This window comes from Lacinutrix undariae (assembly GCF_052934785.1).
The window spans coordinates 2,630,343-3,091,715 of record NZ_CM128809.1 but is presented as its reverse complement, the minus strand read 5'-3'; the positions used below and the strand labels follow the sequence as shown (position 1 = coordinate 3,091,715).

415 protein-coding genes, 3 tRNA genes, 2 other RNA genes, 6 pseudogenes and 2 riboswitches (2 of these 428 running past the window's edge) are annotated in these 461,373 nt (G+C 31.7%); of the genes and pseudogenes, 219 read left to right on the top strand and 207 right to left on the bottom strand.

Going from position 1 to position 461,373, the window contains the following annotated elements:
- The 3 genes in view from ACU4C5_RS13895 to ACU4C5_RS13885 are tightly spaced (at most 12 nt apart) and all read right to left on the bottom strand, a layout consistent with a single transcriptional unit that may run on beyond the window.
- Positions 1–76, bottom strand: the start of a protein-coding gene (locus ACU4C5_RS13895; protein ID WP_446844810.1) for a polysaccharide biosynthesis/export family protein. Its footprint begins 707 nt before the window's first position; only the first 76 of its 783 coding nucleotides appear in the window; it begins with the start codon at positions 74–76; its stop codon lies beyond the left edge, outside the window.
- A gap of 12 nt (positions 77–88) precedes the next feature.
- Positions 89–1,993: a polysaccharide biosynthesis protein gene (locus ACU4C5_RS13890; RefSeq protein ID WP_446844809.1), complete on the bottom strand. Its 1,905-nt coding sequence runs from the start codon at positions 1,991–1,993 to the stop codon at positions 89–91.
- Positions 1,990–3,114: a DegT/DnrJ/EryC1/StrS family aminotransferase gene (locus ACU4C5_RS13885; RefSeq protein WP_446844808.1), complete on the bottom strand. Its 1,125-nt coding sequence runs from the start codon at positions 3,112–3,114 to the stop codon at positions 1,990–1,992. The genes ACU4C5_RS13890 and ACU4C5_RS13885 overlap by 4 nt, the downstream gene beginning before the upstream one ends.
- Positions 3,115–3,488: 374 nt before the next feature.
- On the opposite strand from ACU4C5_RS13885, the gene ACU4C5_RS13880 reads away from it, so the two are divergent.
- Complete coding sequence (locus ACU4C5_RS13880) at positions 3,489–4,739, top strand: GNAT family N-acetyltransferase (protein WP_446844807.1); 1,251 nt, start codon at positions 3,489–3,491, stop codon at positions 4,737–4,739.
- Here ACU4C5_RS13880 and ACU4C5_RS13875 read toward each other — a convergent pair.
- The 6 genes from ACU4C5_RS13875 to ACU4C5_RS13850 are packed head-to-tail and all read right to left on the bottom strand — an operon-like array spanning position 4,716 to position 11,763.
- Positions 4,716–5,741, bottom strand: a complete 1,026-nt coding sequence (locus tag ACU4C5_RS13875; protein WP_446844806.1) for an ATP-grasp domain-containing protein — start codon at positions 5,739–5,741, stop codon at positions 4,716–4,718. The two genes, ACU4C5_RS13880 and ACU4C5_RS13875, sit on opposite strands and share 24 nt — an antisense overlap.
- On the bottom strand, positions 5,738–6,364 hold the full coding sequence (locus ACU4C5_RS13870) for a sugar transferase (protein ID WP_446846463.1): 627 nt from the start codon (positions 6,362–6,364) through the stop codon (positions 5,738–5,740). The genes ACU4C5_RS13875 and ACU4C5_RS13870 overlap by 4 nt, the downstream gene beginning before the upstream one ends.
- A 5-nt stretch (positions 6,365–6,369) precedes the next feature.
- Positions 6,370–7,518 (bottom strand): glycosyltransferase family 4 protein, encoded by a 1,149-nt coding sequence (locus tag ACU4C5_RS13865; RefSeq protein ID WP_446844805.1) that lies wholly within the window; start codon positions 7,516–7,518, stop codon positions 6,370–6,372.
- The gene (asnB, locus tag ACU4C5_RS13860) at positions 7,515–9,413 is read right to left on the bottom strand and encodes an asparagine synthase (glutamine-hydrolyzing) (RefSeq protein ID WP_446844804.1); all 1,899 of its coding nucleotides are present in this window, start codon (positions 9,411–9,413) and stop codon (positions 7,515–7,517) included. The genes ACU4C5_RS13865 and asnB overlap by 4 nt, the downstream gene beginning before the upstream one ends.
- 3 nt (positions 9,414–9,416) lie before the next feature.
- Complete coding sequence (locus ACU4C5_RS13855; RefSeq protein WP_446844803.1) at positions 9,417–10,529, bottom strand: hypothetical protein; 1,113 nt, start codon at positions 10,527–10,529, stop codon at positions 9,417–9,419.
- Positions 10,519–11,763 (bottom strand): oligosaccharide flippase family protein, encoded by a 1,245-nt coding sequence (locus ACU4C5_RS13850; RefSeq protein ID WP_446844802.1) that lies wholly within the window; start codon positions 11,761–11,763, stop codon positions 10,519–10,521. The genes ACU4C5_RS13855 and ACU4C5_RS13850 overlap by 11 nt, the downstream gene beginning before the upstream one ends.
- Positions 11,764–12,063: 300 nt before the next feature.
- On the opposite strand from ACU4C5_RS13850, the gene ACU4C5_RS13845 reads away from it, so the two are divergent.
- Positions 12,064–14,205, top strand: coding sequence for a T9SS type A sorting domain-containing protein (locus ACU4C5_RS13845; RefSeq protein ID WP_446844801.1), 2,142 nt, complete (start codon positions 12,064–12,066; stop codon positions 14,203–14,205).
- Positions 14,206–14,269: 64 nt separating this feature from the next.
- Here the strand turns inward: ACU4C5_RS13845 and ACU4C5_RS13840 are convergent, their stop codons facing one another.
- From ACU4C5_RS13840 to porX, 6 genes are all read right to left on the bottom strand, one after another.
- On the bottom strand, positions 14,270–14,641 hold the full coding sequence (locus ACU4C5_RS13840; RefSeq protein WP_446844800.1) for a hypothetical protein: 372 nt from the start codon (positions 14,639–14,641) through the stop codon (positions 14,270–14,272).
- Between the two features lie 9 nt (positions 14,642–14,650).
- Positions 14,651–15,850: an alanine dehydrogenase gene (locus tag ACU4C5_RS13835; protein WP_446844799.1), complete on the bottom strand. Its 1,200-nt coding sequence runs from the start codon at positions 15,848–15,850 to the stop codon at positions 14,651–14,653.
- Between the two features lie 58 nt (positions 15,851–15,908).
- A complete protein-coding gene (locus tag ACU4C5_RS13830) occupies positions 15,909–16,451 on the bottom strand; it encodes a hypothetical protein (RefSeq protein ID WP_446844798.1) in 543 nt (180 codons plus the stop codon).
- The gene (locus ACU4C5_RS13825; RefSeq protein WP_446844797.1) at positions 16,393–16,536 is read right to left on the bottom strand and encodes a hypothetical protein; all 144 of its coding nucleotides are present in this window, start codon (positions 16,534–16,536) and stop codon (positions 16,393–16,395) included. The genes ACU4C5_RS13830 and ACU4C5_RS13825 overlap by 59 nt, the downstream gene beginning before the upstream one ends.
- 196 nt (positions 16,537–16,732) lie before the next feature.
- A complete protein-coding gene (gene tsaE / locus ACU4C5_RS13820; RefSeq protein ID WP_446844796.1) occupies positions 16,733–17,149 on the bottom strand; it encodes a tRNA (adenosine(37)-N6)-threonylcarbamoyltransferase complex ATPase subunit type 1 TsaE in 417 nt (138 codons plus the stop codon).
- 100 nt (positions 17,150–17,249) lie between these two features.
- Complete coding sequence (porX, locus tag ACU4C5_RS13815; RefSeq protein WP_446844795.1) at positions 17,250–18,806, bottom strand: T9SS response regulator signal transducer PorX; 1,557 nt, start codon at positions 18,804–18,806, stop codon at positions 17,250–17,252.
- Positions 18,807–18,841: 35 nt separating this feature from the next.
- On the opposite strand from porX, the pseudogene ACU4C5_RS13810 reads away from it, so the two are divergent.
- From ACU4C5_RS13810 to ACU4C5_RS13710, 21 genes and pseudogenes are all read left to right on the top strand, one after another.
- Positions 18,842–20,071 (top strand): annotated as a pseudogene (locus tag ACU4C5_RS13810) (HD domain-containing protein).
- 25 nt (positions 20,072–20,096) lie between these two features.
- Positions 20,097–21,125 carry a UDP-3-O-(3-hydroxymyristoyl)glucosamine N-acyltransferase gene (lpxD, locus tag ACU4C5_RS13805; protein WP_446844794.1) on the top strand — a complete coding sequence of 343 codons (1,029 nt, stop codon included), beginning with the start codon at positions 20,097–20,099 and terminating at the stop codon, positions 21,123–21,125.
- Positions 21,112–22,518, top strand: coding sequence for a bifunctional UDP-3-O-[3-hydroxymyristoyl] N-acetylglucosamine deacetylase/3-hydroxyacyl-ACP dehydratase (locus tag ACU4C5_RS13800; RefSeq protein ID WP_446844793.1), 1,407 nt, complete (start codon positions 21,112–21,114; stop codon positions 22,516–22,518). The genes lpxD and ACU4C5_RS13800 overlap by 14 nt, the downstream gene beginning before the upstream one ends.
- A gap of 14 nt (positions 22,519–22,532) precedes the next feature.
- A complete protein-coding gene (gene lpxA / locus ACU4C5_RS13795; RefSeq protein ID WP_446844792.1) occupies positions 22,533–23,318 on the top strand; it encodes an acyl-ACP--UDP-N-acetylglucosamine O-acyltransferase in 786 nt (261 codons plus the stop codon).
- A gap of 3 nt (positions 23,319–23,321) precedes the next feature.
- Positions 23,322–23,888: an elongation factor P gene (gene efp / locus ACU4C5_RS13790; protein WP_446844791.1), complete on the top strand. Its 567-nt coding sequence runs from the start codon at positions 23,322–23,324 to the stop codon at positions 23,886–23,888.
- Between the two features lie 5 nt (positions 23,889–23,893).
- Complete coding sequence (locus ACU4C5_RS13785) at positions 23,894–24,826, top strand: UDP-3-O-(3-hydroxymyristoyl)glucosamine N-acyltransferase (RefSeq protein ID WP_446844790.1); 933 nt, start codon at positions 23,894–23,896, stop codon at positions 24,824–24,826.
- A gap of 4 nt (positions 24,827–24,830) precedes the next feature.
- Positions 24,831–25,223 (top strand): nuclear transport factor 2 family protein, encoded by a 393-nt coding sequence (locus ACU4C5_RS13780; protein ID WP_446844789.1) that lies wholly within the window; start codon positions 24,831–24,833, stop codon positions 25,221–25,223.
- Positions 25,224–25,307: 84 nt separating this feature from the next.
- A complete protein-coding gene (gene sucD, locus ACU4C5_RS13775) occupies positions 25,308–26,180 on the top strand; it encodes a succinate--CoA ligase subunit alpha (RefSeq protein ID WP_446844788.1) in 873 nt (290 codons plus the stop codon).
- 177 nt (positions 26,181–26,357) lie between these two features.
- On the top strand, positions 26,358–29,327 hold the full coding sequence (locus ACU4C5_RS13770; protein WP_446844787.1) for a M16 family metallopeptidase: 2,970 nt from the start codon (positions 26,358–26,360) through the stop codon (positions 29,325–29,327).
- A 148-nt stretch (positions 29,328–29,475) separates the two neighbouring features.
- Positions 29,476–30,222, top strand: coding sequence for a 3-oxoacyl-[acyl-carrier-protein] reductase (fabG, locus tag ACU4C5_RS13765; protein WP_446844786.1), 747 nt, complete (start codon positions 29,476–29,478; stop codon positions 30,220–30,222).
- A gap of 61 nt (positions 30,223–30,283) precedes the next feature.
- Positions 30,284–32,317: a VWA domain-containing protein gene (locus tag ACU4C5_RS13760; RefSeq protein ID WP_446844785.1), complete on the top strand. Its 2,034-nt coding sequence runs from the start codon at positions 30,284–30,286 to the stop codon at positions 32,315–32,317.
- Positions 32,318–32,325: 8 nt separating this feature from the next.
- Positions 32,326–33,135, top strand: a complete 810-nt coding sequence (locus ACU4C5_RS13755; RefSeq protein ID WP_446844784.1) for a prohibitin family protein — start codon at positions 32,326–32,328, stop codon at positions 33,133–33,135.
- A 292-nt stretch (positions 33,136–33,427) separates the two neighbouring features.
- Complete coding sequence (gene hisG, locus ACU4C5_RS13750) at positions 33,428–34,285, top strand: ATP phosphoribosyltransferase (protein ID WP_446844783.1); 858 nt, start codon at positions 33,428–33,430, stop codon at positions 34,283–34,285.
- 16 nt (positions 34,286–34,301) lie between these two features.
- Complete coding sequence (gene hisD, locus ACU4C5_RS13745) at positions 34,302–35,591, top strand: histidinol dehydrogenase (protein ID WP_446844782.1); 1,290 nt, start codon at positions 34,302–34,304, stop codon at positions 35,589–35,591.
- Positions 35,592–36,644: a histidinol-phosphate transaminase gene (hisC, locus tag ACU4C5_RS13740; RefSeq protein ID WP_446844781.1), complete on the top strand. Its 1,053-nt coding sequence runs from the start codon at positions 35,592–35,594 to the stop codon at positions 36,642–36,644.
- 23 nt (positions 36,645–36,667) lie between these two features.
- Complete coding sequence (gene hisB / locus ACU4C5_RS13735; protein WP_446844780.1) at positions 36,668–37,801, top strand: bifunctional histidinol-phosphatase/imidazoleglycerol-phosphate dehydratase HisB; 1,134 nt, start codon at positions 36,668–36,670, stop codon at positions 37,799–37,801.
- An 11-nt stretch (positions 37,802–37,812) separates the two neighbouring features.
- Positions 37,813–38,394: an imidazole glycerol phosphate synthase subunit HisH gene (hisH, locus tag ACU4C5_RS13730; protein WP_446844779.1), complete on the top strand. Its 582-nt coding sequence runs from the start codon at positions 37,813–37,815 to the stop codon at positions 38,392–38,394.
- Between the two features lie 2 nt (positions 38,395–38,396).
- On the top strand, positions 38,397–39,128 hold the full coding sequence (hisA, locus tag ACU4C5_RS13725; protein WP_446844778.1) for a 1-(5-phosphoribosyl)-5-[(5-phosphoribosylamino)methylideneamino]imidazole-4-carboxamide isomerase: 732 nt from the start codon (positions 38,397–38,399) through the stop codon (positions 39,126–39,128).
- Position 39,129: 1 nt separating this feature from the next.
- Positions 39,130–39,885, top strand: coding sequence for an imidazole glycerol phosphate synthase subunit HisF (hisF, locus tag ACU4C5_RS13720; RefSeq protein ID WP_446844777.1), 756 nt, complete (start codon positions 39,130–39,132; stop codon positions 39,883–39,885).
- A 69-nt stretch (positions 39,886–39,954) separates the two neighbouring features.
- Complete coding sequence (gene hisIE / locus ACU4C5_RS13715) at positions 39,955–40,575, top strand: bifunctional phosphoribosyl-AMP cyclohydrolase/phosphoribosyl-ATP diphosphatase HisIE (RefSeq protein ID WP_446844776.1); 621 nt, start codon at positions 39,955–39,957, stop codon at positions 40,573–40,575.
- A gap of 37 nt (positions 40,576–40,612) precedes the next feature.
- Entirely contained in the window at positions 40,613–41,398 is a 786-nt protein-coding gene (locus ACU4C5_RS13710) for a tRNA pseudouridine synthase A (protein WP_446844775.1), read from the top strand.
- Between the two features lie 64 nt (positions 41,399–41,462).
- Here ACU4C5_RS13710 and ACU4C5_RS13705 read toward each other — a convergent pair whose 3' ends face one another.
- Together ACU4C5_RS13705 and ACU4C5_RS13700 are read right to left on the bottom strand one after the other, a co-directional pair.
- Positions 41,463–41,900: a hypothetical protein gene (locus tag ACU4C5_RS13705; RefSeq protein ID WP_446844774.1), complete on the bottom strand. Its 438-nt coding sequence runs from the start codon at positions 41,898–41,900 to the stop codon at positions 41,463–41,465.
- A gap of 26 nt (positions 41,901–41,926) precedes the next feature.
- Positions 41,927–42,151 (bottom strand): hypothetical protein, encoded by a 225-nt coding sequence (locus tag ACU4C5_RS13700; protein WP_446844773.1) that lies wholly within the window; start codon positions 42,149–42,151, stop codon positions 41,927–41,929.
- A 194-nt stretch (positions 42,152–42,345) separates the two neighbouring features.
- Between ACU4C5_RS13700 and corA the strand changes: the two genes are divergently transcribed.
- From corA to ACU4C5_RS13675, 5 genes are all read left to right on the top strand, one after another.
- Complete coding sequence (gene corA, locus ACU4C5_RS13695) at positions 42,346–43,416, top strand: magnesium/cobalt transporter CorA (RefSeq protein WP_446844772.1); 1,071 nt, start codon at positions 42,346–42,348, stop codon at positions 43,414–43,416.
- Positions 43,417–43,538: 122 nt separating this feature from the next.
- Positions 43,539–44,042: a Dps family protein gene (locus ACU4C5_RS13690; protein WP_446844771.1), complete on the top strand. Its 504-nt coding sequence runs from the start codon at positions 43,539–43,541 to the stop codon at positions 44,040–44,042.
- A gap of 82 nt (positions 44,043–44,124) precedes the next feature.
- Complete coding sequence (locus ACU4C5_RS13685; protein WP_446844770.1) at positions 44,125–44,289, top strand: DUF1328 family protein; 165 nt, start codon at positions 44,125–44,127, stop codon at positions 44,287–44,289.
- Positions 44,290–44,340: 51 nt separating this feature from the next.
- Entirely contained in the window at positions 44,341–44,541 is a 201-nt protein-coding gene (locus tag ACU4C5_RS13680; protein WP_446844769.1) for a hypothetical protein, read from the top strand.
- A gap of 93 nt (positions 44,542–44,634) precedes the next feature.
- Complete coding sequence (locus tag ACU4C5_RS13675) at positions 44,635–45,315, top strand: DUF2461 domain-containing protein (RefSeq protein ID WP_446844768.1); 681 nt, start codon at positions 44,635–44,637, stop codon at positions 45,313–45,315.
- Between the two features lie 13 nt (positions 45,316–45,328).
- Here the strand turns inward: ACU4C5_RS13675 and ACU4C5_RS13670 are convergent, their stop codons facing one another.
- Entirely contained in the window at positions 45,329–45,733 is a 405-nt protein-coding gene (locus tag ACU4C5_RS13670; RefSeq protein WP_446846462.1) for a glyoxalase, read from the bottom strand.
- A gap of 164 nt (positions 45,734–45,897) precedes the next feature.
- On the opposite strand from ACU4C5_RS13670, the gene ACU4C5_RS13665 reads away from it, so the two are divergent.
- Positions 45,898–46,788: a DUF72 domain-containing protein gene (locus tag ACU4C5_RS13665; protein ID WP_446844767.1), complete on the top strand. Its 891-nt coding sequence runs from the start codon at positions 45,898–45,900 to the stop codon at positions 46,786–46,788.
- Positions 46,788–47,174, top strand: a complete 387-nt coding sequence (locus tag ACU4C5_RS13660; RefSeq protein WP_446846461.1) for an acyl-CoA thioesterase — start codon at positions 46,788–46,790, stop codon at positions 47,172–47,174. Before ACU4C5_RS13665 ends, ACU4C5_RS13660 begins: the two co-directional genes overlap by 1 nt.
- A gap of 86 nt (positions 47,175–47,260) precedes the next feature.
- Here ACU4C5_RS13660 and ACU4C5_RS13655 read toward each other — a convergent pair whose 3' ends face one another.
- The 4 genes from ACU4C5_RS13655 to ACU4C5_RS13640 form a co-directional block, all read right to left on the bottom strand.
- Entirely contained in the window at positions 47,261–49,072 is a 1,812-nt protein-coding gene (locus tag ACU4C5_RS13655; RefSeq protein WP_446844766.1) for a T9SS type A sorting domain-containing protein, read from the bottom strand.
- Between the two features lie 220 nt (positions 49,073–49,292).
- A complete protein-coding gene (locus ACU4C5_RS13650; protein WP_446844765.1) occupies positions 49,293–50,528 on the bottom strand; it encodes a mechanosensitive ion channel family protein in 1,236 nt (411 codons plus the stop codon).
- Positions 50,528–50,818, bottom strand: coding sequence for a DUF3817 domain-containing protein (locus tag ACU4C5_RS13645; RefSeq protein WP_446844764.1), 291 nt, complete (start codon positions 50,816–50,818; stop codon positions 50,528–50,530). Before ACU4C5_RS13645 ends, ACU4C5_RS13650 begins: the two co-directional genes overlap by 1 nt.
- Before the next feature lie 153 nt (positions 50,819–50,971).
- Positions 50,972–51,796 (bottom strand): OmpA/MotB family protein, encoded by an 825-nt coding sequence (locus tag ACU4C5_RS13640; protein WP_446844763.1) that lies wholly within the window; start codon positions 51,794–51,796, stop codon positions 50,972–50,974.
- A gap of 423 nt (positions 51,797–52,219) precedes the next feature.
- Between ACU4C5_RS13640 and ACU4C5_RS13635 the strand changes: the two genes are divergently transcribed.
- The 17 genes from ACU4C5_RS13635 (at position 52,220) to ACU4C5_RS13555 (ending at position 68,997) form a co-directional block, all read left to right on the top strand.
- Positions 52,220–53,230, top strand: a complete 1,011-nt coding sequence (locus tag ACU4C5_RS13635; RefSeq protein ID WP_446846459.1) for an LLM class flavin-dependent oxidoreductase — start codon at positions 52,220–52,222, stop codon at positions 53,228–53,230.
- Between the two features lie 354 nt (positions 53,231–53,584).
- The gene (locus tag ACU4C5_RS13630; protein ID WP_446844762.1) at positions 53,585–54,442 is read left to right on the top strand and encodes a hypothetical protein; all 858 of its coding nucleotides are present in this window, start codon (positions 53,585–53,587) and stop codon (positions 54,440–54,442) included.
- A 130-nt stretch (positions 54,443–54,572) separates the two neighbouring features.
- A complete protein-coding gene (locus ACU4C5_RS13625) occupies positions 54,573–56,012 on the top strand; it encodes a TlpA family protein disulfide reductase (RefSeq protein ID WP_446844761.1) in 1,440 nt (479 codons plus the stop codon).
- Between the two features lie 51 nt (positions 56,013–56,063).
- Entirely contained in the window at positions 56,064–56,270 is a 207-nt protein-coding gene (locus tag ACU4C5_RS13620; protein ID WP_446844760.1) for a hypothetical protein, read from the top strand.
- Positions 56,271–56,516: 246 nt separating this feature from the next.
- Positions 56,517–57,122, top strand: a complete 606-nt coding sequence (locus ACU4C5_RS13615; RefSeq protein WP_446844759.1) for a Crp/Fnr family transcriptional regulator — start codon at positions 56,517–56,519, stop codon at positions 57,120–57,122.
- 36 nt (positions 57,123–57,158) lie between these two features.
- A complete protein-coding gene (locus ACU4C5_RS13610; protein ID WP_446844758.1) occupies positions 57,159–57,737 on the top strand; it encodes an NAD(P)H-dependent oxidoreductase in 579 nt (192 codons plus the stop codon).
- Positions 57,738–57,818: 81 nt separating this feature from the next.
- A complete protein-coding gene (locus ACU4C5_RS13605) occupies positions 57,819–58,418 on the top strand; it encodes a hypothetical protein (RefSeq protein WP_446844757.1) in 600 nt (199 codons plus the stop codon).
- Between the two features lie 372 nt (positions 58,419–58,790).
- Complete coding sequence (locus ACU4C5_RS13600; protein ID WP_446844756.1) at positions 58,791–59,297, top strand: GNAT family N-acetyltransferase; 507 nt, start codon at positions 58,791–58,793, stop codon at positions 59,295–59,297.
- Between the two features lie 327 nt (positions 59,298–59,624).
- The gene (locus ACU4C5_RS13595) at positions 59,625–60,053 is read left to right on the top strand and encodes a VOC family protein (RefSeq protein ID WP_446844755.1); all 429 of its coding nucleotides are present in this window, start codon (positions 59,625–59,627) and stop codon (positions 60,051–60,053) included.
- 187 nt (positions 60,054–60,240) lie between these two features.
- Positions 60,241–60,822, top strand: a complete 582-nt coding sequence (locus ACU4C5_RS13590) for a MiaE family protein (RefSeq protein ID WP_446846458.1) — start codon at positions 60,241–60,243, stop codon at positions 60,820–60,822.
- Positions 60,823–61,218: 396 nt separating this feature from the next.
- Positions 61,219–61,920, top strand: a complete 702-nt coding sequence (locus ACU4C5_RS13585) for a hypothetical protein (RefSeq protein ID WP_446844754.1) — start codon at positions 61,219–61,221, stop codon at positions 61,918–61,920.
- A gap of 320 nt (positions 61,921–62,240) precedes the next feature.
- Positions 62,241–63,107, top strand: a complete 867-nt coding sequence (locus ACU4C5_RS13580) for an aldo/keto reductase (protein WP_446844753.1) — start codon at positions 62,241–62,243, stop codon at positions 63,105–63,107.
- Positions 63,108–63,154: 47 nt separating this feature from the next.
- Positions 63,155–63,622, top strand: a complete 468-nt coding sequence (locus ACU4C5_RS13575; RefSeq protein WP_446844752.1) for a type II secretion system protein GspG — start codon at positions 63,155–63,157, stop codon at positions 63,620–63,622.
- A 282-nt stretch (positions 63,623–63,904) separates the two neighbouring features.
- Positions 63,905–64,717 (top strand): alpha/beta fold hydrolase, encoded by an 813-nt coding sequence (locus ACU4C5_RS13570; protein ID WP_446844751.1) that lies wholly within the window; start codon positions 63,905–63,907, stop codon positions 64,715–64,717.
- Between the two features lie 656 nt (positions 64,718–65,373).
- A complete protein-coding gene (locus tag ACU4C5_RS13565; protein ID WP_446844750.1) occupies positions 65,374–66,984 on the top strand; it encodes an oleate hydratase in 1,611 nt (536 codons plus the stop codon).
- 189 nt (positions 66,985–67,173) lie between these two features.
- Complete coding sequence (locus tag ACU4C5_RS13560) at positions 67,174–68,103, top strand: Dyp-type peroxidase (protein ID WP_446844749.1); 930 nt, start codon at positions 67,174–67,176, stop codon at positions 68,101–68,103.
- Between the two features lie 243 nt (positions 68,104–68,346).
- Entirely contained in the window at positions 68,347–68,997 is a 651-nt protein-coding gene (locus tag ACU4C5_RS13555) for a hypothetical protein (RefSeq protein WP_446844748.1), read from the top strand.
- A gap of 190 nt (positions 68,998–69,187) precedes the next feature.
- Here the strand turns inward: ACU4C5_RS13555 and ACU4C5_RS13550 are convergent, their stop codons facing one another.
- The gene (locus tag ACU4C5_RS13550) at positions 69,188–69,802 is read right to left on the bottom strand and encodes an FMN-dependent NADH-azoreductase (protein ID WP_446844747.1); all 615 of its coding nucleotides are present in this window, start codon (positions 69,800–69,802) and stop codon (positions 69,188–69,190) included.
- Positions 69,803–69,921: 119 nt separating this feature from the next.
- Here ACU4C5_RS13550 and ACU4C5_RS13545 point away from each other — a divergent pair, with 119 nt between their 5' ends.
- From ACU4C5_RS13545 to ACU4C5_RS13470, 16 genes are all read left to right on the top strand, one after another.
- A complete protein-coding gene (locus ACU4C5_RS13545) occupies positions 69,922–70,287 on the top strand; it encodes a winged helix-turn-helix transcriptional regulator (protein WP_446844746.1) in 366 nt (121 codons plus the stop codon).
- 155 nt (positions 70,288–70,442) lie between these two features.
- Complete coding sequence (locus ACU4C5_RS13540) at positions 70,443–70,823, top strand: hypothetical protein (RefSeq protein WP_446844745.1); 381 nt, start codon at positions 70,443–70,445, stop codon at positions 70,821–70,823.
- A 734-nt stretch (positions 70,824–71,557) separates the two neighbouring features.
- Positions 71,558–72,226, top strand: coding sequence for a response regulator transcription factor (locus ACU4C5_RS13535; protein WP_446844744.1), 669 nt, complete (start codon positions 71,558–71,560; stop codon positions 72,224–72,226).
- 35 nt (positions 72,227–72,261) lie between these two features.
- Complete coding sequence (locus ACU4C5_RS13530) at positions 72,262–73,596, top strand: sensor histidine kinase (protein ID WP_446844743.1); 1,335 nt, start codon at positions 72,262–72,264, stop codon at positions 73,594–73,596.
- 80 nt (positions 73,597–73,676) lie between these two features.
- A complete protein-coding gene (locus ACU4C5_RS13525; RefSeq protein ID WP_446844742.1) occupies positions 73,677–78,014 on the top strand; it encodes a CusA/CzcA family heavy metal efflux RND transporter in 4,338 nt (1,445 codons plus the stop codon).
- Between the two features lie 2 nt (positions 78,015–78,016).
- A complete protein-coding gene (locus ACU4C5_RS13520; protein ID WP_446844741.1) occupies positions 78,017–79,183 on the top strand; it encodes an efflux RND transporter periplasmic adaptor subunit in 1,167 nt (388 codons plus the stop codon).
- On the top strand, positions 79,184–79,900 hold the full coding sequence (locus ACU4C5_RS13515; RefSeq protein ID WP_446844740.1) for a VIT1/CCC1 transporter family protein: 717 nt from the start codon (positions 79,184–79,186) through the stop codon (positions 79,898–79,900). It abuts the gene before it with no gap.
- Between the two features lie 12 nt (positions 79,901–79,912).
- Positions 79,913–80,401 carry a hypothetical protein gene (locus tag ACU4C5_RS13510; protein ID WP_446844739.1) on the top strand — a complete coding sequence of 163 codons (489 nt, stop codon included), beginning with the start codon at positions 79,913–79,915 and terminating at the stop codon, positions 80,399–80,401.
- Positions 80,382–80,738 carry an HD domain-containing protein gene (locus ACU4C5_RS13505; protein WP_446844738.1) on the top strand — a complete coding sequence of 119 codons (357 nt, stop codon included), beginning with the start codon at positions 80,382–80,384 and terminating at the stop codon, positions 80,736–80,738. The genes ACU4C5_RS13510 and ACU4C5_RS13505 overlap by 20 nt, the downstream gene beginning before the upstream one ends.
- A gap of 222 nt (positions 80,739–80,960) precedes the next feature.
- Positions 80,961–81,659, top strand: a complete 699-nt coding sequence (locus ACU4C5_RS13500; protein WP_446844737.1) for a Crp/Fnr family transcriptional regulator — start codon at positions 80,961–80,963, stop codon at positions 81,657–81,659.
- 97 nt (positions 81,660–81,756) lie between these two features.
- Positions 81,757–82,197 carry a thioredoxin family protein gene (locus ACU4C5_RS13495; RefSeq protein ID WP_446844736.1) on the top strand — a complete coding sequence of 147 codons (441 nt, stop codon included), beginning with the start codon at positions 81,757–81,759 and terminating at the stop codon, positions 82,195–82,197.
- Position 82,198: 1 nt separating this feature from the next.
- Positions 82,199–83,179, top strand: a complete 981-nt coding sequence (locus ACU4C5_RS13490) for an FAD:protein FMN transferase (RefSeq protein WP_446844735.1) — start codon at positions 82,199–82,201, stop codon at positions 83,177–83,179.
- Positions 83,176–83,388, top strand: a complete 213-nt coding sequence (locus tag ACU4C5_RS13485; protein WP_446844734.1) for a DUF4266 domain-containing protein — start codon at positions 83,176–83,178, stop codon at positions 83,386–83,388. Before ACU4C5_RS13490 ends, ACU4C5_RS13485 begins: the two co-directional genes overlap by 4 nt.
- Positions 83,389–83,401: 13 nt before the next feature.
- The gene (locus tag ACU4C5_RS13480) at positions 83,402–84,715 is read left to right on the top strand and encodes a DUF3570 domain-containing protein (RefSeq protein WP_446844733.1); all 1,314 of its coding nucleotides are present in this window, start codon (positions 83,402–83,404) and stop codon (positions 84,713–84,715) included.
- 188 nt (positions 84,716–84,903) lie between these two features.
- Positions 84,904–85,776 carry an AraC family transcriptional regulator gene (locus ACU4C5_RS13475; RefSeq protein WP_446844732.1) on the top strand — a complete coding sequence of 291 codons (873 nt, stop codon included), beginning with the start codon at positions 84,904–84,906 and terminating at the stop codon, positions 85,774–85,776.
- Between the two features lie 84 nt (positions 85,777–85,860).
- A complete protein-coding gene (locus ACU4C5_RS13470; protein ID WP_446844731.1) occupies positions 85,861–86,727 on the top strand; it encodes a nuclear transport factor 2 family protein in 867 nt (288 codons plus the stop codon).
- Between the two features lie 61 nt (positions 86,728–86,788).
- Here ACU4C5_RS13470 and ACU4C5_RS13465 read toward each other — a convergent pair whose 3' ends face one another.
- Complete coding sequence (locus ACU4C5_RS13465) at positions 86,789–87,172, bottom strand: winged helix-turn-helix transcriptional regulator (RefSeq protein WP_446844730.1); 384 nt, start codon at positions 87,170–87,172, stop codon at positions 86,789–86,791.
- 259 nt (positions 87,173–87,431) lie between these two features.
- Between ACU4C5_RS13465 and nfsB (ACU4C5_RS13460) the strand changes: the two genes are divergently transcribed.
- From nfsB (ACU4C5_RS13460) to ACU4C5_RS13400, 13 genes are all read left to right on the top strand, one after another.
- The gene (gene nfsB / locus ACU4C5_RS13460; RefSeq protein WP_446844729.1) at positions 87,432–88,085 is read left to right on the top strand and encodes an oxygen-insensitive NAD(P)H nitroreductase; all 654 of its coding nucleotides are present in this window, start codon (positions 87,432–87,434) and stop codon (positions 88,083–88,085) included.
- A 22-nt stretch (positions 88,086–88,107) separates the two neighbouring features.
- Positions 88,108–89,028, top strand: coding sequence for an alpha/beta fold hydrolase (locus tag ACU4C5_RS13455; RefSeq protein WP_446844728.1), 921 nt, complete (start codon positions 88,108–88,110; stop codon positions 89,026–89,028).
- Positions 89,029–89,043: 15 nt separating this feature from the next.
- Entirely contained in the window at positions 89,044–89,667 is a 624-nt protein-coding gene (locus ACU4C5_RS13450) for a putative quinol monooxygenase (protein ID WP_446844727.1), read from the top strand.
- A gap of 11 nt (positions 89,668–89,678) precedes the next feature.
- Positions 89,679–90,581, top strand: a complete 903-nt coding sequence (locus tag ACU4C5_RS13445; RefSeq protein WP_446844726.1) for a hypothetical protein — start codon at positions 89,679–89,681, stop codon at positions 90,579–90,581.
- A 26-nt stretch (positions 90,582–90,607) separates the two neighbouring features.
- Complete coding sequence (locus ACU4C5_RS13440) at positions 90,608–91,873, top strand: carboxymuconolactone decarboxylase family protein (protein WP_446844725.1); 1,266 nt, start codon at positions 90,608–90,610, stop codon at positions 91,871–91,873.
- Positions 91,874–92,027: 154 nt separating this feature from the next.
- Positions 92,028–92,546 carry a nuclear transport factor 2 family protein gene (locus ACU4C5_RS13435; RefSeq protein WP_446844724.1) on the top strand — a complete coding sequence of 173 codons (519 nt, stop codon included), beginning with the start codon at positions 92,028–92,030 and terminating at the stop codon, positions 92,544–92,546.
- A 39-nt stretch (positions 92,547–92,585) separates the two neighbouring features.
- A complete protein-coding gene (locus tag ACU4C5_RS13430) occupies positions 92,586–93,527 on the top strand; it encodes an NADP-dependent oxidoreductase (RefSeq protein WP_446844723.1) in 942 nt (313 codons plus the stop codon).
- A 13-nt stretch (positions 93,528–93,540) separates the two neighbouring features.
- Complete coding sequence (locus ACU4C5_RS13425) at positions 93,541–94,488, top strand: alpha/beta fold hydrolase (protein ID WP_446844722.1); 948 nt, start codon at positions 93,541–93,543, stop codon at positions 94,486–94,488.
- Positions 94,489–94,512: 24 nt separating this feature from the next.
- A complete protein-coding gene (locus ACU4C5_RS13420) occupies positions 94,513–95,106 on the top strand; it encodes a DsbA family oxidoreductase (protein ID WP_446844721.1) in 594 nt (197 codons plus the stop codon).
- A gap of 124 nt (positions 95,107–95,230) precedes the next feature.
- Positions 95,231–95,776 carry an RNA polymerase sigma factor SigZ gene (gene sigZ / locus ACU4C5_RS13415; protein ID WP_446844720.1) on the top strand — a complete coding sequence of 182 codons (546 nt, stop codon included), beginning with the start codon at positions 95,231–95,233 and terminating at the stop codon, positions 95,774–95,776.
- 78 nt (positions 95,777–95,854) lie between these two features.
- On the top strand, positions 95,855–96,646 hold the full coding sequence (gene arsM / locus ACU4C5_RS13410; protein WP_446844719.1) for an arsenite methyltransferase: 792 nt from the start codon (positions 95,855–95,857) through the stop codon (positions 96,644–96,646).
- Positions 96,647–96,747: 101 nt separating this feature from the next.
- Positions 96,748–97,686: a MalY/PatB family protein gene (locus ACU4C5_RS13405; protein WP_446844718.1), complete on the top strand. Its 939-nt coding sequence runs from the start codon at positions 96,748–96,750 to the stop codon at positions 97,684–97,686.
- Between the two features lie 54 nt (positions 97,687–97,740).
- Entirely contained in the window at positions 97,741–97,971 is a 231-nt protein-coding gene (locus ACU4C5_RS13400; RefSeq protein ID WP_446844717.1) for a hypothetical protein, read from the top strand.
- Positions 97,972–98,149: 178 nt separating this feature from the next.
- On the opposite strand, the gene ACU4C5_RS13395 is transcribed toward ACU4C5_RS13400, so the two are convergent.
- Positions 98,150–100,147 (bottom strand): BCCT family transporter, encoded by a 1,998-nt coding sequence (locus tag ACU4C5_RS13395; RefSeq protein ID WP_446844716.1) that lies wholly within the window; start codon positions 100,145–100,147, stop codon positions 98,150–98,152.
- 669 nt (positions 100,148–100,816) lie between these two features.
- Positions 100,817–102,205, bottom strand: a complete 1,389-nt coding sequence (locus ACU4C5_RS13390) for a trimethylamine monooxygenase (protein ID WP_446844715.1) — start codon at positions 102,203–102,205, stop codon at positions 100,817–100,819.
- Between the two features lie 901 nt (positions 102,206–103,106).
- Here ACU4C5_RS13390 and ACU4C5_RS13385 point away from each other — a divergent pair.
- The 5 genes and pseudogenes from ACU4C5_RS13385 (at position 103,107) to ACU4C5_RS13365 (ending at position 107,883) form a co-directional block, all read left to right on the top strand.
- Positions 103,107–103,778 carry a flavin monoamine oxidase family protein gene (locus tag ACU4C5_RS13385; RefSeq protein WP_446844714.1) on the top strand — a complete coding sequence of 224 codons (672 nt, stop codon included), beginning with the start codon at positions 103,107–103,109 and terminating at the stop codon, positions 103,776–103,778.
- A 12-nt stretch (positions 103,779–103,790) separates the two neighbouring features.
- Positions 103,791–104,450: pseudogene (locus tag ACU4C5_RS13380) on the top strand (flavin monoamine oxidase family protein); the annotation flags it as partial.
- Positions 104,451–105,516: 1,066 nt separating this feature from the next.
- On the top strand, positions 105,517–106,173 hold the full coding sequence (locus ACU4C5_RS13375; RefSeq protein ID WP_446844713.1) for a GYF domain-containing protein: 657 nt from the start codon (positions 105,517–105,519) through the stop codon (positions 106,171–106,173).
- A 182-nt stretch (positions 106,174–106,355) separates the two neighbouring features.
- The gene (locus ACU4C5_RS13370; RefSeq protein WP_446844712.1) at positions 106,356–106,970 is read left to right on the top strand and encodes a M48 family metallopeptidase; all 615 of its coding nucleotides are present in this window, start codon (positions 106,356–106,358) and stop codon (positions 106,968–106,970) included.
- A 157-nt stretch (positions 106,971–107,127) separates the two neighbouring features.
- Entirely contained in the window at positions 107,128–107,883 is a 756-nt protein-coding gene (locus tag ACU4C5_RS13365; RefSeq protein ID WP_446844711.1) for a hypothetical protein, read from the top strand.
- A 48-nt stretch (positions 107,884–107,931) separates the two neighbouring features.
- Here the strand turns inward: ACU4C5_RS13365 and ACU4C5_RS13360 are convergent.
- Positions 107,932–108,048, bottom strand: a pseudogene (locus ACU4C5_RS13360) (IS110 family transposase); the annotation flags it as partial.
- Between the two features lie 911 nt (positions 108,049–108,959).
- On the opposite strand from ACU4C5_RS13360, the gene ACU4C5_RS13355 reads away from it, so the two are divergent.
- The 6 genes from ACU4C5_RS13355 (at position 108,960) to ACU4C5_RS13330 (ending at position 113,877) form a co-directional block, all read left to right on the top strand.
- Positions 108,960–109,559: a hypothetical protein gene (locus ACU4C5_RS13355; RefSeq protein ID WP_446844710.1), complete on the top strand. Its 600-nt coding sequence runs from the start codon at positions 108,960–108,962 to the stop codon at positions 109,557–109,559.
- 429 nt (positions 109,560–109,988) lie between these two features.
- Positions 109,989–110,651, top strand: a complete 663-nt coding sequence (gene ribB / locus ACU4C5_RS13350; RefSeq protein WP_446844709.1) for a 3,4-dihydroxy-2-butanone-4-phosphate synthase — start codon at positions 109,989–109,991, stop codon at positions 110,649–110,651.
- Positions 110,652–111,233 (top strand): Crp/Fnr family transcriptional regulator, encoded by a 582-nt coding sequence (locus ACU4C5_RS13345; protein WP_446844708.1) that lies wholly within the window; start codon positions 110,652–110,654, stop codon positions 111,231–111,233.
- Positions 111,234–111,245: 12 nt separating this feature from the next.
- Entirely contained in the window at positions 111,246–111,989 is a 744-nt protein-coding gene (locus ACU4C5_RS13340) for a hypothetical protein (RefSeq protein WP_446844707.1), read from the top strand.
- Positions 111,990–112,064: 75 nt separating this feature from the next.
- Positions 112,065–112,754 (top strand): metallophosphoesterase family protein, encoded by a 690-nt coding sequence (locus tag ACU4C5_RS13335; RefSeq protein ID WP_446844706.1) that lies wholly within the window; start codon positions 112,065–112,067, stop codon positions 112,752–112,754.
- Positions 112,755–112,998: 244 nt separating this feature from the next.
- The gene (locus ACU4C5_RS13330) at positions 112,999–113,877 is read left to right on the top strand and encodes a sulfotransferase domain-containing protein (RefSeq protein WP_446844705.1); all 879 of its coding nucleotides are present in this window, start codon (positions 112,999–113,001) and stop codon (positions 113,875–113,877) included.
- A gap of 47 nt (positions 113,878–113,924) precedes the next feature.
- Here the strand turns inward: ACU4C5_RS13330 and ACU4C5_RS13325 are convergent.
- Positions 113,925–114,050: pseudogene (locus ACU4C5_RS13325) on the bottom strand (IS110 family transposase); the annotation flags it as partial.
- Positions 114,051–114,878: 828 nt separating this feature from the next.
- On the opposite strand from ACU4C5_RS13325, the gene ACU4C5_RS13320 reads away from it, so the two are divergent.
- From ACU4C5_RS13320 to ACU4C5_RS13310, 3 genes are all read left to right on the top strand, one after another.
- A complete protein-coding gene (locus ACU4C5_RS13320) occupies positions 114,879–115,010 on the top strand; it encodes a hypothetical protein (protein ID WP_446844704.1) in 132 nt (43 codons plus the stop codon).
- Positions 115,011–116,633: 1,623 nt separating this feature from the next.
- Positions 116,634–119,384 (top strand): tetratricopeptide repeat protein, encoded by a 2,751-nt coding sequence (locus tag ACU4C5_RS13315; protein WP_446844703.1) that lies wholly within the window; start codon positions 116,634–116,636, stop codon positions 119,382–119,384.
- Positions 119,385–119,629: 245 nt separating this feature from the next.
- Complete coding sequence (locus ACU4C5_RS13310) at positions 119,630–120,358, top strand: hypothetical protein (protein ID WP_446844702.1); 729 nt, start codon at positions 119,630–119,632, stop codon at positions 120,356–120,358.
- Between the two features lie 1,267 nt (positions 120,359–121,625).
- Here the strand turns inward: ACU4C5_RS13310 and ACU4C5_RS13305 are convergent.
- Positions 121,626–122,270: a thiamine phosphate synthase gene (locus ACU4C5_RS13305; protein WP_446844701.1), complete on the bottom strand. Its 645-nt coding sequence runs from the start codon at positions 122,268–122,270 to the stop codon at positions 121,626–121,628.
- A 209-nt stretch (positions 122,271–122,479) separates the two neighbouring features.
- Between ACU4C5_RS13305 and ACU4C5_RS13300 the strand changes: the two genes are divergently transcribed.
- Complete coding sequence (locus ACU4C5_RS13300) at positions 122,480–123,532, top strand: ArsO family NAD(P)H-dependent flavin-containing monooxygenase (protein ID WP_446844700.1); 1,053 nt, start codon at positions 122,480–122,482, stop codon at positions 123,530–123,532.
- 90 nt (positions 123,533–123,622) lie between these two features.
- Here the strand turns inward: ACU4C5_RS13300 and ACU4C5_RS13295 are convergent, their stop codons facing one another.
- Positions 123,623–124,483: an outer membrane beta-barrel protein gene (locus ACU4C5_RS13295; RefSeq protein WP_446844699.1), complete on the bottom strand. Its 861-nt coding sequence runs from the start codon at positions 124,481–124,483 to the stop codon at positions 123,623–123,625.
- Between the two features lie 371 nt (positions 124,484–124,854).
- The gene (locus ACU4C5_RS13290) at positions 124,855–125,601 is read right to left on the bottom strand and encodes a LysE family transporter (protein ID WP_446844698.1); all 747 of its coding nucleotides are present in this window, start codon (positions 125,599–125,601) and stop codon (positions 124,855–124,857) included.
- 259 nt (positions 125,602–125,860) lie between these two features.
- Here ACU4C5_RS13290 and ACU4C5_RS13285 point away from each other — a divergent pair, with 259 nt between their 5' ends.
- A complete protein-coding gene (locus tag ACU4C5_RS13285) occupies positions 125,861–126,940 on the top strand; it encodes a mechanosensitive ion channel family protein (RefSeq protein ID WP_446844697.1) in 1,080 nt (359 codons plus the stop codon).
- A gap of 464 nt (positions 126,941–127,404) precedes the next feature.
- Entirely contained in the window at positions 127,405–130,935 is a 3,531-nt protein-coding gene (locus tag ACU4C5_RS13280) for a prolyl oligopeptidase family serine peptidase (protein ID WP_446844696.1), read from the top strand.
- Between the two features lie 719 nt (positions 130,936–131,654).
- Here ACU4C5_RS13280 and ACU4C5_RS13275 read toward each other — a convergent pair.
- The gene (locus ACU4C5_RS13275) at positions 131,655–133,109 is read right to left on the bottom strand and encodes a DUF3360 family protein (protein WP_446844695.1); all 1,455 of its coding nucleotides are present in this window, start codon (positions 133,107–133,109) and stop codon (positions 131,655–131,657) included.
- 234 nt (positions 133,110–133,343) lie between these two features.
- On the opposite strand from ACU4C5_RS13275, the gene ACU4C5_RS13270 reads away from it, so the two are divergent.
- The 13 genes from ACU4C5_RS13270 (at position 133,344) to ACU4C5_RS13210 (ending at position 151,119) form a co-directional block, all read left to right on the top strand.
- Positions 133,344–134,027: a TetR/AcrR family transcriptional regulator gene (locus ACU4C5_RS13270; RefSeq protein ID WP_446844694.1), complete on the top strand. Its 684-nt coding sequence runs from the start codon at positions 133,344–133,346 to the stop codon at positions 134,025–134,027.
- Entirely contained in the window at positions 134,017–135,690 is a 1,674-nt protein-coding gene (locus ACU4C5_RS13265; RefSeq protein ID WP_446844693.1) for a peptidase domain-containing ABC transporter, read from the top strand. Before ACU4C5_RS13270 ends, ACU4C5_RS13265 begins: the two co-directional genes overlap by 11 nt.
- Before the next feature lie 3 nt (positions 135,691–135,693).
- Positions 135,694–137,052: an HlyD family secretion protein gene (locus tag ACU4C5_RS13260; protein WP_446844692.1), complete on the top strand. Its 1,359-nt coding sequence runs from the start codon at positions 135,694–135,696 to the stop codon at positions 137,050–137,052.
- A complete protein-coding gene (locus tag ACU4C5_RS13255) occupies positions 137,052–138,440 on the top strand; it encodes a TolC family protein (protein ID WP_446844691.1) in 1,389 nt (462 codons plus the stop codon). The genes ACU4C5_RS13260 and ACU4C5_RS13255 overlap by 1 nt, the downstream gene beginning before the upstream one ends.
- 91 nt (positions 138,441–138,531) lie before the next feature.
- The gene (locus tag ACU4C5_RS13250) at positions 138,532–138,945 is read left to right on the top strand and encodes an HYC_CC_PP family protein (RefSeq protein WP_446844690.1); all 414 of its coding nucleotides are present in this window, start codon (positions 138,532–138,534) and stop codon (positions 138,943–138,945) included.
- Between the two features lie 117 nt (positions 138,946–139,062).
- Positions 139,063–142,941 (top strand): efflux RND transporter permease subunit, encoded by a 3,879-nt coding sequence (locus tag ACU4C5_RS13245; RefSeq protein WP_446844689.1) that lies wholly within the window; start codon positions 139,063–139,065, stop codon positions 142,939–142,941.
- Between the two features lie 15 nt (positions 142,942–142,956).
- A complete protein-coding gene (locus ACU4C5_RS13240; protein ID WP_446844688.1) occupies positions 142,957–144,198 on the top strand; it encodes a TolC family protein in 1,242 nt (413 codons plus the stop codon).
- Between the two features lie 2 nt (positions 144,199–144,200).
- The gene (locus ACU4C5_RS13235) at positions 144,201–144,758 is read left to right on the top strand and encodes a helix-turn-helix domain-containing protein (RefSeq protein WP_446844687.1); all 558 of its coding nucleotides are present in this window, start codon (positions 144,201–144,203) and stop codon (positions 144,756–144,758) included.
- Positions 144,759–144,834: 76 nt separating this feature from the next.
- Positions 144,835–147,333, top strand: coding sequence for a heavy metal translocating P-type ATPase (locus ACU4C5_RS13230; RefSeq protein ID WP_446844686.1), 2,499 nt, complete (start codon positions 144,835–144,837; stop codon positions 147,331–147,333).
- Positions 147,334–147,336: 3 nt separating this feature from the next.
- On the top strand, positions 147,337–149,112 hold the full coding sequence (locus ACU4C5_RS13225; RefSeq protein ID WP_446844685.1) for an efflux RND transporter periplasmic adaptor subunit: 1,776 nt from the start codon (positions 147,337–147,339) through the stop codon (positions 149,110–149,112).
- Between the two features lie 30 nt (positions 149,113–149,142).
- Positions 149,143–149,544 (top strand): heavy-metal-associated domain-containing protein, encoded by a 402-nt coding sequence (locus ACU4C5_RS13220; protein WP_446844684.1) that lies wholly within the window; start codon positions 149,143–149,145, stop codon positions 149,542–149,544.
- A 174-nt stretch (positions 149,545–149,718) separates the two neighbouring features.
- Complete coding sequence (locus ACU4C5_RS13215; protein WP_446844683.1) at positions 149,719–150,288, top strand: Crp/Fnr family transcriptional regulator; 570 nt, start codon at positions 149,719–149,721, stop codon at positions 150,286–150,288.
- A 90-nt stretch (positions 150,289–150,378) separates the two neighbouring features.
- Positions 150,379–151,119: an acyl-CoA desaturase gene (locus ACU4C5_RS13210; protein WP_446844682.1), complete on the top strand. Its 741-nt coding sequence runs from the start codon at positions 150,379–150,381 to the stop codon at positions 151,117–151,119.
- Between the two features lie 81 nt (positions 151,120–151,200).
- Here ACU4C5_RS13210 and ACU4C5_RS13205 read toward each other — a convergent pair whose 3' ends face one another.
- The 14 genes from ACU4C5_RS13205 to ACU4C5_RS13140 form a co-directional block, all read right to left on the bottom strand.
- Positions 151,201–152,463 (bottom strand): DUF2130 domain-containing protein, encoded by a 1,263-nt coding sequence (locus ACU4C5_RS13205; protein WP_446844681.1) that lies wholly within the window; start codon positions 152,461–152,463, stop codon positions 151,201–151,203.
- 258 nt (positions 152,464–152,721) lie between these two features.
- Entirely contained in the window at positions 152,722–153,192 is a 471-nt protein-coding gene (locus ACU4C5_RS13200; protein WP_446844680.1) for a hypothetical protein, read from the bottom strand.
- A gap of 35 nt (positions 153,193–153,227) precedes the next feature.
- Entirely contained in the window at positions 153,228–153,371 is a 144-nt protein-coding gene (locus ACU4C5_RS13195; protein WP_446844679.1) for a hypothetical protein, read from the bottom strand.
- Positions 153,372–153,408: 37 nt separating this feature from the next.
- Positions 153,409–154,059, bottom strand: a complete 651-nt coding sequence (locus ACU4C5_RS13190; RefSeq protein ID WP_446844678.1) for a peroxiredoxin-like family protein — start codon at positions 154,057–154,059, stop codon at positions 153,409–153,411.
- A gap of 1,019 nt (positions 154,060–155,078) precedes the next feature.
- Positions 155,079–156,032, bottom strand: coding sequence for a DMT family transporter (locus ACU4C5_RS13185; RefSeq protein WP_446844677.1), 954 nt, complete (start codon positions 156,030–156,032; stop codon positions 155,079–155,081).
- Positions 156,033–156,150: 118 nt separating this feature from the next.
- Positions 156,151–157,767 (bottom strand): glycoside hydrolase family 30 protein, encoded by a 1,617-nt coding sequence (locus ACU4C5_RS13180; protein ID WP_446844676.1) that lies wholly within the window; start codon positions 157,765–157,767, stop codon positions 156,151–156,153.
- 428 nt (positions 157,768–158,195) lie between these two features.
- Entirely contained in the window at positions 158,196–158,624 is a 429-nt protein-coding gene (locus tag ACU4C5_RS13175) for a hypothetical protein (RefSeq protein WP_446844675.1), read from the bottom strand.
- Positions 158,625–158,628: 4 nt separating this feature from the next.
- On the bottom strand, positions 158,629–159,249 hold the full coding sequence (locus ACU4C5_RS13170; RefSeq protein WP_446844674.1) for a hypothetical protein: 621 nt from the start codon (positions 159,247–159,249) through the stop codon (positions 158,629–158,631).
- 28 nt (positions 159,250–159,277) lie between these two features.
- Positions 159,278–159,784, bottom strand: a complete 507-nt coding sequence (locus ACU4C5_RS13165; protein WP_446844673.1) for an SMI1/KNR4 family protein — start codon at positions 159,782–159,784, stop codon at positions 159,278–159,280.
- A 157-nt stretch (positions 159,785–159,941) separates the two neighbouring features.
- Positions 159,942–160,823, bottom strand: a complete 882-nt coding sequence (locus tag ACU4C5_RS13160) for a hypothetical protein (protein ID WP_446844672.1) — start codon at positions 160,821–160,823, stop codon at positions 159,942–159,944.
- A gap of 134 nt (positions 160,824–160,957) precedes the next feature.
- Entirely contained in the window at positions 160,958–161,725 is a 768-nt protein-coding gene (locus ACU4C5_RS13155; protein WP_446844671.1) for a hypothetical protein, read from the bottom strand.
- A 264-nt stretch (positions 161,726–161,989) separates the two neighbouring features.
- On the bottom strand, positions 161,990–163,000 hold the full coding sequence (locus ACU4C5_RS13150; protein ID WP_446844670.1) for an FRG domain-containing protein: 1,011 nt from the start codon (positions 162,998–163,000) through the stop codon (positions 161,990–161,992).
- Between the two features lie 324 nt (positions 163,001–163,324).
- On the bottom strand, positions 163,325–163,828 hold the full coding sequence (locus ACU4C5_RS13145; protein WP_446844669.1) for a hypothetical protein: 504 nt from the start codon (positions 163,826–163,828) through the stop codon (positions 163,325–163,327).
- Between the two features lie 659 nt (positions 163,829–164,487).
- A complete protein-coding gene (locus ACU4C5_RS13140) occupies positions 164,488–165,015 on the bottom strand; it encodes a hypothetical protein (protein WP_446844668.1) in 528 nt (175 codons plus the stop codon).
- A 1,453-nt stretch (positions 165,016–166,468) separates the two neighbouring features.
- Between ACU4C5_RS13140 and ACU4C5_RS13135 the strand changes: the two are divergent.
- A pseudogene (locus tag ACU4C5_RS13135) lies at positions 166,469–166,579 on the top strand (IS110 family transposase); the annotation flags it as partial.
- A gap of 44 nt (positions 166,580–166,623) precedes the next feature.
- Here the strand turns inward: ACU4C5_RS13135 and ACU4C5_RS13130 are convergent.
- From ACU4C5_RS13130 to ACU4C5_RS13115, 4 genes are all read right to left on the bottom strand, one after another.
- Positions 166,624–167,358, bottom strand: coding sequence for a M50 family metallopeptidase (locus tag ACU4C5_RS13130; protein ID WP_446844667.1), 735 nt, complete (start codon positions 167,356–167,358; stop codon positions 166,624–166,626).
- Positions 167,359–168,077: 719 nt separating this feature from the next.
- Positions 168,078–168,527: a hypothetical protein gene (locus ACU4C5_RS13125; RefSeq protein ID WP_446844666.1), complete on the bottom strand. Its 450-nt coding sequence runs from the start codon at positions 168,525–168,527 to the stop codon at positions 168,078–168,080.
- A 783-nt stretch (positions 168,528–169,310) separates the two neighbouring features.
- Positions 169,311–169,439 (bottom strand): hypothetical protein, encoded by a 129-nt coding sequence (locus ACU4C5_RS13120; RefSeq protein ID WP_446844665.1) that lies wholly within the window; start codon positions 169,437–169,439, stop codon positions 169,311–169,313.
- Between the two features lie 1,261 nt (positions 169,440–170,700).
- Complete coding sequence (locus tag ACU4C5_RS13115; RefSeq protein WP_446844664.1) at positions 170,701–173,487, bottom strand: PAS domain S-box protein; 2,787 nt, start codon at positions 173,485–173,487, stop codon at positions 170,701–170,703.
- A 725-nt stretch (positions 173,488–174,212) separates the two neighbouring features.
- Here ACU4C5_RS13115 and ACU4C5_RS13110 point away from each other — a divergent pair.
- Positions 174,213–175,028 carry a T9SS type A sorting domain-containing protein gene (locus tag ACU4C5_RS13110; RefSeq protein ID WP_446844663.1) on the top strand — a complete coding sequence of 272 codons (816 nt, stop codon included), beginning with the start codon at positions 174,213–174,215 and terminating at the stop codon, positions 175,026–175,028.
- 420 nt (positions 175,029–175,448) lie between these two features.
- Here the strand turns inward: ACU4C5_RS13110 and ACU4C5_RS13105 are convergent, their stop codons facing one another.
- The 12 genes from ACU4C5_RS13105 to ACU4C5_RS13050 all read right to left on the bottom strand — a co-directional run bounded on the left by ACU4C5_RS13105 (position 175,449) and on the right by ACU4C5_RS13050 (position 186,057).
- Positions 175,449–175,730: a hypothetical protein gene (locus ACU4C5_RS13105; RefSeq protein WP_446844662.1), complete on the bottom strand. Its 282-nt coding sequence runs from the start codon at positions 175,728–175,730 to the stop codon at positions 175,449–175,451.
- Between the two features lie 199 nt (positions 175,731–175,929).
- Positions 175,930–177,102 carry an MFS transporter gene (locus ACU4C5_RS13100; protein WP_446844661.1) on the bottom strand — a complete coding sequence of 391 codons (1,173 nt, stop codon included), beginning with the start codon at positions 177,100–177,102 and terminating at the stop codon, positions 175,930–175,932.
- Between the two features lie 275 nt (positions 177,103–177,377).
- Entirely contained in the window at positions 177,378–178,184 is an 807-nt protein-coding gene (thiD, locus tag ACU4C5_RS13095; RefSeq protein WP_446844660.1) for a bifunctional hydroxymethylpyrimidine kinase/phosphomethylpyrimidine kinase, read from the bottom strand.
- Positions 178,181–178,834 carry a thiaminase II gene (gene tenA, locus ACU4C5_RS13090; protein WP_446844659.1) on the bottom strand — a complete coding sequence of 218 codons (654 nt, stop codon included), beginning with the start codon at positions 178,832–178,834 and terminating at the stop codon, positions 178,181–178,183. The genes thiD and tenA overlap by 4 nt, the downstream gene beginning before the upstream one ends.
- Positions 178,810–179,454, bottom strand: a complete 645-nt coding sequence (gene thiE / locus ACU4C5_RS13085; protein WP_446844658.1) for a thiamine phosphate synthase — start codon at positions 179,452–179,454, stop codon at positions 178,810–178,812. The genes tenA and thiE overlap by 25 nt, the downstream gene beginning before the upstream one ends.
- Positions 179,451–180,224, bottom strand: coding sequence for a hydroxyethylthiazole kinase (gene thiM, locus ACU4C5_RS13080; RefSeq protein ID WP_446844657.1), 774 nt, complete (start codon positions 180,222–180,224; stop codon positions 179,451–179,453). The genes thiE and thiM overlap by 4 nt, the downstream gene beginning before the upstream one ends.
- 73 nt (positions 180,225–180,297) lie before the next feature.
- A riboswitch (TPP riboswitch) is annotated at positions 180,298–180,390 on the bottom strand.
- A 164-nt stretch (positions 180,391–180,554) separates the two neighbouring features.
- A complete protein-coding gene (locus ACU4C5_RS13075) occupies positions 180,555–181,253 on the bottom strand; it encodes a YARHG domain-containing protein (protein WP_446844656.1) in 699 nt (232 codons plus the stop codon).
- A 155-nt stretch (positions 181,254–181,408) separates the two neighbouring features.
- Positions 181,409–182,377, bottom strand: coding sequence for an alpha/beta fold hydrolase (locus tag ACU4C5_RS13070; protein ID WP_446844655.1), 969 nt, complete (start codon positions 182,375–182,377; stop codon positions 181,409–181,411).
- 9 nt (positions 182,378–182,386) lie between these two features.
- Positions 182,387–183,367 carry an alpha/beta fold hydrolase gene (locus ACU4C5_RS13065; RefSeq protein ID WP_446844654.1) on the bottom strand — a complete coding sequence of 327 codons (981 nt, stop codon included), beginning with the start codon at positions 183,365–183,367 and terminating at the stop codon, positions 182,387–182,389.
- A gap of 93 nt (positions 183,368–183,460) precedes the next feature.
- On the bottom strand, positions 183,461–184,207 hold the full coding sequence (locus ACU4C5_RS13060; protein ID WP_446844653.1) for an SDR family NAD(P)-dependent oxidoreductase: 747 nt from the start codon (positions 184,205–184,207) through the stop codon (positions 183,461–183,463).
- A 62-nt stretch (positions 184,208–184,269) separates the two neighbouring features.
- Positions 184,270–184,833, bottom strand: coding sequence for a TetR/AcrR family transcriptional regulator (locus ACU4C5_RS13055; protein WP_446844652.1), 564 nt, complete (start codon positions 184,831–184,833; stop codon positions 184,270–184,272).
- A gap of 228 nt (positions 184,834–185,061) precedes the next feature.
- The gene (locus ACU4C5_RS13050) at positions 185,062–186,057 is read right to left on the bottom strand and encodes a YhdH/YhfP family quinone oxidoreductase (RefSeq protein WP_446844651.1); all 996 of its coding nucleotides are present in this window, start codon (positions 186,055–186,057) and stop codon (positions 185,062–185,064) included.
- Positions 186,058–186,198: 141 nt separating this feature from the next.
- Here ACU4C5_RS13050 and ACU4C5_RS13045 point away from each other — a divergent pair, with 141 nt between their 5' ends.
- Positions 186,199–186,519 (top strand): winged helix-turn-helix transcriptional regulator, encoded by a 321-nt coding sequence (locus ACU4C5_RS13045; RefSeq protein ID WP_446844650.1) that lies wholly within the window; start codon positions 186,199–186,201, stop codon positions 186,517–186,519.
- Between the two features lie 142 nt (positions 186,520–186,661).
- Here the strand turns inward: ACU4C5_RS13045 and ACU4C5_RS13040 are convergent, their stop codons facing one another.
- From ACU4C5_RS13040 to ACU4C5_RS13025, 4 genes are all read right to left on the bottom strand, one after another.
- Positions 186,662–187,144, bottom strand: coding sequence for a DMP19 family protein (locus ACU4C5_RS13040; protein WP_446844649.1), 483 nt, complete (start codon positions 187,142–187,144; stop codon positions 186,662–186,664).
- A gap of 115 nt (positions 187,145–187,259) precedes the next feature.
- Positions 187,260–187,685, bottom strand: a complete 426-nt coding sequence (locus tag ACU4C5_RS13035) for a hypothetical protein (protein ID WP_446844648.1) — start codon at positions 187,683–187,685, stop codon at positions 187,260–187,262.
- A gap of 410 nt (positions 187,686–188,095) precedes the next feature.
- Positions 188,096–188,302: a hypothetical protein gene (locus ACU4C5_RS13030; RefSeq protein ID WP_446844647.1), complete on the bottom strand. Its 207-nt coding sequence runs from the start codon at positions 188,300–188,302 to the stop codon at positions 188,096–188,098.
- Complete coding sequence (locus tag ACU4C5_RS13025) at positions 188,286–188,771, bottom strand: hypothetical protein (protein WP_446844646.1); 486 nt, start codon at positions 188,769–188,771, stop codon at positions 188,286–188,288. The genes ACU4C5_RS13030 and ACU4C5_RS13025 overlap by 17 nt, the downstream gene beginning before the upstream one ends.
- A gap of 103 nt (positions 188,772–188,874) precedes the next feature.
- On the opposite strand from ACU4C5_RS13025, the gene ACU4C5_RS13020 reads away from it, so the two are divergent.
- Positions 188,875–189,696 (top strand): helix-turn-helix domain-containing protein, encoded by an 822-nt coding sequence (locus ACU4C5_RS13020; RefSeq protein ID WP_446844645.1) that lies wholly within the window; start codon positions 188,875–188,877, stop codon positions 189,694–189,696.
- A 51-nt stretch (positions 189,697–189,747) separates the two neighbouring features.
- Here the strand turns inward: ACU4C5_RS13020 and ACU4C5_RS13015 are convergent, their stop codons facing one another.
- The 6 genes from ACU4C5_RS13015 to ACU4C5_RS12990 form a co-directional block, all read right to left on the bottom strand.
- Positions 189,748–191,103 carry a hypothetical protein gene (locus ACU4C5_RS13015; RefSeq protein WP_446844644.1) on the bottom strand — a complete coding sequence of 452 codons (1,356 nt, stop codon included), beginning with the start codon at positions 191,101–191,103 and terminating at the stop codon, positions 189,748–189,750.
- A 353-nt stretch (positions 191,104–191,456) separates the two neighbouring features.
- Positions 191,457–191,996 (bottom strand): TPM domain-containing protein, encoded by a 540-nt coding sequence (locus tag ACU4C5_RS13010; RefSeq protein ID WP_446844643.1) that lies wholly within the window; start codon positions 191,994–191,996, stop codon positions 191,457–191,459.
- A gap of 103 nt (positions 191,997–192,099) precedes the next feature.
- Complete coding sequence (locus ACU4C5_RS13005; RefSeq protein ID WP_446844642.1) at positions 192,100–193,653, bottom strand: hypothetical protein; 1,554 nt, start codon at positions 193,651–193,653, stop codon at positions 192,100–192,102.
- Between the two features lie 608 nt (positions 193,654–194,261).
- Positions 194,262–195,092 carry a hypothetical protein gene (locus ACU4C5_RS13000; RefSeq protein ID WP_446844641.1) on the bottom strand — a complete coding sequence of 277 codons (831 nt, stop codon included), beginning with the start codon at positions 195,090–195,092 and terminating at the stop codon, positions 194,262–194,264.
- A 151-nt stretch (positions 195,093–195,243) separates the two neighbouring features.
- Complete coding sequence (locus tag ACU4C5_RS12995) at positions 195,244–195,663, bottom strand: DUF2147 domain-containing protein (protein WP_446844640.1); 420 nt, start codon at positions 195,661–195,663, stop codon at positions 195,244–195,246.
- Between the two features lie 247 nt (positions 195,664–195,910).
- Positions 195,911–196,195, bottom strand: coding sequence for a hypothetical protein (locus tag ACU4C5_RS12990; RefSeq protein ID WP_446844639.1), 285 nt, complete (start codon positions 196,193–196,195; stop codon positions 195,911–195,913).
- A 790-nt stretch (positions 196,196–196,985) separates the two neighbouring features.
- Here ACU4C5_RS12990 and ACU4C5_RS12985 point away from each other — a divergent pair.
- On the top strand, positions 196,986–197,723 hold the full coding sequence (locus tag ACU4C5_RS12985; RefSeq protein WP_446844638.1) for a hypothetical protein: 738 nt from the start codon (positions 196,986–196,988) through the stop codon (positions 197,721–197,723).
- Between the two features lie 42 nt (positions 197,724–197,765).
- Here ACU4C5_RS12985 and ACU4C5_RS12980 read toward each other — a convergent pair whose 3' ends face one another.
- The 8 genes from ACU4C5_RS12980 to ACU4C5_RS12945 form a co-directional block, all read right to left on the bottom strand.
- The gene (locus ACU4C5_RS12980; RefSeq protein ID WP_446844637.1) at positions 197,766–198,317 is read right to left on the bottom strand and encodes a thioredoxin family protein; all 552 of its coding nucleotides are present in this window, start codon (positions 198,315–198,317) and stop codon (positions 197,766–197,768) included.
- Between the two features lie 171 nt (positions 198,318–198,488).
- The gene (locus ACU4C5_RS12975; RefSeq protein ID WP_446844636.1) at positions 198,489–199,088 is read right to left on the bottom strand and encodes a DUF6515 family protein; all 600 of its coding nucleotides are present in this window, start codon (positions 199,086–199,088) and stop codon (positions 198,489–198,491) included.
- A gap of 221 nt (positions 199,089–199,309) precedes the next feature.
- The gene (locus ACU4C5_RS12970) at positions 199,310–199,609 is read right to left on the bottom strand and encodes a hypothetical protein (protein WP_446844635.1); all 300 of its coding nucleotides are present in this window, start codon (positions 199,607–199,609) and stop codon (positions 199,310–199,312) included.
- Positions 199,610–199,726: 117 nt separating this feature from the next.
- Positions 199,727–200,470, bottom strand: coding sequence for a LytR/AlgR family response regulator transcription factor (locus ACU4C5_RS12965; RefSeq protein ID WP_446844634.1), 744 nt, complete (start codon positions 200,468–200,470; stop codon positions 199,727–199,729).
- A 10-nt stretch (positions 200,471–200,480) separates the two neighbouring features.
- Complete coding sequence (locus ACU4C5_RS12960) at positions 200,481–201,521, bottom strand: sensor histidine kinase (RefSeq protein ID WP_446844633.1); 1,041 nt, start codon at positions 201,519–201,521, stop codon at positions 200,481–200,483.
- Positions 201,522–201,774: 253 nt separating this feature from the next.
- A complete protein-coding gene (locus ACU4C5_RS12955) occupies positions 201,775–202,296 on the bottom strand; it encodes a TolC family protein (RefSeq protein ID WP_446844632.1) in 522 nt (173 codons plus the stop codon).
- Entirely contained in the window at positions 202,293–202,481 is a 189-nt protein-coding gene (locus ACU4C5_RS12950) for a hypothetical protein (RefSeq protein ID WP_446844631.1), read from the bottom strand. Before ACU4C5_RS12950 ends, ACU4C5_RS12955 begins: the two co-directional genes overlap by 4 nt.
- A gap of 599 nt (positions 202,482–203,080) precedes the next feature.
- Complete coding sequence (locus ACU4C5_RS12945) at positions 203,081–204,508, bottom strand: MATE family efflux transporter (RefSeq protein WP_446844630.1); 1,428 nt, start codon at positions 204,506–204,508, stop codon at positions 203,081–203,083.
- A gap of 131 nt (positions 204,509–204,639) precedes the next feature.
- On the opposite strand from ACU4C5_RS12945, the gene ACU4C5_RS12940 reads away from it, so the two are divergent.
- Both ACU4C5_RS12940 and ACU4C5_RS12935 read left to right on the top strand, forming a co-directional pair.
- Positions 204,640–205,533: an AraC family transcriptional regulator gene (locus ACU4C5_RS12940; protein ID WP_446844629.1), complete on the top strand. Its 894-nt coding sequence runs from the start codon at positions 204,640–204,642 to the stop codon at positions 205,531–205,533.
- Positions 205,534–205,602: 69 nt separating this feature from the next.
- Positions 205,603–206,781: an MFS transporter gene (locus ACU4C5_RS12935; protein ID WP_446844628.1), complete on the top strand. Its 1,179-nt coding sequence runs from the start codon at positions 205,603–205,605 to the stop codon at positions 206,779–206,781.
- Positions 206,782–206,837: 56 nt separating this feature from the next.
- Here ACU4C5_RS12935 and ACU4C5_RS12930 read toward each other — a convergent pair whose 3' ends face one another.
- From ACU4C5_RS12930 to ACU4C5_RS12915, 4 genes are read right to left on the bottom strand one after another with little or no spacing between them, the layout of a single operon-like run.
- Positions 206,838–208,058: an ABC transporter permease gene (locus ACU4C5_RS12930; RefSeq protein ID WP_446844627.1), complete on the bottom strand. Its 1,221-nt coding sequence runs from the start codon at positions 208,056–208,058 to the stop codon at positions 206,838–206,840.
- 2 nt (positions 208,059–208,060) lie between these two features.
- Positions 208,061–208,804, bottom strand: coding sequence for an ABC transporter ATP-binding protein (locus tag ACU4C5_RS12925; RefSeq protein WP_446844626.1), 744 nt, complete (start codon positions 208,802–208,804; stop codon positions 208,061–208,063).
- Positions 208,805–208,808: 4 nt separating this feature from the next.
- Positions 208,809–210,050: an efflux RND transporter periplasmic adaptor subunit gene (locus ACU4C5_RS12920; protein WP_446844625.1), complete on the bottom strand. Its 1,242-nt coding sequence runs from the start codon at positions 210,048–210,050 to the stop codon at positions 208,809–208,811.
- Positions 210,051–210,061: 11 nt separating this feature from the next.
- The gene (locus ACU4C5_RS12915) at positions 210,062–211,393 is read right to left on the bottom strand and encodes a TolC family protein (RefSeq protein WP_446844624.1); all 1,332 of its coding nucleotides are present in this window, start codon (positions 211,391–211,393) and stop codon (positions 210,062–210,064) included.
- 212 nt (positions 211,394–211,605) lie between these two features.
- Between ACU4C5_RS12915 and ACU4C5_RS12910 the strand changes: the two genes are divergently transcribed.
- Positions 211,606–212,505, top strand: a complete 900-nt coding sequence (locus ACU4C5_RS12910) for an EamA family transporter (RefSeq protein WP_446844623.1) — start codon at positions 211,606–211,608, stop codon at positions 212,503–212,505.
- A gap of 52 nt (positions 212,506–212,557) precedes the next feature.
- Here ACU4C5_RS12910 and ACU4C5_RS12905 read toward each other — a convergent pair whose 3' ends face one another.
- The 13 genes from ACU4C5_RS12905 to nfsB (ACU4C5_RS12845) all read right to left on the bottom strand — a co-directional run bounded on the left by ACU4C5_RS12905 (position 212,558) and on the right by nfsB (ACU4C5_RS12845) (position 223,663).
- Positions 212,558–213,652, bottom strand: coding sequence for an alkene reductase (locus ACU4C5_RS12905; protein WP_446844622.1), 1,095 nt, complete (start codon positions 213,650–213,652; stop codon positions 212,558–212,560).
- Between the two features lie 207 nt (positions 213,653–213,859).
- Positions 213,860–214,723 carry an SDR family oxidoreductase gene (locus ACU4C5_RS12900; protein ID WP_446844621.1) on the bottom strand — a complete coding sequence of 288 codons (864 nt, stop codon included), beginning with the start codon at positions 214,721–214,723 and terminating at the stop codon, positions 213,860–213,862.
- A 93-nt stretch (positions 214,724–214,816) separates the two neighbouring features.
- The gene (locus ACU4C5_RS12895) at positions 214,817–215,485 is read right to left on the bottom strand and encodes an aspartate/glutamate racemase family protein (protein WP_446844620.1); all 669 of its coding nucleotides are present in this window, start codon (positions 215,483–215,485) and stop codon (positions 214,817–214,819) included.
- A 1-nt stretch (position 215,486) separates the two neighbouring features.
- Complete coding sequence (locus ACU4C5_RS12890) at positions 215,487–216,434, bottom strand: L-histidine N(alpha)-methyltransferase (protein ID WP_446844619.1); 948 nt, start codon at positions 216,432–216,434, stop codon at positions 215,487–215,489.
- Positions 216,435–217,583, bottom strand: a complete 1,149-nt coding sequence (gene egtB / locus ACU4C5_RS12885) for an ergothioneine biosynthesis protein EgtB (protein ID WP_446844618.1) — start codon at positions 217,581–217,583, stop codon at positions 216,435–216,437.
- A gap of 133 nt (positions 217,584–217,716) precedes the next feature.
- Positions 217,717–218,451 (bottom strand): flavodoxin family protein, encoded by a 735-nt coding sequence (locus ACU4C5_RS12880; RefSeq protein WP_446844617.1) that lies wholly within the window; start codon positions 218,449–218,451, stop codon positions 217,717–217,719.
- Between the two features lie 90 nt (positions 218,452–218,541).
- Positions 218,542–218,919 (bottom strand): nuclear transport factor 2 family protein, encoded by a 378-nt coding sequence (locus ACU4C5_RS12875; protein ID WP_446844616.1) that lies wholly within the window; start codon positions 218,917–218,919, stop codon positions 218,542–218,544.
- Positions 218,920–218,923: 4 nt separating this feature from the next.
- On the bottom strand, positions 218,924–219,121 hold the full coding sequence (locus tag ACU4C5_RS12870) for a hypothetical protein (RefSeq protein WP_446844615.1): 198 nt from the start codon (positions 219,119–219,121) through the stop codon (positions 218,924–218,926).
- 232 nt (positions 219,122–219,353) lie between these two features.
- Entirely contained in the window at positions 219,354–220,235 is an 882-nt protein-coding gene (locus tag ACU4C5_RS12865) for a helix-turn-helix domain-containing protein (protein ID WP_446844614.1), read from the bottom strand.
- Positions 220,236–220,253: 18 nt separating this feature from the next.
- Complete coding sequence (locus ACU4C5_RS12860; protein ID WP_446844613.1) at positions 220,254–220,877, bottom strand: MarC family protein; 624 nt, start codon at positions 220,875–220,877, stop codon at positions 220,254–220,256.
- A 451-nt stretch (positions 220,878–221,328) separates the two neighbouring features.
- Positions 221,329–221,805 (bottom strand): cupin domain-containing protein, encoded by a 477-nt coding sequence (locus tag ACU4C5_RS12855; protein ID WP_446844612.1) that lies wholly within the window; start codon positions 221,803–221,805, stop codon positions 221,329–221,331.
- A 164-nt stretch (positions 221,806–221,969) separates the two neighbouring features.
- The gene (locus ACU4C5_RS12850; protein WP_446844611.1) at positions 221,970–222,977 is read right to left on the bottom strand and encodes a zinc-binding alcohol dehydrogenase family protein; all 1,008 of its coding nucleotides are present in this window, start codon (positions 222,975–222,977) and stop codon (positions 221,970–221,972) included.
- 20 nt (positions 222,978–222,997) lie between these two features.
- Positions 222,998–223,663: an oxygen-insensitive NAD(P)H nitroreductase gene (gene nfsB, locus ACU4C5_RS12845; protein WP_446844610.1), complete on the bottom strand. Its 666-nt coding sequence runs from the start codon at positions 223,661–223,663 to the stop codon at positions 222,998–223,000.
- Between the two features lie 425 nt (positions 223,664–224,088).
- Here nfsB (ACU4C5_RS12845) and ACU4C5_RS12840 point away from each other — a divergent pair, with 425 nt between their 5' ends.
- Positions 224,089–224,361 carry a helix-turn-helix domain-containing protein gene (locus tag ACU4C5_RS12840; RefSeq protein WP_446844609.1) on the top strand — a complete coding sequence of 91 codons (273 nt, stop codon included), beginning with the start codon at positions 224,089–224,091 and terminating at the stop codon, positions 224,359–224,361.
- A gap of 44 nt (positions 224,362–224,405) precedes the next feature.
- Here ACU4C5_RS12840 and ACU4C5_RS12835 read toward each other — a convergent pair whose 3' ends face one another.
- From ACU4C5_RS12835 to ACU4C5_RS12815, 5 genes are all read right to left on the bottom strand, one after another.
- A complete protein-coding gene (locus tag ACU4C5_RS12835; protein ID WP_446844608.1) occupies positions 224,406–224,855 on the bottom strand; it encodes a KTSC domain-containing protein in 450 nt (149 codons plus the stop codon).
- Positions 224,856–224,953: 98 nt separating this feature from the next.
- Positions 224,954–226,264 (bottom strand): DEAD/DEAH box helicase, encoded by a 1,311-nt coding sequence (locus tag ACU4C5_RS12830; RefSeq protein ID WP_446844607.1) that lies wholly within the window; start codon positions 226,262–226,264, stop codon positions 224,954–224,956.
- 14 nt (positions 226,265–226,278) lie between these two features.
- On the bottom strand, positions 226,279–227,631 hold the full coding sequence (locus tag ACU4C5_RS12825; RefSeq protein WP_446844606.1) for a DEAD/DEAH box helicase: 1,353 nt from the start codon (positions 227,629–227,631) through the stop codon (positions 226,279–226,281).
- Positions 227,632–227,757: 126 nt separating this feature from the next.
- The gene (locus ACU4C5_RS12820; protein WP_446844605.1) at positions 227,758–227,949 is read right to left on the bottom strand and encodes a cold-shock protein; all 192 of its coding nucleotides are present in this window, start codon (positions 227,947–227,949) and stop codon (positions 227,758–227,760) included.
- An 88-nt stretch (positions 227,950–228,037) separates the two neighbouring features.
- A complete protein-coding gene (locus ACU4C5_RS12815; RefSeq protein WP_446844604.1) occupies positions 228,038–228,523 on the bottom strand; it encodes an Mpo1 family 2-hydroxy fatty acid dioxygenase in 486 nt (161 codons plus the stop codon).
- A gap of 121 nt (positions 228,524–228,644) precedes the next feature.
- Positions 228,645–228,741: riboswitch (SAM-I-IV-variant riboswitch) on the top strand.
- A gap of 47 nt (positions 228,742–228,788) precedes the next feature.
- Between ACU4C5_RS12815 and ACU4C5_RS12810 the strand changes: the two genes are divergently transcribed.
- The 7 genes from ACU4C5_RS12810 (at position 228,789) to ACU4C5_RS12780 (ending at position 235,096) form a co-directional block, all read left to right on the top strand.
- Positions 228,789–230,090, top strand: coding sequence for a Na+/H+ antiporter NhaC family protein (locus ACU4C5_RS12810; RefSeq protein WP_446844603.1), 1,302 nt, complete (start codon positions 228,789–228,791; stop codon positions 230,088–230,090).
- Positions 230,091–230,195: 105 nt separating this feature from the next.
- Entirely contained in the window at positions 230,196–230,780 is a 585-nt protein-coding gene (locus ACU4C5_RS12805) for a TetR/AcrR family transcriptional regulator (RefSeq protein ID WP_446844602.1), read from the top strand.
- 1 nt (position 230,781) lies between these two features.
- The gene (locus ACU4C5_RS12800) at positions 230,782–231,447 is read left to right on the top strand and encodes an NAD(P)H-binding protein (protein WP_446844601.1); all 666 of its coding nucleotides are present in this window, start codon (positions 230,782–230,784) and stop codon (positions 231,445–231,447) included.
- A 10-nt stretch (positions 231,448–231,457) separates the two neighbouring features.
- Positions 231,458–232,090 (top strand): NAD(P)H-dependent oxidoreductase, encoded by a 633-nt coding sequence (locus ACU4C5_RS12795; protein WP_446844600.1) that lies wholly within the window; start codon positions 231,458–231,460, stop codon positions 232,088–232,090.
- Positions 232,091–232,100: 10 nt separating this feature from the next.
- Positions 232,101–233,099 carry an NADP-dependent oxidoreductase gene (locus ACU4C5_RS12790; RefSeq protein ID WP_446846457.1) on the top strand — a complete coding sequence of 333 codons (999 nt, stop codon included), beginning with the start codon at positions 232,101–232,103 and terminating at the stop codon, positions 233,097–233,099.
- Between the two features lie 19 nt (positions 233,100–233,118).
- Positions 233,119–234,279: an iron-containing alcohol dehydrogenase gene (locus ACU4C5_RS12785; protein WP_446844599.1), complete on the top strand. Its 1,161-nt coding sequence runs from the start codon at positions 233,119–233,121 to the stop codon at positions 234,277–234,279.
- Between the two features lie 139 nt (positions 234,280–234,418).
- Entirely contained in the window at positions 234,419–235,096 is a 678-nt protein-coding gene (locus tag ACU4C5_RS12780) for a type 1 glutamine amidotransferase domain-containing protein (RefSeq protein WP_446846456.1), read from the top strand.
- A 146-nt stretch (positions 235,097–235,242) separates the two neighbouring features.
- Here ACU4C5_RS12780 and ACU4C5_RS12775 read toward each other — a convergent pair whose 3' ends face one another.
- The 5 genes from ACU4C5_RS12775 to ACU4C5_RS12755 all read right to left on the bottom strand — a co-directional run bounded on the left by ACU4C5_RS12775 (position 235,243) and on the right by ACU4C5_RS12755 (position 240,326).
- A complete protein-coding gene (locus tag ACU4C5_RS12775; protein WP_446844598.1) occupies positions 235,243–235,959 on the bottom strand; it encodes a 3-ketoacyl-ACP reductase in 717 nt (238 codons plus the stop codon).
- 82 nt (positions 235,960–236,041) lie between these two features.
- Positions 236,042–236,623 (bottom strand): Crp/Fnr family transcriptional regulator, encoded by a 582-nt coding sequence (locus ACU4C5_RS12770; protein ID WP_446844597.1) that lies wholly within the window; start codon positions 236,621–236,623, stop codon positions 236,042–236,044.
- Between the two features lie 6 nt (positions 236,624–236,629).
- Entirely contained in the window at positions 236,630–237,559 is a 930-nt protein-coding gene (locus ACU4C5_RS12765; RefSeq protein WP_446844596.1) for an EamA family transporter, read from the bottom strand.
- Positions 237,560–237,591: 32 nt separating this feature from the next.
- Positions 237,592–239,148, bottom strand: coding sequence for a DEAD/DEAH box helicase (locus ACU4C5_RS12760; protein ID WP_446844595.1), 1,557 nt, complete (start codon positions 239,146–239,148; stop codon positions 237,592–237,594).
- Between the two features lie 59 nt (positions 239,149–239,207).
- A complete protein-coding gene (locus ACU4C5_RS12755) occupies positions 239,208–240,326 on the bottom strand; it encodes a DEAD/DEAH box helicase (protein WP_446844594.1) in 1,119 nt (372 codons plus the stop codon).
- Between the two features lie 97 nt (positions 240,327–240,423).
- On the opposite strand from ACU4C5_RS12755, the gene ACU4C5_RS12750 reads away from it, so the two are divergent.
- The 3 genes from ACU4C5_RS12750 (at position 240,424) to ACU4C5_RS12740 (ending at position 244,295) form a co-directional block, all read left to right on the top strand.
- Positions 240,424–241,233, top strand: coding sequence for a DUF1853 family protein (locus ACU4C5_RS12750; RefSeq protein WP_446844593.1), 810 nt, complete (start codon positions 240,424–240,426; stop codon positions 241,231–241,233).
- A 199-nt stretch (positions 241,234–241,432) separates the two neighbouring features.
- Positions 241,433–243,724, top strand: a complete 2,292-nt coding sequence (locus tag ACU4C5_RS12745; protein ID WP_446844592.1) for a type IA DNA topoisomerase — start codon at positions 241,433–241,435, stop codon at positions 243,722–243,724.
- Complete coding sequence (locus tag ACU4C5_RS12740) at positions 243,711–244,295, top strand: pseudouridine synthase (RefSeq protein WP_446844591.1); 585 nt, start codon at positions 243,711–243,713, stop codon at positions 244,293–244,295. The genes ACU4C5_RS12745 and ACU4C5_RS12740 overlap by 14 nt, the downstream gene beginning before the upstream one ends.
- A gap of 1 nt (position 244,296) precedes the next feature.
- On the opposite strand, the gene ACU4C5_RS12735 is transcribed toward ACU4C5_RS12740, so the two are convergent.
- The 6 genes from ACU4C5_RS12735 to ACU4C5_RS12710 all read right to left on the bottom strand — a co-directional run bounded on the left by ACU4C5_RS12735 (position 244,297) and on the right by ACU4C5_RS12710 (position 249,200).
- A complete protein-coding gene (locus ACU4C5_RS12735; protein WP_446844590.1) occupies positions 244,297–244,755 on the bottom strand; it encodes a cold-shock protein in 459 nt (152 codons plus the stop codon).
- Between the two features lie 225 nt (positions 244,756–244,980).
- Complete coding sequence (locus ACU4C5_RS12730) at positions 244,981–245,709, bottom strand: LytR/AlgR family response regulator transcription factor (protein ID WP_446844589.1); 729 nt, start codon at positions 245,707–245,709, stop codon at positions 244,981–244,983.
- A gap of 1 nt (position 245,710) precedes the next feature.
- A complete protein-coding gene (locus tag ACU4C5_RS12725) occupies positions 245,711–246,712 on the bottom strand; it encodes a sensor histidine kinase (RefSeq protein ID WP_446844588.1) in 1,002 nt (333 codons plus the stop codon).
- A 41-nt stretch (positions 246,713–246,753) separates the two neighbouring features.
- The gene (locus ACU4C5_RS12720) at positions 246,754–247,104 is read right to left on the bottom strand and encodes a DUF4907 domain-containing protein (protein WP_446844587.1); all 351 of its coding nucleotides are present in this window, start codon (positions 247,102–247,104) and stop codon (positions 246,754–246,756) included.
- Positions 247,105–247,337: 233 nt separating this feature from the next.
- Positions 247,338–248,327, bottom strand: coding sequence for a Kelch repeat-containing protein (locus ACU4C5_RS12715; RefSeq protein ID WP_446844586.1), 990 nt, complete (start codon positions 248,325–248,327; stop codon positions 247,338–247,340).
- A gap of 6 nt (positions 248,328–248,333) precedes the next feature.
- Positions 248,334–249,200, bottom strand: a complete 867-nt coding sequence (locus ACU4C5_RS12710; RefSeq protein ID WP_446844585.1) for a hypothetical protein — start codon at positions 249,198–249,200, stop codon at positions 248,334–248,336.
- 226 nt (positions 249,201–249,426) lie between these two features.
- Between ACU4C5_RS12710 and ACU4C5_RS12705 the strand changes: the two genes are divergently transcribed.
- Together ACU4C5_RS12705 and bamG are read left to right on the top strand one after the other, a co-directional pair.
- Positions 249,427–250,734, top strand: coding sequence for a DUF4270 family protein (locus ACU4C5_RS12705; protein WP_446844584.1), 1,308 nt, complete (start codon positions 249,427–249,429; stop codon positions 250,732–250,734).
- Complete coding sequence (gene bamG, locus ACU4C5_RS12700) at positions 250,724–251,959, top strand: BamG family beta-barrel-assembly machinery protein (RefSeq protein ID WP_446844583.1); 1,236 nt, start codon at positions 250,724–250,726, stop codon at positions 251,957–251,959. The genes ACU4C5_RS12705 and bamG overlap by 11 nt, the downstream gene beginning before the upstream one ends.
- Before the next feature lie 4 nt (positions 251,960–251,963).
- Here bamG and ACU4C5_RS12695 read toward each other — a convergent pair whose 3' ends face one another.
- The 3 genes from ACU4C5_RS12695 to ACU4C5_RS12685 form a co-directional block, all read right to left on the bottom strand.
- Positions 251,964–252,665, bottom strand: a complete 702-nt coding sequence (locus ACU4C5_RS12695) for a hypothetical protein (protein WP_446844582.1) — start codon at positions 252,663–252,665, stop codon at positions 251,964–251,966.
- 94 nt (positions 252,666–252,759) lie between these two features.
- Positions 252,760–254,274 (bottom strand): DEAD/DEAH box helicase, encoded by a 1,515-nt coding sequence (locus tag ACU4C5_RS12690; protein WP_446844581.1) that lies wholly within the window; start codon positions 254,272–254,274, stop codon positions 252,760–252,762.
- 190 nt (positions 254,275–254,464) lie between these two features.
- Positions 254,465–256,420, bottom strand: coding sequence for an alpha-ketoacid dehydrogenase subunit alpha/beta (locus ACU4C5_RS12685; protein WP_446844580.1), 1,956 nt, complete (start codon positions 256,418–256,420; stop codon positions 254,465–254,467).
- Between the two features lie 194 nt (positions 256,421–256,614).
- On the opposite strand from ACU4C5_RS12685, the gene ACU4C5_RS12680 reads away from it, so the two are divergent.
- The 6 genes from ACU4C5_RS12680 (at position 256,615) to ACU4C5_RS12655 (ending at position 260,993) form a co-directional block, all read left to right on the top strand.
- Positions 256,615–257,562: an isopenicillin N synthase family dioxygenase gene (locus ACU4C5_RS12680; protein WP_446844579.1), complete on the top strand. Its 948-nt coding sequence runs from the start codon at positions 256,615–256,617 to the stop codon at positions 257,560–257,562.
- An 85-nt stretch (positions 257,563–257,647) separates the two neighbouring features.
- The gene (locus ACU4C5_RS12675) at positions 257,648–257,977 is read left to right on the top strand and encodes a translation initiation factor (protein ID WP_446844578.1); all 330 of its coding nucleotides are present in this window, start codon (positions 257,648–257,650) and stop codon (positions 257,975–257,977) included.
- 3 nt (positions 257,978–257,980) lie between these two features.
- Complete coding sequence (locus tag ACU4C5_RS12670) at positions 257,981–258,916, top strand: DUF1835 domain-containing protein (RefSeq protein ID WP_446844577.1); 936 nt, start codon at positions 257,981–257,983, stop codon at positions 258,914–258,916.
- A complete protein-coding gene (locus ACU4C5_RS12665; protein ID WP_446844576.1) occupies positions 258,906–259,775 on the top strand; it encodes a nucleoside phosphorylase in 870 nt (289 codons plus the stop codon). Before ACU4C5_RS12670 ends, ACU4C5_RS12665 begins: the two co-directional genes overlap by 11 nt.
- Positions 259,776–259,785: 10 nt before the next feature.
- Positions 259,786–260,640, top strand: a complete 855-nt coding sequence (locus tag ACU4C5_RS12660; RefSeq protein WP_446844575.1) for a substrate-binding domain-containing protein — start codon at positions 259,786–259,788, stop codon at positions 260,638–260,640.
- 179 nt (positions 260,641–260,819) lie between these two features.
- Positions 260,820–260,993, top strand: a complete 174-nt coding sequence (locus ACU4C5_RS12655; RefSeq protein WP_446844574.1) for a hypothetical protein — start codon at positions 260,820–260,822, stop codon at positions 260,991–260,993.
- A 107-nt stretch (positions 260,994–261,100) separates the two neighbouring features.
- On the opposite strand, the gene ung is transcribed toward ACU4C5_RS12655, so the two are convergent.
- Positions 261,101–261,766: a uracil-DNA glycosylase gene (ung, locus tag ACU4C5_RS12650; RefSeq protein WP_446846455.1), complete on the bottom strand. Its 666-nt coding sequence runs from the start codon at positions 261,764–261,766 to the stop codon at positions 261,101–261,103.
- Between the two features lie 96 nt (positions 261,767–261,862).
- Between ung and ACU4C5_RS12645 the strand changes: the two genes are divergently transcribed.
- The 3 genes from ACU4C5_RS12645 to ACU4C5_RS12635 all read left to right on the top strand — a co-directional run bounded on the left by ACU4C5_RS12645 (position 261,863) and on the right by ACU4C5_RS12635 (position 265,426).
- On the top strand, positions 261,863–262,744 hold the full coding sequence (locus tag ACU4C5_RS12645) for a cupin-like domain-containing protein (RefSeq protein ID WP_446844573.1): 882 nt from the start codon (positions 261,863–261,865) through the stop codon (positions 262,742–262,744).
- Between the two features lie 70 nt (positions 262,745–262,814).
- Positions 262,815–264,989: an endonuclease MutS2 gene (locus ACU4C5_RS12640; RefSeq protein ID WP_446844572.1), complete on the top strand. Its 2,175-nt coding sequence runs from the start codon at positions 262,815–262,817 to the stop codon at positions 264,987–264,989.
- Positions 264,990–265,006: 17 nt separating this feature from the next.
- Positions 265,007–265,426 (top strand): thiol-disulfide oxidoreductase DCC family protein, encoded by a 420-nt coding sequence (locus ACU4C5_RS12635; RefSeq protein ID WP_446844571.1) that lies wholly within the window; start codon positions 265,007–265,009, stop codon positions 265,424–265,426.
- 225 nt (positions 265,427–265,651) lie between these two features.
- Here the strand turns inward: ACU4C5_RS12635 and ACU4C5_RS12630 are convergent, their stop codons facing one another.
- The 3 genes from ACU4C5_RS12630 to aroC are packed head-to-tail and all read right to left on the bottom strand — an operon-like array spanning position 265,652 to position 268,925.
- Positions 265,652–266,458 (bottom strand): sulfurtransferase, encoded by an 807-nt coding sequence (locus ACU4C5_RS12630; protein ID WP_446844570.1) that lies wholly within the window; start codon positions 266,456–266,458, stop codon positions 265,652–265,654.
- A 54-nt stretch (positions 266,459–266,512) separates the two neighbouring features.
- Positions 266,513–267,817: a dicarboxylate/amino acid:cation symporter gene (locus tag ACU4C5_RS12625; RefSeq protein WP_446844569.1), complete on the bottom strand. Its 1,305-nt coding sequence runs from the start codon at positions 267,815–267,817 to the stop codon at positions 266,513–266,515.
- 46 nt (positions 267,818–267,863) lie between these two features.
- Entirely contained in the window at positions 267,864–268,925 is a 1,062-nt protein-coding gene (gene aroC, locus ACU4C5_RS12620; RefSeq protein ID WP_446844568.1) for a chorismate synthase, read from the bottom strand.
- Positions 268,926–269,088: 163 nt separating this feature from the next.
- Between aroC and ACU4C5_RS12615 the strand changes: the two genes are divergently transcribed.
- Positions 269,089–269,979, top strand: a complete 891-nt coding sequence (locus tag ACU4C5_RS12615) for a UDP-2,3-diacylglucosamine diphosphatase (RefSeq protein WP_446846454.1) — start codon at positions 269,089–269,091, stop codon at positions 269,977–269,979.
- Here the strand turns inward: ACU4C5_RS12615 and ACU4C5_RS12610 are convergent.
- The gene (locus ACU4C5_RS12610; RefSeq protein ID WP_446844567.1) at positions 269,971–272,901 is read right to left on the bottom strand and encodes an FAD-binding and (Fe-S)-binding domain-containing protein; all 2,931 of its coding nucleotides are present in this window, start codon (positions 272,899–272,901) and stop codon (positions 269,971–269,973) included. The two genes, ACU4C5_RS12615 and ACU4C5_RS12610, sit on opposite strands and share 9 nt — an antisense overlap.
- Before the next feature lie 134 nt (positions 272,902–273,035).
- Here ACU4C5_RS12610 and ACU4C5_RS12605 point away from each other — a divergent pair, with 134 nt between their 5' ends.
- A complete protein-coding gene (locus tag ACU4C5_RS12605) occupies positions 273,036–273,512 on the top strand; it encodes a hypothetical protein (protein ID WP_446844566.1) in 477 nt (158 codons plus the stop codon).
- A 68-nt stretch (positions 273,513–273,580) separates the two neighbouring features.
- Here ACU4C5_RS12605 and bshA read toward each other — a convergent pair whose 3' ends face one another.
- From bshA to ACU4C5_RS12555, 10 genes are all read right to left on the bottom strand, one after another.
- Positions 273,581–274,708, bottom strand: coding sequence for an N-acetyl-alpha-D-glucosaminyl L-malate synthase BshA (gene bshA, locus ACU4C5_RS12600; RefSeq protein ID WP_446844565.1), 1,128 nt, complete (start codon positions 274,706–274,708; stop codon positions 273,581–273,583).
- 10 nt (positions 274,709–274,718) lie between these two features.
- A complete protein-coding gene (locus ACU4C5_RS12595) occupies positions 274,719–277,667 on the bottom strand; it encodes a serine hydrolase domain-containing protein (RefSeq protein WP_446844564.1) in 2,949 nt (982 codons plus the stop codon).
- A gap of 98 nt (positions 277,668–277,765) precedes the next feature.
- Positions 277,766–278,251, bottom strand: a complete 486-nt coding sequence (locus ACU4C5_RS12590; protein ID WP_446844563.1) for an ABC transporter ATPase — start codon at positions 278,249–278,251, stop codon at positions 277,766–277,768.
- A gap of 62 nt (positions 278,252–278,313) precedes the next feature.
- Entirely contained in the window at positions 278,314–278,514 is a 201-nt protein-coding gene (locus ACU4C5_RS12585) for a hypothetical protein (protein ID WP_446844562.1), read from the bottom strand.
- A 1-nt stretch (position 278,515) separates the two neighbouring features.
- Positions 278,516–278,728 (bottom strand): hypothetical protein, encoded by a 213-nt coding sequence (locus ACU4C5_RS12580; protein WP_446844561.1) that lies wholly within the window; start codon positions 278,726–278,728, stop codon positions 278,516–278,518.
- Between the two features lie 3 nt (positions 278,729–278,731).
- Positions 278,732–279,523: a (Fe-S)-binding protein gene (locus ACU4C5_RS12575; protein ID WP_446844560.1), complete on the bottom strand. Its 792-nt coding sequence runs from the start codon at positions 279,521–279,523 to the stop codon at positions 278,732–278,734.
- Between the two features lie 48 nt (positions 279,524–279,571).
- Complete coding sequence (locus tag ACU4C5_RS12570; RefSeq protein ID WP_446844559.1) at positions 279,572–280,018, bottom strand: LNS2 domain-containing protein; 447 nt, start codon at positions 280,016–280,018, stop codon at positions 279,572–279,574.
- Between the two features lie 35 nt (positions 280,019–280,053).
- The gene (locus ACU4C5_RS12565) at positions 280,054–281,373 is read right to left on the bottom strand and encodes a 4Fe-4S dicluster domain-containing protein (protein WP_446844558.1); all 1,320 of its coding nucleotides are present in this window, start codon (positions 281,371–281,373) and stop codon (positions 280,054–280,056) included.
- A gap of 15 nt (positions 281,374–281,388) precedes the next feature.
- Positions 281,389–282,351 (bottom strand): MlaD family protein, encoded by a 963-nt coding sequence (locus ACU4C5_RS12560; protein ID WP_446844557.1) that lies wholly within the window; start codon positions 282,349–282,351, stop codon positions 281,389–281,391.
- Positions 282,352–282,407: 56 nt separating this feature from the next.
- Positions 282,408–283,526 (bottom strand): N-acetylmuramoyl-L-alanine amidase family protein, encoded by a 1,119-nt coding sequence (locus ACU4C5_RS12555; protein ID WP_446844556.1) that lies wholly within the window; start codon positions 283,524–283,526, stop codon positions 282,408–282,410.
- An 87-nt stretch (positions 283,527–283,613) separates the two neighbouring features.
- Between ACU4C5_RS12555 and ACU4C5_RS12550 the strand changes: the two genes are divergently transcribed.
- Genes ACU4C5_RS12550 through ACU4C5_RS12540 form a run of 3 tightly spaced genes read left to right on the top strand, consistent with a single transcriptional unit; the run spans position 283,614 to position 287,560 of the window.
- Complete coding sequence (locus ACU4C5_RS12550) at positions 283,614–286,391, top strand: putative LPS assembly protein LptD (RefSeq protein WP_446844555.1); 2,778 nt, start codon at positions 283,614–283,616, stop codon at positions 286,389–286,391.
- 2 nt (positions 286,392–286,393) lie between these two features.
- Positions 286,394–286,774 carry a RidA family protein gene (locus tag ACU4C5_RS12545; RefSeq protein ID WP_446844554.1) on the top strand — a complete coding sequence of 127 codons (381 nt, stop codon included), beginning with the start codon at positions 286,394–286,396 and terminating at the stop codon, positions 286,772–286,774.
- A 6-nt stretch (positions 286,775–286,780) separates the two neighbouring features.
- The gene (locus tag ACU4C5_RS12540; protein WP_446844553.1) at positions 286,781–287,560 is read left to right on the top strand and encodes a TIGR02757 family protein; all 780 of its coding nucleotides are present in this window, start codon (positions 286,781–286,783) and stop codon (positions 287,558–287,560) included.
- A gap of 66 nt (positions 287,561–287,626) precedes the next feature.
- Here the strand turns inward: ACU4C5_RS12540 and ACU4C5_RS12535 are convergent, their stop codons facing one another.
- Entirely contained in the window at positions 287,627–289,510 is a 1,884-nt protein-coding gene (locus ACU4C5_RS12535; RefSeq protein WP_446844552.1) for a M61 family metallopeptidase, read from the bottom strand.
- Positions 289,511–289,571: 61 nt separating this feature from the next.
- Here ACU4C5_RS12535 and ACU4C5_RS12530 point away from each other — a divergent pair, with 61 nt between their 5' ends.
- The 5 genes from ACU4C5_RS12530 to ACU4C5_RS12510 all read left to right on the top strand — a co-directional run bounded on the left by ACU4C5_RS12530 (position 289,572) and on the right by ACU4C5_RS12510 (position 294,851).
- Entirely contained in the window at positions 289,572–290,615 is a 1,044-nt protein-coding gene (locus ACU4C5_RS12530) for a glycosyltransferase (protein WP_446844551.1), read from the top strand.
- A gap of 73 nt (positions 290,616–290,688) precedes the next feature.
- Complete coding sequence (locus ACU4C5_RS12525) at positions 290,689–292,614, top strand: BatA domain-containing protein (protein WP_446844550.1); 1,926 nt, start codon at positions 290,689–290,691, stop codon at positions 292,612–292,614.
- Complete coding sequence (locus ACU4C5_RS12520) at positions 292,611–293,864, top strand: dihydroorotase (protein ID WP_446844549.1); 1,254 nt, start codon at positions 292,611–292,613, stop codon at positions 293,862–293,864. The genes ACU4C5_RS12525 and ACU4C5_RS12520 overlap by 4 nt, the downstream gene beginning before the upstream one ends.
- Positions 293,865–293,867: 3 nt before the next feature.
- The gene (locus ACU4C5_RS12515; RefSeq protein ID WP_446844548.1) at positions 293,868–294,194 is read left to right on the top strand and encodes a DUF4870 domain-containing protein; all 327 of its coding nucleotides are present in this window, start codon (positions 293,868–293,870) and stop codon (positions 294,192–294,194) included.
- Between the two features lie 6 nt (positions 294,195–294,200).
- Positions 294,201–294,851, top strand: a complete 651-nt coding sequence (locus ACU4C5_RS12510; protein ID WP_446844547.1) for an alpha/beta hydrolase — start codon at positions 294,201–294,203, stop codon at positions 294,849–294,851.
- Positions 294,852–294,860: 9 nt separating this feature from the next.
- Here the strand turns inward: ACU4C5_RS12510 and ACU4C5_RS12505 are convergent, their stop codons facing one another.
- Positions 294,861–295,358, bottom strand: coding sequence for a hydrolase (locus tag ACU4C5_RS12505; RefSeq protein WP_446844546.1), 498 nt, complete (start codon positions 295,356–295,358; stop codon positions 294,861–294,863).
- A 3-nt stretch (positions 295,359–295,361) separates the two neighbouring features.
- Positions 295,362–296,123 (bottom strand): MBL fold metallo-hydrolase, encoded by a 762-nt coding sequence (locus tag ACU4C5_RS12500; protein WP_446844545.1) that lies wholly within the window; start codon positions 296,121–296,123, stop codon positions 295,362–295,364.
- 92 nt (positions 296,124–296,215) lie between these two features.
- Between ACU4C5_RS12500 and ACU4C5_RS12495 the strand changes: the two genes are divergently transcribed.
- The gene (locus ACU4C5_RS12495; protein WP_446844544.1) at positions 296,216–297,667 is read left to right on the top strand and encodes a TonB-dependent receptor; all 1,452 of its coding nucleotides are present in this window, start codon (positions 296,216–296,218) and stop codon (positions 297,665–297,667) included.
- A gap of 66 nt (positions 297,668–297,733) precedes the next feature.
- Here ACU4C5_RS12495 and bcp read toward each other — a convergent pair whose 3' ends face one another.
- Entirely contained in the window at positions 297,734–298,189 is a 456-nt protein-coding gene (gene bcp, locus ACU4C5_RS12490; RefSeq protein WP_446844543.1) for a thioredoxin-dependent thiol peroxidase, read from the bottom strand.
- Between the two features lie 35 nt (positions 298,190–298,224).
- On the opposite strand from bcp, the gene ACU4C5_RS12485 reads away from it, so the two are divergent.
- Positions 298,225–298,884 (top strand): endonuclease III domain-containing protein, encoded by a 660-nt coding sequence (locus ACU4C5_RS12485; protein WP_446844542.1) that lies wholly within the window; start codon positions 298,225–298,227, stop codon positions 298,882–298,884.
- A 25-nt stretch (positions 298,885–298,909) separates the two neighbouring features.
- On the opposite strand, the gene ACU4C5_RS12480 is transcribed toward ACU4C5_RS12485, so the two are convergent.
- Complete coding sequence (locus tag ACU4C5_RS12480) at positions 298,910–299,050, bottom strand: hypothetical protein (RefSeq protein ID WP_446844541.1); 141 nt, start codon at positions 299,048–299,050, stop codon at positions 298,910–298,912.
- 57 nt (positions 299,051–299,107) lie between these two features.
- A complete protein-coding gene (locus ACU4C5_RS12475) occupies positions 299,108–299,692 on the bottom strand; it encodes an RNA polymerase sigma factor (protein WP_446844540.1) in 585 nt (194 codons plus the stop codon).
- Positions 299,693–299,969: 277 nt separating this feature from the next.
- Here ACU4C5_RS12475 and uvrA point away from each other — a divergent pair, with 277 nt between their 5' ends.
- Positions 299,970–302,753: an excinuclease ABC subunit UvrA gene (gene uvrA, locus ACU4C5_RS12470; protein WP_446844539.1), complete on the top strand. Its 2,784-nt coding sequence runs from the start codon at positions 299,970–299,972 to the stop codon at positions 302,751–302,753.
- A gap of 7 nt (positions 302,754–302,760) precedes the next feature.
- On the opposite strand, the gene ACU4C5_RS12465 is transcribed toward uvrA, so the two are convergent.
- On the bottom strand, positions 302,761–303,789 hold the full coding sequence (locus ACU4C5_RS12465; protein WP_446844538.1) for a DUF3667 domain-containing protein: 1,029 nt from the start codon (positions 303,787–303,789) through the stop codon (positions 302,761–302,763).
- A 162-nt stretch (positions 303,790–303,951) separates the two neighbouring features.
- Between ACU4C5_RS12465 and ACU4C5_RS12460 the strand changes: the two genes are divergently transcribed.
- On the top strand, positions 303,952–304,998 hold the full coding sequence (locus ACU4C5_RS12460; protein ID WP_446844537.1) for a hypothetical protein: 1,047 nt from the start codon (positions 303,952–303,954) through the stop codon (positions 304,996–304,998).
- A gap of 84 nt (positions 304,999–305,082) precedes the next feature.
- Here ACU4C5_RS12460 and ACU4C5_RS12455 read toward each other — a convergent pair whose 3' ends face one another.
- From ACU4C5_RS12455 to ACU4C5_RS12440, 4 genes are read right to left on the bottom strand one after another with little or no spacing between them, the layout of a single operon-like run.
- A complete protein-coding gene (locus ACU4C5_RS12455) occupies positions 305,083–306,543 on the bottom strand; it encodes an oligosaccharide flippase family protein (protein WP_446844536.1) in 1,461 nt (486 codons plus the stop codon).
- Positions 306,543–307,820, bottom strand: coding sequence for a glycosyltransferase family protein (locus ACU4C5_RS12450; protein WP_446844535.1), 1,278 nt, complete (start codon positions 307,818–307,820; stop codon positions 306,543–306,545). The genes ACU4C5_RS12455 and ACU4C5_RS12450 overlap by 1 nt, the downstream gene beginning before the upstream one ends.
- A complete protein-coding gene (locus tag ACU4C5_RS12445) occupies positions 307,821–310,238 on the bottom strand; it encodes a YfhO family protein (protein ID WP_446844534.1) in 2,418 nt (805 codons plus the stop codon).
- A 28-nt stretch (positions 310,239–310,266) separates the two neighbouring features.
- A complete protein-coding gene (locus ACU4C5_RS12440; protein WP_446844533.1) occupies positions 310,267–310,548 on the bottom strand; it encodes a DUF4834 family protein in 282 nt (93 codons plus the stop codon).
- 178 nt (positions 310,549–310,726) lie between these two features.
- On the opposite strand from ACU4C5_RS12440, the gene ACU4C5_RS12435 reads away from it, so the two are divergent.
- Both ACU4C5_RS12435 and ACU4C5_RS12430 read left to right on the top strand, forming a co-directional pair.
- The gene (locus tag ACU4C5_RS12435) at positions 310,727–311,698 is read left to right on the top strand and encodes a transporter (RefSeq protein ID WP_446844532.1); all 972 of its coding nucleotides are present in this window, start codon (positions 310,727–310,729) and stop codon (positions 311,696–311,698) included.
- Positions 311,699–311,713: 15 nt separating this feature from the next.
- Positions 311,714–312,832, top strand: coding sequence for a GTP cyclohydrolase (locus ACU4C5_RS12430; protein ID WP_446844531.1), 1,119 nt, complete (start codon positions 311,714–311,716; stop codon positions 312,830–312,832).
- Between the two features lie 69 nt (positions 312,833–312,901).
- Here ACU4C5_RS12430 and capB read toward each other — a convergent pair whose 3' ends face one another.
- The 3 genes from capB to ACU4C5_RS12415 form a co-directional block, all read right to left on the bottom strand.
- Positions 312,902–314,161, bottom strand: coding sequence for a cysteate-C-fatty acyltransferase (capB, locus tag ACU4C5_RS12425; protein ID WP_446844530.1), 1,260 nt, complete (start codon positions 314,159–314,161; stop codon positions 312,902–312,904).
- 134 nt (positions 314,162–314,295) lie between these two features.
- Positions 314,296–315,333, bottom strand: coding sequence for a cysteate synthase (gene capA / locus ACU4C5_RS12420; protein WP_446844529.1), 1,038 nt, complete (start codon positions 315,331–315,333; stop codon positions 314,296–314,298).
- A 70-nt stretch (positions 315,334–315,403) separates the two neighbouring features.
- Positions 315,404–317,467, bottom strand: coding sequence for a S9 family peptidase (locus tag ACU4C5_RS12415; protein ID WP_446844528.1), 2,064 nt, complete (start codon positions 317,465–317,467; stop codon positions 315,404–315,406).
- 126 nt (positions 317,468–317,593) lie between these two features.
- On the opposite strand from ACU4C5_RS12415, the gene ACU4C5_RS12410 reads away from it, so the two are divergent.
- Entirely contained in the window at positions 317,594–317,917 is a 324-nt protein-coding gene (locus tag ACU4C5_RS12410) for a YbaB/EbfC family nucleoid-associated protein (RefSeq protein WP_446844527.1), read from the top strand.
- A 2-nt stretch (positions 317,918–317,919) separates the two neighbouring features.
- Here the strand turns inward: ACU4C5_RS12410 and ACU4C5_RS12405 are convergent, their stop codons facing one another.
- On the bottom strand, positions 317,920–318,945 hold the full coding sequence (locus tag ACU4C5_RS12405) for a threonine aldolase family protein (protein ID WP_446844526.1): 1,026 nt from the start codon (positions 318,943–318,945) through the stop codon (positions 317,920–317,922).
- Between the two features lie 119 nt (positions 318,946–319,064).
- Between ACU4C5_RS12405 and prfB the strand changes: the two genes are divergently transcribed.
- The 4 genes from prfB (at position 319,065) to ACU4C5_RS12385 (ending at position 323,457) form a co-directional block, all read left to right on the top strand.
- Positions 319,065–320,175 (top strand): peptide chain release factor 2 gene (gene prfB / locus ACU4C5_RS12400; RefSeq protein ID WP_446844525.1). Its coding sequence is split into 2 segments (ribosomal slippage): positions 319,065–319,127 and positions 319,129–320,175, totalling 1,110 coding nucleotides; the frame shifts between segments, so codons are not numbered across the junction.
- 4 nt (positions 320,176–320,179) lie between these two features.
- Positions 320,180–320,521 carry an arsenate reductase (glutaredoxin) gene (gene arsC / locus ACU4C5_RS12395; RefSeq protein ID WP_446844524.1) on the top strand — a complete coding sequence of 114 codons (342 nt, stop codon included), beginning with the start codon at positions 320,180–320,182 and terminating at the stop codon, positions 320,519–320,521.
- A gap of 89 nt (positions 320,522–320,610) precedes the next feature.
- A complete protein-coding gene (locus ACU4C5_RS12390) occupies positions 320,611–321,018 on the top strand; it encodes a hypothetical protein (protein WP_446844523.1) in 408 nt (135 codons plus the stop codon).
- A gap of 9 nt (positions 321,019–321,027) precedes the next feature.
- On the top strand, positions 321,028–323,457 hold the full coding sequence (locus ACU4C5_RS12385; RefSeq protein ID WP_446844522.1) for a TonB-dependent receptor: 2,430 nt from the start codon (positions 321,028–321,030) through the stop codon (positions 323,455–323,457).
- A 444-nt stretch (positions 323,458–323,901) separates the two neighbouring features.
- Here the strand turns inward: ACU4C5_RS12385 and ACU4C5_RS12380 are convergent, their stop codons facing one another.
- From ACU4C5_RS12380 to ACU4C5_RS12360, 5 genes are all read right to left on the bottom strand, one after another.
- The gene (locus tag ACU4C5_RS12380) at positions 323,902–324,075 is read right to left on the bottom strand and encodes a hypothetical protein (protein WP_446844521.1); all 174 of its coding nucleotides are present in this window, start codon (positions 324,073–324,075) and stop codon (positions 323,902–323,904) included.
- A 280-nt stretch (positions 324,076–324,355) separates the two neighbouring features.
- Positions 324,356–325,210, bottom strand: a complete 855-nt coding sequence (locus ACU4C5_RS12375) for an N-acetylglucosamine kinase (RefSeq protein WP_446844520.1) — start codon at positions 325,208–325,210, stop codon at positions 324,356–324,358.
- A 57-nt stretch (positions 325,211–325,267) separates the two neighbouring features.
- Entirely contained in the window at positions 325,268–326,269 is a 1,002-nt protein-coding gene (gene gap, locus ACU4C5_RS12370; RefSeq protein ID WP_446844519.1) for a type I glyceraldehyde-3-phosphate dehydrogenase, read from the bottom strand.
- Positions 326,270–326,292: 23 nt separating this feature from the next.
- Positions 326,293–327,279 carry a 6-phosphofructokinase gene (gene pfkA, locus ACU4C5_RS12365; RefSeq protein ID WP_446844518.1) on the bottom strand — a complete coding sequence of 329 codons (987 nt, stop codon included), beginning with the start codon at positions 327,277–327,279 and terminating at the stop codon, positions 326,293–326,295.
- Between the two features lie 155 nt (positions 327,280–327,434).
- The gene (locus ACU4C5_RS12360; protein ID WP_446844517.1) at positions 327,435–331,832 is read right to left on the bottom strand and encodes a translocation/assembly module TamB domain-containing protein; all 4,398 of its coding nucleotides are present in this window, start codon (positions 331,830–331,832) and stop codon (positions 327,435–327,437) included.
- A 105-nt stretch (positions 331,833–331,937) separates the two neighbouring features.
- On the opposite strand from ACU4C5_RS12360, the gene tsaD reads away from it, so the two are divergent.
- The 9 genes from tsaD (at position 331,938) to ACU4C5_RS12315 (ending at position 338,759) form a co-directional block, all read left to right on the top strand.
- Positions 331,938–332,960 carry a tRNA (adenosine(37)-N6)-threonylcarbamoyltransferase complex transferase subunit TsaD gene (gene tsaD, locus ACU4C5_RS12355; RefSeq protein ID WP_446844516.1) on the top strand — a complete coding sequence of 341 codons (1,023 nt, stop codon included), beginning with the start codon at positions 331,938–331,940 and terminating at the stop codon, positions 332,958–332,960.
- A gap of 85 nt (positions 332,961–333,045) precedes the next feature.
- Positions 333,046–333,687, top strand: a complete 642-nt coding sequence (locus tag ACU4C5_RS12350; RefSeq protein WP_446844515.1) for a peptidylprolyl isomerase — start codon at positions 333,046–333,048, stop codon at positions 333,685–333,687.
- Positions 333,687–334,391 carry a 16S rRNA (uracil(1498)-N(3))-methyltransferase gene (locus ACU4C5_RS12345; RefSeq protein WP_446844514.1) on the top strand — a complete coding sequence of 235 codons (705 nt, stop codon included), beginning with the start codon at positions 333,687–333,689 and terminating at the stop codon, positions 334,389–334,391. The genes ACU4C5_RS12350 and ACU4C5_RS12345 overlap by 1 nt, the downstream gene beginning before the upstream one ends.
- A 2-nt stretch (positions 334,392–334,393) precedes the next feature.
- Positions 334,394–335,035, top strand: coding sequence for a DUF4159 domain-containing protein (locus ACU4C5_RS12340; protein ID WP_446844513.1), 642 nt, complete (start codon positions 334,394–334,396; stop codon positions 335,033–335,035).
- A gap of 16 nt (positions 335,036–335,051) precedes the next feature.
- On the top strand, positions 335,052–335,234 hold the full coding sequence (locus ACU4C5_RS12335; protein ID WP_446844512.1) for a hypothetical protein: 183 nt from the start codon (positions 335,052–335,054) through the stop codon (positions 335,232–335,234).
- 6 nt (positions 335,235–335,240) lie between these two features.
- Positions 335,241–335,744 carry a TrmH family RNA methyltransferase gene (locus tag ACU4C5_RS12330; protein WP_446844511.1) on the top strand — a complete coding sequence of 168 codons (504 nt, stop codon included), beginning with the start codon at positions 335,241–335,243 and terminating at the stop codon, positions 335,742–335,744.
- Positions 335,745–335,766: 22 nt separating this feature from the next.
- A complete protein-coding gene (locus ACU4C5_RS12325) occupies positions 335,767–336,855 on the top strand; it encodes an AI-2E family transporter (protein ID WP_446844510.1) in 1,089 nt (362 codons plus the stop codon).
- Between the two features lie 7 nt (positions 336,856–336,862).
- Entirely contained in the window at positions 336,863–338,041 is a 1,179-nt protein-coding gene (locus tag ACU4C5_RS12320) for a class I SAM-dependent methyltransferase (protein WP_446844509.1), read from the top strand.
- A 55-nt stretch (positions 338,042–338,096) separates the two neighbouring features.
- Complete coding sequence (locus ACU4C5_RS12315) at positions 338,097–338,759, top strand: HAD family hydrolase (protein ID WP_446844508.1); 663 nt, start codon at positions 338,097–338,099, stop codon at positions 338,757–338,759.
- Here the strand turns inward: ACU4C5_RS12315 and ACU4C5_RS12310 are convergent.
- The 5 genes from ACU4C5_RS12310 to ACU4C5_RS12290 all read right to left on the bottom strand — a co-directional run bounded on the left by ACU4C5_RS12310 (position 338,756) and on the right by ACU4C5_RS12290 (position 341,463).
- Positions 338,756–338,920, bottom strand: coding sequence for a hypothetical protein (locus ACU4C5_RS12310; RefSeq protein WP_446844507.1), 165 nt, complete (start codon positions 338,918–338,920; stop codon positions 338,756–338,758). The genes ACU4C5_RS12315 and ACU4C5_RS12310 overlap by 4 nt on opposite strands.
- A 98-nt stretch (positions 338,921–339,018) precedes the next feature.
- Positions 339,019–339,092 (bottom strand) — tRNA-Arg (locus ACU4C5_RS12305).
- A gap of 29 nt (positions 339,093–339,121) precedes the next feature.
- A tRNA-Pro gene (locus tag ACU4C5_RS12300) sits at positions 339,122–339,196 on the bottom strand.
- Positions 339,197–339,223: 27 nt separating this feature from the next.
- Positions 339,224–339,312, bottom strand: a tRNA-Ser gene (locus ACU4C5_RS12295).
- 105 nt (positions 339,313–339,417) lie between these two features.
- Positions 339,418–341,463 carry an HD family phosphohydrolase gene (locus tag ACU4C5_RS12290; RefSeq protein ID WP_446844506.1) on the bottom strand — a complete coding sequence of 682 codons (2,046 nt, stop codon included), beginning with the start codon at positions 341,461–341,463 and terminating at the stop codon, positions 339,418–339,420.
- 130 nt (positions 341,464–341,593) lie between these two features.
- On the opposite strand from ACU4C5_RS12290, the gene ACU4C5_RS12285 reads away from it, so the two are divergent.
- Positions 341,594–342,772, top strand: a complete 1,179-nt coding sequence (locus tag ACU4C5_RS12285) for an acetyl-CoA C-acyltransferase (protein ID WP_446844505.1) — start codon at positions 341,594–341,596, stop codon at positions 342,770–342,772.
- Positions 342,773–342,781: 9 nt separating this feature from the next.
- Positions 342,782–343,531 carry a C40 family peptidase gene (locus ACU4C5_RS12280; RefSeq protein ID WP_446844504.1) on the top strand — a complete coding sequence of 250 codons (750 nt, stop codon included), beginning with the start codon at positions 342,782–342,784 and terminating at the stop codon, positions 343,529–343,531.
- 57 nt (positions 343,532–343,588) lie between these two features.
- Here ACU4C5_RS12280 and ACU4C5_RS12275 read toward each other — a convergent pair whose 3' ends face one another.
- Both ACU4C5_RS12275 and gyrA read right to left on the bottom strand, forming a co-directional pair.
- On the bottom strand, positions 343,589–344,866 hold the full coding sequence (locus tag ACU4C5_RS12275) for a tetratricopeptide repeat protein (RefSeq protein ID WP_446844503.1): 1,278 nt from the start codon (positions 344,864–344,866) through the stop codon (positions 343,589–343,591).
- A 35-nt stretch (positions 344,867–344,901) separates the two neighbouring features.
- Positions 344,902–347,472: a DNA gyrase subunit A gene (gene gyrA / locus ACU4C5_RS12270; protein ID WP_446844502.1), complete on the bottom strand. Its 2,571-nt coding sequence runs from the start codon at positions 347,470–347,472 to the stop codon at positions 344,902–344,904.
- A gap of 261 nt (positions 347,473–347,733) precedes the next feature.
- Between gyrA and ACU4C5_RS12265 the strand changes: the two genes are divergently transcribed.
- Positions 347,734–350,292, top strand: coding sequence for an ATP-dependent Clp protease ATP-binding subunit (locus tag ACU4C5_RS12265; RefSeq protein WP_446844501.1), 2,559 nt, complete (start codon positions 347,734–347,736; stop codon positions 350,290–350,292).
- A 58-nt stretch (positions 350,293–350,350) separates the two neighbouring features.
- Entirely contained in the window at positions 350,351–350,722 is a 372-nt protein-coding gene (locus ACU4C5_RS12260) for a hypothetical protein (RefSeq protein WP_446844500.1), read from the top strand.
- A 99-nt stretch (positions 350,723–350,821) separates the two neighbouring features.
- Here ACU4C5_RS12260 and ACU4C5_RS12255 read toward each other — a convergent pair whose 3' ends face one another.
- Positions 350,822–356,032 carry an HYR-like domain-containing protein gene (locus tag ACU4C5_RS12255; RefSeq protein WP_446844499.1) on the bottom strand — a complete coding sequence of 1,737 codons (5,211 nt, stop codon included), beginning with the start codon at positions 356,030–356,032 and terminating at the stop codon, positions 350,822–350,824.
- A 452-nt stretch (positions 356,033–356,484) separates the two neighbouring features.
- Positions 356,485–357,996 (bottom strand): histidine ammonia-lyase, encoded by a 1,512-nt coding sequence (hutH, locus tag ACU4C5_RS12250; RefSeq protein ID WP_446844498.1) that lies wholly within the window; start codon positions 357,994–357,996, stop codon positions 356,485–356,487.
- A 124-nt stretch (positions 357,997–358,120) separates the two neighbouring features.
- On the opposite strand from hutH, the gene ACU4C5_RS12245 reads away from it, so the two are divergent.
- Positions 358,121–359,161, top strand: coding sequence for a TlpA family protein disulfide reductase (locus ACU4C5_RS12245; protein WP_446844497.1), 1,041 nt, complete (start codon positions 358,121–358,123; stop codon positions 359,159–359,161).
- A gap of 70 nt (positions 359,162–359,231) precedes the next feature.
- Here the strand turns inward: ACU4C5_RS12245 and ACU4C5_RS12240 are convergent, their stop codons facing one another.
- Complete coding sequence (locus ACU4C5_RS12240) at positions 359,232–360,785, bottom strand: NAD(P)H-hydrate dehydratase (protein WP_446844496.1); 1,554 nt, start codon at positions 360,783–360,785, stop codon at positions 359,232–359,234.
- 156 nt (positions 360,786–360,941) lie between these two features.
- Positions 360,942–361,463, bottom strand: a complete 522-nt coding sequence (locus ACU4C5_RS12235; protein ID WP_446844495.1) for an EF-hand domain-containing protein — start codon at positions 361,461–361,463, stop codon at positions 360,942–360,944.
- Positions 361,464–361,678: 215 nt separating this feature from the next.
- On the opposite strand from ACU4C5_RS12235, the gene thrA reads away from it, so the two are divergent.
- From thrA to thrC, 3 genes are read left to right on the top strand one after another with little or no spacing between them, the layout of a single operon-like run.
- Positions 361,679–364,120: a bifunctional aspartate kinase/homoserine dehydrogenase I gene (thrA, locus tag ACU4C5_RS12230; RefSeq protein WP_446844494.1), complete on the top strand. Its 2,442-nt coding sequence runs from the start codon at positions 361,679–361,681 to the stop codon at positions 364,118–364,120.
- Positions 364,121–364,133: 13 nt separating this feature from the next.
- Positions 364,134–365,060, top strand: coding sequence for a homoserine kinase (locus ACU4C5_RS12225; RefSeq protein ID WP_446844493.1), 927 nt, complete (start codon positions 364,134–364,136; stop codon positions 365,058–365,060).
- Between the two features lie 2 nt (positions 365,061–365,062).
- Positions 365,063–366,355, top strand: coding sequence for a threonine synthase (gene thrC, locus ACU4C5_RS12220; RefSeq protein ID WP_446844492.1), 1,293 nt, complete (start codon positions 365,063–365,065; stop codon positions 366,353–366,355).
- Between the two features lie 59 nt (positions 366,356–366,414).
- Here the strand turns inward: thrC and ACU4C5_RS12215 are convergent, their stop codons facing one another.
- Positions 366,415–368,154 carry an ATP-binding response regulator gene (locus ACU4C5_RS12215; RefSeq protein ID WP_446844491.1) on the bottom strand — a complete coding sequence of 580 codons (1,740 nt, stop codon included), beginning with the start codon at positions 368,152–368,154 and terminating at the stop codon, positions 366,415–366,417.
- Positions 368,155–368,384: 230 nt separating this feature from the next.
- Here ACU4C5_RS12215 and gcvT point away from each other — a divergent pair, with 230 nt between their 5' ends.
- The 6 genes from gcvT to ACU4C5_RS12185 all read left to right on the top strand — a co-directional run bounded on the left by gcvT (position 368,385) and on the right by ACU4C5_RS12185 (position 372,953).
- Entirely contained in the window at positions 368,385–369,467 is a 1,083-nt protein-coding gene (gene gcvT / locus ACU4C5_RS12210) for a glycine cleavage system aminomethyltransferase GcvT (protein WP_446844490.1), read from the top strand.
- Positions 369,468–369,470: 3 nt separating this feature from the next.
- Positions 369,471–370,385, top strand: coding sequence for a glutaminase (locus tag ACU4C5_RS12205; protein WP_446844489.1), 915 nt, complete (start codon positions 369,471–369,473; stop codon positions 370,383–370,385).
- A gap of 21 nt (positions 370,386–370,406) precedes the next feature.
- Positions 370,407–371,237: a sugar nucleotide-binding protein gene (locus ACU4C5_RS12200; RefSeq protein WP_446844488.1), complete on the top strand. Its 831-nt coding sequence runs from the start codon at positions 370,407–370,409 to the stop codon at positions 371,235–371,237.
- 53 nt (positions 371,238–371,290) lie between these two features.
- A complete protein-coding gene (locus ACU4C5_RS12195; RefSeq protein ID WP_446844487.1) occupies positions 371,291–371,581 on the top strand; it encodes a 4a-hydroxytetrahydrobiopterin dehydratase in 291 nt (96 codons plus the stop codon).
- Between the two features lie 91 nt (positions 371,582–371,672).
- Positions 371,673–372,395 (top strand): YebC/PmpR family DNA-binding transcriptional regulator, encoded by a 723-nt coding sequence (locus ACU4C5_RS12190; RefSeq protein WP_446844486.1) that lies wholly within the window; start codon positions 371,673–371,675, stop codon positions 372,393–372,395.
- A gap of 102 nt (positions 372,396–372,497) precedes the next feature.
- Positions 372,498–372,953: a nuclear transport factor 2 family protein gene (locus tag ACU4C5_RS12185; protein WP_446844485.1), complete on the top strand. Its 456-nt coding sequence runs from the start codon at positions 372,498–372,500 to the stop codon at positions 372,951–372,953.
- Positions 372,954–373,087: 134 nt separating this feature from the next.
- On the opposite strand, the gene ACU4C5_RS12180 is transcribed toward ACU4C5_RS12185, so the two are convergent.
- Genes ACU4C5_RS12180 through ACU4C5_RS12150 form a run of 7 tightly spaced genes read right to left on the bottom strand, consistent with a single transcriptional unit; the run spans position 373,088 to position 378,881 of the window.
- The gene (locus ACU4C5_RS12180; RefSeq protein ID WP_446844484.1) at positions 373,088–373,636 is read right to left on the bottom strand and encodes a 1-acyl-sn-glycerol-3-phosphate acyltransferase; all 549 of its coding nucleotides are present in this window, start codon (positions 373,634–373,636) and stop codon (positions 373,088–373,090) included.
- 1 nt (position 373,637) lies between these two features.
- Entirely contained in the window at positions 373,638–374,720 is a 1,083-nt protein-coding gene (locus tag ACU4C5_RS12175) for an iron-containing alcohol dehydrogenase family protein (protein WP_446844483.1), read from the bottom strand.
- 30 nt (positions 374,721–374,750) lie between these two features.
- Positions 374,751–375,368, bottom strand: coding sequence for a CatA-like O-acetyltransferase (locus ACU4C5_RS12170; RefSeq protein ID WP_446844482.1), 618 nt, complete (start codon positions 375,366–375,368; stop codon positions 374,751–374,753).
- A 3-nt stretch (positions 375,369–375,371) separates the two neighbouring features.
- Positions 375,372–376,076: an HAD family hydrolase gene (locus tag ACU4C5_RS12165; protein ID WP_446844481.1), complete on the bottom strand. Its 705-nt coding sequence runs from the start codon at positions 376,074–376,076 to the stop codon at positions 375,372–375,374.
- Positions 376,067–376,795, bottom strand: coding sequence for a 3-deoxy-manno-octulosonate cytidylyltransferase (gene kdsB, locus ACU4C5_RS12160; protein WP_446844480.1), 729 nt, complete (start codon positions 376,793–376,795; stop codon positions 376,067–376,069). The genes ACU4C5_RS12165 and kdsB overlap by 10 nt, the downstream gene beginning before the upstream one ends.
- A 48-nt stretch (positions 376,796–376,843) precedes the next feature.
- Positions 376,844–377,410 carry a DUF4126 domain-containing protein gene (locus tag ACU4C5_RS12155; protein ID WP_446844479.1) on the bottom strand — a complete coding sequence of 189 codons (567 nt, stop codon included), beginning with the start codon at positions 377,408–377,410 and terminating at the stop codon, positions 376,844–376,846.
- Between the two features lie 46 nt (positions 377,411–377,456).
- A complete protein-coding gene (locus ACU4C5_RS12150) occupies positions 377,457–378,881 on the bottom strand; it encodes an ATP-dependent DNA helicase (protein WP_446844478.1) in 1,425 nt (474 codons plus the stop codon).
- A gap of 208 nt (positions 378,882–379,089) precedes the next feature.
- Between ACU4C5_RS12150 and ACU4C5_RS12145 the strand changes: the two genes are divergently transcribed.
- Genes ACU4C5_RS12145 through rsmD form a run of 3 tightly spaced genes read left to right on the top strand, consistent with a single transcriptional unit; the run spans position 379,090 to position 381,171 of the window.
- Positions 379,090–379,815, top strand: coding sequence for a hypothetical protein (locus tag ACU4C5_RS12145; protein WP_446844477.1), 726 nt, complete (start codon positions 379,090–379,092; stop codon positions 379,813–379,815).
- Positions 379,816–379,819: 4 nt separating this feature from the next.
- A complete protein-coding gene (locus ACU4C5_RS12140) occupies positions 379,820–380,617 on the top strand; it encodes a DUF3822 family protein (protein ID WP_446844476.1) in 798 nt (265 codons plus the stop codon).
- Positions 380,617–381,171 carry a 16S rRNA (guanine(966)-N(2))-methyltransferase RsmD gene (gene rsmD, locus ACU4C5_RS12135; RefSeq protein ID WP_446844475.1) on the top strand — a complete coding sequence of 185 codons (555 nt, stop codon included), beginning with the start codon at positions 380,617–380,619 and terminating at the stop codon, positions 381,169–381,171. Before ACU4C5_RS12140 ends, rsmD begins: the two co-directional genes overlap by 1 nt.
- Positions 381,172–381,227: 56 nt before the next feature.
- On the opposite strand, the gene rnpB is transcribed toward rsmD, so the two are convergent.
- Positions 381,228–381,539: RNase P RNA component class A (gene rnpB, locus ACU4C5_RS12130), an RNA gene on the bottom strand.
- A gap of 216 nt (positions 381,540–381,755) precedes the next feature.
- Between rnpB and dnaX the strand changes: the two genes are divergently transcribed.
- From dnaX to ACU4C5_RS12115, 3 genes are read left to right on the top strand one after another with little or no spacing between them, the layout of a single operon-like run.
- Complete coding sequence (gene dnaX / locus ACU4C5_RS12125; RefSeq protein WP_446844474.1) at positions 381,756–383,468, top strand: DNA polymerase III subunit gamma/tau; 1,713 nt, start codon at positions 381,756–381,758, stop codon at positions 383,466–383,468.
- A gap of 12 nt (positions 383,469–383,480) precedes the next feature.
- Positions 383,481–384,035 carry a hypothetical protein gene (locus ACU4C5_RS12120; protein ID WP_446844473.1) on the top strand — a complete coding sequence of 185 codons (555 nt, stop codon included), beginning with the start codon at positions 383,481–383,483 and terminating at the stop codon, positions 384,033–384,035.
- Between the two features lies 1 nt (position 384,036).
- Positions 384,037–384,618: a MiaE family protein gene (locus tag ACU4C5_RS12115; protein ID WP_446844472.1), complete on the top strand. Its 582-nt coding sequence runs from the start codon at positions 384,037–384,039 to the stop codon at positions 384,616–384,618.
- Positions 384,619–384,703: 85 nt separating this feature from the next.
- Here ACU4C5_RS12115 and ACU4C5_RS12110 read toward each other — a convergent pair whose 3' ends face one another.
- From ACU4C5_RS12110 to ACU4C5_RS12095, 4 genes are all read right to left on the bottom strand, one after another.
- Complete coding sequence (locus ACU4C5_RS12110; RefSeq protein WP_446844471.1) at positions 384,704–385,234, bottom strand: porin family protein; 531 nt, start codon at positions 385,232–385,234, stop codon at positions 384,704–384,706.
- A gap of 83 nt (positions 385,235–385,317) precedes the next feature.
- Complete coding sequence (locus ACU4C5_RS12105) at positions 385,318–386,241, bottom strand: Ppx/GppA phosphatase family protein (protein ID WP_446844470.1); 924 nt, start codon at positions 386,239–386,241, stop codon at positions 385,318–385,320.
- Positions 386,242–386,248: 7 nt separating this feature from the next.
- Positions 386,249–388,297 carry a polyphosphate kinase 1 gene (ppk1, locus tag ACU4C5_RS12100; protein WP_446844469.1) on the bottom strand — a complete coding sequence of 683 codons (2,049 nt, stop codon included), beginning with the start codon at positions 388,295–388,297 and terminating at the stop codon, positions 386,249–386,251.
- Between the two features lie 131 nt (positions 388,298–388,428).
- Positions 388,429–388,914: a SixA phosphatase family protein gene (locus ACU4C5_RS12095; RefSeq protein ID WP_446844468.1), complete on the bottom strand. Its 486-nt coding sequence runs from the start codon at positions 388,912–388,914 to the stop codon at positions 388,429–388,431.
- Positions 388,915–389,256: 342 nt separating this feature from the next.
- On the opposite strand from ACU4C5_RS12095, the gene ACU4C5_RS12090 reads away from it, so the two are divergent.
- Genes ACU4C5_RS12090 through ACU4C5_RS12075 form a run of 4 tightly spaced genes read left to right on the top strand, consistent with a single transcriptional unit; the run spans position 389,257 to position 401,847 of the window.
- On the top strand, positions 389,257–389,766 hold the full coding sequence (locus ACU4C5_RS12090; protein ID WP_446844467.1) for a hypothetical protein: 510 nt from the start codon (positions 389,257–389,259) through the stop codon (positions 389,764–389,766).
- 30 nt (positions 389,767–389,796) lie between these two features.
- Entirely contained in the window at positions 389,797–398,976 is a 9,180-nt protein-coding gene (locus ACU4C5_RS12085) for an HYR-like domain-containing protein (RefSeq protein WP_446844466.1), read from the top strand.
- Between the two features lie 12 nt (positions 398,977–398,988).
- Positions 398,989–399,924: a PorP/SprF family type IX secretion system membrane protein gene (locus ACU4C5_RS12080; protein WP_446844465.1), complete on the top strand. Its 936-nt coding sequence runs from the start codon at positions 398,989–398,991 to the stop codon at positions 399,922–399,924.
- A 12-nt stretch (positions 399,925–399,936) separates the two neighbouring features.
- Entirely contained in the window at positions 399,937–401,847 is a 1,911-nt protein-coding gene (locus ACU4C5_RS12075) for an OmpA family protein (protein ID WP_446844464.1), read from the top strand.
- A gap of 314 nt (positions 401,848–402,161) precedes the next feature.
- On the opposite strand, the gene ACU4C5_RS12070 is transcribed toward ACU4C5_RS12075, so the two are convergent.
- Positions 402,162–402,608 carry a CAP domain-containing protein gene (locus tag ACU4C5_RS12070; RefSeq protein WP_446844463.1) on the bottom strand — a complete coding sequence of 149 codons (447 nt, stop codon included), beginning with the start codon at positions 402,606–402,608 and terminating at the stop codon, positions 402,162–402,164.
- 248 nt (positions 402,609–402,856) lie between these two features.
- Positions 402,857–403,501: a pyridoxamine 5'-phosphate oxidase gene (gene pdxH, locus ACU4C5_RS12065; protein ID WP_446844462.1), complete on the bottom strand. Its 645-nt coding sequence runs from the start codon at positions 403,499–403,501 to the stop codon at positions 402,857–402,859.
- 82 nt (positions 403,502–403,583) lie between these two features.
- On the opposite strand from pdxH, the gene ACU4C5_RS12060 reads away from it, so the two are divergent.
- Positions 403,584–403,997, top strand: a complete 414-nt coding sequence (locus ACU4C5_RS12060) for a hypothetical protein (RefSeq protein WP_446844461.1) — start codon at positions 403,584–403,586, stop codon at positions 403,995–403,997.
- On the opposite strand, the gene ACU4C5_RS12055 is transcribed toward ACU4C5_RS12060, so the two are convergent.
- The 8 genes from ACU4C5_RS12055 to lon form a co-directional block, all read right to left on the bottom strand.
- Positions 403,994–404,899 (bottom strand): ribonuclease Z, encoded by a 906-nt coding sequence (locus tag ACU4C5_RS12055; protein WP_446844460.1) that lies wholly within the window; start codon positions 404,897–404,899, stop codon positions 403,994–403,996. The genes ACU4C5_RS12060 and ACU4C5_RS12055 overlap by 4 nt on opposite strands.
- Positions 404,900–404,909: 10 nt before the next feature.
- A complete protein-coding gene (locus ACU4C5_RS12050) occupies positions 404,910–405,242 on the bottom strand; it encodes a ribonuclease Z (RefSeq protein WP_446844459.1) in 333 nt (110 codons plus the stop codon).
- A gap of 4 nt (positions 405,243–405,246) precedes the next feature.
- Entirely contained in the window at positions 405,247–406,176 is a 930-nt protein-coding gene (locus ACU4C5_RS12045) for an aspartate carbamoyltransferase catalytic subunit (RefSeq protein ID WP_446844458.1), read from the bottom strand.
- Between the two features lie 96 nt (positions 406,177–406,272).
- Positions 406,273–406,812: a bifunctional pyr operon transcriptional regulator/uracil phosphoribosyltransferase PyrR gene (gene pyrR / locus ACU4C5_RS12040; RefSeq protein ID WP_446844457.1), complete on the bottom strand. Its 540-nt coding sequence runs from the start codon at positions 406,810–406,812 to the stop codon at positions 406,273–406,275.
- A gap of 142 nt (positions 406,813–406,954) precedes the next feature.
- Positions 406,955–408,754 carry a 30S ribosomal protein S1 gene (gene rpsA / locus ACU4C5_RS12035; RefSeq protein ID WP_446844456.1) on the bottom strand — a complete coding sequence of 600 codons (1,800 nt, stop codon included), beginning with the start codon at positions 408,752–408,754 and terminating at the stop codon, positions 406,955–406,957.
- A 216-nt stretch (positions 408,755–408,970) separates the two neighbouring features.
- Positions 408,971–409,663, bottom strand: a complete 693-nt coding sequence (gene cmk / locus ACU4C5_RS12030) for a (d)CMP kinase (RefSeq protein WP_446844455.1) — start codon at positions 409,661–409,663, stop codon at positions 408,971–408,973.
- Positions 409,663–410,685 (bottom strand): type IX secretion system protein PorQ, encoded by a 1,023-nt coding sequence (gene porQ / locus ACU4C5_RS12025; protein ID WP_446844454.1) that lies wholly within the window; start codon positions 410,683–410,685, stop codon positions 409,663–409,665. Before porQ ends, cmk begins: the two co-directional genes overlap by 1 nt.
- Positions 410,686–410,802: 117 nt before the next feature.
- Positions 410,803–413,253 (bottom strand): endopeptidase La, encoded by a 2,451-nt coding sequence (lon, locus tag ACU4C5_RS12020; RefSeq protein ID WP_446844453.1) that lies wholly within the window; start codon positions 413,251–413,253, stop codon positions 410,803–410,805.
- Positions 413,254–413,486: 233 nt separating this feature from the next.
- On the opposite strand from lon, the gene ACU4C5_RS12015 reads away from it, so the two are divergent.
- Genes ACU4C5_RS12015 through ACU4C5_RS12005 form a run of 3 tightly spaced genes read left to right on the top strand, consistent with a single transcriptional unit; the run spans position 413,487 to position 415,694 of the window.
- On the top strand, positions 413,487–414,053 hold the full coding sequence (locus tag ACU4C5_RS12015) for an RNA polymerase sigma factor (protein ID WP_446844452.1): 567 nt from the start codon (positions 413,487–413,489) through the stop codon (positions 414,051–414,053).
- 11 nt (positions 414,054–414,064) lie between these two features.
- The gene (locus ACU4C5_RS12010; protein ID WP_446844451.1) at positions 414,065–414,625 is read left to right on the top strand and encodes a hypothetical protein; all 561 of its coding nucleotides are present in this window, start codon (positions 414,065–414,067) and stop codon (positions 414,623–414,625) included.
- Positions 414,606–415,694, top strand: coding sequence for a hypothetical protein (locus ACU4C5_RS12005; protein WP_446844450.1), 1,089 nt, complete (start codon positions 414,606–414,608; stop codon positions 415,692–415,694). Before ACU4C5_RS12010 ends, ACU4C5_RS12005 begins: the two co-directional genes overlap by 20 nt.
- Positions 415,695–415,757: 63 nt before the next feature.
- Here the strand turns inward: ACU4C5_RS12005 and ACU4C5_RS12000 are convergent, their stop codons facing one another.
- From ACU4C5_RS12000 to ACU4C5_RS11990, 3 genes are all read right to left on the bottom strand, one after another.
- A complete protein-coding gene (locus tag ACU4C5_RS12000) occupies positions 415,758–416,912 on the bottom strand; it encodes a hypothetical protein (protein ID WP_446844449.1) in 1,155 nt (384 codons plus the stop codon).
- 43 nt (positions 416,913–416,955) lie between these two features.
- Positions 416,956–418,347, bottom strand: coding sequence for an MFS transporter (locus ACU4C5_RS11995; RefSeq protein WP_446844448.1), 1,392 nt, complete (start codon positions 418,345–418,347; stop codon positions 416,956–416,958).
- A 78-nt stretch (positions 418,348–418,425) separates the two neighbouring features.
- Positions 418,426–419,244 carry a M48 family metallopeptidase gene (locus tag ACU4C5_RS11990; RefSeq protein WP_446844447.1) on the bottom strand — a complete coding sequence of 273 codons (819 nt, stop codon included), beginning with the start codon at positions 419,242–419,244 and terminating at the stop codon, positions 418,426–418,428.
- A gap of 230 nt (positions 419,245–419,474) precedes the next feature.
- Here ACU4C5_RS11990 and msrB point away from each other — a divergent pair, with 230 nt between their 5' ends.
- Together msrB and lpdA are read left to right on the top strand one after the other, a co-directional pair.
- Positions 419,475–419,984: a peptide-methionine (R)-S-oxide reductase MsrB gene (msrB, locus tag ACU4C5_RS11985; RefSeq protein ID WP_446844446.1), complete on the top strand. Its 510-nt coding sequence runs from the start codon at positions 419,475–419,477 to the stop codon at positions 419,982–419,984.
- Between the two features lie 352 nt (positions 419,985–420,336).
- Positions 420,337–421,713 carry a dihydrolipoyl dehydrogenase gene (lpdA, locus tag ACU4C5_RS11980; protein ID WP_446844445.1) on the top strand — a complete coding sequence of 459 codons (1,377 nt, stop codon included), beginning with the start codon at positions 420,337–420,339 and terminating at the stop codon, positions 421,711–421,713.
- Between the two features lie 82 nt (positions 421,714–421,795).
- Here lpdA and ACU4C5_RS11975 read toward each other — a convergent pair whose 3' ends face one another.
- The 5 genes from ACU4C5_RS11975 to ACU4C5_RS11955 form a co-directional block, all read right to left on the bottom strand.
- The gene (locus ACU4C5_RS11975) at positions 421,796–422,434 is read right to left on the bottom strand and encodes a porin family protein (protein WP_446844444.1); all 639 of its coding nucleotides are present in this window, start codon (positions 422,432–422,434) and stop codon (positions 421,796–421,798) included.
- Between the two features lie 419 nt (positions 422,435–422,853).
- Positions 422,854–423,270 carry a type II 3-dehydroquinate dehydratase gene (aroQ, locus tag ACU4C5_RS11970; RefSeq protein ID WP_446844443.1) on the bottom strand — a complete coding sequence of 139 codons (417 nt, stop codon included), beginning with the start codon at positions 423,268–423,270 and terminating at the stop codon, positions 422,854–422,856.
- A 76-nt stretch (positions 423,271–423,346) separates the two neighbouring features.
- On the bottom strand, positions 423,347–423,988 hold the full coding sequence (locus ACU4C5_RS11965) for a porin family protein (protein WP_446844442.1): 642 nt from the start codon (positions 423,986–423,988) through the stop codon (positions 423,347–423,349).
- A 219-nt stretch (positions 423,989–424,207) separates the two neighbouring features.
- Positions 424,208–424,783 (bottom strand): porin family protein, encoded by a 576-nt coding sequence (locus ACU4C5_RS11960; RefSeq protein WP_446844441.1) that lies wholly within the window; start codon positions 424,781–424,783, stop codon positions 424,208–424,210.
- A gap of 154 nt (positions 424,784–424,937) precedes the next feature.
- Positions 424,938–425,540, bottom strand: coding sequence for an outer membrane beta-barrel protein (locus ACU4C5_RS11955; RefSeq protein WP_446844440.1), 603 nt, complete (start codon positions 425,538–425,540; stop codon positions 424,938–424,940).
- Positions 425,541–425,765: 225 nt separating this feature from the next.
- On the opposite strand from ACU4C5_RS11955, the gene xerD reads away from it, so the two are divergent.
- Together xerD and ACU4C5_RS11945 are read left to right on the top strand one after the other, a co-directional pair.
- Positions 425,766–426,662, top strand: a complete 897-nt coding sequence (gene xerD, locus ACU4C5_RS11950) for a site-specific tyrosine recombinase XerD (RefSeq protein WP_446844439.1) — start codon at positions 425,766–425,768, stop codon at positions 426,660–426,662.
- 69 nt (positions 426,663–426,731) lie between these two features.
- Positions 426,732–427,901, top strand: coding sequence for a PAS domain-containing sensor histidine kinase (locus tag ACU4C5_RS11945; protein ID WP_446844438.1), 1,170 nt, complete (start codon positions 426,732–426,734; stop codon positions 427,899–427,901).
- A 187-nt stretch (positions 427,902–428,088) separates the two neighbouring features.
- Here ACU4C5_RS11945 and rny read toward each other — a convergent pair whose 3' ends face one another.
- The 4 genes from rny to ACU4C5_RS11925 form a co-directional block, all read right to left on the bottom strand.
- Positions 428,089–429,687: a ribonuclease Y gene (gene rny, locus ACU4C5_RS11940; RefSeq protein WP_446844437.1), complete on the bottom strand. Its 1,599-nt coding sequence runs from the start codon at positions 429,685–429,687 to the stop codon at positions 428,089–428,091.
- 56 nt (positions 429,688–429,743) lie between these two features.
- Positions 429,744–429,852: non-coding RNA, 6S RNA (ssrS, locus tag ACU4C5_RS11935), on the bottom strand.
- A 58-nt stretch (positions 429,853–429,910) separates the two neighbouring features.
- On the bottom strand, positions 429,911–430,201 hold the full coding sequence (locus tag ACU4C5_RS11930) for a cell division protein ZapA (protein WP_446844436.1): 291 nt from the start codon (positions 430,199–430,201) through the stop codon (positions 429,911–429,913).
- A 14-nt stretch (positions 430,202–430,215) separates the two neighbouring features.
- Entirely contained in the window at positions 430,216–430,506 is a 291-nt protein-coding gene (locus tag ACU4C5_RS11925) for a hypothetical protein (RefSeq protein ID WP_446844435.1), read from the bottom strand.
- Between the two features lie 158 nt (positions 430,507–430,664).
- On the opposite strand from ACU4C5_RS11925, the gene ACU4C5_RS11920 reads away from it, so the two are divergent.
- From ACU4C5_RS11920 to ACU4C5_RS11905, 4 genes are all read left to right on the top strand, one after another.
- Positions 430,665–432,350, top strand: coding sequence for a M23 family metallopeptidase (locus ACU4C5_RS11920; RefSeq protein WP_446844434.1), 1,686 nt, complete (start codon positions 430,665–430,667; stop codon positions 432,348–432,350).
- Positions 432,304–434,832, top strand: coding sequence for a TonB-dependent receptor (locus ACU4C5_RS11915; RefSeq protein WP_446844433.1), 2,529 nt, complete (start codon positions 432,304–432,306; stop codon positions 434,830–434,832). Before ACU4C5_RS11920 ends, ACU4C5_RS11915 begins: the two co-directional genes overlap by 47 nt.
- A 54-nt stretch (positions 434,833–434,886) precedes the next feature.
- On the top strand, positions 434,887–435,771 hold the full coding sequence (locus tag ACU4C5_RS11910; RefSeq protein ID WP_446844432.1) for a LysR substrate-binding domain-containing protein: 885 nt from the start codon (positions 434,887–434,889) through the stop codon (positions 435,769–435,771).
- A 74-nt stretch (positions 435,772–435,845) separates the two neighbouring features.
- The gene (locus tag ACU4C5_RS11905; RefSeq protein ID WP_446844431.1) at positions 435,846–436,766 is read left to right on the top strand and encodes a YeiH family protein; all 921 of its coding nucleotides are present in this window, start codon (positions 435,846–435,848) and stop codon (positions 436,764–436,766) included.
- Positions 436,767–436,783: 17 nt separating this feature from the next.
- Here ACU4C5_RS11905 and ACU4C5_RS11900 read toward each other — a convergent pair whose 3' ends face one another.
- Complete coding sequence (locus tag ACU4C5_RS11900; protein ID WP_446844430.1) at positions 436,784–437,932, bottom strand: cysteine desulfurase family protein; 1,149 nt, start codon at positions 437,930–437,932, stop codon at positions 436,784–436,786.
- Positions 437,933–438,024: 92 nt separating this feature from the next.
- Between ACU4C5_RS11900 and ACU4C5_RS11895 the strand changes: the two genes are divergently transcribed.
- A complete protein-coding gene (locus tag ACU4C5_RS11895; protein ID WP_446844429.1) occupies positions 438,025–438,930 on the top strand; it encodes a hypothetical protein in 906 nt (301 codons plus the stop codon).
- A 27-nt stretch (positions 438,931–438,957) separates the two neighbouring features.
- Here the strand turns inward: ACU4C5_RS11895 and ACU4C5_RS11890 are convergent, their stop codons facing one another.
- Together ACU4C5_RS11890 and ACU4C5_RS11885 are read right to left on the bottom strand one after the other, a co-directional pair.
- Positions 438,958–439,512: a DUF8465 domain-containing protein gene (locus ACU4C5_RS11890; RefSeq protein ID WP_446844428.1), complete on the bottom strand. Its 555-nt coding sequence runs from the start codon at positions 439,510–439,512 to the stop codon at positions 438,958–438,960.
- Entirely contained in the window at positions 439,512–439,709 is a 198-nt protein-coding gene (locus ACU4C5_RS11885; protein ID WP_446844427.1) for a hypothetical protein, read from the bottom strand. Before ACU4C5_RS11885 ends, ACU4C5_RS11890 begins: the two co-directional genes overlap by 1 nt.
- 178 nt (positions 439,710–439,887) lie before the next feature.
- Here ACU4C5_RS11885 and ACU4C5_RS11880 point away from each other — a divergent pair, with 178 nt between their 5' ends.
- From ACU4C5_RS11880 to ACU4C5_RS11865, 4 genes are all read left to right on the top strand, one after another.
- Positions 439,888–440,169, top strand: coding sequence for a DUF2752 domain-containing protein (locus tag ACU4C5_RS11880; RefSeq protein WP_446844426.1), 282 nt, complete (start codon positions 439,888–439,890; stop codon positions 440,167–440,169).
- A gap of 18 nt (positions 440,170–440,187) precedes the next feature.
- A complete protein-coding gene (locus ACU4C5_RS11875; RefSeq protein ID WP_446844425.1) occupies positions 440,188–440,520 on the top strand; it encodes a CCC motif membrane protein in 333 nt (110 codons plus the stop codon).
- An 88-nt stretch (positions 440,521–440,608) separates the two neighbouring features.
- A complete protein-coding gene (locus ACU4C5_RS11870; RefSeq protein WP_446844424.1) occupies positions 440,609–440,890 on the top strand; it encodes a CD225/dispanin family protein in 282 nt (93 codons plus the stop codon).
- A gap of 25 nt (positions 440,891–440,915) precedes the next feature.
- Entirely contained in the window at positions 440,916–441,284 is a 369-nt protein-coding gene (locus tag ACU4C5_RS11865) for a DUF2752 domain-containing protein (RefSeq protein ID WP_446844423.1), read from the top strand.
- A 61-nt stretch (positions 441,285–441,345) separates the two neighbouring features.
- Here the strand turns inward: ACU4C5_RS11865 and rocD are convergent, their stop codons facing one another.
- Positions 441,346–442,590 carry an ornithine--oxo-acid transaminase gene (gene rocD, locus ACU4C5_RS11860; protein ID WP_446844422.1) on the bottom strand — a complete coding sequence of 415 codons (1,245 nt, stop codon included), beginning with the start codon at positions 442,588–442,590 and terminating at the stop codon, positions 441,346–441,348.
- A 134-nt stretch (positions 442,591–442,724) separates the two neighbouring features.
- Here rocD and rlmD point away from each other — a divergent pair, with 134 nt between their 5' ends.
- The 4 genes from rlmD (at position 442,725) to ACU4C5_RS11840 (ending at position 447,100) form a co-directional block, all read left to right on the top strand.
- The gene (rlmD, locus tag ACU4C5_RS11855; RefSeq protein ID WP_446844421.1) at positions 442,725–444,137 is read left to right on the top strand and encodes a 23S rRNA (uracil(1939)-C(5))-methyltransferase RlmD; all 1,413 of its coding nucleotides are present in this window, start codon (positions 442,725–442,727) and stop codon (positions 444,135–444,137) included.
- Between the two features lie 31 nt (positions 444,138–444,168).
- Positions 444,169–444,732 (top strand): DUF6452 family protein, encoded by a 564-nt coding sequence (locus tag ACU4C5_RS11850; RefSeq protein WP_446844420.1) that lies wholly within the window; start codon positions 444,169–444,171, stop codon positions 444,730–444,732.
- A gap of 13 nt (positions 444,733–444,745) precedes the next feature.
- Entirely contained in the window at positions 444,746–445,456 is a 711-nt protein-coding gene (locus ACU4C5_RS11845; RefSeq protein ID WP_446844419.1) for a DUF6048 family protein, read from the top strand.
- Between the two features lie 147 nt (positions 445,457–445,603).
- Positions 445,604–447,100 carry a carboxypeptidase-like regulatory domain-containing protein gene (locus tag ACU4C5_RS11840; protein ID WP_446844418.1) on the top strand — a complete coding sequence of 499 codons (1,497 nt, stop codon included), beginning with the start codon at positions 445,604–445,606 and terminating at the stop codon, positions 447,098–447,100.
- Between the two features lie 117 nt (positions 447,101–447,217).
- On the opposite strand, the gene ACU4C5_RS11835 is transcribed toward ACU4C5_RS11840, so the two are convergent.
- The gene (locus ACU4C5_RS11835) at positions 447,218–448,375 is read right to left on the bottom strand and encodes a THUMP domain-containing class I SAM-dependent RNA methyltransferase (protein WP_446846453.1); all 1,158 of its coding nucleotides are present in this window, start codon (positions 448,373–448,375) and stop codon (positions 447,218–447,220) included.
- Positions 448,376–448,617: 242 nt separating this feature from the next.
- Here ACU4C5_RS11835 and ACU4C5_RS11830 point away from each other — a divergent pair, with 242 nt between their 5' ends.
- The 7 genes and pseudogenes from ACU4C5_RS11830 (at position 448,618) to ACU4C5_RS11800 (ending at position 453,432) form a co-directional block, all read left to right on the top strand.
- On the top strand, positions 448,618–449,349 hold the full coding sequence (locus ACU4C5_RS11830; protein ID WP_446844417.1) for a class I SAM-dependent DNA methyltransferase: 732 nt from the start codon (positions 448,618–448,620) through the stop codon (positions 449,347–449,349).
- Positions 449,350–450,021, top strand: coding sequence for a ZIP family metal transporter (locus tag ACU4C5_RS11825; protein ID WP_446844416.1), 672 nt, complete (start codon positions 449,350–449,352; stop codon positions 450,019–450,021). It begins immediately after the preceding gene.
- 6 nt (positions 450,022–450,027) lie between these two features.
- Positions 450,028–450,456: a DUF4268 domain-containing protein gene (locus tag ACU4C5_RS11820; protein ID WP_446844415.1), complete on the top strand. Its 429-nt coding sequence runs from the start codon at positions 450,028–450,030 to the stop codon at positions 450,454–450,456.
- A gap of 51 nt (positions 450,457–450,507) precedes the next feature.
- Positions 450,508–451,186, top strand: a pseudogene (locus tag ACU4C5_RS11815) (response regulator transcription factor).
- On the top strand, positions 451,183–452,469 hold the full coding sequence (locus tag ACU4C5_RS11810) for a sensor histidine kinase (protein ID WP_446844414.1): 1,287 nt from the start codon (positions 451,183–451,185) through the stop codon (positions 452,467–452,469). The pseudogene ACU4C5_RS11815 and the gene ACU4C5_RS11810 overlap by 4 nt, the downstream one beginning before the upstream one ends.
- Positions 452,470–452,528: 59 nt before the next feature.
- Entirely contained in the window at positions 452,529–452,954 is a 426-nt protein-coding gene (locus ACU4C5_RS11805) for a PepSY-like domain-containing protein (RefSeq protein WP_446844413.1), read from the top strand.
- Between the two features lie 19 nt (positions 452,955–452,973).
- On the top strand, positions 452,974–453,432 hold the full coding sequence (locus ACU4C5_RS11800; protein WP_446844412.1) for a PepSY-like domain-containing protein: 459 nt from the start codon (positions 452,974–452,976) through the stop codon (positions 453,430–453,432).
- 77 nt (positions 453,433–453,509) lie between these two features.
- Here ACU4C5_RS11800 and trhA read toward each other — a convergent pair whose 3' ends face one another.
- From trhA to ACU4C5_RS11780, 4 genes are all read right to left on the bottom strand, one after another.
- Positions 453,510–454,136, bottom strand: coding sequence for a PAQR family membrane homeostasis protein TrhA (gene trhA / locus ACU4C5_RS11795; RefSeq protein ID WP_446844411.1), 627 nt, complete (start codon positions 454,134–454,136; stop codon positions 453,510–453,512).
- A gap of 5 nt (positions 454,137–454,141) precedes the next feature.
- A complete protein-coding gene (locus ACU4C5_RS11790; protein ID WP_446844410.1) occupies positions 454,142–454,822 on the bottom strand; it encodes a DUF4294 domain-containing protein in 681 nt (226 codons plus the stop codon).
- 170 nt (positions 454,823–454,992) lie between these two features.
- A complete protein-coding gene (locus ACU4C5_RS11785) occupies positions 454,993–458,643 on the bottom strand; it encodes an ABC transporter permease/M1 family aminopeptidase (RefSeq protein ID WP_446844409.1) in 3,651 nt (1,216 codons plus the stop codon).
- Positions 458,644–458,672: 29 nt separating this feature from the next.
- Entirely contained in the window at positions 458,673–459,560 is an 888-nt protein-coding gene (locus tag ACU4C5_RS11780; protein ID WP_446844408.1) for an ABC transporter ATP-binding protein, read from the bottom strand.
- Positions 459,561–459,741: 181 nt separating this feature from the next.
- Here ACU4C5_RS11780 and ACU4C5_RS11775 point away from each other — a divergent pair, with 181 nt between their 5' ends.
- Positions 459,742–460,830, top strand: a complete 1,089-nt coding sequence (locus ACU4C5_RS11775) for a M42 family metallopeptidase (RefSeq protein ID WP_446844407.1) — start codon at positions 459,742–459,744, stop codon at positions 460,828–460,830.
- An 83-nt stretch (positions 460,831–460,913) separates the two neighbouring features.
- On the opposite strand, the gene ACU4C5_RS11770 is transcribed toward ACU4C5_RS11775, so the two are convergent.
- On the bottom strand, positions 460,914–461,373 hold the final stretch of the coding sequence (locus ACU4C5_RS11770; RefSeq protein ID WP_446844406.1) for a penicillin acylase family protein. 1,919 nt of this gene lie beyond the right edge of the window; 460 of the gene's 2,379 nt are visible here — the last part of the coding sequence; its start codon lies off the right edge, out of view; the stop codon is at positions 460,914–460,916.

Below are 461,373 nucleotides of genomic sequence, written 5' to 3'. Positions count from 1 at the left end.
TAGATGCACAAGAGGAGAGGAGTGCTAAAATTAATATGATGAATAGTCTTGTTTTAAAATGCGGTATATTAATCATAAAGTTTTAATTTTAAAGGTTAGTATGGGGTTGGTTATCTAAAACCTCAAACATAGAGTTGTTGGAAATGTATTCAGGGATAATTGCTTTTATAAGAGATACGATGTCTAGATTTTTGGTTGTGGCAGTAACTTTTGAGAGCTCATTTATTTTTTCTTCTATATTTTGAATTTTTAAAGGCTTCACTTTTGCGATCATTATTTTTTCATGATAAGTGGGTTTTGTATGTTCGCCGTCAGCTAAAAGTTCTTCATATATTTTCTCACCAGGTCTTAGTCCGATAATTTTAATAGTTATATCATTTGGATAGTTAAGTCCAGAGAGGGCAATCATGTTTTTAGCTAAATCAATAATTTTAACAGATTTCCCCATATCGAACACAAAAATCTCACCACCATTACCCATTGTAGCAGCTTCTAATACGAGTTGACAAGCTTCAGAAATAGTCATGAAATAACGTGTAATATCTTTGTGTGTCACCGTGATTGGACCACCGTATTCAATTTGCTTTTTAAATAACGGAATGACGGATCCATTAGAGCCTAGAACATTACCAAAACGTGTGGTGATAAATTTGGTGTTGCCGCGATTTTGAAGGCAATTGATGTATAATTCGGCAATACGCTTGGTGGCGCCCATAACATTTGTAGGGTTTACCGCTTTATCTGTTGAAATAAGTATAAACTTCTTCACATGATGAGTTATAGCTAAAGAAGCCATGTTTATTGTGCCTTTTAAATTGGTTTTTATGGCTTCGTACGGCGAGTTTTCCATGAGTGGTACATGTTTGTAAGCTGCCGCATGAAAGATTAATGTGGGATTATAAGTTTTAAAAAGAAGCTCCATTTTAGCGCGATCTCTTACGTTGGCTACAATGATATTATAATTGATAAGATTCTGTTGTTTAAGTTCCTGTTGTAGGTCGTATAGAGCAGATTCCGAAGCGTCAATAAGAATAAGCTGTTTATGGTTGTATTGCGTGAGTTTTCGGCTAATTTCACTCCCTATAGAGCCGGCAGCTCCTGTGATAAATATGATTTCATCTTTATATTCGCTGGTGAGTTCTGGGTTAGAGATGGATATTTGTTCGCGTCCCAAAAGGTCTTCAATTTTAACTTCCTTAATCTGACCAATACTTAAATCGCCGTTAATCCATTGTTGAACGGGTGGTACGATTTTAGTTTTTACGTTTACGGTAAATAGATGTTCTGTTATTTGTAATAATCTGCTTGGTGCAATATTCTGAATAGAAATAATAACTTCTTCAATATTAAATTTTAGTACAAACGCTTTAGTGACTTCATTAAGGTGGTGTACTCTAATAAGGTTGATTTTTTTGTCAATTTTACTGGGATTGTCATCAATAAAACCAACGGCTTGGTAATTGGTTTTAGTGTCGTTAGTTATGGTGTCGTAAGTGAGTATGCCTGAGCTTCCGGCTCCATATATGAGAACGTTTTTTTGAGTGTTTTCGTTTTGATTCATGTTATTATAGAGTGTTTTGATAAACAATCTAAAGCCAACAAGAAAAAGCACGTTAAGAAGTAAGTGGATGTATATTATGGATCCTGAGATGTTAAAAACAGCATCAAAATGATATTTTCGACTAAAAAAAGTAGATATAATTAATAAGGTTGCAAGGATATTAATGCCAATAATAAGATTGATAATGTCTTTATATCCTGTAAAACGAACAACGCTTCTGTGTGAAGCTACAAGTAGAAAGCTTATAAATGCAAAAGCAATTACAATAGGAATTTGTTTAAGTAAGATAATAACGTCAAATTCTATCTTAAAGTTGAAATGTATAATGTATGCTACAAAAAATGTAAAAATAACAATACTTAGGTCTATAGCTATTACAAGCCATTTAGAAGCGTATTGTTTTGATATTTTATGTAGCGCTTTTAAAATCATACATTAAGTGCGTTTTTTATCACTGTAACAACTCTGTTTTTATCTGTATTTGTTAAATTTGAACCACTAGGAAGGCATAATCCATTTTTAAATAATGTTTCAGATACACCGTTAGTATATGCTGGATAATTTTTAAAAACGGGCTGTAAATGCATAGGTTTCCATAACGGACGCGACTCTATATTATCGTTTTTAAGGGCTAATCTAATAGCTTCTCTTATCTGTTGAGATGGTGTTAAAATACAAGTTAACCATCTGTTTGAAGTGCTGTTTTTTGGTGTGTTTAAAACCGAAAGCCCTTCAATGTTTTTTAAAGCATTTTTGTAAAAATTAAAGTTTGCAATACGTAGGTTAACGTGTGCGTCTAAGACTTCCATTTGTCCGCGTCCAATTCCTGCTAAAACATTGGATAGTCTGTAGTTGTATCCAATCTCTGAATGTGAATATTCAACAGTATTATCTCTTGCTTGTGTGGCAAGAAATATAGTCTTTTGTTTTAGTTTTTCAGACTTACTTATTAATGCTCCACCACCAGAAGTTGTGATAATTTTATTACCATTAAATGAGAGTATCGCTAGGTCTCCAAATGTGCCACATTTTTCATTATTATATGTACTTCCTAGAGCTTCGGCGCTATCCTCAATTATAGGGATTTCGTAACGTTTAGCAATAGTGTTGATTTCTGTTACTTTGTAAGGCATTCCGTATAGGTGAACCGCAATAATTGCTTTAGGTTTTCTCCCTTTGCTTATGCGATCTTTTATGGCACGTTCTAATTGTTCTGGACACAAGTTCCATGTTTCTGTTTCGCTATCAATAAAAACAGGGGTTGCTCCCAGGTAGCAAATAGGATTTGCTGATGCTGCAAAAGTTTTACTTTGGCAAATCACCTCATCACCGGGTTTTACGTCTAGTAAGATAAGCGCTAAGTGTAAAGCTGCAGTACCAGAACTCAGTGCAGCAACACGTGTGTCGCCTTTTAAGTAGGTTTGCAAGTCGTTTTCAAAACCAGTTACATTTGGGCCTAATGGCGCTATCCAATTAGTTTTAAAAGCTTCGTTTATGTAGCGTTGTTCATTTTCTCCCATGTGTGGAGAAGATAGCCAGATCTTAGTATTCATATTTTACACTTTATGTAAGTTAACATTCAAAACTAACGATTAGTTTTCAAGCAATCTTGGGGTATCTAAAAATAGTTACTGCCAAAATATTTTTTTTAAAGTGATATCGTAAAAGTAAATATTGCGTTTTATGTGTTATAAGTCAAATAATTACGTCAAATTGCAGGTTTATACGTTGTGTTATAAGTATTTGATAGTATGTGGGTTATGTGTTTTCGGAAAACAGAAAAATATGGCACTTTAAATACTGTAGAATTACAGCTGTTTTTAGCTTTATCATGAGATTTAAGAATGCTAAATCGTTAAGTGTTTGATGTTTATTTTAAAAGTGTCAAATAAAATGATACTTTTGAGTATCATATAAACGTTTGAGAATGAGCAATCCATTTACTTCTAAAATTTTTGTTTCCATTTGGATGAAGCATTTTAAAAATGCTGAAAAGCCAAATTCTTTTAAATGGATTAAAGGGGTGGATTTTGTGAAGCATAATTTTTTGCCTTTTTATATGAATGTAGGAAAAAATCTAACCAAAGGATTGTCTTATGTTGTAGATGATGAGGTGTGTAGTTTTAAAGGAAAAACGCTTTTGGTGTATGATGTTCCTGCGTATTTTAATATTGAATCTCCTCAAGCTGAAAGTGGGTTGAAACTCAAAAAAGTGTATCAATACCAAGGGTTTTTAATGGATTTGTCTGAATTTTCGTCAACAGAAACTTATGTGAATAGTCAGTTTAGTTCAAAAAACAGAAGAGAATTCAGATCAAATGAAAGACGATTAAATATCTGTTTTAACGCATCTCATCGCTTTTTTTATGAAGATATTTCAAAAACAGATTATAATTTCATATTTAATAGTTTTTACGAATTGCTATCTGCTCGTTTTTCTGAAAAAAACACTAATTATCACCATTTAGAATCTCAAAAATGGAATTATTATAAAGATTTAGTTTTTCCGATGATAAAAGCTAAAAAAGCATCGCTTTTGGTGATTTATGATGAAGAGAAGCCAATAGGAATCACTTTAAATTTTCATTCGGAATCTGTTTTATTTGAAACCATTACTGTTTTTGATACTGACTATTCAAAATTCAGTATTGGAAAGTTGTCTATCATTAAATTATTAGATTTCTGTTTTGAACATCAAATTACTAAGTCCGATTTTTCAAAAGGAGATTTTGATTATAAACGAAAATGGGGGAATACCGTTTATGATTTCAATTATCATATTTTATATGATTCTAATTCATTACAATCAAAACTAACTGCTTTTTGTTTGGAGAAGTTTTTTAAATTTAAATTATATCTACGGGAAAAAGAGTTAAATCAATGGTATAGAAAAACAATGTTTAAGCTTAAGAAGTTTCCAGGAACTAAAAATGAAAGGGGAGATTTTAATATTGAAAAGCTTACAGAATTTCAACCAGACGCCACTTTTGATCTTATAGATTTTAAACAGCCAAAATATAGCGGATTGTTATATGTGGTGTATTCGTTTTTGTTTTATAATCCACAATCTGTTAATAAGGTTAAGGTTTATAAAAGTAAAAACATGGCAAATATGTACGTAATTTTTGGAGTGGAAAAAGCACAAAAAGTGATTTTAATCAGTAATAATTTGCAATAATCTGTCACACTTAGAAAACGATATTCCGCTTTTGTAATTGTTAAAACGCTCAATATTTGTGTATCCTAATAGCCATTCAATGTACATTGCTGAGGTGTTAACTCCTGCTTCATGTGAAAAAGGGTAACCTCCTCCAAACCTGGGGTTTAGCTCGAGTATAAAAAGTGAATTTCCTGCTTCAAAAACGTCGCAATCTAAATTGCCAATGTGTTTTAGATGTTTTGAAATGGTTTCTCCAATACGATCAAAATCTGAGTTAATAACCGATACCGCCTTATCTGTTTCGCCTGATCTCATGTTAAGTTTCTCTCTCGCAAAAGTGCCTATATAATTTCCTTCAAAATCATTTACAATATCCATCCCGTATTCTTTTCCATTAATCTTTTCTTGAATAAGAATAGCGTGTTCCATATCGGTTTCACTTGCTGATTTGAGTATAGATTTTTTCAGTTTTAAATGTTGAAGTTTAAAAGCCAATTCTAATTCTAACATTGTTTCAGGAAAATCTATTCCTATTGATGCGCTTCCCCAACGCGGTTTTACAACCATAGGAAACTCTAAGCCATCTATTGCCATAGCGTTTTTTACTTGCTGAATTGTGGTAAATGTTTTTGGCGTTTTTAAACCAATAGATTTTAAGAAATTAAAGGTTTTAATCTTATCAAAAGCGAGTTCTATAACTGTTGGGTTAGATATTAAAACTTTACAATCGGTATCGCGTTCTATTTCTAATTTATGATGCGCAATAATAGGGAGTTCAAGATCGTTAAGAGAGATAAGTGCCTTAATTTTATATGTGTTTATAATGTTTTTTAACTCAGAGATGTAGGTGTCACTGTAAATAGTAGATACTTTTATAGCGACATTGGCATCAACCATTGCTGGCGCAGAGTGACTCATGTCGGTAGCAAAAACTTTACCTCGTCCGTTGAGTGCTTCTTTAAAGTAATTAATTAAATAATTTCGTCTTCCTGCACAGGTAAATAAGATATGTGTTGTCATTGGTTATTGGTTTTATGAGGTAAAGCGCCTTTAAAATCTGGAACAATATCATTTTCTATACTATATATGCCGTCTGATTTAAAAACTTTATAAATAGTTAGGCATAATATTTTTATATCAACCATAAATGTCATGTGTTTTACGTACCACAAATCGTATTCAAATTTTTGTTCCCAGCTAATGGCATTTCTACCATTTACTTGTGCCCAACCTGTAATACCTGGTTTTATATCGTGACGTTTTTTTTGAAGATCATTGTAGCGAGGTAAGTATTTTACTAATAGTGGGCGAGGACCAATTAGGCTCATATCACCTTTTATAACATTTAGTAATTGTGGAATTTCATCTAAAGAGTATTTTCTAATAAAAACACCTGTTTTGGTTAAGCGTTTTGCTGATGGTAATAGCGTTCCAGAGGCGTCAGTTTTATCATTCATTGTTTTAAACTTTATGATTCTGAATATTTTTTCGTCCTTACCAGGTCTGTTTTGATAAAAAAAAGGTTTCCCATTATTTTTAAACAGAAGTATTATAAATATTGAAATAAACACAGGAAATAGTATTATAAAGGCAGTAAACGCCATACATAAATCTAAAACCCTTTTGAGTATGTGTTTGTAAATCTCCATTATTTCAAGCTGTTATAATGAATTAATAATGCATCCCAGACGTTTTGTTGTTCATATTTATCTATAATATTTTCTCGTGCGCCATTCGCCATTTTTTTGCATAATTCTTTATCCGTTAATAGCTTAATCATTGCTTGAGTTAATGCTTTTGTGTTTTTTGGTGGAATAATAATGCCGTTAACACCATTTGTAATAATTTCATTACACCCATTAATATCTGACACAATACAGGGTAAATTCATGCAACTTGCCTGTAAAACAACATTAGGAAAACCTTCTCTGTAGCTGGGGAAAGTTAATATATGTGAAATAGCTACGTACGGCCTGATGTCATATTGTACGCCAACTTCTAGAATTTGATTATTAATAGAAATTAGATTTTCTGTAATTGCAGATAGTGGGTTTAATTGCGAATCTTTATGACCTACAAGAAGTAATTTTGCATGATTATAAGATTGAGATAGCGTATTAAAAGCTGTTATAAGCTCATTAATTCCTTTGTCTTTAACAAGGCGACCAATAAAAATAAAAACAATATCAGTATCTGTTATTTTAAGCTGCTTTTTTAAGCTGTTTTTGGTTTGGATGTTAATTAATTGGGAATCATAATGTTTGGTGTCAATGCCGTTTGAACTTCCATTTGCAATAACTTTAAGCTTAGTTTTTGATGTGTATTGTTGTTCTAAGATTATATTTTTCAACCCAAAAGAATTAGGTAGTATTTGTGTGGCACAATTATATGTGTGTTTTTCAACAACATCTAGTAGTTTTCGTTTTAATCCGGTGGTTTCTAGTAGGGGTAATCCGGCAATAGTATGTAAACGATGTGGTACTCCGGCAAGTTTAGCGGCAATCATACCAAGTGTTCCTGCTTTTGGTGTGTGCGTGTGTACGATAAAGGGTTTTTCTAATTTAAAAAGAACATACAATTTATGTAAGGCTATTAGGTCTCTAGTAGGAGTAATACTACGCGTCATTTTTATAGCGTATGTAAGGATTTCTTCGTTTTCTGATGCTTCAGTTAAAGCGTCTCCAGGGCTAGAAACTCCTATAACTTCGTAATATTGACTCATAAAACGGTGTTGTCCTTTAAGAAGTGATCTTAAGGACGATGGAACAGTTGTGACACGGATGAGTTTTTTTTTCACGATGCATAAGTATTAGTATACCATTTTTGAAAACAGTAAAAAGCCCAAACTTTAAACGTATTGTCTTCTTTTCCTGAAAGGTGATTATCTACCAATTCAGTAATGGTGGTAGTGTTAAATATTTGCTGTGCATTTAATGAGTTTTTATTAGCGTAATGTATAAGTTCTGGTTTTAGGCTTTCTCGCAGCCAATTACCTACAGGAACTCCAAAGCCTTGTTTTGATTTCTCTAGAAAGTGTTCAGGAAAATCATTAGCGAAAGCTGCTTTTAAAATGTGTTTTTTATTCCATTTTTTTATAAGAAATGACTCAGGAAGGCTTGATGTAAATTCGTATAAAGATCTATTTAAAAAAGGCGCACGACATTCAAGAGAATTCATCATGCTTGTGCGGTCAACTTTTACCAATATATCGCCTTCTAAACTAATATGGCGATCTATAGTTTTAAAATCATTAAGAGATTTTGGTGTGTAAATTTGAGTTTTCTCTTTATAGTAATTAAAAATATCTTGTTTTTGATATTTCGGATTTAAATAGCGATTAATATCGGAAGTGTTTAAACCTAAAGAGATGATATCCCAATAGTAGTTGTTAGAGTAATCAATAGCTTTTAGTATTTTATTCAATTTATATTTATAACCCCGATTATCACTTTTTGATTGTAAGACCATATCAGCAAGTTTTAATACTTGATTATGAAACATTTTTGGGATCACAGAAGTATATTTGTTATTAATCTTTCCGATGTAATACTTATTGTAACCACCAAAAATTTCATCGCCACCATCTCCGGTAAGCGCTACTTTTGCATTGTTTTTTGTTTTATGAGCCACCAAATAGGTAGGGAGTGAAGATGAATCAGCAAAAGGTTCGTCAAAATTTAGTAATATCGAATCAATATTAAACTTCAAATCATTTTCATCTATTTTAAATTCATGATGATTACTATTTATATGTTTAGCTACAGTTTGAGCTTTATCGGTTTCATTATAAGGTGAATTTTTAAACCCTATTGAAAAGGTGTTTATTTTAGTGTTTGAAATCTCAGACAGACAAAGCGATACGATAGACGAGTCCACACCTCCAGAAAGAAAAGTCCCTAATGGCACATCGGAAATTGAGCGACTTTCTACGCTTTCAAAAACACGTTGTTTAACTTCTTTTTTAGCGATATCAAATGAAGATTGTGACGTTGATTTTAAATTGATGCTATGAATTTGTTGCGCCTTAAAAGTTGAAGCTTCTAAATCATAAGCTATATAATGATTAGCTTCTAGTTTGTAAATATCATTGTAAATAGTAAATGGTGCAGGAATATAGGTGAGTCTGAAAAATAAATTTAGTCCATCTTTTGAAATATCAGGCAAGCTGTTGAGGCTTTTTGTAATCGATTTTAATTCGGAAGCCCAGTAAAACTGATTTCCAATATTAGTATAGTAAAGAGGTTTTTCTCCAAAATAATCTCTTGCTATGTATACTTTTTGAGTATTAAAATCATAAATACTTAAAGCAAACATCCCATCTAGTTCTTTAAAAGCAGCAACGCCTTTAGTTTGATAAAGTTTTAGAATAACTTCGGTATCTGATGCTGTTTTAAAGGTTATTCCTAGTTGGCTAAGTCGGTTTTTTAAGCTTTTAAAATTGTAAATTTCACCATTAAATACAATCGCAATATTTTTATCTTCGGAATACATCGGTTGGCTACCTGAGCTTAAATCAATAATAGATAACCTTCGCATTGCCATTCCTACAGTATATTTGGGGGTTGTTTTTAAAAAAAAACCACCTTCATCCGGACCTCTATGTAAAATAAGATCATTCATTACTGTAAGTCTATTTTTTACAATTTGCTCATCGATTTGAATAGGATAGATAACACCGTTTATACCACACATAGTTTAGTTGTTTAAAAGGATTGGATTAGTTTTTGCTATTTTGGTTTCATATAAATGATAGATAAAAAGGAGTGTAATCCATAAAAAAGGAATACGTAATGACATGTGTACAGTTGCGTATATTCCAATAATGATAAGGAGTACAATAATTTCGCGATATATTTTTTTTAGAAAAGTTGCAATTGCTATGGCGAAAAATAGAAACCCTACAATGCCGTAGCTAAATAGAATACTTGCAAATGTAGAATGCAGTTCAATAGGAGAGTTAAAACGTTCTACTTCGCCTTCTCCAGCGCCAAAAAACAAGTACTGCGGAAATTGAAATAATCTATCATAACCACGTCCAATTTCTCCAGATGGTGATGGCATGCTATTGGTTTCTCCTGTAATACGTTCTGTAATATAATTGAGCTGTTTAAAATTAGCGATATCAATTTTTTGACTTAGAATTAAAAAACTGAGTATAATAATACTTCCTGCGGAAAAAAGAAGCAATTGTTTTTTCGACTTAATAAAAAAGAAAACCCAAAATAACAACACAGATACTGATGCAGATCTAGAGGCCGAAAGCATAATAAAAAAGGTGCATAATACAGATATGCTAAACAGATATATAAATTTCACGTCTTTTAGTATGGATGCTATAATATTTGCAATCATAATTAAACATAATCCCCAAAGTGCTAATTGATTAGGGTTGTTGAAAAATAACTGCATTCTAAAGCCTTTTATAGGTGTAAATGGGAGTAGTGTAAGTTGAATGCATAAACTAAGAGCGATAGCATGTAATGTGAATTTTAAAAAAGTGCGCTCTTTTATTTTATCTACAAAAAAGAGAAGGAGTAAAAAACAGTACAAATAGTTAATACTAGTTATAATGGGTTCGTAACTGCGTAGATAAATCATCCATATTGTATTCACTATAAAAGTGTAAATAACAAATAGAAATAGGTATTTGGTAAATTTATTTGCAGTAACGTTTAAAAGAATGGATCTTATATTAGTGAAAATTAAAACCACACCAAAAAGATCTGCCATTTGCGGGTTTCCTTCTGGAAACACATAAAACGGAAAAACGATTAAGTAAAGCGCCCAGATATAATAACTAAACTTCATTGGCTTCGGTTTTAAGAGTTTTCATTATGTGTTTATTACTTATGTAAACTAATAAAGCGGTAATACAGCTACCGGTAACAATTGCAATAGCTCCACCAATATAAAAATAAGCAGGTATTAATAGGAGTGCTGTTAATAGGCCGCAAACAGAACTAAATATAACGATTTTTAAATAAAGTTTGTCTTTGTTGTAAATCATTAGTCCATTAACTCCAAAAGCAGAAATGATTGACGCAGAGAAAGGTATGATGCTTAAAATCTTTACGATACTTACGATTTGAGAGGCTGGTTTGTGTAGCCATAACTGAATTAAAAATTCAGAAAGTAAGAACATAGCGACAGAGAGGGTAAGACCAACACTTATAAAAATATACTTTACTTTTTTTATAGCTGCTTTGTTTCTATTTATAAAAGGATAAAAAACCATTGCTAAAATAGAATTGAGCACACTAAATGCGCCAGAAACTTTAGTGGCAATCTCCATAAAACCTACGTATTGTGGCGCACCAAATACACCCACCAAAAATATAGATGTGTTATTGTACAGTGTAGGAGACATTAATGTAAGGAACGCACTTAAACCTTGTTTTAAAATTAATTTAACGGCTTTAAACGGTGCTATTTTTATTTTTATTTTGAACTGCTTAATAATAATGTATTGTGCAATTGCTCCAGATACTAAAAAACCAATAGATTGGTAAAGGGCGATGTAAATAAAATCACTTTCTTCTTTTATAAATAGAAAAACTAAAACAGCAAAAGTGACTTTTGATACAGCATTAACAATTGTGCTAAAACGCATTTTTTCAACACCCATAAAGAACCAACCAGGAAAAAGGAGTTCACCAACAATTACAAAGCTGAAAAAGAGATATATAATATAGTGTGTTTTAAAAAGATCGACAAACAGCACTAAAAAAGCTAAAATAACCAAACAAAACACCGATAAGTATAATTGTGTTGTAAAAACGTTATTGTATATCTTATTTAGGGTAGGTTTGTCGTCTTTGTTTAGTGCAACCAAACGCACTCCGGAAAGTGAAAATCCATACTGAACAATGTTTCTGAAATAAAATATTAAAGCATACGCAAATGCATATATACCGTACTTCTCAGCACCAACGGTATACATTAAATAAGGGATAATTATTAATGGAATTATCGCATCAACAAATTTGAATAATGACAATGAGATAAAATTCTCTATAAGTCGTAAATGTTTTTTTAAATACAAATTAGTTGGGTATTATGATGGTGAAAATCAATACTCTACAAATAACAATATTTTTTCTTATAATCCAAATAACTCATTTACAAGTGTATAGTATTTTTATTTAATTTATTAATCGATAAAAGACATAAAAACCCTACAAAACGTTATTTATTGTAAGAAAAATAATACATTAAAAAGTATTTTATCGATTAAACGTGTTGTTATGTCTATAAAAAGAAAGATCTTTTATAGGTTTGTATCGTTAATAAACCCCAAATTAATTTAACAATGATTTTTAAAAAAAATAAATCCCTAGCGTTAATGCTAGTTGTATTTTTTATTGCCACGTCTCAATCTCAAGATTATAATTTAAATTCATCACTCGAAGAATTTTGGCCAATGGCTAGTTTAGAAAAGCCTAACTATTTACAGACTATTATTGATCCTACTTTCAATACTAAAATCACAAGAATCACAGGTGATCCAGGAGTGGCAGTAGATAATGTAACTAACGAAACATGGAAAACTGTTGCAAGACACGGGTATTCTGTAAGACAACCATGGAATGCAGATGAGTCTGTAATATATCTTGGTAGACATTTTAATCGTGGCGGAAGTTGGGGATCATCATTATTTTTAGATGGTGAAACTTATGAGGTTATAAAAAAAGCAACTATGCCAAGTGGAAATGAAAGCAGATGGCATCCTGCAAATTCCAATTTAAGATTGATTTTAACTAATAACTCTATAAAAAGTTGGAATTATGATACAAATCAATCCATAACATTAATTGAGTTTTCGGGTTATAGTAATACAACTTTAGGTGAGTATACAGGAAATTTTTCTAATGATGGAAATATGGCAGCTGTTTTAGCGACTAGAAATTCTGATGGAAAAAAAGTAGGATTTGCTTTAGATATAGAAAACAATGTTAAACATCCAGATATAGATTTTTCGAATATAGATGTCGATTTTATTACCATTTCCTCTTTGGGAAACTACATTGTGGTTAATGCTAATTTTGGAACAGGAAGCGATCGTACAAAAGTTTACGATCTACAAGGCGTGCAAACCGGACCTTTTTGGAGTAATTACGGGCAACCAAGTCATTTTGATGTTACAATAGATTTAAATGGCGATGAGGTTGCTGTTGGTGTTGATAAATCGGTTAATGATGGTCGGGTAATCTCAAGAAAACTTTCTGATGGCGCATTAACCGTAGTGTCTCCTGCAGGATATGCAAGTCATACTTCTGCGCGTTCAATAAATCGTCCAGGATGGGTGTATACTATTTCATCATCATCTCAAAGTTGGGGACCATTTTATAACGAAATAATAGCTGTAAAATTAGATGGATCTCGTGTAGAACGTATTTGTAATGCAAGAAACGTAATGAATATTTATGATAACCAAGCGCAACCTTGTCCGTCACCGTCTGGAAATCGTGTGCTTTTTGCCTCAGATTGGTCTAGTAACGCGGTGCCTATTCAGGCTTATGTGGTTGATTTTAGAGATCAATTGGTAGAAACAGAATTGATAGCAAGTATTTCTAGCAGTCGCGAAATCTGTGAAGGTACAGGTGTGACTTTAGTTGCTTCTGGTGGGGAAAATTACCTTTGGAGTACTGGTGAAACTACGGCAACTATTTATGTGTCTCCAGAAACAACAACTATATATTCTGTAACAGTATCTAATGCTGAAGAAACGCTATCTGATTTTGTAGAATCTACAATTACCATAAGCGAATTGCCAGATCTAAATATTGGTGACGATTATGTTATTGTAGAAGGTGAAAGTGTAACAATAACAGCTACTGGCGCCCAATTTTACGAATGGAATACAGGTGAAACAACAGCGCAAATTACTGTCGCTCCTTTACAAACCACTACATATATAGTTTATGGAACTAATAATGCTTGTAGAGCTGTAAAAGAAATTACAGTTAATGTTGTTGATGCTATTGAAGCTTATATTGAGACGGGGAATAGTGAACTTTGTTTAGGAGAAAGTACTGTGCTTACAGCATACGGAGGAGATGCTTATTTGTGGAGTAATGGCGCTACTACAGCGAGTATTGAAGTACATCCAGAAGAAGGTGAAAACTATTCAGTTGAGGTTTCTAACGCATACGATGAAGATGTAGTTTCTGTTTATATAGGAGTTACTAATTGTAATGCATTGGGCGTTCCTGATGATGCTTTAAATGATTTTGAATTTTTAGTATATCAAAGCTCTAATAAGGATAAACTTAATGTGAAAATTTCAGGATTTGAAACCCATCAACTATATGATATATCGATGTATGATATCACCGGGAAATTAATTTATTTAATAGATTTAAAACAGAGTCAAAGTGCTGTGATTAATAAAGCAATACCTATTTCATTACTTTCAAGTGGTATATATATTATGAAATTAAAATATAACAACACGCAAATTATAAAGAAAGTACCCGTTAAATAGTTAATTATTTAATAGCAAAAAAAACTCAGCATTATAGCTGAGTTTTTATGTTTTAATAATACGATTATTCTGTAGTAAACGAAAGTATTGTAGCTTGTGTTTCGCAATTTTCAACCCTCATAAATAAATCTTCATCATTTAGTGTAGTTTCAATAGCGTAAGTTTTACAATTCCCAGAATTTGTATCGCTATCCGAAAAATTAATATCTCCAATATGAATTAAATTTGCAACTTGAATAGTGTCTAATTGATGTGCAGTCATAAAAGTAAGTGCTTCATCACTATATAATTTCTTTTTAATTGAAATATTTTTAATAACTCTTGCGTCTGGTCCATAATCGCAAGAAGTTTTTTTTCCTCTTAAAAAAAAGGCTAACAAAACAAGACCTATTGAAAAGCCTCCAAAATAGTAGCCAAAACGGTGAATAATTTTCATGATATATTCTTAAAATATTAATAAGTTAACGTCGCTGTATTTTAAATCAAACCAATCTGCAACAGATTTATTTGTTAAAATTCCGTGGTAAAAATACAAACCATTTTTTAAACCACGGTCAAAACGAATAGCATCTTCAATACCGCCATCGTCAGCAATTTTTAGTAAATAAGGTGTAAATATGTTACTTATTGATACAGAGGCGGATCGCGCATATCTAGCAAGTATATTTGGCACACAATAATGTGTAACACCATTAACTTTAAATGTGGGGTGATCGTGATTGGTAACTTCGCTAGTTTCAAAACAACCTCCCATATCAATGCTAACATCAATAACTACAGCGCCATTTTTCATGGATTCAACCATAGATTCTGTAACAACAATCGGGGCTCTGTTAGTTCCTCTCACAGCACCAATAGCTACATCGCAACGTTTTAGGGCTTTAATTAGGTTTTTAGGTTGAATTGTTGAGGTGTAGATGGTACGACCTAAATTAGATTGCAAGCAGCGTAGTTTTGTAATCGAATTATCAAATACTTTTACATTTGCTCCAAGTCCGATAGCAGATCTAGCTGCAAATTCACCAACAGTTCCTGCTCCAATAATAACAACTTCAGTAGGAGGGACGCCGCTAATGTTTCCAAACATTAATCCGTTTCCGCCATTGGTATTAGATAGAAGTTCTGAAGCAATTAAAATGGATGCTGTTCCTGCAATCTCACTTAATGAACGTACTGCAGGATAAGTGCCGTCGTCATCTTTTATAAATTCAAAAGCTAAAGCTGTAATGCGTTTTACTGCTAAAGCTTCAAAGTATTTTTTATGTTGTGTTTTTAGTTGAAGAGCCGAAATAAGTAAGGTTTGCGGATTGATGAGTTTTATTTCATCTAAAGAAGGGGGTTCAACTTTTAAAATTATAGGGTTTGAAAATACTTTTGCAGTATCTTTTGTGACTTCTGCGCCTGCATCACTATATGTTTTGTCTTTGTAATTAGCGCCTTCTCCTGCACCAGATTCTATCATAACACGATGTCCGTTACAAACTAGTGCTGAAACAGCATCGGGAGTTAGGCAGATTCTTTTCTCTTGAAAATGAGTTTCTTTTGGGATGCCAATATATAGATTTCCTTTCTTCTTAAAAATCTCTAAAGTTTCCTCTTGAGGAAGTAATTGTGCTTTTGTAAAAGGAGATATTGGTTTGTTCATTTTGATTTATATTATATGAATCAAATTACAAATAATATTTTGATTTAAACAAGCCTTATTAGAAGTAATCTTTTAATTTACTAAAAAAACCTTTGGGTTGAATTTTAAATTCATCCTCAAGATCTTGCATAGATTTGTTGGCATCGTTAATTTTATTAAACATTTTTGCTCTCACCAAGTATATTGAAGGAATCATTATAGCCATGACAGGTATAAGATATATTAACTGAAATTGATCAATGTATTTTGTGTCATCATTAAATAAGCCTACAATTTGGTAGGTGTACATGGTTATTGGCACAAGAATGGTATGGTGCCACCAATGGCGACAAGTAAAAAACCATATAAGAAGAAAAAATAAAGGGATTGCTTTTCCTGTAAAGATCCACATTGTAGTTTGTACATCAGCAAATCCTTTACTAGTATAGGTAAACAAAAAAGTGCTCCAGACTGGATTAGCCGGAACACTTTCGTATAGGTAAAATAGGTAAGGTGAAGCTGCTAATGTTAAGGCAACAAAACTCCCTATAATAATTGCTTTTCTATCCGTGTGTTGGGATACGTATTTTCCACTTTTCGATGTTTGTTGTTGCTTGTTCATCAAGGTTTATTAAGTCTGCAGCTTGCGCTGTAAATAACATACCACCAAAAAGAGCTATTGCTAAAATGTACTTTTTACTATTCATAATTTCAAGGGATTTAAATTAATTATTACACTTCAAATTTATAATTATCAGCTTTTAAAAACTGTTAAAGAAATGTTAAAATCAGTATTTCAAATCTCTTGAACGTTACGGTTTTTCCGTACTATTCAGAAATGGCCTATGCGCAGAATACTAAAAAAAAAGTATTTTTTTTACTGCTTTAGAGGGATATTACAGTTTAAATTATTTTTTCTTCTATTTTTAAGGTTCTAAAAGTGTCATCGCTAGCAATTATTGTAATAATAGTTGCGTGTTCCGGGAGTAGATTATGGATTTTTTCTGGCCATTCCATCAAAATCCATTCATTTGAATATAAATAATCTTCTATTCCAAAATTAAGCGCTTCCTCTTCATTATCTATTCGATATAAATCGAAATGATAGATTAAACCTGAATTTGAATTATACTCATTTACAATTGAAAATGTTGGACTATTAACCGTGTCTAAGCACCCTAATTTTTGTACTATATTTTTTATAAGTGTTGTTTTACCAACACCCATTTCTCCGTAAAATAAAAGGGTTTTAGTTTTTGCTAAATCTAGAACTGTTTTTGCAACATGTTCTATTTCATTTAATTGATATTTTAATTCCAACTATTAATTGTAAATGGGTTATATTTCAATACAAGTATAAGAAAATATAAGGAAAAAACCTAAAACTCCACGTTGTTTGTCGGATTTTTCAACCTCTCATCTATTGTTTTGGATTCATGACTACAAAAGGGATAATCATCTCTTCTAAAGACACGCCTCCGTGTTGATATGTGTTTCTGTAATAGCTTACATAATGGTTGTAATTATTTGGGTAGGCTAAAAAAGAATCTCCTTTTGCAAATATGAATGAACTGCTCATTGTTAATGACGGTAGATGTATAGATTTTGGGTCTTTAACAGCTAATACATCTCTTTTTTCATAAGTAAGACTTCTTCCTGTTTTGTATCTTAAATTTAAGCTAGTGTCTCTGTCTCCAATAACTTTTGATGCATTTTTTACATTAATTGTTCCGTGATCTGTAGTTAAAATAAGTTTAAAGCCTAATTGTTGCGCTTGTTGAATTATTTCTAAAAGTGGTGAATTCTTAAACCAACTTTGAGTTAGTGACCTGTATGCTTTATCATTTGAAGCTAATTCTTTTACAACTTCCATTTCTGTTTTAGAGTGTGACAGCATATCTACAAAATTGTATACAACAACACTAAGATCGTTATCTTTTAGGGATTTAAAGTTTTCAACTAGTTTTTTTCCTGCTCTTAAATTAGTGATTTTGAAATACTCATGTTTTAGGTCGCTTAAACCTAATCGTTTAAGTTGTGCTTCCAGAAATTCGGCTTCATATAAATTTTTGCCACCATCATCGGTATCGTTTTTCCATAGTTTTGGATGTAGTTTCTCCATATCACTAGGCATTAGTCCCGAAAATATAGCGTTTCTAGCATATTGTGTAGCGGTTGGGAGGATACTATAAAAAGGAGATTCTGAAGCTTTTTTGTAATAATTATTTACAATAGGCTCAAAAGCTTTCCATTGGTCGTAGCGTAAATTATCAATCACCACTAATAATGTTGGTTGCTCTTTACTTAATTCGGGCACTATTTTGTCTTTAAATAAAGTATGCGACATAGTTGGGGCTTCATTATTATGATCAAACCAGTCGGCGTAATTCTTTTCTATAAATTTCCCAAATTGAGAATTGGCTTCGCTTTTTTGAGATTCTAAAATCTCAGTCATTCCAACATCTTCAATATCTTCAAGTTGTAATTCCCAATACACTAACTTTTGATACAGATCTTGCCATTCTTTAAAACTATTTACCATAGATAAATCCATAGCAATTTTCCTAAATTCTTGTTGGTAATTAGAAGTTGTTTTTTCTGAAATTAATCTCGAATGGTCTAAGTTTTTCTTCAAGCTCAGTAAAATTTGATTAGGATTCACTGGTTTTATCAAGTAATCGGCAATTTTATTACCAATTGCTTCTTCCATAATGTATTCTTCCTCACTTTTAGTAATCATGACCACCGGAAGATTGGCGCGTTTTTCTTTAATTTCATTTAAAGTTTCAAGACCTGTAAGACCAGGCATGTTTTCATCTAAAAACACAATATCAAAATTAGTATCGTCAATAATTTCTAAAGCTTCAGTTCCACTTTGACACGTAGTTACGATATATTGTTTTTTTTCTAGAAAAAGAATATGTGGTTTTAATAAATCGATTTCATCATCAACCCAAAGAATATTTATATTGTTCATGTATATTTGTTTAAAATTAATGTAATACTCAAAGTTTGAATAAAAGAAACAAACTCAAGATCTTTAACGACCCAATTTACGGATTTATTACGATTCCAAATTAGTTAATCTTCGATTTAATTGAGCATAAATATTTTCAGCGCTTAAGACGTATCTCTCAAATGGGGATGTCTTATTTGGTATACCCAGGCGCACATCACACTAGATTTCATCATGCTATTGGTTGCATGCATTTAATGCAGAAAGCTGTTAATGTGCTGCGTTTTAAAGGTGTTGAGATAAATGATGAAGAAGAAAACGCACTATATGTGGCTATATTATTACATGATATTGGACATGGTCCGTTTTCTCACGCCATGGAGCATAGTATCGTAAACGGCGTGTCACATGAGTCTATTTCTCTGCTTTTTATGGAGGAACTTAATAAGGAATTTAACGGAAGTTTAACGCTTGCTATAGATGTGTTTAAGGGGAATTACCCGAGAAAGTTCATGTATCAGTTAATATCTAGTCAATTAGATATGGACAGATCAGATTATCTAAAACGCGATAGTTTTTACACAGGCGTTGCCGAAGGTAATGTAAATAGCGAACGTTTAATTACCATGCTTAATGTGGTTGATGACGTTTTAGTTGTTGAAGAGAAAGGGATTTATAGTGTTGAAAAATTCTTAGTCGCTAGACGATTTATGTATTGGCAAGTATATTTACATAAAACAGGATTAGCTGCCGAACAATTATTAACACGCGTATTAAAACGTGCTAAACAACTTATTCAAAAAGGAGAACGTTTACACGCAAGTAGTGCTTTGTTGTATTTTTTAGAACATGAAATATCTTTAGAGAATTTTAATGATGAAACGCTTGAGATTTTTGCAAGATTAGATGATAGTGATATTGTTTCTGCAATGAAAGAATGGCAATTTCATGATGATTTTGTGCTAAAAGAACTCTGTAAAATGATTATTAACAGGGATTTACTTAAGGTGAAAATCAAAAACAAGCCTGTTAAACCAGAATTGTTAAAAAAATATTTATCTAAAATGATTAGCACCTATAATATTACGGAAGAAGAAGCCGAATATTTTGTGTTTTCAGGACCCATTAAAAACCAAGCATATCAGTCTAAAGAGCAAGCTATAAGTATATTGCAGAAGACGGGTAAGATTGTAGAATTATCAAAAGCGCCAGGTCAATTTAACATGAAAGCACTCTCAAAAGAGATTTTAAAATATTATATATGTTATCCGAAAGTTAAAATGTGATACATTTTTTCTATTTTTGCTCCTCATGAAATTTACAGCAACACAAATCGCAGGAATACTAGAAGGTGATATTGAAGGAAATCCTGATGTTGAAGTCTCTACGCTTTCTAAAATAGAAGAAGGTAAAGAAGGGTCGTTAACATTTTTAGCAAACCCTAAATATCAATCTTATATATATTCTACAAAAGCCTCAATTACGATAGTAAATAAGAGCTTTAAACCAGAAGAAGAATTAAGTACAACACTTATAAAAGTTGAAGATGCTTACAAATCATTTTCAAAATTATTAGAATATTATAACCAAGTAAAGCTTAATAAGCAAGGTATTGAGCAACCATCATTTATATCAGAATCTTCATCATATGGAGATAATATATATATAGGTGCTTTTTCGTATATTGGAGATAATGTAAAAATAGGAGATAATGTAAAGATTTTTCCAAACTCTTATATTGGAGATAATACCGTAATAGGGAATGATACTATTATCTTTTCGGGAGCAAAAATATATTCAGAATCTGTTATTGGTAACAATTGCGTTATTAATTCAGGAGCTATTATTGGCGCAGATGGATTTGGTTTTGTGCCAGATAAAAAAGGAGAATACTCTAAAGTACCACAAATTGGTAATGTGATATTAGAAGATTTTGTTGATATTGGAGCCGCAACAACTATTGATAGAGCCACTTTAGGATCTACAATAATAAGAAGAGGTGTGAAATTAGACAACCAAATACAAATAGCTCACAATGTTGAAATTGGTAAAAACACCGTAATTGCAGCTCAAACAGGTGTTGCAGGTTCAACTAAAATTGGCGAAAATTGTCAAATTGGTGGGCAGGTAGGTATCGCAGGACATTTGGTAATTGGTAATAATGTAAAAATACAAGCACAATCGGGGATAGGTAGAAAAGTAAAAGATAACGAATTGTTACAAGGATCTCCATCTTTTGGATATGCTGACTACAACAAATCGTATGTGCACTTTAAAAACTTACCTAAAATTGTGAAATCAATAAATGAACTTGAAAAAAAAGTAAATGGCAATAATTAAAACAGACGTTAAGCAAAAGACTATTCAAAATGAAGTGTCGTTAACCGGAGTGGGATTACATACCGGAAAAGATGTGACACTTACTTTTAAACCTGCTCTTGTAAATAAAGGGTTTTCGTTTAAAAGAGTTGATTTAGAAGGTTGCCCAGTTATTGAGGCAGATGCAAATTATGTAACCAATACACAACGCGGTACTTGTTTAGAGAAAAACGGGGTTACTATCCAAACTTCAGAGCATGTTTTAGCTGCTTTAGTAGGGTTAGGTATTGATAATGTAGTAATTGAGCTTAATGCTTCTGAACCTCCAATTATGGATGGGTCATCTAAATTTTTCTTAGAAGCTTTAGAGCAAGCAGTTGTTGTAGAGCAAGATGCTTTTAGAGAAGAATATGTTGTAACTGATGTTATTGCTTATTCAGATGAAGAATCTGGAAGCGAAATTATTGTAATGCCAGCAAAAGAGTACCAAATAACAACTATGGTTGATTTTGGTACCAAAGTTTTAGGAACTCAAAATGCTACTTTAAATCATATTTCAGACTTTAAAAGAGACATTTCAGACTCTAGAACATTTAGTTTTTTACATGAGTTAGAAATGTTATTAGAACACGGTCTTATTAAAGGAGGTGATTTAAACAATGCTATTGTATATGTAGATAAAGAATTATCTGCCGAAACAATGGAGAAACTTAAAGTTGCTTTTGGTAAAGATGACATCGCTGTTAAATCTAACGGGATATTAGACAACCTAACTTTACATCACCCAAACGAAGCTGCAAGACACAAGCTTTTAGATGTTATAGGAGATTTAGCACTTATAGGAATTAGAATTAGAGGTAAAATTATAGCAAACAAACCAGGGCATTTTATAAATACCCAATTTGCTAAAAAATTATCTAAAATTATAAAAAACGAACGTCGTAATAATGTACCAACGGTAGATTTAAACCAAGAACCATTAATGGACGTAAATCAAATAATGGATATGTTGCCACACAGACAACCATTCTTATTAATTGATAAAATTTTCGAACTTACAGATTCGGGAGTTATTGGAATGAAAAACGTGACGATGAACGAACCGTTCTTTGCAGGTCATTTTCCAGGATCACCAGTTATGCCAGGTGTTTTAATTGTTGAAGCAATGGCGCAAACAGGAGGAATACTTGTGTTAAGCACTGTCCCAGATCCCGAAAATTATCTAACTTTCTTCATGAAAATAGATAAAGTTAAGTTTAAACAAAAAGTTGTACCAGGTGATACCTTAATTTTTAAATGTGATTTAATAACCCCAATACGTCGTGGTATTTGTCACATGCAAGGATATGCTTATGCGAACGGAAAGTTGTGTGCTGAAGCAGAACTTATGGCACAAATTTCAAAAGTAAAATAATTAAAGAAAAACAAATGAACCAACCATTAGCATATGTACATCCTGGAGCTAAAATAGCTAAGAATGTAGTGATTGAGCCATTTACAACCATACATAATAATGTAACTATTGGTGAAGGCACATGGATAGGGAGTAATGTTACAATTATGGAAGGCGCTCGAATTGGAAAAAATTGTAATATTTTTCCAGGAGCAGTTATTTCGGGAGTTCCTCAGGATTTAAAATATAAAGACGAAGATACACTGACTGTAATTGGTGATAATGTAACTATTAGAGAATGTGTAACGATTAATAGAGGGACCACAGATAAAATGAAAACTGTTGTAGGAGATAACTGTTTAATTATGGCGTATTGCCATATTGCTCACGATTGCATTGTTGGTAAAAACTGTATTTTCTCAAACAACTCAACGCTTGCAGGGCATATTAACGTAGGAGACTATGTAGTACTTGCAGGTATGACAGCAGTGCATCAGTTTTGTTCTATTGGAAACCATGCCTTTGTTACAGGAGGTTCTTTAGTAAGAAAAGATGTTCCTCCATTTGTAAAAGGAGCAAGAGAACCTTTATCTTACGTAGGGATTAACTCAGTAGGATTAAGAAGACGCGGTTTTTCAACAGAAAAAATTAGAGAAATTCAAGATATATATAGAATATTATATCAAAAAAATTATAATAATACCCAAGCGGCTGAAATTATTGAAGCAGAAATGGAAGCGACTCCAGAACGTGACGAGATTCTTCAGTTTATTAAAGATTCGCAAAGAGGGATTATGAAAGGATATTTTAAATCAAATTAAGTTATGGCAAGTACTAGTGATATTAGAAACGGATTATGTATAAGATATAATCACGATATTTATAAAATTGTTGAATTTTTACACGTAAAACCTGGTAAAGGTCCTGCGTTTGTAAGAACAAAAATGAAAAGTGTTACAAGCGGAAAAGTATTAGATAATACATTTTCAGCAGGTCATAAAATAGAAGACGTACGTGTAGAAACACACAAGTTTCAATTTTTATATAATGATGGTGATTTTTACCATTTCATGAATCAAGAAGATTATACACAAATACAATTAACTGAAAGCGCTTTGGATACTCCAGGGTTAATGAAAGAAGGTGAAGTTGTAACCGTGCTTATTAATACTGAAGATAACATGCCGTTATCTGTTGATATGCCTGCAAGTGTAATTTTAACTGTAGCTCATACAGAGCCAGGAGTAAAAGGTAATACAGCAACAAATGCAACAAAACCAGCAACTATGGAAACAGGTGCTGAAGTAAATGTTCCGTTATTTATTAACGAAGGTGACAAGATTAAAATTGAAACCGCAAAAGGAACTTATAAAGAACGTATTAAAGAATAAGGTCTGTGAAGTTTCATCAACCACATACGTTAAAACAGATTTCAGAAATCATCAGCACCAAGTATATTGGTGCTGATGATTTTCCTGTTTTAGGAATGAACGAAATTCATGTTGTAGAACCTGGTGATATTGTTTTTGTAGATCACCCAAAGTACTATGATAAAGCGTTACAATCTGCAGCAACAATAGTTCTTATTAATAAAGAAGTTGCATGTCCTGAAGGAAAAGCGTTATTGATTAGCGATGATCCATTTAGGGATTTTAATACATTAACACAATTTTTCAAACCTTTTCAGTCATCTAATTCTGCTATTTCAGCAACGGCTAAAATTGGAATAAATACAGTTATTCAACCTAATTGCTTTATCGGTAACAATGTAACAATTGGTGATAATTGTATTATTCATTCTAATGTTAGTATTTATGACGATGCGATTATTGGAAACAATGTTACAATTCATGCTGGAACAATTTTAGGAGCAAGTGCTTTTTACTATAAAAACAGACCCGAAGGTTTTGATCAATTACAATCAGGAGGTCGTGTAGTTATAAAAGACAACGTACATATTGGTGCCTCTTGTACCATAGATAGAGGGGTTAGTGGCGACACAACTATAGGGGAAGGGTCTAAGTTAGATAATCTTATTCAAGTAGGACATGATACCGTTATAGGGAAAAAATGTTTAATCGCTTCTCAGGTTGGAATAGCAGGCTGTGTTGTTATTGAAGATGAAGTGACGCTTTGGGGACAAGCCGGTATAAAAAGCGGCATCACTATCGCTAAAGGAACTGTGTTGTATGCGCAATCAGGTTTAGGGCATTCTACAATTGAAAACGCATCCTATTTTGGGTCTCCAGCTATTGAAGCCCGAGACAAGTTTAAAGAAATGGCGTATATTAAGCAGATTCCAAAAATAATCGACCAATTAAAAAAATAAAAATATGACGCCAAAAGATGTAGTTAAAAGCTTTTATGAATCAGATTTAACAGATACAGTACGTGCTGTTGAAACTTTTTTTGATGCCAATTGTATACTTAATTGGCATAGTAGTAAAGGATATGTAAAGTTAGATTTTAACGGTATAAAAACCATGTTTGAAGATATCAATAAATCATATAATTCATTACGATTTCAAATAAGTCATCTGCTTCAAGAAGACAATAGCGTTACTATTAGATATGCCGCTTATGCGAGTTTAATAGAAAGTCCATCCGACGAATTTGCATTAGCACATTTTATGTCTATCTTTAAAGTTGAAGACGATAAAATCATTAGCGGATACCAAATGAGTGTATTGGCAGATTCAACAGTAGCAAGTTTAAGTGCCTTTTAACAAATAAAGTATTAAAAAACTTTTTAATAGGTGTTAAAAGATTACTTTTGTAATATAGTTTTAAATATAAAAATCTAAATATAAATGAGTGTTTTAGTAAACAAAGATTCAAAAATTATAGTTCAAGGTTTTACAGGTAGTGAGGGTACTTTTCACGCCGGCCAAATGATCGATTACGGAACTAACGTTGTAGGTGGTGTAACACCAGGGAAAGGTGGTCAAACACACTTAGATAAGCCAGTTTTTAATACGGTAAAAGAAGCTGTAGACCAAGCTGGTGCAGACACAACCATTATATTTGTTCCACCTGCATTTGCTGCAGATGCAATTATGGAAGCTGCCGATGCAGGTATAAAAGTAATAATCACAATTACCGAAGGAATTCCTGTAGGTGATATGATTACAGCTGCAAGCTACATTAAAGGTAAAGATTGTAGATTAATAGGGCCTAACTGTCCAGGAGTAATTACTCCAGGTGAAGCTAAAGTTGGTATTATGCCAGGTTTTGTTTTCAAAAAAGGAACTGTTGGTATTGTTTCTAAATCAGGAACCTTAACTTATGAAGCAGCTGATCAAGTTGTGAAACAAGGATTAGGAATTACAACTGCTATTGGTATTGGAGGAGATCCAATTATTGGAACGACAACTAAAGAAGCTGTTGAGTTATTAATCAACGATCCAGAAACAGAATGCGTTGTAATGATTGGTGAAATTGGTGGACAACTAGAAGCTGATGCTGCACAATGGTACAAAGCTAGTGGAAGTAAAAAACCTGTAGTAGGTTTTATTGCTGGTGAAACTGCTCCTGCTGGACGTACAATGGGACACGCTGGTGCTATTGTTGGTGGTAGTGATGATACTGCTCAAGCTAAAAAGAAAATTATGGCAGATTGTGGAATTCACGTAGTGAACTCTCCTGCTGAGATTGGTAAAAAAGTAGCCGAAGTTTTAGGTTAATTTTTTGTTAAAATAAACATAAAATAATTACGTTATAATTCCGTTGACCATATCTTGGTCAACGGAATTTTTTATTTTAATCAATTATCATGAGGATTTCATACTCTAAAATTGTATTTTTAATTCAAAGTTTTAAAATTCAATCAATTACATAATTTTAATTTAAACTACTATCAAATGAAACAATTTAATGTCTTCGTCTTGTCGTTAGTATTACTTATAACATTTAGTTGTAAGCAAGCTGAAAGCAAGAAAACAGCTTATGCCGCTAAAACTGAAACCGATGCAGGTGGGTTTAGTTACGAGCTAGTAAACAATGATCCAACCGGATTGCGTTTATACACTTTAGATAACGGATTAAAAGTGTATTTAAGTAAAAATAGCGACGAACCTAAAATTCAAACTTATATCGCTGTAAGAGCAGGTTCAAATTATGATCCCAAAGAATCTACAGGTTTAGCGCACTATTTAGAACACATGGTTTTTAAAGGAACTGATGAGATTAGTGCTTTAGATTGGGAAAAAGAAAAAGTATACTTAAAGCAAATTTCAGATTTATATGAAGCACACCGTGCTGAGCAAGATCCTGAAAAGAAAAAAGCTATCTATAAGCAAATTGATGAAGTTTCACTAGAAGCTTCAAATTATTGTATTGCTAATGAGTATGACAAAATGGTAAGTTCTTTAGGAGCTACCGGAACAAATGCACATACTTGGTTTGAGGAAACTGTTTACAAAAACAAAATCCCAGCAAATGAGTTAGATAAGTGGTTGACTTTAGAAAGCGAACGTTTTAGTCAGGTTGTTTTACGTTTATTTCATACAGAATTAGAAGCTGTTTTTGAAGAATTCAATAGAGGACAGGATAATGATTTTAGAAAATCTTATGCAGCAATGCTTGATGGTTTATTTCCAAATCATCCTTACGGACAACAATCTACAATTGGTGTTGCTGAGCATTTAAAAAACCCTTCAATGGTTGATATTCATAACTATTTTGATAAATATTACGTACCAAATAACATGGCAATGGTGTTAGTTGGAGATTTAGATTTTGAAGCAACAATTAAAAGTGTAAACGAATCTTTCGGAAAACTAGAACGTAAAGAAGTTGTTCATCCTACATTACCAACCGAAACTCCAATTACAACTCCAATAGTAAAAGAAGTATTCGGACCAACTTCAGAAAGTATTTCAATTGCATTTCGTTCTGAAGGTGTAAACTCTAAAGACGAAAAATTATTAACTCTTGCAGATATGATTTTAGCAAATGGAAATGCAGGTTTAATAGATTTAAACTTAAACCAAAAGCAAGCAGTTCAGTATGCAGGTTGTAGTCCAACGTTTTTAAACGACTACGGATATCATAGTTTTTCTGGCGCACCAAAAGAAGGTCAAACTTTAGATGAAGTAAAAGATTTACTCTTAGCTCAAATTGAAAAACTTAAAAAAGGAGAATTTGAAGATTGGATGATTGATGCTGTTGTAAACGATTTAAAATTAAGTCAGACTAAACAATACGAAAATAGTACAGCTTTAGCATCTATGTACTACAATGCATTTATTCATCATGAAAACTGGCAAGATAAAGTAAAGTTTTTAGAAGATTTAAAAGCGATTACTAAAGAAGAATTAGTTGCCTTTGCAAATGAATTCTATAAAGAAAATTATGTAGTAACTTACAAAAGAAAAGGTGAGGATAATGCAATTGTAAAAGTTGAAAACCCAGGGATTACACCTGTAAACCTTAATAGAGATAAAAGTTCAACATTTTTAACAACATTTGTGGCTACTGAAGCTAAAGAATTACAACCTCAATATGTAGATTATAAAACTGCAATTAAAGAAACTGCAATGGATAACGGTATTAAGGTGTCGTACATTGAAAATGACTTAAACGATTTATTCGATATGAATATCATTTTCGACATGGGAAGTGATAATAATAAAGAGTTAAGTTTAGCTGTTGGATATTTAGATTATTTAGGTACTGATAAATATACTAACGAAGAGTTAAAGAAAGAATTTTACAAATTAGGAATTAGCTATTATGTAAGTACGGGATCAGAAAAATCTTATGTTGGATTAAATGGGTTAAAAGAAAACTTACCAAAAGGATTAGAGTTATTAGAGCATCTTTGGTCAAATGCTGTTGCAGATCAAGACGCATATGCTAATTATGTAGATCAGATTTTAAAAGATCGTCAAGACGGAAAAACAGAAAAAAGCAATATCTTATTTGGAGGCCTAATGAATTATGGTAAATATGGTGAAAATTCTCGTTTAAGAAATATCATGCAAGCCAATGAATTAAAAGATAAAAACCCTAATGATTTAGTTGAATTAGTAAAAGGATTAAAAGACTTTAAACAACGTGTTTTTTATTATGGTAAGGATGTAAATGCAGCAGTAGCCGCATTAAATACAAGTCATGTTGTGGCTTCAGAATTAAAAGATTACCCAGAAGCAACGTCTTATATTGAAAAAGAAACTGGAGGAAATGTCTATTTTGTAGATTATGATATGGTGCAATCAGAAATGTTATTTTTAGCTAAAGGAGACCCTTTTAATGCTGATAATATTGCTGCTTCAACTTTATTTAATACTTATTTCGGAAGCGGATTATCTTCAATTGTATTTCAAGAGATTAGAGAATCAAAATCATTAGCCTATTCTGCATGGTCAAGTTATAGCAGTGCAAGTGATAAAGACGATTCTAATTACGTGATGGCTTACATAGGTACGCAGGCTAACAAAATGCCACAAGCTGTTGATGCGATTATGGAATTAATGACAAATATGCCAGAAGCTGAAGAGCAATTTAATGCAGCAAAAGAAGCAACATTAAAAAAATTAGCAGCACAGCGCATTACAAAATCAAATATCTTTTGGACTTATGAAAGTCTTAAAAAGAAAGGTATTGATAATGATAATAGAGAAGAAATTTACAATACCATTAAAGATATGACTATTGAAGATTTACGTGATTTCTTTAACTCAAACATTAAAGGTGAAAACTATAATGTAATGGTTATTGGAAATAAAAAAGACGTTAATTTTGAAGCTCTAAAAAAATTAGGAGAGTTAAAAGAAATGGATGTAGACTATCTGTTTAACTACGATCAACCAGAAGATGTAAAACTATAATATCTTTTTAAATACTAATAAAGCCTCACAACAATTTGTGAGGTTTTTTTATACCATACAATTAGTATTTGCTATATTTGATTTTTAAATATTTAATCAACTATAATGTTTTAATGCGTTTTTTAAAACATTATTAATATCAATTTTAATGAAATTATTAGAAGGGAAAACAGCAATAATTACAGGAGCAAGTAGAGGAATAGGAAAAGGAATCGCTCAAGTTTTTGCTCAGCAAGGTGCTAATGTAGCATTTACGTACAGTTCTTCTGTAGAAGCAGCCAACGAATTAGAAAAAGAACTTATTGCCTTAGGTGTAAAAGCTAAAGGATACCAAAGTAATGCCGCAGATTTTGCACAATCTCAAAAATTAGCAGAAGATGTAGTTGCAGAATTTGGTAGTATTGACATCTTAATTAACAACGCAGGAATTACAAAAGATAACTTGTTAATGCGTATTAGTGAAGATGATTTTGATAAAGTTATTGAAGTCAACTTAAAATCGGTTTTTAACATGACAAAAGCTGTGCAACGCACAATGCTTAAACAACGTAAAGGTTCAATCATTAATATGAGTTCGGTAGTTGGTGTTAAAGGAAACGCGGGTCAAACTAATTATGCAGCTTCAAAAGCAGGTATTATTGGTTTTTCTAAGTCGGTAGCTTTAGAGTTAGGATCAAGAAATATTAGAAGTAACGTAGTGGCTCCAGGTTTTATTGAAACTGAAATGACTGCTAAGTTAGATGAAGAAACAGTAAAAGGATGGCGTAGTGCAATTCCTTTAAAACGTGGTGGTACTCCAGAAGATATCGCTAATGTATGTGTCTTTTTAGCAAGTGATATGAGTGCTTATGTTACAGGACAAACACTTAACGTTGATGGTGGAATGCTAACCTAGTTTTACAACGTTTTACCGCATAATGTGAGGTTTTAAAACTCACACCTAAATAAAAAGAAATTTGACAACACCAACATTTTTATATATCGGTATTGCTGGAATTATAGCGCTATTATTAGCGCTTTTTCAGTATATATATAAGTCTAAAAAAAAGAAAACGGTTTATAAAATATTAGCTGTGCTACGTTTTGTAACCCTTTTTTCGGTGTTGTTACTTTTAATTAATCCGAAGTTTGATAAAATCGTTATTTTTAATGAAAAGCCTAATTTGGTGCTTGCTGTAGATAATTCAGAATCGATAACTTTTTTAAATCAAAATGAATCAGCACTCAAGCTGATTTCAGAATTACAAACTAACGATACGTTACAATCTCATTTTAATATTGAAGAGTTTTCTTTTGGAAAAAACATGTTACAATCCAGTAATTTTACCTTTACTGAAAAACAGTCTAATATGGCTGTGGCATTTAAACGACTTTCCGAAATATACAACAATACAGTAGCGCCAACTATTTTTATTACCGATGGAAATCAAACCTACGGAAACGATTATCAGTTTGCATATAACACTTACAAACAGCCTATTTATCCAATTATTTTAGGAGATACTACTCAGTTTACAGATCTTAAAATTCAGCAACTTAACGTTAATAAATACGCGTATTTAAAAAATAAATTCCCTGTTGAAATTATTGCCATCTATAAAGGTGACAAAGCGATTACAACACAATTTAAAATCACATCGGGAAATCGGGTGATGCATACCCAAAACATATCGTTTACTAAAACAAAATCTTCACAAGTTATTACGGTAACTTTACCAGCAAATAGAGGTGGAGTTAATAGTTATAAAGCAGAATTAGTTCCGCTTCAAAATGAAAAAAACACAATTAATAACAGTAAAAACTTCGCCGTTGAAGTTATTGATCAGAAAACAAAAATCGCTTTAATTTCAGATATTATACATCCAGATTTAGGTGCGCTTAAAAAAGCGATTGAAAGCAATGAGCAACGTAGTGTAAATATTGTTACGTCTCAAGAGTTTTTAGCAAATTCAGCCGATTATCAATTAGTGATTGCTTATCAACCAGGAAGTAAATACAAGCAAGTATCACAAGAAATTGCGCGCTTAAAACTTAACACATTTCTTATTACAGGAACAAAAACTAATTGGTCTTTACTTAATAGTATTCAAGACAATTATACGCAAACTATAACGCGTCAAACAGAAGGATTTCAACCGGTATTAAATCCAAATTATACAACATTTATAATTGAAGATTTAAATTTTGAAGATTTCCCTCCATTACAAACTGATTTTGGAGATTTAAAGTTTAAAATTCCTTTTGAAACTATGCTTTCTAAATCTGTAAATGGAACTCAGCTAGACGAACCGCTTTTAGTAACATTTGAATCCGGAACTAAACGCGAAGCTATTTTAAATGGAGAAGGAATTTGGACATGGAGAGCGCAATCATTTTTAGATGAAAAGTCTTTTGATAGCTTTGATAATTTTATAGGTAAAATTGTGCAATATTTAAGCACGAACCAAAAACGTACACGCTTAAATGTGGATTACGAATCATTTTACAACGGAAATGATAATCTAAAAATCACTGCGCAATATTTTAATAAAAATTATGAGTTTGATGCCAATGCGAACTTAAATATTAGCCTAAAGCATAAGATTACTAATAAAATTACAACCTATCCTTTTGTGCTTAAAAACAGTAATTATCAAGTGGATTTAAGCGGGTTAACACCTGGAGAGTATACGTTTACGACAACAGTTGCTAATCAGAATACTTCAAAATCTGGCGAATTAACAATTTTAGAATACAACGTTGAGCAACAATTTTTGAATGCTAATGTAACAAAACTACAACAACTAGCGTCTAACAGTGGAGGGCAAGCTTTTTTTATAAAAAACACATCAGATTTAGTACGCTTAATATCTACAGATAAAAGGTTTTCAATCGTACAAAAAAGCACTAAAAACGAAGTCCCTTTAATAGATTGGAAATATCTATTAGGTCTTATTATACTTAGCTTAGTAGCTGAGTGGTTTACACGAAAATATAACGGATTAATATAAAAGAAACTATGGAAAAATTACCAAAAGGAGGAATAGCATTTATTGCTATCGCAATATTTACAATTATTATTATCGCAAAATCAGTGGTTACTATCGATTCTGGTCATGCAGGAGTATTATATCAATTAGGAGGTGGAGTTGATCCTGAAGGTGACGCTTTAGGTGAAGGAATTAATTTTGTAGCGCCTTGGAATAGTGTTATTGATTACGAAGTAAGACAACAAGAATTACCGGAAAAAATGTCGGTGTTATCATCAAACGGATTAGATATTAAATTAGATGCTTCGGTGTTATATCAACCAGATTATAACAACTTAAGTCGTTTACATAAAGAAAAAGGACGCGAATATTTGAGTCGTGTTTTACAACCAGCCATAAGAAGTGCGGCAAGAAGTGTTGTAGGTCGTTACACACCAGAACAATTATATTCTAGTAAGCGTGATGCAATTCAAGATGAGATTTTTGAAGAAACTAGAAAAATTGTTGAACCTCAATTTATTCAATTAAACAATATTTTAATTAGAGATGTAACGTTGCCACCAACAATTAAAGAGGCTATTGAGCGTAAATTAAAACAAGAACAAGAATCATTAGAATATGAATTTCGTTTAGTTACCGCTGCAAAAGAAGCTGAAAAAGTAATTATTGAAGCACAAGGTAAAGCTGATGCAAATAGAATTTTAAGTGCGTCTTTGACCGATAAAATTCTTCAAGATAAAGGTATTGAAGCTACTATAAAATTATCAGAATCTCCTAACAGTAAGGTGATTGTAATAGGTTCTGGAGATAGTGGAATGCCAATTATTTTAGGAAACTAATTTATTAAAATTGTATCCTCATTTTTATATGTAAATATTAATAATATCATAAAATTTACTTCTAGATTAGGAATTGTAAATAAAATTCAACAATATTTGTAGCATAAATAAGACACATGACATTTATTCAATTACATCATCATCATTTTCATACTGGCACTCAAGCGAGCTGAAAATCTATTGAATAAAAATCAACATATTTTTAAAACCCGTTTGACGTAAATCAAGCGGGTTTTTTTATTCACTTTCGTGAAACTCTCCTAAAGATTTACTCAAACAAAATAAAAACATAATGAGTAAATTAAAAATTGCAGTACAAAAATCAGGTCGATTAAATGAAGATTCAATGCAACTTCTTAAAGATATCGGTATCTCTATTGATAACGGAAAAGATCAATTAAAAGCATCGGCACAAAATTTTCCTCTAGAAGTTTTTTACTTACGTAATGGCGATATTCCTCAATACCTAAGAGATGGTGTTGTTGACGCGGCTATTATTGGCGAAAATGTACTTATCGAGAAAGGAAATGATCTTCCAATTGTAGAGCGATTAGGCTTTTCTAAATGTAAAGTATCGGTTGCTGTTCCTAAAAATAAAAGTTATAAAAGCATTCAGGATCTTGAAGGTAAACGTATCGCAACATCGTATCCAAATACAATTAATCAGTTTTTAAAAGCAAATAACGTTTCTGCAGATCTTCATATTATTAATGGTTCTGTTGAAATTGCACCAAATATCGGGCTTGCTGACGCTATTGTGGATATCGTTTCTAGCGGAAGCACACTTTTTAAAAACAATCTAAAAGAAGCTGAAGTTTTATTGACTTCTGAAGCTGTTTTAGCAGTATCACCAAATATAAATGCTGAAAACAAAAAGATTTTAGATAAAATTCAATTCAGAATACAATCGGTTTTAAAAGGAAGACAATCTAAATACGTCTTACTAAATGCGCCTAATGATAAATTGGATGATATTTTAAAAATTTTACCAGGAATGAAAAGCCCAACCGTATTACCATTAGCACAAAAAGGTTGGAGTTCAGTACATTCTGTAATTGGTAAAAATGATTTTTGGGAAATTATTGATGAGTTAAAATTGAATGGCGCCGAAGGTATTCTAGTTTGTCCAATTGAAAATATGGTATTATAATTTTAAAAAAAAACGCATGAAAACAATCATAAACCCTAGTAAAGCAGATTGGTCAGATTTATTAAAACGACCAACACAAACGCTCGAAAATATTGAAACTTCAGTAACCACAGTTTTTAAAGACGTACAACGTAAAGGTGACGAAGCGATTTCAAAATACACAGCGCTTTTTGATGGTGTTACTTTAGAATCTCCTGTTGTTTATCAAAAAGAAATTGAGTTAGCATCAAGTTTAGTGTCTCCAGAATTAAAACACGCGATACAAAAAGCCAAATCTAATATTGAAAGTTTTCATGCGGCACAAAAAACAGATCGTGTAGAAGTTGAAACAACAGCTGGTGTATCTTGCTGGCAAGAAAAAAGAGCTATTCAAAAAATAGGACTTTATATTCCTGGAGGAACAGCACCTTTATTTTCAACCGTATTAATGTTGGCAGTTCCAGCTAAAATTGCAGGTTGTAAAGATTTGGTATTATGTTCGCCTCCTAATAAAGAAGGAAAAATAGCTAACGAGATTTTATACACTGCGCAATTGTGTGGTGTAACCAAAGTGATTAAGGTTGGAGGGATTCAAGCGATTGCAGGCTTAACTTTCGGTACAGAAAATATTCCGCAAGTCTATAAAATTTTCGGACCAGGAAATCAATACGTTACTGTGGCCAAACAATTAGCAACAAAATACGGTGTTGCAATTGATATGCCGGCGGGTCCAAGCGAATTATTAGTGATTGCAGATGATTCTGCAAACGCGAGTTTTGTAGCTTCAGATTTGTTAAGTCAAGCAGAACACGGTACCGATAGTCAGGTGATTTTAGTAGCCACTTCAAAAACGATATTAAAAGAAGTTGCAGATGAAATTGAAGTGCAGCTTAATCAGTTACCTCGAAAAGAAATAGCTTCGCAAGCCATTGCAAATTCAAAATTAATATATGTTGAAACTAAAGAAATTGCTTTAGATATGATTAATGAATATGCGCCAGAACACTTTATTATCTGTACTGAAAATGAAGATTTTTATATTGATAATATTGCAAATGCGGGTTCTGTATTTATTGGGAATTACACACCTGAAAGTGCTGGTGATTATGCATCAGGAACAAACCATACTTTACCAACTAACGGATTTAGTAAAGCGTATTCGGGAGTGAATCTTGATAGTTTTACAAAAAGTATCACCTTTCAGAAAATCACCAAAGAAGGAATTCTTAATATTGGGAATACGATTGAGTTGATGGCTGAAGCCGAAGGTTTACAAGCACATAAAAATGCCGTAACTTTAAGATTAAACGCTTTAAAAAAGAAGTAGATGGAAGATTTCAACCTTAATAATCTGGTAAGAGGTAACATTAAAATAATGCAACCGTATTCGTCCGCACGTGATGAGTACAAGGAGTTAAAAACAGATATGGTGTTTTTGGATGCTAATGAAAACCCATTTAACACCGAAGTTAATCGTTATCCAGATCCGCAACAATGTGTGGTAAAACAAGCATTGTCTAGTATTAAAAAGATTGATACAAATTCTATTTTATTAGGAAATGGGAGTGATGAAGTGCTCGATTTAATTTTTAGAGCTTTCTGTGAACCTAACCGCGATAATATAATCACTTTGCCACCAACTTATGGTATGTACAAGGTTTTGGCGAATTTAAATGCCGTTGAAAATATTGAAGTGCCTTTAAATTCTGAATTTCAGCCAGAAGTAAATCGTGTTTTAGAAGCGGTAACTACACAAACAAAAATGTTGTTTTTATGTTCGCCAAATAACCCAACAGCAAATAGTTTTAACGCTAGTTTAATTGCAGAATTGCTACGTAAATTCAAAGGTGTTGTTGTAATTGATGAAGCGTATATTGACTTTTCGGAAGACGAAAGTTGGGTGAGTAAATTATCAGATTTCCCTAATTTAATTATCACTCAAACCTTATCTAAAGCTTACGGAATGGCTGGAATTAGATTAGGAGCATGTTATGCTTCTGCAGAAATTATTGCGATATTAAACCGTATTAAACCACCGTATAACGTCAATCAGTTAACACAAAAAAAAGCATTAAAACGTTTAGTTAATTTAAATGAAGTAAACAATGAGATAGCGTATATCTTAAAACAACGCGATTGGTTAATTTCAAAATTAAAAGACATCGTTTATGTTGAAAAAATATATCCTTCAAACGCTAATTTCATTTTAATAAAAGTTGACAATGCTAATTTGCGTTATCAAGAATTGCTAAAAGAAGGAATTGTGATAAGAAATAGAACTCAGCAATTTGGTTGTGAGAATTGTTTACGACTAACTGTTGGTAATCAACAAGAAAATATTAAATTAATAACTGTAATGCAAGCTTTGGTTAGCGCGTAAAATCAGATTAAAAAGCATAAAAAATGAAAAGAGTTTTATTTATAGATCGTGATGGTACTTTAATTAAAGAGCCTGCCGATGAACAAATTGACACGTTTGAAAAGCTAGAATTTTACCCAAAAGTGTTTCAGTATTTAAGCAAAATTGCAAAAGAATTAGATTTTGAAATTGTAATGATTACCAACCAAGATGGTTTAGGAACCGCTGTATATCCTGAAAACACGTTTTGGCCGGTTCATAATTTTATTTTAAAAACTTTTGAAGCCGAAAACATTGTGTTTAAGGAGCAATTTATTGATCGCACATTTGCAAAAGATAATGCGTCAACTAGAAAACCTAACACAGGATTATTGACTAAATATTTTACCGAAGATTATGATTTGGAAAATTCATTTGTAATAGGTGATCGTTTAACAGATGTTGAATTGGCTAAGAATTTAGGTTCAAAAGGCATATTTATAAATGATAACACCAATTTAGGAACTGATGAAATTACCGTAAAACGTGACGAATTAGATGCTTTTATAGCTTTAGAAACTAACGATTGGGAAGCTATTTATGCGTTTTTAAAAACCGATGCACGCACAGGAAATATTGAGCGAAATACCAATGAAACTCAAATAAAAATTGATTTAAACCTTGACGGAACAGGGCAAAGCGATATTGACACTGGAATTGCTTTTTTTGATCACATGCTCGATCAGATTGCGCGTCACGGACAATTAGATTTAAAACTTAAAGTTACTGGAGATTTAGAGGTTGATGAACATCATACTATTGAAGATACAGCCATCGTTTTAGGTGAAGTTTTTGCAACTACATTAGGAAATAAATTAGGGATTGAACGCTACGGATTTTCTTTACCAATGGACGATTGTTTTGCCCAAGCAGCCATAGATTTTGGCGGTAGAAATTGGTTAGTTTGGGAAGCTGATTTTAAACGTGAAATGATTGGTAAAATGCCAACAGAAATGTTTTATCACTTTTTTAAATCGTTTACCGATGGTGCAAAATGTAACTTAAACATAAAAGCAGAAGGCACAAACGAACACCATAAAATTGAAGCGATTTTTAAAGCCTTTGCAAAAGCTATAAAAATGGCTGTTAAAAGAGATGTTGAAAAAATGATTTTGCCTTCAACAAAAGGAATGCTTTAAAACCATAATAAATGAAATTAGTAATTATAGATTACGGCGCGGGTAATATTAAAAGCATTCAATTTGCTTTTAAAAGGCTAGGTGTTGAGGCGATTTTATCAAATGATATTGCAACAATTAAAGCTGCCGATAAAATTATTTTCCCAGGTGTTGGAGCCGCAAGTCATGCTATGGATATGTTGAAAAAAAGCGGTTTAGATGTCGTTATACCTACATTAAAACAGCCTGTTTTAGGGATTTGTTTAGGGATGCAATTATTGTGTAATTCTACCGAGGAAGGTGAAACTAAAGGTTTAGGGGTTTTTGATGTTGCTATAAAACGATTTCCAAATACAGTTAAAGTGCCGCAAATGGGATGGAATACGATTACAAATTTAAAATCAAAATTGTTTAAAGACATTAAAGAAGACGTTTTCATGTATCTTGTGCATAGTTATTATGCTGAAAATTGTGCGCAAGCTATTGCAACAACAACGTATGGGATGTCTTATGCTTCAGCTTTAGAACATAATAATTTTTATGGCGTACAATTTCATCCAGAAAAAAGCAGCCAATTAGGTGAGCAAGTATTAAAAAACTTTTTAGAATTATAATTATGAGAATTATTCCAGCAATTGATATTATAGATGGTAAATGTGTACGTCTTACCAAAGGCGATTACGATACTAAAAAGATATATAACGAAAATCCTGTTGAAGTTGCGAAAGCATTTGAAGGCGCAGGAATTAAATATTTACACTTGGTAGATTTAGATGGTGCCAAGGCAAAACACATTGTAAATTATAAGATTTTAGAACAAATTGCATCAAAAACCACATTAAAGATAGATTTTGGTGGTGGTTTAAAAACTAACGAAGATTTACATATTGCTTTTAATTCTGGCGCACGCCAAATAACAGGAGGAAGTATTGCGGTTAATGACACGAAGACTTTTGAAGGCTGGGTGTCAAAATATGGCGGCACCAAAATTATTTTAGGTGCCGATTGTAATAATGAAAAAATAGCGATTAGTGGTTGGCAGGAGCAGAGTGATTTGGAAGTTATTCCGTTTGTAAAACGCTATCAAAAAAATGGAATTCAGTATGTGATTTGTACAGATATCGAAAAAGATGGCATGCTTGAAGGTCCGTCGTTTGAGTTGTATAAAAAAATGCTTAGAGAATGTAAAACGAGCGATGACAATACGATGAAATTAATTGCTTCAGGAGGCGTGAGTTCTATTGATGATATTAATAGGTTAGAAGATTTAGGTTGTGATGGTGTAATTATTGGAAAAGCACTTTACGAAGGAAATATTAGTTTAAAAGATTTAGAAACACACATGTAATATGTTAACGAAACGAATTATCCCTTGCTTGGATATTAAAAACGGACGTACCGTAAAAGGTGTGAATTTTGTAAATCTTAGAGATGCTGGTGATCCGGTTGAATTAGCTAAAGAATATGCGATAAAAGGTGCCGATGAATTGGTGTTTTTAGATATTTCTGCCACTTTAGAAGCTCGGAAAACCACTTTAGATATGGTACTTAAAGTTGCCGAACAGGTGAATATTCCTTTTACAGTTGGTGGCGGAATTTCATCTATTGAAGATGTAGATCGCTTATTGCATTGTGGTGCAGATAAGGTATCTATTAATTCTAGCGCGGTAAAACGACCAGAGTTAATTAATGAATTATCAGAAAAATTTGGGAGTCAGTGTATTGTAGTTGCTGTTGATGCAAAGCAAATTGATGGTGAATGGATGGTACATTTAGCTGGCGGCAGTATTCCTACAGAATTAAACCTTTTTGATTGGGCTGTTGAAGTTGAAAAACGTGGTGCAGGAGAGATTTTATTCACGTCAATGAATAATGACGGTACCAAAAACGGATTTGCAAATGAGGCTTTAGCAAAACTTTCAAGCCTTGTTAATATTCCAATTATTGCATCTGGAGGAGCTGGAACTGTTCAGCATTTTGTAGATACATTTAAAGAAGGGAAATCTGATGCGGCTTTGGCTGCTAGTGTCTTTCATTTTGGTGACATAGAAATTTTAGAATTAAAAGCAGCTTTAAAAGCTAATGATATTGAAGTGAGACTTTAGTATTAAACCTGTAAAAATAGATTGATATTGCTGAATTAAATTTCAGTGTTATTATAGATAATAAAAATTATGAATGTAGATTTTAATAAAAATGCCGACGGTCTTGTGCCAGCGATAATTCAGGATGCCATAACAAATAATGTGTTAATGTTGGGGTATATGAATGCTGAGTCACTTAAAAAAACCTTAGATACTAAATTGGTAACCTTTTTTAGTAGAAGTAAAAATCGTTTATGGACTAAAGGTGAAGAGAGTGGAAATGTGTTGAATTTAGTTGATATTAAATTGGATTGTGATAATGATTCGTTATTAATTAAAGTAAAACCAAAAGGACCAACTTGCCACACAGGAAGTGACACTTGCTGGGATGAGGCTAACTCCGAGAATTATGGATTTATTTCAACTTTAGAAGCTACGATTGCTGAACGCGTTGAAGTTTCAAAAATAGCACCAGAAGATCGTACTGAAAATCAAAATAGTTACGTGGTATCTTTATTTGATAAAGGAATTAATAAAATTGCTCAAAAAGTAGGAGAGGAAGCTGTTGAAGTGGTTATTGAGGCTAAAGATGATGATGATAATTTGTTTTTAAATGAAAGTGCCGATTTGTTATTTCACTATTTAATGCTGCTTCAAGCCAAAGGATTTAAGTTTAATGATGTGGTAGATGTTTTAAAATTGAGACATTAAATTTTGACCCTTTTATAAAAAGAACGTTATTGCGACTATGTTTACTAAACGTTATTACTACCTTATAAAAACGCAATATTTAGGGTATCGCTTTCATGGTTGGCAAAAACAACCCAAATTGAAAACGGTACATTTAATGATTGATCGTACTTTTAAATATATTTTAGAAGACGAAGCTTATTTTAAAACCTTAGCTTCAGGACGAACAGATGCCATGGTGTCTGCTAATGAAGCGGCTTTTGAGTTGTTTTTACATCATAAGATTGAAGATGAAGCTGAGTTTTTAGCTTTATTTAATAAGAATTTACCTCAAGATATTAGGGCGCTTTCTATTAAAGAAGTTGATGCAAAGTTTAATGTTATTCAAGATTCAAAAATTAAAGAGTATTTGTATTTATTCACACATACTGAGAAATGTCACCCATTTTGTGCACCATTATTGACTACATTTTTAGACACCCTTGATGTTGAGTTGATGAAAAAAGGTGCAGCTTTATTTGAAGGCACGCATAATTTTAAAACCTATTGTTATAAACCGTCAGATACAGGTTTGTATCAGCGTGAAATTTTAACCTGTGAACTTGTAGAGAATACAGTGTTTACTGCTAATTTTTTTCCAGAGAAATCTTATGTATTACGCGTAAGAGGAAAAGGTTTTGGTCGTAATCAAATACGATTAATGATGGGAGCGTTAGTTAAGTTAGGAAGAGGTGAAATTACTTTAGATTATATTAAAACAACATTACAATCTGATAGTGTAGAGGTTATGGATTATATAGCACCAGCTTCAGGATTAATTTTAAATAAAATAGAATTTGAATAGATGATTTATAGTATTGTCTTAAATAAAAAAAAGTGTTAGAAAATCTTCTAACACTTTTTTTTATTTAAGAGAGCCAACCTTTAGAGGTTACTCGCCTAGAGTAGATAAGTAAAAATAGCGCAATTATTAAAATCATTGCGGTCATTAAAACAGCAGCTGGTCCGTAAATATCAACTGATTTAATAATAAATAAGTTGTAAATCATTTGAGCACAAATGCCTAGTGTAGAGATCAAAAACAACACATGTGCTATTTTTTTTCTGAAAACTAAAGCTATACTTCCAAATAAACCACCAAAAACAGCTAAAGCAAAAGCGAATGTAACCCAAGTAGGCTCATTAGCAATTATAGATAATTGTTCTTTGGTATACTGTGCTTTAAAGTTATCGGTATTATAGGCTTTTGCTAAATATTGCATAACGCCCATACCATTCCAAATAATAGCAATTCCTGTAATAATCCAAAAACGTTTATTAGGTTTATTGCTTGTATTTAAAGTCATGGCTTTAATATTGCTATCTAATTAAATTAATCTTCTAAAACGTGTACAATAGGTTCTTTATTTACCCATTTTCCGTTTTTAGATTCACCTAAAATAAGAACTTCTTTCACTTGTTCATACTCCTTTATTGTCCTAAGCATTTGGTCTTTTGTTTCTCTGTATAATTTTATACCCGTTTTGGACCCTTTGTTTCTTATTTCTAAATAAAAACCATCCTTTAGCTTTTTAGGTTTTGTTGCTGGTCTTCCCATATGTGTATTAAAGATTTAAATTGCATAATAATAAATATATAGAAATAAAACAAGTATAATCGTAAAAAAATGCATTTATTTTGAATTTTTTAGAAAAAATTAACTTTTCAGACTAAAATTTTCCTATAAGCTAGTAAAATCTATCTTAAAAATAGTTTATATTTAGTCTCAGTTATTACTATTGAAATTTAATCATGAAAGCTAAAAAAAGAAATAAAGTTTATAAAACAAGCAATCTTCCTCCAGGAACTTTAGCTTATAGAGGTGTGAAAAACTCAGCTGATACAGCTTTAGAAGTTATTAACTATAATGCTGAAGTTTATAAGATTTTTCAATCTATAACTACCGAAGACGGTTTTAATTTTATAGCCAATAATCACATCACGTGGATTAATGTTAATGGGTTAAATAATGTTTTAGAAATTGAAAAATTAGGTCAGCATTACAAATTACATTCTTTAACCTTAGAGGATATTTTAAACACTAATCACCGTCCAAAAATTGATGAGTTTGACGATTACCTATTTCTTGTCTTTAAAATGCTACATTTTAAAGAGGACGGCACACTTACTTATGAGCAGGTGAGTCTAGTTGCTGGTGAAGATTTTGTGTTGACGTTTCAGGAAGCAGATGGTGATGTTTTTGATGAATTAAGAAATAGAATCTCTACAGGAAAAGGTGTTATCAGAACTCAAGGCGCAGATTATTTAATGTACGCTATTTTGGATGCTATTGTAGATAATTATATAACCGTTATAGAAGCTTTTGGTGATCAAATTGAGGATCTTGAAACTTTAGTGTTCGATTCTAAATCAAATGAGAGTGAAACCCCAAGTCAAATTCAGAAATTAAAACACGAGGTCTTAAAAATAAGACGTTCAGTATTACCATTACGCGAAGTTATTAATAGGTTAGAGAAATCTGAATGTAAAATTATTGAAGATAAAACACGTAGTTATTTACGTGACTTACAGGATCATATTGTGCAAGTTACCGAAACTATTGATATGTACCGTGAGATGATTTGGAGTATTATGGATATGCATATGTCGCTTATTAGTAATAAGATGAATGAGGTGATGAAGGTGTTAACTATAATTGCAACTATATTTATTCCGTTAACTTTTATTGCAGGTATTTATGGTATGAATTTTAATAATATGCCTGAACTTCAGTACAAATACGGTTATCAAATAGTATGGGCTGTAATGATTATGGTATTGATTATTATGTTAATTTATTTTAGAAAAAAGAAATGGCTTTAACATAATTTATGTTAAAGCAGTTTTATCAAAGTTAAACCCTGTTAAAGTACTTGGCATGTAGGGCATTTCCTTATAAGTTATGAATAGAACACACATAGTGTTAACCTTTTAAACTTATAATTATGAACTATTTGAATATGCAAGACGAAAAATTATTACCTGTTGTAGTAGAACTTAATACACTATTAGCAGATTATCACGTGTACTACCAAAAACTAAGAAATTTTCATTGGAATGTTCTTGGAGAAAACTTCTTTGTTTTACATCCTAAATTTGAAGAATTATACACAGATGCTCGTGTGAAAATCGATGATATTGCCGAACGTATTTTAACGTTAAAGCATCATCCAATGAGTAAAATGAGCGATTATCTGGAAATTTCTTCAATCACAGAAGTTTCTCCATTACAATCGGACACTACTATGGTGAAAGAAGTGATTAAAGATCACAAAATCCTATTACAACAGATGAGTATTGTTATTAAGCATGCTAATGAAGCTTCTGATGAAGGAACCGTAGATTTAATTGGTGGTTATATCCGCACATTAGAAAAATCCAGCTGGATGCTAAACGCTTGGGTGAAAAACTCTTCAGAGCAACTTAAAACAACGGTTGTTGAAATGTAATTTTCTTACAAATATTACATTCTGTTTATTAATCGATTTTAAACCCTTTTAAAGTCAAGTATTAACTTTTAAAACACACCATATGTTACGTTACACCATTACATTTATTATTATCGCCTTTATTGCTGCAATTTTAGGTTTTGGAGGTATTGCAGGTGCCGCAGCTGGTATTGCGAAAATATTATTCTATATATTTTTAATCCTTTTTATACTATCCTTATTCAAGGGTTTAGTGAAAAAGAAATAACCACTGTAACGTTATCAAAATTTTTAAATTAACCTTTAAACCCTTTCTATTATGAAAAAAATATTCTTAACATTCGCTTTATTATTTACAATTACTACAGTGTTTACAAGTTGTAGAGATCAAAAAAAGACACCACAAGAAAAAGTTGAAGACACTGTTGATGATGCAGGAGATACTATTGAAGACGCCGCAGATGATGTGGAAGACGCTGTAGATGACGCCGCAGATGATGTGGAAGATGCTGTAGATTAATAATTAACAAAACCTTATAAAACTACATTTCAAAGTCCTGATTCTTTCAGGACTTTTTTTTGTAAATTTATAACTTCAAAACAGTATAATTTTATGTCAGTAGTAACTTTTCCTAAAGCAGCTTTTACATTTTTCAATCAATTAGAAATTAATAATAACCGCGATTGGTTTAACGATCATAAAATAGCGTTTAAAACAGTTGAAGCTGAAGCAAAAAAAGGATTTCAAGCACTTTTTGAAGATTTAAAAACACATGATGATGTTGATGCCGTAAAAGTTTTCAGGATTTATAGAGATGTGCGTTTTTCTAAAAATAAATTGCCTTATAAAACGCATTTTGGAGCGTCTTTTCGAAGAACAAAGCCGCATTTAAGAGGTGGTTATTATTTGCATTTACAGCCTAATAATGAATCTTTTATTGCTGTTGGGTTTTGGGATCCTAATAAAGACGATTTATTACGAATTCGTAAAGAGTTTGAAATGGATGCTTCCGAAATGAGAGCTATTATGAATGACGCAACATTTAAAAAAACTTGGGGAGCGCTAGAGGGAGAGGAGCTTAAAACAGCACCAAGAGATTTTGATAAAACCCATGCAGATATTGATCTGATTAAGAAAAAACAATATATTTTCACTAAAAAATATAGCGATAAAGAAATCTTTAAAGCTGATTTTATAAGTAAAGTTAGTGCAGATTTTAAAACAGTACGCCCTTTTTTTGATTATATGAGCGATGTACTTACTACCAATCTTAATGGTGAAACGATACTTTAAAAATGTGAGAATTCTATAAGTTTATTTCATCTAGTAATTGAATGTGACTTATTAAACGCTCTTTCACCATGCTCATCATACGTTTATTTAATGCTGAAGAATTTTTAATATAAATAGCATATTCTTCTACAGTAAAATGACCAATAATTATTCCTTTTAAGACATTTCTTAATTTGGTGTCTTTTAATAAAGCGTGTTCAATATAAACTACTTTTTTAGGAAGCGTTAATTGGTAAAATACACCTTTTCGTTTATGAATATGATTTTTAAAAACAGCTATAAACAAATCGTTTTGAAGTTTTATAATTGGTCTTAAAGTTGTGTTTTGAAAACGTTCGTCGGCACTCATACTATCATGTATTACTGCAGACTTAATAGTTGGGCGAATCTCTGTTAGGGATAAAGATCTATTTGGCATCATATAAAGTTTTAATAAAAATAAAGAAAAACATTTTTAATTCTGCACACTTAACAATTTCTTAGTATTGATATTGTTTTCATTTATAGATTTATTACTTTTTTTAATGTTGATAGCGTGTCTGTAAAAAGTGAAACAAGTATCTTTGGTTAAAATCCAAAAGCATGAAGTTTGGAAGCGTTATTAATCCAGCACATATTAAATTCACATTACCTCAAGATGCTATAGGTACTCAAAAAGTACTACAAAATAGAGTAGGAGATAGCGCTATAAAAATACATGTAGGTTGTGCCAAATGGAACCGTGCAGAATTAAAAGGATTTTATCCAAGAGGTACTAAAGATGAGTTAACATATTACGCCAAACAGTTTAATGCGATTGAGCTTAACGCTACATTTTATAATTTATTTTCTGCGGAACAATTTTCAACATGGTGTCAGAAAACACCCAAAGGATTTAAGTTTTTTCCAAAGATTCCAAAAATAGTGAGTCATGATCGGCAATTAAAACACACAGATGAGTTTATAGTGTCTTTTTTGGAGCACATTTCAAATTTAAAAGAAAAGTTAGGTACTGTATTTTTACAAATGCATGAAAGTTTTTCACCAAATCAATTTGAGACGGTAGTTGCTTTTATTAAAAATTGGCCTAAAAATAGTCCTCTAGCTATTGAGTTTCGTGATGCTAATTGGTTTAATGATGACGTTATTGCTAGAGAGTTGTATGCTATTATGGAAACTCATAATGTCGCAAATGTAATTGTAGATACCGCAGGAAGACGCGATTTATTGCACATGCGACTTACAAATTGCACTGCATTTGTAAGGTTTGTAGGCGCCAATCATGAAAGTGATTATACTAGGTTATCCCAATGGGTAACCCGATTAAAAACATGGAAAGCACAAGGTATTACTGAAATTAATTTTTTTGTACATCAGAATATTGAAAAAGAGTCACCATTGCTTTCTGCATATTTTATAAAAGAATTAAATAACGCTTTAGGTTGCGATTTAAAAATCCCTAACCAAACAGCACAACACACATTATTTTTATGATGAGATTTCACACACGTAAATGGGTAAAACCAGAAGATTTAAACCCTAACCAATCATTATTTGGAGGGCAATTGCTAGCTTGGATAGATGAAGAAGCGGCTTTATATACTATTATACAATTAGAAAACTCAAAGGTTGTTACTAAATATATCTCTGAAATTAATTTTATGAGTTCTGCAAAACAGGGTGATATTATTGAAATTGGTATTGATGTTTTAAAATTTGGTAGATCATCTTTAACGTTAAAATGTGAAGCGCGTAATAAAATGACTCGCGAAACGATACTTACTGTAGATAATATTATTATGGTAAATCTTGGTGAAGACGGTAAACCAGCGCCACACGGAAAAACAGAAGTAGAATTTGTAAGAGATAGATTGCAATAAGCATAGGGTTGACTTTAAAACACAAAAAAGGTGAATTCTAATTAAAGAATTCACCTTTTTTGTGCCTTATAACTCGTTCAAAAAATTTATTTTTTAACAATTAATTTATGAGTAAATATTGTATTTGTATCTAACGATTTAATTAAATAGATACCGTTACTTAGTGTGTTTATATTTATAGATTTAGTTATATTAACTTCTGTATCAAAAGTTAATACCGTTTGACCTAATAAGTTTAAGACCACAAATTGAGTTGCTTTAGCCGAGGTAATAGATACATGCGTATTTGCAGGATTTGGGTAAATTGTAACTGAAGGTGTTTCATTTATAGTAATTGTACTTAAAGTGTTTATTTCATAACATTCAGATTGAATAGAACCTCCGCTTTTGTAGATAGTTACTTTGTATTCTCCTGCTTCTGTTGGTGTGTAAGATTGGCTGTTGGCATTGTTAACGGGGATTTCTTCATTACAATTAGACCATCTATAAGTAGCATTACTTTCGGTAGCGGTAAGTATTCCATTACTTTCTGTGATTGCATTATTAATTGTAAGAAGACTTAAAGTAACTTCAGTTACAGGGCTTTCACATTCTTCAATTGTTTGGCTTACATAATATGTTCCTGCTTCAATTGTATTTTCATTATTTATATCAATAGCAGTACCTCCTGTTTCTATTGTATAATAATTATATCCTGTTTCAGCTAATATAGAGTATGGCATTTCGCTAAAAAAATAAGCTCCAGTAATTATTTCAACACTAGATCCTACACATACTCCTTCTGAGGCAACCCACCCTGTTAAAGGCGCTGTAGTACTTGTTGTTACATTTAAGTTTGTAGCAATAATAAAAGTTTCTCCATCTTCTTCTTGAGGAGGGACAGTTAGTATCCATTGAGTGCCATCAAAAGTGATGAGACCGAAACTTTGTCCAATTAAACTGCTTATTTGTACATAGGCTTTTTTGTCATTAACAATTCCATTTTCCATATAAACACCACTCAAAAAGAGGCAATCAAGGATAGAAGGCTCGTATAAGTTTAGAGTAAGATAGCTAATTATTGGAGTTTCACAGTTTAAAACGGGAGTGATAGCAATGGTTGTATTACTATTAAAATATGTAGCAGAAATGTCATAGCCAGGTGTATCTTCAAAACTCCATTTTGTTCTATCATTAATAAGTGCTCTAATATCATCGGCATTACCTGATAAAGTTCCTGTATAACGCCCATTGTCATTCTCCGATGAAAATTCCAATATTGGAGCAGGGTATAAGTGTACTGCGTTTTCACCGTTTGTTAAGCCAGGTGCAATTCCAGAGGCATTAGATCCTGTAGATATTGAGCCTTCTGTTGTATAATCGGAAGCACATGGTGTACCATTATACCAACCTTGAGGACCATCGCAATCTGTATTATGGGCATAATTATCATCGGTATAAATACCTGCTAAAAACGTAGCGTTATTAGCTGTAGGCATAGGACCAGTAGTACTTTGGTAAGCAAATAAAACATCACCACTAGGTATGAGAGAGAAGCCTCCAAAGTTTGTAGCCATAGATATTGTTCCTACGGTGGTTGTTAAAATATTTTCTGTATTCGTTTCGGTTATAGTTACGATGGTTCCAATTGAAGCACCAGTTGATGGTGCTGTCCATGCATAGTGTGCGTCTGCGGTGTTGTTGTGCCAATGATTAAATGCTACAGACCAACTATGATCAGTAAAATAGATAACCTCATTAGCAGGAATATCTGTAAGGGTAATAAATGTAAATCCATCGGGAGCGTCTTGGTGAAAGCCTATAAAAGCAATATCCCCAGCAGATAGGTTTTGCGCAATATTAAGCTGTGTCATAAAACAAATCATTATAGTAATGATGATGTGTAGAGGTTTTTTCATATTTAAATGTGTTAGGTTTTGATTAATAGATTATATCGTGAGCAAAACTAATATATTATGTGTGTTTTTTACTATTAAAATTGATAAAAAACGCAAATAATCGGATAATAATGCATTTAGTCGGTGTTATTTTTGGTTTTTGCTGAAGTTGTTTATACATAAAAAAGGTGAATTCTAATTAAAGAATTCACCTTTTTTATGTTATTACCTGTATACTAAATTATAATTTCCCGCTAGGTAACTCAAAATTTTCTAGATCGAAATAAGGAATAGCAGCTAATGAGTGGTCAAAAATATCAGACATGATATACTCGTAGTTTTCCCAACGTTTATCTTTACTAAAGGCGTAAATTTCTAACGGAATACCTTGAGGCGTTGGAGCTAACTGACGTGTCATAATAGTCATGTCTTTATTAATGGCCGAATGATTTTCAATATAAGTTTGAATATACTTTCTAAAAACGCCTAGGTTAGTTAGGTTTCTACCGTTAATTAAGACGTCTTTATTGATGTTGTTTTCAGAATTAAAAGAATTAATATCTTTCTGTTTGGTATTTAAATAATCTGTAATTAACTGGATGTCTTTAAGAGACTCAATGCGTTCTTCCGAAAGGTATTGAATACTAGAGGCTTTAATAATTAAAGAACGTTTAATACGTCGTCCGCCAGAATTACTCATGCCTCTCCAGTTGGTAAATGCATCAGAAATTAGTGCATAAGTAGGAATATTGGTAATGGTTTTATCGAAATTTTGTACTTGTACGGTATTTAGGTTAATTTCAATAACATCACCATCGGCACCATATTTTTCCATAGTAATCCAATCGCCAATCCGTATGGTATCGTTTACTGCAACTTGAATACTGGCTACAAATCCAAGAATAGTATCTTTAAAAATAAGTAGTAATACTGCTGATGCAGCTCCTAATCCTGTAAAGAAATTAAGTAATGGGATATTTGTGATCACTACAAAACAAAGGGCAATACCTACAACCCATACTACAATCATAACAACTTGTATGTAACTGTCAATAGGTTTGTCTTTTAGACTAGGGAGTGTTTTGAAATAGGATTCGAAGGTTTTTAATACACTGCGTAAAATCCATATAAATAAGAGTATCCCGTATATTTTGATGAGTACTTCAATAGGGTTTTCAAAATGAGGGAAATCTGCAAATACAATTGGAAACAGCTTTAAGGTAATCATTAAAGGCACAAGGTGTGCAATGTTTCTTGGTGCTTTATGCGAAATAAGTAGATCGTCGAAGTTGGTTTTAGATTTCCCGGCAAAGTTAGAGAATAGCTGTAAAATTATTTTACGTGTTATAAAATCAGTGATTGCAATAATCACTATAAGAAACACTAATAATATTAGCATATTGAGGTATGACGCTGTGTTTTCCGGTAGGTTTAAACTAAGCAAATGATCGTAAAAGTAATGTTGGTAGTTTTTCACTAGGCTACAGGTTTTAGGTATTTATGATCAATATAAAAAGTTCCGAAAGGGAGTAGAGAAGCTATTAGTACAATAGCTGTTGTAGCGGCATTCCATTTTAGTTTTTTCACTAATAATAAAGCTAAAATTACGTAAGCAATAAACAGTAAGCCATGTGGCATTCCTAATAGTTTTACATAAGTGTCATCTTCGTAGAATTTTTTAATAGGCGTAGCTATAAATAGTAATAATATGTAAGAAATTCCTTCTAAAAGGGCAACAACTCTAAAAACTTTAAATATTGAAAACATAGGCTTTATTTTAAGTCTACAAAAATACCATACATGTTAAGATTAGTCTAATTTTTAACGGATTATTTAACTATTTCTACCTTGAAAAATGCCCATAAAAAAGTCCGTTCTCTTTTTAGAAAACGGACTAATACTTAATTGATGTTATTGGTATTATTCTTTACTCATTAAAGCAAAAAACTTATCTATATTAGGTAAGATTACAATACGCGTTCTTCTGTTTTTAGCTCTATTTTCGCTTGTAGCGTTATCAGCTAAAGGTTTGTAAAAACTACGTCCTGCAGCAATTAATTGCTCTGGCGCTACGCCAAAATCGTTTTGTAATTTTTTAACTACAGATGTGGCACGTAATACACTTAAATCCCAGTTATCTTTTATAGCAGCTGTGTTTTTAAAGGTTTGGTTATCGGTATGTCCTTCAACCATAATATCTAAACTTTCTTCAGATTTTATAACCTCTGCAATTTGAGCTAAGATTTTATCTGCTTTAGCGCTTACTCGGTAACTTCCTGAATTAAATAACATTTTATCAGAAATAGAAATCATAACTACAGTTTCTTCAATATTAATTGAAATATCGTCGTTTTCGTTAATTCCTTCAATAGTATGCGTAAGGTTGTAAGATACTGCGGCATTCATTGAGTCTTTAAGTGTTTTTGCATTCATAAGATATGCAGGTGGCACTTGCTTTAATGTTTCTCGCATTTTAGATTTAGTATCTTCAGACATTACTGTACCGTCTGTTTGTACTAACTGTGCATTGGAAGTTTTGGTAAGCGCATTTATTTTAGAATTATAATCTGCCACGCGGTTTTCAATAGCCGAAAACTTAGCTTCAAGATCTTCTTTCTCTACGATTGTTTTTGTTAATTCACTTTTTAACTGTCCGTTGTCTTCTGCTAATGCAGTGTATTTTTTCTTAGATACACATGAGCTTAAAACTACTGCTGAAACTAAAATTATTGCTGTATTCTTCATATTCATTTTGTTGATTTGTGATTTAATATAGTTACGCACAGTAATAGAAATTAGATCATATTCGTTTTTAAAAAAGGTGATATTTAATGATTTTCAGTTGTTTTTTATAGTTATAACCTTTTTGTAGTAAGCGGTTTATCTATTGCTGTGAAAAAAACATAAAATCTTTATAAAAAACGTCTGTTAGTTATCGTTTTAGGTCTGTTTGCTTCTTTTTTGTGAGTGGATTATCGCCTTTAATTTTGTTTTTAAGATGAAAAAACAGGCGCTCTAGTTCTGTTTGAAGCGGTTATGTTTATGAGGTTTATTATCTGTATTTTTTTTAACTTTTTAGAAGAGAATTTTCACATATAATATAGTTTTGTTTGTAATCGACTGTCTATTTTTGCAGTATTATATTTACAATTTACAGCTTATATTATGATGAATACAATGCCTCTTTATTCGATATTAGATTTAGCTTTAGTTTCCGAAGGACAAACTTTAACGCAAACTTTTAATGACACTTTAGCGTTAGCGCAACATGCTGAAAGTTGTGGTTACACGCGTTACTGGTTGGCTGAACATCATAATTCGGCTAATATTGCAAGTAGTGCGACTTCAGTTTTAATAGGTTATGTGGCGGCAGGAACTCATACCATTAAAGTTGGATCGGGAGGGGTAATGCTGCCTAATCATTCGCCGTTAATTATTGCCGAACAATTTGGAACTTTAGGGTCGCTATATCCAAACCGTATTGATTTAGGTTTAGGGCGCGCACCAGGAACAGATCAGGCTACAGCCCAAGCCATACGATCAGATTTTATGCAAGCCGCACAATCGTTTCCAAGAGAATTGGAATCTATACAGCGTTATTTTTCTACTGAAAATGCAACCGCACAAGTACGTGCAACCGTTGCCGAAGGTGTAAATGTGCCTGTTTATATTTTAGGCTCTAGTACAGATAGTGCACATTTGGCGGCCAAAAAAGGATTGCCTTATGCTTTTGCAAGTCATTTTGCAAGTACGCATTTAATGGAAGCGATTTCTATATATAGGAAAGAGTTTGTAGCGAGTTCTGTATTAGATAAACCTTATGTAATTGCTGGTGTGAATGTGATTATTGCAGATACCGATGCTCAAGCGCAGGCCTTATCTACATCTTTAATAAGAATGATTGTTGGCTTGTTTACCGGAAAACGAGCTAAAGTGCAACCGCCAATTCCTATGAATGCTGAACTTGAAGAAATTATGAAACATCCTCAAGTCGCACAAATGTTAAAGTATTCGTTTATTGGGAGTAAAGCTACTGTAAAAAAACAAATACAAACATTTATTACCAATACGCAAGCTGATGAACTAATTGCAGTGGCTAATATTTATGCCATAGCAGATAGAAAGCGCTCTTACGCATTATTTGCGGAAATTATGGAGGAATTAAAATTGGAGGAGTAGATTAATATGTAAGTACGGACTATGTACGGACTATCCATGGAGTATCTACGGAGTATCTACGGGATATCTATGGCGTATCTATATGGTGACTTTAATTTGTCTTTGATCTCAAAGAATTAGCTGTGTCAATACAGCCTCTGGTTGTTATAGGTAATAATTTCTTATCCCTAAATTAGAGCTACGTCTATTTAGGACGTTTTTTATATGTTTATTGATTTTTAAAATATTTTTCGTAAATTAGTGCAATCGTCTAATTACTAGATGATAACTCCTCCTTTTGAATTGTTTTTATAGCATTTAAAGTAAGCCATGTGCTTATTAATTATAGATGTCTAATTTTTAAAAACTTTACAAATGAAAAACCTTCTAATTTTATTATTCCTTTTAAGTTATTCAAGTTTATTTTCACAAGATAATGATGACAACGTTTATTATTTAACCCGCACTATTAGTTTACCAAGATACGATATTGATAAAGCGACTACAATGGATGATTCTATGTCAATTATAGCTCAAAAAGATTGGCGTTTTGTGATAGATCATTCAGATGCTAATGGCGTTATTATTCGTTTCTTGAAGTGGAAAAAAGGTAACTCTAAAAACATAACTGTTTATGCAACTATGAGTAGTGTAAAAGTTGGTGATTCTGAGAGGAATAAGACGCCTTCTAATGACACAGTATTAATTGAGCAGATCAACTATTATTACTTATCTAATGCCGATCATGAAAATCACTATAAAGTGTATGTTAATGAAAACCCTAGGTTAAGTTTTGTAACAGGCGCTATTACTGTACCTATTAAAATAAGACCAGGAAGTGATGCTGTAGATGATGAAGGTAATAAATTACGCCCTTTTGATTTTACAGGTGATGTTAATATTGGTTTATCTGTAGGTTTAAGATTTAGGGTCGACTCAAAAGGAAAAAGTTTTATAATCCCTTCAGTAGGTATTAATCTTACCTCGGTGAGTATTGATGAAACAACAGTTAAAAATGATATTATTTCATCTAAAACAAACGCATCTTCATTAACTCCTTTTGTGGGTTTAATTGGTGAGTATGACGATTTCCAAATTGCAGCTTTAGTTGGCTGGGATCGCTTATCTGGTAAGATGGGAGAAAACTGGATGTATCAAGGTAAACCTTGGTTTGGGATTGGCTTAGGTTATAATGTATTTAATACGAGTAATAATACGCCCGCTAAAAATTAATTACCCTTTACCTTTTTAATGATTAAGTTTTCTAGTGTGCTTTATGCGGTATTAGAAAACTTTTTCTTTTAATAGCCATGTGTATTGGTGTTTAGCTTTTTTTAGTATATTACAGATTCAATCAATCTTTATGAAAAAAGCCTTTTATTTATTAAGTATTATAATGCTGTCATCTTGCGCCAAAGAAGAAAAGCAATATGCCGAAATCACTCTAAACTTAGATAATACCCCTTTTATTGTGGTTAAAAATCCTTTAGATGATGTTTACATCCGGGATATGAAAAATGATACAATTTATCCTAATGAAAATAATGAATTTTTATTCAGAAAAGAAATAAGTAAACCGGAGTATGTGTCAGTTAAGATTGGTAAGGAAGGATTAAAAAGTATATTATTTCCAAATAGTAAAATTGAAATTGCTTATATAGATTCTGCTTTTGTTTTTAAAGGAAAAAATGAAAAAGGAATGCATTTATTTAATGCGTTTAAGCGGCCTTATTTTGATGTTAACGAATCAAGAAATTATATATCAGACACCACATCTTACCTTATTACACAAAAAATAAAAACACAAAAAAGTGCAGAGTTAAGTAAACTCCAAAATCTGATTGATAGCACTCAAATTGAAGAAAGATTTGCTGAAATTTTAGAAGATGAAATAAACTATTTCTACGCCTTAAAAACACAAGATATAATTTTAGATAAGCAATATGGAAACTCATCTATTAATGAAGAATTACTTGAGTTATTTAATAAAACTATTGAAAATTACCCGTTAGAGAATGATTATAAAACCAGTAGGTGGTTGGATTATGCTGATAATATATTGCTAAATATGCCTAAGTTTAAAATAATGGCAGAAGGTTCAATTACGCGAGATTCTACTCAAAAATGGTATAAAAATGATAAATTATATCCGTTTAAATATGATATAATTAAAACATATAAAAACCCTGTAATAACAGAAAAAGTATTAGCTAACTTTATTATAAATGCTTCAAAACAAAGAAATTTTGAAAGTAGTTTAGTTACTCTCTATAAAGATTTTAAAAGCAGATATCCTAATAGTGTTTACACAAGTTATCTTGATACTGAAATTAAAGTTATTGAAGATTATTATCAAAAAATTTCAGGTGAAATGCCTAGTAGTGTTAAGTTTATAGAAGGTGAAAACATTTTTAAATTAGAAGATCTTTTAAGTCAGCTTAAAGGTGAAAAATATTACATAGATATTTGGGCGACTTGGTGCGGACCATGTAAAGGCGAGTTTAAATATAACAATCAGCTCAATGCGCTATTAAAATCTAAAGGTTACAAAAAGCTGTATATTTCATTAGATAAAGCAGATTTTGAAGACAAATGGAAACAAGGCATTAAATATTACGATTTAAACGGTTTACATATGTTAGCGAATAACGATTTTTTTTCACATTTTGCCATGAATCATTCTACTTATAAAGGCGGTGTTAGTATTCCTCAATATTTAATTGTTGATGAAAAGGGTGCTATTGTAACTAATAATGCGCCAAGACCAAGTGAATTAGAAGCACTTGAAAAGGTTCTTAATTAGTGTTGCTTCTTAAATTATAAATTTTTTGAGTGTAAAGCGATATCTGTAAATATGAAAAACCATAAAGTGTTAATTGCAATTATTTTATCAGTTGTAACGTTGTCTTTATTTGCGCAAACCGAGCCTGTTTGTGTTAATGATAACGGATTTAATTCTGTTTTTCAGGATTTAAAAACAGGAAGCTTTAGCGGAAATATAAATAGTGTTTTGATCGTGAAAGATGCTCAAAATATACCGTTGTGGTTTTTTATTTGTTAAAAGAACCTATAAACTCTAATCTAATAAAAGCGTAACAAGATGACTGTTATTAATTTCGCTTCCTGTGACTTATGAGGATCTAATACATAATATACAGATGTCATTTAGTAATATTTTACCTTTTACAGATAAGCATAACAATCTTTTTTTTATAATAGTTATATTAGTGCTAGTAAACCTAAAAAGCAGCGCTAGTACTTTGTTTTTTTTGAGGTTATAAAATATGTAATACATCAACAAATTAAGTTGGCAGTAATAAAAAAAATGAGGAACTACTTACAAGCATTTAATATTCTAACCGAAAATGAGATAGACCTTTTTGAAAGCAAGGTTAAGAGCAAGAAATTAAAGAAAGGTGATTTTTTTATCAAAGAAGGCAGAATATCTAAAGAAATAGCATTTGTGGTTTCTGGATTGTTTAGGTCATTTTATTACTCTTCCTCAGCAGAGGAGGTTACCTATTGTTTTACCTTTTCAAATACGTTTGTAAGTGCTTACTCTTCTTTCTTGTCTCAAACTAAAACTATAGAAAACATTCAAGCTTTAACAGCTATAGAGTTATTAACGATATCAAGAGAAGAGATTTTAATATTAGAGCAATCAAGTGCAAATTGGCTAAGATTTTTCAAATTAATAGCTGAACAAGAATACATTAAAATGGAAAAAAGGGTGTTTTTGTTGCAAAAAGAATCCGCAGAAAAGAAATATAAAGATTTACTTCTAAATCAACCTGAATATTTACAATCCATTCCTTTGCATTTTTTGTCTTCATATTTAGGTATTACCCAAAGGCATTTAAGTAGAATAAGAAAAACAATTACGAATGAGACAAATGTCCTTTTAAAAAAGTAACGAAGTATTGTTCTTTGCATAAAACAAAGAATAATTATGAAAAAAATACTAATCATTAATGGACACCCAGATACAGAGAGCTTTAATTACGGAATATCAAGTGCATATGTAAAAGGTGTTGAAAAAACAGATGCAATAATATCTCAAATTAATATTACGGAATTAGAATTTAATCCTAATCTCAAATTTGGTTATCGAAAGCGAATGGAATTGGAGCCTGATTTAATTTTAGCCATAGAAAAAATTAAAAAAGCCGATCATATTGTTTGGGTATTTCCAATGTGGTGGTACAGTTACCCAGCTATAATGAAAGGATTTATAGACAGAATATTCTTACCAGGAATTACATATCAGCCTATTGAGGGAAAGGCATTACCTGAAAAACTTTTAAAAGGAAAATCAGCACGATTGATAATTACAGCAGATACGCCAAAATGGTATGATTTTTTAATTATGAAAAGCCCTGCTATTAATCAATTTAAAAAAGGAACATTAGAATTTTGCGGTGTAAGTCCTGTAAGAATAACTTATATTGCTTCAATAAAAAATTCAACTTTGGGTTTTAGAGAAAAGTGGTTGAAAAAAGTAACATTGTTAGGCGAAAGCGGAAAATAATTACTGTCACTAACATACTGATATGAAATCACACAGCTAGCCGGTGCATGAATATGTAATAAATCATTTAAAAACAAACCTATGAACACCATAAAAGCCGTAATTATATTATCAATTTTCTTCATTATTTTTTCTTGTAAAGAGAATGATAAAACAAAATCAAAAGATTCTATTTCGACTAAAATTCAAACACAGGAAAAATTAGCTGAAGATATTGACAAGCTAGTGTTAACTGAAAGTGCTTTGGGGCATTTAAAACTAACAAAAAGAATGTCTGTTGAAGAATTAAAAATTAAAGCGTCTTTTACTAACCTTACTGTAACCAAAAATGTTGGAGCACAAGATGGGCCAAATTATTTTTATTACAAAATAGGAACAGAAGCAATATTAACAACACCAGATACTGAAAACGAAATATTATCTCAATTGTTGATTAAAGAGAATTCAAATGTGTCTGATATATATGGCGTTAAATTAGGAATGACTTATATTGATGTCAATAAAAAGCGTTCAAACATGAGTATTTCTACTGAACATTATCATATTTATTTGCGTAAAGAAGGTTCAAATATTGCATACGAAATGTCATTAGGAAATTATGACGGTCCAGATAAAGAAGAATATTCAATAGATGATATTAAAAACTCTAATTCTAAAGTCATTTCAATTATTTGGGAGTAAAAAACGACCTGTATTATGGCAAAAATGGAAACCAAACCAAATTAATTTATACAGAAAAAAATAATCCTGTAGTTATTGAATTTGAATACGAATCTGACAGCCAGAATAACTGGATTAAGCAAATAAAATTTGTAAAAGGAAAGAAACTATACGTTTGGACTCGGGAGATTGAATATTTTGAATGATATATAAGCTTAAGAGGTGTATAATTAATCACCTGTTTATGGGAACCCTCACGGCATTTTATGTTCGGTTTTTATTTGCTAACTTACGTGCTTGATCACGCCACTAATCATACACAAAAACGTTGGTTTTCATTTCCTAGAAAGGGATTACATATCGAAAAAACTAAATGATGAAATAATTTGACTTATGTTTAAAACAGATAGATTAAGATTTAAAATATTGAATTCTAAATATGAAAAAGATTTAGAAAAATTACTTTGTGAAAATCATCTCGTAATGAAAACAACCCTAAAAGGGAGAGTTTTTACTACAGAAGAGTTTAAAAAAATAATAAAACAAGATTTCATTAAGTCAAAGAATGATAAAAGTGGTTTTTTGTGTGTAACATCTATTTCAGAAGATGTAATTATTGGAATTTCGGGATTATTAAAGTGTGACTACTTAAATAAAGATAATTATGAATTCGGATTTATTCTTAATGAAAATAATTGGGGAAAAGGTCTAGCTACAGAAATTGGCCAGTTTTGGTTGGATCATGCAAAAAACAACATGAATTTGACTGAATTAATAGCAGTTGTTAGTCCTGAAAACATAGCGTCAAGAAAAGTGCTAGAAAAATTGAATATGGAATGTGTCAGTGAATTGGAAACGAAAGAAAGAGGAAATAGATTAATATTTAGAAAACACATTTAAAGTAAAAAAATCAATACTGTATAAAGATAATGATTGTTTTTTTTTAGTTATTTAATGTGATCCTCTTGTGATTTCTATTCTAGTTGTTAACCATAAAAAAGCCATAGACAAAGATCTTGCAGTACATTTTGAGAGGCCGATATATTTAATAAGTAAAAAACTTAAAAGTGCAGATTGGCATTAATTAAGGAAAATATTATCTATAACTATTAAAAAAGTTACAGTCAAATTTAATAGCTACAACTCCGCAATTTTAGGTATATAAGCATATTGTTAGTAATTAGATAAAATTTAAAACATCCATTATAGGGAATTGACTAAATAATTATGAAAACAACAACATTTTTAACTTTTGTAGGTGACCAATGTGGAAAGGCTGAGGAAGCGATAAATTTTTACACTTCTATTTTTCCAAATTCTGAATTTAAAAACATAAAAAAATACTCAGAAGGAGAGCCAGGTGGTACACCTGAGCTAATTAAATATGGAGTATTTACACTAAATGGTACTGATTATATGGTTTCGGAAAGTAATTATAATCATGATTGGTCATTTACACCTGCAATTTCACTTTTTGTAAGTGACAGTTCTAATGAAGTGATACAAACACTTTTTGAAAAACTGTCTTCAAATGATGGTCAGGTAATGGTGCCTTTAATGGACTACGAAGGTGATGGAGATTACGGATTTGGTAAAAAATTTGGATGGTGTCAAGACAAATATGACATATCATGGCAACTTATACTTACTGAATAATTAATAACAAGCAAACCGTCTAAATAATTATCATCAAAGTTTAATCCTAATTAGGTGAAAATAATACTTTTAAGATCACTTTGTATTAGTATACCATTCATCACAATGCTACGATTAAAAACACTGTTGTAATTACAATTAAGTCTATTATAATTATCTTTACAAAAAAAAACAGTAAACCATGAGCATGCTTCACCTAAAACTAGAAACCGATCCTCGCTGGGTTACCATTGTAGAAAGTAATATTGAAGAAATACTTACCGATCATGCTTGGTGTGAACAAAAAGCAGCTACAAACGCCATTACTATCATTACTAATAACAGTGAGCATGAGGAACTGGTTACTGCTTTATTAGAATTAGCCAAAGAAGAGTTAGAGCATTTTCAAATGGTACACGATATCATTAAAAAACGAGGCTATACTTTAGGCCGCGAGCGTAAAGATCATTATGTAAACCAACTTTATAAGTTTATGAATAAAGGAGGAAACAGACAACAAAGTTTTGTGGACCGTTTGTTGTTTTCAGCAATGATAGAAGCACGAAGTTGCGAACGCTTTAAGTTATTATCGCAACGTATTAATGATCCAGAGTTATCTAAATTCTATTATGATTTAATGATTAGTGAAGCAGGACATTACACCACATTCATCACCTTTGCAAGACAATACGGAAAAGGAATTGATGTTGATAAACGTTGGCAAGAACTAGTCGCTTTTGAAGGCGAATTAATTAAAAGTTACGGGAAAAGTGAAACCATACACGGTTAAACACTTTGGTATATTAGCTGTTGTGTGTTATTAAATAGATGAAAAAATAACGATAAGAGTTATTTATAAAGAACTCCCACTATAATATTTAATACGCAAAAAATGATTGTGATGACACTTCATTCTGTTTAACATGTAAAAATGTAAAAAGTAAATATGTTATTGACCTTCACAATCAATTTTTAAAGGATATCCTTGAGATGTGTTAAACGTAGAAAACATCAAACACAGAACAGCGTCTCTTGTTTATTGCTAATCTTAAACTAATTACAAATCCTCACTAATTTTCTATTCTGTTTTTATTTACTAACTTAGGTGTTTAAACACGTAACTATCCATACACAAACATATTGGGCGTGCATTTTTAATGCGCTAACATAAATAAAAACTTAAATTATGAAAAAAATTATGTCATTATGTCTAACTATTTCTCTAATGAGTTGTAGTAGTGATAATATTACCCAATCCGCCAATCAAATTATTGAAAATGAACCTGTAAAAATGGTTTCCGAATTAAATAAATGGTATCAAAATGGCCATTCAGAATGGATAAATGGAGTTGCAGCAACTATTGAAACCACAAAAAGACACTTGTTATATTATTATGAAGGCGATACTCTTATTAATGGATTAGAATATAAAAAAATGTATTATAAACAACTAGATTCAATTTTTAGTCAACCTATTTCAGGAGGCTCAAATCAATTTGTATCAACATTTAATGATTTAAAATATATTAGTGCCATGCGACAAGATTCTGATATGGTTTATTACATAATGCGCAATCAAAATACAGAAACGTTATATGCCGATTATAATATTAATCTAGGAGATATTTTAAATTATAGATGGAATGCAAATGCAGCAACTGTTACTGAAATTGATTCAATAGAAATTGGTAGTAAATATCTTACAAGGTATAAGTTAAGCAATGACCAATACTTTTATGAAGGAATTGGAGCATCATATGGCTTGTTTAAAGACTGGAGTATAGGGTTTGAAGGCGGAAACTATTTAAGCTGTTTTAGATATGATACCGATAAAATAGGAATAGAGGAGGGGCATAATGCTCCAATTAATTACTGTCCGGAATATTAAAAGCTATATGGAAGAATGCACATGAAAAATATTGTTTTAGCTCTTACTTAAATAAGTTTGCGTGTTTATAATGTTTAATTGTCTTGCAGAAAATTCTCGACCACAAACGTGTTAATTTATGCCCATATTTATGATAAAAGATTTAGATGGTTTTTTGAGGATGCATATTTTTATGCTGAAATACTTCGGAACAATAGAGAAAATATAATTATTACTTATCTGTTTGTTGATAAACTAGAGGCTGTAATTCCTTCAAAATTAATACAACAAAAAAAGAATCTCAATATAGTTGATAAAGAGACGAAAATACAAAACCAAATATGCCTAACACATCAAAAATAATTATTGGCTGCATGACCTGGGGAAATTGGGGAAAGCAATTATCTACCAAAGCACAAACCGAAATGATTAAGTATTGTACAGAAAACGGCAATACAACTTTTGATCACGCAGATATTTATGGTGATTATACAAGTGAGCGAGATTTTGGAAAAGCATTTGCTGCAAGTGGTATTCATAGAGAAGACATTCAGTTAATTTCAAAATGCGGAATTCAACTTAAAGGTGGAACTAGAAACCCTAAAATAAAACATTATAATTATACTAAAGATTATATTATTTGGAGTGTAGAAACCTCTTTAAAAAATTTAAAAACAGATTATTTAGATACTTTTTTATTACACAGACCAAGTCCGTTAATGCAACCCAATGAAATAGCTGAAGCCATTACTTATTTGCAAGAAAGCGGAAAGATTATTGAGTTTGGAGTCTCTAATTTCACACCATCGCAAGTAGATTTGATTTCTGATAAAATTAAAGTTTCAGTAAATCAAATTGAGTTTTCACTAACACAACATCGTGCAATGCAAAATGGCAGTTTAGATCAAATGTTACAAAACACCATTCAACCAATGTCTTGGAGTCCGTTAGGCTCTGTTTTTAAAGCAGAAAACGAGCAAACTTTAAGAATAAAAAAAGTACTACAAATATTAACAAAAAAATATAATGTTACTGAAGATGTTATTCTTTTAAGTTGGATTTTAAAACACCCCGCTAATGTTTCTCCTGTTATTGGCACAACTAATAAAGCGCGCATTAAAAACGCCAATAAAGCATTGGATATTGAGTTAGAATTAGAAGATTGGTTTACACTTTTATCCGAAAGTCAAGGTCATGAAGTACCCTAAATAAATTATAAAAAAGCAACTAAAAATTATATTCATTACCAAACTAGATGATAGAATTAGTACTTTCAACATTAGCTGATTTCGGATTAATTCGTGAAGATTATAAACATCAAAAACGAATAAGTGAAAAGGAAAAAGTAGACGGCATTAAAAGACCGTTTCAGAAATACGTTATGCAACCAAGCGTGTTGTTGTTAGGTGCGTTTTTTGTGATTGTAGGCCTATGTGCAATACTATTTTTTACTTATCAAACAATTTCAATATTTCCTGATAAAACAAGAAAAGAAATAACACAAATGAGTGATAGGATGGGTGTTTGGCACAAAAGTTTAGGGGAATACCCAACAGATCTTAATAAATTAATAGGAAAAAGTCCTATAAGACAAGGTTGGGGAAAAGATGCTTGGAATAGAGATTATAAATTTACAATTACTAATAACGGAAAAGGGTTTTTAATTATATCGGCAGGTTTTGATGGGCAATTTGATACAGAAGATGATATTAAATCGAAATAAAAGAACGTTAAAAATAGAGATGCTTTATATTATTAGCTTGCTATGTATTGTTAATTATTTTACATTAGATAACTCTAGTATTATACCAAAACTTGTTGAGAAATCTAGTGAATTTAGATATCATGGATTTCTTGTGTTTTTTATTACAGGATTATTTAAATATGGATTATTAACAATTGGTATAAGTCTCTTTATAATTCTTAGTTACCTATTAATTAAAGAAAAAATTTCAAAGGATAATTAAAAAATGCTTTACTTAACGGCAGCGCAAACATTGATCACATGAAAAAAAAAATAGTAAGAATTGCTTCAAATTTATTTCCAAATCAAATAACCTCATTTGCTTACAATCAATTAACAAATCCACAAGTTAGAAAACTTCGAGATAACGAATTAGTTACATTAGAAAAAGCGGAAAAAGAAAAATATAAATTTAAAGATTTTGATATACAACTTTATACATGGAAAGGTGGTGACAAAAAAGTTTTTCTTATTCACGGTTGGGAAGGGCAAGCAGGGAATTTTTCAGACATAATTGAAAAACTTTTAATAGATGGATTCACCATTTATTCATTTGATGCACCATCACACGGTTTTAGTACTAAAGGACGTACAAGTTTATTTGATTTCACTGAATTAGTAGGTGTTTTAATCAAAAAATTTGACATTAAACTTTTAGTGAGCCATTCTTTTGGAGGGGTTGCGACAACTTACGCTTTATTTGAAAATCAAGATATTGAAATTGATAAATACGTATTAATTACAACTCCTGATAAGTTTATTGAAAGAATAGATGACGTTTCTGAAATGGTTGGCATCACTAATAAAGTAAAGAACCGACTGATTACTAGGTTGGATAGAGAAACAAATAATGGTGTTAAAAACTTAAATGTTAGTGAGTTTGTTAAATCTATAAATGTAAAAAAAGCTTTAATAATTCACGATGTTAATGACAAAGTAATACCTATTTCTCGTTCAAAGCATGTGCATCAAAATTGGTCTGCATCTGAATTTATGGAAATTGAAGGTACTGGACATTTTCGAATTTTAAGAACAAAAGAAGTTATAGATAAAATTATAGATTACTTAAATTAAACAAAAATCCTATTACTAGCAGGTATCAAAATAATTGTAGTTTGGTGCTTAATCAAAGGTGTTTATTTGTTTATCTGATCTGATTTTTATTCAGAAAATACTCGTATGAAAACTCGCAAACTGAAACCATTCATTTAAATATAAAAAGCTGTTTTTTAACTCTATAAAAAAACAAACAAAAGTGATAAAAGTCATATTTTTAATTGAAGTGCTGTCGTAGATTTACGTTAAGTGAATTAAAAATCCATACAAGAAACAAAGCTTATGGAAGACAGGCAGTATTCTAAAATATATCGAATAATTCTTTGGGTAACAGCTATCTTATTGCTAATCACTGTTTTTTTGCGATTAACATGGATGAAGCAATACATGTATTGAGTATTAGTTACTTGGTTGGATTTTTAATAATCCATATCGTTGGTGTATATATAGCTGAATTTACAAATCACAAAGAAATAATTTCAAGACTGATTAACGGCTATAAAAAATAATAAACCTTAAGCTATTATAATTGAGTGAATTATGTTTTTTTTTATTTTCACAAACATGATATATCATTTATAGCTAGTTTTAGTTTGCTTACTAAAAGGCATGAGGTTTTTATACTTGGTAATGTTAAATGAATTAAACTATTAATTAAAAAATTTATAAAAAAAATGAATGATTCTAAGATCTATTTAAACGGGTTAGGATTAGGTTCCCTATCAGCTGTAGTCTATTTAATTCAGAAAGTAGGCTTTAACCCTAAAAACATTCACATTTTCGAAAAAAACCCTGAAACCGATTTGGTTGGAGGGGCAATGGATGCAGCTGTTAAAATGATTAACGGCAAACCTGTATACATTATGCGAGGCAGTCGTATGTACGAAGACAAAGTATATGGCTGCACCAAAGAACTATGGTCATTAATACCTTATGATGAACTAGGATCTTGCTTAGATGATTATGAGCGTAACCGAGAAGAATGTAGTATTGACACTGTGGTTAGACTATTACATGCAAATGGTGAGAAAGATACGGGACATGATCTTGGATTAGGTGCTACTGAAGCTATTCAAATGGCTCGATTGATAGAAATACCAGAATCTAAGATCCCAGCAGATGCTAAAATCACTGATTATTTTAGTGAAGATTTTTTCAAGAGTAATTACTGGTACATGTGGCGTGCTCTTTTTGCTTTTCAGCCATGGCACTCTGCGATAGAAATGAAACGTTACATGAAACTATTCTACCATCGTATGTCTGATATGGAGAAAATGACCTCTTTAGAGCGTACACGTTACACCAACTATCATTCGTTCATTCTACCTGCGATTAAACTCATAACAAAAAAAGGCGTTCAAATACATTATAATACTTGTATTACAGATGTAGATTTTAAAGAAAGTGATGATAAACGTTGGATAGAACGTTTGCACTTAAAAAATGGGGAAGGGAAGGCCTTAGATTCTATTGAGGTTAGACTGCAAGATAAAGCGTTCTTAACAATAGGCTCAATAGTTTCAAATCACTCTTATGGTTCTCATGATGCACCTGTATCTACAACACTTGTAGAAAAACCAGGTGAAGCTTATGAGTTATGGCAAAACATAGTAGCAAAACAAGCAGATCTTGGTCGACCAGACCGCTATTTACGTGACGTTTCACTTTCTAGAATGATGCACTTTACAGTCACTTTTAGAGGTAACCTTTTTGAAAGAAAATTCCAATGGTTAGTTGAACGACAAATGGGAAGACAAAGTCCTTTGCCGTTAACACAATCTCCATGGATAATGCACGTACATACTTACCGCCAACCTTTTTTTCCTGGTCAAGCGGCAGATACTTGTGTGATTTGGGTTTCAGCATTAGGTGAAGACAAGCTTGGTCAATTTGTAAAAAAGCCAATGTACGACTGTACTGGGAAAGAAATTTTAGAAGAACTATTAGGACATTTGTGGGGAGATCTAGATGAAGATGAAAAAAATGAACTTCTTGAAACATCTTATTGTGTACCTTGCAGATTACCTTACGGAATTTCTCAATTTTTACCTAGAACTGAAGGTGACAGACCTCCGGTTGTACCTAAAGGCTCGCAAAATTTTGCACTCTTAGGGCAATTTGTTGAAATACCAGATGGGATAGTTTTTACGACGGAATATAGTGTTCGTGGAGCGATATTGGCCATTAACAAATTAGTTGACTCGTCTATAGAACCTCCTAAAATGTATTTTGGTCAGCATCACATATGGGATAACTTAAAAAATGCCAAAGCTATTTTAGGTTAAAAATTTAATTAAACGGATAGAATTATTCAACTTGTACTCTTTATAAAAAGGGATATAAAAAACAGGCGAAATACTAGTAAATTCAAAGGTTTCAGACCGAGAGTAAAACACGTTGTAATCGCCTGTTTTTCATAGACTAATAAACGTTGCGAGTAATTATAATAAAGACAGCACTTCAAATAAATAACAATGAATTTAGTACACAAAACTCAAGAAGGATTACTTTCAGACCCAACACCGTTTGTGGAATACTTGACTTTAGAATTAAAACAGGATAAATATGAGGCAGTAACAGTTTCAGCCATAATAGATGAATTTTTAAAAATATCTAAATCTATTGGTCAAAAAGACACCACTGCTATAATGACTGTAACCATTGGGTTTTCATTAAAGGGATGGACTTCTTTATTTCCTCATGCGCCAATACCAAATGAATTACATCCATTTATTGAGCTTAGGTCAGGAGATAGGCACTTTCCATCAACTCCAGGAGATATATTTCTGATGGTAAAATCTATGCGAATGGATTTAAACTACCAAGTTTCAAAATACCTGCTTTCTACGTTTAAGCCAATAGCAGATGCAATTCAAGATATTCAGGGGTATAAGTATTTGGATGATAGAGATTTAATTGATTTTGTAGATGGAACAGAAAATCCAAAAAATATTGAGCGTGCTAAAGCTGTAATTATAGACTCCGAGCCTTATGTTGGAGGGAGTTATCTTGTTGTGCAACAGTATTTTGACAAACAAGAAAAATGGGATGCATTAACTACCGAATATCAGGAAGGAGTGATAGGGAGAACAAAAATGGATGACATTGAAATTGCAGACGACAAAAAACAGCCTTATGCTCACAACGTAAAATCTAAAGTAGAGATTGACGGGGTAGAAATTAAAATGCTAAGACAAAATAGACCTTTTGGAAATGCAATGGAGCATGGAACTATGTTTATTGGTTTTGCGAAGACTGCAAGTGTAATTGAAACATCGCTAAAACAAATGATAGAGCCAGGTGAAAAAGGGCATCACGATAAACTCTTAGATTTTGTAACTGCAAAAACCGGAGCGCTGTATTTTGTTCCACCACAAAGTTTCTTGGATGACATGAGTCGTTAATTTAATAAATTACATTGTTCATCTTTTCTTAATCCATTTCAAACAATCAGCATAGTCACCTAAAATTAGGTTTTGGATAACTGCCGAAAAAAATATTTACTAAATAAAACACGTTGAGTAACAAAGTACTGTGATGAAAAACAAGTAAAAGTTTATTAATAGCTAACAAAAACAGTAGGAGCGACTCCCTAATTATTATTTACTAAGGATATTCATAATGTTGTAAAACATTTGAGAAAAACAATGAGAAAACTAATTATCATATTAATTCTGATTTTCATAAGTTGTTCATCAGACAAGAAAAATAGTCTTACGGAACAATTTAAGTTTTTAGAACCAAAATTTGAGTCAGAAGTAAAATTAGATTTTTCAAAAAATGGAATTGATTTAATTGAAGATTTTGAAAATCAAATTCAAAAAGATTTTTGTGAATCAAGTCATTATATAAATGGACTGATAACAAAAAATAAAGAAGAATTATCTTTTCCTTTAGTCGTTTATAAATATTGTGGAGCACTTACACATTTTAGAAATAGAATATCAGTTATTATAAATGCGAATAATGAAGTTTTAATTGACCAAGAGTTTGTTACAAAATCTACTGATAATCTTAAAATCAATCTTGTAAAAGCTACCAAAAACTTATTTGAAAGTGAGAATAAAAAAAACATAGTGTATTTACTAGAATGGGATACTAAAGTAAGTTCTCTAAAAATGACTGACAGGTTTCTTGAAATATTTTCTGCAACAAAAGTAATTATGAATAATCTATCATTAGAAAAATATGGAAAAGAAGTAAGCACTCTAAACGAATACGAATTGAGTGAATTAAAAAAAGAATATAACCCAATGATAGGAATTGAACAAAGTACTATTATTTTTATGCCTGAATAAAAACATTTTACAATACGGAATAAAAATAATTAGGGCTTAGTGCTTAATTAAATCTGCTACTAATCATACACATTAGGTGTAATTCCCTATTCAGAGCCCGAGATTAATTACTTTTTAACAAAACAACAGACTGAAAAGGGAAACACTTAATTAACGTATTGCTATTTCTGTAACTTAATGTTAATTCAAATTAATACCATTTATCACTTACCTCTTTAATTTCTTCTTTTGCATCCGCTATCATTTGTTCAGATTTGTCTGCATACTGTATCATACCAAACTTATTGATAGCTTGAGCAGGAATCCCAAGAAAATCAAAAGCAGTTATTAAAAAAGGCGTTGCAAAATTAACACTCTTATAAGGTTCCATTCCAAAATCACTTCCACTTGTCATTAATATCAAAGCTTTTGTGTTTTTACAGAATCCTTGAATACCAGTTTCTGTATATCCAAAAGTTTTTCCAGCCTGTATAACAGCATCAAACCAAGCTTTAACTGTTGCAGGAACTGAAAAATTGTACATGGGAGTGGCTAAAACAACAAAATCTGTGTCCAATAATTGTTGCATCATTTTATCATTTTTAGCTAAAACGTTCTGTTGTTTATCAGTAAGTTCTACACCACCAAAATTTCTATTTACATAAAGATTCAAGTTTTCTTTTAATAATAAATCTGGAGCTTCTTCTGCTAAATCAACAAATGTTATTTCTGTTTTTTCTTTATTGTTTTTTATAAAGAAATCAAGCATTTTTTTTGTGTTAGAATTATCTCTTGGAGTGTAACTTAAAACTAGTGTTTTTTTCATTTTAATATTCTTTTATTATTATGGACAAATTTATGCTAAATTTGCTATACAAAGTATACTACTATACTAAAGTATATCGGTATACTTAAGTATAGCAACTTATTAAGATAAATGTAATAATGGACAAGAAAAAGAATGAGATGGATGTATATACACCAACAGAATGTAAAAAATTTATTCTTCCTGTTCGAGATGTTATCGATATAATTGGGGGTAAATGGAGATTACCAATTATTATAGCTCTTTCTTTTAAAATTCATAGATTTAAAGAATTAGAACGCCAAATTGAAGGCATAACCCCAAGAATGTTGTCCAAGGAATTAAAGGAGTTAGAAATAAATGGATTAATAAACAGAGAAGTATTTAACGCTATGCCTGTTACTGTTGAATATAGCCTTACAGATTACGGAAAATCATTAGATAAAGTAATTGAAACAATGAGAGATTGGGGATTATCCCATAGAGACAAAATAAGAAATGAATAAAAACGATGCCTAACATCATATATCATTTATTACTTTTTCAGGTCTACTTACGAAAGTCTTTACGGACTAAATTAATCGGGAATTATTTGCTAAATTAGTAGTTTAACCAGGTAACTAGTCGTGCACAAACACTTAGTTATTTACGCAAAAAGAAAATGAGAAATATAATAGTAACTTTTATTTTATTGACAAGCGGAGTTTTATATGCTCAAAAAACGGACAGTCTGAAATTAAATCAGATTTATCAAAAAATTAATTCAATAAAATATTCGGAATCGGATTTTGTAAAAATGCAAAAGTATTTTAGCGAGAATTCCGAATTACACAAAAAGATTTCTAAAAAATCTAAGCGAGGAGATGAAAACGCCACTAAACTTCTTAAAATTCTATCCCTTAAATACAGCAAAGCAAATGAAGAATTCGGAGAACAAGAAATTAAAGTTTTAATACATTCTTATTATATGTCAATAGAAATTCAGGAAAAATTTAATAAGCTGAATTTGGAATTGGACACAAAACTTGACAGCTTAAAATAGTAAAAGGATTTTTTAAAAAAATATCAGATTCTGAATACACGAATGAGTTTGTGAAAATAACTAAATGGAATGTAGAAAAGCTATATTTTGTTATTTGTATTTGCCGTCTTTACAACTTCTCTTCTAGTTTTTTATCAATCGTCTATATGTTTTGTTTTTCCAATTTAAATTAATCAAGAACAATTGATTCTATCAATTCTTAACTTTATCAGAATTGATGAAAGCGCTAAGGCTATAAGCATGTGAATAATGCAGCATCCTTAATGTGTTTATTTTTAGGGTTTTGGCTTGGGGTAGCTCATGTAAATAAGTTTTCCTAGATTTGATAAAAACACAAAAATGAAAGTTAATTACATAATTTTAATAATTGGATTATTAATCGTAAATACAACTCTAACAAATGAATAATTTGACTTTATTAGCGGTTGTATAGAAGTATTCTCAAAATTAAATAAAACAATGACTAAATTTTATTCAACTATCTTTATACCAAATATGATATATAAATTATCAGCTTAAATCAATTTTAACCTGTAGCTATATTTCATGACAAGACAGTATCAAAAAAAGTTCTCAAAGTTCTCAAAGTTTGATGACGTCAATAAAAATAAAATTTAAAAACGACTTAGTGAGCATATATTAAAACAGTATTAAGAAGAGTTATAAAACTAATATTAAGCCAATCTTAAGAGAAAAATAATCTAACTTTAATTAAAAATCATAAATTTTGCTTCATGAGAATTTTAATTGTAGAAGATGAACCAGGTATATTTAACTTCCTTAAACAAGGTTTGGAGGAAGAATCTTATGCTGTGGACATCGCCGAAGAAGGGAAAAAAGGGCTTGAAATGGCACTTTCAGGCGTGTACCATTTGTTATTATTAGACTGGATGGTGCCTGGCATAAACGGTATTGAAATATGTCGCCAATTCAGAAAGGAATTTCAAGAAACCCCTATTATCTTCCTAACTGCTAAAGACACATTAGACGAAACTATTTTTGGACTTCAATCTGGAGCCAACGATTATATTAAAAAACCATTTCATTTTGAAGAGCTTCTAGAACGCATAAAGGTACAATTACGTCCAAAATCTGGCGAACATTCTATCTTTAAACTTGGTGAAATCACGCTTAATACGTCTACTCACCAAGTATTTAAGGCCGAAGAAGAAATAGCGTTAACCCAAAAAGAGTTTGCCTTATTAGAATATTTAATGCGTAACAAAGGTTTAGTGTGCAGAAGATCTCGAATTATTGAAAGCGTTTGGGATATTCACTTTGATTACAACACAGGTGTTATTGACGTATTCATCAACGCACTTCGCAAGAAACTGAAATTAGGAAAAGAAGATAATTACATCCAAACAATTAGAAGTGTTGGTTACATTGCAAAGGAATTATGAATTTGAGTTTTAAAAATAGGATAGCGCTACATTATATGATAGCAACTGCAATCATAATGGCGGTAGCATTTACAGCTGTTTATTTTGTAGTGAAAGGCGTGGTATATCAAAACATAGATAACGACCTTTCTTTTGAAGCCGAAAAACATACCGAAGAAATAAAAGTTGTTGGTGACAGTATCAAAATAAAAAACAGAAAAGAGTGGGAAGAACGCGAGCATAGAGAAGTTCAAGTAAACCCTGTTTTTATTCAGATTTTGGATAAAAATGGGGTATTTATGGACAAATCCCCAAACCTAAAAGATAACCAGCTAGATTTCAATGAAAAAGCAAATTTTGGTGGAAGCTATAATGAGAGTCTTAATAACAAACCCATTAGACAGGTTCAGTTACCTATTGAAGAAAATGGTAAAATAAAAGGTTTTATAGTTGCTGCGATGTCGTTAGAAGCATCGCAAATGGTGCTATTGAATCTCAGAAATATTTTGCTATTAGTCTATTTGCTGCTTTTGGCGAGCCTTTATTTTATTTCTAAATATATTGCTGGCAGAAGTATCATACCAGTTAAAAATGTAACAGATACAACCAATAGAATTACCCGTAACAACTTAAATGAACGTGTTACATTACCGCAGAATAAGGATGAATTATTTGATTTATCTTCTGGAATAAACGACTTATTGCAACGTATTGAGAGTGCTCTTGAAAGGGAACGCCAATTTACATCAGACGCCTCTCACGAATTGCGTACACCTTTGGCTACCTTAAAGGGCACATTAGAAGTATTAATTCGTAAGCCAAGAGAACGCGCGGAATACGAAGATAAAATTAAGTTTAGTCTCACGGAAATAGACCGAATGACTGCTACCTTAGAGCAACTTTTACTATTAGCAAGATTAGACAAAAGCTCAAAAACACTCGATGAGTCCTCAATGCCTTTGGCTACGATAATCGATGAAATTCTTAGTAGGCACAACAAAGAAATAGCTGCTAAACAAATTTCAATAAATTTCAAAAATGACATTGAGGACGAAACTTTAGTACCTCAATATTTCAGTAATCTTATCTTCGAAAACATTATTAATAATGCCATAAAATATACTAAAGATGTTACAACCATTCATATTTCAATTAGTCAATCAGGTTCTAAAATAATTTGCACGGTTAAAGATGAAGGTATAGGTATAAAAAAAGAAGATCTAAAGCACCTATTCAATAACTTCTTCCGGTCAGATGCGCTAAACCATAAAAATATTTCTGGTAATGGTTTGGGACTTTCCATCGCTAAAAAAGCTGCGGATGCTATAAGTGCTGAAATTCACGCAGAAAGTGACTTAGGTATGGGAACAACTTTTACTGTTCAATTTTAAGTCAATCTTAAGAAACCGTTTAGAATCTCCTTAGATGCTTCTTCTACATTTGGTCTATTGTTTAATAAACCACCTAAAAAATGTTAGAACGCATTATTCAGTACAGTATCCATCATAAACTCATTGTGCTACTATTTACTGCCGGAATTGTTGGATTCGGTTTGTATTCTCTTTCCAATATTCCTATTGGAGCAGTTCCTGACGTAACCAATAACCAAGTACAAGTTATTACAACGTCTAGGAATTTAGCAACTGAAGATGTTGAGAAATTCTTGACGTATCCTGTAGAATTGGAAATGGCAAACTTGCCAGGAGTTACCGAAATTCGTTCCATTTCTAAGTTTGGTTTATCTGTGGTAACGATAGTGTTTAGTGATGAAATGGGTACGTATTTACCACGTCAGCTCATTGCCGAAAAAATTAAAAGTGCGGAAGAAAAAATCCCCACAGGTTTTGGTAAACCTTTTATGGGGCCAGTTTCAACAGGTCTTGGAGAAATCTATCAGTACATCATCGATGTAGATGCCGAACATAAAGACCAATACTCATTATCCGATGTGCGTACCATTCAAGATTGGGTGGTAAAACGCCAGCTTTCTGGAATCCCAGGAGTAGTTGAAGTAAACACTTGGGGAGGCTATTTAAAAACCTATGAAGTTGCTGTAAACCCGCAGCGACTTCGAGCTATGGACGTTTCTATTTTTGATGTTTTTACAGCTCTTGAAAAAAACAACAGCGTTGCTGGAGGCGGTTATATTGAAAAAATTAATGAAAGTTACTTTATTAGAGGCGAAGGTTTAGTGTCTTCTATTCAAGATCTTAAAGACATAGTTGTTGTCAACAAAGGCGAAATTCCTGTTTATGTTAAAGATATTGCAAATGTTGGCTTTGGTCACGCGAACCGTTTTGGTGCTATCACAGGAAACGGCGAAGGCGAAAAAGTACTTGGGCAAGTAATGATGCTTAAAGATGCCAATTCAAATGCAGTTATTGAAGCAGTAAAACAGCGTGTATCAGAAATACAAGCTTCATTACCACCTGGTATTTCAATTAATCCATTTTTAGAGCGAGGCGAACTTATTGGTAAAACTACCTTTACCATTGCCGAAAATCTAATTTTAGGGTGTTTGATTGTGATTTTTGTGGTGGTCTTACTTTTAGGAAACTGGCGTTCAGGATTAGTTGTTGCTTCCGTTATTCCATTATGTCTTCTCTTTGCGCTTTCGCTAATGTATGTTTTTGGTGTAGATGCAAATTTAATGAGTTTGGGGGCAATTGACTTCGGAATTATCATTGATGGAGCAGTAATTATAGTTGAGTTCATTGCCTTTAAAATCACGAGTCAGCGTGCTAAATTATTAGCACTTCCTAAAAATGAAAGGCAAGGTTTAATAGACACAATTACGTATCAAGGAGCCACAAAAATGATGAATTCCGCAGTATTCGGACAATTAATTATCATCATTGTTTTTATACCTATTCTGTCTCTAGTAGGTGTAGAAGGAAAAATGTTTCGCCCTATGGCATTGGTATTTTGTTTTGCTCTAATTGGTGCAATGGTATTCTGTTTTACCTATATACCAGTAATGGCATCTCTGTTTATTAAACCAAATAATACAGAAAAGAAAACCATATCATCCAGATTGATTGCTTTTTTAGAAGATAAATATAGACCAACTATTTCATGGGCATTGCGTAAAAAGAAATTAGTATTAAGTATGGCTGCAGGTTTGTTAATTTTTACCGGTTTTCTATTTACTAGAATGGGTGGAGAGTTTGTGCCAACTTTAGATGAAGGCGATTTTGTAATTCAGCCTGTATTAAAAACAGGAACATCATTAAGTAAAACCATTGAAGCTACTACACAAATAGAAAAAATACTGAAGAAATTTCCAGAAGTAGAGCAAGTAGTAAGTCGCATTGGGGCTGCCGAAGTACCAACAGACCCAATGTCTATGGAAGAAAGTGATGTGATTATAAAACTGAAACCAAAAGGCGAATGGACATCTGCGGAATCTAAAGATGAACTGGCAGATAAATTTAAAGAAGCCTTATCCAATGAAATTGCAGGTGTAGATTTTGAGTTTACCCAACCTATCGAAATGCGATTTAATGAATTGATTACAGGTGTAAGAGCTGATTTAGCCATCAAGGTTTTTGGAGAAGATTTGGATATATTATATAGAAAAGCTTTAGAAATAGAAAAAGCGATTCATAATGTTGAAGGAGCTGCAGATATTTCGGTAGAAAAAACTGCGGGTCTGCCTCAAATGTCAGTAAAATATGACCGACAAAAAATCGCTAAATACGGAATGAACATTGAAGACTTAAATAAAGTGATCACAATGGGCTTTGCAGGAATGCCAGCTGGAACCGTATTTGAAGGCGAAAAACAATTCGATTTAATGATTCGGTTTGACGACTCGCACAGAAAGGATATTGAAAATTTGGAAACAGCTTCCGTTTCTTTACCTAATGGTTCAAAATTACCACTTAGCGAATTTGCAACTATAAAGTATACTAAAGGGCCTGCTAAAATTTCAAGAGATAATACCAAGCGTAGAATTGTAGTAGGTGTAAATGTGCGAAACCGAGATTTAGAATCTGTCGAAAAAGATGTACAGGCAATAATTGAAAAAGAGGTAAAGATGCCAACAGGATATTCTATTAGCTATGGTGGGCAATTTGAAAATCTAAGAACAGCAACAGCAAGATTAAAAGTAGCCGTACCTATCGCCTTGATTTTAATTTTTGTATTACTGTATTTCGCTTTCGATTCTGTAAAAGAAGCTTTAATGATTTATAGTGCAATTCCTTTATCTGCAATCGGTGGTGTGATGCTTCTCTATATGCGAGGTTTACCATTCAGTATTTCGGCCGGTGTTGGTTTCATTGCACTCTTTGGTATCGCAGTACTTAATGGTATTGTATTGATTGAAGAATTTAAAGAATTAAAAGCACAGGGTGTAAGCAATATCAATAAACGTGTTTTAATGGGGACAAAAAACAGATTACGTCCCGTATTATTAACCGCGGCAGCAGCGGCTTTAGGTTTTTTACCTATGGCAATTTCAACATCTGCTGGTGCCGAAGTACAACGGCCTTTAGCAACCGTAGTGGTAGGTGGTTTAATTACTGCAACTGTATTGACCCTTGTAGTACTTCCAATTTTATATACAATGTTCGATAGTAAAGGACATCATCCTAAAGTGAAAACAAAGGTAAATTTAAAGCCGTTAAGCATTATACTTTTATTGTTGGCACCATTCTTTGGAAATGCACAACAAAAACCTATAAAAGCAGAACAAACTGTGCAACTGGCTATAAAGAATAATAACGCACTTAAAGCGTATGCGAAAAGAATCAACCAATCTGAACAATTAGTGGGTAGTGCATATAATTTGGATAAAACACAGGTTTATTATAATTCTGACCAAAACAATATTGGAGAAAATGGCTTGCCAATTCAAGTTTTTGGTTTGAGTCAGTCACTTCAATTTCCAACTATTTATGGTGCGCAGCGCAGGGTAGAAAAACAAAAAATCGCATTAAGCACGCAACAATATAAATTAAACAAAAGGCTATTGACTAAAGAAGTTTATAGTGCCTATTACAAGGTGGTTTATAATAATAGTCTTGTTAAAAAATATACGTATTTAGATAGTCTATATGGTCAATTTGCAATAGCAGCTAAGAAAAGATATGATGTTGGAGAAACTAATTTATTGGAAAAACTAACCGCCGAAACAAAGCAAAAAGAAGTAGCGATTGCACTTTCACAAGCTCGCGCAGATGTTTCTAAAGCCTACACAATGCTACACAAATGGGTGCAGTATGATTCATTGGATACTGTGACAGAAGATGTGCTACCAAGACTAACCTTAGATGAATTTACTATAGCAAACCATCCAGGATTGTTATATTATAATTCGGCAGAAACTTTAGCAAAGTCATCGTTATCGTTAGAAAGACAAAGGTTATTGCCAGATTTACAATTTTCGGTATTTACAGGAACAAACAATGGTCTAAACGCAAAAAATTATAGTGGCTTTCAAGTAGGCGTGGCTGTGCCTTTATGGTTTGGAGCACAAAAATCAAAAATCAATGCCGCAAAAACAGAAACATTTATTGTTGCCAATGAATTGCAAAACTATAAAATACAGTTGCAGTCAAAATATGATGGCTTACTTTCCGATTTAAAAAAATATCAAGAAACAGTTGATTATTATGAAAATACAGGACAGAATCTCTCAAAGGAACTAACAATAACAGCTTCCAAAGCATTTATAAGTGGAGAGATAGACTTTCTGCAATATGTGCAACTTTTAGAGAGTGCAAAAAATATCGAAATTAACTATTTACAAAATCTAAATAAATACAACAATACCGTTTTAGAGTTAAATTATTTAACCAATTAATAATGAAAAATACAAACAATAAATCACCTAATGCTATCTACTTCAAGAGTCTATTATTGGTAGTGATATTAGCTTTAGCTTCCTGTAATTCAAAAGAAAAACCTGAAGTTGTAACTATAGATGCAACAAAGACAACAGAAAACGTTGATGTCATCACTATTACAGAAAATCAATTTACATCTGGCAACATGGAGATAGGTAAAATAACAAAACAACCATTTAGTACTGTTGTAAAAGCGAACGGTATGTTTGCTGTTCCACCAGAGAATCAAGCAGATGTTAGTGCTTATTTTGCAGGATATGTGAAGAGTATTAGTTTGTTGCCAGGTGATTCTGTTAAAAAAGGACAGACTTTATTCACCATAGAAAATCCCGAGTATCTGCAAGTACAGCAAGATTTTTTAGAAGCTAAAGGACGTTTGAACTATTTAAAATCGGACTACGAGCGCCAAAAAGAATTGATGGTAGATAATGTGACATCAAAAAAGAGCTTTCTAAAAGCAAAATCTGAATATACTGTGACATTGGCGCAATATCAATCTCTTAAAAAGAGGTTGAGTTTAATGAATATTAACCCAAATTCCTTAACAGGAGAAAACATTCGTTCAGTCATCAGTGTGCTTTCACCAATAAAGGGTTATGCTACCAAAATTAATGCTACAAAAGGGATGTACTTAAATCCATCTGATGTTGCAATTACAGTTACAAATACAGATAATTTACACATAGAACTCAAGATTTTTGAAAAAGACTTACCAATGGTAAAAATGGGTCAGCAAATAAATGTGCGGTTACAAAACGATATGAATAAGGTGTATCAAGGCAAAGTACATTTAGTAAATAAAGCAATAAATACCCAAGATAGAACGGTAGATATTCACGGTGATTTAATAAATGAAGACGATGCCAAACTATTTGCACCAGGAATGTACATAGAAGGAGAAATTTTAACGACGACTAAAGAGCATTCTGCACTACCTGTAGAAGCGATTGCTAACATTGATAACGATTACTTTGTGTTGGTTAAAGAAAATGAAACAAATTATAAAAGAGTATTGGTAAAAATAGGAGCAACTACTAATGGATTTATTCAAATATTAAATACTGATAGTTTTGCACCAAACACAGAATTTTTGACTAAAGGTGCTTTTAATCTAATAACAGAATAAATGGCAGAAACGACTGAAGAGCTAGACAAATATTTAGACAACCATTACATTCACAAAAGTAGTTGGTTAAGAGCAGCTGTACTTGGCGCTAATGATGGTATTTTATCCACAGCTAGCATAGCCATAGGTGTTGCAGCGGCAAGTGCTACACGAGAGCCTGTTATTTTGGCAACATTGGCAGGTCTTGTTGCAGGAGCTTTGTCTATGGCTGCAGGAGAATACGTTTCCGTTAGCTCTCAAACAGATGTTGAAAAAGCAGATATTGAGCGCGAAAAACAAGAGCTACAAGAAATGCCTGAAATCGAGTTACAACGCCTTGCAGAAATCTATGAAAAAAGAGGTTTAAAAAAAGAAACTGCACTAATTGTAGCTAAAGAATTAACAGCACACGATGTTTTAGGTACACATATTAGGGATGAATTAGGTATTAATGAAATTAACCAAGCTAAACCTATGCAGGCTGCAATAGCTTCTGGTGCTGCATTTACAGTTGGTGGCCTACTTCCTTTTTTGGTAACCTTATTTCTTCCGCTAAATAGTATGGAATATTCCCTTTATGGTTTTGCGCTACTCTTCCTAATTATTTTAGGAGCATTGGCAGCTAAAACAGGAGGTTCAAGTATTGGGAAAGCAATTGCCCGAATTACATTTTGGGGAACAATTGCAATGGGTCTAACCGCCTTAGTTGGGTATTTATTTAATGTAAATATTGCTTAAAAAATTAAAATTATGAACGACGCACATTTTCATTTAGTAGGCAATCAACTGCCTATAGTAGGCGTACTGATTGGTTTTTTTATGTTGTTAGCAGGTTTAATCATGAAAAAACCTCAAATCAAAAATACAGCATTAGGCATATTTATTATTAGTGCTTTAACAGCTATTGCTGCTTTTTTAATAGGAGAAGGTGCAGAAGAAATTATTGAAAATTCACCTAGAATTAGTGAAACATTAATTCACAAACACGAGGAATATTCAGAACTGTTTTTTACGATGATGCTGATTTTAGGAAGTGTATCGCTAATTACGATGTTTTTACAGTATAAAAACTTGTCATTTTCTAAATATGGATTTGTACTGATTTTACTACTCTCAATAACCTCTGTAGTTATTTCAAAAAATACAGGAACAAGCGGTGGTAAAATCACACACATAGAAATACTAAGTGATGCCAATGCAATTCAATTAGATGAACACTATGAACACGAATATGAGTAGCAGCGTTGCTGCATATTGTACAGATTTATTGACGATTTCAAAATGTAAGGAGTTGCCATTTCATAACCTTGAGCATACTAAAGAGGTTGTTCAAAATGTAAAACATCTATGCGCTGCGATGGATATTAATCATGTAGATGCTGAGCTATTAATTGTTTTAGCTTGGTTTCACGATACAGGATTTTCAAAAACCTATAAAGGGCACGAAGACGAAAGTAAAAAGATCGCTACAAAGTTTCTTTTAGAATTAGGTATAAGAAATGAAATGATAGAAAACATTTGTCTTTGTATTGATGCCACAAAACCCAACAACTGTATTAGCTCCGATATTATGTGATGCTGATTTTTTTATATAAGTACACCTCATTTTTATTACCGAAAATTACTTCTAAGAAGAGAATGGGAAATGTATTGTAACAAAAGGACAACAGATAAAAAATGGCATCAGTTAAATTTTGATTTCTTAAAGAACGTTCGTTTCAAAACTGAATATGAAAAGAATATTTTAGAAGTAGGTAAATAAGAGAATTAAAAAAAAATCAACAAATTTCAGAATATTATGATAAATAATTTTTTTTCACATAAAGAGTATAGTTTTGATAATCAGGATTTACTTTCAGGATTACCAGATGCTATTTGTGAAAGTATTCTTAAAAATAAGATGACAACCTATTTTAAATCTGGCGATTCCATTTTTATAGAAGGAAAGGAACCGAAAGGTATTTATAGAATTAGGAAAGGAAAGGTAAAGAAGTTTACGTCTACAAATTTTGGAACTGAGCATATCTTTTATGTCTGTAAAGAAAATGAATACTTGGGATATCATGCTGTTTTAAGTGAAAATTTGTATCTAGATTCAGCTACGGCACTTACAGATTGTGAGATTGAATTTATATCTAAAAGCGATTTTTTAAAAGCAGTAGATAAGTCGCACAAGCTATCCCAACGTTTATTGAAAAATATAAGTCGTGAGTTTGGAGTATTCCTCAATGCTATAAAATTACTTGCAAAATACACGGTTAGAGAAAGGGCTGCATTGAATTTATTAATCTTAGAGCGTAAGTTCAGAGACGATAGTAGAGAAGATACCGAGATTATTATTAATCGAGATGATTTAGCAAGTATGGTAGGTACTGCAAAAGAGTCTTTGGTACGCATGTTGAAAGATTTTAAAGAGGAACAACTTATTACCACCAAAGGTAGGAGCATATTCATAAAAGATCATAAAGGTCTTGTAAAAGTATCTAAATTCAATTAATTAACTTTTAGTATATTACGATGAAATTGATAAATATCAATGTAAGTTGTAGAGTTAAATCACGATTAATAAAGTAAATTTACTTAACTATAAAACTATGAGAAAAAAAATATTATTAGCAATGATTTTTGTTGCTTCTGTTGTTACAGTAAGTGCTCAAGAATGGCAGACTGATTTTGTAAAAGCAAAAGAAATTGCATCAAAAGAAAGTAAGCCTATAATACTAGTATTTCAAGGTTCTGATTGGTGTGCGCCTTGTATTAAATTAGACCGAGAGATTTGGAGTACTGAAACTTTTAAAAAGTATGCAAATGATAATTATGTTATGCTAAAGGCAGATTTCCCAAGAAAAAAGAATAACTCATTATCTGAAAAACAAACAAAATCGAACGCACAACTAGCTGAAAAATATAACAGACAAGGTTTTTTCCCTTTTGTGGTAGTCCTTGATTCTAGTGGTAAAGTATTAGGGGAAAGCAGTTACAAAAAAATCACACCTGAAAATTACATTAAAGAATTAAATGCGTTTATAAAATAATTTGAAAACTTTTATAACAACATTTATCATACTATTTTCAGTAGTATGTAGCGCACAACAACCCTATAAGCGAACACTCAAATTAATGGGGAGTCGGTTTGATATTACTGTTATAGCAAACAATTCTATTCAAGCAAACAAATATATTGATTCAGCAGTTGCAGAAATTTTAAGAATTGAAAAGTTGATTTCATCTTGGGATCCTAATTCTCAAACTTCAGAAATTAATCGAAATGCAGGCATACAACCCGTAAAGATTGATTCGGAATTATTTCAATTGATAGAACGAGCAATCGGTATTTCAAAATTAACAGATGGTGCTTTTGATATTAGTTATGCTTCAATGGATAAAATTTGGAAGTTTGACGGTAGTATGACCGTTATGCCTTCAAAAGAAGAAATAAAGGCTTCTGTACAGAAAGTGAGTTATCATAATATTATTTTAGACAAAAAAAATAGTACAGTCTTTCTTAAGTTAGAAGGAATGAAAATCGGTTTTGGTGCTATTGGGAAAGGTTATGCAGCTGATAAGGCAAAAATACTTCTTATTTCAAAAGGCGTAACTTCTGGAATTATTAACGCCTCTGGCGATATGAATACTTGGGGAAAACAACCAAATGGTAGTAATTGGAAAGTAGCCATTACAAATCCAATGAATAAAAACAAAGTTTTTGCATTGCTTCCTATTTCTAATGGAGCTGTAGTAACTTCTGGAAATTACGAAAAGTATGTAAATTTTAATGGGAAACGATACACACATATTATCGACCCAAGAACAGGATATCCTTCAACCGGAATTATAAGTGTAACAGTTTTTTCACCTAAAGCAGAATTGGCAGATGCTCTAGCAACTTCAGTATTTGTTATGGGAAAAGAGACTGGTTTAGACCGCATTAATCAATTACCAAAAATAGAATGTATTATCATAGATGATAAAGGAAATATCACGAAATCAAAGAATATAGAAATCGATAAATTATGATTAAAAAAATTATATATGTTACTCTAATAACAACCTGTTTTAGTAGTTGTGTTGTGGTTAAAGAATACGAAAAAGTAAATATAAATGACCCAGATATGGCATTGGCAGATAAAAAATGTGATAGAAATGTTTCCACAATGCATTCATATAGAGAAGCAGCTGTAGGAGCAAATGGAGGGAAAACTGGTGGAGGCTGTGGCTGTAACTAATAAAACTAGAGATTTGAAAAAAATAATTTTGATATTCTGCGTATTTGCTTTTACTAAATCATATTCGCAAACAGGACAAGATTCTACAAAAGTTTATAAAAAGCGTGTATTAGAAACTACCGAAGTCGATTTCTTAACAAGTTATTATTCTCAAGATGGAGATAATGCTGCGGTAAGTGGGGGAATAGGTACAGAAGAATTAACTGATGTTACAGGAACTTTTGTAGTTTCAATACCTTTAAATGATGATGATGTATTAACGATTGATGCAGGAGTTTCTGCGTACACTTCAGCATCATCAAGTAACGTTGATCCTTTTGATGATGGATCAGCAGATCCATTTCAAGCATCTTCTGGCGCATCAAGTAGTGACCTTTGGGCTAATTTAACAGGAAGTTATAGTCATAGTTCTGACGACAGAAATGATATTTGGTCTGCCAAAATATCAATTTCATCAGAATACGATTATTTTTCAGCTGGTATTGGGGGTAGTTACACCAAACTATTTAACGAAAAGAATACAGAATTAAGTGTAAATGCAAATGTTTATATCGATACTTGGAATGCTATTTACCCAACCGAATTAAGACCATTCACAGAGAACGGTAATGGTTTAAATAATGCTTTGTTTACGCAAAATACAATTATAGGTAATACAAATTATAACCCTAGATTTAATGAATTTAAAGATCAAGGACGTAATTCGTATTCATTAGGTTTCGGGTTATCTCAAATTCTTCACAAAAACGTACAAGGTTCGTTAGCATTAGATTTTGTAAAACAAGACGGTTTATTATCCACACCTTTTCAAAGAGTCTATTTTAGTGATGTAGCAGATTCATTTATAGATAATTTTCAACTTGCAGACGCTATTGAGCGTTTACCTGACTCTAGATTTAAAGTAGCAGCTGGTGGTCGTTTAAATTGGTATCTTAATGAAGCCATAGCAGTACGTGCTTTTTATCGTTATTACTTTGATGATTGGGGAATTACATCACATACTGCCAGTATAGAAGTACCAATTAAAATAACTGATAAGTTTACTTTATATCCATCTTATAGATTCTATAATCAAACAGCAGCAGACTATTTTAATACTTACGAAAGTGCCCTGTCTACGGATGAGTTTTTCACATCAGATTATGACCTTTCTGAATACTCAGCAAACCAATTTGGTTTTGGAGTATCTTATACAGATATTTTCGCTAAAGCTCATCTTTGGCAATTTGGACTTAAAAGTATTGACTTAAAATTTTATCAATACGATAGGGATACCTCTTTTAGTTCTAGTATAATTACAGCAGGTTTTAAGTTTGTAATGGACTAATAGAATATTGAAAACACATTTGTTTTAAGCTAAAGCTAATAGTCATGCACTGTATATAGTTAATTCACAGAAGTTCTTGCGCACTTTTTATATATGATTTATTTACTAAATTTACTGCTTAAAATTGGAATAAACCTGATACAAAACCGTTAAGTAAATGGTGGATGAACTACATAACTAGTAAGAAAGTGAAAGAAAAAATTCAAAAATACGATTTCAAAGAAGGACTTCCACAGGAATTTGAAATCATTGATTTTGACTTTCTCTTTAACGAATTTCCAGACGAAATAACTAAACCACATAGAGCAGGGTTTTATCAAATTTTATGGTTTCAAAAAGGTTCTCCAACACATTTAGTTGATTTTAATCCAATAAAAGTTAAGCCCAATTCATTACTTTTTATAAATAAAAATAGCGTTCAACTTTTTGATAATGAAACGAATTTCAGTGGAAAGATGATTTTATTTACAGATAGTTTTTTCTGTAAAACAGAAATAGATACTAAATTTTTAAGAAGTAGTATTTTGTTTAACGACTTACTTTCAATAAGCCAAATTCAACTTCCAGAAATAAATTCAACTTTTACGACTATTTTTCAGCAACTGGAAACCGAATTGCAGCAGCTTAAGGATCATTATCAATCGGACATTCTTCGTAATGATTTACAAAATCTGTTGTTGCATTCCGAAAGAGAAAGGCGCAATCAAGATTTTATAGAATTAAAAAAAGATGCCGATTTTGATTATGCTCTGATTTTAAAAGATCTTTTGGATGAAAATTTTATAAACCATAAAAAAGTGAGTTTTTATGCTCAAAAAATGCACTTAACATCCAAAAGATTGAACCAAGCTACAACAAAAATATTTGGAAAAACACCTAAAGAGGTTATTGATGACAGGGTTTTGCTTGAATCTAAAAGAATATTGGCACACACCAATGAAAGCATCAAAGAAGTTGCTTTTTCTTTAGGTTTTGAAGAGCCTACCAACTTTATCAAATACTTCAAAAAACACACAGATAAAACACCTGTTGAATTTAGAGCGGCATTTACTTCGGACTAAAAGTATCATTAAACGGATTATTTTTATCGTGTCTTTTCTTCTACTTCATTGCAATTTTGCAGTATCAATTTAAAACAACTAATAATGAAAAAGATACTATTAAGTGCAACGGTAATTTTGGCAATTGGTTTTACAGCCTGCAATAGTCAAAAAACAAATTCAAATAGCAAAAAAGAAGAAAAGATGGAAATTTCAAACAAACAAAAAGTAATAGCGCTTTTAAAAAGCATAGAAACTGGTGCTCAAGAACCAGCAGGTTATATTAACCCAAACAAATACATGCAACATAATCTTGGAGTTGCAGATGGACTTGCAGGATTTGGAGCTTTATTGCAACAAGTTCCACCTAACTCAGCAAAAGTAAATACTATTAGAGCTTTTGAGGATGGCAATTTTGTTTTCACGCAAACGGATTATAACTTTTTTGGACCAAAAATTGGTTTCGATATTTTCAGATTTGAAAACGGAAAAATAGTGGAGCACTGGGATAATTTACAAGAAACACCAGCCAACCCCAATCCTAGTGGCAACACAATGATTAATGGAACAACTGAAATTAAAGACATTGATAAAACCGCGGAAAACAAAACGTTGGTCAATAATTTTGTGAATGATATTTTAGTAAACGGCAAAATGGAAAAACTGACAGGATATTTTGATGGAGACAATTACATACAGCACAATCCACAAATTGCGAATGGACTTTCAGGACTTGGAAAAGCATTAGAATATATGGCTTCAGAAGGTATTACAATGAAATACAATAAAGTACATAAAGTTTTGGGTGAAGGTGATTTTGTATTGACGGTTAGTGAAGGTGCGTTTGCTGATAAACCAACTTCGTTTTACGACTTGTTCCGTGTTGAAAATGGAAAAATAGCAGAACATTGGGACGTTTTAGAAACTATAGCACCAAAAGCAGAATGGAAAAATAATAATGGAAAGTTCTAGTAATACTTAAATTTTAACAAAAAAGGCAGTCAATTGACTGCCTTTTTTGTTCTGCAAAATACTATTCCTCAAACAAAAACTCACCTTTTGTTTCTGCTGCATGTAAACCCCATTCCACAATAAGGGTTAGAATAGGCGTAAGGGTTTCACCAAATTCGGTAAGCTTGTATTCTACTTTTAAAGGTGGTTTTTTTGTAAATACTTTTCTGCTAACCATACCATCGGCTTCTAATTGCTTCAATTGTAAACTTAAAGTACGTTCTGTAATACCAGGAATTTCCTTTCGTAATTCGTTGTAACGTTTTTTATTGCCAATTAAGTGGGTAAGGATTACGCTTTTCCATTTTCCTCCAATCAATTCCATTGCTGCACTTGTTGGACAGAAGGATATTTTATCGTTTATTTTAATCTTTGGCTTTTTTTCAAATAGTTCTTTTCTGTCCATAATGATACTTATTTATGTGAGTAACATACAAATATACGCGCTCTTTTTAATAATTTATACTGCAAATTTAACGCGCTTAAATTTAGTGTGCAACTATATTTTTTATAGTAAAAATAATAACATTTAATATATTGATTAGTAATTTGTTATAAAAAAACTTTAAACTATACTTCATGACCGTTATTGTGCAATTTATAAACTATATCTACTTTTGTCACTATAAAAATGATAGTATAAATAATCGGCTAAATATAGAAAGATGAATTTAAGTGAAATTTTAAACAATCGTTATTCAGTAAAACAATTTGATGCTACTAAAAAGATCTCAAATTCAGATTTTAAACAAGTAAAAGAGTTATTACGTCTCAGTCCGTCGAGTATCAACTTACAACCTTGGCATTTTCTAATTGCAGATACCACAGAAGGTAAAGCGCGTATCGCAAAAGGTACAGAGGTTTCTTTTCCGTTTAATAGCCCTAAAGTTTTAGATGCCTCTCACGTCATTGTAATTGCTGCGCGTACACATGCAGACCAAGCGTATTTGACTCGTATTTTAGAACAAGAAGATAAAGATGGGCGTTTTGCTGCACAAGAATTTAAAGATCAAGTACAAGGTGGACGTAAGCTGTTTGTAGACCTTCATAAATACGACCTTAAAGATTTATCACATTGGATGGAGAAACAAGTGTATTTAAATATGGGGTCACTTTTATTAGGAGTTGCCGCTTTAGGTATTGATGCTTGTCCAATGGAAGGTGTAGATGTAAAAGCTTTAGATAAAGAATTTGATTTGCATGAAAAAGGCTATACAGCACTAGCTGTAGTCTCTTTAGGGTATAGAAAAGATACGGATTATAATGCGAAATTACCAAAATCGAGATTTTCAGAAGCGTCCATTATAACAAAATTATAAAACTTAAAAAACAATATAAATAATGAAAAAATTATTAAAAATATTTGGCGGTATCATCGTGAGCCTGTTAGCAATTAGTGCTGTAATATTTTTCTTTTTCCCAAAAGTATTGGTAGATCAAACCAATGCGAGTTATGCTAGTGCTGCAAACTTAGAAAAGAAAACAGTGGAAGTAAATGGCTACACCGTACATTTTTACGAAAGCAAAGCGAATGATGATAAACCAGACTTTGTAATGCTTCACGGAATGGCAGATGATAAAAATAGCTTTTTACAAACGGCTAAATTTCTATCTAATGAGTATCATCTCATTCTTCCTGATTTGGCTGGACACGGAGAGAATGAAAGAAAACAAGGATTAGATTATTCTATTAACGGACAAGCCACTTTTCTAAAATCGTTTTTAGCTGAACTTGGCGTAACAAATTTCAATCTCATAGGTAATTCAATGGGCGGACACACTGCTGCTGCCTACGCTATAAAATATCCTAATGATGTTAAAAATTTAGTTTTATTAGATGCTGCGGGTATTACAATAGACGACCACGTTGTGTATGGTGGTTTTGGTAAGAAAATCGAAAACAAAGAAGAGTTAAATGTTGTGCTTCAACGTGTTTTTTACAAAGTACCAGTCCTTCCAGGACCCATAGTAAATTATATGATAGAGACCGTGAATAACAGTAAAGATTTTGTTGATGACACTTTGATTCCTGCAATTACAAACGGAAAATACTTCAATCTTAAAGACGATGTTCAGTCTATAAAAGCGCCAACATTAGTATTACAAGGTAAACACGATGAAGTGGTACGTTTTAACGTCGCTGAATACTACAAAAACCACATTCCGAATGCAACTCTAGTAGTTATCGAAAACGCAGCACATTCACCACAATTAGAAGTTCCTGAAGAAGTTGCTGACGATATCAATCAATTTATAAAATAATAATAACATACAATTATGAAAAGCACCATAGTAAAATTCACTGCAAAACCAGCACACGCAACTAGTTTTGCAGCAACCTTAAAAGAAGCACAAGCAGCAACACAAAAAGAAGCTGGTAATAAAGACATTAAAGTATTTGTATCGAATACTGATGCCAATGTATTTTTTGTTTATGAACGTTGGGCAGATAAAGCAGCAATAACATCTCACGATAACGAACCTCACACGCAAAAACTAATGCAAGTAGGACAAACTGCTTTACAAACGGCTCCAGATTTTTATTTCTTAGGAGATACCAATCCGTTACCAGATCGTTCTAAATCTCCAAATGCTGAAGATGAATTATTCATTATTTTCTTCATTTTTAAGTTGAAAACAGAATTTAGAGCACAACTTTTAAATCAGTTTGAAGACCACATTACGCATACCAGAAAAGAGGAAAAAGGAAACATTCTTTTTGATTTATACACCGTAGACGACCAAGAAGATACTTTGGCGGTTTATGAACACTGGAGAAAAGAATCAGACGTTTGGGACATTCATTTTCATCAACCATACGCCATGAAAACAGGAAAATTGTTAGAAGAAGCGGTAGAAGGAGATTTAAAACAGTATATGCATTTTGTAACAGAAATATAATTTAGTTAAAGATGAAAAATTTAGTAAAAGCGTTGATTTGCGCATGTATACTAGTTATTGGAATTCAGAATGTTTCTGCTCAAGAACCAAGTATGAGAACTTTTGATAACAATACCAAAGCAGTACAATTAGAAAAGGGGACGATGCAAATTTTTGATTATGGAGAAACGAAAGTCCACGTTTATGAAACCAAAGGTTTTTTTAATACACATGCTTTTTTTATTGAAAAAAAGGGAAAAGGTGTGCTGATCGAGACTCCTCCAATGAAAGAAAATTACAATGAATTAGTGGATTATATTGTCAGTTTAGGTTATAAAGATATTGATGTAATGGTTTCCTATCATTTAATTGGAAAGCACTTTTTTGATACGGACAAGCTAAAATTCAATCACATTTATTCTAATCAAGAGTCGTTGGATTATATGGAGAATTCGGGAAATGAATCACTATCTGTCTTGAAAAAAGTCTCAGGGCAAGATCTTGATGAAACGACCATTGTGCCGACCGATTTATTGGAAGCAGGAGCTCAAGAGATTTCAGGGATTCCTTTTATTATTACGCCTACCGGTTTTGGTTTTGATGTAGAAATGCCAGAAATAAAGGCTGTCCACTTGCATATGGTTGGGCACGATAACCATACTATGATTTTCAATACTGAATTTATAGATACGGTAATTAAAGAGCTTACCGCTTTTAAAGAAAAAGGATATACCACCTATTTTTCTTCACATAGTGCTCCGGAAACTTCGGGAGATGTGACCATTAAAATCAATTACCTAAAAGAAATGAAAGCAATACTTGCTACTTCTAAAAGCAGCGAAGAATTCATTCAGAAAATGGATAAAACCTATCCTAATTTTGGATGGAGAAGTTACTTACTAGGAAGTGCGAACATGTTATTTTTAAAAAAATAATTCACCAATAAACACAAATAAAAGTTATGAAAAAGCAATTAATTTTCATCATCGCCCTATGTATCACACACATAACGGTTGCACAAACAACAAAAGAAGACAACTATAAAATAGGCGTAAAAATTGTAAACGAAGTTAATGGAGAAGGCGCTGTAAAAGGACTAGAAGCTGCTTTTAAAAGTGTGTCTCCAGATATGGCAGAATACATTATTCGTTATGGTTTTGGTGAAATTTACAACAGAGCAGGTTTAGATTTTAAAACTAAAGAATTGCTAATTATTGCTAGTCTTACTACACAAGCCAATGCGAAATCTCAATTAAAATCGCACATGAAAGCTGCACTAAACCTTGGTGTAACTCCAGATGAGATTTCTGAAACGATGATTTTGTTGAGTTTATATACTGGGTTTCCTGCTGCAAACAATGGCATTTTTGCTTTGAAAGAAGTTTTAGATGAAACTAATTATACAGCTTCTTCTAAAATAAATTCAACGGATCAATTAGTTAAAAACTGGGAATTAGAGGGTTTTGCTATGCCAGAGTCTATCGTAGCTTCTCCTACTGAAGATTGGTTGTATGTTTCTAACGTAAATCAGAATGAAAAAGGCTATATCAGCCGAATTACAAAAGCCGGTAAAGTAGATAATTATAAATGGATTACGGGTCTAAATAATCCTGCTGGTTTAGCTTTATACCAAGATAAATTATATGTGGGTGATGGAACAGAATTACATATCATTGATGTGAAAAAGGGTAAGTTGATTGCGAGTATTTCTTCAAAAGAGGCAATGGCTTTAAATGACGTTGCGATTTCAAAAGATGGGCAAGTATTTGTTTCAGATATTGCTAGTGGAAAAATTTTCACCCTAGAAAATAATAAGCTAGTCGTTTGGTTTCAAACATCAGAAATTATGCATCCAAACGGACTTTTTGTAGATGGTAATTCTTTAGTGATTGCCAATTTTGGTAGCGAATTATCTTTATCCTTAACGCCTGAAAAATTTGGAAGTATGTATAAAGTAAACCTAAAAGACAAGACATCTACGATGATTAAAAGCAGTTACCAACTAGGAACTTTAGATGGCTTAGCAGCAGTTAAAGATGGGTATTTAGTTACAGGCGGTACGGTTAGCGATTTGTTTTTTATTAATAACGATACTCGCAAAAGAGTAGGAACATTTCCTAAAGGATTAGCAGATATAAGTATTGAAGGTAATACGCTATATGCGCCAATTCTTTTTAGTAATAAAATTGAAGCGTTTTCACTTCCTATGGTTTACGATAAAAAGTAAGGCGTGCTTTGTTAATTAAATCATAAAATATTGATATTAAATAAATTACGGACACAATATACCATTAAAGGTACATTATTTACCATTACTAAACTACAAGACATTTTTAGATTTGTAGTATCATTAAAATTAACAAATAACTAAAATTAAAATTATGAAAAAAGTACAACTAACAGTAGTGTTAATTGGTGCTATCTTATTTGCATCTTGTACAGATAATTCTGCGGAATTAAAAAAATTAAATGAAAACATTACTAATTTGGAATCTAAAATAGAAGTTCAAAATCGGGAGCAAGCGACTTTAGAGGCAAACAAAAAAGTAGTAACAGATTTTTATCAAGACCTCTTCGGAAACCAGAATTATCAAAACATAGATAAATATGTTGGTCCGGTTTACATTCAGCACAACCCTAATGTTGCAGATGGTAGAGAAGCGCTTAAAGAAATGTTACCTATTTGGTTAAAAGATACTCCTAAATTTAAACTCAACTTCAATCTTATTGTTGCAGAAAAAGACCTAGTTTTTGTACAAGTAATTACAAATAAAGAAGGTGATAGAACCTCTACAATGGATGTTTTTAGAATTACAGACGGTAAAATTTCTGAACATTGGGATGCGTTTAACACCTTCAATAAAGGAGATAAATCTGCGAACGATAATCCTTTATTTTAATCAAATTCATCAAATATAATTTTTAAAAAAACACACCATATGAAAGCAATATTATTAAAGCAAGCAGGCGGACCAGAAAACCTTCATTTAGCAGAAGTAGAAAAACCAAGCATAAAAGAAAACGAAGTGTTAGTTGCTGTTAAAGCAATTTCATTAAACCCTGCAGATGTAAAACCAAAGTACGCTGACAAAATGTTGGATTCAATGTACGGTAAAAATCGTCCAGTTATTTTAGGATGGGATATTGCAGGAACAGTAACTGAGGCTGGTACAGCCGTTACCGATTTTAAAGTAGGTGATACTGTTTTTGGGATGGTAAACTTTCCAGGAGCAGGTAAAGCATACGCGGAATTTGTTGCAGCTCCAGAAGCTCATTTAGCACTTATGCCAAGCAACGTTTCTTTTGAAGAAGCTGCTGCGACCACTTTGGCTGCTTTAACGGCATTACAAATTTTAGAAGGAAAAATTAATAAAGGAGATAAAGTTTTAATTCAAGCTGGTTCTGGTGGAGTTGGCCATTTTGCAATACAAATTGCAAAGAGTTTTGGTGCGTATGTTATTGCAACTGCATCAGCCAAGAACAAAGATTTTATACTGTCTATTGGTGCAGATGAAGCTATTGATTATCACACACAAAAATTTGAAGAAGTTTTATCAGAAATCGATTTTGTTTTAGATACTCAAGGTGGTCAAGTATTAGTGAACTCCACTAAGGTTTTAAAAGATGAAGGAACAGTAATTACCACTTTTGGTATGGATATGCCCGAAGAAGCTAAAGCTATAGCAGAGAAAGGAAACAAAACGGTTTCTAATATTTTAGTGCATTCTAGCGCTAAAGACATGAATACTTTAAAAGGAATGTTAGAAAGCGGAGCTATTAAACCAAATATCTATAAAACCTTTGCTTTTGAAGATATGGCAGACGCACATAGAGAAGTTGAAAAAGGAAGAACAGTTGGTAAAGTAATTGTTACTATTTAAGAGCAATTTGGTTATGGAAAATAATAATTCTACAAATGCTTTAATTTTTAACAAAGATGCATCAAACCAGAAGAAAAGACCTTTTTTAGTAGATAAAGAAGAGTATCCTTTTAAAAGTAATTGGTATGAGAAAGATGGCATTTCTATGCACTACATAGATGAAGGAAAAGGCATCCCTATTGTTTTAGCACACGGAAACCCAGAATGGTCATTTATATATAGAAATATTATAAAAGAGTTATCTGGAGAAGCAAGATTAATAGCTTATGATTTACCCGGTTTTGGATTTTCAGATACGCCTAAAGATTTTAATTATACCCCACAAGAACATGCGAAATGGGTAAAATCTTTGGTACTTGATCATTTAAAACTTGAAAAGTTTATTTTGGTTGTGCAAGATTGGGGCGGACCAACCGCTTTGCATCTTGCTACAAACCATCCAAATAGGATTCTAGGAACCGTTATTTCTAATACTTGGGCGTGGAAAGCGAATCCTGAATCAGAAAAATTTTCTAATTTCTTTAAAACGGAAGAAGGAAAAAGACTTATTTATGAGGAGAATTACTTTGTAAGAACATTGCTTTTAAAAAGTATGAATAAAAAACCGGGCAATAATCAAGTGATTATTAATGCTTATGAAATGGCATTTCCAACACCAGAATCTAGAAAAGGAACATTGATTTTTCCACAGCATATTACACTTTCAGAATCTTGGTTTCTAGAAATAGAAGAAAAATTACACCTTTTAGCAGACAAGCCAGTGGAATTGATCTTTGGTGAGAAAAATAGAACTTTAGGAAATCCAGCATCTATTGCTAAATGGCGTTCTTATTATCCAAACGCAAATGTTCAATTATTGCCAAATGCAGATCATTTTACGCAAGAGGAAAGTCCTGAGAGTTTTGTGTTTGCGTTGAGACGAATATTAAAAGAGATTATAGAAAATAAGAATTCTATATAAATAGTACTAAAAAAACGAGATAAAATGAAATACGAAATTACAATGTTTTCCGATTTTCAATGCCCATATTGCTACATTGCAAAAGGAACTATTGATGGACTGAAAAAAGAATATGATATTGAAATCAACTTTAGAGGTTATGAAATTCATTCAGACATACCTGAAAACGGTATTCCTTCAAAAGATTATTTCCCAAATGCAAAACAGAAAAATGTTCAGCTACAAGAATTTGGACGTCAATTCGGCTATGAATTTGCAGATATAACGGCTATGCCTAATTCTAACAAAGCATTACAAGTTGCAGAGTATGCTAAAGAGGTAAACAAATCTGATGCCTTTAATACCCTAATGTACGAAGCGTTCTTTTTTAAAGACATAAACATAAGTTTGGTTCCCGAAATAAAAAAAATGGCATTGACAGTAGGTATTTCAGAAGCAGCAATAGATCAGGTTTTTGAGACTAATAAGTATAAAAAAATATTAGAAGCCAATAAAATGTTTTGTATTGATAATAATATTTCTAGTGTTCCAACTTTTATTATTAATAATAAAATTATAGTGGTTGGGGCTCAAAGTGCTGAAAATTTCAGAAAAGTCTTTGAAGAATTAAAAGTATAAATGAACAATATTAATTCACTGTATGAAATGGCTTATGTGCAAATGCAATTTATTATTTAAAACATTTTGCGTCTTTTTTAATTATTTGCGTCTATAAATAAATCAAAGATTTATTTATACAACTATGAATACTGAAATTATACATGTTTGGAATGATATGAATGGCCGATTAACAAATTTTGTTAACGGAAAAGTTAAGGATCCTGAACTTACAAAAGATATTGTTCAAGATGTTTTTTTAAAGGCGTTTATAAAATTTGACTCTTTAAAGAATAAAGAGAAATTGGTGTCTTGGATTTATCAAATAACACGTAACGAAATAATTTCTCATTTTAGAAAATTAAAATTTGAAACATCTTCCGATAACATAGAGGCTGAAGATTATGCCAACGATTCACTGACCTCTGAACTCTCACATTGCATTAGTCCGTTTATAAATTCACTTCCAGAAAAGTATAAACAAGCAATTATTTTGGCTGATATTGAAAATATTCCGCAAAAAGAAATAGCAAAACGTTTAAACATTTCGTATTCAGGTGCAAAATCTAGAGTACAACGAGGTAGAGAATTATTAAAATCTTCTTACGACCAATGTTGTGAAATATCTACAGATGTATATGGTGATGTAATAGATTACAAAGAAAAAAAATGCAATCCATCTTGTGATTAACTATTTTTTTTGCGTCTTTTTATAAGGTTGACGTCTATAGAGTGAAAATTAAATTATAACACTTTAAATAGATATAGTATGTCACAAGAAATTAAAGAAAACGTAAAAGAAGCATATACAAGAGTCGCTAATTCTGGAGCAGGTTGTGGTTGCGGACCAACAGCTTGCTATTCGCCAATTCAAGACTGGTCCATGAGTGAAAGTTATGCTAAAGTTGATGGTTATGAAGCAGATGCAGACTATGCTTTAGGATGCGGAATCCCAACAGAACACGCTAAAATCAAAGAAGGAGACACCGTTCTAGATTTAGGTTCTGGTGCAGGAAATGATGCCTTTGTTGCTAGAAGAATTGTTGGAGAATCTGGTCATGTAATTGGTGTTGATATGACGGAAGCAATGATTAAAAAAGCAAATGAGAACAAACAGAAATTAGGGTATACAAATGTAGATTTTGTTTTAGGCGAAATTGAAGCACTTCCATTAAAAGAGAACTCCATTGATATTTCCGTAAGTAACTGTGTCCTTAATTTGGTGCCAAATAAGACGAAAGCATATCAAGAAGTATATCGCGTATTAAAACCTGGAGGACATTTTAGTATGTCGGATATAGTATTGAGAGGTACTTTACCAAAAGGTATTATGGAAGCGGCAGAAATGTATGCAGGCTGTATTTCTGGAGCATTACAGCAAGAAGATTATATAGAAGCTATAAAAGATGCTGGATTCAAAAACATTACCATTACTAAAGAACGTATTATAGATATGCCAGATATTGTGTTGTTGAATTATGTATGTTGCCCAGAAGAATTAGAAAAGTTCAAGGCAAGTGATAATGCAATTATTAGTCTTGGTGTTTATGCTGAAAAATAATTATATCCGATTAATTAATATAAAAATGCCACATTCCATAATGAGGCATTTTTTTTGCGTCTTTTTTTTAATCAGCCGTCTATACACAAAATACAATAAAAATGAGTCAATTTGATATAATACACGAGAACCAAAACAATTTTGCTAAGAGTAATCCTAATTACTTAAAAGGAATGTTTGGTGCAACAGATGTCATGCCTTTATGGATTGCCGATATGGATTTTGAAATAGCAAAACCCATACAAGAAGCTTTGCAAACATTGGTAACAAGAAATATGTATGCCTATGAATTTAATACTGATGAAGTTTTTAAAGCGATTACTGATTGGAATTTAAAACGCCATCAATTAAAATTAAATCCTAAATCCTTTGTACAAGTTGCTGGAGTGCTTACAGGAATAGGTATCCTAATTAGAGAATTAACAGAAAAAGGAGATGGAATACTAGTACAAACACCTGTTTATCATCAGTTTTTTAAGGTTATTGAATCTGCAGAAAGAAAAGTAATCCATAATAAATTGAAAGTAATTGATGGCCAATATCAAATGGATTTTGAGGATATGGAGCGTAAACTTAAAACCCTAAATATTAAAGCAATATTACTTTGTAATCCTCACAATCCTGTTGGAAGGGTTTGGACAAAGGAAGAATTACAAAAATTAGTAGATCTTGCAAACCAATATAATGTGACTATTATTAGTGATGAAATTCATTCAGATATTGTGTATTCTAAATCACAATTTAATAGCATCGCTTCATTAACTAATAGCGAAAATCACATTGCCGTTTTAGGTTCGCCAGCAAAAACCTTTGGGATGCAAAGCATTTCTAATGGATACTTATATATACCAAATAAAGAAACTCATAAGCAAGTTAAAAACACTATAGGTTCTTTGTATTTAGATCACGGAAATATACTTTCTGCAAATGCTACAATTGCTGCATATACAAAAGGCGAGGAGTGGTTAGATGATTTATTGGTGTATCTTGAAAAAACCATGCAGTGGATAGAAAATTTTATGCAAAATGAACTACCATAAGTCACCCTTTTTAAACCAGAAGGAACGTATCAAATTTGGTTAGATTTTAGTAAATTGAATCTTTCGGATGCTGCTTTAAAACATTTAGTGGTGCATCAAGCAAAATTAGCGTTAACACCTGGAGATTGGTTTGAAAGTTCACACACACAGTTTATGCGTATGAATGTAGCGTCACCATTAACTAAGATTCAGCAAGCGTTTCATCAATTAAAAAAAGCGGTTGATGATGGTGTAGATTGCTCTTTTAATGAAAATGCTAACACAAACGATTGTTGTTCTTGTTAACCGAGTAATTATAACAATAGTATTCAAAATAAAACCCAATAGAATCTCTATTGGGTTTATTGTTTTTTTAATTAACTACTTCAGTTTTGAATAAAAAGTAAGAAGCAATTGTATTTAAGTGATCACGCTTTTTCAACGTCATCATACAATGGTAAAAACATTTATTTAAAGTGGTTAGTTATGATTTATCATTAAGATTAGAGCTTATAAACATTTTGTTTTCTTCCTCTGAAATAATATCCAAAAATCGATCGTAGTTTTTCAAAACATCCGAAATTAATTCCTTTTTAGTAAAATATTGAATGTCATAACTTTCTCGTGTATCTCCAAAATACACTTTAGGGTAGAAGGTTCCATCTTTTTGCACCTCAGGTAAATTATCTTCATCTCCAAAATAAGTAGCTACTTTTTTTGAAGTCGTAGTAACACCGTAAATAAAATTATTAACCATACTGTGTTTTATTTCCAATTCAATTGTTGTTGGATTTTGTTGGTAACTAACAGTGGCATTAATTCCATTTGCTGCAAATTCTGTTTTTAAGTCGGTAAACGCTTCTTTAACAACGGTATTAATAAATATATCTATAGATGCACGGTCTTTTGTTGCAACAATTTGTTTTAGTCTGTTTTTCCATAAACTTCCAGACCATGGAACTGTTGTTTTTGAGAAGGTACGGTCATAATAAGATTGGTCAATGGCAAGTGCTTTAACTAAGCTTATAATAAATAAAATCATAATAACAGAAAATGGTAGCGCCGTAATCAAGGTCATACTCTGAAGTGCCTTTAAACCTCCTGCATTAAGAAGTAATAGTGCTAACACTGCCATTAAAACTCCCCATAAAATAGTTTGCCATTTAGGAGATTTAAGAGCATTTTTAGTCGCTATATTATTCATTACAAAAATCCCAGAATCTGCAGATGTCACAAAAAATATAATAACGATTAAAATAGTCATAAAACTAGCTATTGTGGAAAATGGTAAATATTCTAAAAATCGAAACATCAACACATCAGGATTACTGGCTAATTGACTAAGTGCTCCATTGGCAACATTAGCGTCATACCAAATGGCACTATTCCCGAATACGGTCATCCAAATAAAATTAAACAGACTTGGTATTAAAAGAACTGCTACAATAAATTCGCTAATGGTTCTCCCTTTAGATATTTTCGCGATAAAAAGACCTACGTAAGGTGACCAAGAAATCCACCAGGCCCAATAAAGTATCGTCCAATCATAAAACCAAGGCAGGGTTTCTTCCTCATACACGTGGGTATCGAAAGTTAGATTAAAAAAATTGGTGATATAATTTCCCAAACCTTCCGTAAAACTTCCTATCAAAAAAACAGTTGGGCCCACAATCAATACAAATAGTAGCAAACAAACCACTAAAATCACATTAATATTACTGAATAACTTGATTCCTTTATCTAAACCAGTTAATGAGGACGCAATGGCCAAAGAAACCAAAACACCCACAATTATAATTTGGTAAAAAAAGCTGGTATCAGGAACAATATTTAGTATTTGCAATCCAGAATTAATTTGAACAACGCCAAAACCCAAAGTCGTCGTGATTCCGAAAAAAGTACTACAGAGGGCAAAAACATCAATAACATCACCCCACTTTCCATTAATTTTGTCTTTAAGTAAAGGGTAAAAACAACTTCTGAGAGATAATGGTAATTTCAATCTATACGAAAAATAGGCAAGTGATAATCCTACTACAGCATAAATAGCCCAGGCATGAACTCCCCAATGGAAAAAGGTATAGAGTTGTGCGTTTTTTGCCGGATTCATATAGTGTTCTAAACCAAAAACTTCAGATGCGTAATGCTGCATTGGTTCGGCTACTCCAAAATACATTAAACCTATTCCCATACCTGCCGCAAACAACATAGACATCCAAGAGAAAAAAGAGTGTTCTGGTCTGCTGTCGTTATTTCCGAGGCGGATTTTCCCGTATTTACTGAATAATAGGTAGATCAAGAAAATAACAAAAAATGTAACCGCCCAAATGTAAACCCAATTCAAATTAACAAAAATGAAGTTTTTAATAATATTTAGAATATAGTCTGCCATTTCAGGATAGACTATTGAAGTAATAGAGATAAGGAGAATAAATAGAATGCTTGGTAAAAAAACACCCTTAATCAACGTTGTTTTGAACATATACTTAGTTCTTTAGATTTAAAAGTTATGCTTAAAAATTAAAACCCACCATTTTATTATTGCTGAACATAAAATTTACTGCATAAATGATTTTTATTTTAATAGAGGCAAAATACAAATTTAGAACGACCTCTAAATGCAATTTTTATTTTAATTATGTAAAAGAGGTAGATCAACTTTAATTTTATAAAATTCACGTGTTTGTTAGTCAATCCACAAGAATCGCGTAAGTAACTAATTACAAGATGGGCAAATTATGAGCAGTGCGCATTTTGTTGTATTTATCTAGTTAATAGTGTAATTTACACTACAATCAATCTCATGCCAAATAGACTTTTGCATAATTACGCCATATAAGTTTGATAACCATTATATCTGTAATATTATTGGAAGTTCATGAAAACAATAAAAAATAACAAATAAATACGCTTTTTATGAAACGATATATCAAGAATCATTTATCTGAAGAAAAACTTTTTTTTCATTTTCAATCTGACTGACTATATTTTTTAGTGTATCTTAAAAGGTAAACTATTATTCAAGCATATAAAATTTTAGCTTTGTTATAAAAAAATAAACCCTCATAATTTTTACAACTATGAGGGTTTATATTGTTTTAAAAATATGTTGTAGACATAAAAAAGAAGTAATTTTATGGCTATTATAAATTTACAGATGCTCTTCTTTCTCTGTTATTTCTTCGCTTTCATGTTTAAACAAATAACGCTCTTTACTATCGTCTAGTTCATTCATCCATTCTGTGTGATGCGTCTCTGCCATGCTGCCTGTTACAACACTTCTAAAGTTTTTATCGCGATATGTTAAAATATTATCATCTTTATCTTGTAACCATTCTTTAAACATTTCTGCTACTTTATCTACATTAAAATCAGGGTAATTAGATAAGCTTAATAAATCTTTAATATATTCAGTTTGAAAATCTACGTTGTTATGACACGATTTCAATTTTTCATTTTCAATTAACCATTTATTAATATCTAAACGTCTTTCTGGTTTTGATGGTATTTTGTAACTACCCATCATAAAGTCTCTAGCAACCCAAGCCTGTGCATCAAACATATTAAATGTATAGTACTGATCTTGCATTCCCAAATAAATTAAATTAGGCACATCATTAAAGAAAATACCTTTATATAAATTATCTGGATATAAATTATTTTTAGTTTTTAAACGTAATTCATCTGGTAAAAAAGGAAATTTATGTTGATAACCAGTACACATAATTACAGCATCAAATTTTTGAGAAGTACCATCTTTAAAATGAGCATTTGCACCATCAAAATACTTTAACAAAGGAACCTCCTTAATACCTTCTGGCCAATTTACACCAATAGGGTTACTTCTATAACTTAAGGTTACAGATTTCGCACCATGTTTATGACATTGTACGCTAATATCTTCGGCAGAATAACTACTCCCAATCACTAATAAATCTTGATCCTTATAAGGATCTGCTCCTCTAAAATCATGTGCATGCATAACTTGACCAGGAAATTGTTCTATTCCTTCAAAATATGGCATGTTTGGTGTAGAAAAATGACCAGATGCCACAACTAAATAATCAAATTCTTCTGAATATGTTTTGTCTATCTTTAAATTATCTAAAGTAATTTTAAACTTCTTCGTTTCTTCATCATAACTTATCCAACGAACAGTAGTGTCAAAACGAATATAATCTCTAACATTATTTTTTTTAATTCTACCTTGAATATAATCGAACAAAACAGGTCTTGGCGGATAACTTGATATTGGCTTTTTAAAATGCTCGTCAAATGAATAATCAGAAAACTCTAAGCATTCCTTGGGGCCGTTAGACCATAAATATTTATACATACTACCATGTGCAGGTTCTCCATATTTACCAACACCAGTTCTCCAAGAATAATTCCACATGCCACCCCAATTACTTTGTTTTTCAAAACAAACTACTTCAGGCACTTCTAATCCTTGTTTTTTTGCTGATTCAAAAGCTCTTAATTGTGCTAAACCACTTGGACCTGCACCAATAATTGCAACTCTTTTTTTCTTAACATCCATGTAATATATGTTTAAACATCTGTGCAGATTATAAAAAACTGCACAAACAAATTATAATTTAAATACGTTGTAAATTGCTACGTTAATGTAGCGGGAGAAATAACTCAGAATTCAATTTAGAATATTTTAAAATCCGATTTTTTTGTAATGAAATTAAGGCTGTTCTCTCAAAGTTTTAAATATACTTTTTTTTATCGAATAAACGCAATAAAACCTAGTAAACATAGGTGTTTTGTTTGTTTTTTATATTTTAAAAAAGATGTTATTTAAAACTTTTCACCTAAGTGTAACATCTATAATTGTTGTTCCTCCATTAAAGAAAGATCTCGTAAGGTTTTATTATAATACTAGGAGAGAGGAACATATTATTTTAAGGCACTAGCAACACACAATGTAAATAATTAAAGCACTTCAATCTAAACCATAACACCCTACCACATCCGGTAATTTAAGACAAACCAACAAACTCCCCTCCACATCAATCTCAATGTTTCAGCAATAGAAAAGAATATAGAACCATAACAAGATAACCCCATAACACTATAATTTAAGCAGCAATTCAAAACCTACAAAACCACAATCATCCAAAGAATCAAACGCAGAGTAACAATCTGTATCCAATAGAGCAATAACCTGTAGAATTCAATAAAATCACAACACCCTTTTTGTTAAAACAACTATATTAGCAGTAGTAATATCTATAAGTATAATACAACCACCTACTGTTTTTACAAGAAAGCATGGTACGTAATAATGCACGTAATTAAGTTCGCAATAATATAAGACAATATCTAAAAATTGACATTAGTCATTGAAACCGTAAGAATTTAAAATTTCAGACAAAATTCAGAATAAATGTAACACTTCATAAAAAAGAAACTCTTTAGTTTAAAATAAAAAAATGAAATCATTATTAATCACATTTATTGCATTACTAACATTCTCAAATTCTTGTAGTTCGCAAAACAATTCTAATACTGAAGTAAATAATACAAGCAAAAAAATAATCATCATTGGAGCTGGTACATCTGGACTTTCAGCAGCAAAATATTTTAAAGATAAGGGTGTTAATGTTATAGTATTAGAAGCTCAAGATAAAATTGGAGGACGATTAAAAACAGATAGAAGTTTAGGTATTGCTTTTGATGAAGGTGCGAGTTGGATACACGGACCAAAAGGTAATCCTATAACTTCAATAGCCGATAAAGCTGGAGCAAATACCTTTCTAACCTCTGATGATAATCTTGCAGTTTTTGATTATAATGGACAAGAATATTCCGATTCTAAATTAATAAAAACAGAAAGAAAGTATAATACGGTTTTGAGAAATATTGATGGTAGCAAAAAGGAAAGCTTTGGTGACGTTTTTTATAAAGATTATCCACAATACAAAAACAATCGCCTATGGACATATATGATGTCTACTTATTTAGAATTCGATACAGGAGGAGATATTTATAAATTATCATCACAAGATTTTTACGATGACGAAGCGTTTGATGGTGAAGATGTTATTATTACAAATGGTTATGATAAAGTTGCCAATTATTTAGCACAGAATATTGATATTTGACTTAATACTAAAGTAACTTCAATAAATTATGCAAACGATAAAACAATTATTTCAACTTCACAAGGAGATTTTGAAGCCAATTATGTTTTAGTAACCGTTCCTTTAGGTGTTTTAAAGCATAATATTATTGCTTTTACACCAGAACTTCCAAAAGCTACACAAAAAGCCATAAACACCATAGATATGGGGTCTGTAAATAAGTTTCTGCTAGTTTGGGACAGTATTTTTTGGGATAATGATTTACAGTATATAGGTTACACACCAGAAACAAAAGGCAAGTTTAATTACTTTATGAACGTAAAGAAGTTCGCAAATGCAAATGCTTTAATGACATTTGCCTTTGGAGATTATTCAATTGAAACTGAACAGATGACAGATTCAGAAATTATTGAAGAAATTATGATTCATTTAAAAGCCATTTATGGTAATGATATTCCAAACCCTACAAAAATGTTAAGAACAAAATGGAATACCAATGAGTATACATATGGTTCATATTCTTTCGCTACTACTGGCGTAAGAACAAATAAGTATGAAGTTTTTGAAGAACCAATAAACAATAAAGTTTTCTTCGCAGGCGAGCATACCTCAAGAGATTATAGAGGAACTGTTCATGGAGCATATTTAAGTGGTGTCAGAGAAGCAAAAAAAATAATTAAATTATTAGATTAATTCCAATCACCTATAAATCAAACCCCGATCAACCCATAACATCACCAGCAATTAAAAACCTACATAACCACAACCACCCAAATAGTAAAACACACAGTAACAATCTAGACGCGTTAGCGAAGTAACCTGTAGAATTCAAGAAAATGATAGTCAGAGATGCACACAACAACACAACCTCATAGCCACACATCAAACCCAAATGATTTAAGAGGCACGAATAAATCAAACCCCGACCTATCTATAATTTCCGTAGCAATTCAAAGGCTACAAAACGGCAAGCGTCCAAAGAGTGCAACGCAGAGTAACGGTCTGGACGCGTTAGTGGAGTAGTCTGTAGAATTCAAGAAAATGATAGTCAGTCTAGCTTTTTGGTTCTTTTCAGCAATGGAAAAGAATAGAGAACAAAAGAAAACCACAACACCACGTCACATCAAGCAAATCAAGAACAACATTCCTAACGTCACATCGAGTGATTTAAGAGGCACGAATAAATCGTATCGAGATGCCAACCCCGACCTACCTATAATTTCCGTAGCAATTCAAAGGCTACAAAACGGCAAGCGTCCAAAGAGTGAAACGCAGTGCAACGGTCTGGACGCGTTAGTGGAGTAGTCTGTAGAATTCAAGAAAATGATAGTCAGTCTAGCTTTTTGGTGCTTTTCAGCAATGGAAAAGAATAGAGAACAAAAGAAAACCACAACACCACGTCACATCCAGTAACTTAAGAACAAACATTCCTAATGTCACATCGAGTGATTTAAGAGGAACGAATAAATCGTATCGAGATGCCACCAAATCCAAAGTAGGAGAGTACCTAATCATTCGTCACATCCAGTAATTTAAGAGGAACGAATAAATCGTATCGAGATGCCAACCCCATAAAAACAAAATAAAGCATCCATTTTACGGAAAACCATAACAAACCTTTTACTAAAACAACTATATTAGCGCCAGTAAACTTAATACCAGCACCCTATAAGCGGAAGCGTAATGCTAAAAGTATTGATATCTCGTAGTTGGCAACAATTGAGAGCAACATTAACCATAAAACAAACTAACTGAAAATATGAAATATTACCTTATTGAAAACGATGAAAAGACAGGTCCATTTAGTATTGAAGAACTAAATAAAAAAGACATTTACAAAGAAACTCTCATTTGGACAAAAGGATTAGATGAATGGACAGAAGCAAAAAATATCCCAATGCTAAAAGATATTATCGACCAAACACCACCAGAATATAAAAGCAGTAAAACCACTAACGAAATCCCACCAGAACCACCAAAAAACGAAAAATCATCGGAAAAATATTTTGGATATAAGTTAGCTTCTAAATGGGAAAGATTTATTGCGTCACTTATAGGAGGATTAATAATGTTAGTGCCAATTTTACTAATTACTAAAGGAAATTATTTAGATAGCGATAGTTATATATCTGCTTATGATGTAGTATTAAATATTATACTTGCACTTGTTGTTGGTGGATTAATGTACCCACTTTGGAGTGGAAATATTGGTCATAAGATTTTTGGTATTAAAGTAATTTCAAGCGAAAATGGAGAAGACATCAAAAATCCAATAAGCGGTATTATAAGAGAATTAGGTAAAAATATTCTAGGATATTTATTAATTCCTGTTATTTGGTTATTATGGGATAAAGACAGACAAAATTTATATGACAAAATCTCAAAAACCATCGTAGTAAAAAAAAAAGAGGAGTAATTAAAGGTTTTTTTCGTTGGGTTTTCAAATTTATTGTTTCAATAGTAGTAATTGTATGCTCAGTTTTTCTGTTAGGAACTTATGTTTATACAGACGGAATACCAGTAGCATCAGATTACTTAATTGAAAGTTTACCTGAAAGTGTTTCGTCAGATTTAGGGAAAGAATTAAGAAATGAAGTATTGAGAAAATATGATATTGATGATTATAAAACCGACCAAATCAATCTTTTTACTAAAGAATTGAACTTTGAAAAAGACGTAAAAGTATATGTTATTAAATCAAGACAATTCAATGCTTTTGCAACACCAGGAAAGTATATTTTTGTTTATAGTGGAGTTTTTGACAAACTAAATAGTTACGAAGAATTAGCAAGTCTTTTGTCTCACGAATACACTCACATTGATAAAAATCACGGTTTACGTTCTTTAGGCAGAAGTTTAGGTTATGAAATTTTTACTTCTGTATTTTTTAGTGATAACTTAAAGGAACAGATTTTTAATAATTCAAATATGTTAATCAATCTTGAATACTCAAGAGCATTTGAAAAAGAAGCTGATTTAAATACAATTAAATTACTTCAAAAGGCAAATATTGATTTAAAAGGTATGCTTTCTTTGTTAAAAATAATGAGAGAAATTGAACCTCGAAGAATATCAAATAGTGAATTAAGCGACCATCCAAATACAATCGAAAGAATTGAATATATTGAGGATGAAATTGAGATTACTAATAGTCACTCAACAACAAACCATGAATTAGAAAACATATTTGAAGAGATTAAAAATAGTAACTAAAAAACGTTTTACAACACCGCATAAAATTAACAAACAGATCTAACCTACTTACGAAAGTCCTCGCGGACTTTCTTGGTCGGTAATTATTTACTAAATTAGGTGCTTAAACCACGCAACTAACCATACACAAACACGTTGTAAAACATTTGAGAAAACAATGAAGAACTCATCAATAAATAAGATTTTAGACGACAGAGTGTTGAACGAACTTTCTTCTGAACTGAATTATTTAGGTTTCAAATTAAAGAAAACGGAAAGTAAATTGACTCTGACAAAAAATGGTATTTCTTTGGTTTATTTGTTGAATAGAAGTAGATATCGATTCATTTGGGATGAAAAATCAGGAAATGCCTTTATTACTTTTAGTTTAAATACACAATTGAAATTTACAGATTACAATAAATGGTTTGAACAAAAATTTAAAAAACGTGTTGATGTTGAACGCTTTTTAAGAAAAGATTATTTGTATTTAAAACTTAGTAAAACGTCATATAATCAAAGTGATTTTTCTGAACAAGCAGGAACACCTGTAATTATCGAAAAAGATTTTATGAATACAGGAATTCACCAATATGAAACTGAAAAACATACTGAGTTCAATAATGAATTTATTGAATCATTGAAATTAAACGTAACTATTTTAGAAAACAAAATTGACTTATCTTTTATAAATGAAAGAAAAGGTCTTCCTATGGAATATGTCTGTTTACCAAATTTTTATAATAATTCTGAATTGGCAAATGAATTATTTGACAAACATTACGGATTAAGAATTAAGCAAATTAAGAATAAAATAGAAAGTGGACAATCCAATGAACAAATTCAAAATCTCAATGATACCTTAAATGATTTTATCAAAGTCTCTAAAGAATTGATTCAAAAAGAATACAAGAATCCATACGAAAAAGAATAAAAAACGTTACACAACAAAGTACTGTGGTAAAAAACAAGTAAAAAGACATTAATTTTTCGCCAAAACACTTCTATAGTTATTGTCGTAAGTTAATCCTGATTTAGCGATAGCAAAAGCCTGTTTTAACAGCATATTACAAACCGCAATTAAGGCTAGTTTTTCACACCTTACTTTCTTCACTACTAATCAAAAAAGGAACGAATAAATCGCATTAAGATACCAACCAAGCCCAAAGTAGGAGAGAACCCCTCCACATCAAACCCAAATGATTTAAGAGGTACGAATAAATCAAACCCCGATCTATCTATAATTTCCGTAGCAATTCAAAGGTTAAGAAACGGCAAGCGTCCAAAGAGTGCAACGCAGAGTAACGGTCTGGACGCGTTAGTGGAGTAGTCTGTAGAATTCAAGAAAATGATAGTCAGTCTAGCTTTTTGGTTCTTTTCAGCAATGGAAAAGAACGTAGAATAAAACAAAGCACAACAACATAACCCCACATCAAACCCAAATGATTTAAGAGGCACGAATAAATCAAACCCCGACCTACTATAATTTCCGTAGCAATTCAAAGGTTAAGAAACGGCAAGCGTCCAAAGAGTGCAACGCAGAGTAACGGTCTGGACGCGTTAGTGGAGTAGCCTGTAGAATTCAAGAAAATGATAGTCAGTCTAGCTTTTTGGTTCTTTTCAGCAATGGAAAAGAACGTAGAATAAAACAAACCACACAACCACGTCACATCCAGCAACTTAAGAAGTACAAACAAATCACACCATGTCACATCCAGTAACTTAAGAGCCACAAACAAACAGTATCCAGATGCCACCAAATCCAAAGTAGGAGAGTACCTAATCATTCGTCACATCCAGTAATTTAAGAGGTACAAACAAACAGTATCCAGATGCCAACCCCATAAAAATAAAATAAAGCATCCCTTTTACGGAAAACCATAACAACCTTCCCTTTATAATATTTATATTAGCAGCAGTAAACATAATACAAATAACTTATAAGCAGAGGTATAACACTAAAAGTAGTGATATCCTGTAGTTGTACTTCATTAAAAAAAAACAAGAACTATGAAAAAAATAATCCTTTTAATTTTAACAATTATTTCAGTAATATTTTTTTCCTGCAAAGAAAAAAGTATCAAAAAACAAACTGACCAAGGAACAATAAATGAAACGGAAGTAGAAGAAAAAAATAATACAACTGATTTTAAAAAAAATAATAAGTCGCTTATAATTACAGAAAATAGTTTTTTAGGACTTAAAATTGGGGACTCAATCAACTTAAAATCAAAAAATATAAAAAAAGAAACTCAGGAAAATGGAGAAGGTTTTTTCCCTGGATATGTATTATTAGATGATAATGGAAAAAAAATTGCATTTATATTTCCAAAACATAAGACAGATAATATTATTGGCAGAATAGAAATTAGTTCACCGAATTATAAAACAAAAGAAGGAATTAGTATTGGCTCAACATACGAAGACTTAAAAAAATACTACCCCAATTTAGAAACTCACGGAAGTGAAATTGAAAGTCGAACAAATAGTCGTGTAGGAGGCTTATCATTTCTATTGGACACTTACTTTGGTACTTATGAAATTGATGAATCAAAAATAAAACCCTCAACTAAGATAAAAAGGATCAGTATACGGGGAACAAAGAATTAAATCAATTTTAAAAAAAACGAAAGTACAACAATGGCTATAGTTAATACGGGTTTTGGTGACTAACTCAAAGGTTAGAGTTTTAAACCAAGTCCGCCATTTTTTTTTGATTAGACTTTATAAATGAAAAGATAAAATGGCTAAGTGCTAGTCTGAAAAGATTAGTTAATTTTAATCCCGTACTAACCATAGCCGAGACGTTAGCTTTAATGCAGAAAAAAATACCAGCATTTAAAGAACTGTTATTAATAAAACCTCATTCTCTCTAAACTCATTCCTCTGACCAGTAACACAATGTCCATTTGTAAATTACGCCTTTTAAGTAAAAGTTTACTTCAGTATTTAATAAATAGATTAATTTATTGACTTAGGTCAAATAGTTTGGCTTGAAACAATATTACTTTTGCTAATCGAAAAAATAAATATTTTAAAATGGAATTAGCAGAATTAGATACAATACAAACCACTACTATTGAAAGTATAGAACGATTAGAAAAAGCATTGATGCATATTCGAAATGGAAATGGCGTTATTTTAACTGACGATAAGAACAGAGAAAATGAAGGGGACTTGATATTTTCGGCGCATAACATGACCATTGAGCACATGGCACTGATGATTAGAAAATGTAGTGGTATTGTTTGCCTTTGTTTAACAAACGGAAAAGCCGATTCACTTAGTTTACCTTATATGGTAAAGGAGAACACCAGTAGTTTTCAAACTCCTTTTACAATTACTATAGAAGCAAAAGAAGGTGTAACAACAGGAGTTTCTGCCAAAGATAGATTAACAACAATACAAGTTGCTTGCAATGAAAATGCGAAGAGCAATGACTTAGCAAAACCTGGTCATATATTTCCATTGAGAGCAAATGACCATGGCGTGCTCGGAAGAAAAGGCCATACCGAAGGGAGTATCGATTTAATGAAACTAGCAGGCTTGCAACCAGAAGCAGTATTGTGCGAATTAATGAATGATGACGGAACAATGGCAAATTCTGATACCATTACAGCATTTGGAAAAGAGCATAATTTGATGGTGCTATCGATACAAGATATTATTCATTATCGTAAATTTGTTAGAGATTACAACTAAATGACAAATAACATAGAACTCACTAATTTCATAAAAAAGAATATTACTATTGACGATGAAGATTTAAAAATCGTGTTGTCTTATTTTAAAACTATAAAAAAAAGTAAGCATGATATTTTACTTTCTACTGGAAAAACTAGTCAGGTTAGTTATTTTGTAAAAAAAGGTTGTGTAAGGTTATTTTTTATAGATGATAATGGAAAAGATGCTACCCGTTATATTGCGTTTGAAAATCAATTTGCTACAGCACTTGTTAGTTTTATAACGAATGAACCTGCCCAAGAAACAATTCAAGTTATTGAAGATAGTGAGCTGCAATACATCACACACGATGATTTTAGGCATCTTATGAAAATTATTCCCAAATGGAAAGACTTTTACAATATCTATTTAGAAAAGGCATATGTAAATAATTCAAAAAGACTCATGTCTTTTACTACTTTAAATGCTTCAGAAAGATATAATCAGTTGTTTAAAATAAACCCAAATATTGTGAAACGGTTACCGAATAAAATAGTGGCTTCTTATATAAACATATCCCAAGAAACATTAAGTAGAATAAAATCGAAAGTCCTACAATAAAATTTATAAAATATGAAATACGCATTAATACTCGCATTATTCGTACTCCAATTCACGGGGTATTCACAATCGCATGCTGAAACCTCCAATTCTGTAAAAGCAAATGACAAGATGTTATTAACCATCTTTCTTAAACATGATCAAAGCATGACTTTGAAAGAGGTTGAAGAGATAAGAATGGATCAAGGATTTTATGAGAATCTTCCTCCCGAAGGTGTTTCTGTAGTGAATTGGTTTGTGGTTATGGGACTTGGCCAAGTAGCTATATTAGAACTTCCTGCTTCAAAATTATCTGCTGTAAATTTAGCAATTGAGAGAACTGCATGGAAGGCTTTTACAACAGAAATGTATGCTACTTACAATTTGTATCCTATTATAGAACATAAGTTGAAAAATAAGTCAAAGATAGTACTCGATTCCAAACCTAATTCTGAAAAAGCGAATGATAAGTTGTTATTAACCATCTTTCTTAAACATGATCAAAGCATGAATTTAAATGAGATTGAAAAAATAAGAACCGATCAAGGCTTTTATGAAAATCTTCCACCAGAAGGTACTTCTGTAGTGAATTGGTTTGTAGTTATGGGGCTTGGCCAAGTAGTTGTATTAGAACTTCCTGCGTCAAAACTATCCGCTGTAAATCTGGCAATTGAAAGAACCGCATGGAAGGCTTTTACTTCAGAAATCTATCCAACGTATAATCTATATCCTATCATTGAACATAAATTAAAAAATAAGTCAAGGGTAGATTACTAGCATTCTAATGCTTATCAACAGTCAAATAAACTCAATATAAACTTTGGGTTACTCGGTATAAAAACAAAAGTACTTATGGCAATCTACGCAATTGGAGATATACATGGCAGTATAAACGCTTTAAAAACTATTTTTCAGCAGGGTTTGATAAAGGAAGATGATAAAGTAGTTTTTCTTGGAGATTATATTGATAAAGGTGAAGATAGTAAAGGTGTTATTGATTGGTTAATTGAAAAAAATAAAACTTTCGACTTCGAATTTATTCTTGGCAATCATGAGATAATGATGACACTTGCCAAATCTTCGCCAGGAAAATTTGTGGAATGGGCAGGAAATTATGGAGGCTACCATACTTTATATTCATACAAAATGGAGGACAACCTAAACTGGATGAACGACATAGATAAAACCCATTGGGATTTTATCGATAATTGTCTCCCTTATTTGGAAATTGGTGCATTTATATTCGTTCATGCAGGACTTGAAAAAAACAAGCGTTTAGAAGAACAGAATGAGCATCATTTGTTTCATAAGAAGTATGAGAAACCCACAATTTATGACCCAAGTAAAATTGTAATTTGCGGACATACTGCTCGAAAAAACGGGAAAATAGCAAATTTTAAACATACCATTTGCATTGATACTTATGCACACGGAGGTATGTGGTTAACATGTTTGAATGTTGAAACAGGCGAATTTTTAAAAGCAAATAACAAAGGACAAATAGAAAAAGGAAAATTAAAAAGAATGCACTTTATCCCTTAAATTGAATTTAGCTAGTCTTTGGAAATCTTCACTCAAATTCTTCATAAAAAGGAATTGGATTGTAATATAAAAGGCACTCAAAGCTAACACCGTATAAAATTAATTGCTGGTTTTAGCCAATTTACGAAAGTCCTCGCGGACTTTCTATCTGTGATTTATTTGCTATCTTTAGTGCTTAAAACACGCAACTAACCATACACAACAACGTTGTGGTGCATTAAAAAAACTTATCGAATAAAATAATATGGACAAAAAATTCCTTTTAAAAGCAATTGAATTTGATGATAAAAACATTGATTACCAAGAAATGGTGAATAACTTGGACACTCTTGAAAAGGCCCATAAAAAATTACATGGGTTACTTATTGCTACAAGGATGAAAAAAATAATGCTTGATTTTGGACAAAAAGACACAGATGTTTACATAGTAAGCTATCCAAGGTCAGGCACTACTTTAATGCAGATGATGCTCTACCAAATGACAACCGATGGAGATTTAGGGTTTAATCATATTTATGATGTTTCGCTTTGGTGCCGATATTCTGCATTTACAAACAAACCTATGAAAAGTGTCGGTAAGAGAAGAATCATTAAAACTCATGACTCTTATGAAACATTTGAAACTGCTAAAAAATGTAAGTTTATATTTCTAATGCGTGACTGCTTAGATGTAATATCGTCTGTATATCAGCAATCATTAGATTATATAGACCCAGAGACTGACTTTAACCAACTAAGCGATCGAAATATGAAGAGATGGTTTGATTATAATTCAGAATGGATTGAAAACAGAAATGAATTAGATATATTCACTCTGAATTACGAAGACCTTATAGAAAGAAAAGAGAATGCTATTCACTCTATTTCTAAGTTTCTTAACATTAATATAGACAATGAGACTTTTCAACGTGTTATTCAAAACACCTCATTTGACTTCATGAAGAAAAACGAATCTAAATTTGGAGAGCAACGAAATGACTGGAAGGTTTACAACAACTTCATTAGAAAAGGAAAAATTGGAGAAGGAAAAAATAATTTTAATGAACGACAATTACAAACATATAGTTCTTTATCTAAAAGCTATAAAATTGAAAATACACCATTAGAACGATATTTCAAATAAAAACGTACCACAACAAAGTACTGTGGTAAAAAACAAGTAAAAAGGCATTAATTTTTCGCCAAAACACTTCTATAGTTATTGTCGTATGTTAATCCTGATTTTGCGATAGCAAAAGCCTGTTTTAACAGCTTATTACAAACCGCAATTAAGGCTAGTTTTTTACACCTTACTTTCTTCACTACTAATCAAAAAGGCACGAATAAATCAAACCCCGACCTCCCCATAACATCCATAGCAATTCAAAGACTACAAAACGGCAAGCGTCCAAAGAGTGCAACGCAGAGTAACAATCTCAACGCGTTAGTGAAGTAGTCTGTAGAATTCAAGAAAATGATAGTCAGTCTAGCTTTTTGGTGCTTTTCAGCAATGGAAAAGAACGTAGAATAAAAGAAAACCACAACACCACGTCACATCAAGTAACTCAAGAACAAACAAATCACACCACGTCACATCAAGTAACTCAAGAACAAACAAATCACACCACGTCACATCGAGTGATTTAAGAGGAACGAATAAATCGTATCGAGATGCACACAACAACACAACCCCACAACCCCACATCAAACCCCGACCTCCCCATAACATCCATAGCAATTAAAAAACTACAAAACGGCAAGCGTCCAAAGAGTGCAACGCAGAGTAACGGTCTGGACGCGTTAGTGGAGTAGTCTGTAGAATTCAAGAAAATGATAGTCAGTCTAGCTTTTTGGTTCTTTTCAGCAATGGAAAAGAATGTAGAACAAAAGAAAACCACAACACCACGCCACATCAAGCAAATCAAGAACAAACAAATCACACCATGTCACATCGAGTGATTTAAGAGGAACGAATAAATCGTATCGAGATGCCCAAATGATTTAAGAGGCACGAATAAATCAAACCCCGACCTACCTATAATTTTCGTAGCAATTCAAAGACTACAAAACGGCAAGCGTCCAAAGAGTGAAACGCAGAGTAACGGTCTGGACGCGTTAGTGAAGTAACCTGTAGAATTCAAGAAAATGATAGTCAGTCTAGCTTTTTGGTTCTTTTCAGCAATGGAAAAGAATAGAGAACAAAGAAACCACAACACCACGTCACATCAAGCAAATCAAGAACAAACAAATCACACCATGTCACATCGAGTGATTTAAGAGGAACGAATAAATTGTATCGAGATGCACACAACAACACAACAACAGATCCCCACATCAAACCCCAATGATTTAAGAGGTACGAATAAATCAACCCCCGACCTACTATAATTTCCGTAGTAATTCAAAGACTACAAAACGGCAAGCGTCCAAAGAGTGCAACGCAGAGTAACGGTCTGGACGCGTTAGTGAAGTAACCTGTAGAATCCAATAAAATAATAATCAGTCTAGCTTTTTGGTTCTTTTCAGCAATGGAAAAGAACGTAGAATAAAACAAAGCACAACACCACGTCACATCAAGCAAATCAAGAACAAACAAATCACACCATGTCACATCGAGTGATTTAAGAGGAACGAATAAATCGTATCGAGATGCCCAAATGATTTAAGAGGCACGAATAAATCAAACCCCGACCTACCTATAATTTCCGTAGCAATTCAAAGACTACAAAACGGCAAGCGTCCAAAGAGTGCAACGCAGAGTAACGGTCTGGACGCGTTAGTGAAGTAACCTGTACAATTCAAGAAAATGATAGTCAGTCTAGCTTTTTGGTGCTTTTCAGCAATGGAAAAGAATAGAGAACAAAAGAAAACCACAACACCACGTCACATCAAGTAACTCAAGAACAAACAAATCACACCACGTCACATCAAGTAACTCAAGAACAAACAAATCACACCACGTCACATCGAGTGATTTAAGAGGAACGAATAAATCGTATCGAGATGCACACAACAACATAACCCCATAACACCACATCAAACCCAAATGATTTAAGAGGCACGAATAAATCAAACCCCGACCTATCTATAATTTCCGTAGCAATTCAAAGGCTACAAAACGGCAAGCGTCCAAAGAGTGCAACGCAGAGTAACGGTCTGGACGCGTTAGTGGAGTAGTCTGTAGAATTCAAGAAAATGATAGTCAGTCTAGCTTTTTGGTGCTTTTCAGCAATGGAAAAGAATAGAGAACAAAAGAAAACCACACCACCACGCCACATCCAGTAACTTAAGAAGCACAAACAAATCACACCATGTCACATCGAGTGATTTAAGAGGAACGAATAAATCGTATCGAGATGCCCAAATGATTTAAGAGGCACGAATAAATCAAACCCCGACCTACCTATAATTTCCGTAGCAATTCAAAGGCTACAAAACGGCAAGCGTCCAAAGAGTGCAACGCAGAGTAACGGTCTGGACGCGTTAGTGGAGTAGTCTGTAGAATTCAAGAAAATAATAGTCAGTCTAGATTTTTGGTTCTTTTCAGCAATGGAAAAGAACGTAGAATAAAAGAAAATCACAAGAATCTACATTTTAGCATTTTCCATCAATAAAAAAGAACAAACACTTCTAACGTTACATCCAGTAATTTAAGAGGAACTAATAAATCGTATCCAGATGCAAACCCCATAAAAACAAAATAAAGCATCCCTTTTACGGAAAACCATAACAACCTTCCCTTTATAATATTTATATTAGCAGCAGTAAAATTAACACAAATAACCTATAAGCAGAAGTGTAATACTAAAAGAAGCCTTACCCCGCTGTTGCTGTAGGAAATATAGTATGGAATAATGCATGTAGCTAAGTTGTGCTTAATGTTGAAAAAAAATAACGCAAATGAATGAAACACAGAAGCTTAGGATAAAAAGCGCAATGATTATTTATGAATTAGAACAATCATTAGGTAACTATATTCTTGAAAATGAAGTTTTAGAGAATATCACAGAAAAAACTAAAAAACCAATAATTGACAGAAGTTTAGATCAACCTGAAAAACATAATGATGTGTCTTTTATTGTTGAATCAAGCTATCTCGATGAAGTGTTTAATTTAGCTATTGATATCACAAAAGGTACTTCACTTAATGAGCATATTAAAGAATTAAAAAAATTATGTTCTTATTTAAGTATTTTTGATATAAGAAACGCTATAAGTCATCCCAATAGACCTTTTCCAGATTCTTATTGGTTTAGATCTGCAACAATTGCTAGTGATCCATTAATTGAAAAATTAGGATTAGGGAAAGTTAGGCAAGCTTTAAGCTCAGCTATTTCGGAGAGTTTAAATGCACCTCCAGAAGAATGGTATGATAATGTAAAATGGGCTATACCTAATAATTTACCTAATTCCTTTGATCATGAAATTACTGGTTTATTAGGTAGAGATAAAGAGTTTAGAGATTTATATTCTACAATTTCGAAAGTACGAAATAATTTGATAGCTGTTGTAGCTCCGGGTGGTATTGGGAAAACGGCACTAATACTTGAATTCTTAAAAGAATTAAGTCTTACACCTAAATATAGTCAAAAAATAAATTCAATTATTTTTTGTACGCTTAAAAATGAAAGACTTACAGCAAATGGAATTGAGCAAATAGAAGCTATTAATGGGATTGACCAAATTAAAAAATCTATTTTAACAGATATAAATTCCTTCTATAAAGACAAGAATATTGAATCTTTTGAAGATGCATGTATACAATTAGAAGATGAAAAAATTTTAATTTGTATAGATAACCTTGAAACCCTTTTAATGAATTCTCAAAATGAATTTATTGAATTTAATCAATCATTACCACTATATTGGAGAATAATTGTAACTTCAAGGATATCTGTAGATTCAGCAACAACAGTACCTCTAGATTCATTAGTTAAAAGGCATGCAATTAATCTTGCTCGTAATTATTTTAGAAAAAGAGGAATTCAAAACATTGAACAAAGTACTCTTGAAAAAATTGCAGAAAAGGCAAATCATAATCCACTAGCAATAAGATTAACAATAGATTTATTTATAAAAGGTACTGATATATCAAAATCAATAAGTCAATCTCAGAAAGATATTGCACTATTTTCTTATAAAAATTTAATTGAGTCTTTAAACTATAATTCTATAGCAATACTCGAAGCAACTTATATATTAAGTGAATCAACTAAATCAGAACTTACAGAATTTTTAAATTTAAGTAATGAAGAAATATCAGAATCCATAAATGAACTTTCTAAAACTAGTTTAATTATTCGTTCTACAAATGAATATGGAACAGATTCTTATAAGCTTAGTGATTCAATTAGAGACTTATTACTTATTAACCCAAAAAACATTGAGGTAAGAACCAAAATATCTGATAATTTAAAGAAACTAAAAGAAAAAATACTTTTACAAAAAACTAGAGATGAAAAGTCAGGAATTAATGAGTTTGATGAAAAATTTATTGAGGCTAATACAGAAAGATCTCTAAATGTACTTATTGTAGATTTAAATACTTATTACGCATTAAATAAGGGGAAAAAAGATATCACAAAATTAACAGCTTTAAAAAGTAGATTTACTGATTTATTATCTTTTGATTCTAAAGACTATCAATTATTTTACCATTATTCAAGAGTATTAAAAGAATTCTCAGACAAGCCAAGTGAATTAAAATTCCTTGAGCAATCTTTAACAATTAATCCAAATTCACCTAGAACAAAGTTCTCAATGGGTAAACATCATTTTTATAATGGAGATTATAAAAATGCTATTGAAATTTTTGACGAATTAATTAAAAAAAAGCTTAACGATCCAGAGGTATCTTGTCGAGTGTTCGGTTATTCTCTAACTAAGTTAAACTTACTATGTTTATTATATCTTAATAAATATGATTTAATACTTGACATTACGAAAAATTGGGAAGATGATATAAATTGGAGTGCTATCTACGGAACGTATAGAGCTTCTGCTTATAAGAGACTGTCAGAACAACTTAAAAATGAAATTAATAAAAGAGAAGAGTTAATATCTAAATCAATAAAAGTATTAGATCAAATATTTAAAGAAGATGAATATCCAATTTTCACATGTATTGAAGCTAAAAAAATATTGAATGAATTTGATTTTGTCGTAACTAATAATTTTTATTCAAAGAAAATAAAAAGTATTTATGTCTCTTTTATTGCTAGTCACTTTTTTAATATAATTTCTCGTTTAAGAGGTGAAAGTATTGATTCAAAAGAATCAAAAGACTTATTAAGTAAAGTCTATAGTGCTGATATAGATATTAATCCTCTTCACGTTGTTAGTTGGTATTCTGAAAACTCAACTTCAATTTATGATAAAGAACATATTTCGGAATTAGAAGAAGAGGGATACACTATTGTTGAAGTTTATAATATTCCCGAAAAAAATAATGGGCTATCGAATTTTATATTCGCTAAAGACAAGCAAGAAAGACAATTTTTCTTAGTTGTAGCTTATTATGAAGGTGGATGGAACGGATGGGGTTTCGTTGAAATAGGAACATTATTTGCTATTAAGTATGACTATATTTTGCCAGTAGAAAGGGCTACCCCAGCAATAGAAATTAAAGATATTGATCAATATATAATGTAAAACTTATTACAGTAAAATACTGTGGTATAAAAACAGTAAAAACTAATTAATTCCTTGTTAGCGCTCGTTTATAACGAGCGCCAACATCTTATAAAAAACACATTTTTTAACTAAACTAGAGCTAATTATGTTTTCATAACATCTTAAAAAAACCACACAACACACTACACGTCAACGAATTGTATTATGAAATTTAATAAAAAATGCATATCTTGAATGCATTAATTTTTAAAAACCATATAATTATGACAAAACATTTCGAAACAGGAAACGCTAAAAACGTAGCGAACCTTCAAAAAATGATCGAGCAAGTAGCCGTCTACCCAAACTACAACCCAGCCGTAGAAAGCCTAACAATTGCAAACCTAACGGAACTCTACAACCATGCAGTCGCAGCACTCCAAGAAGTCAAAGAAGCACGTAACAACAACAAAAACGCAATTCACAAAAGACAAGACGAGTACGAAACCCTAAAACCACTCAGCACAAGAATAATAAACCAAGTAGAAATTCTTGACATCTCAAAAGGAGTATTAAACCAAGCAAAATCCCTAAACCACCTAATACAAGGCAGCAGGATAAAAAAGAAAATAACAAACAAAAACCAAGACAACCAAGAAGAAATACACAACACCATCTCAACCTCAAGGCAATCATACACGCAATCAGCCGATAACTTTGCAAAGCTCCTACAATTATTAACATCAATTGAAAGCTATAACCCAAATATCGAAGAACTAAAAACATCACAACTAACCACATATCTAGATAAACTAGTCCTAAACACAAAAGATGTAGACCATACAGTAGCGCAATTAAACGCAAAACTCATCAGTCGTAACAACCTACTATATGCAGATAACACAGGACTATATACAATAGCACAAAACGTAAAAAAATACGTAAAAAGCCTATACGGAGCAACATCTCCAGAATACGCTACCATTAGTAAAATAAAATTCACATCACACTAATAGCAATAGGCCATCTAATTCACAAAAACATTAGTAACTGTTTTAAAACTCCCATTGTATACCTAGAGTTTTAGAGGCCTATTTGTAATCAACCCATCCACACATAAAACACACGCAACATAAGCAACAATACCCGCTATGTCAATTGCACACCTCACAACACCGCTACAAAATAAAACAACCGCGTTATAGGTTTAACAATCATAGTCATACATCTTCTATACCAATTCATACGTCTTGCATCCCCATTTATAGTTCTTGCTAAAAGTTTTATAGTTCTTGTATCCCCATTTATAGTTCTTGCTAAAAGTTTTATAGTTCTTGCGTCCCCATTTATAGTTCTTGCTAAAAGTTTTATAGTTCTTGCGTCCCCATTTATAGTTCTTGCTAAAAGTTTTATAGTTCTTGCGTCCCCATTTATAGTTCTTGCTAAAAGTTTTATAGTTCTTGCGTCCCCATTTATAGTTCTTGCTAAAAGTTTTATAGTTCTTGCGTCCCCATTTATAGTTCTTGCTAAAAGTTTTATAGTTCTTGCGTCCCCATTTATAGTTCTTGCTAAAAGTTTTATAGTTCTTGCGTCCCCATTTATAGTTCTTGCTAAAAGTTTTATAGTTCTTGCATCCCCATTTATAGTTCTTGCTAAAAGTTTTATAGTTCTTGCGTCCCCATTTATACATTTAAAAACCCTATTAAGTAATCTTACAGCACGTTTTTATAACCTTACAAACCCAAACAACAATACAATAATCAAAAACATGGTAACAGCACCAGGTAAAGCAATACACAAAACAAGAACCTAAAAACAAAGCAGTACAACCAACAATAATAAGAATCCAAACACAAAACAGCTCATAATAAACCTATTACCCTCATAAAATAGTATAAATAACAAATCATAGGTATACCATCCAGAATCTTCCGCACATAAGCAGTCTATCCATTCCGTATAAAACAGACCATGTAATAAAGTAAAAACAGAAAGACAAGCAGAGTAGGGAAGTTGCTTTTAAAAACACCTATAAACAACACCAAAACAGAAAACAGTCACACTATAACAGCAAACAGCAACACCGCTAGTATAAGCACTACAAGAAATGATAAAAAGAAGAAATTCAAAGACGTGAACATCTTTAAAGAAGCAGACGCTATAAAGCATAACAATCTAAACCTAAAACCTAAACAATAGCACCAAAAAACATAAGTTGCTTTCGCAATTCATAAAACACAACACCAACTAAGTATTTTAATAAGTAACACCAATAAATGTTTACTTCTTATCAAAAGTATGTCGTATCTCTTGAGTTACCGAGGCGTTAAGTAATTGATTAAAAGTCTTTATACTATCAAAATTAGCTGTAATAGCTTCAGATACCGCAACACCCGCAACACCTGTTTCAAGTATAGCGCTAACAGCATCAGTAGTAATCTGTCCATAACCAATAAGCGGCGTACTAGTATGTAAAGCATCCACCATTTCAGCGTAACCATCAAGACCTATAGCAACCTTATCGTCGCCTTCTAAGGCCTTAAACGGACTTAACACAATATAATCAACAGCGTTGTCTAATAAAAGATTAGCCTCCTCTAGCGTGTGCGCAATAGCGCCAACACCTTGCCATGGTGATAAATGTTGCTTTGCAGCACTTGTAAAAGCAGCAGTACTTGTAAAAAAAACACCGTCAGCTTTCACTTCCTTAGCCACCTTGTAGTAGTTAGCAATCATTAATCTAGTCTGATAATGCGAAGTAATCACAACAGCTTCTTTAGCTAGCTTTAATAATTTCTTTTCAGAAGCATCCTTATAACCTAAAACCACAAGCTCAATACCAGAGGTGCAAGCATTCTGAATATTTGCAAGAAGTTCTTTTGGAGAGTTACCTTCAGCGATGTAATGTAGTTTTGGAATGGTCATAGTTTTGCGTTCTAAAATGAGACCGCAAAGATAACTAAAATACCGAGACGCCACTTAAAGCATCAGGGAATAGTAAAGCAACTAAAAGTAAAAGTGCAGTTCATCGATTATGTAGTGTTTTTCCTGCTTTTTATTGCTTATTAATCTGCTAATCAGTATATTTATAAGGCATCTTATTGCAAATTTCAACTTTAATACAACCAATAAGTATGAAAACATATGATACTATTATTATTGGGGGCGGACAAGCAGGATTATCAGTAGCTTATTTTTTAAGACGTAAAAATTTAGAATACCTAATCTTAGATGATCAATCCAAACCCGGAGGTTCTTGGCAACACACCTGGGACAGTTTACATTTATTTTCTCCTACGGAATATAGCTCCCTTTCCGGATGGGGAATGCCTAAAGGCGAACACGAATACCCCACAAAAACAGACTTCATTAACTACCTAAAAGCTTATGAAGCACACTATGATTTCCCTGTAAACCGAAACGTACGCGTTATCGCAGTACATAAAGCAGAAAACGGTTTTAATGTCGAAACAAATAAAGGTAACTTTTATGCAAAAACCGTAGTCAGTTGTACAGGAAGCGCGCAAGTACCATTTATTCCTACATATCCAGATGCCAACAAGTATAAAGGCATTCAAACCCATTCTTATAATTATAGAAACCCCAAAGATTACAAAGGGATGAACGTCCTAGTAGTAGGAGGAGGTAATTCTGCAGCACAAATTCTAGCCGAAGTATCTAAAGTAGCAAAAACCACTTGGGTTACTCTAAACCCGCCAAGTTTTTTATCCGATAATGTTGATGGACGTTACCTCTTTAATGAAGCAACAACTAAGTTTTATGAAAAATCAAACGTCGGGCCTTCTGGTATAAAAGCCACATTAAGCGAAATCGTTATGATTGATACCGTTAAAGACGCAAGAGCGCGTAATGTGTTAAATGCGCAACGTCCTTTTTCTTTGTTTTACAAAGATGGCGTAATCTGGAAGTCTGGTGAAGAAACCCCTTTTGATGCTGTTATTTGGTGCACCGGGTTTAGAGCCAACCTAAAACATCTAGAATCACTTAACATTATTGAATGTACCCGTGTAGAAACCGAAAATACCCGCGCAGTTAAAGCTCCTGGATTATGGCTTGTAGGCTACGGAAGCTGGACGGGGTATGCATCTGCAACCATATATGGTGTTGGTAAAACAGCCCGAAAAACGGTAGAGGAGATTTTAGATTTCCTCCTTAAAAATAAATAATTGACCATAAACAAATGGTATTAAAAAAGCCTATTAAGACATGTCTTAATAGGCTTTTTTAGTAAAAGAAAGTAAAGATCTAAATACGTATTAGTTTTTAGCTTTTTTCGTGAATTTATAAGTAATACCAAAGTTAATCCCGAAAGATGAGTAAGGTACTTTTTGAGATAATTTCTTTGATGGATCAGTATTTGTATTTGATAACTCATCAACGTAAGTTGTTTTCTTTACAATGCCAGCAGGTAAATTATCTAAAGAGTAAAAACCTTCAACAGCAACAGTACCATCAGGTAATACAATGTTAGTATTGAATTCTGTAATCTCAGAGTCTTTACGTTTTAAGCTAATACCGTAATATTCAGCCTCAGCAAATACAGCAAAGTTGTCATTAATATGATATTTGTAACCTAAAGCACCAACAAAACCTATAGGAAAGTGTCCGTGGTAATCTTCAACATAATTAGTTTGAGAATAAGATCCAGATGGTAAACCTTGTGCAGAAGCTTCAGCATCAGAAAACACAGATTTTTGAGAAACAACTGCTTCTGTTTTACCTCCTAATTTTAATAAAGCTCCAAAACGACCATAAATGTTGTTTGTAAACTTATAAACCATAGATACCGAAGCACCAAAAGCACGAGCTCTTGCTACAGCGTTAACATTTGTTGTAGGTAAAGTCACTTTAGATACCGTTTGGTCATCACCCTGTAAATATCCTACAGAAACATCAGCACCAAAAGACTCATTAAAGAAGTAAGTTCCTCTTAATTGTATATTAGTTCCTGCTCCATAACTCCCATAAGAGTTTTCAGCATTAAAGGCGTCTATCTTTTCTCCCAATTTCATTCCGGCACTTCCAATAGCGTATCCAGAACTTACTGAAATCTCAAGTTGAGAATAAGAGATTGTACTCATTAAAAAAGCAGCAACAACTATAATTTTATGTTTCATAATTATGTATTTTATTTTGTTAATATTCATTCTAATTGTACACAAATATAATTATTAGTTTCATTAAACAAATCTTTAAGTGTTAAGATTGAAAAATATAAAAACAATACGCTTTTTTTTTATACTGAAATTAAGAAAGGCTTTAAGCCCTTTGTTTATAAGTTGCAGGTAAGTTAGTAGTCTTTAGTTTTTAGTGTAGTAATATCTTAAAACCTTATATCGGTCTTAGGTTTTAATCAACTTATTTACGGTGAGAGTGTGTTAATTTTATCATATATTTATGTTAAATATATAGAAGTAAAACAGGTGTATTAAAAGAACAAAACCATTTTAAATAACATAAAACAGGTGTCAAGTAGCCCTTTTCGTACTTAAAAGAAAAACAATTTACTAAACTGAAAGATGGAAATAAAAACTAGCAAAGCGCCAATAATTCTATTAACCCGTGTGGTTATATTTTTCATTTTAACTTTCAATACATTACTGAATGTGCCATACCCATAAAGTGTAATAACCTTTCCTAAAAACACACCAATTAAAAATGTAAAAAGTATTACATAATCCACATGTATATTTAAGTACAGCATCTTTTTGTTTAAAAATGAAACCACCAATATCCAATATATTAATACCGTAGGATTTACCAAACCTAGTATAAAACCTAACATTTGCTTACTAAGGTTATAACGTTTTTTTATAATAATGCATTCGTCATTTTCATCTTTTACACAGTCTTTCCTTCCAGATAAAAGTACAATTCCAACAACTAATAGTACAATGGCAATAGTGTATTGTAACCAGACATTCATATCTACAAAGCTTTCAATTTGCATATTAAAAGCGATAGCAATAACTACTAAAATAAGTTCAGCTAAAGCGGCCGTGTACACAATCTTTAGGGCATTGCTAAGACTCTCTTTTATCGTGGTATTTATAACTGCAACATTGGTAGTTCCTAACGGAAGTGCGCCAATTATTGCGGTTATCAAGCCTAAAAAAAGGTAGATTATAAAATTCATAAGTTTTGGTTGGTTTAATAGGTTAGTAGGTCGTGTTTTAATAGAGTTGCTTTCATAAAATGTTAAAATTACTTCAGTAGTTATTACAAATAAATTCATTCCAAACTATTTTTTAATGATAGACTTAGCCTTTTATAGCAAGGTAAAAGGAGTGAAGTAGCTACTGTTAAAACAGTCTAATTCCATCAGTGAATCTTTTAAATTAATAGTTAATTTTGTAAAGGTTTAGCTATTGTTTTTTATCTTTGAGAACAGTTATTGAGTTGTAAATCTCCCTTAAAACACCACAGGTTACTATTGGTGTAACAGCCATGCAACGGTAAGCTACCATTATTTATATTAAAAAAAACAACACCTAATGATAGAGTTTTTTGAAGTCCATAAACGCGCCATTATTTATGCTGTATCCGTTATAAGTACCGTATTTGTATTACGCTTCTTTACCAAAGTATTATATAATTGGTTAAAAAAGCGTTCACTTATAAAATACCCTAATGAAGAACATAAAACGATTCATTTAATACAAAAAATATTAAATGCATTATGGATGGTTTTAGGGGTTATGGCATTAACCTTTATAGTTATTGATAAAGATCAGTATAAAGTGGCTACCAGTAACTTTATGCTGGTATTATATTTAGGAATTGTTGCTGTTGTAACATTGGTGTTTGCCTCATTAGTGCAAACATGGTTTAAACGTAAAATAAAGCAGAAAATTAGTGATAATGAAGACACTACAAGTTATAAGTTTTTAAGATATGTGGCGGTTTTTGCAGTCTATTTTTTAGGAGCCATATTAGCACTTGTCGCTTTTGATTCTATGAGAAGCTTTGCGGTTACTGCGCTTGGTGGTGCTGGAGTTGTAGCAGTTGTAGCAGGTGTGGCCTCACAGGAAGCTTTATCTAATCTTGTAGGAGGAATTTTTATCATTGCGTTCAAACCTTTTAAATTAGGAGATATTATAAAAGTAGACGAATCAATGGTTGGTACTGTTACAGATATTACTTTACGTCATACAATCATCCGAAATTATGAAAACAAGATGATTGTAATTCCTAATGCTATTATTAATAAAGAAAAACTTATCAATTATGATTTAGGCGAGCGTATGTGTTGTCAATGGATAGAAATAGGCATTTCTTATGATAGTGATATTGATTTGGCAAAGCATATTATAAATGAAGAATGTGAAAGTCACCCAAATTTAATCGACAATCGCAGTGAGCTTGATAAATATAATAAGGTGCCAAAAGTTGTAGTGCGTGTTATTGCATTAGAGGATTCTGCAGTCACTTTAAGAGCTTGGGCTTGGGCTAGTAATTTCTCAGATGCTTTTGTGCTGAAGTGTGATTTATATGAAAGTATTAAAAAACGCTTTGATAAAGAAGGTGTCGAAATCCCATTCCCGCATCGTACATTAGTTTTTAAAGGCGAATAACATAAGAACGTGCATTTTAAAAACGTACGCTCTTTTTCTATAGCCTTATTTGTAAAATAAACCCTAAAACTTTAGTACTACCGCGTTTAATAATTGCCAGAAGGAAACAACAAGCACGATTTGTAAGCCTATCAGCAATATTCAAATTAAGAGATGTTCATTCTGAAAAACATATTTCACTAATAAATAAGAGTAGAGTAAATAGAGGTGTTTCTTTCATAAGAAACCAGAGCTATAATTTAAAATTCAACAGATTAATTTAATAAAGCAGTAATGACCAATAATCAATATACCCCCTGGTTTAAATCTGTTTTTTAATAGTAAATAAAACCCAAATAAGATTTAAGTACTTGTTTTGTAGTAGGATAAGTTTTAAGATTATTTTATGTTTATTTTTAGAAGCGCATACCATTTATAAGTTAAGTTTGCTTTTATACCAGTAAACATTCTTTTTTAAATCGCTTATGAAAACAAAACTACTTTTATATGTAGCGTTACTTTTAGTTGCCGTTGCAAAAGCACAAGACAATGCGGCTAATGTACTTTCAAAACTAACCATTACAGGAACAGTTATAGATAAAGATAATGGAAAACCTTTGCCGTTTGCCTATTTAAAAATTGATAAAACGTCTTTAGGAACCGTAACAGAAGGTGATGGTAAATTTAAAATCACTATCCCAAAAGTATATGACACCTATACAATTACAATTAGCTATTTAGGGTTTGAAAGTCTGCAATTATCAGTAGCAGATTTTAGGTCGAAAAACGGAAAAACAATCACTTTAGCTTCCGAAGTCGTCTCTCTAGATGAAGTGGTCGTAGAAAAACCTAAGAAACTCCCAAAAGCAAAATCACTACTACGAAAAGTTATAAAAAATAGGCCTTCAAATTATAATAATTCTTCATCTCTAATTTCTGGGTATTACAGAGAATCAATGAAAGAAAATGGCGTATATATTAAGTACACAGACGCGGTTTGCGATTATTACGAAGCGCCTTATATTAAGAAAAAGTACAAATGGAAACATTACCAAAGTCCTTATGATTTCTCAATGAGTAGCGGTACTTTTAATTTCGATTCTAATTCGCTGCACCGTATTCATTTTCATTTTAAAACCTTAAAAACAGAACAGGTAGATATTATTAACTCTCGGGCAAGTAGTAGTTTAAGTCAAAGAGATTTTCATGCTAATATTGAAGGTGGTCCGTTAGGATTGTTCTCAAGAAATAGAGTGAAATATCAAGAAAGTTTTCTAGGAAAAAAAGCAACACGTGATTTTGATTATACGGTTTCAGAAGATCTAAACGAAAAAGGGGATTGGGTATATGTTTTAGAGTTTAAAACCAAAACCACCAAAGCAGAATTAGATGAACTAACAAATCCTGAAAATAACAACGTAAAACGATGGATTAAAGCGAACAAGCATAAATTGTTGAAAGGTAAAATTTACATTAACCAAGACGATTTAGCTATTATGGGGTATGAATGTGCAGTGCCAAATGAGTTAAAAGAATACTTCTGCGGATATACATTTAATGAAATAAAACATTTTGACTACAAATTAAATGTAAGATTTAAGAAAAAAGGCACGCGCTATTACATTGATAGTATGCGACATGAAGACGAGTTTATTTATAAAGATAGCATTAGCGAAACAACCACCTATTATTCTGCAATTTCAGAGTTTAAAACCCAATCAATTAACACTAAGAATACTAAAAAGCTCTCTGATGATGATAATTTTGCCAATACAATATCTAATCATCTTTATGAATTTCCTTTAGAGTATGATGCAGAATTCTGGAACAATTACACCTCTAAAAATCCACTAACAGCTATTGATTCTCAAATCAGAAAAGATATGGAGTTTGAGAAAACTCTTGAAGCTCAGTTTAGAGATAAACATATCCGTAACGATTCAATGCCTGCGCCAATAGCAAAAATTGAACCGTCTAGTTTTAAAATTCATGGGGAAACCTATACCGATAATTATGCGTGGTTAAAAGACACCAAAGCACCAAAACATAATAAACCCGTAATGGATTATCTGCGTGAAGAAAATAAATATGCCGATAATTATAACATTCCTCTTAAAAAAGCACAGCGTGTTATCTATAAAGACTTGGTGAGACACATAGATAAAAACAAAAGTTCGTTACCGGTTAAAAAGAACGGATATATGTATTACAGCACATATACCGAAGATGATGAACATCCTATTTATTACAGAAAAGGGGTTAAAAAAGACACTATTCCAACAGAATTACTCAATGTTAATGAGTTAGCAAAAAACAAAAGTTACTATACTGCAAGCGTGGGATCGGTGAGTCCGGATAATAATCTTATTACGATTTCTGAAAACACCACAGGAACAGACGCCTATGTATTAAAAATTAAAAACCTTAGTGACAATACGTTTTTAACCGATTCTATTAACAGAATTAGTAGCATGGTTTGGTTAGATAATAAGACATTTTTATACACTAATGTAGAAAAACAAACCTATCGTACATCAAAAGTAATGCGACATGTTTTAGGTACCAATACTAAAACAGATGTGATGATCTACGAAGAAAAAGACCCGAGTTTTAACGTAGGTATTTATAAGTCTAAATCTAAGGCGTACATATTTTTAACTACAGGAAGCAGCACAACTTCAGAAAATTGGTATTTAAAAACCAATAATCCAACAGGGGAATTCAAGGTAGTCATTCCTCGCGAAGACAATCATTTATACGGCGTATCTCATTATAAAGATGAGTTCTATATCATCACCAACAAAGAGGCGCTTAACTATAAAGTGGTTAAAATTCCTGTTAATAATGTACAAGACGCAAAGTGGGAAGAAGTTATACCACACCAAGAAGGCGTATTGCTAGAAAGCTTTCAGGTATTTGATAATTATTTTGTGATTTCTGAAAAAGAAAATGCCCAATCACGAATTAAAATTATAAATCAAACCACTCAAAAAAGTCATTTTATAAAGCTAAAAGAAGATTTTTATAATATTGGTATTGGCTATAATCCAGATTTTGCAACCGATAGTTTACAGTTCAGTTATAGTTCTTTTGAGAGACCTACAACAACGTTTAAATATCATATGGAAACCAAAAAGAAACGTTTGGTAAAGCAGCATAGCAAACCAATTACGCATCCGTATAACAAATATGTGGTGGAGCGTAAATGGGTTACCGCTAAAGATGGTAAACAAATCCCCTTAACACTTATCAGAAAGAAATGGCGAAATAATAAAGGGACCAATCACAGAGTATATTTAACGTCTTATGGCGCTTATGGTTCGGGTCAAGGTATTCCAGGTGGCGCAACTGTACATCATTTGGTGAATTCTGGTTATGTGTACGCTATTGCTCACGTAAGAGGTGGAGACGATTTAGGAAACGAATGGTATAACGACGGAAAACTCTTTAATAAAAAGCATACATTCTCAGATTTTATCGCTTGCGCGGAATATTTAATTGCCGAAAACTATGCTGCAAAAGGAAGTATTACTGCCGAAGGCGGAAGCGCAGGAGGTTTATTAATGGGAGCGATCATTAATGAACGTCCAGAGTTGTTTAATACCGTTATTTTAAATGTGCCTTTTGTAGATGTGATAAACACCATGTTAGATGAAAACTTACCATTAACTGTTGGAGAGTTTGATGAATGGGGAAATCCAAAAAACAAAAAAGAGTATCAGTATATTAAATCTTACAGTCCTTATGATAATGTAAAAGCGCAAAACTATCCTAATTTACTGTTCACTACAGGATTAAATGATACGCGAGTAGGGTATTGGGAACCTGCAAAAATGGTAGCTAAATTAAGAGCTACAAAAACCGATGATAATTTACTATTATTAAAAACCGATTTCTCTAACGGTCATGGCGGTGGTTCGGGACGTTTTGCCGGTTATAGAGATAGTGCGTATATGTTAAGTTTAATTTATGACTTGTATGAAAATACTAAGGTTGAGGAATTAAAACAAGATTAATAGTGAGTTGAAATCATAACAATTGCATAGAATTTTATTTTATGCAATTGTTATAATGAACTGGTTTTTTACGAATTTTTATAATGTAAATTGTGTTTTTCTAAATCAGACTACATATCAAATGTAGATTATTCATTTGTTTGACCACGATTATTTAATGATTCAAGTTTTATAAAGCGTCAAGAAAAATCTAAACCATCTAAATGAGTTTCAGTTTAACCGATTTTATCTATTTAATAATGCTTTCAGTTAATTATCCATTAACAAGATATCTGTTAAAAAGACTTTCAAATACTAAAAAACGACTATTGTAAACTATTTAATAATTATCCTATAATTTATATTATGTCAAATAGAAATTATCAAAATTACAAATACTACTCTTTTTAGCGATATTCAGTATCATATATTGGTGTTTTATAAACCTTAATTACATACGTTACAACGCTACTTTTATTGATTCAGTTGATTGTTATTTGTATTTGTATAGGTTAAAGCTACACTTCGGGTAAACTAACGGAAAACACTTCTAAATACATGAGGTTTGTATTTTTAATATTCTGTAATATAGCTCATTAAATTTGAAATACGCGATTCTCAGCGATGAGCACTCTATCAGATTTAAGCATAAAAAAACAGGACAAATTCTTTTTAGTAAAGATTTTGTCCTGTTTGATATATAATCGTTTTATAACGGCTACAATATATAATTTATCAGATTATAATATTTTTGGAATTCCTGGTAATTGTCCAGCTAATGCTAATGATACTGCACAAACAATAAACATAACACCTGGGATAATTAAACGTTCTTTAAGTGTTAAGCTCTTAGCACGTTCACGATCTCCAATTAATCCCATATTATCTAATAACATAGTTAATGCCCATCCAAATACGGGGTTTACAAACGCACAAGCAAAAATACATGTTCCAGCACTTAACGAGTCGCTTTCTTTTTTTACCATTTGCATTCCAGCTTCTAATAAAGGTAAAAATACACCTACAATTAAAGCAACTCTTAATACAGGTTCCCACATTGCTAAATCCATTGGATATCCAAATACAGCTGCTAGAATACATAAAATAGCTGTTAGTATTGCACCACCAGGAATTGGTCTTTTTGCAATAGCTGCAGGAATCATATAAGTTCCCCAAGACGATGCAATATTTCCACCTCCTAAAAGCACACCAACTATCTGTCTAATAGACGATACCGTCATAGTATCATCAACATCCATTAATACTTTTTTAGCTTTTTCTGGATAATTCATTTCTTGAAATACACGGTGTCCTAAGAAATCTGGAGACCACATAGCTACTGCTAAAATTGCAAAAGGAATAACGGCTACAAACTGTGCGGCATCTGGCCAACCTAATTGCCAACCTGTAGTTTCTCCCCACCACCATGTTGGATCAAAATGTGGTAATCCTGGGGCTGTTGAAAATTGAAAATCAACACCCATTGCAAATGCAACAACTCCTGCTATAGTTGAACATAACGGAATTGCTAACCAACGTTTTTTAAGTCTTGCTAATACGGCATAAAGTAGAATGGTAATTCCAATAACTACAAAAGATACGGTGCTTTTGTTGCTTAATTCGGCCCAAGTTTCAAATTTTGTTATTTGAGATACTAATCCCATGGCTCCTAAATATATTAGTAAACCACCACGCACCCCTACTCCTGTTAGGTTCATTAATTTTGAACCTCCTTTGGTGATACTTAAAATTAATCCAAATACTCCAATTAGTATTCCTAAAGCAAGCGGGTGTCCTCCCGCTAAGGCAATAATAGGAATTAAGGGAATCATTGGTCCGTGTGTTCCTGCTAAATTAGCACGAGGGTTTAAAATTGCCGAAAATATAACTAGAAAAAGACCTCCAGCAATAAGCAATTCATAACGTACGTTTTCTGCAACAAATTCTGGCGTTAGTCCGTATTGAGCAGCAAAAGCGGCTACCATTGCAGTTACCATGACTACTTTTCCAATAGTTGCGGCTAATGCAGGTACTAAGTCTTCAAATTCTATATTATAATCTCTAAATGGTAAATGAATTTTCCATCTACGAAGATTCATTATTAATAGTTCATGATTTAAATAATCTTCTCTTTTTTCAAATTCTTTAGACTTCTTGCGCTGGTCTTTGTAAGAATTTGCTCTCTTTTTCTTCATAATGGTGGTTGTTAGTATACTTGCCCTTTTTTTACGGAATGTTAAATTAAAGTTCCATAGTTAACTATTTATGCTGATATATTTATTAAAATAAGAACTTACTTACATTTTTTTATGATTTCGATAAAAATGATAGTTAAATATTATCAGATTAGAAATAATTCTTTTTCAGGTAAGATTTGACTAACAATATCAATAGTAATACTATTATATTTGCATTAAATATAATGATGTATGGATAAACTACTTTCTAATATTAAAATAGAAGTTCCTAAGGGAATTTATCTAAAAGATCCAGAATCTTCCGCTTTAGGGCGTAAAATTATTGAACATAGTATTGTACTGATTCATGACGTGGGGTTTGAAAACTTTAACTTTAAAAAATTAGGACAGCTTATCAGTTCTAACGAAAGTTCTATATATCGCTATTTTGAGAGTAAACATAAATTGTTGGTGTATTTGAGTGCTTGGTATTGGAGTTGGATTGAGTATCAGCTGATCGTAGAGACGTATAGTATAGTACAATTGACGGAAAAGCTAGAAAAAGCAATTGAGGTAGTCACACGAACTACTAAGCAAGACAGTAATTATAGTCATATTAATGAAGTACTTTTAAATATAATAATCATTAATGAAAATTCTAAATCTTACCTTACTAAAGATGTGGATGCAGGTAATAAAGAGGGTTTTTTTTTACCTTATAAAAGAGTGATTCATCGCTTGTCAGATATTATATCTAGCTATAATACGGAATATAAATTCCCGCTTAATTTATCTAGCACTATCGTAGAAAACTCTTTGTATCAGCAGTTTGCGATTATGCACTTCACTTCTATTACGAATTGCAATGACACGGCATTAACGCCAACAGGTTACTTTAAGGATTTAGTTTTTAAAACATTACATTATGGAAAATAATACTTTAACCCCATGGAGACGCTTTTTAGGTTTGTTAAAATTAGAGCGAAAAGATATTCTTCAAATTGGTTATTATGCGGTTTTTGAAGGTGTCGTTGCGTTGTCATTACCCTTGGGAATTCAAGCAATTATCAACTTGCTGCAAGGGGCTCAAATTTCGGCGTCATGGATTGTGTTAATTGCTTTAGTTGTAGCAGGAGTTGCTTTTGCAGGTATGCTAAAGTTGATGCAAATGCGTATCATTGAAACCATACAACAGCGTATTTTTACTAGAGCATCTTTGGAATTAAGTTACCGTTTTCCGAAAATAAAAATGAGTGAAATGCGTAATTATTACCTTCCAGAGTTGGCTAATCGTTTTTTTGACACCTTAATCATTCAAAAAGGACTTTCTAAAATTTTAATAGATGTGCCATCGGCATTATTACAAATTATTTTTGCCCTTATCCTACTCTCTTTTTACCATCCATTTTTTATTGTTTTTGGAGTATTATTAATGTTATTGATATACATTGTTTTTAAATACACAGCAAAATACGGACTAGAATCTAGTTTAAAAGAGTCTAAAAACAAATACAAAGTAGCCCATTGGTTACAAGAAATATCTAGAGCTGTGATTAGCTTTAAACTATCTGGAAACACGAGTTTAGCAATGCAAAAGAATGACGATTTAGTAGCCGAATATTTAGAATCTAGAGAGAATCACTTTAAGATTTTAATGTTGCAGTTTATTCAATTGATTAGCTTTAAAGTATTAGTTACACTCGGTTTATTATTAATTGGTGGTTTTTTAGTACTAGATCAACGTATGAATATTGGTCAGTTTGTTGCTGCCGAAATCATTATTATCTTAATTATCAATTCTGTTGAAAAACTAATTTTAGGATTAGAATCGTTTTACGATGTATTGACTTCTATAGAAAAATTAGGTCAAATTATAGATAAGCCTCTTGAAGATCAAAAAGGAGAAGTAATTAAAAAGACAGCAAGTTTAAATATAGAACTACAGAACGTTTTCTATGAAATTGAAGGTCAGAATAAAACGATTATTGATGATATATCTTTAGTTATAAAACCTAAAGATCGTGTGTTAATTCAAGGTGAAAATGGTGCCGGTAAAACGAGTTTATTACAGCTTATTTCAGGGGTTATTACGCCTACTTCAGGATATATTTATGTGAATGATCTTTCTATTGAAAGTTTATTTATTAACAAATATCGTGCACATTTAGGATTAGCACTTTCCGAAGAGACGCCTTTTGAAGGTACTATACGAGAGAACGTTATTTTTAATAACCCCTCTATTACAGATGAAGATATTTATGAGACATTCACTCAAATCGGTCTAACCACTTTTTTAAAGCAACAACCACAAGGATTGAATACTATTTTAAAACCAGAAGGGAAACAGATAGCAGAAACCATTGCTAAAAAACTAATATTAGCTAGAGCACTTGTAAAGCAACCAAAAGTATTAATTTTAGAAGATCCGTTAGAGCAATTCCATAGAGATGAAGCCAAAGAAATTATGGATTATGTGTCACAACCTTCACAACCTTGGAGTTTAATTGTTGTTAGTAATAATGATATGTGGAAAGCCAATTGCAACACACATATTGTATTGAATAAAGGGGCTGTTTCTAATATTTATAATAAACGATAAGCGATGTTAAATATTTCAAATAATAAAGTTTCAGAATATATTGATTTAACGAGCTTTAAATCAGGAAAATATATTTTTACACGAGAATATCACAAACGATTTAAGAAATTCTTATTAGGATTTGCAATCATTTTATTCTTGATTTTATTCTTACCGTGGACACAAAATATCACGAGTCAAGGTAGTGTAACCACGCTAAAACCTAATCAGCGTCCGCAAACGCTTCAATCTCAAATACCAGGACGTATTGAAGAATGGTTTGTGCAAGAAGGTGATTTTGTAAAAAAAGGCGATACTATTATTCGTATTTCTGAAGTTAAAAGTGAGTATTTTGATTTGCGTTTAGCTGAAAGGACTGATAATCAGATTACAGCAAAATCATCCTCTGTTGAAGCTTATAAAAACAAAGTTAGCGCCTTAAATAATCAAATTTCAGCTTTAACCAATGAGCGTGGTTTAAAGTTAGAACATGCTAAAAATAAACTACTTCAAGCACGTTTAAAAGTAATAAGCGATAGTATTGACTTGGAAGCTATTCGCATTAAATCTGAAATTTCAAACACCCAATACGAGCGTACATTAACATTACAAACTGAAGGTTTAAAAGCGGTTAAAGATGTTGAAAATCAACGTGTTAAATTACAAGAAGCTAATGCTAAATTAATTTCTCAGCAAAATAAATTCTTAAGTACTAAAAACGAGGTGATTAATAGTGAAATTATGATTTCTACACTTCGCGCAACTTATGCTGATAAATTAGCTAAAGCACAAAGTAATTTATATACCGCACAATCTAGCGGTTATAATACCGAAGCGGAAGTTTCAAAATTAGAAAACAGTCTTGCAAATTATAAAAGGCGTAACGAATTATTGTACGTTACTGCGCCTCAAGATGGTTACATTAATAAAACTATTAAATCTGGAATTGGAGAAACCTTTAAAGAAGGCGAACAATTGGTAGGAATTATGCCTGCAAACTATGAGGTTGCTGTTGAAATGTATATCAAACCTATAGATTTACCATTAATTCATAAAGGTGAAATTGTACGTGTGGAGTTTGATGGTTGGCCAGCATTAGTGTTTAGCGGATGGCCTAATGTATCGTACGGAACTTATGCTGCAAAAATTGTTGCTGTGGAGAATTTTATTAGTCCTAACGGGATGTATCGTGTGCTAATAAAACCAGACGAAACTCAAGAGGCATGGCCAGAAGCTATTCGAGTAGGTTCGGGAGCAAAAACCATTGCTTTATTAGAAAATGTGCCAATTTGGTATGAGTTATGGCGACAAATTAATAGCTTCCCTCCTAACTTTTACAAACCAAATGCTGCAGCAAAAGACACTTCAAAAACCAAGGCTTAATGAAAAAAATTCTCTGTTTTATAATCTTCTGTCAAAGTGTATGTGTTAACGCACAAAGCACAGATACTATTTTAACTTTACAAGAGTATTTGGGCTATGTAAAAAGCTACCATCCTATTGTAAAACAAGCTCAATTAATTAGTAGTGAAGGTGAAATTAAACGCCTTAAAGCTAGAGGTGCTTTTGATCCTAAATTAGAAGTAGATTATAATAGAAAGAAATTTAAAGGGACCGAATATTACGATAAATTAAATACTGCTTTTAAAATTCCTACTTGGTATGGTGTAGAGTTAAAAGCGAGTTATGAGAATTCTGACGGCACCTATTTAAATCCGGAATATAATACACCTGAAGACGGACTTTATAGTGCGGGAGTGTCATTATCATTAGCAAAAGAACTGTTAATTAATGAGCGAATGGCAACTTTAAAACAAGCAAAACTATACATTAAACAAGCCGAAGCTAAACAGAAACTATTGGTTAATGATATACTCTATGAAGCTATTAGCGTGTATTTTGATTGGTTAAAAAATTACGAAGCACAATTAGTTTATAAAGATTATGTGGCTAACGCCGAAGTACGTTTAGGTAATGTAAAGACAAGCTTTTTTGCAGGTGATAAACCAGCTGTTGATACGCTTGAAGCAAGAATAAACTTAAACAGCAGACAATTAGATTTAGAAAAAGCACGTATTTCTTATGTAAAGGCATCTTATAAATTATCTAATTACTTATGGTTAGATGATAATTTACCTTTAGAGTTGGATGCTAAAATGGCACCAGATACCGAGACAATTTTACGTATTGATACAATTCTTAATAGTTCTATTTTAAATAGTGATGATTTGCGCATTGAAGATCATCCGAAGTTGCAAGAACTAGAACTTAAAAAATCTATTTTAGAAGTTGATAAGCGTTTAAAAACAAATAACCTTCTGCCAACAGTAAACTTACAGTATAATTTTATTTCTTCGGAATATAAAGCTATAAACACATTTAGTACTGCAAATTATAAAAGCGGATTACAAGTTGTATTGCCATTATTTTTAAGAAAAGAACGTGCCGATTTAAAATTAGCAAAATTGAAACTACAAGATTTAGAGTTTGATATTTCAACAACCAAAGTACAGTTGAAAAATAAAATACAATCAGCTCTTGAGGAAATAGACTCTTACAGTACACAATATCAGCTGTTAATTGAGCTAGTAGGTAATTACAAACAATTAGTAACAAGCGAGGAACGTAAATTTAGCCTTGGTGAAAGCTCATTGTTCTTAGTGAATTATCGCGGGGTAAAACTTATAGAAAGTGAATTAAAGCGTATTGATGCCGAATACCAGGTTTTTATGAGTAAATCTAGTCTTTTAAAAACCTTAAACGAGTTGTAGTTTTACCTCGTGAGTTGTATAGATATTATTTGTAAATTAACAAAGTCTTACGATTAAGATTACTCAAATTTATTTACTTTTGTATTTAATTATGAAACAAATATCTCATAAAATAATGTCTTTAGTAATGGCTTTTGTAGTGTTATTCTCTACAATGTCATTCACATTAAACATGCATTATTGTGGAGGTGCTTTAGTAGAAACTGCAATTTTTCAAAAAGCGAAAGGTTGTGGTATGAAAATGCAAAAACCTTATACAGAAGGTTGCTCAATTACTAAAAAGAGTTGTTGTAATGAAGAACAATCCGTGGTTAATGGGCAGGATGAACTACAATTAACAGTCGACAAAATTTCTTTTGAGCAACAAGTATTCATTGCGTCATTCGTTTATACTTATATCAATCTTTTTGGAGATTTTGATGATAATACATCTACATACGAAGCATATGAACCACCACTCGTCCAAAAGCAAATCTTTAAGTTAGACGAGACCTATTTAATCTGATTTTTTAAACAATAGACTGTATTATCCAGTGATTTATTTCATTAGGATAAATTGCTGTATTCGGTGTTTTCTTATTTAAGATAACGTCACTTTCTAACTGTTTAATATTCAAAATTCATGCTAAATAGAAGCATCAAATTCTTAATAGAGAATAAAATCGTAGCCGTTTTATTACTTGTCCTTTTTGTAGGATGGGGAACTGTAAACGCACCTTTTAATTGGAATACTGGTTTTTTACCAAGTGATCCTGTGGCTGTAGATGCCATACCAGATATTGGTGAAAATCAACAAATTGTATTCACAAAGTGGGATGGTCGTTCACCACAAGATATCGAAGACCAAATAACTTACCCTTTAACTACTTCCCTACTTGGTATTCCTGGAGTAAAAACTATTCGTAGTTCTTCTATGTTTGGCTTCTCTAGTATTTATATCATTTTTGAAGAAGACATCGAGTTTTATTGGAGTCGAAGTCGAATTTTAGAAAAATTAAATTCACTACCAAGCGGATTATTACCAGAAGGTGTTAATCCTGCTTTAGGACCAGATGCTACAGGATTAGGTCAGATTTATTGGTATACTCTAGAGGGTAGAGATAAAGACGGAAATGTTACTGGTGGATGGGATTTACAAGAATTACGAAGCATACAAGATTACTATGTAAAGTACGCGTTGTCTTCTGCAAGTGGCGTTTCAGAAGTAGCTTCTATTGGTGGTTATGTTCAGGAATATCAGGTAGATGTTAATCCAGAATTGATGCGTCAATACAATATTGGTTTAAGTGAAGTTGTTAAGGCTGTAAAAAGTAGCAATCAAGATATTGGTGCTCAAACCTTAGAAATCAATCAAGCAGAGTATTTAGTACGTGGTTTAGGATATATAAAATCGGTAGAAGATATTGAAAATGCAGTGGTAACTTCTAAAGATTTTACGGCCATTAAAATTAAAGACATTGGTAAAGTTTCTTTAGGTCCTGCAGCACGACGTGGATTATTAGATAAAGAAGGCGCAGAAGTTGTTGGTGGTGTTGTAGTTGCTAGATATGGAGCAAATCCTATGGAAGTAATTACAAATGTAAAAGAAAAAATAACGGAACTAAAAGGTGGTTTGCCAACGAAGGTATTAGCAGACGGACGAACATCTCAACTAACAGTGGTTCCTTTTTATGATCGTTCTGACTTAATTGTAGAAACCTTAGACACACTTACGGAGGCATTAACTTTAGAGATTTTAATTACCATTTTGGTAATTATTATAATGGTTTTTAATTTAAGAGCTTCTATTTTAATTTCTGGTTTGTTACCTGTAGCTATTTTAATGGTGTTTGTGGCGATGAAACTATTTAATGTAGATGCAAATATTGTGGCACTTTCTGGTATTGCAATTGCCATAGGAACCATGGTAGATGTTGGCGTTATACTTGCCGAAAATATGATTCGCCATCTTGATGAGGAGAAAGTGAAGAGTGAAAAGTTAAAAGTGAATAATGAGAATGTCATTCCGACAGAGCGAGGTACGAGCGACGAGGAATCTCATCAAAATAACAAACTTTCCATAAACGAAATTATTTACAACGCTACCGCGGAAGTTTCCGGAGCCATATTAACAGCCGTTTTAACAACTATTATTAGTTTTGTTCCTGTATTCACGATGGTGGGTGCAGAAGGAAAACTGTTTAGACCTTTGGCTTTTACAAAAACGATGGCATTATCTGCTTCTTTAGTAATTGCTTTGTTTATAATTCCGCCTTTAGCAGCTTTCTTATTCCGTAAAACAACGCTAAAAAAATCATTTAAATACATTGTAAGTGGTGTTTTAATTCTTGCCGGACTTGTAATTATTATCAGCGGGTTTTGGTTAGGAGCTATTTTAATTGCTTTCGGTATTTTATCTTTATGGAGTTTATATTTTAATAAAACTGAAATAAACTTTTCATTTTTCACTTTTCATTTTTCACTTTCAAAAAACCTTGTAAATATTATTATTTCTTCGGTAGCTATTGTATTTTTATTGGCTGAATATTGGAGACCTTTAGGTTTTAATCGTAGTATTTTAATCAACTTGGTTTTTGTTGCTATTATTTGCTTCGGAATTTTAGGACTGTTTTCTATTTTTAGAAAATATTACGGACAAATTTTACAATGGGCTTTAGCGAATAAAATGTTGTTTTTAATGGTTCCAATTACAGTTCTTGTTTCTGGATTTTGGATTATGAGCAACACCGGAAAAGAATTTATGCCTTCTTTAAATGAAGGATCTTTTCTACTGATGCCAACTTCCCTTCCGCATTCAGGAGTTGAAGAAAACAAACGTGTGTTGCAGCAATTAGATATGGCAGTTGCTACCATTCCAGAAATTGAAACGGTTGTAGGAAAAGCTGGTAGAACAGAATCTGCTTTAGATCCTGCACCTTTGTCGATGTACGAAAACATGATTCAATACAAAACCGAATACATGCGTAATTCCGAAGGAAAAAGACAACGTTATAAAGTAAATGCTGATGGTTTGTTTGAATTGAAAACGAATGTCATTCCGACAGAGCGAGATACGAGCGACGAGGAATCTCATATAGACCATAATAATAATAATAACGCAAAACGTTTTGTTACTTCAGGCACATCAATTAAAGCAAACCAACTTATCGAAGACAACGATGGTGAGTTTTACCGCAACTGGCGACCAGAAATTAAGAATCCAGATGATATTTGGAAAGAAATCATAAAAGTCACCAAATTACCAGGCGTTACATCTGCACCTAAATTACAACCTATAGAAACCCGTTTAGTGATGCTTCAAACAGGGATGCGAGCACCTATGGGAATTAAAGTAAAAGGGCAAGATTTAAAACAAATTGAAGCTTTTGGACTAGAACTAGAAAGTCTCTTAAAACAAGCGGAAGGTGTTAAAGTAGAAGCTGTTTTTGCCGATAGAATTGTGGGTAAACCGTATTTATTGATTGATATTGATAGAGAAAAAATAGCACGATATGGAATTTCTATAGAAGATGTACAGAGTGTGCTAAAAGTTGCTATTGGCGGAATGGAATTAACGCAAACTGTGGAAGGCCGAGAACGATATGGAGTTCGTGTACGTTACCCAAGAGAATTACGTGGCAATCCAGAAGACATTAAAGACATTTATATTCCTGTAGAAAAGGGGAGTCCTGTGCCTTTAAGTGAATTGGCAACAATTCGTTATGAGCAAGGTCCGCAGGTAATAAAAAGTGAAGACACTTTTTTAGTCGGTTATGTTTTGTTTGATAAAATTGACGGTTTTGCAGAAGTAGCGGTGGTAGAAAATGCGCAAGCCTTATTTCAACAAAAAATAGATTCAGGAGAATTAATTGTTCCTAAAGGAATCAGTTATAAGTTCACAGGAACGTATGAAAATCAATTACGTGCAGAAAAAACATTGGCTGTTGTAGTTCCTTTGGCGTTGGCTATCATCTTTTTAATCTTGTATTTTCAGTTTAAATCGATCACAACTTCATTAATGGTATTTACCGGAATTGCGGTTGCATTTGCTGGTGGTTTTATTATGATTTGGTTATATGGTCAAGATTGGTTTTTTAATTTTAGTTTCTTTGGAGAGAATATGCGAGACCTTTTTAACATGAAAACCATAAATTTAAGTGTGGCTGTTTGGGTTGGTTTTATTGCCTTATTCGGAATTGCAACAGATGACGGTGTTGTAATGGCAACCTATCTTACACAAACTTTTGATCGTGAAAAACCTGCGAATAAAATGAGTATTAGAGCTTCGGCGTTAGAAGCTGCTAAAAAACGAATTCGTCCGTGTTTAATGACGACAGTTACTACCATTTTAGCGTTGTTACCCGTTTTAACATCCACAGGAAAAGGAAGCGATATTATGATTCCGATGGCAATTCCAATTTTTGGAGGAATGGTGATTGATATTACGTCTTACTTTATTGTTCCGGTTTTGTATAGTTGGAGAGAAGAGATAAAATTGAAGAGAATAGAGCTTAGAAAATAGACTAAAAAAGATACCATGAAAAAAAATAATAAACATATCGTACAGAAAGTAATCTTGCTTCTTGGTTCTTTATTCTTTGTTCTAAATATTCAAAGTCAAGAACTAGAACCCTATATTAAGGAAGCTTTAGAAAATAGTCCTGAAATTCAGAAATTCGAGTTGCAGTATCGTATTGCTACAGAAAAGATAAATGAAGTAAACACATTACCAAACACAGAATTTAGTGCAGGTTATTTTGTGTTAGAACCAGAAACGAGAACAGGAACTCAACGATTTAAAGTATCGGCAAAACAAATGTTGCCTTGGTTTGGAACTATTACTTCTCGCGAAAATTATGCAAGTTCTTTGGCAGATACTAAATACGAAGACATTGTAATTGCTAAACGAAAATTAATGGTTTCCGTTTCTCAGTCTTATTACAAATTATACGTAAACAAAGCAAAACGGGCTATTTTAATTGAAAATAGCAAACTGCTTAAAACCTATGAAACGTTGGCTTTAAAATCGATTGAAGTTGGTAAGTCTTCTGCAGTTGATGTTTTTAAATTGCAAATGCGTCAGAATGAATTAGAGCAATTAAGACTGGTTTTAGAGCAACAATATTTATCAGAACAGACGGTTTTTAATAATATGTTGAATAGAGAAAAGGATATTCAAATTGAGGTTATTGATGCTTTGCTAATGCCCTCTAAAGATTTTGAAATTACTTCTAGTAATTTAGGATTGCATCCTGAATTATTAAAATATGACAAACTATTTCAATCCGTAGAACAATCCGAATTTCTGAATCAGAAAGAAAGTAACCCATCATTTGGTTTTGGGATCGATTATATTAATATTCAAGCAGGACCCGACATCACTTTTAGTGAAAAAGGAAAAGATATTTTTATGCCAACCGTATCGTTATCTATTCCTATATTCAATAAAAAATATAAATCGAAAACTAAACAAAACGAGTTGCAACAACAAGAAATTGAAGCTCAAAAACAAGAACGTTACAATACTTTAGAAACGCTTTTAGATAAGGCAATAAACGATCGGTCTTCTGCAAGAATTAGTTATAATACACAGGTTAAGAATCTACAACAAGCAAAAGATGCGGAAGATATTTTAATTAGAAGTTACGAAACTGGAACGATCGATTTTAATGATGTTTTAGACATTCAAGAACTACAATTAAAGTTTCAAATGAATCAAGTTGAAGCCATTTATAATTATTATATTCAAACAACGAGTATTCACTATTTAATTCAATAAAAATGGGACAAACATTAATTATAAAAAATATGGTTTGTGCTAGATGCAAATCGACAATTATAGAATTATTGACACGTAATGGTTTAGATATTGAATCGATAGAATTAGGAAAAGTTGTTGTAAAACAAAATTTAAACAGCAATTATGATACTATAAAAACAGCTCTTAAAGACCTGGGATTTGAGTTGATTGAAGATGAATCTAAAGTGTTGGTAGAACAAATTAAAGTGATTGTAATTCAGTGTATTTCAGAAAATGACTCAGAACCTATTATTTCGAAAATCACAAAAGAGATTGGTAAAAACGATTCGGCAATAAGTAAGCTTTTTAGTAAATCGGAAGGCATTACGCTAGAAAAGTATATCATCAATTTAAAAATTGAAAAAGTAAAAGAATACATACAATTAAATCAATTAAACTTTTCTGAAATAGCATACAATCTCAATTATAACAATAGTAGTCATTTAGCAAAACAGTTTAAATCTGTAACAGGAATGTCTATGTCTGAGTATCGAAAATTACAAGATTGGGATCGGAAAGAATTAGACCAAATTGTATAAATTATAATCAGAATTAGAAAAACTTATTTTTTAAAACAGCGATACATTTGTTTGTAAATTATAAAGAACTAACAAAATGAAACATACATATCACATACACGGAATGACTTGTAACGGTTGTCGTGGACACGTAGAAGAAACACTTTCTAAAGTTAAAGGTGTTTCTAAAGCTACAGTTAATTTAGAAAAAGCAGAAGCTATTATAGAAATGGATTCTCATATTTCATTAGAAACCTTCCAAGAAGCCTTAAAAAATGATGGTGGCCGATATAGTATTCATAAACTGGGAGAACATCATCATATTAAAGAAGTAAAAAAAGAACTTCCGAAAGGAAAAGGAACGGGTACCTTTTATTGTCCGATGCATTGTGAAGGCGATAAAACGTATGACAAAGCGGGAGATTGTCCTGTCTGTGGAATGGATTTAGTAGAAGAGCAAAACATATCTATTAACACCGCAGAACACTGGACTTGCCCAATGCATCCTGAAGTTGTAAAAGATGAAGCTGGAGATTGCCCTATTTGCGGAATGGGTTTAGTGCCTATGAAACCCGATCTTTCATCAGAAGAAAAAACATATAAAAAGATTGTAAAGAAGTTTTGGATTGCAGTCGCTTTTACCTTGCCAATATTTTTAATTGCCATGAGTGAAATGATTCCAAACAATCCATTGTATACAATTTTGGAACAAAAACATTGGAATTGGATTCAGTTTACATTGTCTATTCCTGTGGTTTTTTATGCCACTTGGATGTTCTTTGAGCGTGCGTATAGAAGTATAAAAACATGGAATCTAAATATGTTTACACTTATAGGGATTGGTGCAGGTGTTTCTTGGCTATTTTCTGTTTTCGGGCTATTTTTTCCAGATGTTTTTCCTGCTCAATTTAAAACAGAATCAGGCGCTGTACATGTTTATTTTGAAGCTGCAACTGTTATTTTAACATTGGTTCTTTTAGGTCAATTATTAGAAGCGCGTGCACATGGAAAAACCAATTCTGCTGTAAAAGAACTCTTAAAATTAGCACCTAATAAAGCAATAAAAATAGTAAACGGAGAAGATGTAGAAGTTTCTATTGATAAAATTGAATTACATGATATTTTAAAAGTAAAACCTGGTGATAAAATTCCTGTAGATGGTATTATAACTGAAGGAAATACAACGATTGATGAATCGATGATTTCTGGAGAACCGCTTCCGGTAGACCGATCTAAAGGCGATAAAGTAAGTGGAGGTACTATTAATGGGAATCAAGTTTTTTTAATGAAAGCAGAGAAAATTGGTAGCGATACCCTACTCTCTCAAATTATTAAAATGGTGAATGATGCAAGTAGAAGTCGCGCTCCAATTCAGAATTTAGCAGACAAAGTTTCTGGTTATTTTGTACCTGTTGTGGTGCTTATTTCTTTAATAACATTTGCTGTTTGGGCAATTTATGGACCAGAACCTGTGTATGTATATGCTTTTGTAAATGCCATTGCCGTATTAATTATTGCGTGTCCTTGTGCATTAGGTTTAGCAACGCCAATGTCTATAATGGTTGGTGTTGGTAAAGGAGCACAAAATGGTGTCTTGGTTAAAAATGCAGAAGCTTTAGAACGAATGGCTAAAGTAGATACTATAATTATTGATAAAACCGGAACGATTACCGAAGGGAAACCAACTGTAGAAAAAGCTGCTGCGTTTAATGCTATTTTAAGTGATGCAGAAGTGTTGCAATACATTGTGTCGTTAAATAGTAATAGTGAACATCCTTTAGCCGAAGCCACTGTAAAATATGGTAAAGAGCAAAACACGAAAGTTTTAAAATCGGAAGAATTTAGTGCTGTTACAGGAAAAGGTGTGGAAGCAACAATAAACGGTAAAAAAGTCGCTTTAGGAAATCCTAAAATGATGAATTATGTAAATGCTGAAATCACCCCTAAAATGGAAGAAGAAGCTAAAACGTATCAGAAACAAGGGAAAACAGTTTCCTTTTTATCAGTAGATAAAAAAGTTGTTGGTTATGTTGTTATTGGTGATAAAATTAAAGCAACGAGTGCAAAAGCAATAAAAGCACTTCAAGATAGAGGAGTTTCGGTAATAATGTTGACAGGTGATAATTATGATACCGCACAAGCTGTGGCTACCGAATTATATCTTGCCGATTTTAAAGCAAGTATGTTACCAGAAAATAAATTGCAAGAAGTAACCAAATTACAAGAGCAAGGAAAAGTAGTCGCAATGGCTGGAGACGGAATTAATGACGCACCTGCATTGGCAAAAAGTGATGTTGGTATTGCCATGGGAACGGGTACAGATGTAGCAATTGAAAGTGCGATGATTACTTTGGTAAAAGGGGATTTACATGGTATTGTAAAAGCGCAGCATTTAAGTGAAGCTGTTATGAAAAATATTAAACAAAACTTATTTTTCGCGCTGTTTTATAACACATTAGGCATTCCAGTTGCAGCAGGGATTTTGTTTCCTTTTTTCGGTATTTTGTTATCTCCTATGATTGCTGCTTTGGCAATGAGTTTTAGTTCGGTTACAGTAATTTCTAATGCATTGCGATTAAGAAGAGTTAAAATATAAATAATGAAAAAATATATAATTTACATAGCAATATTAGCTGTTGGACTACTTTTAGGCTGGGTGCTTTTTGGAGGGAATTCGAATACAGAAGAAATACACAAGCACGATGCTGTAGCAGAAACAAACCAAATGTGGACCTGCTCTATGCACCCACAAATTATGCAATCAGAAGCGGGCGATTGTCCTATTTGCGGAATGGATCTAATTCCTGCAGCAAGTAGTGCAGAAGGATTGTCTGCAGATCAATTTAAGCTTTCAGAAAACGCGATGGCATTGGCTAACATACAAACCACAATCGTAGGAGAAAATAGTTCTGATGCTGATACAGGTTTTGTTTTATCAGGAAAAATTACAGAGAATGAAGATGAAACAGCAACTATGCCTGCGCATTTTGATGGTAGGGTAGAAAAACTATTTGTAAATTCTTTGGGAGAACGTGTTACAAAAGGGCAAGCAGTTGCTCAAATATATTCGCCAGAATTAATTGCGGCTCAACAAGAATTAATAACGGCCTATAAATTAAAAGGATCTCAACCACAACTATATAATGCTGTTAAAAATAAGTTTAAAAATTGGATGATTCATGGTGCGCAATTAGATGAGGTAGAGCAAACTGGAAAAGTGAAAAATAGTTTTACCATTTACTCGCATGTATCTGGTGTAGTTACGGAAATTGCGATAAATGTAGGTTCGCATATTATGGACGGAAAACCAATTTTTAAGGTTTCTAATCTAAATACAGTTTGGGCTAATTTTGATGTGTATGAAAATCAAATTAGTCAATTTAAAAAGGGACAAAATGTTGTTGTAACGGCAAAGGCATATCCTAATAAAGCGTTTAAAGGAAAAGTTACTTTTATAGATCCTATTTTAGATACGCAAACAAGAACTGTAAATTTAAGAGTGGTTTTAAATAATAAAAATGAGCTGTTTAAACCAGGTATGTTTGTAGAAGGAAAGATGAAAAGTATGGTTTCTGTGGATGAAAAACAAGCAATTACAATACCTGCTTCGGCTGTTTTATGGACAGGGAAACGATCTGTTGTGTATCTAAAAACGAATCCGAAAGAACCTATTTTCGAAATGCGCGAAATTACTTTAGGTAATAAAATAAATAGTAATTATCAAGTTTTAGAGGGTTTAAGTAATAATGATGAAATTGTAACTAACGGAACTTTTACAGTTGATGCAGCTGCTCAATTACAAGGCAAAAAATCGATGATGAATAAAAAAGGCGGTAAAACAATGACAGGTCATGAAGGACATCTTGGTATGGAAATGAGTGATTCTGTTCAAGGAAAAACTATAAATAAAAATGAAAGAATTAAAGTATCTAAGGAGTTTCAAAATCAATTAAAAGTGGTTTTTAATGATTATATAGATTTAAAAGACGCTTTGGTTTTAGAGAATTCTACAGAAGTGCTTACAGTTTCTAAAAGCTTATTAAGTAATTTAGAAAAAGTAGATATGAAGCAATTAAAAGCAACAGAAGCCCATAAGCATTGGATGGATATAGAAAAGCAGCTAAAAACAGCCACTACCTTAATTTTAGAGAATTCTGCTATTAAAGAACAGCGAAATCATTTTAAAATAGTGTCTACACAATTAACAAATGCCATTGAAGTATTTGGCATTAATGAAAAAGTGTACCATCAATTTTGTCCGATGGCAAATAGTAATAAAGGTGCGTATTGGTTAAGTAGAGAAGAAAAAGTAGTGAATCCTTATTTTGGAGATGCAATGCTTACTTGCGGAGAAGTAAAACAAGTTATAGAATAAATTAAATACTAATAATTAAATTTTAATACCATGAAGAAAATAATTTTAAGTGTAGCAGTAATTGTAGCTATTGGTTTTACCAGTTGTAATAACAGTGTAAAAAAAGAAAAAGAAGTGGTTACAACGGCTTCTGAGGTTTCAAAAGATGTGGTTGTGCCAGATATTTCTTTTGGTGTAAGGGGAAACTGTGAAATGTGTAAAAGCACCATTGAGAAGGCTGCAAACAGTGTTGAAGGTGTTACTAATGCTACTTGGGATGTTGATAAAAAAATGATTGATGTATCTTTTGATGATTCAAAAACAGACGTTATAGCTATTCATAATGCTATTGCAGCATCAGGTTATGACACCAATAAAGTTATGGGTGATGAAGAAGCTTATAAAGGGTTACCTGGTTGTTGCCAATATGATCATGAAATGGAAATTAACTAAACGGCTGATATGTAATGTAGCGCTGTTTTATTTTAAAGCATTTATAATTTTTAAAAAACACCTATCAAAAACGGGTATTGATAGGTGTTTTTGTTAACAAATCTAACGAGTGAAATAAAATTTATATTATGAAATTCTTATATTCGTAAAGTAAAAATATTACCCTTATAACTATTGGAACAAATAAAAGCTTACTTAGATCAGGTTGCAGAAATATCAGAAAAAGATTGGGCGTTTTTCATATCAAAACTTCAAAGACGTGTTATTGCTAAAAAGGAAAACTTTCTAAAGGTTAATGAAATAGAAAATCATATTTCTTTTATTGAATCAGGTGTTGTGCGTTTGTATATTCCGAAGGAAAATCCTGAAAAAGAGATTACGTTTGGGTTTAGTTTTAAAGATCAATTTGTAAGTGCTTACGATTCTTTTTTAACACAACGTCCCTCTGCATATCAATTACAAGCGCTTACCGAAACTACATTGTTAAGTATGACTTATAGCGATTTACAAGCCGTATATAAAACCACGCAAATTGGAAACCTTATAGGGCGATTAACTGCTGAACGTCTGTTTTTACTAAAATCTAATCGCGAACAAAACTTATTAAATCTCACTGCAGAAGAACGTTATATGAAATTATTTAAAGAAAGACCTCAATTACTTAAGGTGATTCCTTTAAAATATATTAGCTCTTATATTGGTGTTACTGCTCAAGCTTTAAGTAGAATTAGAAAGCGTTTATAATACAAATTTCTTACTGTAAGTGGCGTTTTTATTGACTTAGGTTCATTGTTTTGCTTGAAACATCATTTTATCTTTGCCTAAAAAAAAGTTATGGCGATAATTATTTTCGTTTTAGTGCTTTGGTATGGAGGATTGTTTTTTCAATCATTCTTCTTACACCGTTATGCCGCACACCAAGTATTTACCATGTCTAAAACCATGGAACGTATCACCTTTATTTTAACCTGGGTATTTCAGGGTTCAAGTTACTTGAGCGCTTATGGTTATGGGATTATGCATCGTATGCATCATGCCTATACTGATACAGAAAAAGATCCGCACTCCCCTTCTTACGATGCTAATATGTTTGCAATGATGTGGAAAACTAAAACCATCTATCAGGATATTAATAAAGAACGTATTGCTGTTGATCAACGTTTTACTAAAAATGTTCCGCAATGGAAAAGTTTTGATGCTTTTGCGAGTTCTCGTTTTTCAAGATTATTATGGATTACACTTTACATCTTATTCTTTGTGTATTTTGTGACCTCTCCTTGGCAATGGATTTTATTACCTGTTACCTTTATGATGGCGCCAATTCATGGTGTAATTATTAATTGGTTTGGTCATATATATGGTTATGTGAATTTTAAAATGAAGAATACGAGTAAAAATTTATTTCGTTTTGATTTCTTAATGATGGGTGAAGGTTATCACAATAATCATCACAAGCATGCTAACCGAGCTAACTTTGGCGTAAAATGGTATGAAATAGATATGACGTATTTAATTATTAGACTATTAAATGCTGTTGGTTTTATAAAATTAAAGCCTATCCCAGTAAAGCGTTAGACAAAAAGTGTATTTATAGATTTATATATAAAAAAGCCTCATCGTATAGATGAGGCTTTTTTATGTGTATTAGTTACTGTTTTACACATCTAACTCGTTATCGCCTTCAGGAAGCTCTAGAGCTTTTACAGATTGTATGGCGTTACCTGCAATTCCTTTTACTGAGCCGTACATATCAATGGTGTTAATAACCACTTTTTCAATTTGTTTTTCACGTTGTTTCCAGATGCGTTGCATAGAGCGTTTTTCGCTATCTAAATCTGTTTTCATTTGTGTAAATCCTTCAACAATGGCTTCAATAGACATGCGGAAGGTGCTACTGGTAAGATAATCGTAAAGTAAATCCATTTTATCCCCTTTATTTTCTTGGGTAACGATGGCGTTATTTACTTGTAAGATACCTTCTCTTAATACGGTGCAAAGTCCTTTAAACTCATCGTAGTTACAAATCCAGATGCCATCACGTAATCCCATTCTGTCCATATCAGAAGGCATCACCTCGGTTACTAAAACACCAATGTTTGCGCCACGATCTCTAATATCGGCTTTAAATTTTTCGATCCAGCTTGGTTGAAAGTCTTTGGTACGCTTACTTTCATAATAAATAGTTCCGCAATTTTGTTGCGAACGTGTATGTACTATTTGAATGCAGTCTCCTCCTCTAGCCCCTTTTTTAATTTCTTCAATAGTATCTAAGGGAAACTTAGTAGCTAGCCATTCTTCAATTGCTAATTCTTGTACTTCTCCTTGGAGTTGCATTGATCCTTGCTCTTGCTTACGTTTCATCTCTTCGGTAAGCTTCTTTTGATCTTCGAGTTGCTTTTGCATCTCTTTAAAGCGCAATTCGTTTTTATCTTCTTCAGATTTTTTAATTTTTTCCTTTTCGGCAATTAAAATATCATTGAGTTTTTTTTGAGCTTCGGCTTCGGCAGCTTCTTTGAGTTCGCCTTTTTCGCGTTTTAGCTTTTCAATTTCAGCTTTTGATCGGTTTAATTCTTTGACTTGCTCTGACTTTTCATTTAATTCCTTTTGTAAGGCTTCAAATTGCTCTTCTTGTTCTCCTTTAAGCTTTTGCTTTAGTCTTATTTCTATCTCCTTTTTATCAGCTTTAAGCTGGCTTTCTAAACGTTCTTGAAAGAGTTCGTTTTCGCGTTTCTTCTTTTGTTCGAAATTTAATTTTTCTTGTCTTAATTGTTCTTGAGCAGTATCGTGTTTCTTTTTCTCTTGGTTGATTTGTGCTTGATATTTCTGTTTGATCTCTTCTTCTAATTGGTGTGACAAGATATCTTGTACATCTATGGAGGTTGAACAGTTAGGACATTTTATTTGATTTTCGTTTTTCATGCGTAAAAAAGACTTGTCGGTTTTATAAGTGCATAAGATGGGTTATGCTGTTTTCAAAATTATAAGAAAGCATTGAAATGGGCAACATAAAAACACTTTATATTAGGGTGTATTATGCTTAATAATTAAAGGTATTAGCTACCAGTTATTGTGGTTTTACTTTTTCTTTGAATATTTTTCGTAAAGGATGTAAATTCCTAATAAAACGACTCCAATAAGTATGCCTTGAACGAGAGATTGTAGTATGTTCCCCATAAATTATTTTTTTAAGATTAGTTCTGCTTTAGTGATTTGCAATGTAGGGTTTTTTGAGGCTAATACATAGGCATTAAAGGTGTAAGTACCGTCTTCAATGATTTGTAAAGTGGTGTTTTTACCTTTAAAACGCCAGGTAACATTGTTGTTAACTACTTTTTTGACTTCGTTAATTGTAATGTTCTTTTTAATAGGATTGATATCTAACTGGGTATAGGGTTTTTTGTCTTTTAATACATTGACTTTGAAGTTAAGATTGACATTGTTTGTGTATTTAAAATCCATTTGGGACCAAAATGCAATGGTTTCTCCCTTTTTAAGATGAAGTGTTGTTGTTCTGGTGATTGTATTGGTGCTATCTGTACTTGCTTGGTTGATTGAAAGGCGTGCAACTTCATCTCCTGTTAATCCGCAGTTTGTAAATATTAAAAGTGTAAGGGTTAAAAAGAGGATTGTGTATTGATTATTTTTCATTTGGAATGTAGTGCTAGCTTAACGGGTGTGTGTGTTTATATTTCGTTTATAATATATGTGAGTACGCTTGTGCCTACTGCTATAAATACAGCTTCATTAACACTAGATGCTGAGAAATAGTATAAAAGTAGAAACATAAGCACACTTGTTATTATGGCTTTGATTATTTTTTTCTTCATTGTTATACTGTTTTATGGTGGATTGTTTGTTGGGTTTTTAAGTTAGACTTTTAAGGACTTCAATAATTTGGTTTGGCTCTGAACGTGTACGATAGTCTACGTTTACATAGCTCCACTTTACTGTGCCATCACTTGTGATTACAAAGGTTGCAGGGATTGGCAGTATACTTCCGTCGCCATTATTTATAGTATCTAGGTCTAGGTTACGATCTACACGCATGTGTTCCATTAAAAACTCTGGCACTTTCCAAGCTACTCCAAATTGATTGGCCACTTTAGCGTCTTGGTCTGATAATACAGTGAATGGCAGGTTAGAAATTTCGGTTTTGGTTAGAGATCCGTCTGGTACTTGGGGACTAATAGCAACAAGGGATGTTCTTAATGCTGAGAACTCGCTTATTTTATCTTGTAGGGCTTTTAATTGTAGGTTGCAATAAGGGCACCAGCTTCCGCGGTAAAAGGTTATAACGACAGGACCTTTACGAAGCAAGGTTGAGAGGCTTACTTGTTGGCCGTTGGCGTCTGGTAATTGAAAGTTTGGCGCCGTCTCCCCTACTTTTATGGCATTTTCACCTTCTTTAAAGGCTTTGGCTTGTGCTATAACGTCATCTACGCCTTTCATGAATTCTGGTTTTGCTTTTCGGCCTGCAGCTATTTTAGCGTCTGTTTGTTCCTTTAAAGTGCTCATTGGTTATTATTTGTTTGGGTGAGAAAGTTGTTAATATAACCCTTTTTAAATGCTTTTTTGGTATTTGTCTTTTCTTTTTTTCTTGTGTGAGTTGTTGTTTTTGTTTTGAGATTGTAAATACTTGTAGCGTGATTTATAAAATGGGTAGACTGCTTATAAAATGAGGTTGTTAAACGTATAAATAGGGACGCAAGACTACTAAGTAGGGATACAAGACTACTAAATGGGGACGCAAGAACTATAAAACTTTTAGCAAGAACTATAAAACTTTTAGCAAGAACTATAAAACTTTTAGCAAGAATACTAAATGGGGACGCAAGAATACTAAATTGGGATGCAAGAATACTAAATGGGGATACAAGAATACTAAATTGGGATGCAAGAATACTAAATGGGGACGCAAGAATACTAAATGGGGATGCAAGAATACTAAATTGGGATACAAGAATACTAAATGGGGATGCAAGAATACTAAATGGGGATACAAGAATACTAAATGGGGATGCAAGAATACTAAATTGGGATGCAAGAATACTAAATGGGGACGCAAGACTACTAAATGGGGATACAAGACTACTAAATGGGGACGCAAGACTACTAAATGGGGATGCAAGACTACTAAATGGGGATACAAGACTACTAAATGGGGATGCAAGACTACTAAATGGGGATACAAGACTACTAAATGGGGACGCAAGACTACTAAATGGGGATGCAAGACTACTAAATGGGGATGCTAGATGTATGACTATGATTGCTAAACCTACAACATGACTGGTTTGTTTTGTAGTGGTGTTGTGAGGTGTGTAATTGACATAGCGCGTATTGTTGCTTATGTTGAGCGTATTTTATGTAGCGCTTTCATCTTGTTTAAAAGCTTTTGCTTTTGCAATAACAGTATCAACCCCATTTATAAATTTAGGTTTCCCTTTTTGTTCAGCTTCAATTTTAGTGTTGGTTTGTGCTCTTAGTGTTGCTATGTTTTATTTGTTTTGATGTTGAAATTTAAACTATAATTTTTATTTGGTAATCGTGTTTTTAGTTGTTGCTTTTTCTTTTTGTAAGCTATGTAGTAGCATTCCTAAAATTACTAAAGCCATTCCTGTAATAGCATATATATCTGGTAAATGACTATTTAAAATGATAATTTCTCCAATAAGTGCGAAAATTATTTCGATAGATTGTGTGGCTTCAACTGAGGCTAAAGCTTTTTCATCTTTTCTTACTCTATCTGTAGCCATGAAAAATAAAACCGTAGCAATAACTCCTGAACAAATAGCAACTATTAAGGTTTGATATACTTGTGCTTGAGTGGGTAGTTGGTTTGTAGAGATGCCATAAAGTGATAATATAATCCATAATGGTGTACTTGCCAAGGTCATTCCTAGTGTGCGTTGCATAGCGTTAAGTTTACCATCTGTAACTTGCATCATCTTTCTGTTTCCTAAAGGATAGGCTATTGCAGCAATTAAAACAGGTATAATACCAAGAAGTAACTCTTTAGTAGTAATAGATTTAGCTTGACTTACTTGCATGATTAATACACCTAGTAATATGATTAAAGAAAACGCAAGTGTTTGCAGTGAAATACTGTTTTTAAAACTTGTTTTATTTATAATTGGCGCCATTAACATTCCTGCAATAATGGTAATTTGCCAAGTACCGGCCACTAACCATGAAGGTCCAAAAGCCGCAGCATAAGTTAAGGCTGAATAAAATATACCAAACCCAATAGTGCTCCAAAGGATCCATTGCCATGGTTTTTGTTTCATTTGATATAATAAAGGCTTTAGGTTTTTTCTGGACATTACTAGAATTAACAGTAAAGGAATCATCCAGAAAAAGCGAATTGATGCGCTCCAAATCCAATAGCCACCATTAACAGCCATTACCCTGTTAAGTACAAAAGTTACCGCAAAGAATAAAGCGGAAAGTATGCTTAATGCAATTGCTTTTGATTTATTTGATTTCATGATATACATTTTTTGAAAGCTATAAAACCAAAAATAGTAAAGAAAGGTATTACGTTTCTTTACTATTTTATAAAATTTTTAAAGGCTTGATATGTGCTCTTTTGTGATTAAGCTCTTTTTATTTTTCAACTTCTTTATTAAGCTTTAAATGAATGGTTTGTACCGCTCTTGGCGCAATTTGACTTGTGTAGGTTTCTGTGCCTAAGTTTAAAGCTAGTTGATAGTTTTCTTTGTTTCTATTAAATATAACAACGGCAATTGAACCATCGGTATTTTTTGCTGCTGTATAAATAAGTCCCTCTTGTTTTGGTCCTTGCACGTCAATACGGTGTGCTTCTGGACGAATAAATTTACTAAAGTGACTTAATAAGTAATAAAGCGGTGTGTAAATTACTTGGTCTGTTACTGGGTTTATAAGTACTGGAGCGCTGTTGTAATTGTTGTAAGGATTTGGTTGTCCTTGATTACTAAGTATGCTACACCACTCAATATATCCTTGTGTACCATGATTTAAATCTGTAATCATATCATAAGCATAAGTTTCAAAAGGAACAAAAGTACCTGCGTAGTCTGTACTTTCTCTCCAGTATTGTCCAATAGGATCTTTAGCATCAATATCAATACTAGACTCTGTATGAATCATTCCTTTGTTTGGCCAAGCTTCTTGAAGCTCTTCTAGTTGGCTAGCGTACCAATTGTTTTCTTTTAATTCTGAATTTGTGTACCAGTGAAAAGCGGTTCCCCAAGCGTATTTTGAAGCTTCAGGATCGTTGTATGTTACGTTAACATAGTTATTCATGGTTTCTTTATTGTGATCATAGATTAATACACGTAAACCAGAGTTTAAATCATTAAGATTAAGGTGACCATCTTTTACCAGTTGAGGTCCTAGGTGGTTTTTTAGAAAGTCTCTCCCTTGTTCTGGTGTAAACCCATTACTATCCCATTGTGCGTCATGTGCGTGTAGTGGTTCGTTTTGTGGCGTTATCCCCCAAAGGTTGATGCCTTGCGCTTTGTATGCTGTTACGTACTTGGATAGGTATTGTGCCCAGAGTCCGTAATATTCTGGACGTAAGGTTCCGTTAGTCATTTTTTTAGTTTCGCCTGTTTTCATCCATGATGGCGGACTCCACGGTGATGCGATAATTTTAAAATTGGCACCAGGAACTTGAGAGGCTTCCAAAATCATTGGAATGATATCGTATTTAGGTTCTACAAGCTCTATACCACTCACCTGCTCGTTTTCGTTACCAGAAAACCCTTTTATATCTTCATTGATACTGAATGTTGCTAATGTAGTATCGCCTTCATCAATATACGTGTAGTGTGTGTTTGAGTAATCGCTACTATTAATATGTGTACGTGTTAGTGTAAAACCAGCACCTTTGGTTGGGCTGAATAATTTTGATAGTACTTCTTTTCTTGCTGCTACGGGTATTGTGGCTAAATTCCATGCTGAAGACTCGGTAAATGATGCTCCAAAACCATAATATTCTTGGTATTCTTTTTCCGGGAAAAGTTGTAGGGTTACTTTTTTAGCTTCTTTTGTGTTTGCTGTATTTGTGTTTGCAGCTAATAATTTAAGATTATCACCCGCTTGAGATGTTTGGTAGCTATTAGCTGTGTAGCTATTAGGTTTTTCTTTGGTAGTACAACTTACAAGTGCTATTGATATTGCTAATAGTTGTAGGTTTTTAATATTTAGGTGTTTGAATGTGTTTGTTGGTGCTTTCAATATGTTGCTGGGTTTAATAATTGGTCTGTTTAAGCGAAACGTTTTTTTTATTTTGGGTGTTTTATATTGCAATTTACCTTATATATAGGCGTATTTGCGTATAATATTTGTTATTATATCGTGTTATTAAGGCGCAGTAAATTTTATTTTACTGGTATGGTTGTATATTTTGTGATGTTGCACTGTAGCGGCTTTTTACGTGTTTTTTTTACGTTTTGTGTAACGGTATAAAACCCAGTGTTATCTGTATATAGTAAGTTGTTGCGACTGAAGAGTTTTGCGTTTAATTGCGCTACTGTGTGGTATACCTCTTTTGTGTTTAGACCTAGTTTATCTAGATATATGGTTGGTTGTGAGGTTTTGTAATGGAGAGTGGAGATTTTTTTGGGAAAATGGGGTGTTGTTTACGAGGTGTTGAAGTGAAGGATTTATGAATTAACCAAAATAGAATAAGACGTCAAACATAAAAGAGAAATAACTAAGCATGAAAAACAAATGTATTCTAAATATTTATAAATTATTGGACGATCTGCTATGTCAAATTCTGTTTTATTTCCATTAAGAAGCTTTAATATTTGTTCTTTCTTTTTTATTAGAGATATATTTAAGACAACTGTATCTGCAAATAAAATTATTACACCAAGAAGAATACCGAGTGACATTGTGGAAATAGTAATTATAAATAATGTGGACTCTATGTAATTATGCTCGTTATCTGACTTTAAAGAAATAAAAATAGCTAAAAAAGCAGATGCTATCGTTAATGTGTTTTTTAACCAGTCGCGATACACTTTATTTCTTTCATCTTGCAGAGTTTTTAAATCATCAAGATGCTTTAGAGTGTCTTTTATATCCATTATTTTATAATTTTATATCCATTATTTTTAATTGGTCTTTTATTGAACTTGATAAGTCATATTCTTTAAAATTATTTACTAAAACAATTTCAATTTCATTGTAGAATTTTATCATACTTTCATTAATACCTTTTTTATCTTTTTCTTTTAATAGTTTTCCTAAAACACCTGTTTTTTGCTTAAAAGTATTTTTACCTGTTTTCCAAATTCCAAATTTTGAATTTACTATCAAATATTGACTAGCGACAAAAACATCATTTAGTTTTTCATATTCTGTTAAATTAAATTTTGAAATAATTTCTATTTTACTGCTTTTTGACAAGCACTCTCCTCTTCCTGGGAAATTTATTTTAGGTGAATACTTAATTCCGCTATCTTTAATAAATTTCTTAATTTTAAATTCTTCCTTATAGGCTAAGGATTCAGAACGATTAACTCCATATATATCATTTTCAATGGACTTTCTTGCAACTGGATAAGCGTTGTAAACTCCTTTTGATTGTATAATTATATTATTAGCTCTTTTAAATGGATTATTGGAAACGCCAATTTTTAAAAATTCTTCATTTGATACATTACTTATAATATTCATTAAATAAATAAAATTTTGTTTTTCTAAGTTCATTTGTTGTATATGATGTTGTGTTGCGTTTTTATTCTTTTATGTATTCGTCTTTTTCAAAATCATAAATATATAGGCTGTAGATAAAATCTTCTAAAGAATTTGATTTGAAAAGAATTCCGAAATCTCCATTATCAACTTCGTAAACTTTTCCGTTATGCTTCCCTCCTATAGAAATGTATATTAAACCACCGTCTTCAAGTCCCATTACAGGTAATAAATAATCTATTTCAACATGATCTGAAGTTAACTCGAAATGCTTAAAAGTATCTTGTAAATGAGGTTTTAAATTGAGGTAACTCTCTATGATGTTATTGGGATTTAAAATTTCTGCAATTGAATTTACTGATTTCCATCCATCATCGTGTATGAGATCATAAGTGTATACTTGATCTTTTCCGTATGAATTGCCACCAGAGTATGCTTCTAAAAACAATTTAAGATTGGTTGGTAAGGTAAAACCTGTTTGCTCTTCAATTTGTTTAAAATCTTCTGAATTAATTCCTTCTATATCGTCAAATTCTAATTTATTTTTCATTTTTTTAATTGTTGACAGGGGGTTGTGTATGGTTTAGTGGGTGGTTAAGTACGTAATTTAGTAAATAAAATATAGATGGAATGTCTGCGAGGGTTTTAGTAAATGAGTGAGAAGCCAGTAATGGATTATATGCGGTGTTGACTACTGCTTGTTTGTTTTATTGAAAAAGTTTGTCTTGCATGAATTCCTTTCTTTTTACATTATCATTGAAAGTATGTATTAATTTATTATCACTAATAATTTTTAATATTATTTCACAAATGAACTTGAAAAAAGGTGGTATTAAATTTAGTTCTACCTCCTTTATTGTTTCTCCATGAACTAATTTTGACCTAATAGAATAATATTTTTTGACATATTTATATAATTCTTTTTTTTCTTCCTTTTCATTACCAGTAAAGTTTGCAACGTTGAAAGCAATTTGGTGAATTAGTTCTGAATTTGAATGGGGTGAAAATAAAGTTTCAAGGACTATTGATAAAGAAATTCCTGTAAGTTCTAAAGAGAGAGTATGCCAAGAAAAATAAAAAAAGTTCAACATATTATCAATTCTAGAACTTTTTACATTTGAAGTATAAGTTAATTTTAAATTTTGCCATACTTTATCCAATATTTCTATACTGTTGATGTCAAATTTAGCACGATAACATGTGAGGTCATGAGTAAATTCAGTTAAACTATCATATAGTGTATAGGTTAAACCTGAAGTTTTAAAATCATCTTTTGAAACTATAACTCTACAATGGCCTAAAGTGCCTTTATAAATAATTGTAAGAAGGTTTATAAAGGTTATTGATAAAGAATAATGTGAGGATGAAGGCAAAAATGAATGATCAGAACCTGTGTCATCATATAATATTAATCCAGTATTAAAGGTATATGGTTCTCCATCATCAACATTATCACTCTCACATATTTTTTCATATAGGCTTCCAACAGGATGAGTACTTGGGTTCACAAAACTTATACCTTTGTCCAAGGTGTATTCATTTTCATGATATTCCCAATTCAATAAATGTATAAGTATTACAAATTTCATATAAGTGATTTCAGTTTAGCTAACGTTGTTGTATATGGTTTTTTGCGTGGTTTAAGTAACTAATTTAGTAAATAAATCATAGATGGAATGTCTGCGAGGATTTTTGTAAGTGAGTAAAAAGCTAGCAATAAAGTTTATACGGTGTTGGCAATAGTATTTATTACTTCGTTAATTGTTTCTACACCAAAATCTCTTTTTGCTACTGTTAACAAATTCTGTCGTAATTTAGATGGTAATTCAACATTTTTCTTGTCTAGAACAAGAGCTGCATAAAATGGGTATTCTTTTGATTTAAAAAATTTTATGTAGTAATCTATCTCTTCAATTGAATAGAGCAAGAATGATTTTTCTGAATGGAAGTTTTTCTTAATACTTTCAGGAATTTTGATTTTATCAATACTATGATTGAAACCGTTTATTGAAAGTGTATTTGTTGATTTTTTTTCAATCGGGTTTTGAATAGTTTCAATATTTGGAATTGTTATTGAAAATTGCTCTTTTTGTTCTATATATCTTTCATTTAGAAAAGATAAAACTTTATCAAGAGACTTTAATTGTTTTTCAAACCATTGTTCGTTAACAAGCAATGCATATTCTTCTTTACCATCAATTTTTAGTGCAAGAACATAATCATCTATAAATCCGTGTTTAAAAAGAAATGAGCCGTCTTTTCGGTCAATCAAAATCGAATTGTTTCCTAAATATTCCCAATTTCCTTTTTCTATTTTTCCGTCAGTCGAAATAAGTAATTGATTATCTTTTTCTCTGAAAATGAAGACAGACTTTCTTGATGTATCCTCATCTAAAATTACCCAATGCTTATTTAATAGAATAGTCAAATTATCTAATTTTTGACTAAATCTTTGAATTTTTGGAATTATATCAAGTATGTAGGTTTTCATTTTGTTATATTATTGCCAACTACAGGATATCACTGTTTTTAGAGTTACACCTCTGTTTATAGGTTATTTGTATTAAACTGCTGCTAATATAGTTGTTTTAATAAAAGGGATGTTATGGTTTTCCGTAAAAGGGATGCTTAATTTTATTTTTAGTACAGGACTTTAATTGTTGCTACGGTTTAGCTATGAATAGTACGGTGCAGAAAATTTGTGGATTTTGGTAAGTAAGTTAGAACTAACGATGGATTATATGCTTTGTTGTGGTTAGTGATTTATTTTTTTTCTTTCAACTTCTTTTTTTACTCCATCTAAATCTGGTTGAATAGTCATCCAATTAATATTTAATATTTCAAGTCTTTTAAAAACTTGCCAAGCTACTCGATGTGATAAAGTAAATAAACTTGGTTTCCCAATTTTTTCATTTATTAGTCTTTCGTTATCAGAACTCTTGTTATAATCAAATAAATATTCATCGAGTGATTTTATTTTTCCTTCTGTATTAAAAAGGTTTTCGTCAATTGATTGACCTTTAAAATAATTGATAAATAATCCTTGTTGGGCAGTCATATTTTTATTCTGGAAGCCTTCAACAAATATTCGTTTTAGATAAAAGTCTTCTTGACATATTTCAATCAATCTTTCTGGAATTGCCCAGATTCCAATCTTTGAATTATCATCTTTATTAGGATGCTTTATTTTCTCAGAAGCAAAAAATATTGCCTTATTTGGGTTAAAAGTAAAATCTAATAATCTAGTATTAACTCCATAATGTTGAGCTAAAGCTAATTCCTTAAATTGTTCTGGTTTTGGAAAATACGTTATTAAATCAAATGTTTTAAAGTTTTCATCGATTAAAGTAGAGTTAATTAATTTGAAAGAATCATCTTCAATTTTGTAGCCTAAACTATTCAATCCTTTGATGAAATTTATAAAATCAGTTAATTCAGGTAAATAATGACCGTTTCCAGATTTTAGTATATTTAAACTGTTGGTTTCTTCATTGGAATTTAAATTTCGAAAGGCAGTAGGAATTAATTTCCAATCTGAGCATCGTTGTCCTCTGAATATGTATTTTGCATCAATATTTGAAATATTAGTTTGATGTAGTTCCGAAAATGGATCATTAAAACATTCAAAAAAAGCATCACAATTTTCTTCGAATTCATATTCCCAATGAGTAATCTTATCAATTGGCTTAATACCACGAACTATTTTACCGTGTGGATTTATTTCAGGTTCGTGCTGAATTCTTATATCTATAGGTAAATCTTTCAATTATTTCGTTTTTTTTTCATTAAGCACAACTAGAGGACATCACTACTTTTTGCATTACACTTCTGCTTATAGTGCACAGGCATTCAGTTTACTGCGGCTAATATAGTTATTTTAATAAAAGGTTTGTTATGGTTTTCCGTAAAAGGGGTGCTTAATTTTATTTTTAGTACAGGACTTTAATTTTTGCTACGGTTTAGCTATGAATAGTACGGTGCAGAAAATTTGCGGATTTTGGTATGTAATTACCGACCAAGAAAGTCCGCGAGGACTTTTGTAAGTGAGTAAAAATCTAGCAATGGATTGTGTACGATGTTAGGGCACGTTTTATATTAATAAATCTTCAATGTTTTTTTCAATTTCTCTTAATTTTGTTGATATTTCTTTTTGAATTTTTTTGTCTAATGTTGAAATACCGTCAATTACATTTTTGGCGTCATCATTTGTTATTGGTTGCAGATTAGCTGTTTTCATGATGTTATCATCAATTTCTTTTCTAAGTGATTCTAATTCTAAACTAATTTCTTCTTTGAAAAAGTGACCAATTGATAAAAATAATGATGATTTCACTCTAAAGTATTCAATCATTATTGGTCCTGAAATCGCTAAATTGTAAATATCAGAAGGTTTCACATTAAGACTAATTTGTTTTAATTCGGAACCAACTTTTTCAATTGTTAATCTTCTGTTTTCAAGAAGGTCAATTCTCGTTTTTTTAAGTCCTATTGCATTCTGTTTAGAGGAGATACCTTTAGAAACAATAACATTTATCAAAGCAACTATCAAAGTCGCAAGTGATGCAACTAATACTACTATTAATTCAGTTTCCATATTTTACTTTTTATATTTAATTTCTCATAAACTCTGGTAATTCTTTTAATTCCGTTTGAGTGAGTAAATATAATTCTTGCTAAATTCCATATAATTTAGTTTTTATTTCGATGCCGTAAATAAGATTAAAAGTCTGTTCTGATTTTTATTCTCTCAGGAATTCCTGTTTTTAATTATTTTTTTCAATATATTTTTATCAATTGCGCCATAAATTACTCCGAAGCCAACAATTGTAAATATTAATTGCAGAATATTAAGAATCATTTCAGATTTTACATAAACTCCTATATGTGGTTTAATCATTAGTGTTAAACCGAAGCTAAACACTAAAGAAATAATTCCGACTAATATTTTTAAAATCATTTTATTCATTTTTTGAGTACGTTCCGCCAATGAATGCCAACGTGTTTGTGTATAAGGAAAGTTGCGTGTTTATGTGCGAGGATTTTCCGAAGGAAAATCAGAAGCTAGCAAACAAAGCAACTAACATTGGTTAAGCACAAAATAGCAATTTTTTATATACTATGTTGGCAGTAGTTATTTTTTTCCGCTTGATGGTTTTGGTATAATTGCTTTTTGATTTGGTGACGGCTTATCGGAGCTGTGTTTAACAATTCTACTTGTCGGAGGTGTTGGTTTCGGAGTTGGTTTTTTATCACTCATATTATTTGTTTTAAAAGATGTGTTATAAAAGTTGCAAATGCTATAATTAAAGATATAATCAAATATTTTTTGGTCAGATATATTTGATATGTACGTTTAATATTTAAATCATTATTTACGTCAGAACATTTAATTAATTCCGTAATTAAAGATTCTTCAAATTCTTTTTCACTATCGGAATCAATCCCTTCATTTTCGTTATATTCAATTAAGTTTTTTCGATAAGATTCAAAGTCTGTATTAGTTCCTAAAACCTCATAATTATAACCTTTAATTCCATTATTATAGGAGAGAATTATATGGAATATGGATTTACATAATAGTAATGAAATTATTAATATTAGTGCAACAATTATAAAGTCAGTTTTGAGCAAACATTCAAAATTCACTTTTTGTGAGATATAAGATATTATTCCAAAAATGATTGTAATAATCAAAATAGGATTATTAATCGATTTATCTAAATCGTCTTTTTTCTTAAGTTCTGTTTCATAAAAACTTTTATAAAAAGATAGTCTGTCCATTGTTTTGTCAAATTACTGCCAACTACAGGATATCACTATTTTTAGTGTTATACCTCTGCTTATAGGTTACTTGTATTAAACTGCTGCTAATATAGTTGTTTTAATAAAAGGTTTGTTATGGTTATCCGTAAAAGGGATGCTTAATTTTATTTTTATGGGGTTTGCATCTCGATACAATTTATTCGTTCCTCTTAAATCACTCGATGTGACATGGTGTGATTTGTTTGTTCTTCTTAAGTTACTTGATGTGACGGAGGGGGTATGCTTTCTTTTATTCTCTATTCTTTTCCATTGCTGAAAAGAACCAAAAAGCTAGACTGACTATCATTTTCTTGAATTGTATAGGTTACTCCACTAACGCGTTGAGATTGTTACTCTGCGTTTGTTTTATTCTACGTTCTTTTCCATTGCTGAAAAGAACCAAAAAGCTAGACTGACTATTATTTTCTTGAATTCTACAGGTTACTCCACTAACGCGTCCAGACCGTTACTCTGCGTTTCACTCTTTGGACGCTTGCCGTTTCATAACCTTTGAATTGCTACGGAAATTATAGATAGGTCGGGGTTTGATTTATTCGTGCCTCTTAAATCATTTGGGCATCTCGATACTATTTACTCGTTCCTCTTAAATCACTCGATGTGACAAATGATTAGGTACTCTCCTACTTTATACTTGGTGGTATCTGGATACTGTTTGTTTGTGGTTCTTAAATTACTGGATGTGATGTGGTGTGATGGTTTTCTTTTGTTCTCTATTCTTTTCCATTGCTGAAAAGCACCAAAAAGCTAGACTGACTATCATTTTCTTGAATTCTACAGGTTACTCCACTAACGCGTCCAGACCGTTACTCTGCGTTTCACCCTTTGGACGCTTGCCGTTTCATAACCTTTGAATTGCTACGGAAATTATAGTAGGTCGGGGTTTGATTTATTCGTGCCTCTTAAATCATTTGGGCATCTCGATACTATTTACTCGTTCCTCTTAAATCACTCGATGTGACAAATGATTAGGTACTCTCCTACTTTATACTTGGTGGTATCTGGATACTGTTTGTTTGTGGTTCTTAAATTACTGGATGTGATGTGGTGTGATGGTTTTCTTTTGTTCTCTATTCTTTTCCATTGCTGAAAAGCACCAAAAAGCTAGACTGACTATTATTTTCTTGAATTCTACAGGTTACTCCACTAACGCGTCCAGACCGTTACTCTGCGTTTCACTCTTTGGACGCTTGCCGTTTCTTAACCTTTGAATTGCTACGGAAATTATAGTAGGTCGGGGTTTGATTTATTCGTGCCTCTTAAATCATTTGGGCATCTCGATACAATTTATTCGTTCCTTTTAAATCACTCGATGTGACAAATGATTAGGTGCTCTCCTACTTTGGATTGGTTGGTATCTGGATACGATTTATTTGTTTCTTTTTGATTAGTAGTGAAGAAAGTAAGGTGTGAAAAACCAGTCTTAATTGCGGTTTGTAATAAGCTGTTAAAACAGGCTTTTGCTATCGCTAAATCAGGATTAACTTACGACAATAACTATAGAAGTGTTTTGGCGAGAAATTAATGCCTTTTTACTTGTTTTTTACCACAGTACTTTGTTGTGTGTAGTTATTTTGTTAATTTATCAAGTTCTTTATTAGAGAATTTTACCATTGATTTTGGCATTGTCTTAGATAATTCATCAAACTTATTTTTTGTTTCTAATTCAAAACTCCCATTTGTCTCAAATTGATAAGTTAATTTAGTGAATAATCCAAAATATTTATAATGTTCATCGGATATCATTATTTCAATATCATTTGCGTTAACATTTTTGTAAGAATCATCTTTTGCATAACTACCTATTACACGTAAAACAGCTAATTCAACTTCTTTTTCTGGACCGTTAGAAGTTAACCTCTGATAACGTTTTCCATCGCTAAAAAACATTCCTGTTTTCATTGGTATTAATGTAATAAAAAAAATACCTAATGACGCTAGTGCTCCAATTAATATAATTACTGGTTTGTTTAAATTAAGTAAGAAATATAAACTGAACAAAATTAAGGCAAGGATAAATGAAGCAATTGGACCTGCTAGAATTATTTTTGAAAAAATCTTACTATTTTCGGAATTATCATTTTTAGGAATTGTAGCTGCAATTCCACCATAATGGCCAATGTTTTTATTTAAATAAACTTTAATTTTATTGTTTTCTTTTTTTATTCCTAAAGGGCCAACTACAAAAATTTCAAATCTAAAACCTTGAACTAATCCTGTAATCAAATGACCCAATTCGTGAACGCCAAGAACAACGAATAGCATAATTATAATACCTAATATTTCAATAATTTTTGTTATCATTTACTATGCTTGTTTTAATTGTGCACAACGTTGTTGTGTATGATTAGTGGTGTGATTTAGGCACTAAGTTAGCAAATAAATCACAGATAGAATATTCCGCAGGAATGTTTGTAAGTAATTATTGACCAAGCAATTAGTTACACACGGTGTTAGCAAATCGTTTTTTATTTTTTCACGAGTTTCAAATTCCGCATTGCGTAGAATTCAAATCCGTTTATTGGTTTTATTTTCCGTTTTTTTATTCGGTAAATTATGCTCGAATTAATTTCAGTCCATTTTTTGTCCGATTTACTTTTTTTCTCCAGTTCTATATTCAGAATTAGTGTGTCGTTTTCAATTTTCCATTTTCCTTTTAATTCCGAGTATATTATTTCGTGATAGTGATAGAATTTAGTTCGATGAAAAGTTCCGTTTTCATAAAGAACTAAACTGTCAGAATCAACATAATTCCATTTAATTCCACTTTTAGATTTCTGTTTTGTTTTTTCTTTTTTATAGACATATTTAGATTGGATTTCTTGCGAAACCAAAATGTTAGTCAAAAGACCAAAAATCAATATTAGAAGTGTTTTTCTCAAATGTTTGCCAACGTGATTGTGTATGATTAGTTGCGTGGTTTAGCAACTAAAGTTAGTAAATAAAAACCGAATAGAAAATCCGCGAGGGTTTTCGTAAGCAGGCTAGAACTAGCAATAAATTATATACGGTGTTGGCAACAGTTAATTTTCCGATTTTATTTTATTTATCAATCCGCCTCCAAGGAAGTCTTTGAATATTCCTTTAGAATAATCTCTAGAGTACAAGTAATCTTTGAAACTTCCTTCACTTTCTTTTCCATTACTTAAATAATAGCCAATAAAGTGGCTTGGTCCGAATTCAAACCCGTTTTTCTCAATTTTTGAAGTGTAATAATTCATTCCGTTATTTTCTGAATAATATTCACCTTTCCATTTTGTGTCAAAAATTCGACAAAGTGTTTCTCCGAAATAAGCAGTTAATTCAGATTCCAATTTTGCAGACTCAATCCAATCTTCTTGAATTTCATTTTCCAAAATTTTGTCTATTTCGTTTTCTAAACTTTTTACACTAAAATCCAAATCATAACCTTTTTCTAGATATTTTCTACTAACAATTTCAGCAATATCTTTTGGGTTATCTTCTCTGCGCATTTTATTCATAATTGTTGCCAACTACAGGGTATCACTACTTTTAGAGTTATACCGCTGCTTATAGGTTATTGGTATTAAGTTTACTGCTGCTAATATAGTTGTTTTAGTAAAAGGGTTGTTATGGTTATCTGTAAAAGGGATGCTTAATTTTATTTTTATGGGGTTGTGTTGTTGTGTGCATCTCGATATTATTTACTCGTTCCTCTTAAATTACTCGATGTGACATGGTGATGTATGTGATTTATTTTCTCTATTCTTTTCCATTGCTGAAAAGCACCAAAAAGCTAGACTGACTATCATTTTCTTGAATTCTACAGGTTACTCCACTAACGCGTCCAGACCGCTGCACTCTTTGGATGGTTGTGGTTTTGTAGGTTTTTAATTGCTACGGAAATTATAGGTAGGTCGGGGTTTGATTTATTCGTGCCTCTTAAATCATTTGGGCATCTCGATACTATTTACTCGTTCCTCTTAAATCACTCGATGTGACAAATGATTAGGTACTCTCCTACTTTATACTTGGTGGTATCTTGTTATGCTTTGTTTTGTTCTACGTTCTTTTCCATTGCTGAAAAGCACCAAAAAGCTAGACTGACTATCATTTTCTTGAATTCTACAGACTACTCCACTAACGCGTCCAGACCGTTGCATTCTTTGGATGGTTGTGGTTTTGTAGTTTTTTAATTGCTATGGATGTTATGGGGAGGTCGGGGTTTGATGTGGGGTTGTGGGGTTGTGGGGTTGTGTTGTTGTGTGCATCTCGATACAATTTATTCGTTCCTCTTAAATCACTCGATGTGACATGGTGTGATTTGTTTGTTCTTGATTTGCTTGATGTGGTGTTGTGGTTTTCTTTTGTTCTCTGTTCTTTTCCATTGCTGAAAAGCACCAAAAAGCTAGACTGACTATCATTTTCTTGAATTCTACAGACTACTCCACTAACGCGTCCAGACCGTTGCATTCTTTGGATGGTTGTGGTTTTGTAGTTTTTTAATTGCTATGGATGTTATGGGGAGGTCGGGGTTTGATGTGGGGTTGTGGGGTTGTGGGGTTGTGGGGTTGTGGGGTTGTGTTGTTGTGTGCATCTCGATACAATTTATTCGTTCCTCTTAAATCACTCGATGTGACATGGTGTGATTTGTTTGTTCTTGATTTGCTTGATGTGGTGTTGTGGTTTTCTTTTATTCTACGTTCTTTTCCATTGCTGAAAAGCACCAAAAAGCTAGACTGACTATCATTTTCTTGAATTCTACAGACTACTCCACTAACGCGTCCAGACCGTTACTCTGCGTTTCACTCTTTGGACGCTTGCCGTTTTGTAGCCTTTGAATTGCTACGGAAATTATAGGTAGGTCGGGGTTTGATTTATTCGTGCCTCTTAAATCATTTGGGCATCTCGATACTATTTACTCGTTCCTCTTAAATCACTCGATGTGACAAATGATTAGGTACTCTCCTACTTTATACTTGGTGGTATCTGGATACTGTTTGTTTGTGGTTCTTAAATTACTGGATGTGATGTGGTGTGATGGTTTTCTTTTGTTCTCTATTCTTTTCCATTGCTGAAAAGCACCAAAAAGCTAGACTGACTATCATTTTCTTGAATTCTACAGGTTACTCCACTAACGCGTCCAGACCATTGCACTGCGTTGCACTCTTTGGACGCTTGCCGTTTCATAACCTTTGAATTGCTACGGAAATTATAGTAGGTCGGGGTTTGATTTATTCGTACCTCTTAAATCATTGGGGTTTGATGTGGGGTTATGTTGTTGTGTGCATCTCGATACAATTTATTCGTTCCTCTTAAATCACTCGATGTGACGTGGTGTTGTGGTTTTCTTTTATTCTACGTTCTTTTCCATTGCTGAAAAGCACCAAAAAGCTAGACTGACTATTATTTTCTTGAATTCTACAGACTACTCCACTAACGCGTCCAGACCGTTACTCTGCGTTGCACTCTTTGGACGCTTGCCGTTTTGTAGTCTTTGAATTGCTACGGAAATTATAGGTAGGTCGGGGTTTGATTTATTCGTGCCTCTTAAATCATTGGGGTTTGATGTGGTGTTATGTTGTTGTGTGCATCTCGATACAATTTATTCGTTCCTCGTAAATTACTTGATGTGACATGGTGATGTGTATATGGATTCTGTTATAAAATGTATTTTTTACATTGCTACATCAAAAAATCCTGTATTTTTTTAAGCATTATTTCTTTACTTACTGGTTTTGCAATAACATCATTACATCCTACACCCAATGCTTGCTTTTTATCTTTTAGAAGGCTGTATGCTGTAAGTGCAATTATGGGTAAATGAGGGAAGTCTTTGCGAATTGCTATTGTAGCGTCAAATCCGTTCATGACAGGCATTTTTAAATCCATTAAAATAATGTCTGTTTCTGGGTTTGCTTTAATGACCTCTATAGCTTCCTTACCATTTACTGCGTTGATAATATTACATTTTGAAGGCTTAAGCATGTTTGTAATCATTTGCATTCCAATGGTATCATCTTCAACAATAAGTACTTTTTTTGCAGATAAATCTTGCAATAAAAAGGGCGTGTCTTTTTGTTTGATATTAGTTATTTCATTTTCACTAATTTGTAAAGGGAAGACAAAAGTAAATTCTGACCCCTTATTCAATTCTGACTGAACTTTGATTGTTCCGCCCATAACTTGTGCTATTTTAAGTGAAATAGCAAGACCAATACCTACTCCTTCATATTTTCTGGTATGAGAATCATCCACCTGTCTGAAAAATTCAAATATTATTCCTAGTTTATCTTCGGGGATACCAATTCCCGTATCTTTCAGTTTGATGGATAAACAATTGTCTTCTTCGATTTTAAGTGCTAATGAAATTTCACCTTTATGGATGTATTTGACCGCGTTTTTTATAATATTAGACATCACTTGCATGACCTTGGGTTTGTCTGTAATAATTTTTTTGGTTACAATACTGCTATCAATTTTGTAATCTATACTAACTTGATCATTTTTATTTGACTCCATTAATACTTCTTGCAGTTGTTTTTTCAATTCAAGATAAATATCGCGAATAAATACTTCTTGCTTTCGCATTCTTATTTCAGATTGCTCACTCAAGGCAAGGTCAAAAACATCTTCAATAATATTGAGTAAATTTGAACCACTTTGATGGATTAAATTTGAGAACTCTTTTATAGATTCATCATTGGTCATATCAGGAATAAGATTGCTAAATCCAAGTATATGATGCAATGGTGTGCGAAGTTCATGGTTCATGGTTGCTAGAAAGGCTGATTTTAAGTGGTCGCTTTCTTCGGCTTTTAATTTAGCTTCTTCAAGTTGATTTAAAAAAATTATGTTTTCTGTAATATCTTGAGCCACACTAACAAAATGTGTTATTTTGTTATTTTGCTTTATAGGTGATATTGATTCTTTTGTCCAAAATATTTTTCCGCATTTTGCTTTGTTTTGTAGTTCACCTTGCCATGTATTTCCTGCTAATATTGTATCCCATAGATTGGTGTAAAATGATTTGGGCTGCATTCCTGAATTTAAAATGGAAGGATTCTTACCCTGGGCTTCGTTTAATTTGAAACCAGTTATTCTTTCAAATTCAGAATTAACAAAAGTTATTACTCCTTTAGTGTTGGTAATCATGATGCTAACAGGGCTTTCTTCAATAGCCATACTAAGTAATCTTAATTTTTCTTCATTTGATTTTCTAACAATGGCATTTGAGATAATATCAGCAAGTAAGTTAAGAAATTGATTGTCTTTTTCAGACCAAGGACTACTTAATAAAACGTTATCAAATCCAACAAAACCTTTGAGTTGCTTTTTTGAATACACAGGCAACACCAAAAGTGATTTTATATTTTGACTTTCAAGTATTTCTTGCTCTGCTATAGCTTCGGGAGGCATTTTTGAAACATCAGAAACATCAATAATTTCGTTATTGAAAAGTTTCTGCATCCACCATGGGAAAATGCTTAAGGGTAGGTTTTTCAAATTATTTATTTCTGCAGACACGCCTTTAGCACACCATTCATGTGTATTGGTCATGGTTTCATGTTCGGTATCAATCATGAATAAATAAATTCTTGAAGCTTGAATTATATCAGCTAATTTTGCAAATGATTGGATAATACAGGCGTCAATATCTTTAGCATGAATAAATTGGGATGAAATTTCACTTAACAGTTTTTCTATTTCAAGTTTTTGATAGAGTTGTAATTCAGATTTTTTGCGCTCTGTTATGTCCTGATGAACACCAGACATAAGTAAAGGTTTTCCATCATGAGTCCATTTGGTTACTTTTCCGGTATCAAGCACCCAAACCCAATGCCCGTTCTTATGTCGCATTCTTGCTTCGGTTTTATATTGAGAAATTTCTCCTTCAAAATGAGCATTGAGTTTCTCGTTTGATATTTTTAAATCATCAGGATGCACAAGCTGATTCCATGTTTGAATATTAACTGGTGATAATTCTTCAAGAGAATACCCTACTGCCTCCGCCCATTGTTCATTAAATATTGTTTCGCCGGTTTGAATATTCCATTCCCATGTACCAATATTTGCATTGCGAATTAAACTGGTAAACTTTGAATTCTCCTTTGTCTTATCGGTTATATCTGTGAAAATTGTGATAAAATATTCTCTTACCGGAGAATAAGCATGTACGCTGTAGTACTTGTCTAATGACTTGGAGTATTGCTCAAAGATTTCTTCGGAATTCTCAAGTGCAACTTTACCATATAAGCTTATCTGATTGGATTTGTCTTTTTCAGTATTTGGTATGGATTCTTTTAGTGTTTTTCCAATGATATTGGTTTTGTTGAGTCCGGTAATGTTTTTGAATACTTCATTTGCTTCGATAAATTCATAATCAATTGGTTTCTCATTTTCATCTAAAACTATTTTATGTAGTGCATAGCCAAAAGGGGCATTTTGGAAACTATTAATTTTGTTTATCATATTGCTCATTAATATTTCTGTTCAAAGATAATAGGCTTACTGTGCTGTTTATTTTAGCATGTTTTACAACGTGTTTGTATGCGAGGATTTTCCGTAGGAAAATTTGAAGTAGTAAACAATTGACGGCCTTAGTTTTAGCTAAAAATAGCAATTTTATGTATACTATAGTTGTGCTTTATTGTTTATTTTAAGATTTTGTTTTCGACAACTAACTAAAATTAGATATTTGTATTTCTACTCCGTGAAATTGCATCATTCTACAATGACGTATTTATATACTATGTTGGTAACGGTTTTTTATTTTTTCAGGAATTTAATTGCATTTCCGTTTTTGAATTTTAAGAGATATAGGCCATATGCATTAAAATTTTTCAAATCCTTTTTTACTTAAGTGACTAACGCTTTTGGTTGATTTTCTCTTAACAGCTTTTGCTATTTAGGTTATTTAATTAGATTAGTATTGTAATTTTTTAATAGCTGCATTTGGATTTCTCTATCTTTTTGAAATCTTAAAAATGCCAAATCTTGTGTTTATCTGTTTTGGGTTTTTCATGATTATACAATATTTAATAGGTATTCTTAATCAAGCTACTTTTCAGAAATAGCGTGCTAAAACTAAAATGTAAGTGCAAGAAAAACAGTGTGTAGCTATAAATTTTTAGTGTTTATGATTATATTTTTAAAAAAATAAAGATTAGCTTAGCTTAAATTTTAAAAATATAATCATGAAAAAACTTTACATTTTATTTATTCTTTTAGCTCAAGTTTCTTTTGCTCAAATTAGTATTGGACAAATAAGCACTTTTACTGGTGAAAGTAATTTTGAAGGTTGGAATAATTTAAACTCAGCATTTACCCCGGTTACAGTAGCTGGTGGTTTTTTAACTGCAGATGGGTCTGCATCTATACTTCCTGGATTATTACCTCCTAATAGATTAATTATAGATAACATTACTAATTGGGGAGGAAATTATACAAGTGTTGGTGTTGGAGGAATTAGATTTAAGGCAAGAAACTTATCTGGCGTTGATATAGATCTTGTAGTACTTTTATTTGATGATCAAGGTGCTGAAGATGTTACAACTGCCGAATCTACAACTATTACAATACCTGCAACTGCAACAAATTTTGAAATCTATACTATTCCTGTTACACCTTCGGCATTAACTGTTAGTGGATCAATAATGCTTAGCGATTTGCTTATTAATGTTTTTGGAATTTCTATTTCTAGAGTAGATAATAATGGTGATGGTACAGAAAGTCTTGATTTTGATGATATTGAAGCTGTTTCTGTTGCTCAATTATCTGTAACAGATTTTTTTACAAATAATACTACTGCTAGCGTATTTGTAGAAGCTGGATTTTTAAATGTTATAAATAATAATGCTATAAAAAATATTAGTATTTATGATATTACTGGTAAATTAATTAGTGAAACATTAGGGGATAAAGCCAGCGTTAATACACTAAGTAATGGTGTTTATATTGCGCTCATTCAAGATAACGCAGGTAACACAATCTCTAGAAAATTTATAAAATAAGTTTTTAAGACAGCTAACAAATAGCTTCTTGAAGCTTAGAATGATTGCCATTTTAAAGTTTATACAACGGCTTTAAAATGGCTTTTTTGTTTTAAGTTCTTTTGCATATCTATTTTAAAAAGTTGCTTTACACTAAACCTCCTAAAAGCTTAGATTTCATTTTACAGAGGTTACTGATGACTTGTTGCTAAGGTTGTTGTATGTGATTTAAGTAATTAGTTTAGAAAATAAAATGGAATATAAAATACGTGAGGACTTCTGTAAGCCTAGTAGAACTAGCTATTAATTATATAGGGTGTTGTAAAATGTTTTTTTTAATCCTTCGTAATTACAATGTATATAATATTTTTTTCCACTTTTGGTTTTAATAATTGAAAATTGAGGTAAGTTAATCCTCTTAAATTTATTGACTTCTGATATTTAAGTCCAGTCAATTTCTTTTTTTTTGAATAAATTTCTTATTATGAGTTTTTTCTTATTTTCTTTTATCCAGTAAGAGAATATTAAGTTACCAAAGAAAAGTACCATTGCTAAAATTCCAATTATCAGAAATGGTATAGAATTCAGGTAACTGCTTTCTGTTAGGTTTCCGAAGATTCTAATTATTCCGCTATTAGAATACATGCTGATAAATCCGATTCCAAAACCAATTGACCATATTGTCAAAAAAAAGTAAGTAAAAATACCTGTTTTAATATTCATTTATAAGTTTAGATTTTGAGTCTGTAAAATGTTTTACAACTTAGTATATATGCTATTGAGGTTACTGGTGCTAATATAAATATTATGAAGCGAAGGTTGTTAGAGTTTTTAGGAAAAGGGATGGTTTGTTTAATTTTTACTTCATAAGTCACTGGATATAACATGGTGGTTAGGGTCTCTCCTATTATTTTGGACTTAGTTAAATATTTTTTTTAAAGAATTTATGGTTAAAAAGTTTAGTTTGTTTGAAGTGAGAAAAAATTAAGAAACTAACAGCAATTGATGTAAATAATAAATAACCAATTAATGAGTTTTCAGTTCCAAATTTTTCAGAAGCTAAACCTAAAATAATACTAGGAACTCCAAAACCTAAATAACCAAATAATAAGTACCCAGAAACGACTCTGGGTTTTTCTCCTGGATTAAGTAATGAAACACCTTTAAGTGTACCAAAATAACCAAAGCCATAAGCTACCATACCTACTATAGCACACCCTATTAACACAAATGATAAATAGCCATAGATGCTACCAAAGGTTAAAGAGGTGAATCCAATAGGCAGTAAACAATAGGAGATTGTCATACAATGTTGTACTGAAAAACGTTTAGCTATAGGTAAGCATAAAGCACCTGTACCATTAATTAAAAATAAACATAAACCGCTCCAACCTCCCAAGTTGAATTTTGATATTTGAGTGGGGATGATAGATATTACAACTCCAGTTGCGGCCCAAAACAAGGCGACTGATATGTTGAATTTTAACGCTCCTTTAGGGTATAAAGGAAGTTTTATCATTTTTTTGTTTTTATCAAATTTAGATTCGGGAAGTGTTGTTGTGATTAGTAACCAAGTTAAAGAAATAATTAGTAAAACCCAATAAGTAAGCGGGACTAAAGTTGTATAATAGGCTAGATATATACCCGTAAATAAAGCGCCACTTCCAAAACCTAAAGCGGTAGCTAGTGCTACAATATTAGAGGATTTAGTTTCTTTGTGGCTTGTAAACATATCTGAAAGAAAGCTACTACCTGTAGATATTGACAGTGCCACAGCAGAACCAACTAGTATTCTTGAGGCAAATAACACATATAAATTTGGGTAAATACTAATTATTAAAATAGAAAGTGTAGATAGGAATAAGGCAATTAATAGTACTTTTTTCTTACCAATTTTATCTGAAAGTCCACCAAATAATAATGCTGTTGGTAGAAGTCCTCCAATATAAGAAGCGAATGCAAATCCAACCATTCCAACTCCAAAATTTTCATTTTCTGTATATATTCTAAAAAGTGGCATTTCTAAATTAACAGCGGCGGTAATTAAAAATAATACCCCTGTAATGATATATATGTTTTTTGTGTTAGTATTCATATTTGTGAAAATAAATTACAACTTTTAATTTGGTAAAGTTAGTTTATTACATTTTTCAATTAGGTAGCTTATATGATACAAAAAACAGAGGCTTATTGGTAAACGTTATCTTTATTAATTTATTGTAAATTAATTACTTACCCTACTTGTAATCCTCATGTTAAAGCAATCTTCTTGTACAGGGCAAGTTGTTAATGCAAAGAGAAGGCATATTACTAAACCTTTTTAACTATTATCCTTAATAATTAGGTTGTTCTAGAGATCAAATCTGTTATTTAATCCAAAAGAAAGTGGTTTATTGGCCCATTTCCTTTTCCTAGTATTTTGTCTTTACCTTTATCAATAGCATGATTTACATATTCACAGGCCTTGTTTACTGCATTTTCTAGATCATAGCCTTTGCTTAGAAAAGTTGCTATGCTGGATGATAAACTGCAACCTGTACCATGTGTATTATTTGTTTTTATTCTTGGGTTTCTAATAATGAATATTTTATTGGTTGCATATTCATACAATATATCAAGCATATCTTCTGTTGTGGTCTCTAAATGCCCGCCTTTTAATAGTACAGAAGTTTTAAACTGTAAGCCTATTTCTTTTGCCGTAGCTTCAGCATTACTATTGTTAATAGAATGCCCAATTAAAACCTCTGCTTCCTTACTGTTTGGTGTTATAAGAAATGCTTGTGGTAATAGTTTTTTTAAGCAATTGATAGCATCATCTGTCATTAATTTATCTCCTGAAGTTGCTACCATTACAGGGTCAATGATTATATTTCTTGCATTGTATTTAGCTAGCTTTAAAGCTACAGTATTAATGATTGCGCAAGAATGAAGCATCCCTATTTTTATTGCATCAAAATTAATATCGGTAAATACTGCGTCTAATTGCTTTTCAATATGCGAAACAGGAATACTGTGTATATCTGTTACTCCTTGTGTATTTTGTGCTGTAGTGGCTGTAATTACACTTGCTGCAAATGCTCCGCATGCCGAAATGCTTTTTATATCTGCTTGTATACCTGCGCAACCACCTGAGTCGCTTCCTGCAATAGTTAATACGCTTTTATAAGCTGTTTTCATAATTTCCATGATTCTTTTTTGTAGGCACTATCCCAGAACATCCATTCTAATTTTGACGCTTTTTCAAAGGCCGTATTCATTTTGTTTGTTATCTCTGGAGATACTGTGCTTGCATGTTTGTTAGTGATTTCAATAGCCATTTTTACTGAGTTGGCAAAAGCTTCTCCTCCGTATGTATTTATCCAATCTTGATATGGATTATTGTCTTTGTTAGTTTGATTTGCTAAAATATAATCTCCAATTTGTTTGTAGATTGTAAAACACGGAAGTACCGCTGCAAGTCCTTCTTCTAAAGACTTTGTATGTGCCATACGCGACAGGTAACTTATATAAAGTTCACAGGTTGGTGATGAAATATTTGTAGCTGTATTTTGTTTGAGGAAATTTTGGTGCAAGGCATTTTCTACATTTATTATTCCTGTTGCTGCATCTAAAAAAAACTGAGTGTCATTTTCATTAGAACATTTGATTCCTACTTGAGCCAAAATCTTTTTATATTCAGACAAGTAAATAGTGTCTTGATTGATATAAAAATAGAATACTTCTTTTGGAAGTGTTCCAGCTAAAAGCTCTTTAATAAAAGGATGTTCTTTTATTTGTTGTACTATAGATTCTGTTTGTATACTTATTTCTTGATACCAGTTTGACATATCTTTTCTTTTAATTGTTTTGTTGCTTGTTCTGGGTCTTTTGCTTGTGAAATAGCTGTAACTACTGCAATGCCATCTGCTCCATTTTGCAGAATACTTATTGTGTTTTCCTTGTTAATACCTCCAATACAAATAATGGGTTTATTGCTTACACTTTTTATTTTTTTTAAACCTTCAAGACCTAATGGAGCCTCTAGATCTTTTGTTTTTGTGTTTGTGCTAAAAATTGGTGATAATCCAATATAATCCACTTCAAGAGTATTTGTTTCAATGGCTTGTATTTGGTTACTTACAGAGAGTCCAATGATTTTATCGCTTCCCAATAACTCTCTAGCAACAGTTGCAGGTATATCTTTTTGGCCAATATGCACGCCATCAGCATTTATAGCCAAAGCAATATCAATTCTATCGTTTATAATAAGCGGAGTATTGTGTTTTTTACAAAGTTTTTTTACAGCTACCGCCCGTTCATAGAACCGTTTCGTATTCAGTTTTTTTTCTCTTAATTGAACGATATTAGTCCCTCCTTTTAGACTAGATTCTAATACCTTTAAGAATTGCGTATCATCCGTTATTTGCTCATCTGTTACAAACATTAAATAATAATCTGCTTTTTTCATTCTTCTTCTGCTAATTGGTACAGCGCATCTATAAAATTCATTTGAAAACTGCCCGAACCTCTTGATATTTTTTCAGCCATATCACCTGCCTTTCCCATTATTTCCATTGCATTATATGAAGCGTTATGGTAATCTGTATTTATTGCGGCACAAGCCCCAATAATACTGGTGGCAGTACACCCCATACCTGTGACTTTGGCCATAATTGGACTTCCACTAGTTACTTTATCAATAAGTTCGCCTGTTATGATGTAATCTGTCTCTCCACTTACAACAACGGTATTGTTGAGTTTTCTTGAAAGTTCTTGAGCTGCAATTAAGGCGTTTTCTGAATTTATAGTACTATCAACCCCTTTAGTACTAGTGCTAAATTGTGCTAATGCCATAATTTCTGAAGCATTTCCTCTAATGACTGAAGGCTTATAGTTTTCTATAATTTTTAGAGCAGTTTCAGTTCTATATTTAGACGCACCTACACCTACTGGATCAAAAATAATTGGTTTATTAATTTCCTTGGCCTTCTTCATCGCTATTTCCATAGCTTGTACCCATTTTGGACTTAAGGTTCCCATGTTAATTACCAATGCTGATGAAATGGAAGTTATATCTTCAACCTCTTCTATTGCGTGTGCCATTACAGGTGAAGCACCAATAGCAAGTAAAGCATTGGCTGTATTATTCATTACTACATAATTAGTAATGTTATGAACTAAGGGTGATTTCTCGCTTAGATCTTTTAATGTTTTATTCAATTGAATTTTTTCAATCATTGTTTTTAATATTATTTTAATAAAAAAGCCGTTTTCACAACTGTGAAAACGGCTTGTATAATTATCATCAAATTATTTACAATCTTCGTTTCCCTACGCTGTTATTAAACATTTCAGGTTCATAGGGTATAATCTCAGCCATATTAAGGCACCCCTAACGGTTTGGTAAAAGTTATTTTTATGTTACACAGTTTATTGTTTTAATGGGTTATGTTGCTGTGTATTTTAAGCACTAAAGTTAGTAAATAAATCACAGATAGAAAGTCTGCGAGGACATTTGTAAATCATCTAAAACTAACAATTAATTTCACAGAGTGTTGTAAGCTGTTTTTATTCCAACTGTTTAATGATTTCGATATTGTATATTTCAATCTTATTTAAAAAACTAGTTACATTTTTGTGTTCTGGTCTGTACCAGTTTTGTGTTCTGAAATATTTATCTAGTTTTCCATTTTCAATGAATTTATATCCATAACGAGCATATATTTCATTTTTCATTATGCTTAATTCATTTTTGGACATTTTTCTTAGTTCATTGGTATCTAGTTTCATAAATGAAGCTTTTCCATACTTGCCATAATAGATATTATCAAATACAATTTTTGTTCTTGTTCCGATTTCAAATTCACTTTTTTCAATCCAACTAGTCCAAGGATTATTTATTTTTAAGGCTTTAAAATATTCTCCGGATTCGTTTTTATATTTAACGAACTTACCGTTGTGTTGGTCACTCGTTAAATTTCCTGATTTATCAATTTTAATGTTTGTAAGGGTTATATACTTACTTTTCCTAAGGCCTGTTTTTTCTTCCCAATATCCACTTTGAACCTGTCCAATGATACAACCTTCTGCGAAAAATAAATGGAAATCAGATTCGCTTTCACTTTCTCCAAAATGGTAGGTTCCAGCGTATTCAATTTCAAATTTAGGTATCCAATTTGTTAAATCAGATTCATTAATTTCTTGTCCGCCCCAATATTGAGCAAAAGTGAAATTTGATATAAATAATAAAATTATTAATATTCTCATAAGTTTTTTCTCATATGGCTTACAACGCCTTTGTATATGGCTTTTTGCATGGTTAAGCACGAAAGTTAACAAATAAAAACCGAATAGAATATCTGATATGATTTTCTATTCGGTTCACTTTTATAATTAATTTTATGCGTATTTATGGTCGTTATTTATTCTATTTCGTTTTTAGATAAAAATTCTAAAATGAGTTTGGCTATTTCTCTCGTTTTTTCTTCAGCTGCAAAATGGCCAGCATCTAATAAGTGTAACTCTGCATTGGGTAAATCTTTTAAATAAGCTTTAGCACCATTAGCGTTAAATTTTAAATCCTTTTTTCCCCAAGCGATTAACGTTTTGTGTTGATTTTCTCTCAACATTTTTTGCCATTTAGGGTATCGAATTAAATTGGTATTATAATCTTTAAATAGCTGCACCTGAATTTCTCTGTCTTTTTTATCTCTTAAAAATGCCAAATCGTGTGTCCAAGCATCTGGACTTTGAATATTGATATTTGTGCTATCTAAATCAAATAAATATTGCTTGTTTATTATAGCATCTTCACCTGTTAAGCTATATAAAAAATCATGTTTTTTTTGCGATGTATCTGTTTGTGCTGTTCTAAAAAAATCTTGTCGTTTGGGCGTTAAACCATCTAAATATGCATTTGCATTCTGAACAATTAAAGCTTCTATTCGTTTTGGATTTTTCATCATCATACGATATCCAACAGGCGCACCAAAATCTTGCATGTACATCACGTAGTTCTTAATTTGAAGCGTATCAATTAGCTTCTCCGTATAAGCTGCCAACAAATCAAACGTATAGGTTATTGTTTCTGGATCTAAATGTGTGCTGTAACCCGAGCCTAAATTATCAGGCGCAATAACATGATAATGCGTTGCCAACATAGGAATTAAATTTCTATAACTATGTGAAGACGATGGGTAACCATGTAGCAACACAATGGTTGGATTACTTTTATCTCCTGCTTCTCTATAAAATAGTTTTACACTATCAATTTCTGCATAATTATACGTTGTAGCTGGCGGTAAAAAGAACTGTTTTTCATTCTTTTCAGTTGTATTTTGACACCCAAATATAGAGGCTATAATTATTAAAACTAGTGCAAATTGTTTCATTCTATATGTCTATTTATTTAGATTTTTCATAAAAAATCTCATTTTTGTAATAATAGCATCACCATCTTCTTCTAAAGCAAAATGACCTGTATCGTAAATGTTGTAATCTATGTTTTTTACGTCTCTTTTAAAAGCTTCGGCACCACTTTCGGGAAAAAAAGCATCATTTTTACCCCAAACTATTAATAATGGTGGTTGATTATCTCTTAAATACTGTTGCCATTTTGGATATAGTTTTATATTATTCTGATAATCATAAAACAAATCTAAATTTACGGCATGTGCGTTTGGTCTAGATAATCTTAAAAAATCTAAATTGTAAGTATCTGGGTCTACAGTTTCAGTATCTCTAACCCCATGTGTGTATTGCCATTTTAAACCTTCTAAAGAAAATGCAGGTAATATAGCATCTTCGTTTTCTATAGTTCTATTTTTCCAAAGTGCTCTTATTCTGGCCCAAGCCTCACCTAAACCTTCTTCGTAAGCATTTCCGTTTTGGTTTATAATTGCCGTAATTCTTTCAGGATGTGCTGTGGCTAATCTAAAACCAATAGGAGCACCATAATCTTGAATCATTATAGCATAAGAATTAATCTTTTTTTGCTCTAAAAAGGAGTCTACAACTGTTGCAATATTATCAAACGTATATTGAAACGTTTCAGCATCTGGAAAATCACTATTACCAAAACCAGGATAATCAGGAGCAATTAAATGATACTCGTTAGATAATTGCGCTAATACTTTTCTGTATTGATACGATGATGCAGGAAAACCATGCAGTAAAACAATGGTTGGGTTATTAACATTACCAGCTTCTCTATAGGCAATGTTAATGCCATTAACTTCTAGTGCTTTATATTTTAAGATTGATTTTTGATTTTCACTAATCGCTAATGAAGCGTTAGAACCTTTATCTGTTTCTGATATTACCTGCTCTTTACAAGAGCTGATAAGTAAAAAGATACTTAAGGTTAAGACTAAGTTTTTCATAATTTAAATTTAGGTCTCAAAAGAACTTTGAGAGATGTGAATAGAAAAGTCATAACCTGCATTTGTACAGGATATGACTTTTTTCTTTGTGTTTTAGTTTCTACCAGCCATTACACCACCATCGGTATCCCAAATAGCACCTGTTACCCAAGCCGCTTTGTCTGATAATAAGAAAATGATACTATTAGCAATATCTTCTGATTCACCAAAACGACCTATGGGGTGAAAGCCATTAAAGCCAACCAATGCTTTTTTTGCAGCTTCTTCACCACCAAAAACACCATGATACACAGGCGTATTTACTAATGCTGGCGATACGGCATTTACACGAATATTATCGTCTGCTAATTCCATTGCTAAATGTTGAGTTAACGAATGTAACCCCGCTTTTTGCATAGAATATGCCGTAGAAGGCGTTGCTTTTACAGCTTGTTTTGCCCACATAGAACCTACATTTACAATAGCACCTCCGTTTGTCGCTTTCATTTTTTTAGCGGCACTTTGCGTGATAAAAAAGAACCCTCTATTTAAATCTAAATACGAATTGTAATCTTCCATGGTATGATCTAAAAAAGGTTTAGGACCAAAAATCCCTGAAGCATTTACTAAATAATCTAAGCTATCTAAAGCATCAATCTTAGTTATTAGCGCCTCAACTTCTGTTGTATTAGAGATGTTTGCTGTGTGTTTAATTAAGTTTGTTGCATCGGCAATTTTATCGGTATTTCTTCCTACAACATGTACCGTTGCTCCACCTTCTAATAATGCATTTGTTGTTGCATTACCAATACCACTTGTTCCGCCAATGACTAAGGCTACTTTGTTTGTAAATTCTTTCATTATATTTTTATTTAATCATTAATTAAAGACAGACAAGTCTGTCTTTGTTTGTGTAAATTTTTTTAAGATATTATTTTTTCGCATAAATTTTTAGCCTCTATAATAGGCCAATCTTCTTGATGCAAGTGGCTTTCTCCTACCGCACTTTCGTATAGTAAATAAATTTGTCTAGCTAGTGAACTAACTTGCGCGCTTTTTATATGTTCTAGATTATTGGTAATAAGTTTGGTGATAAGCGCAATAAATTCGTTTTTTTGAGACTGAATTTCATGTCTAATAATGGCATTGTCTTTTGGTATTTCTGAGACCGTTTTAATACACCAACATCCATTAAAATCTTTGTCTTGATAAAATAATCGAAGGAAATCGAATATCGCTAAAATTTGATCTGTTCCTTTTGGTTTTGATGTAGTGAACTTTTCAAAATCTTCAAGAAAATTGATATTCTTAAATTGAAGATAGGCCAAACAAATCTCTTCTTTAGATTTAAAATGATTGTAAAGTGTGGCTTTAGCAATACCAGATTCTGAAATAATCTGATTTATACCCGTAGAATTATACCCATTCTTATAAAATAAAAATGAGGCTGTTTCAGTAATTCTATTTTTTACTTCACTATGTTTCATGTTGCAAATATATAATAAAATATTTAAAACAGACAAGTCTGTCTATTTTGACATTTAATTCTGTAATTAGCTATATTATTCATTCAACATTTTACAACTTATAAAAGCAGACTGCTATGCTACTTTGAATTTTATATGTGTGATGAATTTTCGTTTTACATGAGAAAAGCAACTCCTTATAAAATGAAGTTGCTTTTTGATATATAACCTGTATGATGCTGTTATTTTCTAAGCTAATTTAATTATAGTTCTACCTTTTAATTGTCCTTTTAGCATCAAATCAATTTTTTTATTTAATTCATTTAAACTGATTTCTGTAACAGCATCTGATAATGTATCTGTTTTCCAAGTATTAGATAGTTTATGCCACACCTCTACTCTATACGACATTGGATAATTCTGTGAATCGATTCCAATTAAAGTGATGCCTCTTAAAATAAATGGGAATACGGTAATTTCTAATTTTGGTGAAGCCACATTACCGCAGCAAGTTACTGCGCCCATGGGGTTTGTTGCTTTAATTATATTTTGAAGAATTATTCCACCAACAGTATCTATACCTCCCGCGTATATGGGTTTAAGTAATGGTTTATTTGCCATGTCTTCAAAATCTTTTCGCATAATAACCTCATTTGCCCCTATGCTTTTTAAGAAATCAACCTCTGTAGCTTTACCTGTAATTGCTACTGTGTGATATCCTAATTTATTTAAGATACTAAGACTCACCGAGCCAACTCCTCCCGTAGCTCCTGAAACAACTATTGGTCCGTCATTTGGTTTTACAAGTTGAGTTAGTTTTAATACAGACATTCCTGCGGTTAATCCTGCAGTACCAAAACACATGGCTGTTTTCATACTAAGATTTTCTGGAAGTTTAACTGCCCATTCAGCTGGAACTTTCACATATTCAGCAAACCCACCATTGGTATTCATCCCTAAATCATAACTTGTTACAATTACTTGATCAGCGACTTTAAAGCTGTTAGATTTTGAAGTAACGACAGTTCCAACAGCATCAATTCCTGGTGTGTGTGGATAGTTTCTGGTTACTCCTTTGTTTCCTGATGCCGATAATGCATCTTTATAATTTAAAGAGCTATAGCTTACTTTTATAAGTAATTCGCCTTCTAATATTTCAGGAAAAGGCATGTCTTTTATTGATGATATATAGTTGCTATCTTGTTCTTCTACTCTAAAAGCTTTGTATGTTGATTGCATATTCATGTGTGATATTTTGTAGGTTTTACTTATTTTTACATCAAATCTCGTTAAAAAAATACGGGTATACAAGGGCTTACAATTGGTGCTGATACGAACATTTTGTGCTGATTTGTCTGTTTATAACACGTAAAGGAATATATAAAAATGAAAAAAAGTTATTGCCCAATAGATACGTTTATAAATACTATTAAAGGAAAAAGAAAGGGCACTATTATTTTGCATCTTTTTCAAGGGCGTAAAAGATATAGTGAATTGGTACGATTAATGCCTGATATTAGCGAACGTATGATGACTAAGCAGCTAAAAGAACTAGAAATTGATGGCTTAATTACTAGAACTGTTTTTCCTGAGGTTCCACCAAGAGTAGAATACAGTTTAACCGAATTGGGGTGTGATATTCGTCCGGTTTTAAAAGCGATGTATAAAGGTGGTTTATTGTTTGAGGAAAGTATCACTAAAGCATAAAGCTTTATTAGAAAGAGATGGCTATTATTAAGAGTTATGTAGCTTCTCTGTACGATTATTTTAACTTATAGAATTATTGAGGTAACAAATGATGTTATATGAAAACTATAAAAGATTCTTTTAAGGTTGTATTTAATGCCTGTTAAGCAACAGTTTGTTTAAATGATACTAAATAGTCTATAAGCTTTGTTTTAAAAATCTTTTCTTTCTTATAAAATGTAGTATCGTAATCTTCGTAGGTTTCTTCAATTTTCCATCTTTCTTCATCAGTTTTACACATGCTATCTATCACATATCTTCTTTCATTCTGATTTTTGGGTACTCTATTGTTGGGGAAAGTTTTTTCAATTTCTAAAAGGATATTGAGGTAAGGTGTCATTTTTATTTCCTTTAAAGCTAATTTGGTTTCTAAAAAGTGATCTACTGTTGCGTTATCAATAAATTGAGTTATCCCTCCATTATCAACTTGTCCTTTCATATTTAATAAATAAACTAAGTTTTTAAGAGGGTTTTTAAAGTCCTCTATATGATTGTAGTCCATATGCCTGTTGTAAACGGCATCGTTAATTATATCGAATTTTTCATCAATATTTTTACCCACTAATTTATTAACATCAATAATCATATTTAAATTGGCTCTTTAGTTTTTTACTATCGGAAATCATGACCATTATTATTCCTAAGTATGATTTCCTGTTTTTTTTTTTTATAATGACTGCTAATGGTTTTGTGATTAGTTTTTATTCTAACATTTCTAAAAGCAATTCAGATTCGTTAAGCTTTGTTAGTTTATATTTCCCTAAAGGAAATGATGTAGATTCATTTTTATATTTTATTTCTAAAATAGAGTCTTTAGAAATCTCCCATTTTCCACTCCCTTTTTGTGGCTTTTCTATTTTAGTTGAGCCACACATTACTGATGTTATTTGCCAATTAATTATTTTATTTTTCTTAAACTCGTAATTGATTCCTGAATATTTATTTTTTATTTTTTTTCTTTTAATGAATCGCAAGAACCCTCTGTTTTCTTCGGTTATAAGTTCCATTGCTGACCAACAGCCAATTAATTCAGATTTGGTTTCTTGGTTATTTGTTTTGTTAAATATATTTCCGACATCTAAAAAAATGAAATTAGAAATCAGTAAAATGATTAGTAACTTTTGCATATCATAAAATTAATAAAATATTATTTTGTGTTAATTTCTCAAATTAAACATAGTAGTTTTGTATAAGAATAGTTATGGGTTGTATACGAGAGCTTTCCGAAGAAAATTAGATATCACAAACCTGTAACACGCTTTGGCTAAGTGCTAAAGTAGCAGTTTTTTATATACTGGCTTTTTTTGATATATTGGTTATTTATTGTTGCTTTTTGTTTACGAAACTGATTATAGTTTATTGATATTGTGCTCACTAGTGCTAATATAGCTGTTTTAGTAAAAGGATTGTTATGGTTATCTGTAAAATATTGAAAATAATTTATTACTTGTAGTTTGGCATCTGGATATTGTATTCAGTTTGTGATTACACGTGTGTGGTTGTGACACGTGTAATTATTTAGAGCGCGATACGGGTGTTATTGCAGCTCTCTACTATAAAAGCCGTTGATAAAAAGCATATTTCTAATTGCACTTGATACGTCTTTATTAGAGACGATTCTTAAAATATTATCACAATCTTCAAAATCAAAACTTATCTCCTTTATTTGATCTAAACTAGAAAGTAATTTTACTATTTTTTTCTGATCATTATGACGTAAATTTGTTTTAAAAACTAATATCATTGTCTTGTTTTTTTTGAATTAATCTTTTGTTTCTCAAATTTAGCACAAGTGGTTTTATTACTCCTCCTATGATAGGTCCGATAATTAATATTCTAGGAATAAAGCTATAAATGATTGACTTCCATGTAATAAAAAAATCAGAAAAACTTGTATAATTATTAGATAGAAGGGCTAATAAGGTGCTTAATAAAAAACCAAGAGATGTTGAGAATAATAGTCCAAATAACACACCTTTTATGTGCATGTTTTTAATATTACTATGCTTATATATTAGATTGTTTATTTTCTTAAATAAAATAATTGCTATTGGTGCGACAATTAACAAACCTATAATATAAAATGGAAGCCATTTTTTTATAAAAGATTCATCTGGCTCTAACCTTAAATAGGTAATTATGGAAGAAATAATACCAAAAATGACGGATAAAAGTACTGCTTTTCTTATTTTTTTTTGATTTGATATACTCATTATTTATTATTGAATTTTGTGCAACACAAATGTATTTAAGATAATAATACTTCGTTTTTACATTTAACTCATATGTTTGTATATTCAGGTCAATCTTATGTTTATGAAAAAAAAGGTCTACACAATTACTGACGATAACTCATTATTGCATTTAACGTTTGAGCCACCGTATAGAACTCATCATAAGTATGTAAAGGATGTTTGTGTATTAATTGTAATTAGCGGTTGTTCTTTGTATTATACGTCTAACGGAAGTGTTGAACTTAAGCCGAAGGATATAATTATATTTAATAATGATAACTTTATTAATACATGGAAAGCCTCTATCGACCAGTGTGAGGTGGTTATTTTGAAATTAACTAAAACATACTTGAATGAATTATACAAACCTAAATTTATTGGTTTAAACACAAAAGAACCTGAGGTTTCGTTTGTTGTTTTTTCTTCTGTAATGCTAACTCAATATACAGATAGTCTGAAGCTTTATTTGGAACAGCCTAATTACTTAACAGAGCGATTAATGAAGCTTAAAGTAGAAGAATTAATTTGTATTTTATCTAATGAAAAATTGTTTCCAAATTTTATAAATCAGATAGAGTTTGATTTACATCATAATAATGATTTATTAGTTAAAACCGTTAGGCATAATTTATTTAACCCAATAAATGTAGAGGAATTTGCTTTCTTATGTAATATGAGTTTGTCTACTTTTCAGCGAAAGTTTAAAAGTAGATATAATACTTCTCCTGCTAAATATATAGAAAAACAACGGATTGAAAAAGCTAAATTATTATTAGGTAAAACACATTACTCAATTACAGATGTTTGTTATGAGATAGGTTTTGAAAGTCTTTCTCATTTTTCTAAAGTGTTTAAGAAGAATTGTGGGTTTTCACCATCTGATTACAGGAAAAATAGGGTCTGAAAATCTAAAAAAAAATATAATTATTTTTACAGACACCTGTTTAAGAGTAAGTTAGTATTTTATCCTCCTAATTTCATCATGATTTTTCTTATGTCCAGATTTTGAAGACCAATTAATAGTACATCCCTCTACAAAATCTTTGTTATTAACTATATATACTTTATTCTCTTTAGGGAAATCTTGCATTATAAAATTAGGTGTTTTTACCGTGTAAAATCCCTTTTCTGTGTTTGTTCCGCCTTTAGCGAAATAAACCATACCTGCAATAGTTGGGCCTTTAAAACTCTCTTCATCCTTATTCATTTTTTTATGCACCAATATTCTTTGATTACAAGGCACAAAAGAACGTCTGGAACCTCTCAATTGCGCGTTTATACCATACTTAACTAGTACATTTGATATAATAGAGGCCGTATCAAAAGTTCCATAAGCGTGACCATTAATAGCATTTCCTTTTTTATCTCTTTGTCCTTTTTTTGCGCTTAAAAATCCGGATGCTATAATTAAACCTGCTTCACAACTAATAGCTGTAACATTATCAATAAAAACTTTACCGTTTTTTATTGTATGTGGAGATAAGGTAACTGCTGCTTGTCCGTTTTTACAAACTATATTTTCTGCATATGCATTACGTATTCCTATACTTTTATCTTTTAAATAAGCGTTATGTACAGCACCAGTTTCTAAACGCAATGTAGCACCTCCAACACCTTCTAGTTTTTTGAATAATACGTTTTCAGAAGCTTGGCATTGTACGACTCCATATCCATAATGAGCATTTACTGAGGTAATATTTTCTACAATACCATTTTTGGGGAATAGAAATTTATCTTTAGAAAACTGTTGTAAATTCATTGTTATTGCAGAAAAACGAGTAAAATTATCGAACACTTTAAAGTTTGCTATTTTAAAATTTTGAACACCTCCTAATGCCACAGCAATAGTACCTCCATTTCTATCTTCACCTGAAATTCTGTTTGTGAAATCAAATATAAAAGGTGTTTTATTATCGGTACTATTAATACTGATATTTAAAATTCTTCCTTTATTTTTTTTACTTTTTCCTACAGAAAACAACTTAATTGCTTTAGCGCTCTCCGATTTAAAAATAACACCAGGTTTTACTCTAATATGAACTCCAGACTTCACTTCTACTTCATCATTTATTATATAGGTATTATTATTTCCAGAGGCTTTAATTGTTAAAATGCCACCACCTTCACTACTTACTTTGTTTATTGCTTCTTGAATTTGATTAGCATTATTTAAAGCGCTAGGTTCTAAAATATCTAAGCTATAAGAGTTAATAATAGGATTGTAAAAATGGGTATCTGTGGGTATTTTAACTTCTTGTGCGAAAAATGTTATTGAGAACATTAATAATAAGACTGTTACTTTTAATTTCATAAAAAATCAGCTTTTGTATCTTTTAATATATGACTGTTTTTATATCACACTAGTTTAATTAATTATTCATTTTCAGGATGGAATTACTTAGTTGCTTTTTTAAGTTGTGTACATGCTTGTTTCAATTACTAAATTTATATATTTCATGTAGCTTTCTGTTTTGTATTAAAAAGATCTATCGATTTTTCCGTTTGTAAGAATACAAAAGATTGTCTTTAAGTAGGTTTTGTGGCCTTCATATAATGGTTTTGTATGCGAGGAATTTCTGATAAAAAAACAGATATTACCAACACGCAATGCCTTTGATTGAGTGTTACTTCGCAATTATTTTCACACAGTGTTGGCGTTAGTACTTATTTCCACATTTCAATTAATTCTATCACCGCTTTTTTTATCCCGCTATAAAATTCTCCATTTTTAAATTCAGGTATTATTGTTTCCTTCATTACTTTTTTGCAAATTTCGTCAGTTAAAACGAGTGCTGTTCCTGTTCCAATTGCAATTCCAATTTGTTTGCAAGGGTTACAAATTACTATTGTCAATCCGTTATTTTTTTTGGCAGCTCCAACTCCCCAAGTTTGTCCTAAATCTGTTGCGTATTTTTGAATGTTATTGTAAGGTTTTATACTATCAATCGTTACCACCACAATTTGTCTTGTGGTTTCAATATCATAATCATAAAGGATTTTCGATAATTCTGTTCGTTGTATTTCCGTAAAGACTTGTCCGTAGTCATTTATAATTCCAATAGGTTTCGGGATAGAGCTTTTTCTCATTTCCGAATAATTAATTTCGGTGGTTGACTTTTTAGTTTTCGTTTCTTGCGCAATTCCTCTAAAGGAAAGAAAGCTTAAAGTCAAGAAAAGAATTAATATTTTAGTTCCGCTTTTCATTTTTCGTATTATTGTTAACGATTATGATTAAAAGTTTTGCACCAGCTAAATCGCTGACTGAATATGTTGTTATGTGTTATTTTATTACTAAAAAAATTATAAATTAATTGCAGCTAGGTGAATCACCCTTTAATGTCATTAAAGTATAAGCCGTTTCATACCCAATTTTATGACACATCCATTCTTTCCACTCATTAGAATTTTGGTCTGTTGGTTCTTCTCCTAAAACACAATCTCCCGTTAGTAAAGTGTACATGTAAGCTCCTATTGCTTTATTTAGGTTTCCATGCATGTGCCAGTTATCACTATAAGCAGATTGTAAAGGTATTGCTTCTTTAATTTGGGCATACAATGTGCGAATAGGAATAGCGCGAGCATTTGGTAATTCGGAATTATGAATCATATATAATGCCGTTCCTAAATCTGTACCGTTGTTAGATTCGTTATAACGTTTATCTAATCCGTAAAGCATAGAGTTATCTCCATGATTCCCGTTGTCTTGCATTGGGAATCCTATAGAGAAGTCAAATTGGGAAGGGTTGATGTTGTAACGTTTATTAGGTTCAAAATTAGTGTTTGCTCTACCATAATTAAAATTAATTGGAGGTGCACCATTGTTTACAAGTGTTCTGCTTGATTGTTCAATGATCCATTGTAAGCCATTTAAGATACCATTTTCAGAGCTTGTTCCTGTGTGATTGTAATTTAGTACATTATCATCAATATTACAGCTTTTATAAGGTGAAACAAAAGAATATTCTCCTGTATAATGTACTTTATCTGCTTCGTTAGTTTTGGTTGTTAGTGCTGCATCTGCTATTTCATCATCATATATGTAATCAGATGATTTAGCACTTTTATTAAGTATTTGAGCGTAAATAGAAGCTGCTACTAAATAAGCACCATTTGGTGTGGGATGTTGGTTGGCTTCATCTTTTTTTGTAGATGGTAAGTCTTCCCAGGCTAATCCAGCAGCAATGGTTTCAACTTCAACTTTTGCACCATCAGCTGTACGATATGTGTATTCTTCAAAATGATTAATAGATACTGTGGTTGCTTCATCTTTTGGCCACATCATTAAAAGTAAAGGTTTTGCATGTCCTTCAGCTATTTTTGAAACAATTTTATTAACTCCTAAAGCGTAATATCCTGGTAATTTAGCAACAATATATGGATCTGCACCTATTACAACGTAATCCCATTTATTAGCACCTTGTCCAGCTAAATTTTCTAGTCTTTCTGACTGACCATCTGGCCAGTAATAATATTGCATTAACGAATGCGCATAATGATTTGCACTGGTAACTGTACTTGCTTGACCTAAACCATAAGTAACGTCTTTACTTTTATAAATATCTTCAAAAGCAATGTTCACTTCTAAATCAAAGGATGTGTCTTGTGATAAAATATTATTTAATTCTGTAGTAATATTATTTGAAGCAAATGCTCCATAACTGTTATTGATGGATTGACTTGTACCAATGACTAAAATATTAAGTTCACCATCGCCGTTAATATCTGGTGAAATTTGAATTATTTCTTCTTCTGGTGCTGTAGATGAGTCATCTGAAGAGCAAGCAGTCATGAAACTTAAAGAAGTTAATAATAGTATACTTAAGCTATTAAGAGGTAGCGTATTTTTTGTTGTAAACTTCATTTTTGCAATTAAATTTTAGCGATTATTATATAGTGTATATAACAGTTTTAAAGTAAAAAAACCTACCTATAATTATTATTATTATTATTATTATTATTATTATTATTGATTTGCAACGTTAAGTTATTGAGCACATGGTTTTTTGCTAAATCACATCTTACGTAACTTTAGGTGCTTAGTTGCATGCTTAAGGAGTGAATTTAGTAAATAAAATCTGAACGGAGAAATTCCGGACGAAATTACCAAGTGAGTTAAAAATAGCAATAAAGCTTATATGCTGTTAGCCTCTGGGCTATTCTTCTTTCAGTTCAAAATATTGTTATAATGCATTAAATATAGCTATTGATTTAACGAGTATTTTTTCGAGAACCTTGATGTAATTATAGTAAAAGCATCATTATGGTTATCTGTAAAAGAAAGGGAATAATTTAATGGTTTTAGTGTGGCATTTCTGTGCTATTTATTCGTTCTTCATAAATCATAGGATGTAAAAAGATTATTAATGGTTGTTTTTGGGGTAATCCATTAAAAGTGAATAGATAATACTCTAAAATATTTGTAAGTAGCTTCCGTTAGTAGTAAATTATACTAGGTATTGGTAGCTGTATTTATTTTCTTGCTTGTCCAATTGAACCTCGTGTTATTAATACAATATTATTTTCATCTATTAATAAAGTCCATTTTTCTAGTTGTTCAAAACAATATTTTGATAAAGGGCTAGTCAACTCTTGTATTTCTTTTGGTATTGAATTATTAAACCTTTCCACGATATATTCTATTCCAAGATATTTTATTGTCAAGGATTCTATTAGGTTAAAATCAAAACCTTCTGGTAAATTTATTTCCGAATTAGATTTATTTAAGATTGATAGTTTTGATTTTTTTTCAGTATTGGTGTTTAAAAACAACTCTAAATCAATCTTAGAAACATCAGATTCTTTTCCGTTTTCGATAACTTTTAAGATCAATGGATTGTATTTAGCTCTAATTTCACGTAAAGTTAATTTTATGTCGTTAATTAGATACACTTGTTTTTCTTTCAATATTGATTCTAATTCTTTTTTAAATCCTGATTTTTCTAAAACCTCATTTTGATTTTCTTTAGCAATTGAAATATATTTTAGAATACTATCTTTTGATTTGGAAGAATATGTATACCGCATTGCATTGTATGCATCATCTATAAATAAATTGATTTCTTCATCAAGAAAATTATGAAATATTTCAATATCTCCTGCATTTCCATATTCTAAACCTTGATTTTTAAATAATTCTTTTTCATTCGATTTGATAGATTCTTTTACGGCATTAAATACATTTTCAATAATTTTTCTAGATTGAATTTGATTTAAAAAAATTGATGCTTCTTCTTTTGAATTTTGTGAGAATACAAAAGTTGAAAAAGCTAGTAATAATGCTAAAAAGATGTGTTTTTTCATATTGTTGGCAAGGTGTTAGTATAAAATATTTAAAAGTAAATAGATCAAAAAAAAAGCAGGATATAAACGTGTTATACATTTACATCCTGCAAATAAAAATAAAGCGCTACGCTCCTATTTGGTATGTGATAATAAAGATATGGTATACTTTTTATTGTTTTCTAGTCCAGTATTGCGTTCTTCCAAAAAGAGCAACTCCAAGATATCCTCTTACTTTTAGTTTATTATCATTTACAAATTCTATATAGCATTTATATGTTTTTCCGTTTTCAGGATCCATAATGGTTCCGTCGTTATATTCGTCATCGTCAGCTTTTAAGTTTTCAATAATAACTAATCCTACAATTGGTTTCCCTTTTTGTTCGCCATTACAATTATTACAAACGGCACCTTCTTTACTAGTGTAACTTTTTACTATTTTGGCAAAATAAAGGTCGTTATCTTCATAAATTTCAATAACTGCTTTTTTCTCTTTAGTTTCATCATCAAAGGTTTCCCATTGTCCGGTAATAGTTTGTGCTTGTGATGTAAAACTGAAAGCTATTATTAATACTATATACAAATGTTTCATAATTTTTGGGTGTTTTTTTTAGTGTTAAATTAAGTGTTTTAATGTTTTCAGCTTGTTTGATTTTAAAAAGAAATATGATATTTTTATCTCACAAATGTTGAAATCACTTTCCCAAATATAAATATTAGAAAGAGAATATCATTATAGTTACCTGTAATGTTTAGTAAATCACAAATATAAGATTGGTAATTAATAAGATAGGTATTTTTTATTGAAGAGTGTTTTGGATTGTTTTTAATTTAGATATCTAATAAGATTTAAAAAAGGCATTCATGGTATTTCCCCAAACACTCATTAGTATGATTTCAATAATTTGAAAAAGTAGGATGAAGAGTATAACCTTATAAAACGAGTTATCTTTCTTCCATATTAAAATTATTAGTGTGATTATTTGAATGATTCCAAAAATGATATTTAACGCATAAATAGCCATGTCTCCTCCAGAAACTCCCACATTTTTATAAAAAATAAAACAAAACATGATTAATGAAATGAAACAATTTAGTATAATCCATTTATTCAATTTCGTCATAATTTATAGGTTTAAAACACTAATTGGTTAGTAATTGACATAGATTGTCTCTCTTTAATAATCTAAAAAAACAACTATTGAAAGGCTGTTTTATCTGCTTTTAAATTGTGGTAACTAATATTCTTTTGAGCAGTTGTAATATATTCTCGGTATAAATTTTTGTTATCCATAATTTACAGAATGCTATTTATCTTGTTTTAAATGAATAACTCAAATATAAATATTAAAAAAATAATATTATTAAGGATATTCCGCAATTAACCATATTTCTTATAAGAAACAGTTTTTTATAATGAGTTTTGTAAGACAAAAAAGGTCTTACAATTTCCTAAAATAGGCTTTTCAATCATAAAAACAATCTTTATACACCTAAAGCTTCATAAGTTAATTATTATAACCTTGTGCAATGTGATTTATGGCTCCTAAAAAATAAAACCAACTATTCTACTAGACATTATAAACCTTAATAAAGCGATGACTCTAAAGATCTTTTAGGAGATTGTTGCTCTTATCTGTTTTAGGGCTATGTGATATTTAGAAGCGTTCTAAGCAATTAACTTATTTGGTTTTTAGTACTTTAAGTAAGTTTTAAGGTATAAGACCGCAATTACCTACTAAACCTAGGTTATTGTATGAAATTACCTGTTGTACTGATCAATCATTTTTAATAACTCTAATTAAGTGTAAGTGTTTTTTTTATGATGGATTGATTATAAATAGGTAAACGTAAGTTAAGTATGATACTAATTCTGTATATTTGATTGTAAAGGGATCTCATTTACTCTACATTATGATTAAGGATAAATTTACAGCGCTTAATTGTATACAAAACCTAAAATTCTATCAAGTAATAGTTTACGTTACTTTTATGTTATCGGTTCTTGTAAGTGTGTTTATGGATAAAAAACACCTTGTTTATATTTTGCCTTTAGGAGTTTTATCTATTGGATTAAAACACATTATGTTGTGTAAAGAAAAATTCAGCATCATATATTGTTTGGCTATAGTTGTAATTGCTGCTTCCGATGTTTTAGCATTTACGGGTTTTAAAAGCCATTTTATATGGATTTCAATATTAACTTCTTTATCATTAGTATTAACCTCAATTGTATTATTGAAGTATCTTAATAAACCAAAATTTAAATCGGTAATATCACTCTCAATGATTATTGCTGTACTATTTGTTGGTTATATTATATATGCAGTTTTAGAGGCGCTTATAGATTATATTCCTGGAGAATCTATCTTTTACACATTTTTATGTACTTTCACTTTACTTGTCTTTTTGATTATAATAGGACTTATATATATTAATGACAGGTATACTAACGGGGTTAATTTATTAATTTCAGGAATATTTACCTTATTTCAAGTTGCACTAACTCCTATAAACGAACTCTTTTATTACAATCGTACCTTTACGGTGCTTATTGTGGTGTGTCATCTCTTATCTATTTATATGATTATGATCTTTGTTTCGAAGACAAAAAAAATTGATCCTAAAAATATTAAGGAGAAATTTGTGTAGATAGTTACCTCTGTTTTTTAGATAAAATTACTTGCCATATTATTAACGCCATTTAATATTACACCCCATACTTGGATGTTGTAAACTGTTTACAGTTTCCCCTGAAATAACAGCATTTAAGGCTGCGCTTAAATCTTTACCGGTAGAAATACCTAAATTAGGTCTTGTGTCGTCAAATCGACCTCTATATACGCAAGAAAGTTGCTCGTTAAACACAAACAAATCTGGAGTGCAAACAGCATTATAAGCTTTAGCAACTTCTTGTGTGGCATCATATAGATAAGGAAATGTATAGCCTTCTCTTAAAGCGGTTTCTTTCATTAACTCCGGACTGTCTTGCGGGTAATCTTCAACGGCATTACTGCTAATGGCTATAAATTGAATGCCTTGTGATTGGTATTTTTCAGCAATAGCGACTAAAGCAGGATTTATATGGTGTACAAACGGACAATGATTACAGATAAATATTACTACCGTTGCCACTTCTGAGCGTAATTCCGTTAAGGATAAGTTTTCTCCAGATATAGTATCAGGAAGTGTGAAGTCTGGTGCAGTTGTTCCTAGCGCCATCATAGTTGATAAGGTTAAAGACATGATAAAAGTGCTTTTTGATAATTAAGATGTTAGTCTGTAATACAACAATTACTTTACAGTTAATGTTAAAGTAGCGTTTACAAATATACTTCCAATAACACAAAAACGCCAATACTTTAATGTAAAGGCGTTTTCACTGCTATTTCACAACATTAAGTTGTTAATCAATTCTTAATTGATGTCTATAATACCTACTACTTCGTAAGCTCTTGTTCCGTTTATTTGCACTTTTTCATAAAGCACATTAGCATATTCATAATATGTTTGTCCGTCAACAGTTACCTTTTCATAATCACTAGGAAGTTCATATACTACGGTGCCAATTTCTGGTTCTACAACTTCGTAGTTGTTATTATTTTCGTTGTAAAAAATACCATCTACATTATAATAAATATGTTGGTTGTAAACTATTCTATTATAGTTGTTTGGTAGTATATTAGTTTTAAATCCAATCTTTGGAGCAATTACAATGTAATGTCCTCTAGAATACGTGTAATACTTATTATTTGCATAGTAATAATTTTGCCCGTTATATTTAATAACAGTTTTATTAGGAACTGTTCTAACCGAAACAACTTTCTTTTTTTGCGTACGGTATTGTACTTTATTACTAGATATACGTTTGGTTGTAGCAGTTTTTTTAGGTGTAACCTTTTTTATGGTTGTTGTTTTAGTTACAGTAGTTTTTTTTCTAGTTTGCCCATTGGTTTGAGCTATAAACGCTAACATTATTATTGGTAATAAAGCATAAGTTTTAAATAGTGTTTTCATAATTGATAGAATTTTAATTCAACTTTATTCTGTAGTTGCTAAGACTGATTATCATAGCAATAGTTTAAAAATACTATGTTTTTATTTTTTATGAAACAGAAATAGACCAACAAGTTAATGGGCTCTACAGATACTTATATTTTATAGAAGAACATATAAGTGTTATAAAGTATAAAAGCACATCTTACAAGGTGTGCTTTTATACTAATATGTAAATAATCTTATTTTAAGATATCTAATAAGCCAGTTAATTCAGTAAGATTTAAACTAGAGTTACTGTCTGTATCTAAAACATTAAAGTTGTCTGAAACAGTTCCAATAGCCTCTGTACTGCTAATAGCTTCATCTTTATTAGTATCTAATAAGCTAAAAAGACTAGTAATTTGTTGCACTGTTGAATTTGAACTTAATGAACTTAATAAAGTAGCCGCTTGTGTTAGGCTAGATGTGTTAAGGTCTTTTACACTGTTACAGCTTGTTAATGCAAGCACTACAGTTAATGATAATACTACTTTTTTCATAATAAAAATTGATTTCCGCCAAATGTAAGCGACTACTTTAATATTGAAAAAAAGAATAGACGAATACCTTAATTTAGGCGTTGAATGCCTAAGTTATATAGATGAATCTTTAATGCGTTAATTAAGCGAGTTATCTGAAATATAAGCAAGAAATTTAGACTTGTATTGTTCTGATACTGTAATACGTTGGCTATTTATTATGATCTGACTTCGCTCAATAACTTCTATATTTTTTAAAGCCACTATAAACGAACGATGAACTCTCATAAATTGAGAGCTAGGTAACTCCTCCTCTAGCGATTTTAAACTCATTAAGGTTAAAACAGGTTTTGGGTTGCCTTTTAGCCATATTTTGATATAGTCTTTTAAGCCTTCAAAATATAAAACATCTGCCAATTTGATACGCAATTGTTTGTATTCTGATTTCACAAAAAGGAATTCTTTTTCTTCAGAAAGTACAACTGGTGTAGCAGATACAGTTTCTTGTTTTTTTAATGAAAACCAATTGTAAGCTTTGTTAGCTGCTGATAAAAACTCAGCATAATCAAAAGGTTTTAATAGATAATCTAACGCTTCTACTTTAAAGCCTTCTAGTGCATACTGATCAAAAGCAGTGGTAAAAATAACACGCGTTTCTTTGGGTAACATTTTAGAAAATTCTAAACCTGTTAAATCAGGCATTTGTATGTCTAAAAAGAGCAAATCTACAGGGTTAGTTTTAATATACTCCATAGCCTCAATAGCACTACTACATTTCTTTTTAAAATCTAAGAAAGGTGTTTTTTCAACATAACTCTCTACTAAATTTAGTGCCATTGGCTCGTCGTCTACTATAACGCAAGTAATTTTTATATTGCTCATTATCTAATTTCTAATTCGTTTCAATCTCTAAATGTACAGAAAAACGATTAGCTTTTAAAGCGGTTTTAAATACATGTTTATGTGGGTACAATAATTCTAAACGTTTTATTAAGTTTTGTAAACCGATACCAGATCCACTTTTATCGTCTGTATACTTGGGGTAATTATCATTTTCTATATCAAATGTTACGGTCTTTTCATTGTAAGTCATATCTATAGTAATTAAACTTTCCTTACTAGCAGAAACCCCATGTTTAAAGGCGTTTTCTATTAATGATATAAATAATAAAGGCGCTATTTTAATACCAGTTTCTTTAACAGGGAAACTGTAATTAACCACGGTTTTATCTGAAACACGAAGCTTCATAAGATCGATATACTTTTTCATGAAATCAATTTCTTTGGTTAAAAGAATAACTTCTACATTTGTTTCATACAGCATATAACGCATTAACTTACTTAAACTATGTATGGAGGCTTTCGCTTGGTCTGGCGAAATATCTACCATAGCATAGATATTGTTTAAGGAGTTGAAAAAGAAATGTGGTTGCAATTGGTAATGCAAATGCTGAAGCTCTGATTGTAACTTAATGTTTGCTGCTTCCTTGCGTTCTGCCTCTGTTTTCACCCAACGCTTCGTACTTTTTAAAGCAATTGAAAATAACAGCGGCGCCATATAAGATAACGTTTGTATGTACAGAAACATTTTAAACGGTGGTCGTGGTCCTTCTTTGCCATTTTCTGAACGTCCTGACAAAAGGTTTTGAAAAAAGGTATCTTCTATAAATTCTTTTAAAAGTAAAAAGACAATGATAATAACCACATTAATACCAATATATAAAGCCGTCTTTTTAGCAAATAAAAAACGATCTATAAATATGAAGTAATTGACATAAAATATAACTGTAGAAAACACTAAGGGAATCCAAAAACGAGCTACAACTCTCTCTAAATCTTGCTCTTGACCAGAAGATAATAAATAAGGCATACTAAAAAGTACAAACCATACTAATAAATGTGAAAAGAGGGTTATGTTTTTATTTTTGTGCATTTCGTTTTATTTTGAACTTTATACTAAAACAAATTCTATTGACTATATAAGTGAAACTTATTTTTGTAATATTAATGTTTTAGTCTAAAAATTCAAAGATAAGATTTATTGTTTTTTAGCGCTCTATATAATAGATGATTTAGGTTATTAACTATACGAATGTTGCAATTTTATCGATTGTGATTTGTATAAAAACACTTAAAATTTAATACAGGCCTTAACAACGCATTTAGACCTGTATCAATTTTATTCTTTAATTTAACCAACCACCACCAAGTGCGCGATACAACTGTATAACGGCTTGTAATTCTTGCTGCTTATCACTAATACCATCTAATTGTGCCGATAACAGACTATTTTGAGTCGTAAGTACATCGGTATAATTTGTCGTCGAAGAATATTCTAAAAGTGCCTGTGTAAATTCTACAGATTTTTCTAAAGCAGAAACTTGGTGTGCTCTAGAATTTTGTTTTTCTATCGCTTTTTTATAACTAAATAAAGCATTAGAAATTTCACTACCAGCAGTTAACCATGTTGCTTTATAATCATAAAAAGCTTGCTGCTGTTTCGATTTATTAATTTTAAGTCGTGCTTTATTTTCACCTTTAGCAAAAATAGGCTGTGTTAAACCTCCAACAAGATTATAAAATACAGACTGGTCAAAAAAATCAGATAAACTTAAAGAGGACAGTCCTCCATTTGTTGTTATGGTAAACGATGGATAAAGATACGTTTTTGCGATATTTACATCTTCAAAAGCAGCTCTAAAACTCATTTCTGCTTCTTGAATATCAGGTCTGTTTCTATCGGGGCTCTTCCTAATAAAATAGAAAGCGCATTTTCTTCTTGTAAAATACACATTTCAATATCGGGGATAGCAGCTTCAATCTCATACTTGCTTGCTTCACTTTGTACTACAGCTGTACTATTTACGACTGCAGATTCCTTAAGATACTTCATTGTTTCTTGGTCTCCTATTCTATTTTCAAGTGTTTCCTTAGTTATTGCTAATTGCGCATCTAAAGCCAATAAATTATAATAACGTGTGGCATATCAGAAATTAATTGGGTTTTAACGGCTTTGGTAGCAGCTTCCGTTTTTAAGAAAGATACTAAAACAGAATGCTTATTACTTTTCAATTTTCCCCACACATCTAATTCCTAACTGCTACTTAATTGCCCGAGTATTAAAGTTAATAGTGCATTCAATATAAAAAGAAGCTGTCCTTTTTTTACATATTCACCTTCATCTGCCAATACTTTTTCTATAAAACCTTCTACTTTTGGTGGTATTTCAATGTTCTCAATACCTTCAATAGTAACAGGAAATTCTCTATAAAGTGCTATGTCTTCTGGAAAACTGTTACAACTTTGTACTCAACAACAGCTTCGTTTTTATTTTCTTCTTTATTGCTGTTACAAGAGGTTGCTAATAGACTGATGAGGATTATAAAACACAGAGATTTTAACTTATTTATTTTAGTTTCCATTTATAGGAAAGTATTTATTATTGCTGAGTGTTATTTTATTTAAAAGTTTACGATGGACTTAATTGCTTTTTTATGAGCTGTTTTTTATTTTATTTATTGCATATTTTTTCACCAGAAATAAGGCTATTAAAGCTGCTAAACTATCGCTCACCACAAAGGCAATCCAAATACCTGTCAATCCATAACTGTTATTTAACACATATGAAATAGGAATAAATAATAGTATAGGACGAAATAGGGCTAAAAAGGTGGCGATGGTATTTTTTTGTATGGCTTGAAAATAACGAGTTACCACCACTTGTGTCATAAAAAAAGGGATAGAGAACACAAATATTTTTAAAGCAGATTTTGTAAGGGTTACAATTTTTGTATTATCATTTATAAACACGCTAATAATTGATTCAGGAAAAAATGCTATAACAGTAATCCCTAAAAAGCCTGCCGAAAGCACAAAAACCAATACATATTTTAATGTTTTTAACGCACGATCATACTGTTTTGCACCATAATTATAACTGATAATTGGTTGCATACCATCTCCTGTTCCTAGAGCAGTCATCATAAAAAATGCATTAATGCCAAAAATAATCCCCATAACCGCAACAGCATCTGATCCTCCTGAATCTAATAACAAATGATTGGCAAATGCATTTTGGAAACTTACTGAGATGTCCATAGCAAATGGTGCTAAACCTACAGCAAGAATCGGTAGTATAATTTCTTTTTTAAGTGTAAGATGTTTCCATTTTAATTTTACAAAACTTTTTCCTTGGATGTAATACCTAAGTAATAAAACAGCATTTACACCTTGCGCTATAATAGTTGCCAAGGCAGCACCTTTAACGCCCATGCCAAATATTTTCATAAAGACATAATCTAAACTCACATTAATTATTGCAGAAAGCAGAACTAGTTTTGCAGGGAAACTCGGGTTTCCTTCTGCACGACACGTAAATGCTAAAGCAACAAAAAAACTAAGCGGAAAACCTAAAATGATGATAAATAAGTAGTCTTTAGACAATTGCAAAAGCAGATCTTCTGCACCAAAAAGAATTAATAGATCTTCATAAAAAAAGAGTCCTGCAGTTGTAAAAAGCACCATAACAATTAGTAAACCAACGAGCATAGTACCAAATACTTCTTCGGCTTTATCTAAGCGATTCTCTCCTAAATATTTAGCAATTAAAACCCCGGCTCCACTACCAAATAGCAATACAAACCCGAACTTAAAAAAGTTGATTGGAAATACTAAGGTTACTGCAGATAAGCCTTCTGCGCCAACAAACTGCCCCACAAAGATTCGGTCTACTACATTGTAAAGGATGTTAACGAGCATTCCTAAAACAGCAGGTCCCACAAAAACGATTAATAGTTTTAAAATAGAATCTTCTTTAAGCGAATGTTCTTTATCGTTCTTCCTAAAATAACCTACAAACTTTTGTTTCTTCTCTTTTAAGAAAAGAAAAACATTACTAAGTTTATTTTTTTTACTACTCATTACCTGTTTATTCTCTAATACAAGGCAAAGGTAGGTCGACAAAAAACTGTATTACATATTAAAATATATGTATAAAAGATTACTATTTAGGTTTTCTGTATCTTTAACATTTTATTATAAAACTATAAGCTATGGAAGTATTTAGTGACATCAGCAACTATTTTGTAAACGTTTTGGACCCTGCTAACGATTATTCTAACAGTTTTTACATTAGACGGATGGCTAAGCCTGAGAATTTTGTAAAACCCGACGAAAAGTTTTCTGGCCCACACAAACGCGATTTTTTTGAGATTGGTGTTTTAGAACGCAGTACAAAAAACTTTAAAATAGGAAACCAAACGCTTCCGGACATGCGTAATAGTTTAGCTATAGTATCTCCGTTTCAGGTCATTAATTATAGTGAGATTCCGCCTAATGATGATAAAGGTTATATTCTTTATTTTAATGCGTCTCTTTTTACAAATTTGAATCAGTCTTATGGATTACAAAATGAATTTCCTTTTTTTAAAATTCATACCATGCCATTATACCAATTATCGGACACTGATTTTAATGCCATTTTAAGTTTAGCAAAAGAACTGCATACGGAATCTAGAAGTTCTAAAATTCATAATCTTGAAATTGTAAGATCTCTGCTTTTGGTTTTACTTTATAAAATAGATAGAGCCACGCAACATAATAAGGGAATTGTTACCATGAATCGTTTTGATGCAATTATGTCTAAGTTTGAGAAAGAAATTCTCTCTAGTAACAATCAATTTTTATCGGTAAAAGAATATGCTTCTAAAATGCATATTAGTCCAATCTATTTAACCGAATGTGCAAAAAAAGCAACAGGTAAAAGTGCACAAAAAATAATAATCGATTATAAAATATTATACGCAAAAACACTGTTACATCAAATGGATAAATCGATAGCAGAAATAGCGTATGCATTAGGCTTTAATAAAGTTGCTAATTTTAATCAGTTTTTTAAACGTAATATGAGCGTTACTGCCACTCAATTTAGAAATAAAGGAAATTAAAATTACCTATAAATTTTATAGTTTAATACCTTTGGCTCTTAATTAAAAAGTATTCTTAAGTTTTAAAATATGAGCAAAAATTTATCCAATTCCGTTTTATACTTGATGAGTATTTCTGCCGGACTTGTTGTTGCTAATTTATATTACAACCAACCTCTTTTACACCAAATGGTTGTGGAGTTTGGAGTTAGTGAATCTGCAGTAAGTAATGTGCCTTTAGCTACACAATTAGGATATGCTTTTGGTTTATTATTTATAGTTCCTTTAGGTGATAAAGTTTCTAACAAAAAAATATTACAATTCGATTTTGCTTTAATGATACTTTCATTAATCGCAGCATCCTTATCAAGCTCATTATATCTTTTAATTATAAGTAGTTTTTTTATTGGTTTTTCATCTGCAATACCGCAATTATTTGTACCAATGGTTGCACAATTATCTGATGATAAAGGCAGAGGACGTGCCATTGGTATTGTAATGAGCGGATTGCTTATTGGTATTTTAGGAAGCCGTGTAATAAGTGGTATTGTTGGCAAATGGTACGGATGGCGCTTTATGTTTACTGCCGCAACCGTATTAATGGTCTTGCTGTTTGTTCTACTTCAATATAAATTACCAAAAATTAAACCCAGTTATAAAGGAAGTTACGGAAGTTTATTAAAATCAATAGGCCATTATTTTAAAACAGAACCTTCGTTACGATTGGCTGCATTACGTGGCGGACTTGGGTTTGCTGGATTAAGTGTTTTTTGGACCACCTTTGTCTTTTTAATGGAAGATCATTTTGGTTACGATAGCGATGTTGCTGGTGCCTTTGGTGTTTTTGGTATTGTGGGTGCGCTTGGAGCAACGGTTGTAGGGAAGATTAGTCATAAATATAAACAAAAGCAGCTTATTGTCTTTTCTACCATATTATTGATGGTTTCTTGGGTAATTTTCCTTTTTTCAGGATACTCTTTAATTGGTTTAGCACTGGGAGTAATTATTGTAGATTTAGGTTTGCAAGTTTTACATATTACCAACCAAGTTACTATTTTTTCTAAAAATCCAGAGGCTAGAAATAGAGTAAATACTGTTTATATGGTTGGCTTTTTTATTGGTGGTGCTTTGGGTACTTTTTTAGGAGCTTTTGCTTGGGAATATTATGGTTGGCAAGGTGTTGCTGTTTTAGGATTATTAATATCAATAAGTATTTTAATTATTCAATTTATTTTTGAATCCAAAACTTCAATCACAAAAAAAGACTAACTGTTTAAAACAATTAGTCTTTTTAATATTCATATTAATTTAAAAATCGAACTCTATTACTCGTAACGTAAAGCTGTTATTGGATCTAATGCTGATGCTTTTCTCGCAGGATACCACCCGAAGAAAATACCTGTTACCGCACAAACTGCAAAAGAAATCACAATAGAATACACAGCAACACTTGTTGGCCAATTTAAGAATTTCTCAATAAATACCGTAGAAGTGAGTCCTAAAAGGACGCCTAAAGCACCACCAGTTACACTAATTAAAATAGCTTCTATTAAAAATTGCATTAAAATATCTGCTCCTTTTGCTCCTACAGCCATTCTTAATCCAATTTCTTTGGTCCGTTCTTTTACAGACACATACATAATATTCATAATTCCAATACCTCCAATTAATAACGAAATACTAGCAACTGCCACTAATAATAAAGTTAACATCTCACTTGTAGAACTAAAAGTAGAAATCAATTCTTCCATAGACTGTACACTAAAATCGTCTTTACTTGGATGAGGTATTTTATGTTGTACTCTCATAATTTCTGAGACTTCAGTAACAGCATTTGGCGCATCGTCTTCACTTATTGCCGAAGCCATAATTTGATTGATATAATCAATAGCCAAAATACGTTTTTGTACGGTTGTATATGGTGAAATAACCACATCATCTTGGTCTTGACCAAAGGTGTTTTCTCCTTTTACTTCTAATACGCCAATCACTGTAAATGGAATATTATTAAAACGAATCATCTGTCCAATAGGATCTTGCCCATCAGGAAACACATTGTCCACGACCGTTTGCCCAATAAGTGCCACTTTAGAAGCCGTTTGTACTTCGGCATCTGTAAACATACTTCCGCTTTGCAAATCAACTACTTTAATTTTGAGATAATCTGGATTTACGCCATAAATAGTACTTGGCCAGTTATTGTTACCGTTTATAACTTGTCCGCTACCATTTACCAATGGTGTTGTATAACTTAAAAAGGTAGCTTGATCTTTAATGGCTTCATAATCTTTAAGGGTAAGTGATTGCATCTCACTTGCACTTGGTCGAACTCCACTACTTGAAGTAGACGCTGGCCTTATAGTAATAATATTAGAACCCATAGCCGAAATACTTTCGCGAATGCTTTCTTTAGAGCCTTCACCAATAGCGAGCATTGCAATTACCGATGCTACACCTATAATGATGCCTAACATAGTTAGTAAAGTTCTCATTTTATTAAGAACGATGGCTTTAAAAGCGATTTTAAATAAATTTAATAGTCTCATAATTAATCCTCTTGTTTAGGTAATTTTGCTAACTCTACTTTTGCCGATTGTACATTTTCATTTTTGTTATCTTGAATGATATTTCCATCTTTTAAAACAATGGTTCTACTACTAAATGTTGCAATATCTTCTTCGTGTGTTACAAAAGCGATAGTAATACCTTGTTCGTTTAGCTCTTGAAAAATGGACATAATTTCATAGGCAGTTCGTGTGTCCAAGTTTCCTGTTGCTTCATCGGCAAGTAACATAACAGGATTATTAACTAATGACCGTGCAATGGCAACACGTTGTTGCTGCCCTCCTGAGAGCTGTGCTGGTGTATGATCTAACCGTTCGCCCAAGCCTACTTTTTGCAACGCTTCAATAGCACGTTTTCTGCGTTCTTCTGTGGAAACTTTACTGTTATATAAAAGCGGTAATTCTACATTTTCAATAGCAGATGTTCTTGCTAATAAATTATAGGATTGAAAAATAAATCCGATTTTTTCATTACGTATGGTTGCTAATTCATTTTTAGTAAGGTCTTTAACCTTAACACCATCAATTTCAAAGTTGCCAGATGTAGGTTGATCTAAACAACCCAAAATATTCAACATCGTACTTTTTCCAGAACCAGATGAACCCATAATGGTTACAAACTCGCCTTCTTTTATATCAAACGAAATACCTTTTAACGCGCGTACCGTTTCAGATCCCATGGTAAATTCGCGTTTTAAATCTTCTATTTTTATAATTGCTTTGCTCATAGTATTATCTTTTTCCTCCACCTCTTGATGTTGATGGCATAAATGGATTTTCGCTTTTACCTGTTGTTTTTGTTCCAGAAGCACTTACGCCTTCTAAGCTATATACTAATTTGTCACCTTCAGAAATTCCTTCTAAAATTTGAACGTTAACGCCATCACTTGCTCCTAAAGTGACTTCTTGAGATTTTATATCTCCATTGCTACTGTAAACCCACACAACGGTAGCTTTGTCTTCATATTTTGGTCTTTCTGTTGATCTTTCTGTTGATCTTTCATTTGTTTGTTGTGCCGTAAGATTATGTTGTTCATTATAAGCGGTTAATTCTTGGCGTGTTGGCTTAAAATTAATGGCTTTGGCTTCTGTTGTTAACACATCTTTTAATTCTAAGGTGTAAATAGAAATGATAGCTGTTAAACCTGGTTTTAATTTTAAATCTGGGTTATCTGCTTTAATCACTACCGTATAGGTTACCACATTTGAGGTTACCGTTGGGTTTAATCGTACTTGGGTAACAACGCCTTCAAATTCTTCTCCTAAATAAGCATCAACATTAAAACTAACACGTTGCCCTTCTTTTACCTCTCCTATGTCTGCTTCATCAACATCAGCTTCTACCTGCATTTCTTTTAAATCTTGAGCAATTGTAAACAAGGTTGGTGTACTTAAACTAGCAGCAACTGTTTGTCCTTCATCAATAGCTCTAGATAAAACAACTCCATTTATTGGCGAATAAATATTAGCATATCCTAAATTTGTTATGGCAGATTGTAAATCTGAATAACGTTGAGTTACGGTTCCTTTTGCAGTTTCATAATTAAAAGTAGCTTCATCAAAATCAGATTGACTGATTACTTGGTTGTCAAACAACGATTTTTGTCTGTCGTAAATCGTTTTCAAATAGTTTCTTTGACTTACTGCATTATCATAAACTGCTTGAGCTTGTATTTTAGAAGCATTTAAGTTTGTTTTATCTAATTCTGCAATTAATTGTCCTTCTGTAACTACACTGTTATAATCTACATAGATTTTTTCTACAACACCAGAAACTTGCGTTCCTACTTCTACTTGTGTAATGGGTTCAATCGTTCCGGTTGCCGTTACCGATGTGGTAACATCTCCTTTTTTAGCAACTACCGTTTTTGCTTCTATTATAATGGCATCGTCGCCTTTCATAAAAGAGTATCCTACAATTGCAAGTACAACGACTACAATGCTTATAATGATGATGTTTTTATTTTTTTTCATGGTGATTTATATTAAAGTTTGATATCGTTTCCTTGGTAAAATTGTAATAATTGGTGGTATAAAATATTTAAGTATTTGGCTTGTAAATAATTTTGTTGGGTGTTGGTATACGTGTTTTGACTAATAATTAAATCGGTAGTACTTAAAGCGCCTAATTCATATTTTTTTTGAGCCAATTTATACGATTGTTCTGCAGCTGTTTTTGAAGCTTCAGCAGCAACAAGTTGTTCTTGTGCTGATATTGCATTTTGGTATGCCGTTTCTATTTTTTTAAATAGTTCTTTTTGTGTACTCTGTTTTGAAATTTCGGCACGTTCAATATTTATAGATGCTGTCTCTACAGCTGATTTTGTTTGGTTTCTATTGAAAATTGGAATGCTTAATGACAACCCTAATTTCTGATTAAAATTCACGTCAAACTGATCTGAAAACGTATTGTCATTAATACTCGTATAACCAGAGCCTAAACTTCCTGTTAATGATAGTGTTGGTAAATAACCACCTTTAGCGATGTCCAATTCTTTTTCACTAACTGCAACATTAATTTCACTAGATTGAATTTCAGGCATCGTACTAACGGCTTTATTGTAAATAGATACCTTATCTAATTCAAGATTTAATAAATTGATATTAGTATCAAGCGTTTCAATTTCAATAGTATCTAGCGGACCTAATTCTAATAATTGTTTTAAAGCTAAAATATATTGTTGATAGTCGTTTTTAGCGGCAATAACATTGTATTTGTTTGTTGCGACTTGCGATTGTGCATCTGTGTAATCATTTAAAGCGATAGATCCGGCGTCTAATCTAGATTTTGCACGTGCCACTTCTTTTTCTGAAGCGATTAAATTGTTTTCAGAAATAGTAATTCCCTCCTTACTATATAAAGTTTGTAAATAGGTTTCAAGAATGCTTAAAACAATGTTATTCTTAGTTTCTTCAACTAAAAACTGACTTTGACTTACTAATAATTTATTTTGTGAAATTTGATTATTAAGCTGATTTCCTTGAAATAAAGTCATATTACTATTTATCCCCACATTTGTACTGTGTATTTGATCGGTAACATAGTTACTTGTAATAGGGTCAATGGTATTACCACTAGAGAAACTTTGTGAAGCATTACCAAATAAGTTTGGTAATCTAGCAGATTTAGCTTTGTTATAATCTACTTCAGTAACAGCTTGGTTAAGCGTAGCATCTTTAATGGTGATGTTATTTTCAATAGCATATACGATGCAATCTTCTAACGACCATATCTTTGTGCTAGATGTCTCCTGATCCTCTTGGGCTATTGTAACCTGTGCAAATAATAAACTTGCGATGATGAGATATAATTTCATTTGAGAAGTGTTTTTTAATTTATACTCAAATATCAAATTATTATCTACTATATAAAACAGGAATAGAAGATGTGTAATATTGACTATACAGAAACCAATGTTTTACCGATGAAATTTTTAAACATTTCTTAAAAACAAACTTTTTATACTATTGAAAGTTTATGTAGCTATAATTTGTTTTGATAAATTAAGTATTACATTATCTTCGCGAAATGTGGATGTATTTAGGGCTTTTAGCCGCGTTATTTTTAGGCTTACATAACTTATGTAAAAAACATGCAGTACAAGGAAATGAAGTGTTTCCGGTGCTTTTAGGAACAGTGTCTTGTGGGTTTTTATTTGTCGCCACATTTTATGTATTAGCAAGTTTTTTTCCGGAGTATGCTCAAAGTAATGGTTACGAATTTCAAGTACTTTCTTGGAAAACTCATGGGTTTATTTTTATAAAATCTATGATTATGGCAAGTTCTTGGGTGTTAGCATACCAAGCATTAAAGCATTTACCTATAACCATTGTTACACCTATCAGATCTGCAGGTCCATTTTTCACCTTTATTGGTGCAATTCTTATTTATGATGAACGGCCAAACGGTTTGCAGTGGTTAGGTTTTTTTCTGATTATTTTTTCGGTAATATTATATTCTAAAATTGGAAAAAAAGAAGGGATTAACTTTAAGCGTAATAAATGGATTTTTGCCATTATAGGAGCCACTTTTTTGGGTGCTTCTAGTGGATTGTATGATAAATTTTTAATTCAGAATTTAAGTTTAAACCCACAAACACTTCAGTTTTGGTTTTGCTTGTATACCATCTTAATTTTATTAGTGATTTTATCAATTACATGGTTTCCTTATGCTGAAAAACGCAAAGCATTTAAATTTAGATGGTCTATTCCTGCAGTTGGAATTTTATTACAAGCTGCAGATTATTTCTACTTTAAAGCTTTACAAGATCCAGACGCATTAATTATGTTGCTTTCTGCAATAAAACGTAGTCAGATTATTATTGCAGTTGTGATTGGTGGTCTTGTGTTTAGAGAGAAAAATAAACGTAAAAAATTAGTCCCTTTAATTGGAATATTAATTGGCGTGGGACTTATCTTGTACTCTTAAAAGCAAAAAGGCTACCATTTACGGTAACCTTTTTTTATGCAATTTATAAATTTTATTTTATTGCTTTTGGATAATCAGTGTAGCCTTTTTCTCCGGAAGTATAAAACGTATCTTGATCCCAATCTGCTAATTCCAAATTATTTTCAAAGCATTCTACTAAATCGGGATTAGAAATAAAAGGTTTTCCATAAGCTACTAAATCGGCATCTCCATTCTTAATAACTTGGTTTCCTTTTTCTTGATCAAAAGCAGTATTAATCATTAATGTTCCGTTATATAATGGTCTAAAATGTTTGGCGATTTCTGTAACGGCAAAAGGCACTTCAGAGACATCTGTAAACGGTTCAGATAAATGTACATACGCTAAATTATAATCGTTTAATTGCTTTACGAGATATTCAAAAGTAGGAATAGTGTCTTCATCTAAAGTAATTCCGAATAAACCATTTAATGACGGATTAAAACGCACACCTATTTTTTCCTGTGGAATAACGGCCTTCATAGCATCTAAAACCTCAAAAAAGAAACGTGTTTTATTTTCAATCGTTCCGCCATATTTATCGGTTCTATTATTTGAACAATTGGTGAAAAACTGATGAAACAAATAGCCGTTTGATGAATGAATTTCAACGCCATCAAATCCTGCTTTTATAGCATTTTCTGCTGCATGTTGAAAATCTTTAACTGTTGTTTTAATATCTTCAAGCGTCATTGCTTTTGGAGTTACAGTGTCTTTAAAGCCATCTGGAGTAAACGATTTAGCATTCGGATTAATTGCAGATGCAGACAAAGGTAAATTCCCATTGTGAAAATTAGGGTGCGAAATTCTGCCAACATGCCATAATTGAAGAAAGATCTTTCCACCTTTATCATGAACACGTTTTGTAACGGTTTTCCAACCTTCAACTTGCGCATCACTATAAATGCCAGGGGTGTTGATATATCCAACGGCTTGTGGTGATACTTGTGAACCTTCTGCAATAATTAATCCTGCCGAAGCTCGTTGTTCGTAATATAAACCTTGAATGTTAGATGTTGCCACTTTTTCTTCGTTATTAGCACGACTACGTGTCATAGGTGCCATTACAACTCTGTTTTTAAGTGAAATATTTTTATGATATGGGGTTAATAATGGTTGTGTATTCATGGGAATTTAAGTAAAACATTTATTTAACAAAATTACAGCCTATCAGTAGGAAATGATCTTATTTTTTACAAATTAATATAGTTTTAACTTTTACTTAGTCTAAAAATAGAATTATTGAGAGCAACTAAATTTTACGTTTGTGTTTTCTTTGTCCGTTTTTAGCGTAATTGTCACAGAGTAGCTTAATGTTTTTACTGTTTATTAGCTTTAAATTGGTTGATTATGTGTTTTTTCAAATGTTTTTATCATTTCTATGGTAGATAAGTGAAGTCTTCCAGAAGCAGTTTGAAAATCTGAATTCACATCATTTGCTCCTTCTTTAATACCTTCGTAAATCCCTGCAATAATAGTTCCCATGAAGTCTCCTAAAACCTCTGTTCTTTCTTTTCTATACGTAGAAACCGAAACGTTATTAAACACAAGGCTGGTATTGTATACTTGATTTATAAAATCTGCTAATTGACTCTGTGTAATACCATTACCAACAAGGTTGTAAATTTGTTTGTGATGTTTATCTTCAGTTAACATTTTAGCGTAAGCGAAACCTAATTCATCACGATTTGTATAGGTGCATTTGCCATCTGCAGCACAATTGTTTATTTCACCTTCTTTAATGTAAGTGTCTAGGTATTCTAAATCTGGTTCTATGTAGATTCCGTTTCGTCCAATCACCCAATTTAATCCAGAGTTTTGAATATCTTTTTCTGTTTGTCTATTAGTTTTCACTATGGGACTAAAAGCATTTCCTTCTTCTGCTCCAACAATACTTGTGTATACTATTTTATTTACACCATTTTGCTTTGCAGCTTCAATGACATTTCTGTGCTGAATAATTCGTTTATCTGGCGCATCCATTCCTGAAACTAATAAAACGGTATCTATATCTTTTAAAGCTATATCAAACTGTTCTTTACTATTATAATCTCCTTTTCTAATTTCAACACCTAAATGCGCTGCTTTTTCTGTTGTACGCGCAATACCAATTACATTATCCTTACCAATTAATTGTACCAGATGTTTAACTATGGAAGCTCCTAATTTTCCGCTTGCTGATGTTACTGCTATTTTCATGATTTCTGTTTTTAGAATTTGCAAACACAAAGTTGTTTGATTTTCTAAGAAAACTTAAGATAAATCTTATCCTAAAAAAGGTAAATTTAAGCTTTAGATAAGTGCTTTTTTAATAGCTTCTTCAATTTGTAGATTTGCCATATCTAGTACATTTTTATTGCCTTTAAGTTTTAAAATAGATAATTCTGTACAAGATAAAACTACTGGGTTTTTAGCTGAATAAATACTTGTTAAATTATGATATTTCTCAATGCACTCAACCGATTCTGTTTCGTTGTATACTTGCTTTCTAAAATCATCTATAAAGAGCATATCTTCTTCTTTTGGAAGTATTACGCTAATACCATTATCTAAAAATTGATCTCTAATATAAGAAGAATGCATACTGAATAACGAACCAAACAAAACTACTTTATCCCAATTGTTTTCTTTAATTCTTTTAATACTTAAGGTGATAGGATGCAAGACGCTTGTAGTAATATCCAATCGATCTATGGTTTCATGAAGGGTGATATTTGGTATTAATAGATATGGTGCGTTAAAAATTTCTATTTCCTTTATATATCCATTCACAACGGTATCTAACTGCTTAGAAGTGTTTGGTAGCAAAGTGTTAATGCTATTAAAATTGGTGTTTAATAATAGAAACGGACAAGTACTATAATCGCCTTTTTTGTTGTTATATAAACGATTTAATTCACTTAAATAAAATAATGTGGAGCGACTTCCAAGTCCTAACACAGCTAGTTTTGTATTTAACATTTTAATGTCTTGTTAAGATGTAGTCTGCAAAATAAGCTTTACTATCTAGTATTTTAGTATCTAATGTAAAGTCTGTATTGGTAATAAGTTTTTCAATTAAAGGATCGTTGTATTTTCTTGAAATTTCAGTGTGTATTTTTTCTTCAGCTTCAAAATTATAAGACGTTCCAATAGTATTTATAGTAACTGTTTGTTTTTTTGTACTGACTATAAAACTTTTAGCAATACCTTCGTCTTCATTGTATTCTGGTTGGTGTTTAAATTGATTTAGATTAAAGTTACCTCCTAATTCATTGTTGATACGTTCTAATAGATTTAGATTGAATTTGGCAGTAATTCCTTGCTTATCATTATAAGCAGGAAGCACAATTTTTTTAGATTTTATTAAATCTACACCTAATAATAATTTGTCACCAGGTTTTAGATTAGCCGCCAAATTACAGATAAATTGTGAGGCTTTTTCATCGTTCATGTTTCCAATGTTAGATCCTAAAAACAAAATAACCTTAGGCTTATTACTTGCTTTTAATGACGCTAATACTTCAAAATAATCACCTTGTTGTATTTTTACAGAGACCTTTGGTAATGCTTTAGATAAATCTTCTTTTAATAAACTCAATGCATTTTCAGAAATATCAATTGGAAAATAATCAAAACTAAACTGTTGTACATCTAATGCGTTTAGAAGTTTTTTAGTTTTTAAACCATCCCCTGCTCCTAACTCAATAAGTTCAAAATAAGATTCAGGTTTTAACTTAAGTGCATCAATTAACTCTTGGGTTTTATTCTGAAATATATCTAACTCACTGCGTGTTAAATAATATTCAGGAAGATTCATTATTTCTACAAAAAGGGCGTCACCAATTTTGTTATAAAAATATTTTGAGGGAAGTGTTTTAGGGCTATTATCTAAGCCTTGTTTTACTTCTTTTTTAAATGTATCAATCATCTATTTTACTAATCTAATTCCGGTGAATTGCCACCTTTCTGTTGGGTTAAAAAAATTGCGGTATGTTGTTCTGCTGTGATTTTTGGACGTTGCCACAGAAGCGCCTCGCAATACCATTTTGTTACTCATAAATTTCCCGTTGTACTCACCTACAGCTCCATTTTCTTTTTCAAAATTAGGATATGGTAAATACGCACTGTTTGTCCATTCCCAACGTTTTCCCCAATCAAATTTTTGAGAAGCTATTTCCCATTCAAATTCTGTAGGTAAACGCATACCTTTCCATTCGGCATACGCATTAGCTTCGTAAAAGTTAATATGACTTAAAATAGCATTTTCATCTATTTTTTGCAATCCTGCTAAGGTGTGATTATGCCATTTACCTTCTATTTCATGCCAATACATTGGTGCATTTATCTGGTTTTTACTTACCCAAGACCAACCATCGTCTAACCAAAGATTAAAATTGGAATAGGCTCCAGATTGCATAAATTCTAAATAGTCCCCATTGGTCACTAAATGATTATTTATTTCGAAATCATCCACATATACTTGATGCACTCCTAATTCATTATCATAACAAAAATCATCTCCTTGATGACCTATTTTATATAAACCAGCTTTAATTTTAACACTTTCCGTAGTCTGATTGTTATCTTTTATAAGATTAGCATCTTCATGATACACCGGAAAAATAGGATTATGACCAAGCATATATTTTACATCTGTAATTAATAATTCTTGATGTTGTTGCTCATGGTTTAGGCCTAATATTACTAAATCTAATATTTTTTTATCGGAAACATTCTTTAAGAAATCTTGCATTTTAGTATCTACATACGCTCTATATGCAAAGATTTCATCTGTACTGGGACGGGACATATTGCCTCTATTGGTTTGCAATATTCTACTTCCTACATTATTGTAATAACTATTAAATAGAAAGTTGAAATTAGTATCAAACGCCACATAATCTTTTACGTATTGTTTCAAAATAAAGGTTTCAAAAAACCAAGTAGTATGTGCCAAATGCCATTTTGCTGGACTAGCAAAGGATGCCACTTGAATGGAATAATCTTCGATTTTTAAATGACTACAAAAATCAATAGTTACCTGTCTTGTTTGTTGATATATTTTATTAATATTCATATTTTGATTAATCTTTGCGCCTATTTTACGCTAACCGTATATTATAATTTGTCTCATTTTGGCATAAAAATTACAAAATAAAATGGAGTAAATTACTTTTCCCCTTGTCTTTATGTATAATCTCTTTCCGTTTTTATCTGTATTCAGGATTTTCAAAATCCCAACGCTTACCAGAATCCCATTCCTCTCGAGAATTTCCATAATTAGAATATCCATTATTCGCTTTTAACATTGATGCTAAATGAAGCAAGTTATAAGTCATAAATGTTGTATTTCTATTTGTGAAATCGCTATTAAAACCAATAGGATTGTCTAACTTCTTGTCTTGCCATTTTTTATCTCCATAGCTAGGTCCTGGTCCAACTTCTCCAATCCACCCAGAATCTGCTTGAGGCGGAATAGAATATCCTACATGTTGTAGTGAATACAAAATTCCCATAGCACAATGTTTTACACCATCCTCATTCCCTGTAACAACGCAACCTCCAACCTTACCGTAAAAAATATATTGTCCTTTTTTATTTGTTTTACCACTCATGGAATACAATCTCTCGATTAGTTTTTGAGCTTCAGAAGATTTTTCTCCTAGCCAAATTGGAGTTCCAATAATAAGTATATCGGCTTCCATGATTCTTTTAAATAAAGATGGCCATTCGTCTGTTTCCCATCCATACTCTGTCATATCAGGATAAACACCACTCGCAACCTTATGATCTATAAAACGAATTTCGTCAACCTTAACTTTTTCCTTCAACATGATTTCTTTAGAAACATTCATCAAGGTTTTCGTATGGCTAGTTTCAGGAGATTTTTTTAAGGTACAATTAATGTATACTACGCTTAAATTACTAAAGTTTGCTTTTTTCATATTTTATGCTTTGTAAGCATCTAAGTTATTTTAAAAAAATAATACATAATAACTCAAAAGAATAAAATATTGCCTTAAAAGGGATAGTACTTAATACATGGTGTTATTATTTTTTGAAGTTTTTGGTATTTGCTGAATGCTATCCCAATGCTCTACAATTTTCCCATTATTATCAAATCTAAAAAAATCCATAGTGACGTATTGGTCATTATCTGGCCAAGTTTGATGTGTGTGTAAGGATACTAGATCTCCTTCCGCAATGCTTCTTATAAAATCTATAGATTTTTCTGGAAATTCTTTATGCATACGATCAAAATAATCTATAAATGCCTGTTTTCCATCTGCAACCACAGGGTTGTGTTGTTTATAATGGTTGCCAACATAAAGCGATACAGCCTTTGTGGGGTTGCCTTCATATGCCATTTTATAAAAAGCTATGGCATTTTTTTTATTTTCCGCTATGTCCATTCGTTTAGCTATTAGCTTTTAAAGTTTCCAATTCTTTTTCTAAAGCTTCGGCTTTTTCCTTAAACTTTTGCATTGCTTTTTTAAGTTGGCTAACTTTTTTAAACACTTCGTCATCTTGAACAGCATCAAAAGTTTCAACAGTATCTCTTACTTTATACTTCGCTTTTGCTCCACATGTTGGGCATGGTTTTATATCTGACATGGTTTTGTTTTTATTAATTATTTTCTAAAATAACAGTTTATTTTTTATTCATAAAATGAAAAGGCTACCAATGGTAACCTCTTCTGCTATTAACCAACATAATAGTAATACTACATTAATTTTAAAATTAACGCATACATTGCATTAGTTATAGTTACAAAGTTATGCATGATCAGTTGTAAGCTAAAGATTAATATGAGAATAATAATGGTATATATCGAACCTTAAAAACTTAATCATATTGTTTTTTGAATTGATTTGGGGTAAATCCGGTATGTTTCTTAAAGTATTTTACAAAATTAGTAGGCTCTTCAAATCCTAAAGAATAAGCTAATTCTGTACTTTTTATTTCTGAATTTATAAGAAAACGTTTAGCTTCCAAAACCACAAAAGCATCAATAAATTGCTTTGCTGTAGCGTCAACCATATCTTTACAAATATTATTTAAGTGTTTGTAAGTGATGTTTAGCTTTTTGGCATAAAAATCTGCATTTCTGCTAGTATTAAAATGCATTTCTAAAAGCGATTTAAAACTTAAAAAACTATTTAATTTATCCGATCGTTTTAAATGAATTGTTTGATATTGCTTTAAGCGTTCTAGTTTTGAAAATATAATGGTATGCAGTGCGTTATACGTATTGTCTTGATTGTAGCTTTCTTGAGAGTTAGAATATTCTTCATCAAACAATCTCATATATTTCTCAACATTAGAATCTATTGGGACATGAATAATTGGCGAAAATAATTGCGCGTTAAAGAGTCTGTCTATTTCGTTTTTTGGTAAGGTATTAATCTGTTTTTTTAGATACGCTTCCGTAAATAATAAGATGTAACCTTTTAATTCTGGCGTAAACTGAAAGGCGTTAATCTGACCTTTAGAAACATGTATGATCGTGTTTTTCTTTACAGGATGCCAAACAAAATCGACTAAATGTTTGCTTTCACCAGCGGTGTACATCACAATCATATTAAAATAAACGTGATGTGCTTTTTCAGGATGATGATCATCTGAATTGTCCTTACGCGCATATAAATCTTCGATTTTTATAATTTCTATACCATTATTATCTGGTTTTTTAGAATCGAATTCTATATACGGAATTTCGTTAGGCATTATTAATAAAGGATATGTTTATGAATTAAATAAATTAAATGAAATTTTAATACCTTGTATAATCATACCAGTACCTATAATTGCAATTATTAAACCCATAATTTTTCCAATTACAGAAATCACGTTATTCCCTACTAGCTTAACAACAGCGTCACTTAATTTAAAAGTAAAAAAAGTTAGCAAACTCATAAAGCCAAATATAGCAATTACTAAAAATATTTGAATGGATTGCGCATTGGATACAAAATTCATGGCGGTTACAATAGTTCCTGGACCTGCTAAAATAGGAATAGCTAATGGTGACACAGCAATATCTTCGTCTTCATCTATATTTTTTATACTTTTCACATTTGATTTTTTAGATTGAAGCATCTCAAAACCTATAAAAAAGATTAATATTCCACCCGTAATTTTAAATGCTGGAATACTAATATTAAACAATTCGAATATATATTTACCTAAAAGCACAAATATCGTTACAATAATAAAAGCAATGATATTTGCTCTCTTATTGACGCTTCGTTTTTCTTTTTTATCCATTCCTTGTGTTAAAGACAAGAAAAATGTCATGTTTGAAATAGGATTAGTCATTGCGAAAAATCCTGTAAAAACAGTGATAGAAAAAGTTATTAGGTTATCCATGTATTGTAAAATTTAATCTTGCAAGAAATTGAATCTCTACTGTATTACCAAAGTTATTATGAGTTATTTTTAAAAATAATTATTTATCTTATAAAATCACTACTTTTATGTGCGCTCTTTTGAAAAAAAGTTAATGAAATAGATTTATTTTCAGGATAATACACACTGTTTTAAAACAAAGAAGCCACATTATATTGTGACTTCTTTATACTAAAATTATCTAAATAAAACTCCTTCTACAAGAGGTTTAAGCCTGAAAATATAGAAAGGTTTTGTGGATTGATCTTTGTCATTATTAAAAGAGCTCCTCTGTTTACCTGCGCTGCAGAGATATACATAAACCCATCAACGTGGTTGCAACTCACACCATCTGGCCAAACCATATTTTTAACTTGTACCATTGTTTTTACACTATGATCTTTGGCTAAAATCACAAAGTGACGTGCTAATGCTATTTTTCTGTCTTCTTTAAATAGTCTGGCAACTCTTTAGATAACCAATCTTCACGCACAGGAACGTGCACATCTAAATCTATCGTTTCTTCTAAAGCCCAAAACTCGTGTGGTACATTTTCAGGAAAAACAATCACTTCTCCTGCTCCAACTTCTACAAATGTTTCTTTACCATCAATAATAGTCTTGATTTTTACTTTACCAGACATGATGTAAGTAATCTGTTCATTTGGATGTTTATGCCAAGGAATATGCGCATCTTTCTCTAAATTAAAAATAGTCATTTGCCCTTTTTCACCGTGAAACCACTTTCTTTTAATTCCTTTTCCAATAGTTTCCGATGCCATATCATCAAAATTGAAATGTTGCACTTTTGATGTTGCTAAAGAATCTATAGTGTTTACTTGTGCATTTGCCGTATTGCTTGCAAATAATGCGGTTACAGCCACTGCTACTATAATTGATTTGAAATTCATTTTTCTATTTATATATTTTTTAAGTTCAAGTGAAATTCATTTTCAGAATTTTGTACCGAGAACCATTCTAAGTGTTGTGCTTCTCGATACATTTTTATTTTCATTCTATTCCAATAAAAACACTCGAAGTGACAATTTGCACTTAATTATCTAACCCATTGGGTTTAAAATCCTTCTAAAACAATTTTACCTTTTGCTTTACCAGTTTCTAAAAAAGCGTGTGCTTTTCTAAGGTTTTCGGCATTTATAGTTCCGAAGTTTTCGCCTAAAGTGGTTCTAATTGTTCCGTTGTCTATTAATTCAGAAACTTTGTTTAAAATGTTGTGTTGCTCAATCATATCTTCTGTTTGAAACATAGCACGCGTAAACATTAACTCAATGTGTGTAGACACTGCTTTCCCTTTAAAAGGCATCACATTCATCACTTTTGGATCATCAATAAATCCGAATTTCCCTTGTGGTTTAATCAGCTTTACAATTTCATCTACATGTTGTTCCGTAGCATTTAAACTCACAACATATTCTGGAGCAGGAAGGTTATATTTTTCAAACTCTTCACTCAATTTATTTCTGTGGTTGATAACCGTATCTGCACCTAATTCTTTTAACCAATCGGTAGTTTCTTCGCGAGAAGCAGTAGCAATAATGTTCAGTTTTGTTAGCTTTTTGGCTAATTGTACCATTATAGAACCAACGCCACCAGCTGCTCCTATTATTAAAATAGATTTATTGGCATCGTCTTTAGAAACCTCTAATCTATCAAATAACATTTCGTAAGCAGTAAGAGATGTTAATGGCAACGCGGCAGCTTCTGCATACGATAAACTTGTTGGTTTTTTCCCAACAATACGTTCATCTACCACCTGATATTGCGCATAACTACCCTGACGTGTAAAATCGCCAGCATACCAAACTTCATCACCTTCCTTAAAAAGGGTAACGTCGTCACCAATTGCAGTTACAATTCCGGTAGCATCCCAACCTATAATTTTCCAATCGTCACCTTGTACAGGTATATTGGCACGTACTTTGTAATCTGCTGGATTTACCGATATGGCTTTAATTTCAACCAAAATATCTCTTCCTGTTGCTTTTGGAGTCGCTATTTCTATGTCTTGTAGTGAATTTACATTGTCTATTGGTAAATTCTCTTTGTATCCTATTACTTTCATCTAAATTAAAATTTTTGCAATTATATTACAGTGATAATTTCACTTTGTGGTAATCTAGATTTTGGTGTTTTGTCCGTCGAATTAAAATCAGATGCTGCTCTATATCCTAAAGAAACAACTACTAAAGAGGTAAATCCTTTTGCTCTTAATCCAAATTCTTCATCTAAGGCTTTTACATCAATACCTTCCATTGGCGTAGCATCGATACCTAAACTTGCAACTCCTAATAAAAAGTTACCAATGTTAAGATATACTTGCTTTTCCATCCAATGTTGATAGTCTTTTAAATCATATTTATGAATGTCACCAAAAGCGTTCATTCCTCCGTACATTCCGTTTTTAATGTCTTCATTAGGAAATCTTCCGTCTTTATCCTGTACTTCTAAAAGGTGTTTAAAAAAAGTATCATCTGCACCTTCACTCGTTTTTGAACAAAACAATACTACTGCTGATGCATTTGTTATTTTTGGTTCATTAAAATGAAAAAAGCCTTGAGTTCCTTTTGTCATACGTGCTTTACCTTCTGTAGTCTCAGCAATAATAAAATGCCAAGGTTGCAGGTTGATACTTGAAGGACTCATTCGTAATAAATTTTTGACTTCAGCCATATCTGCATCAGATATTTTCTTGGTGGTGTCGTATTCCTTCGTAGTGTATCTCCAGTTTAATGTGTCGTGTAAATTCATCTTTTTATGTTTTTTAAAAATTAACTATCATTTTTATAGTGACAAAAGTAAGTATAGTATTAAAACCTCGCAATAACGGTCATAAATGATAGTACAAAAATAAATAGAAAATCAACCCAAATTGATGTGCAAGAAATAGAATTAGCAGAATGGAAACAGCGTCCTGTTTGAACTTGTTTTAATTTTAAATGGTGAAGGGACACATAATCAATCCCCTTATTTGTCAGGAAGCGTGTTTTTACTCTCTGCTTTAAAATGTCATTCATTCACAATCTATAAGCCTACAAAATTTATTTTTTTGAAATTTACAGATTTATTTTTTAAGACTGTATATGGAGTTTCAATTGACAGGAATGAGTCGTTTAAAGAGGCTTCTTATATTTACTACCTGGTGATATTATTAAAAATAATAAGACAGAAAGCACTTGGATAGCTTAATAGCTATCATTCTTCAAGAAAATCAAAATCATAGTAAAACATCAACACGCTTCATTAGAAGTTTAATGACAAGTATTCTGGAGGTGTTAATTAGATTGTTAAATTCAGATTTTACACTTACTGATATAGCGAAAGATTTAGGGTTTACAGATGCTAGTTATCTCTCAAAAACTTTTAAACGTTATGTTGGAAAGACTATTAGGGAGTTTAAAAACGAAGGAGAATATATTTTACTTAAACGCTCAGCATGTATAACGTAATTAATAAAAAAAACCACTTAATTAATTAAGTGGTTTTTTTTATTTTAAGCATTTTCAGAAATACGCTTAGATTTTCTGTATGTATATTTAGGGTAAATTGCACGTTTTGCAAAACGGTTAATTTTATCACTATTTATCATTTTAATGTAAACTTGTTTAGTAACACCAAAGTACTCATAAGTTGCTCCATCAAGAAATGTAATTTCTAAAAGCAATCCTTTATGTACAAAATCTGCAATACCAGATTTATTAATAGTTTCCGTGTATTCAGGAAGATTCGCTTCAATAGTTTCTGGAGCAATACTTACTAAAAAGTGGTAACCATCAATGATTTTACGACTTTTTTCTTCAGCTTCTTCAAATAAAGCGTCGCCTTCTTGAAATTTATCTGGATGCCATTCTTTGGCTAAATTACGATAGCTCTTTTTTAGAGGTTTAAGCTCTATCTCTTTTTCTATTCCAAAGAGTTTCTTGTATTCGGTAATACGCTTCATTATAATTGCTTTTTTTTGCTGGCGCAAAAGTACATCTTAAAATTAAATGGATAACCATCTTTTTTAAAATTTAATATTAATTTATTGTTGTTTCAGTTTTAAGCTAAAGTAATGCGGACTTTCTTCTTTTTTAAACGCGTATTATTAGTGAGTTCTACAAGTATATCTGCTTTGTTTTTAGGTACTGCAACAAATGCACAATCTTGTTTTAATTCAATAACACCCAATTCGTCTTTATTTAATCCGCCTTGTTTAAAGAATAATCCTGCAATATCTCCTTTTGAAATTTTATCCTTTCTGCCTCCCGAAATAAATAAAGTGCTCCATTGAGACCTTATTCTGGTTGGTTTTCCGTCTAATTTTTCAATATGATTAGTATTTATAAATTCAGGTAAATTTTCTTCTTCCCATTTAAGAACATAGGCTGTTCCTTGGGTATTCATACGTGCTGTTCTACCATTTCTATGGGTAAACTCTTCAGCTTTTAAAGGTAATTGAAAATGAATAATGTAGTTTAATTCCGGAATATCTAATCCTCTTGCTGCTAAATCTGTAGCGACAATAATTTGATGTGTTCCATTTCTAAATTTTATTAAAGCACGTTCACGTTCTATTTGTTCTAATCCACCATAAAAACAACCATGAGCAATGTTGTTTTCATTAAGAAAATTACTCACAAACTGGATGGTATCTTTAAAATTACAGAAAATAATCCCGGGTTTGTTTCCTATAGTGTGTAGTAAATCTACTAAAGTTTGAAGTTTGTTTTTTGATGGAGAAATCACCTTTTTTATCTCTAATTGAGACTTTTTGGTGTGTAAATAATCAATAACCAACTCGTTTTGTAACCCTACAAACTCAGGGATTTTCATATCTTGAGTTGCCGATGTTAATACGCGCTTTTCTATATGTGGTAAATGATCAATAATATCACGCATTTGTTCTTCAAAACCTATCTCTAAAGATTTGTCAAACTCATCTAATACTAAGGTTTTTATATGTGCAGTACTGCAAGTTTCGCGACGTAAATGATCTGAAACCCGTCCTGGAGTTCCAATTAAAATAGCTGGAGCATGTGCTAATTCTATTTTATCTTTTGAAAAAGGGCGACCTCCATAAACGGCATTAGCTTTAAAACCAGATCCCATTTCGCGAATTACTTGTTCAATTTGTATTGCTAATTCTCTTGATGGTACAATAATAAGTAGTTGCACTTCTTCAATAGCTCTGTCTAGAGTAGCCATTGTAGGTAATAAAAATGCGACAGTTTTTCCTGTTCCTGTAGGAGATAACACAATTGTATTATCGGCATTAGTAATTGCTAAATGCGCTTCTTCTTGCATGTCATTTAGCGCGGTGATATTTAATTTATTTAAAATCTCCTGCTGTCCTTTTATTGGTTTTGCCATTAGTTTACGTGAGATTATGCTTGGTGTTTTTTCTTCTTTTTTGGTTTACTGTCAACTGGTTTTTCGACAATAGTTTTGTTTTCGGCAATATAATTTGATAAAATTTTATCTACCAATTCCTCTTTTGTTAAATGATGAAAAATATTTTTCACCTTAGCTTTAAAATCTTCAGGAATCTCACGATTAGGTTTCGTTTTAAATATTTTACGCGCCCAAAGTAATCCGTTATTTTCTTCAATGCTTTTAGCATCTGCTTTTTCAAATTTGGTGAAAGAAATACTTAATTCTTCTTCAAATTCAGGAATATCTTCAATTTCATCATCTTGAATAATGCTTAGTGCTAACCCCTCTGCTCCTGCTCTAGCTGTACGTCCGCTTCGGTGTACATAAGCATCATAAGTATCAGGTAAATGGTAATTAACTACGTAAGTAATTTCCTTAACGTCAATTCCACGAGCTGCCAAATCTGTGGCAACTAAAATATCAATATAACCTTCTCTAAATTGCCCCATAATACGATCACGTATTCCTTGAGATAAACTTCCGTGGATAGCTCCTGATGAGAATTTATTGATGGCTAGGTTTTTAGCTAATTTATTAACTGCAGCTTTAGTTTTACAGAAAATTATACCGCGTTCGCCTTCTTTTGAATTTAAGAAATGCATTAAAACTTCAAGTTTTTCAATAGGCTCTACAACTACATATTGGTGAGAAATACCTTGATGACCTGTTGTGGCCATGTCAGCTTCGTAAGTTCTAACGTTTTTTGATAAATAGTTTTGTACCAATTGCTTGATACTACCTATCATTGTTGCTGTAAATAAAAGTGTACGGCGTTGTTCTGGTAAGGCTTTTAAAATAGTTTCAACACCTTCTTTGTGTGCTGTAATCATTTCATCAGCTTCATCTAAAACAACATATTTCACATGTTTTAAGTTGATACCGTTGCGTTCCATAATATCTGCTAAACGTCCCGGAGTAGCAACTACAACATGTGTTGTGTTTTTTAAACGTTCTAATTGTGGTTTTATAGGTGTTCCCCCAAATAAACCTACAATTTGCAAAGTTTCATCATGAGAAGAAAACGCTTCTAAATTGGCGCAAATTTGTTGTCCAAGTTCTCTTGTTGGTGCTAAGATTAAAGTTTGAATATTGCTATTTTCAATATCTACTAATTGCAATAAAGGCAATCCAAAAGCGGCAGTTTTACCGGTTCCAGTTTTTGCTAATGCTACAACATCATTGGTTTCATTAAGAATAATAGGAATTACTTTATCCTGAATAATTGTAGGTTCAGAAATTTGTAAAGTCGCTAAACTTGATAATAGTGATGGTTTAATCCCTAACGCAGAGAACTGTTTTGACATAAGTTATAATTTTGTGCAAAGATAATAGAGTTTTGTTGGTTTTACGGTGTTATAGTTAAGTATTAAACCATAAAAAAAGCCCATCAAAATTAATTGATGAGCTTTTACTAAAAATAGATGTATATGTTATAAAACTTTTACGTTTACTGCATTTAAACCTTTTTTTCCTTCTTGTAGATCGAATTCAACTTCGTCACCTTCGCGAACTTCGTCAATTAATCCAGAAATGTGTACAAAATGTTCTTTGTCTGAACCTTCTTCAGTGATGAATCCAAAACCTTTAGTGTCGTTGAAGAATTTTACTGTTCCTTTACTCATTGTAATATATTTAATTATTTAATAATACTTTTGATAATGCAATATGCGTGCCAAAAAAAGAATGTCATGCATATTAACTGTGATTTATTTAGAATTTAATTTTCAAAGCTTCAAATAAATGGCTCATTGTCCATGCAGGACCTATCATTAAGAACTGTAAGTCTTTTATGAACGATGGTTTTTTTCCTTCATGGTTGTGTCCGATAAACTGACCAATCCATGACACGACAAAAATAATTGTCATGCTTAACCATAAAGGTGACATGTTTATCTGACTTATTAGATGAACTCCATATAAAACGATTACTGAAAAAATAAACATTGCCACAAATAACACTTTAGATAAACGGAGGTAATAAAACAAACCTAATATAATTACCAAGCTGCCATAGTGGATAAATCCCGCTATAGCTGTAGGAAAAAGAGCTATTACCATTTTTGGAACAGGAATACTTGCTAATAAACCAATAAGACTAAAAAATATCAATGGCACACATATATAATGTATCATGACATTTAATTTTGTTTGATGACTTTCTGCGTATTCTTTTAATAAGGAATCTATTACTCTCATTTATGTTGCTAATTACCTGTTATTGGTTTACAAATTACGTTTTATTAATGCATAGCTAAACATAAATTAAACTTTTTTTAAGATTTATACATATATAATTAATTACATTTGTGCTCTTAAAATTAATTATCAAGAATCTCGAAAGGAGATAGCAACCTGCATTAACAAGCAAGGTGCTAAATAGATAAGCCAATTAGTTTGGAAAAAATGTTAATTCATACTTCTCTTACTTAAATGCTATTTCCTTTTTTTAAATAAAGATATAATGGCAAAATTGAAAACAATCACACCAAAATTCTCAGCATTAATACCACTATTTGTATTTGTATTTACATTTTTAGGTGTAGGTGTTTATAAAAATGATTTTTATGCATTACCCGCTCCTATTGCAGTTATTGTAGGAATTATTGTGGCATTTTTAATGTTTAAACAATCGATAAACTCAAAAATTAATACTCTTTTAAAAGGTTGTGGAGACGATAAAATACTAACCATGTGTCTTATCTATTTATTAGCTGGCGCATTTGCTGCTATTACAAAAGCAACAGGTAGTGTAGATGCTATTGTTAATTTAGGGTTAGATGTGATAGCAATACAATATATCTATTTAGACATCTTTATTATTGCTAGTTTTCTATCAATTTCTACAGGAACTTCGGTTGGAGCTATTGTCGCTTTAGCGCCTATTATAGTTGCTATTGCTGATAAAAGTAGTGTAGATTTAGCGATATTAAGTGGCGCCTTATTAGGCGGAAGTATGTTTGGTGATAATTTGTCAGTTATTTCAGATACTACAATTGCAGCAACACAGTCTTTAGGTTGTAAAATGAGCGATAAATTTAAACAGAATATTAAAATTGCGGTTCCAGCAGCATTATTTACAATTATAATTTTGATTTTTCAAGGGTTCGGACTAAAAGACGTAGCCTCGCAAGACGTGGTTTACACTTATTCTATTCTAAAAATTCTACCTTATATTCTAGTTATTCTATTGTCTGTATTAGGTGTCAATGTTTTTATTACATTACTTTTAGGGGTAATATCGGCAGGAATATTAGGAATTATATATGGTGATTTTACGCTTTTAGAATCTTCTAAAATTGCATACATAGGATTTACTAACATGACAGAAATCTTCTTACTATCTCTGCTTACAGGTGGATTAGCTGCTTTGGTTGAAAAAAATGGAGGGATTGATTTTATATTAATAAAAATTAAAACCCTTATTAAAAGTAAAAAGTCTGCGCAATTTGGTATTGCGGCTTTAGTTAGCACCATTAATATGGCGATTGCTAATAATACGGTTTCAATTATTATTGCGGGTCCAATAGCTAAAACTATAAATGACGATTACCAATTAGATCATAAAAACACCGCTTCTATATTAGATATTTTTGCGTGTATTACTCAAGGACTTCTACCCTATGGTGCACAAGTTTTAATGATTTTAAGTTTTTCTAACGGAAAAATAGATTATTTAGATTTGGTTACTAATACTTGGTATTTATTATCACTTTCCATTTATACCTTATTATTTATTAGCTTTAAACCCTTTCAGAAAGGATAAATTCATATTTATTTCTTCTACTTAAATAAATGAAAAATTAAATATTTGTTAAAAAGAGAATGAACGTTCATTTTTATTATATCTTTGTATTAGAATAATAAGACAATGGCAAAACTTCAAAAAAGTATAGAGAAAAGAAACGCATTAATTAAAGCAACTATCGAGTTGGTAAATAATAATGGTTTTCATGCAACGCCTATGAGCAAGATTGCTAAAATGGCTAATGTATCTCCTGCTACTATTTACTTGTATTTTGAAAACAAACAAGATTTAGTAAATAAAACGTATGTAGAAGTTAAAGAAAAATACACCCAATATGCTTTTGAAACTTACAAGGAAAATATGCCTATTGAAACTGGTTTTGAATTGATTTGGAAACGTATTGCAGACTTTAAACTTAAAGAATGTGAAAACGCTATGTTTTTAGCACAATGTGATAACACGCCAATGATTGATGAAGAAAGCAGACAAGAAGGTATTAAACATTTACAACCCCTACTCGACCTTTGGACTAGAGGAAAAGCAGAGGGAATTATAAAACCATTATCCGAATATATACTATATGCTTACGCTATAAACCCGTTATCCTTTTTAATGATGACTCAAAAACGTGGTGCTTTTACATTAAATAAAACACATATTGAAGAAGCATATCAATCGGCTTGGAACAGTATAAAAGTGTGCAAATAAGATGAAGAAAACAGCAATTATATTAGGAGCAACTGGGTTAACTGGTAATTATCTTCTTCAAAAATTAATTGAAGATCATCGTTACGAGCATATCAAATTATTTTCTCGAAAGAAAATATATGGTTTACCAAATAAAGTGACTCAATATATAGGTAACCTTTTAGAATTAGATCAGTTTACTCAAGACTTTAAAGGCGACGAAATATATTGTTGCATTGGTACAACAGCAAAAAAGACACCTAATAAAACGTTTTACAAGCAAATAGATTATGGGATTCCGGTAGCTGCAGCTAAACTGGCTAAGACGAATAACATAAACACCTTTTTAGTGATTTCAGCAATGGGAGCAAATAAAAACAGTTCGGTGTTTTATAATAAAACAAAAGGTGAAATGGAACATGATGTGTTGCAGCAACATATTAAAAACATTTATATATTAAGACCTTCTTTAATTGCTGGCGAACGAAAAGAGCAACGTGTATTAGAGAGAATTGGATTAACCATATTTAAAGTGATTCAACCTTTATTTATAGGTAAACTGAAAAAATATAAAAGTATTTCAGCAGAATATATAGCTGAAGCAATGCTGAATTTAGCAAATCAAACACAACAGAAGGATGTTATTATTCCTTCAGACGAAATAGAAAAAATAGCACATAACAACTAAAAAAAATACTATGGAATTATTAGATAAATTAAACTGGAGATACGCAGCTAAAGCAATGAATGGCGAAAAAGTATCAGAAGAAAAAATACAAAATATTCTTGAAGCTGCTCGTTTAGCACCAACTTCTAGTGGATTACAACCTTTTGAGATTTTTGTAATCAAAAATCAAGATATTAAAGAGAAAATAAGACCGGTAGCATGGAACCAATCTATGATTACAGACTGTTCTCACCTACTCGTTTTTGCCGCTTGGGACACTTATACGGCAGATCGTATTAACCACATGTTCGATTTAACTAATGATATTCGTGGATTTAAAAATGAAGGTTGGGAAAATTACCGACAAATGTTATTGAGTTCTTATCCTCAAAAAGATGCCGAAGAAAACTTTAATCACGCAGCAAAGCAAGCTTATATCGCTTTTGCTAACGCAGTTACTGCCGCAGCTTTTGAAGGTGTAGATGCAACGCCAATTGAAGGTTTTGAGCCAGATGCCGTAGATGAAATTTTAGGATTACGTGAAAAAGGATTGCGTAGTGCTGTTTTATTACCATTAGGATACCGAAAAGAAGATGCAGATTGGTTAGTAAACTTAGTAAAAGTGAGAAAACCTATGGAAGAATTAGTAACCGTAATTGAATAAGGAAAAGATGATGACAAAGACTATTTTATTAAACAACAGACCAGAAGGAAAGCCAACACTTTCTAATTTTGAATTTATAACTGAAGACAAATCATTAACACTTAAAGATGGAGAAATTCTACTTGAAGCAACTTATGTTTCTGTAGATCCATATTTAAGAGGAAGAATGAGTGATGCAAAATCTTACGTCCCTCCTTTTCAGCTTAATGAACCTGTACAGTCGGGTGTTGTAGCAAAAGTTACCGCTACAAAAAACAGCAATTTTAAAGAAGGAGACTTTGTTTCTGGATTATTAAGTTGGAAAACACAAGAAATATCAAATGGTGAAGGTCTTACCAAAGTAGATGGTACAAAAGCACCATTAAGCGCATATTTAGGCGTGTTAGGAATGACAGGATTAACGGCCTATTTGGGATTAAATGAAATAGGAAAACCAAAAGCAGGAGAAACTATTGTGGTTTCTGGAGCTGCTGGAGCTGTTGGATCTGTTGTTGGGCAAATCGCTAAAATATTAGGTTTACGTGTGATTGGAATTGCTGGAACGGATGAGAAAATAGACATGCTAAAATCTAAATTTGGTTTTGATGCAGGAATCAATTATAACACTAGTAAAGATATTAATGCAGATATAAAAGCATTAGCGCCAAATGGTGTAGATATTTATTTTGATAATGTTGGTGGGCCAATTTCAGATGCTGTACTATTCAATATTAATCATTTTGCAAGAATTATTATTTGTGGTGCAATTTCTATGTACAATAGTACCGAAATACCAACAGGAGTTAGTGTACAGCCATTTTTAGTAAAAAACAGCGCCTTAATGCAAGGTTTTATTGTATCTAATTATGCTAAAAAATTCCCTGAAGCAATTCAACAATTAGCAACTTGGTTAGCCGAAGAAAAATTAACTTATACAGAAACAATTGTAGAAGGTTTTGATAATATACCAAATGCTTTTATCGACTTATTTGAAGGTAAAAACAAAGGTAAAATGATCGTTAAATTATAAATAATTAAAGAAAAAGAATATGAACAATTTTGAATTAAAAAATCCGACCAAAATTATATTTGGAAAAGATTCTATCGAAAAATTAGAAAGTGAAATCCCTCAAGATGCCAAAGTATTATTACTTTATGGTGGAGGAAGTATTAAGAAAAACGGAATTTACGACCAAGTAAAAACAGCTTTAGCAAAAGTTAATGTTGTAGAGTTTGGCGGTATTCCTGCAAATCCGGAATATTCGGTTTTAATGGATGCTTTAAAAGTAATTAAAGACGAAAAAATCACTTATTTATTAGCTGTTGGTGGTGGATCTGTAATTGATGGAACTAAGTTTTTATCGGCTGCAGCTGTTTATAACGGCGAAACACCTTGGGATATTTTAACCCAAAATATTAGAACGGAAAAAGGGATGCCTTTTGGAACCGTATTAACCTCACCAGCAACAGGTTCTGAAATGAATTCAGGTGCAGTAATTACTAGAAAAGAAACCAAAGAAAAATTAGCCATGGGCGGTCCTGGTTTATTTCCTGAGTTTTCAATACTAGATCCTCAGGTGATTAGTTCTATTCCGCAACGCCAATTAGCAAACGGATTAACAGATGCTTTTACACATGTTTTAGAGCAATATATGACCTATTCAGTTGGTGCTTTATTGCAAGATCGTTTTGCTGAAAGCATTTTACAAACTATTATTGAAGTGGCTCCAAAAGTATTAAAAGATCCTACAGATTATAATGCTGCAGCAAATTTCATGTGGAGTTGTACAATGGCATTAAACGGATTAATCCAAAAAGGAGTCCCTGGAGATTGGGCTGTACACGCTATGGGTCATGAATTAACTGCTTTATTTGGTATTGATCATGCTCGTACTTTGGCTGTAATTGCACCAAGTCACTACAAGTTTAATTTTGAAGCTAAGAAAGAAAAATTAGCACAATACGGTGAACGTGTTTGGAATATAACTGAAGGAAATACAGACGACAAAGCTTATGCTGCTATTGAAAAAACAGTTGAGTTTTTCCATGAATTAGGGATCGATACTAAATTATCTGATTATACTAAAGATTATGAAGGAACTGCCGAAGAAATAGCAAAGCGTTTTACAGATCGTGGTTGGTTAGGTTTAGGTGAACACCAAAATTTAACACCAGAAAAAGTAGAGAAAATTGTAAAAATGGCTTACTAATATTTAACTATTGAAAACATTAAAAATATTTGCTCTAATCTTTACAGTTATAACTGTTGTTAGTTGTAATTCAAAAGTAAAAGAGACATCATCTGAAGATAATTTAGATGAAGAAACCACATTAAAAAAAGAAAAGAACATGAATATATTATTTGTCTTAACGTCTCACGATCAATTAGGAGATACCGGAAAAAAAACAGGATTTTGGGTTGAAGAATTTGCTAGCCCATATTATACCTTATTAGATAAAGGTGCAACTATTACTATTGCAACACCAAAAGGTGGTGCAGCACCAATTGACCCAAGTAGTGACGCGCCAGATGCCGCTACAGAAGCAACAGATCGTTTTAATGCAGATGCTCTTGCAAAAGAAAAGATAGCAAACACAAAAATATTGGCAGATATGAATCCTGATGATTTTGATGCTGTATTTTATCCAGGTGGTCACGGACCATTATGGGATTTAACTAACGATAAAAACTCAGTAGCTTTAATTGAGAAATTTGATCGTCAAGAAAAACCTATTGCATTTGTTTGTCATGCACCAGCAGTATTAAAAGATGTTAAAAATGAAGACGGAACTGCTTTAGTAAAAGGTAAAAAAGTTACTGGTTTTTCAAATGAAGAAGAAGCTGCAGTTGGATTAACTGAAGTTGTACCTTTATTATTAGAAGATATGCTGATTGAAAATGGCGCATTTTATTCTAATGGTGATAATTGGGCAGCTTACGCAGTGCAAGATGGAAACTTAATTACAGGTCAAAATCCAGCATCGTCAGAATTAGTTGCAGAAAAACTATTAGACGCTTTAAAATAATTACCCTCTCCCTTATTGATTATATTTATTAGTATTAAAACCTGTAAACTTATGTTTGCAGGTTTTTTGTTTTTAATATTTAAATGTAGCACATAAAAAAAGCGCTACATCTGTAGCGCTTTTTCTATATAAAAGATATCTAATAATTATGGGTTTGTTGACCAGATACTAGACTCTTTAATAAAAACTCTTCTGTTTAATTTCAATTGAACAATTACTAATTCAGCTAAATCTTCAGCTTGCATAACACGTTCAGGATTTCCATCAGTAAGTTTTAAATCAATCGCCATATCTGTAGCAATTGTACTTGGTGTTAATGCTGTAACTCTAATATTATTTTTTCTAACTTCTTGCATTAAAGATTCTGTAAGACCTAATACTGCAAATTTTGAAGCACTATAAGCACTTGTCATTGCATTACCTTTTAATCCTGCTGTAGAAGAAATATTAATAATATCTCCAGCATTTTGAGCTACCATTTTAGGTAAGAAAGCTCGCGTTACATAATAAGTTCCCATAAGGTTTACTTTAATAATGTTTTCCCAAACTTCTGGCTCTAATTCCATGAATTTACCAAACTTCCCAATTCCTGCATTATTTACAAGAATATCAATAGTTTCAAAAGATTCAAATACTGTTTTAGCAGCAGCGTTTACGCTTTCAATAGATGATACATCAGCAGTAACCACTAAAGTTTTAACACCGTATGGTTTTAAAGTTTCAGCTACGTTTTCTAAATCTGTTGCAGTTCTAGCTACTAATACTACATTAGCGCCTTCTTTTGCTAATGCAATTGCAACTTCTTTACCAATACCTTTTCCTGCTCCAGTAACAAGAGCATTTTTTCCTTTTAATGATTCCATTATATGTGTTTTTATGATCGTTTAAAATGTGTTTAGCAAATTTAAAACATATCACATTAAAATTAATTGACCTATGTTAATTTTATGTTGTTTTAATTGAACTTGCTCTAATTCTACTTAAACTTTCTGGAGAAACACCAAGATAATTTGCTATGTCGTAGTTGGCAATACGTTTCTCGATAGTAGGATAAGTCTCGCAAAATTCGATATAACGTGTTTTAGTATTTTTTTCTAAGGAAGAAAGCACGCGTTGTCGCATTGCAATTAATCCGTTGGTAATTAATATTCTGAAATAACGTTCAAACTTAGGAATTTCGTTAAATACATCTTGAAGATCTTCAAAACTAATCGTTAATAAAGTTGCGTCTTCAATAGCTTCAACGTATAATTTTGATGGTGTTTTTTTGTAGAAAGCTTCAAAGTCGCCAATCCACCAGTTTTCAATAGCAAATTGAATGATATGTTTTTTTCCGGAGTCATCCAAATAATAACCTTTTAAACAGCCTTTAATCACAAAGTATTCTTGAGTAATTATCTGTTCTGGTTGAATAAGCATCTCCCCTTTTGTAACTGTTTTCTGTTGTAAAACACGTGTAAAAAAATCAGTCTCGTCTTGTGTAAGCGAAATATGATGATTTACATGTGAAATAATTTCAGAATACATAAAAATTTAATTGATGTTGTTCTTTCTAAATCTTGAAAATAGCACGAGTTTCTTTTTCGTATTAATAAAGTAAACTCCTGTGAGTAATATACCTGCGGCAATTATAGATTGCGTGGTAATTTGTTCTTCTAAAAAATACCAGCCTAAAAATAAGGCTACAATTGGATTTACATAAGTTGATGTAGCTACTTTTTCTGGAGATACTGATTTTAGTAAAAAGTTAAAAGCTGTAAAAGCAACAATTCCACCAAAAACAATTAATAATACCATTGAGATTTGCACCTCTGTATGCCATTCTGTTGGCGAAATCCATGTTTCTCCAAAAGCTAAACTTGTAATAGCTAGCATGATTCCTCCACAAATCATTTGATATCCTGTATTGATGAAAAAGTTTTTTGGTAAATTAGATTTTGCAACAAAGAGACTACTGTATGCCCAACTTGACATAGAAATAAGAATGACAACCATTCCAAGTATCGAGCCTTCTTTGGTGATAATTAGCTGCTGACTTACTAGTAAATAAATCCCTATAATTCCTAATGCAACTCCAACGAGCGACATAGTTTGTATTTTTTTTCCTTGTAAAACACGCATCAAAATTAAGACGACAAGCGGTTGCGAAGAAATTTCTAAAGCAGCAAAACCACTATCTACATATTTTAAAGCCCAAACTACGCCTCCATTACCTACTGTTAAAAATAAAAATCCAGCAATAGCTGTATTTAGAAATTGCCGTTTGGTAATTTTTAAGGACATGCCTAAGCTCTTCCCTATTGCAAATATTAAAATACTTGCACATATAAATCTTATGGAAGCCAGCATAAATGGCGGTAACTGACTAACGGCAACTTTGTTTAATAAATAAGTAGATCCCCAAATAACATAAATTGAGAAAAACGCTAAAATAATAAGTGTAGTACTTTTAGACTTACCCATATGTGTTCAACCTAAAAAAGGTGTATTAAATATTAATCTTCAGGTGGAAATCCGTGGATTTGCTCAAAAACTTCATCAAAATTATGACGTAAGTATGTACGTAAACGTTGGCGATAATCGTCGTTTAACCATTTTACAAAATTGTAAGTGCTATTGCTAATACACTGTGTGTAACGCTCTAAACGGTGATTAATATCGTCATCTAATAATTTTACTAATGCTAATGCATCGTAAACATCTTCACTGTTTTCAATACATATTTTAGCATGATGCTCAATTGATCGCTCTAAAAGTACTTTTGAAGATTCTCCGTTATTTACAGAGTCAATATAGGCTTGTTTGATATCAAAATATACATCTTCAGATTTTACAAATTCAGCTCTAACATTGTCAGGCATTTCGTATCTAAAGTTGCTTTCTAAATCTTCATCATTTACAATGTTATCTAGATAATTATTTGGCGAACTAAATATTTTTTGCCAATCAATATCTGCTCCCCAAGGTCCAAAACGGTGAAGGTTATTACCTAAATCGATAATATTAAATTTCTCTTTTCCTTTAAAAATACGAGAACCACGACCTACCATTTGGTAATATAAAGCCAATGATTTTGTAGCTCTATTAAGAATAATAGTCTCCACACTAGGTTCATCAAATCCTGTGGTTAAAATACTTACCGAAGACAAAATAGCATTTGGTGTTTCTTTAAACCACTTTAAAATTTGTTGACGTTGTTTTTTATTTGCAGTATTATCTAAATGCGCTACTTCGTAACCTGCTCGTTTAAAAGCATCATATACGTGTAGCGATGTATTAATACCGTTGTTGAAAATTAAAGTTTTCTTGTTTTTTGAATGTGCTTCATAAGCATAAATTAGCTTTTTAAGCATATCTGCATTGGTGTATAAATCTTCAGAAGATTTTACGGTATAATCTCCGTTAGAACCAATTTCAAGTGTTGTTAATCCTACATTGTAAGCATAAGTTTCAGCACGAGCTAAAAAGTCATTTTCAATTAAAGACTCAATAGTTTCACCTGTAATAAGTTCATTGTAGTTACCTTTCATAGGTAAATCTTTGTTAGAACTTAAAGGTGTTGCTGTAACTCCTAATATAAATGACGATTCAAAATACTTAAATAATTTAGTAAATGAATTGTAATGCGCCTCATCAATAATAACTAAACCAACATCAGAAATATCTAATTTATCTTCTTGCAATCTGTTGTTTAGCGTTTCTACCATCGCTACATAACAACTGTATTGATCTTGGTCATCTAAATTCGCTTTACTGTCAATAACTTTATTAGTTACATTAAACTCAGTAAGCATTTTAGAGGTTTGTTTACACAACTCAATACGGTGAGTTAAAACCACGACTTTTTTATTGTGATTTTTTAAATATTGTCTTACCAATTCCGAAAATATAACCGTTTTACCTCCACCTGTTGGTAGTTGGTATAATAAGTGGTAATCATCTGGTGCTTCATCAAAACTATTAAATACTTTATCAATAGCTTTTTTTTGGTAGCTATATAAATCTTTCTCTATGGTTTTGTTTTTTATTGTTGAAACAGTTTGATCTGACATTGATACTATTTTATTGGTGTTTTATTGTTTTAGGCTGTATTTAGTTTTTAAATGGAGAATTACATAGTAACCTCCTTAAATGTAATACCTAATTCTTTTTGAAGTTCGATGATTTTTTGCATTTCCCCTGGAATAATTAGCGCAATAGATTGCCCTGTTTTTCCAGCTCTTGCTGTACGTCCACTTCTATGGGTATAATATTCTAATTGTTCTGGTAATTGATGATGAATTACAAATCCTAAATTATTTACGTCAATTCCTCTTGCAGAAACATCTGTAGATACTAAAAATTGTAAAGATTCATTTTTAAAAGCACGCATTACTTTATCGCGTTCTTTTTGTTGCATATCACCTTCTAAAGCTTCTACAGAGAACCCTTCGTTTTTAAGACTTTCGGTAAGTTGTTTTGTTCCTGCTTTTGTTCTGCAGAAAATAATACCACGCTCCTCACCTCGTTTGTCTAAAATACGAGTAATGATATTTAATTTATCTTTTATAGTTGTTGCAGTATATTGATGCGCAATATTTGCATTCACTAAACTATTCTTATTCACTTCAACTTTAATAGCCTCTGGTGACATGTATGTTTTTACTATTTTCTGAATTTCTTCAGGCATTGTTGCCGAAAACAACCACGTGTTTCTTTTTCCTGAAGTAAATTTTAAAATTTCGGTTAAATCTTGTTTAAAACCCATACTCAACATCTCATCGGCTTCATCCATGATAAGTGTTTTAATGTTTTTTATATCAAGATTCCCACGTTCAACCAAATCTAATAAACGTCCTGGAGTAGCTACAATAATGTGTGTAGTACGTTGTAAACGTTTAATTTGAATGTCCATTTTTTCACCACCATAAATACCTTCTGCAAAAATTTTAGCATCACTATATTTTGTGAATTTAAAAAGTTGCTTTTGTATTTGTTGTACAAGTTCACGTGTTGGCGCTAAAATAAGTGCCTGTATATGATCTTTTTTAGTATCAATCTGTTGTAAAACAGGTAACCCAAAGGCTGCTGTTTTTCCAGTACCTGTTTGCGCTAAACCAATAAAATCTGTTGGCGCTTTTAATAATACAGGAATTGTAGCTTCCTGAATTTCTGTGGGTGATTTAATACCAAGTTCTTTTAAACCTTTTACAAATGATTGTTGAACTCCTAAATCTAAAAATGTGGACATTGTCGGTTGGATTAGTTTGCAAAGGTATTGATATTACTGATGTTTTCAGAATTAAAAACCCAAAAGTTATTCGTAATTTCGGGTTTTTATACTAAAAATGAATTTCAAACGTCTTAATTTATGCTATTCTGGGTTTTGTAACACACATTTCTTGTGGGAAGACAACAAAATTATGGGTTTGCAACAATTTCAATTACCAGAAATACAACGCAAACAATTCTCACAATCTATTGATAAATATTTACGATTAGGAAAATTAGCCGAACGTTTTGTTTTTGAGGAATTAAGCACTATTGAAGGTCTAGAAATACTTTCGGAAAGCTTGCAAATTCAAGATGGAAAACGAACCGTTGGAGAATTAGACGGACTTATTATTTACAAGAATCAACCCATTCATTTAGAGATTGTTTATAAATTCTACCTTTACGATGACACGGTTGGAGCTACAGAAATTGACCATTGGATTGGACCAAACAGAAAAGATAGTTTTACTCAAAAATTAGAAAAACTAACTCAAAAACAGCTTCCACTACTCTATACTTCTCTATGTGAAACGGCTTTAACGAGGTTTAATTTATTGCCAAAAGATTTTGTGCAGCAAGTCTATTTTAAAGCGCAACTTTTTGTGCCAATTTCAAAAAGAAATATTATATTAAAACAAGTAAATTCAGCATGTATTGTTGGCATGTATATAAATAGAAATGAGTTTGAAACATTATCTGAGTGTAAGTTTTTTATCCCGGAGAAAGTAGATTGGTTATTAGCTATTGAAACACAAATACATTGGAAAATATTTGAGCAAATTTCAACAGAAATAAACAGATTATTAGATGAGGAAATAGCGCCATTATGCTGGGTGAAATACCCTAATGGTGAAACCGAAAAATGCTTTGTTGTTTGGTGGTGATTTACTATATTTAACTCGTAAAAAATCTACAGGTGTTTCAATAAAAATTTCAGAAAAAACAAAGAAATATAACATTGAGTCTTTCCTGTTTTTCTCGCTAATTAAAATTGGTTAATAACTCCTGCAAAAACCTTTACAATAACCGATTCGAAATTACTATTTTGCAAGCTCAATTCATTCACAAAAAACACACAAAATATTGAAAGTCTGTATCGCAGAAAAACCTAGTGTTGCACGAGAAATTGCAACTGTTCTTGGAGCAAATACAAAGCATGACGGCTATTACGAAGGTAATGGTTATGCGGTAACTTATACTTTTGGGCATTTGTGTACACTTATGGAACCTAACGATTATAAGCCGCATTGGAAAAGTTGGGATTTGAACAACTTACCTATGCTTCCTGAGAAATTTAAAACTAAAGTTGTTAGCAATTCGGGGATACAAAAGCAGTTTAATATCGTAAAACGTTTATTTGATAGTGCCGAACTTGTAATTAATTGCGGGGATGCGGGTCAAGAAGGAGAATTAATTCAGCGTTGGGTTTTAGATCAAGCAAATTATAAAGGTAAAGTTGAACGTTTATGGATTTCTTCATTAACTACCGAAGCCATAAAAGAAGGTTTTGAAAGTTTAAAACCTTCTGAAAATTACGATAATCTATATTATGCAGGATTTTCAAGAGCAATTGGTGACTGGTTATTAGGAATGAATGCCACACGATTATACACCGTAAAACACGGTGGTTACAAACAAGTGTTATCTGTAGGACGTGTGCAAACTCCTACTCTAGCTATGGTTGTAAATCGTTTTAAAGAGATTGAAAATTTTAAGCCCCAACCTTATTGGGAACTTCAAACATTATATAGAGATACTTTATTTGCTTACGAAGAAGGTAGATTTACCAAAATGGAAGATGGTGAAGTTTTAGCAAATAAAGTAAAAGAGGATGATTTTGAAATTGTCTCAATCACCAAAAAGAAAGGTACAGAATACGCACCTAAACTATTTGATTTAACAGGTTTACAGGTTTATTGTAATACGAAATTTGGTTTTACAGCCGATGAAACTTTAAAACTTGTTCAGAAGTTATATGAAATGAAAGTGGTGACGTATCCTAGAGTTGATACTACATTTTTACCAAACGATGTATATCCTAAAGTGTCTGGAATACTTCAAAAACTAACAAATTATTCAACTTTAACAACGCCGCTTTTAGGAAAGAAAATTAAAAAATCGGCAAAAGTATTTAACGATAAAAAAGTAACCGATCATCATGCGATTATTCCAACAGGAATGCAATCTAACTTGCAATATAATCAGCAACAGGTTTACGATATTATTACAAAGCGTTTTATAGCTGTGTTTTATGATGATTGTTCGGTGTCAAACACCACGGTTATTGGTAAAGCTGCCGACGTGAATTTTAAAACTACAGGAAAAGAAATTCTGAAAAAAGGATGGCGTGTCGTTTTTGAAATTCCAGGAAAACCGGAAAAAGAATCAGGAATTTTACCCACTTTCGAGAAAGGTGAAAAAGGACCACATCAACCTTCATTTTTAGAAAAACAAACCAAACCGCCAAATCAATTTACAGAAGCCTCATTGTTACGAGCTATGGAAACCGCAGGAAAGCAGGTTGATGATGATGAAATGCGTGAGTTGATGAAAGACAATGGTATTGGCCGACCTTCTACACGTGCAAATATTATTGAAACGCTTTTTAAGCGTCAGTATATAAAACGAAATAAAAAACAGATTTTACCTACCGTAACAGGAGTTGCGCTTATTGATACAATTCAGAATGAAATGTTGAAATCTGCTGAACTTACTGGTTTGTGGGAAAAACAATTAAAAGATATTGAAAAAGGCACCTATAGCGCAAGTTTGTTTATTGCAAACATGAAGCGTATGGTTGATCAATTGGTTTATGAAGTGAGAAGCGAATCTAAACGCGCCAATATTTCGCAAGCTGCAGTAGTTGAAGAACGTGCTGCAAAAGTGGTGAAAAAGAAAACCGTTGGTATTGCTTCAGAAGCGTGTCCGCAATGTAAAAAAGGAACAATTATAAAAGGAAAAACTGCTTATGGTTGTTCGGCTTATAAGGCAGGTTGTAAATTCCGTTTACCGTTCAGTATTTACGATAAAAAGATTTCAGAAAAACAATTTATACGTTTACTGCAAAAAGGATCGACAGTAAATTTAAAAGGCTTTAAGAAAGACAACGAAACTGTTGAAGGATTGTTACGATTTAATGAGCAATTTGAATTGATTTTAGAACCCAAAAAAGTTGCTAAAAAAGAAATTCCAGATACGTTAACTTGTCCAAAATGTAAAAAAGGAACCATTATGCGTGGTAAAACGGCTTATGGATGTTCGGCATATAAGGATGGTTGTGATTTTAGATTTTCGTTTGATGATATTAAGGAAAAATCTAACGGAGAGAAATTAACTAAAGAATTGGTTTTTAAAATATTAAATGGAAGCATCTAAAACAGCTCAAAAACATTATAAACTCTATAAACCTTACGGGTATTTGAGTCAGTTTCAAAGTAACGCGAAACATGAACAGAAGAAAAAATTCTTAGGTGAGCTTTATGCTTTTGCTGAAAACACAATGGCTATTGGTAGGTTAGATAAAAACTCTGAAGGGTTGTTATTGCTAACTACAGATGGACAGGTAAGTTATGATATTTGTAGCCGGAAAGTAGATAAAGAATACTATGCACAGCTAGACGGCGCAATTACAGAAGCTGCAATTGAGAGGCTTAAAAAAGGTGTTGAAATAGGTTTTAAAGGAATAAAGTATGATACTTTACCTTGTAAAGTTACGCTGTTAAAAACACCCGAATTACCTGCTACAGAACAAAAAATAAGAGATGATCGCCACGGACCAACCTCTTGGATTTCTGTTATAATAAATGAAGGGAAATTTCGTCAAGTTCGTAAAATGACCTCTGCAGTTGGTTTCCCAACCTTACGCTTGGTAAGAGTAAGAGTTGGTACTATAACTTTAGATGGATTACTCCCTGGAACTGTTAAGGAAATGGATAATTTATTATAAATTACACACGTTTTACACGTACTGCATTCATACCACGTTGTCCTTTTTCTAGCTCAAATTCTACTTTGTCGTTTTCTGCGATTTCATCAATTAAACCACTAACGTGACAGAAGTATTTTTCACTATCCTCAGCATCAATAATAAAACCAAAACCTTTTGAAGAGTCAAAGAATGATACTTTTCCTTTACGGATTGGATCGAATTCTTCTTCATCACCTTCTTCTTTTTTAGGAATACCTAAAACGATGTTTTCAGCTTCTACTTTGATTTTGTCCTCAGGATTAGGAGGCGTATCAGTTAAGTTTCCGTAAGCATCTACATAAGCAAATTGAATCCCTTGGGCTCCAACTTCTTTCGCTTCAGCTTTACGAGCGTTCTTTTTCTTTAGTTTGTCTTCACGTTTCTTAGCACGTGCTTTTTCTTTTTCAATTTTGTTAAAGGTCTGTTGAGACTTAGCCATTCTTTGTTTTAAATGTTTTTAATTAGATTTTCTGCAATCCAAAAAAATATTGGGAAGACAATGTGTAACTATTGATGATCCAAAAATCACTTTTGTGATTGCAATGCATCTTTCAGATAATTTCTGATAAGATACACAAATATAAGCCATAGTTTTGAATATCGCAATTAGCGTACAGATTATATTTTTGCTGTTAACTTATAAATAGCACATATTTATCATGTTTTACACACCTAAACGACTTAAAACGTCTGCTTTATAAGTTTCACCAATAGGAATTCTAATATCATCAATCACAACTTTAGTTTTCTGTAAAGCTCTGATATGTGTGATATTTACAACAAAAGAACGGTGAATTCTAATAAACTGATTTTCTGGGAGTTTACTTAAAATATCTTTAAAGCTAGAAAGTGTAATAATAGCTTTGTTAGATTTGGTGTCGTAAATTTTTAAATAATCTTTTAATCCTTGAATATATTTTATATTATCAATATCAATTTTTATGTTTTCGTACTCCGATTTTACAAAAATAAACTTATCCTCTTCCCTAATATTTGTAGGTCCAGCAGAGGATACGTTACAATTAGTTGTGTTTTCTAATTGAAATTTTTCTTTCGCACGAGATACCGCAGTAATAAATCTATGAAAAGGAATTGGTTTGACTAGATAATCTGTTGCGTTAAGATTAAAGCCTTCCAAAGCATATTGTGGATATGCAGTTGTGAAAATAAATTGAGGAATATTAGTAATTGATTTCACTAAATCTATACCGCTTAAGTTGGGCATTTCAATATCTAAAAACACGAGGTCTACATTGTTTTTATTAAGTAAAGTAATGGCTTCAAGGGGATTTGTGCAAGTTGCAACAATTTCAATACCACCTATTTTTTCTAGATAAGATTCTATAACATCAATTGCTAATGGTTCGTCATCTATGATTACGCATTTCATCATATTATAATTTTAAAATAAGGTTAATATTGAATTTCTCTTTAGTTTCTGTAACTTTTAATTGGTGATTTTTTGGATATAATAGATTTAAACGTTCTTGCGTATTTTGCAATCCTATGCCTGAGTTTTCGTAATCTTTTCCTCTATTTCCAATAAGGTTTGTACATGAAAAATGTAGTTCATGCTCCTTAACATGAATTTCTATTTTAACCTCGGTATTTCCCTTGAAGTCTGTACCGTATTTAAACGCATTTTCTATAAACGAAATCAATAAAAGTGGTTTAATTTTTTGATGCGTTATAGTGCCAAAAATATTAATAGTTACATTCTCGTTATTTGCTATTCGTAAGCGTTGTAGTTTAAGAAAATTTTGAATATACTCAAGCTCATCTTTTAATAATACATATTCATTATCTGTTTGATATAACATGTAGCGCATTAATTCAGAAAGTGTAATAACTGCCTCTGGAGCGTCATTAGATTTTTTGGTTGTAAGTGCGTAAATACTATTTAAAGAATTGAATAAAAAATGTGGATTTAATTGATTTTTTAAGAAATGTAATTCGGCATGCGATTTTTCAATCTCTATAGTTTTCTTGTTATTTTCATTTTTTATCCATTCAGAATATATTCTAATTGATGTTCCAATAATAACAATAGTTGTATTTATTAAAAATGGAAACATGTGCCTAAATCTTCCAAAAGACGGTGAGTTCTTATTAATGAAATTTATTTTATTCATTAATTGTAAATGCTGTGGGCGTTCAATAAAAATATCAAAAATAATAGTTGGTACTATAATTATAATTAATATAAATAATACGTAGATTTTTAATTTTTTATTGAGTAATAATTTAGGGACAAGATATAGATAATTAATATAGAATATAATGATATTACTAAGCATGATAGCTATTAAAAAAGTAGGAATAGTTCCTCTTTCAAAATAGATCTGTAAGATACTCACAGATAAATAGGCTGTCCATATTGCGATATGAATGCCCATTTTTTTTTTGTTTTTCTTATTAAAAAGAGATCTGCTTATACTCATTTATTTTCTGCTGGTATATTGCAATTTAGTGTAATATTATTAGCTTCTAGTTCTGATGTTGTAATTTTAGGATTTTCTTTATGAATAACCTTTGCTTTAACAAGCTCTCCAATTGTAAAAGCATCTTCTTTTGAGCAGAATGCTGTAGTGTTTTGAATTGCTGGAATTTGTTCTTGTTTTATTAACAGTTTGTCATGATATGAAATTGTATAGCCGTAGCCATCATTTACTGTAATTATAGTAACCGTGTAATCGTTTTTAATTTTTGAAGTTTGCACAAAAAAATAGGCAACAACTCCAAGTATCACTATTAATAAGATAGTTAAATCTGTTTTTTTTTTCCTCATGATTGTAAAATTATTAAAAAAAAGACCTCACGATATCACTACTTACCTACTCTACTACATAAATAGAATACCATTGTGAGGTCAAAGAAAAACTACTAATTATTTTTATAAACTTTAAAAGGAGAATTTTTATTTATTTTATGATTATTTATAAGCCCCAATCTGCCTCTATTTCCCTTCTCTATTTTAAATACAGTTGGGACTTATAAAACCAATCAATCATAAAAAACTATCTAATCTTCATCATCATAATCCTGTTGAGGGAAAAGCTCGTAATTATCATCTAGGTATAAACTTCCGCTTCTACCTGCGGCTACAAATGCTCTGCTTTCATTATAAAAACTTGTTGCATCTTGTCTTGATGTTCCTTCAAGTGCCGTAATTTCTTCCCAATCATCATTTGATGGGTCATATTCCCAAGTTGTTGATATTGCTGAGTAATTGTAACCTGTTGTAATGTATCCTAATCCATTTATACTAAAAGCTACAGCGTTTGATCTTACAATATCGTAATCATCATCGTCATCTAAATCTGTTAAACGTGTCCAAGATTCTGTTGCTGTGTCAAATTCCCAAAAATCTTCTTTGTATAATCCGTTACTAGAACCGGTACCTAAGTAAACTTTATCGTTAATATTAAAAGCAACTGCATCACGTCTTTTATCTCCTCCAAATCCAATTAATTCAGTCCACTCATCTGTTGCCGGGTTGTATCTCCAGAAATCTTTTTTATCATTATCTCCATCATATCCAGTTCCTACATAACCTAAGTTATTAGTTCCAAAAGATACAGATGAACGTCTTACTCCACCGCCATAATCTGCGATTGCTGTCCATCCTGTAGTAGTGTCAAATTCGTAAAAATCTTGCAATTCGTTATCACCATCATAACCAACACCAACATAACCTTTAGTATCTGTTGCAAATGCTGCAGCACTACTTCTTGCTGTTCCAGGAAAATCTTGTTTTTGTGACCAGAAATCACCATCAAAATCGTATTCCCAGAAATCTGTTAAATAATCATCACCATCATATCCAGTTCCCATGTAACCTTTATTGATAATTGTAAATCCTGCAGCGCTACTTCTTGGTACGCCATCAAAAACAGAACGTTCTACCCAGTTTCCTCTATCTTCATCATCGTCTGAAGAACAACTAAAATTTAATGCTGCTAAAAGCGAAGCCCCTATAAGTATTGTAGTATTTAATTTGATCATTTTCATTGTTAATTATTTTAAATTATAAATTATTCCTGTAGAAAACGTTGGTTTGGTAGCGACGTCAAAATCGTAAACCGTATTGTTATTGTTTTCAAGTTTGTAACTATTTTTAAGTGCGTATTCTGCACATAATTTTATACTCCAAGATTTATCCATCTTGTAATTATATTGTAGTCCTAAAGTTGTAGATGAAATTTTTGCCTTTTCAGCAACATCATTTACACTTACATAAAGCGGTTGGCTTAAATTGGCGTAATATCCATTTGTTTCAAGATTTAATTTTACTTGCGACATTTCTGAAAGCCCGTAAGTAATTTCTGTCTCTGGGAATCCTATTTTATACGAAAAACGATCACTAACTATCTTTTCGTAGCTAATGATTGGCAAATAAGTAGGTTCGCCAGTAATGGCACTATAACTAATTCCTAATTTTAAAACAGAAGGTTTATCTCCCAACGAATAATTTTTTGAAATATATAATCCACCTCCAAAAAACAAATCGTTACTAGAGAGGCTTTTATTTAAGATTGACATTATAGCTACATTTGCTTGTGCGTGTATATTAAAAGAACTTGTAAGCGGATATTTATATTCTAATTGATACTTAAGATTGTAAAAACTGTTTAAACTTTCAGTATTAAAATATTGAGCAGCTGTGTAATCATATAAATTATAATCACCATTAAATGAATGCGTCATAACACCTGTACCAACATTGGTTGGAACCTCTATATAAATATTGGTGTTTTGCAATGAAATATCATCTGTGCCAGCTGGGGTAAGCTTGTAGTTAAACTCGGCAACGCTTTTGTTTTGCTGAGCGTAACCGCAAAGACCTACAGATAACATTAATATTGTCGCTATTTTTTTATTCATTTTGGGAGTAATTATGATACAAATCTATTTTTAAGATTCGCTATAAAAAAAGATAGTAGATGTTCCATAGAAATCTCTATACCAATAGCGCGATTTCGTAGATGAATACACTGTATTGGTTTTATCTGTAAAATTGGCGCATTCAACTGTTAAATAATCCTGTTTGTATATCTATTTTTTTTACCTCACTCCTATATTTTAGGTTCGCATAATTAATAAGAGATAGATGAAAAAAATAGCAATTCAAGTTTTGGTTTTACTAACCATAATATGTTGTAGCATGATATCATGTAGTAGTGATATTGATACAACTGTAGGAGAAGATATGGTGACTAGTAACACTAGAGTATATTATATAGATACGCTTACTGTAGCGACGTCTACATTTCAATATGATTCATTATCGGTATCTGAAACAAACAGATTATTGTTAGGTGCTTATACCGATCCTGTTTTGGGTCTTACTAAAAGTAATTTGTACGCACATTTTGGATATACTACCGCAGATATTGATAATGATGCGAATTTTGATTCGATTGCAATGATATTGAATTACGATAATTATTTTTATAATGATACAACCGCAATACAGGAGCTAAATGTGTATCGTGTAACGCAAACTATTCGTCCAGATGATAATTCGGTATATTATAATACGACAGATTTTGAGAAAAACCCTACATCCCTTGGAAGTCTTTCTTTTTATCCAAAACCAATAAAAGAAGATTCATTAGAGATTAAAATGAGTAATGATTTTGGACAAACACTTTTTGATGAAATTCAGGATAATGAATTCAGTAGTTTTGATGAAATGCTAAACGAGTATAAAGGATTTGTTGTTGAACCTTCTGAAACTAATACCGCTATTTTAGGCTTCTTAAAAACGAGTTATTTCCGTATTTATTACACCATTCCTGATGGTTCTGATAATATTGAATATACTTACGATATTTCATTTGACACCAGTAATAGTTTTCATAATATAACAAGTGATAAAACAGGAACTTACTTAGAAGATATTGTAGATCAGGAAAGCTATATCCAAAGTTCAAACACTGGAAACAATACCTTTATTCAAGGGGGAACAGGAATTGTAACGCGTTTAGATATCCCCTACCTTGAAACTATAGGAAGAATTCCTGGAGAAGGAACCATTACAGGTGCTAACTTATCATTAACCTTAAAGCAGAATTCTTATAACGATAATTTAAGTACACGAGATTCTTTAGGTGTGTTTATTATTGATCAGAAATCTGAAATTTTAATGGATTTATTTCAATATGATACATCAACCGCTTATGGTGAAATTAGCAATGAAGATAATGGCGAATTCACCACAGTTAATTACAATATTCCTATAAAACTGTTTTTAGATTTAAAATTAACAGACACGAATAGAGAGAACTTATTTTTAGCAATTTATGGACAAGGCCTTAATGATTCGGTAGATAGATATATAATAAATAGTGAAGATGAAGATGATGAAATTAAACTTAAATTAGAATTAACTTATGCCGTTTACGATGAAGAATAACATAACTAAAATAGCCGTTTTTTGCTTAACAACTTTAGGTTTTACTGCATTTGCTCAAGAAAATGGCGGTACACCAAGCTCTCCTTATTCATTATATGGATTAGGAACTGTTAATCAAACAACAACAGGTAAAATAAATACTTTAGGGAAATTTGGTTTTGCTATAAACTCTGAAGAGGAATTAAACAGTTTAAATCCGGCATCTTATGCGACTATTGGAGGAACTTCTTTTTTCTTCGATTTAGGTATAAAAGGTGGCGCCGAAACTTTTAGTGATCATAATGGTGAGACGGTAAACTACACGGCTAATTTTTCTAATTTAGCTTTTGCTTTTTCAATTACACCATCTTCGGGAGTGGGTGTAAGCTTATCTCCTTATACTGATGTTGGTTATAATATTTCTGGTATTGAAACCGAAATAGAAGGTTCAACAAGTACTTTTTATAGTGATGTTTATGGAACTGGAGGGTTAAATGATTTAACTGTAAATTACGGGTATGCAATAAGTGATAAATTACGTGTTGGTGCAACTGGAACCTATTTATTTGGGCAAATTACTCAAACTGAAATTAATTATTTAGCAGGAAATGTGCTTCAAGTTGAAGACGAAAACAATTACTCTGGAGCGCGTTTAGGCTTAGGATTTCAATATGAACCTTCAAGTAAATTATCTGTTGGTGGTGTGATAAATTTACCTACAGTTTTAAAAGGAAGTCAGACGCAAACCATTTCTCAACTTTATGAAGATGATATTGTAGATGAGCAAGATGTTGATGATTTTAAAATGCCGTTAGAAATTGGCCTTGGATTTAAAAGCACTGTTTACAAAGGCTTATCTTTAAATGTAGATTATAAAAAGAGTTTTTGGGACAATACAAATCAATCTGATTACTTTGGAGATTATGTAGACAAAGACGCTTTAGGTGTAGGTTTAGAATATTTTAGCGAGAAAAGCGACTATAAATACAAAAACACTATTCGCTATAGAGCTGGTTTTAACTATGACAACGGAAACTTATTAATTGCAGATAAACGTATTAATAATTATGCTTTTAACTTAGGGTTAGGGTTACCGTTAAGCAGAGGAACTAGTTCAATGCTAAATGTAAACTATTCTTACGGAGGAAAAGGACAAGTATCAAATGGCTATGTAAAAGAAAACTACCACTTAATATCGCTTAACTTTAGCTTAGAAGGTATTTGGTTTTTAAAACGCAAACTCTAATAATTCACTCTTCATTAGGTGTTATCGTCTCAATTTCTTTGGTAACAATTATTGTAGCTTTAACACCTGTAAGAAGATTCCAGCTTTTTGAAGACACAAGATTCCCTCTGTCATCATAAACCTGAAACTGCGCTGTATTTGGTCCAGATGTTCCTTGGTTTAAAGCTAAAAATTCTATGCGGTTAAAACCAGGTTCTAACGGTACGTTAAATGATTTATAATTACCCGTTAATGTTAGTAACGGGATGTAAACTTGGTCGTTTATTGTGATTCTCACATTGTCACCATCTGGCAAACCGTGATCTCTACACATAATATTTACCATATCGGTATTTACTTTGTAATCACCTAAAAACACATCTTCCATGTATTCAGGTCTTATTTTTTGTTCAACCGCTTTTTTCTTCCAACGATCTTCATAAATAGATCCAGGATTAACAAGATTATTATCATCAAACATAGAAAACTCTTCCTTATGTTCTGTGATTTTCACTTTTGTTTTAAACGGAATACCACTAATGCTTTTTTGAGGTGTTAATGAGGGCTTACTAGGGTTTGGTTTAATTTGTATAGCTTTAGGTAATGAATCTTTTTCTTTAGTTTCAATGGCAGGAATAAGAATTCCTCCACCATTACTATTATCTATTTGAGCAGATAATTGCAGTGTTGCTATAAAAAAGAAAGCGAATACGAATCTATATGTCATTTGTAAACTATTTTTAGTTTCTGAATTAAAAACAAAAACTATACCTATTATCTAAATTAACGCTTTTTTTAAAAAGATATTTAAATATAACGCTTTAAAATTTCCCATTAAAACTGAGTCGTAATTTTCTATTATATTCTTCCATTAACCACTCTTTGTAGTTTTTAGTACTATTCATCATACAATATGAATACTGCTTAATTCGGTATGAAATATCGTCTTGTAATAATTTTGTAAGTGCTCTAGCATCATAAACATCTTCACTGTTTTCAATGCACATTCTAGAATGTTGCTCAATTGAACGCTCAATAGCTACAATAGATTTCAAACCTTCTTGTATCACATTTTCATATTCAGCTTTTATATCGTAATCAATACTTTTTGCGGCCTTAAAATGTGCTCTTATTTTATCTGGCATAATGTATACAAAATCACGTTCAATATCTTCGTCATTTCTAATGTTCTCTAAGTAATACTCCGGACTTTTAAAGATATGTTGCCAATCAATTGTTTGGTTCCAAGGTCCAAAACGAATAAAATTATTACCCAAATCAATCACCTGAAACGTTTTTTTGTTTTCAAGAATACGAGATCCACGTCCAATCATTTGAAAATATAAAGTAAGTGATCGTGTCGCTCTATTTAAAATTACAGATTCCACACTAGGTTCATCAAAACCTGTAGTTAAAATACTCACCGAAGTTAAAATACTGTCTGGTGTTTCTTTAAACCACTTTAAAATCTCCTTACGTTCTTGTTTAGTGTTAGTATTATCTAAATGACGAACATCATAACCTGCTTTTTTAAAAGAATAATAAACTTCTTTTGACGTGTGAATACCATTATTAAAAATCAGCGTTTTTTTGCCTTTTGAGAAATCCTCGTATGCATTAACCAATTTACTCTGCATTAAAGAATTTGTATATAAGCTTTCGGAAGATTTTACCGTATAATCTCCGTTAATTCCAATTTTTAACGTGTTTAATTCTACATCATAATTATAAGTTTCAGCTTGTGCTAAAAAACCGTTTTTTATCAATGTAGGTATGTCATCACCAACAATAAGTTGCTGGTAATTATCTTTCATTGGCAACTTTATATTCGAGCTTAAAGGCGTTGCAGTAACTCCTAAAATAAAGCAGTTTTCAAAGAATTTAAAAAGTTTTCTAAAAGAATTATAATGCGCTTCATCAATAATAACTAACCCAATATCTTCAAGATTTAATTTCTCGTCGTTTAATCGATTATTTAAAGTTTCAACCATCGCCACAAAACACATATATTGGTCTTGATCTGGCAATTCTTTTACCTTACTATTAATCACTTTGTTTTTCACATCAAAACCAGAGAGCATCACCGAAGTTTGTTTACAAAGCTCAATTCTGTGTGTAAGAATCACTACTTTTTTGTTGTAATTCTGTATGTAACGCCTTACAATTTCAGAAAAAATAACGGTCTTCCCTCCTCCCGTAGGTAGCTGATAAAGAAGATTGTAGTTTTGTGAGTTATTTTGTAAAACATCAAATATGCGATTAAGATCAGCTTCCTGAAAATCGTATAAATGTTTCTTATTATCTTGTTCCTCTGTGATTTGTGTGATTTTGGTCATAAAAATACTCCTGCATAGAAAATTCGTGCAAATTTAGGGTTTTATAGACGTTTAGCTAAGTGTTTTTTAAAACATTTATGATTTTTTTTTATGTTGAAATACTAGAGACTCTCAAAAAACCGCATTTTATAGCACAAAAAAAGCCAGTACATAGTTAGTACTGACTTTTTGTATGTTTTTACTGCTGTATTTAATAAGCTAACAGCTCTTTTAAATCGGTTTCAAATTCACCTTTAGCAAGGTATTGTACTTCCAATTGATTAATAAACGGAATTGGCGTATTCATACTTGCTACACGTTTTACTGGAGCGTCTAAATTCTCAAAACAATTTTCCATTATTAATGCCGAAATATCACTCGCAATTCCACCAAACATGGAGTCTTCTTGTAAAATTATAGCTTTTCCTGTTTTATTTACTGAAGTAAAAATTGCTTCAACATCTAATGGTTGCAATGATCTTAAATCAATTAAATCTGCATTAATATCAGGATTATTTTCTAGAGTTTCAATTGCCCAATGTACTCCAGCTCCATAAGTAATTACGGTAACATCTTCACCTTCTTTTAATAATGACGCTTTACCAATTGGTAAGGTAAAATAATCTGTAGGAACTTCCTGTCTGATGCTACGATATAATGCTTTATGTTCAAAAAACAATACTGGATTTGGATCGTTAATTGCTGCGGCTAACAGCCCTTTTGCATCATAAGGAAATGCAGGGTAAATTACTTTTAATCCAGGAGTTTTTGTAAACCAAGCTTCGTTAGTTTGTGAGTGAAAAGGTCCGGCGCCAACTCCTGCACCACAAGGCATTCTTACCACAACATCGGCTTGTTGTTCCCAACGGTAATGCGATTTTGCAAGATAATTTACAATCGGATTAAATCCTGAAGTTACAAAATCAGCAAACTGCATTTCTACCACAGCTTTCATTCCTGCAATTGATAATCCCATTCCTGCTTCAACAATGGCAGATTCGCAAATTGGCGTATTTCTTACACGCGCTTTCCCAAATTGCTCAACAAAACCTTCGGTAATTTTAAAAACACCACCATATTCAGCAATATCTTGACCCATAATTACTAAATCGTCATGGCGTTCCATTGCTTGTTTTAATCCTTGAGAAATGGCGTCAATTAAACGTAATTCTTTAGTTTCTAAATTAGGCAAAACAACGTCATGCGTATATGATTTATACACATCGGCAAGTTCGGTATCTTTATCAGCTATAATTTCAGCTTCATTATAAGCCATTTGAAGATGTGTGTTAATTTCAGTTTTAAATTCAGCTTTAAAATCTTCAATCATACCGTCTGTAAGTATGTTTTCATCTTTTAAAAAGGCTTCAAAGTTAAGAAGAGGATCTTTTTCACTCCAAGTATCTAATAGGTCTTGGGGTACATATTTTATACCACTTGCCTCTTCATGACCACGCATTCTAAAGGTTTTAAACTCAATTAAAATTGGTCTTGGGTTTTGACGGATACTTTCAGCTAATTCTGAAATCTTAGTATAAACCTCAAGAATATTATTTCCATTAATAATATGAGACTCCATACCATAACCTTTTCCTCTGTCGGCAATATTTTCACAATTATATTGTTCATTTGTAGGTGTTGATAAACCATAACCGTTATTTTCTACACAAAAAAGTACTGGTAACTGCCATACAGAAGCCACATTTAAAGCTTCATGAAAATCGCCTTCACTTGTACCGCCTTCACCTGAAAACACGGCAGTTACCTTCTTTTTATTTTGCAATAAATTAGCAAGCGCAATACCGTCGGCAACCCCTAGTTGTGGTCCTAAATGAGAAATCATCCCTATTATATTAAATTCTTGTGTACCAAAGTGAAAAGAACGATCTCTACCTTTAGTAAAACCGTTAGCTTTTCCTTGCCATTGGCTAAAAAGGCGATACAACGGAATATTTCTAGAAGTAAATACACCTAAATTCCTGTGCATTGGTAAAATATACTCATCGGCATTTAAAGCCAATGTTACTCCTACCGAAATGGCTTCTTGCCCGATACCGGAAAACCATTTTGAAACTTTTCCTTGACGTAAAAGAATAAGCATTTTCTCCTCAATTAAACGAGGTTTCAGGAGGTTAGTATATAAATTCAAGAGTGTTTTTGAATTCATTTTTTTCTTATCAAAAGATAAGGGTTTAGATATTGAAGTTAACATAAGTAAATTATTTCTTTGTCCTTTTCAAATGTAATTAAAAATCAATGATTATCATATAATCTGCTTTTTTTTTAAGTACATGTTAAAGATGCTTTAGTTTAGGGATGTTTTAGTTATTTTTGTATATTAAGTTTAAATAGTAAAGAATAATGAATATAATACCAAGTGTAAATCTTCAAGATTTTATTTCGGGAGATGCAGATAGAAAACAAAAATTTATTGATGAAATTGGTAAAGCTTACGAAGAAATTGGTTTTGTAGCTTTAAAAGGCCATTTCTTAGATGAAGAACTTGTAGACAACTTATATACAGAAGTGAAAAGTTTTTTTGAACTTCCTTTAGAAGTAAAAGAAAGTTACGAAATTCCAGGAATTGGTGGTCAACGTGGTTATGTGTCTTTTGGAAAAGAAAGTGCAAAAGGTAAAAAAGAAGGCGATTTAAAAGAATTCTGGCATTTTGGACAATATGTTGAAAATAGCCCATTACTTGCTAAAACATATCCTGAAAACGTTACCGTTACGGAATTACCAGGATTTAATGCTGCAGGGAAACAAACTTTTAGAATGCTTGAAAAAACGGCTAAATACGTATTAAGAGCCTTAGCTTTACATTTAGATTTAGAAGAAACATATTTTGATGCTTTTATTCATAACGGAAACTCAATATTAAGACCTATACATTACCCACCAATAAACGAAGAACCTAAAGCTGCTGTAAGAGCTGCTGCACACGGGGATATTAACTTGATTACACTTTTAATGGGTGCTCAAGGGAGAGGTTTACAAGTGCAAAATAATGCAGGTGAATGGGTTGATGCTATTGCTGAACCAGATGAGTTAATGATAAACGTTGGTGACATGCTATCGCGTCACACCAATAATAAATTAAAATCTACCATTCATAGAGTGATCAATCCACCAAAAGAACTTTGGGGAACATCTCGTTACTCAATTCCGTTTTTCATGCACCCCGTTTCAGAAATGAAATTAGATGTTTTAGAAAGCTGTATTGATGAAGATAATCCTAAAGCTTTTGATGATATTACAGCCGGAGAGTTTTTAAACCAGCGTTTAATTGAATTAGGCCTTAAAAAATAAAACTAACTTTTTAAAATTTGCAGCTATAATACACTATTGTATCTGCAAATTTTTTAAATTTAGAACGTATATTAAAATTGATATTATGGATTTACAAGATCAGCTTAAAAACCTGTTTCCAGAACATACTCCAGAAGCTCCAACAGAAGTTGCGTCAACCGAAAAAGAATTATGGATACAAGACGATCCTATAATTTGTAAATACGAAAAACGCAAAGGAAAACCAATTACCATATTAGAAGGTTACACTGGTGCTACCGAAGATTTTAAAGCCTTAGCTAAAGAGCTAAAAACCAAACTAAGCGTTGGTGGAAGCTTTAAGGATGATAAAATTATAATTCAAGGAGATTACAGAGACAAAATAATGGCAATCCTTAAAGATAAAGGCTTTTTGGTAAAACGAGTAGGCGGATAATTTATGAGCATATTACACATTACTAACGGCGGAAGATTAACAAAAAACCTTGTTGAATTAGATATTTCAGGTGAAATTTTAACATGGGATGAAATGTTATGCGAAGGTCCAACAACCGAAATAATAGATTCTAAACCCTTTTTAAAACAACGAAAAAACTTTTTTTCTTCAGTATATGGTTTAGAGTTTGATGACGAAAAATATTACGCCGATATTAATAAGCTTAATGCGCCCGAAAATTATACTCAAATTGTATTATGGTTTGAGCAAGATTTGTTTTGTTACATTAATTTAATAGCTGTAATAAGCTTATTACAAGAAAAAAAGATAACACTTCCACTTTATTTAGTAACTAACGGTAAAGATAATGGACATGCACCTTTTAAGATATTAAACGAATTATCACAAACACAATTATTAAAACATTATGATAATAAAATAGCTCTAACCGCTGCAGATATTGATATTGCTGTAACTTTATGGAAAACTTACTGTGGGAAAGATCATAATTTATTAAAACTATATATTAAAAAAACATCGTCGTTTTTATACTTAAGTAATTGCTTAAAAGCACATTTAGAACGTTTTCCGGAAACTAAAAGCGGATTAAGTGTTTTAGAACATAATATTCTAAAAATCATCAAAGATAACGACATCAAATCCAAACATCATTTACTTGGTTATATTTTAAATTATCAAGGATTTTATGGTTTTGGAACCATTCAAATTAATCGATTAATTGAAGAATTAGCACTCTTTTTTGATGAAAATGAAAATTCAATTCAATTAAACAGAAAAGGACATGTTGCTTTACTGAACCAAGTTAATTTTGCTTCAGAAATAAATAACAACCTCTCTTACGGAGGAGTTTACAGACTAGATTATCAGTTTAGTAAACAACAAAACAAACTTATAAAAACACCTATAAATGCCAATTAAAGATTCTGAATTAATATTAAATCCTGATGGAAGTATTTATCACTTAAACATCTGTCCAGAACACATTGCAAATACTATAATTACTGTTGGTGATCCTGACAGAGTTGATAGTGTAACTCAGCATTTTGATACTATAGAGTTTAAAACTCAAAAAAGAGAATTTCATACCCAAACCGGGACATATAATAACACACGTATTACTGTAATTTCTACAGGTATTGGTACGGATAATATAGATATCGTGTTTAATGAATTGGATGCTTTAGTAAACATCGATTTTAAAACACGTGAGATTAAAAAAGAACTTACAAGTCTTAATATTGTAAGAATTGGAACTTCAGGATCTATTCAAAAAGAAATTCCTCTAGATTCAATTTTAATAAGTGAATACGCAGCAGGTTTTGATAGTTTATTACATTTTTATGAGAGTAAACACGTACAGTATACTGAAATTTCAGAAGCCTTAATCGCACATACCAATTGGTTTGAAGCAAAATCTAAACCTTATGTTGTAAAATGTGATACCGAGTTATTGGATAGATTAAGCTCAAAAACTACATATAAAGGATTTACTGCTACAAATGTAGGTTTTTACGGACCTCAAGGTCGTGTGTTACGTTTGCCAATTCAGGATGCAAACTTAAATGATAAACTAGCAACGTTTAGCTACAATAACATGCCAATTACCAACTTAGAAATGGAAACTGCAGGTATTTATGGTATTGCAAACTTATTAGGACACAAAGCCTTATCAATGAATGCAATTATTGCAAACAGAGCTACAGGAGGATTTAGTAGTGATCCTAAAAAAATAGTAGATGATCTTATTATTTACACATTAAATAAACTTACAGAATAAAGACATGACGATGAAGACTGTAAAAATTGGAGGTGTACCAGAACATTTTAATCTTGCTTGGTATCTTACCTTAAAAAATGGTGAATATAAAGACGAGGGTATTAACTTACGTTGGAACGATTATTTTGGTGGAACAGGTGAAATGTGTAAAGCATTACGCGAAGGTGAAATTGATATGGCTGTAATTCTTACCGAAGGTATTGTAAAAGATATTATTGATGGAAACCCTAGTAAAATTGTACAAACCTTTGTGCAATCTCCTTTAATTTGGGGGATTCATGTCGCTCAAGATTCTAAATTTGAAACTATTGAAGATCTAATTGGTACACGTGCTGCGATAAGCAGATATGGTTCTGGCTCACATCTTATGGCGTATATAAATGCCGAAAACAATAGTTGGGATTTAGAAAAAGATTTAAATTTTGAAGTTATAAAGAATTTAGACGGTGCTGTTGAAGGTTTAACCAATAAAACTGCCGACTATTTTATGTGGGAGAAATTCACTACAAAACCTATTGTTGACGATGGTGTTTTTAGGCGAATTGCTAACTGCCCTACTCCGTGGCCATGTTTTGTGATTGCTGTTACCGATAAATTTTTAGCAGAACATAAAGACGATTTAAAAACGATTTTAGACATTATTAATAATACTACCGAAGAATTTAAAACGATTCCTAGTATTGATAAAACAATTTCTAATCGTTATAATCAAAAATTAGAGGACGTGCAAGAATGGTTAGATTTAACCGAATGGTCTCAAGAATTAATTGATGAAAAAACACTAAATAATGTTCAGAATAAACTTTTAGAACTGAATATTATAGATAAAAAATTTCCATACAATAAATTAATATCTAAAATTTAATAATAAAAAATAAATATTTGGTAGGTAAAATCACCGTTAATCTGTTATATATTAAAGTGAACTATTTTTTATAACGCATTGTTAATTTTAATTTTATTATTCTTAACTTTCTGTAATTCAAAAAAATAGACATATTTACAGGTCACGTTTTTTATATTTATTAATCAAATTAATTTTTTATGCTATTAACAATTACTCTAACTATTGCGTTTTTAGTTGCTATCAATTTTATATTACTTTTTTGGAGTACGAATAAAATTGAAAAGAAAAAACAAGAAAAAATTGAAAAGAAATCTTACATCCTAAAACCAACTATTGATAATTCAAAAGAGCTTGCTGCGACTGGAAGTTAATTTAAACGCAAGCTTTTGCGTGTATTTTTAACATCAAACTAATCGCACTATATGGTCTTTAAATGTTTTCTCTCATGCCATTGCGACTTATTATACCGTCAAAAATATTACCATTTTATAGGAGTTAATCCATTTTTTTCTAAAATATCATTAGTTCTACTGAAGTGTTTATTCCCAAACCAGTACCCTCTATTTGCGCTTAATGGTGATGGGTGACCGCTTTCAAGAATATAATGATCATTTTTATTAATTAATTTCGCTTTTTTCTTTGCATAACCTCCCCAAAGCAAGAAAATAACACCTTTTTTCTCTTTGCTAATCGTTTGTATTACTGCATCTGTAAAGGTTTCCCAACCTTGTTTTTGATGACTTCCTGCATTGCTTTCTTCCACCGTAAGCGTCGCATTTAATAATAAAACACCTTGTGATGCCCAATGGTCTAAATTTCCTGAATCAGGAATTTTAACATCTAAATCTGCTGCTAATTCTTTAAATATATTTATTAAAGATGGCGGATGTTTTACACCATCATTTACCGAAAAACTCAACCCATTTGCTTGTCCAAATCCGTGATAAGGATCTTGTCCTAAAATCACAACTTTTACAGCATTAAAATCACAAAAATTAAAAGCAGAAAATATTTGATCTTCCGGAGGAAAACAAGTATTATCTTGATAAGCTTGAGTTACAAAATTAGTTAACGCCTTAAAATAAGGTTTATTAATTGTATCTTTTAATTGTGATTTCCAATTTGTGTTTAAGTTTACATCCATTTTGTCCATATAAAATTCCTAATTATCTAAAATTCAGTGTTTATTGATAATCATGACAACAAATATACTATATTAGTTGGTGTTAAAAACAGGAACATGACTGATACTATTTTAAATAAAGTTCAGAAACTTTTAAGCCATCAATTACAACCTATACATGAGATCAGCGCAATCACTCATGACGACTTTTATCGTTTTCACATTAAAAAAAACGAAGCTGTTTTACTTACAAATATGATGGATTCTTGGAAAGCTAAAAATTTATGGTCTATTGATTATTTTGAAAAAATAGGGACCGATAAACAAACCTTTAGTTATAAAGGGAATATCAGACAAGATGAAACCAATTGGCAATATGGTAATTTTTTAGACTATTTAAATGATATTAAAAACTACAATACCTCTGGCACCAATACTTATTTAGGAAATATGCCTATTGCAAAAATGTTTCCAGAATTATTACAACATGTAGATTTCTCATTAATCACAAAAAACACAGTAAGAAATTCTACATCCTTATGGATTGGACCTCCGGGAACAATAACGGGTTGGCATACCGATAGATTAGCAAATAATATTTTAGCGCAAATAAAAGGTAGAAAATTAGTGTTTTTAGTAAACCCTCAACAAACTAAAAGCATGTATCCAAGCAGTAAATACGAACCAGGATCTCGATTAAGTGATGTTAATATGGAAGATTTTAAGTCGCAAATCACACCTAATTTTAAGCAGGTAAAAGTACGTTATGCTATTATTAAACCAGGACAAATGCTGTTTATTCCACAAAATTGGTGGCATTGCGTTTATGGTATTGATATCTCAATAAGTTCAAATAATTTTGGCTTCACCCCTATTGATAATTTTAAAATGAAATTTACAGAGTTACTTAAACGTAATTTACATAGCTTAGGTCTCTTTGGAAACAAGGATTGTGTGTGTCATTATTACGATGAAAGCGGAAAAAAACAAAGACGTTAGCAGTTCCTTTTCATACTACATCATTAATACCTATTTTTGTATCTTATTTACTTAAGACGCATAATTTTTAATGATTACAATTCATAAAAAAACACTACAAGATATAGAGTTTAACACCGTTTTACAACAGGTGTCAGAGCATTGTATTACAGATTTAGGAACTCAAGAAGTTTTAAAAATTATGCCATTACCGCATAAAGAAAATTTACTTGTAGAACTACAATTTACAAATGAGTATTTATCTTCGTTTTATAACGATAATAGCATTCCAAAACATGGTTTTGAACCAATTACCAACGAGATTAAGTTTTTAAAAATTGAAGGATCTGTTTTAGATGCACAAAGCTTTAAAAAAATCATAGCTATTTCCAATAATAGTAATGAGATTATCCTCTACTTAAAAAAGTTTGCAGAATATTACAAAACATTAAACGAGTATTCGTCAAAAATACCGGTAACTAAAGAATTAATTACTCAAATTAACTCAATTATCGACCGCTTTGGAGACGTTAAAGATCAAGCGTCTAGTGAATTATATGAATTACGAAAAGCTGTAAATTCTGTAAAAGGAAAAATAAACCAAAGTTTTACTTATGCATTACAAACGTATGCTGAGTTAGATTATTTAGATGATATTAGAGAATCTGTACTTGAAAACAAGCGTGTTTTAGCTGTAAAAGCTATGTACAGACGCAAAGTGAAAGGTGCTATTATGGGAAGTAGTAAAACTGGAAGTATTGTATATATTGAACCAGAAGCTACTTTTAAATACACACGTGAACTTAATAATCTAGAGTTTGAAGTAAAAGAAGAAATTGATAGAATTCTTAAACAACTTACCGAATTTGTAAGACCATATGTTGGCTTGCTAACTGAATATCAAGATTTTTTAGTTAAAATTGATGTCATTTATGCTAAGGCTAAACATGCTGAATCTATTAATGGAATACTGCCAGAAATTAACGATGAAAAAGCTTATGCTGTACGAGATGCTTTTCATCCTTTACTGTTTCTATCTAATAAAAAACAAGGTGTTAAAACCTTTTCTCAATCTATTGAATTACTTCCTGATAATAGAATTATAGTTATTTCGGGACCAAATGCCGGTGGAAAAAGTATTACACTTAAAACAATTGGTATTCTTCAAACTATGTTACAAAGTGGACTTTTAATTCCGGTTCACGAAAAAAGTAATTTATGTTTATTTGATAGAATTCTAACAGATATTGGAGATAATCAATCTATTGAAAATCACTTAAGTACTTATAGTTACCGCTTAAAACAGATGAATTATTTTCTGAAAAAATGTAACAAAAACACTTTATTCCTTATTGATGAATTTGGTACAGGAAGTGATCCAGAACTTGGTGGCGCTTTGGCTGAAACCTTTTTAGAAGAATTTTACCATCGTGGTGCCTATGGAATTATTACAACCCACTACTCTAACTTAAAAATTTTAGCTAACGAGTTGCCATTCATGCAAAATGCAAATATGATGTTTGATGAAAAAACTCTTGAACCTATGTTTAAATTAGCATTAGGGCAAGCTGGAAGTTCATTTACATTTGAAGTGGCTCAAAAAAACGGAATCCCTTTTAGCTTAATTAATAGAGCTAAGAAAAAAATAGAACGCGGAAAAGTGCGTTTTGATCAAACTATTGCGAAACTTCAAAAAGAACGTTCTAAACTAGAGAAAACGGAGCAATCTCTAAAGGTTAATGAACAGAAAAAACTTAGTGAAGCCGAAAAACTTGAAGAAACAAATGCACGTATTCAAAAGAAACTAGAAAGCTATCAAGAATTGTATGATAGTAATCAACGTTTAGTGTATTTAGGTCAGAAAATTGATGATTTATCTCAGAAGTATTTCAATAACAAACAGAAAAAAGACTTAATGAATGAGTTGTTTAAACTTGTTCAGATAGAAAATTCAAAACGAAAAAAGATTTCTGTTAAAGCACAAAAAATTGAAAAAGCGAAAGTGATAAAAGTTCAAAAAGAAGTTGAAAAAACGGTTGAAGTTATAAGAGAGAAGAAAAAAGAAAAGAAAAAAAGAGAAGCCGAAAAACCAAACACACCTAAAGTGCCTTTAAAAGTTGGTGATCGTGTGCGTTTGCAAGACGGTCGCGCTGTTGGAAGTATTGATAGTATTGAAAAAAATAAAGCGAATGTAAATTATGGTATTTTTACAACTAACGTGAGTTTAGATCAACTAGAGCTTGTTGAAGCTGTAAAACGTAAATAGCGTTATAAATTTATATTATGACCGTAAAACTCCCCAAACATAAACAATTAATCTTATTTGATGGTGTGTGCAATCTTTGTAATCATGCTATTCAATACGTTATTAAACACGATAAAAATGATGTGTTTATGTTTGCCGCTTTAGAGAGTGACACTGGACAGCAAATTATAAAACATTATAATATTGATGTGAACAAAATAGATTCTATTTTATTATACTCTGAAGTCTTTGGGTTGAAATATAAATCTTCTGCAGCTATTAAAATTGGAAGTCAATTAGGTTTTCCTCAATATTTAATTGGTGTATTTTATATTGTTCCAACCTTTATAAGAAATTTTGCATACGATTTTATAGCTAAAAACAGATACAGGTGGTTTGGAAAAAAAGCATCTTGTATGATTCCTTCAGTAGCATTGAAATCTAAATTTTTACAATAAAAAAAGCCTTTACTGTTTAGTAATGGCTTTTTTAATTAACAACTAATGTTTCTGAAAAAAAATAGTTCTACACTATTGCATAATATAGAGTATCTTAATAATTACATGATAAATATACGATAATATTTAGAAATTCTAATAAATTAATAAAATTTTACAGATTAAATTACGATAATGATAAAATAAACACTTCTTTTTAAAATGTTAAATATTAATTTAAAACTACTAAAAAAGTGTTCCCCATTCTGTCCACGAACCGTCATAAACCGATAAGTTTTCGTATCCTGATATTTCGGCTGCTAATGCTAAAATACAAGCTGTAATTCCAGATCCACATGAAAAAGTGATTTTATCATTTGGTTTGGCTACCTCTTGAAATAATAGTTTTAATTCCATTTCATTTTTTAAAACACCATGATCAAGTAAATCTGTATATGGTAAGTTTTTTGAATTTGAAATATGCCCGCTACGTAATCCAGTTCTAGTTTCTGAAGTTAATCCTTGAAAACGATCTTGTGACCTCGCATCAATAATAATTTGACTTTCAATATCAATTTCAGTAACAATATCATTGAAGAATTTCATGTATTGCGGTTGATAATTAGCTGTAAAATCACCTAATTCTCCTGAGTATTTTGTTTTATTTTCTACTGAAAAACCTTTAGTATTCCATTCGGGGAAACCGCCATTTAAAACAGCAACATTTGTATAGCCAAATGCTTTAAATAACCACCAAACTCTGGCGCTTGAAAAGATCCCTTTTTCGTCATAAACTACAATACAACTATCATTATTAATTCCTAATTTTTGAGCTTCATAAGTAAATTGTTCACTTGAAGGAAATGTGTTAGGAAATGAGGACGCAACATCACTAAATTTTTGCTTTATATCAAAAAACCGACTGTTAGTTATTTGGTTTTTAGACAAATCTTTAAAAGGCATTAACGTAGCATTCAAAATTACAATATTATCATTATTAAGATGATCTTGTAACCATGTTGCAGATACAATAGCGTTAGGAACGTGTAACATATTTATTTGTATTTATCAGCTTTAAATTAGCTAATTTTATTCATGATAAAGCTGTTATTTTTTTGGATAATTATCGTCCCACTCTTTAGGTTGTGGGTCATTAAGTTTCCCAACCGATTTTGCAACAATCATTGACACGGCTGCATCACCAGTGATGTTTACACTTGTTCTACACATATCTAGTGGTCTATCTACTGCAAAAATTAAAGCTAATCCAGCTTCTGGAATTCCTGCTTGAGCTAATACAATAACTAACATTACCATACCTGCTCCAGGAACTGCAGCACTACCAATTGATGATAATGTAGCGGTAACAATAATTCCTAATTGTACACCTAAACTTAATTCCATTCCAAAAGCTTGCGCAATAAATACGGCAGCAACAGCTTGATATAGGCTTGTTCCATCCATATTAATAGTAGCTCCAACTGGTAACACAAAACTAGCAACTTCCTCATCTACTCCCAAATGCTCTTCAACACACTCCATAGTAACGGGTAATGTTGCCGCACTACTACTTGTTGAAAACCCTAATAATTGTGCTGGTGCAATTCCGTTAAAGAAGAATTTTGGTGTTTTTTTAGTCACTAAGAACACCAACAACGCATATACTAACATCATTAATATTAATCCTAAAACGACACAGAAAGCATACCAACCAAGTGCTTTAAATAAATCGGCACTTGGAGACTCCACTACTAATGCAGCTAATAAGGCGAATACACCATAAGGTGCTGCAAGCATGATTAAATCTATGAGTTTAAGAATAACTTCATTAAAACTATCAAAAAATTCTTTTACAGGTTTCGATTTTTCTTCAGGAATTAAAATCAATCCAATCCCAAAGAATATAGCAAAGAAAATCACTTGTAGCATACTTCCGTTACTACTTGCTGCATTAAATATATTATCTGGCACAATATCTTCTAAAGCTTGTAGAGGTCCCGTGTTTTTTTGTTCTTCAGCTGCAGCTATTTTAGAGTTAGCATCACCTTGATAACTTGCTACTAGTTCGGTTCTTGTAGCTTCGGAGATTGATGCACCAGGCTTAACAATATTAACTAAACTCAACCCGATAGTAACCGCTACAACAGTTGTAAGAATATATAAACCAATAGTTTTCCCTCCCATTTTAGAGAGTTTTGAAATATCTTTTAAATCGGAAACCCCTTTAATTAAAGATCCTAAAATAAGCGGAACTGCAATGAGTTTTAAAAGGTTGATAAAAATGCTTCCAAATGGTTTTATCCAATCTGTTACAAATGTATTTCCCCATTCAAACTTAGTCATGATTAGTGCAAAAACTACACCTGTTATCATTCCTATTAATATTTGCCAATGCAATGCCAACTTTTTCATATGCCTTTTTCTTACTTACAGAAATCTCCTCTTTTATATTAAACTCTTAATTATAAACTTTGTTTTGCAGATAAAAATCTACAAGTACTAATGCCGCCATAGCTTCTACAATTGGTATAGCACGCGGCACAACACATGGGTCGTGACGTCCTTTACCTTGCATTTCTACAATATTTCCGTTGCTATCTAAAGCATCTTGTTTCTGAATTAATGTAGCTACAGGTTTAAAAGCAACTCTAAAATAAATATCCATTCCGTTACTTATTCCTCCTTGAATTCCTCCTGAAAGATTACTTTTAGTTGAGCCGTCTTCATTAAACAAATCATTATGCTCAGAACCTTTCATTTTAGCACCGCAAAAACCGCTACCATACTCAAAACCTTTCACAGCATTAATTGATAACATTGCTTTCCCTAATTCGGCATGTAATTTATCAAAAACGGGCTCTCCCAATCCGGTAGGTACATTTTGTAACACACAAGTTACGGTTCCGCCAATAGTATCACCTTCTTTTTTAATAGCTTTTATACGAGCAATCATTTTTTCGGCAACTTCATTATCAGGACAACGCACAGTGTTAGATTCAGTTTTACTAAAATCTAAATCTTGATAAGGTTTTATTAAAAAAATATCTCCTACTGAAGAGGTGTATGCGTTTATTGAAATATAATTTAGCACTTGTTTTGCTACAGCTCCAGCCACTACTCTACAAGCCGTTTCTCTTGCCGAACTACGTCCGCCACCTCTATAATCTCTAATACCATATTTTTCTTGATACGTATAATCTGCATGACTTGGACGGTAAACATCTTTGATGTGCGAATAATCTTTAGATTTCTGATTAGTGTTATGAATGCTAAACCCAATAGAAGTTCCAGTGGTTTTACCTTCAAAAATTCCTGACAAAAACTCAACCGTATCAGGTTCCTTTCGCTGTGTAACGATATCTGATTGTCCTGGTTTTCTGCGGTCTAACTCCTTTTGAATCGCTTCAAAATCTAATGATAATCCAGCAGGACAGCCATCAATAATACCACCAATTGCTACACCGTGAGATTCACCAAAAGTGGTGAGTTTAAATAACTTTCCAAAGGAATTTCCTGCCATTACATTACATTTTAAAATTTGTCTATGTTGCTAAAGTAATTTTAATATTACAGAAACAAAAATCCTAAGCGTATAAACCTGTATTTAAACTATTTACTTTAAGTAACATTTAGTTAACAATATGCTCACAGTTAATTAATTGGCAATTAATATTCAGGTAATAATGTTTGTTGTTATTTGTATCAAATTATTTATTCCTTTGAAAATAAAAAGAAAAATAGAAGTTGCCGTAATATCAGATGTCCATCTTGGTACATACGGTTGTCACGCCAAACAATTATTAATGTACCTAAACAGTATTCAGCCTAAAAAACTAATATTGAATGGTGATATTGTAGACATTTGGCAATTTAGCAAACGCTATTTCCCAAAATCACATATGAGGGTTATAAAAAAGTTAATTGATATGGCTGCTGATGGTGTTGAAGTGATTTATGTTACAGGAAATCATGATGAAATGTTACGTAAATTTAGCGACACTTCAATTGGGAATATTTCTATTGTAGATAAAGTAATTTTAGAATTAGACGGGAAAAAGGCATGGGTTTTTCACGGCGACGTTTTTGATGTTTCTATACAAAATGCAAAATGGCTAGCTAAATTAGGTGGTTATGGATATGATTTCTTAATTCTTTTAAATAGAATGATTAATTGGGGATTAGAACGTTTAGGGCGTGAGAAGTACTCTTTGTCAAAAAAAATAAAAAATGGTGTTAAAGGGGCTTTAAAATACATTAACGACTTTGAGCAGGTAGCATCTGATCTCGCTATTGAAAACGGCTATGATTATGTAATTTGCGGACATATCCATCAACCTAAAATGTTGGTTAAGGAGAACAAACACGGTAGCACTACGTATTTAAACTCTGGAGATTGGGTAGAAAATTTTACAGCTTTAGAATACCAGTTTAAACGTTGGAAAATTTACCATTATAACAAAGATAAGCTCTCCCCTTTTTTTGCCGATGAGGACATAAAAGACATGGAAGTAAAAGATTTAATTGCAGCAATTACAATTATGGATAGTGGTAAAAAGACTAAGAAATCAAAGTAAAGCTTGTCGTAAAATAGTTACGGGGTGTAAAGCTTTACGAGATGTACCGTCTTTAATTTGGTGTCTGCAACTTGTTCCGTTTGCCGAAATAATAACATGCGAATCTGCGCGTCTTACTGCTGGAAATAAAGTTTGCTCACCAACAGCCATACTCACTTCGTAGGTTTCTTTTTCATAACCAAAACTACCTGCCATTCCGCAACAACCACTTGGTATAATTGTTACTTTATAATTTTCTGGCAAGTTTAAAACCTCAAAACTTGACAACTGATTTCCTAAAGATTTTTGATGGCAATGGCCATGAAATTTTATGGTTTGCGCTGTTTTTGTAAACTGTTTAGAGGTGATGTTTCCTAATTTAATTTCTTGCTGAAGAAACTCTTCAATTAAAAAAGTATGACGCGCTACATGTTTTGCGCCTTCAAGATCATCTGCCAGTTTTAAGTACTCGTCACGGAACGTTAAAATTGCAGATGGCTCAATACCTACCAATTGAATATCTTTTGAAACTCGTGTTTTTAAGGCTGCTATATTTTTGTTAGACAAGTCTTTAGCTTGGTCTAAAAACCCTTTAGAAATAAAACTTCTACCACTCTCCAAATCACTGATAAATAAAACTTTATAATTCAATGACTCAAGTAAAACTTTAGCATCAATTGCAATGTCAGATTCTAAATAATTTGTAAATTCATCTACAAAAAGACAAACCGTTTTAATGTGATTTTCAGTACTAACTGACTTAAATTTAAAACTAGAAAAGGGTTTTGAAATTAATGGTAAACTTCGTTTTTCGTGAATACCAATTGTGTTTTTTATTAATGTTGATGTAAGTTTGTTTCTGAAAAATACATTTGAAATTATCGGACTTATTGCTGCTAATTTATTGTATTGCGTAGATTTTGCAAAAAATGAGGCTTTAAATTTAAATCCATTTACTTTTTGATATTGGTATAAAAATTCGGCTTTTAAACTCGCAATATCTACACTACTTGGACACTCACTTGCACATGCTTTACAGCTTAAACATAAACTAAAAACATCTTTAAGTTCTTCGTGATCAAATTTATTAGGCTTGTCCGAATGCGTTAAAAACTCCCTAAGCGCATTTGCACGAGATCTAGTGGTGTCTTTTTCGTTTTTGGTGGCTCTATAACTCGGACACATTGCGCCTCCAAATTCTGGCATTTTTCGGCAATCACCAGAACCGTTACATTTTTCTGCAGCTCTAAGAATACCTTGCGTAGAAGAAAAATCTAAAAGTGTTTCAATTTCAGGTTCTACTCTATCTGTTTCATAGCGCAAGTTTTTATCCATAGGAAATGCATCAACTATTTTTCCTGGATTAAAGATGTTTTGCGGATCAAAAATGGTTTTTATACGTTTTACAATGTCGTAGTTTTCAGCACCAATCATTAACGGAATAAATTCAGCTCTCACAATTCCGTCACCATGCTCACCACTCATTGAGCCACCATATGATTTTACTAAATGTGCAACATCAGTGGTAATTTTTCTGAATAACACAACATCTTCACGCTTTTTAAGATTAAGAATAGGACGTAAATGCAACTCACCCGCTCCTGCATGTGCGTAATAAATAGCATCTTGATTATAAGAGATCATTATTTTAGTAAAATCTGCAATATAATTTGCTAAATCTGGAATAGAAACGGCTGTATCTTCAATACAAGCTGCCGATTTTTTATCACCAATCATATTTCCTAACAAACCTAAACCTGCTTTTCTTAATTGCACAGCTTTATCAATATCGTCACCAATTAAAATAGCATTTGCATAACTTAAACCGCTATCTGCAATTGTTTTTAAGAGTTTATCAGATTGTATTTTTAAATCTTCTAACGTGTGTCCTTTTACTTCACACATTAAAATGGCTTGCGGATCTCCTTGTATAAATTGTCGGTTAGCTTCTTGTGTTTTATTTTGTTTGGTACAATCTAAAATCACTTTATCCATCATTTCACAAGTATGCAAATTATGTTGCATCACACCTTCAACATCATTTAAACAGTCTTGAATACTACGATAGTGTGTAGCCACCATCATTGATTTTTTGGGCGGAAGGATATCTAATTTTAAGGTGATTTGAGTGGTAAATGCCAAAGTCCCTTCACTTCCTGAAAGTAATTGACACATATTAAATGTTTTTGAAGGTCCGGAGAAAATTTCAGAATCAATCAATTTATCAATGGCATAACCTGTATTTCTACGGTGAATTTCAGGCTTTGGAAACTCATCTTTTATTCGTTTTTGTACAATTTCATCTTTTAATTCGTTGTAAATGCTGTTATAAATTTCACCTTCTAAAGTTTTTAGTTCTAATTTCTGTTGAAATTCTTCTGAAGTGATCTCGCCAAATTCTACTTCCGATGCATCGCTTAAAATTACAGTCATTTTAAGCACTTTATCGCGCGTTACACCGTACTGAATAGATGTTGTTCCAGAAGAATTATTTCCAACCATACCTCCTATCATACACCGATTAGATGTAGACGTGTTGGGGCCAAAGAAGAGTCCGAATGGTTGTAGACGATTATTTAACGCGTCTCTAACCACACCAGGTTGTACAACTACCGTTTTCTCGGTTTCGTTAATTGAAACAATATTAGCAAACGACCTCGATATATCAACTACAATTCCATTTCCTACACATTGTCCTGCAAGCGATGTTCCTGCAGCTCTTGGTATTAATGATAATTTGTGCTTTGAAGCAAAAGCTACAAGGGTTTTTAAATCTGTAACATGCTTTGGGTGAGCAACTGCTAGTGGTAACATTCTGTAAACAGAAGCGTCTGTTGCGTATATGGCCTTACTTAGCTTATCGGTAAGAAAATCGCCTTTCAACGCATTTTTTAAAGATAATAATACTTTAGTGACGTCTGTTTTTGTTTCTGATGCGTACATATAATTGTAGCCTTGGTTAGAATTACAAAATTACAGTAAGAATTTTTAATCATGGCATAATTTTAGCATACAATTAAGAAAATTTAAGATGTGATGTCTTATATTATTTAACAAATTAAAAACTTATAAAATTTATGAAAAAATTATTTTTAGTAGCCATTGCCTTTATTGGTTTTACAGCAGTTTCTCAAGCACAAGATATTTCGCCAAATGCGATTGGATTAAGACTTGGAGATAGTGATGGATTTGGAGCAGAAGTTACTTACCAACGTGCCTTAGGAGAAAATAATAGATTAGAAGCCGATTTAGGATGGCGAAGTGGGAATGATTATAGCGGTTTTAAATTAGCTGGTTTATACCAATGGGTGTGGACAATTGACGGAAATTTTAACTGGTACGCTGGTGCTGGTGGAGGATTAGGATCTTACAGTTTTGATGATAACGATTTTGATGACGAAACTTTTGTGTTTGTTGCCGGTGATGTTGGTATTGAATATGATTTTGATATTCCATTATTATTATCTTTAGATTTTAGACCAGAATTAGGTTTTGGAGATTACAGAGATGATATTGATTTTGATATTGCTTTAGGGATTAAATATCAGTTTTAATAACGAATAAAATAACACAAAAAAGCCACTCAATTGAGTGGCTTTTTTTATGGGTAAAATTATAAATATTATTTATTAGCTAGAGTCTTTTTGTAGATAGCCTCGTATTTTGGTACTATTTCATGAATATCAAATTTATTAGCTTCTCGCCTAGCGTTCTGCTTAAATTCTTCTAATCGTTTAGCGTCTTTTAATATGAATAATGCATTTTTAGACATATCCTCTACATCATTTATTTCACTTAAAAACCCTGTTACACCATGAATATTTACTTCAGGAATACCACCAGCATTACTTGAAACCACAGGAACTCCAGAAACCATAGCTTCTAGAGCTGATAATCCAAAACTTTCGGTAACTGAAGGCAATAAAAATAAATCACTAAAACATAAAATCTTATCTATCTCATTACTGTTTCCGAAGAAAATCACTTTATCAGAAATCCCTAATTCTTTACATAAATCTTCTGCAGGTTTACGCTCTGGTCCTTCTCCAACCATCATTAATTTTGCAGGAATTTCCTTTTGAATGTTATAAAATATTTTAATCACATCAGGGATTTGCTTTACCTCCCTGAAGTTACTAATGTGCGTTACAATTTTTTCTTTTTCAGTAGCCATCATTCCACGTTGACAGTCCGTAAACCCTTGACTATATTTATTCACATCAATAAAATTATGAACTACTTCAATATCTCTTTTTATATTGAATAAACGCTCTGTATCCTTTTTTAAGCTAAGTGACACAGAAGTTACAGCATCCGATTTATTGATACTAAACGTCACTGCTGGTTTGTAAAATGGATGATTACCAACTAAGGTAATATCTGTTCCGTGAAGCGTGGTAACTATTGGAATATTAATACCTTCTTCTTGCAACATTTTTTTAGCCATATAAGCGGCATAAGCATGTGGTATTGCATAATGAACATGTAAAATTTCAATACCATGAAGTTTTACCATATCAACTAATTTACTAGATAGGGCAAGTTCATAAGGTTGATAATGAAACAATGGATATTCGGGAACTGTTACCTCATGAAAATGAACGTTATTACTTAACAACTCTAAACGAACAGGCTGACTGTAGGTTATAAAATGAATTTCGTGACCTCGTTTAGATAACGCTAAACCAAGCTCGGTTGCAACAACTCCACTACCACCAAAAGTTGGATAGCAAACAATTCCTATTTTCATATGTTATATTTTAATCTACAATCGCTTCATAAATTAGGCGTTGTATTTCTGTTCTAATATTTTCTTTTAACAACCTGTTTTTTCCTGCTTTAGGATATGTTCTATTGGCTAAAAATATATAAACAATCTCCTCTTCAGGATCTGCCCAAGCATAAGTTCCTGTAAATCCTGAATGTCCAAAACTGGTCATTGAAATACAGCCACAAGTTGGACCAACATCACCTAATTGTGGTTTGTCAAAACCAATACCACGACGGTTATTTTTAGTGCAATAATGGCACGTGTTAAACAAGTTTATAGTTTCGGTTTTAAAATATCGTTTTCCACCATAAAACCCCTTTTGTAAATACATTTGCATGATTTTAGCTACATCATTAGCATTACTAAAAATTCCTGCATGTCCTCCAACTCCATTTTGCATTGCTGCACCCATATCATGTACATAACCACGCACTTCTTGATAGCGGTAATAATCATCAATTTCGGTAGGAACAATTTGCGAATCACTAAATAATTTTGATGGATTATAAGTGGTATGATTTGCGCCTAACGATTTGTAAAAATGATCTTGCACCAAGACATCTAACGTTTGTCCGTAATAGTCTTCAATATATTTTTTCAGAATATAATACGGTAAATCACTGTATCTATATCTAAGAGTCGATAATAAATCACTTTCCTTAATTATTTTTTGGATAGAATCTGGATAATCATGTCTTAAGTACACTTCATCAGCAACTTTGATATTAAATTTCTCACTGTATTTTTTTCTGTAATACTTAGGATCAGGTTTTCTTAATGAATCTAATGTTGCTGAATAAAAAGGTACCCAGGGTTTTAAGCGCGCATAATGCGATAACATTTGCTTAAGTGTTACATCTTTTTTATTTGAATTTTTATACTCCGGAAGAATTGTAGACAGTTTAGTGTTTACACTCACTGCTCCTTTATCTTTTAACTCCATTAATAATGGAAGTGTTGCTAAAATTTTAGTTAAAGAAGCCACATCGTATAAATCATCTGTTTTTACAACTTCATCTCCATCATAAGTATGTTTTCCGAAGGTTTTATTATAAATAACCTTTCCTTTTCTAGCCACTAAAAGCTGAATTCCAGGTGTCATTTTTTCATTAACCGCAAAATTAGCAACTTCATCTAAAGCTTTTAATTTCTCTGAACTCATTCCTACACTTTCAGGTAAACCGTAACTTAAAGATTGAATGGCATTATACTCAACTCCTGTTCCTACAGAAAAATGTTCTCCTGCTGAAACTGGTAAATGTCCTTTTGCAGGTAAAGCTCCAAAAAGAATTTGAGCTGATTTTTGTTGCGCAATATCACTATTTTGATAGCTCATTACAATACCTTGAATATTTTCGATAGAATGTAAATCAATAAGCGAATAAGGTCTTGAAAAAACATCTAATATTACATTATTAGTCCTTGCGATTTCGTATAGCCAAACCAATTCTTTATTCTTAAATTTATAAGCTTTCCATGGTGATGCGTTTGAAGTGTGTAAGCCAATAATTACAGTATTGTAATTATCTAGCTTTTTCAACATCTCATCTAATGTGTTAGCTGTAACTTCATGAACTTTAGTGTATTTTCTTAATTCATTTACATATACCGAATTGCTATCGTCTCCAAACTTTACATAAGCAATTTGTGTAGTATCTAAATGTCTTATAGGTAAAATGTGGTTTTTATTTTTTACAACGGTTACTGCATTTTCCATCAGTTCTCCGTATAATAAATCATCTTTTAAACGGTTTAAATCTTCAGTAAGATGACTTATTCCAACCGGTGAGTAATCATTAAGCCCCACTTTGTATTTAGCCATTAAAACTTTCTTAACTGATAATGCTAAGCGTTCTTGGGTGATATCGCCATTAGTAACTGCTTCAGCTATTTTAGAAATTCCAACAGGTACATTTTCCGACATTAATAATACATCATTTCCAGCTTCAAAAGCAGCTAAATCTACAGCGCCAGATTCATTAAAGTTTGAGACACCTTTCATATCTAATGCATCTGTAAAAATAAGGCCTTCAAAATTTAAACGCTCTTTTAAGATATTGGTGACAATATTTTTTGATAATGAAGATGGTAAACCCGATTTTGACTCTAAACTTGGCACGTTTAAATGTGCAACCATAACGCTAGATAATCCTTCTTTTATTAATTTTCGGTAAGGGTATAATTCAATAGAATCAATTCTACGTTCTGAAAAATCAATTGTTGGTAATGTTTTATGAGAATCTGAATGTGTATCTCCATGACCTGGGAAATGTTTAGCATTAGCTAAAACACCTGCATTTTGCATTCCTTTCATAAAAGCCAACGCTTTTTCGGTCACATTATCGCGATCTTCACCAAATGAACGGTTTCCAATAATAGGGTTTTCGGGATTGGTATTAATATCTACAACGGGTGCGAAATTAAAATGGACACCTAATCTCTTGCAATGTTCTCCAATTTGAAACCCAGTTTTCTCTACAAGTTTTACGTCTTTTATGGCTCCAAGTGTCATATTCCATGGAAATGCATAAGTAGAATCTAAGCGCATGCTTAAACCCCATTCGGCATCCATCCCAATTAATAATGGAATATGAGCTGCAGATTGTAATTCATTATTTAATTGTGCTTGACGAACCGGTCCTCCTTTTGAATAAATTAATCCGCCTATATGATTATCGCGGACTAATTTTACAATTTTAGACTTTGTTTTAGCGTCTTGACTAGAAAAAACCTGCACCATAAAAAGTTGCGCAACTTTATCATTTAAAGACAAGCTATTGTAAATACTATCAACCCATTTTTTTTGAGCATCAACATTTTTATGTGCTAACGGACTTCTTGTAATAGGTATAGAATCTGAAGTGTTTTGATTTTGAGCACAACTAAAATTGAAGGCAGCAAAACATAATATATATATGAAGGATACTAAAAATTTCATGTAAATGGCTTTTAGCAATTAAGATTAAAAACTATGCCAAAGTAGTGCATTTATTAAAAATAAAGCACCACTTTAAGATAGTTTTATGGTATGTGAATTTAGTTTAAAAAACGATTGTGCCAGCTTTCACTTGCAGGAACTTCCCAGTTTTCGTTAAATTCGGCAATATTATTAACTAGGTTATTAAAAACGATTGTATTTTTTGAAACCGATCTGTTTTTTGCCATTTTTTTAAAATCAATTAATGTTTTATAGGCAACGTACTCACCTTGTTTGTAAGATACGTTCATTTTATCCATTAAATCAACATTGTAATCTTTCTCTAATTGTTGAATAAAATGAACAGATGCATCAATTGAGCATCCTGTAGCATTCGTTAAATCTTGATTTAAAGCGATAACAATAAATCGTTTATATTTTATAGTGTATCCCGCTTGTAAGTCACTTCCGTGAGCAGTCCAGTTTTCAATAAACACATCGAGCTTAGATTGTAATTCTTCTAATTCTGATTCTGAAAATGAACGGTTAGCTTGGTATATCCAAACACGAGATTCTTCGGGTAATGTATTAAATTCTACTAGCATTAATTTTTTTTGTTTTTATAGATATTAGAAACTAACATCTGTGTACTTCTATCAATTTAATTTTAAGAAGGTGACTCATCTTTGGGTTTTGATTTCCCAAAAAATAAGCCGTTAAATAATCCCATAAAAAAGGTGTTTAATGAAAATTTCACCACATTAAATGGTTTGTGATCCAAATAATCAAAACCTGCCATCATTCCTGCGAAAAACATGCCCGAAATAGCACCTAAAGTAATCTTTCCCTTTAGAGACAGTTTTTTCATATTATTTCTTTCGGCGTCTTTCTTCTTCTTTTTTAACTCTTCTATAAGCCATATATCCATTAAAACCACCAAAAGCGATAAGGTAAAAAGCTGTTTTCCAAATTAAAAATTCTCGTCCCATAAAGTAATTAAATCCTACCATAATTAAGGTGAATACTACTCCTGAAATAACACCTACTTTAATATAGGGTTTGTTGTCTGTAAAAAAACTCATTGCTTATAAATCTTGTGCGTTTGCAATTAATTCGGCAATATCCATAACTTGTACATCGCTTTCTTTTTCTTTCACTTTTACACCATCTGTCATCATTGTATTGCAAAAAGGGCAACCTGTAGCAATAATTTCAGGCTTAACATCTATAGCTTGTTCAGTACGTTCTATATTAATGTCTTTATCACCTGGCTCAGGTTCTTTAAACATTTGTGCACCACCTGCTCCACAGCATAACCCTTTGCTTTTACAGTTTTTCATTTCAACCAATTCGGCATCCAATTTTTTGATTAAATCTCTTGGCGCTTCATATACATTATTGGCACGACCTAAATAACAAGGGTCGTGAAATGTAATACGTTTTCCTTTAAACTGACCACCTTCAATAGTTAAGCGACCATCGGCAAGCAAGTTTTTTAAAAATTGCGTGTGATGCATCACTTTATAATCTCCACCTAATTGTGGGTATTCATTATTAATGGTATTAAAACAATGCGGACAAGCTGTAACAATTGTTTTTACTTCGTAAGCATTAAGCACTTCTATATTAGTAACCGCCTGCATTTGAAATAAAAATTCGTTTCCTGATCGTTTTGCAGGATCACCTGTACAGCTTTCTTCGGTTCCTAAAACAGCAAATTCTACTTTTGCTTGATTAAGAATTTTCACAAAAGCTTTTGTAATTTTTTTGGCTCTATCATCAAAACTTCCAGCACAACCTACCCAAAATAAAACTTCGGGTTGTTTTCCTTGCGCCATAAATTCTGCCATTGTAGGCACTTTTATTGATTCACTCATATTTAAGTGTTTATTTATATTGAATATCTAAATTTAATTAGATTTTATTTAATCGTGATGACCATCGTCAAACACTTCTATTTTTACTTGTTTTTCCACAAGGTCTGTAAATTTACCTTTGTATTGTGTTGCTTTTACTAAATGGTTATCAATCCAGTGGTAGTTTCCTCCTCTTGGTTTTCCCATTAGTAAACTATGATATTTAAAGCCGTGTTTATTTAACCAGGTTTCTGTAACTGCACGATGTTCTTCGGTACGTGATGTAAAAAAACAAATCATATGTCCGTCGTCATGCCATCTGTTACAAGTTGCTAATGCATCTGGATAAGGTTCGCAGGTTTGCATACGTTCTGGCTCTTCGTTTGGTACATCTTCGGTAATTGTTCCATCAATATCAATCAAATAGTTTTTTACACCTTCAGGTAATACTGGACTTATTTTTTCACCAGCTTCTACTTTTTCGTGTAATAACTGATCTGCGTCTTCTCTTTTCATGAGTTGTTATTTTTAGTGTGTGTTGTTGCTGCTGTTTAGTTTTCGTCTTTCCAGTTTAAACGATCCATTTGGTTATAAGGCCAAGGCGCACCATTATTCTCAATATTAGTCATCATATTATTAAGTTCAATTGGCGCAGCACTTTGTTCCATTACTAAGTAGCGTCTCATTTCTAAAATAATAGATAATGGATCAATACTTACAGGACAAGCTTCTACACAAGCATTACAACTTGTACATGCCCAAAGTTCTTCGCGCGTAATATAATCATCTAATAATTGTTTACCATCATCTTTAAATTCGCCTTTATTAGCGTCGATATTTTTCCCTACTTCCTCTAAACGGTCTCGGGTATCCATCATGATTTTACGTGGTGATAATTGTTTACCAGTTTGATTTGCAGGACATTCACTTGTGCAACGTCCACATTCTGTACATGTGTATGAATTAAGAAGGCTCACCCAATTTAAATCTTGCACATCACTAGCACCAAATTTTGCAGGCATTTCATCTTCTGCACCTTCTGGAGCTGCAGCAAACGGATCTGCATCTGGATCCATCATCATTTTCACTTCGGCAGTAACCGCTTCAAGGTTATTGAATTGTCCTTTTGGCTTTACGCTTCCGTAGTATGTGTTTGGAAATGCTAATAAAATGTGTAAGTGTTTTGAAAAGTATAAGTAATTAAGAAACACCAAAATCCCTAAAATGTGTAACCACCATGCGCTACGCTCTATAACTACTAATGTTCCTTCAGATAATCCAGAAAATAAAGGGTAAATGTATTGACTAATAATGTTTCCAGAATCAATAACCTCTTGAAAATGGTGATCTGTAGCATTCATGACTAAAAATAATGTCATTAACACCATTTCGAAGTATAAAATGATGTTACCATCACTTTTTGGCCAGCCTTTCATTTCTGATTTAAAGAAGCGGTTTATTTTTATGATATTTCTTCGTATCCAAAAGATAATTACAGCAACAAAAACTAATGTGGCTAAAATTTCAAAAGTACCAATTAAAAAACCGTATACTGCTTTTGGTAAAACTTCAGATCCAATACGATGTGTACCAAATAATCCATCAATAATAATTTCTAAAACTTCAATATTTATGATAACAAAACCAATGTAAACAATAACGTGAAGCGCACCAGACACAGGTCTTTTTACAATTTTAGATTGCCCAAGAGCTATCATAGCCATGTTTTTCCAACGTTGAGACGTGTTATCACTAACGTCAACATCTTGACCCAATTTAATATTACGAATAAGTTTTTTTACATTGTAAGTAAAATAACCAAAACCAGCAATAAGTGCTATTGCAAAGAGTATATTAGGAATAAAATTCATATTATGATTACGTGTTTAGTCTTTAGATTTAATTTCGTTTCCTTCAGCGTCATATTGTTTTGCTTTTTTCCCGAATAATGAAAAATGCACGTAACGTTTAGGGTTTAATTTCATGTCTTCAAGAAGTTCTTCCATTTGTTTTGAAGCACCTTCTAGATTATTATACAATCCATCATCTTTTAATAATTTTCCTACAGAACCTTCTCCATTTTCAATACCTGCTATTACAGCATCAAATTTGTGCATTGTATTTTGAAGGTCTCGCATTGTTTTACCAATATCAACCATAGCGATTGAATCTGTGATTTTAGAAAGATTTCCGGTAAGGTTTTCAGCGTTAGCTAAAGTATTTGTTAAGCTAGATTCATTTTTCTTTACGATAGCATTTAACGAATTAGCTGTTCCTTTAAATGTAAGAATTGTTTCATCTAAAGCGGCAATACCCTTTTTTAGGCCTTCTTTAGTATCTGCATCAAATACATCATTTATATTATTAAGTAATGCGTCTGCACTAACCATCATAGTTTCTACTTTAGCTTGTAAAGGCGATAATGTTTTAGTTACCATGTCACTTAATCCGTCTTTACTAGAGCTTTCTAAATACGAACCGTCTTTAGCGTTTTCTGCTTTATCAAATGCAGGAACAATTGCAATTGCTTTTCCCCCTATTAAACTGGCGTCATATAATTCGGCTTTACTGTTTTTTGAAAACTCAAACTCATTATCAACCTGTAAAGCCACTAAAAGTTTTCCAGTACCATCTTCGGTAAACGAAATACTTTGCACCTTCCCTACTTTAAGCCCATTAATAGTTACTGGTGTTGACGATGCTAAACCTTCAACATTATCATATAATGCATAATAAGTTCTTGAAGAAGTTAAAAGATTTTGTCCCTTTAAATAATTGAATAAAAATATAAGTAATACGATACTCGAAAGTACGAGTATTGCTGTTTTAATTTCTCTTGTGATTTTCAAAGTGTAATTATATTTAGTTGCTTACAAAATTAGGAATAAATATATAAAGAATGTTTCTAATTTGAGTTACTTTTAAGAGCATCGGAAACACTAATTTTATTTCCGTCTTTATAAGCGATAATAAAACAAGTTGTGTAGCCTTTCGTTTTTGCTTTAGCCTGAAGTTGTTTAACTTCATTATAATCTGAAGTACTCCCAAAGTAATACTTATACAAACCACCTACTTTTTCCCTCTCAATTGGAGTTAATCCATTAAAATTATAGCTTTTTGGAGCTAATTTTCTTGAAATTGCTGAAATTTGAACTTTAAAAGTAACGTCTTTATATATTTCTTTTGAAGCAATAACATCTTCAATACTTAATGGTGTATCCTCATATATGTTTTCACCTAAGTTTTGATCTAAACTCTTTTTATAAGCAGAAATCGCACCACTTATAGATGTTGAGACTTCGTTTTGACCCTTTTTAGAATTTAAGTAATCACCTTCAGATTTATTAGTAATAAATCCTGTTTCAATTAAAATACTTGGCATATACGTATTGTGTAACACCCAAAAACCAGCTTGTTTAACACCTCGACTCTTACGCTTAAGTTTTCCTTTTACATTATCCTCAATAGCACGAGCTAATTTTATACTTTGATCTAGGTATTCTTCTTGTAAAATAGATAGTCCTATTAAAGACTCAGGTGAATTAGGATCAAAACCTTCATAATGTGTTTCATGATCCGACTCTAAGAATATTACTTCGTTTTCTTGTTTTGCGATATTGAAGTTTTTATTATCGGCTCTAGTTGCTAAAACGTACGTTTCAGATCCGTGAGCTTGTGAGTTATGTGCGTTACAATGTATAGATACAAATAAATCTGCATCTGCTTTATTCGCAATTTTTGCACGCTCATGCAACTCTAAAAACACATCAGTTTTTCGAGTATAAATCACTTTTATTGTAGGATCTTTCTCTAAAAGCTTTCCTACAGCTAATACCATTTTTAAGGCAATATCTTTTTCTTTATAACCGTAATTTGTTGGACGCCCGGGATCTTTACCTCCATGACCGGCATCTAAAACCACTACAAACTTGCTATTCTTCTGTTGAAAAGCGGTTGCAGATGTTAAAGAAAATGTAATTATCACTATGGTTAATACGAATGTTGTGATTGTATGCGTTCTCATAAATATTTTAACGTCTAAAAATGGCGGTTTATTTTAATTTTTAAAATTCATTTGAATAGTCTTTAATCCAAAAAAATATATGTAATTTTGACTTTTCAAAAACCGAGCCATACTTTTACAAAAATACATTTAAAAGCGTTGCGTACAAACATCTTTCAAATACTTTTTATCCTAAGTTTTATAGTGTCCTTTAACACTCTTAGCTATGGTCAGAACGATTTACCAAAATCTAAAGCTACCATTGCACCCAAGATTGAAAATGATTCTATACCTGAAGATCTCAAAGTAATCAGCACAGACTCTCTATTTAAAGCACCACTTAATATTAAGGAAGGTGACTCTATTGTTTCTGATTCTATTCCGAAGAAAAAAGAATTTCTTACCGATATTGTTAATTATAAAGCTAAAGATTATGTGGCAATGAGCCAAAATGATCAAAAAATTAGACTTTATAATGAAGCCGAAGTTTATTACGGTGATATGGAAATTAAAGCAGGTATTATTGTAATAGATTACAGTAAAAACTTGGTTTATGCAGGTAGAATTAAAGATTCTTTAGGGAATTACTCTCAAGCGCCCATTTTTAAACAAGGTGAAAATGTTGTGGAACCCGATTCTATTGTTTTTAATACGAAAACCCAAAAAGCTTTAATTTTTAATTCTAAAACCGAACAAAGCGGTGGAACAATTATAGCGGAGTTAACTAAAAAGGAAAACGATTCTACTTATTTTATACATAGAGGGAAATTTACAACTTCAGAAAATTTAGATGATCCTGAGTTTTATTTTCTAATGCGAAAAGCTAAAGTGGTTCCAGGAAAAAAGATTGTAACTGGGTTAACTAACCTATTTATATATAATGTACCAACTCCAATAGGATTACCGTTTGCATATTTCCCAATGAGTGATAAACAAACTTCGGGTGTAATTTTCCCTTCTTTTGGTGAAAACAACGATCGTGGTTACTTTTTACAAAATGGTGGATACTATTTTGCTATTAGTGATTATTTAGACTTAGCAGTTCTTGGAGATTATTACACTAACGGAAGTTATGCTACACGTATAGAATCTAACTATGCCAAACGTTATAAATTTAAAGGTAACTTTAGTTTTAGGTATGAAAACCTATTAACTAGTGAACGCGGATTTGATGATTATGCAAAAAACACAATTTACAATATAAGGTGGTCGCATACACAAGATGCAAAAGCAAATCCTAGTTCACGTTTTTCTGCCTCTGTAAACCTTGGTAGTAGTAATTATTATCAACAATCAGTAAATCAATTAAACGCCTCAAGTTTTTTAAATAACACCTTATCCTCTTCCATTGCTTATTCTAAAACTTTTGATGGTGAACCGCAAACTAATTTAAGTGTTACTGCAACACACTCTCAAAACACAAACACCAAGGCTATAAATATGACGCTCCCAACAGTACAAGCTAGTGTTGGACGTGTATATCCATTTGCTCCAAAAGAAGGTAGTAAAAATGGGTTGATTCAGAATATAAACTTTCAATATACAGTGAGAGGTGAAAATAGTATTTCTACTACAGATTCATTATTCTTTAAAAGCGAAATGTTTGATGATGCTAAAGTGGGTGTGAAACATAGTATTCCATTAAGCACAAACTTTAAAGTTTTTAAACACTTTAGTGTTTCTGCAAGTACTAATTTTGAAGAAAATTGGACATTAAACACAGTTAAAAAATATTATGACGACTCTGAAGAAGCTGTTATAACTGTTGAAAGAAATAACTTTGATGCCTACCGTACGTATAATTTTAGCACAAGTATTGGAACAACGATTTACGGGATGTACGATTTTAAAAGCGAAGGAAAAGACCCAAAAATACAAGCTATTCGCCACGTTATGCGACCATCAATAAGCTACAGTGTTAACCCTAGTTTTGATAAATATTATGAAAGTTACGAAATTGTTGATGCAGATGGAACCACTTCTAGTGAAGTTGAATACAGTAGGTTTGATGAATCATTATATGGTGCGCCAAACCAAAATTTCTCAAGTTCAATGGGGTTTTCACTTTCTAATAATTTAGAAGCAAAAGTACGTTCAAAAGACTCAACAGCTACCGAGGGTGAAAAAATAACACTTCTTAATAGTTTTAATTTCTCTACAGCATATAATTTTGCAGGAGATTCTTTACAATGGAGTCCGTTAAAAGTTTCAGGAGGAACACAACTTTTTGACAGCAAAATGAGCATTAATTTTGGAGCTACTCTAGATCCTTATGCACTAAATAATAACAATACAAAAATTGATAAATTCAATATTGAAAACGGTGGAAGTTTATTCCGTTTAACGTCTGCAAGTATGAATTTAAGTTATAGCTTATCTAACAACACCTTCTCAGGAAGAGACGAAAAACGAGATGAAGCATCTAGTGAAGAAAACTTAAGAAATGGTGGACGATCTGATGATTTATTTGGACGTGCCGAAGATTTTGCAGACACACGATTAACAGATGATACATCTGAGAAAGAACAGAAGAAATCTGAGTTATACAATTATGCAATTCCGTGGACTTTACGTGTTGCTTACGCCGTAAATTACTCTAATGCTACACGACAAGACGAAATATCATCACACTCGTTAATGTTTTCTGGTGATGTTGAAATTGCACCACGTTGGACGGTTGGAGCATCTTCAGGTTATGATTTTAAAAATAATGGTTTCTCATATACACAATTACGTTTTGAACGTGATCTTTTAAGTTGGAAAATGAACTTAAGCTGGATTCCTTTTAGCTCTAGAAGTTCTTGGAATTTCTTTATCGGAATTAAATCTAGCTTACTTAAAGATCTTAAATACGATAAACGCAAACAAGCCGATCAACAACTATAGTTATGAAAAAAATTATAAATACACCACACGCTCCTGCTCCTATTGGACCGTATAATCAAGCCGTTTTAAGCGGAAATACACTATACACTTCAGGCCAAATTGCATTACATCCAGAAACCATGGAATTGGTTATTGATGATATTAAAACCGAAACTAAACAAGTTATGGAAAATATGAAAGCTGTTTTAAAAGCTGCCGACATGACTTTTGATAACGTGATTAAAACCTCTATATTTATAAGTGATATGCATAACTTCTCACTTATTAATGACGTTTACGGTACTTATTTTGATGAAGTAACTGCGCCAGCAAGAGAAACTATTGAAGTTGCCAATTTACCAAAATTTGTAAATGTTGAAATTAGCATGATTGCTGTGAAATAACCTTAAGTGTCACAAACTATCTTAAACCATAATGACCTTTCTGATTTTTTAAACACAAAAGCAGAATTCTATAATAATCCCGATTTTATAGGTAGTGATCCTATACAAATTCCGCATCAATTCAGTAAAAAAGAAGATATTGAAATCTCTGGTTTTTTAGCAGCTACAATTGCTTGGGGAAACCGAAAAAGTATTATTAAAAATGCTAATTCAATGATGCAACTATTAGATCATGCACCTCATGATTTTATAATTAATCACAAAGAAAGCGATTTAGAACGCTTACTCCCTTTTGTGCATCGTACTTTTAACGGTCACGATTTTATTCAATTTATACATAGCTTACAGCATATTTATAATACACATGGCGGACTAGAAACTGTATTTAAAAAACACGCCACAAAGGATAGCTTACAACCTGCAATACATCAATTTAAGGCTGCTTTTTTTGAGGTTGAACATTTACAACGTACTCAAAAACATATTAGCGATCCTTTAAAAAAATCGGCAGCAAAACGCATTAACATGTTTTTACGCTGGATGATAAGAAAAGATAATTGTGGTGTAGATTTTGGAATTTGGGAATCACTATCCCCTAGCCAACTTTCTTGCCCATTAGATGTGCATTCTGGAAATGTAGCTAGAAAATTAGGTATCTTAACACGAAAACAAAACGACGCCAAAGCTTTAGCTGAATTAGATACCGTATTACGCTCGTTTGATAAAAATGACCCTGTAAAGTATGATTTTGCATTATTCGGTTTGGGTGTTTTTGAGAAATTTTAAGCACAAAAAAATGCTCTAAAAATTTTACTTTCTAGAGCATTCTTCAATATATAATAGATTGTAATCTTATTTATTTAACCACACTTTTCTAAGTGCTATTTGTGCATCTGTAGCATTAGGGTTTTCTGCTAGCTTTTCAACAGTTGTAAAAGTTGGTGTTAATTTGGTTTTTAAAACCACTTCTTTACCAGCACGTACAAGTATAATATCTACAGTAGTTCCTGCTTCCCAACGATACATTGTTCCCATCATCATTCTTGCATTTGCTAAAGATACTTCAGTACCATTTACAGATTTTAAAATATCGTTTTCTTTTACGCCATTTTCTGCCCAAAAACTATTATCTAAAACATCTTTAGTAAAGAAAATCTCTTTTTGCTCTTCGTTAGCGTCTAAAATAAAACCTTTTCCTGTTTGTATGTAGTTAGTTTCGGTTTTTGTTACTTCAAAAGTTAAACCTACTTTCGCTAAATATTCAGCATAATTAATAGGTGTTGTTCCTTCAATATGTGTGTGCAAAAATTCGCCAATAACTGGGTAAGTCATCGCAGTGATGTCTTCAATAATCGTATCATCATCAAACGGTTTATTTTTACCATACTTTACAGATAATTCTTTCATTAACGATAGCATACTACGGTTTCCATTACTTTCTTCGCGCATCATAATATCAATACACATCCCTATTAAAGCTCCTTTTTGGTATACATTAAGGTAGTTATCTTCGTAAGGTTGTGTTACAATATTTTCACTCATTACAGTAAAACTCATTGTATCATCATAATATCCAGCTCTTGTAATTTTTCTATCAATAGTTTCGTAAAACTCTTCAGGTGTTGTTAACCCTTCATACACTTGAAAATGTTGTGCAAAATATTCGGTAACACCTTCATACATCCATAAATGTTTTGAAAATGTAGGAGTATTATAATCAAAATAATGAACATCTCCAGAATGTACTGAAAGTGGTGTTACAATATGAAAAAACTCATGAGATACCACATCAACTAAACCTTTTGAAAGCGCTTCGTTTGTTGCCCATTCTCTCATAACTACTACGGTAGATGTATGATGTTCTAAAGCACCAAACCCTTTTGGAGCAGCACCTTTTCCGTCAGATAAGTATAAGAAAATATCATAACGTGGTGTAGAATTGATATCACCCAAATATTGCTTTTGAGCTTCCATCATTTCGTACATAGTCTCTTTTAAACTTGCAGCAGTATGCGTTTTGTTTGGAGAATATACACTTAATACAATTTTAATATCACCAACCATAAACTCTTCAACATCCAAATCACCATACATCATTGGATTGTCTGTTAAGTCAAAATAACGTGGTGCAGCGTAAGTTGTAGTCGTTACTAACCCATCTTCACTAGTTTGTGTATTTATAGTTTGTAATGCAGAAGAACGCACAAAACTAGTTGGCGCAGTCACATCAACCGTGTAAGAATTGTTTTTTAAGCTATCAAAATATCCTACAAATCCGTGTAAATTCAATACGTAATTATTCGGTTCAATATTTGTTCCTCCTGGAGAAAACAAACTTGGATATTTATCATCACTTTCAACATCAAAAGTATCATTTACTAAATACGTGATTTTATCTAACGTTGTTGCATTAACAACTTGCCATGTATTTGTATCAACTTTCACAACGTCTAAGGTGTTTCCGTCGTAATCAACAGCTTTAAAATTGTCAATAAACGCACCAAAATCACTTATAGAATACGTTCCTTGTACAACTCTAGGTAGCCTAAAAGTAACAGTATCTTGAGTAAAACGTCCTGGATTAATCACCACAGGAACCTTATCGTTTGTAGTTGCTGTTAAGTCTAAAGATGTTGTAATTGCATTGTTTACAGCTAAATCACTTGCGCTTTTTTTGGCAGAACCACAAGAAGCAAACAACATACTAAAACTTACAATTGTAAATAGTTTTTTCATGTTTTAATTTTAAAATTTAAAGTTACAAATTTAAGGTTTTGTAAGAATTAACAGCCTAAAGTTGACGTTAAAAACAGGTAATTATTATCTTAGCAAGATGCAGTATGGTTTAGTTAGTATTTTAACCCCTTTTAAAAACACTTCGGAATTTTTACCGGAATGCATTATTTCGATTTTAAATCAGACGTATTCTAATTGGGAATTATTGATTATTAACGATCACTCTACCGATAATAGCTATGATATTGTTAACGCTTTCGCGGAAAAAGATGCTCGAATTAGACTGTTTAATAGTGATGGTATTGGCCTAATAGCAGCACTTTTATATGCGTTTCCAAAGTGTAATGGTGAATTTATCACCCGAATGGATAGTGATGACCTTATGCCAAATCACCGTTTACATGATATGGTATCTGATTTACGTTTACACGGAAGACAGCATGTGGCTTTAGGACTTATCAATTATTTTAGCGCTAACAATCTAGGAGATGGTTTTGCACGCTATGAACGTTGGTTAAATGGATTAATCTCTACAGGAAAAAATTATACCGAGATTTATAAAGAATGTGTTATTCCTTCACCTTGCTGGATGGTTTATCATAGCGATTTAGTAGCTTGCAATGCATTTAACCCTAATAGATATCCCGAAGATTACGATTTAGCTTTCAGGTTTTATAAACATGGCTACAAGTGTATTGCTACTGATAAATTAGGGTTACATTGGAGAGATTATAGTATGCGAGCCTCTAGAACAGATGCTAATTATGCAGATAATAATTTTATAGATTTAAAACTCGATTATTTTTTAGAACTTAATTACAACGCTACTCGCCCACTTACGCTTTGGGGTGCAGGAAAAAAAGGAAAAACAGTAGCTAAATTACTACAAAAGAAAGGAATTTCGTTTTTATGGCTCTGTGATAATCCTAAAAAAATTGGTCATAAAATTTACGATATAGAGTTGTTTCATTTTAGTTCATTAAATCAATTAATCCATCCTCAATGTATTGTAACAGTTGCAAATGAAGAGGCGCAACAAGAAATAACAGATCACTTTAAAAGTCTAAACATGGTAACTATGGAAGATTATTTTTTCTTTTGTTAAATTTCTCAAAATCCAAACCATCAAATTGCTTAGCATTTTCTATATTTGAATATTGTACAATTAACTTAATAGGATGCAGTTTAAACACCCCGAAATTCTTTACGTATTATTTCTGCTTATCATTCCTATTATTGTCCATTTATTTCAACTCCGTCGTTTTCAAAAAGTAGAATTCACTAACGTAAAGTTCTTAAAAGACCTTATTTCTCAAACACGTAAAAGTTCACAGTTAAAAAAATGGCTCACCTTAATTACACGAATGTTAATTCTTGCTGGGTTAATTTTTGCCTTTGCACAACCTTATTTTTCAAATAACGAGCAATTTAATACTAAAAGTGAAACCGTAATTTATTTAGATAATTCCTTTAGTATGCAAGCTAAAGGTGCTAACGGAACACTCTTAAACGCTGCTATTCAAGAATTATTGGAGTCGGTTGATGAAAACGAAACCATAAGTTTTTTTACAAATGATGTTTATTTTCCAAATACCACATTAAAGGCTATTAAAAATGAACTTATTCAATTACAATACGCACCAAGTCAATTAACTTATGATGCAGCGGTTTTAAAAGGAAAACAAGCGTTTTCAAAAGACAATCAGTCGCTAAAGCATTTAATTATGATTTCTGATTTTCAACAAAAAACAGAAGATTTTAATACCGTTATAGATAGTACGTTTAGTTTAAAATTAGTGCAACTACAACCAGAACTCACCAATAACGTAGCAATTGATTCGGCATATATTTCGAAGAAAACCAGTGAAAATATTGAGTTGACTGTTAATTTATCAAACCAAGGATCTGCTATTGAAAATTTACCAATTTCTGTATTTAACGATGTAAAATTGATAGCTAAAAGTGCCGTTGCAATTACCGATAAATCTTCTGCGACTTTCACCTTACCGTTGCAAAATTCTTTTAACGGAAAACTAGTTATTGAAGATGCAAATTTACAATATGATAATAGCTTATTTTTTAATTTAGAACAAGCAGAACATATTAATGTTTTAGCGATAAATGATGCCGATGACAGCTTCTTAAAAAAGATATATACTAAGGATGAATTTAACTATTTATCTTCACAATTTAAGGCGTTAAATTACAATATAATTAACGATCAAAACTTAATTATTCTTAACGAGTTAAAAACCATTCCTAATCCATTAATTACAGCTTTAAAAGCGTTCACTAATAATGGTGGAACTGTTTTAATTATCCCTTCAAGTGATATTGATTTAATTTCTTACAATCAGACACTTAAAAATCATAATACTTCTAAGTTTTCAACTTTAATTTCCGAAGAAAAAAAGGTGACATCTATTAATTATTCTCACCCTATTTTACAACAAGTTTTCGATAAAAAAGTAAGCAATTTTCAGTATCCAAAAGTGCAAAGGTTTTATAAGTTTTCTAGCGTTAATTCTGCTTCAATTTTAAGCTATGAAAACGGAGATTCTTTCTTATCTTCTGCAGATAAAATGTATGTGTTTTCAGCAGCATTAAATAGCGAAAATTCTAACTTTAAAAACGCCCCGTTAATTGTTCCTATTCTATATAATATAGGAAAACAGAGCTTAAAAATATCACAATTATATTACACAATTGCCACCAATAACACTATAGATATTAGCGCTAAATTAGCACAAGACGACATCCTAACGCTTAAAAATAATGACCATTCTATAATTCCGTTACAACAAACTTTCACTAATAAAGTGGCGTTAACTACAAACGAATATCCTGATGTTGCCGGAATAATTGGTATCTATAATAAAGATACGCGCCTAAAAAACCTAAGCTTTAATTTTAATCGTGATGAAAGTAATCTTAACTATTACAATCTCAAAACGATAGAAGGCGCAACAGTAAGTAACTCGATCATAACTGCAATAAATGACATAAAAAGTGCTACAAATATTAATGAGCTATGGAAATGGTTTGTTATTTTTGCACTGACTTTTTTAGTAATTGAAATGCTCATCTTAAAACTTCTTAAATGAACGTACTCATAAAATCTGCCACGGTAATTGACCCTAAAAGTGATTTTAATAATCAAACAGTTGATATTTTAATTGAAAACGGCATTATTACTCAGATTTCTAAAGACATTACCAATACTGATAATTATACAGAAATTAAACATGACAACCTTCATATCTCTCAAGGTTGGTTTGATAGTAGCGTAAGTTTTGGAGAACCTGGTTATGAAGATCGTGAAACGATTAATAACGGATTAAAAACGGCTGCACATTCTGGTTTTACTAGTGTTGCAGTAAATGCAAATACCAATCCTGTAATTGATACCAATGCGAATGTTACTTTTTTAAAGGCAAAATCTTTTGGAAACCCTGTTAGCCTCTACCCTATTGGCGCACTTACAAAAGGTAGCGAAGGTGTAGATTTAGCGGAGTTATATGACATGAAGTCTGCTGGTGCAGTTGCTTTTTACGATTATCAAAAACCAATAAAAAATCCTAATCTTACAAAAATAGCTTTACAATACGCGAGTAATTTTGATGGTTTGATTTGCTCATTTCCTCAGGAATCTAGAATTTCTGGTTTAGGTGTTATGAACGAAAATGTAACAAGTACGTTGTTAGGATTAAAAGGAAATCCAACATTGGCTGAAGAACTTCAAATATCTAGAGATTTATTTATTTTAGAATATACCGAAGGAAAATTACATATTCCAACTATTTCAACAGCAGGTTCGGTAGCGTTAATTCGCGCAGCAAAACAAAAAGGACTTAACGTCACTTGTAGTGTAGCTGTGCATAATCTAATTCTTACAGACGAAGAATTAACTACTTTTGATACCTTGCTAAAAGTGAATCCGCCATTACGAACACAAACCGATATTGACGCACTTATTGAAGGTGTAAAAGATGGCACAATTGATATGGTAACTAGCGACCACAACCCTATTGATATTGAACATAAAAAAATAGAGTTTGATTATGCTGCTTACGGAACCATTGGATTAGAATCTACTTTTGGTGCATTACAAACCATATTATCAGTATCAGAAACTGTAAATGCACTTACAAACGGGAAATCTCGTTTTGGTGTTAAAACAACTACCATACAAATTGGTGAAACTGCAGATGTGAGTCTGTTTTTGCCTAATAACACTTATACATTTACAAAAGAGCATATCATTTCTACCTCAAAAAACAGTTGTTTTCTAAACAAACAATTGCAAGGGAAAGTCATAGGTATTTACGCAAATAAACAATTGATTTTAAATTAAAACATGAATAAACTAGATATAAAAGAAGGAAAAAAATTAGCAGTAGTAAGCTACTTAACATTTATAGGATTAATTATTTCTATCGTTATGAATTTAGAAAAGCGTAACGAATTTACATTTTTCCATATTCGCCAAATGTTAGGTTTAATTGTTATGCTACTACTATCTAATAGTGTTGAAAAATACATTAATAGTTGGGCAGGAACCGTACTTTGGGCTGTCACATTATTGTGTTGGATTTTTGGTATTGTTATGGCAATTAAAGAAGAAGCAAAACCAATACCTGTAGTTGGTGAGTTTTTTCAAAAATGGTTTTCATCTGTTAAATAATTATACATGTCAGACTTATCTTTGCACCACATAACAAGGCCGTCAACTTTAAAAGAAAATGCGCCTTTATTAATATTATGTCACGGTTACGGAAGTGATGAAAATGATTTATTTTCATTCGCTCAAGAATTGCCAGAAGAATTATTTATTATTTCAGTAAGAGCGCCATACCCAATGCAACCTTACGGAAACGCTTGGTATGCAATTAATTTTGATGCCGAACAAAATAAATGGAATGATAACGTACAAGCTGTAAAATCTAGAGATGCAATTGCTGCTTTTATAGATGAAGCTTGCGAGGCTTATCCTGTAAATAAGGATAATGTATCCCTATTAGGGTTTAGTCAAGGAAGTATTTTGAGTTACGCTGTAGCGCTTACCTATCCTGATAAATTGAAAAACATTATCGCTTTAAGCGGATATATTAGTGAAGATATTTTTCCTGATGAATTAAAGCCAGAAACTTATACTAACTTAGATTTTTATTGTTCTCACGGAAGTGTAGATCAAGTAATTCCTGTTGATTGGGCTAGAAAAATACCTGAATTTTTATCGAAACTAAGCATAAAACATGTGTACAACGAGTTTCCTGTAGGTCACGGTGTTGCGCCACAAAACTTTTATGAATTTAAAACATGGTTAGAAACCCGTATTTAAAACGGGTTTCTAATTATTGTATAAAGTAGATGCTAAAACTTTAAAGTTAAGTTTACCTTCGTAAATCTCATAACTTAATAGCATTTCTCCCCAGTAAGCACCATCTGTAAAACTTGCTATAATCCATTTATGATTTAATAGTTTGACATTATCAATAGTCATTCTGTTTTTTGTCATTGATGCGTATGGCACTAACGGATGATCTTCACTTTCGTAGATATTTAAGTTAAAAAGTTCGTCTTTTATATAAGGAACAAACTCCGAAATCTTATAACCGCTATCTTCAATATAAGTCATCGCATCATCATTAGTATCAAAATTGAAACTATAGACATCCGTTTGCTTATCTGCCATTATTTGAAGAGAGTCTTTATAGATATTTTTATCCTCTAAAGCTTTTGTAAGTTTAACGTCATAGCTTTTAATAATGTTTTTAGAACTCACATATTGAAATACAACAAGGAGTAATGAAAACACAAATAAGTACATAAAAATTCTATTCTTCATAATCTAAATTTTAATTTCTAAGTTATCGTAAGCCAAAAATACATTTTTTGGTAAACTTTTTTGAACATCATCATGAAAACCTAATAAATGACTAATATGAGTTAAATAGGTTTTTTGAGGTTTTACAACATCTATAAAAGCTAAAGCTTCTTCCATGTTTAAGTGTGACTGATGTGGCTCAACCCGTAAACAATTAATAACTAAAGCATCTAAGCCCTTTAATTTTTCAATTTCAGCAGTTTCAATAGTTTTCATATCCGTGATATAGGCAAAATCACCAAACCTAAATCCAAAAACCTGTAATTTATGATGCAAAACATCAATAGGCATTACCGTAATATTTCCTAATTGAAAAGGCGTGTTTGTAATCTCAAAAGGAATTACTCCTGGTGCACCAGGATATTTGTTTTCGGTTTCAAAAACATAAGCAAAGCGTTCTTTTAAAGCATCTATTACTCGTTTATGTGCGTAAATTGGTAAATCGCCTTGTTTAAAATTAAACGGACGAATATCATCTAATCCTGCGGTATGATCAGAATGTTCGTGAGTAAAAATGATACCATCTAAATGATCTGGATTAACTTTTAGCATTTGCTGCCTAAAATCAGGACCACAATCTACTACATATGCATAATTCTCCCATTCAATTAAAATGGAAACTCTTAAGCGTTTATCTTTTGGATTATCGCTTAAACACACAGGATGAGTGCTTCCTATAATGGGAATACCTTGTGATGTACCGGTTCCTAAAAATGTAATTTTCAATGTAAAAAGTTTGAAAACAAAAATAATGTTATTTTTTTGTTTACCACGCTAATTTAATACCTTTGTACGGTATAAATAACCCAGATTTAAAAATGGAGATAACCTTAAAGGGAGATAGAGAATTTGATGATGTACCTTCGTTAAAAACGAAAGCGTTACGAATTAACTTAAACGAAAACATTTACGGAACTTTTTCTGAAATTGGTGCAGGACAAGAAACTGTACGTCAGTTTTTTAGAGCCGGTGGAGCTTCAGGTACTATTGCCAAAGCAATGTCTGCTTACGATAAAGCATTTAGTGATGCTATTTATGGTATAGAAGAAGATAAACGTTATGTAACAGAAGCGCGTTTGCGTAAGATGTTAAATCACGAAGTTAAGTTGATGGAAGAACGTTTAACACGCGACGGTCACCCTAATAAGTTATTCTTTTCGTATGCAAATACGGTAGCAACTATTGATTTTGCTAAAAAATTTAAAGGACACGGTTGGGTTGGTATCAAGTATCAAATTGAACCAGACCAGGAGTATAACGAGATTATTCTTCACGTTCGTTTTAAAGAAACTGATGCGAGATTACAACAAGAAACTTTAGGTGTATTAGGAACAAACCTTATTTATGGGGCGTTTTATAAATATAATGAACCTAAAAAACTACTTAAATATTTATACGATCATTTAGATAAAGACCAACTAGAAATTGATACTATCAATTTTTCTGGACCTGTTTTTGAATCTGTAGATAACCGTTTAATGAGTTTACAGTTAGTTAAAAACGGAATGACAGATGCTGTAATGTTTGCTCCTGATGGAAATAACGTATTACCTGCAAGAGTTTTATATAAGAAAAACATTTTAGCTTTACGCGGAAGTTTTAGACCCGTAACTAAAGTAAATATCGATATGTACAAGAAATCATACGATATGTTTATTAAAGAAAATAAAGTTGACGTTGATAAAACTCAAGTTATTTTTGAAATTACACTATCTAATCTTAGAGCAGAAGGTGAAATTGATGAACAAGATTTTATGGACAGAGCCGAATTGCTATGTTCATTAGGTCATACGGTATTGATATCTAACTTTCAAGAATACTATAAGTTAGTAGAATATTTCTCACAATATTCTAAAAACAGAATGGGGCTTGCCATGGGAGTTAATAATCTTGTAGATATTTTTGACGAGAAATATTATCGTCATTTAAGTGGTGGTATTCTTGAAGCTTTTGGTAAATTATTCTTTAAAGATTTAAGAGTTTACCTCTACCCGATGCTTAACGATGACGGATCAATTACTAATAGTGAAAACCTAAAAGTACATCCTAGAATGAAAGAATTGTTTAAATTCTTTAAATACAATGGTAAAGTAGTTGATATCACAGATTACGATCATCACTCTTTAACTATTTTCTCTAGAAAAGTATTAAAAATGATAACTAATGGTGAAGCTGGATGGGAAAAATTATTACCATCAGGAGTATCTTCTTTAATTAAACAGAAAAGTTTATTTAAGTGTGAAGCAGAAGAAACTATTCACGAAGAATAAAAAACACATATAAAAAAAGGCGTTCATAATTTATGAACGCCTTTTTTTTTGATATATACTCTACCTTTAATATTTTAAGATTTGTTTGGTATGTTCTTTAGTTTTTACTTTTAAAATAACATCTTCAATAATACCATTTTCATCAATTACAAAAGTTGTTCTGTGGATACCTTCATATTCTTTACCCATAAACTTTTTTGGTCCCCAAACGCCAAAAGCATTAATTACAGTCTTGTCTTCATCAGCAAGTAATGCATAAGGAAACTCATGTTTTGCTTTAAAATTTGATTGGCGGCGCTCACTATCAGCACTAACTCCTAAAATCTCGTAGCCTAAAGCCTGAAAACGTTCATAATTATCTCTTAAATTACAAGCTTCAACCGTACAACCTGGTGTACTCGCCTTTGGATAAAAGAATATTACTAATTTTTTTCCTTTATAATCAGATAAAGAGACCGTTTCTCCTTGTTCATTTTTTGAAGTGAAATTTGGAGCTGAATCTCCTGGTTGTAATTTCGTCATAATTGTTAACTTTGATTTTTACAAAAATACAACTTATGACCAAGCAAGAAAAGGTAGATTTCGTTATAAAAACATTAAAAGAGTTATATCCAACTATTCCTATACCTTTAGATCATAAAGATCCATACACTTTATTAATAGCCGTGTTAATGTCTGCACAAAGTACAGATGTGCGTGTTAATCAAATAACACCTTTGCTTTTTAAACGTGCCGATAACCCTTATGATATGGTAAAACTTTCGGTAGACGAAATTAGGGATATTATAAGACCTGTAGGTTTATCTCCCATGAAAAGTAAAGGTATCCATGGATTATCAAAAATTTTAATTGAAGAACATAACGGAATTGTCCCACAAACCTACGAAGCCCTTGAAGCAATGCCAGCTGTTGGTCACAAAACTGCGGCTGTTGTATTATCTCAAGCTTTTGGAATTCCTGCGTTTCCTGTAGATACACATATTCATAGATTAATGTATCGTTGGAATTTAACTAACGGAAAAAATGTAGTGCAAACAGAAAAAGATGCCAAACGTTTATTTCCTAAAGAATTATGGAACGATTTACACCTTCAAATTATTTGGTATGGGCGTGAATATTCTCCAGCGAGAGGTTGGGATTTAGATAAAGATATTATTACTAAAACTATTGGACGCGCAACAGTGATTAATGATTATTATAAATCAAAAAAATCCTGATGTAACCATCAGGATTTTTTATTATTTAATTTAATACAGTTTCAAACTGTAGTTGTTTATAATTTACAACACTTAAAGCTTTTGAGTAATTTAAAAGGAAATTCACAGTTTCCTCTTTTGGATTTAAATTGTTTTTAATAATTTTTTTAGAGTAAAGTTTTGCCATTTTAAAGATTTTGGTTTCATATATCTCTAATAACGCAGTTAAACTTTCTTTATTATATTAATTTGTTAAAATAATATTGTTTTTCTCAATCACTTTTCTCAAATTAATTAACGCATAACGCATTCGCCCTAATGCGGTATTAATACTTACGCCTGTATTGTCTGATATTTCTTTAAAACTCATATCTCTATATATACGCATATATAATACTTCTTTTTGATCTTCAGGAAGCTCCTCAATAAGTCGTCTTACATCAGAATCTACCTGATTTTTTATCAATTGTTTTTCAGCATTTAAAGCCGGATCACCTAATACAGAAAATATGCTGAATTCTCCTGAGTTATCAAATTTTGGCATACGCTTATTTTTTCGAAAATAATCAATTACCAAATTATGAGCAATACGCATCACCCAAGGTAAAAACTTTCCTTCTTCATTGTATTTCCCTTGTTTTAAAGTCTTAATAACCTTAATAAAGGTATCTTGAAACACATCTTCAGTAACATCTCTGTCATATACTTTAGAGTATATAAAACTATAAATTTTTTGTTTGTGCTTAGTTATTAGTGTAGATAGAGCGTTTTCATCTCCTTCAATATATTGCCTTACTAAAACAGCATCTGTGATAAGTTTGCTTTTCATAATCATTACTTTAAGTGCAAGGAAAAATATTCTTTGCGGGGTTACAATTTTTAAAAGTAATGTTACGTTATAGGCGAATAGTTTATAATTGATTAAGTACCAAATATAACAACATTCAATCCTAAAAAACAAAAAAATAATCTTAAAATTTAACTTACTCTTTAAAATATTCTTATCAAATCATCAAAATCGATGATAAAAAAAGTCTTTTTGAGCTATTGTTTATTCAGATGAAATAGTTGTAGTATCTTTGCAAATCTATTTATTGTAAAAGGCTATGAGTATTAATATTTCCGAAGTAAATCCGAAACAAAACATCATTATTAAAGGTGCTAAACTGCATAATTTAAAGAATATTGATGTTGTTATTCCTCGAAATAAACTAGTAGTAATCACAGGATTATCAGGTTCTGGAAAATCTAGTTTAGCTTTTGACACTTTATATGCCGAAGGACAACGCCGTTATGTAGAAAGTTTATCTAGTTATGCGCGTCAGTTTTTAGGCCGTTTAAACAAACCAAAAGTAGATTACATAAAAGGAATTGCTCCAGCCATAGCCATTGAGCAAAAAGTAAACTCTACAAATCCAAGATCAACCGTTGGTACTACTACAGAAATATACGATTACTTAAAATTATTATTTGCCCGTATAGGAAAAACTTATTCGCCAATATCTGGAGAATTAGTAAAAAAACATACCACAAAAGATGTTTTAGAGCTTGTAAAAGCATTTAATATAAAAGAAAAATTACTACTCCTCTCTCCTATTAATTTAGAAGAAGGCCGTAGTATGCAAGACAAATTAAAAGTATTGCAACAACAAGGTTATGCACGTGTAAAAAGCGAAAATGATGTACTTAGAATTGAAGATGCGATTGAAAAAAACATTGAAAGCAACCTATTATTAGTTGTAGATCGTATTGTAGTAAAACACGAAGAAGATTTTTATAACCGATTGGCAGACGCTATTGAAACGGCCTTTTTTGAAGGAAAAGGCACTTGTAGTATTGAAGTTTTATCTGATAATAGCTTACACACATTTAACAATAAATTTGAGTTAGATGACATGACGTTTTTAGAACCAAATGTACATTTATTCAGTTTTAATAATCCTTATGGTGCGTGTCCTAAATGTGAAGGTTACGGAGATGTCATTGGGATTGATGAAGATTTAGTGATTCCAAACACCGGATTATCTATATATGAGAACGCTATTTTTCCGTGGAGAGGTGAAAGCATGAGTTTTTATAAAGACCAATTGGTTAACAATTCTCATAAATTTGACTTCCCTATTCATAAACCTTATTTTGAATTAACAGCTGCACAAAAGCAATTGATTTGGGATGGAAATACTTATTTTGAAGGCTTACATTCTTTTTTTACCGAGCTAGAAGCCAAAGCTTATAAAATTCAGAATCGAGTGATGTTATCGCGTTACCGCGGAAAAACAAAATGTAGTGTTTGTAACGGAAAGCGTTTAAGAATTGAAGCTAATTATGTAAAAATTGCTGATGCAACACTTACTGATTTAGTAGAATTACCTCTTGATAAGTTGGCTGATTTCTTTAAAAACTTAAAGTTAAACGAATACGATACTACAATTGCTAAACGCTTATTAAAGGAAATTAATAACCGTTTAGAATTTTTATCTAACGTAGGTTTAAATTATTTAACCATAAACAGACGCTCAAACACCTTATCTGGTGGAGAAAGTCAGCGTATTAACTTAGCCACTTCATTAGGAAGTAGTTTAGTTGGTTCCATGTATATTTTGGACGAACCAAGTATTGGATTGCACCCAAAAGACACCGAAAAACTTATAAAAGTTTTAATCGCATTACGAGATTTAGGAAATACTGTAATTGTTGTGGAGCATGACGAAGATATTATGCAAGCTGCAGATGAAATTATAGATATTGGTCCGGAAGCTGGTACGCTTGGTGGTCACGTAGTCGCAACTGGTGATTATGAAGCTATTTTAAAATCATCTTCACTAACGGCACAATATCTTAATGGCGATTTGGAGATTAAAGTTCCCAAAAAACGCCGTACTTCAAAATACCATATTGATATTATTGGTGCTCGCGAAAACAATCTTCAAAATGTAGATGTTACATTTCCTTTAGATATGCTAACTGTTGTTACAGGAGTTTCTGGAAGTGGAAAAAGTACCTTAATAAAGAAAATATTGTTTCCTGTTATTCAGAAAAAACTGACAGATTTTGGAGACAAACCTGGTCAGTTTACAGAATTTAAAGGCAATTATAGTAATATAAAAAATGTTGAATTTGTAGATCAAAACCCAATTGGGCGTTCTTCTCGTTCAAATCCTGTGACTTATATAAAAGCTTATGATGATATTAGAACGTTGTATGCCAGTCAGAAATTAAGTGGTATTAGAAATTACCAAGCAAAACATTTCTCTTTTAATGTTGATGGTGGACGTTGTGAAACCTGTAAAGGAGAAGGTGAAGTAACTATTGAAATGCAATTTATGGCCGATGTGCATTTAACTTGCGATACTTGTAATGGAAAGCGTTTTAAGAAAGAAGTTTTAGAGGTTAATTTTCATGAGAAGAACATTTCGGATATTCTTAACTTAACTATTGATGATGCCATTGACTTTTTTGGATCGCATAACGAAACGAAAATTCAGAATAAACTACAACCTTTACAAGATGTTGGATTAGGTTATGTGACTTTAGGACAAAGCTCTTCTACCCTATCTGGTGGTGAAGCACAGCGTATTAAATTGGCTTCATTTTTAGGAAAAGGCTCTAGAAAAGATAATACGTTATTCATTTTTGATGAACCTACAACAGGTTTACATTTTCATGATATTAAAAAATTACTAAAATCTTTTCAGGCTTTAATTGCTAACGGTCATTCTATCATTGTTATTGAACATAATTTAGAACTTATTAAATGTGCCGATTATGTGATTGATTTAGGTCCTGGTGGTGGTGAATATGGTGGACAATTAGTTGCTCAAGGTACGCCAGAAGAACTTGTTAAAAACAAAAAATCAATTACAGGAGCTTATTTAAAAGACAAATTATAGTTCTATTTTAATAAAAAAGTAAAGCTAATATTGCCATAATACTGGTTGAAAAAGGGATGATCATTAAAAACACAAAGAATATTAATACACTTTTAAAGATACTTTTTCTCGTGCTGTTTTTATAAAACTTTTTTATAGCTATACAAAAATATATAAAGGTTGAACAAACTAAGATTACTGCTAACCAATCCGGGAAGCCACTCCAAATAAAATTAACCAACATAATACTACTAAAAGTAACGTATAAAAACGAGAAGAAATAAAAACTGAATACCAAGTGGTTTACATAAGGTCTGTTTTTATAAAAGAATAGTTTTAATATAAAAGCAAAAATTGGCAATATAAAAAACATTGCTACAGGAATATAGCCGTAAAATGTGCTTAAAATTGTCCCTCCACTTCTAGTCTTTAAAAACTTTAAAATTTGTGAATATAATCGTTTTGTAAAATAACCATGTTCTTTGCTTAGCCCCATTTCTTTATATATAGAGGCATCATCAGCATTTTTTTTAATTAAAGAATCAATTACACTAACATTAAATGTATGGGTGGCATTTATCTCTTTTTCCTTTTTTGACTTTTCTTTTAAAATAGAATCTGCTGCTTTGGTTTTAGTAGAAGTTTGCAGGTCTTGAGGACTTAATTGTAAACTGTCTTTTTCAATTCTTTTAATGCGATCACTAGCATTCATTGTTTCTCTAATTGCTATATCAAATTCTTCAGACTGTTGTTTCACTATAAATGAAAACAAGAAAAATAGTATTATTGAGGTGAACAAATACATTTGTGCAGGGTGTAAAAACTGCAAACGTTTTCCTTCTAAAAAACGTTGAGCTAAATAACCTGGTTTTATCATTAAAGGGATGAAACTCTTAAAAAATCGTGCATCGACTGAAAAATAGTTAGCGATTGTATTCTTAAATAGAATAGCTAGAGTAAGTTCTTCATCTGATTTTTGTCCGCAGTTAGGACAAAATTTAAATGTGGCTTTAAATTCTGTTTTACAATTATTACAGCTAATCTTAGGTTTTCCCATGTTTGTGTTATAGTTCGTATAAAAATAGATAAATTACTTTAGTTTTTGATTGCTCTCTTATTTTTTTACTTCCGAAGAAAAAAAAATACTGATAATCAAACTATTAAGTTTTTGGCACGCTGTTTGTCTTGTGTAGAGTATATCAATTTAAATTATACAATTATGAAAACAAACATCTACACTCACATCAACACCGGTTTAGCTCGTGTGGTGAACAGAAAAGCAAGTTTTATATTTGTATTAGCCCTAATTTTTGGAGTTACTGCAAATGCAACAAGTACAGAAGCAAATGCTAATAACATTTTATCTTCTTACAATAATGGTTATGGTAACACATTTATATTTGTAGAAAACGGAATTGAGTTTTCGGTTTTTCCTGATGGTCAGTTTGATTTTTACATGCCAAATCATGGTCCGGATGTAAACGTATCAATAGGAAATTCTAATGTATCAATCAGTTTTAATTCTGGATATAATTATAATCCTTATGTACAATATGATGATTATGGTGCGATTGTTCAGATAGAAAACACGCCTTTATATTATGATTTCTACGGAAGAATTACTCAAGCAGGAAATGTAAATATTAACTATAATTCTTACGGTAGAGTTGCTAGAGTTGGTGGTTTATATATTCATTATAACAATCAACATGTGTTTTCTCATTATACAGGTTATATAAACACGTATAACAGACATTATGTGTATCAACCTTGGCACAGATATTATGCGGTACCAACTTATAATTATGCAATTGTGCACTCAAGGCCTTACAGACAACATTACAAACCTGTAAGACACCAATATTACAGACCTTATCGTAATAATGTGCGTTATACTGATGTTAGAACTCGTAGAAATAAAGCTGTAGCTCAACGTAATGCATTACAACATAATCGTTACAGACAAAATACAACAACACGTCGTGGTTCTGCAACTATAAATAACAGAAGAAATCAGGCTACTACTACAAATCGTAATACAAGAAACACTGTTACACCAAGAAGAACTGTGAGTACCACAAATAGATCTCAAAACTCTGTAAGTACGCCACGCAGATCAACAACTACAGTAAACAGAAATACAAGTACTATAAAACGTCCAAAAACGACTTCTACTCGTATATCTAATAAAGTAACAAATACAAGAAACACATCTGTTACAAGATCCACTCCTACAACACGTAGCACAAGTAGAAGAAGCAGATAATAGATATTAACTTTTGGTTGGTTAGTAAGAAAACCCTACAAGTAGTATGCCGCAAAGCACCTTGTAGGGTTTTCTATTTTTAGCTTATTTAAGCTTTAAATAACGCTTAATAATATTTGAGATATCTTCTGAAACATTCATTTTATAAATAGCGAAAACGTATACTAAACCAATTAAGGCAGATTTTAGAGCAATATTAATTATTGGATGAAATGGGAATTCCCAGAAATAAAACACAACTACACAGCAAATAATAAGGCCTACAATTTTTAAGGTTTGTTTAGAAAACGGTAACATATTAAACTTTAATTTTACAAAGTATATTTTAATACTATTGTAAACTGCAATGGCCATAAAAGTTGCTATTCCTGCGCCATTAATTCCAAATTTAGGAATAAAAACTAGGTTTAAAAGCATCGTTAAAATGGTAAGAATCACTCCAAAAAATAATACCATCCTATAATAATCACTATTAAATAAAATCGCGTTATTATTACCTAATAAGTTGTCATACAATTTTGCGGCACTAATTAAGAATACCACATAAATACCATTGCTAAATTCCGAAGGAATAATAAAATACAACTCATTTATGTTTAGTACAATTAACAGAAACATAAATCCACTAATAGTAAAAAGCGTTAATGAAGAGCGTTCATATAGCTTTTTAAGTCCTTGCTTATCTTTATCATTTAATAGTTTAGCGGTAAGTGGCATTAATATTTGTTGCATTGCGCGTTGCGGTACCGCAATTACTGCTCCTATAAAAACAGCTACACTATAATATGCTACTTGCTCAATATTTGGCATAAGTTTGCCAAGCATTACTTTATCAATATCTAAAATTAATGTTGCAATTGATCCTGCAATAATAATTAAAGATGAGTATTTTATAACAGCATCAAAATTGGCGATTTTAGCGAATTTTAATACCGGTTTTCTAACACTAAAAGCGTATAATTTCATGATAAGCATTCGTAAGATATATACTAAAACAACGCCATCAATTAAAGTATCAACAGTTATTATTTTAAAATACACCATAAAAAGCAAGATCATAATACCAACTCTATGGAAGACTTCTTTCATGAAATTACCAAAAACAGTTTGCATTTGTGTTTTAGACCAGGCAAAAAAGACTTCAAAGTACGCCATTACCAAACCCGAAATAAAAATATGCCAAACATAATCTTTTACAATTTCATTTTTAGAAGCTAACCAACCCCCTATTATATCATAAAAGAAATAACCAATAAAACCGACAGGAATAGCTATTAATAAGGGTAAAAACAACATTAACGTTAAAAAACTGTTGAGTGAGTTTTTGGTTTTATAAGTAGAATAAAATTTAATAATTGTATTATGAACACCAAATGCCATAAGCGGCATCATAATATTTGCAGACGATAATATAAAAGCAATAACACCATAATATGTGTCAGATATAAAATTGGTATATAAAAACAGTACGTTAATACCACCAATACCAAACCCTAAATAAGTGTTTATTGTGTTTTTAAATGATTGATTAATAACTATTCCCATTATACTAATTGAGATAACACCTTTGTAAGAGATTCCCTACTGTATTGCTGTAAGCCAATAGGATGCGTGATTAATGATTGTGTTTTATACGCTTCAAAATACAACATAATTTGAGATTTAAGCTGCTGCTTTTGATTATAATAAAAATAATAACCTGCATTTGTTGATTTAATAATACGCTCTACATCACTTTGTGTTGGTCCAACTGAGATAATTGGCGTGTTAGACACCATATATTCAAATAATTTACCTGGAATAATAGCTTTTGTATCTTCTGAGTCTATTTCAACAAGTAATAACACTTGTGATTGTAATTGTGCTTTTATCGCAGCCTCATGACTAACATAGCCTACTAAATTAATGAATGCTTTTAATCCAGAATCATACATAGCATTTAAAACATCATCACTCACTACACCAATAAGATTCAATTTAAAAGCGGCTTTAAATTCAGTATTTTCTTCTGTCAATTCTTTTAGCGCATCCCATAACTGTTTTGGATTTCTATCTGAAAGTAGCGATCCAATATGTGAGAGTGTAAATTCGGTATCTTTTTTTACACCAAAAACATGATGCGAATCATAACCATTAGTAATTACTGTAATAGGCTGTGATGTTTTATGTTGAAATTCTAATTTTGTATTATGACTGGTCACAATAATCTCATCGGCAGTTTGTAAAACGTCGTGTTCTAATTGTAAATGTTTTTCTTGCGATTTTTTTGTCAGCTTTAAAGCTTTATGATAACCAATTGTTGTCCATGGATCTCTAAAATCTGCTAGCCATTTCACATCTAGCTGTGCTTTCAACTGTTGTCCAATAAGATGTAAACTATGTGGAGGTCCAGTTGTAATTATCGTTTCAATTTTATTGATTTTAATATATTCAACAAGAAAACTTACTGATGGTTTTATCCAATTTTTTCGTGCATCAGGAATAAAGAAATTCCCTCTAATATATAATAGTAAACGCTCAACAAGGGATTGTTTTTTTTTCTTCGGAATAACGCCAGAACTAATTGTTTTGGCACTTTTTTTAGATAAAAAACCTGCTAATTTATAAGGTTCGCTAATAGGTTGTTTTAAAATAGTTACAGCTGAAGAAACTTCTTTTTCTAAATTAGAATCTACAATAGGATAGTTAGGGTTTTCAGGACAATATACAATAGGTTCCACACCATATTTAGGTAAATATTTTACAAATTTCAACCAACGCTGTACACCTGGTCCTCCTGCTGGTGGCCAATAATAAGTTATAATAAGAACTTTTTTAGACACCTATTTCTTTTTAAACTCGTAAAACAATCCACCTATAATTAATAAGAACAATACTATTGAACTCGCTAAAGCAATACCACTCCCCGTTTTAATAACTTGTGGCTCAAACTTAAATTCTATACTATGTGTTCCTGCAGGAATTTTAAGACCTCGCAACACATAATCTACACGTGTGTGAGCAACTTTTTTACCATCTATAAATGCTTGCCAACCTTGTGCGTAATAAATTTCGGAAAATACAGCAAAACCTTCATGTGCGTTTTTAGATGTATATTTTAAAAGATTGGGCTGAAACTCTAACAGTTTAATTGTCGCGGTAGAATCTGTTTTAAAAGACGCACTACTCACTTCTTTTAAGGATGTGATTGCCGTAATTTTAGTCTTTAAACTATCTAAAGCTAAGATTTCTTTATTTGCATTTTCTACATGTTCTAAACTATTTACAAACCAAGCATTTCCATTAGGTTGGGTAAATTGAGTATAAGCTGTAGGTTGTTTTTGCTCATTTTCACTAATCACATATTTTGTGTTTAGCATATTTAACACTTCAATATTATTTTTCGAAATATGAAAATCAAATAACTCGTTATAGCGTCCTAATTTTGCAGCATGATATCCTGATAATGAATTATGAAAATAGGATGCTCTAGCTGCTGAAGATGTGATATCAAAAACTCTGTAGTGCGTTTTATCTTTCATTATTTCTAAATCGGCAGCATTTGCTTTAAATGGTTTATTAACTTCAATAGATGATTTAAAATTTTCGTTATTTACGTAACGTCTATCTACTCCTACTAAATCGAAAAGAATTAATCCTGCAAAAGCAACAATTACTAAATCTTTAGATAATTTCTGCTTTAAGAACATGAAAATTGTTCCGGCAGAAAGTAAAACGAGTATTAATGTACGTAAGGTGTCGTTAGTAAATATTGTTTCTCTATCCGATCGCAATGCATCCACAAAACTCTGCCCGTATTCTCCATAAGCTTGTCTGTAATAGCCATCGTTCATTCCTACAAAATCAAAAGAAGATTTAAAGAGTAAGAATAACAAGGCAATTCCACCTGTAATTATTGCTGAAAACTTTAGTGCTTTCAACTTCTCTTCAGCTTTTACTTCCGAAGTAAAAAGTTCTCGTAACCCAATAATAGCTAGAATAGGAATACATAATTCTACAATAACTTGTATAGAACTTACAGCTCTAAACTTGTTATAAAGTGGTACATAATCGATAAATAAATTAGTTAAGAAGGGTAAATTCTTACCAAATGATAGTAATAAAGCTAAAATACTTCCGGCAACAAGCCATTTCTTTAAACGACCTTTTACAATGAATAATGCAAATACAAACAAGAATAATATTACGGCTCCAATATATGCTGGCGCTTCAACAATAGGTTGATTTCCCCAATAGGTTGGTACGTTTTTAGATTCTCTAATGGCTTCTAACGGTTGCGCTCCAATTGATCTGTAAAAATTATACATTTCAGATGATTGCCCAATATCTTCACCATTTCCTCCTCCTAATAATCGAGGAATAAACAGGTTAAAACTCTCTAAAAAGCCATAACTATATTCGGTAATATACTCTTTACTTAATCCAGATGATGACGCTTCTTTTTGTGATCCATCTACATTTATTGTTAATTCACTTTTACCACGTGTACTTTCTTTTACATATTCTTGGGTTGCTAAAATGTTTGTAGCATTTAATCCAATAGATAAAATTACAGCTGCAATTAATAAACCAACAGATTTAAAAAAGTGTGGTAATTGAGTGTTTTTATATGCGTCAATGAGGTAAACAATCCCTAAAACAATCACCAATAACATTAAATAATATGTCATTTGGAAGTGGTTAGCACCAATCTCTAACCCCATTGCTATTACAGTAATTAAAAAGCCTAAAACGTACTTTCTTTGAAACGTAAGTACAATTCCGCTTAGTACTAACGGCATGTATGCAATAGCGTGTGCTTTACTATTATGACCTACACCTAAAATGATTATTAGGTAGGTAGAAAACCCAAAAGCTAAAGCGCCTAAAGCTGCTAATTTTGTTTCAACCTTTAATGAAAGTAATAATATATAAAAACCTATAAAATAGATGAATAGATAATCGGCAGGTCTTGGCAAGAATCTTAAAACTGAATCTAATTTTTTAATATAATTATGAGGATACCTTGCACCTAACTGATAGGTTGGCATACCACCAAAAGCACTGTTGGTCCAGTAGGTTTCATTACCTGTTTGGGCTTTAAAATCCTTTTGCTGTTTAGACATTCCTATGTAGTGCTTAATATCACTTTGTGAAATCTCTTTGCCTTTTAATACCGGATTAAAATAAGCCAATGATACCACTACAAAACCGATGATAATGAGAATGTGTGGTAAAATTCTTTTAAATGAAAATGTCATGTATATATATTAAAAAATGAGACTAAACCTAATCAACTTCTTCGTAATCCACATATTCTCCAACATCATTATTTGATGTTTTTGAAGATTGTGGTACTTTATCAATAACCGTTTCCCCTTCTTTTTGACGAGGTTGTTGCTGTTTATTTTGTTGTTGAAATTGTTGTCCAAAACGTTCTTGCATTTTTTTAGACATATAACGTACTAAATATGGCGCAAAAAGTTTTGATAAAAATTTTATAGCATAATATACCAATACTATAATTAAAATTGTTCTTAAGAAACCTACAAAGGATGCTGTTTGTAACATGTAAAAAATATTTTCATCAAAAATACAATTATCAGCATTTAAAAACAGCTATTAATGCTTAAAAAATGTATAAAATTATGTAGATTTGAATACTAACAAGACTTATTAAACCACAATTATAAGTACTGTAAAGAGCTTAATCCATTTAAAATTTCAATCCATTTTAATAAAATAGCAAATGAAATATATTAAAACCTATTTACCTCTTTTTGCGCTTTTACTTTCATATAGTGCATTTTCGCAATACACCGATGTTATAAACTCCAACAGACCAGGGGTTTCTAGTAGTGCTTTTTCCGTTGGAACAAACGTTGCGCAATTAGAAGTTGGCCCATATACTGTAAAAGAAACACACACACCTCTTAATTATGAAGTATCAGGTTTTGGTGTAGATTTTATGGCACGTTACGGGTTACTATTTGAAGAATTAGAACTAAATATTGAAGGAATTTACCAAAGCGATACATTTACCGATAATCGTTCGGCAATTTCAAGCGAAGAAAAACGTGCTAATTTTAAAAATTTCACCATTGGAGCAAAATACCTTGTGTATGATCCTTATAAAAATGCTGAAGAAGAAAAACCTAATCTATACAGCTATCACGCCAATTATAAATTTAAATGGAGTTCACTTATTCCAGCAGTTTCCGTGTCTTTAGGTGCTAATTTTGACACTAAAGACAATCCTTATACTGCACCAGGAGTTGAAGGCTTCAGTCCTAAATTAATGATTGCCACACAAAATAATTTCTCAGGAGGTTGGGTGTTAATCATGAATTTAATTAAAGACCGTATTGGAACCGATTATTCAGATTTTCAATATATTTTAACGCTTACACATTCATTTAGTCCACAATGGGTTGTGTTTGGAGAAGCGCAAGGGATTAAAAGTGATTTTTATGCCGATAATTTGTTTAGATTTGGTGGCGCTTATCTACTTTCAAAAGATTTACAGTTTGATACCGCTTTAACCTTCAACACAAAAGATACGCCATCTGTATTTAGTATGAATTTTGGAGCCTCTTACCGTTTAGATTTTCATAAAGACAAAAAAATAGATAATAATAGTGACGCTAAAGCCGAAGGTAAGCGTCAGTCTCGAGGAAATAAAAATAGAGCTCGCGAAGATTTTAATGATGATGGCAACTAGCCAGAAAAAGAATATATGATTACAATAAAAGAAATTCACTCAAAAAAGGATTTAAAAGCATTTGTAAAGTTTCCTTTTAAACTTTACAAAGATTCTACAGCTTGGGTACCTCCTATTATAAAACAAGAATTAGAAACCTTCAACAAAGATAAAAACCCAGTTTTTAAAGATGCTGAAGCTCGTTTTTTCTTAGCCTATAAAAACAATGAAATTGTAGGTAGAGTTGCAGCGATAATTAATTGGCTTGAAGTTGAAAATCAAGATCAAAAAAAGATGCGTTTTGGCTGGTTTGATTTCATAGATGACACCGAAGTATCAAAAGCACTTTTAGATACTGTAGAGCGTATTGGTAAAGAAAACAACCTAGAGTATACCGAAGGGCCTGTTGGATTTTCAAACCTAGATAAAGTTGGTGTTGTTACCGAAGGTTATACAGAGGTTGCGCCTATGGTAACTTGGTATAATCATCCTTATTATGTGAAACATTATGAGACTGCCAACTATAAACCCGAAAAAGGTTATGTGGAAAGTGTGTTTCCTTTTGAAAACGTAAAACCTGAATTCTTTTACAAAGCACAAGAACTTATTAAGCGTCGTTATCAATTAAGAGCCTTAAAATTAACTAAGACTTCGGAAGTGATGCCTTACGTTAATAAAATGTTCGATTTATTTAACGAAAGTTATGCTTCATTATCTTCATTTGTTGCGATTACAGATATTCAGAAAGAATATTTTAAAAAGAAATTTATAAGTTTTGTAAATCCCGAATACATAAAGTTTGTAGTTGATAAGGATGACGAATTGGTAGGTTTTGCTATTGTAATGCCAGCGTTTTCTAAAGCGTTACAAAAAATGAATGGAAAATTATTTCCTTTTGGATTCACCCATATCTTAGATGCTAAAAAGAACAGTAAGGACGTTATTTTCTATTTAATAGGAATTCATCCAGAATATCAAAACAAAGGTGTTCATGCGGTTATTTTTAATGAATACTACAACACATTCACCGAAAAAGGCATTAAAACCTGTTACCGTACTCCAGAATTAGAGGACAATGAAGCCATTAGAAAAATATGGAAACATTTTGACCCTCAAGTTTACAGAAAGAGAAAAACATATAGAAAAGATCTTTAATTGATCTTTATATAAAACAAAAAAGAGCTACAAATTGTAGCTCTTTTTTTATGGTAGTAAAACTGTTTATTACTTTTCCATTGCAGCAGCAACAGAAGCAGATAAACGTTTGTATGTTCCGTTTTCTAAACGCTCTCTAATTGCATCAAAAGCATCTAATGTTTCAGTAACATCTTGTAATGTATGTGTAGTTGTAGGAATTAAACGCAATAAGATTAATCCTTTTGGTATTACCGGATACACAACAATAGAACAGAAAATCCCGTGATTTTCACGTAAGTCTTTCACTAAAGCCATAGCTTCAGGAATACTTCCTTTTAAATACACCGGAGTTACACAACTTTGTGTTGTTCCAATATCAAAACCTCTATCTTTTAATCCAGATTGAAGTGCGTTTGTGTTTTCCCAAAGTTTAGCTTTAAGTTCTGGCATTGTTTTAAGCATTTGTAAACGCTTACGAGCACCAACAACTAATTGCATTTGCAATGATTTTGCAAACATTTGAGAACGTAAATTATATTTTAAATAATCTATAATTTCTTTATCAGCAGCAATAAACGCTCCTGTACTTGCTAATGATTTTGCAAAAGTTGCAAAATACACATCAATATCATCCTGTACGCCTTGTTCTTCACCTGCTCCAGCACCTGTTTTACCAAGAGTTCCAAAACCGTGAGCATCATCTACTAAAAATCTGAAATTAAATTTCTTTTTAAGTTCAACAATTTCCTTAAGACGACCTTGTTCTCCACGCATACCAAATACACCTTCAGAAATTACTAAAATTCCTCCTCCAGTATGTTCGGCCATTTTTGTAGCACGTTCAAGATTTTTCTCTAAGCTTTCAATATCGTTATGTTTATAAGTAAAACGTTTACCCATGTGTAAACGTACACCATCAATAATACATGCGTGAGCATCTACATCATAAACAATAATATCATCTTTAGATACTAAAGCATCTATAGTTGACACCATTCCTTGGTATCCAAAGTTTAATAAATAAGCAGATTCTTTACTTACAAATTCTGCTAATTCAACTTGAAGTTGTTCGTGTAACTCTGTGTGACCAGACATCATACGTGCTCCCATTGGGTAAGCAGATCCATATGTAGCTGCAGCTTCAGCATCCACTTTGCGTACTTCTGGATGGTTAGCTAAACCTAGATAATCGTTAATACTCCAAGTTACAACATCTTTTCCTTGGAACTTCATTCTGTTAGAAATATGACCTTCTAATTTTGGGAAAACGAAATAGCCTTCTGCTTGTGAAGCCCATTTTCCTAAAGGTCCTTTATCTCTATATATTTTTTCAAATAAATCTTTCATTTAAGCTTTAATTAGTCTAGTTAGTCGGGCAAAATTAAATAATTTTATTATGAATGCATAATAAATTGATAATCTTATGCACATAAAAAAACCTACCACAGTTGGAATGTAACAGGTTGTATTTTATTTAAGTTTTACCTTATGTATTCGATAGTTTCAGTTACGACAGATTCACTGTCAAAAAATCCTTGTTCTTCCATCCATTTATCACTGTATACTTTACTCATATATCGTGATCCATGATCTGGAAATATAGTTACAACTTTATCACCTGCTTTAAACTCGCCAGCTTCGTTAAGTTGTTTTATGGCTTGCATTGCTGCACCACTTGTATACCCTACAAAAAGGCCTTCAGTACTTGAAATCTCTCTTGCAGTATGTGCACTTTCTTCATCGGTTACTTTTACAAAAGTATCAATAACGTCGAAATTTGTAGCCGTTGGAATTAAGTTTTTACCTAATCCTTCTATTCTATATGGATAAATTTCTTTTTCGTCAAACTCACGAGTTTCGTGATATTTTTTTAGTACAGATCCGTAAGCATCAACACCAATAACTTTTATGTTAGGGTTTTGCTCTTTTAGATATTTTGCTGTACCAGAAATAGTTCCTCCAGTTCCACTACACGCAATTAAGTGTGTAATTTGTCCTTCTGTTTGTTCCCAAATTTCTGGACCTGTAGTTTTATAATGTGCTTCTGCATTTAACACATTGAAATATTGGTTAATATAAACCGATCCTTCAGTTTCTTTATGTAAACGTTTAGCAACTTCGTAGTAAGATCGAGGATCATCGGCTTTAACATGTGCAGGACACACATATACCCTAGCTCCCATAGATTTTAACATATCTATTTTATCTGGCGAAGATTTTGAACTTACGGCTAGAATACACTTGTAACCTTTAATAATGCTTACCATAGCAATACTAAATCCTGTGTTACCAGAAGTAGTTTCAATAATTGTGTCTCCAGGAGAAAGAATACCTTTTTTTTCGGCATCTTCAATAATATGAAGGGCTATTCTATCTTTTGCTGAGTGCCCAGGATTGAACGCTTCAACTTTAGCATAAAAATCACCTTCAAAACCAGAAGTAATTTTATTTAATTTAATTAGTGGTGTGTTTCCAATAAGATCTAACACATTATCATACACCTGTAAACTTTTTTTCATAAATGCTATTTATAATTACAAATTAAAAATGTAATTCCAAAACCATGCAAAACTACGATTTTTTTTTGAATTATTCAGTGATATTTTCTAAGTCTAACAAAAATGCATACTCTTGGGCGTCTTCCTTTAAGGCTTCAAATCGTCCTGATGCTCCACCATGTCCTGCACTCATATTGGTGTTTAAAAACAATTTATTGTGGTCTGTTTTTAAAGTTCTCAGTTTAGCAACCCATTTTGCTGGCTCCCAATATTGCACTTGTGAATCATGTAAGCCTGTAGTTACTAATATATGTGGGTAATCTTGTTTTACAACATTATCATAAGGTGAGTACGATTTCATATACTCATAATAAGTGACTTCATTTGGATTTCCCCATTCGTCATACTCTCCAGTAGTTAATGGAATAGTATCATCTAACATTGTAGTTACAACATCTACAAATGGTACTGCTGCAATAACACCGTGGTATAATTGTGGTGCCATATTAATAACTGCCCCAATTAATAAACCCCCTGCACTTCCGCCTAAAGCGTATAAATGTTTCTTAGATGTATAATTTTCGGCAATTAAATATTCTGAACAGGCTATAAAATCTGTAAACGTATTTTTCTTAGTTAATAGTTTCCCGTTTTCATACCAATCGCGACCTAAATACTCTCCTCCTCTAACGTGAGAAATTACATATATAAAACCTCTATCTAAAAGACTCAATCTAATGGTTGAAAAATATGGATCAATTGTTGAACCGTACGATCCATAAGCATATTGAAGTACCGGGTTTGCACCATCTTTTTTCATGCCTTTTTTATACACTACAGACATCGGTATTTTTGTACCGTCGTTTGCAGTTGCCCAAATACGTTCGGCAGCATAATTATCTTTATTAAAATGACCTCCTAAAACATCCTGCTCTTTCATTACAGTTTTAGTTTTAGTCGCCATATTAAAATCTATTGTTGAAGACGGCGTTGTTAAAGCATTATAGCCGTAACGCAAAATTTGAGTATCAAAATCTACATTTGTTCCCGTATATGCTGTGTATGTTTCGCTTTCAAATGGTAAATAATAATCTTCGGTACCATCCCAACGAATAATTCGTATTTTATTTAATCCATTAACACGTTCGCTAACTACTAGGTAATCTTTAAAAATATCAATATCTTCAAGCATCACATCAGCTCTATAAGGCAAGACATCTTCCCAATGTACGGCTTCAGTTTGCGTTTCTGATGTTTTCATTAATTTGAAATTATCAGCTCCATCTTTATTTGTTACAATATAGAATGAATCATTGTAATGAGAAATTCCGTACTCCAAACCTCTAATACGTTCTTGAAACACTTTAAATTCACCATCAGGTGTATTGGCATCTAAAATATGATACTCGTTTGTTAGCGTACTGTAACAGACAATAATCATAAATTTTTTTGATTTCGATTTATAAATTGAAACCCCAAAAGTATCATCTTCTTCATGAAAGATTACGGTGTCTTTAGATGCTGAAGTTCCTAATTTATGTTTGAAAACTTTATCAGAACGTAAGGTTTCTGGATCTTTTTTAGTGTAGAATAATGTTGCATTATCATTTGCCCAAGATGCAGAACCCGTTGTATTTTCAATAATATCATCAAATACTTTATGAGTGGCTAAATCTTTAACTTGAATAGTGTAGTTACGACGTCCTACTGTATCAATTCCAAAAGAAATTAAAGTGTTATCTGGACTAATACTTAATCCTGATAATTTAAAATATTCATGACCTTTAGCCATTTCATTACAGTCAAAAATCAATTCATCTGCAGCGGTTAATTCTTCTTTTCTTCTAATGTAAATAGGATAATCCTTACCTGTTTCAAACTTTACAATATACCAATAACCGTTGTATTTATAAGGTACAGATTCATCATCTTCCTTAATACGTGCTTTCATTTCTTCAAAAAGAGTTTTTTCAAACTCTTCAGTATGAGACGTCATTTTTTTGAAATAATCATTCTCAGCATTTAAATAATCTAAAACCTCTGTATCTTCTCTTTCATTTAACCAAAAATAGTCATCAATTCTTACATCGTTATGCGCTTTTAGTTCTTTTGAAATCCGCTTAGCTATTGGAGGCTGCTCTATATTATTTTTCATGAGTATTTATTTTGAAGACCGCAAAAATAGAATTAAAATTATAAAATTGATGTTAATAGATTATTAATGCGCTTTTAATAGATATGATTTATTAATTTTGTAAAACTAACGATTAAAATAAAGATTATGTTTGGAGATATGATGGGAATGATGAGCAAACTCAAAGAAACCCAGAAAAAAGTTGAAGCTACAAAAGAACGTTTACACGGTGTTTTACTAGATGAAGCAAGTAGCGATAATAAATTAAAAGTAACCATTACAGCAAATAGAACTATAAAATCTATTACTATTGATGATGCCTTACTAGAAGACAAAGAAATGCTTGAAGATTATTTAGTTTTAACACTTAATAAAGCTATTGAACGTTCTGGGGCTGTACATGAAGCTGAAGTAGCTGCTGTAGCACAAGAAGGTGTACCAAATATTCCAGGAATGGATATGTTTAAATAAGTTTAAAATTTAAGCGTTTTTAACGTTGATAAAAAATAGTCATGCATTGGGTTGGTATAATCTAAATGTGTGACTATTCTTAACTTACCTTTCCCTAAACTGCTAATTTTAATGTTTTTAGCATCTAATTTGTTAATAAATTTCGCTTCATCAATACCTTCTGCCAGTTTGAAAATGATGATATTTGTTTCAACAGGAGATACAGATTCAATACCTGGTAATGTTTTTAAAACGGTTTCAATCTCTTTAGCGCGTTTATGATCTTCTGCTAAGCGCTCAATATTATGATCTAAGGCGTACATTCCGGCAGCAGCCAAATAACCAACTTGTCGCATTCCTCCTCCTAAAAGTTTACGAATTCTCAAGGCTTTTTGCATCTGTTCTTCATCTCCAACCAAAACAGAACCTACAGGACACCCCAAACCTTTACTTAAACAAACTGAAATAGTTTGAAATACATCACCAAATGCTATTGCCGATTGATTTTTAGCCACCATAGCATTCCATAATCGTGCGCCATCTAAATGAAATCCTAAATTATGAGTCTCACAAACTGTCTTTATTTTTTTTAATTCAGCAATATCCCAACATGCACCTCCACCTCTATTGGTCGTGTTTTCAACTTCTACTAAACTCGTTAATGGACTGTGGTAAAATTCCGGAGGATTTATAGCTGCTTCAACTTGAGCTGCAGTAAATATACCTGAATCACCATTAATAAGATGACAACTTACACCACTATTAAAAGATGCACCACCACCTTCATAATGAAAAATATGTGCGTCTTTATCACAAATAACTTGATCTCCCGGATTAGTATGAATTTTTATAGCGGCTTGATTTGCCATTGTTCCGGTAGGAAAAAACAAAGCTTTAGGTTTTCCAAATAAATCTGAAATACGCTCTTCTAATGCGTTTACGGTTGGATCTTCTTTATAAACATCATCTCCAACTGGTGCTTTCATGATAGCTTCTAGCATTTGTTTACTAGGTTTTGTAAGTGTATCACTGCGTAAATCTATAATCATAAGAAAAAAGGAATTGTAATTAATGGGATAAAATTACATAAAAAACCTTCAGAAAAATATCCTTTCAAATATTTTAACAATACGCGTTTAATCTTAAATTTGTAAAAAATATTAGGTTTATGACTACAACAGATCAAATAAAAGATCTTAATACACGCTTAGCTTCGCTTAAGCAATATCTTTGACGTAGATGTTAAATTAATTGAAATTGCTAACGAGGAAGAAAAAACCTTCGACCCTAATTTTTGGAATGACTCTAAGGCTGCCGAAATTGTAATGAAATCTCTTAGAGAAAAGAAAAAATGGGTTGGTGATTATCAAGATGCATGTACATTAGTAGAAGATTTAGAAATTATCTACGAATTTCATAAAGAAGATGAAGCTACCATGGAAGATGTGGATGCTCGTTTTGAAAAATCATTGTTGCTAATTGAAAAATTAGAGTTTAAAAACATGCTTTCGGAAGAAGGAGATAGCTTAAGTGCCGTTTTACAAATTACAGCTGGTGCTGGTGGTACTGAAAGTTGTGATTGGGCTAATATGTTAATGCGTATGTATTTAATGTATGCTGAAAAAAGTGGCTTTAAGGTCAAAGAACTTAACTTTCAAGCAGGTGATGTTGCCGGAATAAAAACAGTAACTTTAGAAATTGAAGGTGATTACGCTTTTGGTTGGTTAAAAGGAGAAAATGGTGTGCATCGTTTGGTGCGAATTTCACCTTTTGATAGTAATGCTAAACGTCATACAAGTTTTGCATCTGTATATGTATATCCTTTAGTTGATGATACTATTGAGATTGACATTAATCCTGCAGATCTTGAAATTACTACTGCTAGATCTAGTGGTGCTGGTGGACAAAATGTAAATAAGGTTGAAACTAAAGTGCAATTATTACATAAACCGTCTGGAATTCAAATTCAATGCTCAGAAACACGATCTCAGCACGATAATAGATCTCGTGCGCTACAAATGCTAAAATCTCAGTTATACGAAATTGAGTTACAAAAGCAAATGGCACAACGTGAAGATATTGAAGCAGGGAAAATGAAAATTGAATGGGGAAGCCAAATCCGAAATTACGTGATGCATCCTTATAAATTAGTGAAAGACGTACGTTCTGCTCATGAGACAGGAAATGTTGATGCCGTTATGGATGGTGATATTGAACCCTTTTTAAAAGCCTATTTAATGATGATGGGACAGCAACAAAGTGATAACGAAAACTTATAATATAATGATCCAAATATACCACAACCCAAGATGTAGTAAATCTAGAGAAGGACTTCAAATTTTAGAAAATGAAGGTAAACCTTATGAGGTTATTAAATACCTAGATAACGTACCATCAAAAAAAGAGTTGACGCATATTGTATCATTACTAAATATCTCTCCTATTGATTTGGTGCGTAAAAACGAAGTAATTTGGAAATCTGATTTTAAAGGAAAAACCCTTTCAGATTCTCAAATAATTGATGCTATGATTGCGCACCCAAAACTTATTGAACGCCCTATAGTCATTAACGAGAATAGAGCTATAATAGGACGTCCACCTTCTGCTATTATAGATATAATTTAGAATAAATACACTTTATTTCTTTAACAGAATTTTAACCAACTTCAATTAAACCTTGCCATATTTTTGTTGTCTAATTTAAAAATATAGGCATGCGCAAACTTGCATTCATTTTACTCTTATTTAGTTTACATTCTACAGTTTCGTTTTCTCAAGGTTCACAAGAGAAGCAAATGGAGGAATTTAAAGCTAAAATAGAGAAAGACAAAAATGAGTTTATTGATGAATTAGTCGATAACTTAAATGTTGATGCATTTCAAGAACAGATTATTACACAAAATCTGAATTCATATTTTGAAAAACAGCAAGAGATTTATGCTCTAAAATTAGTCTCTTATGCTCAAAAAGAACGTTTTGATCTTTTAAAGGCCACTCATTTTGATGAACTAAAAAGTCTTTGTTCTGAAGAAGTTATTGACCACATAAAAGTTGCATTAGAAGACCCTATTAAATATCAGAAAAAAAACAAAAAGAAAAGAAGAAACAAAAAGAAAAACTAAGCCCTATTTATGAAACATTTTTTAAGCATTCTTGCTTTATTCCTTATTTGCAATACTACTTTTGCTCAATCTTCACAAGAAATCACTGTCTCAGGGACAGTAATGGATAGTGATGTTAACGCGCCTTTAGAATACGCTACCATCGCTTTTTTTAGCAAAGCTGAAAACAGAATTGTTACCGGTGGAATTACAGATTTAAACGGTAAATTCGCTATTGAAGTTCCAGCCGGAACTTACGATATCTCTGTTGAATATATTTCTTATAAAAAGAAAAATTATTACAATAAAGCACTTACAAAAGATATTAATTTAGGAACTGTAAGTTTATCGCTTGATATTGAAACACTAGATGCTGTTGAAGTTGTTGCTGAACGTACAACTGTTGAAATTAAATTAGATAAAAAAATATATAACGTAGGTAAAGATCTTACCGTACGTGGTGGTACCGTGAGTGATGTGCTTGACAACGTACCTTCTGTATCTGTTGACGTGGAAGGAAATGTAGCACTTAGAGGACAAGATGATGTTAAAATTCTTATTAACGGAAAACCTTCTGGACTAGTAGGGTTAAATTCTACCGATGCACTACGTCAGTTACCTGCTGAATCTATTGAGCGTGTTGAAGTTATCACTTCTCCTTCTGCTAGATATGATGCTGAAGGAACTGCTGGTATTTTAAATATTATTTTAAAAAGAAGTAAACTTCAAGGTTTAAATGGAGCAATTACGACAAATGTTGGGTATCCTAACTCTGCAGGACTTTCAGGAAACATTAACTATAGAACTGGAGATTTTAACTTCTTCAACACTACAGGTTACAGTTATAGAGAAGTACCAGGAAATTCTTTTACAAAAACTGAGTATTTTGATGATGATGCTGAAAATACATTCTTAAATGAAGATAGAGATTTTGATAGAGAACGTAAAGGCTTAAACACGAGTACAGGTATTGAATGGTATATTAATGATACTTCTTCATTAACTTCTACTTTTTTATATTCAAATAGTGATAATGCATCTGATGCTACAAATATCATTAAAGAATTAGACGCCAATAACGCCTTAATTAGTAGAACTGATCGTATAGAATCTGAAGATGAAGACGATACCAATTACCAATATGCTTTAAATTTTGATAAGCAATTTAACGGTAATAGTGAACATCGTTTTACATTCGATTTTCAATATGAAAACAGTAAAGAAACTGAAAACTCAATCATTACACAAAATGCTATTGATGCAGAAATTGTAACGACTATAGAGAACCAAGATAAGATTTTATTACAAACAGATTATGTTATGCCAATTGGCGAAAAAAGTCAGTTTGAAGCAGGATACCGTGGGAATTTTAATAATTTAGATACCGATTACACACTTGCTTTTAATGAAGATGGTGATTATGTTGTAGATACAGATGTGAGTAATAATCTTATTTACAAAGAACAAGTAAATGCTTTATACACACAATTTGGAACAAAAATAAAAGATAAGTTTTCATTTTTATTAGGTTTAAGAATGGAATCTACTCGTATTACAATTGACCAAAAAACAAGTAATGACTTCCAAAAGAAAGATTATGTTGGTTTATTTCCTACAGTTAATTTAGGGTATGAAATTTCAGAAAAACAAAGTTTAACTTTAGGATATAATAAAAGGATTAGACGTCCGCGTTCTCGTTTCATCAACCCATTTCCTTCTAGAAGTAGTGCGACTAACTTATTTCAAGGAAATCCTGATATAGACCCAACCTACTCTCATGCTGTTGATTTAGGGTACTTAAATAAGTTTGGAAAGTTAACATTAAACTCTTCAATCTATTTTCAACATGCTACAGATGTCTTTACATTTATATCTGAAGACACAGGAGAAACAGCTTTAGTTGGAGATACTGATGTGCCAATCATTAAACGTACACCTATTAACTTAGCAACTAACGACCGTTTTGGATTTGAATTTACTGCAACATACAGACCTTCAAAAAAATGGAACATGAATGCTAACTTTAACTTATTTCACTCTAAAACTGAAGGTATTTATGAAGGTACAGATTTTGGAGCAGATAACTTAAGTTGGTTTTTTAGATTGAATAACAAATATACTTTACCAGGAAAAGTTGATTGGCAAACAAGATTATTTTACAGCGGACCTAGTGAAGATGCTCAAACCGAAAGAAAAGGAATGTTCTCAACTGATTTAGCTTTTAGTAAAGATTTATTTGATAGCAAAGCTTCAATAGCCTTAAATGTTAGTGATGTATTTAACTCTAGAAAACGTAATAGTATATCTACTACAGATACTTTTGTTAGTGATAGCGAATTTCAATGGAGAGAACGTACATTTAATTTATCGTTTACTTACAGGTTTAACCAACAAAAAAACAGAGAAAGCAAAGGAAACCGCGCAGGTGGTGGTGGCGATGATTTTGATTTTGAAAGTTAATCTTTACATACAAAATTCAATAAAAAAAGGAAACCATAGTGGTTTCCTTTTTTTATACCCTAAAACAAAATAGTTAAGTGATATCTATTATTCTGCTCTTTAGAGTTTGTTTTTAATAAATTTTGATTTTAATCTCACTCTCTCCTATTAAATAAAGCGCTTTAAGGACTTAATCATTATTCTTATTGTCTTATGATGCTTTATTGAAAACAAGACATAAAACAGTCGTTATTTTAATTCTCGTTTAAAAGAATAACCTAACTATTATACAATTTTCTGAAATTGATATTTATAGTGAGTATGGATTTATTACGAATAAAAATAAAAGAAATCATTCCTGTCATGAAAATGATTTTAATTAGAGAAGATAGTCTGAAAAAAAAGCACAAAAAAAAGGAAACCACTATGGTTTCCTTTTTATATACTATAGCCTAAAGGTAATAACTACGCGTTACGCTTTGCTTTTTTTTCTTCTTTAATTTCTTTAAGACGTTCTATTAACGCTCCACCAATCCAATAAGGAACCACGAAGGTTATTAAAAATATCATTAACCAAAACCCAATTGTTAATATGGTTAAAAATGCTAAAAATCCTAAATACTGATCAAAATCAAACATGTGTGTCTCTTTTTATTAACTTACGACAAAGATATAATAAACTGTTTTGTTTTACAATAGCAAATTAAAATTTATTCGCAGAGTTTTTAAATAACGATTTTAAACGTTAAACAACAGTAAATCAATATGTAAAATAAATTATCACGCCTATAAAACTTCTTATAATGTATAAATCATAAAAAAATGTGCATATAGGGTATAAAAAAAGAGTGTATAAAATACACTCTTCCCTTATGTTGTTATGGTTGCAAACTGTTATTTAATCGTACTATACATGTATTTATTTAGTATGAAATTCAACTAACCCTTCAATAGGACGTCTTACAAAATTACCAACTTTAAAATCTAATTCTTCAGCAACTTCTTTAATTTCATCTTGTGCAAAAAAGGCTATTGAACCTGCAAAATGTACTGGAGCATTTTTTAATTCTGGAGCAAATTGCATAATCATATTTTTAGCAAAAGTTCTCACTCCTTTTTTAATAAGTTCTTTTATATAATCTGAATCTTTATTCAAAAACATAAATTCAGCAAAAGCTGCTAAATACGCATTTGGGTTAGGTTGCTTATATAGGTTATATTTAATATAATCTGCTTCTAAGTTATACTTTTCGGCAAATGATATTCTTGTTGCCTCTGGCATGTGACCGTAATAATAATCTTTAATCAATTCTTTACCATAATAATTACCACTAGCATCATCCATTAAAGTATAACCTAAGGATTTAACACGTTGCTCTAAGTTTTTTCCGTCAAAATAGCTACAATTAGATCCTGTTCCCATAATACAAACTACAGCAGCTTCATCTGGCGTATTAATAGTCGCTCTTACCGCTGCCAATGTATCTTCTTGAACTTCAATATGTGCATTTGTAAATATATCTTGAAGCACTTCGGCTAACATAGCTTTTGGTTTATCTGTACCGCAACCTGCTCCGTAAAAAAAGATGTGTGTTACAATGCGTTTATTATCAACAAGCGCATCACTTTTTCTAATAATTTTTCGTAATTTTTTCTCTTTAAGAATTGCAGGATTTAATCCTTTAGTACGAATTTTTTCTAATAATTGGTTTCCGCTTTTATCAACTGCTATCCAATCGCATTTTGTGGAACCACTATCAACTATTAATATCATAGGCTTAAAATAAAAAACTCCGTAAAATAAAAACTTTACGGAGTGATGTTTGGTAAATTATAGTGTGTTTACTTTTTGAGCTAAGTCAACAAGTTTGTTTGAATATCCAAATTCGTTATCGTACCAAGTAACTAATTTAAAGAATTTTGAATTTAATTCGATTGCTGAATCAGCATCAAAAACACTAGTTTGTACTTCTCCAACAAAATCTTGAGATACAACAGCATCTTCAGTATATCCTAAAACACCTTTCATAGCGCCTTCTGAAGCAGCTTTTACGGCAGCTTTAATTTCAGCTAAAGATGTATCTTTTTTAGTTTTCACTGTTAAATCTACAACAGAAACATCAACAGTAGGAACTCTAAAAGCCATACCTGTAATTTTCCCATCTAATTCAGGAATTACTTTTCCTACAGCTTTCGCTGCTCCAGTAGATGTTGGTATAATATTATTGATTGCTGAACGTCCTAATCTGTAATTTTTACGAGAAGGTGCATCTACTGTAAACTGTGTAGAAGTTGCAGCGTGAATTGTTGTCATTAAAGCTTCTTCAATACCAAAGCTATCTTCAATAACTTTAGCTAAAGGTGCTAAACAGTTAGTTGTACAAGATGCATTAGATACAATTGTATGACTTGCTGTTAATTTATCGTCATTTACTCCCATTACAAACATTGGAGCATCTTTACTAGGTGCAGAAATTACTACTTTTTTAGCACCACCATCAATATGGTATTGTGCAGTCTCTAAAGTTGTAAAAATACCAGTACATTCAGCAACAACATCAGCGCCAGCTTCATCCCATTTTAATACTTTAGGATCTCTTTCTGCAGTCACTCTAATTGTTTTTCCGTCCACAACTAAGTTTCCGTCTTTTACCTCAATTGTACCGTTGAATCTTCCGTGTACAGAATCATATCTTAAAAGGTAAGCTAAGTGCTCAACTTCTAATAAATCGTTAATTGCTACAACATCTACATCTGGTCTGTTTACTGTTGCTCTAAATACTATTCTTCCTATTCTACCGAAACCGTTGATTCCTAATTTTAACTTTGACATATTTTTATCTTCTATTTTAATGTTTATGTAGTCATGATATCTGACACACGTAATAATTCTAAATTAATTTTTGATTGTCCTTTTATGGCTTGATCTAATGGTGTTAATCCCATTTTATCGTTTAACAACCCTACCATATATGTAGATTTACCTTCCAGTAAACTTTCTACTGCTTTCACTCCCATTCTACTTGCTAAAACACGATCAAAACAAGATGGTGATCCACCGCGTTGCATGTGTCCTAACACAGAAACTCTCACTTCGTATTCAGTCATGTTTTCTTCAACATAGTCTTTCAGTTCAAAAACATTTTTACCAATCTTGTCACCTTCGGCAACCACTACAATACTAGATGATTTTCCTGATTGTTTACTACGTCTTAAAGATTCTAAAAGACGATCTAAACCTAAATCTTCTTCTGGGATTAATATTTCCTCAGCTCCTGCTCCAACTCCTACATTTAATGCGATATGGCCAACATCTCGTCCCATAACTTCAACAAAAAACAAACGGTTATGAGAACTAGCTGTATCTCTAATTTTATCAATCACTTCAACAACTGTATTTAATGCGGTATCGTATCCTAAAGTATGCGATGTACCATAAATATCATTATCAATGGTTCCAGGAATACCTATTACAGGGAAATTAAATTCTTGATTAAATGTAAGTGCTCCGGTAAAAGTACCGTCTCCACCAATAACTACCAATGCATCTACATTAGCGGCCTTAAGTTTATCATAAGCTTTTTGGCGACCTTCTACTGTTCTAAATTCTTTTGATCTCGCAGATTTTAAAACTGTACCACCTTTATTGATAATACCTTTTACACTACGTGCATCCATTTCTTTAAAATCACCTTCAATCATACCTTCATAACCACGGTAAACTCCTACACATTCAATATGGTGATATGCACATGTTCTTACTACAGATCGAATTGCTGCATTCATCCCAGGAGCATCTCCTCCAGAGGTCATTACAGCAACCTTTTTTATGCTTTTATTCATTAATTTTATTGCTTTATAATAGTAAATTTAGCAAAGATTTATTTATAAAAACAAGGATTTAGCAAATTTTTATGCTCGTTTATGAATTCAATCGTTTTCGTTAAGAAATATTTTTTATTTTGAAGAAAATTAGACAAAAACTGCCTGCGAAATTACTAGTTTTCGTCTTTGATTTTTATGAAATCCGGAAGATTGGAGTTTGCTTTTGATGATTTGTCATTTGCTTTTACAACTTCTTTTTTATCTTTTTTATTTTTTCCTGAAAAGATAATTCGAACAAATTCTTTAAAACTATTAAACTCAACATTATAAGATAATCCTAATCCTTGAGTGTAACCAATTTCATCACCAAAATTTCTAATACTGTTTTCTCTATTGAAAAACTTAGCAGATAATGTACCTTCTTCGTTTAAAAGCAGCTGAATTTCGGCATCTCCTGCAATTACTGTCTGACTTACGCCGCCTATTGGGACTCCTACTTTACCGTTAAATAATATCTTATCGCTAATTTTTGTACTAACGGTAAAACCAACTCTGTCGTCGGTTTGATAATCTGGAGTTTGTTCTCCTGGCTGTAAGTTTACACCTACTTGAACTTTACCATCTTCGTTTTCAAAAAAGCTATTAAACAAGCTATTTACACGATCTGCAACGGTACCATAAGCTTGTTGACCAATACTAACCTCACTTGCAAAAGATCCAAAAGACAAAACATTTAAGGCTTGAAACTCTCTTGCCTCTTTGGTTTCTAATCTGTAATCTAATTCCGATTTAATTGTTGATCCCACATTAGGGAAACTAAATGCAAAATCGGGTTCTGGTTGTTCTAATTGTCCTGCGAGTTTTATTTCAACATTTACAGGAATACTTCTATTAATTGGTGTATCTAATAATACTGATGGGTTTACTTCTGTCGAGTAAATTGCTTTTAGGTCAATTTGCGCACGCATAGGATCACCTTCCCATCTAATGTTTCCACCGGGCTCAACAATAAGTTCTTTTTCAATTAAACCTCCATACGCAAAATTATAGACACCTTTTGAAACCACGAAATCTCCCCACATATTAAACTTACCTGTGGTGTTAATTTCGAAAAGTAAATTCCCGTTTCCGGAACCTTTAATTGTGCTTCCAGAATCTCTATCAATTACAATTTCAATATCAGCCTCTGGGGTTACAAATAAATCGAAATTAAGCTCTAAACCTTTTACATTAAAATCTGAAAGTTCCTCGCCTTTTGAGCGTGCTTCTTTTTCTTCAGGACTTATAAAATGTATATATGAATTGTCTCCGTAGCTTTCTAAATCATTTAATGGCACTTTAAAAACGGTTCCTTTTTCTGTGCTTCCATCAAAAGTAATTTCAAGCTCGTCTGTTGGGCCTTTAATTCCTGCAACACCATTTACAAAAGCTGTTCCATAATATAAAGCTTCTTCGGAGTCTTGGGTATTTAAAACAAGTAATCTATTAGTAACAATATCTAAACCAAGTGCCCATTCTGAAAAATTTTGATGTGCAATAAATCCGTTTAACGTGGCTCTAGAAAAGTATTCGGAATCGGTTAAAATCACATCATTAAAAATAAACTTTTGATCTTTTAATTGGACTTCAGAATCAAAATCAAAACTATAATCTACATTAAGGTATGGTATAGTTAAACCGGCATTATCTAATATTAAATCACCGTTAATACTTGGTTTTTTGAGGCTTCCGCTAACTTTTGCTTTACCAGAAACTAGACCTCGTATATTGGTTATTACGCCTTGCCCTAAAGGGTTAAGTGGGTTTAATAAAAACTCGTCAAAGTTAATATCTAAATCTACATTTGAGTTATTATCACTAATATCAATTGAACCTTGAGCGTCTAAAGATTTTACATGATCGTTTTCTAACTGAATATCTACATCATAATTAGTAAGCGATTGGTTACCTTTTATTTTAGCTTGAAGCAATCCTAACTCAAAATCATTAGTTTTAAAGTTGCTAATTTGAACATCTGCTGTAGGTAAATACATTCCTTTTTCTTGCAGAATGTTTACTTTCCCGTTAACTGATCCTTCAAAATTTAAACTATCTATACGTGGTGTAATTTTCAATAAATCAACATCTGTAAAATCTAAGTCTATTTTTTTATAGGTAGAATCTTTTATTACTCCAGAAAGTGAAATCACTTCATTATAATGATTCATTACAACTTGATTGATATCAAAGTTTTTAAAATCTCTATCAAAAGCAATTTTATTTAGCTTGTTTTTTTCGTCATTAATTGTCCAGGTGTTTCCTTTAAATGTAATATCTGATTTACGAAAACCAACAACCGATTTTTCATCGGCATCAATGGTGTAAAACATACTTAAATCAAAATTATCTGTATTGTTTTTTCCTCCTTTAAATTCTGACTTAATAAAAAGTGTATCACGTTGTGTTACGTTAATTAAGCTAAATTTAGAGACATTATATAGTTTGGTATTTAAAGAATCTACTTCAATATAAGTGTTATAAACAGGGTTGCTATTATCAATATTTAATTGAATATCATTAGCAAAATAATCGAATAATTTAATTTGAGGTGACTTAAAATCTAGTTTAAAACCTTTTTCATCAGTTTCCAAACGCCCTTTAATAAAGGTGTTTTTACCAACTTCTAGGTCGTGATAAAAGGCTTCTACTATTTTATTATAAATTCGGAAATTAAAATCTATATACTGATCGCCTTCTATTTTATTAGGCGTGTAATTAGTATAAATACTCCCTATTGAATTTTCTACAAGTTTTCCAATATCTTTAAATTTAAAATCTCCACTAATGGTTCCTTCAATAATATCTGGTGAATTAACATTTATAATTCGTTTATTTTCTTCAAAAACTGAGGTGATATCAAAATCTGCAAAATAATACTCATCATTCTCATTAATATAAGTCGTGTTATTAAAATTTAAGGTTCCAAACGCATCATCAATACCGGAACCTTTAATAGATACATCTAGCTTTCCTTTAAAGATAGAAATACTGTCTTTTTTAACGAAATTTAATAATTTAAGATTCGCATATTCTACATCTGCTGTAAAATCAAAACTCTTTACATCTAAAGATAAATCTGCTAAACCGTTAAATTTAAATTTAAAATTTTCATCGTTAGAATTTAGAACTCCGTTAAAAACATTATTACCTAAACGGCCTATAACTTCAATATCTTGATAGTTATAATTATTATAATCAATAGCAAAAATATTTCCGTTTACTTTAGTACTAAGATTTTTTAGGGTAAATCCTTTTCCATCAACATCTAGATCTAGTGATGTATTTTTTATATTAGGATCGTCAACTAACTCACCTAAATTAAAGTCCTTAAAAACCACTTTCCCTTTATAACTCGCATTATCAATATCATTTACATGCGCCATTTTCAGGTTAGATTTTACAAGACCTAAATCTGTAACCATATCTACATTTGCATCAATTGTACTTGAGGTAATGTAAGATGTTCCGCTAACTTTAAAACTTCCTAGTTTTGAAAACATTGATGGTATTGACGCACCTAAAAGATTAGGCAACATGGCTTTTAAATCGTAATAATTAGAGGTTAGGTTCGTGAATTTCCCATCCATTGAAAAATCATCTGTAGCGGTACTAAAAAGATTCTTAAAAATTAAATCTCCATATATTTTAGTATTTGAGCTGGTAGACAACTTTACATTATTAGCTGTTAAGTTGTTTAATGTCCCGTTTAATTCGACATCAAAAATAGTGTTTTGATTTTCGCCAAATTCGTTATAAAACGTATTAAGTTCATTTAAAAGCAATTCTGAATTCTCAAATTTAGCCGTTAATTCTACTTTATCTACAAAGTCTTTTAAATCTTCGCGATTGTAATCAAACTTTAATTCCCCTTTTATATTAGAATTTGCGGTCTTAATACTTAAATCGTTAAACATCATTCTCTCGGTAGTATACGAGAAATCGGTAATCATATTTTCAACCTTCAATCCTCTATGATCAATAAAATTTAAGGTATTTATACGTGTACTTACATTACTTCCGTCAATTAAAAAGTTGGTCGCATTTATATTAAGGTTGTTAAAATCTAAAAGTTTTGGTGTTTCTTTATTCTCGTCAATATATCTAAATGTTCCATTATAAATTGACACATCACTAGATGACATAAGAAATTCACTTTCATCAGTCGAAGGGTTTTCAGAATCAAAACGCGCAACAAAAACATCTAAATTTGTACCCTCATCGCCTTTGTAGTTTTTAATATTGAAAGTAAGACCATACACATCAATATCACCAAAAATTAAACGTCCATTAGCTAGATTTCTAAAATTTAAAATAGAGGTGTTTAATTCAACAGCATTAATTAAAGTGTCTTTCTTATAATCTTCAATATATATTTCTTTCAGCTCAACATCTCCATTAAATTGAAGTCCGATTTTACTGATATTAATATTCGTACCGTAAGATTCATTAAGATAATTTGTAGCGTATTTACCCAAATAAGTTTGAACAGCTGGTATAGATAAGACTAACACCAATATGATGAACAATAGCAAAAGTATTGCTATAATTTTGGATACTATTTTTAAAAATTTTTTGATACGTTTTAAAGTTATAACTTTGAAGTCAAAATTAACAATTATTGTGCCTAAATTATATTAATGTCCTCACAAAATATATATATTCTTGCAATTGAGTCGTCTTGCGATGACACAGCTGCCTCTATCATGCTTAACGGCAAGATTTTAAGTAACATTGTTGCCAGTCAAAGTATTCACGAAGCTTACGGTGGTGTTGTTCCAGAACTAGCTTCTCGCGCACATCAACAAAATATTGTACCTGTAGTACACGAAGCTTTAAAGACTGCTAATGTAGATAAATCGCAACTTAGCGCGATTGCATTCACTAGAGGTCCCGGATTAATGGGGTCACTTTTGGTAGGAACTTCATTTGCAAAATCATTGGCTTACGGGTTACAAATTCCTCTAATTGATGTTAACCATATGCAAGCGCATATTTTAGCGCATTTTATTGAAGAAGATGGTTTTACAAAACCTGAATTTCCGTTTTTAGCAATGACTATTTCTGGTGGACACACACAAATTGTAAAAGTAGCGAGTCATTTTGATATGAAAGTAATTGGTGAAACCATTGATGATGCCGTTGGTGAAGCTTACGATAAAAGCGGTAAAATATTAGGACTAGGTTATCCTGCAGGTCCTGAAATTGACCGTAGAGCACAATTAGGAAACCCTAAAGCGTATAAGTTTACAAAACCGAGAGTTGATGGCTTAAATTTTAGTTTTTCGGGATTAAAAACAGCAATTCTATATTTTGTGCAACGTGAAGTTAAAGCAAACCCAAATTTTATTACTGAAAACTTAAATGACATTTGTGCCTCTATTCAATATACAATTATCGGTATTTTAATGGACAAGCTAAAACTAGCAACGAAACAAACAGGTATCAATCAAATAGCAATTGGTGGTGGTGTTTCGGCAAATTCAGGAATTAGACAAGCTTTAAAAGATGGCGAACAAAAATTTGGCTGGACTACTTATGTTCCTAAATTTGAATTCACTACAGATAATGCTGCTATGATTGCTATCGTAGGACATTTAAAATATTTACAAGGTGATTATGCAGCCACAAATGTGATTGCTTCTGCCCGATTAAAGATTTAAGTTGAAAATTTTATAATAAACTTAACCTGCTAAAATGGCTTCAATTTAAACAATACGTTTAAATTTGATTTCAAACCCATATATTATGATAAAATACATCCTTTTATTAACTATCACACTTTCAAGTTTTAATTTGAATGCGCAACAAGATATTGAAAAAGAACTAGACGCTATTGAAGATGAAAGTAGTGCTGAAAATTTTATTGAGGAACATAAAAAAACATCTAAAGGAAAATTAATAACTTTTAATACAGAAAAACACAAAACACGTTTTGCTAACGATCTTTTTAAACTGAGTAAAGGTGGTAAAAAAGTATATAAAACAGATGTAGATAAAACCTACTATAAAGTTATTGATAAAGTTGAAACACCTTATTTTAGATTAAGTTATATTGTTATTAAAAGACAAGACAGAACAGATGATGAAATAATAAAAATACAGAACAATATTATAGATAAATATAATCAAGGATATCGTTTTGAAGACTTGGCTAAGCATTTTTCTGAAGATATCACAGCAAAAAAAGGTGGAGATATTGGCTGGGTTACTACTGGAGATTTACATCCTAATTTTGAAATTGAGATTAGAGATAACGACTATCAAGTAAACGATATTTTTACTGTAAATGTTAGCGATCAAGATTTGTATTATGTCGCTATAAAAACATCAGATATCAAACTTATTAAAGAAATTAAAGTATTAAAAGTAACCGAACCTCTTAAATAATGCAGCTATTTTATAATCAAGATATCACTGAAGACACTTCTGAAATTTCTTTTTCAAAAGAAGAAAGCCGTCATATTGTAAAGGTATTACGAAAATCTTTTGGAGACATTTTACATATAACCAACGGAAATGGTTGGTTATTTACTGCCGAAATTATAGTATCGGATATTAAAAATTGCACAGCTACAATTATATCTAAAGTATTTGAAGAACAACACAATTACAAATTACACTTAGCTGTTGCTCCAACTAAAATGAACGATCGCTACGAATGGTTTTTAGAAAAAGCTACCGAAATAGGTATTAATACCATCACACCTATTATTTGCGATCATAGCGAACGAAAAGTTATAAAAACCGAACGTTTTGAGAAGATTTTACAATCTGCAATGAAACAATCGCTCAGCAATTATATGCCTAAACTTAATACTGCTATTCCTTTTAAAGAATTTGTAAATCAACAATTTAATGGACAAAAATTTATTGCACATTGCGAACCTTTAGATAAAAAATCATTAAAAAAAGAACTACAATCACAACAAGAAATAACCATTTTAATTGGTCCAGAAGGTGATTTTAGCGTCAAAGAAATAGAGTTAGCGCTTAAAAATAATTTTACACCCGTAACGTTAGGTAACACTAGATTGCGTACAGAAACAGCAGCAATTGTTGCTTGCCATTCAGTCGCTTTTACAAACGAATAATTATGAAAATTATACTATCCTTTTTATTCTCTCTCTGTTTTACAATGACATTCTCACAAGATTTAGCCGTAGTAAAATACAAAGGTGGTGGTGATTGGTATGGTAATCCAACAGCATTACCAAACCTTATTAAGTTTTGCAATTCACATATTAATACCCGTATGAAAGCGCAACCAGAAACCGTTGAAGTTGGTAGCATTGATATTTTTCAATATCCACTACTCCACATGACGGGACATGGGAATGTGTTTTTCACTACTCAAGACGCCCAAAATCTTAGAAATTATTTAATTTCTGGAGGTTTTTTACATATTGATGATAATTACGGGATGCAACCCTATATCACTAAAGAATTAAAAAAAGTATTTCCAGATAGCGATTTAATCGAACTTCCAAAAACGCATCCTATTTTTAATTCAGCATATAAATTCCCTGAAGGATTACCTAAAATCCATGAGCATGACGGTAAAAGGCCACAAGCGTTTGGTATATATTACAAAACACGCTTAGTATTACTTTTTACTTACGAGAGTGATTTAGGAGATGGATGGGAAGATCCAGAAGTTCACAATGACCCAGAAGACGTTAGAGAAAAAGCGCTACAAATGGGAGCTAATATTGTAAAATATGCTTTTGAAAATTAAGTTGTACTTTTAAAATATGAAATCATCTCTAACTTATAAAATTACAGCACTTATATTGGTGTGTTTTTTCTCATTTCAATCTATGAGTAAAATCAACACACACACTTACACTACTGGTGTAGATAATATTCACATACATTACGGAGGTTGCTTGTTTAGTCAAATTAGCATGCATGCTTCATACCACTGTACAAACTAATTTCACTTGGAACAACTTAATCATTATAACACCAATTTCACCACTAAACAATTCCCAATTACTATTGTTTGTGACAATATTACAAACGCCCCCAATGTGGGAAGTTTATTCAGAACTGCCGATGCTTTTGGTGTAGAGTTACTTCAATTTTGTGGTTCTCAAATCCCTTTAGGTCGAAAAATGACCAAAACATCTAGAGCGACAGAAAAAATAGTAAAACATCAATTTAATGAGGGTGTTTTAGAGACTATAACCGATTTAAAATCTAAAGGCTATCAAATTATTGCTTTAGAAATCACTTCGGAAAGCATCGCAATTAACGAGTATCAATTTTCAACAACACAACCAATTGCACTAATTGTAGGTGATGAGAATTTTGGTGTTTCAGAAGAAATTTTAAATAATTCAGATGCCGTTATTCATATTAATATGTTTGGTCAAAATAGCAGTATGAATGTGGTACAAGCTACAACTATTGCTTTATACGAAATGACTAAACAATTACTGTAATTCATTTTATATATTTACACTTATGAATTCAAAAATTATTGCAAACGGTATTTTACGCTCTATAGCTATTCTTGTAGGAATTGCTTTACTACTTTTGTTTTTATATAAAATAGAATCTGTAATTGTTTATATTGCTATTGCAGCTGTTATTTCATTAATAGGCCGTCCTATCGTAAGGTTTTTAAGACAGAAATTAAAATTTAACGCTACAGTTGCTGCAATTTCAACAATGTTACTTTTTTTAGGACTTATAACAGGTCTTGTTGGTTTATTTATACCGCTTTTGGCGGAACAAGGACATAATTTAGCACTTTTAGATATTGATTTACTACAACAAAATATTCAAGATTTATACCATCAGATCACGATATATTTTGATATTAACGCTATGGATATTGAAGATTCACTCAAAGAATCTAACTTATTAAATAAAATTGATTATTCTTTAATTCCCGATTTTTTAAACAAATTAGTTAGTGGATTAGGGAGTTTTAGTATCGGATTATTTTCTGTGTTATTTATATCGTTTTTCTTTTTAAAAGACAGTAAACTCTTTGAAAATGGTTTAAAAACCTTCATCCCTGATGAGAAAGAATCACGTTGGGAAAAATCTTCAGCAACAATAAAAGACTTATTATCTCGCTATTTTGTAGGCTTAATATTTCAGATTTTAATCTTATTTATCATCTACTCTATCGGGCTATCAATTATAGGTGTTGAAAACGCAATTGTGATTGCTTTTTTATGCGCGCTCTTAAATTTAATCCCTTATGTAGGTCCTGTTATTGGGGCTGTTTTAATGATTATTTTAACTATGACAAGTAGTCTTGGAGAAAGTTTTAGTACTGTTATTTTACCAAAAACACTTTGGGTTACGTTAGTGTTTTTAATTGGTCAGCTAGTTGATAATTTTGGAAGTCAGCCAATTATTTTTTCAAAAAGCGTGAAATCTCATCCTTTAGAAATTTTCTTAATTATCGTTATCGCTGGTATCCTTTTTGGTATTGTTGGTCTTATAATTGCGGTTCCAGCATACACTGTAATAAAAGTGATTTTGAAAGAATTTTTATCAGAAAATAAAGTAGTTAAAAAACTAACTAAAAACTTATAGTAACACTTTGAATAAAGATATACTAAATACTAAAAACCAAGAGTTTATAAATTTAAATAAAAGCTCTAACCCTGTAGATTTACTTTTAAAAAAGCATTCAAATATTACAGTTGACATAAAAGAGTTAACTACACAAATTGAAGCTAAAAAACGTTGTAAATCTAAGCTTTCAACCTGGTATAACACATCAGAAATCTATTACCCAAACCGATTAAATATTGAACAAACGTCTTCTGAAATTACTGCAGAATACAAATCTAATCTAGTTGAAGGAAAAAGTATTATTGATCTTACTGGAGGTTTTGGTGTAGACTGTTTTTACTTTTCAAAGCAATTTAAAGAAGTAACACATTGCGAAATTAACGAGTCGCTTTCTCAAATTGTTTCTCATAATAATAAGCAATTTAAAATCGATAATATTTCAACAATTCATACCGATGGGATTTCTTATTTAGAAGAAAACAACACCAAATATGATTGGATCTATATTGATCCTTCTCGACGTCATGATAGCAAAGGTAAAGTCTTTTTCTTAAAAGATTGCTTACCTAATGTGCCCGAATATATGGACATGCTATTTACGTATTCTAAAAATATTATGATTAAAACTTCGCCCCTACTCGATCTTTCAATTGGGATTAGCGAACTCAAACATGTAAAGACAATTCATGTGGTTTCTGTTAATAATGAGGTAAAAGAATTACTTTGGATTTTGGAAGACGGTTTTACTGCTGAAGTTAAAATTGAAACGGCTAATATTACAAAAACAGATGTGCAGAAATTCTCTTTCAATATGAATGCAGAATCAGATGCCTACGCAAATTATAACACACCGCAAACTTTTTTATACGAACCCAATGTAGCTATTTTAAAATCTGGAGCTTTCAAATTATTATCTGAAGAGTTAAACATTGATAAATTACATCCAAATTCTCATTTATACACGAGCGACACACTAACTGATTTCCCTGGAAGACGTTTTAAAATTAAAAACATCATAGGTTTTAATAAGAAAGAATTCAAAAGCTTAAAAATTAATAAAGCTAATATTGCTTGCAGAAACTTTCCGGTTAGTGTTTCCGAAGTAAAAAAGAAATTAAAAATTAATGACGGTGGTGATAATTACATTTTCTGTACAACAGATATTAACGAGAAGAAACTCTTAATCAATTGCACTAAATCTTAATGAAATAAAAACATACAGTCTTTTTAGCTTTTATATCTTTACAAAAAAAAACAAAATGTTAAAAGCAGTATTATTTGATATGGATGGTGTTATTGTTGATACCGAGCCATTACACCATAAAGCGTATTATAAAATGTTTGCAGACTTTAATATTAAAGTTTCTAACGAATTATACGAGTCTTTAACAGGACAATCTACAAAAAATGTTTGCAAAAAAATTTGTAAACATTTCAACTTAACAGCAACACCTTTAGAGTTAGAACTAAATAAAAGAAGTCATTTTAACGGCATGTTTGATAGCGACCCGAGTCTACAACTTTTAGACGGTGTTTTAAGCTTAATAAAAAATTATTATGATAATGGCTTAACACTTATTTTGGCGTCATCTGCATCAATGGGAACGATAAATAAAGTATTTACACGTTTTGAATTAGATCAATATTTTAAAGCTAAATTAAGTGGGGCAGATTTAAAAGCATCAAAACCACATCCTGAAATTTTTATTAAAGCCGCAGAAGCCGCTTTACAGCCTTCAGATTTTTGTATGGTGATAGAAGATTCAACAAATGGAATACAAGCTGCTTTTGATGCTAAAATTTACTGTGTGGGCTATGATAGTAAGAATTCAAAAAATCAAGATTACACAAAAGCAAATATGGTAATTTCAGACTTTAGCGACATCATGTATCATAAAATAAAAAATACCGTTAACGTTTAGTTTTCGGTATTTGCTTTTAACGCTTTAGCTTTTTCAATAATAGCTCTAAGGCGCTCTTTACGTAAAGCTTCTTCAGATTTTAGCTTATTTTTCTTTTTATCCATAAGCTTACTGTGTTTTGCTTTATTTTTAGTGTTTTTTTCACGTCCTGTTTTTCCCATGAGTGCATTTTATTTATAGCAGAATTAAAAATTCTGATTAAATTTATAACATTAATATTATAAAACAAAAAAGCCTCACATTTCTGTGAAGCTTTAAGTGAGCCCGACAGGATTCGAACCTGTGACCGCCTCCTTAGAAGGGAGGTGCTCTATCCAGCTGAGCTACGAGCCCGTAGTTTTTATGTTTCTACGAAAACAGTGTCGGGGTGGCAGGATTCGAACCTGCGGCCTCCACGTCCCAAACGTGGCGCGATAACCGGGCTACGCTACACCCCGAGTGATTATCTAATAATCCAATAATTGCGGAGAGACAGGGATTCGAACCCTGGGTTAGTGTTTCCACCAACGACGATTTAGCAAACCGCTCCTTTCGGCCACTCAGGCACCTCTCCGTTACAATAATTATGAAGCTAACGTATGCTTCGAATTGCGGTTGCAAAGGTAAGCTTCTTTTGCTTATATCAAAATGTTTTTGCAACTTTTTTTTAAAAAAAATATTATTCTGGGTATTCTATCCTGAGATGGAAGATGTTAGCTAATTTCTTTTTTAATACTTTTTTTATAGATTCAATCTCCTTGAAGGTAATATTGGCATTTAAAAACTGACCACCTTCCATTTGTTTATCAATAATAACTTCAACAAATTTATCTATTTTTATAGATGATGGATCTTTTAAACTTTTTGACGCCGCCTCTACACTGTCGCACATCATTAAAATTGCGGTTTCTTTACTAAAAGGTTTTGGCCCTACGTATCTAAAATCGTTTTCATCAAGATCTGCATTTACTGTTTTTTCTTTTTGATAGAAATAATACACCAAGCTTGTACCATGATGCGTTCTTATAAAATCTATCACACGATCTGGAAGATTATTCTTTTTAGCAATTTCAATTCCATTAAGCACATGATCTACAATTATTTTTGCACTTTCCCTTGGCGACATTTCATCATGAGGGTTAATTCCTGTGGCTTGATTTTCCGTAAAGAATGTAGGGTTTTTCATTTTACCTATATCATGATACAATGCTCCTACCCTAACTAGCATTGCATTAGCTCCAATCTCATTGGCGGCTGCTTCAGCTAAATTAGCAACGTTTAATGAATGGTGAAATGTTCCTGGGGCTTTGTTAGATAATTCTTTTAAAAGCTTTGTGTTTGTGTCGGAAAGTTCTAACAGCGAAACATCTGAAACCAGTCCAAATAGTTTTTCATAGATATAAATAAGTGGTTGTACAAAAAGTGTCGCTAATCCGCAAAGAATAAATAAACCAAAGGTAGTAAAGTTTAAATCTACCATACTCCCTTCATGAATTACAAAAAAGGCAAAATAGGCGATAATATAAATAAGAGTGATTTGCCCTACGGAAATAAAAATATTTGCGCGTTTGTATAATTCCGATACGGTAAGAATTGTTACAATTCCAGCTATAATTTGCAAAAATGTATATTCATAACTATTGGGCACTATAAAACCTAAAAGCAATACGGTTAACACATGAGTAAACAAACCTAAACGCGCATCAAAAAAGGCTTTTAAAACTAACGGCAATATACATAGCGGAATCACATAAACGTATTTTGAATTATAATTTACAACCAACGTAGTAAGCAATACCATTAGTAAAATATTGAAAAATATAAATGTAACTTTAGTATTATCTAAAAAGACTTCTTCTCTATATTTTCGTAAAAACAACAATAACATTAATAAGGTTAGTGCAACTAATAAAGTATACGCAAAAATAACCCAAGTGTAGTTAGAATCACTCCAAACTTGCGATTCATATTCAGACTCTAATGATTTTAAAATATCATATTTATTTCCTTCAACAAGTTCTCCTTTTGCGATGATTAGCGTTCCTTTTTCAATACTTCCTCTTGTAGATGAAATACCGCTCAATGCTTCTTGAAGTGCATTATCTGTAATAGATAAATTTAAAGATAAATTGGGTGAAATAATATCGAAAAATAAAGATACAAAGGCACTGTTATAATTAGAATAACCTTCAGATTTCAATCTAGATTCTAATTGAGAGCGAAACGCATCAGTTTTAGTTAGTTTAGAAAAAGTAGTGCTCAGTTTTTGTATTTGATTTTCTAACAACACCACTTTGGTTTCTGGAGCATAAGTATACTCATCATTTAATAAACCAAAATCATAGATATCTGATAAAACAGACTTTCCTATTTGATATAATTTAGGGTTTTTACTTGAAATACTATCCGGGAATGTGTTTTTAAATTTAGCATTATAAGCATCAAACACGTTAGATTTTACTTTTTCATCAAAATCAAAATAAGCAATACTACTTAATATGATTGCTTTTCGTTCTTTAGCAATTTCATCATTCGATTTTTTTAAAGCAAAATTAAAAGGTGCATATAAATTTTCAGATTGCCATGGTTTAGATTTATCAAAATTATATTTAAACTTTCCTCCTTTTGGAAAGAGATACACAATAACAACAGTTGTACATAAAAACAAAAGTATTTTATACAAAAGTGCATGATTACGGTACCATTTATTTATTAATTTCTTCATAAAACTTATTTATTGACTATCCAAAAGTAATAAAATTTAAAGGCATAAGGGTGGTTATAAAATTGTTTTCATTCTAAATTCTGTGAAAAAATCATTAATTTTACAGCAAATAAATTCAAACGCATTAGAAATGAATAAAGACGTAGTAATTGTATCTGCAGCAAGAACACCAATAGGTAGTTTTTTAGGAAGTTTATCAACAATTCCTGCTCCAAAATTAGGAGCAATAGCTATAAAAGGTGCTCTTGATAAAATTAATTTAAAACCAGAAATGGTTGATGAAGTATTAATGGGAAATGTTGTACAAGCAGGAAACGGACAAGCTCCTGCAAGGCAAGCAGCTATTTTTGCTGGTATACCAAATACAGTACCATGTACTACTATAAATAAAGTTTGTGCTTCAGGGATGAAAACCGTTATGCAAGCTGCACAATCTATTGCTTTAGGTGACGCCGATATTATTGTTGCCGGAGGAATGGAAAATATGAGTTTAATTCCTCATTATATGCATGCCCGTTCTGCTACCAAATTTGGACCTGCAACTTTAGTAGATGGAATGCAAAAAGACGGATTAGTAGATGCTTATAGTCAAGATGCTATGGGAGTTTCTGCTGATGCTTGTGCTTCTAAATATGAGTTTTCTAGAGAAGATCAAGATGCTTACGCTATACAATCTTATAAAAGATCGGCTGCGGCTTGGGAAGCAGGGAAATTTGATAATGAAGTTGTTCCTGTTGAAGTGCCTCAACGACGTGGCGACGCTATTGTTATAAATAAAGATGAAGAGTTTGGTAATGTAAAAATGGATAAAATCCCTGCATTACGTGCTGCTTTTACTAAAGACGGAACTGTAACTGCTGCAAATGCATCAACAATTAATGATGGTGCTGGAGCAATGGTATTAATGAGTAGAGAAAAAGCTGAAGAGTTAGGATTAAAAGTTTTAGCTACTATTAAAGGGTACGCAGATGCTGCACAGGCTCCTGAATGGTTTACTACTTCTCCTTCAAAAGCAATTCCTAAAGCACTAAAAAAAGCTGGATTAAAACTTGATGATGTTGAGTTTTTTGAATTTAATGAAGCGTTTTCTGTTGTTGGATTAGCTAATATGAAAATTTTAGGATTAAATGATGCTAATGTAAATGTTAATGGAGGAGCTGTTTCTTTAGGTCACCCATTAGGATGTTCAGGAGTAAGAATTATTATTACATTATTAAATGTATTAGAACAAAACAACGCTAAAATTGGTGCTGCAGCTATTTGTAATGGTGGTGGTGGTGCTTCTGCAATTGTTATTGAACGCAACTAACTCTTTTTAATGCAATACGGAATATGTAATTTAAGCATTGTGCCTCTAAGAGCTGAGGCCGCCGATGCGAGCGAACTCGTTTCTCAACTTCTTTACGGGGATACCTTTAAGATTTTAGAGGAGCGAAAGTCGTGGAGTAGAATACGGTTGGATTTTGATAAATATGAAGGATGGGTTGATAATAAACAATATTTAGAAATTTCTGAAACTGTTTACAATAAATTAACAAGTGAACCTCTAAAGCTGTCAACAGACTTAGTAGAGTTCATTCAAGATGAACATAAAAAATTATTAACAATTCCTTTAGGGTCATGTTTAAACGCATTGCAATTGCTTAATCATCGTTATGATGGTAGTTCAATAAACAAGATAGTTGATAAGTCAGAACTTGTTCAAACAGCTTTTATATACTTAAACTCACCGTACCTTTGGGGAGGAAAAACACCTTTTGGTATTGATTGTTCAGGGTTTACACAAATGGTTTATAAACTTAATGGTTATAAAATATTACGTGATGCTTCGCAGCAAGCAACTCAAGGAACTGCTTTAAGCTTTATAGAAGAAAGTGAACCAGGTGATTTGGCCTTTTTTGATAATAATGAAGGTGCAATTACACACGTTGGTATTATCATGGAAAACAATTACATTATTCATGCTCATGGTAAAGTTAGAATTGATCGACTTGATCATTCTGGAATTTACAATGTAGACAGCCAATTACATACTCACAAACTTAGAGTTATTAAAAAGATTATATAAAATAAAAAAGGTGCTTAAATTAATAAGCACCTTTTTTTATGATAATAGTTTATGTTTCTAGTTTCCGCTTTCTAATGCTTCAACTTTAGCTTTCATTACTTTAAATTTATCAGTTTCTCCAAGAGAACTATAAATACTCATTAATGTTTTGGCTGCATTTACATGCGTAGGCTTCAACTTTAATGTTTTTTCTAAGTAAGGTATAGCAGATTTGTAAAGTACATTAAGCTCTTCTTTGTATGCGTCATATTTTTTATAATCAGCAGATGAAGTCCCTAAAGAATTCATCTTATCAAAAATTCCTTTTTCTTGTCCTAAAATTAAAACAGCCATATTATTACTAGCATCAGCATTATCTGGTTCTAGCTCTAAAGCTTTTTCGTAATACTTTTTAGCATCATCAATATCTCCAGCATCTGCAGCAATAACACCTAAGTTATATTGTAATTCTGCATTATTAGGATCTTTAGTTGTTGCTTCTTCCATTAATCTTTTAAACTCATCTCTATTACCCATTTTTAATTGGATATTAGCTTCAGACATTAGCAATCCTAAGTCATCTGGGTTTTTTTCTCTAGCATCTTTCATTGCTTCAATTGCTTTTTCATTATCACCTTTTGTGATATAGATTAACGCAATATTTTTTACAATTTCAGCAGATTTAGAAGATGTTTTATTTACTTCTGGTTTAATATGAGTTCCAGATTTAACTGAAAGATCTCTTAAAACAGCAGAACCGAAAACTTCTTTTTCATTACTTTCTTTGTTGATTGCCGTGTATTGCGTTTCAATTCCTTCGTAACCTAAATCTCTTAAGGTTAGGTAGTGTTGTAACGATACGTCGTAATCTTGAGCTGTAACAGCTGTTGATGCTGCATAATACAGGTAAGATGTGTCTACTGGAGATAAACTATATGCTTTTTCAAATTCTTTTGAAGATCCCATATAATCTTCTTTCTCTAGAGCTTTGTTTGCTCTAGTTATAAAATCAGATAGCATTACTTGTTGTAATTGATCAATATCAGAAGTGTATTTTGCTTTCCCTGATGCTTCTTCAATATCTTTTACAGTATTAAAACTTTTAATAGCTGTATCAATATCTACATTAGAAGCTGTACCGTTAGCATATAACGCTTGACCTTTTACGTAGTAATATTTAGCTTGCATTTTTGCATCGCTATTACTTATTAAAGATTCAGCAGATAAAATAGCAGTTTTTGCATCTGCAAAATTCCCTGATTTGATTGCTTTTTCAGCAGCTTTTATTTCGTCTTTTTGTGCGTATGACAATGACCCTACTAAAAGTGCTAAAGCAACTATACTTTGTTTTTTCATTCTTAGTTAATATTTAGTTTTTGTGTTATTAATTGTTATTCTTCTTCTGAATTATCAATAGTTGTGCCATCTTCATTTGAAGTATCAGACTCAGCAATGTTTTTAGATATTACTTCTTCATTTTCATCTAGCTCAATTTCTTCTTCATCTTTCATTACTTTTGCAACTGCAGCAATAGAATCGTTACCTTTCAAATTAATAAGTTTCACACCTTGTGTTGCTCTCCCCATAACTCTTAGATCATTTACTGCCATACGAATAGCAATACCCGATTTATTAATAATCATTAAATCGTCTTCATCTGTAACAGATTTTATAGATACTAATTGTCCTGTTTTTTCAGTAATAGAAATAGTTTTCACACCTTTTCCTCCACGGTTAGTAATACGGTATACAGCTTCTCCATCTTCTGGATCATCAATATAAGTACGTTTACCATAACCATTTTCAGAAACTACTAAAACAGATTCTTCTTGAGGATTTTCAACAGCAATCATTCCAATAACTTCGTCAGTTTCATTCGCTAATGAAATACCACGAACACCTGAAGCATTACGCCCCATTGGTCGTGTTTTAGCTTCTTCAAAACGAATAGCTTTACCAGATTTAAGCGCTAACATTACTTGGCTTTCACCAGTTGTTAATTTAGCTTCTAGTAATTCATCATCTTCTTTAATTGTAATAGCATTAATACCGTTAGTACGAGGTCTTGAATATTGCTCTAAAGCTGTTTTCTTAACTTGTCCTTTTTTGGTAGCCATAATTACATAATGACTATTAATATAGTCTTCGTCTTTTAAATCTTGAGTACAAATGAAAGCTTTCACTTTATCATCTTGTTCAATATTTATAAGGTTTTGAATTGCTCTACCTTTTGAAGTTTTACTTCCTTCCGGGATTTCGTAAACACGCATCCAGAAACATTTTCCTTTTTGGGTAAAGAACAACATGTATTGGTGATTTGTTCCAACAAATAAATGTTCTAAGAAATCTTCATTACGAGTTGTAGATGCTTTTTGCCCTACCCCTCCTCTATGTTGTGTTTTGTATTCTGTAAGTGACGTACGTTTAATATATCCTGCATGAGAAATAGTAATAACTACTTGCTCATCCGGAATCATATCTTCAATACTTAAGTCTCCACCTGCATATTCAATTACTGAACGACGCTCATCACCATATTTATCTTTTACTACAGCAAGTTCGTCCTTAATAATAATCATACGACGTTCTTTCTTAGCTAAGATATCTTTAAGATCTTCAATAGTGACCATTAAATCGTCATATTCAGCACGTAATTTATCTTGTTCTAATCCTGTTAATTGACGTAATCGCATTTCAACGATAGCTTTCGCTTGAATTTCTGAAAGTTCAAAACGTTCAATTAATTTAGCACGCGCTTCGTCTGTATTTGAAGACGCACGAATAAGTGCAATTACTTCATCAATATTATCTGATGCAATAATTAAACCTTCTAATATGTGAGCTCGTTCTTCAGCTTTACGAAGTTCGTAAGTTGTACGTCTTACTACAACCTCATGTCTATGTTCCACAAAATGGTGAATCATATCTTTAAGGTTTAATAATTGTGGACGTCCTTTTACTAATGCAATATTATTTACACTAAAAGATGATTGTAAAGCGGTATACTTATATAACGTGTTTAATACAATATTAGGTATCGCATCTCTTTTTAAGATGTAAACAATTCGCATACCATTTCTATCAGACTCATCTCTAATCATAGAGATACCTTCTAATTTTTTATCATTAATAAGGTCAGCCGTCTTTTTAATCATGTCTGCCTTATTCACTTGGTATGGAATTTCGGTAACAATGATTGATTCGCGTCCGTTTACTTCTTCAATTCTAGCCTTACCACGCATTACAACACGTCCTCTACCAGTTTTAAAAGCTTCACGCACACCATCGTATCCGTATATAGTACCACCTGTAGGGAAATCAGGAGCTTTTACATGTGTAATTAGCTCATCTATTTCAATATCTGTATTATCTATGTATGCTATAATACCGTCAACAACTTCACTTAAATTGTGAGGTGGCATATTAGTAGCCATACCAACAGCAATACCCGACGCTCCATTAACTAAAAGTCCTGGTATACGTGTTGGTAACACGGTTGGTTCTTGTAAAGTGTCATCAAAATTAAGCTTGTGGTCTACTGTTTCTTTATCAATATCTGCTAGCATATCTTCCGATATTTTACGCATACGTGCTTCAGTATAACGCATTGCTGCAGGACTATCTCCATCAACAGATCCAAAATTCCCTTGTCCATCAACCAACATATAACGTAGACTCCATTCTTGAGCCATACGTACCATCGCGTCGTAAACAGAAGTATCTCCGTGAGGGTGATACTTACCTAAAACTTCCCCAACAATTCTTGCTGATTTTTTATGTGCTGTATTAGATCTAACACCTAATTCATGCATTCCATATAATACACGTCTGTGTACTGGTTTTAATCCATCTCTTACATCTGGGAGTGCACGTGACACGATGACTGACATTGAATAATCAATGTAAGCCGACTTCATTTCATCTTCAATATTAATTGGAATCAATTTTTCTCCTTCTGCCATATATAATTATTATTAGATTTTTCGTAAGTTTTCAAAACAGGCTAATATAAGTATTTTATAGCGCCTACGCCACTTTATATAGGTTTTTTTAGACTTTTTATTAACAAAAAAATCTCAGCTTTCTATTGGTAAAATATAAACGTATTTACTTTGATTTTTTAATGATTTTCACTCTATTAGCTAAACTAAAAAACATTTAAGGTATGATTTTTGCCTTTGTGTACTTGTTTTTACTATTTTTAAAGCAGAAAGGATTTTAATATGGATGATAATTTTTCCCCAAGAGTAAAAGATGTAATCGCTTACAGCAAAGAAGAAGCATTACGTTTAGGACATGATTTTATAGGTACCGAGCATTTAATGTTGGGTTTACTTCGTGATGGCAGCGGAAAAGCAATAGATATACTTGAGAATTTAGAGATAGACTTAACCCATTTAAGGCGTAAAGTTGAAATTTTAAGCCCTCCAAATTCTAATGTAATGACGGTTTCTAATGAGAAAAAAAATCTGCATTTAACAAGACAAGCAGAACGCGCTCTAAAAACTACATTTTTAGAAGCTAAATTATTTCAAAATAAAACCAATAACAGCGCTATTAATACCGCACATTTATTGTTGTGCATATTACGAAACGATAATGATCCTACAACGAAACTTTTAAATAAGCTTAAAGTAGATTATGATAATGTTAAAGAACAATTCAAGCTTATGATAACAAATGATGACGAATATTTAGAATTACCTAAAGGTGAATCTTTTTCAGATGACAGCATCAATGAAGAAGATGACTCTAAGCAAAACCCATTTAATCAACCTACATCTAAAACTACAAAAAAATCTAAGACTCCGGTATTAGATAATTTTGGTAGAGATTTAACAGCGCAGGCTGAAGAAGGTAAATTAGATCCCGTAGTTGGTCGTGAAAAAGAAATTCAACGTGTCTCACAAATTTTAAGTCGACGCAAAAAAAATAATCCACTTTTAATTGGAGAACCCGGAGTTGGTAAATCTGCAATTGCAGAAGGATTAGCTTTACGTATTGTAAAACGAAAAGTCTCTCGTATCTTATTTAATAAGCGCGTAGTCACTTTAGACATTGCTAGTTTAGTAGCTGGAACGAAATATCGTGGACAGTTTGAAGAACGCATGAAAGCGGTAATGAATGAGTTGGAAAAAAATGATGATATCATTCTTTTTATTGACGAAATTCACACTATTGTTGGTGCTGGTGGTGCTACAGGAAGCCTTGATGCATCTAACATGTTTAAGCCCGCATTAGCACGTGGTGAAATACAATGTATTGGAGCTACTACCCTTGATGAATACAGACAATACATAGAAAAAGATGGCGCTTTAGAACGTCGTTTTCAAAAGGTAATTGTTGAACCTACAAGTGTTGATGAGACCATAGAAATTCTTAATAATATTAAAGAAAAATATGAAGAACATCACAATGTTAGATATACAGACGAAGCTATTGCTGCTTGTGTAAAATTAACAAACAGGTATATGACCGAACGTTTTTTACCAGACAAAGCTATTGACGCTTTAGACGAAGCTGGATCTCGTGTACATATTACCAATATTGATGTTCCTAAACAGATTTTAGAATTAGAAAAAAAACTAGAAGAAGTTAAAGAAACTAAGAATGCAGTTGTTAAAAAACAAAAATACGAAGAAGCAGCTAAGTTAAGAGACGATGAAAAACGTCTAGAAAAAGAACTTGCTATAGCTCAAGAAAAATGGGAAGATGATACGAAACTTCATAAAGAAGTTGTTACCGAAGATAGTGTAGCCGATGTGGTTTCTATGATGACAGGCATCCCTGTAAACAGAATTGCACAAACAGAAAGTAATAAGCTCGCCGAATTACCTCAATTAATTAAAGGTAAAGTTATTGGTCAAGATGATGCTGTTGCAAAAGTAACTAAAGCTATTCAGCGTAACCGTGCAGGACTTAAAGATCCTAACAAACCAATTGGTTCATTTATATTTTTAGGACAAACAGGAGTTGGTAAAACACAACTCGCTAAAGTTTTAGCTAGAGAACTTTTTGATAGCGAAGATGCACTTGTAAGAATAGATATGAGTGAATACATGGAAAAATTTGCTATTTCAAGATTAGTTGGCGCACCTCCAGGATACGTTGGCTACGAAGAAGGTGGGCAATTAACCGAAAAGATAAGACGTAAACCTTATGCTGTTGTTTTACTTGATGAAATTGAAAAAGCGCATCCAGATGTGTTTAATATGTTATTACAAGTTTTAGATGATGGACATTTAACCGATAGTTTAGGCCGTAAAATTGATTTTAGAAATACCATTATTATAATGACTTCTAATATTGGAGCTAGAAAACTTAAAGAGTTTGGTCAAGGTGTTGGTTTTGGAACTGCAGCTAAACAAGCACAGGCTAGTGATAACTCTAAAAACATTATAGAAAATGCCCTTAAGAAAGCATTTGCTCCTGAGTTTTTAAACAGAATTGATGATGTAATGGTTTTTAATGCTTTAGAAAAAGAAGACATTAATAAAATTATAGATATTGAACTTGTAAGTTTAATTAGCCGAATTAAAGATTTAGGCTACGAACTTAACTTAAGTGAAAAAGCTAAAGACTATATCGCAGATAAAGGTTTTGATAAACAATATGGTGCTAGACCTCTAAAACGTGCTATACAAAAGTACATTGAAGATGCACTTGCCGAAGAAATTATAAACTCACACGTTACCGAAGGAGACATTATTTATATGGATCTAGACGATAACACTAACGAGTTGACAATAAAAATTGAAAAACCAAAACACACAGAATCTTAATCCAAAAAAAAAAACGCCGTTACTAAAAAAGTAATGGCGTTTTTACTCATTAACTTTCATGGTAAAAATAAAAAAGTATGATTTTTGTGATGTAGAAATACATAAAAATTATCTCATCGTTTCAGTCAATGAAGCAATAGTGATATCTCCTAGTCACAATCAAACACTATTTAGTATTATTAATACACATTACAAAAACACAAATTTTATATACATCTCAAATCGGAAAAACTCATATTCTGTTGATCCATTAACATATCTCGAAACTAATAATATTCCCAATTTAATTGGCTTCTCTATAGTTTCATCTAATTATAGAACTACAAATAATGCAGAAATTGAAAAACTATTCAGTAATAAACCGTATAGTATTTTCGCTTCTATTAAAGAAGCAACACATTGGGCAGATGTATTAATTAAAACTTATTAATCTTTTAGTTTTAATTCGCCACAGCAAATATTTTACAACATAAAAAAAGGCAGCTATTATATAGCTGCCTTTTAATTTAATATAGGTTATGGTTTTTAATTAATGTCTCTTCATTGAAGATGAAACAATTTTCTTAACTACCGACCCCTGGTTAGTACTTAATTTCACATAGAACATTTGGTTTGGCGTTCTAGAAAGATCAAAAGTAGTTTTACTTTGACTTCCTTTAACATACTTACCATTTGTATTACTTAACATTAATAAACCTTTAGTGTCAAATAACTCAATAGTCACGTTAGTTTCGTAATCAAATGAATAACTAATATTAACTTCTTTTTCAAATGGCACAGGATAAGCTCTAAAATCAATTACTTTTTCAAGTAATATATCTTCTTCTTTAGCTATTGTTCTTAGATTTACAGTTTCTGTATCTTCAGTTTCTGTCCAAGTATATGATACTTCACATTCTGATGTATTACCACACCCATCATTAGCTACAAACTCACGTATAAATGTATATTCTGTTGTAGTTGTGACTTGTGGACATTCCATTGTAAATGATTTATTATGTCCATTTATTGAAGGAATAATCCAGTGATCAGGATTACATGATAATGGCACACTAGAATCTGATCCATATCCTGCAATACCTCCATTTTGATAGATATTAAATCTATCTAAATCAATATCATAACTTAAAACAAATGTTTCACCTACAAAATTAGGATCTATATTTCCTGCCAGCGTAGTAACAACCCCTGAGTAAAATGGCTTACCATTAATATCGATATAATCTTCTGTACCAAAGTTTAAGATATATCCTTCTTCAAAAGTGAATTTAAAATCATCTGACGCTGTTGTCTGACTAATTACTGTTGCAGTCATTTCTTTGTCACTAAATACATTAGTTATACCATCTACTTGACAGTTATCAGTATAAGAAGCCTGAGTAGCAATACCCACTGGTAGTCCATATTCATCTAAATCAGGGTTTTCACCAAAAGTGATATCTTCAGGACACTCAATTACTGGAGCTGTATCATCGGTTATTGTAAATGACATTACAAATGCTTCAGATACGTTTTCACAATTATCTTCAACATTAATAGTTATATCAATAGTTGCAGAACACCCTTCAATAACCGTTGTGACATCTAAAACAGTGAATATTAATTCATCTGTTGTAGCACAATTATCATAGAAACATTCTAACGAACCATCAAAATCTTCTAAAGTTAATCCTCCTACAGTCCATGTATTATCTAAAACTGTAAATGTATCATTAATAGCTAGTGATGTTACCATCTCTTGAGGACATTGAGCACCATATTCTGTAGAAGAACTATAGGTTCCAAAATCTACACATTGCACATTTAATACTGGAGCAGATTGATCTCCACCTTGATAATTTACCTTAAACATTTCGGCAGCATTACCACATTCATCTGTTACAACATATTCAAACACTCTAATCCATTCACAATCTGAACCGTAACTTTTTTCAATTTTTGTTACAATAAGTTCACCGTCACAATTATCTGTAAATAATTCAGCAATATCATCTTCCGATGGTTCTCCTAAATCTGAATCTTTACATAAATCTAAACTATTACTTCCTGTTGGAATAATACCAGTTAATTCAGGTGCATTTGTATCTGCTCCACTATGAGTAATAATTACGTTATCAGCAAGATTTCCACAAGCATCTTCAATTACAAACTCGTAAGTTGCTGTCCAACCACAATTATCTCCCTCAATAACAGCCTCTAAAGGTGTTACTATAACTGTTTCACAATTATCAATATAAGCATCTTGAATTTCACTCAATTTAGGTGCTCCTGGATTTTCGCTTAAACATTGAAGTCCTGTAACTCCCATTGGTAAATCTCCCGTCAACTCAGGTGCTGTTTTATCACTTCCATTGTAATATACTTTTACAGGAGCTGCATAATTACCACAATCATCTTGTACTTCGTATCTAAACATTACTGCCCAATCACAATCATCACCTAAGTCTACAATTGTTCTTGTAACATTTACATTTCCACAATTATCAGAAAATAACGCTGCAACATCTTCAATTGATGGCGCATTTAATCCTTCAATATTGAAACAAGAATTAATATTAGATTCACCTGAAGGTAACTCTCCTATTAATACTGGAGCAGCTTCATCAATAACTGTTATTACTTGAACTGCTGTTATTGTATGCTCACAATTATCAGTAAATGTATATGTTACATTAAACATGCCACAACTTCCTGCAAACTCATCTGCAACACCTTGAATTTCACCGCTAATAATACACGAATCAGTATCACTACCATTAGAATATGACAAATACCCTGGAGTAAATGTTGCTAAATCTTCACATTGAATTTGCATATCTTCTATTGAAGCAAACTCAGGATGTGGTGCGGGTAAAACAGTAATAGTTTTTGTAGCTGTAATTTCTCTCTGACACTCGTCAATAAAAATCCATGTTGCTGTTAATTCTCCTCCACATTCTGTATAAGATCCTGTTATTTCTCCTTCTACTTCTCCTGAGATAATACAAGATCCGGTTTCACTTCCGTTAGAATATGATAAATATCCTGCCATGTAGCTTGCTGCTTCATCACAAGTAATCTCTTCATTTTCTACTGGTGCAAATTCTGCAATTGGAGCCGGTAAAACTGTAATAGTTTTTGTAGCTGTAATTTCTCTCTGACACTCGTCAATAAAAATCCATGTTGCCGTTAATTCTCCTCCACATTCTGTATAAGATCCTGTTATTTCTCCTTCTACTTCTCCTGAGATAATACAAGATTCGGTTTCACTTCCGTTAGAATATGATAAATATCCTGCCATGTAGCTTGCTGCTTCATCACAAGTAATCTCTTCATTTTCTACTGGTGCAAATTCTGCAATTGGAGCCGGTAAAACTGTAATAGTTTTTGTAGCTGTAATTTCTCTCTGACACTCGTCAATAAAAATCCATGTTACTGTTAATTCTCCTCCACATTCTGTATAAGATCCTGTTATTTCTCCTTCTACTTCTCCTGAAATAATACAAGATTCGGTTTCACTTCCGTTAGAATATGATAAATATCCTGCCATGTAGCTTGCTGCTTCATCACAAGTAATCTCTTCATTTTCTACTGGTGCAAATTCTGCAATTGGAGCTGGTAAAATATATACTTTTTTACTTGTAGTAATTGTTCGATCACATTCATCTGTATACAGCCATGATACAACAAACTCACCACCACATTCCGTGTAAGAACCTGTTATTTCTCCTTCTACTTCTCCTGAAATAATACAAGATTCTGTTTCACTTCCATTAGAATATGATAAGTATCCTGCCATGTAACTTGCTGCTTCATCACAAGTAATCTCTTCATTTTCTACTGGTGTAAACTCTGCAATTGGAGCTGGTAAAATATATACTTTTTTACTTGTAGTAATTGTTCGATCACATTCATCTGTATACAGCCATGATACAACAAACTCACCACCACATTCCGTGTAAGAACCTGTTATTTCTCCTTCTACTTCTCCTGAAATAATACAAGATTCTGTTTCACTTCCATTAGAATATGATAAGTATCCTGCCATGTAACTTGCTGCTTCATCACAAGTAATCTCTTCATTTTCTACTGGTGTAAACTCTGCAGCTGGCGCAGGAATAACTGTAATAGTTTGCGTATGAGAAATCTGTCTATCACACTCATCCATAAAAAACCAAGTCGCCATTAATTCTCCTCCACACTCCGTGTAAGACCCTGTTAACTCTCCTTCAACTTCACCATTAATAGAACAATACCCATTACTGAATCCATTACTATATGATAAATTCCCTACCACATACATCTCTGCTTCATCACAAGAAATTGAAATATCACTTGGCAAATCTAAAAATTCTGCTGCCGGAGCTTCATCTATTTTAATATCTTGTATATAGGTAATTAAACGCCCACATTCATCTTCAAACTCCCATGTAATTACAATATCACCACCACATTCAGTAAATTCACCTACAACATTACCAGTTACAGAACCTTCAATAGCGCAAATACTACTTTCAATACCATTACTATATGAAATTGCTTCTGTTATATATCCTTCTGAAAGATATGTACTTGCTTCATCACAAGTAATATTTGTGTTTTGAGGTAAATCACCTACAAATTCAGCTTCTGGAGCTGGAGTAACCGTAATTACCTGCATGTGACTTATTGCGTTTCCACAAGTATCTTCTGCACTCCATGATCTTATTACAACACCTCCTGCACAAGCTAAACCTAATTGAGATTCATCTTGACTATAAGTAACCGCTAAAACACCTGCACAATTATCTAAAGCCGAAACCTTTGAAGGATTTGGTATTTCATCAACACAACTCACCGTGATATCTTCTGGTGTAGCGGATAATACTGGTGATTCAGTATCTCCACCTGAATATGTGATTACTATAGGATCTACTAAATTTCCACATGCATCAGAAACAGTATATGTATATGTTGCTAACCATTTACAATCTGTTCCTTTAGAATTAGATTCTTTTACAACATTTACTACTCCACAATTATCTGAAAATAAAGCACCTATTTCTTCAATAGATGGTCCCTGAGCTTTATCTGAAAAACAATAATTTAATCCCGATTCTCCATTTGGAATTATCGCATTTTTATTTAATGAAGGTGCACTAACATCCCCACCGCTATATTCTATTTTAATTTCTTCATCAACATAATTTCCACACGCATCTCTTACGGTAAAAGAATATACAACATTCCATTCGCAGTCTGAACCTGATGGTGTTGTTGTTTTTTCAACAATTACTTCACCACATTCATCAACATATAAATCTGCAATATCATTTATAGATGGTCCTTCGGGAATTGCAGAATAACATAAGTTGATACCTGTATAATCTAAAGGTAGTGATACACCATCACGCAATACTGGAGCTGATTGATCTCCTCCTGTGTAATGAATTTTGAATTGATCTTCAAATTCGCCACACTTAATATCATAAGTGTAAATTACTTCCCAATTACAATTGGTGGAAGGTTGTACCCAGTAGGTTGACTTGGTGACTTGTGGATCTCCATTTTCACATTGATCTAAATAATTATTTGTAACTCCCTCAACAGATAGACCTGTTGGAGCATCACTCATACAACCATTAATAAATGTACTTCTTTGATTTTCTTGCCCTAATACAGAACTCATACTAAACATAAAAAGTGCAACAAAAGCTACTGCTTTAATAGACTGGATGTGTTTTGTAAAAAGATTAATATTACAACACAAAAAATACGCCATAGACGACCTCTTTTGGTCCCTAGCGTTGTTTCGGGTAAAATTGTTCATAAACATAACATTTGGTTTTAAATTAAAATTATTTTAAACATTTATTTTAGACAATAGTTATACTGTCCGTACAAAACAGAAGCGGGTTACAAAAATGTGTAGATAGGTATGGGACCTTAAACATTTTGCATATAAAAACCATGCTATACATGGTAATACATGCCGTTTGCTGTTTGAATTTTTACAAATTCAAACAAATAATAAATGTGCTAATAATCAATTGTTTTGCTATTAAACAATTTTGGGTAAGAGGTGCGGAACTCGACTTAAAAAAGTGATTCCGCACTTAATAAATGACTCAATCTATCATTTATTTAATTCAAAAATATACCATAAGTTACTGATACACAAATAAATTTAACTTTTTATTTGGTATTAAACAGTTTGTCATTTTATTTTTGCATTTAATCGAAAAGGAGGTCATTATCGATGCGAAAATCATCGATGAAGCGTATTGACGTTTGTATCATATCATGAAAAATTTGATCGTGAGTTACAAAATCAACTTCATTTCTATAACTTTTTAAGAATGATTCTATTAAAGGAGATGATTTTTTGGGAGCTCTGAAAAATAACGCTTGAGAGGCGTTAAAAAGTTCGATAGCTAAAATACGTTCTACATTATTAATTAGTGTAAATGCTTGGGTTGCTCCATTTGCTCCCATACTTACATGATCTTCTTGTCCGTTTGAAGAAACAATACTATCTACACTTGCAGGTGTTGCTAATTGTTTGTTTGCACTTACAATACTTGCAGCGGTGTATTGAGGAATCATAAATCCTGAATTTAATCCTGGATTATCTACCAAAAATGTTGGTAAACCTCTTAATCCTGAAACTAATTGAAAGATACGTCTTTCAGAAATATTTCCTAATTCTGCCATAGCAATTTTTAAGAAATCAAATCCTAATGCTAAGGGTTGTCCGTGAAAATTCCCACCAGAGATAATTAAATCTTCACCTGTAAATACGTTTGGATTATCGGTAACCGAATTTATTTCAGTTTTAAAAATTCTATGCACATGCTCTAAAGTATCTTTTGTTGCTCCGTGAACTTGAGGAATACATCTAAAAGAATACGGATCTTGAACATGTTGTTTTTCTTGAGTAATCAATTCACTTCCGTCTAAGAAACCTCTTACACGTTCGGCCGTTTTTAATTGTCCGTTATGAGGGCGAATTAAATGTACCAATTCATTAAAAGGTTCAATTCTTCCATCAAAAGCATCAATAGAAATACTTCCTATTAAATCGGCTAAATATGATAATTTATATGATTTATTCAACACATAAACACCATAAGCACTCATAAATTGAGTTCCGTTTAATAATGCTAAACCTTCTTTTGATTGTAAAACAATAGGTTGCCAGTTAAATTCTTTTAAAATCTCTTCAGATTTCACAACTTCTCCTTTATAAGACACTTCTCCTTTACCTAATAATGGTAAAGCTAAATGCGCTAAAGGCGCTAAATCTCCTGATGCACCTAATGAACCTTGCGTATAAACCACAGGGAAAATATCATTATTATAAAATTCAATTAAACGTAAAACAGTATCTAATTGAATCCCGCTAAAACCATAACTTAAAGATTGTATTTTAAATAACAACATTAGTTTTATTACCTCATTTGGCACGCGATCACCAGTACCACAAGCGTGAGACATTACTAAATTTTCTTGAAGTTGTGTTAAATTATCTTTTTCAATTTTTACATTATATAAAGACCCAAACCCTGTGTTAATTCCGTAAATAGGCTTATCCTCTTTTTCCATTCTATGATTTAAATACGCTCGGCATTTTTCAATTTTAGTAATAGAATCTTCGCTTAGCGCTAAAGTTTTTTCATATAATAAAATATCATTTATTGTAGAAAGCTCTAAAGAATCAGAAGAAATATAATGTACAGTATCCATAGTAAAAATTTAATTCTCCAAAAGTCAGCATTCCATATAGATTATGCAACAAATGTTAATAATTAATAAAATATATTGGTTTGTATCTATTATCTTCTATTTTTGGGTAAACAAAAAAATAAACATGAAAAAACTACTCCTTTTATCACTAGCTATTGCAGCTGCTTCATGTGAGCAAGCGCCACCAAAAGACTACGTGACTTTTTCTGGAAAAATAACAAATAAAACAAGTGATTCTGTTGTTGTAAGATCTAGAACATACACTAAAACAATACCTGTTAACGCTGACGGAACTTTTAAAGACACCTTAAAGGTTGAAACTGGTGTTTATAATTTATTTGATGGATCTGAAAGTACAAATATGTACTTAAAAAACGGGTTTGAATTAAACGTAACTATGGATACTAAAGAGTTTGATGAAACTGTAAAATATACAGGATCTGGAGCTGAACATAGTAACTTTTTAGCTGAGCAATCTTTATTACAAGAAGAAATTTTAGATATTGATAAATTATCAAACCTTGGAAATGTTTCTGAATTAGATAAAGAATTAGCAGGAATTAAAGGACAATTAAATGAGTTTTACACTTCTAAAAAAGGCGTTGATTCTACATTAATCGCTGAAGCTGTTGGATCAATTGACCCAATGTTAAAATCTTATAAAGGTTACCTTGAAGGTGCAATTACTTTAAAAAGTGAATTACCTAAAGGAAGTCCTTCTCCAGTTTTTGAAAACTACGAAAACCATAAAGGTGGAACAACTTCATTAAGTGATTTAAAAGGAAAATACGTTTACATGGATATTTGGGCAACTTGGTGTGCACCTTGTAAAGCTGAAATTCCTTTTCTTAAAGAAGTTGAAAAAAAATATCATGGTAAAAACATTGAGTTTGTAAGTATTTCTGTTGATGACGCTAGACGTTCTGGTGGAGGAAGTATGGAAAAAGCTAAAGCTAAATGGGAAAAAATGGTTACCGATTTAAGTTTAGGTGGTATTCAATTAATTTCAGATAAAAATTGGCAATCAGATTTTATAGCAAACTATAAAGTAACAGGAATTCCTCGTTTTATCCTAGTTGATCCTGATGGAAACATTGTAACTCCAGATGCTCCAAGACCTTCAAGTCCTGCATTAATTGAGTTATTTAATGAATTAAGTATCTAATACAAATTCTTACACATATAAAAAAGCCACTCTATAACAGAGTGGCTTTTTTATGTTTTATAGTATGCGATTATTCATTTTCTTTTTGTGCTTCTGTCTGTGGTTGTGGTTCTGGTTTTGCAAATAAATCCATATAACTTTCACCTAAAGCATCAATAACATCACTAGCTAATAAGCTTTGAAATCCTAAATCGGCAACAGCAATATCTGCAGATTTACCATGTAAATACACTCCAAAAACCGAAGATTCAAGTGCCGAATAGCCTTGAGACATTAATCCTGTAATAATTCCGGTTAACACATCTCCAGTTCCTGCGGTAGATAATCCTGGATTACCTGTACTGTTTACGTAATATTTATCTAAAAACACCGTAATTGTATGCGCACCTTTTACAACGACAACAACATTATATGCTTTTGAGAATGCTTTTACCTTACTCAATTTATCAAAATCATCTTTCCAAGTCCCTATTAAACGTTCTAATTCTTTAGGATGTGGTGTTAATACCGATTCTGCCGGTACTAATTTTAATAAGTCTTGTTGTTTTGAAAGAATATTTATCGCATCAGCATCAATAACTAATGGTGTTTTATTAGATTTTAAAAAAGTTTCAAATGCTAAAATGGTTTCAGAATGTGTTCCTAAACCTGTACCAATACCAATAACATTTGGCGTGATTTCAAAATTAATATTAGAAATTAATTCCTCCTTAACATCAGTAATTACCATAGCTTCTGGTAATGCGGTTTGCAATACATTATAACCGCATTTTGGAATAAATGCAGTTACTAATCCTGCTCCAGAAGTTAAAGCAGCTTTACTTGCCAAAGTAACGGCTCCTATTTTACCATAGCTTCCTCCTATTAATAAGGCGTGACCAAAATCGCCTTTATGCGAAAATTTATCTCGCGGACGGTAAATTGGTAATACATCTTGCTTAATTATAAATTCTGACTCTGTTGGTGTTTCAATTAAATATTGGCGATCAATACCAATATCTAAAACTTCCCATTGCACTGTATATTTTGCAGTTTCAGGTAAAAAGAAGACTAATTTTGGGGATTGAAAACTTAATGTATGACTCGCCCAAACTACATCATTTTCTTCTTTAGGCACGCTATCTGTTTCTAATCCTGAAGGAATATCAACGGCTAAAGTAAATGCTTTTGAAGCTCTAAAATGCTGAAAATAAGTTTGCACCCAATCTGCTGCCGGACGATTAAATCCTATTCCAAAAACAGCATCTAATATAATATCTTCGTGAGCAATTACAGGTAAATCATCTTCTGCGCTTAAAAGTGCTGGCCATGATTTAGTAACTTGTTTTATACGATCATAATTAATTAAGAAATCTTTTGAGCGTTTATCACTATAATTTATAACGTAGGTATGTACGTTATATCCGTGATTAATTAAATGTCTCGCCACAACCAAACCATCACCTCCGTTATTACCAATTCCACAAAACACATGAATAGGAATTTGTCCGCCTTGTAACCTTAAATGTAACCAGTTAAAAATTTGAACTCCTGCGCGTTCCATTAAATCGGTTGAAGATATGTTTTGTCGTTCAGCAGTGAGTTGGTCACCTTCATAAACTTGTTCTTTTGAGAGTATTTTCATATTAAAGTAAAAAATTATAGTCTTTTATTCTTCAGTAAAAATAATACTTTTAATAGCTAAATTGTATAAAGTTGATTTTATTAAAAATATAAACAAAAAAAGCTTCTCAAAATATGAGAAGCTTTTAAAGTATGAATTGATTACTATAATAAACAATTACTTTCTTTTTTTCCTTTTTTTATCATCATTCTTAACAAAAAAGGCTTTTAACTCATCAATATCTAATTCGTAGTCTGCATTAGTATCAATAGCACTAAAATTTAATGACAATTCTCTATTATCTTTTGCGGCAACTTCTAATTCATTTAAAGTACCATCGCCATTTTCATCAATGGTTTCAATTAATTTTTCTGGAGACATTTGCATTGGCCCATCTTCACTTAATGCTGCTTCTAATTCTTCAAGACTTATATACTCATCACTGTTGGCATCAATAATATCAAAATCTTTAGCAATTTTCCCTTTTTCATCTTTTGATGCTTCCGCTCTATCAATCATATTGTCTTTATCAAGATCTAACTGATTAATAATTTGTAATGCATTAGGTTTTCCGCCTCGTTCTTCACCCCTATTACCTCTATCTCGTCCTTGTCCTCTTGACGGTCTTTGCGAAAATACAGTTACAGAAAATAGCACAGTAAATAATGTGACTATTACTTTTAAATCTTTCTTTTTCATAGCTTATAAATTCTTCTTTAGTTATTTAGATGTGTTATTCTGAAAAAACTTGCGCTTTTTTTGAGAAATATTTTTTAATCTCTACAAATGCCATATAACAAGGATATTTTCAATACTTATTCTTTTTTCTTTCAAACAAAATATTATCTTCGATATAAGATGTTAAAATATTAAATATTCTTACATTAATTCGAAGTTTAACTAAAAAATAACACATGAAAGTCTTAAAATTTGGTGGAACTTCTGTTGGTTCAATTCCACATATAAAACAAGTTGTTAAAATCCTTAAAAATTACGCAGAAACATCAACCGTTATCTGTGTGGTTTCTGCCATTGGAGGCATTACAGATAAACTGTTACATTCTGGTCATTTAGCACAGAGCAAAGATGCAAATTATATTTCTGAATTTAAAATTATTAAAAAAAATCATCTAGATATTTTAACGGGTTTAATACCTACCGAAAACACCTTAGTAAAAACACAGCTTAATGAACAATTAGATGACTTAAAAAACCTTCTTGATGGCATCTTTTTAATTAATGAATTATCTCCAAAAACATCAGATAAACTTGTTAGTTTTGGAGAGTTATTATCGTCATTTATAATTGCCGAAACTATAAAAAGTGATGGCATTAATGTATCTAGAAAAAATAGCCAAGATTTAATTATTACAAATTCTAATTTTACAAAGGCCGAAGTAAAAGAAGATTTAACTACAGCTAACATTCAAAAACATTTTAAGTCTTCTACAGCTCAAATCACCATTTTACCTGGTTTTGTTTCAAAATCAATAATTGGAGAAATTACAACACTTGGTCGTGGTGGATCAGATTATACAGCAGCTCTTGTAGCTGCAGCATTACAAACTGAACAATTGGAAATTTGGACAGATGTTAGTGGGATGTACACCGCAAACCCAAAGCTGGTTAAACAAGCTTATCCAATAAAAAAATTATCGTACCAAGAAGCCATGGAGCTTTCTCATTTTGGCGCAAAAGTACTTTATCCACCTACCGTACAACCGGTATTGGCTAAAAATATTCCATTAGTTATAAAAAACACAATGGAGCCTGAGGCTGAAGGCACATATATATCAAACGATGCGTCAAATAACGCTACTGTTCGCGGAATTACAAATATTAATGATATTGCACTTTTAACACTTGAAGGTACCGGAATGGTTGGTATTCCTGGGTTTTCAAAACGCTTATTTGAAACGCTTGCAGTGCATAAAATAAATGTGATTTTTATTACTCAAGCCTCTTCTGAACATTCTATTTGTTTTGGTGTGAATCACAACGAATCTATATTGGCAAAAAACAGTATTGATGATACTTTTGAATATGAAATTTCGTTACATAAAATTAATCCTATTATTTTAGAAGACCAGCTTTCAATCATTGCGCTAATTGGTGATCAAATGAAAAATCATCAAGGAATTAGCGGAAAAATGTTTAGTACTTTAGGTAAAAATAATATTAATATAAGAGCTATTGCTCAAGGCGCTTCAGAAAAAAATATCTCGACAGTTATTGCTCAAAAAGATGTCAAAAAAGCTTTAAACGTATTACATGAAACCTTTTTTGAAACGAAAACAAAACAATTAAATGTATTTATTACAGGTGTTGGAAATGTAGGAGAACACTTAGTAGAGCAAATTAATCAGCAGAAAAAATATCTAAAAGAACAGTTAAAAATTAATATTAGAATTGCCGGATTATCAAATTCTAAAAAAATGGTATTTAATGCCGATGGAATTCCTTTAAAAACATGGAAAACCGCACTTAGCGAAGGAGAACCAGCAAGTTTAGAAGGCTTTTTTGAACACACAAAAAATCTAAATCTTAGAAATAGTATTTTTGTAGATGTTACGGCAAACAGTGATGTTGCCAACGTGTATGCTAAATATTTAAAAGAAAGTATTGCTGTGGTGGCTTGCAATAAAATTGCATGTTCAAATACGTATAGTAGTTACCATGAATTAAAATACTTATCTCGAAAATATAATGCACCATTCTTATTTGAAACTAATGTTGGTGCAGGATTACCTGTAATTGACACACTAAATAATTTAATAGCCTCTGGAGATAAAATCACCTCAATACAAGCTGTTTTATCGGGAAGCTTAAACTTTGTTTTTAATAACTTTAATGCTACTACAAAATTTCATGATGTTGTAAAACAAGCGCAAGCCGAAGGTTACACCGAACCTGATCCACGTATTGATTTAAGCGGTGTTGATGTTGCGAGAAAGATTTTAATTTTAGCTAGAGAAAGTGGTACTGCGATGGACTTAAATGCGATTGAAAATGATTCATTTTTAACGCCTAAAAACCTAAATAGTGATTCGGTAGATGATTTTTATCAAACTTTAATTGATGATGAAGCGCATTTTCAAAAGTTATACGCTTCGGCGAAAGCAAATAATTGTCAGTTAAAATATGTTGCTGAATTTAATAACGGAAAAGCGAAAGTTGGATTGAAAGAAATTCCGCAAGGTCATCCTTTTTACAACCTTGAAGGAAAAGATAATATTGTGATGTTTTATACTGAACGTTATGTGGAACAACCTATGATTATTAAAGGTGCTGGAGCTGGTGCTGAAGTTACTGCATCTGGTTTATTTGCAGATATTATAAGAATCGGAAACAATTAAAACAGCAAATTACATGACAGAAATTAAAATATTTTCACCTGCAACGGTGGCAAATGTATCATGCGGATTTGACGTTTTAGGTTTTTGCTTAGACACGGTTGGTGATGAAATGATTGTTAGAAAAACAGCAGAAAAAGGAATTAAAATCACCAAGATTGAAGGTTTTGATTTACCATTTGAAGTTAAAAATAATGTAGCTGGTGTTGCCGCATTAGCCATATATAATGATGCAAAACCCAACTGTGGTTTTGAGATTGAAATTTACAAAAACATAAAACCAGGTAGCGGTGTTGGAAGTAGTTCGGCAAGTGCATCTGGAACTGTTTTTGCAATAAATAAATTACTAGGAAACCCTTATAACAATACACAACTCACAGATTTCGCCATGAAAGGAGAAGCTGTGGCAAGCGGTTGTGAACATGCTGATAATATTGCTCCTGCCCTATTTGGTGGATTTACCTTAGTAAAAAGCACTATTCCGCTTGAAGTGTTACAAATTCCAACACCTAGCCAATTATTTGCTACAGTAATTCATCCACAAATTGAGATTAAAACCTCTGAATCCAGAGCTATTTTACCTCAAAATATTCCTTTAAAAGACGCCATTACACAATGGGCAAATGTGGGGAGTTTAATTCATGCGTTGCACACCGATAATTACGAGTTAATTGGCAGATCATTAAATGATGTTGTTGTTGAACCACATAGGAGTCAGTTGATTCCTTATTTTAAGGACGTAAAAAAAACAGCTTTAAAACATGGCGCTTTAGGTTGTGGCATTTCTGGATCTGGACCTTCTATTTTTATGCTGAATAAAGGCCAAGAAAATGCATTAGCTGTTGAAAAAGCAATAGCCAATATATATGTCAAAACAGGAATTAAATTCCATACATATATTTCAAAAATAAATACTGAAGGCATAAAAATTATAAATGATTAATTATGAAATACTACAGTCTAAATAAAAAAGCACCCAACACCACATTTAAAGATGCAGTGATAAAAGGACTTGCGCCAGATAAGGGTTTGTATTTTCCTGAAACCATAACACCACTACCTAAATCATTTTTTGATTCAATTGACGAGCTTTCTTATGCCGAAATTGCTTTTGAAGCTATCAAACAATTTGCTTGTCCGGATATTCCTGAAGCCGTTTTAAAAACTATTATTGAAGACACACTTAGCTTTGATTTTCCTGTGGTGAATTTAGATAAGAAAATTTCAACATTAGAATTATTTCACGGTCCAACAATGGCATTTAAAGATGTTGGTGCTCGTTTTATGGCAAGATGTTTAGCCTATTTTAATACTGAAAACACAGAAAATGTAACCGTTTTAGTAGCCACTTCTGGAGATACTGGAGGTGCTGTTGCTAATGGTTTTTTAGGTGTAAAAGGCGTTGATGTTGTTATTTTATACCCTAGCGGAAAAGTGAGCGACATACAAGAAAAACAACTTACTACATTAGGTCAAAATATTACAGCTCTAGAAGTAGATGGTGTTTTTGATGATTGCCAAGATATGGTGAAGAAAGCTTTTTCTGATGAAGAATTAACTCGTAGAATGCAACTTACTTCGGCAAACTCAATAAATGTAGCACGTTGGTTACCGCAAATGTTTTATTTCTTTTTTGCCTACAAACAGTTACATTATAAACATGATAATATTGTATTTTCTGTACCTAGTGGTAATTTCGGAAATATATGTGCTGGTATGATGGCACAACAATTAGGTTTACCAATTTCTCATTTTGTAGCTTCAAATAACGCGAATAATAGTGTGACTGAATATTTAGAAAACGAAATTTATAAGCCTAAACCATCTGTACAAACTATAAGTAATGCAATGGATGTTGGCAACCCTAGCAATTTTATAAGAGTTCAGGAGATTTATAAGTCTAATTTTAATCGTTTAAAAGACAATTTATCATCTTTTAGTTTTTCGGATAACGCTACAAAAAATGCCTTAAAAGAAATTTATGAAACTTATAATTATGTTGCAGATCCACATGGTGCTGTAGGATATCTGGGAGCTAAAGCGTATTTAAAAATTCAGCCTAAAGCTCATGTCGTATTTTTAGAAACTGCACATCCTACTAAATTTTTAGAGGTTGTAGAAAAAGTTATTAATAACGAACAAGCGTTACCTAAACAGATTCAAGAGGTTGTAGGGAGAAAAAAAGTAGCTATTAAAATTTCGACTTATAATAATTTGAAAGATTTTTTATTGAAATAATTTGGATATAGAAAAGCATTTTTAAAAGCTATCAATTTTATAAAAATGTTTTCTATACACTATATATTCTTAGTATTCTTTTTCAAAATAGAAATAAGATCTTCCTTGTTAAAAGGCTTTGAAAGAATATCATCAAAACCTAAATCATTTAGTTTATTAATAATTTCAGTACTTGCCATATTGGCTGTAAATGCAATAACTGTAACCTCTGGTCTGTGTTTTTTAATATGTTTAATTGCTTTAAAACCATTCATTTTTGGCATTTCTAAATCTAAAAGCACTAAATCAATATCGTTGTGATTTTTTATATGCTCAATAGCTTCAAGACCATTTGTGCCTTCGTATATTTTAATAACATGTTTTTCTAAAAGTTTTTTAGCATACATCATGCTTACCATATTGTCTTCAACAATTAATACTGTTGATTTTAAATGAAAATCATGAAAAAGGTTTTCCTTATTAATCACCTCTTTTTTTGGAGCCAATGTTACTTGTTTTAGATTTAAAGTAAATTTAAAATGTGTGCCTTCATTTAATTTACTTTCTATTTTTATTTCAGAATCCATAGCCTCTATTATAGATTGAGAAATTGCTAATCCTAAACCTGTTCCTCCATAAACCGGATTATTTTCATTTTGAATTTGATGAAAACTTTCAAATACTTTATTTAAATTGTTTGGAGCAATACCAATTCCGGTATCAGAAACAACAAATGTAATTACCAAACTATCTTTCTTTGAATCAATTATTTTTGCTGAAAATATTATTTCCCCTTGCTCCGTAAATTTTATAGCATTTGAGATTAAGTTATATATCACTTGAGCAAAACGTTTTTCGTCTATATTAACAGCTAATCCCTTTAATTTAGGATCTATATATGAGTGTAGTTTTAAGTTCTTTTCTTCAGCATTGCTAATAAAAGGAATGGTAATTTTCTCTAAAAAATCATATAACACTTTTGGTTCTTCAAATAATTCAAAACGGCCAGATTCAATTTTATGAATATCTAACATATCGTTCACTAACAGTAACATGTTATTATTGCAATGATCTAATATCTCAAAATACTTTTTGTTTGGTGTTTCTGCATTATCATTACCTAAAATTAATTTCGTAACACCATTAATACTGTTAATTTGAGTACGTAATTCATGTCCTAAATTAGATAACACTCGAGTTCGCCTATCTTTTTCATTTTCAGCAAAATCTTTATCATTAGATATTTTATTTATAACCAATTTATTATGTGTAAGCGCTTGTAACGAAAATATCATCATAAGAATAAAATTAATAGATGAATTTAAAATAAAACGATTATGCACCTGATCTTTAGTTAAATTCTCATAATAATCAGAATACATTGGAGAAATTAAAAAAGAAATAATTAGAAATAAAATAATTAAAAAATACAGATTATTAGTTTGTCTCTTAAAATTAGTTTCTCGACGAATAATATAAGGTAAAGCAAAAAGGAATCCTAAAGGAAACCAATAATAACCTGACATAAACCCTTCTAAATAAGATAGAATAACGGTAGCAGTCCCTAAGCAAGCAAAAACTATGTAGGGTCCAGTTAAGTAATTCCGTTTTACAAGAAAAAGATATATCCCCACTAAAAAACCTAATAAAGAAAACAGAGCAAGAATTCCTGAAGGTATAAAACCATTATAAAAGCTAATAAACACATAATAACAATTAACAAAAATTGCAGAAAAATAAATAGCCATTCCAAGTTTAAAAAAGCTGTTTTCTTTAAATTCTTTAAATTCTTTAAAATCTTTAAATTTGGAAGAAGGCATTATTTTATTTATTGAGTTATTAGTTACCTACAAAATACGTCTTATTGAGCATTATATGCAAGTTGAACAAACCTTTTTATATTTATTTTAAGAGTAAACTCTTATTACTTCAATTTATCGCTTTTTCATTAAAATAGAGACAATTTTATTAAAAAATATAGATTAAAATACTTTAAAAGTATATCTATATTTTTTCAATACATTTGTATTATAAAATAAACCAAATTACAATGAAAAATACTGCTTTATCAACAACACACGAAGCTTTAGGAGCAAAAATGGTCCCTTTTGCAGGATACAATATGCCTGTACAATATGAAGGTGTAAATATTGAACACGAAACGGTACGTAAAGACGTTGGTGTATTTGATGTTTCTCACATGGGAGAATTTTTAATTGAAGGTCCTAACGCTTTAAACTTAATACAAAAAGTATGTAGTAATGATGCGTCAAAATTAACTATCGGAAAAGCACAATACAGTTGTATTCCTAATGACGATGGTGGTGTTGTAGACGATTTAATTATATACCAAATAAAAGAAGACACTTACTTATTGGTTGTTAATGCTAGTAATATTGAAAAAGATTGGAACTGGATTTCATCTAAAAACGATGTTGGTGCAGAGATGAAAAATATTAGTGAAGATTATTCATTATTAGCAATTCAAGGCCCAAAAGCTATTGAGGCCATGCAATCTGTTACAAGTCATGATTTATCAGCAATTAAATTTTACAACTTTGTAGTTGGAGATTTTGCAGGTGTTGAAAACGTTATTATTTCGGCAACAGGATATACTGGAAGTGGTGGATTTGAAATTTACTGTAAAAACGACGATGTTAAAAAAGTTTGGGATAATGTATTTAAAGCTGGAGCAGATTTTGGTATCAAACCAATTGGTTTAGCAGCAAGAGATACCCTACGTTTAGAAATGGGATATTGCCTTTACGGAAATGATATAAACGACACCACCTCTCCTATTGAAGCAGGTTTAGGATGGATTACTAAATTTAGTAAAACATTTACAAATTCTGAAGCTTTAGCAGCAGAGAAAGCTCGTGGAGCATCTCGTAAATTAGTTGCTTTTCAATTAGATGAAAGAGGAGTTCCTCGTCAAGGTTATGATATTGTTGATGGAGAAGGACAAAAAATTGGAGAAGTAACTTCAGGAACTATGTCACCTTCATTAGGAAAAGGAATTGGGTTAGGTTACGTACCAACAATTTTAGCTGGTGTAGATAGTAAAATAAATATTCAAATACGTAAAAATGCAGTTCCTGCAACCGTAGTAAAACTACCTTTTTACAAAGGATAATATATGATAGATTACCAAAATATTTTACAAAACATCTACCAATCGGTCACTCAAGAGCAAGATAAAGGTACAATTGCTTCTTATATCCCAGAGTTAGCCCATGTAGATTTAAATCATTTTGGAATCCATTTACAATTAGTTAATGGCAAAGAATTTGCCATAGGTGATACACAACAACCGTTATCAATACAGAGTATCTCAAAAGTGCTTACACTTGCTTTAGCAATGTCTAAAATGGGAAAAAAGATTTGGGAACGGTTGGATGTGGAACCTTCAGGAAACCCATTTAATCATTTATCGCTTTTAGAATTAGAAGAAGGTATTCCTAGAAATCCTTTTATTAACTCGGGAGCTATTGTGATTGCAGATATTTTAGTCTCCTGTTTTGATGATCCTAAAGCAGAATTTTTAAACTACGTTAGAGAAATCACCGGAGACCATAGTATCACTTACAACTTAAAAGTCGCACAATCAGAAAAAGATACAGGTTTTAAAAATTACGCGGCAGCAAATCTTTTAAAATCCTTCAATAATTTACACAATAATGTTGAAGATGTTTTAGATTTTTATTTTCACCAATGTGCGTTACAAATGAATTGTTCGCAATTATCAAAAGCCTTTATTCCGTTTGCCAACAAAGGAAAATGTTTAGCTAACAAAACACATTTATCAAAAAGTGAAGCCAAAAGAATTAACGCTATTATGTTAAGCTGTGGCTTTTATGATGAAGCAGGAGAATTTGCATTTAGAGTTGGTTTACCTGGAAAAAGTGGTGTTGGTGGTGGCATTGTAGCAGTGTTACCAAATGAATTTGTGATTTCGGTATGGTCACCAGGACTTAACGAACGTGGAAATTCGCAATTAGGAATGCAAGCTTTAGAGCAATTTACAACACTCAGTAACCAATCTATTTTTTAATACGCATAAATTATCGCATTTATGAAACCCATTGAAAACAAACATCGCATACTTATTTTAGGCGCTAGTGGTTTTCTTGGAAACACACTATACAAAGAGTTATACGCTTATTATAACACTTTTGGAACCTACAGAACACCAACAAAAGATTTTTATAAAAACCAACATTTTTTTCATTATAATATGGAAGAAGATGATGTATTTGATATTTTAAACAGCGTAAAACCAACCATCATTATTTCTGCTTTACGAGGCGATTTTTCGGCACAACTTATAGCACATTCACATCTTATTGAATACATTACAACTCATGAAACTAAATTAATTTTTATGTCTTCAGCAAATGTATTTGACGCGTATAGCAAATTTCCGAGTTACGAAAACGACAAAACATTAAGCACAAGTATTTATGGGCATTTCAAAATTAAAATTGAAAATATGCTCTTACGTTTACCAAAAACAAAATACGCCATTATAAGGTTACCAATGGTTTTTGGCTCGCAATCACCAAGAATTCAAGAAATAAAATTATTCTTAAAAGAAAAAGCACCTATTGAAGTGTTTCCAAATTTAATAATGAATGTTGCTACTCACACCAAAATCACACAACAAATTCATTATATCATAAACCGTAATGAATCTGGTATTTTTCACTTAGGAAGTTCTGATTTAGTACATCACGAAGAATTTATTAAAGAAATCACCACAGGATTAAAAGCTCAAAAACCAGTATTCAAGCAAGTTTACACAACAAATAACGACAGATATCTGGCTGTTTTACCAAAAGACAACCTCTTACCAAAACATTTACAACTTACAAGTAAAGAAATTTTAACAGAGTTAGCTATTTAGTTGATTAGCCCTTTTAAAATCACTAAATTTAAAGTCTAAAATATTTAGCATATATGATAAAATTAACCAAAGACGCTATTGAGAAAAACTTATTACGTTTTCCAGATTGGGAATACTACGATAATGCTATTCATGCAGAATTTGAATTCGATAATTTTAAAGATTGTTTTAGTGCCATGAGCCGTATTGCCTTTGAGTGTGAAGCACAAAATCATCACCCAAATTGGAGTAACGTTTACAATATGCTAAACATATCATTATCTACACACGATGCCAATGGCGTTACTGATAAAGATTTTAAACTCGCAGAAGCTATAGAACAAATTGTAGAAGTTGAAGACTAACAATTTTTATACCATGAGTTTTTTTTTAAATTTGCAACACAGATAGAAATATTCGCTCGTTTTAAAAGAGCACATTAAATACATTAAAGATATGGGAAGAGCTTTTGAGTTCCGTAAAGCAAGAAAAATGAAACGTTGGTCTGCCATGAGTAAAGCATTTACTCGTATTGGTAAAGACATCGTAATGGCTGTAAAAGAGGGTGGTCCAGATCCTGCAAGTAATTCACGTTTAAGAGCTGTTATACAAAATGCTAAGGCTGTAAATATGCCAAAGGATAATGTAGAGCGCGCTATTAAAAAGGCAAGTGAAAAAGATCAAGGTGATTATAAAGAAGTTTTATTTGAAGGTTATGCACCTCACGGAATTGCAATTTTAGTTGAAACTGCAACCGATAATAATACAAGAACAGTAGCAAACGTACGTAGCTATTTTAATAAATGTGACGGAAGTTTAGGAACTTCTGGATCAGTTGTTTTTATGTTTGATCATACTTGTAATTTCAGAATTAATGCTGAAGGATTAGATCCTGAAGAATTAGAATTAGAATTTATTGATTTTGGTGCCGAAGAAATATTCGCTGATGATGATGGTATTTTAATTTATGCGCCTTTTGAAAACTTTGGAACCATTCAAGCTGAATTAGAAAGACGTGAGATAGAAATTTTATCTTCAGGTTTTGAGCGCATTCCACAAGTTACAAAACCATTATCTTCTGCAGATGATATAGCTGATGTAGAAAAACTTTTAGAAAAACTTGAAGAAGATGATGATGTACAAAACGTATATCACACTATGGAAGAAACTGCTGAATAAGTTTCACCTCTATTTTATTCTCAAACACTATAAAGAAAGGTTATCATTCATTTTGATAGCCTTTTTTACTGAAATATAATTTCAACTTAAAAAACACATCCTATGTCACAACAACTTATCCAAACATTTTATACTGCGTTTTCAAAATTTGATGCAGAAACGATGACCAATTGCTATCACGACGATGTTGTTTTTGAAGATCCAGCTTTTGGTGCTTTAAAAGGAACACGTGCCAAAAATATGTGGAAAATGCTTTGTGGCTCACAAAATGGTAAAGATTTTAAAGTTTCGTTTTCTGATATTACTGAAGATAGCGCAAAATGGGAAGCTTTTTATACTTTTAGTCAAACCAATAAAAAGGTACACAATAAAGTAACAGCACATTTTGAGTTTAAAGATGGAAAAATTATAAAACATACCGATCATTTTAATCTTCACAATTGGGCAAAACAGGCTTTAGGTTTTAAAGGTTTACTTTTAGGAGGAACATCTTTTTTTAAGAAAAAACTCAATACACAAACCAACGGTATACTTTCTAAATTTGAAAAAAAATCATAAAAAAAAGGTATTTCGCTAAGTGTGAAATACCTTTTTTGTTTTGTTGTATGTCTGTTTCTTTTTAGGGACTCAGTAAGTTTACTTTATGTTTCAGATAACCAACCATTTAATATGGTTTCAAAAGGCATGCCAAACTATGAATATTCTGGCTTCTTCCCTACTACACCTTTAAAAAACTTATGCATTTCTTTAAAGTCTGCTTCCATATCGTCAGTAAGATAAAAAGGCTCTGAAATTTTATTTTGCTTGTTTTTAAAATCAAGCGTAAACATAATAATTGGCACATTTGCAGCTTTAGCAATATAATAAAAACCGGTTCGCCACTGCTCTACTTTTTTTCGGGTACCCTCAGGAGCTAATGTCATCCTAAATTCTTCTTGCCCTTTAAATAAGTTAGCAATTGCATCTACTTTATTCTCGTTATCCTGACGGTTAATTGGCGCACCACCAACACTGCGTAAATACCACCCAAGCGGACCTACAAAAAGTTCTTTTTTACCAATAAAATTGGTCTTTACATTACAAATTTTACGCAATAAAACACCAATATAAAAGTCGTGCCAACTCGTATGTGGTACGGCTATAATTATAGCTTTTTTTACGGTATCTTTTGAAAAATTGCTGTTTCCAACAATCTTCCAACCCATAATTTTAAAGTAAATAAATTTTGCTATCCAACGCATATTACATCTTTTCGTATAATGATCGTAATTTTTCTCTTGTAATAGTATGTCTCCAATCTTTTCCTAATGCATTTTCCCAAAGTGGCTCTAAACTTAAGGCAACATCAATCATAATGTCAAATTCTTTATCATTTAAATTTGCACAAATACCTTGAGGCAACTCTATATTGTGAACTTTTTTCATTTGTTTAAATAGTTTCACTCCATCTGGATAAAACTCTTCTAAATGATCAAAAACAATACAATTTCCAACGCCATGTTTAGTTCCTAACAAATAACCTAAGCCATAACTCATAGCATGCGCAACCCCTACTTGAGAATATGCAATACTCATTCCACCATGCCAAGACGCCATCATTAATTTGTCTTGCGCCTCTTCTTCTGTAAGTGTATCTTCTAAAAAAATTTCTTTACATAACTCAAAAGCTTTTTCACCATAACTTTCGCTAAATGCATTAAGATAGGTTCCTGTAAGTGATTCTACACAGTGAATATAGCAATCCATTCCTGTAAAAAACCATTGTTGTTTTGGAACATCTTTAGTTAATTCTGGATCTAAAAGTACTTGATCAAAAGGGGTGTAATCGGAGTTAATACCTAATTTACGTTCTGGACCTGTAAGTACCGTTGTACGCGACACCTCTGCTCCTGTTCCCGAAATTGTAGGAATACCAACGTGATAAATTGCTGGACTTTTTACTAAATCCCAACCTTGGTAATCTTTAGCTTCACCAGTATTAGTAATCATAATTGCTACAGCTTTGGCTAAATCTAAAATTGTACCACCACCAACACCAATAATACCGGAAGGTCGTGCTTTGTGGCTTAAAATAATTTGTTCAACTAAGGCATCAACTTGCGATGTTTTAGGTTCTTCTTTTGCTGATATATAAATTAATTGATCGCAGTAACCTAAAGGAATACGAGATATAAGATCTGCATTACCTTCAAATACATCGTCAACCAAAAAAATAAATGGCGCGTTAACACTTAATCGTTTTGGCTCAAGAAGATCCCCTAATTGATTAAAACTACCACGTCCAAAAATAACTCTGGATACCATTGGAAAATTTTTATAACTCATTGACTTTTGGTCTTTATGTTGTAAAATTTATTATTTATCTAAATATTTTTGAAATAACTCTGAAAACTGTCCTACGTGATACCCATCTACAAGAGCATGATTTACGTTAATAGCCACATTCATTATCATTTCATTATCTACTATTTTTGTTTTTCCGAACGCTAATTTAGGAATTGAATCTTCAATACCAGAAACAGGTTCTTTATGTCCTGAAAAATCAGTCCATGGTAATGCCGAACAATGCACACAATTTAATTCGTTTTTAGGCGGAAATAAATCTGTTGTAAATTTTACACGCTCTTTTTCGGCATTTAAATTTAATGAAAACTCGTTAAAATTAGCGCTGTAATCTACAAACGAAAACCCAAAAGTTTCATCATCTCTTAATAATGTTGGAGACGCATGTATCACATCATAATGTACTACTTTGCCATCCAAAATTCTATATTTTAAATTTTCAATACCATTTATAGCTTTCATACAAGCATGCAGATAAGTGGTAAAAAAACTAATTTTATTATCTTTTGAAAACTGATAGGCTTTTGTGACGTTAAACGGAATAGTGACTCCAAAAAAGGGGTCTTTAAGCGTCATAAAATGCTCAAAGTGCTGTTTTCTATTCCATGTATTTATATCTAAAACCGTCATCAGTTATACTAGTAATTTTGGTAATTCTGAAATTGAATTCAGTGTTTTATATGCTTTTCCATTAATGTCTTTTGCTTCTACTTGTTCATGTATCCATGTGGTATGAAATGGAATATGAACCGCTTGAGCTTTTAAATTCACTAAAGGAATAATATCTGATTTTAATGAATTTCCTATCATTAAAAACTCCGAAGGTTTAATATCCAAATGGTTTAGTAATTTTGAATAATTAGCTTCTTTTTTATCACTTAACACTTCTATATGATGAAAATAATCCAACAAACCAGAACGTTCTAATTTTCGTTCTTGATCTAATAGATCTCCTTTTGTGGCAACTATTAGCTTGTAATGTGGCGCTAATGTTTTTAAAACATCTTCTACGCCTTCTATGAGTTCAACAGGTTGATTAATCATTGTTTTTCCAATGTCTAATATTTTTGAAATAGTCTCGTTAGATATCGTATTATTTGATAATTCTAAGGCCATTTCAACCATTGATAACACAAAACCTTTTACACCATAACCGTAAACAGAGAGGTTTTTCATCTCCATTTTAAAGAGTTCTTGATCTATTTTATTAAGGGTTTCAAAACCACTTAACAATTTAGCAAACTCAGCTTCGGCATCTCTAAAATAGGTTTCGTTAACCCATAAGGTATCATCGGCATCAAAACCAATTACTTTTATGTTATTATAGTTTACTTCCATAGTTTTTTTGCGCGTTCTAAATCTTCTGGTGTGTCAATTTCTACGCCTTCAACATCTGTTTCTACCATTTTAATTTTCTTCCCATATTCTAAATATCGAATACATTCAATTTTTTCGGTAGCTTCAATAAATTGCATTGGTAGTTTTTCAAAATCTAAAAGTGCTTGTTTTCTAAAGGCATAAATTCCTTTATGTTTAAAATAGCGTGCTCCTGCTTCTTTATCTCTAGGATATGGAATTGGGCTGCGTGAAAAATACAAAGCAAAATTGTTTTGATCTACAATGACTTTAACGGTATTAGGATTTTTTATTTCATCCCAATCTTTAATTTCAACCATTAAAGATGCTAAATCAATATTTTTTTCGGTATCATCTCTAAAAACTTCAATCACTTTTTTCAGACTTTCCGCTTCTGTAAAAGGCTCATCACCTTGTACATTTACAACAATATCAACATCCAAATCTGCTACAGCTTCGGCAATACGATCACTACCAGATTGGTGTTCTTTTATGCTCATAATAGCTTTACCACCATTATTTACAATTTCATCAAATATAATTTTGCTATCTGTTACTACGTATACGTCGTCAAAAAGTTGAGTTGCAATTGTAGCTTCGTAAGTTCTTAAAATAACCGTTTTTCCTGCTAAATTCTGCATGAGTTTTGCTGGAAAACGTGTTGCACTGTAACGTGCCGGAATCATTGAAATTATTTTCATATTTACTAAGGAGAATTTCTATTCAAAAATATAAATTTTTAAAGGACTTTAGGCTTTTGAAGGTTTAATTTTTTTGAAAATTTTATAAATCACATAGAGTGAGAAAATAGTCAAAATAAATCCAATAATTGGAAGGAATATAGAGAAAACAGACATTACTATTGAACTTCCTGTTTCAACAGTAGCAATTACCGGGTTTCCAAAACCTGCAGCAGCCACAGATGATGTTACTCTACTTGCGCTTGCTGTACTTTTTATGGCTGCGGCAGTTCCTCCTCCTGCAATAATTGCTAATGCCCAAGTAATTACAGGACTTAAATCGGCAACGGTAGAAACCATTACTGCCGTACCAGCAATTGTAGCTAGTGGGATGGCAATAGTATCGAGAAGGTTGTCTACAAATGGAATATAATATGCTGAAATTTCAACAATTGTAGCCACTCCAAGCGCTACCACTGCTGTTAAACTTCCAATCCATTGCCAAGATTCATTAAGTTCCCAGACGTTAAAATAGGATGCTAGACTTAAAGCGAATAAAGGCACAAAAACCCTAAAACCAACCGAAGCTGCAAGTCCTATGCCTAAAAAAATACTAATAAGTGTTTCAAATGTCATTTAATCTGTTTTTTTACAATATGGATAACACAAAGTTTGCCAAACTTTAGTTTTCAAAAAAATCGTCTTTAAAACCTATAAGATATACTTTTTCTTTGGCACGAGTTACTGCGGTGTATAACCAACGCATATAATCTTTATCTATGCCATTTGGCAGATATGGTTGTTCTACAAAAACAGTATTCCATTGTCCACCTTGAGATTTATGACAGGTAATTGCGTATGAAAATTTAACTTGAAGCGCATTAAAATGTTTATTTCCTTTTATTTTTAGAAATTTACGATAATTTGAAGTTTCATCTTCATAATCTTTTTGAACCTCTTGATATAGCTTATTTGAATCTTCATAAGTTAAAGATGGAGTTTCTGCTTCAATAGTGTCTAACATTAAAACGGTTTCAAAAGGTTGCATATTTGGATAATCTACCATTTTTACTTTTACTTCCGCAAAGCGAAAACCATATAATTCTTGAATGCTAAAAATTTCTAATACCTGAATAATATCACCATTAGCAATAAAACCAGCTTCGGTAGTTGGTTTTAACCAGAAATAATTATTCTTCACCACCATTAAATAATCACCAGCACTTAATTCGCTTTCATTAAAAAGAATGCGGTTTCGTATCTGCTGATTATACATATTAGCTCGCTTATTACTTCTTACAATAATAGCCGTTTCTTCGTGCCCGTTATAACTAAAGGAATCATTAATAGCATCCATAATTTCATGACCATCAATAAGACGAATAATATCATCAAACCCATTTAGGTTAAACTTAAAACCATCGTAAAATGTTTCTTCTAAAGCTTCTCTTATTAAGGTGGCATTCATTAAAATTCCCGAATCTTGCCCTTGTCTAACCACTTCATCCAATTCAATACCACTAACCTCTTTATTATAGGTTAAATTTAAAACGTGCGCATCTAGCGCGGGACTTAAATCTGATTTTACTGGCGGTAATTGTGCTTTATCTCCAATAAGTAATAATTTACATTTATGTCCGGAGTACACATATTGCATTAAATCTTCTAATAATGAATTGCCTTCGGAAAATTTAGAATCTGAAGGTGTATCAGGAATCATAGAAGCTTCATCAACTATAAATATGGTATTTCGATGTTTATTAGGTTGCAAAACAAATTTCACACCACCTCCTTTATCTTTTTTTGGAAAATATATTTTTTTATGAATAGTAAACGCTTCTTTCTTTGAATAGTTAGAAATCACTTTAGCAGCTCGTCCTGTTGGTGCCATTAAAACGGCATTAGTTTTAGCTTCCCAAAGATTAGAAACTAAGGTACCTATAATGCTTGTTTTTCCTGTTCCAGCAAATCCTTTAAGTAAATATAAAGCATCTAATGCGTCATTAAAAACAAAATCAGAGAGTTGCATAAGCACTATATTTTGCTTGGTAGTAGGTTGAAAAGGAAATTTTTTCTTTAAAAGTTTATAAAAATCGGAACTGGTCATATATTTATTTTGAAAAAGAGAGAAATGGCAAGGTACAACTTATATCACATAGCCTTAAAAGATTAATCTAAAAAAAATAAGCACTTTTGATCAAAAAATTTAATATATTCTTTTTTTTAACTCTTTTTTATTTATAATGATTTTCGTGAATAAAAAAAAATTGTAGATTTGCGTAACACCTTTAATAAAATAAAAAAAATAACTAACTATGTTAACAATAATTATTGGAATTGTAATTGTTATATTTCTTACGATAGGAATCGTTTGGATTATTGACAAATTTGTGCCTAAAAAATTAAAACCCGTATTAAACATTGCACTATGGGCAATCATCATTTATTTAGGGTATGCAACCTTTATGTCTGTTTATGGAGAAATTCAATTTAATCAACTAAAAGACAAACGTTATGCTGTTGTAATTGAAAACTTAAAAGATCTTAGAGATGCTGAATTAGCACACAAAACTGTTACTGGAAAATTCACTGGTGATTTTGATGAGTTAGTGAAATTTATTGATTCTGCTCAATTTACAATTACACAAAGAAGAGATTCTAGTATTGTTGATGAAGAATTAACAAAACGTTACGGTGGTGTAACAACTACAAAAGATATTGTAATTATTGATACTTTAGGATTTGTACCAGTAAAAGATTCTCTTTTTGGAACAGATACTCGTTACAAAACAATGATAAATGTACCTGTAGGAAAAGAAGGGGCTAAATTTGAACTTCAAGCTGGTATGTTAGAAGACATTCCTGTATTTGAAGTTTCAGTACAAAAATCTATTGTTCTTGATGGTCAAGATAAAAATCTTATCAAAAAAGAAGAACAAGTAATTTCAGTTGACGGAATTAACGGACCAACAATTAAAGTAGGTTCAATGAATGAAGTTAAAACCAACGGAAACTGGCCAAAAAACTACTCAAAAGAGTAATAATTTGACTACAAATAATAACAAAGCATTGTCCATTCAAATTAATTTGAGTGGACTTTCTTTTTGTATAATTAACCAAGGAGATCGTAACATTGAATTTTTACAAGACATTCCTTTTGGTAAAAAGTGTACTCCCTTTGAAGTTTTAGAACAATTAAAATCGGCCTTAGATGATAATCCTATTTTTAAAACTGATTTTGATGATGTCACCATCATTTATCAAAACGAACTCTCAAATTTAGTCCCTAAAGAATTATTTAATGAAAATAATTGTGCCGACTATTTAAAGTTTAATGCTAAGATTTTAAAATCTGATTTCATTTCTTTTGATATTCTTAAAACTGAAGATACCGTAAATGTTTACGTGCCATTAGTGAATATCAATAACTTTATTTTTGAACGTTTTGGTGAGTTTGAATACAAACACGCATCAACCGTTTTTATTGACACAACATTACAAAACACTAGCGAAACACCAAGTATTCATATTAATGTGAATGCGAACACTTTTGAAATATTAGTTACCGAAAACTCAAAAATATTGCTTTATAATACTTTTGAATATACGACTAAAGAAGATTTCATTTATTATATCCTCTTTACTGTTGAACAGTTGAAACTAGACCCAGAAACTGTAAAATTATTACTAAGCGGGCAACTATTAAAAGATGACACACTTTATAATATAGCTTATAAATATATAAGACATGTTAACTTTGTAACACCAAAATATCCGTTTACATTTACAGAAAATTTATCAATTACACACCAAAATTATATCATACTAAATAGCTTTAACTAATGCGAATCATATCAGGTGAATTTAAAGGCAGACGAATTACTGCACCCAAAAAACTTCCAGTACGTCCTACAACAGATATGGCTAAAGAAGCATTGTTCAATATTATTAATAATTTATATTATTTTGATGACGTTTCTGTTTTAGATTTATTCTCAGGAACAGGAAATATAAGTTACGAATTTGCTTCACGAGGTACCGAAAAAATACTTAGTGTTGATGCGCACTTTGGATGTATTAAATTTATAAACGAAACCGCTGAGGCTTTCGAAATGGATATACAAACCATAAAAAGTGACGTATTTAAATTCTTAGAAAAATCAAAACAAAAACATACTATAATTTTTGCAGATCCTCCTTACGATTTTGATGTAGAGAGTTTTTCAAAAATTCCTAATCTTGTATTTCAAAATGAATTACTTGAAGAAGGTGGTGTTTTAATTGTTGAGCATTCAAAACATACAGATTTATCACATATTACAAACTACCACTACTCTAAGAGTTACGGTGGAAATATGTTTAGCTTTTTTGAAATTGTAGAAGACGAACAAGAATAAAACCTAATTATCCTATAAAAACAAAGCCTTTTGAATTTACATTCAAAAGGCTTGTTTGTTTAAGTAAATCTATAAGCCGAATTCTGTATCAAAGAAACTTTGACCCTTATCATTTATCTACGTGTACTGTTACCAGCACACTTTAGCTGCCTACCCTCCAACAATCGAGCGTGCAGCCCTCAAGCGTTGGTATACATGACATTGCACCACATAGAGTTTACCTGGTTTCACTACAGCATTACCTGTACATACTTTCTGTTGCACTTTTCCTAGCCTCACGACCGGTGGCCGTTAACCACTATGATTGCACTATGGTGTTCGGACTTTCCTCCATTTGTAAAACAAACAGCGATAAGGCGATTTACTTGGGCGCAAATGTACAATTAACAAATGCTATTTTCTAAAATATGAGGTTTAAAAATCTTCAGTATGATAAAATTTACAGTTCAAAAAAGGTAAGTTCTTAAAAAACAGGGGGGATTCTTTAAAATTATTAAAAATGTTAATAACTAACCCTTAAAAAAATCAGTATAAAGCGTATAATTTGAGCTATATTTTTAAATTTGTAATTCATTAAGATGTCAATGGAACACTTTATAGTATCAGCTCGTAAATACAGACCCCAAACGTTTAAGGACGTTGTAGGGCAGCAAGCTATTACCAATACTTTATTAAATGCCATTGAAAACAATCACTTAGCCCAAGCCTTATTATTTACAGGACCACGTGGAGTTGGTAAAACAACCTGCGCTCGTATTTTATCTAAAATGATAAATAGTGATGGTAATGAAACTGCAGATGAGGATTTTGCTTTTAATATTTTTGAACTTGATGCGGCGTCAAACAACTCGGTAGATGATATTAGAAATCTTACTGATCAAGTTAGAATACCGCCACAAGTTGGAAAGTATAAAGTGTACATTATTGATGAGGTACATATGTTATCTCAAGCAGCTTTTAATGCCTTTTTAAAAACATTAGAAGAACCACCTAAGCATTGTATTTTTATACTTGCAACTACCGAAAAACATAAAATTATACCAACTATTTTATCACGTTGTCAAATTTTCGACTTTAAACGTATTACGGTAAAAGATGCTAAAAACTACTTAAAATATATTGCTGAAGAACAAGGTGTTGTTGCCGAAGATGATGCACTTCATATTATTGCTCAAAAAGCAGATGGAGCTATGCGTGATGCTCTTTCTATATTTGATCGAGTAGTTAGTTTTTCTGGTAAAAACTTAACACGACAAGCCGTTACCGAAAACCTTAACGTATTAGATTACGAAACTTATCTTACAAGTACCGATTTAATTCTTGAGAATAAAATTCCGGAGTTACTTATACAGTTCAATACGACCCTATCAAAAGGATTTGATGGGCAACATTACATTGCCGGATTAGCGTCTCACTTTAGAGATTTAATGGTGTGTAAAAACCCACAAACTTTAGAGCTTTTAGAAGTTGGAGAGGATACTACAATTAAGTATGCTGATCAATCTAAAAAAACATCAATAGACTTTTTACTAAAAGGTATTGAGCTCGCCAACGATTGTGATCTCAAATATAAATCCAGTAAAAACCAACGACTCCTCGTCGAACTTACTTTAATGCAACTTGCCTCTATCACTTTTGATGGAGAAAAAAAAAATAGCAAACGGTTCATAATTCCGGCATCTTATTTTAGAGCAAAAGGCATTACTCCTATAAAAATTTCACCTAAACCTGAAGCTCAAAATACAGCTACAGCAACTACTCCTGCCAAAACAGAACCGGTAGCAGTAAAAGCACCACCAAAACCTGAGCCTCCAAAATTGGTGGCTAAAAAACTAGGAAGTGCAACATCTGGATTATCTTTAAGTAGTATTAGAGCTAAAAAAGAACATCTTATAAAACAGATGGAAGTTGTTGTAGATCCTGAAGATTTACCAAAAGAAGATTTTACAGAAGAAGCTTTTCATACGGCTTGGAATCAATATATAGATCAAATTGACGCTAAAGGAGAAAAGATCATGTCTTCTATTCTTAACATGCGAAAACCTGTTTTAAAAGGGTTAATTATCAATCTAGAATTTCCTAACGAATCTTTAAAGATTGAATTAGAGCGTGCGCAATTTCCGCTAATGGAGCATTTAAGAAGCACCTTAAAAAATTACGAATTAACTTTAGCTATTAATGTAAACGAAGAAGTTGCTAAAAAGTACGTGTTTACTGACGAAGATAAATTTGAGAAACTTAAAGAAAAAAATCCTAACTTAGAACTTCTTAGAAGTCGATTTAGTTTAGATTTATAATTTTTCAATCTTATGAAATACGTCGCATTATTTTTTATAATTTTAAGTATTTGCTTAACTAGTTGCGATAGCAGAACATCTCATAGCGACTCCTTAAAAAAAGCGATTTCAGAATTTAACGATAAACAATTACAACTCGATATAATTACTATTACACCAGAAAACTATACCGAAATAGTTACAGACACACTTATAGGTGATGTTTTTAATGTTCATATAAAAAACTATAGTGTAATGGACAAGAACATTCTTATAAATACACAACAAGTTTCAAATCAAAAAACTATAGATTATCACCGTATTTTTGAATCTGAAATAGCAGTAACAACTCCACAGAAAACGGTTTTTTCAACCTTAATTTCTACTGAAGATTTTAAGACCAATCACCCGTTTTGGGATCGTGCTATTTTACAACATGTTTGGGTAAATCAAGAAGCATCAACTGCAACAAATGTAGCGATTGATATTGCATTTGAAGACCCAAAAACTAAAGCTTATAAATTATATCAAATGTCGGTTGATGCATTTGGTACACAACAACTATTTTTAAAAGAAGAACACATATAATATGCTCGGTTTAAAACTTCCAACAGATCCTAGATGGGTAAACATTGTTGAAAAAAACATTGAAGATATCCTTACAGACCACGCTTATTGCGAACAAAAAGCAACAAGTACGGCCATTTCATTAATTGTAAGTTTTCCAGAATACACGGATCTTGTACAAGAAATGGTGGCCTTAGTAAAAGAGGAAATTAGCCATTTTAAAATGGTACATGATAGAATTATTGCTAACGGTTGGGTTTTAGGTAGAGACCGAAAAGACGACTATGTATTAAGCTTAATTAAATTTTTTCCTAAAGGCGGAAGCAGAACCACACAATTAGTACACCGTTTACTTTATGCGGCTTTAATTGAAGCCAGAAGTTGTGAGCGTTTTAGATTATTATCGGAAGAATTAGAGGATAAAGAATTAGCTGAATTTTACAGAAAATTAATGGTTAGTGAAGCCAATCATTACACTATGTTTTTAGGATTTGCAAGACAATATGGTGACCGTGAAGAAGTAGATCAAAAATGGCAAGATCTTTTAGATTTTGAAGCAGAAATAATGAAAGATTTAAGTAAAAGTCAAACAATACACGGGTAAAAAGCTGTTGTTGAGTTATAAAATGAAACAAAAAAAAGCTCTGAATATTTAATATTCAGAGCTTTTTTTATGTGATTTATTCTGGTTATATTTTTAATCCTATACCAAATTGAAACGTCATGTTTTTAGCTTCAAGATTTTTAGTATGCTCATCTAAGATGTTAGTTAAACCGTAGTGTACACGAGAATCTATAAATAACTCATCGGTTAGCATATACTCCAATCCTCCTACTAAAGAAAATGCGAATGTTGAAAATCCATCCCTTTCTTCCCATGTTTTTAAACTAGCCATCGGACCAACACCTGCAGTAAATTTATCTCCAATTCCATAACGTAACATAACTGGTAATTGAATGTAATCTGCTCTTAAATCTTCAGATTTCCCACCTTCAGCAGAATATTGAAGTTCTACTAATAAAGATAAACTTTCTGTAAAACCATAATCAACAAATCCACCAAAAGCAAACCCGTTTCTATGTTCGTTATCAAATGTAGGACCTGGTTTAAAATCTAAATTTGAAATATTTAATCCTGCTCTAACTCCGTAGTGTAATTCTTGTGAAAAACTTAAGACTGTAAAACAAGTAAAGGCTATAAGTAAAATGTTTTTTTTCATGTTTTTATATTGATTGAGTGTCTGAATATAAAAGTTATTTTATTAAACTAACTAATTATTAGATATCTATCTTAAAAAACAAGTTAAACGGTTACTTTATCTAACATATTAATACTAGATACTGTTTTGTAGTAAACACTTTTAATAATACCATCTGAAAGTCCAATTTTAGGAACATAAATATCTTTAGCACCACTCCATTTCATTGCAGATAAATAAATACGAGTTGCCGGAATAATTACATCGGCTCTATCTTGATTTAAATCGAGTTCTGTAATACGTTCTTCGTATGAATACGTTTGGAGTTTATTATAATATGACGTTAAATAAAAATAGGTTAATGGTTTGCCTAATGCTTTTCCTGAAATCTTAAATATTTTATTAATATTTCCACCAGAACCAATAAGATCTAATTTATCAAAACTACCAGTATTCTGTTTTATCCAGGTTTCAAGCTCGTTCCAAGTTTCCTTTTTCACAATATCATTTAGCAACCTAACCGTACCTATTTTAAAAGATTTTGAAGCTACAGTTTCTCCATGATGAATCACTGAAAACTCAGTACTTCCTCCCCCAACATCTACATATAAATAGGTTTTATTAGGATCTATATAGCTATTTAAATCTGTTGCAGCAATAATAGCAGCTTCTTCTTCTCCATTAATAATATCAATTTCAATTTTAGCTTGTTTTGAAATTAGCTTTGAAATTTCTTCTCCGTTAGTAGCTTCTCGCATTGCCGAAGTTGCACAAGCTTTATAATTAACTACTCTGTGGGATTTCATTAAGAGTCTGAATGCTGTCATGGTATCGAGCATTCGTGTTTTATTTTCTTCGGAAATTTCACCATTTAAAAACACATCGGCACCCAAACGGATTGGTACACGAACTAAAGAGTTTTTTTTAAATCTTGTTGGTTTCCCTTTTTGTTCAATAATATTAGAAATGAGTAGTCGTACTGCATTAGAACCTATATCTATCGCAGCGTATTTTTTTATAGATAACATGTGATTTTTAGATTTTATTTAAATAATAATCATACGTTTCAAATTGCGCTCTAACTTTTGGCAAATCGTTACGTTTATATTGATTGTCTTGAATTTCGTTTAAAATACGAGATTTTACGTTATCATTCCAACAAATATCAAAAATATCTAAAAGTTCTTGTTTAATTCCTTCATCATAAATAGGACAAGTGACTTCTACCCTATTTTCAATATTACGTGTCATCCAATCTGCCGATGAAATAAAAACTTTATTTTCGTTATTATTACAAAACACATACAGTCTTGTGTGCTCTAAAAACTTATCAATAATACTTACAATTTCTATGTTTTCGCTCATGCCTTTTACACCTGGCACAAGGCAACAAATTCCACGAACAATCATTTGAATTTTTACACCAGCTCTACTTGCTTCATAAAGCTTATCAACCATAGTATAACTTGATATACTATTCATTTTCAATTTAATAAATGCTGGTTTTCCTGCCTTTACATTTGCAATTTCGTTATCTATAAGTTTAAAGAATTTTGTTTTAGTATAATGTGGCGATGTAATGATATGTTTGTATCTGTATATGCGATAATTAGCATCAAAAAAAGCGAAAACTTTATTTAAATCTTTAAGGATTTTTTGATCGGCAGTAAAGAGTGTGAAGTCGGTATAGATTTTAGCTGTAGATTCGTTAAAATTTCCAGTACTTATAAATCCATAACGTTTTAATTTGGCATTTTCTTCGCGCTCAATAACACACATTTTACTGTGTACTTTTAATCCGGTAACACCAAATAACATATTTACACCTTCGTCTTGCATTTGCTCTGCATAATCAATATTTGCTTGTTCATCAAAACGGGCTTGTAACTCAATAGAAACAGTTACTTTTTTTCCGTTTTTTGCAGCATTAATTAACGAACTTGCCACGTGCGAAATTTGTGCTAAACGGTAAATAGTAATTTTTATAGTTTTCACCTGAGGATCTAGTGCAGCTTCACGTAAAAATTTCACCACATATGAAAAGGTATGATATGGTGTATATAATAAATAATCTTTTTCTGAAATAGTTGTAAAAATACTACTTTGAAGACTTAATCCTTTTACTGGTAATGCTTTAATTTTATCGTATAATAGGTCTTTTCTTCCTAAACTTGGAAAGCCCATATAATCGCGACGATTATGGTAACGTCCTCCAGGAATAACACTATCGCTAGATTCAATTTCCATTTTACCCATTAAAAATTGTAACGTTTCGGTATCAATTGTTTTATCATATACAAAACGAACAGGATCTCCTACTTGACGGTGTTTTACACTTTCGGAAATTTTATCAATAAAACTTTTACTTAAATCACTATCAAAATCTAACTCACCATCTCTGGTAATTTTTATCATATGTGCAGAAATACTACTATAATCAAATATATTAAAAATATCATCTAAGCAATAACGTAATAAGTCATCGAGCATAATGATATAATCGGTATCATTTTTTCGAGGTAACACAACAAAACGATCTATAGATTTTGGAATTTCAATAAGAGCATATTGCGTGTCTCCTGTCGCTAAAACCATTTTCACAGCTAAATAAGCCGAAATATCTTTAAGAACGGGTAGTTTTACATCATCATTAAGAATTATTGTTACTAAAGCGGGGCTTACTTTTTGAATAAAATAATTTTGAATAAACTCATCTTGAGATTCATCTATTTGAGTCTCATTAATAATATGAATATTTTCTTCTTCAAGTTTTTCTTGAATATTATTTAAAATATCTAAACTCTCACTTTGCTTTTTAATAACAACTTGTGTAATTTTTTCTAATAAATCATTAGCTCTAATTCCACCTAACGCGTTTTTACCAGCTTTACCTGCTTCAACAATTCGTTTTACAGTGGCATATCGTACTTTAAAAAATTCATCGAGATTATTGGAGAAAATCCCTAAAAAACGTAAACGTTCAATTAATGGTACTGTTTCATCTGCAGCTTCTTGTAAAACTCTTGCGTTAAATTGTAACCAACTTAACTCTCTATTTACGTAAGTATTTTTCTCCTTTATCATTAATAATACATATTTATACTTCTACAAAGATATCCTATTTATATAATATTTTTTAATTCAGAAATAAATAAAACAATAATTTAATCTTAGAAAATTATATTGTGATTCTATACTCAAAAGTAGTTTCTAATTTATTTATAAAGTTTAGGGTATAACACCTGCTCTACTTTACCGTTTCCTATGTGATTCCAGTCTTCAATATCAAACTTCATAACCACTACGCCACTGGTTGGTAAATTATCAATTTTAAGGTTACTTAATTCGTTAGAAAGTGCTGTAAAGGCATGATTATGACCGAATAAAATAACATTATCTACCGAATTATTTATTCTTTTAATAAAACGAAGCACTTTATGTCCACCAAAATCATACAAATCCTCTTCGATGTGCAACAAATCGGTATTAACCTTTAAATTTTTCATAAATATATTACAAGTAGCTAATGCACGTTCAGCGGGGCTACAAAACACAATATCAGGTGGTATAAATACAGCTTTTAGTTTTTTACTAACTATTGCTGCATCTTCATTACCGCTATTTTTTAGTGGGCGATATAAATCGTCAATTTCATGCTCCCAAGAGGATTTTGCATGTCTTATTAATGTTAAGTTTTTCATAAAAAAATTCGTTTAAGTGCAAAAAACATCGATTAAATATGTGATAAATCCGTTTTAACGAGTATTTTTGTCTATTCAACACTTATATTTGCTAAACATATTAGTAATCAGTTGATTTGTATTATAAAATTAATGTAATTGATCCCAAATCTAAAATATATTAATGTATTCTAATTTATGCTGCTAACCACACATATCCTTCTATATATACATATAATTTAGATCTTCATAAAATTTGTTTTTCAACATCTAATATATGAATGATTTTTCTGTATCAATAATTATTGATTTTAATAAACAAAAACAGAATATCAAACAGTTACACTTTTTAACGTCATGATTATGAAAAACAAAATTACAATACTACTAGTAATCTTAATATCGATTTTGATTAACACAGTTAGTTTTTCTCAAACAAACACAATTCACAATTTAACTGAAAGGAATGCAAATAGTAATGCTAGAACAGCAAGTCCTGCAAATTCTATTACTAACTACCCTACTCATTTATTATACGATTTACAATCGTCTGTTTATATTGAAAATAATACAGTTATAAGTGTAAACGGTGTAACTTCTCCTAAAGTGTTAAAATTAAAAGATACACAATCTTTTGAAATCATAAAAACACGAAACAAACTTTATAAGGATATTGAAATGATTACAATAAACTTAAAAGATATATCAGATTTATCAACTGTTTTTGATGTTGATTCCATAAGAGGCTTTAATCATCTTAAATATATTTATATAAAAAGTGATTTTAACTTAACTGAAAATCAAATTCTTCAATTTATCATAAATGCAGATCCAGAGATCAGTATTTTTTACAAAAATATAGACCGTTCATAATATTGCTATTAACTTAACAAAGTTATAAAAATGAAAAACTTATACACCTCAAAAACTAACACCTATAAACAGCTAATGCATTTTGCATTGGTAGCCTTTATGGCTTGTTTTGTTTCTTTTAATAGTTATAGTCAAGTAAGAGTAGATTTTGAAGAGCGATCTTCAGTTTACACTCCTGCAAAGACTATATATAATGTTAAAGGTGATTTTACAATGATAGGAAACACCAACCTAACATTAGAAAACTATTCAAACACTAGAGCTAATGGAGGTAACGATATGATTTATGTTGATGTAGATAATGATCCTTATACACTAAACTCATCTTCTGCAACATTAACTTTATCTGAAGAAAATGATGCTAATCCAGAATGTTCAAACATTATTTATGCGGGACTTTATTGGAGTGGACGATCAGGATCGGCTAATACTTTTAATGTTACTAAAGATGTGCTTACAGGAAACACAACGTCACAACAAGTAACAGAAACTGATATTATTTACCCTACTGAAAATATTCCAAATACTAATTATACGATTACAAAAACTGTTTCTAACGGAACTTATACTTTTAAATTTACGTCATCTGGAGCTGGAGATACCTACAATTTTATATACAGAACTAGTGGAAACAATAAAACTTTACATGTAAAAGTAAACGGAGGAAGTGAAACAGCAGTTTCTACATCTAGTATTAATAATAATAATGCATACCTATCTACCCCTTATTCAATATATTCAGGAACAGATTATTCTTTTGAATTAACAAGATTTCGTTTACAAGGAACAGATAGAGCTTTCATTAATATTACTTATACTGAAGAAATTCCAGAAACAGTACAGGTTACTAAAAACTATGATAAGCATCAAATTTCTATAAAAGGTCCTGGCGCATCAACTTATACACAACTAACGGCTAGTAATAATGAAATATATTATCCTACAAATACAGATCAATATATTTTTTCTGCCTATACTGAAGTTACAGATTATGTAAAAACAAACGGACTTGGAGACTACGTTGTTGCTGATATGGCATTAAAAGAAGGAGATCCAGATGGTACGGGTTACTTTGGAGGATGGGGAATGGTTGTTGTTTACGAAAACACCCTAATGAAATGGCGAGATATTACTATTTTTGATGGTCATGCCTTTGTTAAATCTGGAGATAGTGGTTACCAAATTGATGTTGACGGATTTAATGCTGTACAATCAGGTGATGTTAATTTTAAATTAGGAGTTATGGCCGGTGAAGGTGATGTAGCTTATTCAGGAGATTCTTTCCAAATTGAAAATAAAAATACAGCAACTTATACCTCATTAAGTCATTCGGGAAATAGTACTAGTAATTTCTTTAACTCATCAATAGCAACAGGAGGAAATACCCGTAATCCAAATCTAGTTAATAACTCAGGTATGGATATTAGTATGTTTGACGTTAATAATACAAACAATGCTATTATTGATAATAACCAAACATCAACATCATTTAAGTACTTTACCAACGGTGATACATACTCAATATATAATGTAACATTCTCTATTGAAGCTTATATTCCTGTGTCAGAAGGATTACTATCAGCTTCTTCTATAAATGGAAATCCACCTACTTATCCTTTAGAGGTCGTGCCAGGAGATATTGTTGAGTATAATGTTGAAATAAGAAATAAAGGTACAGAACCAATTGTAGATGGTAAATTAGTAATACCTATTCCATTTACATCAAACTATGTATACTCTAGTCTTTCATATAATGAATTTCATAGTTTATTTCAAGGTAATCCTCCGTATTTCGATCCTAATGAAGGAGCTACTGGAGCAATAGTATGGGATTTTTCATATTTACCTTTAAATAGTACTGATATAGAAATGATATTAGCAGATATCACTTTCGAACTTGAAGCAACTACAGACTGCTCAATCTTAATTAACGATAATTGTGAACCTAAAATTGTAATTCTAGGTGGTTATATTGAAGGTACAGGTGAAATATCTAAAGTAGATTATCAACTTCCTTTAATACAAGGTTATCAAGAAGATGGAAATTGCCAAGGAGAACCAAATACAGATCCTATTGCTGTTTCAATTGATTCGGAACAATATATTTTAGATAACTGTACAGGAATTTCTGTTGAAAGAGATTTTTACTATTGTAGTATTACAGGAAACTCAATTCCTGTATCTGAAGTTGAAGCTAATTTCCCTCCTGGTTCATTATTTTATGATTCATACCCAATAACTTCATCAACTATTCAATATACTGATACAACCCCCTTACCTGCTACTATAGGTTTAAATACTTATTATGCAATTCCTCCAGGAAATTCAACTTGTAATTATATTTTTACTATTGAAATAAATGAAATAGAAACAACTCCTGAAGTTGCTAACATAAGCTATTGTTTTGAAGAAACAGCTTCTCCTTTAACTGCTACAGTTACAAATTCAGATTATTCAGTATTCTTTTTTGCTGATAATAACCCAAGTACTACAGGTCAAGCGACATTAATACCTAATACAGATACTTCTGGTGTATTTACATATTACGCTGCTGAAGGTCCTAGTAATACATGTAGTGGAACACGTACACCTTTTACTGTTACTGTTCATCCAGAAATTACAATTACATTAGAAGATATTACTAATGAAAGTTGTGCTGAAAGTAATGATGGTACAATAGACATTTCTGTTTCAGGTGGTTCAGGAACTTACACCTACGATTGGGATAACAATGGAGCAGAAAATCCAGATACTGATGCTCAAGATTTATCAGGAGCTGATAATGGTACACACACTGTAATCGTAACTGATACAACTACAGACTGTACAGCAACAGCTTCTTATACAATTAGCGCTTCTCTTGCAGTAGCACCAACTATAACTGCTCCATCTACAATTGCTGTTGAAGGTTGTTCGGTAACAAATGCTACTAATAACAATGAAACAACATTAAGTTATAGCGAAACTTTAACAACTATTACAGAAGCACAATTTACAACTGAAGGTGGTACTTACACTGGATCTGATATTTTAAGCATTACATATCAAGATGCAACAACAACATCTACAGATTGTGAAATTACTGTTACAAGAACGTTTACCCTAACAAACACTTGTAACTTAACCGCTTCAGGAACTCAAAAAATCTCAATTAAAGATACTACTGCTCCGCAATTAATAGGAACAGTACCTTCTGGAAGTACAAATTTAAATACTTGTGCAAGTGAAATGCCTGAAGGACCTTCTATTGCTGATATTACTGCTTTATTCACAGACAACTGTGGAACAGTAAACGTAACTAAAGCAACTGAAAATACAGGAAACAACTGTGCTTGGTCTGTTGATTATACTTATAAAATTACTGATGCTTGCGGAAACGCTGCTAGTGATATAGTAATTACATATTCAGGAGAAGACAAAACAAATCCAACATTTGTTCAAACACTTCCTGAAACTTCTATTACTGTTGAATGTAATAACATACCAGACGCTGCTACTCTAACTGCTACTGATAATTGTGGTGATGCAGCAGTAACTTATGAAGAAACTAAAACTGACGGATCTTGTGATTCTACATATACATTAACTAGAGTTTGGACAGCAACTGATACTTGTGATAATACAACCGAATTTACACAAACAGTAAATGTTCAAGACAACACCGCTCCAGTAATTGCGACCTTACCTGCAACGTCAACTATTGAATGTTCACAAACAATAAGCTTTACTCAAGCTACAGTTACTGATGCTTGTTCTTCTGATGTGTCTTTAACTTTTGAAGACGTAACAGTAAACGGAACTTGTGATAAAAATTATACAGTAACTAGAACTTGGACAGCTACAGATAACTGTGGAAACTTTTCTACTGCTACTCAAATTATTCAAGTTGAAGACACTATTGCTCCAGTTATAGATACCACTAATAAAGAAAACCTCCAAATCCAATGTGGTGTAACTCCTGAAGGATCTCTTGAAAATTGGTTAACTAATAATGCTGGTGCTACTGCAACTGATGCATGCGGAACTGTAACTTGGACAAATGATTATGGTCAAAATACAGACTTAGATTGTGAAAGAGGTGCAATAACAGTAACATTTACTGCAACTGATAGTTGCACAAACACAGCTACTACTACTGCAACTTATTCTATTATGGATACGGTTGATCCAATATTAACATTACCTGCAAATGTAACTATTGAATGTTCTGATGATGCAACACCTACAAATACTGGAACTGCAACAGCTACTGACGATTGTGCTACACCTGCTGTAACTTTCACCGATGCAACTGCTGCTGGTGATTGTGCTAACAGTTCTGTAATCACTAGAACTTGGACGGCTACTGATTCTTGTGGAAATACAGCTACAGGTAATCAAACAATTAATGTTCTTGATACTACTGCGCCAACATTTACTGTTCCTGCAGATGTAACTATTGAGTGTTCTGATGATGCTACCGATTTAACAGTAACTGGTAACGTAGCTGATATCGCTGATAACTGTGCTACTGATTTAGAAGCTACTTTCACCGATGCCACTGCTGCTGGTGATTGTCCTAACAGTTCTGTAATCACTAGAACTTGGTCAGTAACTGATGCTTGTGATAACACAACAACTTTAACTCAAACAATTAATGTTCTTGATACTACTGCGCCAACATTTACTGTTCCTGCAGATGTAACTATTGAGTGTTCTGATGATGCTACCGATTTAACAGTAACTGGTAACGTAGCTGATATCACTGATAACTGTGCTACTGATTTAGAAGCTACTTTCACCGATGCAACTGCTACTGGTGATTGTCCTAACAGTTCTGTAATCACTAGAACTTGGTCAGTAACTGATGCTTGTGATAACACAACAACTTTAACTCAAACAATTAATGTTCTTGATACTACTGCGCCAACATTTACTGTTCCTGCAGATGTAACTATTGAGTGTTCTGATGATGCTACCGATTTAACAGTAACTGGTAACGTAGCTGATATCACTGATAACTGTGCTACTGATTTAGAAGCTACTTTCACCGATGCAACTGCTACTGGTGATTGTCCTAACAGTTCTGTAATCACTAGAACTTGGTCAGTAACTGATGCTTGTGATAACACAACAACTTTAACTCAAACAATTAATGTTCTTGATACTACTGCGCCAACATTTACTGTTCCTGCAGATGTAACTATTGAATGTTCTGATGATGCTACTGATTTAACAGTAACTGGTAACGTAGCTGATATCACTGATAACTGTGCTACTGATTTAGAAGCTACTTTCACCGATGCAACTGCTGCTGGTGATTGTCCTAACAGTTCTGTAATCACTAGAACTTGGTCAGTAACTGATGCTTGTGATAACACAACAACTTTAACTCAAACAATTAATGTTCTTGATACTACTGCGCCAACATTTACTGTTCCTGCAGATGTAACTATTGAATGTTCTGATGATGCTACTGATTTAACAGTAACTGGTAACGTAGCTGATATCACTGATAACTGTGCTACTGATTTAGAAGCTACTTTCACCGATGCAACTGCTGCTGGTGATTGTCCTAACAGTTCTGTAATCACTAGAACTTGGTCAGTAACTGATGCTTGTGATAACACAACAACTTTAACTCAAACAATTAATGTTCTTGATACTACTGCGCCAACATTTACTGTTCCTGCAAATGTAACTATTGAATGTTCTGATGATGCAACACCTACAAATACTGGAACTGCAACAGCTACTGACGATTGTGCTACACCTGCTGTAACTTTCACCGATGCAACTGCTGCTGGTGATTGTGCTAACAGTTCTGTAATCACTAGAACTTGGACGGCTACTGATTCTTGTGGAAATACAGCTACAGGTAATCAAACAATTAATGTTCTTGATACTACTGCGCCAACATTTACTGTTCCTGCAGATGTAACTATTGAGTGTTCTGATGATGCTACCGATTTAACAGTAACTGGTAACGTAGCTGATATCACTGATAACTGTGCTACTGATTTAGAAGCTACTTTCACCGATGCAACTGCTACTGGTGATTGTCCTAATAGTTCTGTAATCACTAGAACTTGGTCAGTAACTGATGCTTGTGATAACACAACAACTTTAACTCAAACAATTAATGTTCTTGATACTACTGCGCCAACATTTACTGTTCCTGCAGATGTAACTATTGAGTGTTCTGATGATGCTACCGATTTAACAGTAACTGGTAACGTAGCTGATATCACTGATAATTGTGCTACTGATTTAGAAGCTACTTTCACCGATGCAACTGCTGCTGGTGATTGTCCTAACAGTTCTGTAATCACTAGAACTTGGTCAGTAACTGATGCTTGTGATAACACAACAACTTTAACTCAAACAATTAATGTTCTTGATACTACTGCGCCAACATTTACTGTTCCTGCAGATGTAACTATTGAGTGTTCTGATGATGCTACCGATTTAACAGTAACTGGTAACGTAGCTGATATCGCTGATAATTGTGCTACTGATTTAGAAGCTACTTTCACCGATGCCACTGCTGCTGGTGATTGTCCTAACAGTTCTGTAATCACTAGAACTTGGTCAGTAACTGATGCTTGTGATAACACAACAACTTTAACTCAAACAATTAATGTTCTTGATACTACTGCGCCAACATTTACTGTTCCTGCAGATGTAACTATTGAATGTTCTGATGATGCTACTGATTTAACAGTAACTGGTAACGTAGCTGATATCGCTGATAATTGTGCTACTGATTTAGAAGCTACTTTCACCGATGCCACTGCTGCTGGTGATTGTCCTAATAGTTCTGTAATCACTAGAACTTGGTCAGTAACTGATGCTTGTGATAACACAACAACTTTAACTCAAACAATTAATGTTCTTGATACTACTGCGCCAACATTTACTGTTCCTGCAGATGTAACTATTGAGTGTTCTGATGATGCTACCGATTTAACAGTAACTGGTAACGTAGCTGATATCACTGATAATTGTGCTACTGATTTAGAAGCTACTTTCACCGATGCCACTGCTGCTGGTGATTGTCCTAACAGTTCTGTAATCACTAGAACTTGGTCAGTAACTGATGCTTGTGATAACACAACAACTTTAACTCAAACAATTAATGTTCTTGATACTACTGCGCCAACATTTACTGTTCCTGCAGATGTAACTATTGAGTGTTCTGATGATGCTACCGATTTAACAGTAACTGGTAACGTAGCTGATATCACTGATAACTGTGCTACTGATTTAGAAGCTACTTTCACCGATGCAACTGCTACTGGTGATTGTCCTAATAGTTCTGTAATCACTAGAACTTGGTCAGTAACTGATGCTTGTGATAACACAACAACTTTAACTCAAACAATTAATGTTCTTGATACTACTGCGCCAACATTTACTGTTCCTGCAGATGTAACTATTGAGTGTTCTGATGATGCTACCGATTTAACAGTAACTGGTAACGTAGCTGATATCACTGATAATTGTGCTACTGATTTAGAAGCTACTTTCACCGATGCAACTGCTGCTGGTGATTGTCCTAACAGTTCTGTAATCACTAGAACTTGGTCAGTAACTGATGCTTGTGATAACACAACAACTTTAACTCAAACAATTAATGTTCTTGATACTACTGCGCCAACATTTACTGTTCCTGCAGATGTAACTATTGAGTGTTCTGATGATGCTACCGATTTAACAGTAACTGGTAACGTAGCTGATATCGCTGATAATTGTGCTACTGATTTAGAAGCTACTTTCACCGATGCCACTGCTGCTGGTGATTGTCCTAACAGTTCTGTAATCACTAGAACTTGGTCAGTAACTGATGCTTGTGATAACACAACAACTTTAACTCAAACAATTAATGTTCTTGATACTACTGCGCCAACATTTACTGTTCCTGCAGATGTAACTATTGAATGTTCTGATGATGCTACTGATTTAACAGTAACTGGTAACGTAGCTGATATCGCTGATAATTGTGCTACTGATTTAGAAGCTACTTTCACCGATGCCACTGCTGCTGGTGATTGTCCTAATAGTTCTGTAATCACTAGAACTTGGTCAGTAACTGATGCTTGTGATAACACAACAACTTTAACTCAAACAATTAATGTTCTTGATACTACTGCGCCAACATTTACTGTTCCTGCAGATGTAACTATTGAGTGTTCTGATGATGCTACTGATTTAACAGTAACTGGTAACGTAGCTGATATCACTGATAATTGTGCTACTGATTTAGAAGCTACTTTCACCGATGCCACTGCTGCTGGTGATTGTCCTAACAGTTCTGTAATCACTAGAACTTGGTCAGTAACTGATGCTTGTGATAACACAACAACTTTAACTCAAACAATTAATGTTCTTGATACTACTGCGCCAACATTAGTAGGAACATATCAAAACGTTGTAGAGAGTGTTTGTTCTAATATTCCAGAAATACCTGAATTGTCTTTTACAGATACTTGCTCAAGTGAAGTAACAGTTGATTTTGAAGAAGCTTATACAGATTCTGCAAACGGTGAAAGCTATATTATTACAAGAACTTGGACAGCAAGTGATGACTGTAATAACCAATCTATATTTACACAAACTGTAAATGTTATAGTTGAAAACAATATTCTATCAAACAATACATCATTCTGTATTACAGAAGACTTTGATTTTGACTTATTTGATACTTTATCTGGAGATGTTGATCCTAATGGAGAATGGACTGTAACTGTTGGTGATGCTCAAATTGATGGAAATTACTTCAATCCTTCTACTCTTCTTTATGGAGATGGAAGTTATGACACAAGTGCTTTAACCGACTACGTATTTACTTATACAACAAACGGTAATTGCCCAACTGTAACAGAACTTACAGTAAATATTAATGATGAATGTGTGGTATTAGCTTGTGGTGATGAAGAATCTGTTATAATTTCAAAATCAATAACACCTAATGGAGATCAATGGAATGAATACTTTACTGTAACAGGAATTGAGCTTTGTGGATTTACTGTAGAATTACAAATATTTAACAGATGGGGAGCTAAAATTTATGAAAACTCTAATTACAATAATGATTGGAATGGATTCTCTCATAACTCATCAGTTGGAGCATCTGATCAAGTACCAACAGGAACATATTATTATATAATCAATTTAAAGGATAGTGGATTGAAACCTTTTTCAGGTCCAATTTACGTAGGAACTAAATAAATCTTAACCTATATGAAATTAGTAAAGTTTAACTTAATCGTTTTTATGCTGTTCAATTTCTGGACGGGAGTTGCGCAACAGCTACCTCAGTTTACGCAGTATATGTATAATACAATTTCTATAAATCCTGCTTATGCTGGAAGTAGAGAAACACTAAGTATTGTGGGTTTACATAGAAGTCAATGGGTTGGTCTCGAAGGAGGTCCTACAACTCAAACACTATCTGTACATACCCCACTCAGAAATGAAAAGATTGGTCTTGGTTTATCTTTTATTAAAGATGAATTAGGGTATGAAAATTTCAACTATTTATATGGAGATTTTTCATACACTATCAATCTTACTGAGAAAACAAAATTAGCATTTGGTATGAAAGCTGGTTTTACTCATTATAATATTGACCAATCATTATTAACTGATCCATCTATTATTAATGATCCTTATTTTAATGATGTTTCAAACAGATGGAGTCCTAATATTGGTGCAGGTTTTTACCTACATAGTAATAAGTGGTATTTAGGTCTTTCAGCTCCTAGAATATTAAATAGCGATTATAATAAAGGTGAAAGCGGTAGTGTAGATTACGTGTCTTTAGAACGTGTGAGTTATTATTTCACTGGAGGATACGTGTTTAATTTAAGCGAAGACGTAAAATTTAAACCGGCAGCTTTACTTAAAGCAACTAACGGAGCCCCTTTATCATTTGATTTAACAGCTAATTTCTTATTTAGCGAAAAACTTTGGCTTGGAGGTTCATACAGAATTAATGAATCTGCAGCAGCACTTGGCGGAATTGCTGATTTTCAAATTTCAAAACAATTACGAATTGGTTATGCTTACGAGTACCCGCTTTCAGACTTAAGACCATATACTAGTGGAACTCACGAAGTATTATTAATGTTTGAATTATTTAAAAGTAAGCGTATTAAATCGCCTAGATACTTCTAAAAACATAAGACCATGAAAACAAAACTATTTATAATATTATTGGCGTTGAGCAGCACTTTTATGGTGGCTCAAAATAAATTGGCAGATAAATTTTTTGATAATTATAACTATCAAAAAGCTAGCGAACTTTACGAGAAAGCTTATAATGATGGAGACGATAGCGCGCATGTTTTAACACGCTTAGGTGATTGCTATTATAATAATTCAGATACTAAAACTGCTAAAAATTGGTACGCTAAAGCTGTAGAAACTTACGAAGATATAAACCCTGAATACCTTGTTAAATATATTCAGGTCTTAAAAAGTTCTGGTGAATATGGAAAAGCCGTTACATTAATTGAAAAATTTAAGACACTACATCCAGATGATAATAGAGTGAAAAATTACGATGCACGAAGTCTTTCAGACTATGAAGAATTAACAAATGGTGATACTAAATTAGTGACGGCTATTAACAACCTACCATTTAATTCTGAATATTCTGACTTTGGAACTTTTATTCATAATGATCGCTTCTATTTTGTTTCAGCAAGAAATACTGAAAATAGAATTTATAAATGGAATAATGAACCTTTTTTAAAGATCTATCAAACCGATATTAAAACGGAAAATAATAAAAAAGAATTTTCAGATGTATCTTCCCTCCCATTTAAAGGAAACCTTAAAAAGGATATTCATGATGGAAATATTACACTTACAGAGGACGGGAAAACTATGTATTTTACACGTGATAATATAAGTAAACGAAATTCAAAGAAATTTGATGATGAAGGTACTACACATTTAAAACTATTTAAGGCTACCTTAATTAATAACACATGGACAGATATTGTTGAGCTTCCTTTTAATGATGAAATATACTCAACTGGCCACCCAGCTTTAAGTCCTGATAATTCAAAATTATACTTTGTTTCAGATCGTGAAGGAGGATTAGGTAAAACAGATATTTATGTTGTTGACATTTTAGAAGATAATACTTATAGTGAACCTCTTAATTTAGGAGACAAAGTAAACACTAGTGGTCGCGAAATGTTTCCTTTTGTAAGTAAAGACAGTACACTTTATTTTTCTTCAGATGGTCGTATAAACCTAGGTTTACTTGATATTTTTAAATCTGAAATATTAAAAGATAGTACAAGTAATCCCGTAAATATGGGAGCACCATACAATAGTGGATATGACGATTTTGCATATTTTATAAATTCAGATAATGAGAAAGGATACTTTTCTTCAAACCGACCAGGAGGTCAAGGAAGTGATGATATTTATGGTTTTGATGCGTACCAATGTGCACAAACAATAGTAGGTACTGTAAGAGATATAAAAACAACTCATCCATTGAATGCTGTTGCAGTTAAATTAATTGATGATACAGGAAAAATTATTGAAGAATTTACAACAACTGAAAATGGTGAATACACATTTAACGTAGATTGTAATAATACATATACAGTTATAGGTACAAAAGAAGACTTTAAAGATGATAAAAAAGAGGTAGAAACTGATGCTGTAAATAACACAGAACATAGTGCTGATCTTAACTTAATGCCACTTATTGATGGTAATCAAATTGTAATTAATCCTATCTTTTTTGACTTCGATAAATGGAATATAAGAACAGATGCACAATATGAATTAGAAAACATTGTTGACGTAATGAGATCTCACCCTAATATGGTTATTAAGATTGAATCACATACTGATAGTAGAGGAAGTGATAATTACAATCTTAAATTATCTGATAGAAGAGCTAAATCTACTAGAGATTATATTATATCAAGAGGTATTGCTGCCAAACGTTTAGAAAGCGCTATTGGATATGGAGAGACACAATTATTAAACAAATGTTCAAACGGTGTTAAGTGTTCAAAAGCAGAACACCAGTTAAACAGACGTTCTTATTTTTATATATTAAAACAATAAGAACATCAAAATATATCATTTAAAAAGCAGACTTAACAGTCTGCTTTTTTTTGTATCAAATAGTAAAACATTAACTAATGGCTTTACGTAACTCCTCATAAATAACAGTGACCTAAAGTTAGCTCATTTATACAAATCTTAGTTAAATAAGACTCACTAGCTGATTTCATAGGTGAAAAACAACATGTAATCAACTAAAAAACATTAGAAAATGAATATCTGATTATCAAATAAGTAATACAATACTCTATAAAATTAAACAAAAAAAGACCGCAAAAATTGCGGTCACTAAGCTAACTAAACTTATATATAAATTATTTTTTAACAAACATATTTGTAAAATACCATTTCCCTTCTTCATTTTGTTCAGCAGATACATCAAAGAAATTAAAATCGCCTTCAATATTTGCTCTGTGTCCATCACTATTAATCCAAGCGTTAACTACAGATTGTGCACTAGAAAAACCGTATGCTACATTTTCACCTACATTAATTGCAGAAGCGTTTTCTGTTAAAGCTAAACTTCTTTGGTAAAAATTAGCATGACTAACATCATGAGATTCTACCATATATTCTGTATGTGTATAAGCAACAGATTTAATAATAGATAAATTTTCTAAAGGCTCTAAATCTAAATTAATTCTGTAATCATTTATTAATTCCAAAATTTCAACTTCAATCACCTTTGCTTCTGGAGCAACCTCTAAAGTAATTTGTTCTGTTTCATCTTCTATGATAGAATCAGATGAACAAGATGTCATAAAAATTGATGTTAAAATCAATAGCGGGAAAAGTAATTTTGATATCATAATGAGGGTAATTAAGATTTTGTTCTGTAAAATTACTATACAATTCGAGCTAAAGTGTTAAAGAAACGTTAAAATCGATAAACAACATGCATTTCATCGGTTTTTAATGCAAATAATCGATGAAATGCACATCTGAAATTAAAAAAAATGTATTTGAGCGTTAAAAAATACATTTAAACGGTAAAAGTCAAGTTTTAAAATCAAGGTGATAATCTATCTATTGTCCAAGTATTCTTTTCACCTTTTTTGTAAACTAATCTATCATGTAATCTATTTGGGCGACCTTGCCAAAACTCATAAGTAACAGGTTCAATAATAAAACCTCCCCAATAGTCTGGTCGCTCTATCGTTTTCCCCTCTAAAGCAACTTCAACATCTACTAATTTTTGTTCTAATTCATATTTGGATACCACAGAGCTTTGGTGCGAAACAAGTGCTCCTAATTGGCTACCACGAGGACGCGATGTAAAATAAGCATCACTAACATCTGATGTTACTTTTTTTGCAATACCTTTAATAATAACTTGTCGTTCTAGTTTTTGCCAAAAAAAGGATAAACCTACATGTGGTTCTGCAAGTATTGATTGTCCTTTTTCACTTTCGTAGTTAGTATAAAAAATAAACCCTTCTGCTGTTAACTGTTTTAAGAGTACTACTCTACCTTTAGGGAAACCATCTGTACCAATTGTAGTTAATGTCATGGCATTGGCTTCTTCATCAGGGAAACCTTCATCCATTTCTTTAAACCATTCTTGAAATAATTGTAAAGGATTACCTGGAACATCATCAATTAATAGTTCTCGCTTATCGTAAGTTTTTCTGTAATGACTTAAGTCTCTATTCATTATAATTAAATGTTAATTTATTAATAGATTTTTCTTTTTATAGTTAAGAATTTCTAATAAATTTAGGAATAATTTTTACAAAATGGAATTTGAAAACAGTAAACTTTCAAACTTATTAGAATATTCAAAAGTAGAGTTTCCCTTTGGTAATTTTTACTTATTAGACCAATTTGTTATTGCTGAACTAAAGGATGGCGTACATTTTAGTTGGGATAAAATAGAAAAAGTTATTGCTACAGTGATAAATCATTATGGTAAAAATATTGATATCGCTTATATTTCTAATCGCATAAATAACTATTCACTAGAACCTCAGTTATGGATAGATTTTCAAAAAAAGCATGATTTTATAGTCGCTACAGCAATAGTTGTGTATACCAAATCAAACTATATGAATGCATCTATAGAAAAACACATTTTTAAGAATAGTATAAAGCGTTGTGAAAGCTTAACACAGGCTATAGAATGGGTAAATAATTTGGATGAATTAAATTAAAATGAAAAATTCTTGCCATCTTCTGCAAGTAATACTGGCGTAAAAATAGTTTCGGCCTCTTCTTTAAAAATAGTAATATCATTATATCGTGTAGAATAATGTCCTAAAATTAAAGTTTGTGCATTGGCTTGTTTGGCAATACTTGCGGCTTCTTTAGCTGTTGAATGTTTTGTTTTTGGTGCTAATTCTGCATTTTTTTCAACAAAAGTAGATTCGTGATATAATACAGTAACATTTTTTATAATTGGTAACATAGCTTCATTATATGCTGTATCACTACAAAAAGCATAACTTAATACAGGTTTTGGAGCTTTTGTTACGGTAGAGTTAACAATTAAGTTCCCGTTGTTGTCCTTAATGTCAAATCCTTGTTTAAGTTTTCTATAATAAGCCACATCAATATCTTCGTTTAACACGGCATTCATGTCTAACTTACGTTCTCCTTCTTTCTCTTTAAATAAAAAGCCATTTGTATAAATACGATGTATAAGCGGAATAGTATGCACTTCTACCCTATCGTCTTCGTAGATCAACTCAGATTCTTTTGAGTTTAGCTCATGAAAAAACAAACGGTAATTGGTCCAAGATTCAGATAATTTCATTTGAAGTGTAATAATCTCTTTTAATCCTTTTGGGCCGTAAATATGTAAATCTGTTTCTCTAGTTAATAATTTAAATGTTGAAATTAATCCTACTAATCCAAAAAAATGATCACCATGTAGGTGCGAAATAAATATATGCTTAATTCTTGCAAACTTTACTTTATTTCTACGCAATTCTACCTGAGTACCTTCGCCACAATCAATTAAAAACATGTGATTGTTAATCTCTAAAACTTGAGCTGTAGGATTGGTATTGGTTCTTGGTGTGGCGCTATAGCAACCTAGGATGGTTAATTTCATTGTAAAGCGTTTAAAATCCTAAATCGCGTTCAATTTCTTCCATTTCAATAATATCGTAAGCTTCTTGTAAGCTAGGAACTACAACTATTTCATCTGGGGTTTCGTTTAAATTAGTGTTTTCGGTAACTATTACAAACGAGTGTTTTGCAGCTCTGTGCGTGTTTGATAGTTTTAAAAATTCAATAATATCTTGTAATGAAACGGCTTTTAAGCTCGTTAAATTAATAATTACATTATCATTTTTAAAACGTTCATATAATACTTCAAGTTTTTTTACAAGCTCGCTAACTGTCGCTTTCTCCTGAGTAATAGTTGTTGTATTGTCTTTTTTATCAAAAATCATAGTCTTAATGTTTTATTTTGGATGCCAATAAATATATTACAGCCATTCTTACTGCTACTCCATTTTGAACTTGATCTAAAATGATAGCTTGATCAGAATCTGCAACATCGCTGGTAATTTCTACACCACGATTTATTGGTCCTGGGTGCATTATTGTAATTTCTTTATCTAAAGAATTCAATAAATCTTTAGTCACCCCATATTGTTGTGTATATTCTCTAGTTGATGGAAAATAACTAATATCCATACGTTCGTTTTGTACTCGTAGCATATTTGCAACATCACACCACTCCAAAGCTTTTCGTAAATCCGTTTCAACAGTAACTCCTAATTTATTAATATATTTTGGAATTAACGTTTTTGGACCACATACCATAACTTCAGCACCTTGTAATTGTAGTGCAAAAATATTTGATAAGGCAACTCTACTATGTAAAATATCCCCTACAATAACCACTTTTTTACCTTTTACCTCACCAAGTCTTTCACGTATAGAGTAACTATCTAGTAAAGCTTGGGTAGGATGTTCATGAGCTCCATCTCCTGCATTAATAATACTTGCTCCAATGTGTTTAGATAAAAATATTCCGGCACCAGGATTTGGGTGACGCATAACAACCATATCTACTTTCATAGATAAAATATTATTTACCGTATCAATTAATGTTTCTCCTTTTTTAACTGATGATTGGGCTGCTGAAAAATTAATAACATCGGCAGATAAACGTTTTTCGGCTAATTCAAAAGATAGTTTTGTTCGGGTTGAATTTTCAAAAAATAAATTGGCTATAGTAATATCTCTTAGCGACGGAACTTTTTTGATTGGCCGATTAATAACTTCTTTAAAATGGTCAGCTGTTTCATGTATAAGCTGAATATCTTTTGAGTTTAGATATTTGATTCCTAATAAGTGGTTAACACTTAATTCGCTCATGTTTTTAGTCTATAGATAGCAGGTTTAAAAACTGCTGTTATACTTACTGTTTATGTCTATAAAAGTGAAATTATAATATAATTACGCTTTTAATTTTTAGCTATTTATTAAATAAACCGAATCTTCACCTTCGTTCTCCATCCAGTTTACTTTAACGCGTTCTTTATTTATAGCATCTACTTGGCGACCTCTATAATTGGGTTGTATTGGTAAATGTCTACTAAATCGTCGGTCTATAAGTGTGAGTAATTCTATTTCATTAGGGCGACCAAATGATTGTATTGCCGTTAATGCCGCACGAATACTTCTACCTGTATGTAAAACATCATCAATAAATACAATGTTTTTATCTTCAACTATAAAGTTAATTTCGGTGCTATTGGCTTCAAGTGTCTTTTCACCACGTCTAAAATCGTCTCTATAAAAGGTAATATCAAGATAACCTACTTGTACATCTTTAACCTTGTAATCATTTTCAAGCATTGCTGCGAGTCTTGTGGCTAAAAATTTACCTCTAGGTTGTATTCCTATTAAAACGGTGTTAGAAAAATCGTGATGATTTTCAATAAGTTGACAAGTCAATCTGTGAAGAATGATGTTTACTTCTTTTGAATTTAGTAAAACTTTTTGACTCATAGTATATCCAAACGTATTTGGTAAACAAAGTTACACTAAAAAATAATAGTGTACAATGCCGTTTTACAATTTATCTTGAATAAAAAAAGCCTTCCAATAAATTGGAAGGCTTTAATATTATAAGATTATAATGTTTGGAAAATTATTTCTTTCCGTCCATTTTATCTTTAAGTGCTTGTAAAGCATCATTAGCATCACCTAAAGTTGGTTTAGATTCAGCTGCAGCAGCAGACTGTTTCTTAACAGCCGCTTTTACATTAGCGATTTCTTCTTCTCTGAAGATAGCTGTATGAGATGCAACTACACGTTTAAATTCTTTATTGAATTCAATAACTTTAAACTCTGCAGAATCTCCTTTTTTAAGTTTGCTACCATCTTCTTTTTCTAAGTGACGAGAAGGAACAAAAGCAACGATATCTTCGTTAAACTCAACTGTTGCACCTTTATCAACCATTTCAGAAATTTCAGCTGTATGTGTAGAACCTAAAGCAAATTCAGTTTCGTATTTATCCCAAGGATTAACTGTAGTTTGTTTGTGACCTAAAGATAATTTACGTCCTTCTACATCTAATTCTAAGACAACTACGTCTAATTTATCACCTACGTTACAGAACTCAGATGGATGTTTAATTTTCTTAGTCCAAGATAAATCAGAGATGTAAATTAATCCATCGATACCTTCTTCTAATTCAACAAAAACACCAAAGTTTGTAAAGTTACGTACAATACCTGTATGGTTTGAAGCAACTGGGTATTTAGTAGTAATATCTGTCCATGGATCTGGAGTTAATTGCTTAATACCAAGTGACATTTTACGATCTTCTCTATCTAATGTTAAGATAACCGCTTCAATTTCGTCTCCTACAGATACGAAATCTTGAGCTGAACGTAAATGAGTTGACCAAGACATTTCAGAAACGTGAACTAATCCTTCAACACCTTCTTCAACTTCGATAAATGCACCGTAATCAGCGATTACAACAACTTTACCTTTTACTTTATCACCAATCTTAACGTCATCAGCTAAAGCTTCCCAAGGATGCTTAGATAATTGTTTAAGACCTAACTGGATTCTTGATTTGTTTTCATCAAAATCAAGGATTACTACGTTAAGTTTTTGGTCTAATTCTACGATTTCGTTTGGATGATTAATTCTAGACCAAGAAAGATCTGTAATGTGAATTAATCCATCTACTCCACCAAGATCAATAAATACACCGTAAGATGTGATGTTTTTAACAACACCTTCTAATACTTGACCTTTTTCTAATTGACCGATGATTTCTTTTTTCTGTTCTTCAATATCAGCTTCAATAAGCGCTTTATGAGAAACAACTATGTTTTTGAATTCGTGGTTGATTTTCACAACTTTAAATTCCATAGTTTTATTTACGTACTGGTCGTAATCTCTAATTGGCTTAACGTCAATTTGAGAACCTGGTAAGAATGCTTCGATTCCGAATACGTCAACGATCATACCACCTTTAGTTCTACATTTTACGAAACCATTAACGATTTCACCTGTATCGTGTGCATTATTAACACGATCCCATGCTTTAATAACACGAGCTTTACGGTGAGATAATACTAATTGTCCTGTTGCGTCTTCACGAACATCAATTAATACTTCCACTTTATCACCAACAGCTAAGTTAGGATTGTAACGGAATTCGTTTAATGAAATTACACCTTCAGATTTTGCGTTGATATCAATGATTGCATCGCGGTCAGAAAGGTGAATTACCGTTCCTTCTACAACTTCGTCATCTAATGTGTCTACAAAGTTTTCTGATACTAATTTTTCAAATTCTTCTAATTGTTTGTCATCTACAGGATCAATTCCTTCTTCGTAGTTGTGCCAATTAAAATCGTTTAAAAATTGTTCTGGGTTTGCTTGAGCTTCAGATACTTCTGCTCCTGCTGGGTTTGTTTGTTCAGCCATTGCTGATAAGAGTTTTGTATTCTGTATGGTTATGAAAAGTGTTACGCGGCTGCACACAGAAGTGTTATTGTTTTTATATAAAACCCTTTTTATCTTTTCTAATCCGCTAAAAAGGAGTGCAAAAATACAAATTTATTATAAATATAACAAGCATTTATAATCTCTTTAATTATTTGATTATAAAGCAGTCATAAAAAGGTGTTCTTTTGAAAAGTATTATAAGGTAGAAATTTTAGCGTTTACGAGTTTTAATATCTTTTCAAATTGTGTTTCTAAAGTTAAATTTGAATTGTCAATCTCAATAGCATCGTCTGCTTTAACTAATGGGGAGTCTTTTCTTGTAGAATCAATATGGTCTCTAGATTCTACATTATGTAATACGTCTTCAAAAAGCACATCATCACCACGTTCTATAAGTTCGTCGTATCGTCTTTGTGCTCTTGTTTGTGCAGAAGCCGTCATAAACAACTTTAATTCGGCATCAGGGAAAACTACGGTACCAATATCTCTACCGTCCATAACTACGCCTTTACCTTTTCCCATGTCTTGTTGTTGCAACACGAGTTGTTTTCTAACTTCTGTTATTGTGGCTACTTGACTTACAAATTGTGAGACTTCTAGGGTACGAATATCTCTTTCTATATTTTTTCCATTAAGGAAAACTTCTGCAAAACCTAATTGTTCATTAAATGTAAATGATATGGTTATGTTTTGCAATTGCGCTATTAATAAATCCTTTTTAAATTCATTTTTATTAATAAAATTATTTTGCATTGCAAACAAGGTTACTGCTCTGTACATAGCGCCGGTATCTACATAAACATAGCTTAAGGTTTTTGCGAGTTGTTTGGCGATTGTACTTTTTCCTGTTGATGAAAAGCCGTCTATTGCTATTGTAATTTTCTGCATTATCTTAAATCTATTTGCAATCCGAAGAAGTTTGTATTTGAAGCTCCTGTATATTTAGCATGCGTATAACTAAAGCGCATTTTATTTAATTTCATTCCTATTCCAAAAGATAATCCTGAAAAATTACGTTGATCTTCTATTCGTAATTCTTCGGCTCTTCTAAAATTATATCCTACTCTTAGGTTAAATCCTTTTTCAGGAAACAACTCTGCTCCTATTATGGTATGTCGTAGAGCTTCATTTAAAAAGCCTACTTTTTCTTCTGTTTGTACGCCATCTAGATCTGTTGTTGATCGTGCTGGATTTGCTACAGCTATTGGCCATTTTTGAAGATTCTCAAAAGTTAAATGCCAACGAAGTGGTACGTTTTCTAGGGTTTGCGACATTCCGAAGTTGACTTCAAAAGGTAATTTTTCTTGTAATCCGGCATAGGTTACAAATTGAGTTCCTAAGTTTCTTATGGTTAATGCTGCGTGAAAATCTATATCTTCATTAATATATAATGCTCCAATATCTACTGCGGCTCCTATAGAGTTGTATTGTTCTAGCTTTGAAGTGATAATTTTTAAATTAGCTCCTAAGTAAAAATCTGAATATGGTATGTGGTATGAATATCCAAATGATAAAGCGGCTTCATTACCTGTAAATGTTCCTGTTGAAGCTCCATTTTCATCATAGCCATCAAAATCACCATAATTAATATAGGTCATTCCTACATGAAATGTTTGCACGTGCCTATCCCAAGTATATGCATAAGCAGCAGTACCATAACTAATTCCTCCTAAATAATTAGCGTAATTAAGTGATAATTGATTATCCATATCAGCATTAATTGTTGCCGGATTATAAAGTCCACTTGTTACATCATAATCATAATTAGTAATTACCTTACCTCCTAAGGCTGCTTGTCTTGGTGAAGATACTAAGTTAAGAAATTGGTATGTAGATTCCCCACCTAGTTGCGCGAAAACTGATGATGATGTTATAATGATCAATAAGAAAGTAAGAATTGTCTTTAACATGGCTGCAAAGTAAATAAATCTATCTTAAAACGCCTATAAGATTGATTTATTTTATTGCATAAAAAAAGGGCAACATAATGTTACCCTTTTATTTAATAATATAACTCTTGTATAATACTAAAGTGTTTTTGCGTTTTTAACTTTTGTTTTTGTTAACGCGCCTTTTAATACGTCACTCATATCTGTAACGTAATGAAATGTAAGTCCTTTTAAATACTCTGGCTTAATTTCTTCAATATCTCTTCGGTTTTCTTCACAAAGTAGGATTTCTTTAATACGAGCGCGTTTTGCGGCTAATATTTTTTCTTTAATTCCTCCTACAGGTAATACTTTACCTCTTAAAGTAATTTCACCTGTCATTGCTAAACTCTTTTTCACTTTTTGTTGTGTAAATAATGATACTAGAGAAGTTAGCATAGTTACACCTGCACTTGGTCCATCTTTAGGTGTTGCGCCTTCTGGCACGTGAATGTGTACGTTATATTTTGAAAACAATTCCGAATCTATTCCAAATTCTTCAGCGTTCGCTTTAATATATTCCATGGCAATGGTTGCCGATTCTTTCATTACTTTTCCTAAATTACCTGTAATGGTTAAGTTTCCTTTTCCTTTAGATAAGATAGATTCAATAAATAAGATATCACCTCCAACACTTGTCCATGCTAATCCTGTAACTACTCCTGCAACGTCGTTATTTTCGTATTTATCGCGTTCTAATCTTGGCGCGCCTAAAACGTCAATAACATCATCATTGGTTACTTTTACATTGTAAGGTTCATCCATTGCAATATTTTTGGCCGCATGACGTACCATTTTTGCAATTTGTTTATCTAAACCACGTACTCCAGATTCTCTGGTATAACCTTCTACAATTTTTTCTAATTGTGGTTTGGCTAATTTTAGGTGTTTATCTGTTAATCCGTGTTCTTTTAATTGTTTTGAAACTAAATGACGCTTACCAATTTCAACTTTTTCTTCAATAGTATAACCGGTTACATTAATAATTTCCATACGGTCTCTTAATGCGGGTTGAATAGTATTTAAGCTATTTGAAGTGGCAATAAACATCACTTTAGATAAATCGAAACCTAGCTCTAAGAAATTATCATGAAAATCACTATTTTGCTCTGGATCTAAAACTTCTAATAATGCTGAAGATGGATCGCCTTGATTTGAGTTAGTCAGTTTATCAATTTCATCTAATACAAATACAGGATTTGATGTTCCTGCTTTTTTAAGACTTTGTAAAATTCTACCTGGCATTGCACCAATATATGTTTTACGGTGTCCTCTAATTTCGGCTTCATCACGTAATCCTCCTAGTGACATTCTTACATATTCGCGTCCTAAGGCTTCTGCTATAGATTTTCCTAACGATGTTTTACCAACTCCCGGAGGTCCGTAAAGACATAATATAGGTGATTTCATATCGTTACGAAGTTTTAAAACGGCTAGATATTCTATAATTCGTTTTTTAACATCGTCTAATCCGTAATGGTCGCGATCTAAAATTTTCTTAGCACGTTTTAAATCAAATTTATCTTTACTGAATTCATTCCAAGGTAAATCTAAAAATAAATCTAAATAGTTACGTTGAATAGAATATTCAGCAACCTGAGGATTCATACGTTGCATTTTAGCAATTTCTTTATCAAAATGTGCTTTTACATTATCGTCCCAAACTTTTGATTTAGATCTGATTCTCATTTCTTCGAGTTCTTCATCATAAGACACACCACCAAGTTCTTCTTGGATAGTTTTCATTTGTTGATGTAAAAAGTACTCGCGTTGTTGTTGATTCATGTCATTTTGCACTTTAGACTGAATATCGTTTTTAAGCTCCAATTTTTGAAGTTCGACATTCATGTACTTTAAAGTGGCTAATGCACGTTCTTTAAGATCATTTATTTCTAATAAGTTTTGTTTTTCTTCAACAGATAAATTCATGTTTGAAGACACAAAATTTACTAAAAACGAATCGCTTTCAATATTTTTAATTGCAAAAGTTGCCTCAGTAGGAATGTTAGGACTATTTTTAATAATCTGTAACGATAATTCCTTAATAGATTCAATAATTGCACTAAACTCTTGATTTTCGGCTTCAGGTTTATCTTCCTTAACATCTTTTACAGTTGCGGTAATGTAAGGATCTTCGGATACGATTTCATCAATTTCAAATCGCTTTTTCCCTTGAATAATCATTGTAGTATTACCATCGGGCATTTTTAGCACTTTAAGAATTCGTGCTACTGTTCCTTTTTTATAAATATCTGCTGCAGTTGGATCTTCAACAGTTTCATCTATTTGAGAGACTACTCCTATTACTTTTCCACCTTTATTAGCGTCGTTAATAAGCTTTATTGATTTGTCTCTTCCTGCGGTGATAGGAATTACCACTCCTGGAAATAATACCGTGTTACGCAAAGGTAAAATTGGTAAAGATTCTGGAAGGACTTCATTATTTATTTCTGCTTCGTCTTCTGGAGTCATTAAAGGAATTAATTCTGAATTTTCATCAAATTCCTGAAATGACAAATTGTCAAGACTTAAAAAATTAGATTTTGCCATATATGTTTTTTTGGTCATTCTGTCATTAATTACAAACAGAACAAACGTCTTTGATTAGTGTGATTTCAACAGACTCTCTGAAAATCAATCTATTGAATATTAAAAACTATTAATAATACTAGTGTAAATTCAATAGTTATGCCATTAGCTATTACCTTTACAAAAACTTTTTTCATCAAACTGTAACAAGTGAAAGTAGTTAACCTCTTTATAATAAACCAATCGATTTTTTTTTGACACTAACCAATCAAAATATAGAGCAGTTATTAGAACAATGTCTCCTAGGTAACCAGAACGCGCAAATGGAAATCTATAACAGATATTATAAAGCGATGTATAATACAGCATATCGGATTGTGAACAACAGTTTTGATGCCGAAGATATTATGCAAGATTCTTTTTTAACTGCTTTTACAAAATTAGATAGTCTTAAAATAACTGCCACTTTTGGTACTTGGCTAAAACGGATTGTAATTAATAATAGCATTTATCATTATAATAAAAAAAATAAACATAATGATGTATCGCTAGATAATATACTATACAAAATTGAAGACCAAAACACTAATGGCATTACTGAAGACGATCAATTTACAAACCTAAAAGCAAAGCAAATATTACAAACTATGGCATTGCTAAAAGATAATTATAAAATAAGCTTAACATTACACCTTATAGAAGGTTATGATTATGAAGAAATCTCTGAAATTATGAATATCTCTAACGCCAATTGTCGTACGATGATATCTCGAGCTAAAGATAGCTTAAGACGGAAATTAAACACCAGATCTAAAGTATAAAACAACAACAAATGAAAACTGATAATTTAAAAGAATTATTTAAAAATATAGACGATTCGTTTGATGTAGAAACACCAAATACGCATCACGAAGCTCGGTTTTTAAACAAACTAAAAAATAAAGACACTAAAGTTGTTGCAGATAAAAATCATAAAGCAAAAATTTGGAAACCCTTATTTGCTATTGCTGCATCAATTGTTTTATGTCTAGGATTATTTATAACATTACAACAAAATGATAGCGTAAAAGATTTGGCTAGTGTATCACCCGAATTATCGGTGACTCAAAATTTCTTTACCGCTGCAATTGCACAAGAATTAACCACATTAAATAATGAACGTACACCAAAAACTGCAATATTAATTGATGATGCTTTAAAACAACTTAACACATTAGAAAAAGAGTACGAAACCCTAAAAATTGATTTAACCGAAAGTGGGGATGATAAACGTGTGATACATGCCATGATTAGTAATTTTCAAAATAGAATTGACGTTTTAAACAATGTCTTACAAAACATAGAAGAAGTAAAAAACCTAAATACAAATACCAATGAAAAATCTATTATATAAAAGCCTCTTCATCCTCCTTTTATTACCTACTGTAGTAAATGCAAACACAAATTGGGCAGGAAAACATTCAAAATCTAAAACCATAAAAAAAGAGTTTAATGTTGCAAATGATGCATTATTAAGAATAAATAACAGCTTCGGTAACATAAATATTACCACCAACCAGAGTAACAAAACAACTATTGAGGTGGTTATAAAAACAAATGGTAATGATTTGGAAGAAGTTCAAGAAAAACTGAATGGCATTAGTGTTGAATTTAACGCAACTTCAAATTTAGTTGAAGCCAAAACAATATTCACTAAAAGCAAATCAAACTCTTGGTGGAGCTGGGGGAAAAACAATAATATTAATATGGAAGTTAACTATATTATAAGCATCCCTATTACAAACAGCGTAGATTTAAATAATGATTACGGTAGTATTACACTCGATAAATTAGAAGGAAAAGCAACTATAAATTGCGACTACGGAAAGATTACTACAAAAGAATTAATGGCAAAAAATAATGTAATTCGTTTTAATTACACCAATAATAGTTATTTTGAATATATTAATAGTGGTCAAATTTATGCTGATTATAGTGGTTATACAGTTGCTAAAGCTAAAGATTTAGATATTATTGCAGATTATACAAAATCAATAATTGAAATTGCCGAAAACGTAAACTATAAATGTGACTACGGATCTATAACAATTAACAATGTAAATAATGTAAATGGTAATGGTGATTACCTAACTACACGTTTTGGAAACGTTTATAAAAATGTAAAAATAGTAGCAGATTACGGCTCTATAAAAATAGAACGTATGACAGAAAATGCAGGTAATATCACTATAGATTCAGATTATGTTGGTACAACTATTGGGTACCATCCAGATTATAATTTTCAATTTGATATTGATCTAGAATATGCTTCATTAAGAGATACTAATAATTTTGTATTTACAAGAAACAATTCGGGTAGTACAGATAAATACTATCAAGGTTATTACGGAAATGCAAACGCTGTAAATAAGATAAAAATATCGTCTGATTATGGTAGCGTTTCTTTTAAGGAGCAGCATTAAACCAAACTTATTATAAACAAAAAAGCCACTCAAATTGAGTGGCTTTTTCTGTATTAAATATAATTAGTAAGTGATTGAAATATCTCCACTATATAAGTTTAAATCTCCACCATCTGCATTGGTTACAACACCATAAAAAGATCCGGTTAAAGTTCCCGTTTCGTTTACAGTAATTTCTGAAACAAAATTAAAAGGAGCATCAAGTTCTGAAGGATAAAAAGTAGATGTTAATGTCACTTCAAAAGTGTCATCAATAACACTAGCTCCAGTAACACCTTCTTCTACTTCAAAATAAATAGAATAAGAACTTATACTAGACTCTCCAGTTACTTGCAATGTTGTTCCTACAAGTTCAACAGTTACTTCATCAAATTCAATTGGCAACGTTCCTGCGGTAAGCGTAATTTCTACATCTACAACAACAGGTGTACATTCTCCTAAATCATCAACAATAGCTTGTAAACTTCCATCTGTGTCACCACATTCAGTAATTTGGTTTTGTAAAGCTGTTTTGTATGCGTTACATAATGTGGCATCAGATGTATCGTTATTATAAGCTGTAGCAGCTTCATCAGTTGTTGCTTGTAAATCACAATCAACACCAACATTACCATCTCCAATTCTTGCCCAAATTGACATTCCTGTTTTTGTTACTTGTACAGAAAAACCACTAAGTTCTTGAGTTTCGGTAGAGCTTTCAGTAAAAGTTAATGTTTCTCCATTATTTGTAATTTCAAACTGTGCTGTTTGATCTGCATCCAATTCAGGTTGTTCAATACCTTCATAAGTAAACTCATAAAAAGCACCATCTACCGTCATTGTGTTCCCACTTGTGGTATAGCTTCCTGATCCTGTAACATCTTCTAAAAGATAAGAATCAGTTATATTTGTTCCTGCAACTGTTAAATCAGTATTATACTCATAACTTCCTGCTGCACTAAAAGTAGATGCTTCAAAGATCATTATATAATCTGTAGTTGTACTTTCAATATCTACATTAGATTCAATTTCTGTTCCTGCAGCATTAGATAATGTATTAACTGTAGAAGTAAAACTAACCAACTCCCACTCTCCTACTAAACCTTCTGTACTTCCTGAAGGATTACCAGACACACCTGGATTAGTTATATCAAGTAAATCTTCATCTAAAGTCTCATTTTGACAATTAAATACAGTAAATGCTACGAATAAGCATAAAAGAAAGCTAATTTTTTTCATAATTGGGTTTATTGTTTTTACAAACATAGCGAAATTATTTTTATTATTTTGAATTGGTTTTAGGGACTCTATATAGTAAAATGATTCCTGCTAAAAAGAAGACAAACAAGAACACAATAGCATTTCGCATACTTCCTGTCACCTGATCTATGGTTGCGAAAATGACCATTCCAATAACAATTCCTATTTTTTCGGCAACATCATAAAAACTAAAATAGGATGTAGAATCTGTAGTTTCTGGTAAAAATTTAGAATATGTAGATCGTGCTAAAGCTTGCACACCCCCCATTACTAAACCTACAAATGCTGCAGTAACATAAAAATGGGCAGGTTCTGTTACAAAATATGCAGCAAAACAAAGTCCCATCCATATAAAGTTGACAACTATAAGTGTTTTTATATTTCCAAATTTAGCGGAAGCTCTTGAGGTTAATACTGCTCCTAAAATGGCTACAATTTGAATTAATAAAATACTAATAATTAACCCTACTGTTTTTTCATCTCCATCTGCCCAAGCAATTTCTTCTTCTCCAAAATACACTGCAACCAACATAATGGTTTGTACTGCCATACTGAATACAAAAAAGGCATATAAATAACGTTTTAATCGTAAATTTGCTTTCAGTTGTGTCCATACTAAGCGTAACTCTTTAAAACCATTAAACACAATTGCCCTAGTTACTTTTCGTCCTTTTGACACACCGTTTGGTAAAATATAAAATGTGTATTGACTAAATACAATCCACCAAATCCCTACAGTTACAAAAGCTACACGCATTGCTCTTATTGATGCTGCATCTTTAGCGCTTTCTAAGGCGGTATTTATTTCTAATTGAGATCCTGTATTTAATATAGATTCAGAAATACTAATATCAAAACCAAACCAATCTGGTTTCATAATCATTCCTAAATTAATAAGCAATAACAGTACACTTCCAAAATAACCTAAACTAAATCCTTTTGCACTAATACGATCTTGCTGCTCTTCAAAAGCAATATCTGGTAAATATGAATTGTAAAACACCAAACTTCCCCAATATCCAATAAGTCCCATAAAATAGAATAGTAAACTAAAATGAATTTTTCCGGGCTCAATACCAAACCAATATAACCCTATACAACCTAAACTTCCTACGTAACAAAAAAACTTCATAAAGCTTTTTTTGTTTCCTAAGTAATCGGCAATACCTGAGAGAATTGGCGATGTTAAGGCTACAATTAAAAACGTAAATGCGGTTATGAATGTAATAAGTGCAGTACTTTTAAATTCTACACCAAAAAGCGGAATTATTTTTTCGGCTTTATTAATAAAAAGTGCTGAGTAAAATAATGGAAAAATTGAAGAGGCAATAGTTAAGGTGTATACTGAATTTGCCCAATCATAAAATGCCCAAGCATTCAATAATTTTTTATCTCCTTTTTGAAGTGTTTTCATAGTGTATTAATAAAAAAAGCTGTTCTTAAATGAACAGCTTCTAAAGTAAACAAATATTTTAATATGTGTAATATCTTATTAGTTTGAAAATGAAGCAACTCCAAATTTAGCAGCTTCTTCTTTAGCTTTTGGCGCCCATTTAGTAAGATTTTCAATACGTGTATCGTTTGATGGATGTGTACTCATAAACTCTGGTTGTGATTGTTCACCACTATTAGCTTTCATACGTCTCCATAAATCGGCAGCTTCATCTGGATTATATCCTGCAACAGCCATTAAGGTTAAACCAATTTCATCGGCTTGAGTTTCGTGACTTCTACTAAAAGGTAACATTCCTGCAACATTAGAAGCAATTCCGTATGATTGATTAAAAATACCTAAAGTTTGTTCGTCTTTAATTGCTACATTTCCTACTACAGCTAAACCTTGTTGAATATACGCTGCACTTTGGCGTTGTTGCCCGTGATTTGCTAAGGCGTGTGCAACTTCATGTCCCATAATTGCTGCAACACCTGCTTCGCCATCGGCAATTGGTAAAATTCCTGTGTAAAACACAATTTTACCTCCTGGCATACACCAAGCATTTACTGTTGGGTCATCTACTAAATTATATTCCCATTTATAATCTTTTAAATAACCTTCATGACCGTTTGCATTTAACCAACGTTCTGCAGCAACTGCAATACGCTGACCTACACGTTTAATCATTTCGGCATCTTTAGTTCCAGTAACCACATTATTTTCTGTTAAAAACTGATCATACTGCGCAAAAGCAGATGGAAATAAGCTATCGTTTGATACAAAAGCCATTGTTTTATTTCCTGTAAATGGATTTGTAGCACAAGATAAAAACATGGCTACACTTCCAAAAGCGATGATACTACTTTTTAAATTCATTATAAAAGGGTTTTATTGAGGCATTCAGTTTTTTTGAACACTATAAAAAGGGTTAGCTACTTAGTATGACACAAGATTATGTTAATAGTCACAAAAAACCAACACTCTAATGTAATAATTTTCAAGACAAAGATGCATAATATTTTACATTTTGAACATTATTATATTAATTATGTAATGCTGATAGGCTTTTTTCGACTTAAATCAATATAAATTAATAGAAAGATCCTATGAAAAACCTACTATTTTTATTTGCACTAATGTTTATGTTTAGTTGCAATACAACAGCACAGAAAACTAAAGAAACTTCTAAAGTGGATTATAAGGTTACTAAAACTAAACAGCAATGGAAACAACAACTTACAGATAAACAATACCAAGTTTTAATTGAAAAAGGTACCGAGCGTCCTAATACTGGAAAATATAATTTACACTTTGAAAAAGGATTGTATGCTTGTGCAGCTTGTGGTGTACAATTATTTGAAAGTGGTGATAAATTTGAGTCTGATTGTGGATGGCCAAGTTTTGATGATGCCATAGAAGGTACTGTAAAATATAAAGAAGATCGCTCTTTAGGAATGTTACGTACCGAAATACTTTGTGCTAATTGTGGCGGACATCTTGGACATATATTTAATGACGGACCTACCGCTTCTGGGTTACGCTACTGTGTAAACTCAGAAAGTTTAAACTTTAGCGATAACAAAACTTCTGGAGATAAAAAAGAAGAAAAACATTAACCCCTATTACCCTTACCTTTAATAAGGAAAAGCATTATTTTATATTAAATAATGCTTTTTTTATCTTGAATTATTATTTTTTTTTGATTTTATAAAGCCTAAAGGGTGTAATAATTATGTTTATCTAACATCACAACCTATACATCTTACTTTGATAATTTTTAGGCTAAAGAAATGCTAGAAAATTCCCACCTACAATTACAATACGCATACAACTCAATCTAGGTATGTTCCTAAAATATTTTATTTCAAGATAAAGGCCGTTAAAGCAATAAATTTTTCATGCCTAAATTCATTTTTAAAAATAGGTTTCGTAAATTCGTAGCTTGATAAATAGACTAAACAAATTCTCATGAGTAAATACGATATAATTGTTCTTGGAAGTGGCCCTGGAGGTTACGTAACAGCTATTAGAGCTTCACAGCTTGGTTTTAAAACTGCTATTGTAGAAAAAGAAAACCTTGGTGGTGTATGTTTAAACTGGGGATGTATCCCTACTAAAGCCTTATTAAAATCTGCTCAAGTATTTGAATACTTGAAACATGCTGATGATTACGGACTTTCGGTAAAGGAATTTGATAAAGATTTTAATGCTGTTGTAAAACGTAGTCGTGGAGTTGCCGAAGGTATGAGCAAAGGTGTTCAGTTTCTTATGAAAAAGAACAAAATTGACGTTATTAATGGTTTCGGAACACTTAAAACTGGTAAAAAGGTTGAAGTTGACGGTAAAGAATATAGTGCTGATCATATTATTGTTGCTACAGGAGCACGTTCTCGCGAACTTCCTAACTTACCACAAGATGGTAAAAAAGTAATTGGATACAGAGAAGCAATGACATTACCTACACAACCTAAGAAAATGATTGTGGTTGGTTCTGGTGCAATTGGTGTTGAGTTTGCATACTTTTATAACTCAATGGGAACTGATGTAACTATTGTAGAATATTTACCAAATGTTGTGCCTGTTGAAGATATTGATGTCTCAAAACAACTGGAACGCTCTTTTAAGAAAAGCGGTATTAAAATAATGACTTCTGCCGAAGTAACTCATGTAGATACTTCTGGTGATGGCGTTAAAGCTACGGTAAAAACTAAAAAAGGAGAAGAAGTTCTTGAAGCTGATATTGTATTATCTGCTGTAGGAATTAAAACAAATATTGAAAATATAGGATTAGAAGCTGTAGGAATTGCTGTAGATAGAGATAAAATCTTGGTGAATGATTTTTACCAAACTAATATCCCAGGATATTACGCTATTGGTGATGTTACTCCAGGACAAGCTTTAGCTCACGTTGCGAGTGCAGAAGGTATTCTTTGTGTTGAAAAAATTGCAGGAATGCACGTTGAAGCTTTAGATTATGGAAACATCCCAGGATGTACTTACGCCTCTCCTGAAATTGCTTCAGTTGGTTTAACTGAACAACAAGCTAAAGATAAAGGTATTGAAATTAAAGTTGGAAAATTCCCTTTCTCAGCATCAGGAAAAGCAAGTGCTTCTGGAGCTAAAGATGGTTTTGTTAAAGTGATTTTTGATGCTAAATATGGTGAATGGTTAGGATGCCACATGATTGGTGCTGGTGTTACCGATATGATTGCAGAAGCTGTTTTAGGTAGAAAACTAGAAACTACAGGTCATGAAGTATTAAAAACAGTTCACCCTCACCCAACAATGAGTGAAGCGGTTATGGAAGCTGTTGCTGATGCTTATGATGAAGTAATTCACTTATAATAAGTTATACGTCTTAAAATAATAGGATATAAAAAAAGTCTCAGAGCGATCTGAGACTTTTTTATTTTATATACAAATACGTTTAGAACATTAACCCTAAACCAAATTGAAGCACTTCATTTTTACCATCAACATCTTCAAAAAGCGTATCTTCTTTAAATATATTGGTTAGTCCCATCGTGTAACGTGCACTTAAAAAGAAACCACTGTCAAATTTATATGATGTCCCAAAAGCAAGACTAGTCTCAAAATCTTTTACGTAAGAATCATCACTATTAATTTCTAAATCTCCACCATCAGAGTTTGGTTCTGCATCAAATTCTTCATGAACTTTAAATCCAAATTGCGGACCAGCTTCAACACTTAAGCCTTTTATTAAATATGCTTTTAATAATAATGGAACTTGAATATAATCTAATTGATACTCTATATTTTCATTAGTATCAAAAATATTGTCTTGGTTTCTTTCTAAAATATCAAAACCTTGTCCAGAATAAAATACCTCTGGTTGAAAAGAGAATCTTTCAGAAATTGGAATTTCAGCCACTAAACCAATATTAAAACTTGTTCTTGAATCTACATCATCAAAATCATCTCCACTTATAGTAGATAAATTAACGCCTGCTTTTGCTCCAAGCTCTACTGATTTGGAATCTGATTGTGCTTGACCTGATGTATAAGCTAATAATAATACTCCTGTTAATACAATTAATTTTTTCATGTTTTTAATTATTTTGATTTGAGTTATACAGACAAATCTAAATATCATAAATAGCTCAACAGCAAAGCTTAACATCACTTTAACAAGATAGTTATATGACCAGAAAAACAATCGTAAACATTTGATTTACATGTAAACGCTATTAATTAAATTATTGACGCTTTTGCAATAATTTATCAATTTAAGCCTGAATATAAAAATTAGCTATTAGCAGTAATTTCTTATAAAACCGACTTTACATTTAACATATTGTTGTAAAATTAAATTCTATAAAATTAAAATTGCCACTAAAAAAGGATATTGTTTCAATATTAATGCAGACAAAATTAACCTTATTTCATCTTATCATATTCATAATCTTAAAAACGTATTTATTGTTATTTTTAAGATACAGAAACTTCAGATAGAATTAAAAACACTTATAAGAAACTTTGGACAGCCAATTCGTAACTCTGTAAGCCAAAGCCTATAATCACCCCTTTTACGTGTGCAGAAATGTATGATTGATGTCTAAATCTCTCTCTTGCATACGTATTTGAAATATGAACTTCAATCGTGGGAGTTTGTATGGCTTTTACGGCATCACCAATACCAATTGATGTGTGCGTATATGCCGCAGCATTAAAAATAATACCATCGTAAGAAAAACCAACTTCGTGTAATTTATTAATAAGTTCACCTTCAATATTAGACTGAAAATAAGAGATTTCAACAGTTGTGTATTTTTCTTTTAAGGTTTCTAAAAACTCGGTAAAAGATAAACTGCCATAAATTTCAGGTTCGCGAGTTCCTAATAAGTTTAAGTTGGGTCCGTTAATAATAATCAGCTTTTTCATACAGTAAAGATATTAAAAAAAGACATAAAAAAACCAAAGCATTGCGCTTCGGTTTTTTTTATATAATCTTTTATTATTAGTTGAAAAAATATCCAACAGATAATTGAAATACATTATTTAGAGTACTATATCCATCAGGAGCATATTTAGATATATTTACTAAACCTAAATTATAACGAGCAGCAAAGTTTAAGCCGTTACCTAATTTATAACCAGCTCCAAAATTTAATCCAAAATCAATAGTATTAAAACCATCTTTAACATCTGCTCCATCTTCTGATTCAGTATAAGTTACTTCTCCATTAAAAGATTCTGTATAATCATAATCTCTTTTTGCCGAAACCAAGAAACCTATTTGAGGTCCAGCTTCAATACTAAGTCTTTCAATAATATAATATTTAGCCATTACAGGAACACTTATATAAGATAAATTGCTTTTAGACTCAAAAGTATTAACAGACCCAGAAACAGATTCAGAATATTCAGCACTAGTTCCTTGCATAGAAAATAACACTTCTGGTTGTAGAGAGAATTTTTCAGAAAGAGCTATTTCAGCAACTCCACCAATATGAAAAGCAGTTAATCTATCAACATCTTCTGCATCGCCTCCAAATTTAGCAAAATTAATACCTGCTTTAACACCAAAATTAACTTCTTGAGCATTAATATTTGATAAACCTAATACTGCAATTGCAACTGTAAATAATAATTTTTTCATGATTTAAAACTTTTAAGTTATTGTTTTTCAAATTGATGCTGTAAATTAAATATTTTTGCATGACTTATTCTTTATTTTTAGTTAAAAAATTAACAACTAAGTAAAACATTAAGCGTAATTACATAAAAAAACAAACACTTACAAATAGTGTTTAATCATTTATTTGCATAAAAAAACCGAAGCATTGCGCTTCGGTTTTTTTTATATAGTCTTCTATTATTAGTTGAAAGAATATCCAACAGATAATTGAATTACATTATTTTGAATGCTAAAATCATCTCCAGCATCTTTAGCAATATTTGCTAAACCTAAGTTATAACGAGCAGAAAAGTTAAAACCGTTGTCTAATTTATAACCAGCTCCTAAATTTAATCCAAAATCAACTGAGTTAAATGCATCTTTAATGTCTTCTGAATCAGAATCATATTTTGCTTTAGCATCAACTAAAAACCCAACTTGTGGACCTGCTTCAACACTAAATCCTTCAGCAACATAATATTTTGCCATTACAGGTACATTAATATAACTTAAGTTATATTTTAATGTTTCTCCTGATTCTTCAAACTTAGTCCCTTGTGAAGAAAACAATAGTTCTGGTTGTACAGAAAATTTTTCAGATATAGCTATTTCAGCAACACCTCCAACATGAAATCCTACTTTCATATCATTATCTTCAATATCTCCACCTAAGTTAGCAAAATTAACACCTGCTTTAGCTCCAAAAGTAACTTCCTGAGCGTTAACGTTTGACAAACCTAATACAGCAATAGCTGCAGTAAATAATAATTTTTTCATGATTTAATAAATTTTAGTTTTTTATTGATTAGTGCAAACTAAATACTTTTTTTTTATTATTGCATCTTTTTAGTTAAAAAAATTAACAATTAGACAATGACTCAAAATTAAAACCATATAAATCAATTACTTAAATATATTTGTTTTTTACAAATTAAACTGTTTTTAATATCAAAAAGCAATATAAAAGACATAAAAAACCGAAGCTAAAGTCAGTTACTGGTTTTGCTCCAGATACATCATACTTTGCAGAAGAGAAAGATAAGATGTTTTTTAATCCAAAAGATAAAGCGATTTTTTCAGTTACAAAATAGTTGATCCCTAAATCTAAACCAGCACCAATTGTGTTTTCATTAAGATCTAAAATTTTGTCGTTTGAAGTAGCATAACCTATTCCGAATTCTGAATAAGTTTTAAAACGCTTACCTAAATCTAATACATAGTAACGAGCAAATACTCCTGCTCCAAAAGTGTTAGTTTTAGAAAGATCTGTTCCTGAAACTTCTATTTTGTTAGAATCATAAGATAACATTGCTCCTACATCTAAATCATCATTTAAAAAACAACCAGCTTTTGGGCTAATTCCAAATCCGTTAGTTTTTTCATCTGTGTTTTTGTCATTTGTAGAATAAAATCCAACTGTACCTTCAATAAAGATATCACCTTCACCAAATCCAAAAGTTTTTGCTTCTTCTTGAGCGTTAACGTTTGATAAACCTAATACTGTAATTGCAGCTGTAAATGATAATTTTTTCATAACTAATGAATTTTGTTTTTTAAATTGATCGTGAAAACTAAATACTTTTTTATGAATTATTCACAATAAAAACACGTTTTATTGATAATCAAACAATAAAAGAAGACTTAACAAGCTGTAAAACAAGAATATATTAATATTTACGTACAATGTATTTGAATTATTTATACTAATTCTGAATAAAAAACAGTTAATTTTAGCTGTTAAATAGCTTATTTTTACCTTATGAAATGGCAAGAAGCAATAACAGATTATAAAAATTACTTGAAAATTGAACGTGGTTTATCTAAAAATTCGATAGAAAACTATGAGTATGACATTCTTAAACTTGTTAAGTATCTTCAATTTAATGATTACAAAACTTCGCCCCTAGTTATTACAAGTGCTATTTTACAAGCGTTTATTTATGATATTTCAAAAACTATAAACCCAAGATCTCAATCGCGGTTAATTTCTGGTTTACGAAGTTTTTTTAGTTATCTAGTTTTTGAAGATTATATACCTAGTAATCCATTAAATCATATTGAATCTCCAAAAATAGGACGCAAACTTCCAGATACTTTAAGTCTTGAAGATATTGATCGCTTAATTGATGCCATTGATTTAAGTAAACCGCAAGGGCAACGTAACAAAGCTATTTTAGAAACGCTTTATAGTTGTGGTTTACGTGTGAGTGAATTGACCAACTTAAAAATTTCTGATTTATTTTTTGAAGAAGGTTTTATAAAAGTTACAGGTAAAGGTGATAAACAACGCTTTGTCCCTATTGGTGAAAATACAAAAAAGTATATTAACCTATATAAAGATCAGATAAGAATTCACATACCTATTCAACCTGAAGCTACAGATACACTTTTTTTAAACCGAAGAGGTAAACAGCTTACCCGCGCCATGATTTTTACCATTATTAAACAATTGGCAAAAACTATTCATTTACAAAAAACAATATCTCCACATACTTTTCGTCATTCGTTTGCAACACACCTATTAGAAAATGGTGCCGATTTGAGAGCTATTCAGTTAATGCTTGGACATGAAAGTATTACTACTACCGAAATTTACATGCACGTTGATAGAAGCCACTTAAAAGACGTGTTAACCCAATTCCACCCTAGAAAATAATAGTATTTTATTTAAAAAAAACTAGTGACTTTTTAAACCTTTTAGTGTCTTATTCATAAAAGATCCAAAATGGAAAAAGAATCGAATTACACAAAAAACTATAAGTCAAATACATACACAAATTCTCATTCTAATTGTGATAATTCAAATGATTCTAGATGGAAACTTGCTCTTCAAAATTCTAAAATTGGAGTTTGGGAATGGAACCCTACAAGTAATGCTGTTTATTATTCTGAAGAATCAAAGAACATTATAGGATATAAAGATTCTGAAATAAAAAACACTAGTGATGATTGGCTTGAAAAAGTACATCGCGATGATATAGATCAAATCCTTTTAGATTATAATTATCATGCAGAACATCATACCGATACCTATGAAAACGAACACCGTATACTTACTAAAGACGGGAATTATAAATGGATTTTAGACCGCGGTAAAATTATTGAACGGAATGCTAGTGGCGCCCCTATTCGTGCTATTGGAACACATACCGATATTACGAAACAAAAAAAGGATGAGCATTTACTAAAAGATAATCTTAAAATTATTACAAATCAAAATAAACGATTACACAACTTTACCCATATTGTATCTCATAATTTAAAAAACCACATTGGAAATTTTGAAAACATACTAGAGTTTTATGATCAATCAGATTCTCAAGAAGAAAAAAATGAGTTGGTGGAGCATTTAAAAACAATTTCAGAAGCATTAACTAAAAGTATTGTAGATTTAAACGACATCATTAATATAAAATCTAAATCGGATATTAATGAACACAATGGAGATGTTAACCTACATGCTTTTACCGAAAAAGTGATTTGCAGTCTTAGCTTAGACAGTAAACAAAAAGATGTAGTTATTGAAAATTTAATTGATCCAGAAATAGCATTACAAACTAATTCATCTTATTTAGAAAGCATTTTGTATAATTTAATATCTAATGGTATTAAATATAATGATTCTGAAAAAGAGTCTAAAATCATACTTAAATCAACTTTAGAAAGTGATTTCATTAAAATTATAGTCTCTGATAATGGTATAGGTATTGACCTTAATAAATATAAAGAGAAACTTTTTGAAATGTATCAAACGTTTCATGGTACGCAGCGAGAAGACTCAAGAGGCATTGGGCTATATATTACAAAGTCTCAAATTGAAGCTTTAAACGGAACTATAAACGTAGAAAGCGCACTTAATAAAGGAACTACCTTTACATTAACTTTAAAAAAATAGTACCACAAGATATTTACATTTTAAAGTGACACAACACGTATACTATAAATTATAAGGGTTTATTTTTAAAAACATTGTTGGCGTCACTTTAAAAATGTAACTCAGTTTTACACTGAAATATAAATAGCTTATACAAAAAAAGCACTCTTTAAAAGAGTGCTTTTTTTATACCATATATTAGATATAGCTATTTTGCAATATTAACTGCTCTTGTTTCTCTAATTACAGTCACTTTTACTTGTCCTGGATATGTCATATCTGTTTGGATTTTTTGAGAAATCTCAAACGATAAGTTAGCAGCTTCATCATCGGTTACTTTTTCGCTCTCTACAATAACACGTAATTCTCTACCTGCTTGAATTGCGTAAGCTTTATTTACCCCGTTAAATCCAAAAGCAACTTCTTCTAAATCTTTTAATCGTTGTATGTATGAATCTAATACTTGACGTCTTGCTCCTGGTCTTGCTCCAGATATAGCATCACATACTTGTACTATTGGTGCTAATAAAGTAGTCATTTCAATCTCGTCGTGGTGAGCTCCAATAGCATTACAAACTTCAGCTTTTTCACCATGTTTCTCAGCCCATTGCATTCCTAAGATTGCGTGAGGAGTTTCCATATCTGCTTCTGAATCTGGCACTTTACCAATATCATGTAATAATCCAGCTCGTTTAGCTAATTTAGGATTCAATCCTAATTCTGCAGCCATCACACCACAAAGTTTTGCAACTTCACGCGAGTGTTGTAATAAGTTTTGACCGTAAGACGAACGGTATTTCATACGTCCAACAAGTTTTATTAATTCTGGATGTAAACCATGAATACCTAAGTCAATTACAGTACGTTTACCAACTTCAATAATTTCCTGATCTATTTGTTTTTGTGTTTTTCTTACAACTTCTTCAATACGTGCTGGGTGAATTCTACCATCTGTAACCAATTTATGTAATGATAAACGAGCTACTTCTCTTCGTACAGAATCAAAACAAGATAATATAATAGCTTCCGGAGTATCATCAACAATAATTTCTACACCTGTTGCAGCTTCAATAGCTCTAATGTTACGTCCTTCTCTACCAATAATACGTCCTTTAACGTCATCAGATTCTATATTGAATACAGATACACAGTTATCAATAGCCTCTTCAGTACCTATACGTTGTATGGTATTAATAATAATCTTCTTAGCTTCTTGTTGAGCAGTAAGTTTAGCTTCTTCAACATGGTCTTGTATAAATGCCATCGCATCAGCTTTCGCTTCATTTTTAAGCGATTCTACCAATTGAGATTTTGCGTCTTCAGCAGATAATCCAGAAATAACTTCTAGTTGCTTTATTTGACTTTTATGAGCTTTCTCAACTTCTTCTTTCTTTTTATCTAAGAAATCAATACGGTAATCATAATCTTTTGACTTAGCCTCTAATTCTTTTGCTTTAGCTTCTAGTTCTTGATTAGATTTTCTGTTTTTAGATAATTCACTTGATATTTGAGACTCTTTATCTCTAGTACGCTTTTCAGCTTCTGCCATTTTTTTATCTCTCGATAAAATCACTTTCTCATGTTCAGACTTAAGTTCAATAAATTTTTCTTTCGCCTGTAATATTTTATCTTTTTTAATAGAATCACCTTCTATTTTTGCTTGCTTTAATAGAGAGTTAACTTCGTTTTCAGCATCTTTAATAAGCTTCGAAGCATTATTTTTTTCTAGTGTTTTTGCAATTATATAACCTAGTACTACTCCTAGTACTACGCCTCCAACAATTAATAAAATTGTGTTTGTATCCATCTGTTTTTGTTAGTTTTTGTGTATAAAAAAAGCCTACATCAGTATTTGTTTTGTATAAACTCCTTAAAAACAAGTTTAGGGCTAACAAGCTGATCAACAATCTGCTCTAAGACAGCACGGTTTTACAACTAAGACTCACCCTTTTTAAAGAATTGATCGTTGAGTTTATCAAAAAATATAACTAATGTAGGCAGTAACCTTTATTTATGTATTAAAAGAACGTTTAAATTAAATGTTTTTGAAGAAGTTCATCAATGGCTTCTAACCGTTTTTGAACATCATCATTTTCATTCGCTTCGTTTATAGTTTTCTGTTCCAATTTAGCAGCAAACTGTATGGCACACATTGCCAAAACATCTTGCTTATCTTTTACAGAATAATTTTTCTCAAAATCACTAATCATGGCTTCAATTTTCTTCGCAGCTATTCGTAATCCTTCCTCTTGACTTGGTAAAATCGTTAAAGGATAGACTCTATTAGCTACAGAAAGCTTTATTTTAAGCTGATCGGCCATGTATTATTATTTCATTATTCAGAGAGTTGTGCAATACAATGGTCAATATCTCTAATTAATGTATTTATTTTAAGCTTTGTTTCTCTATTATCTTCGTCACTGCCTAGTAATGAATTTGCCATTTTTAGAGCTTCATATTTTTCAACCCAAGAACTTATAGTTTCTTGTTGTTGCATATTTCTCTGTTGTTGTATTGCTAATTCTTCCGAAAGTTTGGCATTAGTTTGTGTTGCAACATCTAATCTGTGCAATACACTACCTATTTTATTCTCTACAGAATTAACAATATCTTCAATTTTACTCATTTACAAATTCAATACTGAATTAACAAAGTTAACATACCAAAACAATAATCGCAATACTTTTAGCAAAAATTTTAAATTATTTAATTATACCAATCAATTACTTCTCTTTTTTATGAATTTAGCAGGCAATTTAATACATTAGCTATTCATTATATGATATGCGAAAACTTATATTACTTTTATTATGCTTACAATTTGCAAGCGCTAAGGCCCAGTATCCACAAGATTACTTTAGGAGTCCTCTAGAAATTCCATTGGTACTTTCGGGAACCTTTGCCGAATTGCGCTCTAATCACTTTCATTCGGGTTTAGATATTAAAACCCAGCAAAAACAAGGTTTAAAAGTTATTGCTGCAGCACAAGGCTATGTGAGTAGAATTAAAATTTCGCATTACGGATATGGGAAAGCAATATATGTTACGCATCCTAATGGCTACACAACAGTATACGCGCATTTACAAAAATTCTCTCCTGCTATTGAATCCTATATTAAGGAGTGCCAATATCAAAAAGAAACATATGAAGTTGAAGTCTTCCCTACTCCTAATGAATTACCTATTGTAAACGATGAGTTGATTGCGTTTTCAGGAAATTCAGGAGGTTCTGGTGGCCCACATTTGCATTTTGAAATTAGAGACAACGAAGAACGCCCAATAAACCCTATGCTTTTTGGTATGGATATTAAGGATAGTAAACGTCCTACAGTTTTAGGAATTTACGCCTACACTAAAAATGATTCGTCATCTGTAAACAATAAAAGTGATCGTGTGCATTTACGTCTAATTCCTAATAAAAATGGCGATTATGCTGTTGAAAAAATAAAAGCTTACGGAACTATTGGTTTTGGAGTGATTAGCCATGACCAACAAGATATGGCCTACAATAAAAATGGGGTTAACAATATTCAGACATTTTTTAATGGTCATAAAAATTTTGAAATGGATTTTAAACGTTTCAGTTTTGATGAAAGTAAACACATTAATCGTTTTATAGATTTTGAGTATTTTAAAGACAAACGTTCTCGTATTCAGAAATTATTTGTTGAAAAAGGGAATACCTTAAGCATGCTTAAAGATGTCAATGACAACGGTTATATTACTATTAGCGATAGCGTATCCTCAGTTTATAAAATTAGAATTAATGATTTTAAAGGCAATGACTCTTGGATAACCATTCCTATTACTGGTGAAAAAACAGAAGCTAAATCTAAAACCAATTCTATAAAACCAATGCATTTTGCCTATGCCGATCAATCTACGGTACTAGCAGAAGGAATGGTTTCAGTATATTTTCCTGCAAATACTTTTTATGACGACACCAATTTAAACTTTAAAGTAAGTAGCGATACTTTATTATTACATAAAGATGTTATTCCACTTCAAAAAAAGTTCAATATATCTTATGATATTAGCGCTTACAAAAGTGAGCATAAAGACAAATTATTTATCGCACAACTGTATGGGTATTACAAACGTCCTTACTACATTTCAACAACACGTAAAGGCGATATTTTAACTGCAAGAACAAAATCTCTAGGTTTATTTACACTGACGGCAGATTTAGAGCCTCCAAAAATTGAGCCTTTAAATTTTTCTGACAGAAAATGGGTAAGTAAATTAAAAACACTTCAAGTAAAAATTACCGATGATCTTTCAGGAATAAGTAATTACCGTGCTACCGTAAACGGAAAATGGATTTTAATGGAATATGATTATAAAACAAAGACACTTACACACCATTTTAGTGATAATGTCGTTATAGATACAGAAAATAATTTGAAAATAATTGTAACCGATAATGTTGGAAATAACGCTACATTTGAAGCAACTTTTTTCAGGAAATAAAAACATATACCTTTTGAAACTTTACACCTATACTCTATTCCTTATCTTTTTTAGTTTTTCAACGATTGGATTTTCACAAACAGCAACTATAAAAGGGGTTATTTTAGATGAAAATCAATTTCCAATTTCATCCGTAAACATAAAAGCAGATAAAATTGGTACCACTACAAATAATAATGGATTTTACGAATTAAAAATCCCAGCTAATAAAGAAGTAACTATTCAATTTACACACATTTCACATAAACGTGTTTTGGTCACTTTTAATCTTAAAAACGGACAAGAGTTAGAATATAATCCGGTAATGAAAACGCAGTTTGAGCAAATTGAAACTGTAGTAATTAATACCAACACACAACTTAATTTACAAAGTGTAGTTACCATTACTCCCGAAGTAATTAGAACCATAAAAGGTGCACAACCAGGGATTGAAAATATTTTAAAAACCTTACCAGGAGTAAACGTAAGCAACGAATTAAGTACACAATACTCTGTACGTGGTGGTAATTTTGATGAAAATCTAGTTTATGTTAATGAAATTGAGGTGTACAGACCTTTTTTAATTCGTTCAGGACAACAAGAAGGATTAAGTTTTGTAAATACCGATTTGGTGCAAAATGTAGATTTTTCAGCTGGTGGATTTCAAGCAAAATATGGTGATAAATTATCTTCAGTTTTAGATATCACCTACAGAAACCCCATTAAATTTGGTGTTCGTGCCGATGTAAGTTTATTAGGTGGAAGCATTTCTGCCGAAACAGTCAGTAAAGATTCTAAATTTTCGGGAATTGTAGGATTACGTTACAGAGATAATAGTCTGGTTTTAAACTCACTTGAAACCGAAGGAAATGTAAAACCTAAATTTGCAGATGCGCAAACGTTCTTAACGTATAAATTTTCGGATAAATTCCATTTAAGCTTCTTAGGAAATGCAGCTTCTAACACTTACGATTTTCAACCTGCAAACCGACAAACAAATTTTGGAACTATTGATGACCCAATGGCCTTACTTGTTTTTTATGAAGGTCAGGAAAAAGATACTTACCAAACTACTTTTGGTGCCTTTAAAGCCAATTACTTTTTAAATGATGATGTCACTTTAAAGTTAATCACATCAGCCTACCATACTACTGAAGAAGAATATTTTGACATTTTAGCGCAATATCGTTTAGGAGAAGTAAACAGTAATATTGGAGATGAAAACTTAGGAGAAGTAGAATTTAGCGAAGGTATTGGATCGCAACTTACACATGCGCGTAATGATCTAGACGCTCTAATTTTTAATATAGAACATAAAGGAGAACTTAAACGCGATGACGAAAGTACTATAGAATGGTCGGTAAAATATACACACGAAGATATTAGAGACCGTTTGGTAGAATGGGAAGTTATTGATAGTGCTGGGTTTTCAATAAATCAACCAAATTTTGGAGCGATTAACAACCAACCTTACGAGGCTTACCAAGGTCCGCTTGTAGCTTTCAATAATGTTAGAGCCACAAATAGTGTACAAATAGATCGTTTTCAAGCTTACGCACAATGGAGCAAACGTTCTTTTATTGGTAATGATAACGAAGTGTTTTATAACGCTGGTGTTCGTGCACATAGTTGGACGGTAAATGGCGATGGTATTGAGAGTAACTCACAGGTGGTGTTTAGTCCAAGAGCTCAGTTTGCTATCAAACCAAACTGGAATAAAGATATGTTGTTCAGACTTGCTGGTGGATTGTATTACCAACCGCCATTTTACAGAGAGTTACGTGATGCCGAAGGTGTTGTAAATCCTAATGTAAAAGCTCAAAAATCTGTACACGTTGTGTTAGGTAATGAATATAGTTTTAAAATGTGGGATCGTCCTTTTAAGTTAGTTTCAGAAGCTTATTATAAAAACTTAACCGATGTAAATCCCTACACTTTAGAGAACGTTAGAATTCGTTATGGTGCTGAAAACAATGCAAAAGCTTATGCCTACGGATTAGATTTACGTCTTAACGGAGAGTTTGTTCCAGGAACTGAAAGTTGGTTTAGTTTTGGGTATTTAAAAACCGAAGAAAACATAGACGGCCAAGGTTATATTGCACGTCCTACAGACCAACGTTTAAAATTTGGAGTCTTATTTCAGGATTATGTACCTAACATTCCTGAGTTAAAAATGTACTTAAATTTAGTTTACAATACAGGAGTTCCAGGAGGCTCGCCTAGTTATGCAAATCCTTATGAATATCAAAACCGTTTACGCGATTACAAACGTGCAGATATTGGTGTGAGTTATGTAATTGTAGACGATAGTAAATCATATAAAGATAGCTGGAAACGTCATTTTAAAGAATTAACTTTAGGTGTTGAAATATTTAATATGTTTGATGCGCAAAACTCAATCACCAATACTTGGGTGAGAGATGTGTACAGCAAACAACAATATGCGATTCCTAATTACTTATCTCCAAGAGTATTTAATATCAGACTTTCTACAAAACTGTAATAGGTTCTGAAAAAAGATAATTAAGTCGATTTTAACTGTTGAATTTTAAATACAATGAAACATAAACTTCAAATATTTAAAACAGTAGCATACCATTCTAGCTTTACAAAAGCGGCAGAACAATTATTTATATCGCAACCTGCAGTTTCAAAAGCCATTAGAAGCTTAGAAAACGACTATAAAACTACTTTTTTTAATCGTACTCGGCATGCTGTTGAATTGACGCCTGATGGAAGTTCATTCTTAATTTATGCGAATAAAATATTAGATATTTATGCCGAAATTGATACGCAGTTTTTAAGTAAAAAAGAAGACTTCTCTAGTTTGATTAATTTTGGAGCAAGTACCACAATTGCTAATTATATTATTCCGAAATTAATAGCTAAATACCGCTTACAATTTCCGCAGACCTCTTTTCATATTGAAAGTGAAAATTCAGAAGCAATTGAGTCCTTAATTCTAAATCAACAATTAGATTTTGGTATAACCGAAGGCAAAAACTCTAACCGTAAATTACAATACAAACCCTTTATAAAAGATGAAATTGTATTAGTGACTAGCTTTAAAAATAAAAGCCATAAAAAAGGAGTTATTAGCAGTAAAACGTTACAAGAATTACCTGTTATTGAACGTGAAATGGGATCGGGAACCCGAGATATTATTTATGAGTTTCTTCAAACAAAAAACATCAAACAGCTTAATAATGTTGTGACGCTAAATAGTACCGAAGCCATAAAAAACTACCTCTACCACTCCAACAATTATGCATTAATTTCAATACACGCGGTGAGTGATGATTTAATTCAGAATAAACTTAAAGTGATTGATATTAAAGATTTAACGATGGAACGTTGGTTTTACTTTGTATGTCGTACCGGATATCAATCTAAAATAATGGACAATTTTGAACAATACATTCGTTTTAACTATAACTTTTAGTTATTTCACATAGCAATTTAGATTGCTTAGCATTTAGTTTACAGTAGTATTTTTGTATCATAAATCACCTTATCATGACTGCAAAATATTCAAAAATTATATTCTTTATTCTAGCATTGCTTACACTTACAGGGATTGTAAATAGCCCAATTGCCTTATTTTTAGGTTTCGCCTTTACTGTTATTTTTAACAATCCTTTTCCTTCGGAAAGTAAAAAAGCCATTCATTATTTATTAAAAATAGCGGTTGTTGGACTTGGTTTTGGCATGTTCATAAAAGAAACGTTAGCCACAAGTGAAGAAGGATTAATCTTAACCATTTTCTCAATATTCTTAACCGTAGGTTTAGGCTTGTTATTAAGCAAAATTTTAAAAATAGATTTAAAACTTGGGCATCTTATTACATCAGGAACTGCAATTTGTGGCGGAAGTGCAATTGCTGCTATTTCACCAGTTATAAAAGCGAAAAGTAAAACCATAAGTATTGCTTTAGGAATTGTATTTTTACTTAACTCAATTGCGCTATTTGTGTTTCCGGCAGTTGGACATTATTTACAGCTAACACAAGAACAATTCGGACTTTGGTGTGCCATAGCAATACACGATACAAGCTCGGTAGTTGGCGCTGCTTTAGGTTACGGTGATGAAGCTTTACGTATTGCAACAACGGTAAAGTTATCGCGTACACTGTGGATAATTCCTTTATCTATTTTCTCAATGTTTTTATTTAAAACTAAAGGCGAAAAAATGAAAATCCCTTATTTTATCATTCTCTTTATTATCGCTATTTTAATTAACAGCGCGCATATCCTTCCAACAGTATTAACAACAACTATTGTAATGGGGTCAAAACGTTTATTATTACTAACGCTGTTTTTGGTAGGCGCTACAATTTCTATTAAAGATTTAAAAACAACAGGAATTAAACCTTTTATTTTAGCAGTAAGCTTATGGGGATTTATCTCCATATTCTCGTTATGCTATATCTTATATTAATCAAAAAAAAGAAGGTATTAATTTACTTTCATAAAGCTTTTAAGGACTTCAATAACATAATTAATGTCTTCTTCTGTATTAAAACTGCTCATTGAAAAACGTAGCGAAGGTTTTTTAACTTGCTCACTATCTAGAATTTCTAATAATACATGAGACGCTTTACTACTTCCACTTTGGCAAGCACTTCCTCGCGAACAAGCAATACCTTGTAAATCTAACTGAAATTGTAATAGTGAAGATTTTTCGGCAGCAATTGGTAAACACACATTAATTATAGCGTAAGCACTTTCTGTAAAGTTTGCGCAGTTTCCATTAAAACTTACGCCCGGAAAAGCCGTTGTAAGTTGTGTTATAAAATACGTTTTAAGGTTTGTTATATAAGTTGTGTCTTCTGCTTTATTAGAGTAGGCTATTTTTAAAGCCGTTTCTAGTCCTATAATATTATGAATACTTTCGGTTCCTGCTCTAAAGCCGCGTTCTTGTTCGCCACCAAAAATAGAACCTTTTAATCCCGATTTTTTTCTAATAAAAGCAAATCCAACACCTTTTGGTCCGTGAAATTTATGAGCACTAGCAACGATAAAATCTACAGGAATCTCGTTTAAATCAATATTATAATGTCCAACAGACTGAACAGTATCACTATGAAAAAGCGCCTTATTTGATTGACAAAGTTGTGCAACACGTTTTAAATCTAAAAGGTTTCCAATCTCATTATTAACATGCATTAAACTCACCAATTGTTTTTGATTAGATTGTAATAAACATTCTAAATCATTATAATCAATCATTCCGAGAGCATCTAATGCAACATATTTTACAGAAATGCCAAATTCTGCTTCAAGCGCTTCAACAGTATGTAAAACGGCATGATGTTCTATTTTAGAGGTAATAATCTCAGTAACTCCAAGATCTCTTACACAACTTCTTAAAATAAAATTATCGGCTTCAGTTCCACCAGAAGTGAAAGCAATTTCAGAGGCAGACACCTTAAAAAAAGTTGCAATTGTTTTTCGAGACTTTTCAATTAAAGCCTTTGAGGAACGTCCAAAACCATGTATTGATGATGGATTTCCAAAATTAGTACGCATAACATCTGTCATTTTTTCAATAACCTCGTTGCGCATTGGCGTGGTAGCTGCATTATCTAAATAGACCTTTTTCATGCTACAAAAATAATTGAAATAAAATTATTTGTAACTCCTAACGTTATAAGTTTATCAAAACTATTATTTTTGTTTCAAATTTTATAAAAGACATGCGAAAATTACTATATATATTAAGTTTAGGTTTATTGTTTACTGCTTGTAACGATGGCGACATTATTGAAGCAGAATTAGATTTTGACAACGACCTTGAATATTGCGATATTTTTACTGATACTCATTTTTTATATAACGTAAAAGATAACGAACCTTATGAGTCTTTAGTTTTAATTTTTCCTTCATCAACAACTAACGATGCTATTTTTAATCCTGCAGTAAACGGAGAAGAAAGAAACTTAACAGTAAATGGATCGACAATTCGTTTTAATTACCGTACCTATTCTGGTGATCCTACCGATGGTTTTATTTGTGAAGAATTTCCTGATAATTCTATTCAAATCACTAATGATTATGAAGCTGCAAGTGGTGCTGTTGTAAATTTCGTTTCTTATTTTACAGATGAAGATGGCGATGGTATTCCTTCTGAAATTGAAGATGCAAATGAAGATGGCGATAACGATTACCTAACAAATCCTACCGATAGAGATGGTGACGGAATCCCTGATTATATTGATGCAGATGACGATAATGATAATGTATTAACTATAAATGAAGGTCATAATTACACTGAAGAAGATGGTTTTGCTAACGCATTAGATACCGATAGTGATGGTGTTTTAAATTATTTAGATGTTGATGATGACGGTGATGGTGTAATTACACGCTATGAAGATGAAGATGGAAATAAAAACCCTGGAAATGATTTTGCTAACAACGCAACTATTGCAAGATATCTAGATGTTGATGCTGTTGACACTTTTGTGTTTGATGAATACAGAACTACAACATATACAAGAACTGTGAATGTTGTAATAACTATTTTAAATGTAAATATTGATATTTTAAGTGACGATCAAATAAATTTTGGTACTTATACTACAACAATTACACTTCCATAAGACGCTGAATAATTATAAAATTACAATCTACGGATTGGTGTTTTGATAGATATAAACCTCTGTTGCTCCCAATCCGTATTTTTGATAATCGGCAGCATAAAACTTCACATTATTATAGCGTCCAAAGAGATATTCTAACTCTATTTTAAGGACACCTTCACCAACCCCGTGAATAAATACTATTTTTTGAATACGTTTATTTATGGCGAATTTTAATTGTCTTTCGGCTGTATCTAACTGTAAAGTTAACATATCATGATTAGACATTGATCGGTTACTTTTAGTTAACTGATGAATATGTAAATCTACCTCCATTGCAGGTAAAGTACGCTCTTTAGCTTTTACTCTAGGTTGATTTTTACGCTTTGGCGCTTCTTTTTCGGCAATTATAGATTTTAAATTTGCTCCAGAAAACACATCCTTTTTAAAAGAAGATTTGGTAACAATTATTTCGTGCGAAAAAAACTCTAAATCAAAACCATCTGAGGTTTCAATAGTAATTGTTTTATCAACTATTTTGGTTACTATTCCGTTTATGTCTTCATCCAAAACAGATACGCGATCTCCTACTCCAATATTCATTATGCTTCGGTTTGGTTATCTTCTTCGTTTTCAAACTTACTAGGAATATTTCTAGACGTACGGTAAATTCCGGTCACTAATAATGCAATTCCCCCTATTAATATATATACATTCTGGTTGGCTTCCGCTTGTGCATAAAATGCCACAAGACCTCCAACAATAATAAAAACAAGGTTTATAACTCTAGAAATACTCATATAAATTTGATTATAATATTAATGAAAGTCGAAATTACAGTTTATAAATTAAATTCCTAATTAGAAGTTGATTTATCAATAAAAAAAGATTTCAATAACCATTTGAAATAAGCTGTTGCTAAAAAACAATTCCTTTTTATATATTTCTTTACATTTGCAGTTTAATATACTAAAATTTATGTCTTCACCAGAAGAATACATGTTGTCTTGTTTTTGGAAAAAAAATTATAATGTAGAATGTCTAGGTTGTGGTACACAACGTGCATTAGCTTTATTATTTCAAGGAGAATTTGTAGCAGCATTTAAAATGTATCCAGCCATATATACATTAATTATTTTGGCACTATTTTTAATAGCTCATATCATTTTTAAATTTAAAAATGGACATAAAGTTGTATTAGCACTTTTTATTTTGAATATTAGCATTATATTAATAAACTATTACTTAAAACACTTTTAACTAAAACTAAATTATCACATGGAAAAACAAACTTTACCAAATGCAACCTTAATACTTGTGATGGGTATTTTATCAATTTTAGGAGCTTGTTGTTATGGTGTCCCAGGAATTATCTGTGCTATCGTAGCAATTATACTTGCAACAAAAGCGACTAAATTATATAACGAATCTCCAGAAGACTATACAGGTATTGGAAATGTAAAAGCCGGTAAAATTATGGCTATAATAGGCGTTGTAATTAGCGTAATTTTTATTGGTATGATTATATGGACCATAAATACTATTGGATTAGATGCATTACAAGATCCAGAATTAATGCAACAAAGATTAGAAGAAATGCAAGGACGTTAATCCTTATCTATACTATAAAAAAGCGACCAACAGGTCGCTTTTTTTTATTACATTTACCACCTTAAAATAAAACTATAATTTTTTTAACATGGAAAACAGACCACAAAGACCTAGCAATTACCTAGCTTTAGCAATAATTAGTACTGTAATGTGCTGTTTACCTTCAGGTATTGTAAGTATTGTTTACTCTTCAAAAGTAAATACTTTATATGAAGATGGTAGATATGAAGAAGCTGAGCGTGCATCTAAAAATGCAAAAACATGGGGAATTGTATCTATTGTTGTTGCTGCTGTAGGTATTTTACTTTACCTATTAATTTTTGGAATTGCAATGTTTGGAGCAATAGCTAGTAGCGGTGGTGACTATTAAAAAAATCATAACATATATAATTATAGTGATAGTACTCTTAGGAGGATTATCACTATATTTTTTTTGGAGCCCTTCCGAATATGATATATTTCCTAAATGTCCGTTTTATACCGTAACAGGTATTCATTGTCCTGGTTGTGGCATACAAAGAGGTATACATGATATTGTAAACGGGCATATTATAAACGGTATACGTCACAACTATCTTATAGTACTCGTTACTTTTGTTTTAGGTTATAAATCGGTTTTATTTCTTTTAGAAAAAAAGACTCAAAAAACCTATAAAAACCTACTTCACAAACCAATAACTACACATATTATTTTAGGTCTTGTCATTTTATTTTGGGTTTTAAGAAACATCAATTATTTTCCTTTTACAGAATTAGCTCCTTAAATTTAGAAATAAAAAAAAGCGACCATTTGGTCGCTTTTTTAGTATTACTTCAATTTAAAACTTACACTTCAAACTGTTTTAGTGTTTTTGTAATAATACTCACACAATCTAATAACTGTTCTTTAGTCATTACCAATGGTGGTGCAAAACGTATAATATTACCATGCGTTGGTTTTGCAAGTAATCCATTATCACGTAAAGCCATACAAATATTCCAAGCCGTTTCACTTTCTTCGTCATCGTTAATTACAATGGCATTTAAAAGTCCTTTACCTCTTACAAGGTTAACAAGGTTTGATGTTTCAATATATGTATTTAATTCACTTCGGAACAATTGCCCTAAAGCTTCAGCATTTTCAGCTAATTTTTCGTCTTTAATAACTTCTAAAGCGGCAATAGCCACTGCTGCTGCTACTGGATTACCACCAAAAGTACTTCCGTGATTTCCTGGTTGAATAACGTTCATCACATTATCATTAGCTAATACTGCCGATACTGGGTAAGCACCTCCACTTAAAGCTTTTCCTAAGATTAAAACATCTGGTTTTACATTTTCATGATCAACAGCTAACATTTTTCCTGTTCTTGCGATTCCGGTTTGTACTTCATCAGCAATAAATAAGACATTATATTTTTCACATAATGCTTTTGCTTTAGTTAAATACCCTTCACTAGGAACAAATACACCTGCTTCACCTTGAATAGGTTCAGCCATAAATCCTGCAATATTAGAGTTGCTTTTTAATTGCTCCTCTAATGCGTCTAGATTATCGTACGCGATTTTGATAAACCCATTTGTATAAGGACCAAAGTTTTTACGTGCTACAGGATCGTTTGAAAAAGAGATAATAGTTGTAGTACGTCCATGAAAGTTATTTTCACAAACTACTATTTCTGCTTCATTTTCATTAATGCCCTTTACTTCGTAAGCCCATTTACGACATATTTTTAAAGCCGTTTCAACAGCTTCTGCACCAGTATTCATTGGTAATAATTTATCAAAACCAAATAACTCGGTAGCATACTTTTCGTAAGTCCCTAAGATATCGTTATAAAACGCTCTTGACGTTAATGTTAATGTTTGAGCTTGATTTACCATAGCTCCAACAATTTTTGGGTGACAATGTCCTTGGTTTACTGCTGAATATGCCGATAAGAAATCGTAATATTTTTTTCCTTCAACATCCCATACAAATACACCTTCACCTTTACTTAATACTACTGGTAATGGGTGATAATTGTGTGCACCGTATTTGTTTTCTAAATCTATTGCTTGCTCAGAAGTCAATTGGTCTAAAACTGCCATTTTATTCGTTTTTAATTATATAATTTGCTATTCCTTCTTGGGGAGAGAAATCATCCGGTATTGTAGTGTGTGCAAATTACTAAATCTTATGTGATTTTTAGAATAATTAACGCCATTTATTCTATTTTTGCAAAATGGGAAGACGAAAGAGTATAAAACAAATCTTCGAGCAAATTGAAGTTATAGATGCAGGTGCTAAAGGAAAAGCAATTGCAAAAGCACCAGATGGTAAAGTTATATTTATAGCAAATGCCGTACCAGGTGACGTGGTTGATATCCAAACCACAAAAAAGCGTAAAGCGTATTATGAAGGTAAAGCAACAAACTTTCATACATTATCACCAAAACGTACCGAGCCAAAATGTGAGCATTTTGGAACTTGCGGTGGTTGTAAGTGGCAATACATGGATTATAAATACCAATTAGAATATAAACAAAGTGAAGTTGAAAACAACTTAAAACGTATTGGTCATATAGAGCTACCTGAGGTAACACCTATTTTAGGATCTGCTGAACAATATTTTTACAGAAATAAAATGGAATTTTCTTTTAGCGATAGCCGATGGTTAACTGTTGAAGAAATTCAGTCTGATGAAGATTTAGGAGATCGTAATGCTTTAGGATTTCATATTCCAGGAATGTGGGATAAAATTCTTAACGTTAATAAATGTTGGTTACAAGAAGAACCATCAAATGCGATAAGAAATGCGGTTAAAGATTTTGCTATTGAAAATGAATTAGAATTTTTTAATACTAGAAATCAAACCGGATTATTACGTACCATGATGATTAGAACTTCAACTACCGGTGATCTTATGGTAATGGTTCAATTCTTTAAAGAAGATAAAGAAAAACGTGAGCTGCTATTAAATTATTTAGCTGAAACTTTTCCGCAGATTTCATCTTTACAATATGTAGTAAATTCAAAAGCAAACGACACGATTTATGACCAAGAAGTAATTTGCTTTAAAGGATTAGACCATATTTTTGAAGAAATGGAAGGGTTAAGATTCAAAATTAATGCAAAATCTTTTTACCAAACCAACTCAAAACAAGCTTACGAACTGTATAAAATCACTAGAGATTTTGCAGGATTAGAAGGTGACGAATTGGTTTACGACTTATACACTGGAACAGGAACTATTGCACAATTTGTTGCTAAAAAAGCAAAAAAAGTGGTTGGTGTTGAAGCTGTACCCGATGCAATTACCGCTGCAAAAGAAAATGCACAATTAAATGGCATAGATAACGTTGAGTTTTATGTAGGAGACATGAAAAACGTTTTTAACGAAAGTTTCATTAACCAACACGGGCATCCAGATGTTATTATTACTGATCCACCACGTGACGGTATGCACAAAGATGTTGTACAACAAATATTAAATATTGCACCTAAAAAAGTGGTATACGTAAGTTGTAATAGTGCTACACAAGCAAGAGATTTACAATTGATGGATGAACTTTATAAGGTAACTAAAGTAAGAGCTGTAGATATGTTTCCTCAAACATTTCACGTAGAAAATGTGGTACTTTTAGAGCTGCGTTAATTTAATCATAGATCGTTAATCATTATATAAAATGACATATTTTAAATACACATTATTAGTTATTGCCGCAATTAGCTTGCTGGTTTTTAGCTGCGAAAAAGATGATATTTGTGCAGAAACCACATCTACAACACCTCGTGTAATTATTACATTTTATGATGTAAATAATCCTGAAGATCTTAAAGAAGTTGATGCTCTTTCTATACAAGGAATAGATGCAGATGGTAATGTTTTAGAAGATTTAGTTGAAGATAGCACAACAAGTTTGCTATACGCTACATTAGACTCAATAGCATTACCATTAAATTTTAATGAAGAAGGTATCACTGCTGCTTCTAGATTTCGAATTACTAAAAATACCGATTACGATAGTGATGACGATGATACTACAACCTCTAATAGTGATGTTATTGAAATCACCTACACCCCAGAATTTATTTATGTATCGAGAGCTTGTGGTTACAAAGCTATTTTTGAAGGTACAGAAGTAGATCGCATTGAAGAAGATGATGATGATCTTTGGATTATAAACGTAATAACAGAAAACACAACTATAGAAAATGAAGACGAAGCACACATATATATTTATCACTAGCCTGATAATAATCATGTTAGCTCCGCTAGCATCATTTTCGCAAGAAGAAACTTCTGAAACTACCGAAAGCGATACTTTAGTGTACAAACAAAAGTATGGTTTACGTGTTGGTGCAGATATAAGTAAGCTGGTACGCTCATTTTTAGATGACGATTATTCTGGATTTGAACTAAATGCCGATTATAGGTTAACACACCAATGGTATCTTGCTGGAGAAATTGGAAATGAAGAGAAAACCACCATTAATGATTATCTAACCACTACTGCAAAAGGAAGTTATTTTAAAGTAGGTGCTGATTACAATATGTATCAAAACTGGCTAGACATGCAGAATATGATTTATTTTGGGTTTCGACTAGGCGCTAGTACTTTTAGTCAAAATTTAGATGAATTAACCGTTTATAACTCAAATCCGTATTGGGACAATCCAATTTCAGCATCAAATGTTAGTGACTCAAAAGGGTTAACAGCTATTTGGGGTGAAATTATGATTGGTATTAAAGCTGAAGTACTGAATAATCTTTACATGGGATTAAACGTCCAATTAAAAGGATTAGTAAGTCAAACAGAACCTGGCTCTTTTGAAAACTTATACATTCCTGGTTTTGGAAGAACTTATGATAGTGGAGGTTTTGGAATGGGTTTTGGGTATAATATATCTTATTCAATTCCTATTTATAAAAAAGATAAAAAGGTTATTAAAGAAAAGGACGAAGACGAATAATAAAACATTTCATTATACAAAACACAAAAAAGCAGCTTTAAAAGCTGCTTTTTTTATGCTTAAATCTTTTAAGACATACACAATCACACCTTTATAAAAGTTTTTATGTATATTAATTTTTTATTCATCACAAAAAACAACTCATTTATGAAATTTAAGCACACATCTCTTCTCCTTTTCTTATTATTATCTTTAAGTTATTGTTTTAGTTACGCACAACAAATTACAGCTAGAATTATTGACCAATCTACAAACGAGCCAGTTCCTTTTGCAACCATACAATATGCAGAAAACAAGGGCACAATATCTAATACCGAAGGTTATTTTAACGTCAATTTTAATAATTCAAACCAACAAAACACCCTAATCATTTCATATATGGGTTATGAAACTGAAACAGTTACTATAAAAGCGCTAGAAGCAAACAATTATATTATAAAATTAAACGAAGCTACTAATGCATTAAATGAGGTTTACATAACTAACAAAGCGGTTAATGCCGATAGTATTATGTTTAAAGTACAAGAAAATTTAACCAAAAACTATAACCATACTAATGTTAAATATCAAATTTTTTCTAGAAGTACATCTTTCTTTAAAACAAATACTGCCGATTTAAAGCTTAAAAAATCTACAGGATATAAAAAATCACAATTAAAAACACAAAATAAAGAACTTGTAAAATTAGGAGACAAACTAGCTAACACACCTCCTATACCTTCTTATACAGATATTTTAATGGATTATTATGTTATTAATGACTCCCTAAAAAAATTGAACATTACACAAGCTACAAATTTATTAGACAAAAATGCTGCTGGATCTGTTGACGCTGTTCAGGAAGAATCATATAATGTAATTTTAACACATTTAGATACTACTAAAACTTTTAAAATAAAAACAGGGATCTTTAAGGTAGAAGATTCATTATCTTTTAATGACGAAAAAGATAGTAAAGAAGATAAATCTGTTGAATATCTTAAAAATAGCACAAATTCATTCTTAAAAAAATATAACTTTAATAAGTCTTTAATTTTCGATGCTATTTTAGACCATTCTTTATACGAATATTCAATTGATAACATCACATATATTGAAGGAAAATTAGTTTATATTATTGATTATCAACCTAAAAAAAACAGAGCGAAATTTGAAGGAAAACTTTATGTTTCAGATGATGACTATGCTATTTTGAAATTCACTCATAAATTTGCTGAAGGTAAGGTTGGAAACAAACTAAATTTAAAATTCCTTTTAGGAATTAAATATGAAGAAACCATTAACACAGGAACAGTGATTTATAAAAAAAATGAAGACACTAATTTTTACTACCCTTACTATATTAATAACGAAACAAACTCTTATTTCTACATGAATAGACCTATAAAGTTTATTGAAAACAGTGAAGAAAAAAATAAAATAACATTTAATTTTAAAATAGAAGGCGCAACATCTTTTATAAATGAGTTTATGATATTATCTAGCACTAAATTAAATCAAAATCAATTTGACGCGGCCGCAGAGAGTAAAACTGTAGACTATAAACAACTTAATAAATACGATGCAGCTATCTGGAAAAATTACAATGTACTTGAACCAATAGAAACCATGAAAGCTTTTGAAGTAAAAACGGAAAATGACTAAACACAATACCTCACAAAAAAAAGCAGCTTTAAAAGCTGCTTTTTTTATATCTATATGCTATGAAAACAAAAGTTTATTAGTGTATGACTTCTTTCAAAATAAACACTAAAAGCACTCCTACTCCATATATTTTCCTTTTTTACTTCCAGAATACATTACATATTTCACTAAACGTGAATCTAGCTTTGCATTCATTAAATGTATTTTTCTTGATGGACGTAAACCTACATGTTTTAAAGCATCTAAATTAGATGTAATAAACCAAGCATCTGTACCAGGATAATTCTGTTTTAAAGTATCACCAATAGATGCATAAAAGTTTTCCATATCAATATCTAAACGCTCACCATAAGGTGGGTTAAATAACATGTGTAACTTCTCGTCACCAGCTTTTCTTGTTTTAAAGAAATCTTCGTGCTTAATCGTTACAAACTCATCTAAATGTGCATTTTTAAGATTGTCTTTAGCTTTAGTAACCGCACTTGGCGATTTATCATACCCAATCATTTTATGATGAAAATCTCTTGTCTTTTTCAACAGAGATTCTTCAATTTTCTCAAATAAATCTACATCCCAATCATCCCAACGCTCAAAAGCAAATTCTTTACGCATTAAGTTTGGTGGAATATTACATGCTATCATTGCTGCTTCGGCTAAAAGTGTTCCACTACCACACATGGGATCAATAAAATCACTTTGTCCGTCCCAGCCAGATAACATTACTAATCCTGCAGCCAAAACTTCGTTTATAGGTGCAATATTTGTAGCGGTTTTATAACCTCTTTTATGTAAAGATTCTCCTGATGAATCTAAAGAAATAGTACATTGATTTCTATCAATATGCACATTTATCTTTAAATCTGGAAAACGTAAATCTATATTTGGACGTTCACCTTCAAGATCTCTAAATCTATCTACAATAGCATCTTTAGTCTTTAAAGCAATGTATTGCGAGTGTGTAAACTGCTCTGAATGCACTGTAGCAGAAATCGCTAAAGTTCCCGAACATTTCATATAATCACCCCAAGGTATTTTGTATACCTTATCATACAAGTCTTTTTCGTCATTAACTTTAAAACTTGTAATTGGTTTTAAAATTTTAATGGCTGTACGCAAACCTAAGTTGGCTTTGTACATAAACCCTTTATCTCCAGTAAAACTTACGTTTCTAATTCCTTTTTTCACTTCTTGAGCACCCATTTGCACGAGTTCTCTTTCTAGTAAGTCTTCAAAGCCAAATAAGGTCTTGGCAACCATTTTAAAATTATTCTCCATCACTCCTATTAAATAGATTGCAAAAATACAGTATTTTTGTGGCATTACTAATATTAAATTAGAATAGGATTAAAGTCTTTATTTTGATGTTTTCTCATAACCTAATGACATACTGCACACTACAAGTTTATACTAAAATTTAAACCAGATAATGCAACAAATCGTAAGAATAAGAAGAGAGAAACGACTAACAACAATCTAAACTTCTGTACAAAATACAGCATTTTTATCCTACAAAAATTATGACACAAGATACAACACAATGGTTCGCTTCATGGTTTGATTCGCCATATTATCACATTCTTTATAAAGATCGTGGCTATGACGAGGCACAACTTTTTATGGACAACCTTACGCAATATTTAAATTTACCAGAACAGGCAACTATTATGGATTTAGCCTGTGGAAAAGGACGTCATTCGGTATATTTAAACACATTAGGCTATAATGTAACTGGGTTAGATTTATCCGAAAACAGTATCAATTACGCCAAGCAGTTTGAAAACGATAGTTTGAAATTTAACGTTCATGATATGAGTTTACCATACACATCTCAATTTGATGCTGTATTTAATCTCTTTACTAGTTTTGGGTATTTTGAAAAAGAAAGTGATAATTTAGAAACTATAAAGGCTATAAAATCAAATTTAAACGAATTTGGTTTTGGAGTTATAGACTTTATGAATACCGATTTTATTATTGAAAATTTAGTTCCGGAAGAAACAAAAATTGTTGATGATATTACATTCCATTTAAAACGTTATGTTGAAGACGGTTATATTATAAAAGATATTAATTTTGAAGATAACGGACAGCAATACAAGTTTCAAGAACGTGTAAGAGCGTTTACATTAACAGATTTTGAACAACTATTTGAAAAAGCAGGTGTTTATTTATTGGATATTTTTGGAGATTATAAATTGAATAAATTTCACAAAAGCACATCCAAACGTTTAGTAATGATTTTTAAATAAATGATAGAATATTTACTTCCCATTTTAGCAGTTATTATAGGAGTTGTCTTTGTGGCATTTTCTAAAAAAGATAAACCTTTAAATACCAAACTCCTACTCTCTTTTAGTGGTGCTTTTTTATTAGCATTAACTCTTTTTGAGTTGCTTCCTGAAGTTTACCAACATCTAGAAGCAAAAAAAACAGGACTATTTATCATGTTTGGTATTTTAATACAAGTCATTTTAGAGTTTTTCTCTAAAGGTGCCGAACATGGTCATGTGCATCACACCAACTCAAACTCATTTCCTTGGGTATTGTTTGTGAGTTTGTGTATTCATAGTTTTCTTGAAGGTTTTCCAATACACCAACATAACGATATGGTTTATGGTGTTTTGGTACATAAAATTCCAATTGCCATAGTTATTACCACCTTTTTAGTATACTCAAATTGCAGTAAATTAAAAGTGGCTGCATTTTTAACCTTATTTGCAGCAATGACGCCTTTAGGAACATTTATTTCGCATCATTTAACCATTTTAGAAAACTACATTACCATCATAAACGCCATAGTAATTGGTATCTTTTTTCATATTTCAACTACTATTTTATTTGAAAGTGATGAAGGACATAAATTTAGTTTAACCAAACTTTTAGCCATTCTATCTGGGATTGCTATTGCATATTATATTTAAAAACGCATGTTTAGTAAAGAAGAATCACGCCTATTACGAGAAGATTTTTGGACAAGTTTTGGAAAGTCTTTCCCAAGAAAATGGGTCTTGTACGACACAAAAATAAAAGGCTTTAGTTTTAAATTTCACTTTGATACTAAAACAGCTTTAGTTGCTTTAGATCTTGAAGATGATCTTGAAAACCGTATCACTTATTGGGAAAAACTGCAATCTATGAAAACCATTTTATTAGATGATTTTTTACCGGATGCCATTTTTGAAGAAGAATATTTTTTAGATAACACAAAAGAAATATCGCGTATTTATATTCCGTTAGAACAAAAAGTATCTATTCATAATAAAAATTCATGGCGAGATGTTATGGAGTTTTTTAACGAAAAAATGGATAAATTTGAACAGTTCTATCTTGAATATGAAGATTTCTTAAAAGCATAACAGCGACTAAAATTCCCAATTTCTTCCAGATTTAAATATTATTTTTATCAGATGAAAATTTTAATTATTGAAGACGAAAAAGACCTTCAAAATACCCTAGTAGAATCGCTTTTAAAAGAACAGTATGTTATTGAAACTGCTGATGATTTTCAAACAGCTATCGAAAAAATATCAGTGTATGATTACGACTGTATTTTATTAGATATCATGCTGCCTGGAGGAAGCGGGTTAGATATTCTACAGAAATTAAAAACGCAAGGGAAATCTGAAAATGTAATCATTATTTCGGCTAATAATTCTATTGATGATAAAGTAAATGGTTTAGCTTTGGGTGCCGATGATTATTTAACCAAACCGTTTCATATAGCAGAACTTACTGCTCGTATAAAAGCAGTATTCCGCAGAAATAATTTACAAGGAAAAAACAGTATCACACTTACAAATTTAACCTTAAATATTGACGACAGAACGTTAACTATTAATGGCGAATTAGTACATTTAAACCGAAAAGAATTTAATATTCTCAACTACTTTTTACTTAATAAAAACAGACTTATTACTAAAACAGCACTTGCTGAATATGTTTGGGGAGATCAAATTGATCAGGCAGATAATTTTGATTTTATTTACTATCAAATTAAAAATTTACGCAAAAAAAATACAACAATATGAAGCCGAAGTAAACATCACATCTGTTTACGGTGTTGGCTATAAACTTATTGAACAATGAAACTTTTAAACCGTTCTCTACTCCATCTTTCTGTTGGTTTCTTTGTAATTATTGGCATCTGGTCTGTGATTTTTTATTTCAATTTAAAAGACGAAATAAGAGATAGTATTGATGATGGTTTGGATAATAATAGGTTATTAATTATTCAAAAAATATATTCAGATGCTACACTATTAGAACAGGATAATTTTGGAGGGAATAATTTTGAAATTCATAAAACTAAAAAACACAACATTCTAGAACATAGAGATCTTTATAAAGATACTTTAATGTATCGCCAAAATGAAAATGATCTTGAGCCTGTACGTATATTACACACCGCCTTTTTGTATAAAAACGAGTATTATAAGCTAAAAGTTATTTCGTCTTTAGTAGAAGAAGATGATTTAATTGAAGATTCGTTTTGGAGTATAGTATGGTTATTTATAATATTAATTGGGAGTGTTTTCATTATAAATAATGTGATATTACGTCAGGTTTGGACCCCTTTTTACGACATTCTAGATCGTTTAAAAACCTATCGTTTACACAAAGATGAAACACCTATAAAAACGGCAACAAAAACTAGTGAATTTATAGAGTTACAAAATGCCGCAAATGCATTAATTGTACACTCAAAAGATTCTTATAATTCGCAAAAACAGTTTACCGAAAATGCCTCTCACGAATTACAAACGCCATTAGCAATCATTGCAAATAAGCTTGAACTTTTATTAGATTCTGAACATTTAGAGACTAAAGATGCTAATAGTATTGCCGATGTTTTACGTATTACACAAAGGTTAACGCAGCTTAATAAATCGTTATTATTACTCGCTAAAATTGAAAATAAACAGTTTGATAAGCCTGAGTTAATTTCAATAAATAAAAAAATTAAAGACCTTGTTACGCATTTTGAAGATTACACAGCGTTTAAAAATGTAAAAATAGATATACAATCATCTGTAAACTTAACCGCCTTTATTGATCCTATTTTAGCCGATATTCTTTTATCTAACTTAATTAAAAATGCGATTATTCATAATATTAGCTCTGGAGATATTCGTATTAAATTTTCTAAACAAAGCATTACGATTTGTAACACTGGAAAAGATAGAGCGCTACAATCGCAAACCATATTTAATCGTTTTCAAAAGGAATCTAATTCATCACAAAGTACAGGAATTGGTTTAGCGATAAGTAAATCTATAGCCGACTATTACAACGTACCTCTAACCTATCAGTTTATAGAAAACAGACATTGTTTTTCAATAGATTTTAAAAATTGTAGCACCCCAGCATAAATTCCAAATTGTTTCCAGAATTGCCGTCTACATTTGTATTATAATAAAAAACAGACGTTATGAAAACAACAAAATTATTTATGCTTGCCCTGTTTGCAACAGGATGTATTTACGCTCAAGATATTGAAGCAAACCAAGTCCCATCTGTAATTATCAACAACTTTAAAAAGGAATTTCCAAAAGCTAGTGATATAGAATGGGAACGCCAAGGAAGTCAATATAGTGTAGAGTTTGAAATTGGTTTTTACACCGATTATGAAGCTTGGTTTAACGCATCGGGTGATTTAATTAGATATGCTGAAGAAATGTCTAGAACAGATTTACCTCAAGAAATTAAAGATGCAATTACCAACCAATATCAAGGTTATAAAATTGATGATGCCATTAAATTTATTGAAAACAATATTGAAACTTACAGTGTAGAAATTGAAAGAGGTGATGACGAAAGAAACCTTTTATTTTCTAAAAACGGAAAACTAATATAACCCTAAAAACAACTTAATCATGAAAAAAGCAGCAACCATTTTAGCATTATTCGCTATCATTTTCACATCATGTTCTAATGACGATGACAACAATTCAAACGATAGTGAAATAGTATTAACAGAAGCGCAAATACCTAGTGAAATTACCGCATATATAGCGCAACATTTTCCTTCTAACACAACAAATACAGTTATTGAAGATACAGATGATAATGTAATTACTTATGAGGTTTACTTAAGTGAATCTGTGCAATTAGAGTTTAATAGTAATTTTGAAATTATAGAAATTGATAGTCTTTATCAATTACCAAATTCTGTAATTCCACAAGCTATTTTAGATTATGTCGTTTTAAATTACCCTACCAATTTTATTAATGGATGGGAATTAGAATACAATCACCAACAAATAGACTTAAACAACAATATAGAATTAGAGTTTGAAATGAACGGTGATTTTATAAGAATTGATAATGATTAAGTTAGACTTTAAACAATAGCTTATTTTATAACAAAAAAGAAGATTATGTTATACATAATCTTCTTTTTTGTTTGATATTATATCACGTAATTAAAAATCATTAAGAAATGACAAATTGCGCCACCAAGCACAAATAAATGCCAAATCACATGATTGTATGGTATTTTTTGAATGGAATAAAATAAAATTCCAATAGTATAAAATGCACCTCCTGCAAATAATAACATTAAACCATTATGATCAATACGATCGGAAAGTGTTGAAAAATCAAATACAATTAACCATCCCATTACTAAATATAATAAGGTTGAAAATATTTCAAATTTTCCGGTAAAAAATATTTTTAAAACCACTCCAAAAGCAGCAATTCCCCAAACTACCCAAAATAATACCCAACCTAAACTATCGGGTAACATGAGTAGTAAAACAGGTGTATAAGTTCCTGCGATAAGCATATAAATACTTATATGGTCTACAATTCTAAAATAATGTTTTCTTCTGTCACTTTTTACGGCGTGATAACAGGTTGAAGCCGTAAACAGAATAATAATTGAGAGTCCGTAAATACAAACACTAAATAATCCCCAAGGTGCATTTGATGTGATAGATTGTATCATTAAAACTAATCCAAAAACACCTAAAACAGCACCAATCCCATGACTCCATGCGTTTAATTTTTCTTCAAAAGGGGTTTGTATTCTCATTGTTTTTAGTTTTTAGTCGTTTGAGGTTTTGCCCATTTATCGGCAAGGTCATAAAAATCAAAATCCATTGCTGGTTCCTGACGTGATAATATTTGATTTTGAAAGGCGCGTTCCAGAATATCTTCAATTAAAAAATCTTCTTCAACTTCCATTGGATTAAATTCTTCTTTTAAAGAAATATTAAACAAACGTGCTGTTTTTTGAAACCAAAAGGCGCGCCAACCGCTACGCAATTCTTTAATAAGTGTAAAAGTTGTTTTTCCCGTTTGGCGGTGAATGAGTTTTACTAAAATCTGCCCTTCGGTTTTAGTAAGTTTTTTTAATTCGGCCGAAAATTCATCTTCTATATAACGCTGTACCATTTTAGCGTACTTTTTTTGATTTCGCTTACTATCTAAACTTTCTAAACGCTCAGTAAGTGAGGTTAATCTTTCGGCAGCTAACTTAGCATAAGGATAGACTTTTATTGTTTTTCGACGTAAAATTAAATACCGTCTTCGCTCCTCTTTATTGCCAAATTTTAATCGGTTTAATAAAATAACTTCATTTAGTTCAATTGCAGAGGTTGCTGTAGAGTCACCTTCTATAATAATGTATTTTACCGCTGTAGAATCTTGTGGTACAGGTTGAATTTGCGCTACAAGTACCGTGGTAAAAAAACAAAATAAAAGGGGGAATAACTTCATTATAATATAGGGCATCTAAAACTGTTCCAAAATTAATAATTTCAATTTTCTAAATATCAAAAAAGCACGTTTATATTTAAAATGTTCTTGTTTAATCCTGTTAAAATTAACACACAAAAAACCCACAAGAAAGATCTTGTGGGTTAGTTATAAAATAAAAACTAAGTGTGTTATAGTTTTTGTCGATTATCGTTAGAGTTTCTATCAATTAATTTATTGTAAGGATCTACACCAACCTCGGTAGGTTTTTCATCAACAATTATAGAAATTATATTATCTATTGTTGTGATTTTATGTTTTTGTAAATACAATTCGGTTTCTTTATTTTCCCCATCAACATCGGTAGTTGTAAAAATTCCTATATCAATATAATCTTGTAATGGTAACGATAATATTGGTCGTTTTTTTCCTTCAGCTAAATAAGAAATAGAATCATTATCTGTTTCAGAATAGTAAGGTTTACCCTTTTCGTTATTACGGTATTTACTCACGTTAAATTCGATATCAACTTTATACGTTCCGTTATCTAATTCGGTAGAAGTTACATCAACTATTTTATTATCATAAAGCGTAATCGTTTCAAACATATCCTTAATGACATACTGTAAACTATCTGGTGTTGCTTCTCTAATAAAGTTAACCATATCAATAGATGTGGTGTATGGAGCGTCTTGAAATTTCACTTTTTCTACATACTTTTTAAGCGCATTATTCAATACATCTTCACCAATATAATCACTTAGAGCATAAAATACCAACGACCCTTTTTGGTAACGAATATACCCTTGCCCGTCGTTATACATTAGTGCATTTTCACGCAGACTTTCAAAAGTACGTTGCGTTAAATAATCATCTAAAGATTTCTTTAAAAACTTACGCATTTGCGTTTTTCCTAATTGTTCTTCTAACACTTTTAGTGCTACATATTCCGATAAACTTTCTGATAGCATTGTAGCTCCCAAAACATCGGCTCCAATAACTTGATGTGCCCACCATTGATGCGCCACTTCGTGTACCGTAATCGCATAAGTATAATCTACTCCTCCACTTTCTTTATCATCATCTACATCTGCAATAAAACCAGCATCTCCTGCAAATGGAATGGTGTTTGGAAACGACTGCGCGTAACTTCCGCTAGGAAATTCAACAATACGTAATTGTTTGTGTTGATACGGACTAAAATTCTTACTGTTATAAGCTAACGAAGCTTTCATCCCATCCATCATACGGTCTAAATTATACTCGTGCCCTTTATGGTAATAAATTTCTAGTTTTACGTCATTCCATGTATCGCGTTTCACTTCATATTTAGCCGAATTAAAAGCAAAGAAATTTAAGATTTTACTATCCATTTTATAATGAAAATAGCGACGTCCGTCTTTTACCCATTCTTTTTGTAAATATCCTGGAGCGATTGCTATTTGGTCTTCCGAAGTAGAAACTGTAGCTTCAAAATCTATCCAATCACTATCCTTTGAAATATAAGTATTTCCTAAAGCTGTAGAATCAGACGGTTTACTTTTAGAAGTATTTGGTGGTAAATCGTACTTTTCACGCGTTTTTTTATCGCTTAATTCTTGACTAGAACTATACCCAAAACTTGGAAATAATCCCATGTTTGTTATAAAAGTTCCGTTTCCAGTAATTGGCGAATTTGTAGTAAGTACCGTGTTTGGTTTGTTTTTTAATGCGAAATGAAAATTTAAAGTATCGCCAGGTAATAACGGTTGTTTTAACTCATAAATATCAAAATCATATATGGTATCTTCCAATACTAAAGCTGCTTCTTTATCAAACTCAAAAGTACTTGGATATTCGTTATGCGCTAAATATAAACTATCAATCGCAGCGTCTGTTTTATTAACCATTATATAATCTCCAGTCGCACTAAAATCTCTAGTGTTTGGAAAGATATTAAAGTCCGTTTTCACGGAAACAATACGTGGTTGTAACGCATTTTCATATTTCTTATACGTTTTTTCCCAATCTACACGTAACTGCTCAACTTCTTTTGAAGAGTATTTTGTGTTTTGAATATTGGTTTCATTAAAAATTGAAAATCCAACAGCAAAAAAGGCTAGTAAAAACACCCCTAAAGCAATAGCTACAGGAGGTGTTAATCTTGTTTTAGCTATTTGAATACGCTCTTTAAACGAATGTGGTAAACCACGTACCCAAAATAAAGTACTCACAATCATAAACACTACACCAAGTAAAATCCAATAGAATTTATAAAGCATATATCTACTTAATGAATCGCCGTAACCATTCATATCATTATAACTAAAACCAGCACCTTGATTATATTTAAAAATAGCTTGCTCCACACCTGCTAATGATAATAATGGCAACCCAATAGAGATTACAATCATTACAAATAAACCTAAATATGGATTTCTTATTAAGGTTTGAATTAATAAAGCTAAAAATGCCCAAATCATATAATTTAGTAATCTTAAACCGAATAATTCTTTAATATATAAGCCTATTTCAATATCAAAATAACTGCTATATAATTGGAATAAAATCCCCGAAACCATAATTACAGATAATAGCAATAATTGCATTTTTATAAGCGCTATAAATTTAGATAAAAATAACGTCCAATTTGGTATTGGAGTGACATCTTCAATCACATTAATCATAGAAATTTCACTTCTATTAACAAGCATTCCTGCGTATAAAAATGTACACAAATTAATAGCAACTACAAACGCTCCTCCTCCTCTTAGCATACGCCAAGTTCTAGGATATGTTGGTGTTCCGTAAGGGTTACTAAAATCTGATAACGCAATTAAAACAATTAGTAATCCTACTAAAACAATAGCTATAAACGGCCAACTTTTTACAATATATTTAAATTCTATATTAGAAATTCGCCATGTAGTTTTTAAATTCTGAATAACAGAATAATCGTAAGTTACTTTTGGAAGTTTAATACGTGTAACGCCACCAAAATTGCTTTTTGTTGAACGTACACCTTTTTGCTTTCTAAATGAAAATGAAATAGCATTCTGACTAAAAGAGAACACTTTATATACAAAACCGAAAATTAAACTTGAAACTGCTAACCAAATTAAACGGTTATATAAAATCAATTCTTTTATAGGTAAATGTTGTTCGTTTTGCTCAGAAACCGTCCAATATCTAGTATAATATGATACGGCAGAAGAACCATAAGGATCTAATAATGCTGCAAGATATCTGTTGTCTGGATTTGAAAGAAAGCTCTCACTTAATCCTTGTACAAACATTAATAAAATAACGGTTATAAAACCCGCAGCTATATTCCGTGTAAACGTTACAACAGCAAAAACAATTGCTCCAAACAGTAAAATATTTGGTAAAATAAATAACCAATATGAATTAAAATATGAGGTGATATCAAAAGAAGTTACAAGCTCTGAGTTGGTTCCTGGAAGTCTAAAACCTATCATCATTCCTAAACCTACAAACAGCACCACACAGGTAACAATAAGTATTGAACTGAAAAATTTAGCAAATAAATAATTAGCTTTTGTAAACGGATACGAGTATAAAATGGTGTGCATTTCGCATTTGTAATCGCGATATACAGAAACCCCAATTATAGATGGAAATAAAAAGAAAATCAACATGGATAAACCGTTAAATAAATTGTTTACCCCCATTGGAGAGTTTACAATTCTAGATGATCCAGTTGTTGCCGTAATACTATCAAATATTCCGGCAGTTGTAGCCGACATAAAGATGGCTAATATGAAAAATATAATGGTATAAATGTAAAATGCAGGACGTTTGATCCAGTATTTTAATTCATGAAAAAATATAGTAGAAAACATATGTGTACGTTTTAAATATTAATTAAAAATTAGCTCAATACAGGTTCGTCCTCTTTTAAGGCTATAAAATACACGTCGTCTAATTGTGCTTCTGAGTTTTTAAAATGTTCGTCTGGTTGCTCATCAGCAAACACTCTAATATTTAAAGTATTGTCTTCGTTATAGTTTGAAGAAAGTACGTTGTATTTTACTTCATGAGCTTCAAGATCATCTCTATCAATAATTTTAGTCCAAATACGACCTACTAATTCTTGGCGTGCTTTTGATGGTGTGGTTTGTTTTAAAACTCTACCTCCATTTACAATCGCCATATTGTTACATAATTCTTTAACATCTTCTACAATATGTGTCGAAAATATAACCGTTGAGTTGGTACCAACTTCGCGTAAAACATTTAAAAAACGGTGTCTTTCTGCAGGATCTAATCCGGCAGTTGGCTCGTCAACAATAATTAATTTAGGATTGTTTAATAGTAATTGTGCAATTCCGAAACGTTGTTTCATTCCTCCCGAATATCCTGCAACATACTTTTTACGCATATCGTAAAGGTTGGTAATTTCTAAAACTTCTTTCACTAAAGCTGCTCGATCTGTTTTAGATTTCACCCCTTTTAATGTCGCAAAATAGTCTAATAAATCTTCGGCAGACATTTTAGGATAAACCCCAAAAGATTGCGGTAAATATCCTAGCACTTTTCGTAATGCCATGTTGTCTTCTAAAACATTAATATCTCCAAAAGTTATAGTTCCAGAATCTGGACTCTGTAAAGTCGCGATAGTTCGCATTAAGGATGATTTCCCTGCTCCATTAGGTCCTAACAATCCAAACATTCCTGTTCCAATTTCAAGGTTTAAATTATCAATAGCTTTTACACCATTTTTATATGTTTTGGATAAATTATTAATGACTAACTTCATGAAATATCGGTTTTTAAAATTCTACATTCAGTTTTATAAGTATCTAAAAACAACTATTTGTTACAAAAAATCTCATGCATTATTCAATAACTGAATAAAACCCTTTATTTTTACACTAATTATGTGAAAACTGTTTTTAGTTTTTCACATGCTTTTTACAACTTTACAAAAAACATAAATAATGGCAACTAAAAGTATACTGAATGAAAAGTCTATGGACTTTTTAGAAAAATATTTAAACAATGCAGCGCCTACGGGCTACGAATGGGAAGGACAAAAAATATGGATGGATTATTTAAAGCCATATGTTGATGAATTTATTACCGATACCTACGGAAGTGCAGTTGGTGTAATTAACCCAGAAGCAAAATATAAAGTAGTAATTGAAGGACATGCCGATGAAATTTCTTGGTATGTAAATTATATTACTGATAACGGATTAATTTACGTGATTAGAAACGGTGGTAGTGATCACCAAATTGCGCCAAGTAAAATTGTAAACATCCATACTAAAAAAGGTATCGTAAAAGGTGTTTTTGGATGGCCAGCAATACATACACGTAATAAAGCTAATGAAGAAACTCCAAAACCAGACAATATTACTATTGATGTTGGAGCAAAAGATAAAGCTGAAGTTGAAAAAATGGGTGTTCACGTTGGATGCGTTATTACTTACCCAGATGAATTTCATGTGTTAAATGGCGATAAGTTTGTTTGTCGTGCATTGGATAACAGAATGGGTGGTTTTATGATTGCTGAAGTAGCGCGTTTACTTAAAGAAAATAAGAAAACACTTCCTTTTGGACTATACATTACCAACTCTGTACAAGAAGAAATTGGATTACGTGGTGCCGAAATGATTGCACAAACTATTAAGCCAAATGTAGCGATTGTTACCGATGTAACTCACGATACAACTACACCAATGATCGAAATGAAAAAAGAAGGTCACTTGGAGCTTGGTTTAGGTCCAGTAATAGCTTATGCTCCTGCTGTACAACAAAAATTAAGAGATTTAATTACAGATACTGCTGAAGAGAAAGCAATTCCTTTTCAACGTTCTGCCCTATCTCGTGCTACCGGAACTGATACCGATGCTTTTGCTTACAGTAGCGGAGGTGTTGCTTCGGCATTAATTTCTTTACCATTACGCTACATGCATACTACGGTTGAAATGGTACATCGTGAAGATGTTGAAAATGTAATAAAATTGATTTATGAATCTTTATTAAAAATTGAAGAAGGCGAAACGTTTTCTTATTTTAAATAAGATTCCACATATATTTATTAGAAAAGGCTATCCAATTACGGATAGCCTTTTTAATTATCTAAAACTTAACTTCTATAAAATTTCTACTCTGAAACCTTAAATTCTAGTTTTGTAGAGTGCGCTTCTATCTCCGTTTTATTCAATAGCATTTTTCTAAATTCTCCATTAATATACATTTCAGCTTGATCGTTATAATGTTTACTAAACGGGTTTCCAGATTGTCCTGTTGGCAGAATACTTAAGCTATTTTCTACATCCGAAAAATCTATAACACGTCGTGTTGATGGTCCTGCTTTACTTTCATAAATCCCTGAATCGGTTTGAGAAAACATTATATTATTTATCACTTCATTTGAACCTTCTGCAGGAAATGGTCCCACATTAAAAAAGGGTTTTAAAGCTTCAACAGCACTTAAGGCATGACCATGTTCTAGCGTGTGAACTTTTCCCCAAGTCCATAAATTCACATCTGCACCTAATTGATTATTTAAAGCAGCAACAGTTTCTTTTAAAGATTGTGTAAGAATTTTACTTTTTGTTTCC

Coding starts and splice junctions, on each gene's coding strand:
- ACU4C5_RS13890 (WP_446844809.1), bottom strand. CDS start 1,993: ATGATTTTAAAAGCGCTACATAAAATATCAAAACAATACGCTTCTAAA.
- ACU4C5_RS13885 (WP_446844808.1), bottom strand. CDS start 3,114: ATGAATACTAAGATCTGGCTATCTTCTCCACACATGGGAGAAAATGAA.
- ACU4C5_RS13880 (WP_446844807.1), top strand. CDS start 3,489: ATGAGCAATCCATTTACTTCTAAAATTTTTGTTTCCATTTGGATGAAG.
- ACU4C5_RS13875 (WP_446844806.1), bottom strand. CDS start 5,741: ATGACAACACATATCTTATTTACCTGTGCAGGAAGACGAAATTATTTA.
- asnB (WP_446844804.1), bottom strand. CDS start 9,413: ATGTGTGGTATAAACGGTGTTATCTATCCTATTCAAATCGATGAGCAA.
- ACU4C5_RS13855 (WP_446844803.1), bottom strand. CDS start 10,529: ATGAAGTTTAGTTATTATATCTGGGCGCTTTACTTAATCGTTTTTCCG.
- ACU4C5_RS13845 (WP_446844801.1), top strand. CDS start 12,064: ATGCTAGTTGTATTTTTTATTGCCACGTCTCAATCTCAAGATTATAAT.
- ACU4C5_RS13840 (WP_446844800.1), bottom strand. CDS start 14,641: ATGAAAATTATTCACCGTTTTGGCTACTATTTTGGAGGCTTTTCAATA.
- ACU4C5_RS13835 (WP_446844799.1), bottom strand. CDS start 15,850: ATGAACAAACCAATATCTCCTTTTACAAAAGCACAATTACTTCCTCAA.
- ACU4C5_RS13830 (WP_446844798.1), bottom strand. CDS start 16,451: ATGAACAAGCAACAACAAACATCGAAAAGTGGAAAATACGTATCCCAA.
- ACU4C5_RS13825 (WP_446844797.1), bottom strand. CDS start 16,536: ATGAATAGTAAAAAGTACATTTTAGCAATAGCTCTTTTTGGTGGTATG.
- porX (WP_446844795.1), bottom strand. CDS start 18,806: ATGAACAATATAAATATTCTTTGGGTTGATGATGAAATCGATTTATTA.
- lpxD (WP_446844794.1), top strand. CDS start 20,097: ATGAAATTTACAGCAACACAAATCGCAGGAATACTAGAAGGTGATATT.
- ACU4C5_RS13800 (WP_446844793.1), top strand. CDS start 21,112: ATGGCAATAATTAAAACAGACGTTAAGCAAAAGACTATTCAAAATGAA.
- lpxA (WP_446844792.1), top strand. CDS start 22,533: ATGAACCAACCATTAGCATATGTACATCCTGGAGCTAAAATAGCTAAG.
- efp (WP_446844791.1), top strand. CDS start 23,322: ATGGCAAGTACTAGTGATATTAGAAACGGATTATGTATAAGATATAAT.
- ACU4C5_RS13780 (WP_446844789.1), top strand. CDS start 24,831: ATGACGCCAAAAGATGTAGTTAAAAGCTTTTATGAATCAGATTTAACA.
- sucD (WP_446844788.1), top strand. CDS start 25,308: ATGAGTGTTTTAGTAAACAAAGATTCAAAAATTATAGTTCAAGGTTTT.
- ACU4C5_RS13770 (WP_446844787.1), top strand. CDS start 26,358: ATGAAACAATTTAATGTCTTCGTCTTGTCGTTAGTATTACTTATAACA.
- fabG (WP_446844786.1), top strand. CDS start 29,476: ATGAAATTATTAGAAGGGAAAACAGCAATAATTACAGGAGCAAGTAGA.
- ACU4C5_RS13755 (WP_446844784.1), top strand. CDS start 32,326: ATGGAAAAATTACCAAAAGGAGGAATAGCATTTATTGCTATCGCAATA.
- hisG (WP_446844783.1), top strand. CDS start 33,428: ATGAGTAAATTAAAAATTGCAGTACAAAAATCAGGTCGATTAAATGAA.
- hisD (WP_446844782.1), top strand. CDS start 34,302: ATGAAAACAATCATAAACCCTAGTAAAGCAGATTGGTCAGATTTATTA.
- hisC (WP_446844781.1), top strand. CDS start 35,592: ATGGAAGATTTCAACCTTAATAATCTGGTAAGAGGTAACATTAAAATA.
- hisB (WP_446844780.1), top strand. CDS start 36,668: ATGAAAAGAGTTTTATTTATAGATCGTGATGGTACTTTAATTAAAGAG.
- hisH (WP_446844779.1), top strand. CDS start 37,813: ATGAAATTAGTAATTATAGATTACGGCGCGGGTAATATTAAAAGCATT.
- hisA (WP_446844778.1), top strand. CDS start 38,397: ATGAGAATTATTCCAGCAATTGATATTATAGATGGTAAATGTGTACGT.
- hisF (WP_446844777.1), top strand. CDS start 39,130: ATGTTAACGAAACGAATTATCCCTTGCTTGGATATTAAAAACGGACGT.
- hisIE (WP_446844776.1), top strand. CDS start 39,955: ATGAATGTAGATTTTAATAAAAATGCCGACGGTCTTGTGCCAGCGATA.
- ACU4C5_RS13710 (WP_446844775.1), top strand. CDS start 40,613: ATGTTTACTAAACGTTATTACTACCTTATAAAAACGCAATATTTAGGG.
- ACU4C5_RS13705 (WP_446844774.1), bottom strand. CDS start 41,900: ATGACTTTAAATACAAGCAATAAACCTAATAAACGTTTTTGGATTATT.
- ACU4C5_RS13700 (WP_446844773.1), bottom strand. CDS start 42,151: ATGGGAAGACCAGCAACAAAACCTAAAAAGCTAAAGGATGGTTTTTAT.
- corA (WP_446844772.1), top strand. CDS start 42,346: ATGAAAGCTAAAAAAAGAAATAAAGTTTATAAAACAAGCAATCTTCCT.
- ACU4C5_RS13690 (WP_446844771.1), top strand. CDS start 43,539: ATGAACTATTTGAATATGCAAGACGAAAAATTATTACCTGTTGTAGTA.
- ACU4C5_RS13685 (WP_446844770.1), top strand. CDS start 44,125: ATGTTACGTTACACCATTACATTTATTATTATCGCCTTTATTGCTGCA.
- ACU4C5_RS13680 (WP_446844769.1), top strand. CDS start 44,341: ATGAAAAAAATATTCTTAACATTCGCTTTATTATTTACAATTACTACA.
- ACU4C5_RS13675 (WP_446844768.1), top strand. CDS start 44,635: ATGTCAGTAGTAACTTTTCCTAAAGCAGCTTTTACATTTTTCAATCAA.
- ACU4C5_RS13670 (WP_446846462.1), bottom strand. CDS start 45,733: ATGCCAAATAGATCTTTATCCCTAACAGAGATTCGCCCAACTATTAAG.
- ACU4C5_RS13665 (WP_446844767.1), top strand. CDS start 45,898: ATGAAGTTTGGAAGCGTTATTAATCCAGCACATATTAAATTCACATTA.
- ACU4C5_RS13660 (WP_446846461.1), top strand. CDS start 46,788: ATGAGATTTCACACACGTAAATGGGTAAAACCAGAAGATTTAAACCCT.
- ACU4C5_RS13655 (WP_446844766.1), bottom strand. CDS start 49,072: ATGAAAAAACCTCTACACATCATCATTACTATAATGATTTGTTTTATG.
- ACU4C5_RS13645 (WP_446844764.1), bottom strand. CDS start 50,818: ATGTTTTCAATATTTAAAGTTTTTAGAGTTGTTGCCCTTTTAGAAGGA.
- ACU4C5_RS13640 (WP_446844763.1), bottom strand. CDS start 51,796: ATGAAGAATACAGCAATAATTTTAGTTTCAGCAGTAGTTTTAAGCTCA.
- ACU4C5_RS13635 (WP_446846459.1), top strand. CDS start 52,220: ATGAATACAATGCCTCTTTATTCGATATTAGATTTAGCTTTAGTTTCC.
- ACU4C5_RS13630 (WP_446844762.1), top strand. CDS start 53,585: ATGAAAAACCTTCTAATTTTATTATTCCTTTTAAGTTATTCAAGTTTA.
- ACU4C5_RS13625 (WP_446844761.1), top strand. CDS start 54,573: ATGAAAAAAGCCTTTTATTTATTAAGTATTATAATGCTGTCATCTTGC.
- ACU4C5_RS13620 (WP_446844760.1), top strand. CDS start 56,064: ATGAAAAACCATAAAGTGTTAATTGCAATTATTTTATCAGTTGTAACG.
- ACU4C5_RS13610 (WP_446844758.1), top strand. CDS start 57,159: ATGAAAAAAATACTAATCATTAATGGACACCCAGATACAGAGAGCTTT.
- ACU4C5_RS13605 (WP_446844757.1), top strand. CDS start 57,819: ATGAACACCATAAAAGCCGTAATTATATTATCAATTTTCTTCATTATT.
- ACU4C5_RS13600 (WP_446844756.1), top strand. CDS start 58,791: ATGTTTAAAACAGATAGATTAAGATTTAAAATATTGAATTCTAAATAT.
- ACU4C5_RS13595 (WP_446844755.1), top strand. CDS start 59,625: ATGAAAACAACAACATTTTTAACTTTTGTAGGTGACCAATGTGGAAAG.
- ACU4C5_RS13590 (WP_446846458.1), top strand. CDS start 60,241: ATGCTTCACCTAAAACTAGAAACCGATCCTCGCTGGGTTACCATTGTA.
- ACU4C5_RS13585 (WP_446844754.1), top strand. CDS start 61,219: ATGAAAAAAATTATGTCATTATGTCTAACTATTTCTCTAATGAGTTGT.
- ACU4C5_RS13580 (WP_446844753.1), top strand. CDS start 62,241: ATGCCTAACACATCAAAAATAATTATTGGCTGCATGACCTGGGGAAAT.
- ACU4C5_RS13575 (WP_446844752.1), top strand. CDS start 63,155: ATGATAGAATTAGTACTTTCAACATTAGCTGATTTCGGATTAATTCGT.
- ACU4C5_RS13570 (WP_446844751.1), top strand. CDS start 63,905: ATGAAAAAAAAAATAGTAAGAATTGCTTCAAATTTATTTCCAAATCAA.
- ACU4C5_RS13565 (WP_446844750.1), top strand. CDS start 65,374: ATGAATGATTCTAAGATCTATTTAAACGGGTTAGGATTAGGTTCCCTA.
- ACU4C5_RS13560 (WP_446844749.1), top strand. CDS start 67,174: ATGAATTTAGTACACAAAACTCAAGAAGGATTACTTTCAGACCCAACA.
- ACU4C5_RS13555 (WP_446844748.1), top strand. CDS start 68,347: ATGAGAAAACTAATTATCATATTAATTCTGATTTTCATAAGTTGTTCA.
- ACU4C5_RS13550 (WP_446844747.1), bottom strand. CDS start 69,802: ATGAAAAAAACACTAGTTTTAAGTTACACTCCAAGAGATAATTCTAAC.
- ACU4C5_RS13545 (WP_446844746.1), top strand. CDS start 69,922: ATGGACAAGAAAAAGAATGAGATGGATGTATATACACCAACAGAATGT.
- ACU4C5_RS13540 (WP_446844745.1), top strand. CDS start 70,443: ATGAGAAATATAATAGTAACTTTTATTTTATTGACAAGCGGAGTTTTA.
- ACU4C5_RS13535 (WP_446844744.1), top strand. CDS start 71,558: ATGAGAATTTTAATTGTAGAAGATGAACCAGGTATATTTAACTTCCTT.
- ACU4C5_RS13530 (WP_446844743.1), top strand. CDS start 72,262: ATGATAGCAACTGCAATCATAATGGCGGTAGCATTTACAGCTGTTTAT.
- ACU4C5_RS13525 (WP_446844742.1), top strand. CDS start 73,677: ATGTTAGAACGCATTATTCAGTACAGTATCCATCATAAACTCATTGTG.
- ACU4C5_RS13520 (WP_446844741.1), top strand. CDS start 78,017: ATGAAAAATACAAACAATAAATCACCTAATGCTATCTACTTCAAGAGT.
- ACU4C5_RS13515 (WP_446844740.1), top strand. CDS start 79,184: ATGGCAGAAACGACTGAAGAGCTAGACAAATATTTAGACAACCATTAC.
- ACU4C5_RS13510 (WP_446844739.1), top strand. CDS start 79,913: ATGAACGACGCACATTTTCATTTAGTAGGCAATCAACTGCCTATAGTA.
- ACU4C5_RS13505 (WP_446844738.1), top strand. CDS start 80,382: ATGAACACGAATATGAGTAGCAGCGTTGCTGCATATTGTACAGATTTA.
- ACU4C5_RS13500 (WP_446844737.1), top strand. CDS start 80,961: ATGATAAATAATTTTTTTTCACATAAAGAGTATAGTTTTGATAATCAG.
- ACU4C5_RS13495 (WP_446844736.1), top strand. CDS start 81,757: ATGAGAAAAAAAATATTATTAGCAATGATTTTTGTTGCTTCTGTTGTT.
- ACU4C5_RS13485 (WP_446844734.1), top strand. CDS start 83,176: ATGATTAAAAAAATTATATATGTTACTCTAATAACAACCTGTTTTAGT.
- ACU4C5_RS13470 (WP_446844731.1), top strand. CDS start 85,861: ATGAAAAAGATACTATTAAGTGCAACGGTAATTTTGGCAATTGGTTTT.
- ACU4C5_RS13465 (WP_446844730.1), bottom strand. CDS start 87,172: ATGGACAGAAAAGAACTATTTGAAAAAAAGCCAAAGATTAAAATAAAC.
- nfsB (WP_446844729.1), top strand. CDS start 87,432: ATGAATTTAAGTGAAATTTTAAACAATCGTTATTCAGTAAAACAATTT.
- ACU4C5_RS13455 (WP_446844728.1), top strand. CDS start 88,108: ATGAAAAAATTATTAAAAATATTTGGCGGTATCATCGTGAGCCTGTTA.
- ACU4C5_RS13450 (WP_446844727.1), top strand. CDS start 89,044: ATGAAAAGCACCATAGTAAAATTCACTGCAAAACCAGCACACGCAACT.
- ACU4C5_RS13445 (WP_446844726.1), top strand. CDS start 89,679: ATGAAAAATTTAGTAAAAGCGTTGATTTGCGCATGTATACTAGTTATT.
- ACU4C5_RS13440 (WP_446844725.1), top strand. CDS start 90,608: ATGAAAAAGCAATTAATTTTCATCATCGCCCTATGTATCACACACATA.
- ACU4C5_RS13435 (WP_446844724.1), top strand. CDS start 92,028: ATGAAAAAAGTACAACTAACAGTAGTGTTAATTGGTGCTATCTTATTT.
- ACU4C5_RS13430 (WP_446844723.1), top strand. CDS start 92,586: ATGAAAGCAATATTATTAAAGCAAGCAGGCGGACCAGAAAACCTTCAT.
- ACU4C5_RS13425 (WP_446844722.1), top strand. CDS start 93,541: ATGGAAAATAATAATTCTACAAATGCTTTAATTTTTAACAAAGATGCA.
- ACU4C5_RS13420 (WP_446844721.1), top strand. CDS start 94,513: ATGAAATACGAAATTACAATGTTTTCCGATTTTCAATGCCCATATTGC.
- sigZ (WP_446844720.1), top strand. CDS start 95,231: ATGAATACTGAAATTATACATGTTTGGAATGATATGAATGGCCGATTA.
- arsM (WP_446844719.1), top strand. CDS start 95,855: ATGTCACAAGAAATTAAAGAAAACGTAAAAGAAGCATATACAAGAGTC.
- ACU4C5_RS13405 (WP_446844718.1), top strand. CDS start 96,748: ATGAGTCAATTTGATATAATACACGAGAACCAAAACAATTTTGCTAAG.
- ACU4C5_RS13395 (WP_446844716.1), bottom strand. CDS start 100,147: ATGTTCAAAACAACGTTGATTAAGGGTGTTTTTTTACCAAGCATTCTA.
- ACU4C5_RS13390 (WP_446844715.1), bottom strand. CDS start 102,205: ATGGATGTTAAGAAAAAAAGAGTTGCAATTATTGGTGCAGGTCCAAGT.
- ACU4C5_RS13385 (WP_446844714.1), top strand. CDS start 103,107: ATGAAATCATTATTAATCACATTTATTGCATTACTAACATTCTCAAAT.
- ACU4C5_RS13375 (WP_446844713.1), top strand. CDS start 105,517: ATGAAATATTACCTTATTGAAAACGATGAAAAGACAGGTCCATTTAGT.
- ACU4C5_RS13365 (WP_446844711.1), top strand. CDS start 107,128: ATGAAGAACTCATCAATAAATAAGATTTTAGACGACAGAGTGTTGAAC.
- ACU4C5_RS13355 (WP_446844710.1), top strand. CDS start 108,960: ATGAAAAAAATAATCCTTTTAATTTTAACAATTATTTCAGTAATATTT.
- ribB (WP_446844709.1), top strand. CDS start 109,989: ATGGAATTAGCAGAATTAGATACAATACAAACCACTACTATTGAAAGT.
- ACU4C5_RS13345 (WP_446844708.1), top strand. CDS start 110,652: ATGACAAATAACATAGAACTCACTAATTTCATAAAAAAGAATATTACT.
- ACU4C5_RS13340 (WP_446844707.1), top strand. CDS start 111,246: ATGAAATACGCATTAATACTCGCATTATTCGTACTCCAATTCACGGGG.
- ACU4C5_RS13335 (WP_446844706.1), top strand. CDS start 112,065: ATGGCAATCTACGCAATTGGAGATATACATGGCAGTATAAACGCTTTA.
- ACU4C5_RS13330 (WP_446844705.1), top strand. CDS start 112,999: ATGGACAAAAAATTCCTTTTAAAAGCAATTGAATTTGATGATAAAAAC.
- ACU4C5_RS13320 (WP_446844704.1), top strand. CDS start 114,879: ATGATAGTCAGTCTAGCTTTTTGGTTCTTTTCAGCAATGGAAAAGAAT.
- ACU4C5_RS13315 (WP_446844703.1), top strand. CDS start 116,634: ATGAATGAAACACAGAAGCTTAGGATAAAAAGCGCAATGATTATTTAT.
- ACU4C5_RS13310 (WP_446844702.1), top strand. CDS start 119,630: ATGACAAAACATTTCGAAACAGGAAACGCTAAAAACGTAGCGAACCTT.
- ACU4C5_RS13305 (WP_446844701.1), bottom strand. CDS start 122,270: ATGACCATTCCAAAACTACATTACATCGCTGAAGGTAACTCTCCAAAA.
- ACU4C5_RS13300 (WP_446844700.1), top strand. CDS start 122,480: ATGAAAACATATGATACTATTATTATTGGGGGCGGACAAGCAGGATTA.
- ACU4C5_RS13295 (WP_446844699.1), bottom strand. CDS start 124,483: ATGAAACATAAAATTATAGTTGTTGCTGCTTTTTTAATGAGTACAATC.
- ACU4C5_RS13290 (WP_446844698.1), bottom strand. CDS start 125,601: ATGAATTTATTTGTAATAACTACTGAAGTAATTTTAACATTTTATGAA.
- ACU4C5_RS13285 (WP_446844697.1), top strand. CDS start 125,861: ATGATAGAGTTTTTTGAAGTCCATAAACGCGCCATTATTTATGCTGTA.
- ACU4C5_RS13280 (WP_446844696.1), top strand. CDS start 127,405: ATGAAAACAAAACTACTTTTATATGTAGCGTTACTTTTAGTTGCCGTT.
- ACU4C5_RS13275 (WP_446844695.1), bottom strand. CDS start 133,109: ATGAAGAAAAAGAGAGCAAATTCTTACAAAGACCAGCGCAAGAAGTCT.
- ACU4C5_RS13270 (WP_446844694.1), top strand. CDS start 133,344: ATGGATAAACTACTTTCTAATATTAAAATAGAAGTTCCTAAGGGAATT.
- ACU4C5_RS13265 (WP_446844693.1), top strand. CDS start 134,017: ATGGAAAATAATACTTTAACCCCATGGAGACGCTTTTTAGGTTTGTTA.
- ACU4C5_RS13260 (WP_446844692.1), top strand. CDS start 135,694: ATGTTAAATATTTCAAATAATAAAGTTTCAGAATATATTGATTTAACG.
- ACU4C5_RS13255 (WP_446844691.1), top strand. CDS start 137,052: ATGAAAAAAATTCTCTGTTTTATAATCTTCTGTCAAAGTGTATGTGTT.
- ACU4C5_RS13250 (WP_446844690.1), top strand. CDS start 138,532: ATGAAACAAATATCTCATAAAATAATGTCTTTAGTAATGGCTTTTGTA.
- ACU4C5_RS13245 (WP_446844689.1), top strand. CDS start 139,063: ATGCTAAATAGAAGCATCAAATTCTTAATAGAGAATAAAATCGTAGCC.
- ACU4C5_RS13240 (WP_446844688.1), top strand. CDS start 142,957: ATGAAAAAAAATAATAAACATATCGTACAGAAAGTAATCTTGCTTCTT.
- ACU4C5_RS13235 (WP_446844687.1), top strand. CDS start 144,201: ATGGGACAAACATTAATTATAAAAAATATGGTTTGTGCTAGATGCAAA.
- ACU4C5_RS13230 (WP_446844686.1), top strand. CDS start 144,835: ATGAAACATACATATCACATACACGGAATGACTTGTAACGGTTGTCGT.
- ACU4C5_RS13225 (WP_446844685.1), top strand. CDS start 147,337: ATGAAAAAATATATAATTTACATAGCAATATTAGCTGTTGGACTACTT.
- ACU4C5_RS13220 (WP_446844684.1), top strand. CDS start 149,143: ATGAAGAAAATAATTTTAAGTGTAGCAGTAATTGTAGCTATTGGTTTT.
- ACU4C5_RS13210 (WP_446844682.1), top strand. CDS start 150,379: ATGGCGATAATTATTTTCGTTTTAGTGCTTTGGTATGGAGGATTGTTT.
- ACU4C5_RS13205 (WP_446844681.1), bottom strand. CDS start 152,463: ATGAAAAACGAAAATCAAATAAAATGTCCTAACTGTTCAACCTCCATA.
- ACU4C5_RS13200 (WP_446844680.1), bottom strand. CDS start 153,192: ATGAAAAATAATCAATACACAATCCTCTTTTTAACCCTTACACTTTTA.
- ACU4C5_RS13195 (WP_446844679.1), bottom strand. CDS start 153,371: ATGAAGAAAAAAATAATCAAAGCCATAATAACAAGTGTGCTTATGTTT.
- ACU4C5_RS13190 (WP_446844678.1), bottom strand. CDS start 154,059: ATGAGCACTTTAAAGGAACAAACAGACGCTAAAATAGCTGCAGGCCGA.
- ACU4C5_RS13185 (WP_446844677.1), bottom strand. CDS start 156,032: ATGAAATCAAATAAATCAAAAGCAATTGCATTAAGCATACTTTCCGCT.
- ACU4C5_RS13175 (WP_446844675.1), bottom strand. CDS start 158,624: ATGGATATAAAAGACACTCTAAAGCATCTTGATGATTTAAAAACTCTG.
- ACU4C5_RS13170 (WP_446844674.1), bottom strand. CDS start 159,249: ATGAACTTAGAAAAACAAAATTTTATTTATTTAATGAATATTATAAGT.
- ACU4C5_RS13165 (WP_446844673.1), bottom strand. CDS start 159,784: ATGAAAAATAAATTAGAATTTGACGATATAGAAGGAATTAATTCAGAA.
- ACU4C5_RS13160 (WP_446844672.1), bottom strand. CDS start 160,823: ATGAAATTTGTAATACTTATACATTTATTGAATTGGGAATATCATGAA.
- ACU4C5_RS13155 (WP_446844671.1), bottom strand. CDS start 161,725: ATGAAAACCTACATACTTGATATAATTCCAAAAATTCAAAGATTTAGT.
- ACU4C5_RS13145 (WP_446844669.1), bottom strand. CDS start 163,828: ATGGAAACTGAATTAATAGTAGTATTAGTTGCATCACTTGCGACTTTG.
- ACU4C5_RS13140 (WP_446844668.1), bottom strand. CDS start 165,015: ATGGACAGACTATCTTTTTATAAAAGTTTTTATGAAACAGAACTTAAG.
- ACU4C5_RS13130 (WP_446844667.1), bottom strand. CDS start 167,358: ATGATAACAAAAATTATTGAAATATTAGGTATTATAATTATGCTATTC.
- ACU4C5_RS13125 (WP_446844666.1), bottom strand. CDS start 168,527: ATGCGCAGAGAAGATAACCCAAAAGATATTGCTGAAATTGTTAGTAGA.
- ACU4C5_RS13120 (WP_446844665.1), bottom strand. CDS start 169,439: ATGATAGTCAGTCTAGCTTTTTGGTGCTTTTCAGCAATGGAAAAGAAC.
- ACU4C5_RS13115 (WP_446844664.1), bottom strand. CDS start 173,487: ATGATAAACAAAATTAATAGTTTCCAAAATGCCCCTTTTGGCTATGCA.
- ACU4C5_RS13110 (WP_446844663.1), top strand. CDS start 174,213: ATGAAAAAACTTTACATTTTATTTATTCTTTTAGCTCAAGTTTCTTTT.
- ACU4C5_RS13105 (WP_446844662.1), bottom strand. CDS start 175,730: ATGAATATTAAAACAGGTATTTTTACTTACTTTTTTTTGACAATATGG.
- ACU4C5_RS13100 (WP_446844661.1), bottom strand. CDS start 177,102: ATGAATACTAACACAAAAAACATATATATCATTACAGGGGTATTATTT.
- thiD (WP_446844660.1), bottom strand. CDS start 178,184: ATGAAAACAGCTTATAAAAGCGTATTAACTATTGCAGGAAGCGACTCA.
- tenA (WP_446844659.1), bottom strand. CDS start 178,834: ATGTCAAACTGGTATCAAGAAATAAGTATACAAACAGAATCTATAGTA.
- thiE (WP_446844658.1), bottom strand. CDS start 179,454: ATGAAAAAAGCAGATTATTATTTAATGTTTGTAACAGATGAGCAAATA.
- thiM (WP_446844657.1), bottom strand. CDS start 180,224: ATGATTGAAAAAATTCAATTGAATAAAACATTAAAAGATCTAAGCGAG.
- ACU4C5_RS13075 (WP_446844656.1), bottom strand. CDS start 181,253: ATGAGAATATTAATAATTTTATTATTTATATCAAATTTCACTTTTGCT.
- ACU4C5_RS13070 (WP_446844655.1), bottom strand. CDS start 182,377: ATGAAACAATTTGCACTAGTTTTAATAATTATAGCCTCTATATTTGGG.
- ACU4C5_RS13065 (WP_446844654.1), bottom strand. CDS start 183,367: ATGAAAAACTTAGTCTTAACCTTAAGTATCTTTTTACTTATCAGCTCT.
- ACU4C5_RS13060 (WP_446844653.1), bottom strand. CDS start 184,207: ATGAAAGAATTTACAAACAAAGTAGCCTTAGTCATTGGCGGAACAAGT.
- ACU4C5_RS13055 (WP_446844652.1), bottom strand. CDS start 184,833: ATGAAACATAGTGAAGTAAAAAATAGAATTACTGAAACAGCCTCATTT.
- ACU4C5_RS13050 (WP_446844651.1), bottom strand. CDS start 186,057: ATGAATATGCAATCAACATACAAAGCTTTTAGAGTAGAAGAACAAGAT.
- ACU4C5_RS13045 (WP_446844650.1), top strand. CDS start 186,199: ATGAAAAAAAGTTATTGCCCAATAGATACGTTTATAAATACTATTAAA.
- ACU4C5_RS13040 (WP_446844649.1), bottom strand. CDS start 187,144: ATGATTATTGATGTTAATAAATTAGTGGGTAAAAATATTGATGAAAAA.
- ACU4C5_RS13035 (WP_446844648.1), bottom strand. CDS start 187,685: ATGCAAAAGTTACTAATCATTTTACTGATTTCTAATTTCATTTTTTTA.
- ACU4C5_RS13030 (WP_446844647.1), bottom strand. CDS start 188,302: ATGATATTAGTTTTTAAAACAAATTTACGTCATAATGATCAGAAAAAA.
- ACU4C5_RS13025 (WP_446844646.1), bottom strand. CDS start 188,771: ATGAGTATATCAAATCAAAAAAAAATAAGAAAAGCAGTACTTTTATCC.
- ACU4C5_RS13020 (WP_446844645.1), top strand. CDS start 188,875: ATGAAAAAAAAGGTCTACACAATTACTGACGATAACTCATTATTGCAT.
- ACU4C5_RS13015 (WP_446844644.1), bottom strand. CDS start 191,103: ATGAAATTAAAAGTAACAGTCTTATTATTAATGTTCTCAATAACATTT.
- ACU4C5_RS13010 (WP_446844643.1), bottom strand. CDS start 191,996: ATGAAAAGCGGAACTAAAATATTAATTCTTTTCTTGACTTTAAGCTTT.
- ACU4C5_RS13005 (WP_446844642.1), bottom strand. CDS start 193,653: ATGAAGTTTACAACAAAAAATACGCTACCTCTTAATAGCTTAAGTATA.
- ACU4C5_RS13000 (WP_446844641.1), bottom strand. CDS start 195,092: ATGAAAAAACACATCTTTTTAGCATTATTACTAGCTTTTTCAACTTTT.
- ACU4C5_RS12995 (WP_446844640.1), bottom strand. CDS start 195,663: ATGAAACATTTGTATATAGTATTAATAATAGCTTTCAGTTTTACATCA.
- ACU4C5_RS12990 (WP_446844639.1), bottom strand. CDS start 196,195: ATGACGAAATTGAATAAATGGATTATACTAAATTGTTTCATTTCATTA.
- ACU4C5_RS12985 (WP_446844638.1), top strand. CDS start 196,986: ATGATTAAGGATAAATTTACAGCGCTTAATTGTATACAAAACCTAAAA.
- ACU4C5_RS12980 (WP_446844637.1), bottom strand. CDS start 198,317: ATGTCTTTAACCTTATCAACTATGATGGCGCTAGGAACAACTGCACCA.
- ACU4C5_RS12975 (WP_446844636.1), bottom strand. CDS start 199,088: ATGAAAACACTATTTAAAACTTATGCTTTATTACCAATAATAATGTTA.
- ACU4C5_RS12970 (WP_446844635.1), bottom strand. CDS start 199,609: ATGAAAAAAGTAGTATTATCATTAACTGTAGTGCTTGCATTAACAAGC.
- ACU4C5_RS12965 (WP_446844634.1), bottom strand. CDS start 200,470: ATGAGCAATATAAAAATTACTTGCGTTATAGTAGACGACGAGCCAATG.
- ACU4C5_RS12960 (WP_446844633.1), bottom strand. CDS start 201,521: ATGCACAAAAATAAAAACATAACCCTCTTTTCACATTTATTAGTATGG.
- ACU4C5_RS12955 (WP_446844632.1), bottom strand. CDS start 202,296: ATGAGTTTTAGAGCTGCTTTTGAAGATGTAAATATCGCAAAAACGTAT.
- ACU4C5_RS12950 (WP_446844631.1), bottom strand. CDS start 202,481: ATGAAGTATCTTAAGGAATCTGCAGTCGTAAATAGTACAGCTGTAGTA.
- ACU4C5_RS12945 (WP_446844630.1), bottom strand. CDS start 204,508: ATGAGTAGTAAAAAAAATAAACTTAGTAATGTTTTTCTTTTCTTAAAA.
- ACU4C5_RS12940 (WP_446844629.1), top strand. CDS start 204,640: ATGGAAGTATTTAGTGACATCAGCAACTATTTTGTAAACGTTTTGGAC.
- ACU4C5_RS12935 (WP_446844628.1), top strand. CDS start 205,603: ATGAGCAAAAATTTATCCAATTCCGTTTTATACTTGATGAGTATTTCT.
- ACU4C5_RS12930 (WP_446844627.1), bottom strand. CDS start 208,058: ATGAGACTATTAAATTTATTTAAAATCGCTTTTAAAGCCATCGTTCTT.
- ACU4C5_RS12925 (WP_446844626.1), bottom strand. CDS start 208,804: ATGAGCAAAGCAATTATAAAAATAGAAGATTTAAAACGCGAATTTACC.
- ACU4C5_RS12920 (WP_446844625.1), bottom strand. CDS start 210,050: ATGAAAAAAAATAAAAACATCATCATTATAAGCATTGTAGTCGTTGTA.
- ACU4C5_RS12915 (WP_446844624.1), bottom strand. CDS start 211,393: ATGAAATTATATCTCATCATCGCAAGTTTATTATTTGCACAGGTTACA.
- ACU4C5_RS12910 (WP_446844623.1), top strand. CDS start 211,606: ATGTGGATGTATTTAGGGCTTTTAGCCGCGTTATTTTTAGGCTTACAT.
- ACU4C5_RS12905 (WP_446844622.1), bottom strand. CDS start 213,652: ATGAATACACAACCATTATTAACCCCATATCATAAAAATATTTCACTT.
- ACU4C5_RS12900 (WP_446844621.1), bottom strand. CDS start 214,723: ATGAAAATAGCAGTAACATCAGCAAGCGGAAAATTAGGAGCTTCCATA.
- ACU4C5_RS12895 (WP_446844620.1), bottom strand. CDS start 215,485: ATGTTAAATACAAAACTAGCTGTGTTAGGACTTGGAAGTCGCTCCACA.
- ACU4C5_RS12890 (WP_446844619.1), bottom strand. CDS start 216,434: ATGATTGATACATTTAAAAAAGAAGTAAAACAAGGCTTAGATAATAGC.
- egtB (WP_446844618.1), bottom strand. CDS start 217,583: ATGAATATTAATAAAATATATCAACAAACAAGACAGGTAACTATTGAT.
- ACU4C5_RS12880 (WP_446844617.1), bottom strand. CDS start 218,451: ATGAAAAAAGCAAACTTTAGTAATTTAAGCGTAGTATACATTAATTGT.
- ACU4C5_RS12875 (WP_446844616.1), bottom strand. CDS start 218,919: ATGGACATAGCGGAAAATAAAAAAAATGCCATAGCTTTTTATAAAATG.
- ACU4C5_RS12870 (WP_446844615.1), bottom strand. CDS start 219,121: ATGTCAGATATAAAACCATGCCCAACATGTGGAGCAAAAGCGAAGTAT.
- ACU4C5_RS12865 (WP_446844614.1), bottom strand. CDS start 220,235: ATGCCTAACGAAATTCCGTATATAGAATTCGATTCTAAAAAACCAGAT.
- ACU4C5_RS12860 (WP_446844613.1), bottom strand. CDS start 220,877: ATGGATAACCTAATAACTTTTTCTATCACTGTTTTTACAGGATTTTTC.
- ACU4C5_RS12855 (WP_446844612.1), bottom strand. CDS start 221,805: ATGAATTTCAAATCAATTATAGTAGCAGTGGCTGTAACCGCATTATTT.
- ACU4C5_RS12850 (WP_446844611.1), bottom strand. CDS start 222,977: ATGAAAGTAATAGGATACAAAGAGAATTTACCAATAGACAATGTAAAT.
- nfsB (WP_446844610.1), bottom strand. CDS start 223,663: ATGAATTTACACGACACATTAAACTGGAGATACACTACGAAGGAATAC.
- ACU4C5_RS12835 (WP_446844608.1), bottom strand. CDS start 224,855: ATGAAGCGTATTACCGAATACAAGAAACTCTTTGGAATAGAAAAAGAG.
- ACU4C5_RS12830 (WP_446844607.1), bottom strand. CDS start 226,264: ATGGCAAAACCAATAAAAGGACAGCAGGAGATTTTAAATAAATTAAAT.
- ACU4C5_RS12825 (WP_446844606.1), bottom strand. CDS start 227,631: ATGTCAAAACAGTTCTCTGCGTTAGGGATTAAACCATCACTATTATCA.
- ACU4C5_RS12820 (WP_446844605.1), bottom strand. CDS start 227,949: ATGAGTAAAGGAACAGTAAAATTCTTCAACGACACTAAAGGTTTTGGA.
- ACU4C5_RS12815 (WP_446844604.1), bottom strand. CDS start 228,523: ATGAGAGTAATAGATTCCTTATTAAAAGAATACGCAGAAAGTCATCAA.
- ACU4C5_RS12810 (WP_446844603.1), top strand. CDS start 228,789: ATGGCAAAATTGAAAACAATCACACCAAAATTCTCAGCATTAATACCA.
- ACU4C5_RS12805 (WP_446844602.1), top strand. CDS start 230,196: ATGGCAAAACTTCAAAAAAGTATAGAGAAAAGAAACGCATTAATTAAA.
- ACU4C5_RS12800 (WP_446844601.1), top strand. CDS start 230,782: ATGAAGAAAACAGCAATTATATTAGGAGCAACTGGGTTAACTGGTAAT.
- ACU4C5_RS12795 (WP_446844600.1), top strand. CDS start 231,458: ATGGAATTATTAGATAAATTAAACTGGAGATACGCAGCTAAAGCAATG.
- ACU4C5_RS12790 (WP_446846457.1), top strand. CDS start 232,101: ATGACAAAGACTATTTTATTAAACAACAGACCAGAAGGAAAGCCAACA.
- ACU4C5_RS12785 (WP_446844599.1), top strand. CDS start 233,119: ATGAACAATTTTGAATTAAAAAATCCGACCAAAATTATATTTGGAAAA.
- ACU4C5_RS12780 (WP_446846456.1), top strand. CDS start 234,419: ATGAATATATTATTTGTCTTAACGTCTCACGATCAATTAGGAGATACC.
- ACU4C5_RS12775 (WP_446844598.1), bottom strand. CDS start 235,959: ATGGAATCATTAAAAGGAAAAAATGCTCTTGTTACTGGAGCAGGAAAA.
- ACU4C5_RS12770 (WP_446844597.1), bottom strand. CDS start 236,623: ATGTATTCTGAAATTATTTCACATGTAAATCATCATATTTCGCTTACA.
- ACU4C5_RS12765 (WP_446844596.1), bottom strand. CDS start 237,559: ATGGGTAAGTCTAAAAGTACTACACTTATTATTTTAGCGTTTTTCTCA.
- ACU4C5_RS12760 (WP_446844595.1), bottom strand. CDS start 239,148: ATGTCAGATCAAACTGTTTCAACAATAAAAAACAAAACCATAGAGAAA.
- ACU4C5_RS12755 (WP_446844594.1), bottom strand. CDS start 240,326: ATGTCCACATTTTTAGATTTAGGAGTTCAACAATCATTTGTAAAAGGT.
- ACU4C5_RS12750 (WP_446844593.1), top strand. CDS start 240,424: ATGAATTTCAAACGTCTTAATTTATGCTATTCTGGGTTTTGTAACACA.
- ACU4C5_RS12740 (WP_446844591.1), top strand. CDS start 243,711: ATGGAAGCATCTAAAACAGCTCAAAAACATTATAAACTCTATAAACCT.
- ACU4C5_RS12735 (WP_446844590.1), bottom strand. CDS start 244,755: ATGGCTAAGTCTCAACAGACCTTTAACAAAATTGAAAAAGAAAAAGCA.
- ACU4C5_RS12730 (WP_446844589.1), bottom strand. CDS start 245,709: ATGATGAAATGCGTAATCATAGATGACGAACCATTAGCAATTGATGTT.
- ACU4C5_RS12725 (WP_446844588.1), bottom strand. CDS start 246,712: ATGGGCATTCATATCGCAATATGGACAGCCTATTTATCTGTGAGTATC.
- ACU4C5_RS12720 (WP_446844587.1), bottom strand. CDS start 247,104: ATGAGGAAAAAAAAAACAGATTTAACTATCTTATTAATAGTGATACTT.
- ACU4C5_RS12715 (WP_446844586.1), bottom strand. CDS start 248,327: ATGAAAATGATCAAATTAAATACTACAATACTTATAGGGGCTTCGCTT.
- ACU4C5_RS12710 (WP_446844585.1), bottom strand. CDS start 249,200: ATGAATAAAAAAATAGCGACAATATTAATGTTATCTGTAGGTCTTTGC.
- ACU4C5_RS12705 (WP_446844584.1), top strand. CDS start 249,427: ATGAAAAAAATAGCAATTCAAGTTTTGGTTTTACTAACCATAATATGT.
- bamG (WP_446844583.1), top strand. CDS start 250,724: ATGAAGAATAACATAACTAAAATAGCCGTTTTTTGCTTAACAACTTTA.
- ACU4C5_RS12695 (WP_446844582.1), bottom strand. CDS start 252,665: ATGACATATAGATTCGTATTCGCTTTCTTTTTTATAGCAACACTGCAA.
- ACU4C5_RS12690 (WP_446844581.1), bottom strand. CDS start 254,274: ATGACCAAAATCACACAAATCACAGAGGAACAAGATAATAAGAAACAT.
- ACU4C5_RS12685 (WP_446844580.1), bottom strand. CDS start 256,420: ATGAATTCAAAAACACTCTTGAATTTATATACTAACCTCCTGAAACCT.
- ACU4C5_RS12680 (WP_446844579.1), top strand. CDS start 256,615: ATGAATATAATACCAAGTGTAAATCTTCAAGATTTTATTTCGGGAGAT.
- ACU4C5_RS12675 (WP_446844578.1), top strand. CDS start 257,648: ATGGATTTACAAGATCAGCTTAAAAACCTGTTTCCAGAACATACTCCA.
- ACU4C5_RS12670 (WP_446844577.1), top strand. CDS start 257,981: ATGAGCATATTACACATTACTAACGGCGGAAGATTAACAAAAAACCTT.
- ACU4C5_RS12665 (WP_446844576.1), top strand. CDS start 258,906: ATGCCAATTAAAGATTCTGAATTAATATTAAATCCTGATGGAAGTATT.
- ACU4C5_RS12660 (WP_446844575.1), top strand. CDS start 259,786: ATGAAGACTGTAAAAATTGGAGGTGTACCAGAACATTTTAATCTTGCT.
- ACU4C5_RS12655 (WP_446844574.1), top strand. CDS start 260,820: ATGCTATTAACAATTACTCTAACTATTGCGTTTTTAGTTGCTATCAAT.
- ung (WP_446846455.1), bottom strand. CDS start 261,766: ATGGATGTAAACTTAAACACAAATTGGAAATCACAATTAAAAGATACA.
- ACU4C5_RS12645 (WP_446844573.1), top strand. CDS start 261,863: ATGACTGATACTATTTTAAATAAAGTTCAGAAACTTTTAAGCCATCAA.
- ACU4C5_RS12640 (WP_446844572.1), top strand. CDS start 262,815: ATGATTACAATTCATAAAAAAACACTACAAGATATAGAGTTTAACACC.
- ACU4C5_RS12635 (WP_446844571.1), top strand. CDS start 265,007: ATGACCGTAAAACTCCCCAAACATAAACAATTAATCTTATTTGATGGT.
- ACU4C5_RS12630 (WP_446844570.1), bottom strand. CDS start 266,458: ATGTTACACGTTCCTAACGCTATTGTATCTGCAACATGGTTACAAGAT.
- ACU4C5_RS12625 (WP_446844569.1), bottom strand. CDS start 267,817: ATGAAAAAGTTGGCATTGCATTGGCAAATATTAATAGGAATGATAACA.
- aroC (WP_446844568.1), bottom strand. CDS start 268,925: ATGGCAGGAAATTCCTTTGGAAAGTTATTTAAACTCACCACTTTTGGT.
- ACU4C5_RS12615 (WP_446846454.1), top strand. CDS start 269,089: ATGTTTGTTGTTATTTGTATCAAATTATTTATTCCTTTGAAAATAAAA.
- ACU4C5_RS12610 (WP_446844567.1), bottom strand. CDS start 272,901: ATGTACGCATCAGAAACAAAAACAGACGTCACTAAAGTATTATTATCT.
- ACU4C5_RS12605 (WP_446844566.1), top strand. CDS start 273,036: ATGAAAAAATTATTTTTAGTAGCCATTGCCTTTATTGGTTTTACAGCA.
- bshA (WP_446844565.1), bottom strand. CDS start 274,708: ATGAAAATAGGAATTGTTTGCTATCCAACTTTTGGTGGTAGTGGAGTT.
- ACU4C5_RS12595 (WP_446844564.1), bottom strand. CDS start 277,667: ATGAAATTTTTAGTATCCTTCATATATATATTATGTTTTGCTGCCTTC.
- ACU4C5_RS12590 (WP_446844563.1), bottom strand. CDS start 278,251: ATGCTAGTAGAATTTAATACATTACCCGAAGAATCTCGTGTTTGGATA.
- ACU4C5_RS12585 (WP_446844562.1), bottom strand. CDS start 278,514: ATGAAAAAACTGTCTCTAAAGGGAAAGATTACTTTAGGTGCTATTTCG.
- ACU4C5_RS12580 (WP_446844561.1), bottom strand. CDS start 278,728: ATGAGTTTTTTTACAGACAACAAACCCTATATTAAAGTAGGTGTTATT.
- ACU4C5_RS12575 (WP_446844560.1), bottom strand. CDS start 279,523: ATGAGTGAATCAATAAAAGTGCCTACAATGGCAGAATTTATGGCGCAA.
- ACU4C5_RS12570 (WP_446844559.1), bottom strand. CDS start 280,018: ATGAAAAGAGAAGACGCAGATCAGTTATTACACGAAAAAGTAGAAGCT.
- ACU4C5_RS12565 (WP_446844558.1), bottom strand. CDS start 281,373: ATGAATTTTATTCCTAATATACTCTTTGCAATAGCACTTATTGCTGGT.
- ACU4C5_RS12555 (WP_446844556.1), bottom strand. CDS start 283,526: ATGAGAACGCATACAATCACAACATTCGTATTAACCATAGTGATAATT.
- ACU4C5_RS12545 (WP_446844554.1), top strand. CDS start 286,394: ATGAAAAAAATTATAAATACACCACACGCTCCTGCTCCTATTGGACCG.
- ACU4C5_RS12535 (WP_446844552.1), bottom strand. CDS start 289,510: ATGAAAAAACTATTTACAATTGTAAGTTTTAGTATGTTGTTTGCTTCT.
- ACU4C5_RS12525 (WP_446844550.1), top strand. CDS start 290,689: ATGCAGTTTAAACACCCCGAAATTCTTTACGTATTATTTCTGCTTATC.
- ACU4C5_RS12520 (WP_446844549.1), top strand. CDS start 292,611: ATGAACGTACTCATAAAATCTGCCACGGTAATTGACCCTAAAAGTGAT.
- ACU4C5_RS12515 (WP_446844548.1), top strand. CDS start 293,868: ATGAATAAACTAGATATAAAAGAAGGAAAAAAATTAGCAGTAGTAAGC.
- ACU4C5_RS12510 (WP_446844547.1), top strand. CDS start 294,201: ATGTCAGACTTATCTTTGCACCACATAACAAGGCCGTCAACTTTAAAA.
- ACU4C5_RS12505 (WP_446844546.1), bottom strand. CDS start 295,358: ATGAAGAATAGAATTTTTATGTACTTATTTGTGTTTTCATTACTCCTT.
- ACU4C5_RS12495 (WP_446844544.1), top strand. CDS start 296,216: ATGGAGATAACCTTAAAGGGAGATAGAGAATTTGATGATGTACCTTCG.
- bcp (WP_446844543.1), bottom strand. CDS start 298,189: ATGACGAAATTACAACCAGGAGATTCAGCTCCAAATTTCACTTCAAAA.
- ACU4C5_RS12485 (WP_446844542.1), top strand. CDS start 298,225: ATGACCAAGCAAGAAAAGGTAGATTTCGTTATAAAAACATTAAAAGAG.
- ACU4C5_RS12480 (WP_446844541.1), bottom strand. CDS start 299,050: ATGGCAAAACTTTACTCTAAAAAAATTATTAAAAACAATTTAAATCCA.
- ACU4C5_RS12475 (WP_446844540.1), bottom strand. CDS start 299,692: ATGAAAAGCAAACTTATCACAGATGCTGTTTTAGTAAGGCAATATATT.
- uvrA (WP_446844539.1), top strand. CDS start 299,970: ATGAGTATTAATATTTCCGAAGTAAATCCGAAACAAAACATCATTATT.
- ACU4C5_RS12465 (WP_446844538.1), bottom strand. CDS start 303,789: ATGGGAAAACCTAAGATTAGCTGTAATAATTGTAAAACAGAATTTAAA.
- ACU4C5_RS12460 (WP_446844537.1), top strand. CDS start 303,952: ATGAAAACAAACATCTACACTCACATCAACACCGGTTTAGCTCGTGTG.
- ACU4C5_RS12455 (WP_446844536.1), bottom strand. CDS start 306,543: ATGGGAATAGTTATTAATCAATCATTTAAAAACACAATAAACACTTAT.
- ACU4C5_RS12445 (WP_446844534.1), bottom strand. CDS start 310,238: ATGACATTTTCATTTAAAAGAATTTTACCACACATTCTCATTATCATC.
- ACU4C5_RS12440 (WP_446844533.1), bottom strand. CDS start 310,548: ATGTTACAAACAGCATCCTTTGTAGGTTTCTTAAGAACAATTTTAATT.
- ACU4C5_RS12435 (WP_446844532.1), top strand. CDS start 310,727: ATGAAATATATTAAAACCTATTTACCTCTTTTTGCGCTTTTACTTTCA.
- ACU4C5_RS12430 (WP_446844531.1), top strand. CDS start 311,714: ATGATTACAATAAAAGAAATTCACTCAAAAAAGGATTTAAAAGCATTT.
- capB (WP_446844530.1), bottom strand. CDS start 314,161: ATGAAAGATTTATTTGAAAAAATATATAGAGATAAAGGACCTTTAGGA.
- capA (WP_446844529.1), bottom strand. CDS start 315,333: ATGAAAAAAAGTTTACAGGTGTATGATAATGTGTTAGATCTTATTGGA.
- ACU4C5_RS12415 (WP_446844528.1), bottom strand. CDS start 317,467: ATGAAAAATAATATAGAGCAGCCTCCAATAGCTAAGCGGATTTCAAAA.
- ACU4C5_RS12410 (WP_446844527.1), top strand. CDS start 317,594: ATGTTTGGAGATATGATGGGAATGATGAGCAAACTCAAAGAAACCCAG.
- ACU4C5_RS12405 (WP_446844526.1), bottom strand. CDS start 318,945: ATGATTATAGATTTACGCAGTGATACACTTACAAAACCTAGTAAACAA.
- arsC (WP_446844524.1), top strand. CDS start 320,180: ATGATCCAAATATACCACAACCCAAGATGTAGTAAATCTAGAGAAGGA.
- ACU4C5_RS12390 (WP_446844523.1), top strand. CDS start 320,611: ATGCGCAAACTTGCATTCATTTTACTCTTATTTAGTTTACATTCTACA.
- ACU4C5_RS12385 (WP_446844522.1), top strand. CDS start 321,028: ATGAAACATTTTTTAAGCATTCTTGCTTTATTCCTTATTTGCAATACT.
- ACU4C5_RS12380 (WP_446844521.1), bottom strand. CDS start 324,075: ATGTTTGATTTTGATCAGTATTTAGGATTTTTAGCATTTTTAACCATA.
- ACU4C5_RS12375 (WP_446844520.1), bottom strand. CDS start 325,210: ATGATATTAATAGTTGATAGTGGTTCCACAAAATGCGATTGGATAGCA.
- gap (WP_446844519.1), bottom strand. CDS start 326,269: ATGTCAAAGTTAAAATTAGGAATCAACGGTTTCGGTAGAATAGGAAGA.
- pfkA (WP_446844518.1), bottom strand. CDS start 327,279: ATGAATAAAAGCATAAAAAAGGTTGCTGTAATGACCTCTGGAGGAGAT.
- tsaD (WP_446844516.1), top strand. CDS start 331,938: ATGTCCTCACAAAATATATATATTCTTGCAATTGAGTCGTCTTGCGAT.
- ACU4C5_RS12350 (WP_446844515.1), top strand. CDS start 333,046: ATGATAAAATACATCCTTTTATTAACTATCACACTTTCAAGTTTTAAT.
- ACU4C5_RS12345 (WP_446844514.1), top strand. CDS start 333,687: ATGCAGCTATTTTATAATCAAGATATCACTGAAGACACTTCTGAAATT.
- ACU4C5_RS12340 (WP_446844513.1), top strand. CDS start 334,394: ATGAAAATTATACTATCCTTTTTATTCTCTCTCTGTTTTACAATGACA.
- ACU4C5_RS12335 (WP_446844512.1), top strand. CDS start 335,052: ATGAAATCATCTCTAACTTATAAAATTACAGCACTTATATTGGTGTGT.
- ACU4C5_RS12325 (WP_446844510.1), top strand. CDS start 335,767: ATGAATTCAAAAATTATTGCAAACGGTATTTTACGCTCTATAGCTATT.
- ACU4C5_RS12315 (WP_446844508.1), top strand. CDS start 338,097: ATGTTAAAAGCAGTATTATTTGATATGGATGGTGTTATTGTTGATACC.
- ACU4C5_RS12310 (WP_446844507.1), bottom strand. CDS start 338,920: ATGGGAAAAACAGGACGTGAAAAAAACACTAAAAATAAAGCAAAACAC.
- ACU4C5_RS12290 (WP_446844506.1), bottom strand. CDS start 341,463: ATGAAGAAATTAATAAATAAATGGTACCGTAATCATGCACTTTTGTAT.
- ACU4C5_RS12285 (WP_446844505.1), top strand. CDS start 341,594: ATGAATAAAGACGTAGTAATTGTATCTGCAGCAAGAACACCAATAGGT.
- ACU4C5_RS12280 (WP_446844504.1), top strand. CDS start 342,782: ATGCAATACGGAATATGTAATTTAAGCATTGTGCCTCTAAGAGCTGAG.
- ACU4C5_RS12275 (WP_446844503.1), bottom strand. CDS start 344,866: ATGAAAAAACAAAGTATAGTTGCTTTAGCACTTTTAGTAGGGTCATTG.
- gyrA (WP_446844502.1), bottom strand. CDS start 347,472: ATGGCAGAAGGAGAAAAATTGATTCCAATTAATATTGAAGATGAAATG.
- ACU4C5_RS12265 (WP_446844501.1), top strand. CDS start 347,734: ATGGATGATAATTTTTCCCCAAGAGTAAAAGATGTAATCGCTTACAGC.
- ACU4C5_RS12260 (WP_446844500.1), top strand. CDS start 350,351: ATGGTAAAAATAAAAAAGTATGATTTTTGTGATGTAGAAATACATAAA.
- ACU4C5_RS12255 (WP_446844499.1), bottom strand. CDS start 356,032: ATGGCGTATTTTTTGTGTTGTAATATTAATCTTTTTACAAAACACATC.
- hutH (WP_446844498.1), bottom strand. CDS start 357,996: ATGGATACTGTACATTATATTTCTTCTGATTCTTTAGAGCTTTCTACA.
- ACU4C5_RS12245 (WP_446844497.1), top strand. CDS start 358,121: ATGAAAAAACTACTCCTTTTATCACTAGCTATTGCAGCTGCTTCATGT.
- ACU4C5_RS12240 (WP_446844496.1), bottom strand. CDS start 360,785: ATGAAAATACTCTCAAAAGAACAAGTTTATGAAGGTGACCAACTCACT.
- ACU4C5_RS12235 (WP_446844495.1), bottom strand. CDS start 361,463: ATGAAAAAGAAAGATTTAAAAGTAATAGTCACATTATTTACTGTGCTA.
- thrA (WP_446844494.1), top strand. CDS start 361,679: ATGAAAGTCTTAAAATTTGGTGGAACTTCTGTTGGTTCAATTCCACAT.
- ACU4C5_RS12225 (WP_446844493.1), top strand. CDS start 364,134: ATGACAGAAATTAAAATATTTTCACCTGCAACGGTGGCAAATGTATCA.
- thrC (WP_446844492.1), top strand. CDS start 365,063: ATGAAATACTACAGTCTAAATAAAAAAGCACCCAACACCACATTTAAA.
- ACU4C5_RS12215 (WP_446844491.1), bottom strand. CDS start 368,154: ATGCCTTCTTCCAAATTTAAAGATTTTAAAGAATTTAAAGAATTTAAA.
- gcvT (WP_446844490.1), top strand. CDS start 368,385: ATGAAAAATACTGCTTTATCAACAACACACGAAGCTTTAGGAGCAAAA.
- ACU4C5_RS12205 (WP_446844489.1), top strand. CDS start 369,471: ATGATAGATTACCAAAATATTTTACAAAACATCTACCAATCGGTCACT.
- ACU4C5_RS12200 (WP_446844488.1), top strand. CDS start 370,407: ATGAAACCCATTGAAAACAAACATCGCATACTTATTTTAGGCGCTAGT.
- ACU4C5_RS12195 (WP_446844487.1), top strand. CDS start 371,291: ATGATAAAATTAACCAAAGACGCTATTGAGAAAAACTTATTACGTTTT.
- ACU4C5_RS12190 (WP_446844486.1), top strand. CDS start 371,673: ATGGGAAGAGCTTTTGAGTTCCGTAAAGCAAGAAAAATGAAACGTTGG.
- ACU4C5_RS12185 (WP_446844485.1), top strand. CDS start 372,498: ATGTCACAACAACTTATCCAAACATTTTATACTGCGTTTTCAAAATTT.
- ACU4C5_RS12180 (WP_446844484.1), bottom strand. CDS start 373,636: ATGCGTTGGATAGCAAAATTTATTTACTTTAAAATTATGGGTTGGAAG.
- ACU4C5_RS12175 (WP_446844483.1), bottom strand. CDS start 374,720: ATGAGTTATAAAAATTTTCCAATGGTATCCAGAGTTATTTTTGGACGT.
- ACU4C5_RS12170 (WP_446844482.1), bottom strand. CDS start 375,368: ATGACGGTTTTAGATATAAATACATGGAATAGAAAACAGCACTTTGAG.
- ACU4C5_RS12165 (WP_446844481.1), bottom strand. CDS start 376,076: ATGGAAGTAAACTATAATAACATAAAAGTAATTGGTTTTGATGCCGAT.
- kdsB (WP_446844480.1), bottom strand. CDS start 376,795: ATGAAAATAATTTCAATGATTCCGGCACGTTACAGTGCAACACGTTTT.
- ACU4C5_RS12155 (WP_446844479.1), bottom strand. CDS start 377,410: ATGACATTTGAAACACTTATTAGTATTTTTTTAGGCATAGGACTTGCA.
- ACU4C5_RS12150 (WP_446844478.1), bottom strand. CDS start 378,881: ATGACCAGTTCCGATTTTTATAAACTTTTAAAGAAAAAATTTCCTTTT.
- ACU4C5_RS12145 (WP_446844477.1), top strand. CDS start 379,090: ATGTTAACAATAATTATTGGAATTGTAATTGTTATATTTCTTACGATA.
- rsmD (WP_446844475.1), top strand. CDS start 380,617: ATGCGAATCATATCAGGTGAATTTAAAGGCAGACGAATTACTGCACCC.
- dnaX (WP_446844474.1), top strand. CDS start 381,756: ATGGAACACTTTATAGTATCAGCTCGTAAATACAGACCCCAAACGTTT.
- ACU4C5_RS12120 (WP_446844473.1), top strand. CDS start 383,481: ATGAAATACGTCGCATTATTTTTTATAATTTTAAGTATTTGCTTAACT.
- ACU4C5_RS12115 (WP_446844472.1), top strand. CDS start 384,037: ATGCTCGGTTTAAAACTTCCAACAGATCCTAGATGGGTAAACATTGTT.
- ACU4C5_RS12110 (WP_446844471.1), bottom strand. CDS start 385,234: ATGAAAAAAAACATTTTACTTATAGCCTTTACTTGTTTTACAGTCTTA.
- ACU4C5_RS12105 (WP_446844470.1), bottom strand. CDS start 386,241: ATGTTATCTATAAAAAAATACGCTGCGATAGATATAGGTTCTAATGCA.
- ppk1 (WP_446844469.1), bottom strand. CDS start 388,297: ATGATAAAGGAGAAAAATACTTACGTAAATAGAGAGTTAAGTTGGTTA.
- ACU4C5_RS12095 (WP_446844468.1), bottom strand. CDS start 388,914: ATGAAAAACTTAACATTAATAAGACATGCAAAATCCTCTTGGGAGCAT.
- ACU4C5_RS12090 (WP_446844467.1), top strand. CDS start 389,257: ATGAAAAACAAAATTACAATACTACTAGTAATCTTAATATCGATTTTG.
- ACU4C5_RS12085 (WP_446844466.1), top strand. CDS start 389,797: ATGAAAAACTTATACACCTCAAAAACTAACACCTATAAACAGCTAATG.
- ACU4C5_RS12080 (WP_446844465.1), top strand. CDS start 398,989: ATGAAATTAGTAAAGTTTAACTTAATCGTTTTTATGCTGTTCAATTTC.
- ACU4C5_RS12075 (WP_446844464.1), top strand. CDS start 399,937: ATGAAAACAAAACTATTTATAATATTATTGGCGTTGAGCAGCACTTTT.
- ACU4C5_RS12070 (WP_446844463.1), bottom strand. CDS start 402,608: ATGACATCTTGTTCATCTGATTCTATCATAGAAGATGAAACAGAACAA.
- pdxH (WP_446844462.1), bottom strand. CDS start 403,501: ATGAATAGAGACTTAAGTCATTACAGAAAAACTTACGATAAGCGAGAA.
- ACU4C5_RS12060 (WP_446844461.1), top strand. CDS start 403,584: ATGGAATTTGAAAACAGTAAACTTTCAAACTTATTAGAATATTCAAAA.
- ACU4C5_RS12055 (WP_446844460.1), bottom strand. CDS start 404,899: ATGAAATTAACCATCCTAGGTTGCTATAGCGCCACACCAAGAACCAAT.
- ACU4C5_RS12050 (WP_446844459.1), bottom strand. CDS start 405,242: ATGATTTTTGATAAAAAAGACAATACAACAACTATTACTCAGGAGAAA.
- ACU4C5_RS12045 (WP_446844458.1), bottom strand. CDS start 406,176: ATGAGCGAATTAAGTGTTAACCACTTATTAGGAATCAAATATCTAAAC.
- pyrR (WP_446844457.1), bottom strand. CDS start 406,812: ATGAGTCAAAAAGTTTTACTAAATTCAAAAGAAGTAAACATCATTCTT.
- rpsA (WP_446844456.1), bottom strand. CDS start 408,754: ATGGCTGAACAAACAAACCCAGCAGGAGCAGAAGTATCTGAAGCTCAA.
- cmk (WP_446844455.1), bottom strand. CDS start 409,663: ATGCAGAAAATTACAATAGCAATAGACGGCTTTTCATCAACAGGAAAA.
- porQ (WP_446844454.1), bottom strand. CDS start 410,685: ATGTTAAAGACAATTCTTACTTTCTTATTGATCATTATAACATCATCA.
- lon (WP_446844453.1), bottom strand. CDS start 413,253: ATGGCAAAATCTAATTTTTTAAGTCTTGACAATTTGTCATTTCAGGAA.
- ACU4C5_RS12010 (WP_446844451.1), top strand. CDS start 414,065: ATGAAAACTGATAATTTAAAAGAATTATTTAAAAATATAGACGATTCG.
- ACU4C5_RS12005 (WP_446844450.1), top strand. CDS start 414,606: ATGAAAAATCTATTATATAAAAGCCTCTTCATCCTCCTTTTATTACCT.
- ACU4C5_RS12000 (WP_446844449.1), bottom strand. CDS start 416,912: ATGAAAAAAATTAGCTTTCTTTTATGCTTATTCGTAGCATTTACTGTA.
- ACU4C5_RS11995 (WP_446844448.1), bottom strand. CDS start 418,347: ATGAAAACACTTCAAAAAGGAGATAAAAAATTATTGAATGCTTGGGCA.
- ACU4C5_RS11990 (WP_446844447.1), bottom strand. CDS start 419,244: ATGAATTTAAAAAGTAGTATCATCGCTTTTGGAAGTGTAGCCATGTTT.
- msrB (WP_446844446.1), top strand. CDS start 419,475: ATGAAAAACCTACTATTTTTATTTGCACTAATGTTTATGTTTAGTTGC.
- lpdA (WP_446844445.1), top strand. CDS start 420,337: ATGAGTAAATACGATATAATTGTTCTTGGAAGTGGCCCTGGAGGTTAC.
- ACU4C5_RS11975 (WP_446844444.1), bottom strand. CDS start 422,434: ATGAAAAAATTAATTGTATTAACAGGAGTATTATTATTAGCTTATACA.
- aroQ (WP_446844443.1), bottom strand. CDS start 423,270: ATGAAAAAGCTGATTATTATTAACGGACCCAACTTAAACTTATTAGGA.
- ACU4C5_RS11965 (WP_446844442.1), bottom strand. CDS start 423,988: ATGAAAAAATTATTATTTACAGTTGCAATTGCAGTATTAGGTTTATCA.
- ACU4C5_RS11960 (WP_446844441.1), bottom strand. CDS start 424,783: ATGAAAAAATTATTATTTACTGCAGCTATTGCTGTATTAGGTTTGTCA.
- ACU4C5_RS11955 (WP_446844440.1), bottom strand. CDS start 425,540: ATGAAAAAATTATCATTTACAGCTGCAATTACAGTATTAGGTTTATCA.
- xerD (WP_446844439.1), top strand. CDS start 425,766: ATGAAATGGCAAGAAGCAATAACAGATTATAAAAATTACTTGAAAATT.
- ACU4C5_RS11945 (WP_446844438.1), top strand. CDS start 426,732: ATGGAAAAAGAATCGAATTACACAAAAAACTATAAGTCAAATACATAC.
- rny (WP_446844437.1), bottom strand. CDS start 429,687: ATGGATACAAACACAATTTTATTAATTGTTGGAGGCGTAGTACTAGGA.
- ACU4C5_RS11930 (WP_446844436.1), bottom strand. CDS start 430,201: ATGGCCGATCAGCTTAAAATAAAGCTTTCTGTAGCTAATAGAGTCTAT.
- ACU4C5_RS11925 (WP_446844435.1), bottom strand. CDS start 430,506: ATGAGTAAAATTGAAGATATTGTTAATTCTGTAGAGAATAAAATAGGT.
- ACU4C5_RS11920 (WP_446844434.1), top strand. CDS start 430,665: ATGCGAAAACTTATATTACTTTTATTATGCTTACAATTTGCAAGCGCT.
- ACU4C5_RS11915 (WP_446844433.1), top strand. CDS start 432,304: ATGTTGGAAATAACGCTACATTTGAAGCAACTTTTTTCAGGAAATAAA.
- ACU4C5_RS11910 (WP_446844432.1), top strand. CDS start 434,887: ATGAAACATAAACTTCAAATATTTAAAACAGTAGCATACCATTCTAGC.
- ACU4C5_RS11905 (WP_446844431.1), top strand. CDS start 435,846: ATGACTGCAAAATATTCAAAAATTATATTCTTTATTCTAGCATTGCTT.
- ACU4C5_RS11900 (WP_446844430.1), bottom strand. CDS start 437,932: ATGAAAAAGGTCTATTTAGATAATGCAGCTACCACGCCAATGCGCAAC.
- ACU4C5_RS11895 (WP_446844429.1), top strand. CDS start 438,025: ATGCGAAAATTACTATATATATTAAGTTTAGGTTTATTGTTTACTGCT.
- ACU4C5_RS11890 (WP_446844428.1), bottom strand. CDS start 439,512: ATGAATATTGGAGTAGGAGATCGCGTATCTGTTTTGGATGAAGACATA.
- ACU4C5_RS11885 (WP_446844427.1), bottom strand. CDS start 439,709: ATGAGTATTTCTAGAGTTATAAACCTTGTTTTTATTATTGTTGGAGGT.
- ACU4C5_RS11880 (WP_446844426.1), top strand. CDS start 439,888: ATGTCTTCACCAGAAGAATACATGTTGTCTTGTTTTTGGAAAAAAAAT.
- ACU4C5_RS11875 (WP_446844425.1), top strand. CDS start 440,188: ATGGAAAAACAAACTTTACCAAATGCAACCTTAATACTTGTGATGGGT.
- ACU4C5_RS11870 (WP_446844424.1), top strand. CDS start 440,609: ATGGAAAACAGACCACAAAGACCTAGCAATTACCTAGCTTTAGCAATA.
- rocD (WP_446844422.1), bottom strand. CDS start 442,590: ATGGCAGTTTTAGACCAATTGACTTCTGAGCAAGCAATAGATTTAGAA.
- rlmD (WP_446844421.1), top strand. CDS start 442,725: ATGGGAAGACGAAAGAGTATAAAACAAATCTTCGAGCAAATTGAAGTT.
- ACU4C5_RS11850 (WP_446844420.1), top strand. CDS start 444,169: ATGACATATTTTAAATACACATTATTAGTTATTGCCGCAATTAGCTTG.
- ACU4C5_RS11845 (WP_446844419.1), top strand. CDS start 444,746: ATGTTAGCTCCGCTAGCATCATTTTCGCAAGAAGAAACTTCTGAAACT.
- ACU4C5_RS11840 (WP_446844418.1), top strand. CDS start 445,604: ATGAAATTTAAGCACACATCTCTTCTCCTTTTCTTATTATTATCTTTA.
- ACU4C5_RS11835 (WP_446846453.1), bottom strand. CDS start 448,375: ATGGAGAATAATTTTAAAATGGTTGCCAAGACCTTATTTGGCTTTGAA.
- ACU4C5_RS11830 (WP_446844417.1), top strand. CDS start 448,618: ATGACACAAGATACAACACAATGGTTCGCTTCATGGTTTGATTCGCCA.
- ACU4C5_RS11825 (WP_446844416.1), top strand. CDS start 449,350: ATGATAGAATATTTACTTCCCATTTTAGCAGTTATTATAGGAGTTGTC.
- ACU4C5_RS11820 (WP_446844415.1), top strand. CDS start 450,028: ATGTTTAGTAAAGAAGAATCACGCCTATTACGAGAAGATTTTTGGACA.
- ACU4C5_RS11810 (WP_446844414.1), top strand. CDS start 451,183: ATGAAACTTTTAAACCGTTCTCTACTCCATCTTTCTGTTGGTTTCTTT.
- ACU4C5_RS11805 (WP_446844413.1), top strand. CDS start 452,529: ATGAAAACAACAAAATTATTTATGCTTGCCCTGTTTGCAACAGGATGT.
- ACU4C5_RS11800 (WP_446844412.1), top strand. CDS start 452,974: ATGAAAAAAGCAGCAACCATTTTAGCATTATTCGCTATCATTTTCACA.
- trhA (WP_446844411.1), bottom strand. CDS start 454,136: ATGAGAATACAAACCCCTTTTGAAGAAAAATTAAACGCATGGAGTCAT.
- ACU4C5_RS11790 (WP_446844410.1), bottom strand. CDS start 454,822: ATGAAGTTATTCCCCCTTTTATTTTGTTTTTTTACCACGGTACTTGTA.
- ACU4C5_RS11785 (WP_446844409.1), bottom strand. CDS start 458,643: ATGTTTTCTACTATATTTTTTCATGAATTAAAATACTGGATCAAACGT.
- ACU4C5_RS11780 (WP_446844408.1), bottom strand. CDS start 459,560: ATGAAGTTAGTCATTAATAATTTATCCAAAACATATAAAAATGGTGTA.
- ACU4C5_RS11775 (WP_446844407.1), top strand. CDS start 459,742: ATGGCAACTAAAAGTATACTGAATGAAAAGTCTATGGACTTTTTAGAA.